This is a genomic window from Paenibacillus vandeheii (genome assembly GCF_030433635.1).
GTDB classification, from domain to species: Bacteria; Bacillota; Bacilli; order Paenibacillales; family Paenibacillaceae; genus Paenibacillus; species Paenibacillus vandeheii.
Genome location: NZ_JAROCD010000002.1, coordinates 234,136 through 589,395 on the forward strand (window position 1 = coordinate 234,136; position 355,260 = coordinate 589,395).

Sequence of the window (355,260 nt, forward strand, 5' to 3'; positions counted from 1 at the left end):
TCGCTTTGAAGGTGCACAAGCAGCGAAGGGGGAGGAAGGAGCCGAAGGAGCGACTTTGGCATCCGATTTCAACCGCCAGGAGCGGTGGAAAGAAGAAATCGGAGGACAAGAGAGCAATAAGGCCCTACCACCCCCGGAGCGTCCGCGGTGCACCATCAAAGGTTCTTTGCTCTTTTTCCATCAGTGGTTAACAAAATAATTACTCCGAGCCATACACACATTTGAAAGGGGAGCATTCCCATGACTGATTCCATTACATTTACCAATCCCATTCTGGAGCAGCGTGCTGATCCGTGGGTGTACCGTCACACAGATGGATATTATTATTTCTCGGCTTCCGTTCCAGCCTTTGACCGGATTGAGATTCGGCGTGCATTAACCCTGGAAGAGTTGAAGAATGCCGAGCCGGTAACGGCATGGCACAAACATGATACAGGACCAATGAGTGCTAATATATGGGCACCTGAAATTCATTTTATCGATGGGAAATGGTACATATATTATGCAGCAGCCCATACGAGCGAGACGAATGAGGGTCTTTTCGACCACCGGATGTATGTATTGGAGAACGATTCTGCGAATCCACTGAAAGGTGAGTGGGTAGAGAAAGGACAGATTCGAACGCGCTGGGAGACGTTTGCATTGGATGCAACAACTTTTGAGCATAGAGGAATCCGCTATCTGGTCTGGGCGCAGAAAGATCCGGACATTGTCGGTAACTCCAACCTGTACATTTCTGAAATGGAAAATCCGTGGACGCTGCGTGGAGAACAAGTCATGATCGCTACACCCGAGTACGATTGGGAGATCATCGGCTTCAAGGTGAATGAAGGGGCAGCAGTACTGCACCGCAATGGGCGAATTTTCATTGGCTACTCGGCGAGTGCGACCGACTATAATTATTGTATGGGTTTGCTCACTGCGGATGAAGATGCCGACCTGCTTGATCCAGCGAGCTGGGTAAAATCGCCTAAACCTGTCTTCCAGACGTGTGAGACAAACGGCCAATATGGTCCGGGTCATAACAGCTTCACGGTATCACAGGATGGTAAAACGGATATTCTGATCTATCACGCACGAAACTACAAGGACATCGAGGGAGACCCTCTTTATGATCCAAACCGTCATGCCCGCGCGCAGGTGATTCAATGGAACGAGGATGGTACACCTGATTTTGGAGTCCCTGTTCCAGATGGGAAGGCTGCGGCTGAAGCAAAATAAGGAATGGAAGTTTTGGATAGGAAGAGCCCTTAGTTAGCTAATAACGCTGATTAAGGGCTCTTATTTATGCACACATTGTGTATGAAGCCATGAAGATGATTATCTTAGATTTACATCGAAGCAACCATCCCCCCAACTCTGCGTATGAGGAGTATACAATTTACTATACACATAACATTAGGAGGCCATATATGGATTCACGCGAGACATTGGACCGGGAGCTGGAACAGATTTTAAAATGGGAAAAAGGGCAGAAGGACTTGTTTATTTGGGACAAAATTGGTCGTTTGCCATTTGCCATGCTGGATAAAGTGATGCCTAAAGCGTTGAAACAGAAGATCGGAGACTCCCTGAACGAAGTTGGCCAGTATGTGCAGAATGGCGGGAGATTTCTCGTTCAGAAAAAGAAAGTGGCCAAGCTGCTTCAAGAGGAATCCGCCAGATCGGGTTATGCCATGAAGGACGAACATGATCACATGGAACAAGGTGTAGAAGCAGAAGATACGGCGAAGATCCACAGCGTGGAAGGCTTGCCCCTTGACGTGCTGGATCGCACTGCTGATCGCATTACGGATAGTCGAACCAAGTTTGCTGCCGCACAAGGCGCTGCAACAGGTATTGGCGGCATTGTAACCATTGCAGCAGATATACCGATCGTGATGGGACTCTCCCTGAAGGTGCTGCAGGAGATGGCGCTATGCTATGGATATGATCCCGACGAGCCTCAAGAGCGTATATTTATCGTCAAATGTCTGCAATTCTCCTCTGCCGATATTGTGGGTAAGAAAGCGGTTATTGATGAACTTTCCGATTACGATAATCCGGACAAGCAGGTAGAGGTTATCTCCCAGATGCAGGGCTGGCGGGAGGTTTTTAATTCCTATAGCGAATCATTTGGTTGGAAAAAGCTGTTCCAGCTCATACCGATTGCCGGCATGGTATTTGGTTCGGTGAGTAACAAAAATACGATTCGTGATGTTGCCGAAGCGGGGAAAATGTTATATAAAAAGCGGCTGATTCTTCAACGCCTTTCGCAGTGATGTCCATGACGCTAACGAATCCATGGCACCCTATTATGGCGTATAGAAGGATGCGCCAATTCTAAGGAATCTCACCATCGCTATTTGCATGATAATCATACTAAATGATGCGAAACCACACAAAACATGAGGAATAAAGTATCTGTGATTCGTTAGATTGGCGGATTGCCAGAAATGATGCCATTAAGGTGCGCTGGATTCGTTACACATATGCCATCTTACTGTATTCAATAATTTCTTGCAGGCTCAGTTGCTGCCGCTCTTGTTGGCTGACCATCCTTGTCGTGAAGTAGGGCACCGCGTGCTGGGAGCTGCAAGCGGTTGACGCTAACGCTGACAAAACAAAAACGGGATAAAGCCTAATGGTACAAGGCTTTATCCCGTTTACACAACAGGTAACATTTGAGGTTAGTTAACCACCTGACGTTACGTTTCACGAGGCTGTTTTAACAACTCTATTTCGCTTCGTTGGGCATTGCAGCTTATTTTGTTGGAACTGATCTTTTTAACTGATCTCATTAAATCTGATCCATTTAAAAAACAATTATTCTTCGCTACCGTTCTCTTCCGCCCAGCGGTTCAGCAGCTTATCCGATGGAAGCAGGAAGGTGAAGATACCGATGAGTGGCAGGAAGCTGCACATTTGCATGACTGGAGATACACCGAACACATCGATCCAGTTCCCCAGCACGAGTGCACCCAGACCGCCCATACCAAATGCCAGGCCAGTAATCAGACCAGAGACGGTGCCGATTTTGCCTGGAATCAGCATTTGTGCATACACAACGGTCACTGAGAAGCTGGACAACATAATGAAACCAATAATGCTCAGCAATACGGCTGTCCAGAACAGATTGGCGTAAGGCAGCAGCAGGGCCAGTGGAGCGGCTCCGGCCATCGACAGGAAGATCATGTTGCGTTTGCCGAAGCGATCCGCCAGTGGACCACCAAAGAACGTACCCAGCGCCCCGGCAGCCAGGAACAGGAAGATATAGATCTGTGCGTCTTCTGTGGACAAGTTGAAGGTATCCTTCAGGTTAAACGCATAGAAGCTGCCGATCGAAGCGACATACCACGAACGGACAAAGACGAGCAGGATCAAGATGGTTATCGCAGCAGCGATCTTTTTACGCAATGCCGGATTGGGTGTACGACGGGCTGCCGCCTGTCTGCGCAAATACCCTCCCGATTGCAGCATACGTCCATACCAGCGAGCGATATAGATTTGGACCGCGATCCCCGCAGCAGCAATCCCTGTGAATCCGATGGCACCGAACAACCCAAACGGGATGAAAATCCAGCGGGTGAGCAACGGAGCCAGAGACTGCCCGGCGTTACCACCGACCTGGAAGATGGACTGAGCCAGACCTCGACGAGGCCCTGAGGCCATATGAGATACCCTTGAACCCTCTGGATGAAACGCCGCCGAGCCCAGACCAACAAAGATAACGGAGATCAGAACGGCCATATAACTATCGGCGAAGGCAAGCAGCAGCATGCCCGTAAACGTAAAGCCCATGCCGATGGGCAGGATGGAAGGCGTCGGTTTTTTATCGGCAAACCAGCCTACAACCGGCTGCATGATGGACGCAGTAAAGTTAATAGCGAACGAAATCCATCCGATCTGCGTATATGTAAGATGCATGGAGTCTTTCAGAATTGGAAAAATAGCTGGAATGACTGACTGAATTGAGTCGTTGAACAAATGAACCAGACTGATGGCAATTAAGATCCGATAAACGGTACCTTGGGCATCCAATCCGGGTGGAGCTTTCGAATGCGCAGCGGCGTCTTTGGGTAATGAATTTTGCATGGACATGTACAGTTCTCCTTTGGTCGCGGTCACGAGGGATCAGCGCCTGATGATGTGATGTGCCTAAGCATATTGTTACATAATAGGACAGATTTGCAGGGGCGACAAGGGGAACAGAAGAAATTAACGTACTCTATATAATGTGAAATCTTGATATACTCTACTGGTTCCACTATTAAAGTTCTACTAAATCAGAAATTATAAAGGACTGATCACTATGAAATCGCTATCACCATATGTTCTTGCCAAACGCAATTTGGCGATGACCATTCTATTTATGGCAGTCATGACTTTTCTGACTATATATGTTGCTTCTACGTCTCTATATTTTGCTATCGGATTTTTTGTGGTTGTTCAATCTATTGGTGCACTTATGCTGAGACATTACATCAAAAAAGTCAAAGAACTGAAGCGAGATCATAACGCTTGAACGCGAGTTCAATTCATACGATTGATTGGAAACGCTCCGTTTCCATACTAAAAACAAAAGCCGAATTTCTTCAGATAGAAGAGTTCGGCTTTTGTGCGCTCTATGATTTTATTTCATATATGAGGGTAGATGTAACTGCCAATTTAACGATTATCAATCGTCTCCGGATACATATCATGATTCATCATGCGGTGCTCGGCCATCTGCTCGTACTTCGTACCTGGCTTGCCATAGTTCGTGTACGGGTCGATAGAGATGCCGCCGCGCGGCGTAAATTTGCCCCACACTTCAATGTAGCGCGGGTCCATCAGCTTAATCAAGTCGTTCATGATGATGTTCACACAATCCTCGTGGAAATCTCCATGGTTGCGGAAGCTGAACAGATACAGCTTAAGTGACTTGCTCTCTACCATTTTTACATCAGGGATGTAGCTGATATAAATGGTTGCAAAGTCCGGTTGCCCCGTAATCGGGCACAGGCTGGTGAACTCCGGGCAGTTGAATTTGACAAAATAATCGCGGTACGGGTGCTTGTTATCGAAATTTTCCAAAATGCCTGGATCATATTCAAACGTATATTTTACGCCCTGGTTGCCCAGCAGCGTCAAATCTTGCATTTCATCAGGTTGTCTCATCGGTTCGTATACGCTCCTTATTTCCGGCGACGCACGAAGCTTACCGGTATATATGATAGGCCCTTCATAGCCTTTGTATGTTCTCAAAATTACATCATGCTGCCCATTCCACCCATAAAGTCTATCAGACGCCGCGTTTGTTGCCCCACACCAAAGTATGCAGCTGTGGCAGCACACGAACGTCGTTCAGATCATCCGATGCACTAACTTGATCAATCAGCCACTCGTAACGGGCAAGCAATGAAGACGCCAGATCTGGCGTATCGGCAGAAGTCACATCCGGGTTCCCGGTCTGCAAAAATAAATCTGTGCCTGGATACCGTGCATGCACACGGCGGGCATAATCCAGGTCTGTCTCATCGAAGATCACGATCTTCAGACTATGGCTTCGTTCCACCGGGCCAGCAGCCAGTTGGTGGATCAGATCATCCAGCACAGCCCAGTCGGTGTTCATGCCTGAGCTGGGTGGCTTGGGCGAGACGGTGACTTCGTCAATGTCCGCCAGCCAGGGCTGCCAGCGGGAGCCCTGCGTCTCCACCGCCGTGCGGATGCCGTTCTCCCGCAGTAAGGTAACCAATCCGCCCAGCGAAGCGAGCAGGGCAGGGTTGCCGCCGGAAATCGTCACATGGGAGAAGCGTGAGCCGCCAACGCGGCGCAGCTCGTTCCACACCTCCTCCGGTGTAATCATCCGGATCAGATCCTTGCCGCTGCCGTCCCAAGTAAAAGCCGAGTCGCACCAGGAGCAGCGATAATCGCAGCCCGCGGTGCGGACGAACATCGTTTTCTGCCCAATGACCATGCCTTCACCTTGAACCGTCGGGCCAAAGATCTCCATCACAGGAATACGAGCCTCTTTGTTTCCTTGTTGTCCGTGAGGAAGCTTGTTGTCAGCCAATTCCACCGCAGAAGCAGCATTGGTTCCATCGGTACGGGTCGACGTTGTGAGATTGCTTAGTTCTACACTACTCATCGATCATCCACTCCCGTCTTGCCTCGGCGTAGCTGGTTGGCGTCTCGTATAAGCGGACAAACTCCGTTCGACCACCCTCGGTCAGTGCAGCATAAGGTTCGGTCTGCAAGGCATGTTCCATCTGTTCATACAACCAAACGACCATATTTTCAGCCGTTGTGTTCATGAGGGGAAGGGTTTCGTTCAAATACTGATGATCCAGATACCCTTCAATTTGTGTTTTCCATATCTCTTTGATATGTCCAAAATCAACTGTAAGCCCGGTCTCACCTGGATAACCGCTAATGCCAAAAACAACTTTATAGGTATGCCCGTGCAAGTTCTTGCACTTGCCTTCATAACAATGCAGGTGATGTGCCGCGTCAAACGTAAACTCCTTGCTCACAAGCACGCGTTTGCGATGATAGCGAAGCTGTGCAGGAAGGATATCTTCTCCGATCCGCTGCAATCGCTCCACAATACGGAAGGTTCCCGGTTCTCTCATCATACGTCCGCTCCTACAATTCCAACAGAAGCAGAATCGGTGCGTTGCTCCAGATAGCGATCCAGTCCGGCTTTGCGCAGTTTGCAGGCAGGACATTCACCACAGCCATCGCCGATAATCCCGTTATAACAGGTTAGTGTACGTTCACGTACATAATCGAAGGCACCGAGATCATCCGCCATTTTCCACGTCTGGGCTTTGTCTAGCCACATCAGTGGGGTGTGAATGACAAATGGGTAGTCCATGGACAGGTTCAGCGTAACATTCATCGATTTCACAAATGAATCCCGACAATCCGGGTAACCGCTAAAATCCGTTTCACATACACCTGTGACGAGGTGACGAGCCCCTTTTTGCTTCGCCATAATGGCCGCAAAACTAAGGAACAGCAGATTCCGCCCATCGACAAACGTACTCGGCAGTTCGCCTTCTTCATGCGTAATCTCCACATCTGTACGGGTGAGTGCATTGGGAGCGAGTTGGTTTAACAAGCTCATGTCCAATACCGTTTGCTGCACACCCAGATCGCGAGCGATCTCTGCGGCGCATTCAATCTCCAGCTTGTGGCGCTGTCCGTAATCGAAGGTAACCACCTCAACCTCGGCAAATTGCTGTTTGGCCCAGAACAAACAAGTTGTACTGTCCTGACCGCCGCTGAATACAACGACTGCTTTTTCTTCGTTCAACATAAAAAAACCTCTCCATCTTCTTAAGATCAATCCATGCGCATAGGCACAGAGTGTCGGAAGAACAGAGAAGTTCATGAACTGGCATCCATCAAAAAACACACCTTCTCTTAGACTGCTTCAAAAAAAGCAGGCACGATCTAGTGTCCTTAGTTTTTTACGTACGTTGTTACCTAAAATGTACGCAAGACCACATTAACCTTAATGAAGGTCGAGTCTTATAGAGGGAGTTCGCGAACCTCTCCCATGCCACAGGCATGGATTTTCTTCTTCAATTGTCCGGTACAGTATAACACAATTTTATTATGGTGAGCATATCTGCACTTATTTAATTAATACATTTCCAAAAGGAATGACTTCCTTCAATATTCGCTTAAATAAGCCTTCATCGTTCATATCCTGTTCCAGTCGATGATTTTCACGGCCAGCCTGAAAGAGTACCGAGCCATGGCCCGTCATCTTCCAATGATAATTCATATGCTGGCTGGCAAGGTGGTTCCCATACACGGTAAGTTCAAGCTGTGCATTCTCGGGATAAGCGATAATACTGCCCGAATCTACGTAGAGGGGTGCAGTAGGGTGCAGTTCCTGCTGGCAGACCTGACCTTGTGTCAGCAATCCGATTTTGCCTTCGCCGGAAAATTTCATTTTCACTGCGTCCCGGGTGATCAGCATGTTTTTGATTTTCTGAATCTTGGTATGCATCGTTACGCCATCGGAATAGAAAAAAAGGTGGCGGAAGTCGTAGAGAAGATCGCTATTCTCGCTCAATTCAACTTCCTTCATGGTGAATCCGGGAGGCAGGGCGGCCACAAATTGACAAGGACCGGTAATTTCGGATTTGATCAGCTTTTTTTTGCGATATATCCCCGTAATATTCATGAATTTATCATTGCGACTGCTGCTTGGGCCGCGAAAAGCGACAATTTGTTGGGGGTGTAGAATATGAAGGCGGTCGTCCTGGATCAGTGAGAACGTAACTACTTGTCCGGCTCCGCCAGCTTCGGTATTGTTCAGGTGTATGTGCATGCGGTTGCTCCTGTCCTTTTATACTCGGCCTGAACGGCGACGCATTCCCCAGCGCATCACGCGAATCAGAATAAAGTATCCCAATATGAGAGAAACGGCTGTGATAATCATCGTCTGAATGCGTTTGGCAGTCGCTGTTTTGGCATCCTGATCATTTTGCAATTTGCTTACCATATCGGTCAGTTTCTCGTTTTGCGCCAGCAGCAACTCGTTCTGGGCCTTGAATGCTTCTACATTAGCCTGAGCTTGTCCCAATTGGGCAGAGGTCTGATTCAATTGCTCCAGCGTCTGTTTGTAGCTTTCCTGCAAAGCGTTTACTTCTCCAGGAAGCTCGGAGACCCGTTCCCATCCACTATAGATATCGGAAAATATATTGGCATTCGCTGCACTGACTGTAGAAGTCAAAGAAACAGTAAACAATACACATGTGGTGAATAACACCCGAATGAAATAACCCTGAATGGGTTTTGGCATGAATGGCACCTTCTTTCGGTTACATAATCGTTTGCCGATTTCGTCGTCATTTGTTGAAATACGGCTCTTACATTATACGTCAAAACCGGGACAATGGGTTCAAGAGGATGTAGTTTTAATTACCCTGTATGAGAATAAATCAATACATGCGCATATTGTTTAATTTTAAGAACGACGGGGTAATAGAAGGACAGGGCAGCACTCCGGACGGTCTTGACATCATACCTTTACTTCAGTTCCGGGTGCATGCTATTCATATTAACGAAATTAGTAATTTAATGAGCGAAAACAATATATCCGATTTTTATAAAGATCGTGAATACGAAGGAGTAGAAATATATGTACACAACTGAACAAGCTGCAACGACCAAAACGATTATGATCACTGTAAATGGTGAGCCCATCGGGCGTGAATTGATTATCGACAGTATTACTTATGCTCCCATCACAGAACCTGAATCTGTACAAAAATTACACAAAATGGGAATGAATCCATCTGCAATTTAAGTTAGGACTTGTCATATAAAAGTGGTCTAAAAGCTTGGCATACTGCCAAGCTTTTTCGTCGTTTATTGTCGTAATTACACGGATTTAGGGAGGAAAAACTAATATTATGGAAAAATTTCCTGCGAACATATGTTCCGTGACAATATAGTGTCCATTTACCCTGATAAGTTAGAAGATAATACATATAAATCGGGGGAGAGACTACCAGTGAACTCAGTCTTTGAAGTATCTTATTCGTGGAATAGAGAGGCCATACCGACAGGGGGAGCCGACCCCGTATATATGATGGTAGAGTGGCGTAACGGAGCCCCTGCCAAAAGACTCAGGAAAATAGCACCCAAAATTGTGTCGAGAGACTTGGAACTTTTGCTCAAACCGGAATTTGGAATTCAGCTCAAGGGTATCTATGGCTGTCGTTCCAAAGAAACAGATATCGGTTGGGTTCTAAGACTCGGAGATGTATACAAGGGCGAGAGTAAACAAATATTGCTCGAATTCGCCATGGGACCTCGTGTATCTGGGAAAAGTGCCGTTTGTTCAGCTTATTGGAGTACACGAAAGTTGAAACAAAGCCAAAGAGTGCTGCTGCGCAGAGAACAGTTGTATATTCAGTACACAAGTCATCTGGGCATGCTGCGCCAGCCGGAAGATCCTAAGGTAGAAAAGACGATCAAATTGAACGAAACCGTTCCTCTGATTAAACAAGCTTTGCGCGCTTATGAAAGAGGTCGTACACAAGAGGGCAGTGATCTGCTGCGTCGTCACGCAGATGCTTTGTTAATTGAAGCAGCTCGTAAACAGGATCTGGATTATTATGCGGAAGCCGAAATTGTTGAAAAACTTCGGTACCACTACGGAATTACTTTTAATTCCGTGCCTCAAAATCGCGGAAAAACGATGTTAGGTGAATAGGGATAAAGAACTAGTGATGATGGTAGGGCCAGGAATGTTTCTACATAATTTTTTGAAGGTGAAGTCAAGGAATAAGTCGAATGTACTAAACAACATAATAATAAAAAATGGATGGAGTTGTATCGAATTTATTGAAACAACATCGTGGAGGGTCCGGCAAAATGACAGACCGACTGATCCGATTAATGCGCATTATAACTCTTGTGCAGGCCAAGCCGGGCATTCTGGCCCGTGAGCTTGCCGAGCGGTGCGAGACAACGGAAAGGACGATATACCGCGACATGGAGGCCCTCAGTGCAATGCATATCCCCATCGCCAATATGGGACACGGGAGAGGATACATGTTTATCAGCCATTTTGCCATGTATCCGCTGAATTGGTCTGATGATGAAGCTCAAGCCTTTATGCACCTGGCAGAAGTCATGGAGAATATTCGTCCGTTGCTGAAGCCTGCTTTTGAGAGCGCGTATGAGAAAGTGGTTGCTTCGAGTCAGAAAAACAAAACAGAGCGAGTGGAATGGTCTGAGCAAATTAGCGGGATGTTCAAAGTGGGTACTTCTGCATGGCAGAATGAAAGTACCGAACTTCTGAATCATTCACTGGTGATGTTGCTTCAGGCTGGAATTTCCCAGAACACTATTGAAGGAGAATATCTGTCTCAAGGTAAAAAGGGGATTGTGCGAATGGATCCCTACTGTCTTATTCCGCGTGAATACCGATTTGATCTGTTGGCGTATTGTCACCTGTCAGAGAAACTGACATTATTTCAAGTGAATCGTTTACACAGGGTTCGGATTTTGCCACGCACGTTCCGCAAAGATGATTACCTTTTACAATCTCACTTCCGTACGCCACGGGAACTTGGCAGCAGTACGGAGTGGACTGCATTCAAAATCAGATTTTCGCCGCACGCTGTAGAGCGTGTCATGCAGGAGCAGTTTTTTGCACGCCCCATCTTGACGATTGAACCGGAAGGCACATTGTTGTTTGAGGCCATATTGAGTGATGAGCAAGGGTTTCTAACCTGGCTGTCTCAATATGGACCCGATGCCGAAATTCTGGAACCTGAGAAATACCGCCTCATAATGAAAGAACGTCTGGAGCGCTGGAGGGAGATCTACAACTGAACTTCTATGTAGCTCATGGCTGGTTCGTCTTAGTTCAACATACGTTATATGCAGTTACTCTTTAGTCTTGAACAGGTGTGCCAGGTTACCAAAAGGGGAATCGTTGTCATCGTCTTCTGTACTGCTCGAATAGACCACTTTGGACGTGATGCCTTCATCATCTGCTGCGCAATTGGTTTCCAGGTTGAACTGGTCAAATTGATGCATGAACACTTTGGCTGTATTAATAGCATCATCCAAAGCGCGATGCTGGGTGCCATCGAATTCAATACCGCACAGCTCAAGAGCCTGAGCGAGTCCAAGCTGACGAAATTTCCCTTCTTTGCGCACTGTGCGCGACCATTGCTGCTGAAGATCATTATGATTGGTGATCCAGGCGACATCGAGCTGATGCGTGCGACAATGAGAGATCAGTTTGGTGCGGTCATCCGGTCCCCAGGAGCACATGTAATAGGATTCACTTCCCATCCAGGCAATAAATGGATTCAGCGCTTCCGGAAAAAGGGGAGATGCGTCGATATCTTTCTGCGAAATACCCGTAAATTGAATTGTATCGGCGGACAGCACCGATTTATTGGATGGACGAACATACGTATGGAACGTGTCTGAAACGTACAGGCCGTTCTCACTTTCAGTTACTTTAACGGCACCGATATCTATAATTTCAGAAGAGTAACGTGTATTGCGGCTTACTGTGAATTCAAGATCGTAAATAATATATGGCATAGGACAAACTCCTTTATCAATTAATACATGGTTTCTATTTCTCTATATTACAGGTAACGCACGGCCATGTCAGCCATCGCTCAGGAATTCATTTTAACGTAAAGCTGGCAAGCGTATGGTTGACAATTTCTTGTAAATACACTATGGTGGTCAAAATGATAACAGCGATCAACGAGGACATAATGACGTTAGCCAGCTTCTGCAGAGAGGAAACCGCCTAGTGCAAGGTTTCTGTTGCTGTTTCGTTATTCCTACCTCGCGAGCTGCGGAGGAGAAGGCCCAATCGGTCTGTACCCTCCGCCGGATGGGCCCGTTATGCCCTGAAGGACTGTAAGTTCACGTTTGGCACAGGTTGCAAACGGAGAACCGGTTATGGCAAATGCCCTGTTGGTTTAATGACAGGTCAGCCGGCAAAATGCAGTTAAATAAGGGTGGTACCACGACACATTCGTCCCTTGACGGATGTGTCTTTTTGCTGTTTATAACCTGATTCACAATAACGAATAGAAGGTAAGGGGTGTGACAAGATGCGTCAAAGTGAAATGCTTGTTCCAACATTACGTGAAGCACCAGCAGAGGCAGATGCAGCAGGACATCGCTGGTTACTGCGCTCTGGCATGATTCGCCAACTTGCAGCAGGGATATACAGTTATCTGCCCTTGGGACGTCGTATCTTGCTGAATGTCGAGCGTATCGTTCGGGAAGAAATGGACCGTGCAGGATGTCAGGAAGTATTGCTGCCAATCATGCAGCCTGCTGAGCTATGGGAGGAATCCGGAAGATATACACAGTATGGTCCTGAGCTGATGCGTCTGAAGGATCGCCATGCACGAGAATTCGCCCTGGGTCCAACCCATGAAGAAGTCGTAACTGCACTGGCTCGTGACGAGGTTAATTCCTATCGGAAGCTGCCGTTTACACTTTATCAGATTGGAACCAAATTCAGAGATGAACGTCGACCAAGATTTGGATTACTGCGGGGACGGGAGTTCATCATGAAGGATGCGTACTCTTTTGCATCCGATTGGGAAGAGCTGGATCGCACCTATCAGGCCATGAATACCGCATACTCGCGCATTTTGGAGCGTTGTGGACTGGAATATATTCGCGTGGAAGCCGATGCAGGCACCATTGGTGGTCAGGGGGAGACCCATGAGTTTATGGCACTTGCCGATGTGGGAGAAGATACGATCGTAACCTGCAAACATTGTGGATATGCCGCAAATCTGGAGAAGGCAGGATATCAGACTTCTGAATCTTCTGCTAATCATGCAGGACCAGCTGATACTTCTACTGACCCCAAAACAGTCGATAAAGCCGATGGGAATACTAAAGGGGACACACTGGTTCGTATCGAAACTCCAGGGGTACGTACGATCAATGAGCTAAGCGCCTTTGTGGGTGAGGACGCTCGGCATATGATCAAAACGCTTCTTTATCAAGCGGATGGTCAACTAATCGCTGCGCTTGTTCGTGGGGATCATGAAGTGAATGATATCGCTCTGAAGCAGGTATTAGGTGCAGAGGAGCTGATCTTGGCTGATGAAACTGCACTTGCAGTTCATCCGAAATTAACTGTAGGCTTCCTGGGTCCGATTGGACTGGATCTGCCGATTGTAGTGGATGCGGATGTCGCTGTTATGGAACATGCAATTACAGGAGCGAATGAAGTCGATGTACACTATTCGAATGTACGTCCAGGTATAGACTTTACTTTGGACAAAGTAGATCGAATTCGTTTCGCTGCTGAAGGTGACGGCTGCCCAACCTGTGGAGAACCGCTTGTATTCACAAAAGGAATCGAAGTGGGGCATATCTTTAAACTGGGAACCAAGTACAGTGACGCCATGGGAGCATCCTTCCTGGATCGCAATGGACGGCAGTGTGCGCCAGTAATGGGTTGTTACGGTATCGGTGTGTCTCGTCTGATGGCGGCTATTGCTGAACAATATGCCGGAGAAGATGGTATCCGTTGGCCAGCAGCTGTCGCACCTTATCATGTACATTTGATTCCAATGAGTTGGAAGGATGAGCAGCAGCGCGAGCTTACGCTGCAGCTGGAACAACAACTTACAGATGCCGGATACAGTGTATTGGTCGATGATCGTGATGAACGCCCAGGAGTGAAGTTCAAGGACTCGGAATTGATCGGATTGCCTGTCCAAATTGTAATTGGTCGGGGTGCGGCAGAAGGACAAGTGGAATTTGGATCACATGTTCTTGCAGTCCAAGGTGAATCCAAACGAATCAGTATGACGGCACAAGAGGCTGTAAGTCAGGTGAAAGTTCAGCTTATAGTCCGGAATTAAAAAAAGCCATCCTTATGGCACTGTGCACGTGTCTCTATATAATAGAACGATCTATAATAGGTCCGGATATTATGCGATAAGAGCTGCTTGTGGTTATGTAACGGAGTAAAGCGCTAAAAAGAGGGCTATAGTCACATAAGGATGCAACAATATTTGCGTATTGTCATACCAAGTAACTAGAATTTGAAAAATTGTATTCTGTATACAGTAGGTTTGTTCAGAAGAGCTACAGATATGGTGTGTTAGCAAAGTATGCATGTGCAAATATGCAAATCATGGACGATAAATATGTCGATTCAAATGTGAAATATCCGCATGAGAGTGGCAATTATGGGGATTTCTTCTATAGTCCATGATTAGGGACAAGGATAGAAGTGATTTCTCAAACTGAATCAAGAGATTTATTTTTGCAGCAAAGCTATATACAAGTAAACATGGAGTGTACAACTCAGCAGATTAACCATGGAGTGAAGTAATTGTAAATTAGAAAAGGGTGTCCATCAGCCGGTTATGGCTTGAGGGACACCCTTTCTTTGGAATGGATTGATGGCTACAACTATTTCTGATTCTGTCGCATCCTGGAGATCATCGGTTCGAGCTGTTTTTCTCTGATAATCTTAAGAGGCTGCAGGCAGTTTCAATTGTTGACCTGGATAGATCCAGTGTGGATTTTTGATTTTATTCAGCTTCTGCAGAGCTTGCCAAGTTGTACCGTATTGTTTGGAGATGGAGTACAGGGAATCTCCGGATTTAACAACATGCACTTTGGCTGGAGCTGGTTTGCTTGGTGTCGGTTTCGACGGTGTTTCTGGTTTTGGTGTCTCTGGTTTCGGTGTAGTTGGTGCTGGTGTTTCGGTTACTGGAGCTTCCGGTTCAACCGCAGGAGCTTTTGCTTCCTTGATTCGGCCGTCTGTTTTGATATCAACAGCGCCCAGTTTTTGCATGTATCCGATCAATGCTTCATCCATAGCACCGTACATGCCTGACGTTGCGTATTTTGCGAACATGGTGTACTCGTCACCACCAACAGCAGTGAAATCATTTGTAGCCAGCGTATACGTTGCTTTCGGGTCAAGGGCTTTATCGCCGATCATGACGGAATGTACACGGCTGCCTTTTGCAGCGGAAGAATCAATGCTGAATGTCATGCCGGATACTTGCGGGAATCCACCGCTTGGTTCCGGATAAGATCCTACACCGTTTTCAAGGGCTGTAAGTACATCAGAGCCTTTTACTTCAAGCGTTACAACCTGATTACCAAAAGGAAGTACTGTGATAACATCACCTTTGGTTACGATACCTTTTTCAATGGAAGAACGAATACCGCCACCGTTTGTGAGTGCGATATCAGCTTTGCTGACGTCACGGATGGCATCTGCCAGCAGGTCACCCAGGTTAGTTTCACCTGCACGTACTTGTTCACGTTTGCCGTCCAGCAGAATCGCTGTATTGGCTACTTCTTCTTTCAGAATAGGCTCTTGTTCTTTCTGAATGGAATTCACCAATGCGGCTACTTTCTCATTCGGTTTGATGTCTTTTGCTTCGGTTTCATCAATCAATGTTGCTTGTTTTTTGGTTACTTTACCGCCGTCAACCCACAGGTCGATAACACCTACAAAGTTAGTATACTCACCGGCGCTGGCGATCAGTGTTCCGTTATCGGATACAAGTCCATCCTGCAGAACCGTATGGCTATGACCATCGATGAATACATCAATGCCAGGCACTTCTTTCACAACTTTGAGGCTAGTATCGGTGCTGGACGCGTCTTGTCCAAGGTGTCCCAATACCACAACAACATCGACTTTGCTGCGAATTTCGTTTACGAGCACTTTAGCTTCCGCAGATGGGTCTGTAATGTCCAGACCTTCCATATTTTTCGGGTTCGTTTTGTACATCGTTTCCGGTGTGGAGAGGGCGATAATACCAATCTTCACGCCATCTACTTCTTTAATAAGATAAGGTTCAAACAGACGAGTACCGTCTTTTTTCTTCACATTGGCACTGATCATTGGAAAATTCATCATATCCGCCAGTTCAAGCAAACGCTTGGAACCGTAGTTGAATTCATGGTTGCCTGGAACGATGGCCTGATAGCCCATTTCGTTCATGACTTTGACAATGCTCTCACCGTTAACGAGCGTAGCAAAGGTTGTACCATGCACTGCATCTCCGGCATCCAGCAGAAGGGTGTTTGGGTTTTCGCTACGGTATTTGTCCGCAATTCCAGCAACCTTGGCGAAACCCATCGCAGGTGAGGACTCAACTGCGCGTGCGTGCATGTCATTCGTATGTAGAATAGTAATGTGCTTACCTGTGCCCGAAGTCGTATCTGTTGCAGCAGAGGCGAAGCCTACACTGCCAAATAACAGACAGAGCGTTAGCACAAGTGAAACGTAAGTCTTCCAGATTTTCATATGAATCAGTAACCCCCCAAAAAATAATAATCTCGTGAGCGTTTGCACAACTCATGTTGTATTTTACCAGACTATTATTAGGAAATCTCGAGATTTGTGTAAAAATAGGTAACCTGAAAGTGACATCAGATTTTAATAGTGGAAGATTAAGAGATGAATTGACTTATAAGGAACGTATGTTCTTATAAAGACTAAAAAAAATGCTGCACTTCACGTGGCAGTCCTGTACGTAAACAAAATTTCTCCAGTGATTCATCCGGCTCAGGCCTTAATCCGGAAGTGAGAAGCTGTATGGCAAAACGATTGGCCTGTCTTTCCAGCTTGCCTGGTGCAAAATAGGAGTGTTCCTCCAGAAAGAACCGGTTTATGCCTTTGTGCAATCGGTCATGTCCAAGCTCATGGGCACACACGAAACGCTGCCATTCCGGCGGTAAATCATTGTGAATGACGATAAATCTGCGACGGAGCTTGCGGAAATACAGTCCTTTGGTAGACTTACCCAGATTGGTGAACCGGATCTGTATTCCAATGGCTCTGGCAATGCTGAATGGGCAGTTGGTCCGGTGTTTTCGAATCAGCTTTGTTACAATGTCATCCATATCATCTCACCTGCTGCTTTAGTTTATTCAGCTTGAAATGCTTCATGGGCGCTCGTCTGGATCATTCGTTTTTTTGCGTTTGTTCATCTGCTTGGCTTCCCAGAACAGACCTGTCAGGACATCCTTGATTCGTTTCTTGTCCTCATCATCCAACGGGATGCCATCAAACATGAGATCATCCTCGTCCTCCAGCATCTTTTTGAAGTCCCGACGGTCCTTGTACGTTGCCCATTCCGGAGCTTCCTGAAGCTCGATTGCTGTATTTGAGACTTCCAGATATCCGGCCTGTTTCATCATATCCGCGTAAGGAACCGAGAGTGCGTCCGAGATTTTGCGGATGGTGGCGGGCTTGGGAACACCGCGAACCCCATTCTCAATGCGTGAAATTTGCGAGTTGCTGATTCCTGCTGCTTCGGCGAGCTGATTGATGCTGTATCCCTGTTGCTCGCGCAGTTGTTTCAGATAAGGACCAAAAGCGTGCTCCACAATTTATTCCACTCCTTTGATTCGTATTAGTGTATTGAAAATTATTAAGTAACAGTCGGACGGGGGAGGTAGATGTTGCACTCTATGCCCGTTCCGGATTCGGATCGTTCTTTCGATCGCTGTTATCCCAGATTTCTTTGTTTCCCTTTCCTAAAAGGGAGAAATCCGGTGATAAAGGCGAACGCTTCGCTTCTTTAGAATCGATTCCGCCTCCTTCACTACGTTCGCTCGTGATATGTACCTAAACACGTCAGGACAATTCAGCTTCTTAATAAAAATCAAATGACTTATACGAGGATCTTTAATTATCTGTACTATATCGTATATATACCATTAGGTAAAGGGATATGAAACAATTATGCCAAAAGGTAAAGGAAATGAGAGCGCGGGTTTTATTTTGTAGTTAAAACGACCCAAAATGAAGGTTTACGTCGATCCCCAGAAAGTGGTATCCTCAAATAGAAATACGAACAAAATACGAACAAGATGTAAAGATGAGACAAGTTGGATGATGAGAAAAATGAATTATTCCTGCTTCATCTCTGGCTTAATTCATTCCAAAAGGCAACAGGGGAAAATTGAAAAATGCCGTTACTATTTCAGAGAACTGGATAACCCTAATAAAGATGAGATGAATGCGAGTTTAACTTTTATAGGATGAACTTTAAGTTACGCAAAACGAAGAGGACAGAAAAAATCTGGGGATAACAGCGATCGTAAGATTTTTCTGTCATCGGAGTGGAACATGCGAGGCTACTAGACTTTCATTCTATAACGAATGTTAAAGGAGGAGAATGAATATGGAATTGATGCTGCCCGAATTGGACCGACGCAAAACACAGACTGCTGTTGAAGCCGCGCTGGAAAAATACCGGATTTATAAAACGATTGCTTTTGAAGAACGAGAGGTCATGGTGACAGCAAGTTACACGGAGCGTTTCCATGGTGCAACGAATGTGACCGGGGATTCCACCGCCAGAACGGCAATCTATAATGTGGATGTGCAGCGCGCACGTCAGGCTTACTGCGACACGATTGATTTTGTGGTATCTCGACTGAGCGAGAAGGAACGTGTACTTGTCAGCGAACGTTATTTGAAGGATGACGATGTATTTGACTACAAAGTGTACAACCATGTGTTTGATCCGCCTGTCAGCAAGGACACGTATACGAAGATTCGAACGCGTGCCTTCTATAAAATGGCGCTGGCTCTGTCGGACCGTGGTCTGATTAATATGGAGCCTTTATCTGCATCTCGTAAAGAGCGACAGAAGCTGGGCTAGATGTGAAGCCAGAAGTTCATCCTTTTATATCGTTCGCTGATTGTATACAATAATTGAAAAACAACACTAAGGATCAGTCAAAGGAGAGGAATCCGCATGACGGAACAAGCCGGAATGCAGGAGATGTACACACTGAAGACGATCGCGGAAACGCTCAACACATCCAACGACCTGAATTTGATGCTGGATACGGTGCTCGGCAAACTGTTGGAACTGACAGGATTGACTGCGGGCTGGGTGTTCCTGATCGATACTCAGGGAGAATACGTCTGTATTTCTGATCACGGTCTTCCTCCTGCTCTGATGCATCATGACAAGGAACCGATGCGCTGCGGGTCTTGCTGGTGCGTGAATCGCTTCCGCGACGGGAGATTGGATAATGCCGTTAATATTATTAATTGCAAACGTCTGGAGGATGCGGTTGAACATCAATGGGGAGATACCCATGACATCACCCATCATGCGACGGTCCCACTCCGCTCGGGGGAGAAGATGCTGGGACTGCTGAATGTGGCTGCTCCGGGCAAAGAGCATTTTAGTGATAGTGAGCTGGCACTTTTGCAGGCTGTAGCTTATCAGATCGGCAGTGCGATGGAGCGGATGCGATTATACAGCGCGGAGCAAAGGCGAGCGGATCTGTATGCCCGGCTGGGAGAGTACAGCAGATCGCTGGGCCTGGCGGTGAACGAGTGTAGCAATACAGACGACATGGCGAAGAAGGTTGTACAGCTGCTCGGGCAGCATTACGACTGGCCTTTTGTTGCACTGTTATCGCAGAAGAACGGAAGTTTTATGGTACAGGCCGCCCATATTCTTGGCAAGTTCGAGATGCTGACACGTTCTCAACTTTCTCCACAGGGGGAGAGTCGCATGCATCGGGTGATTGATTCTCACCGTGCGACGGTATTGGCGGCAATGGAGATTCAAGAAGTTTCAGCACTTTGCAATATTCGGCTCCCCATGTCCGTTTTGGCCTCGGGCCTGGCTGCTCCCATCCCTTTAAGTTCTCCTGGCGAAACGGCAATACTGGTGGTTGGCTTGGGTTCCTCCAATGGATTTCTTCAGGCAGATCGTGAGGTTCTCGATGCACTTGCTGAACATATAACAGCCTCGTGGGAAAGTCTGAGACTCGTTTACAAACGCCGGGAATTAACCCGACTGGAGGAACGAAACCGACTGGCTCGGGATTTGCATGATTCGGTGAATCAAATTTTGTTCTCCCTGTCCCTGACAGCCAAAGGTGCGGAGAGCATGTTATCCGGATCACTACAGCTGCATCCGGCCGCGGAAGCGATGAAGGATATACGTTCCTTGTCACAGGAAGCCTTGAAGGAAATGCGTGCCTTGATTATGCAGCTTCGCCCGGCAGGTTTGGAGTCTGGTCTGCTCAGTGCTTTGCAGGAGTATGGCACAGGACAGGGGTTACAAGTCGTTGTACACCGGACGGGTATGCGATCCTTGCCTCAAAGTATTGAGGAAGGCTTATGGCGTATTGGACAGGAAGCGCTCAATAATGTACGTAAACATGCGGGAATTACTTCCGCTGAGATATCCCTCCACCTAAGCGATCAGGAAGCGGTATTCATCGTTACAGATCGGGGGAAAGGAGGAGCCAAAAAGCGTGATGCCTTGCCCGCCAGTTCACTTGGTCTGTCCATCATGAGGGAACGGGCGCAATCGCTGGGCGGAAGACTTGAACTTGTAAGTTCATCGCGTAAGGGAACATCGGTAACGGTAGTCATTCCACTCCCGTCCGAAACTGTATAAAGTCAGGGGGAAGAAGACATGCCGATTACGATTTTACTCGCTGACGATCATGCAATGGTGAGACGCGGGTTGCACGTTTTTTTGTCCACACAGCCAGATATGGAAGTCGTCGGAGAAGCGTCGAACGGACAGGAAGCACTGGAACAAGCAGAACAGCTGCATCCGGATGTGGTGTTAATGGATCTGCATATGCCAGTCCTTGACGGGATCGAGACGGCGAGAAGGCTTCGTTCGATCTTGCCTGGAATCCGTATCATCGTACTTACATCCTTCTCGGATCAGGATCATGTCGTACCAGCCGTACGCGCTGGGGTGAAGGGATATCTGCTGAAAGATATTGAGCCGGAGGACCTTGCCGTTGCCATCCGCAATGTACACGCGGGACAGGTAGAACTTCATCCGGCGGCAGCGGGACAATTAATGCATGTGATGGCTTCGTCTGAGCTTCCGATAAATGAAGCACATGGACGTGCAAATCCCCATACGCCCACTCGGCCTACAGAACAAGAGCGGGGTGGGATAGGGAGAGAAACTTCTCACGGACCGGACATGCTCACCCGGCGGGAACGAGAGGTGCTGGGACTGATCGCACAAGGATTGAGTAATAAAGAGATTGCCATAAAGCTGATCATTACCGAGAAAACGGTAAAAACACATGTTAGTCATCTTCTGGACAAATTGGGCCTGGCAGACCGCACACAAGCTGCGCTTCATGCCGTAAGAAATGGCTGGGTCGTCTGATCCATCTTCCGATAATCTCAGACTAAGGTCGTAGAAACTCAACCCAAAGGTTGAGTTTTTTTGTACTGCAAGTTAAGTCTATCTGCTGACGATTCGGAGACGGAAGCACGGTAAGATGAGAGTAACGAAATTTATAACGCAGCGTAGGAACGACTATTAAAACGTAGGAGAGTGACATAGATGAATATCTTGATTTTGGCAGGCAGTAATCGGAAAAATGCAACCAGTACACGTTTAGGGGAATATGCCGTGGAGGTAATCAGTGGTCAGGGACATGAAGCCAGCCTGTTTGATTTGTATCAAAGACCGCTTCCATTCTATGCACCGGATGAAAAACAGAACGATGATCAGAACCTCGCCGACTTGAACACGCGTATGCTCGCGGCAGATGCCATTATTCTGTCTACCCCAGAGTATCATGGCAGCATCAGCGGTGTGCTCAAGAATGCATTGGATCACCTGAGCCAGGCTCATTTCAGTGGTAAACCGGTATTGTCCATCAGCTCAGCAGGAGGCGCGGTGGGGGTAAGTTCGCTTTTGCAGCTACAGGCGATCATTCGCAATTTGCACGGGATTAACGCGCAGGAGTGGATTTCCATTGGTGGTGCGCAGCGGAGAAGGTTTGAAGCAGCGTTTGACGGATACGAGGAGTTTGAAGGCAGTCAGGACATTGAAGACCGGATCAAACGCGTGCTTGGTTCATTTTTGCACCTTGCCGAGACGTTAACTTCAGTACGGAAATCCTCCGGGAGTTAAGAGAGGGAAGTAGAGTAGCGGGATGCTAACCACAGATAAAGAGAGAAAAGAGGTTTTCATCATGATTAAAGGCATATTTGAGACGCATCTGAACGTAACGGATTTGGAGAGATCGCATCATTTCTATGAACAGATTGTTGGATTACGTCATGCCTATGGGCAGAAGGAACGTGGAAACTCCTTTTACTGGATTGGCGGTGAAGGCAACGCGATGCTCGGACTGTGGCATAAGGACCCCTCCGAAGTGAAGCGGCAGCATTTTGCTTTTCAGGTATCGTTGGAGGACATGAAACAAGCTGTCACTTACCTGGAGGATAAAGGGATCAAGACGCGTAACTTTCTGGACGATGATATTGGCGAGTTGTATGTCTTTGCGTGGATGCCTGCGGTGTCCGTGTATTTTACCGATCCGGATGGTCATTCTCTGGAATTCATATCGATGCTCCCGGATGAAGCAAAGCCGGAACTCGGCATGGTGCCATGGAGTGAGTGGGAGAAGATGCACGGTCGGGTGAAGGAGGACACGGCATGATTTTTGAAGAAGTCAAATTATATACAGCACGACTGGAAGACATCAAATCATTTTATGTGGATACTCTGGGATTGGAGTTGCTGGAGGAGTCCGAGCATTCTTTTACGATTCGAGTCGGTTTGACGAAGATGATATTCGCTGAGAGTGGAATGGAGCAGGAACCTTTTTATCATGTTGCCTGGATGATTCCAACAAATCGTTTTCAGGAGGCCAAAGCCTGGGCAGAGGCACGTGTTCGTCTGAGCGTATATGAAGGTAAGGATGAGACTTATTCAACCAGTTGGAATTCGAATTCGCTCTATTTCGAAGATCCTGTCGGTAACATTCTGGAGCTGATTGCTCATCATACCGTTCATAACGAGAGTGACCGCCCCTTTTCGGAGAAGGATCTGCTGCAGGTGTGTGAGGTGGGATTAGTTACGGAAGATGTGCTTTCCACGGTGGATGAACTTGAGCAGATGGGGTTGAAGCGATGGGGTGAGGCTAGTGATACCTTTGCCCCTGTAGGGGATGTGAACGGACTGTTTATTGTGGTGAAGAAGGAACGTGTCTGGTTCTTTTCGGAGCAACAGGCACAGATGTATGCATTTGAAGTGTCCATTCGTGATGTTGGGAGACTTCGAATCGGCTAAAATGCGCGGAACAGCAGGCAAAACGGTCATATGTGCACCATTTGCATCATCTTATAGAAGTAAACGCTTTAAAAGAAGTGTTTTGCTAAAATAACCTTCGCTGGTTGTTTGTGTATCAGGATTCGCATCGATGAAGGGTGGTGGCATGTTGGATCGACGTTTGTTGGAAGAAGGGCTGGATATTATGGTGTCCAGTCGGGAGCGTACAGGAGATTTGTGGCACGCCCATTATGGGGCGGGAGCTATTGCGGCTTATTTTTGGGTGCGTGAAAATCGTCTCACTGCCCTTGCGGCGGGCAGTGTTACAGCTGAGGCGAAAGCGATGCTTCGCCAGCATGGATTGAACGAGGGCTTAACCTCCCAGAAGGGAGATGTATTGCCAAGGGAAGAGGCCGAAGCGCTTATTACGGCGGCATTGGATCGAACGATCGGAGAGCTGCACTGGGTTGGCCATCAGGCCATCTACGGTGCCCTCAGCCTGAAAGCCATTCGGGAACTGGATGGTTGGGGCACGGAGCACGACTTGAATCAGCTGGTTGCACTTATTGATTCTTTTGAACGAACCATTCCAGGTAGATCCTGGATGAACACGACTGTGAAAGAAATTCGCGGCTTAAAAGTAGATGAGGCAGACGGATTTCCTGAAGTTGAAAGTCCTGAACAATTGTCCCGTCTAATTCTGGATGAGCTTGGAGCGTTCCGCACGATCTATCACGCGGAAGCGCATCATGATCTGATCGGCCATATGCTGACCTATGGGCACGCGCTTAACATATTATATGAACTGGATTATCCGACCTTGTTCCACAAGGGCATTCCACCATTCCTGAAGATGATCAAGGCTTTGCGACTGAGCCGGGATGTGGACGTAGAGCAGGAAATGCCAACGCTGCAATCTCCAGTCGATCGACTGCCATTGATACGTGCAGAACGTTCTGTTGCATTGCCCCATGAACTGGAATACTGGCTCACCGACAGACGTTCCCGCGATTGGCATGGGGGTCATGTATTCAAATTTCCATTCAGCTTCTACCATCATGCCAGAAACGGAAATTCAGTTCCGGAAAGCTGGGAAAACTTCCGCTATATTATTGCGTGAGAAACATACATTCAAGAGAGCATTGCCTGAGGAGGCAGTGCTCCTTTATTTTTTTAAAGGAGCCAAATTTCAAGGATAAACAGGATTAGAATAACTTTGGATGCTAACATGTAAGGTGATTTTCGGATGGGTTGACGAGCTGTCCATATTCCCCAAGAACTCATAAGTGCAATACTCCCCCAGAACATCCATAAGGGAATGCCCTCGGGTGTAAAGGGAAAGGACAGCATGGGCAGTCCCGTGTTTCCAGCTCCAAGAAGAACAGTGGTCATATAGACGAGTACAAGGAAAAGTAACTCAAGTAGTAGGGTTTGCAACCAGAAGTAATAGATGTGGAGCACTCGAAGCAGAATGACTGTGACCAGGATAAACAGGATACCAACGGATGAGAATGTGGCAGTGGTCCATCCAATGAGTGTTGAAGTTACAACATCTGTTTCCTGATAAAAGGTGTACATTGTCAATGCATACATAACAGGGCCAGCCATATAACTGGTGACAGCGATCCACAGATAGAACCAGAGCTTTTTTTTCATGATCGTTCCCATCCTTTATTGTAAATAAAGTTTATAAGGCAACTTTTATCATATAAACAGCATCAGGAATGGATTGGTTGCATTATCCGGAAGAAGCCTCTGCAAGAAACCGACGTTTAACAGCCATGATGGCTACAACAAATAGACGTAATTCATACGGATAACCGTCAGCGCGACCGATTTAAACATGTAAGATTGTACTATCGGATCAGTAGCAAGTGACACATCCCGATAAGCACATACGCTAATGTACAGACCGGCCTGGGGGGCCGTTTTTTTATGCGGTGAGTGCACACTTGCTCTGATCGGGTACTAAATAAAGATTGAATATCATGATAAGTTGAATTTAACTTTTACACCAAAACGGAGAGTGCAGAACCAATCTGAAGAAGCGTAGTGTTCGCCTTTAGCACCGGATTTTACACCAGAACTAGGGAATCAAAAAAATCTGGGGATAAGAGCGATCGGAAGATGGTACTGCAATCGCAGTGACAAGGTGTAACATCTCTAGTTTAACTTATCTAACAGGAGGTTTTAGGATATGAAAACAGTATTGTATGTTCCACTGGATGATCGTCCAGCGAATCTGGATGACGTTGTTGTACAAGGAAAAGCAGCCGGTATCCATATCATTACACCGCACCTGGGTGACATTCAAAATCGTCTGGATTCCGAGAAAACGGTCGAAGGTACAACCTTGCTTGGAACGTCTACGCCTACGTATGGTAAACCGTCCAACATTCATGATTTTATTCTGAAGCATGCTGCCAAAGTCGATGGATTCATTATCTCTTCGGATATGCTGGCATATGGTGGTCTGATTGGCAGTCGTCAGCTTCGTGAGGATGGAGGAGGCACATATCCTGATTACGATCAGGACACAACCCGTTTGCTCGATGTGATTAAAGCCATTAAAAAGAAATACCCGCGCAAACCGGTGTATGTGATGGATACCATTATGCGACTCGCTACCACTTCATTTGCAGATGGTCTCGCATTGGATGCATACAACGAATCTCGTGCACTGATGCAGCAGCCGCGGCAGTCCTTTACGGCATTCGAGGACATTGTGAACGGGTACAACCTTTCTCCAGAGTCTACGGAATATGGGGAAACGACATATTTTAATAAAGGAAAGTACTACAACACCAGACAGCATAAATTCCAAACGAATCTGTACATTCTGGATCAGCTTGCTCGCAAAGGATATATTGACTTCCTCGCCGTAGGAGTCGACGATGCGAATACGCAAGGCGTTCAGATTAATGAGATCAATTATGTGGAAGCACGAATTAATGAATGGCTTGGTGGGACAGATGGACAAAATCCGGATCGGGCGATTATTCTCCCGGATGCTGACGGTCTAGGTCACGCTCTAGTGGCACGCATGGCGAATCAATTGCTTCGCGGTGGGGCGAAGACACGTTATGCGGTAAAATATTTCGGCCCTCATGGTTCAACGATTATCAATGCCTACGAATATATGGATCTGCACAAAAATGTGGTGCGCCATGTGGATATTGTAGGTGGTGTGGTTGTAGCGGATTCCGCTTATCCAGAGCCTGATGTGGCAACGGATACAACTTCCGATGTGGAAAATGGAAATGAATTGACGAATGCTACATCTGCCGATGAAGCGGCTTCGTTTGACATGGCGTCTGAGCTGGATCGCATGACGAATCGCCATCCAGGTAAACCAGGGGAAAAGCCGGGGGTGGACATTGAGATTATTGCCATTACGGCGTTGGATCAGGTGCAGGCGGCTGTGGCGCAATTGACGAGCAATGGTGAGAAGGGTTTTCCTTCGGTTTTGATTGATTTTGTAGGAAAAGGACCAGCCAACGTCGATGTTGCCGAAGCACTCCTGAACAGCTCGTATACGGGTCGGGTCTTGGGTTACAGCGCATGGAATACGCCGGGGAACAAAATCGGTATGGCTGTGGGCATGGGACAATCCCGTTATGCTCTGATTACAACAGAAACACATGCCCACGCGTTGCGAGATGCCATGAATGCCCAGGGGTCGTTGTTGTTCAAGCGTTTCCTGAAAGATTACTACTATAAAGCTGTAGCGATTGCAGACATCCGCACGTATTCCAGAGCGCATGCGCTGTACACCAATGTGGCAACCCTAGCGGATCAGAATATGTCACTGTTTAACTCTGAAGAGGATTACGCTCATCTGCAAACGTTGCTGCGGGATCTGATGCAGACCCATACCGCGACGCTGGCGGGAAAACCTGCTTTTGCCCAAGAGAATGTGGCGATCAAACAAATCTGTAATGGCGAAGCAGTCTATGCGGAGTATTGCAGCGCGCTGTTGGAATATACGAATCCCGATTTCATCTGGGGACGTGCGTTTGAGATTACGTTGAATCCCAAGGTTTCGCTGAAATAAGGTGTTGACGGTATGAGACGCACTGAGTCGTCTTTTTTCCACCCCAGATGCACCCTTAATCGCACCGAAGTCGTACGAATCACCATCCACGCTAGGAAGGAAAGGGTGTAAGATTGTATTATCGGATCAATAGCAAAGGACACACACCGAAAGCACATACGCTAATGTAAAGACCGGCCACAAGGGGCCGGTCTTTTTGATGCGGTGAATGATGTCCAGCTATCGCATCCGATGGATAACCGCGAGTACATAGACGTACTGGCGATAAGTTCCTTTTTCCAATAATAGATCGGTTAAAGGGGGAGTGCATCACTGCTGCATGGTCGCTGCACTATGTGGAGCAGAACGCAAACTTGCAGCTGAAGGGGGCGAAATGAATGTGTCTATAAGTAGTGAATCAAGCAACCAGGCAAGCGCAGCTAAAATGAGCACTGCCATCAGGCGAACGTTGAAGCAGAAGCTTGCGGCTCTTGTTCCGGCATGGAACGGTCGCGTACAGGATATTCCTGCATCGGGAGAGGTGTTAACCGGACCCTGTGCCGTGATTGCTTTTGCGGAAGAAGTACCGAAGTCTGCTTGGGCGGGGTATCGGCGGATCATCAAAATCTCTCCATATGCACGTCCCGAAGATGGAGGCGCTGAACAAGTGGAGGCATGGTCCTCATTGCTGATGGAAGGATTGCATCAGGTCAGGCTGGAGGATGAAGAGGGCGGGGCATTTACCTGTATTTATTTGGGTTCTTCGGATTGTGACCGTGTGGACGCCAGTTCTGGACTGGTTACGCGCAGCCTGAGGTTTGGGGTGTACATTCCAGAAACAGTGGAACGCGCTCAAACTGAAACAACAGATTCATGGATGGCTGCACTTCAAGGCTGGACACGAAACCAGCTCGGACAGGAATGGTCCGTATATGGGGATGTTTGGCCTGGGGATTATTCGACCCAGTCCATATTGTGGCGATTGACGGGATGCAGTACAACAGCGGCGGGAACTTCAGCATTGGAGATTCGCAAGCAATGGGTTGGACATGTACTGGCTGCGAATGTGGGTGATGTGCGTCAAACGGTAACACATCTGGTTGAACAACTGGCTGTGCAGAACCGTATTGCTTTGACGGATACAGGCGATACGCGATATCTGACAGTGGATGAAGTTTCTGCTGACTTGCAGACAGATGCCTACTTGAACGGACAGATTCGTCTGACGCTGCAGCAACGAATTCGCCGTCCAGGAACGGATGCACCATTGATCCGCGAGATTCACCATAGCAAGGGAATCAAGTAAACGTTAGTCGAGAGGAACTCTGAGTACAGGTTCCAGATTATAGCTTTGAAATGATAGCTTTAGCATCAATTCGTAGGTTCATAGGATCAAAAATTCATAATTCAAAATCATAGCTTCATGCTTCAAGATCGTAGCTCGGAAATCATAGCGTGAGATTATCGTTTTGCAAAATCATAGTCAAACAATGAGGTGAGAAGGCCATGGCAAGCTCAGTGAAAAAAAGCAAACAGGCAGCCCCGCAATATACGCGGGCCGAGCTGATGAATCATGCTGAAGCCCTCTTTGCCGTTAAGGCAGAGGTGCTGTACGGTGCGCTGTACGAAGCAGCGCAAGAGACGTTTTCCATCGAAGAAGCGAAGGAACGCATCAACCAATTTATGAAAGCGAAGGTGAAGGGATAATGGCAGGCGGAACTTGGGAGCAAACGAACCGTCCGGTACTTCCGGGCTTATATATGAATTTTCAGGCGGCGTCTTCTTCGGCCATTCAGGCGGGTAATCGCGGAACGGTGGTTGTGCCGATTAAGGCAAACTGGGGTCCGGTGGGTACTTTTGTAGAAGTCGGCAGTGAAGCTGCAATTGAACGTATTTTCTCGGCACATGCTCTGGATAACGGGACAGCTTATACTTCCTTGAAGCTCGCCCTGCTGGGTGGACCGAAAAAGCTGCTCGCTTATCGGGTGGCCGGAGCAACAGCAAAAGCAGCCACGCTTACGCTGAAAGACAACAGTGATGCAGCCGTTCTGCAGCTGGACGCGAAGTATCCGGGTGACCGGGGTAACGGATTCTACGTCACGATTCAGCCGGGTGTAATCGATAATACGAAGCATGAAGTTCGCCTGTTTGAAGGCAACCGCATGCTGTACGCGCTCCTGACTGCGGATATTTCGGCAGCGTCGCTGGCGAAAGAGATCAATGCGGATGAAAGCAACATTTGGATTAACGCTCAGGCGATTGGCGATGGTACAGGTGTTGTTGCAACCGTTGCAGGTGCGGCGTTCAAAGGTGGCGCAAGTGGCAACGATGGTCTGACCAATGCAGAGTATATCGCTGTGCAGGGCGCGTTGGAAGGCGAGCAATTTGACGTGTTGGCACTGGATCATGCGGCGGATGCACCTTTGCTGGCGAGCTTTGCGGCTTGGGTCAAACGTGTACGCAGTGAGGGTAAACCTGTGATGGCTGTATTCGGCGGCACCACGGCGGATGATACTTCCGCAACAGCTGCACAGAAGGCTTCTGCACGTTCACTTACGTTGAATCACGAAGGGGTAATCAATGTTGGTACGGGTGTGCGTCTGGGAGATGCGTTCTACAGTTCGGCGGAAACGTCTGCTTATGTCGCGGGTCTGATCGCCGGACAACGTTTGAATGAATCCACAACATACGCACCATCTCCGTTCGATGACGTGACGCGTCGCTGGACACGTGCAGAACAGGAGCAGGCGGTACAGAATGGTGTATTTATTTTCTTCCATGATGGCCGTCAGGTGAAGGCGCTTCGCGGTGTGAATACACTCGTGACCCCTGCCGCAGGACAGAATAATGCCTGGAAAAAAATCCGTTCCATTCGTGTCATGGATGCGATTAATACGGATTTGCAGCGTTCCGCGGAAGATACGTATATCGGCAAAGTGAACAACACGGAAGAGGGGCGTCAGGCGCTGATCGGTGCAATGAAGGCTTATCTGGCGCTGCTCGCACAGAGCAATGTCATTGAGGCTGAGGGATACGATGTCATTCTCGACCCGGCGTATTATGGTGCTGCACCAATTCTCAAGCCGGAGGCGGATGAAGTATTCCTGCAATGGAATGTGAAGCTGACCGATGTGATGGAACAGTTGTTTGGAACGTTTTACGTGCAATAAGTAGTGTAGAAGAAAATGGTGTTTTAAAAGAAACTACTGTTCGTTGAACGGATGGTATATACGATATTTTCTAATCTCAAGGAGGAATTGTCATGTTGGATGCGTCAAGAGTAATTCTCGGTACCCATGGTCAGCTGCATATCGATGGTGTGTGGCAGACGAATATTAATAAGCTGGAGGCCAGCGTTGAAATCGAGAAGCGTGAACTGAATCTGGTCGGCAACGATTGGAAAGTACACAAGAATGGTGCAAAAAAAGGAACAGGTACCATGACAGGATACAAAGTCACTTCGGACATGATCCAGCGCGGCTTTACCAAGTTCCAGATTATCTCGAAGGTGGACGATCCCGAGTCTTATGGACATGAGAGTGTCTTGCTGAAAGGGTGCATGGTGGATAAAATCCAGCTCGCCAACTGGACAGCGGGTGAGGAAGTACCGGAGGAAACAGGTTTTACATTTGAAGGATTTGAATTGTTGAATCCGATTGTTGCGAGCTAAGGATGGAATGACTTCGAACTTCAGAAAGACCTTGTAACAAAGCTTGTCTGATCGTATGGGCATTGAGATTTAACAGAAGTGGGATACATATGCAGGCCGAGGAATTCTCGGTCTCTTTGTTGTCCCTGAATATTGAGATGTATTAACCCCATTGTGAAATGAGAAGGAGATCGCACCCCATGAGTATGAATGAGAATATGTCTGAAGAACAAATTTTGGATCAGTTGTTTGAAGCAGCAGAACGTTTGCCGGAAGAGAATGTACGCATTCAACGTTTAGATCTGTTGCTGACTCTGCGTGGATTGACATCCTCGAAAGTGGATCAGATCCGCGAACGCTGTACGATTCGCAAAACGGTCAAAGGCCGCACCGAGGAAAAGGTGGATACAGAAACGTTTAATGCGCTGCTGATCTCCGAAGCGACGGTGAAAATGAATGTTCGCGGCCTGGAACTGTCCGGTTGGGGAGACAACCGTATTACCGGACGCATGAAGCTGTCCGGTGGGGAACAAGCAGTTCGCCGCATGCTGCTCGCGGGTGAACTGGATGCCGTTGGCGACAAAGTGCTGGAGCTGTCCGGCTTCGGTGTGGAGATTGAAGACCTAAAAAACTGATTCACTCCGGCGGGATGACCACGTTCCTGTATCACATGTGGGTCCGTCATCATCTACGGCCCGGAGAGTTCTGGTCTTTGCCACGCGGGGAACGCTCGCTGTTAATTGCTTTCTCGGAAGAGGAGATGGCGGCGATCACCTCGCAAATGAATCGATAACTAAATCGGACAGGGGGTGAAAGAAATGGCAGAAATGATTGCGGGTTTATCCAAATCCAATGCGGAAATGCGAACAACTATCCGTTATCTGGATCAGATCCAGCGTTCTACGGAACGGCTGGGCAGAGTTCGCTATCAGAGTCTGATCAAGGTGAACAATGAATTGAGAACGACCGGACGAAGGCTGGAAAGTATATATAGTATGGCTGTGCGAATTAGCAGGCTGCGAATTACGCCCAAGATTGGATTGGATGATCGGTTAAGCCCGGCTTTGGATCGTGCTTTGGCTAAACTGAACAGTTTTAGGAACCAGATGGTTACGGCTTCGGGTACGGTGTCGGTAGAGGTTCGGCAGAAGGTTGAAGTGGCAATGGGCAAGATGAATCCGGCGAGTGGGCCTTCGTTGGCATTGAACATTGGGAGCAACAATAATACGGTCAACAACACAGCGAAAGAAGAAGAGATTAGTTGGATTCGCGAAATGGCACAGAAAACTAATGATTTTCTTGATCCGCTAAATAATGCGACAGACTTGATTGGCAAATTAAAAAATTTATTTGGAACATCCAAGGGGAGTTCCGGCTCTGTCTCCCAATGCTGCTGCTGTTCGGGTGGAAGTTTGTTGGGAAGACTCTCAAGAGGTGGAGCGAAAGGTAGCAAAGCAAAAAATTCAGGTGGCGGCAGCACTAAAAGTGTTGCAACTTCAGAAAGTAGTAAAAAAGGTTCTTACAAGAGCGGTTCCAGATCCTATCAAGAACGTGCAACTGGAACTGTAGCATCACCAGCTTCCAATCCCGCAAAAAAAATCATCACCAACGTCTCTCCAGCAGAAGCAAAAAAGCTCAGAGTTGATTTTGATCAAAAAATGAATCCGAACCGGCTTGGCCTTAGCGCCAATCAACCCTCTAGTTCATCAATGTCCAAGCTATTCTCAGGCAATGGCATGTTCGGCAAACTGAGCGGCGGACTTGCTAAGGGAGCTGGGAAATTGCTCGGACCAATCAGCATGCTCGCTGATGTGGCGAACGTTGCAACCGTACCTCCCGAAGAACGCGGTCGAGCTGTCGGTTCCATGATTGGTGGAACAGCAGGTACGGCGATTGGTAGCGCCATCGGCAGTGTCCTTTTGCCGGGAATTGGAACTTGGGTTGGGGGAGCAGTCGGCGGTTGGGCTGGCAGTGCAGCAGGCGGATGGATCGGGGACAAATCCAAGGATATTGGGAAATTTATGTCCAACGCTACCGAGGGTGTGGGTAACGCATTGTCGGGTGCAGCGGATTACGTCTCTGAGAAAACGAAGAACATCACCGATGGCATATCCAGTTTCTTTGGTTTTGGTTCGAAGAAGGAGGACAAGACCGTATCGGCGGCATCGGTGGCTTCACCGTTGCAAGTGGCAACAGGGCCGCAGATGCCACCTGTCTATATTCCACCGGCACTGACAATGACGGGTCCAGCAGCATATATGAAAAATAAGGTCGGTCAGTCTACATCTGCTGGTTTTATGGGAACAAGTGTGATGCAGACACAAGCCATGGCTCTCGGTAACGGATCTCAAACGAATGCCAATGGCAAATCATCTACGATGACGGTACAAATATCCGAAGACCAGATGAGCAGTCTGTCCGGTTACCTGAAGGATTTTAAAACCGAGACGACCAATCAGATCACCGTCAACGTACCACAAGGTGCTGTCCAGGTTACTGTCCGGGAGAATGTTATCGACTACGATGCGATTTCACATCAGGTTGGAATGAGATTTGCAGGCGAAGTGCGCCGTGCGATGGAAAATCGCAAAACGATTATGGCCTAAGCAGAAAGGAGGCCTGTCATGACTGTATTTAAAGATAACGTGGAAGGTGTCAAAATGGAATTTACCCTGATCGATGGGAAAACGAAGTTTCAATTTCCGGTGAAACCGGAAGAACTGACGATCTCCCGATCCAAGGGATACGAAACGATTAATATGCTGGAGTATGGCGAGTTTGATTTTGCTCAGGGGGAGAAGGTGAAGGAGATCACCTTCTCTTCTTTTTTTCCCAAAGAATATGATGCGTCCTACTGCATGTACGAGCCTTTGCCTGATCCGCGTGTAGCGATGAATATGCTGAATACGTTTCTGGTATCGAAAAAGCCGCTGCGCTTCATCATTACCAACACGGGGGTGAACGTGCCCGTGTATCTGATCTCTCACAATACGACCTTCCGGGGCGGTGAGAGCGGGGATATTTACTTTGACATTACGCTGCGCACGTGGCGGGATTCCAAAGTGGAGAAGGTTGGCGGTTCAACATCTGCGAGCAAGTCGGGCTCTCGTACCGATCTGAAAACGAGCAGCAAGACCTACACCGTGAAATCCGGCGATTCCCTGTCCAAAATAGCCAAGCTTGAGCTGGGCAGCAGTTCCAAATGGAACGAGATTTACAAGCTCAATGTGAAGACCATCGGTAGTGATCCGAACCGAATCAAGGCAGGGCAAAAGCTGGTGATGCCATGACCTACAAGGTCATTGTGGACGACAAATATGACATCACCAAGCTGGTGGAGACGATTACGTTGAAGGACTCGCTGGACCAGATTGCCTATCAGGCGAACATCCGGCTGGCGGTGTCTGCGTCTTCGGGTCTGCCTGCGATCTCACCGGGGATGTCGGTGCGGATCAGCGGGATTCCTTTTGGTGAAAAATCAATGGTCTACTTGCTGCATCCTGCGGTCATCTGGGAAGTGGAAAGCTCGAATAGCGGCACCAAGCGGTTGTCTCTCACGGTGTACGACCGAATGATTTATCTGGAAAAATCGGAGGATGAGTTCCTGCTGCCCAAAGACCAGACTGCCACGCAGCGGCTCAAAACGTACGCCAAGGAATGGAAGATTCCATACGCCGCGCTGCCAGATACCAAAACGAAGCTGAGCAAAGCGGTGTATCGGTCGCAGACGATTTTTTCGATGATGTTTGCCGATCTGAAGGAAACGGTGAAGTCCGGTGGGGACATGTATCATCCGCGGATGACGCCGGGTGGGTTGCAGCTGTTCAAAGTGGGCAGTAATGCAAAGGTGCACGAACTGGATCGGCTGATCGATCTGACTCAGATGCGAACACTCGAAGGCGCCGTTACGAAAGTTAAAGTGATGGCAGCCTCGGAGTCTACGAGTGGTAAAGAGGTTCCTTCCAAAGTGCTCGCGATTGAGCAGGATGGCGTAGCCGAACTTGGCACGCTGCAAAAGCTGATCGAGGACGATCAGGTCAAAACAGCGACCGCCGCCAAGAAGCTGGCGAAAAGCCGTCTGACGGGTATTCAGGAGACCTTTACGATATCTGCACCGGATGTGAATACGATTCGTGCCGGAGACGCGGTGATGCTCAAAGGGCTGAAACTGATCGTCATGTCGGTCAGCCGTGATCTGTCCGCTGGACCTGGAACGATGACATTGGAGCTGGGCACGGTCGAGATGGTGAAGAGGAGGTTTTACCTTGAATAAAGATGATCCGTATGGGCATTTTGCCGAGGTCATGCGGGGTGCAATGAGCACGCATACCCGTCAGGCCGTGAGCGGCATGGGCGCGGTGCTGGGTACGATGACTTCATCCGGCGTGAAGCTGGATGATTTCAAGCACGAAGTGCAGGACTTTCTCGTGGCCGAGCTGCCGGGCACGCTTGGACTGCCGGAGCGCGAGGCTGCTGGCGCGATTTCCGGTATACCTGACGTAGCAAACGGCGGAACGACGGGCACGGGACGGTTTCTTTTGCAAAAAGGGGAAGTGGAAGAAGCGGTGTGGTCTCTTGGAAAAGGGCTGAAAGCGGGAGATCGGGTGCTGGCGATGCGGGTGAATGGTGGTAACGACATTGTAGTGCTCTGTAAGGTGGTGAGTGCGAATGCCTAGTTTGTTCCCGGAAACGGGTGTGGTATGGGGAGATGAGGAGGATCTGTCGGGTGCGGCTTCGGAAGAGGTGCGATTTGGACGGGGCTGGCGATTCGATTACGATGCGGGGGATTTTGTGCTGACCCCAAGTGGCAAAGTCGCTGCGGCAGGTGCGCATGAAGCCTGGGTGCAATGGTGCATCAAGGCAGTGAAGACGCCGCGGTACAGGCATGTGATTTACTCTCGAAACTACGGTTCGGAGCTGGACGAGTTGGTCGGTCAGGGGGACAGCCGGGGCGTGATGGAAAGTGAGATTACCCGGATGGTTACGGAGACGCTGCTGGCTGATCCACGCACGGATTCGGTAGACCAGTTTACGTTTGATTGGAATCGGGAGCAGTGCATGTTCTCGTGCCGGGTGGCGAGTGTGCAGGAAGAGATGTTTATTTTGGAAAGTGAGGTGATCTGACGGGATGGCTGAGATTCCGCGTTATTTGGAAGACCAGACGGAGGAACAGATTATGCAGCGGTTGCTGGATCGTCTGCCCGCGGATCTGGACAAGTCGGAAGGGTCTTTTCTGTGGGATGCGGAGGCTCCGGTTGCGTTTATGCTGTCTGAGGCGGCGTTGTGGGCGCAGGAATTACTGCGACGCGGGTTTGCGAGTACTGCGGCGAGCAGCGATCCGAATTTCCGTTCGGAAGAGCTGGATCTGCGGGCGGGAGAGCATGGTATTACGCGGCGGGCTGCTGTAGTGGCACAAGGTACGGTGAAGTTTGCTGGTACGCCGGGGAAAGTGGTGCCTGCGGGCACGGTTGTGGCTACTTTGGCAGATGAAATTTCCGGTGAGGCTTCGCTCGAATATGAAACGGTTGGTCGTGTGGAGTTGGGAGTAGATGGTCTGGGTAGTGTTGGTGTGCGGGCGCTCGTTGCTGGAAAAGAAAGTAATGTACCTGCGGGCACCGTGACCGTGCTGTCCACACCAGTGAGTGGCGTTACCTCTGTAACCAACGTGGAGGTGATCAAAGGCGGTGCGGATATCGAGACAGATACCGCGCTGCTGGAGCGCTTTTATGCCAAAGTCCGCAATCAGGGGACAAACGGAAACAAGTCGCAATATGTGCAATGGGCCAGCGAAGTGCCAGGTGTTGGCGCAACCCGTGTAATTCCTTTATGGCAGGGGCCGGGCACGGTGGGATTGTATCTGCTGGATACGGACAAACGTGCCGCGGGTAGCGATCTGGTGGCGGCTGTGCAGAAATACGTGGACCCGACGCAGGATGGACAAGGTGAAGGTGTTGCCCCGGCTGGTCCTGTGGTGACGGTTATGCCAGCAGAAGAAGTACCGATGAACATTCAGGTGAAGCTGACACTGGCGAGTGATGCGACATTGTCCGATGTGCGGGCATTGATCGAACGCGGGGTGACTGCGTATCTGAAACAGTTGGCTTTTGCCGATCCACTTGTGCGCTACACCCGTATTGCCGCAATCCTGCTCGACATTCCGCCGATTATCGACTATTCGGAGCTGACCGTGAACGGTGTGAGCGACCAAAATATCGAGATGAGCGCGAGTCAGGTGGCGGTGCTGGGGACGGTGGATGTGCATGAGTAGTCTGGTGCAGATGGTGGATACAAAGCGCATATTTGGAGGCAGCGGTAGTGTGGGACATCGGGAATGTTCTGACTATGCGGCATCCGGTTCAGCTGGAAATGAAGCAAGTAGCGGGCAAGAAGAGTGCTTGGGTGTTGCGGTACGCCACTCGGGAATGAAGCATTTGAGCGAAGGTGTTTACGTTGATGTGAAAGGAAGGGAGGGGACAGAGCATGAGTGCTCCTTCTGTTGTAAATGTTGGACTGACGAGTGAAAAAGGGCGGGAATTGTTCTCGTATTTGCCGAGTTATTATGAGACTTCACGCGTCATGCAGGCCGATATGCAGTCCAAAGGAACCGAAATGGATCTGCTGTATCAGGCGCTGGATGAGACGTTGGATCAGTTTTTTGTCCGTACGGCGACGTGGGGCTTGGATTTCTGGGAGCAGGAGCTTGGTATTGAGACGGATCGTCTCAAACCTGTAGACCAGCGGCGTGCCGTGGTCGAGTCGAAGCTGCGGGGTGCCGGAAAGTTTTCGGGGAGACTGGTGGCGAATGTGGCTGAGGCGTACGCTGGAGGCAAGGTGGATGTAACCTTTCAGCCGGAAGCGTGGAGCTTTACGGTGAGCTTTGTGGATACGATGGGCATTCCGCCCAATATCGATGATCTCAAACGTGCAATTGATGAACTGAAACCGGCCCACATGGCCGTGGAATATGCATATCGCTATCTGGTCTGGGATGATCTGGACGACAAACAGATGACATGGGACGAACTTGATGCCGCGTCTTTGACGTGGAATGAACTGGAGGTGTGGGCGTAATGCCAAAAGAAACAGATCGACTGAAATTGCCTCTTCCCTTGGGGAACGAGAATGTGACCCGGGAGAGTATTAACGGGATTTTTGAAAAGATTGATGCAGGCGTGGCGACACGTGAATCCATCCTTATAACTGCGGAATCTGATCTTGATAGCTATATTACAGAAGGGGAATATTATTGCCCAACGAATGCCACAGTAGGAACTTTAGCTAATTCCCCAGTAGGAGTAGCTTTTCATTTGACAGTAGAAAAACATGCTGGTGTGGTCCAAACTCTAACCACCTTTGAACCGAGTAACCTACAAGTTTTTCAAAGGAACTACTATGTCGGATGGGGTCCATGGAAAAAAGTACCTACAAGGGATGATATTGAAGAGGTAAAAGTATATACCGATCAGAGAGTCGAGGAAATCATTATTAATGATGCATCCTTAACAGATAAGGGTATCGTCCAACTGTCCAATGCAGTTGATGGGACCCGTGAAGATGTAGCTGCTACGGAGAAGGCGGTTAGGGATGCGAGGGTGGCGGCATCTGTACAAGCAACTTTAAACGCTAAAACTTATACAGATACTCAAATTAATCAGGTTTCGAAATCACTTAATTTATTCTCTGCAGCTGTGCGTTCCTCCAATAATATCTTTGTCTGTAATTTTAATGTTGCACCTACTGTTGCCAATGGATTCTCATTTAAGGTTCAATTTAATACTACTAATTCAGTCGTGAATAGTCCGACATATCTTCAAATTAATGGGAATAATTATCACCTTAGAGCTGAACAATTTAAAACTTATATTCTGCCAAATAATTATATTGATGTTGGTGTGGTATATGAGGTCGTATTTATAAATGCAATTAATACATTCATATTAAAAGAATTATCAAAAGATGCAGATTTAAGAGGTGGTGAAGTCGTAGTTCGTGTAGGTAAAGGAACATCAACTTCTCAATTCTCTACTATTCAGGCAGCAGTAGACTTTTTAAAAAAGTTTAATGCAGGAGTAAGAACTATTAGAGTTGAGAACAGTTCTACTTCTAATAGTGAAACTTTCACTGAAAAAATTACAGTAAAAGAATTTCATGGTGCACCATTATATTTTGTATTTGACCCAAGAATTAGATTAGAAGGTTACTTCAGTATAGATGACTGTAGTGCTGAGATACTTATTAACGGAAATTATGAAGTTCCATTAGAAATAGTAAACACTAACTTGTATGGTATATATGCTCAAAATTGCAGTAAATTAAGATTTTTTTATGTGAATAAAACGACTGCCGGATTTGGTATACTGTGGGCTGTAAGAATACAAGGTCTATATGCTAGTAGTTGTAAAATTTCAAATCAGTCTATGTGTTTTGATCTATCTGATGGATGCGTCGCTGTTTTTGATAACATTACAGGTGCCAATAACACTTACGGAGGAAGGCTAACTTCATCCATACTTATGCTTAATAATTACTCAGTAGGAGGAGGTTCAATAACCAAATCAGGAGGAGCTCAATTATTCCAATAAGGAGGTACAAAGAATGAACGCATACTTTTTTGAGATTAATTCAAGGGAAGTCAGTTTGATTATAAAAAATATTCAACAAATAACTACAAATGAAGTTATAGGTGAATTTGAGACATTAGTATGGTTAAGTACCGAAGAAGAGAATATAGATTTCATAGTTACAGATAAGGAAATTATTATTGGAGACAAAATTCCATTAAACGAGAGTAATTTTGTAAATAAGTTTAAAAATGAATCACCTGAAGAACGTATAAAAAAACTAGAGGATATAATCTCGAATTTAATTAAATAGATTTCTTTTTTACTTAATTAAGTATCTGAGGGGGTGAAACCATGCAACAGGAAACCCTATGGAAATGGCTCCTTGCTCTAATAACCAGCTCAGTAACCTACTTCTTTGGAGGCTGGTCAGGCTTGCTCGGCGTACTGCTCGTATTCGTTATCCTCGACTACCTGACAGGAATCGCGGCGGCGGGGATGACTGGCAAGCTGGAGAGTAATGTCGGCATGTTTGGCATCGCGCGAAAGGTATTTATTTTTGCAATGGTATCGGTGGCACATCTAGTGGACGGTGTTCTGGGAGACGGACATTTGTTCAGGGATGCGGTCGCCTTTTTTTATATCGCGAATGAGTTGTTGTCCATTATTGAAAATGGGGGTAAATTGGGCGCACCGATTCCGCCTGCGATCCGGCAGGCTATTGAAGTGCTCAAGGGTAAGGGAGGAGACGGGGGCATTCCCGGTAACTATACTCCTGATTCCAAAGAACCTTTTTTACAGTCAGATCATAAGGACGCTGATCAACAGACCAGAGATGAAACGAAGTAAGGACTTAGCATTCATTCAAATAGTGCCCAGTAGCAAGAGATAGAGCAATATTCGAATCGAAAGTCCGATCCATTAGCTATAAGTAGTGAAGGAGACGGAATCGATTCTGAAGAAGCGGTAGCGGTCGCCTTTGTCTCCGAATTTCTAACCTTTAAGAAAAATGAATCAAGAAAATTTGGAGACAACAGTGATCGGAAGAACCATCCGTATCTGGAACGGTCACGTACCGACTCGGTATTTTTTCCTTAGTGAGTTGATGGAAACCCAACAGCACTAACGACATAACCCACAGCAATCCGAACTTACCTTTTACCAACAATCAGGACATGCACACAAGCAACCCCTGACCCCCAAGCATTAACTATATACAAACGGCATTTGCCGCATAAAGGGTGTGAGAAACATGCAAACCAGAAGCTCAGGCAACACGCAGGGCATTGACGTCTCCCGGTATCAGGGCAACATCGATTGGGCCAAAGTGAAGGCAAGCGGCATGACATTTGTGTTCATCAAGGCCACCGAAGGGCAGACATATACCGATCCGAATTTTCAGAAAAATGTAACTGGCGCACTGGCGGCGGGCATGCTGGTCGGAACATACCACTTCTTCCGCGCAACGACTACGGATGGTGCCAAGGTTGAAGCTACGCATTATGCCACGACACTGCAAAAAGTAGGAGGCGCCAAGACGCTGCAATTACCTCCTGTCATGGACTACGAGAATAACCCGGGTAACCTGAGCAAAGCTCAGATCAACACGGTAGCCAAAGCTTTTTTAACGGAACTGCTACGTCTAACGGGTGTAAAACCGATCATATACACAGGCAATTCATTTGCCGGGAATTTTGACACATCACTCAGCTCATACGATCTATGGGTTGCGCGTTACAGCAACACACGTGTACCGGAAGACCAGTCGGCCTGGAAACGTTGGACGTTCTGGCAGTATACGGACTCGGGCAAGGTGAACGGGATCAGCGGTAACGTGGATATGAATGAATTCCAAGGATCGGCAGCGGAATTGAAAGCAAAATATGCAACAACAACACCAAAGCCACCAGAGCCATCCGAACCGACCAATCCCACGAATCCAACCGAACCACCGAAAGGGGGCGAACCGATGACAGCCGAAGAGAAAGCAGCGTTTGATGCGCTCAAATCCCAGGTCGATAAACTGCAGGCGCGCCAGCAGATGGAAGTTCCAGTCTGGGCCAAAGCGGCCGTGGACGCAGCGCTGGCGTATGACACCAAAAATCCGCTGTTTAGCATCGAAAATGGTGCGAGTTATGATTTTTACCGTTTTATCACGGTCATGTACCGCAGAGGTTTATTCAAAAAATAAGCTGACATCACTAAAATTTAAGTTGGACCCGGTTATAAAATGAGAGAACACAACAAGGGACACACGACGCATTTTGTCGAAAGGTGTCCCTTTTTTGTGTTTTATGTAAATGATATTAACATATATAATAAAGTTGAAGACTTATGTCCGTAAATCCCTTGTCTAATTGATGAATGTGATGTAAAGTAAGTTACACGAAATCGATTTTCACCACTGTTTATTTACACAATCCTCTTCATCATGACAAGACTTTAACATGAAAAGTTATGGTAGTGTCTCCCTGTTGTAAAATCTAACATCTCTAGATTAATCTCACAACGTTATGACACAATCTAATCCAACCTGCTTAAGAAACCACTACTCAAATCCTGTTTAACTTACTCTGTGTTCCAGCTTCTCCACCATTAGATTTTTGCCAATGACCATTAAGCCATGAAGATCTAACTCCAAATCAAATCCTAAGCCAAAACTTTATACGACATAACACTATTGTTCTCTCTAAATCAGCCTTATTCGACCGCTACCAAGCTAATACCATTCTGCTGTTGCTTATTGACCTAAGTTCAATTATTGCGCAACAACCGATACAGTTTCCATCACCGATAACGTGTTCCATCAATACTAACCAAATGTGTACGGTTACATTCCGTTTTACATTTCACATACATGGCCCATCTCATTTAATATTACATCTCAGGTATCGCAGGCATCTAAAGCCTTTCAAATGATACAAAGCACCAAACCGATCGATTGTAATCATTGGAGTTTTTTCACGCCAGTATCACACACATTATGAGACAGGGAAGGGTGTTGTACGTATGCGAATGAGAAAAAAGTGGTTATCCGGGGTCATGGTCATGGCCATGAGCACAGTGTTGATTCTATCGGGCTGCTCCAGCGCCAGTAACGAGGGTACGGGCAATTCCCCTGCTCCGGCGGAAGGTAGTGAGCCTCCGGCAGAAGTGGCTGCACAGGATACGATGATTATGGGACGCGGCGGAGATTCCGTGGCACTGGACCCGGCAATCGTTACAGATGGGGAGTCGCTGAAGATTGGACATCAGGTATTCGACTCATTGCTGGATTACAAAGAAGGTGGAACTGAGATTGTTCCTGGACTGGCTGAGAGCTGGGAGATTTCCGCGGATGGACTCAAGTATGACTTTAAGCTGAAGTCCGGCGTAAAATTCCATGATGGTACCGACTTCAATGCAGAGGCTGTGGTGTTCAACTTCAACCGATGGAGTGATCCGGCCAGTGAATATAAATTCGAGGGAGATTCCTTTGATTATTACGATTCCATGTTTGGTCCAGAAGATGCACGAGTGATCAAGGAAGTAAAGGCGATTGACGAGACAACGGTCGAGTTCACCCTGAACCAACCACAAGCGCCTTTCCTGCAAAACATTGCGATGACGCCATTTGGCATTGCAAGCCCAACCGCGATTCAGGAGAAAAAGGAGAATTTCAAGAGCGAGCCGGTAGGCACAGGCCCATTCGTATTCAAAGAATGGAAGCGCAACGACTCTATCACCTTGGAGAAGAATCCGACTTATTGGAAAGAGGGACTGCCGAAGCTGAACAAAGTGATCGTGCGTTCCATTCCGGATAACACGGCTCGCTTCAATGCGCTGCAAAACGGTGAGATTGATATCATGGAAGACCTGAACCCGGATGATCTGTCCATTCTTGAGGGGAATAGCGAGCTGCAAAAGATCGAACGTCCACCATTTAACGTGGCGTATATTGGCTTTAACTTCAAGAAAAAACCGTTTGATAACGTAAAAGTAAGACAAGCCCTCAACCATGCGGTAAACAAGCAGGGCATTATTGATGCTTTCTTTGCGGGACAAGCGCAGCCAGCGGTGAACCCGATGCCGCCAACGCTTTGGGGGTATAACGACAGTATTGAGGATTATGCTTATGATCTGGAAAAAGCAAAAGCATTACTTGCCGAAGCTGGCTACCCTGACGGATTGCCTGACCCGGTAACGTTCTATGCCATGCCGGTATCCCGGCCGTATATGCCTGACGGCAAGAAGGTTGCCGAAGCGATCCAGGCTGATTTTGAGAAAATCGGAGTGACCGTCAACATCGAATCGCCGGAGTGGGCAACGTATCTGGATGATGCCAAAGCCGGGGAAAAAGACGACATTTATATGCTCGGCTGGACCGGAGATAACGGTGACCCTGATAACTTCCTGTACACGCTGCTCGATAAGGATGCAATCCCGGGCAACAACCGCAGCTTCTATGTAAACGAGGAATTGCATACGTTGCTGACGAGTGCACAGAAAGAAACGGATCAGGACAAGCGTGCAGATCTGTACAAGCAGGCTCAAGTGATTATTAAAGAAGATGCGCCATGGATTCCACTTGTGCATACCACACCTATTTTGGCTGGTAAAGCAAACCTGAAGGGCTTCGTACCTTCTCCACTGGGCAGCGAATCCTATGCCAATGCCTTCTTTGAATAACTCATATAGAGCTGAACTTAGTATTATAATGATCCATTAATTCAAAGCGCTGGTGCACACGCAATGCTTGGCAGAACCCACATCAGGATGTAACGATCTAAAGCATGCATGTCTGCCAGCGCTTTTTATACGTTAAAGGCAGGTGAATGAGGAGTGAACAGTTACATTGTCAAACGTGTACTCGTGTTACTGCCCGTGCTGCTGGGCATGACCCTGATCGTCTTTTCCATTATCCACGCCATTCCGGGTGATCCGGCCGAGACCATACTTGGGCAAAAGGCAACTGAACAATCCAAGCAAGCTTTGCGTGACCAGCTCGGACTGGACAAGCCATGGTTTCAACAGTATTTCGCTTATCTAGGCGATCTGTTTAAGGGAGATCTGGGCACATCCATCCGCACCAAGGTTCCCATTGCCCAGGAAATTGTGCCCTATCTGACAGCGACCCTCGAATTAACGATGGCGAGTATGCTGTTTGCGATTATTATTGGCGTGAATGCCGGGATCGTCAGTGCGTGGAAACATAACTCGTGGTTTGATTACTGCTGCATGGTCATTGCATTGGTTGGTGTGTCGATGCCGATCTTCTGGCTTGGGTTGATGGAACAGTGGCTGTTTGCAAACAAACTACACTGGCTGCCGTCCATCGGCAGGATGAATGCGCGTGATCCGATTGAAGCCATTACGGGTTTGTATGTGTTGGATACGATGATTGCCGGACGCTGGGATCAGCTGTGGACGGTCACGAAACATTTGCTGCTGCCAAGTATCGCGCTGGGAACCATTCCGATGGCCGTTATTGCCCGGATGACCCGTTCAAGCATGCTTGAAGTAATGAGTTCGGATTATATCCGTACCGCGAAGGCGAAGGGACTCGGCCCGTTTTTCGTCGTATATGGACATGCGTTGAAAAATGCGTTTATTCCCGTGCTCACCGTCATTGGCATACAGACCGGATCTTTACTGGGGGGAGCCGTGCTAACGGAAACCATCTTTGCCTGGCCCGGTGTCGGGCGCTATATATATGAAGCAATTAGTTCGCGGGACTATCCGGTAATCCAGAGCGGTATTCTGATCGTAGCATGCTTCTTCGTGGTGATTAACCTGATTGTGGACTTATTGTACGCCGTATTTGATCCTCGAATTAGTTATAAATAGGAAATTCATATTTGGGTTGATGTATGGAACTTCATATAAGATAACTTTAAAAAAATACACGACACAAAGAGTCAGAACCAATCTGTAGAAGCGAAGCTAAAAACTTTCTGGAAGAAAGCAGCTTCGAAAGCATATGCTTCGCATTTATCACCGGATAGTCACCTTTAAATAGGTGGATCAATAAAATCTGGGGTAACAGCGATCGAAAGATGGTACTGGAATCGTAATGTTTGAGTGTAAGTGTAGTAGAACTCGTTGATCTTGTATTTCATTCATATCTTAGAAGGGAGACGCCGCATGGCCAAATTATCAACCAATACCGGAGCATCCATGAACGCCGCATCGGCACCCGCATCTGGTCCATGGCGGGAAGCCTGGAGAACATTTCGGAGAAATCGGCTTGCGCTGGCAGGCTTGATCATTATCGTTTTTTTCATCCTGTTGGCCTTTGTGGCCCCGTATATTGCCCCGTATGACTACAAAGAGCAGGTACTCACAGATCGGCTGCAAGCCCCTTCGGCAGAGCATTGGTTCGGTACCGATGATCTCGGGCGTGACGTATTTTCCAGAGTGCTGCACGGAGCGCGCATTTCATTGTGGGTCGGCTTCTTTTCGGTCATTGGCTCGATTATTGCGGGTGCATTCCTCGGCCTGATTGCCGGGTATTATGGGAAATGGGCAGACATGCTCATCTCACGTTTGTTCGATATCTTGCTCGCTTTTCCAGCTATTCTGCTGGCAATCGCCATTGTCGCGATTCTGGGTCCATCCTTGCAAAACGCACTGCTCGCGATAGCGATCGTGAACATCCCGACCTACGGACGACTAGTACGTTCAAGGGTACTTAGCTTGAGACAGGAGGAATTTATTACATCGGCACGTACGCTGGGGGCTGGCAATATGCGAATTCTGTTCCGGCACATCTTGCCCAATAGCCTCACCCCGCTCATCGTACAAGGCACGTTGGGGATTGGGACAGCGATTATTGAAGCGGCTGCTCTCGGATTCCTCGGCATGGGTGCGCAACCCCCTGATCCGGAATGGGGCAAAATGCTGTCAGATTCCCGCCAGTTTCTGCAAAAAGCGCCGTGGACGCTTATTTTCCCTGGGCTTTCCATCATGTTCACCGTGCTAGGTTTCAATTTGCTGGGGGACGGCCTGCGCGATACCCTAGATCCAAAGATGGCCAAAAAGTAGCAGTTTGCATCTCTGGTTGCTCTTCTAATTTCAACTCTAGTTGCATCTCTAATTAAGTCTCTGACTCTGTCCCAAATCTAACGAACCTAGGAAGCTTTATTCTACGATTTACTGCCAATTCCTTAGTCTAACGAATTTCAGACACCCTATTTTGCGAAAACCTGCGGAAAGCCTCGGTAGATCCGCTAAAGGTGAAAAATAGCGTGTCTACTTTTCTTTAGATTATGAAATTATCCTATAAAGACCAATTAACGTCTGTGAGATTCGTTAGCGTGTGGCTTGCCAATACTGCACATACTTATTACCATCTGTCCTCCAAGCCGGTTCGAACTTTGGTTCGAGACGGCTTTTGTATTGCATGATATATTGAGCTAAAATGATTAGAGATGTGCAAAATTTGAAGTGTTATTCGATCATTTTGTTAAAATAACCGCCATCGTATTGACACCCAATTTTCCCATATGTTATATAAAAGGAAGGGTTTAGCACTCTGACGAATGGAGTGCTAACAAATGATGTTTTTACTACACGACTACATATGGAATGATTGTGTTTTTGAATATGGATAATGTTAAACCTGAATAGGACATGCATGAGCGTGGAGGGGCTAGAAAAGACTTGGCGCGCAAGCGAGATTGATCAACAGATTTTTACTTGAAAAAAATCGTAATGTTTAAAATCAGTTGATGAATGGTGCGGCAGCAGTGGAGGGGACGAAATCGATTCTGTAGAAGCGAAGCGCTCGCCTTTATCCCCTAATTTTAACCTTTGTAAAAGGGGATCAAGAAAATTAGGGGATAACAGCGATCGGAAGAACGATTCGTAACCGGAACGGATAGATCGCAGAAAATCATGCACTTATTTTAAATGAGCAATAGAATGAATCAAAAAAATCTGGGGATTAAAGCGATTGAAAGCTTTTCTAGCAATGTTACGGTCTGCATGAACAATTTAAAGGTTTGCTTTCTATATTCAATCTAATCATTCTATATCCAAATTTGAAAGGAGACACCCATTCATGGCTAAAAAAGAATTCCAGGCTGAATCCAAACGCTTGCTGGATATGATGATCAACTCCATTTACACCCAAAGAGAAATCTTTTTGAGAGAACTGATCTCCAACTCCAGTGACGCCATTGACAAAATATATTACAAAGCACTGACGGACGACACACTCGTCTTCAACAAAGAGGACTACTACATTAAGCTCACCATCGACAAAGAAAATCGTACGCTCACACTGACCGATACAGGAATTGGGATGACCCAGGAAGAGCTGGAGAACAATCTGGGAGTTATCGCGAAGAGTGGCTCGCTGGCGTTCAAGAAAGAGAATGAAGCCAAAGACGGTCACAACATCATCGGACAATTCGGGGTTGGTTTCTACTCCGCGTTCATGGTGGCGGACAAGCTGACTGTAACCAGTAAAACGCTGGGCAGCGACGAAGCGTGGAAATGGGAATCCGAAGGTGCGGACGGGTACACGATCTCTCCAGCCGAGAAGGATTCCGTGGGTACGGAAATCGTCCTGACCATCAAACAAAATACCGAAGAAGATTCGTATGACGAATTTTTGGAAGAGTACCGCCTGAGATCCATCATCAAGAAATACTCTGACTTCATTCGCTACCCAATCAAGATGGATGTGACGGGCCAGCGTCCGAAGGAAGGTACGGAGAATGAGTTCGAGGAATACAAAGAAGAGCATACCGTGAATAGCATGGTGCCGATCTGGCGCAAAAATAAAAGCGAATTGACCGAAGAAGATTACACTAACTTCTATATGGAAAAACGCTACGGTTTTGACAAACCGCTCAAACACTTGCACATCAGCGCAGATGGCGCAGTGGTATACAATGCAATCTTGTTTATCCCGGAGAACACACCGTTTGATTATTATACAAAAGAGTATGAAAAAGGCTTGGAACTTTACTCTAACGGTGTATTGATCATGGACAAATGCGGTGATCTGTTGCCAGATTACTTCGGATTTGTAAAAGGTATGGTGGATTCGGAAGATCTGTCCCTGAACATCTCCCGTGAAATGCTGCAACACGACCGTCAGCTCAGCCTGATCGCGAAGAACATCAAGAACAAGATCAAGAGCCAACTGCAAAGCCTGCTTAAGGACGAGCGTGAGAATTACGAGAAGTTCTATCAAGCGTTTGGCCGTCAGCTGAAGTATGGCGTGTACAGTGACTATGGCGTGAACAAGGATACGCTACAGGATCTGCTCTTGTTCTCTTCTTCCAAAGAGAAAAAATTGGTTAGTCTGGACGAGTACGTTTCCAGAATGCCGGAAGATCAGAAGTACATCTACTACGCTTCGGGTGAGTCCATTGAACGGATTGAGAAGCTGCCACAGATCGAGGGTGTACTCGACAAAGGCTATGAAGTGCTGTACTTCACCGACGACATCGACGAATTTGCAATTAAGATGATCACGAACTACAAGGAGAAAGAATTCAAATCCATCTCCAGCGGTGACCTGGGCATCGAGGACAGTGCAGATAAAGAAGAAACAGACGCACAGGACAACGACAACAAAGAGTTGTTCGAAGCGATGCAAGCGCAGCTCGGTGGCAAAGTAAAAGCTGTTAAAGCTTCCAAACGCCTGAGAAGCCACCCGGTATGTTTGTCCACCGAAGGCGAGCTGACAATTGAGATGGAGAAAATCCTGAAAGCTATGCCGAACAGCGAAAATGTACAGGCGGATAAAGTGCTGGAGATTAACATCAATCACGATGTTTTCAAATCCCTGAAAGACGCATTCGCACAGGATAAAGAAAAACTGAGTCTTTACACCAGCTTGCTGTATCATCAAGCATTGCTGATCGAAGGACTGCCAATTCAAGATCCGGTAGAATTCACCAACGATATCTGCAAGGTTATGGTCTAAACCACTATCTTCTCCCCGACAGGGCACTTCCGCCCTGTCGTTTTTTTATTTTCACCTTTCCTATTGCGGGGAGGGGATGGGGAAGACAGACTATTAATGAAGTGATGAATAAACAATTTAATGGTATTCTTTAGCCTCTTAAAGTCTTGATTGAAGTCCCCCTTTATAGGGGATGTAATGTCATTTTAGATTGGGTGTGAATCAAACAGCGAAAGTAGTGAAGGGGACGGAATCGATTCTGAAGAAGCGAAGCGTTCGCCTTTATTCCCGAATTTCACCCTTTCTAAAGGGAATCAAAGAAATTTGGGAATAACAGCGATCAAAAGAACGATCCGTAACCGGAACGGCCACCAAACTGTATAAGGCACTTTTTTCGTCATAAGTTACTTTCAATATTAATCATTACCTTTTAGGTGCACGGATGATAGTCTGGCGGGGTATAATAAGAGAAGACGACTGTGCATCACAAGTTGATGTGAGAAGAGATGACAATCGCAGACAGGTTTTGCTTTTCGAAACTGAAGAATATGTGTATAATCACTCAAAATAGAGACAGTCGGCTAGGAGTGATCAACATGCAATGGAACGATCTGAGAGAACATAGACAATATCCTGAACTAACGAAACTGGATGGGGTTCGTGCAGCCTATGAGCGCGACTACTCCAGACTGATACATTCACCGACCTTCCGTCGGCTGCAAGGCAAATCACAGGTGTTTGGTGCAGGAACGGGTGATTATTATCGCACACGACTAACCCACTCCCTGGAGGTGGCGCAGATTGCACGGGAAGCGGCAAGAAGCTTGCTGCGACGCTACCCGGAGGTGGAGTTGAATCAGGCAGACAGCCCCGGACTGATTATTGATTCGGAAGTGGTGGAGTGTGCTGCGATTGCGCATGACTTCGGTCACCCGCCTTTTGGGCATAAAGGAGAAGAAGTACTGGATGGCATCCTCGATGATCTCATTAACACTGAGGTCAAGAGAATCATGAAGAAAAATCGTGGGGCCAAATCACCCCAACCGGAACCGGAGATTCGTGCAGAGCTGAAGCGGAAATATGAGCATTTTGAAGGCAACGCACATAACTTCCGTCTCATTATGTACTTGGAGAAACGGGAGGATATCGATGGACTGAACCTGTCCGATGCAGTGCTGCTCGGCATCAATAAGTATCCGTATCCTGGTACGGAGAGCAAGAAGGGCATGTATCATCATGAATGGCAGTATATCCGCGAGATTCGCAATCGTTGGGATATTCCTGATGGCAAAAAGACGCTGGAAGCACAGCTGATGGACCTCTGCGACGATATTGCGTATTCCGCACATGATCTGGAGGATGGCATCAAGGCAGGCAAAATCGAAGTACATGAGCATTTCCTGCAAGATCCGCATATCAATCGACTGATTGTGGATAAGATTACAACGCTGGAGGATCTGTTCTGGAACGGATGGACAAGGGAAGCGATTGGCAAAAAAGTCGAAGAAGTCCTCGCTTCGTTCCTGCGCATCTGGAATGAAAAGATGCCGTTCTGTGAGCATGACTACTCACGCACCCGCCGGGAGGTCAAAGCTTACTGGGTCAGTCTTTTTGTCGCAAGTCTGGGAGTTATCGATAACGGAGACTGGAAGAAGGTGACGTTTGTCCGTGAAGGCGCCGAGGATCTCGATATGCTGCGTACGGTGAGCGTGCTTAAGAGCTTTGCCTGGGTGACCATGATTCGTGACCTGCGTGTGCAGAGGTTACAAAAACGCAGTGAATGGATGATTAAACGTCTGTGGGATGCTTTCCTTGATCCGGAAACGTCCAAATCCATTATTCCGTCCGATTGGCTGCAGCGTTATGAGAAGGATCAAGCGAAGGCGAATCCGATCTGGACGTGGGAGCATATGGTGATTGATTATATTGCCGGGATGACGGATGCTTTTGCCGAGAAAATATACAATGAACTTTACGGTCTCAAGGTCGGTTCCATCTACGATCTGGACTAAGATAAGCGAGACGAAGGGAGATGAGACGCTTGGGTGCGAACATCAGTGAAAAATACAATCTTGGCGTACTTGACCTTGTTCCAAGGCTGAACGGCGTCACAGCAGAACAGGCGCTCCAACAATCCGTTACACTTGCGCAGCGTGCTGAAGAGTGGGGCTATTCGAGATATTGGACGTCTGAACATCATGACATGGATGAACTCGCATCGGCATCGCCGGAAGTGCTGCTTGCCCATATCGGCGCGCGAACGAACACGATCCAGCTCGGCTCGGGTGCCGTGTTATTACCGCACTATAGCCCGCTTAAGGTAGCAGAGTCATTCCGACTACTTGCGGCGCTCTATCCGGGGCGCATCGAACTAGGCTTGGGACGTGCTCCTGGGGGCGGCCCCCATGCGACGATGGCCTTGAGTGGCAATTACTTGCAACATGTGTCCAAGCTGCCTGAATCGCTCGCGGCACTGACCGAACTGCTGGAAGACCGGTACACCTATGAAGAACATCCGGTGACAGCCCGACCGATTCCCGAGCTTCCGTTATCCTTATGGATGCTGGGTACCAACGTAAAGAGTGCCGAGTTTGCCGCTCGTTTCGGTATGGGGTATGTATTCGGACAATTCATGAGTGACGCGGATGGTACAGAGGCCGTGCGGCGTTACCGGGAAGGGTTTATCCCCAGTGCCAACAGAAAAGAGCCTGAGGTAATGGTTGCTGTCAGTGTGCTGTGTGCGCAGACGCAGGAAGAGGCGTTGTCCTGGAGTCACGAGATAGCGGAGAGACGCAAAGCCGGAGGGAAAGAGCATTCGACGCAGTCTGACATCGCCAACACGAGTACCCGCACCAACGACGACAGGGCCGATGCTGATGGAAAAGAAGTACAACGCCATTACGCCGGCACACCTGCACAGGTTTGGAATCAGTTGCAGCAGGTATGCCACAGACTGGACACGGATCGACTGCTTGTGGTGACCACTGGACCGGATTACGAGCGAAGGTTGGCCTCTTACAAGTTACTGGCGAACGCATAAGGGTGGCTGGTTAGCTGTTATATACAAAGAATGGCGGGTTCCATACCCGCCTTCGGCATGGATTCAAATCATAAGAGCTGCAGATCGGAATATGTGCCGTATGCTGCAGCTCTTTTTTGCTTCATTTTGGTCATAAATTTACATCGTTCGACTCCATTCAACAGGTCATCTGAAATAATCACAAGATTTTACAAAATAAAGCATGACTAAAACAAAAGAATGTTATAATACTTTACGTCTCTTTACCCATAGATATAATATAGAAAAGAGTATTTTGCAAGATGCCAAAAGAAGGGTAAAACAACGACAAAAGCACCTAAAATACGGAAGTGGCCGAAGATGGGCACAAGGGGGAAATCATATGTTCAGCAGATTCAGGATCAAGAGTATCGGTCTGCGTATCAGCATCGCGTTCTATCTATTAATCCTCTGTTTAATTCTTCTTAGTGTCACGATTGTTACACAAATGAATTCGATGGAAAAAAACACGAATTTGATCACCAATAACTGGATGCCTTCCATCCAGCAGATTAACCGTTTGAATTATACAACAGAACATATTTTGTCATTGAGCTATCGCCATTATGATGCACAGGCAGGGGCCAAAGCGGACCTCGCTGAAGAGCGCACCAAATACATTCGTGAAACAGCTCAGGCCATTAAAATATATGATCAGCAGGAAAAGGCAGCTGAAGAGAATGAACATTGGGAAGCTTTAAAGACAAAATGGGAAGATTACCTCAAGATTAACACGCAATCCATCAAACTGAGTGACGAAGGTCAGGAACAACTGGCTAAGGAAGTATCGGAAAAAGGGGCAGCTTCCTTCGATGCCATGCAAGTCCATCTGGACTTTTTGGTGGAATACAATCAGGCGCAGTCCGATCTTTCAGCGGCTCAGACGATCAGATCCGTCCAGGATGGCCGAATCATTATCATCATTGGTGTTCTGGTGATGATTATCATTACAGCAATTGCGATCCCGATTATCCGTTTACAAGTCGTGAAACCACTGCTTCGGGTGATTAGTGCCGTGAAACTGATTGCGGAGGGTCAGTTGAATGTCCAGGACATACATACCAAACATGAAGACGAGGTTGGTGTACTTGCCAAAGCAGTGAACGACATGAAAGGTAATCTGACCTCCATGGTATTGAATGTCAGACGGATTGCTGAAGCCGTCAACCGCCAAAGCAGCGAATTGGCCATTTCTTCTGAAGAGGTTAAGATTGGCAGTCGCCAAATTGCCATAACGATGGAAGAATCGGCAAAAGCAGCAGAGAGTCAGGCGGAAACGGCTGTTGAATCTGCCCGTACCGTCGAGGGATTGAACACACATATTCAGCAACATTCGGAGCAGGGAAACCAGCTTCGCCTGATGTCTGACCTCATTCTGAAACAAGGACTGACCGGTCGCGAGTCCATGGAGCAATCCGTGAACCAGATGCAGCAGATTGCTGGCGCAGTTTCGTCTTCCATGAACAAGATGGAGCAGCTGGATCGCAAAAACGAAGACATAACGCAGCTGGTTCAAGTCATTCATGAGATTGCACGCCAAACCAATCTGCTTGCATTGAATGCTTCCATCGAAGCTGCTCGTGCAGGAGAGAGTGGTCGCGGATTTGCAGTCGTTGCAGCAGAAGTGCGTAAATTGTCCGAAGCCGTTCGGACTTCTGTAGAAGAGATTACCGTCATCACGGAGGATATTCAGAAGGATTCCCAGGGTGTGGTTGAGGAATTGAGAACAGGTGTACGGGAGACAGAGCGCGGGCAGCAGCAAGTACGTAATTCCGGCAATCTGTTCCGTTCCATTAGTGAGTCGGTAGAGGGCATGGTTCAGGTCATTGGTACAATGACGGATGGTCTGGAGGGCATGCAGGAGGCGAGCGAACGCATGAATGATTTCAGTCAACAAATTTCGGCAGTATCAGAGGAATCCGCGGCCAGTGTAGAGGAAGTGTCAGCGTCGGCTGAGGAACAGGTGAGTTCAATGGAAACGATCAGCGGCAATATTCAAACCTTGAAAGAATTGTCCGAAGACCTGCTTGTTTCCATTGAAAAATTAAAAATATAAACCTCTTCTTATAATAGAAGAAACATGAAGGACGGCTACTATGTTGAGCTCTGCAAACGGCAAAGATTCAGTTGTCAGAAGTTACGTATATACCTTTGCTTGCCATGAGAATGAACGTGCTTTATGTGAACTGGAGTTGGAAACGATGCTCGTTCCTGGCACAGATATTCATTCCGGCAATCATGCTTATGTCCGCTCTACTCTATGCATTCCACCAGGTAGAAGTCCGTTCGTCCGGGGCAGACTGGATGTGATGGCCGAAACGGATACGGTGGAAGATTTGAAGCCTGCGGCTTCACAAATCGATCTGTCTTCCGGTGAAACGTTCAAGGTGGTCTGCCTGAAAGAGGGCGATCACATGCCGGATTATGCACATTCCCGTTTGCTGGAAAAAGAGCTGGGTATGTGCATTCGAGGCAAAGCCATGATGAAACAGCCTGATGTGACTTTCGGACTAATCCATGCAAATGGGAAATGGCTCCTCGGTCAATGGACAGAAGCCGATCGCTCGTGGCAAACCCATCATCAGAAGCCGCAAAATTATTCCACAGGCCTTGGTGTAACGCTAGCCAGAGCATTGGTCAATATTGCGATTCCGCAAGTGCAGGGGCATCAGTTACTCGATCCGTGCTGCGGAATGGGAACGGTTGTCATTGAAGCATTGTCGATGGGGATTGAGGCAAAAGGGAATGATTTGAACCCTTTGGCGGTACAAGGTGCGCGCATTAATCTTCCTCATTATGGTTATGATCCAGCCAGAATTACCCTCGGAGATATGAATGATCTGGAAGGAACATACGATGCAGCCATCCTGGACATGCCATATAATCTCTGCTCTGTTCTTCCCGATGAGGAACAACTTGCCATGTTAACTAGTCTGCGTAAGCTGACAGGACGGGCAGTTATCGTTTCCACCGAATGGGTGGAGGGGCACATTCTGGATGCCGGATGGAACATCGATCAGTATCGAACGGTGAGCAAAGGCACGTTTATACGTCACATTTGGCTATGTACTTAGCACGATTGTACTGAAAATAACAGAAAAAACCTCCACACGGGAAAAAATCCATTTTCCGGTGTGGAGGTTTTTGATTTTCATAGGAAAAATATCTCACATGGATTTGTACTATTTCACATAGGAACATCAAGCGTTTTTAGTATTTATGACTATAATTTACCAGATTGACAGGAAGGGGGTTTCCATCAATATACGCTTCCAGATTTTGCACAAAAATATCAAGAGCCCGTTCGGTGTACTGTTCTGTACTTCCAGCAATGTGTGGTGTAATCAGGACGTTTTCCTTGCTCCACAGTGGATGGTTGGCAGGCAGTGGTTCCTCCTCGAATACGTCAAGTGCAGCAAAGGCAACCTGTCCACTGTCCAGTGCACCCAGCAGGGCTTCCGTATTCACGCTTGGACCACGTCCCACATTGACGAAGCAGGAACCGGATTTGAAATGTTCAAATGCAGCCTGATTATAAATATGATGAGTTTCATCCGTAAGTGGCAGAATATTAATGACGTAATCGCCTTGACTTAGTGCTTCATGCAGACCAGACATATTGTACATTTGGTCTACATTCGGAACGTCTTTTCCAGAGCGCCGAACCCCAATTACATTCATGCCCAATGCTTTTAGAATACGCGCGGTTTCTGATCCGATCTCTCCGACACCTACGATAACGGCTGTTTTTCCATGCAATTCCGGAAGCGCTTTGCCTGGTGATTTCCACTCCGCCTGCTGCTGGTGCAGCATCGCTTGTCTGAGCCAGCGGCTGTGGGACAACATCATGCCCAGAATAATTTCGGTAATGGGAATGGCGTGTACGCCATTCGCACTGGTTAATGAAATCCCTTTTTGTTCCAGATCAGAGAATGGAAGGTTGTCCACACCTGCGGACCAGACCTGAACCCATTTGAGAGGGCCGTTTTCTTTGAGTGCATGCTCGGTTACCAGAGGAGACCAGCCTACGATAATTTCGGCTTCTTTTAACTCCGATGTATTAATCTCTTTGGCTTTGCCAATCGTAAGTGTATACCCTGGCGCTGCATCCAGAATCCGTTGCTGTTGTTTCGTGGACAGGGATGGAAAACATACAATTTTACCCATAGTTAGTGGCCTCCTGATTTCAAATATGTTGTGGTTTTAGTTTAGCAGAAAAGAAGGTGATGTGCGTAAAAGGCAGGAATACAGCCTCATGTTCAAATCCCAAAAATTGTGTCACTCTATAATTAACCAACTTGAAACTATAGAGACGACTATGAAATAATAAATCGAACTTTAGAAGAGGTGTTTACCATGAGTAACTATTCATATACGGATCTTCCATCCCGACGGGAACGATTATTTACTGCACTTCGGGTGCCTGCACCCATTCAGAACTCACTTCGAATGACTGCCGAACAGGTGCAAGGAAAACTTGATTTTCGCAAGTGGACCGATTATAGAGATTATCATATTACATTGCAATTTCTGGGAGATACCCTTGTTAGTGACATTGGACATCTTCGGAAAACGCTTCGCTCGGCGACGGACGGATTTCAGCCTTTTGAGCTGCAATTATCCGGATGGGGAACGTTTGGGTTAAAAGAGGCACCAAAGGTGCTGTGGAAAGGTGTCGAGGGAGATATGGATCAACTTCATCTTCTGCAAAAACGGATTGTGGACGCAACTTCCTCCCTTGGATTCGAGGCCGAATTAAGACCGTATTCTCCTCATATTACGATTGCGCGTAAATTTCTGGGGCAGGACCCAGGAAATGAAGATAAAGGCATATTTGGAGTGCTTCCTGAAGACTTTATGGGTGTTAATTCTTGGATGGTACAAGATTTTGTGCTTTATGTGACACAGCCAGGTCAGGCGCCGATGTATGAGGTCGTGGATACGTTTTCTTTTTCCTGAAACTCATCGATATGACATAAAATCACATTGACATTACGTTATTCCCTATGTAATATTAGCCATCGTTATTCAAATTCTTTTTTTGTGGTTACTTAGATTAGGGAATTGTTTCGACAGGAGGAATCTTCGAATGGATATTATAAGCAAGAATCGTTGGGTGGCACCGATGTTATCTGTGCTGCTTGTATGTATAGTGGGGGCTAATGTCGTTCAGGCGACTGGAAAGTGGAATGAGGCAAGTGATAGCAAACAGATGACTGAACTTGCGGGTTCGGCAGAAAATAGCGAAAATTCTTTTAGCGAAGACAGGCGAATGATGGCAGACGGGACAAGTCTGTCTGCTGATGCGTCTATTCAGGCCGATTACTGGACCTATTCGCTCCCAGCCAAGAACTGGCTGACGGCTGCTCAGGAAGAGCAGGAACAGAAAAAAGCCAAGGCTAAACATGCGGCCCGAGCGGCAGCTGCGGCCAAAGCGAAAAAAGAGGCAGCTCTGAAATTGGCCAAAGTAGAGCGTGCCAAAGCGGTAGCTGCAATTACGACTCCCCCCCAAAAACTTTACTTTACACGGACCAAACTTCTGAACCAGGAAGACTCGAAACTTGCAACCTGGTCATACAGTGTGTCCGATAAAGAGCTGCTTCTGCTGCAAAAAATCGTCATGGCAGAGGCGGAAGGTGAACCGTACGAAGGCAAAGTGGCAGTTGCCAATGTTGTCTTAAACCGGCTGCGGTCAGCCAATTTTCCCGATACTATTTACAAAGTAATCTATCAAAAATCCCAATTCAGTCCTGTAGCGAACGGGCGCTTGAAACGTGTTACTCCCAATGAGGACAGTATCAAGGCTGTTAATGCAGCGTTGAATGGGAAAAAGGAAGTCGCCGATGATACGTATTATTTCTTGTCATTGACGCTTGCGGATGATCTGACAGTGGCTCGTTCTCAGAAAAAAGTAAAAACGATTGGGCATCATACTTTTTACAAGTAATTGACCTTTAAATTCTGCAAACAGGCAGGGTAGTTAACTATGTATTCACTACATAGACCTTGAAAAGCCCTGGAATACAGTTTTATTTCGTTCGTTTTTAATTTATTTGTTGATGAGGGCTTGTTATTTAAATTACCCTTTTTTCCAGCAAATCATACGGAGATATGAAGAAAATAAAAGAAGGTTCCCTTCCGGATCAATGGAGGGGAACCTTCTTTATGCATGTCCTCAAGAGATGAAACGCCCTCGTAGAACGATTAGAAGGGGTCATAGAGCTGCTAGAATGGGATTCGGGTACCTGACAGCGAAGTGGCCCCAATTCCGGCTGTGAAGCGCTCCTTGGGTGCGGATGTGACTTCCGCTGTAGCCGGGAACAATAAATCATGAACAGCCTGGGCACAACATGTTGGATCATAGGTGGTCCTGCTGCCTGGTTTGTGGACTGATTTCAGCTGACTTTCAGCTTCACGTGGTGCATAGACCTGTTCGCTCAAGTGCTTGAAGCGATTAGTAATAACGTCAGCAGAGTGAATAACCTGACCGTATCCGGCTTGTACAAAATATTCACAGTTTTCTTCTTCCTGCCCCGGTAATGGAGGCACGAATAACATCGGCAAGCCTTTAGCCAATGCTTCCGTACAAGTCATGCCGCCTGGCTTTGTAATGAGCACATCGGATACATCCATCAGTTTGCTGACCTCGCGGGTATAACCTAGAATGCGTATATTCGGATGCTGGAAGCAGGGCATTTCCTTCAACTTGGCAATCATTTTCTCATTGCTTCCCAGACAGAACAGCAGCTGTACCCGATCTGCCCAGGAGGCGAGAGTCTTCATATGCTCTTCATCAAAGGAAAGTCCCCATCCGCCACCCATCAGCAGAGCAGTGGGCATGTTCTGAAGCCCCAATTCCTGTCGGAGGCTCACTTTGTCTCCTGCTTCCCAGAAATCAGGATGTACAGGAATGCCGGTGATTTGGATGCGAGAGGGCTCAACACCCCTGATTTCAAGCAAAGCCTTTACCTGCGGTGTGGATACCAGATATTTGTTGACCTCGGGATTGATCCACGTTGCATGTACGTCATAGTCTGTGACGAGCGTATACAATGGAATATTGAGTCCCTGACGTTTCAGCCGGGAGATGACCGCATTTGGAAAAGGATGGGTACAGATCACGGCATCGGGTTTTAATTGGGATACGACTTGGGCCGTCTGTGTATAGAAAATCCGGTGCAAGGCCAGTTTGGTAAATCCGTTTAGTGATTTGTTGTATTGCGTCCGATACAGCAGACTGACCAGCTTGGGCTGAACCGTTAGCGTCTTACGGTAAGCGGACAGAATAAGCGGAGCCATGGTTGGATTTAAAAATTTGCCAAGCTCAATGACCCGACTATGCACATGTGGACTGACTTTCTTAATGCCGCTTGCGAGCGCATGGGCGGCCTGGGTGTGACCGGTGCCGAAACCTTCGGATAACAAGAGCACTCTTGGTTTTCGCATGAGTTCACCTTTATTCATCAATTTAAATTTAACATCTCATAGTCATACCGCACGTTGCATTACTACATGAATATACAGCGAAGCGGAAAATCATGTTCATTCGTTACATATTTACACTAATAGTTGATGTTCTGATACATCGAAACTTCGTCTTTATCCGATTGTTGGAGTCATCTTACACTATAGACGACGACACGAGCAGTTTCCACTGCATTTCGGTTAAAAAAAATTAACACAAATTTTTAATGTTAGGGTTGCAATCTGATGATGAGAGTGGTAATCTAGTTTTTGACCGAATGACCGAATTGTATTTTTGGTCATTTAAAGAGAACGATCAAGAAAATGAGGAGGGGATATGATGGCTCCGATTGACAGGAGACAGCAGGTCATTCATGCAGCCTCGCAGTCTTTTGCCATGTTTGGATACAAGGCAACCACGATGGATCAGGTAGCGAAGATTGCGAACGTTGGCAAGGGAACGATCTATACGTTCTTTACGAATAAGGAACAATTGTTTGATCAGATTTTGGTGGAAGTAATCCAGGAAATGAAAAACATTGCTCACCGTGAAGTTCATCAGGAAAGTGCTTTTTTTGATAATCTGTTTCGTGTGCTTGATTCATTGCTGGAGTTTCGCCGTGATCACGATTTGCTGGTTAAATTGTCCCAGGAGCTTAAGGATTTTGGAACTCTTCAGGCCAAGGAAGGTTTGGAGAAAGTGGAGAAGGTCATCTCCGATTTTCTGGCACGGGAGCTAGAGAAGGCAAGGAGCAACGGAGAGATTCGTGATTGTGATCCACAGGTAGTAGCTTTTATGATGATTCGTTTGTACATTGCCCTCACCTCAGATTGGAACAAGCAGCACGAGCCGCTGAGCAAAGAGGAAATCAAGAATTACTTTCGCCTTTTCTTAATGGAAGGAATTGCTGTCGCAACGTAACCCGAATTTATTCTACTATAATAGGGTTAATTATAAGCATGCAGGCAGTGAGGCTTGTCGAGAGACAGGTTTGTTTTTTTGCTCTAAAGTGACCGTTTGAGGAAAGTAGTCACTTCGTGTTTCGGTAATTTTCTGTAACAGGTCAAATGAATTTCATATTTTGGTTATTCTGCTCATGGAGCAGAGAGAACAAGGGGAGAAAATAACATGAAATCTTTATCCGTGTTTTTCAAGGATGTGGGATCGGCCGTGAGAAACCCGAAGGTGTTGATCCCCGTTATTGCTATTTTGTTTATTCCAATTCTATATAGCGGTATCTACTTGGCTGCTTACTGGGACCCCTATGGTCATGTCGATGAAATGCCGGTTGCAGTGGTCAACCTTGATAAAGGTGCAGAGCTGGAGGGCAAATCGCTGCATGTTGGTAGCGACCTCGTCGATGAATTGAAGAAGAATGCAGATTTTAAATGGGACTTTGTCAGTGCCAGCCAGGCCAAAGAAGGCATGGAAAACGACAAGTATTATATGCAAATTACGATCCCGGAAAACTTTTCATCCCAGGCAACCACTTTGCTTGACGACAAGCCCGAACCGTCTGATCTGATCTACGAACCAAATGGCAATTACAGCTTCGTGGGTGCGCAGATTGGCAAGACGGCTATCAAGGATCTGAAAGCTAAGGTTTCTGCCAAAGTAACGGAATCCTATGCGGAGACACTGCTCGACAAGTTTTCCGAAGTATCGGACGGATTGGCTGAAGCGGGCGACGGTGCAGGAGATTTGAATACCGGCGCAGGCAAGCTCGATGATGGGGCTGTGAAGCTCAAGGATAATTTGGAAAAGCTGGCTTCGGGAACATTGGAGCTTCAGGATGGCTTGTCTCCACTAAGTGATGGTGTCAATGCACTGCACACGGGTGCGACCAAACTTGAAAGTGGAACATCAAATCTGGTATCCGGTTTGCAGCAGCTTCAAGCGGCGGCAACAAGCCAGCTTCAGAGCGGTGCAGACCAGTTGAAGGACGGCAGTGCCAAGCTCGAAACTGGTCTGAAGTCTTCCGTGGACGGAGCAGGCAAGCTGCAAGCGGGTCTGCAATCGTCTGAGCAAGGCAGTGCGAAGCTGTCCGATGGTCTGCAAAGCGCAGTGCAAGGCAGCGGCACATTGGCAGCTGGCCTGCAATCGGCAGTAGACGGCAGCAGCAAGGTTGCAGACGGTGCACAGGGCGTTGCAGACGGTTTGAAGCAGCTTGCTGCATCCAACCCTGAATTGGCAGCCAGTGAGGATGTACAGAAGCTGCTGGCTGCCAGTGCGGCAGTAGCCGAAGGCAGTAAGCAGCTGCATGAGAGCGAACAGAAGCTTGCGCAGGGTGCAGATCAGCTGCATCAGGGCAATCAGCAACTGGCAGCAGGTGCAGCAGAGCTCCATGGAGGCCAGGAGCAGCTTCTGACGGGCGCGAACCAGCTGGTGGATGGTCAGCAGCAATTGCTTGCGGGCGCCGGACAGCTTAGCCAAGGTGGAGCGAAGCTCTCCGATGGTCTGAAGCAGTTCAGCGGCAAGCTGGGCGATGCTGCAAGTGGTGGTACATTGCTGGCCGATGGAGCCAAGCAACTGGGCTCGGGAACCACAGCCCTGCAAACGGGTGTAGGTAAACTGAGCGGTGGCGTGAGTTCACTCACGGACGGCTCCAAACAACTCGGTGACGGTGCAGGCAAGCTGGCAGACGGTTTAACTGAACTGAAAGACGGTTCTAGCGAACTGGCTACCAAGCTGAACGATGCGGCTCAGAAAACGTCAGAAGTCAAAAAGACAGACGATGTGGTGAACATGTTCGCTGAACCTGTCAATACGTCCGAGAACACGACAGAGAACGTCAGCAATTACGGTACAGGGTTGACGCCGTTCTTCCTGTCCATCGGTTTGTTTGTTGGATCACTGATTTCAACGATTGTTTTGAAAATGCGGGAAACTTCCGTACCGGGCGCAACGGGATGGAACCGTTTTGTCAGCCGTACACTCGTATTCGGCTTTGTGAGCATGATCCAATCCGTAATCGTGGCAAGCTTCATGCTATACGGTCTTGGATTGGAAACACACAGCGTACCGCTGTTCTATCTGTTCACGATCTTTACGGGGCTGACCTTTATGTTTATTGTTCAGGCTCTCGTGACCTGGCTTGACCTGCCAGGACGTTATGTTGTCATTCTGTTGTTGGTCTTCCAACTTGCAGCAAGTGCGGGAACCTTCCCGGTAGAGCTGATTCCGTCGTGGCTTCAGGCATTTAGCCCTTGGTTGCCAATGACGCACAGCATCATGGGCTTCAAGGCAGTTGTATCAAGTGGCAATTTCGATGTAATGTGGCATCAGGTCGGCATTCTGGCAATCTATGCAGGTGTATCTGTGCTGCTGACCTTGGCTTTCTTCCTTTGGAGCGGCAGACGTCGCAAAAAAGAAGTCGAAGTGGCTGAATCCGGTCAAGTTGTGACGGCATAAGCCGAATTGGGCCCGAACAGGACAAAATATTGAAAATAAACTTTGAACTCAAGTATCAAAATTATGCAATATAGTAGTCAAATAGTGCAAATAGTCTGCGACCCGAAAATGGGTTGCAGACTCTTTTTGTATACCAATGCATAGGGATGAAGATAATCGCTGGAGCATGGCATGAGATATTGGCCCAACAATGGATAAACACAGGCCACATATGGAATGATTTTCTTTTGTCAGTAATTAAAATCAGTTGTACTCTGACATAAAATGTGTATAATTATTCGAAAAAGAGATGAATTTTAGCATCAGTACACTAAAGCTGTACTGCAAAACATTTCTTATCAGAGGTATTAAAAAGTTTAAATTGCGCTGATGTTAGGTCGGTGTTAAAATAATAGAACTATATCAAAAAACGTCGCTCCATATCAGCGGCCGTGCCAGCGGTTGCGTGTTGTTATACCAAGCTGTTTGCCGGATAATCCGGATCAGCTCCTCTCATGGATGGCCTGTCGCAATAGCAGCACTTATAAGATTGACAGCCATATCGCTGTCACCCTCGTCCATTTAGCAGGCTTTTATTCAAAACTGAAACTGCCCGCTCCTCCCGTTTCATTGTTGCTTGTTGCCTATGTTCTTGATCTTTCCGAAATACTTCATTATAGAAAGGTTGCGTTCCATGAGACACATCGGATTACCTCCTAAACAGGGTCTGTACGACCCACAGTTCGAAAAAGACGCATGCGGAATGGGTTTTGTTGCCAACATCAAAGGAGTACCTTCACACGACATCGTTAGTCAGGCACTGACCATGCTCAGTAACATGGAACACCGCGGAGGACAGGGCAGTGAGCCGAATTCCGGTGACGGAGCCGGTATATTGATCCAGATTCCACATCGCTATTTTGAACAGGAAGCGGACCGTCTTGGTTTTGCATTACCTGAACAGGGCTTCTATGGCGTAGGGATGTTATTCCTTTCACAGGACCCGGCTATCCGCAGTGCGCACGAAGAGAGCCTTAAGAAGATCATCGAAGAAGAAGGCCAAACATTCCTGGGTTTCCGGGATGTGCCTACGTTTGATGAGATGCTTGGACGTTCTGCGCTTGCAGCAAAGCCATATGTACGTCAGGTATTCATTGGAAGATCGGCAGAAGTTACGGATGAACTGGGATTTGAACGGAAGTTGTATGTCATTCGCAGACGTGCTGAGCTGGCTATTCGTTATTCAGCGGATGAAGCGGAAGGCGGTTCATTTTACCTGCCAAGCTTGTCTTGTCGTAAAATCGTGTACAAAGGCATGCTGACAACCGAACAGGTGGGACAGTTCTACCTGGATCTTCAGGAAGATCTCGTGGAATCCGCGATTGCGCTGGTTCACTCCCGTTTCAGTACAAATACATTCCCAAGCTGGGAACGTGCCCACCCGTATCGCTTCATGATCCACAACGGTGAGATCAATACGATGCGTGGTAACGTGAACTGGATGCATGCCCGGCAATCGCTGTTCGAGAGTGAATTGTTCGGTAACGATATCTCCAAAGTGAAACCGGTTATCAATCCGGACGGTTCCGATACAGCCATGTTTGATAATACATTGGAGTTCCTGTATCTGAGCGGCCGTTCATTGCCACATGTGGCAATGATGATGGTTCCTGAGCCTTGGAGCACAGATGAGGGAATGGACCCTGCCAAAAAGGCATTCTATGAATATCACAGCACGATGATGGAGCCTTGGGATGGGCCGGCAGCAATGGCCTTTACCGACGGCTTGCAGATTGGTGCAACACTTGACCGGAATGGTCTGCGTCCTGCACGTTACTATGTAACGAAAGACGACCGCATTATTTTGTCCTCCGAGGTTGGGGTACTTGATATCGCTCCTGAAGAAATTCTCTACAAAGACCGCCTGCGTCCAGGACGTATGCTGCTTGTCGATACACAACAAGGACGTATCATTGCGGATGAGGAAGTGAAAGCTCTCATTGCAGCCGAGAATCCGTATCAGGATTGGCTCGATGAGCATCTGATGGACCTGAATGAGCTGCCGGATGCACCGGAACTGCCTGATCCAAAACATGCTAACGTGACCCAGCTTCAGCTGGCCTATGGATATACATTTGAAGAATTGCGCAAAGTGTTGGAGCCTATGGCTTCAACAGGAATGGAAGCAACAGGCTCCATGGGTTATGATGCACCGCTGGCGGTTCTGTCGGATCGTCCACAGCGCCTGTATAACTATTTTAAGCAGATGTTTGCACAAGTTACCAATCCACCGATCGATGCGATTCGTGAAGAGATTGTAACGTCTACGGCAACAACGATCGGACCCGAGCGTAACCTGTTGAATCCTGAACCAGAGAGCTGTCGTCAGATTCGGTTGGATACACCTGTACTTTCCAATGAGGATTTTGCGAAGATTCGCCACGTTCGTCGTCCGGGCTTCCGTTCGATGACGATCCCGATCTTCTTTACAGCCAAAGAAGGCGCAGAAGGACTTCGCAAAGCGATGGAACTGCTCTTCGAAGCTGCGGATCGTGTCATTGACAAAGGGCATAATATTTTGATTCTGTCTGACCGTGGTGTGGACGCCGAGAATGCGGCTATTCCAGCATTGCTGGCTGTAGCAGGTTTGCATCACCATCTGATTCGTAAAGGAACCAGAACCAAAGTCAGCATTTTGCTGGAATCGGCAGAGCCGCGTGATATTCATCACTATGCCTTGCTGCTTGGTTACGGTGTAAGTGCGGTGAACCCGTATCTGGCGTTTGAAACGCTGGATGACATGATTCAGCAAGGGCTGCTGCGGGGCATCTCACATGAGAAAGCCGTGAAGAACTATATTAAAGCCGCCACCAAGGGCGTTATTAAAATATTGTCCAAAATGGGAATCTCGACGATTCAATCCTATCGCGGGGCTCAAATTTTCGAAGCGGTGGGTCTGAAATCGGACTTCGTTGATCGTTACTTTACATGGACGCCTTCCCGAATTGGCGGGATTGGTCTGGAAGAAGTGGCAGCCGAAGCGCTGACTCATCACAACCGTGCCTTTACGGACAAAGATGGCAATGACAAAGTACTGGATTCCGGCGGGGAATACCAATGGCGTAACGACGGAGAAGAGCATCTGTTCAATCCGCAAACGATCCATACGCTGCAACATGCAGTACGTACTGGCGATTACAAATTGTATAAAAAGTATTCCAAACTCGTGCAAGGTGAAAATGATCAGTTGCTGACTATTCGCTCCATGCTGAAACTGAAACCGGTCGGTCCTGCGATTCCTTTGGAAGAAGTAGAATCCGTGGAAGACATTATGCGCCGTTTCAAAACCGGAGCAATGTCCTTTGGTTCGATCAGTAAAGAGGCACATGAAGATCTCGCTATCGCCATGAACCGTGTTGGTGGTAAATCCAATACAGGTGAAGGCGGGGAAGATCCGGCGCGTTTCATAAAAGATAGCAACGGTGATTCTCGTCGCAGTGCGATCAAACAGGTGGCATCCGGACGTTTTGGTGTAACATCCAACTATCTGGTCAATGCCGACGAGATTCAGATCAAGATGGCACAGGGAGCAAAACCGGGTGAAGGTGGACAGCTGCCTGGACGTAAGGTATACCCTTGGGTTGCTGAAGTTCGTGGATCAACACCGGGTGTAGGTCTAATCTCTCCGCCACCGCATCATGATATCTACTCGATTGAGGATCTGGCTGAGTTGATCTATGACTTGAAAAATGCCAATCCACGTGCAGAGATCAACGTTAAATTGGTATCCGAAGTCGGCGTCGGAACGATTGCGGCTGGCGTAGCCAAAGGTCGTGCCGATATTATCCTCGTCAGCGGTTATGACGGTGGTACAGGTGCATCCCCGCAAGGCTCGATTCGTCACGCGGGAATGCCTTGGGAGCTGGGTCTTGCAGAGACACATCAAACGTTGATGCTGAACAATCTGCGTGACCGTGTCGTTCTGGAAACAGACGGCAAAATGTTGAATGGTCGTGACTTGGCTATCGCTGCTTTGCTGGGAGCTGAGGAGTATGGATTCTCTACAGCACCACTCGTTGCACTCGGCTGTATTATGATGCGTGTCTGCCAGATGGATACATGTCCGGTAGGTGTAGCGACACAAAACCCTGAATTGCGTAAAAATTACACGGGAGATCCTGCACATGTCGTTAACTTCATGCGTTTTGTTGCTGAAGATGTTCGCGAAATCATGGCTGATCTTGGTTTCCGTACCATTCAGGAAATGGTGGGCCGTACGGATTGCCTCGAAACGGTAGAGGCGGTAGACCACTGGAAGAAAAAAGGTTTAGATCTGTCCGTATTACTGCATGTGCCTGAAATGCCAGAAGGCTCTGCACGGTACCGTACACAGCATCAGAATCACCAATTGGAAGAGACATTGGATATGCAGCAGCTGCTGCAATTGGCACAACCTGCGATCGAATCCGGTCAACCGGTTGAAGCAGTGCTTCCAATTACTAACGTAAACCGTGCAGTGGGAACCATTTTGGGTAGCGAAATTACACGCAAATATGGAATTGCAGGATTGCCAGAAGATACGGTTCAATTCAAATTTGTCGGCTCTGCTGGACAAAGCTTTGGGGCCTTTGTACCTAAAGGTATGACATTGACCGTTGAAGGGGATTCCAACGACTATGTAGGCAAAGGGTTGTCCGGAGGTAAGCTGATCGTCATGCCTTCACCAAAAGCGACATTTGATGCCGAAGATAACATCATCATTGGTAACACGGCTCTATACGGGGCAACCAGTGGTGAAGCCTATATTCGTGGTATCGCCGGGGAACGGTTTGCTGTACGGAACTCAGGTGCTAAAGTGGTTGTTGAAGGTGTAGGCGACCATGGTTGTGAGTACATGACGGGTGGACGTGTCGTCGTTCTGGGTGATACAGGTCGTAACTTTGCAGCCGGAATGTCCGGAGGTATTGCTTATGTTTATGATCCGGAAGGCACATTCCTGAAACGTTGTAATCTGGAAATGGTACTTTTGGAGCGTATTGAAGATGTTTCTGAGAGTGCAGATCTGCGGGGCATGATTCAACGCCATGTTGCGAATACAGGAAGTACAGCAGGTCAGCGCATTCTGGATAACTGGCAGCAATCTGTAGATCAATTTGTTCGGGTTATACCGAAGGACTTCAAACGAATGACAGAGCAAATTGAGCGTATCCAAGCAACAGGTTTGACCGGGGAAGCTGCTCTGCTGGCTGCCTTTGAAGCCAACATGCGCGAACTCGCACGTGCAGGAGGTTAATATCTTGTTCAAGTGCATGAACCGGTTGTATTAAGAATAATAGGAGCTTTATGGCGTCCAATGCGGCGCCGTAGAGCTCCTATTTGGTTTTCGACAAAATTAGAACCCGCACAAAAAACGCTATCGCCATGAGACGACAACATTGAGGAACTTTCTCAAGTATAATAAGGCTAGTTTTGGAGTGCAGCGAAAGTATAAAGATAAGAGAGGTTAGCGGAATGAATATGAAGCATCCAAACAGGGGCGATCGTAAGCCGAAAGGTAAACCAGTCGAAGCAACCCAGATGGACATCATGAAAGTGTTACTGCAATGCGGAATCGACCCGGAGCGTTGGAACCATTTCGTATCCTCCGACAACAACAAGCGCGCTTGACCACACATCGACAAGCATAGAATAGATGGAGGGAAATCAAGACTTAAAAAAAGCCCAGAAACCGGAGCGTGTATTCTCGGTACTGGGTCTTCTTTGCGAGTTTAATCCATACTGCGTTCCATGCGGACAAAAGCAATAAAACGACGTGCCTCTTCTTCTGTTAAGGGTTTACCATCAACCATCAGGCCGAAGCGTTCCAGCACTTCCTTATCTGATAATTCAAGGGCATCGACAAATTCCCTTACGTCCTCATCCATCACGACATCACTTTGTTTCGTCCGTCCAATGAGATAATCAATGGATACGCCAAAGATGTCAGCAAGTCTCGTTAACACTTCGAAATCCGGTTTGCGTCGGTTCTTCTCGTAGTGGGAGAGAGCAGCTCTTGTAATATGAATGGAGCTCGCAAGTTCTTCTTGAGTAAGTCCCCGCTGTTCCCTTAATTCAGCAATGCGATTTCCGTAGCTCATATGCTATTTCCCCCTGAACGCCATCAAATATATATTGAAACAATCCTGAGCCAAGTGTTTGATCAGGGCAGCTTTCCTGCATAATCGTAATGCCTTATTAGTCCTAGTTGTATATAGGTCTGTCTAAGGACATCTCATATTGTCGTAAATCAAAAGAACCATGTCCAAATACTGCTTGACATGATACAAAATGTATCGTAAATTGAACGTATGGAGTTACAAAATGTATCATTTGGGATATTTTAAGTATGACCACGTTGCCTAGCCAATATACCTGTGAGAAAGAGTATAGGCAGCAACCCTTGCAAGCTAAACCATTCTAAAGGAATGAAGCCATGAATTCAATGATTCAAGAATGGGCGGATCTGAAATTAAATGTCCATATGTACATTCAGGAGTTTCATGGCAAATCGGTAGACCGCAAAAGACGCCCCGTTCTGTTGCTGGGAATGGACACACAAGCGATCACCTTCCTGAGCGACTTGGACTTGCCAATATCATCAGAGATGTTAATTGGTTTGGATGTAGAAGATAGCCATGTATGTGTACGACTCCTCGCAAGGCTGCAATGGAAACAGCCCTTCGGTGAGCTCACATTGTATCATTCAAACTTGCATATTCAGCAAGAGCAGACACTATATATAACGGGACAGTTAAATACAATGATTCGAGAAGTTCAGTTTCCGACCATTTCCCGGTTCCAGTATGAGAAGGCATCGGAACAACCTAACTTGCAGGAAACCTATCATTACATTGATTTTACCATATGAGTTGAACACATTCTAAACATATTCTGAACAAGCATGTACTTAACGCCATTTTACTATATTTCATAGCGTTATGCATTAGTTCTTTAACACCAAAAGCATTTGCGCAATGAATAAAGGGGCGAGGGGGATCATACATTGAGGAAGTTTGGATATGGTTGAAATGCACTGCCACATTTTATCCGGTCTGGATGATGGTCCTGTTCATATGGAACAGTCCATTGCGATGGCTGAGAAAGCGGCAGCCTCAGGAATTACCTCGATCATTGCTACTCCGCATCACCTGAACGGGCAGTACAACAATCAACCCAACGTGGTCAATCAGGCAGTGGACCTGCTACATGCAGAACTTCGCAAACGCAACATTCGCTTGGAGATCCGTCCCGGACAGGAGATCAGGGTACATGACAACCTGATTGCAGACTTATACGCAGGAAAGTGCTGCACACTCGCCGGGAGCCGTTACATGTTGCTGGAGTTACCCTTTGGTCATATCCCCTCGCAGTTCCCCGGGATACTCCAAGAACTTAAGTTGGCGGGTATCATTCCTATTATTGCTCATCCCGAACGAAATCGTCCAATCCAGAACAATCCCGATTTATTGGTTGAATATCTTGGGCAAGGTGCTCTATGTCAAATTACGGCTCAGTCTGTCATGGGACTTTTCGGGCGAAAAGTTCAGAAATGGTGTTTCCATTTTTGCAAAGAAAACGGATTTCATTTCATTTCATCAGATGCCCATAATATGGAAGGAAGAACATTTTCGATGAAAGCTGCATATCACCTGCTCGAACGCCGATTTGGAAGCCAACTGGTTCAAAATTTGCAAAAAAATGCTTGGTCGGTATGGAACAATTACATTATAGAGCCGGAAGAACCCGTAATTATGAAGCGTAGATTGTTGTTCTGGTAATCAGCTAAACATATATAGAAGAGACAATCTTCATCATAAATTGCTGACTTAAATGGGAGGAATACAGTATGGAACTAAAAGAGTATATGCAAATTTTACGAAAACGAATTTGGATCATTACTGCCTTTGTTGCAGTCGCATGTATTGGGGCAGGTGTTAAAAATTATTTTTTGACTGTACCGATTTATGAGGCGAATGCCAAATTAATAGTGAACCAGGCTTATAACGCAGAAGGTATTCCAAACTTGGATATTGGTTCAATCCAAACCAACATTAAAGTGATTAATTCTTATATGGAAATCATTAAATCTTCGGCAATCCTCGATAAAGTAGCTGCTACATACCCCGATCTTGGCATGAACGGGAATGAATTGGGACAGAGCTTACGGGTGACCACCGCGAATGAATCCCAGGTTATGAGTTTGACCGCTACCGGTTTATCTTCTGAAAAAGCGGCAAAAACGGTTAATGCCGTTGCCAAAGTGTTTAAATCCCAAATCCCCGTAATTATGAAAGTGGACAATGTAACTATTCTGAGTGAAGCCAAACCTACAGATTCCTCTGGACCCATCAATGTAAATCCCGTTATGAACATCCTGATCAGTTTCTTTGTTGGACTTCTATTATCTATAGGATTTATATTCCTGTTGGAATATCTGGATGATACCTTGAAGACGGAGGATGAATTGGAAAAAGAACTGGGTATACCTACACTAGCTGTCATCTCCAGAATCAGGAAAGAAGAAGCACGTTTCTCCAAACAGTCAACAACATCTCAAAAACAGGTAGGTGATGGCCAGTATGCCACGGTTAACCAATGATAAAGGGAGCCTAGTAACAATGGCTAATCCCAAGTCTACGTCATCTGAGGCTTATCGGAAGTTAAGAACAAACATTCAATTTTCATCCATTGATAGTCAGATTCAAACGATTATGATTGCTTCGGCATTATCTGGTGAAGGGAAAACGACCACGATCGGCAATCTGGCAGTTACCTATGCCCAGGAAGGGAAGAAGGTTCTGCTTATGGATACAGATCTGCGAAAACCTGCGGTGCATCGCATGTTTAATGTTCCTAACCATGTGGGGCTTACAAGTGTATTATCCAGCCAATATAAAGTTACGGAAGTACTTCGGGAAACCGGAGTGGAAGGCCTGCATGTCCTGTCTTCCGGCCCTATACCTCCTAATCCTTCAGAGATGATTGGATCTCGTAAAATGACGGCTTTGCTCCTGGAGTTAAAGGAAGAATACGATGTGATTTTATTTGATACACCTCCTGTTCTGGCAGTTACGGACGCTTTAATTATTAGTTCATTGTGTGATGGTGTCATTCTTGTCGTGAGCGCGGGCAAAGTGAAGAAGGATCTGGTCAAAAAGGCAAAAGCTCATCTTGAACATGTGAACGCACGTATCCTCGGAGCTGTCTTGAACAACGTGCAGCTGCCCAAAAGTCGGAGTACTTATTATGGGGGAAATGCATAACGAATTTGCGAAATAAATCAAAGATAGTATCGTCAAGGTGATGTCTACTATACCTTTATCAAGGTAGGCACTCGGTCACACTGTGGGTAGTGTACCTTAGACGTATATCGTCAAGGGTGTGATGTGAGGTTGGGTTTAATGCCCTTTTATGAAATTAAAAGTAAGAATTGCATCAATTTATTTCATGATTTCATGGATTTAAATGATCCAACTCATGCTTTTAAACATAAAAAAATAATAATGGATAGGGTGGTATTTTATGACTAAAGTGAGGAAAGCAATCATTCCCGCAGCCGGCTTGGGAACCCGATTTTTACCCGCTACAAAGGCAATGCCTAAAGAAATGCTCCCTATTGTGGATAAACCGACCATTCAATACATCGTTGAAGAAGCTGTAGCTTCCGGTATTGAGGATATCATTATTGTAACGGGCAAGGGAAAACGTGCGATTGAAGATCATTTCGATAGTGCGTTTGAGCTGGAGCAAAATTTGCTCGAAAAAGGAAAGCTCAGCTTACTGGAAGAAGTCCGGAAGTCCTCCAACGTGGATATTCATTACATAAGGCAGAAGGAAGCACTGGGGCTTGGGCATGCCGTGTGGTGTGCTCGAAATTTTATTGGCAATGAACCGTTTGCTGTATTACTGGGTGACGATATTGTGGTTTCTGATGTGCCGTGCACAAAGCAGTTAATTCAGCAATATGAGAAGGTCCAGCAATCTGTACTCGGTGTGAAAACGGTAAGTCCAAGTGAAACATATCGCTACGGAATTATTGATCCATTGCACACAGAGGGCCGTTTGTCTTCTGTAAACAGCATGGTTGAAAAACCGCCATTGGGTACAGCACCTTCCAACTTGGCCATTATGGGTCGTTACATTCTGACACCTAAAGTGTTTGAGTATCTGGAAGAACAAAATGTGGGTGCAGGCGGTGAGATCCAACTCACGGATGCGTTGCAAATGCTGAATCGGGATGAAGGAATTAGTGCTTATGATTTTGAAGGCTCACGGTTTGACGTGGGTGAGAAGCTGGGCTATATCCTGACCACACTTGATTTTGCTCTTAAAAATAAAGAATTGCGTGCGCCAGTCCTCATGGCTATTGAAGAAATTTTGATGAAGGAACAATTGAACCAAATGCTTGTCGCAGGAGGGGATAGTCTGTGAAACTTTCAAGACCGGAATACTTTGGGAGTGGAGAAGCCCTGGCCAAGGATGGCACTTCGGCAGTATTGGAGCAGCCTTACTCGCAGCGTGTTGGCGGTTATGCTGACGTAATAAAGCCTTTTATCGATTTTATTATTGCGGCTGTGCTGTTGTTGATTACATCACCGGTCATGCTTGTTGCAGCGATTATGATTAAGCTTGATTCCAAAGGACCTGTGATATTCAGACAAGAACGTTACGGGAAAAACGGAGTTAAATTTAGTATCTATAAATTCAGAACGATGCGTACGGACGCTCCAAAGTACAGCACCTCCCCCACGACAAGTGATGATCCGAGAATTACACGGCTGGGGAGATTACTTCGGAAGACTAGCCTGGATGAGCTGCCACAATTGCTTAATATTATTAAAGGTGATATGAGCTTTATAGGTCCCAGACCTGAAATGAAGCGAATCGTAGAAGAAAGCTACACGGACCTGGAGCGCAGACGTTTTCTGGTGAAACCCGGGATTACTGGATTATGGCAGGTAAGTAATGCTCGCAAGGAGCCTATTCATCATAATCTGCAATATGATTTCCACTATATCTCTAACGTCTCTCTGAAGATGGATATAATGATTATTTTTAAAACCGTTGGCGTTATGATCAAAAGTAATACATTTTAAACTACTCATTAGATAATATGGAGTGTGATCGCATTGAAACATATTGTAGTGACGGGCGCGGCCGGTTTCCTGGGCTCACATCTAGTCAAATCATTAATTGATCAAGGACATCAGGTTACCGGAATAGATAATCTTTCAACGGGAGTTTCTAAAAATCTGCAAGAGGTGGCTAACAGCCCCCTCTTTTTTTTCCGCGAAGCTGATGTTACGCTGCCCGAATCACTGGATTTTCTGGTAGATCAGCCAGTGGATGAAGTCTATCATCTGGCTTCACCTGCTTCACCCAAATTCTATCAGGCCGATTCGATGGGTACGATCTGGGTGAACACTCGAGGAACCTATCATTTGCTGGAGCTGGCCCGTACCAAAGGAGCGAAATTCCTGTATTCGAGTACGAGTGAAGCATATGGAGATCCCGAAGTTCATCCCCAGCCCGAGAGTTATCGAGGTAATGTGAACACTTGGGGACCAAGAGCCTGTTATGATGAGGCCAAGCGTTTGGGCGAAGTTTTTTGTTATGAATACTACACGAAACACAGTGTTCCCGTGAAGGTGGCACGTATTTTTAATACGTATTCCTCAGGACTTCGGAACGATGATGGCCGTGTTATTTCTAACTTTGTAACACAGGCACTTACAGGGCAGGATATTACGGTGTATGGGGATGGTTCGCAAACCCGTTCATTCTGTTATGTGGATGATAATATCAAAGGACTGCAAAAACTCATGGAAGCGGTTAGTGCCAATGGCGAAATTGTTAATATCGGAAATCCTACGGAGTACAGCGTGCTTGAAGTGGCACACTTGGTCAAACGCCTTACGCAATCAGAGAGCAGAATCGTATATTTACCTCTACCTCAGGATGATCCAAAGGTCAGAAGGCCGGTCATTGACAAGGCGAAGAAACTATTGAATTGGGAACCGGAAATCGGATTGGAAGAGGGACTGGGGCTTATGATCCAACATTATCGTTCAATGCTCCTGAGAACGAACGTGATGCCATGACGAAAATATTGATTGCCCACAGCCTTTATTCACCAAACATCATAGGAGGGGCAGAAATATCCACGCAGATTTTGGCACAGACCTTGAATCGTCATTATGAAGTCCAGGTCATGACCGTTGGAGAACATAACGATAGGATAGTACATTCGGACATTGTAAATGGGATCAATGTTATCCGCTTGCCGTACAATAATCGGTATTGGCTTGGGGATGGAGGGAAACAGGTGTCCGTTCCGAGTAAGATTCTGTGGAGAATTCAGGATGTTTTTAACGTAAAACAATATCATCACGTAAAGGAGTATCTCGTTAAGGAAAGCCCCGCCCTGATTCATACGCATAATCTACCTGGTCTCAGCTTGGCTGTGTGGAGAGCTGCTCATGAATTGAATATTCCGATTGTACACACCCTTCACGATTTCTCTCTTATTGATCCGATTAAGGTATCTGCTTATTCAAAAGTGTATAGAATTATCTCGAGGAAATTCAGCCGGATGGCATCAGCAGTCATCGGTGTTTCCAATCATATTCTTGGCAGTCACACCTCGCTTGGACTTTTTGAGAATGCAAGTAAACATGTAGTTCATAATATTGTTGATACTGATGCATATGCAAATGAACTGTATGAAAAGAAGAAGGTTAATACAGATGGTCCATTCCAAATTGGATATTTTGGACAGCTCACCGAAGTGAAGGGTGTGCATTATTTAATTGAAGCAATCAAGGCATTAGATGCTGATGTTGTTAGCAAACTATGTATTTTCGGCGATGGCCCTATGTTGAACTCCTTGAAGCAATCTGCGGCGGCGGATAATCGTATTGAATTTAAGGGAAAAATACCCAAATCTGAGGTCATGAAGCAAATGGCTGCAATGGACCTCACCATCGTTCCGTCAACATGGGATGAACCTTTTGGATTAGTGGTAATTGAATCTTATCAGGTAGGTACACCGGTATATGCTTCACGCGTTGGAGGAATGTCCGAAATTCTTCTGGATACCGATGAATTCTCATTTTCTCCATATAGCTCAGAGGCCATTTCGCAATCGATTCTAAAATATTACCATATGGGTGAACAGAAGAAAGTAGAGTTGAAGGAGCGTTGTAATCAATATAGTCAAACCTTCAACGAGGCTTATCTGCGCAAGAAACACGCGGATATATACGATAAGCTGATCGGGTATGGAGGTTAACATGCAAACTATTTCTATGAATGCAGGGAAACCTATATACGTCACAGCTAATGCTGAACCAGAGGGTTCACTGTTTAAGAATATGGTTCACATTTTGATGATTTATCTGGCTTGCTATGGTCTCGTATCCATTTATGTTGATAACATTATTATCCGTTCACTGAAAGATATGGGCATGCTCCTGATGGCCGTATTTGCTTTAAGCAAAGTATATCGAAGTCAACACAAGTTCGTTGTTCTTTTTCTGTTCCTGTTTGGCTCAATTATAGTTATTGGTTCCATGAGTCTGTTACTTGGTGGAAGTATCGTCACTTGGGTCTATGGGGTGAAGGTTACTTTTTTACCGATGATGATGATGTTTGCCGGAATGTATATTGTAAAGCTTAAGGCAACATATGCGTTTGCCCGAACGAATCTAGTCATCCTGTTCTTATTGATTGCTGGTTGGTTGATACAATATTCATTAGGGATAGATAAGCTGATCTCGCTAGGCTTCGTCTACGGTATAAATATCAAACACTATCTGGAAGGTGTACCCCGCCTGAATTCCATCACGATTTCACCTGACAGCTATGCTTATGCTCTTTTGATTACTGGATTGATAGCTGAAAGAACTCGATTGGCTGAGAAGCATCGGTTATTTCGCATATTCATCCAACTATTGACCATCAGCTTTTTATTATTATCTACGATTCGATCTGCTCTAGTTTTCTGGATTGTTTATCAAATTGTGATATTTATTCTCCGTGTGCGAAAATATAACCCCAATAACATGCTACTACTGGCCGGCGTTTTTATGCTAATTCCAGCTGTTGCTGTGTTTGGGGTTCGATTGCTGGATTCCTACAATCTGCTCTCTATCAACTCAATGCTCGTGCGATTCCAGAGTTGGGGTTCTTATCTGACGTCACCATTCTCGATGGCAGGAGTCATCGGGAATGGTCTTGGTTCTGTAGGTGCCGCCAGTCGCCGAACACATATGCTTGGTTTGCAGTCTAGAGATTATCCAGTAGATAACCAGTATTTCTCATTTTATGAGCAGACTGGATGGATCGGTGTTCTTTATCTACTCGTGTTGTTTTTGTGGATCGCGGTGTGCCTTTTTAAAAGAATGAAACGGCTGCCAGCCACTGACACTATGGCTCTTCCACAAATGGCTATTGCGCTTGGTATAGGAGTTGCAGCAGCAAGTTTCACGACTAACGTGCTTGAACTGTTCCCTAGTAATGTTTCAATATGGATTGTAATTGGCATGGCTCTCTTTCAGCAACACCAAGAAAATGAAATACCATTGCAAAGTAGGTGAACGGATAAATGAGAATTTTGCATATAGGGGAATACGTTGTTGGTGGTGTGGCGACCTATTTGAACGAGCTCGTTGCATACCAACGTCGTCATTTCGATGTATATCTATTAATGAGTGATTACAATTCGGCATCTGATTTTGATTTGGAGCCGGATCACATTCTGCGTTATGAGTATACACGCCACCCCAAATACTTTTTCGCGGCCATGAGACAAATTCAACAAGCCATTAAACGTATTCAACCAGATATTATTCATATTCATAGCTCATTTGCGGGTATGCTCGCAAGGGGCTTATTTTTTATTTTTCCACAAAAAGCGAGCGTTTTTTATTGCTCCCATGGCTGGTCCTTTCTAATGGATACCAAGCCTCTGCATAAAAAGGCCTATTTCATGATAGAGAAAGTATTGGAATTTAAAACGGATTTCATCATTAATATTTCAAAATACGAATTGGAGCAGTCCGTCCGGCTAGGGATGTCTCCTTCCAAATCCAGATTCGTATATAGTGGCTTACGGGAGAAAAAAACGATTAATCAGCCAGCAAACTCTATACAAGCCGTCTGGAACAATTCAGATGAGAAAGAAGTTATTCAGTTACTGTTCGTTGGCCGGTATGACCGACAGAAAGGGCTGGATATCCTTCTTGATGTAATGGGTAAACATCCGGAAATTCAGAAGCTGATCCGTCTGTACGTTATCGGTGATAGTGTACTGGAAAATAATGAATGGCATTTTCCGGATAATGTCGTTCGTCTGGGGTGGGTTGATAACGCGGATATTGACCGTTACTATCAGCAATGTGATGCCGTGATTTTGCCATCCAGATGGGAAGGATTGCCTCTGGTTGCACTAGAGGCAATGAAGAACCGCAAAGCGGTAATCGCAAGCAATCGGTCCTCTTTACCGGAGCTGGTTTCGCATGAAGTGAACGGTTATATCTTTGACCTTGATCATCCAGAAGAGTTGCTGGAAATCCTGTTGCAGTTGCAGAAAAAAACGCTTGTCACCATGGGGGAAATCGGGTGCGGCATATACAAGGAAAGATTTAGCGCCGATCGCATGAATGAAGAGTTCGTAAGCCTCTACTACGAGGCGAGAAACATGGATGTTACATTTAAGGATGCTCATGTGGCCTCACATTCAAAAATCATAAATAGAAATGGAGACTAGCATGATTAAAACAATATACATTAATGCACGCTTTCTTACTCAGACCGTTACCGGAGTGCAGCGGTATGCCATTGAACTTGTGAAGGAAATTGACAAATTAATTGATATCGGTGAAGTGGATGGAACGAGATACGAATTCTGTTTACTGTCTCCTTCCAATGTCATTACTAAGCTTAATTTAAAACATATCCGCCAAAAAGTGATTGGTAAATTCAAGGGTCATTTGTGGGAGCAGCTCGATCTTCCGCTGTATTCACGAGGAGGATTGCTGATTAATCTATGTAATACAGGTCCTGCTTTTAAACGAAATCAGGTTGTTACGATTCACGATGCGTCCGTATTTAGTTATCCGAAAGCATTCTCTTTTGCATTTCGTTCATGGTACCAGTTTTTGACGGTTAGACTAGGAAAAATATCCAAAGAAATTATTACTGTATCCCACTTCTCCAAGGGAGAACTGATTCAACATTGCAAGATTGCAGCGCAAAAGGTATCCGTTACTCACTTGGGTATCGATCATATCCATCACAGGCAGGCAGCTGAAGGAACGCTTGAGAAGTATGGAATTGATTCGCCTTACGTCCTGGCCGTGAGTACGATGAATCCCTATAAAAATTTTAAGCTTATTTTAGAGATATTGCCTGAGGTGAAGGCCCAAAATTTGAGCGTTGTTATTGTCGGCTCCAAAAATAGCAAGGTATTCAGCAATCAGGAGTTGACTGAATCGGATGGGGTAAATTGGGTAGGGTACGTGTCGGATGAAGAATTAAAATCGTTATACGAACATGCGGCTGGCTTCATTTTCCCATCGTTGTACGAAGGATTTGGATTGCCACCGTTGGAGGCAATGGCCTTGGGCTGCCCAGTAATCGTTTCCTCCCGTGGTTCCATCCCAGAAGTGTGCGGTGATGCAGGGTTGTATTTCGATCCACTACATCCACAGGAAGCTGCTGCACGTCTGGTCGAGATTACGTCCGATCGGGAACTTGGCCGGCAGTTATCTACCAAAGGTAGGGAGCATTCGGCCTTCTTTTCGTGGAACAAATGTGCCAAAGATACAGTTAGCATCATTATGAATACAGTATAAAGAAACGTCAATTTGAATTTGCCCCTGGAAAATATTCAGAATCTCTGCTTAGGCTCATGCCATATTTTCGCAGATGCCTGTGGATGGTCAAGACTGGGGCAATCCTATATGGGTGCACCGTAGTCAATTTAGTCAAGCCGTTGGCATGATCGGAAAAATGCATATTTGGGGTGAGAAGATGAGGGCTTCAATAGCCATTTGTACACATAACCGAGGTAACGATACTATGCAAGCAATTGATAGTCTGTTGAAAGGTGATGCCGAATACGGATCATATGAAATTCTTATTATCGATAACTGTTCTACGGATAATACCAAAGTACTGTTTGATTCTTTAGATTTCCCTCCACATGTTCGCTATATTTTAGAGCCACAGTTGGGATTATCGTATGCAAGGAACAGGGCCATTGAAGAAGCTCAAGGAGAGTTTGTATTGTTTCTGGATGATGACGCTTTGGCTTCTTCCTCATGGATCGGAGAAATCGTAAAAATATATGATATGAACCCCGCAATTGGCTGCGTTGGCGGAAAAATTGTGCCTATTTGGGAGGGGGGCAAGCCAGAATGGATTCCGGATGATCTTGTAAGTTTGTATACTCTATTGGATTTTTCGGACAGTGTTGTCGAGATGAATGCCCCACATATTCCTTTTGGAGCCAACGTATCTTTCAGGAAGAGCGTATTCAAGCACATTGCCCCTTTTAGAACAGATTTGGGACGTATAGGAAACAACCTGTTATCAGGGGAAGAGAGTGACCTTATTGAACGCATTCGAGAGCATTATAAGGTATATTACAATCCATATGCAGTAGTAGAACATAAAATCGCAAAAAGCAGGCTAAACAAACGTTGGTTGCTGCGCCGAGTCTATTGGCAAGGGATTAGTGACGCAACCCAGCACCATAAAAGTACATGGGGCATTCTTAAACATCTGTTTATAATCTCTTTGGCATCTGTATACATCCTTGTTTCAATGAATAACGTTAAAAAGGTAACCCGAGGTATGGCGAAAATATCTTATCGAAACGGAAGTATCGTAGGATCTTTTCGAAAAAGTAAAGGGATGAACGCCTAATGAGCCTAGCTATAACACCTGCCTCGAGGCGGCAGTATAGCATATTTCAAACGATTCTTATGACGAGTTTTGCCAATATTCTCATTATGGCTGCAACGACGCTTACTTCTATTCTGACAGCTCGGATGTTTGGGGTGACAGGAAGAGGTGAACTTTCTGCTGTGTTGTTTTGGCCCTCATTTTTGTCCGGACTTGCTGCCTTTGGGTTGCCGACGTCGTTGATCTTTAATGTGAAGAGAAATCAGCATCAGCTTTCGACTTATATAGGAATGAGTTTTGCCTTGCAGATACCTATCAGCTTAGTGGTAGGATTAATCAGCTGGTGGGGCATCTCGTTCTGGCTTGATGGATATTCTGATTCAATCGTTAATATGGCCCGTTGGTATACGGTCCTTATGGTTCCATTATTGCTCCTCATGGGTGTTCTTGCTGCAGCTGCCCAAGGCACTGAACGATTCAAAATTTACAACCTTTCACGTCTACTTGTACCTCTTTTGAACTTAGTAGGCCTACTTGTGATGTGGGCTACCAGTACACTTACGGTGGAACGCGCCATTATGACAAGCTTGGTAGCTACCCTTCTCGTTTTGAGTCTGTATATGTATATAATGCGGAAGCAAATTTTCGATTCGTTCAGTCGATTAGTACATCAATTTAAGGCATGTGTGCATCTATTCAGTTATGGCATTCGAGTGTATGGTGTGGAGCTATTAGGAACGCTCTACACACAGTTTGATAAGATTATTATTATTACTCTGCTAACACCGCGTGATTTCGGTCTGTATTCAGTTGTTTTTGCTTTATCGAGAATGTTTGATGTCGTGCAAAACGCGATTACGAACGTCATTTTTCCGAAGGTCGCGGGTAAAGAGAAGGATCAAGTACTTTTACTGGTAGGCAGGGCTTTTCGAATTAGTATGGTTCTAATGACGATTATCATTATCCCGAGCATGTTTATTGGGCATTTTTTTATTGGCCTTTTATTTGGAGAAGAATTTTTGCAAGCCAGCAACGTTTTTTATTTGCTTTCTTTTGAATGTATTGTTGGCGGTGGTTCGTGGATTCTTGCTTCAGCGTTTAATGCACTCGGAAGGCCGGGCGTGATCTTACTGAGACAGGCTTGCGCCCTTGTTGTGACGGTTACTTTGTTTTTCGTACTTACCCCTATGTTTGGTTTGACTGGAATTGGAATTGCTTTGTTAACCGGATCGGTGGTCCGTATTCTGATGTCCCTGTTCTCAATCTCCATTCTGTTTAAACTTCCAGTGCGCAGTATGCTTTACGATAAGGAAGATATCTCATTCCTGAAGCAAAAGATCAGAGAGAAAAATCCATTCAAAGGAGCTCGGAAAGATGCCAAACGTGCAACAGACTCATCCAATGGATGAGCTGAAACAGCGATTGAAGCAAATTTTGGAGGTCATTCCTCCATATTCAAAAATTTTATATATCGATTATCCCGTCCACAGTAATTGTGGAGATCTTTTAATTATGAAAGGAACCGAGGCTTTTTTCAAGGAGCATCAGATCAAGGTCACTAAAAGATTCAGTGTTTATGATTTTAACGAAAAGTTGGATATCCCTAAGGATCACATTCTTGTTTTACATGGTGGAGGAAATTTTGGGGATTTATATGAAATGCATCAAAATCTACGAGAAAGAATCGTCGAAAATTACCCTCATCATCGTATAGTTCTTTTACCTCAAACTGTTTTTTATAATAATCAAGATGCTCTGCAGAAGACGGTCTCCATATTTAATAAACATGAAGACCTGCATCTGTATCTTAGAGATGAAAAATCCTTCCAACTAGTGACGAAGCATTTCCCTAACTGCAAGGTGAGGCTTATGCCTGATATGGCGCATCAGCTCTGGCCGATTAAAGTCAAATATGTGCCGAGAAAAGAACGATTGAACTTTTTGCGAATGGACATTGAAGCTAATTCAGAACAATTCTCTGTCACTTCAAAAATGCAGGGGGATTCTCTTGACTGGGCAACTTTGTATAACAGATATGAAAGAAAACTGGTGCAATATGCAGGTGGGGGACTTCGCAGGTGGAAAGGGAGTACCTTGTTGCAGATTGGATGGAAAGTATACAGTGATTATTTGGTGAATAAGTCCATCCGCCGGTTTGCAAATTACGAGGTTATTTACACCTCCAGATTACACGGTCACATCCTGTCCTGTTTGATGGCGAAGTCGAATGTGCTGATTGATAACTCTTACGGAAAAAATTCAGGGTACTACCAGCTCTGGACACATGAAGTCAATACGGCTAACATGGCTGGATCCTCCAAAAGTAGCGCGTCCGTGGAGCAGGGATATAGGGAAACACAAACTGCAACGCTATAAAGCCAAATAAACTAGGAGTGGAGTGATAACCATGAGAATCGTACTTCTCTCCGGTGGATCAGGCAAGAGGCTCTGGCCCTTATCCAACGATACGAGATCGAAGCAATTCCTGAAAGTACTGGAGGGTCCCGAAGGGCAGACGGAATCTATGGTGCAGCGGGTATGGAGGCAACTACAGCACACGGGGCTAAGCGAGCAGGCCACGATTGCAACGAGTAAGCCGCAGGTGGAGATTTTACGGAGTCAACTGGGCGATGAGGTAGATCTTGTCGTTGAACCGGAGCGCAGAGATACATTTCCTGCAATCGCCTTGGCAGCTGTTTATCTGTACTCGGTACAGGGTGTCAGTCTGAACGAAACAGTAGCTGTACTCCCCGTTGATCCATATGTGGAGGAATCCTTTTTCTATAAAGTTACGGAACTTGAAGGAGTGCTGAATGAGTCTGGTGCTGATTTGGCATTAATCGGGGTTAAACCCACTTATCCTTCGGAGAAATACGGTTATATTATTCCGGAGCAACATGAAACTGAAGAACACATACAATACGCCAAAGTATCCCGTTTTCAAGAGAAACCCCGTGAAGCTGAAGCGGCAGAGATGATCGAACAATCTGCCCTTTGGAATTGCGGGGTTTTTGCATTCAAGCTGAATTATCTGATTAATCTGCTGATCTCGCTTGAACTGCCAATCCAGTATGAAGAGATGCTCAAACAATATGGAAGATTACAGAAAATCAGCTTTGATTACCAGGTGGTTGAGAAGGCTAAACATATTGTGGTTACACCTTATGAGGGATATTGGAAAGATCTTGGTACATGGAATACGCTGACGGATGAGATGAGCACCCATATTGTGGGCAGAGGTGTAATGACGAACAGTTCGGTGAACACACATCTGATCAATGAATTGAACATCCCGGTGTGTGTACTGGGCGTATCGAATCTGATCGTTGCTATAAGTCCGGATGGTATTCTGGTCAGTGAGAAAGAGGCAAGTCCACAGATTAAAGAGGTTCTTAAGGATGATACTCAACGCCCTATGTATGAGGAACGCCGCTGGGGTTGTTACAAGGTGCTTGATTATACGCGTAATGACAAAGGAGAAGAGGTATTAACCAAGCGTATTATTGTTGGGGCAGATAAGAATTTTTCTTATCAATACCATCTCAAGCGAAATGAAGTATGGACAGTCGTTTCGGGACAAGGCGAAATGATTCTGGATGGTGAGCTGAGACTGCTGAATCAAGGGGATATCGTTTCCATTCTGGCAGGTAGTAAACACAGTGTGAAGGCCGTAACCGAACTTGAGATCATTGAAGTTCAGATGGGCAGTGAGCTGGTGGAAGAGGATATTGTACGAATAGAGATGGAATGGACAGATATTATCCAAAATTGCGTGAATTGGGGGAAAACAAGATGAATATTGCGGTGATTGGAACAGGGTACGTAGGTCTTGTATCGGGAGTATGCTTTTCGGAGATTGGCAATCAGGTCATCTGTGTGGACAACAATGAGGCCAAAGTAGAGATGCTCAACGAGGGCAACGTTCCCATCTATGAGCCTGGCCTCAAAGAGTTGATGGCGTCCAACATGCAAGCAGGCAAACTATCATTCACCTCCAATATTGCTGAAGCCATTAGCCAGTCGGATATTATCTTTATCGCTGTAGGTACTCCTTCTCTTCCGAGCGGCGAAGCCAACCTGAGCTATGTAGAGCAAGTAGCTATAGAGATTGGAAGCCATATTGAGAGCTACAAAATTATTGTGACCAAAAGCACCGTTCCTGTAGGCACCAATGATCGTGTCCGTGAACTGATTAGCAGTATTTCATCTCAGCCTTTCGATGTGGCTTCTGTTCCCGAGTTCCTGCGGGAAGGATCAGCGGTCAAAGATACGTTGAATCCTGACCGGATTGTCATTGGAACAAACAGTGATCGTGCGATTAAAACACTAAAGAAGCTGCATCGGCCATTGACGGAGAACTTGATCATTACGGATATTCGATCAGCCGAAATGATTAAATATGCTTCCAATGCATTTCTCGCAACCAAAATCTCATTCATCAATGAGATCTCGAATATATGTGAAAAAGTAGGGGCCGACGTTACACGAGTAGCCGAAGGCATGGGCTACGATAAGCGTATTGGAGCTTCTTTTTTGAAGGCAGGCATTGGTTATGGAGGTTCATGCTTTCCAAAAGATACACAGGCACTAATTCAGATCGCAGGCATGGTCGATTATGATTTCAGACTGTTAAAATCCGTTGTACAAGTAAACCAGGATCAACGCTTCCAGGTCATTCACAAACTGGAAGAAGCGCTGGGATCTTTAAAAGGAAAAACAATTGCAGTCTGGGGATTAGCGTTTAAACCGGAGACTGATGACGTGCGGGATGCTCCTGCGATCGATATCATTCAACATTTAAGTGATGCTGGAGCAGTAATCAAAGCCTATGATCCCATCGCAACCGCGAATTTCCGTAAAGAGGTAGATATCGCCTCCATCACGTGGGAAGAAAATCCACTTCAGGCGGCTGAAGGCGCAGACGCCTTGTGTGTGTTGACCGAATGGAAGGAATTTGCTCATATTGATTTGAATGAACTGGCCGAAATCATGAAGGATCCCATTGTGATTGATGGTCGTAATTTGTACAGTGCTGAACAGGTTCAGGCGTCTAATCTTCAATATTATTCTGTTGGTCGTCCAGGTTTGACGAAGCTGGAAGGGAAAGCGGCAGCCATCATTTAACTTCTATTCATCATCTTGAATGTGAGTGAGGAAGAACCCATGAAAAAGTGGATGAAAGTTTCGATCTGGATTGTTTCCTTTTTTGTAGTTGTTGTGTTTGGTTATGCCATATATCTCTATCAATCCGTTAAATCAACCGCTGACCAAATTTATGAGCCTCGAAATCCTGTAAAGCCCGTCTCGGTCACAGATAGCAGAGGGGGGCTACCGGTGGACATCAACAGCAAAGAGCCTTTTAATGCGCTTATTCTGGGCGTGGATGAGCGTGCAAATGATCGAGGGCGCTCAGATACCATTATCGTACTAAGTGTGAACCCGGGGAAAAAACAAGTGCTCATGTTTAATATTCCAAGGGACACACGGACAGATATTGTGGGACACAATACTGTAGATAAGATCAATCATGCTTATGCCTTCGGAGGCGTGGACATGTCGGTAAATACCGTCGAGCAATTTCTGGGAGTCCCCATTCATTATTATATGAAAGTGGATATGGAGGGCTTCGCCAAAATCATTGATCTGGTCGGCGGTGTGGATGTAAATAATCCTTTTGCATTTGATTATGAGGGCCAGCGTTATGATCAAGGGAATATTCATCTGGATGGTGTTGCAGCGCTTGGTTTTTCTAGAATGCGCTATGATGACCCGAAAGGCGATTTGGGTCGTAATGATCGACAGCGTGAGGTTCTGAAGCAGATGCTTAAGAATACGATGCAATTCTCGAGTGTACTTAATATCCAAAATATGCTTGATGAACTAGGTACTCATGTCAGAACGGATGTTACTTTTGATGAGATGAAGGAACTCCTCCTCGATTATCGCAATGATCTGGAGAATGTAGATACGGTGGAGATCCAGGGTAAAGGCGAGAAAATCAATGGAATTTATTATTACATCGTGGATCAGCAGGAAAGGGATCGCATTCACGGGATACTTGAAGAACATTTGGCGAAATAAACAGAAACAATGAAAGGCTTATGAAAGTGGTGAGGACCTTGCTTATGGAGGAGGAGTACGGAAAACGAAGGCATAAGCATAGACGTAAACAACGACCTTATGTTTATATCTTGTCACTGCTGCTGATCGCTGCCTGGGTGCTGGTGATCTGGCACTTTTCGACACAATCGTATCAGCAGCAGACCATCCAGCCTTGGCTGCATAAATGGTCTGAAAAGGTGAAGATCGGATTTGCATTACCCGATGTGCAATTCACATATGGTGAGCTTGATTATTCCTTAAGACAACGACCCTATGATTTTGTTGAGTTCATATTTCGCAAGAGTGCACATTTATTTGTATACGCTGTGCTGGCGGTGCTTATCTATGGTGGGCTGAGATATAGGAAAATGCGAATGTGGGCATGTATCGCTGCTGCCCTGACTGTAGTAGCGATGATCGCCTCCATGGATGAATATATTCAGCAGTTCAGCCCTAACCGGACGAGTTCAATCCGTGATGTCGGCGTGGATCTGCTTGGTGGATGCGGCGGAATTGCCTTATATATGGGGTTTAATTCACTTCTCAGAAGATTCAGATCTTCAAGGCGATCTTCAGTCCAAAGAAAGTGATTTCCCAGGAAATGCTGCTCGTTAGTTCCAGCTTCTACTTGCTTGCTATCCATCATAAGTATGGAAGTAGGACAAGGGGGACGGGACATGCTGCGAAGAAGGAACCGGAACGCGTTACTTAAAAAGATCGGATTCATAGCACTTGTGCTACTGCTGTTGTGGCTCATCGGCAGAACGATCCCATACCTGTTTCGGGCGGATGCACCAGACGAAGCTGCTGCCATTGCCGAAGAGTTTTACAAATATGAGCAGACGGGTGATTTCGGCAGTTCATGGGAATTGTTTCATCCGCTGATGAAAGAGCGTTTTCCCAAAAGTGCTTATTTACAGTCCAGAGCGCATATTTTCATGCAGCACTTCGGGGTGGAAACCTTTGATCTGGAGATGGAGAAGCCGGAACGGGAGTTTGACGTTACGATAATGGATGGCGTTAAACCATTTGCGGAGGCGTATCGAATTGGTGTTACCCAGAAGTTTACGGGAACCTTTGGTCAATTTAAAATCATCCAGAATTGTTATATCGTAAAGGATGGGGATGATTGGACGCTGCTTTGGTATTATCCGAAGAACGGAGATTCCGAGACCGAGCATGATAAAACCGAATGATAATATTAACACATAGTATGTACCAAATTGTATCATTTGTACTTGAAAAGGCTCTATGAATGCGAGACTTTAGTCGCATTTATAGAGCTTTTTTTGTATTTCATTTCTTTTTAAACCCTTAAGGGGTTGACATTAGTCCCAGTGTCAAGTAAATTACGAGTTAGATACAAAATGTATCAAAATTCAGCGTCTAACGACAAATAACAGGGACTTCAAGGCTCCTTGTGAGGGGAAGGAATATCATTGATCGAAATGGACCGCTTTTACTGTGTCAGTTGTGGGATGATTGTGTCGGTCGCTAGGGGCTCTGTCGAACTAAAGGAAGAGGACTGTGGAGGCAATCACGTATTTCGCACCGGATTTTATCGGAGTGAGATGCCGCTTGGATGCTGTGAAGCGTGTGTAGTTCATACGAAACGTCAGGGGAAATCCCAGTTTGCGGGACAATATACTAAAGATTATGATACACTGTGTTCATATGAGAAACGGGCATGATGTGAATGTCCGTCGATGAAGGAGGAAATGGAATGCAGCAGGAGCCGGTCGTCCGTCTTCAGGGCGTCAGTAAAATCATCTCCTCCCGATCATTGGTCAGTGACCTGACCCTGGATATTTCTCCGGGGCAGGTTTTTGGTTTTTTAGGACCCAATGGGGCGGGGAAAACAACAACGATTCGAATGATGGTGGGACTGATGTCCATTAGTCAGGGAGATATCATCATTTCGGGACACAGTGTAAAGAATGAATTTGAGCAAGCCATAGCTCAGGTGGGGGCCATTGTCGAGAATCCGGAAATGTACAAGTTTCTGACCGGATATCAGAATCTCGTTCATTTTGCCAGAATGTCGCCTGGCATTACGAAAGAACGTATTGCCGAGACGATTGAACGTGTAGGCCTTACAGCCCGCATTCATGACAAGGTAAAGACTTATTCTCTGGGTATGCGACAGCGTCTGGGTGTTGCCCAAGCCATATTACATAAACCAAAGCTATTGGTATTGGATGAGCCCACCAACGGGCTTGATCCACAGGGAATACGGGAACTTAGGGATTATTTGCGTCAGCTCTGTCAGGAGGAAGGCATCACCGTCTTTGTATCCAGCCACTTGCTGTCGGAGATGGAATTGATGTGTGATACCGTTGCAATTATCCAGAACGGCAAGCTGATTGATGTGAGAAATTTAAGAGCTGAGGCGGGGGCAGATGTCCTTACTGAAGTTTCTTTTGAGGTGAATGATGCACCGCGTGCAGCTGAACTGATTAGTGAAGCTACAGTTCAGGGCAATGCTATTGTGATCCGGTTATCCCGTGAGCAGATTCCGGACTTCAATGCGAGGCTGGTCAGTGAAGGCTTCCAGGTATACGGTATCCGTAACGTTACCCATACGCTGGAAGATCAATTTTTGCAAGTAACTGGGGGTGGCAGCATTGGGTAATTTCGGTAATCTCATACTGAATGAAAACATGAAAATTTTCCGTCGTCCGCGTACCTGGATTATGTTATCCATTCTGGCATTAATTACACTGTTGCTACCAGTTCTGCTCAATGAAGGCATGGGGTCCAGTGAGGTTCCATACTGGCAAGCGGCGATTACAACCGTTCAGGTCGTCTTTTTCCTGAATACCATCTTCTGTGTTGTCATTGCAGCTGAAGCGGTGGCCGGAGAATTCACCTGGGGAACCATCAAGCTACTGCTGATCCGTCCGTGGTCACGCAGCAAAATACTGGCATCCAAATATTTGACCGTGATTGGATTCAGTATCCTGAGTACGTTACTTGTTGTTATTCTGGCAACTGTAATGTCGTATCTGCTGTTCTCCCATTCCGCAGTTCAGGATGGAAGTGGTGCTTCTGCGTCACACGCATTTGCATTATGGGGATATCTGTACGTTGACTTGTTTATTACACTCGCTATAGCCTTTATGGTCTCCTCCGTGTTTCGTTCGGGAGCTCTGGCAATCGGGCTGTCTCTGTTTATCATGTTTACACAGAATTTGTTCTCGCTGATCTTCAACCCCGAACGGTACGATTGGGCCAAGTATGTTCTGTTTAATAACATGGATCTTAGTCGATACATGGGTTCAGCAACAGACTTGGGATTACTGGGTGGAGGCAATGCAGGCATGACACTTGGTTTTTCTGTTGCCGTGCTAGCTGTATATTATGTTATTTTCATGGTGATCTCATGGGTTGTATTCAACAAAAGAGATGTGGCAGGCTAACCGCCTGCTTCTTTTTTTTTTTGCCCAATTTCTCTTTCGAAGTGGAAAAGAGAGTATATTCAGCATCCGCTGTGGCATGACTAGCATTTGAGGGTACATATATTACAAGAGAATACCGCTTGGATTGGAACATGCTGCCCAAGCTGTAGTAAGTTGCATTGATTACATACATATTATCGCCGCAGTCGTATTTGGCAGAGCAGCGTATGGAGGGATCACGTTTCTTGATAAACAACAAGTTTTACCGTGTATGCACAGCAATAATTTTGCTGCTGCTCATCGTGTATTTGGGGGATAAAGTTAATTTTATTTTCACCCCCCTGACCTCGCTGATTCACATCATCATCATCCCGCTGCTGATTGCTGGTTTTTTCTATTATCTGCTGCGTCCGCTCGTCGACTATATGGAACGGCACAAACTGAAGCGTGCGCTGTCAGTCCTTATCATTTACGTGGTGATTGCGCTGATTATAGCAGGATTCAGTGTGGTTGTATGGCCTTCACTGCGGGAACAAATATTGAATTTTGTGGAGAATGCTCCATCTTTGGTCACTTCGCTCAGCGATCAGTTGGCTGAATTCGAAAGGAGCGGTTTCCTTTCAAAATATTTACCTAAGGATTCCGATCTCTTCTCGCGCTTTTCTGATTTTCTGAGTCAAGGGATTGCCCAGGTAACGGATTATGTATCCGGGCTATTCTCGGTCGTATCCAATCTGGTTATCATTCTGGCGACGTTTCCGATCATGCTGTATTACATGCTCAAGGAAGGCAGCAAATTCGGAACCAATCTCACACTGTTGCTCCCGAGACGTTACCGTAAGGATGGAGAAGAGACGGTCCATGAAATCGATGAAGCTTTAAGCAGCTATATTGTAGGGCGTGTCATTGTTAATGTAGCTCTGGGCATTCTGATGTACATTGGTTTTCTCATCTTGGGTTTGCCTTATGCGTTACTACTAACCGCCGTATCCGTTATTCTGAACTTTATCCCCTATGTGGGGGCTTTGCTCGCTGCTATTCCGGTTGTCATTGTGGGGTTCATTGAATCACCTTCGATGGCGATCTGGTCACTGGTCATCATTGTGATTGCACAGCAAATTCAGGATAACCTGATCTCACCTTACGTCTATGGCAAGCAGCTCGATATTCATCCGCTGACTACCGTTATCTTATTGCTCGTGGGTGCGGACTTGGGAAACATCCTGGGTATGATTATTGTTATTCCGTTATATATGATCCTAAAAATTATAGTTCGCAAAATCCATTATCGGATTGTCGAAGATAAGACTGAACTTTGAATGGAATTTGAATAATACAACGCTGTCATGTGCCTCCACTAAGCTCTTGAATCACATAGATAAGCTCATCAGGATAAGCCGCATATCAATGGTGAAGGGTCAGGTAAGCTTGCCCTCGCGATGGATATGCGGCTTTATGCATAATAGGCTGCTCAAAATGTGGGTGAGCCAAAATAACTAATATACTCGTGATATAAACCCAGCATCAATCCCCCTTGTACTTACACTTCATTATTTCATACGTATTGCTCACTCATGTTCTATCTGTTATACTTGATATATAACAGACGATAAAAAGAAGGTGAACTCTTGATTATTCAACTTGATATGCAATCCGAACTTCCCATCTATTCACAACTTGTTCATCAAATTATCGAAGGGATTGCTAGTGGTGAGTTACAGCTAGGTGAGGCGCTACCTTCGGTTCGGAATTTGGCAGCAGATATTGGTGTTAACCTTCATACGGTCAACAAGGCTTATACACTACTCAAGCAAGATGGATACATTCTAATTCATAGACAAAAGGGAGTCGTAGTAAACCCTGATGGAATGCCTGATTTAACGGAAGATTTTTTGAAAAAGCAGCAAAGAGAATTAAGACCGATTATTGCCGAAGCGATATGTCGCGGAATGACCAAAGAGGAACTATCTGCGGTATTAGACCAAATGTATGATGATGTTAAGATGGGTCACAACAAAGAATAAAAGAATCAAGGGAGTGTGTGATGTATGCAACTATTTAGTATATTACCTATAATTTTAATCTTTGCTCCATTAGCCTTACTTCTATCCTTTGCACCATATGTGACAAGGGAAACCATTAGCTTTGGGGTTACGGTAAGTGAATATAATTACTACACACCAATCTTACGTAAGCTACGGAGTACGTTTGCTACAGTAAGTCTGATTGGGAACGGGATTGTTATACTTGTCTGTCTGTATTTACTCCGATCTACTAATGAAGAATCTACCGCAATGATCATCGGTGTTTGCACAGTGATATTCATTGTGTACTGGGCAGCACTAAACATGTTATTTCATTTCAAGATGAAAAAGCTAAAGGGAACACTTACAAATGTAGAAGCACCTCAACGGGTTAAAATTGATACCACCTTCCGCCAAAACAAGCTAACCTATTCCAACTATTGGTTTCTCATTCACATTGCTATTATTGTAGCTATTGCGATCATTTCGATCGTGAATTATGAGGCACTACCTAACATCATTCCAATAAAATATGATCTTCAGGGCAATGTCACTTCCAGTGTGCCTAAAACCTACCTTTCGGTACTGGCTATTAATCTTGTACAGCTAGGAATCATTGCACTTATGATGTTGGTGAACTGGAGTATTAAAACCAGCAAACAACAGCTTACCACTTCTGATCCAGCCCAATTTGCTGCTAAAAATATTCAATTCCGCCGTAAATGGTCCCTATTTACGATAATAACGGGTTTACTTCTTACCATTTTATTTGCCTTCATTCAGATAAATATGTTCGTCCCTAATTTGGTTTTGTTAACAGCTATTAGCTTCATCTTCCCTGTGGTGATCGTCTTAGGCGCTGTAATGCTGTCTCTCACAGGCAGACAAGGCGGTGGGGAAATTCGTAGTCATCAAAAGGATCGCGAACGATCTAAGGAGCAGCCTGTGAATGATGATGATTATTGGAAGCTTGGTTTTATTTACTTTAATGCCAATGATCCTTCTTTTACCGTAGAAAAACGTTATGGAATAGGCTGGACGATTAACTTCGCTCGTCCACTATCTTGGGTCCTGTTTTTAGTTCTCATTGCTATAGTTGTTATAAGTATAGTCCTGAGCCAATAAATGCTCATGTATCTATATATATAATAAAAAATATTAGGAGGAGTTATTACGATGAACAATTGGAAAAAGCTATTCCTTTCTCTTAGTTTCGTATGTCTTATCCTGCCAGTAACATCCATCTCAGCAGTTACTGAAGAGCCCGCTGGTAGTGAAAATCTGGTTCCTATTCGTGAGATTGCAGAAAAGAATGCGGCAGAGGTATCATGGCAACAAAAAACAGGACAAATCACAATACGAAAAAATGAACTTACTATTGTAGTTAAGGTAGGAGAGAAACAGGCGATTGTGAATGGGCAAGTCGTACCCTTAGACAATCCTATTCAGTTAACGAAAGGAGTTACCTTTATGGATGGGGGATTTCTTACCGAGGCACTGAAGGTAGCACCTGAAGATATATTCATTTCACGTATAAGTGAGGGCGATGGCAAGGAGGCTGCTAAGTATGTTCATACCTCTGTGAGTGGAGTGTTGTCACCCACGATGTTGAGTCAGCTATGGGCAGCATTAGAAGGTCAAAATGGCAAAATTACAAGTAAAGCCATAGCTAAACACGTAGAAAATAACACAGTGCATCGCAATGTCACTTATACTTTTAAGACAGAGCTTACGAGTTTAAATATTACGGTCAGAATGAATCACAACGGACTTGTGGATGACTTATATATTGCCGCCGCTACTCCTAATGGTTATCAAAAACCAAGTTACGACGACCCATCTACCTATACAGAACAAGACATTACGGTTGGTCAGGGTGATTTAGCTTTACCAGGGACACTAACCTTGCCCAAGGGAGAGGGGCCTTTCCCAGTTGTAATTCTGGTACACGGATCCGGGCCTAACAATCAAGATGCTGCCATTGGTGGTGCAAAGCCATTTCGCGATCTTGCGGTAGGTTTAGCTTCACAAGGAGTTGCTGTATTAAGATACGATAAGGTCACGTATGAGCATACCTATAAGGTTGCTTCGCAGCCTAAATTCACATTAAAACAAGAAAGCGTAGATCAGGTAACCGATGCAGTAGAATTACTTAAAAAGAATACACATATTGATTCTACAGCGATTTTTGTAGCTGGACATAGTCAGGGCGGGTTTGCATTACCGTTAATCATTGCTGAGGATAAACAACATGATATTTCAGGAAGTATTCTACTTGCTGCACCAAGTAGTAGCTTTGTGGATGTGCTTACCGAGCAGCAGGACGAATTGATAGATCGGATGAAGCAGCTTGGCTTGGACACTGAGATTATTAAAGAACAAGCGGATTTTTATAAAAAAGTTGCTGCAATAGTTAAAGATCCTAAATATTCTGTAGATCATCTTCCTGAGGCGTTTCCACTTCAACCTGCTTATTGGTGGTTTGAGCAGAGAGATTACGTGCCTGCGGAACTGGCTAAAACACAAAATACCCCTATGCTTATTATACAAGGCGAAAATGATGTGCAAGTGTCTATGAATCAATTCCAACACTGGAAATTGGCTCTTCAAGATCATTCCAATGTAACGTACAATAGCTATCCAAAGGTAAATCATATTTTATCTAGCTATGATGGACTCTCGATTGGTCAAGAGTACGCTGAGCCATCTAATGTTTCCAAAGCCATCATTGATGATATTGCGAAGTGGGTATTAAAATCAAACTAAAAAACGGGACGGTAAGTTCCATTATTGGTTGAGTGATAACCCTGGGGAAGTGACACGTTGAGCGGGAAATAATAAGAAGAGCACTTACCGATGTAGGCAAGTGCTCTTCTTATTATTTATGAAGTTGCTTTATTTAGCCCAATTAGGCCTCTTTCTCATCTTCATCGGCGTAGTCGGACATGGTCAGTGGTTCCTTCGGAACAACAGCGACTTTGTAGAAACGATTCTTGTCTTTTTCCAGCAAAACAAAAATCAGATTCTCGAACTCATATTCTTCCTGTTCATTCATCTCTGGACGATGGCTATAAAGCCATCCGCCAATGGTGTCCCATTCGTCAGCATCGAGGTTTGAGGTGAACATGTCGTTTACCTTGGACAAGGATACCTTGCCATCCATAATCACATAGTTCTCATTGATGACTTGAATATCTTCCACTTCATCTGCGTCGAACTCATCTCGGATTTCCCCGACGATCTGTTCAAGCACATCTTCAATTGTTACGATCCCGGATGTACCTCCATATTCATCGACCAGCACGGCAATATGCACGCCATCTTTCTGCATCTTTTTCAGCAGGTCCTTAACGGGAGTCGTTTCGTGAACAGCCGATACAGGCTGAATCAGGGAAGATAGATCGACGGGTTCTTCGTTTCCATATAATTCCAAGAAAAATTGTTTGGTATTAATAATACCGATAATATCGTCTTTGCTCTCATTCACCACTGGAAAACGGGTGTATTGCTCTTGACGGATAATATCCAGATTTTCCTCGTTCGATCTATTGACATAAAGGCAGACCATATCAGTCCGGGGTACCATGATTTCTTTGGCGAGCATTTCATCAAAAGCAAAAATCCGGCTTACATAACCGAACTCGGCTTGGTTTATTTTACCACTTTCAAAGCTTTCATTAATAATGATCTGCAACTCTTCTTCGGAGTGTGCATCTTCATGTTCAGAAGCAGGTTTGATTCCGAACAGTTTCACCAGTTGGTTCGCTGAGCCGTTTAACAGCCAGATAAAAGGATACATAATTCGGTTAAACCAGATGATAGGTGTAGACGTCAGCAGTGCAACAGTCTCGGCTTTCCGGATTGCAATCGTTTTTGGAGCGAGCTCACCAACCACAACATGCAGATACGTGATGGAAGCAAACGCGATAACAAACGATAAGAATGAAGAAACCGCCTCAGGAATTTGCAAACTTTCGAACACAGGATGGAGAATCTTCTCTACCGTCGGTTCACCCAGCCAGCCCAATCCCAGAGATGTGATCGTGATTCCAAGCTGACAGGCGGACAAATAGCCATCCAGATTGGCAACGGCCTGTTTCACAGCCAGCGCACGCTTGTTTCCTTCTGCAATCATTTGGTCGATCCGGCTCGGACGAACTCGTACCAGAGCGAACTCCACTGCAACAAAAAAAGCCGAAAGTCCTATCAAAAACGCAACCAATACTAAATTTAACGCATACCTCTCACTTTCCATTCACTGCTCTTCTCCTTTAAGTAATAAGTTTTTAACGAATATTATATCTAATTTTACGTAAGAAGACCACCTTCCGGTCAAGAAAAGAGGAAGAGTCTGGAAGGCAAAGTGTGCGAAATGGCGATGGAGTGCTGATCCGCTGACTGGGAAGAAGCATATGTAGAAGGAAACACAGTCAGAATATACAACACCGAAGCATGGAATGAAATGGTTTAGTGCTTTTGCTGATCAGCTTTGTATGTAAAATTTTATCTAAGCAAACGTTACGAACAGGGCATACATTGGGTATCTAATGATTAGCTAAAGGCTTTATCGTCAAAGCTTATACAGCGAGAGAGAACGGCAGGGTTACACCTTGCCATGAGGAGGAAGCCGAATGTTTTGGCTGGTCATTATATTGCTCGTATTTACTTTTCAGGCAGCCACTATTCTGTTGCTGGAATTCCGCAATCCGGCGAAAGCTGTGGCATGGCTTTTTATTTTATTCTGTGTACCTTTGATCGGCTTTGTTGTGTATTATTTTGTGGCCCAAGACTATAACAAACGCAAGAAGGTGCGTAAAGGCGGTTCGCGTATCTTTCGTGAAATACGGGAAACGATCTGGGAGCAGGCTCATATTATTGATCATGCCGATCAGATGTCTGGCGGCCGATACACCCATCAGCACCGTTTGTTCAACATGCTGTCACACCTGTCTGAGAGCCCAATTACAGGCTGCAATCGGAGTCAAGTACTTACGAATGGTGAAGAGACATTTGAAGCCATGTTGAGGGCAATGGGGCAGGCAGAGCACCATCTGCATGTTGAATTTTATATTTTTCGGGATGATGTCATCAGTACCAAGTTTCAGGAAGTGATGATTCGCAAGGCGAAAGAAGGCGTCAAAGTGCGGTTGATCTGCGATGGACTCGGCAGTCACAAGATGAGCTGGAGCTTTATTCGCAAGTTTCAGGATGCAGGCGTGGAATTTCATTATTTTCTGCCGCCGCTTATTGCAACGATTGACCGAAGGGTGAACTACCGGAATCACCGTAAAATTGTGGTGGTGGATGGAAGGATTGGATTTGTGGGTGGAATTAACATAGGAGACGATTATCTCGGACAATATCCGGAGGTTGGATTCTGGCGTGATACCCATGTACAGATCGAGGGAGATGCCGTATATTTCCTGCAAAATACGTTCCTGAACGACTGGAAACTCGCTTCCGGCGAGCAGATTACAGAGCCTCAACTGACAGAACTGTTCCCACCACATATTTGCAGCGGAGAAGAACGGATTCAGATTCTGTCCAGTGGACCGGATCAGGACTGGGATGCCATTCAGGAAATGTGCTTTGGTGCGATTTCCGTGGCTTGCGAGCGCATATACATCACAACACCCTATTTCATTCCCGATCCCGCATTGTATGAAGCAATCAAAACGGCCGCTGTCAGTGGCGTGGATGTGAAAATCATCATTCCGTATCAATCGGATTCCCGACTTGTGCATTGGGCCTCAATGTCCTATGTAGAAGAATTGTTGCGTGCCGGAGTGAAGTTCTATCAATATCGTAAAGGTTTTGTGCATGCCAAGGTCCTGATTGTGGATGAATTGCTTGCAACGGTAGGCACAGCCAATATGGATATGCGCAGCTTTTTCTGCAATTTCGAGTTGACCGCCGTGTTGTTTGATACTTCATCCATGGATCGGCTGACTGAGGACTTTGAACGTGATCTGGATCAATGCAGCCAGATTGAAGTGAAGGTGTTTCAGCGGCGTTCACGGTGGCAAAAAGGGGCAGAAATCCTTTCTCGCATGCTTTCTCCGCTGCTTTAGCCGTTATAGGGCGAATTTCTCAAGATAAGTTCACTTTTTGTGAATTTATCTTCTTTTTGCTAACTATTTTGCTCAAATTTGATCTTTTATGATATAATGTTTATATAAATTATGTCTTGGCGAAGGAGGGGAGTCTGCGGGATAACAGGCTCCCTTTTGCTCTCTTTTGGAAGTGTTAACCGGAATTAAGACATACTTGAATACATTTCATATAGCCTTTAGGTGCTTTGATAACGGGGTGCATATCGCATTAGGACGGTGTTGTTCTTCTGTATGCAGGGTTCCTCTCGGGTACTTAAATGATTTATGAAATGGATTCACATATTGATCATAACGGGGGGATACGATGTCCAATGTATCGGTTAAAGAACTAACATCCAAGCCGGACCGCAATGTTAAAAGCTCGGTGTTTTCACTGAAGCTTCTGCAGCGCATTGTGATGATTCTGGTCGGTGCTGCACTGATGGCTGTGTCACTCGAAGTATTTCTCGTGCCGAATGGCGTTATTGATGGCGGAATAACAGGGATCTCGATTATGGTGTCAGAGCTTACGAATCTGCCACTCGGAATGTTCCTAACCTTGCTTAACTTGCCTTTCCTCATTCTGGGATATAAACAAATTGGTAAAACGTTTGCGTTATCTACACTGCTCGGAATCGTCGTGATGTCCATTGGAACGTCATTGCTACACCATGTTCCTGCACTGACACCAGGTGAACCACTGCTTGGAGCTGTATTTGGCGGATTGATCTTGGGTGTCGGTGTTGGTCTCGTCATTCGTTCCGGCGGTTCACTGGATGGTACGGAGATTGTCGCCATTCTGCTGAGTGAGAAATCACCATTGTCTGTAGGTCAGATCGTACTGTTCATTAACGTATTTATTTTTGCTGGTGCAGGTTTTGTATTTGGCTGGCCAAACGCCCTGTATTCCATGATTGCCTATTATATTGCAATGAAGATGATTGATATTGTGAATGAAGGATTGGATCAATCCAAATCGGTATGGATTATTAGCGAGAAGTATCGTGATATTGGTTCAGCGTTGACCGATCGTCTTGGTCGTGGCGTCACTTATCTTGATGGAGAAGGCGGCTTCAGCGGAGATGAGAAGAAAATTATCTTTGTGGTTATTACCCGTTTGGAAGAAGCGAAGCTGAAATCCATTGTTGAAGATTGGGACCCGCATGCCTTTGTGGCGATTGGTAACATTCACGATGTGAAGGGCGGACGTTTCAAGAAAAAAGGTATACATTAGCGAATCTCATCGCACATAAACAGAAAAATAGCCGGTACCCTTGGTTTGAACTGCTCCCCGTCAAGTAGACAGTAGAAAAACAAAACTTTCTACGGCTACTATGAGGGGAGTTTTTCAGTTTGAGGGTGACCGGCTATTTTTGTTTTAAATGCTGGATAATCAGTTCAACAGGCTGGGGCTCGAGAGCTGCAATCAGGTCCCCGGTCTGCGTCAGGCGTTCCACGATGTTCATTAAGTGGTAATCCTTGACCGAAACGTTGCTCCGAACCTCATCCCATGTGAGTGGAGTGGACACCGTACCGCCTGGTTTGGCGCGGGGAGTGTAGGGAGCTGCGAGCGTTTTGCCACCATAATGCTGGAGGTAATCGAAATAAATGCGGTCCCCTCGGTCTTTTTTAAGACGCTCCAGTGTAAATAGATCCGGATGTTTTTGAGTGACATATTTGCCTACAAAATAACCGATGTCCCTTAACTCATCGAAGGTTACACCTTGGTGAATCGGAACAATAATCTGTACACCTGTGGCCCCAGAAGTCTTTGGTACCGATCGTAAACCCAGCGAAGTCAGCGTTTCGCCCACAATTAGGGCGGCCTGCATGATGCGAGGTTCTTCTTCCTGGGAAGGATCAAGATCAATCATCCACTCACAAGGAAGATGGCTGCCTACGGCATGCAGGGAAGGGTGAAACTCCAGAGCAGCCAAATTCCCAAGCCATAGCAGGTCTGGAAGGTCGTTCATCACCACATATCGTATCCCCTCATGCACTTCGGTTCGTACAAACTCCGGAACGGGCTCTGGAGCATTTTTCTGATAGAAAAACTCACCGCCTGCACCATGGGGATAACGTATTGTAGTAAGCAACCGATTTCGCGTGTAAGTCAGCAGATAGGGAGCCAGAGCCGCCAACTTTTGCAAATAGATGGCCTTGGTTACACCTGCTTCGGGCCATAACAGCTTGTCTGGATTGGTCACTGTAAGTTCCATTCCATTAATGGTTATGGTTCCCTTGATCGAACGGGGCATGAAGAACACCTCCTGTAGTGAACAAGTATGATTTTAAAGGGGAAGAGAAAGCCCTCTTACTATCTCAAGCGGATGGAAAAATGGTTTATCGTTCAAGTAAAAGGTGACTGATCTGACCGGCCTGGCACTCCTCCCGGGTCACGGAAGCAAAAGCCTGGATACTGGGATGGCGTAGTGTTCGATGGTGGGTGAGTTCCATGAATTGCACTTTGACACCGATTTGTGGTTCGATCCATGTCGTCTCCGCGCTTCTCTGGGGTAGGTTGTGAAATGGTCTATCCTTCCGAATAAGAGGTTGTACTTCTTCGGTTAGTTTACGCCAGGAGTCCGAGTTCAGTTTACCCGTGCCGACATGACCAATATAGACAAAGTTAGGCCCATCATATACACCGACGGCGATTGCATTGACGATACCACTGCGGTACGTGACCCCGCCAATCATCGCATATAGATCATGGAAAATCTTGACCTTCTGCCAGCGTTGATCCTTGCCGTTGATTCCATAGGTGCTGGAAAGGTCTTTACATACAATTCCCTCCATATGGTGCTGTCTCATAACCGTGAGCAGGGCGTCGGGATCTGACATGTTGGTCACCTCCTGAACATGGGGAGCAGGATTCAGAACTTGATGCAGAAGACGTTGACGTTCTGAAAGAGGTTGATCTGTGACCCATACCCCATCGCAAAAAAGAATATCAAACACCATATAAGTGACCGGAATCTGGTGTACAGCTTGGGCAATGCCATCCGGTCTGCTCATGCGATCTCGCCGCAGCACGTGATAAAAGGACGGTTTTCCCGTATCCGGATCAAGGGCAATAATCTCTCCATCCAAAATATAAGAAGGAACGGAGCACAGATTCCGTGGCTGGACCAACTCAGGATATTGTGCAGTTCGGTTGTGCAATCTGCGATTAATCAACTGAATTCCCTGTCCGTCCTCGTAAGCAAGCATACGAACCCCATCCCATTTGATTTGGGCAATCCAGTTTGGCCCGGTAGGGATTACATCTCGGGATACAGGTTCAAAAGGAACCAGGGGATTGAACATGTGCTTAAAACTCCTTTCCTCTTTCAAATCTGCCTCAGCTTGATCTCCCAAGGTTGAGTGGTACAGGTTTAACCCTTACGCAGCCGTGTCTTTAGTTTATGTACCATAATGAGCAGCAAAGGAATTCCGATGCCACAGGTCAGGTCCCAATCAATCCAATATGGAATAACAACCTTTAGATAGAAATTCTCGTTGGGAGCTAGAACGATGGAAATGGCTAGAATGAGCAGTGCACCCGGCAAAATGAGCGGACGATAGCTGGACAATTTGAAGAGGTGAGTGATTCCCAGTACAAAGCTATAAAAGAACAGAATGCTCTTGAAAAAGACAGCAATAATCCAGACGGAGGCCATAAAGGCCTCGATTCGCTGCAAAAAGTTGCCTATATTGATTTTCAGCGACAGATTAAATGCTGCAAACCAATGGTGTTGGGTCATAAAGGGCCCCATGACCAGCAGACAGATGGTTAGCGTTAGGGTAAGCATCAATCCGCCTATCATGGCTGAAAGAAGGATATCTTTTTCCCAATGTGCTTCTTTTTTGGCATAAGGAAAGAGCATAAGAAAGATGCACAATTCACAATAAGGATAGGTAAGCACAGCGACAAAGCCTTTAAAGGGATTTAGAAACCCTTCCGCAAGAATGGGCTTGATGTTGTCCAGATGTGAATGTGGGAACAGACATACAGTCAGAATGAGCAGGAAAACCACAATCAGGGGAAGAAGTACCTCGGCACTCCTGCCGATAGGTTCCAAACCAGAAAGGAGTCCCCAAGCAAGGGTAGAAACAAAGAGCAAATTCACAATCAGAAGTGGGGATTCAGGCAGGATCTGTGTCGTCATGAAGTCCCCAATTTCTCTTATGAACGTGGACGTACACATCAGAAAGTAGAATAAATAAAAACAGCTGAATAAGGCCCCAATCCAGGGTCCCAAAGTATGTAGTACATGTTGAATCAAATTCATCTGAGGCTGCAGTTTGTATACAACGAGCATAATGGACAACACTCCCATACCTCCAGCAACACCCACTAATGCGGATAACCATGCATCCTGATGCGCATATGAGGTGATCATAGAGGGGAAGACGATAATCTGTTCACCAATTGTGCACAAGAACATCAGGGAGCCCAGTTGTCTTACGGTTATACGCCCCTTCTCAATCATGTGGGATCTCCTTCGCATGTCGATCTAGATATTTGGTTAGGATGCACCAATTACACCAATTTTATTAGGCAATGGATAAAGACATATATCAATATAAAAAAAGAAAGCAAAAAAGCCCGGACAACTTATTTCCCCATATGGAGCGAGAAAATTTGTGTCCAGGCTAATCAGTATACTCAACTTACCGCATAACATTCTCGTCACGAATTTCCCGTGTTAGCTTGTTGTAGTCAAGCGAATGCGAATATTCTGTGGGTCTACAGTAAACCAGTCCGTACCTTGCTGTTCAATAGACGCGTTCGATTGACGCAGTTGTTCTACAGCTTGTTCCAATGGTTCTTTTCCGTCATAAATGATGGTGAAGTAGTCAATTCCCGTCGCATTGTCCGGATTCACTGGCGCACCTGCACCAGCCCAAATGTTCAGGCCGATGTGATGGTGATAACCACCTGCGGACACAAACAGGGCGGACATGTTGGCGAAATTGCCAACGATATCAAAACCAAGCACTCCCGTATAGAAACGACGTGACTCTTCCAGACTGCGTACATGGAAATGAACATGACCAATGACCGTTCCGGCTGGCAGGCCTTGCCACGGCTCGTTTGCGGCCAGAGCGAACAGGCTGTCTACATCAACAGGATCACTTGACATAATGTAGTTATTATCTGCATCCCGTTTCCAGGTATCGCGGGCACGGTCTGCATAGATTTCGATCCCGTTGTGATCCGGATCGGAAATATAGAATGCTTCACTGACCAGATGATCACCCTGACCAATTTCGATGCCGGATTCAGCCAGATTACGGAGGGCAAGGCCCAGCGATTTACGGTCAGGCAGCAGAATAGCGAAATGATACAGGCCTGAAGTGGAGCGAACAGGCATCGTCACTGCATCGGTTAACTGCTCAAGGCGTAGGAGGGACTGCTTTCCATCGGCTGTCAACGTAGCGACTTTTTCACTGCGTTCAAGCAGTTTGAGCCCGACCACCTCGGTGTAAAATTGAATGGATCGCTCCAAATTGCTGATTCGCAGACTTACTTCACCCAGATGGGTTGTAGCAGGAATCTGATAAGTAGTAGTCATAATGATTTCCTCCTGAAAACAAGTTTAGTTGGTTTGTTAAGGTGCTGTCCTCGGCAATGTATTCGGGCTATTGTAAGGTCTGGCTCATGTAGATATGAGGCTCATCTGTACAATTTTAAATAAGTTACTTTTCATAAGTTAATATAAAATATAAACCAACTTTCGTCAATTGTATTTTCGATTTATAAATACAAAACAAAAATCCGGCTTCAGGGCCGGATCTCCAATGTTGATGTGGACAAACCAATCAATATGCTTCTTGCCGCTTACGCCTTGGGCTTGGGAGCAGCTTTCTTTCTTTTGGCAGGAGCAGGAGTATCCGTTTCTCCTCCAGCCGTCGCTTGTGCCGAGGTTTTCTTGGGAGTCCGTTTTTTGGGTTTGGCTGTGGTGGTTCCAGGGTCGGAAGGTATGGGCTTCACAGCTTCTATACTTGCTTGCAGCGCTGCCATCAAATCCATGACATTGGCTTCCGGTTTGGCTGGAGCGATCTTAATTTCTTCACCTGCCACTTTGTGATTGATCAGTTCCAGAAGTTTGGCGCGGTAGTCGTCTGTATATTTACCAGGTTCAAAAGGAGTAGATAACTGATCAATCAGCAGTTTTGCCATGGTCAATTCCTTCTCATTCACGTTCAGAACCTCGGGGCGGTTGGGAACCTGAGAAACGGGACGGATCTCATCCGGATAGAAAATGGTTTCCATGGAGAGGCAATCTTCCAGCACACGAATCGCAGCCAAACTGCTTTTGGAACGAATGGATATTTTGGCGATGCCAATTTTGCCTGTATCTCGCATAGCAGTCATTAACAGTTGATACGCGTTTCCACCCGCCTGATCTGGGGAGAGGTAATACGTTTTTTGAAAATAAATCGGATCAATCTCCGTTAAATCCACGAAGTCCAGAATGGTAATGGTTTTACTGCTGGACTCATTTAACGCCTCAAGCTCGTCCTTCTCGAACAAGACGAATTTGCCTTTCTCATATTCATATCCTTTGGTGATTTCTTCCCATTGAACCTCAACGTCGCAGGAAGGACATTTGCGTACATATGCGAGTGGACTACCGCAGACTTTGTGAATATAACGCATGGAGATGTCTTTGTCTTCGGTAGCCGAAAACATTTTGACAGGAACATGAACCAGACCAAAGCTAATTGCACCTTTCCAGACCGTATGCATAAACGGCTCCTTTCCGAGAACATTTTATGATTAGTATGGGCATTTCACGGGCGGGATAACCGTATTTGCCCGGAACGGTATGCTTCAGAAAGAGTGGGGGATGATAACAGAAACATCCTTAAGATCTGCATATGTAAACGCTGGTTAGAAAGAGGATGATATTAGTTATCAACTATCACGTCAGGAGGTACCCTATGAAGAACAAACGAGATGAAGATGAAGCTCACGCCCATACGTTCTCTCCGTATCCTCGTGCTGAGTCGGAAGGATCTGAGGATTTTCATACGCCTGCAACAGCGGTTAACTGGGAGGCTGTCACTTCAGAAGAGCTGCCGCTGGACCGGGAGTCGTTCATGCTGGATATTGACCGGATGGTGAATGAGGGCCTGGGCGGGGGACAAGTCACGGAAGATAACGGTTATATAGGTGATAGTACAACGGACAGTATGGTTCGGGAATCACATGAAGATCCGGAAGGGGAGTATGAATAATCATGATGGATGTGCAACGCGCCAAAGCTATTTTTGAATCAAAGGATACAATTGCTGTTACGTTGGAGGGAGACCCGGTCTGGATCGAAAATGTGGATGAAGCCAACGGCATGGCAACGGTACAAGTTGGCAGCAGACCGGGGAATACCCAGACCGTCCGTGTAGATCGTTTGGAAGAATAGAAGCAAAAGGACGTGCTGCAGGATGTCCAAGAAAGGCCGGTGCCGTCAGGGGCCGGTTTATTTGTCGTTCGTGTGAATGTTTGGCTTGGCTTCTGTCCTGCTTCTGATCCTTCGATGTTGCGGGGGAAGAATGGGACCGATATAATAAGGTTCAAAGTGAACTCAGGCGGCAGGACCGCCAAAGGTGGGGCGTATATTGAATCAGACGCACGAGCAGTGGGTGTTTCACTCCCATGGCATTGCAGATACAGAAGTACTCGCGTCCGCACTCGCTGAACAGGCAACCGCCGGCATGGTGATTGCACTGGACGGTGATCTGGGCGCGGGCAAAACAGCATTTTCACAGAAGTTTGCCTGGCATTTGGGTGTACGTGATGTGGTCAACAGCCCCACGTTTACACTGATTAAGGAATATGAAGGGCGTCTGCCCTTGTATCACATGGATGTGTATCGCATATCGCTGGAAGAAGCGGACGAGCTTGGCCTGGATGAGTATTTCTATGGAGCCGGAGTCAGTCTGGTGGAATGGTCCAGCATTATTCCCGAATTGCTGCCGCAAGAGCACTTGCATGTACAGATCGAGACGACAGGTCCGGAGGATCGAACGATTACGCTGGATGGGTATGGTGAGACGTATGCTGCCATGTGCCAACAGTTCAGACAGAATGGAGTCAAATGATGATGGAAGATTTACAAAAAAAGCCGCGCCAGCGGTTTTTGGCGTTGGATACGTCGACTGCGGTGATGGCAGCCTCAGTTATGGAAGGTCACGCCCTTCTGGAAGAACGTAATGAACGGGCAGAACGCAACCATTCGGTGCACGTGGTGCCTGTGATGGAGCAGCTGCTGGAAGCCAGCGGCACGCAGCCGGGACAGCTGGACGGCATTGCCGTCGGCATTGGCCCAGGCTCGTACACGGGCATCCGCATTGCGGTGACCGCGGCGAAGACGCTGGCCTGGGCATGGGACATCCCCGTTGCCGGGGTGTCCAGCCTTCAGGCTCTGGCCTGGGGCGGCTGGCACAGCGGCCTCGCCGCCAAGGCCGAAGCTGCGGCAGAGGATGCCGCAGCAGGGGGTGGCGGAACGCCATCCGCGGACCAGGGCGGCACGGGTGCCGCCCCTGTCCACTGGATCGTTCCGCTTGTGGATGCACGGCGCGGTCAAGCCTATACCGCGCTGTTTGCCTCCGCCGGGAGCGCTGCGCCCCGGCGGCTGGAGCCCGATGCCATCCGTCTGGTGGACGGATGGCTGGAAGCCCTCGCCGCCCGCATGGCGGAGGCGGCGCCGGAAGAGCGGCCCGCTGCCGTCTGGATTGTCGGCGAGACGGGCCCGCATGCGGCGGCAGCGGCTGAGCTTCGCTGCCCCGCAGGAACGGCGCTCCAGCTCGTACCCTATGAGCTGGAGGGCCGCTGGGTTGGGCGCTTAGGCGCCGAGGCGCTGCTTGCAGGTCAGCGAGATGACGTGCATGCATTGGTGCCCAACTATACCCAGCTGGCTGAAGCGGAAGCCAACCTGCTGCGCAAAGGCTAAAAGAGGTTGTTCAAAAAGTCCGCTTTTGATTACGAAGGATGCCTAGTGGCATCATCAGCATCGAATATGGAATTCTGCCGAAATGTCCGTTGCTCACGTAGTTTTCCCTACGCTCCGCTACTCCATTTCTAGCTGCATCCCATCTTCTCGGTACTGAAAACCGGTCTTTTTGAACACGTACTAAAGGGGGAGGGGAAGCAGATGGACAACGTGGAGAAAGAAGAGCAGGAAGCAGCGCTTCAGTTCAGGTTCATGACTCTGGATGATATTCCAGATGTAATGATTATTGAACATGAAGCCTTCACCCTGCCTTGGACGGAAGAAGCGTTTCAGAATGAATTGACACACAATCATTTTGCGAAATATATGGTTATGGAATTGGAAGGTACAGCGATTGGCTATGCCGGCATGTGGACGATCATGGATGAAGCCCACATTACCAATATTGCTGTCCGTGAAGCTTATCGTGGGCGTAAGCTCGGCGAGCAGCTGCTGGACGAATTGATGAGAACAGCGTCTTATCTCGGGATGGAGCGCATGACGTTGGAAGTCAGAGTTTCGAATCGGATTGCCCAGAGCTTGTATCAGAAAAAAGGGTTTGAATCGGCGGGTCTTCGCAAAGGGTATTACTCCGACAATGGGGAGGATGCGATGATTATGTGGGCGAATTTGCCGCCCGCAGACCGAAGCGGCGAAGAGGAAGGAAGCGTAACGGATTCATGAAGGATTTCAATGAAAAGCTAAGTTCTGCACCATCTTATATATTGGCCGTGGAGACAAGCTGTGATGAAACATCCGTAGCAGTTGTCAAGGATGGACGGGAAGTGCTGTCCAATCTGATCTCCAGCCAGATCGAGACACATAAGGCATTTGGCGGGGTTGTGCCTGAAGTAGCTTCACGTAAACACGTTGAAGTCATTACATTGATGTTGGAACAGGCTATTGAGCAATCCGGCATCCGTCCGCAAGATCTGAGTGCGATCGCTGTGACGCAAGGGCCTGGATTGGTTGGTGCATTGCTGGTCGGCATCGTGGCAGCGAAAACGATGGCCATGGCACTTGGCAAGCCGCTCATTGGCACACATCATATTGCGGGACATATCTATGCCAACAGACTTACTCATGAGCTGCAATATCCAGCGATGGCACTGGTAGTTTCGGGTGGTCATACCGAGCTTGTGCATATGGAATCCGAAGGCAAGTTCAAACTGATCGGACGTACGCGTGACGATGCGGTAGGCGAGGCTTATGACAAAGTGGCACGTGCACTGGGTTGTCCCTATCCGGGAGGACCGCATGTGGACCGGATGGCTGCTGATGCAGAGCAGGCGGTACCTTTGCCGCGCGTCTGGCTTGAAGCGGATTCGTATGATTTCAGCCTTAGCGGCCTGAAGTCTGCTGTCCTGAATGTGTTGAATCAAGCCAAAATGCGGGGAGAAACGCTTGAACCATCTGCTGTGGCAAGGGGCTTTCAGGAAGCTGTTGTTGAAGTGCTGGTAGAGAAAGCGGTAAGGGCTGTTCGTGAGTATGGATCACGTCAATTGCTGTTATGCGGTGGTGTTGCCGCAAACCGGGGATTGCGTTCAGCTTTGCAGGAGCGTTGTGCGAAGGAAGGGCTCGAATTGCTGATCCCACCGATGGAGTATTGCACCGACAATGCAGCGATGATTGGAGCTGCGGCGTATTTAAAATGGCAGCGGGGAGAAATCTCGGAATTCGATGCCAAAGCAGATCCTGGACTTTCGCTTGAGGCATGGTCTGTTCAATCGGTATAGATTGATTCATGTATATGAAGACTTGACAGCCTCATGTGAAGACTGTATATTAATTACAAATTAAAACAGGAATTAGATATGTTCAACTAAACATTTACACGATAGCGGAGAGGACAGAAATAACCTGGAGAAGCGAAGCGTTCGCCTTTATCACCGGATTTTCCCTTTTAGAGGAGGGAATCAAAGAAATCTGGGGATAACAGCGATTGGAAGGTTGTTCTGTCATCGGAGTGCCAGTGTAAATATTCATTAGTTGACTTATATGGATTCCTGAATGAAAACGCAATGAACAGGAACAGTAGGGTAATTCCCGGTCATAGAGAGCTGCGGGGTGGTGCAACGCAGTCGAAGGAAACCTGAAACTCACCTGGAAGCGGAACGATGGAACACGGTAACTCCCCGGGAGAAGCCGAAGGCCGATGATGGCCCAAAGTACATGGTTACGGGTTGCCTCCGTGAAAGGGCCGTTGTTGATGGAATACGGATGACATATCGGTAGAAAATCAACAATAACTGAGGGGGCTTTTGTCACTTTGGGCAATGATAACGGTATGGACGCATACAGGATCAGCTCGAAGGAATGAAAGTCAACAAGAGTGGTACCGCGAAGGTGAACAGCCTGTCGTCTCTTGCAATATTGCAGGAGATGGCAGGCTTTTTTGATTTTCAAAATGGTGATGGATTCAGGATCACATATCATAAATGTAATGAACGGGAGCAGTAAAACGATAAAGCGCACAGAGAGCTGCGGGGTGGTGCGACGCAGTGGCTGGAATCGTTCGAATCTCGCCCGGGAACGGAGTTGTGGAAGCATGGAGACCGATGTCTCACCCCATTGTCCTTGCGGACGAAAGGGCATGTGTACACAGCAACGGCTAACCCCCGTTACAGGGTGTTTCTCCGGCTGTCAGTTGTACGTGTTACATGTACGCAGAGACAACTGATATGCCCGGAGACGACGAGGTGGATGGTGCCTGGCGCAAGCCTGGACCATCAAGCAAGAGTGGTACCGCGGAGGGATAATAACCCGCCGTCTCTTAGATGAGATGGCGGGTTATTTGTGTTTGCTGCCGGCAGCAGGGTGGGCGATGGGAATCTATAATCACGGTTAAAAGAAATACGCATGGTGTGCAAGTCGACGTGCACACTGGCATGGATTGCGAAATGAATAAACATAGAAAACGGGAATTGAACGCCTCGTTCCGATCCCCAATAACGAATAATCATTCAAAATTTGATGGAGGTTGATGGATATGACAACGAGCAATAACAAACGCATGATAGAGATTTTTGATACAACACTGCGTGATGGAGAACAAGCACCGGGAGCGAGTCTGCAGCCTGAGCAAAAAATTGAACTGGCACATCAGTTGGCTTCTCTGGGTATTGACGTCATCGAGCCTGGATTCCCGATCTCAAGTCCAGGTGAGTTCGCGGCGGTTCAGGCGATTTCCAGACAACTGCAAAATGTGGAGATTTGCGGATTTGCGCGTGCGGTCAAAGGGGATATAGATGCAGCCGTTCGAGCAACGGCTGACGCAGCACGCCGCCGAATTCACCTGTTTATCTCCTCTTCGGACATTCATATTGAGCATCAACTGCGCCGTCCGCGCAGTGAAGTGGTGGCTACCGCGCGGGAGATGGTCTCCTATGCACGTCAGTTCACGGATATTGTGGAATTCACCGCCATGGATGCGGCTCGTACGAAGATGGATGATCTGATCGAGATGGTTGAAGTGGCCATTGAAGCGGGAGCAAGTATTATCAATTTGCCAGATACCGTCGGGTACGCACTGCCGCATGAATATGGAGAGATGTTCCGTCAAGTACGTGAGGGTGCAAGGGGCGGAGACAAGGTTCGCTACAGCGCACACTGTCATAATGACTTGGGGCTTGCGGTTGCTAACAGTCTGGCTGCCATTGCCAACGGTGCTTCCCAGATTGAAGTAACCATTAACGGTGTGGGAGAACGGACGGGCAACTGTGCACTGGAGGAGCTGATTATGGCTCTGGAGACACGGGGAGACGTGATTGGCGCAACGACCAATATCAGACTGAACCAGATGTATGAGACATCCCGTCAGATTAGCCGTGCCATGCATTTCCCGATTGCCTACAACAAACCGGTGGTGGGACGCAATGCTTTCCAACATGAGTCTGGTATACATCAGGATGGTCTGCTCAAGAACCGGAGTACTTATGAGATTATGGACCCGGAAGCGCTGGGGATCCCACGCAGCATGATTATTCTGGGCAAACATTCGGGTCGTCACGCTTTGAAAGATCGGGTTCGTAAATATGGTTTTGAACCGGATGAACAGCAAATGGAACAACTGTATGAGGTATTTAAAGAAACGGCCGATCAACAGAAAGTGGTAAGTGATGACCAGTTGTTGCAGATGGTTAGTCAGACCATGAATATTCCCGCTCAGGATTATGAGCTGATTGAATTACAGGTAACAGCAGGCAGCATGACCGATCGAATGGCAGCCGTTCGTATTCGTACGAGCGCAGGGGAACATTCCTATTCTGCGGTTGGTGGTGGTCCGGTAGATGCAACCATTCGTGCGATTGGCCAAAGTATTTCGGACGATATTACGTTTGTGGATATGGAGATGCACGCCTTAAGCGGAGGAGAGGCTGCGAGTGCAGAAGCTGCAGTTACCGTGGAACGGGCAGGACGTGAATTCAGAGGGACAGCCACTCACAACGATATTGTCATGGCTGCTGGTCTGGCGTATGTCGCAGCTTGTAATGCTGCCGGATTGAAGGCAGAGTCTTTCGATAGTGATGAACCTGTGCACGCATAATAGTACTTCAGCAAATCACATAAATTTGTGATCACAAGCAGACCAAAGGCAGGCCTTGAATACAGAGGTCTGCTTTTGTCCTTTTATAGGAGATAAAAAGGGAATGGATGATTACGTTTGTCAAGATGTGAGTATAGTTATCCACATATCCAGTGCAAATTGTGGGTAACTGCACCAAAGTCAAACCAGTAATGTTTTCGAAAATAAAAAGCATTAGGGGATAGAATGTCTCCTATATATCCACAAAGTTGTGGATAATGTGTATAACTCGGTGGATAAATATGGTTTTTGTGCAAAATAGACTATTCTACCGCCGTATAATTAAATAGAGAGGGTTGCTTGCTAGCTTGCCCTTTTGTGGATAAATATGAGGCTGCCGAGCGGAAAAATATTTTTCGGATTTCGAGTGGATTTGACAAATATGAAAACACCCTTGTCAAATCTCTCCCATTATAATCAACAAAAAAAGCTGACCCCATCTAGGAATCAGCTTTTACTGTTGTTGTTTGTTCGGCATAGGAGGGCAGTATGGATTAGACCGAAAAGGTCATCTCATCTCCTCTGCTATTCCAGAGCTAATTCTTCCCACTCTTCGTACGCTTTGGCTAGTTGAAGCTTGTGATTCTCCGCTGACTCTTGGAGTTCTTGCAGCTTCATATAATCCTGATATATTTCAGGCAGAGCCATCTGTGCCTCAAGCTCCGTAATCTCCGTTTCCAGCTTCGCAATCTGCTGTTCCAGAGCCTCCTGCTTGCGCTGTCGATTGCGTTCTTCCCGCTTGGCCTGCTTGTCCGCTTCGAATGAGGCAGCTCCGGATTTTTCGGTTGCAGATAGGCCTGGGTCAGACTTGGCCGAGTTTTTGGAAGAGGCCAGGCGTGCTTCAGCAGCTTCGCGCGCGATGTCCTCAAGCTCTTGTTTCTTCTCTACATAATCATCATAGTTGCCGAGGTAATGCTCTGTCCCGCCGGGGTGCAGTTCAACAATACGCTCAGCCATTTTGTTAAGGAAATACCGGTCATGGGAGATGAACAGCAATGTGCCTTCATAGTCCATCAGCGCCGCTTCAAGCACTTCTTTGGCGAACAGGTCGAGATGGTTGGTAGGCTCATCCAGAATGAGCATGTTGGCTTCCTTGAGCATGAGCTTGGAGAGGGAGACACGAGCTTTTTCTCCACCGCTGAGCGATGAGATTTTTTTGAGTACATCGTCCCCACTGAACAGAAAGTTGCCCAGCACCGTACGAATCCGTGCTTCCTCCATGCCTGGATAGGCACTCCACAGCTCTTCCAATACAGTATTAGAAGGGTTAAGTCCCGTCTGCTCCTGATCATAATAGCCGATCTGCACCTTGGTTCCCCATTGGATCTCACCGCTTACAGGGCGTAAACTTCCAGTGAGGCATTTCAGCATGGTGGATTTTCCGATTCCGTTCGGCCCTATCAAAGCAACCGTTTCCCCACGTCTTAGATCAAAAGAGACATTACGGAACAACGGCGAAGCCTCATCGTAGGCAACCGAAAGCTGATCGACACGGAGCACTTCCTTGCCGGACATGACAGCCGTCTCAAAAGAGAAGTGGGCTTTTTTCAGATCTCCCATTGGTTTGTCGAGCCGATCCATCTTATCGAGTGCTTTGCGGCGGCTCTGCGCCCGTTTGGTCGTTGAAGCACGGACGATATTCTTCTGAACGAACTCCTCCATTTTGGAGATTTCATCCTGTTGTTTCTCATATTGCTTCATCTGGCTTTCATACTCGGCAGCTTTAAGTTCCATGTACCGACTGTAATTGCCCGTATATTTTTTGGAGCGGTGCCGTTCAATCTCCACGATGGTTGTGACAAGCCGGTCAAGAAAATACCGGTCATGGGATACAACGAGCAGGGCACCGGAATAACCTCTCAGGTAATCTTCAAGCCACGTCAAGGTGGCGATGTCGAGATAGTTGGTAGGCTCGTCCAGCATGAGCAGGTCAGGAGCCTGAAGCAAAATGCGAGCAAGCGCAAGGCGTGTCTTTTGCCCACCGCTCAGAGTGGCAATTGGGGTATTTGGCGAAAATTCACCGAATCCCATTCCGTGCAGAATACTGCGAATACGGGTTTCCATCTCATAACCGCCATGATCCTTGAACCAGTCAGAGCGTTTGGCATAACGCTCAAGCAGATCGGCATATTTTTTTTCATCTTCCATCTGAGCCGGGTCGGCAATATCCTGTTCCATTTGACGCAGCTCCGCTTCTGCCTGGGTCAGATGGGCGAACACATTCATCATTTCTTCCCATATGGAGCGATCAGATTGCAGTCCGCTGTTCTGCGCGAGATAACCAAGCGTCGTTTCCTTGGATTTGAAAATCTGTCCGCCATCGTAGGACATTTCCCCAGCCACAATTTTGAGCAAAGTGGATTTCCCTGCACCATTAACACCAACGAGGCCGATGCGCTCGCGTTCTAATATTTGTAAGTTCACGCCGTCCAGGATTGGATCGACACCAAAACGTTTGATAATTCCGGATACTTGCAGCAGCATAAAATTAAGTTCCTCCATGGTCCAGTTCTTGATTTGACAACTACATCCCAGTTTACATGAAATACAGAGCAAATGCACCGATTAGGAGTGCCTGGGGCGTGTAGTCTTTTTGGTCAATCAATGATAAACTGAAAGAAGGCATGTTAATACATGAGGATTTTGCAGAAAATGAATCATTTTAACGATTTCAACACGATGACAACTGTGCATAACATATAAATGGTTTTAATTGAGAGCTAGTTTACCTTCTCATCAACAGGAGGTTATTCAAAGACATGCAGGATCATACGGAATTGAAAAGCCGCCTTCGTTCCAAACTGAGACAGAGCCGGGATCTGATGGATGAAACCATGCGTCAGCAGGTGATGAATGAGATTAATGTGGTGACGAAGCGGGAGCTGGAGCGCCTTAGACAGGACAAATGGAAGCTGGGGAGCAAGCAACTTGTGATATTCAGCTATTTGTCTTATGGAAGCGAAGCATCCACAGCCTTTTTATTTGAAGAGGGCTGGAGGCATGGAGATGTGATGCTCGCACCGAAAGTGCAAGCGAATCCGGCTCGAATGGAATTGCGGCGTGTCGTGGGTGCACAGGATATTCAACCGGGAATATGGGGGATACCTGAACCCAGGGATTCCTGTGAAGTGCTGCAACCTGATCGCTGGCCTGAAATTGACCTTGTCATAGTACCAGGGCTGGGATATGACCTACATGGAGGGCGCATTGGATACGGCGGCGGTTATTATGATCGTTTTGCTGAGACACTTGCATCAAAGTGTACGATGACTGACAAAAGACCACGTATGGCTGCATTTGTATTGCCTGGCCAGCTGCAGGACGAAATTCCGATGGACCCGCTTGATCTGCGGCTTGATCTGTTGATAACAACCGAAGGTATATTACATATCGAATAAAGGGTTGTGATGTGATTGAATTCAGAAGCGAATAACGACCAGGCTTCTAGCAGGAAACTGACTCATTTTAATGAACAGGGACGAGCTCGAATGGTTGATATTTCGGGTAAGGAAAGTACCGTGCGTACAGCTGTGGCGATATCCAAAGTGACGATGAATCCGGCTACGCTTGAAGCGATTCGGGAGGGCCGCATCGGCAAAGGTGACGTTCTGGCTGTGGCTCAGATTGCGGGTATTCAGGGCGCGAAGAAAACATCAGACTGGATTCCGATGTGCCATCCATTGGCATTGACGGGTGTGGATATCCGTTTTCATGACAACGGTGTCGATGAACTGCAGATTGAAGTTACGGTCAAAACCGAAGGGAAGACAGGTGTCGAGATGGAGGCGCTCACGGCGGCGTCGGCTGCGGCACTGACGATCTATGACATGTGTAAAGCCATGCAAAAAGATATGATGATTGGTCCAACCATGCTGAATTCCAAGAGTGGTGGCAAAAACGGCGATTTCAGCCGATAAAGGACATTTATTTTCATAAAGGAGAAGGGTGATCTTTATGGTGTGGAGAACAGCAATCCTGACAGCCAGCGACAAAGGGGCCCGCGGGGAACGTGAGGATACGAGTGCCCAAGTGATCCGGGAGCTTGTGGAAGAAGAACTGGGTGGGGAAATCGTGGAGTACCGCATCGTTCCGGATGAACCCGATGAGATTATCGCGGCTTTGATTGAGATGACAGATTATTTTCACGCTGATTTGGTATTGACCACAGGGGGTACGGAGCTTGCGATTCGTGATATTACTCCCGAAGCGACCCGACGGGTTATTGAACGGGAAGTTCCAGGCATGGCTGAAGCCATGAGATACAGTGTCATGGGCAAGAATCGTTCTGCGATGCTGTTCCGTGGCGTATGCGGCATTCGCGGACGTACATTGATTGTCAACCTGCCAGGTACACCGAAGGGTGTGCATGAGCATTTGGCGGCCATTATGGACCAACTTCCGGAAGCCCTGTTAATGGTTACAGGTCAGTTCAAGCAATAAGTGAGAAATGGCCTTAGCAGCAGGTGTGAAATCAAGCAGGAAAAAAGATTGGGTATCGAGGTCTTTTTGTGAAAAATGTGGGTTATGTAAGTGGTTACATCTATGGTATGATTGACATAATTCTGATAGTAGACAAGACATCTTTTGAGAATGCATAAAGAGTGCGCGATCCAAAAGCTTGAAGCTAGGAGGGATAACAATGGGATTTGGGGGCATTGGAACCACAGGAGTCATTTTGCTGGTCATCGTTGCTTTGCTTTTGTTCGGTCCGAACAAGCTGCCGGAACTGGGACGCGCCGTTGGGCGTACTTTCCGTGAATTCAAGGAAGGGGCCCGCGACATCATCTCGGATGACAATTCATCCAAGCGCAAAGAGCAGGAAAAAGCGAACCCGGTAGTGTCAGAAGCTGTACAGGTAGACAAGCCGGAGGATAAACGCCTGCCGGAATAATTGTGACGGCAATGAATGAGAACTCCCTTCCCGCTGGAAGGGTTTTGTATTTTAAAGCTGGCAACCATGGAGGGCAGGAATGACGCAGCAGAATGAAGAAATGACGCTTACGGAACATTTAAGTGAGCTGCGCAAGCGGCTAATCTATGTGTTAAGCCTTTTTGTGTTGGGTCTGGTAGCAGGCTTTTTTGTAGCAGACCCGGTGTATCGCTACCTGACAAAGGCAGAGACGGCGCAAGGTTTTGTGCTCCATGCCTTCTCGTTCTGGGACGGGATCGGGATCTACATGAAGATTGCCGGTCTGTTCTCATTAATTATTACGCTGCCGTTTACCGTGTATCAGATTTGGAAGTTTGTTAGTCCAGGGCTGCGACCGATGGAGCGGAAAGCTACATTGCGTTATGTTCCTTATGTGCTTTTGTTGTTTCTGTTCGGTCTGGCGTTCTCCTATTATGTTGTGTTCCCGATGGCATTGGCCTTTACAACATCAATTACGGAGAAGATGGGGCTTGTGGAGACGTATGGAATGAAGCAGTACTTTAGCTTTTTGTTTGGCATTGTACTTCCGGTTTCCCTGTTGTTTGAGCTTCCATTAATCATTATGTTCCTGACAGGACTGCGAATATTGAATCCAATTCGACTTCGCAAAATGCGCAGGATGGCTTATTTTGTCCTGATCTTCATTGCGGTTGTGGTTACACCGCCTGACTTTATATCCGATTTTCTCGTAATGATTCCCTTGCTTCTGTTATATGAGATCAGTGTGTTTCTGTCTGGCTTTGTGTATCGCAAACAGCTTGCAGCTGATGCAGAGGCTGAATCCCGTTACATCCGTGCCGAGGATAAGCAGAGTGCAGTATAACAAGAGAGGAATTTCATCCGCTTGTTGAAACTGTAATGATCCTGTATAATGCCCGTCCCGGGATAAGCCGATCGGTTCTTACCCGGGATATGAAGGGCTGTAGAGAGATAGCTTTTACAGCTTATAGTCTGAATGACGGGACAAGTAGGCATATTATGTTCAACAATGGATACAATGGAAAAGGGCTGCCTGAAACGTTGCAGGAGGACCAATGGATTCTGTGGAATAAGTTATATGGTATTTATGACAATTGCTCAGGTAAATCGGGCGTTTTTTGGCTGGGGTGGTGTAAATACAACGTAAAATCTCGCAGGAATTCATGAAAAGGACTTGAAATCATGCTTCAAGTTGAAGTATCATAAAGTTGGTTGTTAGCACTGAACACTGTCGAGTGCTAATACATATGGCTACAACCTACAAAGCAACGTTATATAATTTCAAAAGGAGGCTATTTTTCATGATCAGACCTTTAGGTGAACGCGTATTGGTAGAACCACTGGAGCAAGAGCAAACCACTTCTTTCGGGATCGTACTGCCGGACTCCGCTAAAGAAAAACCGCAAGAGGGTAAAATTATTGCTGTTGGCGCCGGAGTATTGAAAGACGGAGTACGTGTAGCTCTGGAAGTGAAAGAAGGAGATCGCGTTATTTTCTCCAAATATGCCGGTACAGAAATCAAGTTCGAAGGTAAAGAATATTTGATTATGAAAGAAAGCGATATTCACGCGATTCTCGACTAATTCAAATTTAATCGGTTAACCGAACCATATAGCAACACCATTTTACACAATATTCTAGGGAGGTTTTCTTAACATGGCTAAAGACATTAAATTCAGTGAAGACGCTCGTCGTTCCATGCTTCGTGGTGTGGACGCATTGGCTAATGCAGTAAAAGTAACACTCGGTCCTAAAGGCCGTAACGTGGTTCTGGAGAAAAAATTCGGAAGCCCGCTGATCACGAATGACGGTGTAACGATTGCTAAAGAAATCGAACTGGAAGATGCATTCGAGAACATGGGTGCACAACTGGTTAAAGAAGTAGCAACCAAAACCAATGATGTTGCCGGTGACGGTACAACAACTGCAACTGTATTGGCTCAAGCGCTGATCACAGAAGGTTTGAAAAACGTAACTGCAGGCGCAAGCCCAATCGGTATCCGTAAAGGGATCGACAAAGCGGTTAAAGCGGCTGTAGCTGAACTGCAATCCATCTCCAAACCAATTGAAACCAAACAATCCATTGCACAAGTTGCAGCAATCTCTGCAGCTGATGATGAAGTAGGCGAACTGATCGCTGAAGCTATGGAAAAAGTGGGTAAAGACGGCGTTATCACGGTTGAAGAATCCAAAGGATTCGCTACAGAGCTGGAAGTGGTTGAAGGTATGCAATTCGACCGCGGTTACATCTCTCCATACATGATCACAGATACGGACAAAATGGAAGCTGTTTTGGACAACCCGTACATCCTGATCACAGACAAAAAAATCTCCAGCACTCAGGACATTCTGCCATTGCTTGAAAAAATCGTTCAACAAGGCAAACCGCTTGTATTGATCGCTGAAGATATCGAAGGCGAAGCACTGGCGATGCTGGTTGTGAATAAATTGCGTGGTACATTCAACGCTGTAGCTGTTAAAGCTCCTGGCTTTGGTGACCGTCGTAAAGCAATGCTGCAAGATATCGCTGCCCTCACTGGTGGCCAATTGATCACGGAAGAACTGGGTCTGGACCTGAAATCTGCTGTTGTGGAACAACTGGGTACAGCTCGCCAAATCCGTGTAACCAAAGAAAACACAATCATCGTTGACGGTGCTGGTAACAAATCCGATATCGATGCACGTGTAAGCCAAATCCGTACACAACTGGAAGAAACAACTTCCGAGTTCGACAAAGAGAAACTGCAAGAGCGTCTGGCTAAATTGTCCGGCGGCGTAGCAGTAATCAAAGTCGGTGCGGCTACTGAAACAGAATTGAAAGAACGCAAACTGCGCATCGAAGATGCCCTGAACGCAACTCGCGCTGCGGTTGAAGAAGGTATCGTATCCGGTGGTGGTACAGCGCTCATGAACGTATACAACGCGGTTGCAGGTGTAGCTCTGTCTGGTGACGAGCAAACAGGTGTAAACATCGTCCTGCGTGCTTTGGAAGCACCAATCCGCACAATCGCAGCTAACGCTGGCGAAGAAGGTTCCGTAATTGTGGAACGTCTGAAAAAAGAACAAACTGGCGTAGGTTTCAACGCTGCGACTGGCGAGTGGGTTAACATGATCGAAGCAGGTATCGTTGACCCTGCGAAAGTAACACGTTATGCATTGCAAAACGCTGCTTCTGTAGCAGCAATGTTCCTGACTACTGAAGCGGTTATCGCTGACAAACCAGAACCTGCAGGCGCTGCTGGAATGCCTGACATGGGCGGTATGGGTGGAATGGGCGGCATGATGTAATAAAGGTGTAAAAACCTTTGTAATGCCGATAGATGGAAGGCTCCCGGAAGGGAGCCTTTTTTATATATTTAGAGTAGGATGCTTTGAATTATGTTTTAACACTGAATCGATACTTGTTAGCTTACTTCTTCCTATGTACAATGATACATATATGAAATTATATGGAATTTGATTGAGGAGGAAATGAATTGAGAAAGAGTACAAAGTGGACGTTGTGGATTCTTGGCTTGATGCTAGGTGCAATTTTTATCAATTTTTACATGAACCTATATAGTTTCGCTTATGCTTTGATTACTGTACTTTTATTTGTATTCATGGGCTGGGGATTCTTAGCAAAGTTAAAGAACGACGTTCGTCAGCATGAAGACCATCATAGAAGAGAGCACCAGTCTGCGATCGATGACATTGATCGATACACGAGGTAGTAATCAAGGAATATACCATACATAGCTGTGTTGTTAACAGGCAGGCTACCATTTTTTATTAAGCAGTTTCATATTACGCGTTAAGTCGTTCCTCAATGGAACGACTTGTTTGCACATACGGAACTCATTTAACTGCTTTTATTCCAAAAGTAGAAATATCGTCTTGGATGCTGAAGCGATATTCAAATTCATTTCGAACAGTCGTTCCATTAAATTCACTCTGACTTACATCGCGATCTAATAAGCCGATATCCTGAATCACGTCTTGGGCATCATTATATGTGTACTCGTTATTGGTTGTCAGAATAAGTGTAGCGATCGCAGTTAACAGGTTACCACCGGTTGGTTTACTGACATCACCAGTCTCGTATAACATGACTTCCTGAACTTTTTGCTCTGAATTTAACACACCAACCATACGTAAATTGTCATTGAAGATATACTCAAAGGTTTTTGTACCATGTTCTGAGGCCTCTTTCACGTTCAAGACGGTTATACTCAGACCATTTAACCGATATTTACCTACGACTGAATTGAATTTGTTTTTGAATTCATCGGTAGTCATGTGGAATTCAGAGAGATCGTTCTGGTTTGGGTGATCATGGCTCTCATCAGCTGTAGCGGCTCCCGATTCGTGCTCCTCCGTTGGATATATTCCTGGTTGTGTAGGGTTGGAAGATAACGTCAACATTCCATACATTCCTATAGAGGCAATTGCAAAACACATCGCCGTTAGCATAACGTGCTTTAACGTTATCCGATTATGTTTTCTTATAAAGATGAGCATCCAAACAAGAAATACGAAGAAAGCAATAAAGCCTAGTGTGAATAGTATTGTGAACAATGGTTGCAAAATCTCACCTCGTAATACATCCTTATTATGTATTCTCATTATAATGTTGCTATGGGAAACTTTAAACCTATACTCTTCACTTCAAAAAAAGCACTGCTGACATACGGCCAGCTAATCAGGTACCCATACACCGGACACTTAGAAAAAGAAGTGTTTAGTGTATGGGTACCTTTGTAGTTGCCTTCGGTTCGTTATTACCTCAATCTCTGTTTAATCAGGCATGATCCAGACGATTTCGGCGATACGTACTAAGAATTTTTTGTTTCTTTCCTCCAGTACAACATGATCATGCTTAACAGCGACGACGCATCCATCAAGTCTACCGCGAGTTGTTTCCAGGATAACCACTTTTCCCACCAGGGCCATCAGACTCTCGACTACGCAATGATCTACTGGGTGAACCACAATATTATGAGGCATGTGGTGCATTTGCTGCATATAAGGCGAGTTAGCCATATGATGCATCATTGGATAATTATTCAAAGTAAAACCTCCCAAATCATTTATAGGGCATTCTATGCAATGGCCCACCCAAACGACTGGGCGTTTGACCAGAAATCTGTTCATTTGGTAAATCTTTATGAGGCAGAACACATGTCAATAGGTCATCTTGTAAGATTATTTCTTCCATTTATTTTAAAAATGATGCGATACGTTCTCACAATCAGTCTGCCGGAGCTGTTGAATTTTTGATGTTCTTTTCATCTCCATTTCAGATTCCATTAAGGTAGCAGGGGTAAGATAAGTCTTGTAAACCCCTTCTCGTGTTAAATAGATGTGTGACTAGCCCCGTCGGATCCTCCGGCGGGGTACTTTTTTTCTCATTTCAGCGGTTGATGGTATGATAGATGCATACATAAATGCTAATAACGGAGGGATGGTTCGTGGACTCCAGTCTGCATCCGATGTTCAGACCCATTCAGATGAATGGGACAGGTAGGCACACGTATTACATGGAGCAAATACCTTCTGCATCCCTGTTGGCTCATGTAGCTTGTTATTGGGAATCGGGTTCGATTCTACAGTCTTCCAAGAAACCTGATATCGATGGAGATATAGTTCAGCCTGAGATGTCTGTGCCTGCCCGGGTATTGCCGGATGGCTGCACGGACATGCTGATTACATACGACTCGGTCGGTTCGTTGCATTCTTATGGTTACTGTGGCAACTATACGCATCCGTTTGCTGTACCAGGGCCGTCTAATGCGCCTGCTTCTGCCGATTACACATTTGGGGTGCGCTTTTTCCCAGGTGGAGCATATGTTTTTCACGGTTTGCCGTTGGAGGAATTTACGGATAGACGAATTCCACTTCATGAATGTTGGCCAGTCGAGCTGAGTGAGCTTCAGGAGCGGATGGCCGGAACGAAAAGCTTTAAAGAACGAGTACAGGTGATGAATACCTATCTGAGTCCGCTATCCTTGCAACCCAATACATATGAGCATGATTTGATGAAAAACGTGCTTCACCGCATTTTTAAGGATGGGGGCCGCATGAGCGTCAGTGAGCTGGCGATGCGAGAGGTTGTCAGTGAACGCCAGCTGCATCGGAAGTTTGCAGAATGGGTTGGAGTCAGTCCAAAGCGATTCAGCGAGGTCGTTCGTTTTCACCGCGTACTGGGAAGTATTCATCAGGGGCATACGGCAGATGGGGTAGCGCTGGCCCTGAATCATGGTTTCTATGACCAAGCCCATCTGATTCGTCAATTTCGTAAGTTCTATGGAGAAACCCCGCTCACTGCTGCCAAAGAACATCAACGAATGTTGTCCGATTTGTACAATAACCCGGTTGTCCCTTCCGTTATACTGAATGGTAAGAATGAATAGTAAAGGAGATATCATATATGAATGGAACATTGCAAATCAGAGATCATCTGCTAAGTGAATTGGAGACGGGCGTGCGTACGGGGGCTAGCCTGATCCGCTTGATTCGTCCGGAGGATTGGGCTTACCGCCCGCAGGACAATATGCGTTCACTGGTGGAACTGGTCCATCATTTTATTCAGATTACGGCATCGGACCTTGCGATTATGCAGGAGAAAGGCGAAGCAGAGGTAGGCGTGGTGGAGAATAGTCTGTCAGAGATCGAAGATATTGAAAAACTGGAGTCAACTCTCTGGGCCAATTTGGAGGGCTACAAAGCGTATATCCTTTCATTAAGCGAAGAAGATCTGCTGAACCGCTCAACTAAAGCATTCTATATGGAGCATGGTCATTTGCAAGTCCAATGGCAAATAGAAACGCTAACGCATGTATTCCATCACCGTTCACAGCTATATAATTATCTCAAACAGCAGGGACATGAGTTGAACTTTTTCATGCTTTATGCGTAAGAATCTTAGAAAATGAGTTTGTGTGTCAGTGGCTCCGCCGGTTGATCTGGTGGGGCTTTTTGATTAGTTAGTCTAGCATCTCTATCAAAATGTACGTTATCACACGGTCACTTCACCGTTACATTCATAGATTTCATACATAGAATACGGTATCCAAGCCAAAAGGAGGTGATTTCCATGGCCATCCTTTTACCGCAACAATTTTATGCCTTAGGGGCTAGTGTGGGTAAATCGTATTATGAAAACCTGGCTGGAGGCACGAATGCCAGCATCACAGTGAACAATTTTGGTCCTTTTCCGGTAGACCTGGTTGTAACTCGTGTTAACGCTCTAGTAATCACGTATATGATCCCTGCTGGCAACAGCCTTACGTTGTCTGTTGACTTGCTGCTCGTAGCTGCACTGCTGACTACTCCCGCAGGTGCTTCAACAGGCACGATTCAAATCGCAACATCTGATTTCTAATGAAATCAGGGTGCTTTGAGAACCTCTGTCGGACATGTTGTCCGCAGAGGTTTTTTTCTTTTTTTATGGCTGCATTATATCGATTCAACCAAGAAGCAGTCTCAGAAATTTGTATGTGCAACTCCAGTGATATAATAGGTTTAGATCATATTTTTGTTTACACAGGCTGCAATTCGATTATTTATATTAGGAATGGTACGCAGACTGATGTTGTGAAACAGGAGGTTATTGGATTATGGATAGAACAAATGAAACGGATAGAATGGAAAAAACAACGTTTCTTGAAACGGAGCGGCTTGTATTCTCGACTTGGAATGAAGAAGACCGTGCCCTGGCATTTGCTCTATGGGGAGATCATGAGGTAACGAAGTGGATCAGCAGCAAGGGATTTTTGAGTGAGGATGAAGTAGAAGCGCGGTTGACACAAGAAATAAAAAGGCAGGAGGAAGCGGAGGTACAATACTGGCCTCTCTTTGAGAAGGAATCGGGAGTGTTTGTCGGTTGCTGTGGCTTGCGCCCGTATTCTCCGGAAGAAAACATATATGAACTGGGATTTCATCTTACCAGAGACTACTGGGGCAAGGGCTATGCGATGGAGGCTGCACGGGCGGTGATTGATTATGCATTCGAAGAACTGAAGGTTAAAGCCCTGTTTGCCGGGCATCATCCGGACAATGAGGCATCCCGTCACATGCTGTCCAAGCTGGGCTTTGAATATGTACGCGACGAGCGCTATGAACCGACAGGGTTGATGCACCCTTCCTATTTGCTGAAAAGGGAGTAGAATCCTTTACACATTCAGGCCAGCTTAAAATCTTTAAATGTATAGCCTGAATGGATGGATAGAAGCGGTGACCATAATTATTTGGTAAATGGGTTTTCATCGTTTTTTTATTTCATTTTCAGCTTCTATTAAGGTAGCAGAGGTAAGATTATTCTTGTAAACCCCTTCTCGTGTTAGATAGATGTGTGACTGACCTCGCCGGACGCCGGTGAGGTATTTTTTTTGTGTATTTTATAAAAAATACATAAAACAAACACAAACAAAAATAAATGAGTTTATATATCTGTGTATAATTGACTAATAAAGATAAACAAAGGTATAATGAATGTGAAAAAAGGAACTTACTATGTACGTGACCGCCATTCTATTTTTAACCTAAGGAGAGAATGAGGATGAACGTGACCCTTACCAATGAAACTACGCAGGCTGCTGGATTCCATATCCCATTTGTCCGTGAGATGGCGGAGATTACTCAACATATGTGGAAAAATGGATGGGATGAGCGCAATGGCGGCAATGTCAGCTATTTGCTGGAGGAAGAGGACGTCGCCAAATATATGGATATCAACCATGTGATCCGCAAGATCAAACCTGCCTTTTCGATGCAGGAGCTGGCAGGCAAGTATGTTATCGTGACCGCTTCGGGCAAATATTTCAAAAATGTGCTAGCTGATCCGGAGAGCAATCTGGGATTGCTGCGTGTCTCGAAGGATGGACAGGAGCTTGAGGTGCTGTGGGGTCTTAAGTCGGGAGCGAACCCGACGAGTGAATTGCCTACGCATTTTATGAGTCATATCGAGCGTTTGAAAGTGGACCCGAACCATCGGGTTGTCATGCATAACCATGCGACTCACGTGCTGGCAATGACCTTTATCCATGATCTGGATGAGATGAAGTTCACAAAGACGCTGTGGCAGATGTGTACGGAGTGTGTAGTCGTTTTCCCGGATGGCGTTGGCATTATTCCGTGGATGGTGCCTGGATCGAATGAAATCGGACGGGAAACGGCTGAAAAAATGAAGGAATACCACGCGGTCATTTGGCCGCAGCATGGGATTTTTGGAACAGGTACAACGATCGATGAAGCCTTTGGTCTCATAGAGACCATTGAGAAAGCGGCCCAGGTGTATATGCTGGTTGCAGGTCATGAGATCAGACAGCGAATTACGGATATGCAGCTAGCTACATTAGCTCAGGCTTTCGGTGTTACTCCACGTCCTGGTATATTGGGTACAGAGGTTTAACGAATCGAGATCGTATAAAAGAAAGAGTTACAACACAGCCTAATATGAATGGTCTTTGGTTTATTAAACCGAAGGCCATTTCCTTTTTTTCGGCGCACAAACGCCGTTTTGGTTCAAAAAAGTTCAAAAATCTAATAAAGCGCGGCTTTGTTATCGATTATTGAATCGTAGAATGCATTATCACGAGCTGGCGAAATTCGGGTGAGATGACGTATTGTCATTGGCTCAGCGATTTTGCATAATAACAATGCTTCACAGATGATGGATGGAAGGAAGTTATGATCATGCTTGGCAAAATGAAGAGAATCTTAATAGGCAAGCCTATGAAATCGGCTGAATTGGATGCAGAAAAATTGGGGAAATGGAAGGCGCTCGCCATCCTGTCCTCCGATGCCCTATCGTCCGTTGCCTACGGTACGGAACAGATCTTACTGGTGCTCGTTGCGGCCGGATTCGCCGCCTTGTGGTACTCTGTTCCAATCTCCATCGCCGTGTTGGGATTACTCGTCATTTTAATTTTCTCCTATCGCCAGACGATTTTTGCTTATCCAACAGGCGGCGGCGCGTATATCGTAGCCAAGGATAATCTCGGTACGGCTCCGAGCCTGATTGCCGGAGGATCTTTGCTGGTCGATTATATTCTGACGGTTGCGGTTAGTTCGTCTGCAGGGACCGATGCGATTACATCTGCCTTTCCGATGCTTCATGATTACAGCATAGTCATTGCATTGATCATGATTTCGTTTCTGACGATTATGAATTTGCGGGGCGTGACGGAATCTGCTTCCGTGCTGGCGATCCCTATATATCTGTTTATCTTTTCCATTGCGATTCTGATTATTTCCGGGGGCATCAAATTTCTCGCTGGTGGCATGGAAGCTGCGGCCCCTGAATTCGGAACGAGTATGTCTCATGTGAGTCTGTTTCTGTTGCTGAAGGCATTCAGCTCGGGTTGTTCCGCCTTGACCGGGGTTGAGGCGGTGAGTAACGCGATTCCAAACTTTAAGCAGCCTGCCGAGAAAAATGCAGCGGGAACCTTGATGCTGATGGGATGTATACTGGGAGCCATGTTTATCGGTATCACGTTACTTGCTTATGGTTACGGGGTAAAGCCTGATCCCAAAGCCACGGTTATTTCCCAGATTGCCGAAGCTACGTTTGGCAGGGGTACAATGTATTTTATTATTCAGGGTGTGACGGCACTGATCCTGTTTCTGGCAGCCAATACGGCGTATTCTGCTTTTCCGCTGCTGTCCTTCATGATGGCAAAGGATAAATATATGCCGCATATGTTTATGGTTAGAGGAGACCGCCTTGGCTTCTCGAACGGTATTATTTTTCTCAGTGTGATGTCTGCCTTGCTGGTTGTCGGATTCAAAGGAAACACGGAAAGCCTGATTCCGCTCTACGCAGTGGGCGTGTTCATTCCATTCACCCTGTCGCAGCTGGGCATGATGATTCGCTGGATCAAAGTCAAACCGTCCGGCTGGGGCGTGAAGCTGCTCGTCAATACGATTGGTATGCTGACCACCCTGTCGATTACATTGATTTTTATATTCACCAAGTTCACGCAAACATGGGTTATCTTTATTTTCCTGCCGCTCGTCGTCTATGTATTCATGCGCATTCACCGTCATTATTGCAACATCGCAGATGAATTGCGGATTGATATCAAGCTGGAGAAACCGGTAAGAAAGGGCAATACCATCGTTATTCCGGTGGCTGGCATTACACGGGTCGTGATGAACACGATCAGTTACGCGCAGACGATGTCTGACCAGGTGGTTGCCTTGTATATCGGGTTTGATGATGAAGCGATTCGTAAAATGGAGCAGAAATGGGAGGAGTGGAATCCTGGCGTTCGTCTGGTTGTCATTAAATCGAGATACCGCAGCATTATGGGGCCGCTCAAGAAATTCATTGATACCGTGGAATGGAAAACCGCCGAGACGGACCATATCACCATTCTGATTCCACAGTTCATCACCAAGCATTGGTGGCAAAATGTACTGCACAACCAGACCAGCTTCATGATTCGTGCCTACCTGATCAACTATAAAGATGTGATTGTGACGACTGTGCCGTATCATCTCAATCGTTAAAAGACTTCGTCTACAATGGGCAATGGCATGAAAAAAGTATGTGATTTGCTTACTATCCATCCATTTTATTATAAATTTCCAATTGAACATTTGCGTTAACATTAAATATCCAGTTTTCTGTAAAATTTATTGAGTTTATATCAAATTTTTGTTCATCTTCTCTTTACAGACAAAACCGCAGGAACATTCCCGAACCAAGGGAGTTCTTGCGGTTTTTTGCTGTTCATTGACCCTGGTTTGAAGTCAATTTAATGTCCCTTGTTTGGTAAAGCCACTTGTCCACGATTAACGCTGCGTTGATTCAGAACGGATGCTGCTGTAACAGTTGGCTTTTACACTAGATAACGTGGGTGATGAGTTCACACACCGAATGCGTAGATCAAGGGGGAAGAAAATCCGATGAGTGAGCTTGACAACCGGATCGGCTTGCCTGCTGCCAGACGGCGCGTATCCAATACGAGTCAGCGCCGGACAGCTTCGCTGCGTGTGCAGCGGATACGGGAGAACATACTGGCCTATGGTTTCCTGGCACCATCGCTGCTTTTATTCGCAGTGTTCCTGTTTTATCCGATGTTTAAATCGGTGTACCTGAGTATGCATTCCACGGACCCTACCGGACAGATTGCAGCTTATGTAGGGCTAGACAATTTCAAGGCGGTATTCCAGTCCGGATTGTTCCTGCAGGGGATGAAAGTAACGTTGTTGTTTGTCCTGTTTACCGTGCCAACGGGCATGCTCGCTGCTCTGATTCTGGCGGCACTGACCCACAACCGATTCAAGGGGATGCGCGTGTTTCAGTTTGTATTCTCTCTGCCTGTGGTGTTATCTGTTGGTTCTTCGGCGGTCATCTGGAAATTTCTGTTCCATCCGACCTTGGGCATGCTGAATTATTTATTAGGAAAAGTCGGAATTGACCCGATTCCCTGGCTGACCAGCCCGGATTGGGCGTTAATATCGATTTCCATCATGACGATTTGGATGAATCTCGGATTCAATTATATTATTTTGTCCAGTGGATTACAGGGCATCCCGGAAGAAATTTATGAGAGCGCAAAGATTGATGGCGCAGGTCCTTTGCTTACTTTTCGCAAAATCTCGATGCCACTGCTGTCGCCAACCCTGTTTTTCGTCACCGTAGTATCGATCATTGGTGCGTTCCAATCATTTGGTCAGATCAACATTCTAACCCGAGGTGGCCCAATGGATAGTACCAATGTATTCGTCTATTCCATCTATCAGGAAGCCTTCGTTAATTTCCGATTCGGGACGGGCAGTGCGCAGGCACTTATCCTGTTCGCGGTCATTATGCTGCTGACCCTGATTCAGTTCAAATGGGTGGAAAGGAAAGTGCATTACCAATGAGAACACCATGGACGAAAACATTGCTGTATGTGTTGCTTACAATTTGTGCGGCACTTGTGCTGTATCCGGTGCTGTACACCTTTTTCATGGCCGTGATGACGCCGGAGGATGCCAGTGCGTATCCGCCGCACATCATACCGCGGTCCATAGACCTGTCTAATTTCGCTGAAGTATTCGATATCGTCCCGATTGGTTCATTTATCGGTAATACGTTCCTCGTTGCAGGACTGACGATGTTAGGTCAGCTTGTTACGGCGAGCATGGCGGCCTATGCATTCGCGAAAATGGAGTTTAAGGGCAAGAACGTCATCTTCAGCATGTTTGTGGCCACGATGATGATTCCTTGGGAAGTCACTATGATCCCGAACTACCTGACGGTGCGCAGTTGGGGCTGGCTTGATACGTATCAAGGGCTGACCATACCGTTCCTGGCAACGGCGTTTGGTACATTCCTGCTGAGACAATTCTTCATGCAGCTTCCGAAAGAGTTGTTTGAAGCGGCGAAGATCGATGGCTGCGGACACATCCGCTACTTCGTATCCCATGTTCTGCCACTGTCCCGTCCGGCACTTGGAACACTGGCGATCTATTCATTCCTGAGTATGTACAACTCCTATCTGTGGCCATTGCTCGTCACGAATACCCCAGAGATGAGGACGGTACAGATCGGGATCTCGATGCTGGAGTTCCAGGAATCCACCGCATGGAATCTGGTGTTTGCTGGTACGGCTATGGTGATTCTGCCATCGCTACTGCTTCTAGTTTTCGGTTTGAAACAGCTTGTCCGCGGTATGGCAGCAGGCGCGCTGAAGGGATAGTAGGAGTAAGGTTTGTTTTAAGAATTTAAAAGGTTGGCGGTTTGGATACCAGGAGCGAATAAACAAGGCTCACTCTTGAAATAAGATGTTGAGAAGATATACCACGGTAGTAGTGGAGGGGACGAAATCGATTCTGAAGAAGCGAAGCGTTCGCCTTTATCTCCGGATTTTCCCCTTTGAAGGGGAATGAAAAAAAATCCGGAGATAACAGCGATCGAAAGAACGATTCGTAACCGTAACGGCCACTCCGTGTCATCTCCAAGATTTTATTTTGAAGTGAGTCCCAAAAAAGGAGAGCGATTATGATCGGGTTTCGTTTGAAAAAAAGAGGTACATTTGCACTGATGCTGGCTGCACTGATGTTGGTACTGGCCGCTTGCGGCGGAAAAACCGAAACGACAAGTACAACGGGCGGAGCACAGGCAGATGCCGCAGCTGCTGAACCAGTACAACTGACATGGTGGCATTCCATGTCGGGCGCAGGGGAGAAAGCCATTAACCAACTCGCTTCCGATTTCAACGCAAGTCACCCGGACATTCAGGTAAAGCCAATCTATCAGGGGAAATACGATGAGAGCCTGAACAAACTCAAAGCTTCCATGGGCTCGGACAGCGGCCCGGACATTATCCAGGTATATGAGATTGGCAGCAAGTTCATGATCGACTCGGGCATGATTACGCCAGTACAGCAATTTATTGATAAAGACAAGTTTGACCTGTCCCAACTGGAGCCGAATATCATCCGTTATTACACCATTGACGGCAAATTGAACGCAATGCCTTTTAACACATCGAACCCGATTTTGTACTATAACAAGGACATGTTCAAAGCAGCCGGTTTGGACCCGGAGAACCCGCCTAAGACATATGAAGAATTTGAGCAAGCAGCCAAAGCACTGGCAAAAGACGGTAAACCCGGCGCATCCATGGCGATCTATGGCTGGTTTATGGAACAATTCTTCGCGAACCAGAATGCAGATTATGTAAACAATGGTAACGGTAGAACCGGCGCAGCGACTGAATCCTTGCTGAACTCCGAAGCTGGCGTGAAGACTTTAACATGGTGGAAAAAGATGATGGACGAGAAGACCGTCTCCAATCTGGGACGTAGCACAGACGATACGACCGCTGCATTTACTGCGCAACAAATCGGTATGACGCTGGATTCTACCGCTGGATTGCGCAAAATTGTAGAGGGTGCTGGTGGCAAATTTGAGCTGGGAACAGGCTTCCTGCCTCGTCCTGCTGATGCCAAAGAAGGTGGCGTCGTGGTTGGTGGCGCAAGCTTGTATATCATGAACAACAAATCCGATGCTCAACAGCAAGCCGCTTGGGAATTCATCAAGTATCTGGCAACACCTGCGGTACAAGCCAACTGGAGCGTTGCGACAGGATACTTCCCTATTACGACAGCAGCCTACGATGAGCAAGTATTAAAGGATAATATGGCGAAGTACCCGCAATTCCAGACAGCAGTCGACCAATTGCACGCTTCCGCGGATTCGACAGCAACATCCGGGGCCGTTATGGGTGTATTCCCCGAAGCCCGTCAAATTGTCGAAGGAGCGATCGAGACGGTTCTGAATGGACAAGGAACTCCGCAAGACGCATTGGATGCAGCAGCGAAGCAAATTACAGACAAGATTGCACAGTATAACAGCACAGTGAAGAAGTAAGGATTATTTTTTAAGCTTTTGAAGAATGGGTACAGCGATTGGGCTGTATCCATTCTTTTTTTGTATATTAATAAAATTGATCGTATTCAACTATCTTATTAAAATACAGCCGATCAGAAATACGAATTTCAAATGGAATTAATAAAATTTCATCAAAAAACAGCTTTGCGCGCTTATATCTGAAAAGTATGGCAATGGAAAATAAATCGTATTCCATTAGATTGCCGATTCCACAAATAAAAGTTCTATTCATGGAGGAATTGAACGTTTGGGTAATTAATTTGGAAAAAGAGGAAAGGTAAAATGAATAAAGAATTAACATTCCTTTGATTCGGTTTGAGTTTGTTTTTAATACTTTAATTTTAAAATAAAAACATGCGGGGGACAAACTCGCATGTTTTTTTCTGTGTGGAATTATACAATGAAAGATTGGCCGAAACAAAAATAGGGATGGAGTGGATGGAATTTAATGTCGAAATAATAATTGTATTTTTATTAAATGTTATATTAACTTACATTTATTGAGTTTAATGCAACGAATTTATCATATTTAGAGATTTGATTAGTTTGTTTTCACCTATTTATTGGTTTTTAGATATGATTTTGAATATTTTATTTTTTATTTGTGATGTTTATGTTTTGTTTTATATCATTTAACAAGAATATTGTTTACATCTGATTACAGTTCAGTTATCTTATATTTGAACTAATGTCCAAGCTTCATGAACAAATGATTACGAATTTAAAACATGGAGGTAGGTAAAAGATGCATGTTCTGCAAATGAAGAGGTGGCTCAGGTTGTTCCTGGCTATGGTCCTGCTCATCACAGGTGCTATTCCGGCTGGATTGTTCAGCAGTAAGGCAGCCGCCGCGGATGAGCCGTTAACGGTTGCTCAGGCAATTGCTCGCAGCAATGATGGATTACCGGCGATGGTAGAAGGGTACGTGATCGGATATTTTAACAATAATTCCAAAAACCAACTTCAATCCTCACCCCCTTTCAGTGGAGGAAGTAACTTTGGATTGGCGGACAATCCAGGTGAAACAGACTTAAATAAGATCATGTCTGTTCAAATCCCTAGTGCTACTTCAATACGAAATACGTATGGATTGGATAGTAACCCCGATCTTCTTGGCAAGAAAGTTAGGGTAACGAATGGAACACTAGCTTCCTATCTCGCTCTTCCCGGTCTCAAATATGACTCCACTTCAACAACCTTCCAACTAATCGATGAGACTCCTGTAACCAAAGTGGAAAATGTAACAGCCAATCCTACTTCAGGCGCAGTTCCAACAGGGACCAAGGTGGCCTTGGAAACAACTACTGTCGGTGCAACTGTATACTACAAGCAGAATACGGACGCTGATTATCTTCCCTACACCGTGCCCATCACGGTAAATGAGGCAACGCATATTGAAACCTACGCGGCTAAAGAGGGGATCGACAATAGTGATGTTACAAGTTTCGATTACACCCTCGTCGACACAACTCCTATTCCAATCTCTGAGGCAAGAAAAGCAACTGAAAACAGCACCGTTACCGTTCAAGGTATTGTAACCTACAGTGAGTTATCCGGAAGTGTATGGAATCTATATATTCAGGATAACGATGCCGGGATCGTTGTGCGCGGCAATGCTTCTGGTGTGGAAGCAGGAGACAAGATTGAAGCCTACGGCCCAATTACGATCTACAACGGCCTCGTCCAGGTTGAAACAAGCAAATCTGGATTTCAGGGTGGCTATATTCGGACTGTCGAAAAGTCACAGGACATACCTTCACCTGTACCGCTTAATTCATCCCATTTTGCTCCAGGTACGGGAGGAAACAAGGGGACTGGAGGGCAGTATGAAGGGATGCTTGTCGAAGTAAACAATATTCAAGTGACAAAAAGCAACACGCCCACTTACACTGCGACAGATGAACAAGGCGGGGAAATGCTGATTTATGCCAAGAACAGCCCGTCTGCTCTCTCCGTTGGCAAATCATATCATAAAGTGACAGGGGTCTTGACTTACCATTCCACTTACGGTCTGGAATTGATTCCTCGAACGGCATCGGATATTCTGGAGGATCTGCTCTCCGTGACAGCGAGCACACCTTCGGGTGGCATTGTAAAAGGTACGGAAGTTACGTTGTCTTCTCCGTATGAGGGTGCCCAAATTTTTTATACACTGGATGGTTCTGAACCAACCGTGAATTCGACGGAATACACACAGCCTATTACGATCAATGAGGATCAAATCATTAAAGCTGTTGCCACAGCTGATAGCAGAGTAAGCGCCATTTTTTCTTTTGAGTATACTGCGGTGGATCGAGTGGATGGTGTACGTATTCACGAAATTCAGGGGGCAGGCCATTATTCCATTTATGACGGACTGAGAGTACAGAATGTAGAAGGGATTGTTACATCTCTAGTTAGCGCAGATTCATTCTATATGCAATCCATTCCTGGTCAGGAAGATGGAGATCCGGCAACTTCTGAGGGGATTTTAATCTATAAGAAAGATCATGGAATGAAAGTTCAGCATCAAGTAAAGGTTTCGGGTCAAGTCAAAGAGTATGCAGCAAGTGCAACAGACCTGCCAACCACTGAAATTGTTGCTTCTGAGATTACTTTGGAACAACCTAATGTTGAATTGCCACAACCCGTAATCATTGGAACAGGTGGTCGCGTAATTCCGAATGTCATTGATTCGGATGGATTGAGCGAATTCAACCCGGACGTGGATGCCATTGATTTCTATGAAAGTCTGGAAGGCATGCGTATTCAGTTAGATAATGCTACGATTCTTGGACCTTATTCCTACAATCCTGGATTAGCAGTGACGGTAGACAACGAACCTAATAATCCATTGAAGACTCCGGCAGGAGGGTTAATCTTACGTGGAGACGGAGCAGGAGAGTTTGAAAGTTCACTTAATCCTCAACGCTTGTTCATTAATAAAAAACCTTCTCAAGCTGTGACTACGGGTGATAAATTTACAGGTCCGATTAATGGTGTGCTTTCTTATTCGAGTAGTAATTATAAGGTCACGTTGGAAGGCGACTTGCCTCCGATTACGTCCAGTGGTTTACAACAGGCAACAACCTCAATTGAACCGCAACAAGACAAGCTGACCATTGCGACGTTCAATGTAGAGAACTTCAGTAAAAAGGATGCAACACGTGGAAATAAAATCGGCAAGATTATCGTTAACAATCTAAAAAGCCCTGATATTATAGGGATCATGGAAGTTCAGGATAACGATGGCGATACAAATAGCGGAAACACAGATGCGAGTGAAAGCTTCAAAACGCTTCTGGATGCAATTAAAAGTAATAATGGACCAAGCTATCAGTATACCGATATTGCGCCGCTAAATAATATGGATGGTGGAGCAACCGGAGGCAATATTCGTGTAGGTTTCCTGTACAATCCGGAGCGGGTATCTTTAAAAGCAGGTACCAAAGGCGATGCAACAACAGCATTGGCCCTTGATGCAAGTGGAGATCTGTCTCTGAATCCAGGACGCATTCAACCAGATAATGTCGCTTTCAAAACTTCAAGAAAACCGCTCGCGGCAGAGTTTGAATTTAATGGTAAACGTGTAGTTGTTATCGCTAACCATTTCAACTCCAAAGGTGGGGATTTAGCCCCAGTTGGGAATGTCCAGCCTGCAACCCGCAAAAGTGAAGTGCAACGTGCGCAGCAAGCGACAATCGTCAATGAATTTGTAACTGAATTAATCGAAAAAGATTCTGAGGTAAATGTCGCTGTTCTTGGAGACTTCAATGACTTCCAGTTCTCCAGAACATTGAACATTGTTGAAGGCAATGAGCTGGACAATCTGGTAAACAAACTGCCAGAGAACAAACGTTATTCTTACATCTATGACGGAAACTCTCAGACACTGGATCACATTCTAGTGAGTAAAAATTTGTCCCAAACTGCTGCTATCGAAGCTGTTCATGTGAATGCTGATTTTGAAGACTCGCATGGACGCGTCAGTGACCATGATCCGCTGCTTGCACAGCTAAGCATTGGAAGCACCGCAGAAGAGGGCGACTTTAACCTGCGAGTATTGCACACCAATGATACGCATGCGCATTTGGATAACATTCCACGCCGTGTAACAGCGATTAAGGAAACACGCAATGATAGCACTCTGGTGCTGGATGCAGGCGACGTCTTCTCGGGTACATTGTATTTTAATCTCTTTAACGGTCTGGCGGATCTGGAGTTTATGAACATGATCGGATACGATGCCATGACCTTCGGAAACCATGAGTTTGATAAAGGTCCTCGTGTGCTCAAGGATTTCGTTGAACAAGCGAACTTCCCGTTTGTGAGTGCCAATATTGACTATACGAAGGATGCGAATTTGGGTGGCCTGTACAACAGTAACATCGGAAATCCAGGCGAGAATTCCCAAATCTATCCGGCTATTATTACAGAAGTAAACGGCGAGAAGGTCGGAATCTTTGGTTTGACGACACCGGATACCGTATCCCTGTCCTCGCCGGGGGATGATCTGACGTTTAAGGATTACAAGACAAGTGCTCAAGCGACAGTGAAGATGCTGCAAGATGAAGGTATCAACAAAATCATCGCTCTGACGCATCTGGGTTACTCGGAAGACCTGAAGCTGGCAGAAGCAGTGGAAGGCATCGACATCGTAGTTGGTGGTCATTCACACACCATTCTGAGCGCACCGGTGGTTGTGGGTTCGCACACGGATCCGACGCTTGTGGTACAGACAGGTGAATATGATGTTTCATTGGGTCAACTGGATGTAACATTTGATGAAGCAGGCGTATTGAAAACATGGAACGGCAAGTTGCTGAACCTGGATGCGAAGGATGCCTCTGGTCAATATGTATACGCAGATGATCCGGCTGCGAAAGCGAGACTGGCTGAATATGCACCAAAGCTGGCCGAGTTCAAGAAAACAATCATCGGTAAAACGAATGTATTTCTTGATGGAGAACGGGGTACTGTCCGTAAACAGGAAACCAACCTCGGTAATCTGGTAACAGACGGCATGCTGGAGAAAGTGATATCCATAGTGAAGGAGAACGACGTTAAAGGATACGTGGCTATCCAAAATGGCGGTGGAATTCGCGGTTCGTTCAAGCAGGGAGACATCCCCCTGTCAGATTTGCTGAATGCAATGCCAAATGGAAATAACCTCTCTGCATTAAAAATGACAGGCAAGGAAATTACGGCTGCGTTGGAAAATGGCGTGAGCGGTGTAGAAACAGGTGAAGGACGCTTTCCGCAAGTGTCAGGCATGCGGTACTACTATGATTCCACGAAGCAGGCCGAAAAAGTTGATTCCCTGACCAATACGGTGACTCAAGTCGGTCAACGTATGGTCAAAGTACAAATCAAGAATGCCGATGGGACGTACACGGATATTGATCCAAACGGATACTACATCGTAGCGACGAACTCGTTTATGGCGAATGGCGGAGACTTCTACCGTGTTATGAGAGCGGCGAAGAATGACAACCGTTACTATGAGCTGAATCTGGTCGACTATGAAGTCTTCCATGAACATCTGGACCGTGTAGGTACAGTAAATCAGACAACGGAAGGACGCATTACGGATCTGAAGGGTTCCCCTCTTCCGGGTGATGGAAATGGAAGTACCCCTGGTAACGGTGGTGGAAATAATGGAAGTAATCCAGGCAGTGGTAATAGTGGTGGAGGTACAACGACACCGACTACACCTGTAACACCAACGGATCCTACAACTCCGACCACACCTACAACACCATCCGTTCCAGGTAATGGGAACGGTGGCGGTACTACACCAACCAATCCGGGTGTGATTTTGAAAGATATCGGCAATCACTGGGCGGCAGCTGCCATTGAGCAGGCCATTTCCCGGGGAATTGTGAATGGGTATCAGGACGGTAGCTTCCGTCCGAATGCTCCGGCAACACGCGCCGAGTTCATTGTGATGCTGGCAAGAGCATTTGAACTTCCAGCCAGCACTAAGGCGTTGACGTTCAAGGATGCTTCCAAAATTCCGGCATGGGCGCAATCCTTTATCGCTCAGGCTGTGGACCAAGGAATCATCAGTGGATATACGGATGAGACGTTCCGTGCATCCGGCAAAGTATCGCGTGTGGAAATGACCGTTATGCTTGTAAGAGCATTGAGTCTTCCCGTTGATTCGAAATCCACATTAACCTTTGCAGATGCGAATAAAGTACCTGCATGGGCCGTACCTTACATCGCGGCTGCATATGATGCAGGACTGGTGAAGGGCACAGGCAAGAACTTGTTTAATCCGCTCGCTGAAGCAACTCGTGCTGAAGTTGTGACATTGCTGATGTCAGCAAGTGAGCTACAGTCCAAGCAATAAGATCGAATCATGTGCCACCGGAGCAGAGTAAAAACTCAGTTTTATACTGAACGGCTAACTCCGATATTTAAACGAAAACGGCTTGCAGACTCTCATCTGCAAGTCGTTTTTTTTACTAATTAATGACTGTTCATTTTCACTAGAGGAAGGTATAGTAGACAGGATTATGATGAAGGAGTGTTGACATGCAAGATCAACCGGTTTTAATCGCACTACTGGCTATCGCCGCAGGGATTTTCAGTTTGTTGGGTGGGATCAACAATTGGGATTGGTTTATGAGGAGTTTTCGAGCAGGTCTCTTTGTAAAAACGATTGGACGTCAGGGTGCAAGAGTGGTGTACGGTATTCTGGGAATTGTGCTGATAACCATTGGCGTATTATTGTTGCTGATTGGGTAAGCGTAGAAAAAGAAAAGAATTTGCAAAGCCTGAGTACATAATTCAGTTTCACACAATTTAAGATGCAAGGTAAAAGGAAACGAAAAGTATGTTCAGCCTATCCTTGAGATTTTCGAAGTTAGTTAGGATCTGTCCTCAAATTCATTTAGGTAAGCTATATGATGATCTAGGTGAGCATAAAAAGTTTTGAAGCCCAAGTCGGCTTATGCTGAGGGATGGGTAGACGATTTTCTAAGGAACTCAGAACGTCTTATTTCGCCTTTAGCTCCTCTTTTTACAAAGTAAGGAACATCAGACACGTTATTTCCTGGAATTTTTGACAAAAACTCTGCAAACGACTGTTTTATTCTGACATAGCGTGTCTCAGGTTCGTTAGATTTCTGATATCACTTCAAAATTCTTTAATAAGACGTCTCCGATTCGTTAGCGCTCGTCTGCTCTGAACACGTTCAGGTACACTTCACTTTTCAGTAGGATTGAAGAAAAGCCCTAGAAAAAGTTACACTAAAAAAGCCCACCGAAAAAATTTCGGTGGGTTTTTACCAAATTCAGGTTTATCCATCTCAATCTGGTTTAATTATCTTTTAAATCTTCAATGGAGTTGATGTCCATATAGGTTGGGACAACTAGACCTGTTTTGGCACCGTCCATATTTGGACCGAGATCATCGATCTGATCCTTATACTTGTTGAAATAATCGGCAGAGGTGAGTGGCAACCATGCGGCTGGAGTTGCATCCACATCACCGTTGGCAATGCCGGTCCACATTGGACCAATCTCTACCTGTAGTGAGGTTACTTTGTAACCCAGTTTTTCTTTCAGAATGTACTCCAGCAAGTTGGTACTTGCAATCTCGGAGTCCCAGGCTACGTAACTCAGTTTAATGGAATCTCCATTCACCGGGGTCAGCCCTTTGGTCCATTCAGCCACTTTGTCGCTATGCTTCTCGGCAAAAGCTGCTGCAGCTTTTTGGGGGTCATCGCCGTCCTGAATGGCAACCATGATTTCACCCATGTCCTCAGGTGTCCAAGAGAAGCGATCCAGGAATTCATATGCGACAGGTTTGTCTTCCTTTAACCCTTTGCGGGCAATGGTATGAATTTGTTCAGCTTCACCGTAGACACCTTCCGGATCGTCCAGGTATTTGAGATCATATGCGTTGAACATCCAATGCGGTGTCCAACCGGTAACAATAATCGGTTCTTTATTTTTAACGGCTTTATCCAGCGTAGCTGTCATTGCCGCTCCTGAACCTTCAACCAGCTTCCAGTCAGACAAACCGTATTTCTCAATAGCACTTGCAGTGGACTTCATAATTCCGGCACCTGGATCGATGCCGATAATTTGGTGATCCACTTCATTACCCACATTGGCATTCGCCGATGGAGTAGAGGAAGCAGCTCCTGTTTCCAAGTCTGCAATCGAATTAACATCTGTCATGTACGCAGGAACAACGAGCCCTGTGCGTACACCGGTCATGTTGGCCCCCAGGTCATCCACCTGGTCTTTGTAACGTTCCCAGTAGTCAGCGTGAGTCAATGGCAGCCAGGCTGCTGGTGAGGCATCTACGTCGCCTGTGGCGACACCCGTCCACATTGGTCCAGCTTCAACTTGCAGGGCGTTAACTTTATAGCCAAGTTTGCTTTCCATGACATATTTCAACAGGTTGGTACTTGCGATCTCGGAATCCCAGGCTACATAGCCAAGTTTAAATGCATCACCGCTAACTGGTGTCAGACCTTTGGTCCATTCATCAATCTGGTCTGCATGTTTCTCAGCGTAGTCTTTAGCGGCTTCTTCGGGTGATGTACCATTTTGGATGGCACTCATCATTTCGCCCATTTGATCTGATGTCCATTGGAATCGGGACAGGAATTCATAAGCAACGGGGTGATCCTCTTTCAAGTCTTTACGGGCAATGGTGTGAATTTCTTCTGCATCACCAAAAGATTTTTGCGGATCTTCCAGATATTTCAGATCATATTTGTTGAACATCCAGTGTGGAGTCCAGCCTGTAATAATGATCGGTTGTTCTGCTTTAATCGCTTTGTCCAGTGTGGCAGTCATCGCTGCACCAGATCCTTCAATCAGGGTCCAGTCTGTCAGATGATAATCTTCGATGGCTTTGGCAGTGGACTTCATAATTCCTGCACCCGGGTCAATACCAATGATCTGATAATTGACTTCTTCACCTACAGCACTAGCTGGTGTGTTGTTACCTCCGGCCGAAGAACTATTTCCACCAATGAAGTATTGGGAGAACCCTGCTACGAGAACAACTAGTACTGCTGCGGCAGTAATCCAGGCTGTTTGTTTCGTTGAGAAACGGGAGCTCTTTTTGCGGCCTGGCATAAACAGATTTTGAGTGAAGCGGTCAAGCACGATTGCCAGTACCACGACAGCCAAACCTGCTTCAAAACCTTTACCAATCTGCAGCTGTGTTACAGCACGATAGACTTCCGCACCAATACCCTGTGCACCGATCATGGAAGCTATAACAACCATGGACAGCGACAGCATGATGGTTTGGTTAATCCCTGACATTACGGTAGGCAATGCAAGTGGAAGCTGTACTTTAAACAACTTTTGCATAGACGTGGAACCAAAAGCATCCGCTGCTTCAACCAGTTCGCCAGATACCTGCTTAATTCCGAGGTGAGTCAGGCGAATTGTAGGTGGAATCGCGAATATAACGGACGCGATAACACCTGGAACCACACCAAGACTGAAGAAGGTTACCGCTGGCAGCAAGTAGACAAATGCAGGCATGGTCTGCATAAAGTCAAGCAATGGAGTGATAATGCGGGCTGCAGTTTTGCTGTATGCGAGCCAGATACCAACAGGCACACCGAGCAGGATGGATATCAATCCTGATGTAATAACGAGGCCAAGTGTGTCCATTGATTGGGACCAGTATCCGAGGTTATCTACGAGCAAGAAACCGATAACCGTAAAAAGGGTCAGTGGTAATCGGCCAACAAGATATGCGAGTACACCGAGTATTACGATAAACAGGAGCGGATGGGGGAGCATGAACAGCCCGGAGAAAAATCCGACAACCTCCTGAATGACAACGGAAATGACTTTAAATAATCCGGAGAGCGAGGAGCTCATCCAGTCAACAATCGATTCAATCCACGATGCTAGTGGTATTTTGGGAATCATTCGCAAGTTCCTCCTTTACTGCAACTTCACCGCTTAGTGCGCCAAGCAGGGCACCGCGGACGATAACACCTTGCAGACGGCCAGTTTCGCCAACAACAGCGAGCGGCACATGGGCTGAACTTACAATTTCGAACAATTCATGAATCAGGGTATCCGGCGACACAGTTGGTCCATCCGTGATCAGAATGTCGTTCAACACTTTGTTTTCGCGCATCGCACGGGTTGCATCTTCAGCTGTAATGACACCAAGCAGTTTGATCGAACGGTCAATGACAAACAGGTTGGAAATACCACGTTCGCGCATTAATTCGAGGGCAACACGAGGACCACGGTCTAGCGTAATCGTTTCAGGACGTCTCATAACATGAGCTGCGGTAAGGACCTTGGACAAGTCCACGTCTTCGACGAAGCGGGCCACATATGAGTTGGCCGGTTGAATCATGATTTCTTCCGGAGTACCGATTTGCACGACTGCGCCGTCCTTCATGAGGGCAATACGATCGCCGATGCGCAGCGCTTCGTCCAAGTCATGGGTAATGAAAATGATGGTCTTTTTCATTTTATCCTGAAGCTCAATCAGTTCATCCTGCATATCACGGCGAATCAGTGGATCTAGTGCACTGAATGCTTCGTCCATTAACAGGACTTCCGGGTCATTAGCCAGCGCACGGGCCAAACCTACACGCTGCTGCATACCGCCACTTAACTCATCCGGCATTTTATCTTCCCAGCCCTTGAGGCCAACCAGTTCAAGCGACGTTTTTGCTTTTTCCCGACGTTCATTTTTATCTACCTTTTGAACTTCGAGTCCATACTCCACATTATCAAGAACGGTACGGTGCGGGAATAACGCAAACTTCTGGAATACCATGCTGATCGTTTTCCGACGCACTTCGCGCAATTGTTCTTTGTTCATTTTGCGTAAATCTTTACCATGGACAAGAATCTCTCCGGATGTCGGTTCAATCAGACGATTAAACATCCGAACAAGCGTTGACTTACCACTCCCGGACAGCCCCATGATGACGAAAATTTCACCTTCCTGAATCTCCATGTTGACCCGGTTGACACCAACCGTTATCTGTTTTTCTTTGGCCAACTTTTCTTTGCCCCAACCTTGCTCCAGTAATTGCAGACCTTGCTCGGTTTGGGGGCCAAACAGTTTACTTACATTCTTTACTTCAAGTATGGTCATGTTTTCACCCCTTCTGATGTGTTGTGCACTTCGAACGGCTTTCAGCATCCACAAGCCCATACACTTGTGCGCCCAGCCACGAAATCCGGTAATTGTTGCTTCGCTTCCCGTCTTTCTGGGTAACGTTTTGTATTCTAACAATACTTAACCTGTATAGCAACCGAATAAACAGTACATAATGTTCGTACAGTAAAAACTGTACAAAGTTTTCCGTCCATATGCTCTGTCATTCTCCTTATTCTGGCTAATAAGACACCTTTACTTTTGATATCGCTTTTTCTACAATAGAAAATGTGCTGAATCTAAGCAGTTTTTTTTGGTTAAAAGATAGTCGTAGGCGTTTGCAACTTGGTAAAGCTCCCATGATATACATTGGGTAACCTAAAGCCTGTTGGCATATAGGATGTCCTGCCGGATACGTTCCCATGTAAGCAGGATCTTAAACAGTTGCAATTATTTTGCCGAGACTGGGAATGTTCAGAATGGAGGTTGCAAGCATGAGCTTGGACCATTTACAAGAGGAACAGCAGGCCACCGTTCTTAGAATCCGTAAACGCGTCATTGAAGCCATTGGGCGTAATATGGATCTCTACGGCGTTACGCTGTCCACGGGACACTTATATGGATTGCTTTTTTTTGCAGATAAACCTATGACCCTTGACGATATGGGCCGGGAAATGGAAATGAGCAAAACGAGCATGAGTACCGGCGTACGTACACTGCTGGATCTAAAAATGGTAAATAAAGTATGGAGCAAAGGCTCCCGGAAAGACCTATATGAAGTGGAGTATGACTGGCATCAGACGTTTACGGATTATTTTGTGATTAAATGGAGAAAAGCCGTGGAGAGTAACCTTCAGGTACTGCGCAAATCCATTGAAGAAATGAATCGTTTGATTTCTGATCTGGATGAACAAGCAGATGCTGAACTTCTTCATATTCTTAAGGAAGACAAGCATAAGGTGCTTCAAGCAGAGGCCTACTACAAATGGCTGGACCGCTTGATTGATACTATGGAAGATGAGGAAATATACAAATTGGTTCCAAAAGAAGAAATCAAGGAACATGAATAACAGCAAAGCAAAGGGCCCTTTCCAAATCGGAGAGGGCTCTTTTGTCTTGGTTAGTTATGCACTTGTACATTTCTAATGAAGAAATACGCACGCATTGATCTTAGTTTATGCGTTACAATTGTCCAATTAATCCCACACGTGAAAGGGTAACAAGTTGCTGAACGATCTGTTCCAGTTCGTCCATGATCTGATGACGTCCGATTGGAGTCCAGGATCGTGCGGACCAATCGGATATATCGTGCACGCAGCCTCTCAACACGGCCGGAGAGCGATTCCAGGCGGTAGTTTGTTTCATGCGCCGAAGCAGTTTCTCACTCACAGGAGAATTGGAGACGCGATGTATGAACAGATGATCCGTGTCCAGCATGGGGATGCTCTCAGCCGCATACTCGTCTGACATTAAATCTGTTGATATGATCTGTGCAGGCTTTAGCCCCAGTTTACCGTAAATAAGGTGATGTAATGGATGCTCGGCATTTTCCTGGAGCCGAATAGACTGATTCGTAACCTGCATAAGCATAATACGTTCTTGCCCGAAGTGGTGCTTCAAACGAAGTCCGATGTCCAGGCTGCGAAGCTCCAGCTGCTTGAAATTCTGCAAGGCCTGCTGCTCCCGTCCGACCAATTCAGCCAAGCGTAAGTGATTTTCTTTCCAGTCATGGGCCTGATCCAGGATGACCGTAGGTGCAATACTTTTGAGCTTATCGTAAAAGGGTTTATGATAGAAGTCACCGATAATCAGGTCCGGCTTGGCCTGACGTAATTTCTCCAATGGTGCGACTAGCCGCTGCTTCTGCTCGATTTCATCAAGCTCCCGATCAGGGAATCCATCCATTATTGCTACGGGATGCAATCCGAGTGAAGAAAGGTTCTCATGAAGTCCCATCAAGGACGCCGTAGCGACGCGAATTTGGTCTTTTTTCATATATAGGCTGGGTGCGATCCCCAAGCTTTGTTTGAATTTGCGGCTAAAATAATATTCATTGCCATAGCCAACAGATACGGCGACGTCTTTAAGTACGCACGATTCCTGTTTGAGCTGTTTTTTGGCTTCGTCAATCCGTAAGCGATTTAGATAATCGGTAGGAGACATGCCTTTGGCTTTTTTGAAACTGCGAGAATATGAGCTTGGCGTCAATCCGGCAATTTTGGCTAGTTGATCCATGCTGATGCCTTCACTCATGCACCGTCGCATATACATAATGCTGCGTTCAAGTGCTGGGTCGACCTTCTCATCATTTTCCTCAAGCCGATTCTCCGAGAGATACTGCAAAAGCTCGTGGAGCTGGCTATGTATACTGATAAAGTGATCGGGCTGAATGCCGCGATAGGCTTCAACCAATTGTTCAAATCGTGCTCTGGCTTGTTGGGCATGGCGAACCCTCAGTCTGCCTGTCTCCCAATCCAGCGGGAAACCAGAGGAGGAGGTCATTTTCCATTGGCCGTGCACTTGCTGCAAACAGACCGTATCCATACTAAGGAGTATGAACTCCGTAACAGCCGAGCGTGCAGCTGCCTCAATCGTTGTTCCTGGCTTCAGAACGTACAGTTGATTGGCTTCGGCGGTATAGACCGTATCGTTCAGGACCAGGACACCGTCTCCTTGTAAAATAAGACAGAGCATGGGCCGGGACACCGTCTTGCCTTGCACACGGAAATGCTCCCCGCGCCGTACACGGCACATGGAAGAGAGGAGCGGTAGAGATGAGGTTTCAGAAATGAAGGGAAGCTGTTCAGTCATACGGACCATCCTTTTGTCTTATTTTCTTAATGATAACAATTATCATTCTCATATGGAAGATGTTTTTGAAAAATAGTTTTGCACATGACAAAAAGAGGATAACCAGAGCCGTGATGGCTTAGGGTTACCCTCTTTCTTTGTTTTGGACAAGAATATTGAGATGGCTATGAGCCATCATTAACATGCGTGGGTTAGTTTGGCACGACCAATAGGATATCATCCAGGAAAACGTCGCTTAGCACCTTTTTGCCTGTGCCATTGGCTTGAACATGATATAGACGGTAGAGATCATTTGCGTTGATATAGAACATGCCCGGAACATCGTCATGAAGCTGGAACGTTGCCCATTCCTCTCCGGCAAGCTTGGTTACTTTGAGAGCTGTGCTCACGGAATAAAGACCGTTGGTACCGGATAGATATGCAAGCGTTGATGTTCCGTTGGTCAACTGTGTTGTTACGAAAGTGACGTTGTTCAAATTCAGATAGGCAGATTTGGATACCTTGTTTCCGGCGATGGTTTTGGCATACGCCTTTTTGTCTGCATCCACAATGACAACCTTATCCGTACCCAGTGAACCAACTTCCCGGATGCTCTTGCTATGAATCTGAAGTGTTTTGCCGGAAGTAGTTAATGCAAAGGCTTTACCTGTTGAATAATCATAATCCTTGCTGCTGTCCAGCTTGATGCCTTTGTTATACACATAAAGATTGTTACCCCAGCCGCCGGCATAAACAGCGTTCACATCCAGCTTTGCTTTTGGATTAACGGGTGTTCCCTTGCCTGTATTGTAGTTTACCTTGTACATGAGAATGGCGTTGGTAGAGTAAAACTGCTCGTACGGGTCAGTGTTCACCATCAGTTGCAGTTCGTTTTTGGCAATATTCATAAAATAACGACTTTCTACTGCACCAGCAGCAATCCGCTCTACGGCACCGCTGCCGTTGGAAGCTTTGGATACAATCCAGGGTTTTCCATTAACAAGCCCGTTATAATATACACGGCCTTTCGTTACGGCGAGCAGGGGGAAATCAGTATTCGCTTTGTCCGCAATTTTGGCGGTAGCCGAAGCTTCGCTATTGCCATTCCCACGATAGATTGAGCCTTTGGAATCCATATAATAAATGAACCCACTATCCGTATAGTAGCTCAACACATCTGTCGCATACGTTTCAGCCGAATCGCTGGAACCGTCATTGGGAACACGAAGCAGCGTTGTGGAGGAATCGGAACGGGTGTAATAGAGATAAGATCCCGCCGCAGCAAGGCCATCTCCTTCGAAATCAAGCAATACTTCCGTGGTTCCACTACCGTCACCAGATACTTTGTACAATACACCGTCGGAATCATAATATACCGTAGTTTGGCTGAGGGAAGCTGCATGAGCACCGGCTCCGCCTCCAAGCATTGCCGCAGCGACCAGTGTAAACAGCAGCAGGGTGCAAACCGTGCGTTGCATGCGTGTAAACCAATTGTTCATAAATCAATCGTCACCCTTCTTCATTATGTATGTAATAAATACCTTAACACCTTAAGTTATATCGGTAAACTATGGAAAATATGTTATACATCTTAGCCTTCATAATTAACGTTTAAGATGCGGGCAAAAAATTAAAACACCGCGCGCAAGAAGATGCACGCGGTGCAAACTTAAATCTGACTTTCAGCGAGCTGCTGACGGCTGTTCCACAAGGTGACCAGACGAAGCAGAGCGAAACTGATGAGTAGAAGCACGGCTCCAACTAAAATCAACATGAGTGGACTGATAAGAAGCATGCCGCTCGCCTGTCCAGCAATCAGGGCGAGCAATGGAATTACCACCAATCCTCCTAGTTGATAGGCCTCCTGAAATCCACGCACCTTCGCCGAGATTAGGACATTCAACAGAATGACCACGAGACTGCACGCTGGAACAACCCATAGGACCAGAATGATCCAGTTCAGATTGGGGAACATCAACGCTCCGAACATCGGGTACATCAGGATATTGGCAATGATTCCGTAGATGATGAATGTAGCCCAGGATAATATCAGAGAAGGAATAAGAGCTGCTAACACCTTGCCTTTAAACAAAGTATCCATACTCATCGGAGTGAAGAGAAGGCCTTCCAGTGTCTTGCGTTCCTTCTCGCCTGCAAAGCTGTTAGCCGTGAGAATGCTGGATGCCATCACCGGAATGATGAGAAACAGCGGTGCGAACATGTACAACGCCAGGTAATAGACAATGCGATGGTTATCGGTAGGCATCGAAGCGAGCTGTGGAATCCGCCCGGCATCGGTTAGGCTATCCAGCGTATCAAGCAGGAAGCTCATATTGCCGAGGGAAGCAAGCTCCATTCTTGAGGCTGCCCAAATGAGTATCCCAGGCATGATGATCCCGATAACCAGCGGAACGATCAACATGGGCAGCCAGAGCTGTACGCTGGCTGTAATGGCTCGAATGTCTTTGCGAACAAGTGCACGTATGGCTTTTCGGTTATTCATATTGGTGTGCCTCCCTAATGGCAAAATAAATGCTCTCCAGATCATTGCCCATAATTCGGGCCTGATAGACTTGTCCATGCTCGGTCAGTTGTCGAAGTAGCAATGGAATATCCTCACGGGCTTGAAGCTGAAATACTGCCTTGTTTGCGGAGATCATCTCCGGTGTATATTCAGTTGCCGTTTGCCAGCCATTCAGCATGATCGCTTCAACTTCAAGCCGGGGTGAGGTTAGGTAACGGTTGATGATCTCCTGCTCCGTACCTTCCTCAACCTTGCGCCCCTTTTCCATAAAAATATACCGATCGCACACGGCAGATAGCTGGGATAGGACATGAGACGAAACGAGAATCGTCATTTGTTCCTCTTGATTTAACCGGCGAATGATACGAAGTACCATCTGAATCCCGTCCGGATCAAGCCCATTGGTCGGCTCATCCAGAAAGAGAATGGAAGGGCGATGCAGCAGCACTCGCGCCAGACCTACGCGTTTCTTCATACCTGTGCTGTAGGTGCCCACTTTTCGATACTGATAATCCTGCATTTCGAACAGATCCACGAGCTCGTCTATCCGGGCTTTGGCATGTTGTACACCGAAAGCTTCAGCGAAAAAGATCAGGTTGTCCCGTCCGCTCATATTTTCATACAATCCGCTCTGCTCGGTTAGTGTTCCGCATATAGCCAGTACGTTCTCCGTCTCACGAAAGGGGTCCAGGCCGTTAATGCTTACTTGCCCACCCGAAGCGCCGAGAACGCCATTCATAATTCGAATCAGGGTGGTTTTGCCTGAACCGTTGGGTCCAATTAACCCGGTAACGCTGCCTTGTTCAACCGTGAAGCTGACATCGTTCAGTGCCTGATGTACTTTAAATTGCTTGGAAATGTTACGAACTTCAATCATGTTCCTTCACCGTCCGATCTGAGTTTGGAGATTATACGTTCAGATGAGTCATATCGTTCAAATGATGGGCCGAAAAATAAAATTTCTCCGTCTTTAGTCCCAAACCCAGGCAGCAACTTCACCCTAAAGTCCGGCGAAATCGGGTCTCAGGTTTGTTTTCACCCTGGTCTTTACCATGTATTCTGATAAAAAGGGATGCACTATCCCGTTTCATTGCCATCCATAACGTGGTAATTAGATTTAAGGCCTCTTACATATTATGAACGCCTATTATTCATCTAACGCCGGTCTTGGTTAGCCAAGGCCGGTTTGACGTCGTCACTTGGTGATTCCGTCGTCACTTGGTGATTCCATTGATGGATCGCCCCATTTATTGCGATTACATAATTGATTTCGTTTAACACATCATATGCACACATATCTTTTGGGCATGTGATGTGTTTGGACCCAAAGGAAGGTGAGCAAAATGACAGCATCCAATGAGTATCGCTTTCAGGTGAACCTGAGCGGCATGATTCAGATTTTATCAAACCATCTATACAGCAGCCCCAAAGTTTTTTTGCGTGAACTAATGCAGAACGCAACTGATGCCATTACAGCTCGAACAGAGGCAGAACCGGGATATCGGGGTGAAGTACGTGTGGAACTGACCGGAACAGGTGATCAACGTACGATGATGGTGGAGGACAACGGTATTGGTTTGACGGAAGCGGATATCCATGAGTTTCTGGCGATGATTGGTCAATCTTCAAAGCGTGGTCAGCAGGCGTTGCTAGATGGAGAGACTTCGTTTATCGGGCGATTCGGGATCGGATTATTGTCTTGTTTCATGGTAAGCCATGAAATCGTCATGCTGACCCAATCCGCGAAGGGTGGACCTTCGATGGAGTGGCGGGGTAAGCCGGATGGTACCTATACGATTCGGCAATTGGAGACACAGCTGTCTCCGGGAACGAAAGTGTATCTTCGCTGTACGCCGGATGCAGCCCATTATTTCGAAACGGAATATGTGCAGGAAGCCTTGTTCTATTATGGAGCGCTGCTGCCTTATCCAGTCATCCTGCATAGTGACGGTGTTCAACATATTGTAAATAGCGAGTCACCGATCTGGTTGATGGAGCCTGAGCTTGCACGTGGACGCAGAGCGGAAGTGTTGGCATTTGGTGAACGATTACTTGGAGAGAAGTTTCAGGATTTCATTCCACTGACGACGGTTTCAGGGCGTACAGGGGGCATTGCTTTTGTGCTGCCGCATGCTGTCAATCTGAATGCCAAGCGTTCCCATCGGGTGTATCTGAAGAGAATGCTGATATCGGAGAAGGCGGAAAATATTTTGCCGGACTGGGCGTTTTTCGTGAAATGCCTGATCTGGACAGACGAGCTTCAACCAACGGCTTCGCGGGAACACTTTTATGAAAATGAAAAGCTGGAAGACGTACGCTTTGAACTCGGTGATGCCCTTCGTAAGGGATTGACCGACATGGCTGAGAGCCAGACGGAACGGCTGCAGAAGCTGATTCGCCTGCATGCACTGTCGATGAAGGCACTGGCTGTGCAGGATCAAGAGTTCTATGCCATGATTCACCGCTGGCTGCCGTTTGAGAGCACCCGTGGTCATCGGGAACTGGGCGAGCTGATGAGTGAGGGAGAGACGTTGTACTTCACTACCACGGTGGATGAGTATCGTCAGATTCATCATGTCGCCTCAGCCCAATCGATGCTGGTCATTAATGGAGGATACATCTACGATAGCGATTTGATGGCCATGCTGCCATTGGCGGTGCAGGATGCACAGACCGAACAATTACAGCCGGATGAAGTATCCATGAGTTTCACCGACGTGCCGCCGGCTGAACGGAATCAGTATTATGATGCCTTGCGCCTCGCTGATTCTGCTTTGCAACGTTTCCGCTGCCGTGCAGAGGTCAAAGGTTTCAAGCCAGCCGATTTGCCGGTGCTGTTCACGCTCTCGCAGGAATCTTCTACGCTGCGTGCATTGGAAAAAGCTAGTGAGGAGAGTACAGAATTGTTCTCTTCAGTCCTTGGTTCATTGTCATCTGGCATTAGTTCCGCAGGTTATTCGACCCTGTACCTGAACATTAACAATCCAATTATTCAGCGGGTGCTGACTTCACCGGATGCCCAAATGACCCCGATTGCCATTGAAATGTTGTATGTCAACGCGTTGATGATGGGGCATTATGCCATGAATCGGCAGGAGCTTGAGGTGCTCAATCAGGGCATCGTTCGTTTTATTGATTGGGGTTTGCGTGCGAATACAGATCGTAAGGGGGATGTCTGATGCAGACCGAAATGGATTTTGAGGATTTGATGGATGAGGCCTATGGCCTGCCTAATGGAACAGCAAAGCTGGGCATTCTGGAGGAAGCGGCAAGAGTCGCCGATGTGAATGGCATGGAGGAAGAGGCGTACGAAGCACGTTCAGAGATCGTGGAGACAGCGACATTTTGCGGTTATCCGATGAAGGCACTGATTGCTTTTTCCTGGCAGCTGGGCAAGTTTGATCAACAGCCTGAACAATATGACGAAGAAACGTTAATGTGGTCGTACAAATGGATTTTGGGCGAGTTATCCAGCTTCCCGGAAGTGTCTCGCGATAAAATGATGGAGCTGTTGGAGGACTTCGGACGTCGCTTTAAATCGTTTGGATACAGCGAGCGTTCGTACTGGTATTATCGGTTCCGCATTTCCATGGATCTGGGGGAGCTGGAGGAGGCTGGAAACAGCTATACGAAGTTCAGAAGTATGGATCGTGATTTTATGAGTGACTGCGAGGCCTGTGAGCAGGACGAGATTATGCGTTACTGGATACTTGTTGGAGATGATGAGAAGGTGATGGAAGCGGCGAAGCCCATCTTGAAAGGGCGGATGAGCTGTGCCGAAATTCCGCACCTGACCTTATCGGAGATTTTGATGCCACTATACCGACTGGGGAAGGTGGATGAAGCTAACAAACATCAGGCCAAAGGTTATCGCATGATCAAAGGACATAATGATTTTGTGCAAAGCTTTGCCGAGCAGATGGATTACCTTGCACACACCAACCCGGCCAAGGGTATTGATGTGCTGGAAGAAAGTCTTGTGCTCGCAATGGATCATGAGGATCCGTTTGCCAAAATGATGTTCTATGCCAGAGCTGCACAGCTGCTGCGCCGCTGGGCTGATGAATCTCCGCAATACCGATTGCGGCTTCCGGCTTCATTCCCCTATGAAGGAGATCCGGCAGATTTGCATAAACTGGCCGATTACTTCGCGGTGTATGCCAAAGCAACCGCAGACAAATATGACCAGCGGAATGGCAATCAACATGTTTCGTCGATGTTGAGCGAGGTATAGTTAGAATATTTCACTAAAGCAGTAACGAACCCATCCACCTTATTAGGCAGTATTATGCGATGGCCACCGCCCCAAACCCAAACAGGCTTGTTCAGAAGGAGGGTTTCCTCCTTCGAACAAGCCTGTTTATCTTTTTTTATAGCGTGAATATGAGGTGGCTATTCAGGTTATTCAGAAGTCACGGTTGCAGGCGCGGGTGTATCTTCGGCCGGATCCTCATCTACGGAAGTTTCGGGCTTCGGCTGCTTTGCCAACAGGTCAGCTACAATCTTGTCAGTTGGCTGTGTAAACAATTGGTACATAATCGAGGCTTCTTCCTGACGGATCAGTGGTTTGCGAGAGAGGAAGTCAACCGATCCATCCTCCAGCACCTTCACTTCAGGACCGTGGATACCAAGCTTAACCATCATTTGAATCGCAGGCACAGCCCAGGCATCTGTTTGCCCGGCCAGCTTCACATCCTCGAACAGTTCGTTCGGATATTGAAGCTGGAGAGTTCTCCAGATCATCACCATGGCTTCCTGACGGGTAATGACCTGATCCGGCTTGAACTGTTTCTCATCCGCACCCGTGATCATGCCAGATTCATAACCAAGCTGGATGTAACCTGCAGCAGGATGGGTAGCCCAGTCGGTATCCGCAGGTGGTGTCGTTTTGCTGGCTTTCAGTCCGCTCATTTTAAGGACGTCCTCAATGAATTCAGCCCGTGTAACGGCATTTTTGGGTTGAAAAGCTTCACTTGCATCATTGGTATAGTATCCAAGCGATTGTAATCCATAGATGGCTTCAGCATAAGTGCTGTTCTCACGAACATCCCGGAAGCCTTGAGGCTTTTGCCCTTTTTTCTCATATCCGAACGGGTTGAGATAAGGTTCTTTCATATAGATGGTTCCATCAGCATTTTCCTTGAACGCCGTGAACTGACCTGTTAACTCATCCTTGAAGAGATTATCTTCAACCTGAATCAGGGTACGTGGGCCAAGGAAGACGTCGGAAATGCTTAATTGTCCGGGTTCCTTCCCGCCCTCTTTCAGGGAGCTGACAATCGTGCTAAGCCGCAGATCTGCATAAAGTCCAGCGAAGCGTTGCAGTTCTGCCGTGGATTGAGGTGTATATTCCTTGAACTTGACCGGCTCCGCATATTGCGGGAAGAACGTCTGGATAAAGGCCGGGTAGAAGAAGTTACGAAGTGCTCCTGTCTGGTTGTAGGTAAGGAAGACACCGGTGTTTTGCTCAGGAATTAGGAAGAGATAAGAGCTGAATCCAACGATGTCGCCTGCTTTGGTAATAATTTTGGAACTGCTGCCTGTACCCGGAAGCTGAAAAGCAGCTTCGAACCCATAAGTGGTGTCCGGTAACAGCGGATGAATGGACGAGCGGTATTGTTCCATGCTTTTTACCGTAGATTCTTTCCAAATACGTTCGTTATCCTTCACACCATCATTCAGGAAAGCAATCATGAAATTCCCGATATCCTCTGACGTTGAGAGCATGCCGCCTTGAGGCATAGGTGATGGGGAAAGGGTATACAGGCCAAGTGGATTATGAGCCGCATCATAGGCTGTTGCAAGTTGATTTTTGAACTTGCCATTCAGCATAAAACTACTGTTATCCATACCCAGAGGTTTAAAGATATGCTGCTGCATATACGTTTCGAACGGCTCTCCGCTAACATTTTCCACAATCATGCCTAGCAGCAGGAAGGAGAAGTTGTCGTACATGTAGGCGCTACCAGGTTCTCGAACGACAGGTGGCATATGTAACTTGGCATAATCCTCCATCGATACAATTTTGTCGAAGTCATTATGGATGTCTTCCTGCTGTGGGTCGCGAATCTCGAATCCGGTGGTGTGTGTTAGCAGATTCTCCACTGTTACAGGTTTGTCAAAAGGGTTATCGAATTCCAGTCCTTTCACATAGGTCTGAAAGTCAGCTTTTAAATCGACTTTGCCTTGCTCTACGAGCTGCATGACAGCGGCTGATGTAAATGTTTTGGAGACCGAGGCGATACGAAAGGTGGTGCTTTTTGGATCAACCGGTGTTTTGCTCTCCAAATCGGAATATCCATAGCCTTTCTCTGCTACGACTTTTCCATCTTTGACAACGACTACGGAAGCACCAACATATTGGGCCTTCGCTTCAGGAGAATCGAAAAATCCATCGAGAAAGGCTGTTGCCGATTCACTTGTCAGCGCTGTCACTTTCCCTGTTTCATGGACCGCAGTGGGTGCCGTCTCCGCCTGTACGGCGGGTGCCCATAGACTGAGGGACAGGACCAACGCCATGAACGCCCCGGTTATGGAGGTGAGCCTGAAGCGTGTGCTTCGATTGGATAAATGCATGCAAACACTCCTTCTAAAGAAAATTTTGTAAAGAGAACTCTCCTGTTTATTACTGATTACGGACACGATCGGTTTCAAGATCGTAGATTAAGATGTGTACATTTTCAATAAAATTCAGAACAACATTGAGCCAAATACAGTCTGAAGAGGCGGGTATTCAGGATTTCAGGATGCATCTGCACATAGTCGTGGTTCACCTTGACCCGCTGATGGAGGAGTACAGCGGACATAATAAGCAGCCAGGCCCAATTGATAAACAGGAAAGAACATGCACACCACGTTTCGCTTCGGGATTATCGTGTAGTTTCATTCGGGATGCCAGATCTGCGACTGTGAGTGAAGAGAAGTCCGAATACAGAAGAAGAGAATGCGAGTTATCCGGCATATATCCCATTGTGGTAAAGTGTGTAACTTCACAATGGGATAGGCCGGTAGGGGATGTTTTTAGACGGATGATGTCTTTATAAATTCAATTGGATTCGTACCAGGTTCCAGCAGCAGGGGAATGGAGAGAGAGCTTATCGTGTCCTCTTCATCCATCTTAAATGTAAATGTGACCTTCAGGCCAAACAGGACAAGTTCCACGGAAAACGTATCTTTTCCAGCGTATTTCATAGGCATGTCAATGGCATTCAAGGTGGCTTGTAGCCCATCAATCGACTGTTGAATAACGATCTCGCCGTAACCTGGATGTGTATAGCTGCCCGCATAAGCATGGATAGGACGATCATGGGGGTGAACCTGGGTTTCGTCTGGTTTTTCCTCAACAAAGGTTTCTGAATTAGTTGGTGTTTCTACGATATCTGTGGCTGCTTCAGATTCATTCGATTCTCCAGCCACTAATTTGGCTAATCTCCCGCTCCAATCCACAGGTTCCACTTCAAGCAAACGATCAATAATGTTAAAAGAAATCGTGTAGGGAAGAACGCTCCCATTGGTATTGCAAAGGACTACAACACCGAGCTGTTCCTCCGGCAAAAAGGCGACCTGTGAAGCGAATCCATCGATTGCTCCGCCGTGATGAATCATGGCGTGTCCGCGATAAGAATCAATCATCCAGCCCAGACCGTACGTGCTAACAGGCAGCTCTTTGCTGTGGAATGGTGAAGTACAAGCCATTTGCGGGCTGTGCATAACAGCCAACTGTTCTTTGGAGATCAGTTGATTCCCATCCTGTTGCCCTTGATTCAATTGGAATTGCACCCAAGCGATCATATCGACCAGATTGCTGTTAATGGAGCCAGCGGGGCCTACGGCATCTATTTTTCGAAAAGGTATTCGTGTACTCTCTCCGTTTTGATCCATATAAGGGAAGGCGAAGTCAGGTTGATTCTGCATCTCATCGACAGAGAGGACAATTGAATTCATACCGAGGGGATTAAACAGAGACTCCTGAACAACATTCTCCCATGAAGTTCCTTTGAGTTGCCCCACCAGATAACCAGCCGCCATATACATCAGATTCTGGTATTGCCACTTGTTCCGAAAGTCTTCATTTGGCTCCAGATACTGAAGCGCGTTTACGAGTTCTTCTCTGCTCCGTGATGAGTTGTACCACATCATATCGTGCCTTGGAAGTCCGGAGCGATGACAGAGCATATCGCGGATGGTCAGACGTTCTGTGGTTACGGGATCGAACATTTTGAAGTCTTTCAAATACGTTCGAACAGGCGTGTCCCACTTCAGAATGTCCTGATCGACGAGCAGGGCAGCTGTTGATGCTGTAAAGGCTTTGGTACTGGAACCGATCGCAAATAGTGTATTGGGTGTAACTTCGAGCTTGGACTCCAGGTCGCGATAACCGTATCCTTTTTGCAAAATAACTTCATCCTTGTGGATGACCGCTACTGCCACACCTACGCCTTTCCAGCGTTGAAGCTGCTCTTCCACAAAATCATCCAATCCATTCAGCAATGAGTGATGATAGGTTGTATTCATTATTTTCCTCCAATTTGAAATAGAGTTGTACCTCAATTAAGCTACATCATAGCGGTATGTAATTGCATTGGTTGAGTTGTTATCTGTATTTACTATGAAGAATCTGGCTGAATTTAACATCCTACCCGAGACTGATTTTGTTACCAAATAGAGTATTGTGGCATTTGAAAAAAGGGAATGCTTGTCAAACTAGTCCGCATATATCGAACAAGTCCCTCATAACATGTACTAATCAAGTAGGGGTTCTGCTGTACGCACAATCCTGAAGTGAAAACATGTGCTAAAGGGGATGATGTCATGCGCCGAATATCATGGATGCTTGCCATGGTATTGGTCTTATCGACCTTACTTGCCGCCTGCGGGAAGAAGGATGCGGCAGCCGTGGTCAAAGATCTGAACGAAGTCGTAGGAGAAATGGAAAGTTATCAGGGGGCAGGCGTCATGACGCTGCATACTGGAGATACGCCGCAGCAGTACAAGGTCGAGGTATGGCATCAGAAGCCTTCGTATTATCGTATCGCGTTAACGAATGCCAAAAAGGATGTAACGCAAATTGTACTGCGTAATGATGAAGGCGTATTTGTTCTGACGCCGAGCCAGAACAAAAGCTTCCGTTTCCAGAGTAACTGGCCAGATAATCAAGGCCAGGTCTACCTCTACGAGACGCTGATCCGCAGTATAACAGGTGATTCGACCCGCCAGTTTGCCGATGAGAAGGAAAGCTATGTTTTCGATGTAGCTGCCAACTACAATACACATGCATTGGTCAGACAGAAAATATGGTTAAACAAAAGCGATTACGCACCGAAGCAGGTAGAAGTATCTGATTCGAATGCCAATGTGGTGGTGGATGTGAAGTTCGATAGCTTCAAATTTGGCGCCGAATTTGAGAAAGACGCGTTTGACATGCAGCGTAATATGACGGCTGCTTCAGAAAATGGTGGCAAAGCCGGTACGGACTCAGGCGCGGCTCCTGCTGGGGATGGTAAAGAGACCACCAATCCTCAAGCTGCAACAGAGGAAGGTTCTGCATCGAATCCAAGCGGAACCGTTAGTGATGGACAGACCGGTGTGAGCGATAACGCCGAGCAGCAGGGTTCGGAAGACCCAGCCAGCGGGCAAGGCACGGAAGAACCGACATCGGCTGAGCCGGACGGCACAGGCAGCTTCGGGGTTATTCAGCCGACCTACGCCCCAGAAGGAGTCAAGCTGAAAGACGACCAGATCGTAGAAGAAACAGGAGACTATTCGGTGATGCTTCGTTACGAAGGAACGTATAACTATACGATTTTCGAAGCGCGTCCACAGGACAGAGCTGTATCGCTTGCACCGTCCAGTGTTGTTGATCTTGGATTTACGCTTGGTATGCTGAGCGGAGATGCCTTGCAGACACTTACATGGATGACGGACGGAGTGGAGTACCGAATTACCAGTGCAGACTTGCCTGTTAATGAGATGGTACAGATCGCGACATCGATGCAGGAAGAGTCAGGGAAATGATTTGGAAAGTATAGTCGTCCTAACATAAGGAATGCTAAGAAGCATCGGAGATGATTTCTCCGGTGCTTTGCTGCATACACAGGTCATTGTCCCTGTTTTATATCCGTAATTTGCAGGATTTAATTTCAGTTGAAGGTATTAGTATCAACAGGCTATGATCCTGCGTAAGATAAGCAAGGAATAGGTCCGGTGCACTCAATAATGCAAAACACGCTTCTACGCGGGAGGAACCGGGTAAATAAAACGATATAAGCAGATCAGTTAAGTTATGGAGAGATGAATATCTCATTCATGGTCTCGCTTATAGGTCTTATTCTGCGTTTGCTCCCGACTCCAGGATAGTACTCCTGTATGTGTTTTGGTCTGCAGATCTTTCGTTCATTTGACAGTCACATGCTTGAGCATTACGATGGAGTCTGACGTGAGCCGGATTAAGATGATTAGAGAAGGTGACTTAACGTGCAAGAACAATATCGGCCGACCCAAGCGGAGATCAATTTGGATCATTTGCGCAACAACGTAGAAGCTTTCCGTGAAGCATTGCCGCAAGGCAAGAAACTGCTCGCCTGTGTGAAGGCTAACGCCTATGGACATGGGGCAGTGGAGACGGCCAGGGAACTGGAACGAGTTGGTGTGGATTACTTAAGTGTAGCTTTTCTTGACGAAGCGCTTGAATTGCGACAACACGGAATTACCCTTCCGATTCTTGTATTGGGCTACACGCCGCCAGAAGGCATCGCTGAAGCATGGAAACATGATGTAACCATTACGCTGTTCAGTAAGGAAGTGCTCGACGCCATTCAACATTTGGAGACGGGAATTTCCTCTCGTAAGCTAAAGGTGCATATCAAAATTGACAGCGGCATGGGCAGGCTTGGCCTGCTGCCGGGCGACGAGGCACTTGCTTTCATTCAGGAAGCAGCCAAGCTGAAGCAGGTCATGCTGGAAGGTATGTTTACTCATTTTGCCAAGGCGGATGAAAAAGACAAGACCTATACACTGGAGCAGTATCGACGGTTCCAAGGCGTGGTTGATGCGTTGCGGGATCAGGGATGTGTCATCCCGATTATACATACGGCGAACAGCGCCGCTACCATTGATACACCGGAATTGTCGGATGATATGGTTCGTGTAGGAATCAGCCTGTACGGATTATACCCGTCGGCAGAGGTGAATCATCAGGTAGTGAAGCTTTCCCCGGTATTGACACTGAAGACGAAGGCGGTTCTGGTCAAAACGCTGCCGCCCCACTGGGGTGTCAGCTACGGAACCCGTTATGTAACACAAGGGAACGAACGAATAGCGACCCTGCCTATCGGCTATGCAGACGGATTTTCAAGAATGCTGTCAGGTAAAGCACAAGTGCTTGTACGCGGCCGTCGTGTTCCCGTCGTCGGTACGATCTGCATGGATCAGTGTATGGTGTCGCTACAATCTTTTGCTGCAGAAGCAGAAGAAATTCAAGTCGGCGAAGAGGTTGTTCTCATCGGTCATCAATCAGGTGCAGTTATAACTGCAGAAGAGGTGGCATCTCAGCTCGGTACGATTCCCTACGAAGTGATCTGCATGATGGCGCATCGAATCCCTCGGGTCTATACCCGTAATGGAGCAGTAATCGCCAGAATCAACCCTCTTTTGACATCCTGACAGCTCGACTGGACGCTATTTCCAATAAACTTTTTTTCAGAACAGAAGGAAAACTGTCGGAGCATCTCGAATTATGAATGATGACTGGGATGAAAAATCCTGAAAAGAGATGTTTGGTCTGTACGAATAATGTTCTCCGTGTTTATAATGGAGTACAGCATACTTGATATACTCGGGGCATATATATTCCTTTGTATAAAAGTTCTGGAAAAACGTAATACTGGTTCACAATGGCGAAAGGTTTGTGGGGGTGGAAGAAAGGTGGCCAACTTGCAGAACACCAAGCGGATCATGATCAGTTTGCCTGATTATCTTTTGCAGGAAGTGGATGGCATCGTAGCGCTGGAGAATTCCAACCGCAGCGAATTGATTAGGCAGGCCATGAAGCTGTATTTGACGGAGCGTAAGAAACGTTACATCCGTGAATCGATGCAGCGAGGGTACATGGAGATGGCGAAGATTAACCTCACCATGGCATCCGAGGCCTTTCACGCGGAGGAAGATGCGGACAGCACTCTGGACCGCTTAGTTAGCGGGGTGTAGACATTGATCGTAAAACGCGGTGACGTTTTTTTTGCGGATCTTTCTCCCGTTGTCGGTTCCGAGCAAGGTGGAGTCAGGCCGGTTCTGGTTATCCAGAATGACATCGGCAACCGGTTTAGTCCTACTTGTATTGTGGCGGCGATCACCGCCCAGATCCAAAAGGCAAAGCTGCCGACGCATGTGGAAATTGATGCGGCGGCACACGGCTTTGACCGGGACTCGGTTATTTTGCTCGAACAAATACGGACGATTGATAAGCAGAGGCTGACCGACAAGATTACCCATCTGGACGAGGAGACCATGAAACTGGTCAACGAAGCCTTACAGATCAGCCTGGGTTTAATCGATTTTTAAGGCATCAGGTAGTTGTTTCCTTGTTCTGCCGTGCCGCCCGTAGACAATGGATGTTCCTTACAGGAACACACAATTTCAGACAGCAATCAAAAGAGCGTACAACAGCCTAACGGCCGGGTACGCTTCTTTTGATTAAAGCTTCATGAAAGCGTAGAACATTTAGAGTCTTTTCGTTATAATGATACCTGAGAAACCGTTTACGTTAATTAACATATATAGAGGTGGAGGAGACATATGAGCATTTATATTGACCAGGAAAAGCTTCAATTTCATCTACAGACTCAAAAGGCAAGCTACGTATTCCAGGTGCTGCCTTCGGGATATTTGGTACATTTGTATTATGGCAAAAGACTGCGTGATACCGATCTGAGCTGGCTTCATGTGCGTACGGAGCGGGCCTCATTCAGCCCGAATCCGGTACCGGATGATCGGACGATCTCCTTCGACACGTTGGCGCAAGAGTTGCCAGTATACGGTACGAGTGATTTCCGTAATCCGGCAATCCAATTGCAGCTTGAGAACGGTTCAACCGTTTCGGAATTTACGTATACAGGCCATCGACTGATCAAAGGAAAGGCAGCACTTACCGGGCTGCCGGCAACTTATGTTGAATCTGACGATGAAGCGGAGACACTCATCGTTGAACTGGAAGACCGTGTTGCAGGGATCAAGATTGAACTTAGCTACACGGCCTTTACGGCATTTAATGCGATTACGCGTTCCATGCGTATCGTTAATGAGAGCGCTGCCTCGGTGAATATTGCACGTGCGCACAGTTCTTCCGTTGATTTCCCGCATGCCGATTACGAATTACTGCAGCTGTCAGGAGCATGGACGCGTGAACGGGACATCGTTCGCAGACCGCTTGCTTCCGGCCTGCAAGGCATCGAGAGCCGTCGCGGCTCAAGCAGTCACCAGCAGAATCCGTTCATTGCTCTGATGACACCGGGTACAGACGAAGATCAGGGTGAAGTCTATGGGTTCAGCCTTGTATATAGCGGCAGCTTCACTGCACAGGCGGAAGTGGATCAGTTCCACACCACTCGTGTATCGCTGGGAATCAATCCGTTTGAGTTCGGCTGGAAGCTGGATTCGCAGGAGTCGTTCCAGACGCCTGAGACGGTCATGGTTTATTCGGATGCAGGTCTGGATGGCATGTCTCAGTCGTATCATCAACTGTATCGCGAGCGCCTTGCACGTGGCAAGTTCCGTAATGCAGAGCGTCCGGTTCTGGTCAACAACTGGGAAGCGACCTATTTCGGCTTCAACGCTGATAAGATTGAGCAGATCGCACAGGCAGGGAAGAAGCTTGGTATTGAACTGTTCGTACTGGATGATGGATGGTTCGGACATCGGGACAGTGATAATTCCTCACTCGGTGACTGGATTGTGGACAAGAACAAACTGCCACAAGGCCTGGATGATTTGGCCAACCGGGTAACCAGTCTGGACATGCAGTTCGGACTATGGTTCGAGCCTGAGATGATTTCGCCGGACAGTGAATTGTACCGTGCTCATCCGGACTGGTGTCTGCATGTGCCGGATCGCCGCCGTACGGAAGGGCGCCAACAGTTGGTACTCGATTTCTCCCGTCAGGATGTGCGAGATGAGATTGTACGCATGCTAGGCGATGTGCTTGGATCTGCGCCGATCACTTATGTGAAATGGGACATGAACCGGAATATGACGGAGGTAGGTTCTGCATTGCTGCCAGCAGACAGACAGCGTGAGACTGCGCATCGGTATATGCTTGGATTGTATGAAGTCATGGAACGGATTACTTCAGCGTTTCCGGATATCCTGTTCGAGAGCTGTTCAGGTGGTGGCGGCCGTTTTGATCCAGGTATGCTGTATTACATGCCGCAAACGTGGACCAGCGATAATACGGACGCGATATCCCGTCTTCGTATTCAGTATGGTACAAGCCTGGTATATCCGGTAAGCTCAATGGGGTCACATATCTCAGCTGTTCCCAATCACCAGGTTAATCGAATTACTTCTCTAGAGATTCGTGGACATGTCGCCATGTCCGGTAACTTTGGATATGAATTGGATTTGACTCGATTCACAGAGGAAGAGAATGCCATTGTGAAGGCTCAGGTAGAGCTGTACAAGGAAATTCGGGGAACCATTCAATACGGAACGTTCCGGCGCTTGCTAAGTCCGTTTGAAGGAAATGAAACGGCATGGATGTTTATTTCACCAGATGGCAGCGAAGCCGTTGTATTCTACTTCCGTGTGCTGTCTGAACCCAATGCACCGCTCCAACGTCTGAAGTTGAAGGGCCTGGACCCTAACGCGGATTATCGCCTCAAAGGCGGCTCCGAGACGTTTACAGGGGATGCGCTGATGTATGGCGGGATCTCCGTAGGTCGTGCATCGGGAGACTATCTGAGTGAAATGTTCCGATTCGAACGGGTCTAAATAAGTTGAACTACAGATTATTTACACGGATACTACGATGACAGAACAACCTTCCAATCGCTGTTATCCCCAGATTTTTTTCGATTCCCTTTTCTTAAGGGGAAAATCCGGGGATAAAGGCGAACGCTTCGCCTTTTCAGGTTTTTTTCTGTCCTCTCCGTCATCGTGTAAATGAATAGTTTCACTTATTTAGAGTTCAATTGCATATAAAGTCCTAATGAGGAAGACCGAACAGCGTCGCGTTGACGTTTTTCGGTCTTTTTTTGACGTAATGGGGAAGGCTGGAGGAAGACGTAATTCTGTCAGAACTTGTATGCCAGTGGAATGATGGAAATCTGGACGTGATTTTGTGATAATATAGGGTAGAGTGGTTGAAGCAAATGGTTCAATCAAAATGTAATTACAGCAGCAAAGCTGCCCTGAACAAGCTTCAACTGAACGATTCAGGAAGGAAAGAGGGATTTATTTGTCTGAACAGGAAACGGTTCTGGAACCCAATGAAGAAACAATAAAGGCAGAACGCCATGAACGAATCATCAAACAGGTAGCCAAGGAACTGTCACTGTCCTTGAAGCAGGTCCGCACGACGTCGGAGCTTCTGGACGAAGGCAATACGATTCCATTTATCGCCCGCTACCGTAAGGAAATGACTGGAGAGCTGGATGAGAACGAGCTGCGGCTCATTGAAGACCGCATCGTATACTTGCGTAATCTAGAAGACCGCAAAGTGGAAGTCATCCGTATTATAGAGGAACAAGGCAAGCTGACCGGAGAACTGAAACAGTCCATCACCCAGGCAGTTAAGCTCCAGGAAGTGGAGGACTTGTACCGTCCGTTTCGCCAGAAGCGGAAAACCCGTGCCAGTGTAGCGAAGGAAAAAGGTCTCGAGCCACTCGCTGTATGGATCTGGGGTCAACCGAAGCAAGGGAATGTCCTGGAGGAAGCGGCGCGTTATATCAATGCTGAACTTGGGGTAGACGATGCAGAGGTTGCACTTCAGGGAGCCAAGGACATCTTGGCTGAAAATATCGCAGATGATGCTGCTATTCGTGCCTGGATTCGTCGATATACACTCGATCATGGCATGCTGACTTCGGAAGCGAAGGATGCGGAGCAGGAGTCTGTATATGAGAACTACTATGATTATCGTGAGTTAGCCAAAAAAATGCCTCCTCACCGCATTCTCGCCATTAACCGCGGTGAACGTGAGAACATTTTGAAAGTGGGTCTGGACGTACAGCCTGAACCGGCTCATCGTCATATGGAAGGGCAGATCATCAAGGGTACATCTGCGGTTCAGGACATTTTGCGTGCTGTGATTGAAGATGCTTACAAACGATTGATTGCCCCTTCGATTGAGCGCGAGGTTCGTGCAGAACTGACGGAAAAAGGTGAAAACCAAGCGATATCTGTATTCTCGGCTAATCTTCGGAATTTGCTGCTTCAGCCACCAATTCATGGCAAACGTGTGCTTGGTGTCGATCCTGCCTATCGTACCGGCTGTAAGCTGGCCGTGGTCGACGATACGGGCAAGCTGCTTGAAGTGGCTGTTACGTACCCAACGCCACCACACAACAAGAAGCGTGAAGCTGCCGAGGTCTTCCATCGGATGATCAAGCAGTATGATATCGGATTGATTGTTATCGGTAATGGTACAGGGTCCCGTGAGACGGAACAGTTTGTTGCCGAGATCATTCAGGAGAACGGTGACGAAAGTCTCGTGTATCTAATCGTCAATGAAGCTGGAGCGAGTGTGTATTCTGCATCCAAGCTGGCCCAGGAAGAATTCCCGGATCTCGACGTTGCCGAACGTAGTGCTGCTTCGATTGCCCGCCGGGTGCAAGACCCGCTGGCTGAGCTGGTCAAAATCGATCCAAAAGCCATTGGTGTAGGTCAATACCAGCATGACGTATCCCAAAAAATATTGGAAGAAAGCTTGAAGGCTGTTGTGGAATCCGCAGTTAACCACGTGGGTGTGGATGTGAACACGGCTTCACCTTCACTGCTGTCATATGTGGCTGGTGTAAATGCCACTATTGCCAAAAATATCGTGAAATACCGCGAAGAGAACGGCCGGTTCACGAATCGTCGCCAGCTGCAGAAGGTGCCGCGTTTGGGTGCCAAAACCTATGAGCAATGCGTAGGCTTTATGCGGATTGGCGAAGGGGAGAACCCGCTGGATCGTACACCGATTCACCCTGAATCGTATAAAGTGGTTGACCAGCTCTTTAAAGAGCTTCAGGTTGAGCTGGACAAGCTGGGCAGCAAGGAACTGTCTGTTCTTCTGTCTGAGCAACAACCGGAACAGCTGGCTGTGAAGCTGGATGTGGGTGTACCTACACTGCGTGACATTCTGGACAGCTTGCAGCGTCCGGGTCGTGACCCGCGTGAGGAAATGCCGCTACCGATCTTCCGCACCGATGTGCTCAAAATTGAGGATTTGGTGGAAGGCATGGAGCTGCAAGGCACGGTTCGCAACGTAATTGACTTTGGTGCATTTGTTGACATCGGCATCAAGAGTGACGGGCTTGTCCATATCTCACAGCTGAGCAACGGTTACGTCAAACATCCGATGGATGTGGTATCTGTCGGGGATAATGTAACGGTTTGGGTGATGAATGTGGATACCAAAAAAGGCCGTGTCGGCCTCACGATGAAGAAGCCTGCTTCTTCTCAGCAGTCTTCCTAATCCAGCACAATGCTCGGAGAACAGCCTTCCCTGTAAGGGGAAGGCTGTTTGTTGTCAGCTATAATAGTACTGTTGCCCGTACTGTATTCTTCGAAGGGATTTTATGAAAGAAGTGAGAGCTTGAAGTGGACGAAAGAGAGTGGTGTCAGATGCTTAAAGTTCGCTGTCCGCGCTGCGCGGGGTGCCACTTGTCGGTTTGTTTCGGTAAAAGAACCAACATTCGTTCAGCAGCTTGATCTGTCTGCTGTCCTTTTTGTGAAATGCACGCATCAGTTGATTGCAAAGCCATTGAGGCAAGGGTATCTCCTCCTCTTGCATAATTCATCTGTACGTTAGCATATGTGGCAATAGCCTGGACTGTGCGGATTAACCAGTGAGGAACACGGAAAATTCAATTTCTATACGGATATGGATTAAAGGGCGAAAAAAAGCACAACTCCCGCTTTTAGGAGATGCGCTTTTGGTTCCATCCTGCATGAAAAATAAGTCCATAAGTGGATTAGAGTGATTCCATCTCTTCTTCATACCATTGCTCTAATTGAGCCTGGAGCGCCCGAATTTCAGTGAGCAGGGAAATCAAAGGATATTCACTCTCTCTTAGTGCTGCGAAACTTTGTTCAAGGGCATTGATGTAGTCAAGGCCTCCGATGATGGAGAGCTGCTCGTCCAGAAGGTCAAGATTGTCACATTCAGCGATTGCCCAAGGCAGAACAGGTACATCTGCTGCGGTAAGTTTGTCAATTTCTTTGTGCAGGCGCAGGTTGAGCGCACTGAGTTGATAAGCGTAATCGGCGGGCATTTCCACAAACTGCAATTGCTGTTCCTGCTGCAGGATGACGTAGCGCATTGTAGGCATAACGAGTAATAATCTCCCCTCATACATTCTACTTGACAGTGTAGCCTACGAAACGGTTAAAATTCAAGTATTATGGCGGAAAAACAAACGGCCCAAGGGGAATGAAAGGAGGGAAAACCGTTGGAAAATGAGGAATTGCAGCAATGGATTGAGCAGGTGTCGCTGGATCATTTCGGGGTTCCGTTCACTCACGAGGCGATGTTTAACCGTCGTCTGACCACGACTGGTGGGCGTTATATGCTCAAAAGTCACCGAATAGAGATTAATCCTCATCAGCTCGAAGCCTATGGGCGGGAAGAGGTTGAGAAAATCATCAAGCATGAACTGTGTCACTACCATCTGCACATCCGTGGACGCGGCTACCAACACCGGGACCCGGAATTCAAAGCCTTGTTGCAGAAGGTGGGCGGTTCGAGGTTCTGTCAGTCCCTTCCGGATGGAAAGGGCAGAAAGCCGCTACCGTATCGCTATAAGCTGGTGTGCAAGAGCTGTGGCACGGAATATTTGCGTAAACGCAAAGTGGATCCGAAGAGGTACCGCTGTGGTCGTTGTGCGGGGAAGTTAGGGATTCAGAGTATCTAAAGCTTATTAAGAAAGTCATCGGAGGCATGTTGACTTGGAATATTAATCATGATAAATTTAGGATATTCAAGATCAATATTCCCTGATAGCTCAGTTGGTAGAGCACTCGACTGTTAATCGAGTTGTCACAGGTTCGAGCCCTGTTCGGGGAGCCATTCTTGGAGAGATACCCAAGTGGCTATAAGGGGACCCTCTGCTAAGGGGTTAGACTGCGTAAGCGGTGCGAGGGTTCGAATCCCTCTCTCTCCGTTCTGAACAAAACATAATCCCCCTTCTCACGAACCATTAACGGTTCGTGAGAAGGGGGATTTTTGATGTATCGTCATTTTACTAATGTACACGAATACCTAATTGCCGCCCTACAATGAAATGCCCAATACCTCGTACAAACCCTTCTTGCCGACTTCCGTGACTTCAACCGAACGGCTGCCTGCCTTCTGACGGGTCCAATTCAGTTCAGACAAGCGGCGCCCGAGTTCGTCTCCCAATACACCGGAGATATGATGACGGCGTTCACTCCAGTCCAGACATTTGCGAGCCATAGCGCGGCGCGATCCGGCTTTACCTTCTAGTATAATGCCAAAAGAATTGAACCATTGAATCCCTTTCTCTGTAATGTGGTAATCCTTGGCCTGCTCATCCTCAGGTTCTTCGAGATAACCTTCCCGCAATAAAGCTTCGCACAACGATATCCCCAATTTTCCGGCCAGATGCCCATAACAGGTTCGAGCAAAGCTCAGATGTTGAAGCTGATCAGATTGTTTGAGGGACCTCACTTGAACTGGTGCAGCGATACTACCCATTGTTTCAATTAGAAAAGCAACCTCTTTGCCTGCAAGTCGATAATATCGATGTCTTCCTTGCTGTTCAACGACGAGCAGCCCGCCTTCGACCAGCTTCGCGAGATGACTGCTTGCCGTTTGGGGGGTAACACCCGCCATGTAAGCAAGTTCGCCTGCAGGAAGTGCACGACCATCCAACAAAGCTTCCAAAAAAATAGCACGACTGGGATCAGCAACTAACGACGCAACAGCAGATATATTCGGATATGCATTCATACTTCGATGATACCTGAACTATTGGTGTATTACAATTCAATCGTGCATGAATGACGATCCAAGAGATCATTGGATGGATTGAAGAATGGAGGAAGAAGCAATGTATACAAATGACAGAACGAAAGAAGGTCCTGAACCAGAGAGTCACCGAGGCTCAAACCGAGAGTTGACTCAGCATGAGGTGATAACTCCAAGTATTTTGTACTATGGCACACCTGTATTGTTACTGAGCACGTTAAACGAAGAGGGGATAACAAATCTATCACCACTTTCTTCATCCTGGGCACTCGGCGACTGCTTGGTACTTGTAATTGGTATTCAAGGCAAAGCCTTTGAGAACCTGAACCGACGCCCTGAATGTGTAATTAATCTGCCCGATGCATCCATATGGGAGCAGGTTGAGATACTGGGACGTTATACGGGGAAATATCCCGTTCCTGAAGAGAAAAGAAGGATGGGGTTTGAATTTTGCGATGATAAATTTGCTGCTACTGGACTGACACCTCAAAATTCAGTTCTGGTTGAGCCGAATAAAATAGCGGAGTGTCCGCTCCAGATTGAAGCCGCGGTACAACACATACGTATTCCCGAACACACGCCATTCATGGCGATTGTAGAAGTAAAAGCGTTGAAGGTACATGCTCATCACCGCTTGATATCAGATTTCAACAAGATTAACCCAGAGAATTGGAATCCTTTAATTTATAATTTCCGACATTATTATGGACTTGGAGAGCGGCATGGGGAGAGCTTTCGGGCAGAGAAGTGATGTATTAGGATACTAAATTAGCATACGCAATCCATAAGTGATACAAAATATACGAAGGAGTGGGGCCAGTTGGGGCTCCGCTTCTTTCTGCCTACATTGAGAATTATTTAGGAGTTCCTCCGGCGAATGTATAAGTGCGGCTATTTTATTAGTCAAGGATTGGGTAAATAGTAAAGAAAGATACATGTAAGCATATACATAAGAGAGGTGATGAGCATGGAAACGGAATACTTGATGCGTGTACTCATAGCTGGCATATGCGGCGTGTTGATCGGATATGAGCGCAAGAACCGAATGAAGGAAGCGGGAATACGTACTCACTTTGTTGTTGCTGTGGGTGCAGCATTAATGATGATTGTATCCAAGTATGGCTTTCAGGATCAGGCAGGCTGGGTGAATCTCTCGCTTGACCCATCCAGGATTGCAGCACAGGTGGTCAGTGGGGTCGGCTTCATTGGAGCCGGTATGATCTTCACACAGCGTCATACGGTCCGAGGATTGACGACAGCGGCGGGAATTTGGGCGACTGCAGGAATGGGACTGGCTGTTGGTTCGGGATTGTATTGGACAGGTGCGGGGGTAACGCTGCTTATTGTTCTGGCCCAGATGCTGCTGCATCGGCCGACACGCTGGTTGGTATCCGCGAGAACAGAGACGTTGACCATTCGACTGCTAAAGGAAGGGGACACCCTCAAAACCGTTTTGGCTTTGCTGGGACAGGAAAAAATCTCGGTAATCGGATTCAAAACAGAACAGCAAACAAGCACAGACTCCGGAGAGGAGACAGTGCTTGAATTCACTCTGCAACTGCCCGGATCATATCGGGCCGAGCAGCTAATTATTTTATTGCAGGATGTGCCTCACGTTCGATCCGTTGATATGAGGTGAGCCCAGGCCATCGTTAGATCGCTAGGTTCTCATACCGAACATTACGAAAAGCGATTACTGACCGCCTTCAATGACAGTCTCCGGCTGGGAAACAGGCTTGCCTTCAAGAACACAATGAATGGCATGTGCGACACCATGCTCCACATTAGTCAACGACACAGCATTGGCAAGCGCCTTAATCTCCGGTTCAGCATTGCCCATGGCAATACCGAGTCCTGCCATTTTTAGCATGGATACGTCGTTGAAATTATCACCAATGGCAGCTGTATCTTCCATGGAGATGTTCAAATGCGCAGCCAGTTTGGTTAAGGCATTACCTTTGGATACATCAGGATGCTGCATTTCGAAGTTGTGTTCAGAGGATACCACCATGGCTACATCGGAGCGAGAAGCAAAGTATTCGCGTCCCTGCTGCAATTGAGCGGGGTCCAATGAAAAGGCCATAATATTGTAAATGAAAGCTTCGGAAGGGATTTCTTGATGGGAATTAACGCGGTGGTAATCTTTCTTGTCATAGTGCTTCTTAACAGCTCGAATGAGGCGTTCAATATCCTCCCCAGGACTCGAACCTAGAATGCGATCCATTTCAGCGAGCATCGCCTCATGACTGCCTATAGGGGCGTAGATTCCCTGTTGCGTGGAGGCCTCGTAGTAGCAATGATGATCTTCCAGCCACTGCATGACGGATGCAGCCGTTTCACGCTCAAGTGGAAGATGGAACAGGCGCTCACCATTGGCATCATGGATGGTAGCTCCGTTGGAGCCGATGACTGGTGTGTTAATTCCGCCTTCGCTGCTTATCGTTAATACGTCGGAATAAACCCGTCCTGTAGCGATCGTAACCTTCAATCCTTCTTGTTGTGCCTTATGGATTGCAGCTGCGTTTTCCGGGCTGATCTGACTGTCTCTGTTCAATAGGGTTCCATCTAAATCGGTAGCAAATAATTTCATATGTTACAGCTCCTTTTCAATTGTAGGTTCAGGGATGAGAATCTCCACTTGCTGTTCGGTCAAAAAGTTTCGCCAATCTTGGGAAGGCCATTGATCTGTAATTAACATATCAACGAGTGACCAGTCCGCAAAACGGTAACCATAACGCTTATCAAACTTGGAATGGTCAGCGAGTACAATAACCTGTTTTGCAGCTTGCATCATTTTGTGTTTGATCTTTCCTTCTTCTTCGGAAGCGCTGAAGCCGTCCATCGTAATTCCGCCAATGCCGATAAAGGCTTTGTCTACATAATAGTGGGAAAGAGTTTCGATTACGGAAGTGCCATAGACATAACGCTGCTCTTTATCGACTTTACCGCCAAGCAAACGTATCTCGACAGCCGTATGATTGGAGAGAAGTTCAGCTGAGTAAATGGAATTGGTAATGACGGTACAGGATTTGCCGTTCAGATTTTCGGCACAAGTCTGCACTGTAGTGGAAGAATCCAGAATAATGTGTTCGCCTTGGCGGACGATCGCAGCGGCTAACTTGCCAATAGCTCTTTTTTCATCGGAAATGTGGAGCAGACGATCTTTATAAGATCGGTGCTCAACTGGTGGAACGGGGAGAATTGCACCGCCGCGCGTTCGGATGATGGCGTCCTGTTCTTCGAGCTTGATCAGATCCCTTCGAGCCGTGTCCCGGGAAACGTCAAACAGGGATACAATATCCTCAGCTGAAATGCGATTGTGTTTGCGTAGGTGTTCAATAATCAGCTGCATTCGTTCTTCCTGAAACAAACGTGCCGCCTCCTTATACGTAGCTGACCGTGTTTATAACTGATAGGTTAATTATAAGTACTAATAATGATATTTGCAATATTATAAGTGAATGTAAGTGTATTTAAGTTTTTTGATATTAATTTTACAAATTACGATGATTACGGTGATAAATATGTGAAAGAGATTTTGGAGTGAGTAGGCTCTTAAGCTCATGAAGAAGGGGTAAAAAGGAGAGGATAAAAAAATCAAAAAAAGTGTTGCACATTTTATTTAGCCTGTGATATACTCATTCTTGTCGCCAAGAAAGACAACTTGTTAATAAGGCCCGTTGGTCAAGGGGTTAAGACACCTCCCTTTCACGGAGGTAACAGGGGTTCGAATCCCCTACGGGTCATTATCTTCACCACCTCAGGGATGTACAATCCTGATGAGGAATCCTCATAAAGTCATAGCTCCTGAACAAAAGAGTTACTCATGGCACATCCGGTGAAGTTACAGCAAGAGCCATTAGCTCAGTTGGTAGAGCACCTGACTTTTAATCAGGGTGTCGAAGGTTCGAGCCCTTCATGGCTCACCATTTTTACAATTAAATATGCGGTCGTGGTGGAATGGCAGACACGCTATCTTGAGGGGGTAGTGGGTGTATACCCGTGGAGGTTCGAGTCCTCTCGACCGCATCACAGCAACAGATGTTATAAGATAGACTCTCATGATTATTCATGGGAGTCTATCTTTGTGTTATAAGAATTACCAGAACGTATTCCTGGGATTAAAAGGCTGAGGATTCAGGAAGGTTGTGGTATAATTTAGGTACATGTATTGATTATTACGGTTGGAAGGCGGTTCTGTATGCAGTCGATCTATGAGCGAATTGAACACCTGATTGCCGAACGAGGAATGACCAAGAAGGCTTTCTGCCAACAGCTGAAGATCAGCACGGGCAATCTGGGTGACTGGAAACGCGGTAAATCTATTCCGAGTACGAATAAACTAATCGAGATTGCTTCGTTTTTTGATGTGAGCCTGGACTGGCTCATGATTGGCCGTCCATCCAAGGAGGCGATGGTGCGGGAAAAACGGGAGGATTATTTTTTTGACGTGTTGCGGCAATTGAATTGCCAAGAAAGCGAATTATCGACTGTGGAACAGTCTTTTATCAGTGAATATATTGAATTTACCCGTTATCGCAAATCCAAGGAAAGCAAAAATTCAGGCGACTTTCGTTACAATGGAGAAGATAAGCCGGTAGCGGATGAATCGGTGCACCGGAAAGATTAAGCACTTCTCTTCATTACAATTTTTATGTAATATAATGCCATAATTGGGTTTGATCATTTGTTCGGCAATGAATTGGAGAGACGTAAAATTTTTAAGTGATTCGGATAGGAGGAAGTTCTGTATGCAGTCGATCTATGAGCGAATTGAACATCTAATTGCCGAGCGAGGGATGACCAAGAAAGAGTTCTGTAAACAACTGAAGATTAGCACAGGTAATCTGGGTGACTGGAAACGAGGCAAATCTGTCCCGAGTACGAATAAACTCATTGAAATTGCTGCGTTTTTTAATGTGAGCCTGGACTGGCTCATGATTGGCCGTCCATCCAAGGAGGCGATGGTGCGGGAAAAACGGGAGGATTATTTTTTTGGCGTGTTACGGCAATTAGATTGCCAGGAAAGCGAATTATCGACTGTGGAACAGTCTTTTATCAGTGAATATATTGAATTTACCCGTTACCGCAAATCCAAGGAAGGCAAAGATTCAGATGACTTTCGCTACAAGAGAGTAGATACGCCCGAAGACGATGGCACGATATAGCTCCAATTGCGATGTGATCGGCTAGCTTGGATAAGCTCAAAAACCTCTGAACAGATCCGAATCCATTCGGTAAGCTGTCCAGAGGTTTTTGGTTTTTTAGAACAGTGCACATTATGAGTTTTCGAATGGCTCGTCGGACCGAATTAAAACCGTTATTTGCGGAAAGCCAGCATTTCTTTGCCCAAAAGATCGGGTCGAAGAGTGTTCCAAATTTGTAGGCACTGCTCCTGAAGTTCCCAGGCTGCCATTCCGAGCAAACGAACACCAATCCCGCCTGTAGCGAGCAAGCTGGCCCCGGCAAGCATGCGACCATCAGGGGGAAGAATGGACCTTACGGACTCCAGCTGTGCTGCACCCAAACCAGGGGCAATCATCCATAAAGCCGCAGTGTGGGTGTAGTCTAACAACGCTGCGGATGATTTCGGATCATCGGATTCTGGTTCGAGCCCAAAGCGATCCCAGACGGCCAATTGCTTCCCTTGCCAGATTTCTGTCAGACTACGATATCGCTTGAACTGAAAGGCTTCCCCTCGATGAATTCGCCCAGCGGACCAGATATCCGCATACGCAAGTACTGCTTGTTCACCCAGCTCGAAGGTCGTGGTGAGTGAGGATGAGCTGCCTTTAAACGGAATAACACATTCAGGAAAGTACTCCAGCACCGCTCCTTGTTCCAGTCGGAAGTGATGGTTCACAGATGACGGAACAGTAGGTGTGGGATGAAGCCTCGTGGCTGATGTGCTGCTTAGCATTACGTGAGTGTTCTGGCACAACTGCCACTCGGATCGATAATGATCACCGTTCAGCACGCCTGGAGAGACGTCTGAAGTGTATATACATAATTCATCTCCGCCACCCGGAGGTCGAAAGGATCGACTGAACCGGAGAGGGGCGCTATAATACCGATCAGTCATGACGGTGCGCCCGCCTTGGAGGGCAAATGAGGCCCTGAGCTCGCTGCGGCGTATCACGGCCTCTCCAGCTCTGCGGTTCAGTCCAAATTCAACTCCATCATGTAAAGGGGGAGGTGAATTAATGGCTGTGGGTCGTGCCGTGTTCATGGGTGTGTGTATGCAGATGCGCAGCGGAAGCATCGTCATCCATATATTGATGTTCAAGCCAGTGTACGATCTCGGATACCCCTTCGCCGCTCATTAGGTTTGACATCACATAAGGCCGTCCTTCACGTACCCGCTCGGTATCATTTTTCATGACTTGCAGACTTGCGCCAACGTAAGGAGCGAGGTCGGTCTTGTTAATCAGCAGCAGGTCTGAACGTGTAATACCCGGACCGCCTTTGCGAGGCAGTTTTTCACCCTGAGCCACATCAATAATGTAAATGAAAACGTCCGCCAGTTCCGGGCTGAATGCGGCAGAGAGATTGTCGCCGCCACTTTCGATAAAGATGAGCTGCAGGTCCGGGAAACGTTCAATCAATTCATCAACGGCTTCAAAATTCATTGAGGCATCCTCTCGAATAGCGGTATGCGGGCATCCCCCAGTTTCTACACCGATAATGCGTTCGGGTGCGAGTGCGTTCTGACGCAGCAAAATCTCGGCATCCTCTTTCGTGTAAATATCATTGGTAATAACGGCCAGGCTGTAGCGTGTGCGCAATGCCTTGGACAGCTTCTCCACCAGGGCTGTTTTTCCTGAACCTACCGGCCCGCCGATTCCGATTCGCATCGGGCGACTCCGATCAAATACCTTACGTTCCCATCCTGCATGATGCGTATGATTAGCTCCTCCACACATAACAAATTCCTCCTTGGTTTTGAATTAAATTAATATAGTCAGGACATGAACAGACGGGCTGGCAGACTCTCATGCCTCATGGCATAGATTTCCTGGGCAATACCGAAGCTGTGCATATCTTCCGGGTCGTTATCCCGGATTTGAGACCATTCTGAATCAATATCGTTCAAAAGTTTCTGAATAAGCATCTGTGCCTCGGTTTGCCCGATGGGTAGAAGGCGCAGGGCGCTATTGACATAAGCGTTAACAGAGGTGTACAGATGACCGGTGACGGCTTCGTCCAGTCCGATTTCCAGTTGATAGTTGATGTAGCCATGAATCGTTGTGATGCCGCAAAAGGCACCGTGATCCTTTATGGCTTCATCAATTAGTGTGAAATCCATCCATGGGTAAAGTGACCTCGCGAGCTTGAGTAATCGCTTTCCCATCTTGTGTCCGCTTTCCCGCAGCTCCCTGGGGGTCCGCTGGGCGTGTACACGTTTGTCATAAAGGGCTAAAAGGGCGGCATCCTGTTGCTCAATGGCCTGATAGACGCCTTTGATGGCGAGACCATCGAGTCGTACAAGGCTGGAATGAAGCTGACCACGAATGAAGTGTTCGAGCTGAGCGGTGTTCCGTATCCTGCCGTCATGCGTATATGCCTCCAGACCGAACGAATGGGAGAACCCGCCAATGGGCAGGGCCGAATCCAACAGTTGAACATAACGGAGCAACTTCGTGCCGCTGTGCATCATCATGCGTGTCCCCTCTTATGTGTTTAAATTACAATCCAAATCTAATATAAATTTTTAAAAAATATAAGATGAACAAGCGGTTTACCCGAGAACGTAGAGGGCAGAAAAAACCTGGAGAAGCGTAGCGCTCGCCTAAAAGATTTCTGAAAGAAAGCTACGTCGAAAGCATACGCTATCACAAGATTTCTCCCTTTCAAAAGGGGGTCAAAGAAATCTGGGGATAACAGCGATCGGAAGGTTGTTCTGCCAGCGGAGTGATCAAGTGTAAATGGAACAGTTCAACTTATATTTTGCTTTTTTATATTAGATGTCAAAACATGAAATAGCGTTGAGCCATCGGCAATTCATCCGCAGGTTCACAGGTGAGAAGTTCACCATCGGCCCGAACCTCATAGGTTTCGGGATCGACTTCGATGACGGGTGTGACGTCGTTATGAATCATGTCCTTTTTGCTCACGGAGCGGCAGCCTTTGACAGGTTCTACGCGTTTGTTCAAGCTCAATGCCTCCTTGATTCCTGCATCTGCTGCGGCTTGGGAGACAAAAGTGATCGACCCTTTGGCAATTGCGCCGCCGTAGGCACCGAACATTGGTCTACCGAATACGGGCTGCGGCGTAGGGATCGAAGCGTTGGGGTCACCCATCTGGGCAAAGGTGATCATGCCGCCCTTGATGACCATCTCGGGTTTAACACCAAAATAGGCCGGGTTCCAGACGATCAGGTCTGCGAGCTTGCCTACCTCTACGGAACCGACGAGATGACCTATACCGTGAGCAATTGCCGGATTGATCGTATATTTGGCAACATACCTTTTGATCCGATCGTTATCGGAAGGGGAGCCAGAGGTCAGTTCAAGCTTGCCTCGCTGCTTTTTCATCTTGTCGGCTGTTTGCCAGGTGCGAATTATGACTTCGCCAACCCGGCCCATCGCCTGCGAATCGGAACTGATGATGCTGAATACACCAAGATCATGCAAAATGTCTTCGGCCGCGATTGTTTCGGGACGAATCCGTGAATCAGCAAAGGCAACATCCTCAGGGATGGACGGGTCCAGATGGTGACAAACCATCAACATATCGAGATGTTCTTCTACGGTATTGCGAGTGTAAGGACGTGTTGGATTGGTTGAAGAGGGGATGACGTAAGACTCTCCGGCAGCGCGAATAATATCTGGCGCGTGTCCGCCACCAGCACCTTCCGTATGGTAGGTATGGATCGTGCGTCCGTTAATGGCCGCCAGTGTATTTTCGAGAAATCCTGTCTCGTTCAGCGTATCGGTATGAATGGCTACCTGAACATCATGCTCTCCCGCTGCGGTCAGACAGGCATCTATAGCACTTGGCGTTGTGCCCCAATCCTCATGCAGCTTCAGTCCAATGACACCGGCTTCAATCTGTTCAATTAATGGAGCGGTGCTGGAACTGTTGCCTTTACCGAGATAACCGATATTCATGGGAAATGCTTCTGCTGACTCCAGCATGCGGTGGATATGCCAGGCTCCGGGTGTACAAGTGGTCGCTTTGGTGCCGGTTGCAGGTCCTGTGCCGCCGCCGATCATGGTTGTTACTCCTGAAGATAATGCCGTTTGAATCTGTTGAGGACAGATAAAATGAATATGGGTATCAATGCCTCCAGCGGTCACAATCATGCCTTCCCCGGCAATGATTTCAGTTGAAGCGCCAATGACCAGTGCAGGATCGACTCCGTCCATCGTATCCGGATTGCCGGATTTGCCGATTGCACAGATGAGGCCATCGCGGATGCCGATGTCTGCTTTTACAATCCCCCAATGATCGATGATGACGGCGTTGGTGATGACTGTATCAGGCGTACCATCACTGCGAAGGGCAGATGTGGACTGACCCATTCCATCACGAATCACCTTGCCTCCGCCGAATTTGCTTTCATCCCCATAGACCGCATAATCATGCTCGATCTCTGCCCATAGTTCCGTATCTGCCAATCTGACGGCATCCCCGGTCGTCGGCCCGAACATGGACGCGTATTGTTCCCGGCTCATTCGTTTCATAAAGGGTCCCCTCCGTTCTGCACAGGGGGCGCGAAGGCCTTCAGAAATGTTTCCAGTTTCTGTGGATCAGGTGGCTGATCTGCCGATCCTTCGGTTAATCCGTTAAATCCATAAATCTGACGTCTGCCGCCAAATGTGGTGAGTTCGACCGGTTTTTCTTCACCGGGTTCAAAACGGACAGCAGTGCCTGCTGGAATATGCAGGCGGTGGCCGAAAGCAGAAGGGCGATCGAAGTCCAACGCAGCATTGACTTCATAGAAGTGAACGTGAGAACCGACCTGAACGGGACGGTCGCCACGGTTCAGTACAATCAGACGCACGGTTGAGCGATCGGGATGACAGACGATCTCATCATCCTGTTTTAAGCGATATTCACCAGGGATCATGGAGTTCTCCTGCCTTTCTCAGCGTATAGGTTCATGGACCGTGACCAGTTTTGTTCCGTCAGGAAAAGTGGCTTCCACCTGTACCTCAGGGATCATATCGGGCACACCATCCATGCAATCTTCACGTGTCAGGATCGTGCCGCCGTATCTCATCAACTCCGCAACACTCATGCCATCGCGTGCGCGTTCCATGAGTTCGGAGGTCAATAATGCGATTGCTTCGGGAACATTCAGTTTAAGTCCGCGTCCTCTGCGTTCGCGAGCGAGGTTAGCGGCCACGGTAATCAGGAGTTTTTCTTTTTCCTGTTCAGTCCAGTGCAAGGCAATCCGACCTTTCCTTTAGATAGTCTATATCGTCATGGATCATGTTATATGTTAAATATACTCACACAGGGTGGACCCTTTGTCAATATGGTTCTAATTATATTAGCAGTATGCATGAAACGAGTATGCAAGAAATAAAATTGTGTAAGCATTATTGACACGGAGAGTGTGACCCTCCATAATTTGGATCAACGAACATTTCGGGCATATATGACCTTAATGTTCGTCAATAGACTAAAAAAAGGGAGTGTAGGCTATTGAAGAAGAGGTCGGTCAAGTTATGGAGTGTTTTGCTCGGTGCAGTCATTGCATTGACGGGATGTGTGGAAGGTGGCGCGCCGCCTGAGGCATCGGGTTCCGGTGGAACGGGAGAACCTGCTTCGTCCGGAGATACGATTAAAGTAGGTGTTCTTCACTCCCTGAGTGGAACGATGGCGATCAGTGAAGTGTCGGTTAAGGATGCGGAGATGCTTGCCATTGAAGAGATCAATGCAGCGGGCGGAGTTCTGGGTAAACAGATCGAGCCTGTGGTTGAGGACGGCGCTTCCGATTGGCCTACATTTGCGGAGAAAGCAGGGAAGCTGCTGCAGCAGGATAAAGTAGCCGCTGTATTTGGCGGATGGACCTCTGCGAGTAGGAAAGCCATGCTTCCGGTGTTTGAACAGAACAAGGGTCTGTTGTTTTACCCGGTGCAATATGAAGGATTGGAATCATCACCCAACATTTTTTATACAGGTGCCACAACGAATCAACAGATCGTACCGTCTGTAACCTGGTTGCTGGAGAACAGGGGCAAGAAGTTCTACCTGCTGGGTTCAGATTATGTGTTCCCGAAAACGGCCAATCAGGTGATCAAAGCCCAGCTGGCAGCTGAAGGTGGCAAAGTGGTAGGTGAAGAATATACACCGCTGGGGCATACGGATTACAGTACGATTATCAGCAAAATCAAGGCTGCCAAGCCGGATATTGTGTACAACACGCTGAACGGGGACAGCAATGTCGCCTTTTTCAAACAATTGAAGGATGCCGGGATCTCTTCGGAGCAGTTGACCACTCTGTCAGTGAGTGTGGCGGAGGAAGAAATCCGGGGGATTGGTGCGGATGTGTTGAAAGGGCATCTGGCTTCATGGAACTATTATCAGACAACAGATACTCCTGAAAATAAAACATTTGTAGAGAAATATAAAGAAAAATATGGAGGTGATCGGGTGACGGCCGATCCGATTGAAGCGGGATATGTGGCGGTGTATCTGTGGAAAGCAGCTGTGGAGAAAGCCGGATCAACCGATGTTGAAAAGGTGAAGGAGGCCGCCAAAGGTTTGGAATTTGATGCGCCGGAAGGAAAAGTGACGGTGGATGGAGAGAACCAGCATATCTACAAAACGGTGCGGATAGGCGAAGTGCAGGAAGATGGACAGTTCAAGGAGTTGTGGAACTCGGGCGCTCCAGTCAAACCTGATCCGTATCTGAAAACGTACGAATGGGGTGCTTCCCTTAGTAACAAATAGCAAAGGCATCTCACGTCAAAACTGCTGAATAACCGACGAGGGTGAGACAACACACCCTCATACAACATTACGGTAAAGCGTTGATGTGGAATGGAAATGGTGTCTTGTACTCATTTTGAATTCAGATGTTCACAGCATGAGGAGGGAAAGGCGATGGATATGTTTGTCCTGCAACTGTTCAATGGGTTAAGCATCAGTTCCATCCTGCTGCTGATTGCTTTAGGGCTCGCAGTTACGTTTGGGCTGATGAATGTCATTAACATGGCTCATGGTGAATTGATCATGATCGGCGCTTACGCTACGTATGTGACGCAGAACCTGTTCATTTCGTATGCTCCGCCAGCGTGGTTTGATGTCTACTTTATTGTAGCTTTGCCTATCGCCTTTGGTGTGGCGGCTCTTATAGGCTGGTTGCTGGAAGTGGTGCTGATCAGGCATCTATATGGGAGGCCGCTCGACAGTCTGCTTGCGACATGGGGCGTAGGTATGATGCTGCAACAATTGGCCCGAACGATATTTGGGGCACCGAATGTAGGGGTATCCAGTCCGGCTTGGCTCAACGGAGGTCTGACCATCGCGGACGGCATTGTGTTCCCGTATAAACGTCTTTTCATTATCGCGCTGGTTGCGATTGTGTTGTTGTGTATGTACTTGTACATTTATCGGACTTCTTCCGGGAGACGGATGAGGGCGGTGATGCAGAATCGAAGTATGGCGGGCTGTCTTGGGATTTCCACCAGACGAGTGGATGGCATGACCTTTGCCATTGGTTCGGGCATTGCCGGGATCGCTGGATGTGCCTTGACGCTCATTGGCCCGATTGGCCCCTCACTGGGTACGTATTATATCGTGGATGCATTCATGGTGGTTGTGCTGGGTGGTGTCGGGAAACTGGTGGGGACCGTGTGTGGTGCGCTCGGAATTGGTATGTTCAATACGTTATTCGAAACGTATACCTCCGCCTCCATCGGCAAGGTGTTGGTATTTGTCTGTATAGTAGCTTTTCTCCAATGGAAGCCGCGCGGGCTCGTTGCCATACGGACCCGGAGTCTGGATTAATGCGAAAAAGGGGGTTATGTAATGTCTGCACTTCTCAAGACGGGTAGTCTGAAAATGAAGATCATCTGGGCCGTTGTCCTGATCATGATGTGTCTGGCTCCGCTTATTTCCACGGAATTCCGGCTTAGCTTGTTGGCGAAATTCCTGGCCCTGGCCATTCTGGCAATCGGTCTGGATCTGATCTGGGGATATGGAGGGGTGCTTAGTCTGGGGCATGGTGTATTCTTCGGACTTGGCGGGTACGCCATGGCGATGTATCTGAAGCTGCAGGCCAGTGGTACAACACTTCCGGACTTTATGGGATGGAGTGGTCTTAGCGGTCTGCCGTGGTTCTGGGAACCGTTCAGGTCATTTCCGGTGGCGCTATTGCTGGGCATTGCACTTCCGGCATTACTAGCCTTTGCTCTGGGGTGGTTCACGTTCCGTAACCGGATCACCGGTGTGTATTTTACAATCCTGACCCAAGCTTTAGTCCTCATTACAGTGACGTTATTCGTTGGCAAACAGGAATGGACGGGAGGGACCAACGGTATAACGGGATATAACGCCATCTTTGGTTTTACCCTTCATTCGGCAGGGACAACGATTGCTCTCTACTATATAACGCTTGCCGTCCTGGTGCTCGCTTATCTGCTTTGTCGCCGGGTGGTGAACAGCAGGTTCGGTCAGGTGCTTGAAGCTGCGCGGGATGGGGAGAATCGGGTTCGCTTTCTTGGATATGACCCGGCAGGTTTCAAAACGCTAGCCTTCGCCCTTTCCGGAGCGCTTGCGGGAATTGCCGGTATGTTATTTGTGCTCCAGGTAGGGATCATCTCGCCTTCCATGATGGGAATCGTGCCTTCCATTGAGATGGTGTTATGGGTTGCTTTGGGCGGTCGGGGGACGCTGATTGGTGCGGTAATCGGAGCTGTGGTGCTCAACGCTGCCAAAACGGGTATCAGTGAAGCTTATCCGGAAGGTTGGTTGTTTGTCATCGGAGGACTCTTTGTTACAGTGGTCCTGTTCATGCCCAATGGGCTGGTTGGTGTATACCGTCATGTAGTGCGCTTGCTGAAACGGAGAGGAGAGGTTGTGCATGTTCCAGTCGGTCAGGAAAAACCAAAAGTCTACTGACGTTCCGGTAGTGCTGGTCGCCGAGGAAATTACGGTGGCATTTGGCGGTTTTGTTGCGGTCAAAGGCATGAATCTGAAGCTGTACGAACATGATCTGCATTTTCTGATCGGCCCCAATGGTGCGGGGAAAACGACAATGCTGGATGTCATTTGCGGTAAAACCAAGCCCTTGTCCGGTACGGTGAAGATGGAGGATGGCGCGGATCTGACACGTCTGAAGGAACACCAGATTGTTCGGAAAGGGGTAGGGCGCAAGTTCCAGGCTCCATCCATCTTTGGGGGTCTGACCGTGCAGGAGAACCTGACGTTGGCTGCGGAAACTCGTCGTTCTCCTTTACAAGCTCTAGGTATTCAGCGGTATTCGAAAATAAGTCCTGCGATGGAGCGGATTACGCACCAAATTGGTTTGCAGGACCGTGTGGATGCACGTGCAGGGGCCTTATCCCATGGGGAGAAGCAGTGGCTCGAGATTGGCATGCTGCTGCTGCAGGAACCCCGTGTATTGCTACTGGATGAACCAGCAGCGGGAATGACGGATGAAGAGACACATAAGACGGGACGCCTATTGCAGGAGATTGCACGAGATCGGTCTGTTGTGGTGGTGGAGCATGATATGGAGTTTGTACGCGAGTATGCAGCCAAAGTGACGGTGATGCATGAAGGCAAGCTGCTAAAGGAAGGTACGATGGCGGAAGTGCAGGAAGATCCGAGAGTGGCTGAGGTGTATCTGGGCAAAAGGAGGGATGACCATGCTGTCGCTGCAACGAATTGAATCTGGTTATGGGGAAAGCAATGTGCTGCGCGGCGTAAATCTGGATGTCCGGCCGGGTCAGGTGGTATGCCTGATGGGGCGAAATGGTGTAGGGAAATCCACCTTGATGAAAACATTGATGGGTCTTCTTAAAACGCGGAAGGGAAGTATTCAGTGGAAAGGTCAGGAACTATCCACCCACGACCCGGCCAGGCGGGCCAGGGCGGGAATTGGATATGTGCCGCAGGGACGGGAAATCTTTCCGCAGCTTACGGTAAAAGAAAATCTGTTGCTAGGTCTGGAGACAAGCAGCTCAGGAGTGAAGACGTTCCCGGAGGATGTGCTGGCCATGTTTCCGGTGCTTGCCACAATGTATGGACGGCAGGGTGGTGATCTGAGTGGCGGGCAGCAGCAGCAGTTGGCCTTTGCCCGCGCGCTGGCTTCAAGGCCTGGTCTGTTGCTTCTGGATGAGCCAACAGAAGGCATCCAGCCTTCCATCGTAGAGGATATCCGGCAGGTTATTTTGCAAATTAAAGCAAAGGGTGAGATCTCCATCTTGCTGGTAGAGCAAAGCATTGATTTTGTACGCGGTGCTGCAGATTATATCTATGTAATGGACAAAGGGGCAATTGCACTGCAAGGAACACCGCGGGAACTGGATATGTCGCAGTTTGAGCACCATCTGTCTGTGTAGCTAAGGTTCGTGGTGTAGGGAAAGTTCAGGCGTGCTTGTCCAGAATGTTGGAGTACTTCGGATATAGTCTTCGGATGCAATCTGGGCAGATATCATGGGTGAATTCGGCATGAGTATGCTTCTCCAGATAACTTTCAACTGAATTCCAGCTGTCCTGTTCATCCTTAATCTGTTTGCAGACAGCACAAATGGGAAGCAGACCACGCAACGTGCGCACTTCGGACAGAGCTTTCTTCAATTGGCGTTCTGTCTGTTTCTGTTCGGTAACATCCGTGTGCGCAATCAGTGCGAGATCAGACAGCAGGGATGGGTCGGCCTGAATCAATGGGGTGAGTTCGAGACGGAACCACCGTTGTTCGTTGTGGATAGTTTGAACGGAGATGTCATATGTATGACTGTCTTTAAAAGGTGCAGTGATACTTTTCAACTCCTGAACGATCTTCGCATTCTTTGCTTGTTCCTCGCGTAATGTCCACCCCTCTATTAAACGAAGGTAATAAGATGTTTCGGGTATGGTGCTGGAGTGGCCGGATACGCCCGGTTTGGGAAGCAGTTGCCCGAGTCCTTGTTGCCAAGCTGTGTTGCAGCTGCGGATGATCCAGTTGTGGTCAACGATGATGAGCTGGTGTTGCATGGACTGGAACGATAATCTCTCCAGATCGGATATTAAGTACCTCATGAAATGAGCTCCTCCTTGGCAGAAAATCTTATCTTAAATCATCTGGAATATCCAAAATGTCGGCGACCTGGTTCCTGAACCGGGTTGCTTTGCGTGTGCCGTGGATGAGATTGGACAGACGGTATGGCGGGATGTTGTACTGTTCGCAAAATGTCTTTTGGTCGACCTGGAGTTCGGTTAGTCTTCGTTTGATGGCCCATCCGAAAGGAGTCACAGGTTTCTTTTTGTTCAAAAGGGTTCACCCCTCAGTGGAATGTAGTATTCAGCCGGTTATACTTGATGTAGAATATATAGATATGCGAGCTGTATAATTTTATTATATACGTATTTGCGTCATCTAACAATTAAAAAAGACGGAAATAAGTGTATTTTAATGTGTTAAATGGCGTAATTACGTTAAATAGACAAAATAAATGACATAAAAAACACGCCAGCAATGAGGTTGCGGCGTGTTTTTCATGTTTTACTGTATGAGGAGGTGAGTTGTATGGAGGCGAAGGGGATAAAGATCAGGCCCTGTAGGCGTGAAGTCCTGCTCCAAGCATATGGAAGCTGGGGAACAACGTTTTCATGGACATTGAGGTTGGTTGTACCAGTCCATCCGCAGCGGAGGCGCTGACGGTATGCCATTCATGCTCCAGGTCTGCGGCCAGGCGAACCAACAGCTCCTGGGTTGTATCGGGAGTGAGGGGAATCACTTTGGAGGCTTCGGTTATGCAGGCACTCATGGCTGAATACAGATAACCAAGGACTGCCTCCTCGACAGGGATTTCGAGGTGGTGGTTAATCCAGGCGTGAACAGTGGAAAGGCAGCCAACGGATTCATACTTAGCCAGAGTTTGTTCAAGCTCGCTAAAATCAATCCAGGGGTGGAGTGCACGAGCCAGCTTAATCAGTCGTTTGCCCATTGTAGAGGCATGTTCTCTGAGACTTACTGGGGTGCGCTGGACATGAACGAGTTTGTCGATAAGGGCTGTACGCCACGCGTCATTATGATCTGTGGCGGTGTATATGCCTTTAATCGCCATACCTTCCAGACGCACGATACTGGGGTGCAATTGACAGCGCATGAATGATTCTAGATCTTCAGCACTGCGAATGGTTCCTTCAACGATATGCGTTTCCATACCGAAGGAATGGGTGAACCCTCCGACCTGGATAGAGGAATCAAGCAGTTTGACGTAATCGAGCAGCTTATTCCCACGGTTCACAATCTTTCGCCTCCTACGTTCGTTAAATGTCATGTAAAATAACATTTATACTCCGTTTTAGTTCGTTTTCTGTTCGTAAATCCGAATTATATGATATATATATTCACATAAATATCCGCTTTTTGTCAATAGTTTCTTGCTTTTAAATTTAAAAATCTTGTTTGTGTTAATTTATATAACATTTAAAGTTATATTGTAAAAGGTGAATGGAGTAATTGTTCCTTATAAAGGAAGAAGAGTGATCAGCCTGCTCGGATATAAAAACGGGATCAATTTTAATCATATGTGCTTTATAGGAGAAAATGACGAGATTATACGATTTTTGGAAGGGAAAGCGCAGTTGAAATGATAATATTAAAAATGCTTTACATTTAAACCTGAAGCGGGTATAATCAATTCTGTTGCCGATTATTTACGACATGCGGTCGTGGTGGAATGGCAGACACGCTATCTTGAGGGGGTAGTGGGTGTATACCCGTGGAGGTTCGAGTCCTCTCGACCGCATCATAAGAACGATTAAAAAGAAGCTTCCCGTACGGGGAGCTTCTTTTTTATGTTTTTTTACAGTAAAGATGAGTCCAGACAAAAAAGGGTCACCCGGTTTCCCTCAATACATGTTCACTCTGCCTGCCGGTTCGGATGACCTCTACTTCTTATTTGAGCAATTCTTTGATGTCTGCTTCAATTTTATCAGGTGTTGTTTTGGGAGCATACCGTTTCAGAACACGTCCGTTCTGATCCACAAGGAATTTGGTGAAGTTCCATTTGATGGCTTTGGAGCCGAGTACGCCGGGTGCTTCTTTGGTAAGATGCTGAAATAGAGGATGAGCGCTTGAACCATTCACATCGATCTTCTCAAACATCGGGAAGCTGATACCATAGTTCATCTGGCAGAACTCGGCAATATCATCAGAAGAGCCTTTTTCCTGTGCAAACTGGTTGCTTGGAAAACCAAGAACTTCAAATGGGGAGTCTTTAAACTTGTCCTGGAGTTCTTGCAGACCTTTGAATTGAGGTGTAAGGCCGCATTGGCTTGCTGTATTCACGATAAGCAATACTTTGTCACGATAGTTGGACATCTCAACTTCCTGACCGCGAAGGGTGTTTACTTTGTAGTCGTAGACTGACATGAAAATCGCCTCCATTTCATATTCTTCTATCTTCTATTATATTGATTGCAATTAAATATTGCAAAATTAATATTGTTTTTTTAACCCCATTTGGACCTCTCGTGTATGAACTGTGAATGTTTTGCTACCTGAATTTCGCTAAAGAGAGAATTAGAGAGCTTTAAAGAGATGGGTAGAGAATGGATGTGTTGTAAGCGTTATTATTGATGGGAAATGGCAAAAATCCGTCGATTCGGTGATCTGCGCAGACTTTACACCGATATGGCACGGGTGTATGATTCATATCGTAATTCCAATTTAAATTAAATTTTACATGAAAAACGAAACAAACGATAATATCGCTCTGATTAATGATGATAAAGGAACGATGTTTTAATCGCTGAGTTTCCATTCATTCATGGGTGGGAAACGGGGGAACCAACAGGATGAACTGTCCAGGACAGTGGGCATCCATGGGGTGAATTTTCCGGTGACAGCCGGAAATAGGGCGACTCTCGCGTCCGAATCCGTCAGCTAACCTCGTAAGCGTTAGAAGGGAGAGGCAACAAGCCGTACGCTGGTTCATAGTGTCTTTTTGCTATGGATTATTAAGAAGCGTCCGGGAGGCCTTGGTCCCCCACGCTTCTTTTTTGTTGTCTTTTCACGCCAAGGGAGGAACAAATGATGGATAAAGAGATGATCTTAGTGACTGCTCCAAATGAAGCAGGACGTAAATTTATCAAATTGCTGATGTACAAAAAAATGCCGTTTGCCGTTCTGACCAACAGTGCAGGGGAAGAGCGCAGGCTCCGGAGAATCGGTGTGGAGCATGTCATTCGCATGAACACGGCTGCAGCTCAGAAATGGTTTTTGCCGCAAGGCAGTGTTGGCAATGTTTTTATTTTTGAAAATAGCTTAAACCTGACCTGCCGATATTTGCAGATCTGCCGCTCCTGGACATCCAAGTCCCTGTGTGTCATTACAGAACAGAGCCATCCCAAAGGGATTTATCGGGGAATGGGTGCAGACCGTATTGTATATTCCTTGAATGGGGAAGTTGGGTTTTTGCTTAATGGTTAGTATCTAGTGTCTAGTGCTATTCCTGTGATTGATCCGATGTAAGCTGCCTGTTATAATTGAAATCATAAATAAACGGAATCTTGAGGAGACTCATGCGTGATGGTGAGTCTTCTTTTTTATGGTTTGGGTAATGGGGAAATGAATTTCCTGTGGCTAACGAGGAGGAATAGGCGTGCCGGATGTACGTGGAATACAATGGTTGTTCTTTGATGTGGGGGATACGCTCGTGGACGAATGGGAGCCGGTGGATGATATTATCGGTCAGTTCGTTCGTGAAGCTTGCGCACTGGGTTACCAGGTGGAAATGCAGACGGTACGAGAACTATTTGCCGCTTCCTACCGAAATTACGAGCAATGGCCGATGAAATTGGCTATTCGTACCCTTATTAGCGATGAAGGGCACCGGGAACAGATACAGGAGAAGCTAAAGTTCCGCAAAGAGCTTGAGCGCCCCTTCGCGTCAGCCGACGCTGTTCTCCAGACGTTGTCGCAGCACTATAAGATTGGCATCATTGCCAATCAGAGCCCGGGAACGGAAAATCGTCTGGAAAGCTACGGCTTACGCAAGTATGTGGATGTGCTGGCCTGTTCCGCTGAAGAAGGAGTGTCCAAGCCTGATCCTGAATTGTATGCTGTAGCTCTGAAACAGGCGGGATGTAAACCGGAGGAAGCGGTCATGATCGGCGATCGGATTGATAATGATATTATTCCGGCTAAGAAGCTGGGTATGCACACGATCCGAATTTTGCAGGGGTATGGCAGGTTCCAGCCGGAGCTAGCAGATGCAGAGCGTCCGGACTGGACGGTTGAATCACTGGATGAGCTACTTCCCTTGCTGATGGTAACTCAAAATTGATAAATAAACTAAAAGCGGTATTTAAGAGCTAATCTAATCGGTATGGATCAGGTTGGATTAGGTTCTGCTAAAACATATAAAAGGCTGATCGTCTCAAGGGAACGGTACTTGAGTTGATCAGCCTTTTTGAGTTAGACAAAATACGGATTCGTTTCAATTAGCTTAGAACAGCATAATGGTCTGGATGATCAGATACACATTCAGGACAACAATAACTCCGGCAATGATCCAGGAGGTGATTTTGAGCCAAAGCTTGTTAGCAAAATCCCCCATGCTTTTTTTGTCACTCGTAAACATGATCAGCGGAATGACGGCAAAGGGTAGCTGCAGGGACAGCACAACCTGGCTCAGAATCAACAGTTCCTCTGTTCCGTGCTCTCCGGCAATGGCTGTTACGATGACCGCCGGGATGATCGCGATCAGACGTGTTACCAGTCGACGAAGCCACGCCGGAATACGAATGTTCAGGAAGCCTTCCATTACAATCTGTCCGGACAGCGTGCCTGTGAGTGTTGAGTTCTGGCCTGAAGCCAGTAGGGCTACACCGAACAGGATGCTGGCTATGGTGGTTCCCAGCAAAGGTGTCAGCAGATGGTAAGCATCCGTAATTTCCGCGACCTGGGTCATACCTGCACTATGGAACACGGCAGCTGAAACAATTAGGATGGCTGCATTGATGAACAGGGCCAGCGTTAAAGCGATGGTTGAATCCATAGTGGAATACAGAATCGCTTCTTTTTTACCCTGAGGTGTCTTTTCAATCTGACGGGTCTGTACGATGGAAGAATGCAGATACAGGTTATGGGGCATCACGGTTGCGCCAATAATGCCGATGGCGATGTAGAGCATGGCTGGATTTTGCAAAATCTCGACACTTGGTACAAAGCCGTGCATGACGCCACCCATATCCGGTTTGGCGAGAAACAGGTCGATCCCGAAACAGAGGGCGATGGTAGCCATCAGCACAATGACGAGGGATTCCAGTGCACGGAAGCCTTTATTTTGCAGCAAAAGAATGACAAGTACATCGACTGCGGTAATAATGACGCCATATAACATGGGAATGTTGAATAGCAGCTTGAGTGCGATGGCTGAACCAATAACCTCCGCAAGGTCGGTGGCTGCAATCGCAAGCTCACACAATATCCATAACACCATCACGACAGGCATGCTGAATCGTTCGCGGCAGGCTTGCGCCAAATCCCGTCCTGTGACAATCCCGAGCTTGCCAGCGAGAGACTGTAACACAACAGCCATCAGGTTCGAAATTAAAATAACGGATAATAAGGTATAGCCAAATTGTGAACCACCTGCAATATCAGTTGCCCAGTTCCCGGGATCCATATATCCAACGGCAACCAGGTAACCCGGTCCAACAAAAGCAAGGAATTTTTTCCACCAAGCAGCGTTCTGAGGCACCTTCATGGAGCTGTGGGCTTCCCCGAGAGATGGGGCCATACCCGCAGCCAATGGTTCATTGGAAGGAGTGTTGAACGGATTCTTTTTACTCATAATATAATCACCCGACTTTGAAGTATTGATATTCTATATGAAGAGGAACGGTGTCGTTCCATTGATTAAATTTGAACATTGAAATCAAAATGAAATCAAAATCAAAAACGTAATTAAACTACTTTCGATATGTCTAAACGTTTATGTTGATACTTACATTGTACTCCTTCAATTATTTTTGTCTAGTGCAACTTTTGTGTAGAAGGACAAGATTTACCGGAGAGTGAGTTGTGCCTTAGTATATTACCCAACCCTCAATAAATAACCAATGTGCATCTCACGTGCATGAAAATGATAAAGATGTAAAAGCTGAATAAGGAACAACATGCGTTTCAAAATAAGTCAGAAGTTTAAATTGAATAATAGGCAGTAAAAAAATTTGAAGGCGAAGGAGAGATTCTTAATGGAAGCTTTATATACAGCAACAGCGACAGTCAAAGGTGGACGTACAGGTTCGGTTGCTTCTTCGGATGGTGTGCTCAAGCATGATCTGAAAATGCCAAAAGAGCTTGGAGGCCCTGGTGGTGAAGGAACCAACCCTGAACAGCTCTTTGCAGCTGGATACGGTGCATGTTATGAGAGTGCCCTCGCTAATGTGGCGCGCAAAGCAGGCGTGAAGTTGGAGAATGTGGTGGTAACCAGCAATGTCTCCATTGGCAAAGACCCTGCGGATGACGGTTTTCAGTTGTCGGTACGCTTGGATGTGAGCATGCCTGGTGTGGATCACAGTCAAGCCGAAGATCTGGCGCGCAAGGCACATGATTTCTGTCCTTACTCCAAAGCAACTCGCGGCAATATTGATGTGGTACTTAATGTAGTTTAAGACCTGACTCCTAGGAGTAAAGGGAACATATAGAGCAGGGTATCTTTGGATACCTGACGTTCGATTACAAGACCCTGCTGGCCATCGGCAGGGTTTTGTATTGTATACCCGTTGAAATGCAGGAAAATGCATGGCGGACAGCGTACTATTTTACATAATCTACTCTTGCTTGATGTCATACATTCGAATGAGGGGGGAACAATATTGAGTATTGAAGAGATGATAGAACGACGATTTGTATGTACCAAATGCAGGGGGACGGACTGCAATATTAAGGAAGTATCCATGTCAGGAGCTGGACTTAGCAAAATGTTCGACATTCAGCACAATCATTATCTCTTCGTCGCCTGTTCTTCCTGTGGATATGTTGAAGTATTCGATCCGGATGTGTTAAAAGGGAAAAAACAGGGTCAGGTGGGTACCATTCTTGATATTCTATTTGGCGGGTAAATGTGCTTGAGTTGACATCGAACTAAAATTTCTTTAATATGACTTAGTACTAAGAAGTGTCATTGCATGAACCAAATTTGAATTAACAGGTGATATCCATGTCTTATAGACCGCGTATTGCAAATTTAGAACTAGCTAGTGGCAACAAGGAAGACGGATTGTATGAATTTAAAATGAAATTGGTAGACGGTACACAATGCCGTGTATTCTACTCCCATTCCCCGGAATGGAAGCTGACCAATATCAGCCGTCTACAGAAAACACCTTGTCCGGTATGTCGCAAAGATTTCATTTGCAAATGCATGGACCAGTGGGCTGGTGACCTTCATCAACAGATGATCGACGACCAATGGATGGAAAAGGCAATTGCCGAGTAATTGCCAAAACAGATACGAGCGTGGGCACAAGCCTGCGCTCTTTTTCTATTTTCCACGGCCCATTCATAATATCTGAAAAAAACGTCCGACAGGGCTAAAAACGGGTAAGTTACCCTAAGAGAAGAGCACAACTATGAGGAGGCCACGATTATGACTGCAAATCAAACGGATCAGCATCAGGGACACCCGATTGTGCTTGTGGACGGAGTGTGTCATTTCTGCCAAGGCTTAACGAAGTGGATTATCAAGCGTGACCCGGAGGGGAAATATCATTTTGCATCACTTCAATCGGATGTAGCGAAAACATTGCTGGAGAAGGGCAATTTGTCCACAGACAGCATGGATACTTTTGTACTCATTGAGGATGGGAAATATTATACGCGTTCCACCGCAGCGCTGCGGCTGGCCAAAGGATTGAAATTCCCTTATCCATTATTGTATGGGCTAATTATTATACCGAAATTTATTCGCAATGCCGTATATAATACGGTAGCTCGCAACCGATATCGCTGGTTCGGTAAAGATGAAGCGTGCATGCTGCCTACACCTGAAATGAAGGAGCGTTTCCTTTGAATAACTGAAGTGTAACATATTGTATCAGGGCGATTGATTAATAACGGAAATAATTGGGTAATGAGTACGGATCAATTCTATTATGGGGGGCAAATAACTTGAAGAAGTGGACTACATTAATTATTGGGGCATTATTAGCAGTAAGCATGACCGCTTGCGGAAGCGATGCAGATAACAGTACAGCAACGCCGCCAGCTGGCAACGAAACGTCTAACGAGGGCAATACAACTGCGGAGCAGGAGACAAAGATCCCAACATTGGACGAGTTAATTGAGGAAACGAATGCAGCGACGAAAGACATGAAAAGCTTCACTACCGAAGCCAATATTGATCAAAATTTGAAGCTGGTGTCTGGCGAACAATCCCAGGATCAACAGGTGAAAACATTGCTGAAGATGGATATCATCAAGGACCCAATGATGATCTATCAGGAGATGAAGATGGAAATGTCCGGACAGGAAGCGCAGAATGTGAAGCAGTATATCACTTCGGATCATATTTATTCCCAGGTGGGAGAGCAATGGGTCAAAATTCCTGACGATCAAACGAAACCATTGATTGAACAAATGCAGTCAAGCATGAATCCGGAAGGTGAGCTGGAGCAATTCAAAAAGATTGCAGAGGACACCAAGATTACGGAAGAAGGCGACAACTACGTCATTAACGCTGACGTATCCGGTGATAACGTGAAGGAGCTGGCCAAAGCAGTCATGGAGCAAAACGGATCGGATGCACAGACTCAAGCCATGCTTGATCAAATGAATATTACCAGCATGAAAATGAAATATATGATTAACAAAGAAACCTACCTGCCTGCAAGTACGGATGTCAACATGGTGATGGAGATGGAGCAGGAGGGACAGCAAATTTCGATGGACATGAAAATGACCAGCACGTTCTCGAACCATAACGGCGTGGAAGAGATTAAGATCCCGCAAGAAGCATTGGATAGTGCTAAATAAGAAGCGTGGAGATAAGCGGGAGGATTCTCTCTGACAAGAGGTTAGCCTGGTTAAAACCGCCATGAGGTGGATCTACTGGAGAAGGCATCTTTGATATGAATTTGCGTGAACCGACAGGTTCGGCGGATTTTATCAGGGGTGTTTTTCTTTTTTGTATGCGTTGTGGTCAGATTATTAACAAAAGGGTGAGCAGTAGCGGCTTCCACATGGGAAGCGATAAGCTTATAGGCTACAGATTGCGTATTATAGGCGTAATTTTGCTTGTGGCATATGATTGATCGAGCGACGAAGCTTCATCTCGAACTCCCATATCTCTTTTAAGCCTTCTATGCAGCGTATCAAGCTGCCAAATTCGTTGTTTCAAAGGTGAGGACTGGGAATGAGAGGGTTCCCTTAGAGAGCAAGTGTGCAAGCGTCATAGCATCAAGAAAGAATCCAAGAGGAGCATCACTTCCGTTAACTGAATTCTTGCGTGTCCCTAAATATGCCATATGCTGTGTCCTGACAGACAGAAGCACTCTCCCCCTGGTCACACATGGTTTTGGTTGAGCGCGATGTTAAGACTGATTATCTTGTTTCTATCGTCATTTCCAGTGCTGCATGTTGAGAAAAATTTGTTCGAGCTTCTACTTGATCGCGGAAGTTAAATCAACATCGGTCGTAGCACATAGAGCTTGTTAGCGAAAGCCTCTATGTCAATGCTTACGTGCCGTTCGGTTCGCTGCACGACAATCACCGGAATCAGGAGAAGTGGTCACGCTTTCATTATAGCTGTCGCAGCTAATTTGTTCGAACGCAGGTCCTTAGCTGTTCTATTGTTTACTTTTCCTGAACTTTTTTCCTTGGCGAAAGCACTTGGATTTTCTACAATAGTCATGTAAGCGATTGAATTTAGAGTTGGTAGGAAGCTGAAGGAAGTCTATCTCAGGGAAGAAGGTCGAAGAAATGATTGAATATGCACATATACACCACGTGAGTCTGGCTGTACGTAATTTGGAGGTTGCGAAGAAATTCTATTCCGGTTTACTCCGCATGCAGGAGATTGAACGTCCGCCTTTCAACTCGACAGGCACATGGTATACCATTGGTGATCAACAGCTTCATCTGTTACAGCACCCGCAGGGACATACGCTTCGTGAGGCTGGCATCGATACAACGGATGGACATTTTGCGATCTGGGTGAAGAATTACAAGGAGACTTTGGCATGGCTGGAACAGCAGGGAATTGAATATGAGGCAAGACCAGATAGTGTTGCCGGGTTTGCACAGATTTTTGTGCTTGATCCTGACCGCAATATTATTGAGTTTGATGCACCCTATCATTCTTGATCGGATTTTCGAATAAAATGGAAGAGAGTATTTGAGTTGGTAGATCCTAATTTTTCAAATAACCACCTTTAAGAATCCAAAAAATGTACTAATTTCTTATATTCATATAACTTGACTGAAGTACCTTCAATAACCTGCATGTTTATGTGGTTTTTGGTGGTGCTTTTTTCACGAAGAAAATGAGAATAAGTTAATGAATTATTACATAATAATCATAGAAAAGAGGGGATGAGTTACATCCCCTCTGGCTAAGTATAAGTTTTATCGTACAGTGACTGTATAGAGCACAGTATCACCATTTGGCAAATAACCAACTACTGTACAAACACCAGGAGAAAGACCAATAATTAATCCTTGTTGATTTAAATAAATGCCTCCATAATCTCCGCTAATCCAAAAATTAGATCCAGCTACAGTGATGCTCTCACCAACTCTTAAGCTAATAGGAACAGAAATTTGATCTGCAAGAGTGATTACATTGGAAGTTTCTGCAAGAGTAGTACTAGGGCTTGGTGTAGAAGCGCTAGCCGCAAAAGATGTAGATCCAACAGTGAAGCAAGCAACGACAGTTAATAGACCAGTAATAAGTTTCTTTTTCATCGTTATCATCCTCTCATATTTGGAATACTACTCTAGTATATAGAATATTTATCCAAAAGTAAATTAAATTTGGTAAATAAAGTTTTTTATTGGATGAATATTATGTGAACCAAGTATTAATTTTGAGATACTCAATTTTGTGATACTGATAATAATAGTTTATTTTTTTCTCAGCAAATTGATAAAAATATTAGATACGGTGGTGTAACGTTACGAAAGGGATAAGCGATAGAATGTGCAGTGACAAACATGGCGTAAGACATGGAAGTGATACAACAAAGAAGATATTGTTACCTGGATGACAGCTATAAGGAGTAAGAGCATTATCGTTTGAATAAATCCCTTGCTCCTCCAGAAATTGTATGCTATATTATCCATACATTCATAGCACGTGACGGAAGCACCGTCCATATACTGCATATTTTTGCGGTTATTGGACGGTGCTTTTTTGTGCTTTTTTTGCAGGGAGGGAAGAAGAATTGATTGTTCTAAAGGCAGTGCTGGCTTCCAAAGACAGAGAGTATATCAGCGCATGGCTTGATTTTGTACAAGGCAGTCCGTCTGGCTCCAGTATACGTTTCACCGCTTTTTCACAATGGGAACCATTCAAAGACCATATGGACGAACAGGAAGGACGGGAACTGCCAGATCTGGTTATTGCGGAACCTGATTTTCTGAACAGCTGGCTGAGTAACGGGGGGGAAACCGCGGGTATTCCATGGCTGATGCTGAGTGAAGGACTGGATGAGGTGGATGAGGATAAACGGCTGATGAAATATCAACCATTGCCTGCCCTGATGGACGCTGTTCTCCATGCTTGTCGGCAGCCACGTCGGAAGAAGACTCATCGTCCGGGACAGGGGGCGCTCTCTATTGGAGTTGTATCAGCTTCCGGCGGGAGTGGCAAGACTGCGGTGGCGATGCATATGGCAAAGCAACTGGGGGTTGCGGGATATGCTGTTCTGTATCTCAATCTGGAGACGCTGGATAGCTCAATGCCGTTTCTGGAGAAGGGTCTGTCTAGAAGTGGACAGCTTATACCTGATGCAGAAACGGGGCTGTCACGTCTGCTTTATGATTTGAAGGTGGGCAGGAAGGAATCAGGCAAACAGGGACAGGTGCAATCTTCCTCCAAAGGAGTCGACGGATACGTGCTTCGTCACGAAGCGCTGAAGTCGGATGTATTCTGGCCGTTATCAAATCGGAAGGAACTGCTGCAAATGTCCCGTGAGGATACGAAAAGCCTGATCCGATATTTGGCGGACTGTGGGCAATATGATGTGCTCATTCTGGATGGGGACTCAGGCTGGGACGGGCGCAGTGAGGGGATTTTCGATGCTGCCGATGCATTTGTGTGGCTGGTTGAGGATGACATCTCTTCTATGCACCGCTGGGGTCAATGGATGCAGCATACGAAACGCACCAAGCCGGATCTGTATGAAAGTGTACTTGACCGTGCCCGGTTCATTGTTAACAAGTATCGGGACAGCGTCATTAATGCCCTGCCAAGTCCTGATCTGCATCTGGATGCTGTGCTGCCGTATATCCCTTCCTGGAAGCAGCTGAGTCAGGAGGAAGTGATGCTTAGTTCACCGATCTTTCAACGCGAAGTGAAGAGACTATGCGCCATGATCGTGCAGGATGGAGACGAAGAACTGAAGCAGACGGGGCGGATACAGAAGGCTGATGGGTGGCCATTATGACGGATTCATCCAAGATGATACTGGACCGTGAAGAGCAGTTTCAAATCATGCGTCGCGAGGTCAGAGCAGGTCTGGATTTAACATCCTCTGCTGGAGATGATGAACTGTGGCAGGGGATTGAGCGTAAAGTGCTCTCTGACCCGACGCTGGATGATCTGACCTCCGGGGAGCGTCATACGCTGGTGCAACGCTTATTTGATTCCTTTCGAGGGCTGGATATTCTGCAGCCATTGGTGGATCATCCCGAAATTACAGAGATTATGATCAACAGTCACCGGGAGATTTTCGTTGAGCAGGAAGGTGAAGTTAGACAGATCACGCTGGAGTTCGAGTCCAGGGAACGACTGGAAGACATTATTCAGATGATTGTATCCGGGGTGAACCGGATTGTGAATGAGTCTTCTCCAATTGTGGATGCACGATTGAAAGACGGGTCGCGGGTCAATATCGTGCTGCCTCCGATTGCGTTGAAAGGTCCGACCATGACGATTCGGAAATTCCCGAGTGAACCAATGAAGATGTCCGATCTGATTGATAAAGGTGCCTTGCATGAGGAAGCGGCAGAATTGCTGCAGCAGTTGGTGCGCAGCAAATACAATATTTTTATCGGCGGTGGAACCGGATCGGGGAAAACCACTTTCCTAAATGCATTATCTCAATTTATCCCGGCGGATGAACGGATCATTACGATTGAGGACTCTGCTGAATTACAGATTGTCACAGTACCCAATCTGGTATCGCTGGAGACGCGGAATGCCAATACCGAGGGCAAGGGGCAAATATCCATTCGGGACCTGATCAAGTCATCCTTGCGGATGCGCCCGAATCGAATTGTTATTGGTGAGGTGCGGGGAGTAGAAGCGCTGGATATGTTGCAGGCCATGAACACTGGACATGATGGCTCGTTGTCCACGGGACACGCAAATACGATCTCGGATATGATCAGCAGATTGGAGACCATGGTGCTCAGTGGAGCGGATCTTCCCATTGCAGTTGTCCGGCAGCAGATCAGCTCGGCCATTGATATCTTTGTACATTTATCCCGCTTACGGGACCGTTCGCGTCGGGTGACCGAGATTAGTGAAGTGATTGGCATGCAGGACGGAGAAGTACTGCTGAATCCACTGTTTCGTTTTCAGGAGATCGAAGAAAAAGAAGGCAAAATTATTGGGGGACTTGTTCAAGTTGGAACGCTGAGACAAGTGGACAAAATTCAGATGGCAGGGCTAGGAGAATGGCTGAGCGAGTACATAGAAAGTAATAATGATAAGTTAATTAAATCGGGTAACAACGTAAATTAGTTATATATTTTTGGAAGGTGATGAATTTGGGCGAGGCCAGACAGGCGTTAACGGACTACACCGTCTATACGCTATCCCGGAGACAGCGGTTGGTCTGCATGCTGATTAGTGGTTTGTTGTTCTTTGGCATCGGTATCCTGTTCTATCATCATTGGTTGGCCGGATTGATATTGGCTGCGGGGTGTATATGGGTACCGAAACATTGGACCAAAGTGCTGCTGGAACGCAGAAGAATGACACTCAGTTTACATTTTAAGCAGGCATTATATGCGTTGTCCTCCGCGCTGGCAGCTGGAAAATCGGTAGAGAACGGATTTAAGGAATCAGTGGAGGATCTGCGTATGCTGAATCCTGAGGCGGATACAGATCTCATTTGTGAATTCACTATTCTAAGGACGCGGATGGAGTATGGTCAGCCCATTGAAGAGGCACTGCAAGATTTCTCGGATCGCGCCAAAATTGAGGATATCACCAACTTTGCCGATGTGTTCATCACTTGTAAGCGAACCGGTGGAGACCTGGTCGAAGTGGTGAGGCGAACCTCTGCGGTGATTGGTGAGAAGCTGGATATTCAGCAGGATATCATGGTAGCGGTGGCACAGAAAAAGTTTGAATCCAAAGTGATGTTTGCCGCTCCGTTTATTTTTCTGATTTTTCTGAACTTTACGGCCAAGGATTTTATGGAGCCGTTATATAGCGGGATGGGATATATGATCTCTAGCGGGGCGTTGGCGTTACTTGCCTGCTGTTATTTGTGGATTACACGCATTATGGATATCAAAGTATAAGGAGCTGACACGATGCTGCTTCCCGTTATTTTCGGAGGGGTGCTCGGAGCAGGGTGGCTGGTGCTTGATCGAACGCGAGGGCAGACCTACCGACATCTGCGCAAACTGGACATGGAAGGATTACGTCTGAAGAAGCTGCATGGCCCCTTTTTGTTTTTACTGGACAAGTTCGAGGTGGGCCGCAGATTGCCTGTAATCATGTTCCGCATGCAGCACGCCATTCAGAAAATGTATGGCATACAGCATAGTGGCGAGAAAACAATGCTCTACTGTGCTGAAATGCTGACTTATTCGTGGCTGATGTTGCTCGTAAGCTGCCTTTTGTCGCTCGTTGGGGATATGGGGCTTGGCGGCATGGTAGGTGGACTGGCATTGGGTGTTGCACTGCCCTTTGCACTATATAAAGACCTTAACACCAAAGTGCAGCGAAGAGATCAGGACATACTCATGGAGCTGCCGGAGTTATTGAACCGAATTGTCTTACTGGTTGGAGCAGGGGAAACGGTACAGCGTGCCATTGTTCACTGTGTAGCCAGTCAGGGAGAACGGGATCATCCCCTCTACAACGAGCTACGAAAGACAGTTGGGGATTGGAATAATGGTTATTCGTTTCAACAATCGTTTGAACAGTTCAGTCGTCGCTGTGGTGTGCAGGAAGTGACGATATTTACAACAACCGTGCTGCTGAATTTCCGGCGAGGGGGAGGTGACTTTGTACTGGCGCTGCGGGATCTGTCCCATGTGTTATGGGAGAAACGCAAGGCCGTTAGTCGGGCTAAGGGAGAACAGGCTTCTTCCAAACTGGTGTTTCCGATGGTGCTGATCTTTTTTTCGATTGTGGTGATGATTGGAGCACCGGCTTTTATGATGATGAATATGTAGGAGGAATTGGGATGCTGGACTTAATGAAAAGCAAGGTAACTGGATTTTGGAAGGAAGAGGATGGGCTTGGCACGCTGGAGCTAATTCTGATCATCGGCGTTATTATCATTATTGCATTGATATTCAAGAATCAAATTTCAGCATTAATTACGAGCCTGCTTAGTAAAGTGGACACGAAAAGTAATGAATTTTTCCCGAGTAAGTAGATTGAAAAAGGAAGAAGGGAGCTTCACCATTGAAGCCTCCCTGGTCTTCCCTATCGTGTTGTTTATTCTCGTGTTGCTTTTATTTTTCTCCATGTACATGTATCAGAAGACATTTCTGAACCAGCATGCGTATGCAGCTTCTGAACGTGCAGCCTACAGCTGGGACAACAGCCACAAGCAGGCGATGACGGGTGAAGTTGTGGCTGGGGAACATGACAACTTGTACTGGAGATTGACCGATGATCGATTGCTCGGAGCACTGTTTGGTTGGGCGGGAGCGGACAATGAGGTTATTGTTGCTGTACCGGCGGGAGAAGGCGGAAGCCTTTCGGAAAAGAAACTTTCCCAAGCGGCACAAGGCATGCCTTCTGGCATGAATGGAACGATTGAATACCAGAACTCGCTGATCCAGCGAAAAGTAACGACCAAGCTGGAGCAGGTGATTTCCTTACCCCTGCCTTCTTTTTTATTTGATTCAGGTAACAGTGTATTAACGCAAGGATCATCTGCGGTTGTAGAACCGACAGAATTCATCCGAACGGTGGATCTCGTCCGTTATTATGCAGCTAAATTTAAAGGCAAGGGCGGAGCCGCAGCCAGTACTGCCGCTGAAGCGGGACAGGTTGTACAGCATTTTGGCAAAACCAAAAAATGAGGAAAGGAGGAGGAAACGCTGTTCAGAAAAAAAGACGGTGAATCAGGAGCTGTAACCGTGTTCTTGATCTTGATTTTGGCTGGAATCTTTATGTTTGTTTCCATTTTCATTGATTATGCACGTATTGCAGCGTTCAAAGTACAGGCAGAACGAATGACGCATGCGGCGATGAGATCCGTGATGTCAGCCTATGACACGTCCCTGCGAGAGTATGGTCTGTTTGGATACGGTGACAGCAGTGGTGAGGCCATTATGGCCAAGGTGCTGAATGATAGTGTGAAGCCCTCGGCTGTAAAAGATGGATTTCCTATTCTGGATATCCAATGGGATACGACTTCACTGAGCATGGAGCGTGAGCTGGGCAGGTATGATATTTTTAATCGCCAGATTCAGGAGGATATGAAATATCGAGCGCCAGTTGATTTTACCCTGGAAGTAGTCAATCGTTTTAAGCCGATGTCGGAAGAGATGAAAGAAGCTGCTCATACCGTGGATTTGCTCAAAAAATTGCAGAAACTGTATGACAAACGTGAGGAGTTGCTGGACGAAGCAATAGCCAATCAGACGGAGTCGGCCGAAAAGCTGAAGGCTCTTCCGGCTTTGATCATGAACCCGCCTTCTTCTGCGATATACGATGAGATACTGAGAGACACACCTGAGACAGCCGCTGAGGTAGCAGCACGATATGCGGATTATCTGAACAAGAAACAAATGGATGAAGGACTGCCCTTCAACCAGCAATCGTACATGCTGGAGCTGGCTCGTTATCGTACAGGCACGGGGAATGTGGCGACAGGCATAAGCGTGATCATACAGCCAGCATTGCAGGCTCACCAGGCGAAATTGGAGGAAGCACAAGTCAAGATTGAAGAAGCTCGCAAAATCAATGAGGAAATGAAGCGGGTAATCGCTGAAGGGGAGAACCGTTCACAGAATGCCAGTTACGAAAAAGTAGGAAACTCAACGCTGCCTGGGTCGAGCCCTCCGTCTACCGGATCGGGTAGTGAAGCCAAAAGTACACGCTCCCTTGCCTCGGAACTTGTAAGAGCTGACACGTTGTTCGATCAGTTAAACGCACGTATACGCTCGCAAAATTCAGATTTTACCAATGTCAGAAATGACAGCATGGAGCTTAATACACAGCTTCGCACTGTTACGGTGATGAGTGGTGTTTCCATTAAACCAGCGGTTAGACAGGCTAGTCAGGTAACGGAACGATACATGGACACTTACGTGAGAAGTGGACCCTCCAATGTCATTCTTCAAAGTAAACAGCAGTTGGAGAGCGGTCGCGGATCTGATGCCCAGCGTAAAGCAAATGACAAGGAATCCAAAGGGAAGTTGAAGGATGTTAAACGGATTTTGTCGCAGATTGAAAAGGGAAGCTCCGGATCAACGGAAGCTTTCAAACAGCTGGAAGAGTACTACAACGCCAACATCGCTTTTAACAAAGCGAGCCGGGAGGAAGCTAAAAAGGCAGAGATTGCTGGCGATCCGTATGAATCTGGTGGTGACGCCATGAATGGAATGGACAGTTTATTCAGCGGCATGTCCGGTCTGCTGGATAGCCTTGGCGATGAATTGTTCCAGAATGAGTATGCACTGGCGTATTTTAATTCAATGGATTTTGGACAATTGTTCAACTGGACTGAAGGTAGCGGAGATTCTGGTGAAGTATTCAAACTGGAGAATCAGGAACTGGAATACATCGTCTATGGTTTTCATAATCCTTCGGGCAACATTGCTGCTGCATATGCGGAGATCTTTGGTATGCGTCTTGCCATTCGAACTGCAGAAGGATTAATTGAGAACAGCAAGCTTGGGAATCCACTTCTTGTACTATCTGCTGCCATTTTATATGGAATTACAAACGCTATAGCAGATATGGTGAAATTGGCTAAAGACGGTAGTGTGGAATTGTCTAAATATATCAAAGTCAAGCTTACCTACAGGGATCATCTCCGATTGTTCCTTTTAATGCATAGCAACAATGAACGCAAAATGTCCAGAATGTTGGCTTTGATCAGGTTAAATACGGGCGTGAACCCGGACGAGAAGCAGACCTATGCCTCGGGAAACATGCGCAGCAGTATCAAGCTGTGGTTTTTGCCGGGCGTCACCAGAAGTATAGGTGCTGTCATGGGTAGTGCTGACCAAGTAGAAGATGGGCGATTTTTCATTGATCGGAAGGCCGATTATTCCTATTAAATAATCCGGGTCGTTTCGGTGGAGGGATTATGGATAAGCAGCATCAGCAGGAAAAAGTTTTGGCATCTTTGCACAATCGACTAACACGAATAAACAGACTGGAAAGATTGAAATTCCTGAATAAGCAGACACGTTTTCTCCAAAAGTTGCGTTCTCCCAAAAGGGAACAAGGCAGCATTGTTTTGGAAGCCTCACTGGTTTTGCCTGTATTTCTGTTCTTTGTCATGTTCCTGATATATATCGTACAGATGACTTTAGTATCGACAGCGTTGCAGAGCACGGCAGGAGAAGCGGTAAAGCAGTTATCTACTAAAATATATCCGGTCTCTCTTGTATTTACGCCCTCTGATTCCGCTGGTAGTGGAGACTCGGAGGGTGGATGGAAAATACCTGAGCTGTCACTGACGGAATGGGCCGAAGAGTATGCCTCTTCACTACCAGAGCCGCTAAGCGATTGGGTACGTGCAGCCGCTGCCAGAGGAGAACAACCATTACAGGAGATCAAGACATCCGTTCTTGAGACTGTGCTTGATCCGACTGTTAAACCGCTACTTCAGCCATTTCTTAATACTTCTGTGCTGGATATTGAACGTGTCCATGTTAACGGTATTTCCATACCTGATCTCAAAAATAAAACGAATCCGTACTTCCGGCTTGAACTGAGCTATGAATTGCCTGTTAAAGTCCCCTTCCTAGGAAAATCTTTACGCATTCAAGCGGCAGCAGCAGAACGAGTATGGATCGGAGATACTGGAGAAGGCTCGAGCAGCAGTGGAGGAGACGCGGATTCCGCAGGAGCTGCAACCATTTTATCCAAGCCGGATCCAGCATACATAGGCAACAATGCGACGATTAAGGTCAAAGTGGAGCCTGGAGCTACAGCGAACTTAACGATATTTTACAAGTCGGGTGAAAGTTCGGCCAAGCATATCGGGTGGGCGACTGCCGATGAAAATGGTGTGATTGAGTGGAACTGGTTTGTAGGAACACGTACAACGGAGGGTACATGGACATTTGTTGTGGAGACGGCGGATGGTGCCAAGACGGTGACTGAGTTTAATGTGGCTTCCAGAAAATAATAAAGGAGATGATGGAGGTGCAGTGGTTTTACCTGGCCTGTGGTCTTTATGTGATTGCAGCTTTTGTTACAGATGTTCGTTCGATGAAAATTCCCAATCGTTTGACTTTACCAGTAACTGCCGCGGGAGTACTGGCCCATATTATCTGGGGAGGATGGGAGGGATTTCTGTTCTCCGCAGCTGGGTTCGCGGTTGGGTTCGGTGTGCTGTTCCTAATGTATATGATCGGTGCAGTGGGTGCCGGAGATGTTAAATTGTTTGGAGGCATTGGCGCCTGGACTGGGCTGGCCTTCGGCGTTCACGTTATTATTTACTCCGTTTTGTACGCAGGGGCAATTGGATTAGTCATTCTCTTGTTCCGCAGGGATTCAGCAAAGCGGGTACGGGCCATGGCAGGAAATCTTGCCGGTTTCTTCATGCTCGGTTCGCTCAAGCTGGTCAATCAGGAAAAGACATTAAAGTTTCCTTTTATGCTGGCCGTATTGCCTGGATTTATTAGCGCCTATATTTACATGTCTTAATAAGAGTTTTATAAGATGTGGGAATTGTGAATTAAAGCTTATTAACGGAAAGAGAGGATTGGCATGTATGGATTAACGAGAGATTTCATTCGAAATGGCGGATCGTTTATGGTTTTGGAGAAAGCGGAAGGGCTGCGTATGGACGAACTGAGCCGTGTGCAGATGGGTATGCTGTCTTCCAATCAAATTCCAAGGCTTCTTCCCGTTCATATCCGCGAGGTGGATCGAAAGGTAACGTTACAGTATGACATTTCAGGGTATAAGATGTTACCTCATATGTTAAAGGCAGGAAAAATTAAACTGCGCGTGTTATATGGTCTATTGTTTCAATTGGCGGACACGTTTACGGAATGTAGACAATATATGTTGGATTCACGTAAATTACAGATTCAGGAAGAGTACATATTTATTAATGGTTCACTGGAAATAGGAGAACTTGGATTGGTATACATCCCGATTGTCGATGCGGTTGAGGTTGATCCGACCCCTCAGCAATTCCGCGAACTGGTTATCAGGCTAATGGCCCATGTTCAGGAACTCCAAGGCGAAGGGATTCAGCGTGTCCTCCAGCTATGTGACAGTGAACAATGGGATATCAGACAGCTGCGTGAACTTTTGCTTGAATTATATGCAGATGAGCAGAGCGGTTCTGGTTCAGGCCAGGCATCGTTTATGTCTTCGCGTGGGTCATCCGGGTCAACTGACAGTGAGTTAGGAATGCCAATCTCTGCAATTCAAGAGCGGGGAAATGAGCCGTTTTCAAAGAGAAGTGGGCAAGATCATCAGTATCGTCAATCGGATGGATATAGTGAAGTTGAACAGCAATTGAAATCATTCCAGCAACCAAGAGTAACTACTATAGAGGATGACAAACCGCTTAACAAACCCTTTTCAGGATTTTCCGGCAGACGTTCACCGATAGAGTCCTCATTGCAATCAAAAGGTGTTACGAATCCGTCACAGCGCCAAACATTTGATTCATTACAGGACGATGACATGGAAAAGGACGAGAAGCAGGGATCTTCCAAAACGACCTATATCCTTCTGGGCTGTATGATTGCCATGGCGCTGGTATGGAGATTCATCTATATGGAACAACCGGGTCAGACACAAATGATTCTATCCGCAGCATTAAGTGCTGGGTTGCTTGGTATCGCGGGTTGGGCGTGGGTGACTAAAGGGAAATTCGGAAATTCGAAATCCAATCTGCTGCGCAAAAAGATTCCGATTGAAGAATATACAGATGGCGAATTACAGGAGGGCTCATCGAATAAGCGATCTGCTTTATTTGGCTTGGGCAGAGGCAAAGATAAACAAAAAGAAAGTGAAGAAGAGATGTTTCAGGAGAGCTGGCGTTGGAATGCATCTGAAATGTCACCAGAAGGTAATGCGTATGCACAAGGTTACACGAGTCAACAGAGGTCTGGTGATATGCAGAGTCAGAGTGCTCAATCAGAGCGGGAGCATTCTTTTGAATCCAGGTCATCTGTAGAAGGTAATTCTCGCTTTCAAAATCTACATATACCATCCGAAGCTTCTGATGAACCTTTCGTTCAGCATGCTATCGAAGCCACTGCTGCAACATCGGAGCTCTTCCTTCATCATGCGGCTGATGCAACTGTAAACTTGCAGAGTGTTGCCGGAGGAATTACAGGAGCAGGTCCAGTGATACCTTCCTTTTATCTTGAACGCAGATCAGCAACAGGGGATAAAATTGAACGGATGGATGTCCGCGGAGCATCGTTTGTTATTGGCCGATCGGCGGATATGGTCCAGTGGGTGGATTCAGCAACCGGCGTGTCCCGTGCTCATGTGGAATTGAGCCGGAACAAATCGGGCTATGTCATTAAGGATTTGGGTTCTGTGAATGGAACAATTCTCAAGGGCAATGTCCTTGCTCCGTACAAGGAATATCCACTTGAAGATGGAGATACCTTTACGTTGGCTGAGTCTGTTTACACGTATCGATCAGTCGGATAGACCCCGGTGTTTCAGATCTTCCAGTGCTTCGGTCAATGTAGGGAAGGTAAACTGGAATCCATGATCCAAAGCTTTCTGCGGAATAACACGCTGTCCCTGAAGCAGCACGACAGAGAGTTCTCCAACCAGTGTTTTGATCAGAATTCCGGGTACGGGGAACCAGTGCGGACGATGATACACTTTGCCTACCGTGCGTCCGAACTCATCGTTGGTTACCGGGGTGGGCGAAGAGGCGTTCACCGGACCGGAGATTTCTTTATTTTGGATTGTGAAATCAATCAAACGCACAATATCCATAATATGAATCCAACTGGTCCACTGTTTGCCACTTCCCACCCTGCCCCCAACACCAAGCATATAAGGCAGTTTCATTAATGGAAAGGCACCTTTTTTATGACCTAGCACGAGGCTAACGCGAATCTTCACAAGTCTCACATGTTTGATGGCATCGACAGCTACTTCCCATTGTTCCGATACGCGGGATGGAAAATTCATCGATTGTTGCGGACTGCTCTCATCAAACGTTTCTGTGGGAGAGGTGCCATAGATTGCCATGGCAGATGCCTGTACGACCACTTCCGGTTTATGTTCCAATGAATCTATCAATTTAGCTACGCGTGCTACAGTAGTCACTCTGGATTCCACAATCTCCAATTTTGCCTTGGTTGTCCAGCGTTGATTCAACGTTTCCCCGGCAAGATTCACCAATGCATCCATTCCTTCCAGCAAATGAGGCTGTTCCTCCACCTGTTCCCATGAGATATAGGTAAGATTTTGGCTGGGATTATGTAAATTCGGCAGTTTGCGTGTAATAACTTTCACATGATGGCCTGCCTGAAGCCAGTAATCAACGAGCGCTCCTCCGACAAAACCGGTACCTCCGCAAATCGCAATCTTCATCTTGGCGACCTCCTTGTTAGATTGACTGTACTGACATGTATTCTCGAATCGGCAAACAGCCCCGGATGGTAAGCACTGCCTTGCTGGGAATGACTTACCTGACGGAGCATGTTTGCACATATGTAAGCAAAATACATGTTCTGCTGAAATCCATGATCTATTTATTCATCAAATGTTTATAAGGCGAGTAGTCAATTTGGTTCTTCTCCAGAAATTTTACCAAAAACTTATTATCCCGTTTTGGTGTGGCTATAATGTATCCTTTAATGCAATGATCCCTGGATACTTCAGGCGCATTATTTTCGTACGCAATTTTGCCGATTTCTGCTGCGATGGAATGTTTGGCGATATCTCGAAATGGTCCAGGTACGGGCTCTACAAGCTGGTCGAGAAAAGCCTTTGCTTCATCAGTCCATAAATGACGACTGGTCTCCACCCAGTGATTCTGCCAATCGAGTTTTGATTTCCCGTCAGCCTTCGGAAGCACTTTCAAAAACTTGCGCATCATAAAAAATCCGCCAACACACATACTTCCGAGCAAAAGAACGGTCCAGAATGCGATCGTGTTCATAAACCAATTGCTGGGGGAACTACTGGTCAACGTCAAAGCGTAGGAGCCGAAAATCATTGCGGAGTCACCTCGGTTTATTGATTTTCACGGAAAGACGGATTCCGCCCACCCATGTTCCAAATTACAGCTGTAAAAAATAGCCTATATCCCGAATTATAGCGCATTTCTAGATTTATTTCGATAATCGCGTTAGAATAAGGGATAATTCAGAAAAAGGGGGATTAATAATGCTGAAAATCGGCTCCCATGTGTCCTTTTCGGACAAGGGATTATTGAGTGCAACGAAGGAAGCGTCCTCGTACGGTTCCAGTTCGTTTATGATATATACGGGTGCACCGCAAAATACCCGCCGCAAGCCTATTGAGTCCATGTTTATTGAGGAAGGCAAGCTTGCGATGCAAGAGGGCGGAATGGAAGATATCGTTGTCCATGCGCCATACATTATTAACCTCGGATCATACAAAGAAAACACGTATGAACTGGCCGTAAGTTTCCTTCAGGAAGAGATTCGTCGTACACATGCGATTGGTGTCAAAAATATCGTGCTGCATCCCGGCGCATTTACGGACAAGGATGCTCACTACGGCATCGGACGTATTGCTGAAGGATTGAATGAAGTGTTAGACGGTGTAAAAGAGACGGATGTCAATATCGCGCTGGAAACGATGGCTGGCAAAGGGACTGAGATGGGCCGCAGCTTCGAAGAGATCGCTCAGATCATGGAGAAGGTTACGCACAATGAACGTCTTACCGTATGTATGGATACATGTCACATCCACGATGCCGGTTATGATATTGTAAACGACCTGGACGGTGTTCTTGAACAATTTGATCGTACGGTAGGGCTTGACCGCATTGCCGTAATGCATATTAATGATAGTAAGAACCCTGTGGGTGCGCACAAGGACCGTCATACACCGATTGGCTCCGGCTGGATTGGTTTTGAGGCAATTAACCGCATCGTGCATCATGAAGCTCTGAAGGGCCGTCCGTTTATTTTGGAAACGCCTTGGATTGGTAAAGATGCCAAAACACAACGTCCAATGTATGAAGCGGAGATTGCGCTGCTTCGTGGGGATGTTGCAGGTCGATTCGGTCCCGAGTTCCTGACAGAAGTGGAACAACTGCATCATTTCTTCAAAGGAAAAGAGATTGAGTCCCGTTCGTACGTTCTGGATATTTGGACGCTGCTCAAAAATGATGCCAAAGCCAAAAAAGCCGACCCACGCGAGCCGTTGGAACGTCTGTATGACCTCGTGGCAGAAGCCGCATTGTTCCCGCATCTGAATGAAGAACAATTGAATCATCGCTTGATTGCCTGGCTTGCAGGGAAAGAACTGCTGGTCCTGGCATAGTTGAAGGAGGAAGAATAACCCGATGGAGATTCACGCTAAACAAGTACGTCCTGATGTTAAAAACCGCGCCGATCGGGCGCGGATGCTCATTTCCTGTCCGGATGGACCCGGAATTGTTGCTGCAGTTTCCCATTTCCTGCACCAGCATGGTGCAAACATTGTTCAGTCGGACCAGTACACGATGGACCCGGCTGGCGGCATGTTTTTTATGCGGATCGAGTTCGATCTTCCACAATTGTCGGCGAACCTGCCCAAGCTGCAAGCTGATTTTGAAGAAGTGGCAAGCCGTTTCAAAATGGATTGGAGTCTTTCTGCGGTTAGCCGCAAGAAGAAACTGGCCATTTTTGTATCCAAGGAGGATCACTGTCTGGTTGAGCTGTTGTGGCAATGGCAGGCTGGCGATCTGGATGCAGACATCGCACTCGTCGTGAGCAATCATCTGGATATGAAGGACTATGTAGAATCATTTGGCATTCCTTATCATCATATTCCGGTATCAGCGGATACGAAGAAGGAAGCGGAACAGCGCCAACTTGACGTCATTGGTAATGATATCGATGTAATCATTCTTGCGCGTTACATGCAGATCATTTCCCCAATGTTCATCGAGCATTACCGTAACCGCATCATTAATATTCATCACTCGTTTTTGCCTGCCTTTGTCGGCGGTAAACCGTATGCCCAAGCGTACAACCGCGGTGTCAAAATTATTGGTGCGACGGCTCACTATGTTACGGAAGAGCTGGATGGCGGACCGATTATTGAGCAGGACGTACAGCGTGTAAGCCACGGGGATGATGTAACCGAGTTGAAGCGCATTGGACGTACCATTGAGCGTGTTGTTCTTGCCCGTGCCGTCAAATGGCATGTTGAAGACCGTGTACTGGTTCATGAAAATAAAACCGTTGTATTTTAAGCTAATGCTTTAATACTGCGCAAGGTTGATTCGGAAAGATATATACTTTTATTCCTAAAAAAGAAAAGGCGATTCCCTATTCGTGTCTGAACGGGGGATTGCCTTTTTGGTTGTGTCGCCATATATAACCGCACAAACCAACGACCACGCCAAATAACAGATGCCCTGCCAGCCAGTAAAGGATCGCTTTTACATCATACAGATCAGGCACACGACTCGACAGCTGGGAGAGCGGAATATACAGCAGGGAAGAGAGTGCGCCAATCAAGACGCCTTTGGATATTGGATGGCCCGAACGCTGAATCCACCATATGTACAAGATGCCGAGGATTATGGAAACGATAAGATGCAGCACAAATTCGATGTATTCGGGTAATGTTGGCGGGAGCCAGGGAACAAAATCGATGTTCAGCAGCAGGGTATAGACTTTTACACCGGTGTAAGTCTGCATGGCCTTTAAAAAGAATCCAAGTACAAAACCTGATGTAATCCCTGTTAAAACCCCGGCTTTCCAGGGTAATATGTGCTTTGACGACTTTGTTGACTTAGCAGAATGATTCAGCATAAGCGAATCCTCCTTTTGATATGAAGTATAGCCTGATGTGCACAAAAGTCCGATTTTCCAATCATGATCAAGGATCATTATATGCAAAATCAACTTCAATATCTAAAAAGAGTATGGTTTTCCGCTTAAAGGTTATACTTCATCCGATGGATTTGCGATGCTGGCTGAGCTAGAAGATATACTGAAATGCTCAGTATGACACTCTTTTTGCGCAACTGGAAACAAATCCCTCGTCACAAACAGCCGAATTTTCCCGATCTTCTAAAAGAAGGTTATGGAAAACATTCACGCCAAGTGATACAATACAAAAGTGAATAAGTCAAAATGAAACACTCAAGCGGATTCACTTATTGTGAAATTCGGTTTGCTTGTATGATGAGAGGGATTCGCTTGCGCAACCCGACTTATCTAAAGACATGAGGAGGACAAACCATGACTGACAAGAACGAAGCGATTCAAAAGGAAGAAAACAACACCATCGACAATCTGTCAATCACTACCGTACGTACACTGGCGATTGATGCAATCGAGAAGGCAAATTCCGGACACCCGGGAATGCCTATGGGCTCCGCTCCAATGGGGTACCAACTTTTTGCAAAAACGATGACACATAACCCGGACCACCCAACTTGGGTTAACCGGGACCGTTTTGTCCTGTCCGCAGGACATGGCTCCATGTTGCTGTACAGCTTGCTTCACCTGAGCGGGTATGACCTGCCTATGGATCAACTGAAACAGTTCCGTCAATGGGGAAGCAAAACGCCGGGTCACCCGGAATTCGGACATACTGCAGGTGTTGATGCAACAACTGGACCACTGGGTCAAGGTATTGCAATGGCTGTAGGTATGGCTATGGCTGAAGCTCAACTGGGCGCAACATACAACAAAGACAAATTCAACGTAATCGACCACTACACGTATGCAATCTGTGGTGACGGTGACTTGATGGAAGGCGTATCCCATGAATCAGCTTCCCTGGCTGGACGTTTGCACCTGGGCAAATTGATCATGTTGTTCGACTCCAATGACATCACATTGGATGGTAAATTGAACCTGTCTTCTTCTGAAAGCATTGCGAAGCGTTTTGAAGCTTATGGCTGGCAAGTGCTGCGCGTTGAAGATGGTAACGATCTGCCTGCAATCGAAAAAGCGATCCAAGAAGGTCAAGCAGATACACTGCGTCCTACACTGATCGAAGTTAAAACTGTTATTGGTTATGGTAGCCCGAACAAACAAGGTAAAGGCGGCCACGGCGGTACTCACGGATCTCCACTGGGTTCAGACGAAGCCAAATTGACTAAAGAATTTTACAAATGGGTTTACGAGGAAGATTTCCACGTACCAACTGAAGTTCGCGACCACTTTGCACAAGTGAAAGATCGTGGTATCTCTGCAAACAAAGCATGGGACGAGAAATTGGCCGAGTACAAAAAAGCATTCCCTGAGCTGGCAGCTCAATTCGAAACAGCAATCAATGGCGACCTTCCAGAAGGTTGGGATCGCGATCTGCCTAAATATGCAGCAACAGACAAAGCGGTATCCACACGTGTAGCATCCGGTAATGCGCTGAACGGTTTGGCTCATAACGTGCCACAACTGACAGGCGGATCTGCTGACCTGGAAAGCTCCACAATGACTCACTTGAACAATCTGGAGAACTTCTCACCAGAAGATTATTCCGGTCGCAACATTTACTTCGGTATCCGTGAATTCGGTATGGCTGGAGCAATGAACGGTATGGCACTGCACAGTGGTGTGAAAGTATTCGGAGGTACATTCTTCGTATTTACAGACTATCTGCGTCCAGCTGTTCGTCTGGCTGCCCTGATGGGTCTGCCTGTGACGTATGTTCTGACTCACGATAGTATCGCTGTTGGTGAAGACGGTCCTACTCACGAACCAATCGAGCAACTGGCATCCCTGCGTATCATTCCTAACCTGACGGTTATTCGTCCGGCTGACGGTAATGAAACTTCTGCAGCATGGGCTTATGCGCTTGAGAACAAGAGCAATCCGGTTGCACTCGTACTCACTCGTCAAAACCTGCCGATTCTGGAAGGTACCGTTGAAGGTTCACGTGAGAACGTGAAACGTGGTGCGTATGTTGTCTCTGATGCAAAAGAAGGCAAAGCTGTCGCCCAAATCATCGCAACAGGTTCCGAAGTGCAACTGGCTGTCAAAGCCCAAGCAGCACTTGCTGAACAAGGTATCCAAGTTCGCGTAATCAGCATGCCGAGCTGGGATCTGTTCGAGAAACAGGACAAAGCATACAAAGAATCCGTCCTGCTTCCGGATGTTAAAGCTCGTCTGGCGATTGAAATGGCTCATCCAATGGGCTGGGAAAAATATGTCGGCGACCAAGGCGACATTCTCGGAATCAGCACATTTGGTGCATCCGCGCCTGGCGACCGTGTTATCCAAGAGTATGGTTTCACTGTGGAGAACGTGGTTAGTCGCGTGAAAGCATTGCTGTAATAGCTTGAAAATTGCTGCCAGGAGGGACAGTTTAATTTTTGTCCTGCCGAGCAGCAAGTGATTTCCGGCAGAGAATGAGCGGGTAACCGCCCTGATCTGTTTTGCCTTTTGTTTTCATTAACTTCAGGGGGAGCGGGTACGCATGTCACAGTTTGATCAAGTCAGTGTAGTCAAAGAGGCCAACATTTATTATGAGGGCCAAGTAACGAGCAGAACAGTTATTTTGGGGGATGGCAGCAAGGTGACTCTGGGCATTATGCTTCCAGGCAATTATGAGTTCGGCACAGATTCCCGTGAGATTATGGAGATTCTGTCCGGCGATCTGAGAGTATTGCTTCCCGGAGAAGCAGATTGGCAAGAGATTCAAGGTCAAGCTACGTTCCACGTGCCTGCCGAATCCAAATTTAAACTGGAGATACGCAGCGTTACCGACTACTGCTGTTCGTACCCGGCGGAATAATACAAGAAGGGTAACCAGAACCGCTACTCGCGGATTCGGTTAACCCTTTTTGCTTCTTCAACTCTTACGACAAAGTTCGGGCTGCAAGCTTGTCAGTCCTGTGGATTTGAAGTATCCTTAGGCTAAGTTGTTTCGAATGGAAAACGGAAAAAAATACGCTACCGATATCAGGAGGTTTTATAGATCATGGCAAAAAAAGTGAAGTTTGACTACAGCACAGCTCTGCAATTCGTCAATCAGCATGAAGTGGACTATTTCGCTGAACCGATTCGTTTGGCTCACGAGCAGCTCCACAACGGAACAGGTACAGGATCCGATTATCTGGGCTGGATCGACCTGCCTACCGCTTATGACAAAGAAGAGTTCTCCCGTATTCAAAAAGCGGCTGCCAAAATCCAAAGCGATTCCGAAGTACTGATCGTTATCGGTATTGGTGGATCATACCTGGGTGCTCGTGCAGCGATTGAAATGCTGACACACTCTTTCTACAACAACCTGCCTAAAGAAAAACGCAAAACGCCTGAAATCTATTTCGCAGGAAACAACATTAGCTCCACATATGTAACTCATTTGCTGGATTTGATTGAAGGCAAAGACTTCTCGGTTAACGTCATCTCCAAATCCGGTACTACAACGGAGCCAGCAATCGCATTCCGTATCTTCCGTGCAGCACTGGAGAAAAAATACGGGAAAGAAGAAGCTCGCAAACGTATCTATGCAACAACAGATAAAGAGCGCGGCGCACTGAAAAAACTGGCGAATGAAGAAGGCTATGAATCCTTCATTATCCCAGATGATGTAGGTGGACGTTACTCCGTTCTGACGGCTGTAGGTTTGCTTCCAATCGCAGCAGCTGGCATTAGCATTGAGGAAATGATGCAGGGTGCGGCGGATGCTTCCAAAGAATACAGCAACCCGAACGTAGCTGAGAACGAAGCATATCAATATGCAGCTGTTCGTAACGCGTTGTATCGCAAAGGTAAAGGAACAGAAATCCTCGTGAACTACGAGCCATCCCTGCACTTTGTATCCGAATGGTGGAAACAGCTGTTTGGAGAGAGTGAAGGTAAGGACTATAAAGGGATCTATCCTGCATCCGTTGATTTCTCGACTGACTTGCACTCCATGGGTCAATTCATTCAAGAGGGTAGCCGGAACATCTTCGAAACCGTCATTCAGGTTGCTGAAGTATCGGAGCATATCTCGATCGAAGCGGATCCGGATGATCTGGATGGTCTGAATTTCCTTGAAGGTAAAACGATGGACTTTGTTAACAAAAAAGCATTCCAAGGAACACTGCTTGCACACACAGATGGTCAAGTACCAAATTTGATTGTGAACATTCCAGATATGTCTCCATATTCTTTCGGATATCTGGTATACTTCTTTGAAAAAGCATGCGGCATTAGTGGTTACCTGCTCGGAGTCAATCCATTTGACCAACCAGGCGTGGAAGCTTACAAGAAAAATATGTTCGCTTTGCTGGGCAAACCAGGCTTTGAAGAAGAGAAAGCAGCGCTGGAAGCGAGACTTTCCGAATAATTCATCGGTCTGCTCATATAGCTAAATAAGGTAATGTAATTACATTCGGGGAGTCTTTGTCGTAGCAATGGTTTCCCGAATGTTAAACCAAGGCAGTTCGTCCGCGTCCGCGCGGGGAACTGCTTTCTTGTAAAATGGATCAAATTGGAAAGTTGGATAGGGATGATTGAACGTTATCGCACGGTTCGAGGACCGGGCAATCTGGAAATTGTAATCAAGAAGTCGCGATTTATCGGTCATATTATGCCGGTCACGACGGAAGAAGAAGCCAATGCGTTTATTGATGAAATCAAGAAAAAACATTGGAATGCCACTCATAACTGCTCGGCTTACATGATTGGTGAGCGGGATGAGATCCAGAAGCAATCCGATGATGGGGAACCAAGCGGAACCGCGGGGAAACCCATTCTTGAAGTGATCAAAAATCAGCAACTGAAAAATGTGGCTATCGTAGTTACACGTTACTTTGGGGGAATCATGCTTGGAGCAGGTGGGCTAATTCGCGCTTATACAGATGGAGCAGTTGCAGCCATTGAAGCGGGGGAAGCGGTTACCAAAGTGCTTCATCGTGAAGTTTTTGTTGAACTGGATTACACATGGCTGGGCAAAGTGGAAAATGAATTAAGGAGCCGGGAAGTCCGTACAGGTGAAACTGGATTCACCGATAAGGTTACGTTGACTTGTCTTCCGCCGGATAGTGAAGCCGAGGCATTTGTAGCCTGGATCACAGATTTGACGCAAGGGCAATCCCGGATCACGGAGGGACAGCGGCTTTATTTTATTGAAGGGGAATAAAATATATGGCTAGAAGAGCAGTCGAACAGGAGTTGTCGAGGGAGCGGATACTGGAGGCGGCGAGGCATCTTTTTATTACCAAAGGATACCGCGCCATTTCGATGCGAAGCATCGGCCAGCATCTGGGCTATAGTCATGGGTCGCTGTATTATCATTTTAAGGAAAAGGCGGAGCTGTTTTATGCCATTGTGGTTGAAGATTTCAATCATCTGGGGCATCTGTTGCTGCAAGCCATGGTCAGGCCAGTCGTGGGCGGCGTGAGCAAGGTGGAACATATCATGATGGAGTTTATTCGTTTTGGTCTGGAGAACCCGTATCAGTACGAGATCATGTTCATGATTCGGGATGAGGAATTGTTATCGTATTGTCGTACGGAGCAAGGAAGATGCTTCGAATTGTTTGCCTCTATTATTCGGCAATACATGAATGAAGAGGGATGCACAGAAGAGGATATTCAATGTGTACCACGTACACTGTTTTTGTCTATGCACGGATTCATATCATACTATATTCAGGATCGTTTGACCTTTTCAGAGATTGAATCGGCTGCGTTATCTCATGTCAAAGTACTCTGTCGAAATCTCCAACACCAGCCTGGCGTCCAATAAGGCGCTTTTGTCGCACTCCTATACTTCAGGGCGGTGAATTGTCATAACATTAATTCTTTATAACGTTGTCTCGCGAAAGTTTTTAAGCGAAGAAGACCAAGACAGGCGGATTACATCCCGGAAATAGGGTGGACCGCCTGTTTGTTTTATGATTTTGATGAAGAATAGTTGGACATGGGTGTAAATGAACTATCCTTCCATGATTTTAAGGAAATATTCCCGTTGACGGGGACCGTCAAATTCACAAAAATATATGCCCTGCCATCTGCCAAGCAGTAATCTGCCCTCATGTATAATCACTGTTTGTGATGGTCCGGTTGTGATCGATTTCAAGTGAGAAGCCGTATTTCCTTCAGCATGCCGATATTCAGGATGCTCCCAAGGGTACACTTCGTTCAGGCGAAGCAGTACGTCATGTTTGACATCCGGGTCTGCATTTTCATTAATCGCAATGCCTGCTGTCGTATGTGGACAGTAAATCAATACCGTTCCATTCTGCACACCACTCTCACGGACAACCTGCTCCACTTCCCGCGTAATATCCTTCATCTCATCCCGTCTGGATGTCGATAGATTCTTCGTATATAACATATTACTCCACTCCTTTGCTCCAAATTGGTCCTCTAGATTGTACCTTAACCATTACATACCAAACAAACCACTTCAATAAAAGGGATTAAAGAAATCTGGTGATAACTGCGATGGGAAGGTACTTCTGGCCGTGTAGCATGCACCGTAATTAGATATGAATCCATCTCATATGTGCCCCGATTTTATTCAATAAAAGCATTGACGATTAGCACTGCAAACTGGTAAAGTATCAGATAAGCAAAAAAACCAAGTAGACTAATGGGAATAATATTAAAGTAATAAAATCCAACTAAGGAAAATGGTTGTACCAAAGCAGGAAGACTGCCGACCGGACATAGAACCGGAGGCTGGGAGGGAATGCAGCAATGAATACCGTTCTTCGTCATAAGGGATGGACTTGGGGATTCCGTAGTACCGTATTGTTATATTTTATCGTACTCATTGTACTTCCAATCATCGGTGTGTACGTCAATTCCTTCTCTGAAGGATGGAGCAACTTTATCCAAAGCATCACGGACCCCATTGCATGGAAAGCCGTGCTCTTAACGATCCGGCTGGCCGTTATAGCAACGGTGATTAATGTCATTCTGGGAACCATGATCGCCTGGGTGCTGACACGTTATCGCTTTTTCGGGAGGTCGTTCCTTAACAGTCTGGTAGATCTTCCTTTTGCACTGCCAACAGCCGTTGGTGGACTGATGATTATGCTGCTCCTGGGTCCGGTTAGTGCCATCGGCAAATTGGCGGAATCCATGGGGTTTGAAATTGTGTTTCACCAGCCTGCGATTGTGATCGCGATGACCTTTGTGACGTTTCCTTTTGTCATCCGTGCGGTGCAGCCTTTGCTCGAAGAGATCGATCCTTCGGAGGAAGAGGCATCCTACACGATGGGAGCATCGAAGGCGCGCACGTTCAGGCAGGTCATTCTACCGTCCATGGCTCCGGGCATGATTAGTGGGGGAATGCTTGCATTCTCCAGAGCACTGGCCGAATTTGGCGCTGTTGTGCTGGTGGCAGGCAATATCCCGGGAAGAACTTTGACGGCTTCCGTATTCATATATGGCGAGATCGAAAGTGACAATCCAACTGGTGCCGCTGCGGTATCCGTACTGCTCTTAACACTCTCCTTTCTGATCCTCTGGCTCATTAATCTGGTGCAGATACGGGGGAGAAGACGATGAGGAGACTATTAATCGGATTAACGTTTGCGGTGTTCATTGTACTGCTGATCATCCCGCTTGGACGTATTTTTATTGGTGCATTTGAAGACGGGGCAAGAGGATTCCTGGAAGGGCTGTTGCGCCCTGAGGCGCTGCATGCCTTGATGATGACAGGACTTGTTGTACTTGTCGTCACGCTGTTAAATACATTGTTTGGCGTTATGATGGCCATCTATCTGGTTCGCGCCGGGTGGTTGAGTGACCGGGTGAAAGGGCTGCTGAACAGCATCGTGGATCTGCCCTATGCTGTTTCTCCGGTCATTGGCGGATTAATGATTGTATTGCTGCTGGGCCCTAACAGCATTATGGGCGCTTTTTTTGAAGGGATTGGATTCAACGTAGTGTATGCCTTTCCGGGCATGGTCATTGCAACGTTGTTTGTTACTTTTCCACTGATGGTCCGAGAGGTGATGCCTGTCTTGCAGGAGCTTGGATCTCAGCAGGAAGAGGCTGCGTCAACGCTTGGTGCATACGGCTGGAGAACGTTCTGGAGTGTGACTTGGCCATCCATTCGCTGGGCAGTCGTATACGGTCTTGTATTGACGGTTGCCCGCTCGCTTGGGGAATTCGGTGCAGTGCTGGTTGTGTCGGGTAACATTATGAACAAAACGCAGACGGCAACAACGCTGGTATATCAGGATGTTGAGAATTTTAACGTTGCTGCCGCAAATGGTGTGGCATTGGTACTGGTTACCTTTTCCGTCGGGCTGCTGCTTATGATGGAATGGGCCAAGAAGCGAAAGGAAGTGCATTGAGATGCATGTGGAAGTCCGTGATCTGAACAAACATTTCGGTGATTTTCATGCGGTAAAAGATGTCTCGTTCGATATTGCCAAAGGCCATCTGATCGGTTTGCTTGGCCCCAGCGGGGGTGGGAAAACGTCCATTCTGCGTATGCTGGCGGGGCTGGAGAACCCGGGTTCCGGGGAGATTCGTTTTCACGGAAAGGTTGTAAACCATCTGCCTCCGCAGGAGCGGGGAATCGGATTTGTATTTCAGAACTATGCTTTGTTCAAACATATGACGGTATTTGAGAATATCGCCTTTGGACTCAAGGTCAAAAAGACACCCAAAGCCCAGATCCGTGATCGGGTTATGGAACTTGTTGAACTGACCGGGTTGAAAGGTTTTGAACAACGTTATCCGCATCAATTGTCTGGTGGACAGCGTCAGCGTGTTGCTTTTGCCAGAGCGTTGGCTCCGGAGCCGCAGCTGCTGTTGCTGGATGAACCATTCGCCGCCATTGATGCCAAGATCCGTCAGGAACTGCGTTCATGGCTGAGGGAGCTGATTGAGCGAGTAGGCATCACTTCGATTTTTGTAACCCATGACCAGGATGAAGCCATTGAAGTTGCCGACGAAATTATGATTATCAGCCAAGGGCGGTTGGAGCAGAAGGGCACGCCATGGGATATTTACAAAAACCCGGAGACACCTTTCGTTGCCACATTTATCGGGGAATCCACCGTTGTGGAGGACGCTTCACAGCTTAAGGGCTTCGAACATGCGGTGGAGGGGGAGCGCACGCGTGCACTGATTCGGCCTGAGTATATCGAGATTGGTTTGAAAAACGAGTTTAGCATGCTGTCCGCTACTGAAAAGGGTACCGTCAAACACCTTCATTTCCGGGGCAGTGAATGGATGGTCGAAGTGGAAGTTGAGGGCCATAAACTGATCACGTATCGTTCCCTGGAGAAAACAACTTTGCAAGTCGGCCAACAGATTCGAGTACTCGTGCATCGTGCGTATCTGTTCAATGACACTCATAGCTGGGTTGTTGAGAACCGATTGAAGGAAGATCCAATGCCCGTCATCATCTAATTAGAACATCCATTGTTCAAAGAATGATCCAGAAATTTTGGAGAGAGGTGCTGCCCATGCAGACGAGGAAGAAGAAAATCACACCTTTATATGTTGTCCTCATGCTTCTGCTCGTCTGCATGACCGTTGGATGCAGCAAGCAGGAGGATGCGATCGAACAGAACGGAACCTCGGCAGGTGATCAATCCAATACGCTGGTTATCGGTGCTTACAGTGTAGCCAAAGACGCTGTGGGAGAGTTGCTGCCCAAATTCAAGGAGGAATGGAAAGCCAAGACGGGGCAGACCGTTAACTTCCAGGAATCCTATGAAGCTTCTGGTACACAAGCGAGAGCCATTGTTGGTGGGTTCGAAGCTGATGTAGCGCTTTTGGCAATGGAAAGTGATATCGACAAGCTGGTCAAAGCCGATCTGGTCAGCTCCAATTGGAAGCAGGCACCGAATGATGGCATGATCACCCGTTCGATTGTCGTTCTCGGTACAAGAGCAGGCAACCCGCTTGGGATTCGTGATTTTGAAGATTTGACCAAGCCGGGGGTCAAGGTGCTCTATCCTAATCCGAAGACGTCAGGCGGTGCCCAATGGGATATTAATGCCATCTACGGTGCAGGTTTGAAGCTATCAGAGGAGCAAGGCAAGAAAGATCCTGCCGTGGCTAAAGCCTTTTTGGAAAAAGTACATGAGAATGTCGAGTCATTGGATAAGAGCGGTCGTTCTTCGATGGCGGCATTTGAATATGGCGTGGGGGATGTTATCGTCACGTATGAGAATGAATTGCTTGCCCGGATTGCGAAGGGTGTACATTATGACATTGTGGTTCCCAAAAACACGATCCTGATTGAAAATCCAGCGGTTGTCGTAGACAACTATGCGGATAAACATGGCAATCGTGAATTGGCTGAGGCCTTTATAGCGTATCTGCGTACGCCGGAAGCACAGCGCATTTTTGCCAAGCATGGTTTCCGCTCGGTAGACCCTGAAGTGTTTGCAGAGACGAAGTCTTCGTTCCCTACACCTGAAGGTCTGTTCGATATTAATTACCTCGGTGGATGGGACAAGGTACGCAACACACTGTATTCCAAGAGAGGTGTATGGTACCAGGTGTTGGCAGGGTTATAGTATTTGCGATCCAAACCTTCATTTCACTTGAAACGTGAGTTGGAGGTTTTTCTACTTTTAGGGAGGATACCAATCCTTCTGCTCTGCACTGGACGAAGAACCGGAGTGGGTGGAAGTTTCGCCAGAGCACTTTGTATCCATGTATCGGGACAGGATATAATGGATTAGGAATAACCATGGAATAACGTTACATAGTGATAGGAAGGTGTGAGTTGGATGAGTGCTGAGTTTAAATTGTCCCAAAATACAGCTATTCGGCTGGAACAGGCTCGTAGCAAAGGTATGTCGGATGCAGCTTTGCTGGAAGCCATACAGGCCAAAGATGTCACCGCTTTGGATGAAGTGTCTGAGGAGCACTACAGATATGATGATTTTTTCTCCTATGCGGACGAGCATGGCGAGAATCTGGAAGGTGCGGTTAAAGACGGCTACCGGATTACCTTTAACACTCGTGGCGGTCTGGGGATCTACTTGCAAAAGTCCTTCGGATTACAGCCAGAGAAGGACTTTACTGTTGGTGAAGGCATCATAACCGGATTGAAATTGCAGCCGGAGCAGGCAGATAAGCTGTCAAAACGCCTTGCGTCGAATTGGGTCATTACCGAGTCAAAGGAAGTGCCTGAGGGTCAGGAATTGACGTTGAAGCTGCGGGCTTTGATCTAGCTGATAGCATAACAAAGGATATGAAGTTGGACTGTTCAATGTCAGACAACAGACTGTCCCGTTTGCAGTGAATAGCTGTGACGGAATAGTCTTTTTTTTTTGCAAAAACAGAGGTGGGGGATTACAATCTACATATCAATTATTCGGATGGAACATGAATTTGGAATGTATTGCTTTCGCGATAGAGAGAGGAGACTTTCATAATGAATCAGCTAACATTTCTGGGAACCGGGGATGCGATGGGTGTTCCGCGGGTGTATTGTGAGTGTGACGTCTGCACAGAAGCACGGCTTACGGGAATCAACCGCCGCAAACGCTCTGCTGTTTTGATCCATGGAGATGGTGAGCACGAATCTTTCATGATTGACTGCGGACCGGACTGGAGGTCATAGATGGAAGACCTCGGGATGCGGATGGTGAAGACGCTGCTGATCACACATGCGCATTTTGATCATATCGGAGGCTTGCCGGAATGGGCAGATGCCTGCCGCTGGTTGGGTGTAAAAGGGCAGTTGTATGCACCACGGGAGGTGATCGCAACCATTCAAAGTCAATTTCTATGGCTCGGTCGCCATATGGATTTTCTGGAAACGGATGATGATATCGAGCTTGGTGGATGGAAGGTGCAATCCTGGAAAGTTTGCCATGGTCATAATGGTTATTCGTATGCGTATCGACTGGAACGTGAAGGATATACCTGGGCGTATTGCTCGGATGCCATTGATTTGAAGGCTGCGGAGAAGCAGCCATTGTACGGATTGGATCTGCTGATCCTCGGAACGAGCTTTGTTCATGAGCTTGCGGAATTCTCCACACGTTCGGTGTACGACATGGTTGAGGCGCAGGAGCTGTTGCAGGAGTTGAAGCCGGGTCAGACTTATTTTACACATATGTCTCACGACGTGGATGTACGCCAGAATTATAATCTGGATCAGGGGATTACGCTGGCACTTACCGGTCTGCAGGTGAAGCTGGGAGAATAGGATAGGCATCCTAAAAATAAATTCAGAAGAGCGTATCCTTTGCCGGAGTTTCTTCGTTTACATAGTGTAAAGCAATTACAGCAAGGGAATTGAAGCAAGATCAATCAGGAACCAACAAAGGGGGGCCCCAAACATGGCCTTTGTGAAGTCCGTGGATTGCAGAATCAACAGACCACATGATGATAAACCGATTGAACCATATAGCCATTCCGGTGTTCAAACCGGATATACGTTAGAGCAATCGATTGAAGCTGCGCTTCCGAGCCTACTGGGATCGTTGTACGCCTACTGCATGTCATTAACTGGTTCAGTCTGGGAGACGGAGGATCTGGTTCAAGATACATGTGTTAAAGCACTATCCTCTTCAGCTACCCGAAGAACGGGAATGCCAGAGGACATGAACTGGGAAGCTTATCTCATCCGTGTTGCACGCAACACCTGGATTGACGCCATACGGAAGCGTGAGAACTTGGCGAGCAAACTGGAAAGCATGAAGCCATTTATGCAAGAATTTGAGGAAGAAGAGCGATTCGAGGAAGTGGAGTCCGCTGTTCAGATCCTTGTGCATGAACTGCCACCGTGGCAGCGAGCGATATATATGTTACGTGATTTGATGGGATACACGACGGTAGAGACTGCTGAACTGTTGGACACAACGGAAGGAGCGGTCAAAGCCGCCTTGAATCGTGCCCGATCTGCACTGGCTAAAGTGAGACACAGCCTGAACGAAGCGGATTCTGATCAGACAAATCAAGCGGATGAGAATCAACAAAACCGGGAGGAACTGCGCAGTTATTTACTGGCATTCCGCAGCGGTGATACAGCCCGTTTAATTGATTTATGCCTGAATCAGACCGATGATCCGATGGCTGTAGCGGGAACGATTTTGCAGCAGACTCTGCCGTCTCAATCGATGCAACCCGTGATGTACAGTTATTCAAGCTCCGGTACGAATTCCATGTCGTATGGGGGAGGATATACGGTCAGCATGGTTGCATAAACCGGGGAGGCAAAATGCATGAACGTGGTACCTTATGTTGTTGAACAGACAGCCCGCGGAGAGCGGAGCTATGATATTTATTCCCGATTGCTGAAAGATCGAATCATTATGGTATCCGGGGAAATTGAGGATCAGATGGCCAATGCGATCGTGGCCCAATTATTATTTCTGACCGCAGAGGACCCGGAGAAGGATATCCAGATGTATATCAACAGCCCGGGTGGTTCCGTGACCGCCGGTTTCTCCATCTATGACACGATGCAATTCGTGAAGCCTGACATTTCCACGATCTGCACAGGCATGGCGGCGAGCTTTGGTACGATTCTGCTGGTTGGTGGAACAAAAGGGAAACGACTGGCGCTGCCGAACAGTGAAATCATGATTCACCAGCCGCTTGGCGGTACGCGAGGGCAGGCATCGGATATGCTGATTCACGCGAACCGGATTATCCAGCACCGCCAGCGCCTCAACAAGCTGCTTGCCGATCATACGGGACAGCCAATGGAGCGGATTGAAAAGGATACCGATCGAGATTACTTCCTGACTGCGGCAGAAGCTGTTGAGTATGGACTGGTGGATAAGGTCATATCCAGTTCGTAGGCTGCTTGCAGATAACAGAAACGCAGATTAGTTTAACATAATAGGACTGAGTAAACGCCACAGCCCGAAAGGTTATTTAGTGCCTTTCGGGTTTGTTATGTTTAATTTTTTTACTGGTATAGTGAGAATATCTTTTATCTTTTGGACGATCAGCTAGTGCTGACCTCAGCAACGTGCCATCAGGTATTTTCAGCCAGCGCAATGAGTCTGCTCATGCCTTCCCGGATCTGCTGCTCGTGAGCATAAGAGAAGGAAAGCCGCAATTTTCGACTGGCGTCCGCATCGGAAGGATCGAACACCGTTCCCGGCACAAAAGCAACGGAATGCTCCATGCATCGGTGAAGCAATCGTCCTGTATCCACGCCTTCCGGAAGCTCTGCCCAGATGTTAAGTCCACCTTCGGGGCGTGTCCACGTCCAATTGGTTTGTTGAAGGCACTGTTCCATGACTTCCATCCGTAGCTGAATGGCGGTACGCAGCTTGGACAGGTGCTGGTGCATGCGTGGCGACTGGAAATAACGTAGGAACAGCTTCTGATTCAGCAGAGGTGATCCGTTATCCGTCAGTGCCTTTACAGCCTGTAATCCAGGCATGAACCGGGGACGGCACATAATGGCGGCAATTCGCAGACCCGGCACAACATATTTGCTATAGCTGCGAATATAGAGCGTATGCCCCGTTGTATCGTATGTGAAGATCGGCGCCGGAGGCTTTTCTTTGAAATAGATATCGTAAGTGCTGTCGTCTTCCACCAGGAAACATCCGTACTGTTCCGCCAGTTCAGGCAATTGTTTGCGTTGCTCGGTTGGAATATTGATGCCCGTAGGATTCTGGAAGGTCGGCGTCATATAAAATACTCTTGGTTTTTCTTGCTTCATAAGGCGTTCAATCTGTTCCAGATCGTAGCCGTCAGTATGAATATCGGTAAAAATCAACTTTGCACCCTGTTTGCGAAAAATTTCCATCGCAGGCCCATACGTAGGCCTCTCCATAAGTACACGGTCACCGGGTCTGACGAGACTTCGAGAGATGACATCAATGGCCTGCTGTGCACCGGAAGTAATCAGCACTTCATCGGCCGAGAGATAGAAGCGTTCCCTCGTCGTCAGATGGCTTGCCAAGGCAATACGCAGCTCCAGATCTCCCTGAATTGTGGAGTATGTGCCAAGCAGACGGGGATATAGATCCAGCAAATCCCGCATCAGCTCGCCCCAATATCGGTTTGGCAGCAGGGCGGGATCAATCAATGATTTGGAAAATTGGAATTCCGCCTCAAGGGATTGTACGCGGGCAAGTGAATCCCAATGCAGCCAAGCGGATACTGCCGGGTCATCGGCCTGGTCTGTCACGGGAGAAGGGTCAGCAGGACTAACATAATAACCGGACTTATCCTTGACGTATACATTCCCGCGATCTTTTAACTCCTGATAGGCCTTGAAAACAGTGAGGCGATGCACGCCGAGCAGCTCAGACAGGCTCCGCACGGACGGCAGCTTCTCATTTTCTTTCCACTCTCCCGCTTCGATCCGTACAACAAGATAATGTACCACTTGCTCATATAGTTTCAGGCTGTTATCTGTCATCAACATGGCTTTGCCCACCCCGCTCACACTCCTTTTGAACTCCATTGTAACAGCAAATGAGAGCTAACTGTTCTGTTTTATTCATTCTGTTCTGTATACGGTGCTATATGATGGAGAACAGATGAAGGAGGGGCTAGCATGGTTGGATTATCATTTACCGTAATGTGTCTTATTTTTGGAACAACGTTTCTGGCGATTAAGATTGGCGTGGAGGCAGGCATGCCGCCTTTTCTGTCGGCCGGACTACGCTTTATTATTGCAGGTGCTCTAATGTTTGCATGGATGTGGATGAAAGGGAAAGTGAACCTGTCTTTACTGTGGCGGAAAGAGATGCTTCTGACAGGGGCCGGACTGACGTTCGGAACCTTTGCGACTTTATATTGGGCTGAACAATATGTGAGCTCTGGTGTTGGCGCAATTCTGTCAGCAACAGGTCCGCTGATGATTATGGTGATGCAGACAGCATTGTTGCGTCAAAAGACATCTGCACGCATGATAGCGGGCTGTCTGATCGGTTTTGCCGGGGTTATTCTCGTTGTATTGCCGGGTGTATCCATCGGTGCAAATTCCCTGTGGTTATGGGGCTGTATTGCCGTATTGGTGGGTGAAGTCTGTTATTCGGCGGGTGCACTGTACTCCAAAAAGGTCATTAACCAGTTTAAGGAGGCCAGTCCTGTAGCGATTAATGCGGTGCAAATGATGTACGGAGGACTGCTGTTATCCGGGCTCTCCGCAGTGACAGAATCATGGAGTACAACTGGACTGGATTGGGTGCCAGCGGTATCATCTCTGATCTATCTGACGGTAGTCGGTTCGATGGTTGGTCACAGCTTGTTCTACTGGATCATGTCTCGTACCAACCCGCTGTTTCCAGCAACCTGGTTATACATCTCCCCACCCATTGCGGTTGGTCTTGGGGCGGTTCTCTACAATGAACATGTTAGCTGGATTACGTGGATCGGTGTTGCGCTGATCGTTTCAGGTTTGCTGGCGATGAATGAGAAAGTGATGGGCTGGTTGCAGAAAGGAAAACGCAAAACTCTATTGGGTCAGACTTCCAAATCCATGGTAAAATAGGAAATATATATTTTACGCAGGAATGAGGCGAGACATCACATTGAACAGACAGGGACTCGGTGTTGTGTTATTGTTTGCGGGAATTGTGCTCTATGGCATTATTCATATTGGGACTATTATGCATTTACCTGACGTAACGAGCTGGTCAACTCAGTGGGGGCGTTATTTGCAAGGGGCTTTTGAAACGGGAGGCATCATTGGACTTTTCTTGTCCATTCTTTTATTCATCATAGGCGTAACGCTCCTGCTTCCTAGGCTATTAGCCGATTTATCCAATGGCAAGGTGATGGATGACATCCGTGAGCGGAATCGCGAATTCGACGAGAAGTACGGTAATCAGAATAATTAAATGAAACGAAGTAACGAATGAAGATTATCTGGGGCGGAGTGTTGGGTTTACTTCCACTTTATAATGTTGTAATCGAAGCAACGACTGAATAGAAAAACAGCCCGGAATCCACAATCTACTGTGGTCTCCGGGCTGTTCTGTCTCTGAAGCATTTACTCTGCGTTCAGCACAAATTTCTCAATAACCTGCTTCACGCCGTCTTCGTTGTTGCTCGCGGTGATGTAGTCTGCCAGCTCTTTCAGAGCAGGGATCGCATTGCCCATCGCCACACCCAGTCCCGCAACTTCCAACATTTCATGGTCATTCCAGGAATCGCCGATGGCGATGCATTCGCTCAGTTCGCGGCCAAAATGATCTGCCAGGAACGTAAGGGCATGGCCCTTGGTTCCCTCATGATGCATGATTTCAAGGAAGTATGGCTTGGATTTGGTGATGTGCACTTCAGGTCCGAGCAGTTTGCGCAAGTCAATTGCAACTTCGTCGAGGTAGTCTGGCTCATCAATGATGAGCAGTTTCGGTGTTTTTTGCTCGATCACTTTGATGAAATCCGGTTCGATATGGTACTGCGTACCGTTCAGCTTGGCGTAATCACGCAGCTTGTCGTTTTCTTCACGGGCATATAATTTATCGTCAATGTACGTTTGCAGGTGCAGATTATGCTCCAGGCAGTAGTCGTACAATTTGCGGGAAGCGTCCTGTGGAACGTAGCGCTCATAGAGTACTTTTTCGTCCAGCAAGTTTTTCACCAAAGCACCTTGATACGTAATGATTGGCACGTTCAGTCCTGTCTGACGAGCGAGTGCTTGTGCAGAAGCATAGGCACGTCCAGTTGCCAAAGTTACAACCACACCATGAGCAACCGCTTGTTCCAGGGCGGTCTGTGTTGCGGGCGTTACTTCCTTGTTATCGTTGATCAGAGTATCATCAATGTCAATTGCGATTAATTTGTAGGTCATCTGTGTTTCTCTCCTTTTTATCTGTATCTATAAAAACGAACGAATGGATAAGCATTACACGAGACCACTCCGACTGCAGACTCATCTTTCGATCGCTGTTATCCCCGGATTTCATTGAATCCATTTCCTTTATAGAGGAAATCCGGGGATAAAGGCGAACGCTTCGCTTCTCCAGATTGATTCTGCCTTCTTCGTTAACGTGTAATTCTGGAATTCGTTCTAAAACTATACTCACATCTAAATTTTACTCCTCCAGGAAAATGAGGCCAATAAAGTCCTCCAGCTCCAGGTTGCCGAAGTAATGTTTTACATCCAGGCCCTCAAGTGCAGTACGTACCTCGGATTCCTCGTAACGCTTGCCACGCAGCATGTCTTCGATATCCGCCACATCGCCTACGCCGAAGAAATCACCAAAGATTTTGACATCTTCAATGCGTCCATCTTTGATATTCATGCGCAGATCAATAATGCCGACAGGGAATTTGCGTGTATGCTTCACATTGCTCTCCGGGGAAAGCCCGTAGTTCCAATCCCAGTTGCTATAACGCTCGGCGGAGATTTCCTTGATCTTGTCCCAATCTTTCTCCGTGAGTTCATATTGAGGAACGTCCTGTGGCTCCATGCGGAAAATGTGACGCAGCAGCTCGTCCCGGAATTGTTCAATGGTCAGATTGCTGTCAATCAGATCACGAATGTTGGCAACCCGGCTGCGCACGGACTTGGTGCTCTTGGACTTGAACTTCTCGGGATTCACGTTGAGTGAAGCCTGGACGTGGTCGAGGTTCAGGTTAAACATCAATGTGCCGTGACTGAACATGCGACCGCGCGTAGAGAATTGGGCGTTGCCCGAAATTTTCTTCTCTCCGACTTGCAGATCGTTCCGTCCCGTCAGTTCGGCATTAACACCAAGCTCTTGCAGGGCTTCCACCACAGGCTGGGTGAATTTGCGGAAGTTGTGGAAGGATTGTCCGTCATCCTTGGTAATAAAGCTGAAATTGAGGTTGCCCAGATCGTGATAAACGGCTCCGCCTCCCGAAAGACGACGTACGACTTGAACACCGTTATCCTGAACATACTCGATGTTGATCTCTTCAATGGTGTTCTGGTGTTTTCCGATAATAATGGACGGGCGGTTGATGTAAAACAGCAAGTAACTGTCATCCATCGGCAAATGCTTCAGAATGTATTCCTCAATGGCGAGGTTTACAGAAGGATCTGTAATGCCCTGGTTATCAACAAACAGCATGGTCATTCCTCCATTAATGTATGTGAGGGATAGAATATCCCTTATGTAGTGATGCTTTACGGAATCGAAATTCCTTCTCTATTGTAAACGAATTGTCGATAGGACACAAAGGAATTACAGCTCGAACGGGCTTGAACAGGCAAAACAGGATTGACCCCTGACTGTCACGACATCCATAATAAAAAGGACATGCAGAAAGGATGACGGACAGAATGACCGGTTTAATTGAAGTTTTCGGACATGGCGGTGATGTGGAGACAGCCGCTGCACGTTTTGGAGGGAATGCTGCGGATTTCCTCGATTTTAGCGCGAACATTAATCCACTGGGTCCACCTCGGGAAGTGCTGCAGGCTCTGGAGCATGGATGGCAGACGGTACTTCGTTACCCCGATCCGGGTCATAGGGCGTTCAAAATGCTGCTCAGTGACCGACTGGGTTTAACCCCGGATTACATATCCGTGGGCAACGGGGCGGCGGAAAGCATGGCTCTAATCCTGCTTGGACTTGCGCCACGTAGAGTAGGCACAGTAGAGCCAGGTTTTTCGGAGTACAGTGCATTATCCAGACAATTTGGAGCGGAAGTCCATTATGTTCAAGGACGGGAAGAACTGGACTGGAGAGCAGAATCAGAGGATATCGAAAAGCTGATGGAACGGGTGGACTTGCTTTTCCTTGGACAGCCGAACAATCCCAATGGAGTACAGTATCCGGTTGAGGTTCTACAGCGACTTGCGCGTAAAGCGGAGATAATAGGTATAACATTGGTAATAGATGAGGCATTTATGGACTTTATTCCTGAGTCACAGCGGCAATCGCTTGCGCCCAGATTGAAAGAGTACCCCCAAGTGATCATTATTCGCTCGATGACCAAGTTTTACGCGATTCCAGGCTTGCGATTGGGCTATGCGCTGGGTCGTCCCGAGCTGATTCATGACATGACTGAGAAGCAAGTGACCTGGAGTGTGAATGGGCTGGCGCTGATTGCAGGAGAAGCCTGTCTACGCAGTGGAGAGAATTTTGAACAGGAGACCGTGGCACTGGTGTCCTGCGAGCGGGAGAGATTAACGACAGGGCTGGAGGCTTTGGGATGTAAGGTGACGCGAGGGGAAGCGAACTTTATATTGGCAGCTCTGCCAGAGCCGTGGACAGCAACATCCATGCAGGCTGCTCTCGGTGAACGCGGTGTACTGATCCGGAGCTGTGCCATGTATCCGGGACTTGGGGAGCGGCATGTACGCTTTGCAGTCAAGGACGCGGAGGCTAACGGGCGTTTGCTGGAGACCATGGGAAATGTAATGGAGCCTGACACGACAACCGGACTAGAGGCAGGGGGACAGAACGATGGCACTGCCATTCTATAACGCTTATAAGCAATGCACCGATGTACAAACAGACTATAACGAATATAGATCTTCTGTGTGGCCGGGACTAAACATCTCTGTACATGAAAGACATATTAAAGTCTCAAGCCCCTCTGTTGTAAAAGCACTTTCCAGTGCCGTGTATGGGGGCGGCATGATTGAACTGGACCGTATATTCAACATCTATGTGGACAGACATTATCGGTGTGACGATCCACCGCGTGATATTGCCGATCTATTGAGTGAATGGCAAGAGCAGCAGGATCAATGCGGCGGACTTCTGACTGCGGTTCAATTGGAGCACACGGCTATCCAGGAATACGAAAGCGATGAGTTCGGATTACTCTGCTGTACGACAGCAGGGGTATCCAACGCTGCACGGGCAGGTTCTGCAAGAACTGTGTTTGATGCTGAGGGAAATGAGGTGGGGCATGAGACCATGCCTCCGAAACTTGGGAAAAGCTCAGTTTCAAGCTACACCCCCGGTACGATCAATATCATGTTGTGGATGAACGGGCGAATGACCGCCGGAGCGATGGTGAATGCCATTCAGACTGCGGTAGAAGCAAAGGCCGCTGCGTTAGCTGATTTCGGTGTGGTGGATTCAGAGAATGGTCTGATGGCAACCGGAACAACAACGGATGCCATCGTACTCGCGGTAAGTCAGGCTGAAGAAAATAAACCGTTCATCAGTTACGCCGGAACGGCTACGGTAATGGGTGCAGCGATCGGCAGGCTGGTGTATGACACGATCACGGAAAGCCTGCAAGCCGCGCAGGAGTGGAAAGAGAGGAATAACAAGCAATGACATCTCTGCTGCATCAATGGGCTTCCTGGCCGATCTGGACGGGAATGGCCGGAGCCTGGATTATTATAGGGGCATACATACTGGATCGCTGCATCGGAGATCCGCGCTGGATTCCTCATCCGGTGATTGGTATGGGCAAGGCCATCTCTGCACTGGAGCGGGCGATAAGGTCACGGGTGGACTCAAACCAGGCCCTGAAAAGGGCTGGCGTGTTATTTCCCCTTTTGATTACAGGGGGCGCTTTTGCAGTCACCTGGGGATTGGTATATGTTCTGGGCCTCATTCATCCTGCCATTGCGGTTGTGGCTGAAGTGGTGTTGATCGCAACCACCATTGCTTCCAAAGGTTTGAAGGATGCAGGCATGGAAGTCTACCGCCATCTGAGTCAACAGGATTGGCCTGCGGCGAGACGTTCACTGGGCATGATTGTAGGGCGTGATACGGCCCATCTGGATGAACCGGAGATTGTGCGGGGAACGGTGGAGACAGTTGCCGAGAATATCGTGGATGCCATCGTTTCTCCACTGTTTTATGCCCTGATTGGCGGTGCACCGCTTGCCATGGCTTATCGGGCCGTGAATACGCTAGATTCCATGGTAGGTTATAAAAATGAAAAATATCTTCATCTCGGCTGGGCATCTGCCCGTCTGGATGATTGGGCCAACTGGATTCCCGCACGGCTTACCGCCTTGCTGTTGATCATTGGAGCCTGGTTCATGAAACTGGATGCGAGAGGGGCAGCGCGCATGGTATCCCGGGATGCACGGCTGCACCCAAGCCCCAACAGCGGATTTCCCGAGTCAGCAGTGGCCGGAGCGCTGGGCATAAGACTTGGCGGTCATAACGTGTACCACGGAGTGGCTTCATTTCGCGCTTATATGGGCGAGCCGTCACGTCAGATGGAAGCAGAAGATATTGTACGAACAACAAGACTTATGTTTTGGTCAGCAGGTTCTTTTGTTTTATTATGTTGGCTGGTCACCCTAGGGATATGGGCCGCTGGAGGTGCACTGCTATGGATATAGAAGCTGGACAGAGTGGAATACAAAGCCGAGAAATTGTATTGATACGTCATGGTACAACGGCGTGGAATTTGGAAAAAAGATATCTCGGGCATACCGACATCGGTCTGCTGCCAGAAGCAGAACAGGAGCTGGCTCTGCTGCGCGAAGAGATCAGCAATGTCACATGGGACGCCCTGTATTGCAGTGATCTGCTGCGTTGCCAGCAGACACTCACTCACATTGCACCGTCCCAAGCGGGACAGGCCAAGCTTGATGCCCGTCTAAGGGAGATCGACTTTGGTCAGTGGGAGGGATTGACCTATGATCATCTCAAGGACAATCCACAGTACCGGAACTGGATCTATGCCCCACAAGAGGTGACGCCCCCGAAGGGCGAGCCATGGAAGGCATTTGCTGCGCGGATTGATTCATTTCTGGAAGAGAGTCTGTTGTCCTTTTCACTAATATTGCATTCTGACAATACAAACGTGCCAAAGGTAGCCGTGATTACGCATGGCGGTGTTATTCGTTATATGGTATCACGTCTCATTCCGCATCAAGGATTCTGGGATACGCAGGTGATACCAGGACAAGCGATAAAGATTCGGCTGGATGGCGATGGGGACAGCTGGGTTGGAACCCGATTGACTTTTCCATAAATCAGGTTGTAAGGATGTACAATATAACCTATAATCACAACAGAAGTGTGACTTAGCAAGTGCATCATCGGATAGGGGCGCAATAACCCCTGCCAAGGATGCAGGATGCTCACTTGAATGGTTAAACTATATTAGCGACCAAGGGTCCCGCGTGCATGCAGCAATGTTTCATGGTTTCTTATCAGACTATGAACAGCAAACGGGTGAAATAGGGAAGCCGGTGTAAATCCGGCACGGTCCCGCCACTGTAAATCAGGATGAATTCCTGTAAGTCAGGTTACCTGCCCTGGACGTACAAGCCGGTGTTCCTTCGAGGAAAGGACAGCGTTTCGGGCAGTTCTCTGTGCATGTACAGCGTTAAGCTGGCATGTGCTGATCGCCACATGCGAGACGTCATCCCTGATCCTGACCTAAGGATTGGGGATTTTATTTTTTCATATAAGATGAACCGAATATTTACAAGAGAACGAAGAGTGCAGAACCAATCTGAAGAAACGAAGTGTTCGCCTTTATCACCGGATTTTCCCTTTTCAAAAAGGGGATCAAAAAAATCTGGGGATAACAGCGATCGGAAGATGGTACTGCAATCGTAGTGGCCTAGTAAAGTTTTACTGGATCAACTTATATAGGAACACAAATTCAAGGGAATCGAGACAGGAGCACTACTCAATTAGAGCTGATAGAGAAGGGGAGAACGAACACAATGAATTTCAAGACATGGAAAGGCACGGCGTCCCTGCTAAGTGCAGCGATGTTGGCACTGGCTTTGGCCGGATGTGGCACGGCAACGAAAGAGGGTACGGGAACCTCACAACCTGCACAGGAGCAATCCCAAGGGCAGGCACAAACAGATCTCAAAACACAATATCCAATCACGGTTACGGATGCTACGGGTGAATCGTTTACGTTTGACAAAGCCCCAGCCAAAATCGTATCTGTATCTCCGGCTGAAACGGAATCCCTGTTCGCACTGGGATTGGACGAGCAGATCGTAGGGGTATCCGACTATGACGATTATCCGGAAGCAGCTACGGCAAAACCAAAAATGGGCGGCATAACGAAGCCTAACGAAGAATCGATCATTGCTGCTGAAGCAGACATCGTATTTACAGGTATTTCGATGAGCGAAGAGTCTGTGAAGAAACTGCGTGATCTGGGCATTACCATTTTCAAAACAAATCCCAAATCAGTGGATGATGTGATGACCAACATTGAAACGTTTGGTAAAATCACCGATCATCAGGAAAAGGCACAGGAGATCATCACCCAGATGAAACAGGATGTGTCTGATGTCACTGAGGCTGTAAAAGCGGTTAAACCGGAAGAGAAGAAAAAAGTATATGTTGAGTTCTCCCCAGGTTGGACTGTGGGTAAAGGTGAATTCATGGATGAATTGATCACCTTGGCCGGAGGTAACAACATCGCTTCGGACAAAGAAGGCTGGTATGAGATTAACGAAGAGAATGTTATTGCTTCCAATCCGGATGTGATTCTGTATGCGAACGATGTCATTGATGAAAATTCCAAAACATTGGATCAAATCATCAAAGCCCGCAGCGGCTGGGATCAAATCACGGCTGTGAAAAATGATGCAGTTATCGGTCTGGATGCCAACCTGCTGAGCCGTCCGGGACCACGGGTAACCCAAGGTCTGAAAGAAGTAGCCAAAGCGATCTACCCTGACTTGTTCAAATGAGTAAAAAGCTGGCAGTGTACGGATCGGCCGGAATGGTGCTGCTTGTGTTAACCGTGCTCATCTGCACGGGCATCGGTTCGGTTGCCCTGCCTGTCCGGGACATTGCGGGCATCTTGCTTCATCGCATTCCCTGGCTGGGCGACTGGATTGTTCCTGACTGGAATACAGCAGCAGAACAAATTATATGGAAGGTCAGATTTCCACGTGTACTGCTGGCCGTACTTGTAGGTGCATCACTGGCGATTGCGGGAACGGGATTCCAGGGGGTTCTTCGGAACCCTCTGGCTGATCCGTTTACGCTGGGCGTATCGTCCGGTGCATCGGTGGGTGCGGCTTTTCTGATTTTCTTCGGATTACAGTATGCACTGATTGGAATCTGGACCCTGCCACTGGTCGCATTTCTGACGGGAGTAATCACACTGTGGTTTGTGCTGGCCCTCGCTCGTGAGGGACGCAAAATACCAACACACAGCCTGATTCTGGCTGGGGTGGTCATGCAAAGTTTCCTGGGAGCAGTCGTCTCCTTCCTGTCGACGATGTCGAAACAGACCATCAATGAAATTATATACTGGACGATGGGGAGTCTGTCACTGCGTGGGTGGTCGTATACGGCCATCCTTTTCCCGTATTTTGTGCTGGGACTAATCTTCCTCTGGAGCCGTGCGCGTTCGTTGAATGTGCTTGCCCTGGGGGAACGTCAGGCCGCGCATATCGGGGTTCGGGTTGACGGATTAAAGTTGTCGGTACTGGCTGTGGGTACGCTTCTTACGGCAGGCGCTGTCTCCGTATCGGGCGTGATTGGCTTCGTCGGACTGGTCATTCCGCATATTCTTCGGCTCATCGTGGGACCCGATTATCGATTGCTGGTGCCTTTGTCCGCGATTGGGGGAGCGATCTTCATGGTCTGGGCAGATACGATTGCACGCACATTGCTGGCACCGACCGAAATTCCACTGGGGGTAGTGACGGCCTTTGTTGGAGCACCATTCTTCGCTTATTTGCTGCATCGGAACAAAAAGCTGCGGAAAGGGATGATGCCATGAGTATGTTCGTGAGAACAGACCTTACCGAGAACCGGCCGATGATTAAGGTCACAGGAGCTGGTAAAATGTATGGTAACCATCAGGCTCTGCATGCGGTGGATTGGCAAGTCAAAGAGGGTGAGTGGTGGGGCGTTGTTGGCCCAAACGGCAGCGGCAAATCGACTCTCCTTCAGCTACTTGCCGGAACCGAACATCCGAGCGCAGGCAGCATACAGATTGATGGCCAGGATATCTCCTCATACAACCGTAAAGAATTGTCGCGCATGATTGCGGTCTTACAGCAGGATGGCCTGCCTGCCATTTCCTATCCTGTAAGGGATGTTGTCGAGATGGGACGTTACCCTTACCAGAACTGGCTCGGAAAAGAAACGTCGGATGGAGCGGCAGTAGTCGATCGGGTGCTGGAGGAGTTGGGTTTAAGTGACATGGCCGAACGGCCTTTGGATGCGCTTAGTGGAGGACAACGGCAGCGGGTTGCGCTTGCCAAAGTCATGGCTCAGGAACCACGGCTGTTGTTGCTGGATGAACCAACCACCTTTCTCGATATCAAATATCAATTGCAATTTATGGAGTTATTATCGGCATGGCGTCAAAAAAATCATATTACGATTGTGGCGGTACTGCATGATCTGAACCTGGCCGCGCAATTTTGCGACCACATTCTGGCACTGCGAGACGGAACATGCGTAGTCGGAAAGGGTACACCCCATTCATTGATGACGGAAGAGAACATTCGGGAGATATTCCGGGTGAGTCCAGCGATGGTGAGTCATCCCGACAATGGATTGCCACAGCTGTTGCTGAGGCGGGAGAAGAAGTGAACGAAGCGGGGGTGACCCCGTATTTTTAATAAAGGAAGTGCTGGCCGTATGAATAATGAACAGGTGTTGGAACAGTTAATGGGTCGGATCGTAGGTCCACAAGAGAAAGTGGCGGCGGAAGCCTCCGCACATGTGGATGCATTGACGAAGCCACCCGGCAGTTTGGGCAAGCTGGAACAGCTGGTTATTCGTCTGGCGGGAATCACGGGTAAGACTCGTCCTTGCTTTGATCGCAGAGCTGTCATCGTTATGGCTGCGGATCATGGGGTGGTTGAAGAAGGGATTAGTGCTTTTCCTGCTGAGGTGACTCCACAGATGGTCCTGAATTTCCTGGCGGGGGGAGCGGCTGTCAATGTCCTTGCTCGCCACGCTGGAGCTGATGTAATCTGTGTGGATATTGGCGTAAATGCCGATCTGGATCATCCGGATCTGGTTTCGCGCAAAGTCCGCAAAGGCACAGCCAACATGGCGAAGGGTGCTGCAATGACCCGGGACGAAGCGATTCAGGCCATCCTTGCAGGGGCCGAAGTGGTCTCGAACGAGGTGGCGAAGGGGACGCAGTTGTTTGTGACCGGAGAGATGGGCATCGGCAATACAACCGCTAGTGCGGCAGTGATGTGTGCTATAACGGGAACAGCTCCTGCTTCAGCAGTGGGTCGGGGAACAGGCGTGGATGATGCCGGTTTGCAGCGCAAAGCCGCAGTGGTCAGCCAGGCTCTCAGCGTGAACGCTCCGGATGCAGACGATGCACTCGATGTGCTGTGCAAAGTAGGCGGACTGGAGATTGCCGGACTGACGGGCGTGATTCTCGCTGCCGCTGCAAACGGATGCCCCGTTGTCGTGGATGGATTTATCTCCACCGCTGCGGCGTTGATTGCAAGGCAGCTTGCTCCGGTGAGTACAGAATACATGATTGCTTCCCACACATCGCATGAAAGTGGACATGCAGCGTTGCTGCGTGAGCTTGGCCTGAAACCGATGCTGGATCTGGACATGCGTCTGGGTGAAGGCACCGGAGGCGTGCTCAGTCTTCATCTGATTGATGCCTCATGCCGTATTCTCAGCGAGATGGCGACATTTGCGAGTGCTGGCGTGTCGGATGGCACGACGGAGACTCAACCTAATGACGCTTCATCCGCTTCTGCTGATTCATCCGTTTCAGGAGAGGAATCCCCATGAGTATACTCGTGACGGGCGGGGCGCGGAGTGGCAAAAGCTCGTTTGCAGAGCGTCTCTGTATGCAGCGATCCTCCGAGGCCTGGTATGTGGCTACGGCTCAGGCTTATGATGATGAGATGCGCGAGCGTATACGTCTGCATCAGAATCAGCGGGATGAAGCAGGATATCTGTGGCATACGGTGGAGGAACCGCTGGCACTGCCTGAATTCATTACACAAATGGGAGAGTCCCATACGGGTATGTCTGCACCGACCATTTTGGTGGATTGTCTGACACTGTGGTTGACCAATGTGCTGTTAGCGCATGAACATGAGCCTGAACAGATACTGTATGATCATATGGACGCACTGGTAGCGGCCACCCAGTCGTATCCGGGTCTGCTCGTGCTTGTTACCAACGAAGTGGGCGATGGCATTGTACCAGAGTATGCGCTGGGCAGAAGATATCGGGATTTGGCGGGCATTCTCAATCAGCGGATTGCCGCGATTTGCCGTGAAGTGTTTCTGGTGACTGTGGGCATTCCGATGGAGCTGAAAAGCAAGGAGTACCGTTTATGAGTAAAGGCGATTTGGAACAAAAACATGCGGCTGCGGCCGCTTTTCAATTTCTGTCCCGGTTCCCGGTGAAATTGCAGATTGATTTCGTCCCGCCATTATTGCGGGAGAGTGTAGTGTATTACCCGCTGGTTGGCGCGGTCATTGGATTGTGCGTCTGGTTAGGCGGAGCCCTGACAGGTGCGCTGCTTCCATCGTTTCCGGCGGCGGTATTAACTTTGACGCTATGGGTATGGCTAACCGGGGGTCTTCATCTGGATGGGTGGATGGATACGGCAGATGGACTGCTCAGTTATCGCACCCGTGAACGAATGCTGGAAATTATGAAAGACAGTCGTGTAGGGGCCATGGGCGTGATCGCCTGTGTGCTTCTGTTAATGATGAAAGCAGCTTTGATTGCTGATTTTATCGCGCGTGGGAATTGGGCCTATGGAGCTTTGCTCATCCTGCCGCTGATCTGGAGCCGCTGGTTCATGGTGTATGCCATGGCGGCCTGGCCGAATGCCCGGAAGGACGATGGGCTTGCTGTCCTGTTCAAGGGGCTGGGAGACCGGAAGGAAGTCCAGCGTGCGCGCAGCTCTGCAGTAGGACTTACCATTCTGGCAGGTGTGATCACGTTGGCAGCGGTATGGATCTTCCAACCGGATACAGCCATGTTCCAGGTGTTTGCGACAGAGAATGGGTTGGGGACATTACCATGGTGGCTATATCCCGTTGCAGCGATCCTTGCGGTGCCACTGGCCGGTTATGTGATTGGCAAATTCGTTGCCGGGCGTATCAGTGAACGGCTGGGCGGACTTACAGGGGACACGTATGGGGCTATGAATGAGTTGCTGGAAGCCGCACTGCTAACGGTACTTAGTCTGTTACAGGGATTCTTTTTGATATAACGCGGAGAGCTGAGGTGTGGGAACGTGGAAGATACGTCTGTACAAACGTCCGAACAAACGGCGGCAGTATTAATGCTGCAAGGGACGGCATCGGATGTGGGGAAAAGCGTAATTACGACGGCGCTATGCCGAATATTCAAGCAGGACGGATTCAGGCCAGCCCCGTTCAAATCACAGAACATGGCGCTAAATTCCTACGTCACGGAAGACGGCAAGGAAATCGGAAGAGCCCAGGGGGCGCAGGCTGAGGCGTGCGGCATTGAAGCGACGACGGACATGAATCCGATCCTGATCAAGCCGATTCGGGATATGCATTCCCAGATTGTCGTACACGGTGTACCGCTTGCGCAGATGAGTGCTTGGGATTATAGGCAGCATTTTCTACCTGAAGCCAAGGCGACGGTCATGGATGCGCTGAATCGACTACGCGCGACGTACGATATCGTGCTGATGGAAGGCGCGGGCAGTCCTGCGGAGATTAATCTGAAGGATCGGGACATCGTTAACATGAATTTGGCGGGCTGGGCGGATGCTCCGGTTATTCTGATCTCGGATATTGATCGTGGCGGGGTCTTTGCTTCCATTGTAGGTACACTGGAGCTGCTTGAGCCGCATGAGGCTCAGCGTGTAAAAGGATTCATCATCAACAAGTTTCGTGGAGACCTGTCCTTGCTGCAGCCTGGATTGGACTGGCTTGAGGAACGGACAGGCATTCCTGTATTGGGCGTGTTGCCTTACATAAGTGATATTCAGATTGAAGCGGAAGATTCCGTGGTGCTGGACTCCATGCGACACGGCAAATCCGGTGAGCAGGAGCTGGACCTTGCGGTAATTCGTTATCCGCGAATTTCCAACTTTACAGACTTTGACGCCCTTTCCAGGGAACCGGATGTGAATGTGCGATACGTGACTTCTCCCGATGATTTGGGGCAACCCGATGCCATTCTGCTTCCGGGTACAAAGGATACGATTGGAGATCTGGCATTTCTGCGTGCCTCAGGACTGGAGCAAGCGATCGCTAGCCAGACGGAGCGTGAACATGTTCAACTTATCGGGATATGTGGTGGATATCAAATGCTCGGTCAGCATCTCAAAGATCCGTTTGCTGTGGAAGCGAATCAGATTCAGGAAGCCAATGGATTGGGATGGCTGCCGCTATCGACAACGTTCCTTCAAAACAAACAAACGGCGAGAGCCTCAGGGCATCTACACGGTCATCATGCAATTCGTTTGCCCAAGGAACGCGATGACGAAAGCTCATTACCCATCAATGGATACGAGATTCATATGGGCGTTACCGAGTGCCTTGAGCCTGAACGTGTAACGGCCTTGTTTGAAATTGCCCATGCAGGAGGTCCATCCTTTAATGAAGGCTGGGGCACGATAGACGGCAAAGTGTGGGGAACGTACCTGCATGGTTTATTTGAAAGTGATCAGTTCCGGCGTTCATGGCTCAACGGTCTTCGCGAAGGAAAAGGGCTTGCTCCGCTGTTGGAGACGTACAGCGCAAGTGAACGTAAGGAAATGGAGTTTGAACGTGTAGCCGAGTCGTTGCGATCTGCACTGGATATGCAGCGGGTATACGAGATTATGGGTGTTAAGGCGCCATAATAAAAAAACTGCATTCTATATGAATTTAAACTAGACATTTTCACGAGAACGTAGAGGACAGAAATAACCTGAAGAAGCGAAGCGTTCGCCTTTATCCCCAGATTGTACCCTTTGTAAAAGTGAATCAAAAAATCTGGGGGTAACAGTGATCGGAAGGTTGTTCTGTCATCGGAGTGGTGCGTGTAAATATACATTAGTTCAATTTATATCATGTGCAGTCCAAAAGAATACCCCCATGCGTCGCAACGTTCCCTGAAATCTGGAACGAGGCTGAGTACGGGGGTATTTGTGTACCTAATGTTAAGGTTTGATTCGAATATGGGAATAATGGGTTAAAGGTATTCCGGTTAGTTTATTTTGAAGTTTTTCATGGCGGACTGCAGTTCTACCGCTTGCTCATGCAAATGACGTACGGTGTTCGAATGGGAATCCATCTCATTCAGTTGAAGATCTGCTGTAACTGCAATCTGCTGCATGCTTTGACGAGACTTGGACGTAATCTGAGCCGTTTCTTCCACGGAAGCACTGACTTCTTCTGCTCCAGCAGATACTTGCTGGGTAGAGGCTGATACCGTCTGAATCGTCAGATTGACGTTCTGAATTAATTCGTTAAGCTGCTGGAACGCGGAGCCTGCTTGTTGAACCACGTGAGTACCTGATCCAATCTCTTGGGTTACACGGTTCATGGCATCAACCGAACGTTCGGCGTCTTCACGGATGGTACCCAGGTAATCAGAAATTTCCTCTGTAGCCGTCTTGGATTGTTCCGCCAGCTTACGTACTTCTCCAGCAACGACGGCGAATCCGCGTCCATGCTCCCCTGCACGTGCTGCTTCAATGGAAGCGTTGAGGGACAGCATGTTAATCTGTCTGGTGATCTCAAAAATGGATTCAACAATGGTACCTATGGCGATCGAGCGTTCATTCATCGTTTCGACATAGCGCAGTGACTCACTCGCGGTCTGGCCAACACGTTCCATTTGCTGAACGGCATCCTGTGCCAGTCGGTTACCGTTAACAGCTTCATTTGCAGCGTCTCCGATCTGCTCGGAAACTTCGGCAGAGGAAGAGGCAATATGCATAATACCTTGCGTGATTTCTTCCATGGCTCTTGCATTTTCGGCTGCGCTGGAAGCGATGCTTACGCTGCCTTTTTCGGCGCTTTCCGCAGAACGGCTGGAGTCTTGCACCATACCGGACATGGATTCTACCCGTTTGAGCAAATCATTGGAGCCTTCCACAACTTCATTGGAGGTCGTGAGTGCGCGGCTGATCATTTCTTTCAAATTATGGGTCATCATCTGGAAGCTTAGAGCAAGCTGTGCAATTTCATCCTTGCCTTTAATCTGAAGTTCGGCAGTCAGATCACCTTCTGATATCTGCTTGCTATGCTGAACAAGCTGAATGATCGGTTTGGTTACTCGCTTGATCATGCTTGTGGAGATAAGCCAGCCAAGCAGGAAAACCAGGGCGGTAATTCCGAGGCATAACCAGAAGATCTGGGCAATTTTGTCCTGAATGAACTGGGCATCCATACTAACGCCCATGATCATGTTACTTCCTGCGATCGGAATAAAGGCTCCTTTATGTACACCGAAGGAATCGACATAAACGTTGCTGATTTCCATTTCTTTTTTCTCAATGGCCGCATTCATTGCTGCTTCTGCTTTAATCTCATCTCCGGCTTTCATGCCTGAGGAGGTATTCGCGATCACAACGGTAGCTTTGCCATCCTGTATAGCCACGACGTAGGCCGCGTCCAGACTATGCTCTTTTGCTTTATCAGCCAAGTAGGATTCAACGGTCAGTGCTGCACCATCGGAACCTGCGCCGCCACTTTGAACCTGTAAAATTTTAGAAGCCGATGTGTTCTTGTATATATCCTGAATCGACGTGTTCAGGACCTTGTCGAACTGTGGAAGCACGTAGCTTTGCATAATATTCATAGAGACAGCATAGAAACTAATACTGAACAACAGGGAAGCAACCAGCAGTACGAGGAACAACGTGCCTCTGATTTTACCAGCAACGGTGCGATTTCGAAACATATAATCATCCTTTCACGTCATGTTCATTAACATTGTCGCTTTTCCGTTATCGTAAGACTAATTACCAACGAAAAAAGGCCTAATTTTCACGTTGAGAAAACTTGGGAATAAGCGGATATACCTATATTACAAAATTAACCTGAGGTTGAATACAACAATTTTCGCGATTCGGTGGTTTTTTTTCAGAAATAGATGAATTGATTACATACATATTACATAATATCAATTAATACCTACCAGAATAGTTTGTTATGTGATATATTGTTGAATATCGCTTTTGAGCGAGTAGAAAACCGGAATATCCGGTTACTCACACTGAGGAGGATTTATACAAATGAATACCTTTTTAATCATTTTGAACGTAGTGGTTATGCTCGCTCTTCTAGGTGTCCTGTTCTGGATGCAGAAGAAACATATTTCCTTTACGAAGCGTGTATTTGCGGGTCTGGGCATCGGGGTCGTCTACGGCGTCATTCTGCAACTGCTCTACACGTCTGATTCTGACATCATTACCAAGTCGGTCGATTGGTTTAATCTGGCCGGTTCAGGATATGTTCGTTTGTTACAAATGGTCGTGATTCCACTAATTATGGTTTCCATCATTTCGGCTATCATGAATCTGAAAGGCAAGCAGAATCTCGGTAAAATGAGCCTTTCGATTATCGCCATCCTGCTCATCACGACGGCGATTGCCGCAAGCGTGAGTATTGTGACGAGCTTGAGCTTCAACCTGACTTCCATTGAGATTGAGGGTGGAGACAGAGAGCTTGCACAGGGGCAGAAGATGGAGGAACGTCTCGTTGACGTGAAGGACCAGACGATTCCACAACAAGTACTGGAGTTCATCCCGTCGAATCCGTTCGCGGACATGACCGGAGAACGTCGTACATCTACACTGGCAGTTGTTATTTTCTCGGCCTTTATCGGAGTAGCAGTGCTCGGATTGGATCGTAAAAAACCACAGCAGGCGGAAACGTTCCGCGGCATGGTTAATGCGGTATATGCAGTGGTTATGAGGATTGTAACGCTGGTGCTCAGGCTGACGCCATACGGGATTCTGGCGCTGATTACCAAGGTAACCGCGACAACCAACCCGGATGAGATTCTGAAGCTGATCAAATTTGTCATTGCTTCCTACGTGGCGTTGATCGTGATGTTCATCATCCACCTGATTATTATTTCACTTTTTGGCTTCAATCCAATTACGTATGTGAAAAAGGTTCTGCCAACGCTGATATTTGCCTTCACATCCCGTTCAAGTGCGGCAGCGATTCCGCTTAATGTGGAAACACAAACGAAGAAGCTGGGCGTATCGGACGGGATTGCAAACCTGTCGGCAAGCTTCGGGGCTACTATTGGTCAAAACGGCTGCGCCGGGATCTATCCGGCCATGCTGGCGGTCATGATTGCTCCTACGGTCGGGATCGACCCGATGAGCTGGGATTTCATCATTACGCTGATCCTGGTAGTCGTAATCAGTTCATTCGGCGTAGCCGGTGTAGGCGGCGGGGCAACCTTCGCTTCCCTGATCGTGTTGTCCACGATGAACCTGCCGGTAGCTTTGGCAGGATTGCTGATCTCGGTTGAGCCGCTCATCGACATGGGTCGTACGGCGCTGAACGTGAACGATTCGATGACCGCAGGTCTCGTATCCAGTAAGATTTTGAAAGAAAACGATCAGGATACATTTAATGATCAAAGCCGTGATCTGGATTCCGCGATTCAAGTGTAATTGATCCGGACTCTCTTTTCACCTCTGGCATGCGGGTGAACACATGAATACCATAAGCCTGATCAGCCGTCCTTCGGGTTAACCCGGAGGGCGGTTTTTTTGCGGCAATCAAATTGTACTGTGTACGGTGTGTGAAGCAGTCTCCTTTTTCGATACACGGGAGGAATATAGTAGGATAGTAGCTACTCGATTAGGCTTGGAGTTATTTAGTGCTGTTCAACCTTGGGGAAATGTGATAGAGTAATCATGTTTTGGCCCGGAGCCAAACCGCGGTTCGTAACCATCCCGCGTAATCAAAACTAGGAAGGCAGTGTATGATTTGTGTTTAATTTAGGATGGGGAGCGCTTTTCGTTCTCGTAACGTATGGATTTTTCCTTTTGTGTTACCGCTTGTTCGGTAAAAAGGGTCTTTATGCCTGGATCGGTGTGGCAACAGTCATTGCCAACATTCAGGTGACCAAAACGATAGATATTATGGGTATCGTTCTGACACTGGGCAATACAATGTATGTCAGTATGTATCTGACCAGTGATCTGCTCAATGAGAAGTATGGACCAGGTGAGGCGCGTAAAGCCGTATGGTTCGGGTTCTTCACATTGATCATGACGACAGTGCTGATGCAGATGGTATTGTTCTTTGAGCCGGCGTCTACGGACTTTGCACAGGAGTCGATGGAAAAATTGTTTGGTATGCTGCCACGTCTTGCACTCGGAAGTCTGTCAGCCTATTTCATCAGTCAGTTTCTGGATGTACGACTGTACACTTGGCTGCGTAAGGTGGCGCCTGGGCGCAATCAGTTGTGGATACGTACCAACGGCAGCTCGATTATCAGTTCGTTTGTGGATACGCTGGTATTCTGCACGATCGCTTTTGCGTTCATCTATCCATGGGATGTCTGGCTTGAAATTTTCCTGACGACGTACGTGATCAAATTTGTATTGACCGCGGTAGGAACGCCGTTTCTATATGCTGCACGAAGCTTTAAATTCAAGGATGAAGCCTAGACTTGTCGTTAAGTTCGTCCGCAGAATGCTGAATCGAAACACAAAAGTCCCGCAAAGCCATGCATTCATGGTTTCGCGGGACTTTTGGTTATGGCCAATAAGGATTAGTCCGTCAGAATTTGCAGCTCTTTTGGATAGGTTGTCAGCACTTCGACGCCATTTTCGGTCACGAGTACATCATCCTCGATACGCACACCGCCTGCGCCAGTGACATAAATGCCCGGCTCAATCGTAAATACCGTACCTTCCTCCAGAATGTCCATGTTCTGACCATGCAGTGAAGGATACTCATGCACGTCAATACCCATTCCATGTCCGACTCTGTGCAGGAAGCGCTCGCCATATCCGGCTTCTTCCGTAACCTGACGCGCCGCACGGTCAATATCCGCACAGGTGACGCCGGGCTTCACAGCACGAATGGCAGCTTCATTTGCTGCGAGCACGGTATTATAGATGGTTTGGAGTTCAGGTGAAATGTCCCCAAAGGCAAATGTGCGTGTAATATCCGATGCATACCCGCCAGCGTAGACACCCATATCGAACATCAAGAGATCCCCGTGTTGGAGCTTGCGATCGCCCGGGGTGCCGTGCGGCAGACCTGTTTTGGGTCCAGTAAGAACCATGGTATCAAAGGAAGGACCGTCTGCACCCAGCTTCTTCATCTGATATTCCATCTCGGCAACCAGTTCAATTTCGGTTACGCCTGTACGAACGTGGGACAGTCCCTGGCGAAGCGTCTCTTCGATCAGATGAATGGCGTGGCGAATACGTGCCACTTCATCCGGTGTTTTTTTCACACGCAAGGTGCGAAGCAGAGGGCCGACATCTTCAAAGTTGCCTGCGCCTAGCGCGGCGGTCAACTGTTCGTAACGTGCGACCGTCACGTATTCTTTTTCGAGTCCCACGCGGCCCAGACGTCCCTGATAACGCTCAAACAAAGCGTAAGGATTGTCCGTGTCTGAATGCGTGGCAATGTTGGATACCGAAGAAGCGGCTGCGGCGGCTTCCTCGTCGAGTGCGGGCACGATCAACAGCGGATCTTCGCCGCGTGCGAGAACAAGCCCGAGGAAACGTTCATGCGGATTGCTCGCAAAACCGGTTAAATAGTAAATATGTTTTGGATCCGTGATCAGCATAGCGTCCAATCCTTGCGTAGACAAACCAGCTTCTAGCCGGGATAAAGGAGTTTGATTCATGAGTGTATACGTCCACCTTTCAGTTCGTTATATATAAATTGAACTTAAGAATATTTACACTTGCCACTCCGATGACAGAACAACCTTCCGATCGCTGTTATCCCCAGATTTTTTGGAATGTCTTTTTTCAAAGGGGAAAATCCGGGGATAAAGGCGAAGCGTAAGCTTCCGATGCAGCTTTCTTTCAGAAAGCTTTTAGCTCCGCTTCTTCAGGTTATTTCTGTCCTCTACGTTCTCGTGTAAATGTTTAGTTCAATTAATATATCTTTCTATTATAGAAGAATATCTCGGAAATCCAAACGGGAGACCATGATGCCTGGAAATTAGCTTCAACTCCCCGTTTGAGGAGCAGAAGGGAAGGGTAATACAGGGCGAAACCGCGTAGAATTGCTAATTTGCTTACTTAGATTTATTTACTCGTTTACTTACGTTGGAAATGGACGGTCCTTGAAACCAGGATTTACATGATATAACAACGACATTAGAAGGGAGATGTAATCATGAATAATCGACTAAACGTTCCGTTATATGCTTCGTTACTCAGTATCGCCTTATTAACCGCCTGTGCTTCCGGTGACCCGACGACAGGATCACAGCAGACGTCTCAGGGTCAAGGTACAGGTCAGGAGCAGACGACAGCGAGCGAAGGCAATGACGGTGCGAGTGGCGGTGAAGAAGAAACGGAGGAAAATGCCATTATTCCTTACGAGGCTTCCGTGCTGGTCGACGGACTCAATGTACCTTGGGAGTTGGTAAGCGTGCCTGATGGACGGATGTTTGTAACAGAGCGACCGGGTACCATTCGGGTCATCGAGAACGGAGAGCTGGCATCTGAACCTCTGATTGAATTTACTGCTCCATTTAATGAAGAAGGGGAAGGTGGCCTGCTTGGACTTGCTGCTGATCCGGACTTTGACAATAATGGCTATCTGTATGCATACCATTCCTATCTGGAAGGTGGTGGTGACATTGCCAATCGGGTGTTGCGCCTGAAGGTAAGTGATGGGAAGGCGACCATAGACAAGGAGCTGCTCAGTGACATTCCTGGTGGGGTGAATCACAATGGAGGACGGATCAAGATTGGTCCGGACAACCTGCTCTATATTACGACAGGTGAACGCTATGAGCCGGAGCTGGCCCAGAACGAAGATAGCTTGGGTGGCAAAATATTGCGGGTTGGTCTCGACGGATCGATCCCAGAAGATAACCCTCGGCCTAATTCACCTGTGTACAGCATGGGGCATCGGAACGCACAGGGCCTGGCTTGGAACCCGGACAATGGCTATCTGTATGCCACAGAGCATGGTCAGCGTAATTTTGATGAAATTAACCGGATTGAAGCAGGTGAGAATTATGGCTGGCCAGAGGTAGAGGGAGACGATGATAATAATGGCACATATCAGGCTCCGCTTGCCCATAGTGGAGACGAAACATGGGCTCCATCAGGTGTAGCCTTTATAGAGGAAGGTCCGTGGGCCGGATCACTGCTTGCTGCCAATCTGCGGGGTGAACAACTGCTTAAAATTACTCTGTCCGAAGATGGTACACAAGTAACGCAGGTGGAGCCGATTTTTAAAGACGAGTGGGGACGTATTCGCAATGTGACTTCTGGAGAAGACGGGAAGTTATACGTGCTCACGAACAACCGGGATGGCAGGGGATCTCCACGCGATGGAGATGACCGACTGATCGTTCTGACGCCGAAACCGTAACATTTACAATAGAAAAGGGGTTGTCCCGCCATGTTCATGACATATGGGACAGCCCCTTCGCTTATTATTGAAGTAAACATAGCCTTAGGTTGCAGGTTCCGATTAGTCCGCGCTTTCCGCAAGTTCAGCAATGCGCTGACTGGGTTCAGTGGTGTACTCTCCACCATGGTAACAAAGCACTTTCTCCAGCTTCAGGCCAAGCAGCCTTTTCAAACTGCGCAGCGCTTCAGGCATGTCCGGTGTTGCGGGTGGAGAAGGCCCCACCAATTCATCATCGACCACACGCAATTCATCGGCAGCGAGCAGGAATTGCTGCTCCCGGAAGTACAGGCAGATATGTCCTGGGGTGTGCCCCGGTGTATGAATGACCTGGATGCCCCCCTGTAAAGATAGCATGTCACCGTCCTCTAACACTTTGGATATTTTGAACTCAGTCCGTTGGGAGATCAATTGTTCCGCCAGCTCCGCTACAGGTTCAGGCAGCAACGCTTTGCGTTCTGGTGTGAACTTGATCATGGGCTCTTTGCCCGTGATATACGGAATTTCATCGCTATGCGCCCAGATTTCCACTTCTGGAACAGCATTCACCAGGGCACCAAGATTACCAATGTGGTCTATATCGGAATGTGTTACAATAATGCGCTTGATATCAGATAGCTGAACGCCTTCATGTTCCAGTGCGGACTGAAGTTCATCGAATTGGCCAATCATGCCTGTATCCACAAGTGTAATACCATCTTCATCGCGCAGCATGACAGGGTAGATCGGGTTTTTACCCGCAGGTGTGACAATGTGAAGATGTAGAGCCGTTATATCCGTGGATGGATTTTTCATACTGGTTCCCGGATTGAATCCGGTCCACCTCCTTTATAGAGTAGGATCATTGTGTATTTATCATTTATCATGAACGGGTCAATTCTCTGGCTGATTATATTTCAAGTGTTTTCTATATTGCTTCACCGTATCCAGGGTGGATTCGAACTCTTGTTTCGCATCGTGATTCTCTCTGACGATGGAAGCATAAGAAAAGTTGGAGTGAATAAGTTTATTTCGGAGTTGAAACACGTTGGTGATTTCTTCTTCAATGTTCTCCATTCCCGATTTCAGGGAAATATGTTGATTTTTTAATTCAGCCTGAAGGATCTCGATATTGGATAAAGAACGGTATGCAGGAGTTTTCATAAGCTGGATCGAATTAAAATTTTTTTTATGCGTTTGCTGGTATAGTTGATTCAGCAGGTTTTCAATAATCGTGCATAATTCAATCGTCCATGAACTATATTTGCGTTCTTGCCGTTTTCGGATAAGGTCACCAATCTCTTCATCGTCCCACAGTTTATCCTTTTCGTGCAGTGGTGAGTCTGGCTTTTGCTGGAGATTTTGAACCTCCTGTTCGATTAGTGTAATGTCATGTTTCGCTTCTTTTTTCAGTTTCTTGAAGTCTTCTTTGGTTAGCATACGTATCCTCCCTATAAGACCAATATGTGATCTTTCGATTATCTCATATTGACGTCAGGAGTGCTTTATAAACTAGAAGACAATGGTCCCAAAATACGAAGAACTTCGGTTCAGAAGGGAAATACCTGATGTCCACAAAGACAGCGATTGTAACGGGAGCCAATTCAGGCATGGGTCTGGCAACCACTATTGAACTTGCAAGGCAAGGGTATCACGTAATTATGGCTTGCCGCAGCGAGAAGCGCGGACAGCAGGCTCTAGAGGAGGCACTGCGTCAGTCCGGCTCTACTGCGATTGAACTGATGCTGTGTGACCTGGGGTCACTGGAAAGCATCCGTCATTTCGCCCAATCATTTCGGGAGCGTTATGATACACTTGACGTTCTCGTTAATAATGCGGGTGTCGTCATGTTGAAGCGCCAGGAGACCTCGAACGGTTTTGAGCAAGGCATCGGCATTAACCATCTTGGACATTTTTTGCTTACCTTACTCCTGATTGAGCCGTTGAAGGATGCGGAGCAGGGGCGGATTGTGAATGTTTCGTCTGGTGCGTACAAAGCTGGCAAAATTCATTTCGAAGATCCCCATCTGCATAAAGGCTATAATCCAATCAAAAGTTATGCGCAATCCAAGCTCGCTAACGTGTTATTCACCCGTGTTCTGGCCCGCAAATTGGCGGATACCCGCATCACGGTGAACTGTCTTCATCCCGGTGCGGTTGGTACTAGTATTGGCGTAGATCGTAATACCGGTTTTGGCACACGCATTATGGGTATCGTAGGCAAGTTACCGTTTTTCCTCTCTCCTGAAGAAGGGGCGCAGACGGCGATTTATCTTGCCACAAGTCCTGAAGTTGCCGGAATAACCGGACGTTATTTCTATCAACAAAAGGATCAGGAATTGAAAGCTCATGCTCTGGATGCCGCCGCAGCTGAGCGCTTCTGGACATGGAGCGAAGAGCAAGTCGGACTCAGACCTGAAGAAAAATTGTAAATGCTGATCATTCGAAGCAGAAGCGGCGACTTCCTTATGGAAACAGAATTAGAGGCAGCCGTTATCCATATTAACGGTCTGCCTCTAACGTTAAGTTTTAGCCAATTCCTATTTGAGCCGCTCAGGCTTTTAATTTCACAGCCTGCTGAATCATCTCAATAAATGCTTCAATTTGCTGAATGCCTTGATCGCCTTGACCGTATGCACGGACAGAGGCGGATGAGGCATTTTTCTCATTTTCCCCGAGTATGAGCGAGTAAGGTACTTTTTCCATCTGAGCTTCACGGATTTTGTAGCCGAGTTTCTCACTGCGTAGATCTGTTTCTACCCGAATGCCGGCAGCCCGCAGCTGGCTCTGAACTTGAAGCGCATAGTCGGCGTAATGATCCGACACAGGCAGCAGCTTCACTTGCACGGGCGCGAGCCAGAGTGGAAACGCACCGGCGTAATGTTCAGTCAGAATACCGATGAAGCGATCGATGGAACCATAGATGGCACGGTGGATCACGACAGGACGGTGTTTCAGGCTATCCTCGCCAATATAAGTGAGATCGAACTTCTCGGGCATTTGAAAATCAAGCTGGATAGTTCCGCACTGCCAGCTGCGCTTCAGAGCATCGAGAATGTGGAAGTCAATTTTCGGACCGTAAAAGGCACCGTCACCCTCGTTAATGCGGTATTTCACACCGCGCCGATCAAGTACATTTTGCAATGCTCTTTCTGCTTGATCCCACAGCTCCTCTGATCCCATGGAATCGTCCGGGCGAGTGGAAAGTTCAATCTTGTACTCGAATCCAAAGATATCGTACATGCGTCCGATCAATGAAATCGCCTGGTTGATCTCATCTTCAATCTGCTCTGGCATTACATAGAGATGCGCATCATCCTGACAGAAAGTCCGAACACGCATCATGCCGTTCAGAGCGCCTGAGAATTCATGGCGATGAACCTGACCGAACTCCATCATGCGAATCGGCAGCTCACGATAGGAATGAAGTGTATTTTTAAAAATCAGCATATGTCCCGGACAGTTCATCGGTTTCAGTGCAAAAGTGTCATCATCCACCTCAGAGAAATACATGTTGTCCTTGTAATGCTCCCAGTGACCCGATTGCTCCCACAGACGATTGTTCATCATAAGTGGAGTACGCACTTCATGATAACCTTCCTGTAGCTGCAACTCACGGGAGAATTGCTCCAGTTCTGTGCGGACAGTCATACCTTTGGGCAGATAGAAGGGCATGCCGGGTGCTTCTTCAGAGAACATGAATAGTTCAAGCTCTTTGCCCAGTTTGCGGTGATCCCGTTTCTTCGCTTCTTCCAGCATGTGCAGATGTTCATCCAATTGGGCCTTGCTTGGGAAAGCAGTGCCGTAGATACGTTGCAGCATTTTATTATCCGAGTTGCCCCGCCAGTACGCACCAGCCACATTCAGCAGCTTGAAAGCTTTGATTCGACCAGTGGACGGAAGATGAGGGCCGCGGCACAGATCGAAAAACTCTCCTTGGTCATAAATCGAAAGCTCGGCATCCTCTGGCAAATCCTGAATAAGTTCAAGCTTATACGGATCCTGAATCTCTCCAAAGATGCGGAGCGCTTCCTCACGATTAACCACTCGGCGGCTGATCTTTTCGTTTTCCTGAATGATTTTGTTCATTTCCCGCTCGATGCCAGCCAGATCACTGATAGATAAAGCATGCTCCAGATCGACATCGTAATAAAATCCATCTTCAATGACAGGCCCGATGCCCAGCTTCACTTGTTCCGCACCGTAAATGCGTTTGAGAGCCTGTGCGAGTACATGAGCTGTGCTGTGTCGATAACGATACAGACCTTCCTCACTGTCCAGTGTAACGATGACGAGTTCGCAATCTTGCTCAAGCACCCAATCGAGATCGACATTCTTACCATCTACAATACCGCCGATGGCTTGTTTGCCCAGACTTGTGCTGATGGATGAGGCAACCTCTCCTACAGTGATACCGGCTTCGTAAAAACGTACAGCTCCGCCTTGCAGGCGAATTTCAATCGGATGTTGAGGTTGCTGTTGATCATTCGATGGATTGCTGAATTGGCTGTTTTTATTCGGATTACTCATGTGAACCACTCTCCAATATTCAAATTTGAAGCGCAAAAAACACCCGTCCCGGAAAAGGGACGAGTGCGCTCAGCTCGTGGTTCCACCCTAATTTGGTTATGAATGCTCCTGAACACGACCAGCCGCCGCAAGCAAGAACATCATAACCCTCATTGGAATCCGTTATCGGGGATCAGGCGGTGAACTCTACTGACAGGTTTGTCCGGAATTCATGAAAAAGTCCGCAAAACTGAGGTTCGAGGTCACGGCTGCAGAGGGGTAATTCCGGTCCGTTCGCTGAAGAAGGTTTCACCAATCCCTTCTCTCTCTGGGCAGCACGCAAACGAAATCTTGTCTCTGGTCATCGCCAAATATGCAGAATCGATATCGATTGAATTGATCTTAAAATCGTTGAAGTCTTTATCAATATATTGGAACAGGTGTTATTGAGTGTCGATTATATAGACTGAAAATGAAAAGGTCAAGCGGAATGTTTTTACCCCTGTTCTGATTGTCCATCCCATATTAACCGAATGACAGTACCCACACCAAGGGTTGATTGAACCTCGATACGGCCCTTCATCGCTTCGATTAACCCTTTCGTAACCGCCATACCAAGCCCTGATCCTACATCGGATGTACCAGTGTCAGTGCCGCGATAGTATCGTTCGAACAGCCTCCAGACCGTTTCCGAGTCCATTCCTTGCCCATCATCGGCAAAATGAACACTGAATTCGCCTGTCTGTTCACCTGGATGTACACTAACGGTCAGGGTCGACTCCGCTGGATTATGGAGAAGGGCGTTAGCGGTCAGATTATCCACAATGCGCTCAAAAGATGGAATATGCACATGGCCATAGACCGGAGCTTTGGCAGGCCGGAACAAAATTCTCCCTTTGCCATAGACCGGATTGCGTTCTGCACGCTGGACGAGATCATGCAGTAACGTATTCACGTCAGTTTCATCCACAGGTGGCTGGTATCCACCGCTGCGCAATCGGTACGTCATGGCAAGGTCATTCACAAGTCGGTCCATATACATGGATTTGTCCAGCATAATACCCGCGAATTCTCGCACTTCTTCCGGGGACCAGCTATACTTCTGTGCTTCAAGCATATGGGCGTATCCCTGGATGGAGGACAGAGGCGTCTTGAGGTCATGCGTTATTCCGGCGATCCATTCCTCACGCAGAGATTCGGTCTGTTTACGCAGTTCTTCATCTTGTTTCAGTGTGGTGGATAATGCCTGCATGGAGCGAAGCACTTCAGCATACACGTGGTATTTCCGTTTCCATTTGCCATTTCGTCGCTGGCTGCGAGGGGTGCCACCGATGCCTTTGGGTTCCTCATAATGTCCCTGCTCCAGCAGCTGGAGCCATTGGAGCATATGCAGCATGGGGGAACCGAAACGATTGGCGTACCAAAGGGCCAGCAGGATGAGCAAAATGACAACGGATAGGAGCAGCACGACGAGAGCTGGGGTCAAAATAAAGTTATAGGGATTTTCATCCCCTGAAGCAGTGGAATCGACCGGTATGTTGAGCATCCAGGTTGTGCCATTCTGTTCATCGTAAAAGGTTGCGGTCGACATGCCATATCGATTGGGATAACGAATACGCAGAACCAGTTCCTGAATGCTGTATTTACTGGGAACACCTATGGCTGGTTTGTTGTAAGAGGCCAGCTCCTGTCCGTAGGCGTCCAAAATTTGCAGAAAGGCACCTTTGGAACGAATGGCTTCCTCTTGTTTGGATTGAAGCAAGAGCTCTCCATTGGCGTAATGACTATCCTCACGGGCTTGATCGAGCAAGGATTTGGCCAGATTTCGTTCGCCGTACAACAAGGTGAAATACTCACCGTTTTTCTCCCGAATCAACATGGCGATCTGATAGGGGAACGCCTTTTCGGCCCCCCAGTATGCGATCAACTCTCCGGGCTTATATTGCGTTGGAACGTCGTCCGGTGTATTGAAATCATCAATGACATGACCTTTCTCATCCAGAACCTGCAGCCACCCCTGATTTTTCTCGACCTGCTTCAGCAGCTTGGGATCATAGCGGACCGTCCCATCGGGCATAATCTCTGCGGTATTGATCAACTGGTCAAGACCGCTGGTGGTGAAGTCATCCACCAGGCTTACTTCATTCATCTTGTGAATGACCCAATAGGTGGCTGCGGAACCCAACAGGATGATAATAACGACTGCACCAGCAAGCATACCGATAAACCGCGTCATTAACCTGCGACGAATGCTCATGGGCGTGACACAGGGTTAGGCTGAATGAGTTTGTATCCCAGACCCCGAACATTGACGAGAAACACAGGGTTAGAGGGATCGGCTTCAATCCGCTCACGAATCCGGTGAATATGAACCATAACGGTATTGTCGTCGCTGATGGCTTCCGAGCCCCAGACGCGCTCATACAATTCCGATTTGGTGAATATACGATTGGGATGTTTGCAGAAAAAGAGCAGCAGCTGATAGACAAGTGCCGGACAAGTTACGGCCTGTCCTTCAACCTGAAGTTCACCGGCTTGTTCAAATACTTGAAAGCGACCAAAATCATATATCCCATCCTGTACGGTAGAAAATGACGTATTTACGTCAGGAAAGGGTGAAGCAGCAGCAGTAGAGGTCGCCAGTTTGGTAGGCAAATACCGTTTCAGCAGCGATTTGATCCGAGCCACCACTTCAAGTGGATTAAATGGTTTAACGACATAATCATCGCCGCCAACGGCGAATCCAGTTAACTTGTCATAATCCGTTGTTTTGGCAGTGAGAAAAAGAATCGGTGCATCGGTCAATTGCCGCAGAAATGGACAGATTTCCAGTCCGCTTTTGCCAGGCAGCATGATATCCAGCACGATGCAATGATAGGTTTTATTTTGGCAGGCGGTAATCGCTTCTTCCCCAGTCGCGACGGTATCAATGTCTACAAATCGCTCTTTAAGCAGAACGGTTTTGAGCATATGTAAAATGGTTTGTTCATCATCAACTAGCAGTATGGAGACGTGATCCATGATGTGAAATGACCTCCCAGGACTTCCTATTGTTTATTGCTAATCATACCATCCAGAAGGGCAATGTAGTGTGAGAGCTATCTTAACGGAATCTTAATTATGATGCCATAGAGGACGCCACAGTTTAGCTACATGTAAGGATGGGTTAGACGAAGGATAAGATTCATTCTGTACACTTAACTGGAAAGTATAACGATCACCAGAAGGGATGTTGAGAATGAGGTGGAGAATGAACAGGCTGCATGAGAGAACTAAGGTACAGGAGCAACGCTCGAATTACGGGAGAAGTCAGCTGGAATCCACATATGGGGCACCTGAGAAATTACAGAGTAGAAAGGGTTGGAAGTTGATCGCCATAACCCTTGGTGCCTGCGTGATGTTGTCTGCTTGCGGTAACAGTAACTCCATTACGTCGGAACAGGCCAGACAGTCAAAGGAAGAAACGACGAATACAAATGAAGCGAGTGAGAGCAGTCGTCTGGAAGAGAATTCAGGTACAGAGGTGAGCGCCATCATTACACCTGACAATTTCATCGATACGTTAATGAACGGTTCCAAGGATGACATTTACAGTCAGATGAGTCCGGAATTGAAGCAAGCGATAACCCTTGAACAATTCAAAACATCTGCTGATCAATTTCTGGAGGGGGTAACCTCACTGAATCAAGTGGTCCATCTCAAAATGAACAAGTTGACTGAGCTTGCCTGGAAGGATCAAACCGGAACAAAAGGGATTCAAGCCTATTTTAGCGAAGCCAATCAGATTGAGGGGCTGTTGATCCAGCCGCTGGTAACCCATAAGGACACGGATGAAAAGTTCACCAAAACCGAATTTCAGTTCCCTATGAAGGGGGAATGGTATGTGTTCTGGGGAGGCAATGATGTGATGTCTAACTATCATTATGAGCATGAAACACAGCGCTACGCGCTTGATATCGTGCGAACCAAAGAAGGTTTCAGCTATAACGGGGATGCTCAGGTGAATGCAAGTTATTACGCTTTTGGTGAACCGCTCTATGCAGCTGCGGACGGAACCGTAGTTGACATCAAGAACGATATTCCAGACAATACGCCAGGCGTTATGAACCCGGAAGAACCGGCAGGTAACAATGTGGTCATTGACCATGGAAATGGAGAATATAGCATCACCGGACATATCAAGGAAGGCAGTGTAGCGGTCAAAAAAGGGGATAAAGTCAAGCAGGGAGACCTCATCGGAGAGCTGGGCAACTCGGGGAACTCCAGCGAGGCTCACCTGCACTTCCAGGTGTCGGACGGCCCGGATCTGTTCACTTCCCGTTCCATTAACATTCGTTGGGCGGATCAGAGCCAGCAGTTAACCCGGGGAAAGACCTTCCAGGGATTGCCTGAGTAATTGCGGGGCTGACCGGATGTTTGGGGGATGACGCCAGCTTCCTTCCTCCGTTATAATACCGTCATGAGATAGAATTGATCAGGATGATGGAGGAGTAGACATGGAACTGGATAGTGTGCAGATTGAGTATGCGCGTCGCGAAGACTTGCCAAGGATTGTGGAGATCTATAATTCCACGATTGAGAGCCGGATGGTGACGGCGGATTTGGAGCCAGTGACTGTAGAGCAGCGAGTTCCGTGGTTTGAGGAGCATTCTTCGGATCATCGTCCACTCTGGGTGATGAGGCATAACGGACAGGTTGTGGCCTGGGCCAGCCTGAGTTCATTTTACGGACGCCCTGCTTACAATGGGACGGTGGAAGTCAGTGTATATGTAGATCAGCAGTGTCGGGGAATTGGGGCAGGAGGACGCTTGCTGAACACGATTTTTGACGCTTGTCCTGCGCTTGGAATCAAGACGATTCTGGGCTTTGTCTTTGGACATAATGAACCGAGTCTGGGGTTATTGCGCAAGCATGGCTTTGAACAGTGGGGATATTACCCCGAGGTGGCTGTGCTGGATGGCATCAACCGGGATTTGGCGATCTTGGGCAAAAAAATATAAGCGTATTTCAAAGTAAATGAAAACCTCCAGATCCACAGCGCGTGGATTGGAGGTTATTTTTGCTTACATGGAATTTAGGTGTGGGACACGCCAAGCCCAAGCCTTTGCTTAATATCCTGAATCTGTGCCAGATGACGCTCTTCATGATAGCTTGCAAAATCGATCCACTGAGCCAGATCCATCTCACCGAAAACCGGGTGAGGAAAGGACTTGCTCCGCAGCAGTTCAGCCTCATGTTCCTGTGCAACGTGCATCAGCGCCTGATGAGAGGCTTCCAGATCGTGGCGAACATTCGCCAGAGCTTCCGGTTCCGCAGGAGGCTGGAGATGAGCCGGGGCGTTGACGGAGTGGCTGCGATCCAGTGTTAGCTCATATGGTTTTTTGTCCACAGAAACGGTCTGGGTCTGTTCCTTCTCTAGCGCCGCACGAGCTTGCTTCACAATTATACTTTCCATCAGATTCAGGTGACGGAGCACTTGCATCATGCTCCAGCGTTCAGGTGTGGGTCTAAGGTTCAATTGTTCTTCACTAAGTCCAGAGATCGCTTCCCAGATTTGACTACGAATGTCGTCATTACGAGTGAACATCGTGCAATCCTCTCCTTTATATGAGTTCTATGATGTCAGCTTGTGTATGTGTAGGCCCAGCATGTGGGTGCTTGATATATATCATAGAGGATATGAAGGGTGAATGCGAAGGAGGATTGAATTTACCTTGTTAGTTGAAGTTGTAAGGGTGAGAAAAAAGCTATTTCTTATAAATGAGCTATTTCAAATCATACCATCGTCAAAAAAGGATTGACGCTAAGTGCTGCTGGACTCTATAATCGATAACAAGTAACTTGATATGTAAGGAGTCCTGACATGGTATGTTAGTAATTGACGAGGTGTATCATCATACAGCATTGCAAATATCATCGTCCGATTTATTGTACCTTATCCAACAGCTCAAGGTCAAAAAAGAAAATGAGATTGAAACCCTCAAACATAAAATTGAACAATTCGAACAAAAAAAACGTGCGGAAGAAGTCGCTTATCAATCTTTGTCGCCAGTACGCAAATGGTTCGCAGGGCGACCCGCATCCCATCACCAGGCGGTGGAATATATGGTCCAGGTGAAGGAACGTTTTCGCAAAATGGAGCAGATTCGGCGGCGGATACGAGAACTGGACCGCATTGCCGAACGAATCAAGCATCCGGACAGCATTGAACGGGACGAAATCGAGCTTACGCCCGAAACGATCCGGGAGATTAGACAGCTTAGGGAAACGGAGGATGTATAAGCATGACTTTGGAGACGTTAAGCTCCGGGATTGATACGGTCTGGGTCGTACTGAGTGCAGCCATGATTTTGTTGATGGAGGGCGGGTTTGCTCTGCTGGAAGCTGGCTTTGTACGTTATAAAAATAGCGTGAATATTATTATGAAGGTTTTCGCCGACATTACAATCGGAACATTGCTTTTCTATGCGATCGGATTTGGCTTAATGTATGGTTCTGATGCTGGTGGTTTGGTAGGCATAACCGGATTTTTCCTCAATGGAGATTTGTCTCATCTAGACGTACCCGTATCACTGGAAACATTCTGGTTGTTCCAGGCCGCGTTTACCATTGCCGTCATTTCCATCGTATCCGGTGCTGTGGCTGAGCGGATTAATTTTCGAGCCTACCTGCTGTACATCATACTGATGACGGCTATTATTTATCCAATTGGTGGTCACTGGGCATGGGGCGGCGGTTGGCTCAGCAAGCTGGGCATGCAGGATTTTGCCGGTTCCGCAGTCATTCACGCGTTGGGCGGGTTCTCCGCACTGGCCGCAGCGATTATTATTGGGCCGCGTAAAGGAAAATACACGCCGCTTGGCGTGAGTGCCATTGCGCTTCCGAGCAATCTGCCGCTGGCATCTGTAGGCGCATTTCTGCTATGGTTCGGCTGGTTTGGCTTCAATGCAGGAAGTACGCTCAGTGCGACTGATGTAAGGATCGGTCACATTGCCATCGTTACGATGTTGTCTGCTGCTTCGGGCGGCGCAGTTACACTGCTCTACACCTTGTTCCGTTTCAATCGTTCGGATGCACCATCCGTCATTAATGGCTCGCTGGCCGGTTTAGTTGGTATTACGGCGGGTTGTGCCTTTGTCGGTGACGTGGCTGCGATATTCATTGGGGCGGTATCCGGATTGCTCATGATGGCTGCAACGAATTGGCTGGACCGCAGGCAGATTGATGATCCGGTGGGTGCGTTCCCTGTTCATGCTGTATCCGGGATGTGGGGAACGATTGCCGTGGGTTTATTTGCAACGGATGGGGGCTTGTTCATGGGAGGGGGCTGGAGGCTGCTGGGTGTTCAGGCCCTGGGCCTCACGGCTTTGGTCGTCTGGGGATTTGTCATGACCTGGATCGGTCTGAAGCTGATTGGCAAGATGGTTCCTGTCCGTTCCACGGAAGAAGAGGAAGATCTGGGCCTGGATATTAGTTATCATGGTGTAATGGCTGCCCACCAGTCGCATGAGTTTCTGGATAGCGAGGAGCATATTCGTGCATTCCAGGATGATCTACCGCATCGGAATCGTTAGGGATGGGATGGATCGTAAGGATAGAGGCTGACAGCGAATGTCAGTCTCTTTTTTCGCTAGAAGCAGGGAAAGAAGAGGCAGCGGAAGAATATACAGGTGTGTACCTGAATATGTCTCACCATAGATGTATTGTCAGAAGGGGAGGATCTGTATGATTAAACCTGAACAATGTGAACGTCTGACCAGAAAAGCCCGGAAAACACTTGAGGAATATGGATTGGGTAATGCTGCCGATCTGCTGTTATCTTCAAGTCGTTGGGGAATTCGCCTTGATGTATCGACAGCGGATGAGTATCGCAGAACAGGAAATTCACGTGTAGGTGGAGATCCGGATCTGCCGGAGAACATGAAATGGCCTTTGACACAGGATGGAGTACCCATGACTTTCCTGGCCCAGTTGAACCTTGTGGACTTGACGCCATATACGCCAAATGATGGTCGCGGGAATTTGCCCGAACGGGGCATGTTATATTTTTTCATTGGAGTGGATGAGCCTGCTTATCATATTGAGCATCGTGTAATTTACGAGCCGGACGCTCATAACCTGACAAGGCGAGAGCCTGCGGGCAAAACTGCGCTGAAGCAGGAGGATTTTGTAGCGCACTCGGTAACGGTGCTGCCTAACCTTGAGTTTCCTACATATGCGTACATTGATTCTCTGGATCTGAATGCACTCGCTGCCCCGCTATCTGGTGGAAAAGTAGCCGTCGAAGGGGAGGAAGGTCTATATGACCGATACCTTGAATTCGAGTCCAGCTGGAATCATCCGAGTACACAGAACTGGGGTGGCATGTTTGGATATCCTGACGGTCAACATCCGGATGCAGAGCATCAGGCGCTGTTACAGATCGTACTTGGTGAAGAGTATGATTATGATGAACAGGCGTGTGAGAAGAAGCTGACTGCTCATTATGGTGGAGATGAGGAACGGACACAACAAGAGCTTTCGGATACATTGCTTCTATTGAAAATTGATACGCATGACGCTATCGGATTTCAATGGTGGGATTGTGGAGAGTTGCAATTTTTCATTCGCAAGGAGGACTTGCTTGCAGGACGATTCGATCAAACGTATTGTTCGTTATATTCAAGTTAAGTTCATGTTTGTTATCATAGAAGCAACAAAAAGTCCCAAATGCCGTCTATAAGAGGGAGGAGGGGCTTTTTTGTTCGTCATTGTTTGTTTTCAAACATGGCTGGTTTATATATGAAGGGGGAATAAATGGGTTGATTAGCGATCATACGTTCTATATAATGGGATAAAAAGGGAGTGTTTCTGTTGATTCAATCCGCATTTAAACATATTGATGTGGCAGTCTCATCATTAATCAATTTATGTGACCAACTATCCGAACAGGATTTGGCTTTGACTCCGATTGAAGGCAAACGGCCGGTTGGAGAATTGCTTTCTCATCTATCCGTCATTTGTCGTGCAGATGTACATATTTCGGAGGGAGCCTCTGAAGAAGAAATGGCTTTATTTTACGAGGAAAATCAGCCGAATACACTCAGTGAGATCAAGGAAGCGCTGATTGCCAATCAGATGTACCTTTACCATAGATACAGACAGTTTAACACGGAGGAATTATTACAGGTGACTGACTCCTATTGGGGCGCTTCTTACAGTCGTCTGGAGTGGCTGCTTGAGATTATGGGACATGTATACCACCACAGGGGCCAACTGCACACGATGTTAACTTTCACTGGTATAGAGCCCAAAGTGGCATTGTTTGAATAGAAAAAATAGATACATTATACGAGTTTCTGCCTGAATAGAAACAAGATTAGATAGAATACATAGAGCATGTTATCCGAAACAAGCAACGGTTAAATCGGGATTAGATCGACGATACTATACTTTACTGATAGGGAGTACCAAATGGAGGGCAATAACACTACATAGGTTAAGAGAAATAGACTGAACATATTCAGAAACTTTATCAGCTTACGATAATCGAACCCATTATGAGAGGGTATTCAGTATACTGGAAATTTAACGTTGGTATCCCTTTTCTGAGCGCGATGATTTTCGCAGATTCATATTCTAGTGGTATACTCTGATCAAAGCAATGATTCATGGAATGGAAAGGAATAATGCCGTGGCACAGCCAGCAACCATTCTGCTTGTGGATGATGAGCAGGATATTATTAAACTGATGGAGATTTATTTTGGCAATGAAGGATATCGGGTTCTGACAGCCAGTGATGGGATCGAGGCGCTTGAGCAATTGAAGAAAGAGCCAATTGATCTGATCATTCTGGATGTCATGATGCCAAATATGGACGGAATTGAAGCCTGTATGAAAATTCGGGAAGAGCAGAAAATGCCGATCATTATGCTGTCCGCCAAAAGCATGGATATGGATAAAATCACAGGGCTGAGCATCGGTGCTGATGATTATGTGACCAAGCCGTTTAACCCGCTTGAACTAGTGGCACGGGCAAAATCACAGCTTCGCAGGTACCATACCTTCAATGAAGGCCGGGAGAACAAGGAGCATGAATGGGTGATTGACGATTTGGTCATCAATACCGATACCCATGAGGTCTGGGTCGATGAGCAGCCTGTTCGTCTGACTCCCCGTGAATTTGCCGTTCTGGAGCTGCTCGCGCGCCATCAAGGCTCTGTGCTTAGTATGGAGCAGATCTACAGACAGGTCTGGAAAGAGGAATTCATGGAATCCAACAACACCGTCATGGTGCATATCCGCAAGATTCGGGAGAAAATTGAACTCGACAGCAAACATCCCAAGTTCATACAGACGGTATGGGGTGTTGGGTATAAGATGATCAAACCACAATAAGCACGTGCGTTTACAAGGTGAATTGGATACAGAGCGTGAGCAGGGAGTTCCGAGATGAATTCAAAATTAATTAACACAGTCCGCTGGAAATTTATTTACGCATTTTTGCTGAGTGGCATTTTGACAGCGGCTATTTTGTATGGGGGCAGCAAAGTTGTACGATCCATTCTGGATGCTCAGACCTATCCTGATTATTCGCTCCCTGCAAGGGGTATCAGGTGGCTGGTGAACAATATTGGGGCGGTGCCATTAATGATTATAGTTGGCATACTTGGCTTCGTGCTGTTCTTTTTCCTGTTCACACGCAGGCTGATGCTCGTTTTGGATGAGATTACGGCGGGAATTCAGGAGGTTGCCAAAGGAGAACTGTCTCATCGGATCGAGGTAAAGACATCGGATGAATTTGGCGTTGTTGCTGCCAGTATTAATCAGATGGCTGAACAATTGCAGCTGTCATTGCATGAGGAGCGTAGTGCGGTCGCTGCCAAAAATGATTTGATTACAGGCATTTCTCATGATTTGAGGACACCACTTACCTCCATTCTCGGATTTTTGGAGTACATAGAGAAGGATCGCTATCAGGATGAAATTGAGATGCGCTATTACGTGAGCATTGCGTACGAGAAATCATTGACATTAAGGAAGCTGATCGACGATTTGTTCGAATATACCCGTGTCAGTGGTGGGAGCCTGCCCTTGTCCTTGACTTCTTTGAACCTGAACCCGTTTCTGATGCAGCTTGCGGAAGAGTTCGCTCCGATGCTGGAAGAGGCGGGCATGACATACAAGATCATCGGTGGACAGGAGCCTTTATGGATTCAGGCCGCTCCCGGGGAGCTTGTTCGTGCATATGAGAACCTGTTCAGTAACGCAATCCGTTACGGGGCACAGGGGAAAGTGATGGAGGTCGCGTTGTCTCTTGAAGGTGATGAAGCCGTGGTGCGTATCAGCAATTACGGTGAACCGATTCCGGCCCAGGATTTGCCCCATTTATTCGATCGATTCTACCGGGTGGACAAGTCCCGCTCTCGTGATACGGGCGGCACCGGACTGGGGTTGGCTATTGCCAAGTCAATGATAGAATTGCATCAAGGAAGTATAGCTGCCTACAGTGAACAGGGCCGAACCGATTTTGTTACGCGTTTCCCTGTAACTGCTGCTCCGATGAACAGAGACCAAGCGGAACAGTAACTTGAAAGAATTCTCGTCCGATGTATTAGATCTTGCTTGATTCAACATCCTAATTGCTTAATTAAGAAAATGATAAGAAGTTACCCACTTCCTCATTAAGAAATATTCGGTATCCTTAACCTCAATCGTACACATGAGCTGCTAAATTGAGGAGGATGCCGAATATGAGATTATTATTACGTACAGTCAGACTTAGATACATATATATCTGTGGAGCAAGCGCGTTACTTAGCGCCGCGCTCCTATTTGTCGTTTATCACATGTTACGTTTTGCCCACCGTCATCTCCTCTCTGAGACAACAGGGATAACTCGCGTTATGCATTGGGTGATAAACCATATCGGAACAACACCGTTGGTTATATTCATCGGGGGAGGTTTGTTTGCATTGTTTTTTTGGATTCGATCACAGAAGATTGCAGATGACCTCAAGGTGATTGCTCGTGGAACTCATGAGCTGGCTAATGGCCAAATTTCAGCACCGATTGAAGTGTTGAATGGCGGGGAACTGCGGCAGATTGCTGCCGATCTGAATGACGTTGCGATACGTATACAAGCGGAGCACATAAATAGTTCAGACCATGACTGGATAGATCGGGAGTCGAGAGGTGAAGAATGGTTCGGAAAGCGACATATTCAAGATGATTTGGTTGGTTCACAATCGGGCCGCTTAAGTGCCGATCTGCCGATTAAATTGACTCTCTATGGTGTTCGTTCATCGCTTGATACGGTCATGGAAGGACGCTGCCGGGATGAAGCGGAGATTCAGCACTGGGTCAGGCTGGCGTATGAACAGACGTTAAGGCTGGAGCTTGCCCTGGATTCCATGGAAATGAAGCCACAAGAACATTCAGGCTCTACTCCACATGTATTCAGGGAGCCTGAATGTTGAGATCCAGTATAAGGCGGGGAATCTATCACATATTTGATGCCTCTGTAGTGATCGTTACTTTGCTTGTGGTTGGCTATATCTATCTGGTTGCTTACGGCGAAGGTGTACTTCGCAATCATCCTGAGGCCATATCAACGGCCTCTTCCACCATCATTACGAATGCCAATGGAACAGAAATTTCGAGATTACAAGTACAAACCAAGGGATATACGGAATATGCCGATTTGAAGGACATGCCCGATCTGTTAAAGCAGGCGTTTCTGGCTACGGAAGATCGACGTTTTTATAATCATAATGGATTGGATTTTATCGGGATTGGCAGGGCGGTTGTGCAGGATGTTTTACATATGAACCTGAGTCAGGGAGGTAGCTCCATTACACAGCAGCTGGCCAGAAATTTGTACTTGAATGGAGACAAAACGCTGGTTCGCAAGGTGAATGAGATGTCGATTGCTATGGCGATGGAAAATAAATTTAGCAAGGATGAGTTATTGGAGATGTATTTGAACCATATTTATATGGGACGTCAGCAGTACGGGGTTAAAGCGGCGGCGTGGCGCTACTTCGGGATTAAGGATTTACATCAGCTGGAGATTTGGCAAATCGCTACGCTGGCTGGAATTCCCAAAGGGCCTTCCATATACAATCCGGTAGATCGGGAAGACCTATCACAAGAGAGGCGTTCTGTGGTTCTTGGCCTCATGCATGAGCAAGGAATTATTACAAAGAGACAGATGGAGGAAGCGCGAAGTGTGGACTATACAGCGCCAGATCCAACATCTGCATCGAGTTCAGGCTCGCCAGTGCCTGCTTACGTGTCTGCATTAGATGCGGTGATCGAGGAGGCTTCTCGCCTTACAGGCAAAAGTATGGCAGAGATTCAATCCGCAGGCTGGACCATTCATACAGGATTGGATGATCAAGCGCAGCTTTCGATGGAGCAAACGTTCCGCGAATCTTCCCGGTTCACCGATGATCGCAAGGATGAGCAAGTGCAGGCGAGCATGGTCATACTGGACCAGCATAATGGTGAAGTCAAAGCGATGATGGGCGGGCGTGACCCCATAAAAGGAGGCATTAACCGGGCAACCACGGATGCAAGGCAACCCGGTTCTGCATTCAAGCCCATCATTGCATACGGACCTGCATTGGAATCCGGGCAATTTAAGACGGAGAGTATACTACCTGATCAACGCATGAAATATGGGAGTTATCGACCAAGCAATCTAGGTGGGCGTTACAGAGGTACAGTTACGATGTCACAAGCCATTGAACATTCCATCAATGCTCCAGCCGTATGGCTGCTGCATGAGACAGGATTGGGACGCGCACATCAATTTGCAGATCGATTGGGCATTGAACTGGGTAAGGAGGATCTCAATCTGTCGATTGCCTTGGGTGGCTTGCATAAAGGGGTATCTCCACTGAAAATGGCTCAGGCCTATTCTGTCTTTGCTAATAACGGCAAGTTTAATACGTCACATCTGATTCGTGGAATTACGGATTCACGTGGCCAGGCGATTTATACTTTTAAGCCAGAGAACAAGCAGGTGATCTCCACCAACACGGCAACGGCTATGACCCGTATGCTCCAAGATGTGGTCAGTCAGGGAACAGGCAGTAGAGCACAGCTGAGTCGGCATAAAGTAGCGGGGAAGACAGGAACAACGCAGGCTGCATTACCTGATGTAAGCAAGGAAGCTAATCGGGATCTGTGGTTCGTGGGATATACCGGCAAGTGGACGGCTGCAGTCTGGATGGGATTTGATCGTACGGATGCAGAACATTATATGAGATCCGGAAGTGGTGTGGCGGCAGATTTATTTGCGTCTGTTATGAAGCGTGCTTTGCCATGAAAGAGATGGTTTGCTGTATAACGATGGACAAGGATTTTCCAGCAGACATGGGGAGATTTCTGCCTTATGGATCGTACAGTTATCGAACAAATGGATGCAACGATGAGACCACTGAAGGGAGATAATCTCGGATCCAACATGGGTTAAAAATATGGAAAACCCGTGAAGGACAGTTTAGCCTGTCTCCCACGGGCCATTATCGTTTTAGTGATAGTATATTTATCTACTGCTAGGGTTTTGCTCGCAACGATTCAGGTAAACGACGAATCATTTGGTTCAACACTTCGGACAATACAAGTCCGATCGCGATGGCACCGGATAACATGAGTGCCTTGGCAGCCATCTCCATAGCAGCACCGTAGTCATTTTGCACAAAATTACGCATCGCATTATACGCCAGCCCACCGGGAACGAGCGGAATGATGCCTGCCACGCTAAAGATAATAACGGGTGCGCGAAACATACGGGAGAACAGCTGGCTGATGACACCTACCGCGATGGTCGCTGCCAGTGTAGCAGGAACAGCATCTGCTGCATATTCGAGCACAATATAAATGATCCAGCCAATCATGCCGACAAATCCACCGTGAAGCAGCATGCGTCGTGGGGCGTTGAAGATGATGCCGAATGCAGCCGAGGCGACAAAGCTGGTCAGGGCTTGTTCAATAAAATGAAGCATAACCTGCAACTCCTCCGTCTTACGTAAAAAGTGAAAAAACAACAGCAATGCCGGTACCAATCGCAAAAGCCGTCAGAAACGCCTCGGCTCCCTTGGATAATCCGGACACGAGATGCCCAGCCATCAGGTCACGTACAGCATTGGTAATCAGTAACCCCGGTACCAGCGGCATGACTGAGCCAATAATGATTTTGTCCCGTTCATGACCCGCACCCATATAGACAAGCAAAAAGGCGAGCAGGCCAATGACAAATGAAGCTGTCAGCTCGGCAAAAAACTTCACGAGTACCAGTCGATGGAAGGCAATGACCGCTGCATAACCAATACCACCGCAGAGCACTGCAGGGAGAAAGTCGGCCCAGCCTCCACCAAACATTATGGTAAAGCACCCACTGGATAACGCCGCCGCCGTAAGCCGCACAACTGCAGAATAGGAGGAGGGCTGTCCCTCAATTTGTTGTAACAACGCATACGCTTCTTCAACGGACAATTCACCTTGTCCAATACGCCGGGAAACGGCATTCACTTCAGATACCTTGTGCAAATCCGTGGTTCGTTCGGAGATTCGAATCAGCTTGGCAGGCTCGGTTGCATCAACCGAGAAGAAGATGCCTGTGGGCACAACGTAACTGTGCGAATGGGGAAGGCCCAGCGCGGCAGCCATGCGTTTCATCGTATCTTCCACACGATAGGTTTCACCGCCGCTTTGCAGCATAATTTTGCCTGCCAATAGACAGATCGCGATCACTCTGGATTGTTCAGTATGATTTGTCCCAACCAGCTCCGTCTCAGACTGAGGCACGGGTGGAGGATCATGAGGGATATATTCCAACCGGATCAAGCTCCGTTCATATGAGATAAGGCTTGGTGCCGACACCATTGTATCATATTTCACACGTTAGCAAGGAAACATACCGCATGAACGACAGGAAGTCATCCAGGTTGCAGAGATTGATGCATACATTCAAGCCAAAATGAAGACCCAACCATCCCTAAACCAACCCAAAAAATCTTCGTTCCCGGACCCAAGGGCCTCAGGAGCAAAGATTTTTGGATGTGGCTCTATAGCGATAAAAAAACAATTACATCAACAGCGTAATGACTAACAGCTCATACAGTACGAGCGGCAGAATCGTCGGTCCAAACAAGGCACGTGGCTCAGGATATCCATGCATCGGCGTAACCTGGAGATATAGAATACCCCGATCTGCGCTGATAATGACACCTTCCCATACCTGACCATCGATATTCTGGACTTGCACCTTCTTGCCTACGTGCTGCCGGGCTGTATGATGAAGCATATTCCGCACACTATGCACGGATTGGAGCATCGGTTGATTGGCTTGGTATACGACAAGTGCGGATGGTGTGGATGTGGATTCAGACATGAAGCACAACCCTTCCTCAAAATAAGTTCTTACTTCAAGGTATGCATCTGCCTACAAAAGGTGTTTACACAAATGCCATCTCAAGGCTTCCGCGCCCATTTTCATAAGCCACTTTGCCCAGTGCGCCATTCACAAAGGTTAACTGTGGCGGGATGTGGCCCAGATCCACATCATACAGTACGGGAACATCCATATCCCCCAGCGCTGAGGTTAGGGCATCGGTGAAATTGAAATCTCCGGTATCCGAATACCCGGCAGGTCGGCCGAACATGAAGCCTTTAACGCCAGCAAACCAGCCAGCCTGTCTCATCTGCCATAGATGACGGTAGATATCACCCGCATTCATTTCACAGCTTTCCAGATACCAGATGGTTCCCTCTTCCGCACAATATTGATCGAGATACGCTTCAACTGGTGCATAAGGTGTGCCGATCAGACAAGTGATGGTATCCATACAGCCGCCGATCAACCTACCTGAGAACGTAATCTGTGCGTCTGCTCCTTGGGGCTGCCCCAGCTGTTTCCAGTGTGAAGGGGTATCCAGATTAAACCTGGATAACTCCGGTTTCCATTCCGATTGATAGTGGGTGGAGGGAAATTGAGTGATCTGCCCTCCGTGTCCAGTCTGCAATACATCAATCCAGCGGGCGGTCACCGGATCGAGTTCATTGGACCTAAGATCTACGTAGTTCGTACCATGTGCCGAAGCCGTTCCAGTGATCAGGGTGTATGCAAATAAAAAGGTGCTGATATCCGAATATCCCATGACCCATTTGGGCGGCAATGTTTTCAAAGCATCCCAATCCAGCAGGGGCAGGATATCCATAAGAAACTCTCCACCCCACGGAGGGATAATTGCCTGAATCTCAGGGTCACGGAAAAACGCATTGATCTCGGCTGCCCGATCTTCCTTGGATGAACTTACACATTTGGCGTTATGCCGTAGAAAGGGGCTCTCCTGAACACCAAAACCAAGGCGCTCCATGTTGTGCCTGCTCTCTTCAAGGTAATGATGCAAGGATTCACCCACACCGCTGGATGGCGCAGCCACCCCAATGGTATTCCGCGCTGCGAGTGGTTGTGGGTAACGGATTGAACGGGTATTCATTGTGGAAACATCCTTTCCTGTAACATATCGATTTAATATAGATGTTTGATGTCTCCATTATAGTGCATGACTACTTCATGTGGCTTGCGATTATGGCGGCTCATCTTTCTTTTAGGGAGTCACAGGAATTTCAATAGAAAACGGTGCACGAATTTGATCAGGGTAAGAGTATATTTCCATTGTCAGATTTCCTTTGGCTGCGGCTCCATTTTTAATGACAACTCTTGCTTCAAAGACGGAAGGGCTCCAACCTACTTCATTAATGTCGAAAGGGTTTCCTTTACTGTCCTCGATATTGGTAAATGATAGCCCTGAAGTAGCATTTTGAGCGTCTGCAATTGAAAACTCGATGACCAAATCTTTGCCCTGTATCGTGCTTTTCAGGAATTTCAAGCTCGATGGGCCACCTTGTATTTCACCTGAAGATGGATCGATGCTGATAACCAGTTCATCCTTATCCACCGCCGCAAGGCCAGACCCCTGCAACGTCAGTTTTTTCGGAATGGAGAAGTACATACTTTCGAAAAAGACGGAACTCCCAGAGCCCGAGATGGAAGAAGAATCCGTTCGCCATGCTCGGCCTTGCTCATCTACCAACTGTAAATCACGGATTCCGAAGATTTTTTTGGTGTTGTTCCGATCATATTCTATATCAAGTACAAGGCGAGTGGGATGCAGAACGGCCTGTTTTACATGAATACGCTGCCCGTCCACGGTCATGGTTTGGTTTACGGGGATGACTCTCTTCATACCTTTCGTTAAGCTGCGATCCACTGGGAAAGTGACCTTCCACTTTTTAGCCGCTTCCTTACCTCGTTCCTTAAATACAACGGTCAGCTCTTGTGGTGGTAAAGATTCTGTGAATGAGACATCGATTTTATCCTCATAAATTCCGCTTTCTGAAGCCGGCTTAGGAGAGGAATAGCTAAACGCAACAGGTAGCTTTTTTCCATCTCTATCAAGCAGATCGATATCATAGTTGCCTTTCTCGGGATCTTTCATGCCTTTAATTGTGTAAAAAATGACCATGCGTGACTCATCGGTAATAATGCCATCCACGGTCATAGAAGCTCCATTATGCTCATCGGTCACACCGACCTTCTGCAAGAGGGACTGATCGATGGCCATCATTAATCCTTTATCCTGGCGAATCATGCTGACGATACCTTCCATGCCCGGTAGCTGCTCTACAAAAGACGCAAAAGCCGGAGAGACGCGGATACATCCCGTAAACACGAGGATAATTGCAGCTGCCGAGATGGAACTCATATACCAGCGCAGCCGCGATCTGCGCTTGCGCGTGGCCTGACGGATTCCGGCCTGTACAGCCTGATTTGCACCGGCGTCGGGTACAGGTATAGTGTCGTATTCCGTTTTACGAGCATCCAGACGCTGTTCCAGACCTTCAAATGATTCCATTTCATCGCTCATGATAATTTATCTCCTTTCGTTTCAAGTTGATTTCGAAGCTGTCCGAGTGCTCGATGCAGTCGGGATTTTACGGTCCCTGTAGGAATTTCCAGAATGTCAGCGACCTCTGTCAAGGAGAAACCTTCGAAATAACTCAGAATAATAATCTGCTTGCAATCCCGATCCAGCGCAGAGACGGCTGCGGCAAGATCGGGGTCTTCGGGTCGGTCCCAGCTGCTGGGTTCATGAATTTCGGTAACGTGGCTGAACCGGCTCTTGCGTTTGCGTTCGTCTGCACAGTAGTTCAGCAGAATACGGATTAGCCAGGTGCCGAAATAGGAGGGTTCTTTTAGTTTCTTGAGCGTTCGATAAGCTCTATAGGTAGTCTCCTGTATCGCTTCCAGCGCATCGCCTTCGTTGTGCAGATAGGCATAAGCGATCCGATACAGTCGGCTCTGATGCATCTCCATTAAGGCTGCAAAAGCCTCGGCATCCCCTTTTTGTGCCATGATAGTCAGTTGAGCAGGGGTCACATGGCTCCTCCTTTCATGGATGTTGTTGCGTATTAGACTGTGGAAAGGGCCAAACGGTTCTTGGTTTTGGAAAATAAAGTTATGTATACATGTACTTAGACTACTATAAAAGAAGGAATTTGCGCAGAAAAGCGAAAATAACCGCCAAGCTCCCCTTTGACTCAGAAAAAGGAGTTCGACGGTTGTTATGCATTTTATTGAAGTTTCGTCATCCTAAATTACGGTTCCCACACTCAATTTTGGGAATAGAGCTGCTTAACGGCTTGTAGTCCAGGCACGGTAAAACTCGCTAGCGGAGAGGGAAGATCGTTCAGTGGGAACCAGCCGATCTCGCCAATGGCACCGCCTTCCTCCAGATTGCGAGCAATACCGTGGATGACCCGAGTGAAATAGAGAACAGATATCCAATGTTCTTCCTGTTCCGGACGAATGGTTTCGGCCGTGCAGAGTAACCCCTCGATGGCAATATCCAGATCGACTTCTTCCTTAATTTCCCGAATGACCGCCGTTTCCAGCGATTCATAAGGATCGACTTTGCCCCCAGGGATACTCCAGGTGTATTGTTCAGGCTGGCGATTCCGCCAAACCAAAAGGACTTCATTACGCTCGTTGAGGATAACCGCTCCAACACCGATGCGAGGTTGAACAGAAGCATCCGCTGTAACCTTGGCTTGTGAACCGGACAACGCAGATTCTTCAGCAGCTAGCAGTTGTGAGTCTGAGTGATCTTCCGTCTGTGCAGCTCCCCGGACTTGAGTGGACTGAAACGCCAACGGAAGCTTGGTCTGCGTTGACCATTCTTCCGCAAGGATACTCATGGAGATCAGATCATAATGGGTGCCATCCCGCAGAACGGCAGAGCGCTGACGACCTTCCTCCCGAAATCCGGCTTTGAGATATGCACGTCTCGCAGCTTCATTGTATTCAATGACTTCCAGCGAAATCCGGTTCAGATTCAATTCATGGAATCCATAACGAATAATCAGGGCAAGAGCATCACTGCCGTAGCCTTGACCACGATCTTTGTCATCACCAATACCAATGGCCAGTCGTGCAGAGCGGTTATTCCACTCCATTCGGTAGAGCGCCGTAAATCCAATGAAACGATTGTCCTCCAGAGTACGCAGTGCAAATTCAAAGCCGTTGTCTCTCCGAACTGCGGATGACCCCGTCTCATCCGGCGTTAGTGGAACAGCAATATCAGTATCCAGATTACGCAAGTAATCATAACTGTCAGTGAAGCGGCTGAGCCGCATGCAGTCTTCCGGGCAAGGAGCGGCCAGTCGGACTTTGGAGCCTTGAAAAGCATTTAAATGACGTGGAGCCATGTTGCACCTCTTTTATTTGATTATGAAATCAATCATTTTATCTCATTATACTACGAAAGGGAGAGGATACCGAAAAAGGACATAACTTAGATGAGTGGATTCTCCTGATTAGGAAAATAAAAGCGATGCCAATTACGGTTAATATAGATCATCTGGATATTTCCGAATATTAGACAAAACAAAAAGCAGCCGAAGGGCTGCTCTACCATTCATTATTTCATATCCTGCAACAGATTTTTCATTTTCTTGTAATGCCCGCTTACCCGATCAACCATGTAGTTATACATAAGCTGATTCTCCGAAAGATTCGCCATTTCCTTGTCAATGTCAACGTTATTGTTGTTATTATTCATGGTTGTTTCGTTGTTCTCGACAATCTGGTAATTAACGATGGAAGCATTGGGATTACTGACCGGAAAGTGTTTTTCATGAGTTCGCTTCATGGCGAGCTGATCTGTTTTGCCATTCTCAATGATACGTCTAAGCTCTTCCTCAAACTCCACCGATTTCTTTTTGTAATTGGGTGTGTCTGCATTGGCAATATTTTCAGTGGTAACCTGGTGCTGTACGTTCAGCGCTTGTAACAGAGATTCATTGCGTCTGGAAGTGTTCGTTTCAATCAACGGCTCAGTCTCCTTCTATGGAAATGCAATTGCTTTCATCATAAAAAATTGCGCTGCTGCCTGTCAAGTTAGGCAAAAGAAAAGGACAAGCGCACGCCGGAGGCTTCCGTTAAGAAATCCTTCCTTCATGACAGCTTATCCTTGTTCAGTTCTTATGAATCAGTCCTCACGAATCAGCTATTAAAAAGGACGATTGATGTTTTTGCCATAATAAATCTCGTCCATCTCCAGCTTCAGCCACTCCGTAATTTCCTGTTGCTCGGCTTTACTCAGTTTATCTTTGGTATAACCAAACAGATAGTTATCGAGGTCGAATTCCCTCAACTTGCACTTGGTGTGAAAAATGTTCTCCTGATACACGTTCACGTCAATCATGTCGAAGCTGCTCTTGATCTCATCCGGAATATAATTCTGAATCGAACCGATCTCGTGATCAATGAACAGCTTGCGTCCGCTCGTATCCCGTGTAAACCCCCGTACCCGGTAATCCATCGTCATAATATCCGTATCAAACGAGTGGATCAGATAGTTCAGCGCCTTTAGGGGCGAGATTTCACCGCAGGTAGAGACGTCAATGTCTGCCCGGAACGTACTGATGCCTTCACTCGGGTGGAATTCGGGATACGTATGAACGGTAATATGGCTTTTGTCGAGCTGCATGACGACATTATCGGGCAGGGGGCCGGGGGATTCATCGAAGGATTCTTCGGGAATCTCCACAATGGGGCCTTCCGAGACAAGCATTGTCACACTTGCACCCTGTGGAACATAGTCCTGTTGGGCGACATTGAGCACATGGGCACCGATAATGTCAGACACGCTGGTCAGGATTTTACTGAGCCGGGCCGCATTATATTGTTCATCAATATATTCAATGTAAGCTTCGCGTTCATCTTTGGTTTTCGTGTAACAGATATCGTACATATTGAAACTCAGCGACTTGGTCAGGTTGTTGAATCCATGCAGTTGAATGCGCTGTTCTGGCGTTAATGTCATGGTTGCAGTTCCCCTTTGTCCCATACGACATGGTAATCGCAGTTTTACTACTACTTATACCCAACCTGCCGCCAAAAAAAACATATGTACGAATTCATGAACAACTAAGCTGCTGCATAAAAGTGCAATGATCACTAATTCATTCGTACCTTATCCGAGGTTGACTCATCATTTGATCACTTAGAATGAAGAATCTTCGTAATCCCCAACATCGTTCATCCGTTCATCTTCGGCGACCGACTGGATATCCTCTGATGTGATACTAATGATGGTGTAATCTTCATTCTGCTGCTTTTTGACCGCTTTTTCCTTGATAAAACGAGGGCTGCCATCTCCGGCATCTTCGTCATAGACGAGCAGGAGACCGTCGCTTTTGCGCAGCAGCAAGTCATCCCGTGCAGTGAACTGCCACGGGCCGATATACGGCTGACGACTAATCGCTCCGTAATAGTCTACACCTTGCAGGATGGAGCGATAATACTCCTGTTTGTCTTCCTTCCATTGTTCCTCTGGATTCTGAAAAGCAGTAATGATTGACAGCTTCAGATCCGGGAACGTCTTCTTCAGCTCAAGCACCACTTCGCAGGCCCATAAGTCCACGCCGTATTGTCCTGGCGTCAGTACCCATTCCAGCCCGTCTTCGACCAGAGGTGTAAGACGGGAAGAGATGGCCTTCTTGATGAAAGGAATTCCCTCATGCTTCTGTCCAAAAATCTGTAGTTCATGTGCACGATAACCGGTAATCAGCAAGTTGTTCAGCATCGGTTCCTCCCTTCAGACGTGGTTAGGCCATCGGCCAAATCTGGCACCGGGGCTTGTCTTGAATAGGCTGAGATCTGAGCCACCAATGCTTGTTCTCTGAATCATTCCGTTATTTCGCAGGTGGGGCATCTGCACGGAATGGATACAGGAACTGCTTCGGAATATCGGTCTCAAATCGCATTAGCTCACCAGTCGTTGGATGGATGAACGAGAGTACCCGTGCATGCAGTCCGAGGCGTCCAAGTGTTTTGGTTTGTGCACCGTATTTTTTGTCGCCTGCAATGGGATGTCCGAGATCTTCCATATGCACACGGATCTGGTTTTTGCGTCCCGTTTCCAGACGGACTTCCAACAGGGAGAACTCGCGGTTCGACTGCAGACGTTTGTAGTGTGTAATTGCATGCTGTCCATCATTCGGGCGAGGACTGGAATACATTTTGAGTGTCTTGGTTTCTTTCAGCCATGAGGAAATGGTTCCTTCTTCCTTCGCAACGGCACCTTCTACAAGGGCAACATACAGACGTTCCTGTACGTTGTCTTTCCAGTTGTCCTGCAGCTTTTGCTGCACTTCTTCACTCTTGGCGAACATCATGACACCCGAAGTGTCGCGGTCCAGACGATGGACAATAAATATCCGGTTCAGCTCGTTTGTACGGCGAACATGCTCGGTTAGCTGGCGATAAGCGGTAAGATCATCACTTTTGTCAGCGGCAATGGATAGCAGTCCGGCTTCCTTACGAATGACAATGATATCATCGTCTTCATGCAAAATATTAATGGCTGTCAAGGAAGGAGCGGCAACGGCGCCTTCTCTGCTGATCGTTACGATCTGCCCTGGCGTCAGCTCCAGATTAAACTTGGTAACCACTTTCTGATCAACGGATACCTGTCCGCGACCCAGGATGGATTTGACCGCATTCCGGCCGGACTTCAAGTGTTTCAGCAAGAAGTTGAGCAGTTCATCCGGTTCGGTGACTTTGTACGGGCGTGGTGGTTCTTGCTTACGATAATAGGAATTGCCCGAGCGTTTGGCTGCTTTGGGTTTGGGTGCTCCGGCTTTCTTGGGAGCTGCGGAGGACTTGGCAGCTACTGGCTTTTTCGCCGCTCCTGCGTTGCTTGATGCGGATGGTCCTGATGATTTGGCGGAAGTAAAAGTGGATCGCCCGGACCGTGCTGTGGATGAACCTGTAGATGAACCTGTAGATGCTTTCCCCTTGGCCGATGTATTGCCTGTTGGGCGTTTGCGTTTATTCATAAATAGTAATCTCCTTCTGAACAGCCTGTACCGCTTGTGTGCATACGATCCGTTCATTTCGTTATGCAGTCCAATATACCATTAACCGGGGGCAAATAAAAATAGGTGGAGAGAATCTGTTACCCATCCAATCCAAAGAGAGTCGAGATTCATAGAATAACGTATCCCATAGCATTGGAGGTGTTACTCATGGGTGTGTTTCTTGATATGAGAAGTTCGATGAACTCGGGAACGGTTGGACAGCCCGGTTTGTCTCTGGGCCCATCACCAGAAGCGTTCGGCTCCATTGGTCTGCAGACCCTTGGTGTCCCAAACCCCATTATCACCTTGAATGGCACGGTTGGCGTTACCGGAGAAGTGGGGGATACGTTCGTTGTTGAGCTTGTACGGGGCAGTTTTTACGATCCGTTCTTTGTGATTTATCGCGCCGAAGGGACGGTAGGTCAGAACGGTGGCGCTGAATTTCATTCGTTCACTGCGCAGGATCTGTCCGCACCGCCTGCACTGGAAAGTGTATATACCTCGTTTATTTCCGGGGTGTCCACATCTGTGCGGACTGGACCTGAAGTGTTCTATGGTATTGCAGCTACCACTTGGTTCCTATGAACAGAAGGTTCAACAGGAAGAGTAATATCATATGGCATCTTATGATGAACAGAGCTTGCTAACCACAGCAGAAGAAGTCGTGAAAGGATTGGTATCTTCACGTTTTTGTGCTAACAAGACTCTCAAGTCTTACGGAGAAAAGAGAAAAGAAACCAGAACAAAATCCCGGCCGAGGAGTCCGGGATTTTTGTTGTAATATCCACTTTTACTAACTAGTTGGCGCGGCCTTTCAAAATAATGTTGTTGGCTTTGCCGAAGTCAATGGCGACTTTGCCTGCAAGTGCTGCTGTCCGCTCCGCAAGTACAACCGCATTCACGCCACAGGAGAAGAGAGCTACATCGAAGGTATCCTGATTCGTTTGAATCCATTGCAGTGTTTCCTGCATCTGATCCCAGCTGTCGAAGGGCAGCGCAGCTGTAATATCCAGATGATATGGCTCGTGAACGAGCATCGCCCGCAGCTGCTCAATCTCCCGGGTAACGAGCAGTATACGCTTGCCAGCAAGCATATTCCAGAAGCGTGGCACCTGCGCGAGTTCCCGATTGACACAGGCATGGCAAGTCAGTGCCGGAGAGATGCCAAAATGTGCGAACACGATGTCGGTCAGCTGTCTTTTGAGATGCTCCGGGGCTTTGATGGTACTGTCCCCGTGTGGAAGAACGCCTACGATATCTGCGCGCTGCAACGAAGCGGCAACCTCATCCCGGAGCTGCAGATTGGGTAGACGCAGTCCTTTTTGCCCCAAATTAGCCTTGATGGCCCATCGCTCCTTCAGAACCTGTTCCGTGCTCCAGACCGTTTCCTGAGACATGACGATATTCTCCCCATCGCCTACACGAACAAGAGAGAAGGGACGCTTCTCCCTCACCGCGGCTTCAAGTTGGTCCAGCACACCACCCATTTCAAGATAGACTGCATTCATTTTGGTATAAGGCCCCCTTTGAAAATTCAATTGCTCTATTCTATGTTGCAGCTTCGACAACGTATTGTGCATTCGACCCGGCAGGGCACATCTTCGGGTGTATATCAATCTACTTCCGGGAGAGGTAAGCGCTGAAGGGCTTATGTAAAAGCTGATTTATGGAAGAACCTGTGCAAGTGTCCGGACCGATTCTATTATTTTTTCATACGTTATAGAGTCAGCTTGTTTGAATAGAACTTCTGTATGGCATCTTCAGGCAGACAGAGGCCGTTTTTGGTGTGGAAAGGGCTGTAAAAGGCTATGAAAATAGTCTGACTGAAGTGAAAGAAATAACAGAATGAATGAGGAGGAAGGTTATGTCCAGAAAAGTGGTTATTGAGATTAATTTCAACAATTACGGAATGGACCCGCAGCGATTAACGAGAGATTGGCTGGAGCGGCGAGTGGGCATTTTTCGCAGATTCACCCTGCATTGCCTTAAAGCCCAGACGAATCAGGATTTCCTGGCCGTGTTGAAGCTGTCCAAGGAATCGGGGGAACTGATGCAAGAGATTCTGGCGGAACAGGAGCCGCTGCCTTCCAATATACGTTTTGGAACAAATATCGAAAGTGTGCGTGCCATTCTGGCGTTTGCCGAGGGAGCAGAAGATATCTATATTGCCCGACTGGATTCGGATGATCTGTATCACAAGACGTTTGTTCAGCAGCTCTATGATGTGCAGCCACAGCCTGGAACGATGGCACTCATTAACCAGAATGGATACCTGTGGGACAGCGTGAATCATGAGATGGCGCCAGCGTTTCATCGTTCCCCGCAATTCTATGTCTACCTATATAAAACGGCAGAGTACGCTGCGGGATACCGGGTGAAGCTGCCAGGCCGGGGAACACATGGCAATGTCATTGAGCTGCCGCATGAGCTGCTGGCTCCGCGTAATTACGTGAACATCGTACACTCCAGCAATACTTCCATTAAAAAAGTACCGCCGAAGGATCGGTTAAACCGGGAAGAGATGGCTGCGGTATTACGCGAATTCATGAGCTGAACAAGGAGGGATCCAACGATGATTCAAGGACAAACGATTCTGATCACTGGAGGAACCGGCTCCTGGGGACAAAAGCTGACCGAGGTACTGCTGGAGCAGAATCCGGCTGAGATTCGGATTATGTCGCGTAATGAATACGCCCAGGTTGCGATGCAGCGGGATTTTGGTCATGATGTGCGGTTGCGTTTTGTCATTGGAGACATTCGGGATGATCGGGCGGTGGAGGCGGCCTGTCGCGGGGTGCACGTTCTCTTCCATCTGGCTGCGCTGAAACACGTCCCGGTATGCGAGGACCAGCCGGATGAAGCGTTCAAGACCAACGTCATCGGCACGCAGAACATTATCCGCGCTGCGATTCGCATGCAGGTTGCCAAAGTCATTGACGTGTCCACCGACAAGGCGGTAGATCCGATTAACGTTTATGGCATGACCAAGGCCTTGGGTGAAAAAATGATGATTCGTGCCAATGGGCTGAGCGAGTCAACGCGTTTTGTGTGTATTCGCGGGGGCAATGTGCTTGGAACCAGCGGCAGTGTCGTTCCATTGTTCCGTCGTCAGATTGATGAAGGCAAGAGCCCGACCATTACGGACAAAGGCATGACCCGCTTTTTCCTGACACGGACGGAGGCCATTCATTTGTTGCTGAAGGCGGCTGAGGCAGCAGTGGGTGGTGAGACATTTGTAATGAAAATGAAAGCCTGCAAGATGACGGATCTGGCTTCGGTCATGCTGGAACAGGCAGGTCGTCCGGCTCACGATTATAAACTAACCGGAATTCGTCCGGGCGAAAAATTGCATGAGGTACTCATTTCTCCATACGAGGCACCTCGTACCTACAAATATGATGAGCAATATTATGTGATTTTGCCACAGGAACCGGACAAGAGCCTGACAGATCCATACAGCAGTCTACCTCGTGTGACCTTTTCCGAGTATCGTTCAGACAGCGCGATGATGAATCGTTCCGCAATTGCCCAATTTTTGCGTGCAGGCGGCTTTATCGATTAATAGAAGGGAGGCGGACCGCGTTTGGAGGCGGAAGGAATGGAAGAGAGCAGCAAGTTGGATGGGAATAAGGAAACACAGGAACGTACCACGCTTCAAAACATAAACAACCGCTCCCTGAAAGCCGCCGTCATCGGTCTGGGATATGTCGGCTTACCCATGGCGGTCGAGATGGCGCAGGCGGGGTATCGAGTGCAGGGGATTGACATCGAGGAAGCAAAAGTCGCTAAGCTGAATGCCGGAAATTCTTACATTATCGGCATTGAAGATAAGACTGTACAATCCCTTACTCAGGCTGGATTATTCATGGCGGGAACGGATTACGCCGCAGTAGCGCAGGCCGATGTGATTGTTATCTGTGTGCCTACGCCTTTGACCGCGGATCACCAGCCGGACATTTCATTTATCGCTGCAGCCGTGGATGGCATAACGCCTTATCTTCAGGAAGGCTGCCTTGTCATATTGGAGAGTACCACGTATCCCGGCACGACCGAAGAGCGTGTAATGCAGCCGATTGAGGCCGCGAAAGGGTGGAAAGTAGGGCAGCAGTTCCATGTCTGTTATTCTCCAGAGCGGGTAGATCCGGGAAGTGTGCATTACGGCGTAAAAAATACACCGAAGATCATTGGTGGCTCCACGCCAGCCTGTCTGTCCTATGGAAAAGCATTCTACGGTTCGTTCCTGAACGAAATCGTTCCCGTTAGTTCAACGACAGTGGCGGAGACGGCCAAACTGTTCGAAAATACATTTCGCAGTGTGAATATCGCACTCGTGAACGAACTGACACCTGCCTGTGAGCAAATGGGCGTGAACATCTGGGAGGTGCTGGACGCTGCGGCGACCAAGCCTTTTGGCTATATGCCATTCTATCCCGGGCCGGGTATTGGTGGGCACTGCATTCCAATTGACCCGATCTATCTGTCCTGGGCCGCTGGCCGTCAGGGATCGGAGCTGCAATTCATTACGCTTGCGGATGCGACCAATCGGCAAATGCCGGAGCGCGTTGTGAAGCGTGCTGCAGAGCTGCTCGAACAGAATGGCTCGTCGATGCAGGGAGCTCGCATTGTGCTGGCGGGTATGGCTTACAAAAAAGATATCGACGACCTGCGTGAATCTCCAGCGCTGGATGTCTTCAGGCTGCTGGAAGAAGCGGGGGCAAATGTGGTCTTCACCGATCCGATGGTATCTGTCTTCCGCAAGGATGATGGCACGACTGCTCATGCTCAACCAGCATCACCAGCATTATGGGCGGGGGCTGATCTGGTGATGATTACGACGGATCATACGGGCTTCAATTATCAGGAGATGGCGGACCACGCGAAGCTGGTCTTTGATACACGTAACGCAACCGCAGGCTGTGTGGGTGGAAATATTGTGGTGCTCGGTCAGGCGTTTCGGCCGGACGTGAATGTGGTGCAAGGTGTGAAGGAAGTACATGACATGCAGGTTCATGAGAACATGCGAGTGGATCAGACGGTGGATGGGGATGAGCAGGGACTAACAGGCCAGATCGAGGCAGACCGTGAACCTCACCTGAAACACTCACACGAAAATTTTGGAGGCAGCCATGGCAAATCATGATCGGGTAAACGAGCGTTATTATGGCGAGATCAATTCAGAGGAATCACACGAAGCTACACGTACACGTGTTCACTGGATGTGCCGGGAAGCGACAGGCAAGCGGATACTGGATGTTGGGTGCAGCCAGGGAGTTACCTCCATTTTGCTGGCGCGGGAAGGCTTTCGGGTGACCGGAATTGATCTGGAAGAAGAGAGTATACAATACGCGCGAGCGGAACTGGAGAAGGAGTCCAGACCCGTGCGGAACAATGTGGATTTTCGCTTACTGGATATTACGCAATGGAAAGCCAGAACCACCTTTGATACGGTACTGCTCGGCGAGGTGCTGGAGCATTTTGCTCATCCGGAGACGTTATTGCTGCAAATTCACCGACTGCTGCAGGAGGAGGGAACCCTGGTTGTTACCGTGCCGTATGGTTACCACCCCTTTTACGATCACAAGCAGACGTTCTACGCCGGGAATCTGGCGATGTGCCTGCTGCCGTATTTTGAAGTATTGAAGCTGGAAGTTCATCATAAATATCTATGTTGCGTGGCACGCAAGCGGCGGAAAACGCAGCTGTATATGTCGCCAACCCAGAAACAACTGACGGAATGGATGGAGCTGGATCATGTACATTTTGCCGAGGTGGAGAAGAATCATCTTCGCCTTATGAATCAGCGCAAGAAAGCTCTGGACAATGCGGTGGAGCAGGTTAAACGTCTGCGTCGTCAGGAGACTGGGGAAGGGTAGTAGATGGTAGCTGGATGAAGTTGAAGCTTGAGGGTGAAGGGTCAGGGTAAGGGTAAGGCCAGAAGGCAGGCAGGAAGATAGGAAGGAAGCCAAGTAGGCAAGTGACAAGTACGTAGAAAAGAGTAAGGCAGTCACAACTGTAGCAATACGCGCAAGACAGGAAGGGGCTTAAACCGTGATCACCATCAGTCTGTGTATGATTGTGAAGAACGAACAACGCACGCTTGCGCGCTGTCTCGACTCGGTCGCCGGAATCGCGGACGAAATTGTTATTGTAGATACCGGATCTTCCGACCGTACGATCGAGATCGCCGCGCAGTATACCGACCGTGTCTACACGTATGAGTGGAAAGACGATTTTGCCGCCGCGCGGAATTATTCATTCGACCAGGCTGCGCAGGAGTATATCCTGTGGCTGGACGCGGATGATGTGCTGCTTCCCGCTGATCGGGCGAAGCTGGAGATGCTGAAGCAGCAGCTGCCGTCGGGCGATGATACGGCGGCTGTGATGTTGAGCTATACGCTGGCCGAGGGGCCGGAGGGAAGTCCGCTTGTGACGGACCGACGGTTGCGCCTCGTCAAGCGGGAGGCGGGGTGCCGCTGGCATGGCCGGCTGCACGAGCAGTTGGACTTCCCGCAGGGCGGGGTCATCACGGCGGACATTGCCGTCACGCACCGCCGCGAAGCGGGCCATCATTCGGCGCGAAACGTGCGCATTCTGCGCAAATGGATCGCCGAAGAGGGCGCAGCCCAGGAACGCCTGCTGTTCTATTATGCAGGCGAATGCTTCGACCGCCAGCGTTATGCGGCGGCGGTTCGGGCGTACACGAAGCTGCTGCTGGAGCCGAGCGGTTATCGCGAGGATCGGCTCATTGCCTGCGCGCGGCTGGCGGAATGTTATGAGCGGCTTGGCGAGCCGGGGAGGAAGCTGGGCGCGCTGCTGCAATCATTTCAATTCGATCTGCCGCATGCCGACTTCTGCTGTGCCATCGCTGCCTGTTTCCAGGAGCAGCAGGAGCTGGTCTCCGCCATCTATTGGTATATGCAAGCGCTGGATGTCAGCAGCCGTGATCCGGGTCTGCGTCCTGTGCCTGCGGCATGTCGCACCTGGCTGCCCCACGCCCGGCTCTCTCTTTGTTACGCTCACATGGGAAACTGGGAGCAGGCGCTCCTGCATAATGGCAAAGCTAGGGAATATCTGCCGAATGACCCCGGCCTGCTCGCCAATCGGCAGAAGATTGAAGCGGTGTTAAGTAAGGTGAACAGGGGCCTGGAAGAGCGCGGAGATGTGCCACCTCGCGAGTAGGAGGAGACAGTGGGAGAGAAGAGAGAGGAAAGAGGATATAAAGAATAGAGATTGAGATAGAGATAATACTCGGAGTTTAAAAAGGGGCAGCTAGCATACCTTCAAACCTGGGTCTGAACGCTGGAGCGTACCTGACGTATCTGGAGCAGGCGAGTGAGCAGAAGGTGGAGTGCTAACGAACATGAGACGTCTTATTCAGGGGGTTGAAGCACCTGCAGCAGGCTGAGGAACCTAACACACGTTATTTCGGAAATTTAGGCATATTTGTAGCTTTTTTAATGTGATTTTAGGAAATAAAGTGTCTGGTGTTCCTTACAATTGAAAAAGACGGTTTCAGGTCCAAATAAGACGTCCTAGGTTCCTTAGAATATGGGCATGCGTGCTAACGCCTTTTGAACTCTCTTATCTCCTCCTGTGGTGGAGTACTATTTTTCATAAAATAAAAAGATCGTAGTTTGGCGTAGTCTGGCCAGTGAAAAGTGTTTACTACTTGGACATTGAGGTAAAGGAAGCAACATGAAGCCCTAAATCGTCAGTAGATGTGAAGTAATATAGAAACAAGGGAATCCCGGCTTACCACGAGAGTTGGCTAGCCGGGATTCCCTTGTGGGTGCTGTTCTACTTTTCGGGTGCCAAGCAGCGAACGTACTGATCCTTCATGCGCAGGCTTCGGCATGCCCAGCCCCAGCTGTCATAGATTTCATCATCGATGTTTAGTGTAATGCTATCATCGCTGTACTCGTTCCGGTTTTCAATCCGAAGCGTATTTTCATTTTCCCATTCCAGATGGTTATTTCCGTGGTGCTCGGCGCGATAGATGGTCTTTACTGAGAACACGTCCGAGGCGATGATCTTCTTCACATCCACCCAGATTGTGACTCCACCTGCCGCACCACCGTAAGGCACACCGTACATCTCGGCGACATACTCTCCATTTGGCGATGGCATCGTGTAGGCGAGTTCCCCTTGTTCTGAGCGATCAAACGTGGAGTAGTAAGGGCGAAGCATGAAATACAGGAACACGGTGGCAAACAGGGCCAGAATCAAAAAGGAAAATGCAGTGAGTATCGGATGTCGACGTATCCAAGGCTTGCGTTTCGAAACGTTTGAAGAATCACTAGCATGTGCATGTTGTTCCATACTAAAACGGGCCTCCTTTAAAGGCAGTGGGTTCGAACGAGATGTGGAAAATGGATATGTAGGTACGTAAATATCTTTTCTGTAAGTAATTCGTTAATCGATGGTAACACATTATGTGTATTAATTAATAACAAATAAGTTAAAATAACCCTATGATTAATAGAGGATAAAGTTAGAATGAGGACAAAGACTTTGTTAACAAACTCAGGTATTGAAGAAGCCGCATGATTGAGTAGTTTTACGTGGAATGTTTAACTTACATAAAGGTGGTTGATGCTGCAATTAAGCACGCCAAGCATGGTATAATAGTAAGAAACGGAGTTGATGGTCAGATGTCTGATTTACTCGATCCTCGAAACGATTTTGTTTTCAAGCGTATTTTTGGCAGTGAAGAAAATAAAGATGTGCTGCTGGTCTTCTTGAACCGAACGTTTGCAGAATCGGGGGAACAGCCGCTGACGGAGATTGTACTCCTTAATCCGTATACCGATAAAGATGCTCCGCTGGATAAACAGTCCATATTTGATATTTGGGCGAAAACAGCTGAAGGTAAATTGATCAACATTGAAATGCAGTTGTTTAATAAATACGATATTGAAAAACGGACCCTATACTATTGGAGCAAGCGTTATTCCAGTCAGTTGCAGGAAGGCCAAACGTACAAGGAACTGAAAAAGTGTGTGACGATTAATATTCTAAATTACTCATTTATCACAAATGAGCGCTATCATAATGTATTTCATCTGAGGGAAGACCATACTGGACTTGAATTGAGTGATGATCTCGAAGTTCATTTTATGGAGTTGTCTAAGCTGGATGATCAATCCGTTCCGATGGAAGGTGGTCTGATCAACTGGCTTTTGTTCCTGAAAGGTGCTGACAAATCCAATTGGGAGGTGCTGCAAATGAATGAACCAACATTGAAGAAAGCGATGGATACGCTGGAGTTTCTGAGTCAGGATCGTGAGGCGCGTCGCTTGTATGAAGAACGGCAGAAGTATTTGCATGATGAAGCTTCCATGATTGAATGGGCTACGGAAAAGGGAATAGCCAAGGGAATAGAAAAAGGATTAGTGGAAGGTGAAAAAAGAAAGGCGATCGAAATTGCAAAAAATATGCTCTCATTTGGTATCGAAGTATCAGTCATTGCCAAAACAAGTGGTCTAACAGAATCCGAAGTTGAGGCGCTGAAAGACTAGCAATTGCACGCTAAACCCATACAATCGTCTTGTCCCCAAAAGGGCAGGCGGTTGTTTTTTTATTTTACTAGAATGTTCAATCACACCTGATTCTACATGCAATCTTTCCGATCACTTAGGGGATACCGCTGTTACACATCTGCCAAAGAGCATTTTACATTAAAACGCGGTTGCTCATTCGGGTCTGGGCCGTTAAACTAAAGGGAGCGGCGTTTGCTTGACGGACAAGTCATGAGAACGCCATTTTGTTGTCAAGGATGCGGCTTATGCCGCTTTCGGATGTCAGAATCGGATTGGACCAAGCTGGTGGAAGAACACCGGTGATAAGTAAGGAGTCTTTACATGAGTGTGCAAACACCTACATTAGAAGAAGCGCAGGGTCTCCTGCAAAAATATTATGGCTATCCTGACTTCCGTGAGGGACAGAAAAAGATCGTAGCCAGCCTGCTCGAACGCGAAGATACGCTGGGCATTATGCCTACCGGAGGCGGCAAATCGATCTGTTATCAGATCCCCGCTCTGTTATATTCGGGACTTACACTTGTCGTCTCCCCATTGATCTCCTTAATGAAGGACCAGGTCGATGCGTTGACGACCGCTGGTATTGCGGCCGCTTATATTAATAGTACGCTCAGCGGCAAAGAAGTGAATGATCGCATCCGCGCGGCGCAGCGCGGTGAGCTGAAGCTGCTCTATGTCGCGCCTGAGCGACTGGAGCTGGACTGGTTTCGCGAGGAGATGGGCTATTTGCCAATCTCATGCGTTGCTGTGGATGAGGCCCACTGTGTGTCACAGTGGGGGCATGATTTTCGGACAAGCTATCTGGCGGTAGCGCCGTTTGTGGACAGTTTGCCGGAGCGGCCAGTGGTTGCGGCCTTTACGGCAACGGCGACGCCCGAGGTCATGGGCGATATTCTGCGGCTGCTGCGTTTGCAGGACCCGCAGACGTATGTGACCGGACTTGGGCGGGATAATCTGGCGTTCAGCGTGCTGCGCGGTGAGAGCAAAAAGGACTTTGTTCTGAATTACGCTCGCGAGCATGCGAGCGAGCCGGGGATTGTATACGCCGCGACCCGTAAGGACGTGGACGATCTGCATCAGCGTTTGTTGCAGGCGGGATTGCCAGCAGGACGTTACCATGCCGGGATGACGGACGATGAACGGGCCCAGAACCAGGAAGCTTTTTTGTACGATGATATCCGGGTAATGGTAGCTACGAATGCCTTCGGGATGGGGATTGATAAATCCAACGTACGTTACGTTATTCATAACAGCATGCCGAAGAACATGGAGGCATACGTGCAGGAAGCCGGGCGTGCGGGACGGGACGGAGAGCCGAGCCAGTGCATTTTGTTATTCGGAGCACAGGACATTATCACTCAGAAGTTCCTGATCGAACAGAATCCGATGGAGGGCGACCGTAAGCAGAACGATTACCGGAAGCTGCAGCAGATGGTCGATTATTGTTACACGACGCGCTGTCTGCGCAGTGCTCAGCTGGATTATTTCGGTGAGGTGCATGAGGACAAGCCGTGCGGCATCTGCAGTTCATGTACGGACGACCGCGAGCTGGTGGATATGACGATTGATGCGCAGAAAATATTCAGCTGCATTCACCGCATGCGTGAACGGTATGGAGTATCGCTGGTCGCTTCGGTGCTCAAAGGCTCCCGTGCCAAAAAAGTGCTCGATTACGGCTTCAACTCCCTGCCAACCTATGGCGTAATGGGCAATCGTACAGAACGTGAGATCGCGGAGATCATCAACGTCATGGTATCGGAAGGATATCTGATGCTGTCCGAGGGACAGTATCCAGTCGTTCGTTTGCAGCCACTTGCGGTGGAAGTGCTCAAAGGTCAGCGTGAAGTGATGCAGCGGGTGGTCCGCAAGACGGCGGCAACCGCTTCGGGTACGAACTACGGCGGACGTCGTGGACGCGATGCGATGCCATCTGCGGTTAACGAGACGGTCTTTGAGCAGCTGCGTCTGATCCGTCGTGATTTGGCGGCGAAAGAGCATGTGCCGTCGTACATTATTTTCAATGACGCGACCTTGCGCGAGATGAGTGTGGTATGTCCACAGACAGAACGTGACATGCTGGATATCAAAGGGGTCGGTGAGGTGAAGTACCGCAAGTACGGACTGCCGTTCCTGGAGTTTTTCCAGAAGCAAACGGGCGAAGACGTGGATACGGATGACGATGCGTTTTACGAGTATGAGTGAGTTGATGGATGTATGCTTTCGTTTGTGTAAAGTTCAAGTTCAAGTGTTCAAATAGATGAGATATATGTATTTAGATTTAGGAATGGTTCGTCCATGAATATGGGGAATCGTTCGGTATCAGTTTGTTGTATATAGTGGATAGTGAATACAACGCGATTGAGGCTTACCACAGATGGGAAACGAATGAGGCCTTTTACAAGGTACATTTGGATATATCGTCTCTGTAGGGTGGACAAAAGAAGGCGGATTGTCTTCCAAAGGGTGGACATTGGTATTAGATATGGCAAACAGTAGCGTATACAGCATGTAGTTTGATTGTGCGAATCTAATACTATATATTGTGTTTTGGGTTTGGCGGGATGTATATGTCTTTTTGAAAAGAGTGTCCACTCTTTGAAAGACAAAACCTTGATATGTCCATGAAAAGTGGAATGGCTATCATTAGAGAGGTTTGTATGAACAGCATCCGGGGCAGGATGGCTGTGCAGCTTTCCTTTTTACCAAAAAATATGGTCTGGAAGTCCAGGCAAAGGTTGTGAACCATGAAGGTTATTCTTTCTACATTAAATGCAAAGTACATCCATACCTCATTGGCCTTGCGGTGTCTGAAGGCGTACAGTGAGAAGGATTTTGATATTGAGCTGGCCGAGTATACGATCAAGGACCCGGTCATGAATATAGTGTCCGATCTGTATCAGCGTGGCGCTGACATGATCGGGTTCTCGTGTTACATCTGGAACATTGAAGAGACGATTAAGGTCATTGATATTTTGAAAAAGGTTATGCCTGATGTCAAAATTCTGCTGGGTGGGCCGGAAGTGTCGTACGACACGGAATATTGGATGAACCGGATTCCCAATGTCGATTTTATCGTCATGGGTGAAGGGGAAGAGACCCTGCATCAGCTTTTAACGGAGCTGGAGGGGGACAAGAAGTTTCATTTTGTGTATGGACTGGCGTATCGCAAAGGGGAAGAGGTCATTCTCATGCCAGGACGGCCTAAAGCGGATCTGAACGATTTGCCGTCACCGCACCGTTTTGAAGAGGATATCCCAGATCTCGGGAAACGCGTTGTTTATTTTGAAACTAGCCGGGGCTGTCCGTTCAGTTGTCAGTTCTGTCTGTCCAGTATTGAGGTCGGCGTGCGATATTACGATATTGAGCGGACGAAGTCGGACATTCTGTACCTGATCGAGAAGGGTGCGAAGCTGATTAAGTTCGTGGACCGGACGTTCAACATCAAGCGGGATTATGCGCTCGAAATGTTCAAATTCCTGATCGAGAATCATCAGGGGACAGTGTTCCAGTTTGAAATTACAGCGGACATCATGCGTCCCGAGGTACTGGACTATCTGGCAGAGAATGCGCCTCCGGGTACATTCCGGTTCGAGATCGGGGTGCAGTCTACCAATGATCCGACAAACGAACTGGTGAAACGCCGCCAGAACTTCTCGAAGTTGAGTCGTACCGTGAACAAAGTGAAAGCCAGCGGCAAAATCGACCAGCATCTGGATCTCATCGCCGGACTGCCGGAGGAAGATTATAATACGTTCCGCAAGACGTTTAACGATGTATTTGCACTGGGGCCGGAAGAGCTCCAGCTCGGATTCCTCAAAATGCTGCGCGGTACAGGTCTGCGTCTGGATGCGGAGAAGTACAACTACACGTATATGGATCACGCGCCGTATGAGATTCTGGGCAGTGATGTGCTGCCGTTCAGCGACATCGTGCGCCTGAAGCGGCTGGAGGATGTACTGGAGAAATACTGGAACGCACACCGGATGGACCATACGCTGAAGTATCTGATGGAGCAGGAGTTCGACTCGCCGTTTGACTTCTTCCAAGCGTTCGGGGATTACTGGGAAGGTCAGGGCTGGCAGAAGATCGGTCACCAACTGGAGGATCTGTTCACCCGTCTGCATAGCTTCCTGGAGTCGCGGAATACGCCGCATATGGATATTGTGCTCGGCCTGATGAAGCTGGATTATTTCCTCGGCCACAAATACAAACCACGCAAAATCTGGTGGGAAGATCCGCTCCAGAAAGACCAGTGGGCGGGTTATATGAAAACGCTGGCTGAGCGTCCGGAAGACGTTCGCCTGCCGCGCATTGCCGGTGCCACAGGCACCGCATGGCTGGAAAGCAGCGGGACAAGTGTGAGTGCCGCTGGGGCAAGTTCGGCTGCTGCCGGGGAAGACTCTGCCGCAGATGCGGCGGGTGTGATCGGCAGCGAAGCTGGGGGTGCAGCGTCGCTCGCTGCGGGCGACGCAATGGTTGGGTCCGCCGCGGATGGAGCGGCGGACGGGGTGGACGGCAACGCTTCGCGTGCGTTGCCGATGACCTCGGCCATGACCGCACAGACGGTCATGGGTGCCCGTGCTTTCGCCGACCTTGGACTCGGCGAAAAGGAACTGCAGAAGCACACCGTATTGGATGTGCTTCCGTTCCGGCTTGAGCGTGTGCTAGCTGGCGCCAGCCCGCTTGCCGCGAAAGGCCGTACGCTGCTGATCGTTGTGTACCAGCAGCATGAAGGGCAGCAGGCGCAGTATTACACGCTGCCGCTGGGAGAAGAAGCCGCTGCCATGTAGATGCAGCGGCATTGGGGAGCTGCATGGCCGATGGCTGCATGCAGTGGGGGAAGCACCATGGCTTTGCCCTTCTGGTGCTACAACAGTGAGCACCGCGGTTAACCTTTTTTCAAAACATATATGTTCCGAAAGCATCGGAAGGTCGTCTGATTCCCTAGTGGATGAAGAAGGGCCTTCCTTTTTGTTTTTCAGGTAAACAACTTCAAGCAAAGGAGAGCTTCAGATGACTAATAAGGCTACAACCAAGGAAACGATAACGCATATATTCAGTGCATTCGCCAGATTACGGGCAGACGTTGGGAGCCCCAACTGAAAGTGTGGATCATCCCTTACACTATTGATGCTGTACAGGAGTTCATAAGCCAGTTCGATCCAAATGATGTTCATATTACCCCGGAGTTATGGATTGAGAGCGAAGATCTACAGCGCTGGAAAGCGAGTAGAGGAAACAATAACTCATGGAGCAAAGAACCATTGCAGAAGGCACTAAATTTACGAGGATACAGCCGCAAAACAATTAAAGCGTATTGTAATCAGGTCGAACGTCTTCTGAAACATATTCCTTTTGAAAAAACGGATGTCACGACATCTAATGTACAGACGTATTGTCTAGACTTGCTTGAGCGAGGGATCTCCCATTCCAGTGTGAACCAGACAATTAGCGCGCTCCGCTTCTATTGTAATCATGTACTCCATCACCCTACGGAAATCCAGTTTATTCGTCCCAAGAAGCAGACCAAGCTTCCACAAGTATTGTCCGAAAAGGAAGTTGCTCAAGTACTTAAATCTGTAACCAACCCTAAACATAAAGCCATATTGTTTTTGACCTATTCTTCAGGGCTTCGTGTAGGCGAAGTTGTTCGTCTGCGTTGCGCGATCTGGATCTTGAAAGAAAAACACTTATCGTGAGACAGGGAAAGGGGCAAAAGGATCGGAGGACGCTCCTTTCAAATCTCGCTTGGGAGATCGTGCAGAAATACATAAAAGAGTATAGACCCAATCGTTGGCTCTTTCCGGGGCAATCTTCAGAGCGACATCTTACCGAGCGGAGTGTGCAGAAGGTTTTTGAAGAAGCCAGACAACGCGCAGGTATTGACAAAAAGGTTAGTATTCATGTCTTACGACACTCTTTCGCTACACATTTGCTGGAAAACGGAACAGACCTGCGCTATATCCAGGAGCTGCTTGGTCACACGAGTGCACGAACAACCCAGCGATATACGCATGTGAGTACGAAGAATATTCAGCGTATTCAGAGCCCATTGGATTGTTTGGATTTGGGAGATTGAGTGTTGCTATAAATCTACCTTTTTCACCAAATTCTTCTTCGCAAATACTACACCATAGGTTATCATATACGTAGTTCACATATCATGCAGGATGTGTGGTGTTTACGAAGTACATAAATTAGATGTTATGCGAAAGATCTGAAAACCAAATAAATACAAACTTATGAAAAACAAATTCATCATCAGAAAGGATTCTTATGAAACTGGTAATCATATTCGGGCCTCAAGCTGTCGGAAAGATGACGGTAGGACAAGAATTAGAAAGAAAAACAAAACTGAAATTATTTCATAATCATATGACAATAGAACTTGTTTCTAATTTTTTTAGTTATGAAAGCAAGTCGGGCAAACGATTAGTTGGGCTATTTCGTGAAGAAATATTTAAAGAAGTAGCTGCCAGTGATTTAGACGGACTAATATTTACATATGTTTGGGGCTTGGATATCCCAGAAAAGTGGGATTACATCAAAAAAGTCACCACTATATTTGAAGAAAAAGGCGGATCTGTTTATTTAGTTGAACTGGAAGCAGATGTCGAAGTGCGGTTAGAACGTAATAAAACAGAAAATCGATTATTACATAAACCGACTAAGAAAAATCTTGAACAATCCGAAAGAGATCTATTAAGAACAATGGAAAATCATAGATTAAATTCACTTCCAGGGGAATTTGAAGAAAAGAATTATATGAAAATTAATAACACAAATTTAACACCAGAAATAGTGGCACAAATGATAATAGAAAGATTTGAGATATGAGGTGAATTTGAGAGGGAATTCAAAGAGGTCAAATCCTTCGCATAACACCGTTTTCCCACTGAGGGGCTTACGCCCCTTGGTCTGCAAGAGGCATTTCGAGGAAGCGTATTCAGCAGACACACCTGCACCGACTAACCGCGTCGCGGCCAGCCCTTCGGGCTTTAAGTCGGTGAGGCGTCGGGAACACAAGAACGTTATGTGAAATTCCTGCAATTATTTGAAAGCTAGTCCATAGGAGGGAATATGAAAAGATTAATTTTAGTGCTGGTAGTAGGTGTAATTATTATTTCGAATGTCATATGGGGTTACTTATATTTCAATAAAGAGGTTGAAACAACTTCAAATGCTGGTGTTCAAGTATATACACTTAATGGCACAGGGGAAATATGGAACGTTATAGAATACAAAATAATAATTTCACCTAGCAAAATTTTACGAGGGTACGGGAAGCTAGTCTATAAGGGAGACCCAAATGATTTAGAGAATAGTACCTATTATAAGTATGAAGTTAATGAAACAAACACTAATAATAACGGTGAAACTGTTCTTGTAGGTGAAGCTAGATCAATAAATGGTCCAGTGTCAATATTAAATAATACTGATATAGGGTCTATTACAAGCTCGTATTCGTATGGCGAACTAAGTAAAGGTAGACAAACCTATGAAAGTACCACATTCACTATTACTTGGAATGATAATGAAGGGAATATCCATTCTGAAACAATTAATCTTGATATTGATAGTGATATTTCCCTTAATGATGATCTTTGATAGTTATTCGAGGATGGCAGGAACATCACATAACAAAACATTCCTACATCGTCGCATACGCTCCTCGGTCACGAAGATGATTTTCGGAGAAGTGGATTCAGGTGACACAATCAACCGGCTAAGTCTAACGACCCGTTCCCTTTGGTCACTTAAGCCGCTAGAACGTCAGGAATGCAGTAACGTTATCCGAAACATCCAAATTAACTAACGAGGTGAAATAATATTGAGTATTGTTCCTCAAATTGAAGATGAGATCGTATTAAAACTTCAGAAGATAATAAAATCGAAATTCGAGCCAATTTATGTTCCAGCAATCAAAGACTCTGATGCAGTTATTAATGAATGCTTTCCGAACGTGCAGAAGAAAGTTTCTGATTCTGGTGGAGATATAATTTTTGGTTGGCAACTATGGAAGGGCAAATTCATTGGAGAAGCGGAATTCCATGCTGTGTGGAAGTCAGATGAAGGGGAATTAATTGATATTACACCGAAAGAAACGCCTATTGAGCATATATTGTTCATTCAGGATGATCAAACTCAATATCGAAATATACAAATAGACAATATAAGAGTGAACCTTAATACTAACGTTGCAGTTGATGATTTTATTAATGTTCACAAATCGCTATTTAGAATTCGTAATCGAGGAAAACGATCAAAGGATTATGAAATAAAACTACCATCCTATGAATATGAGATTTACTCTACCTTACAGAAGATTTCTAACACCTTATTGGTTTTTTTGAATAATGGAGGAGAAATGGATTCAGATTGCTTTTGCAATAGTGGCACTTCGTACGTGCAATGTCATAGGAAAGAAATAAAAAAAGTAATTCTAGCATCTAAAACATTTTAGAAAAGATTAGATTGGTGAGCTTTTCAAAGAAGCGGATGCATCGGATAACAATATATTCACGCTGCGGACACTCGACAGGTGTCGAGTCGTGAATACAGGAACGTTAACTGAAACCCCTTAATGAAAAAAGAGGCATTAATATAAAGTAAATCTAGTATGTAAGTTTTGTGTATACGATTGAAATAAAAAAGGAGAAAATCGGAATGAAAAAAATGTTGTTTACTTTACTGTTTGCATTTTTAATTTTTGTTGTTTTTATAAGTTCTGGAGTTTTATTATCATTTCTGTTTTTTAATATGAATCACTTTGAAAACTTGTTTTTGTTGCTCTTAATATTTCTAATAAGCTTTTCGATGTATTTATATCTAGGGTTAGAATTTTATTCATTGAGAAAACATGTGCCAATAATATATGGAGCTTTAGAAATAGTAATTGCTATATTTACGATAATAATATTTATAGTTGGTCACAATAGTCAATATAACGTATCCGGATTTTTTATCATCTATACAACTCTTTATATTGTTGTAAGAGGAATGGACAATATAAATAAACACTATGAACAGAATAAACACGATCTTTTGAAAAAGATCTTAGATAAAGAACTCGTCTTTGCAAAACTATTTAATAAATTTATTAAAGTGCTTGATGTTCAAAAAAATATAAAAAGCCAGAAAAGAATAGAAGATAATAATTAGTGAGTGATACTAAATTAAAATATTTAAAGTTACAAAAGTTAAGTTTTAGATAAAAGATAATTCAAAGAGAGGGGCATCAGTTAACATAATATTCAAGCTGCGGCTCCTCTTGGAGCCTTGGTCTGCGGATGGATTTCGGGGAGGAATTTCAGCAGACAACCCCTAGCGGGGTTCATGAATACAGAAACGTTATAAGAAATTAGCGCAAGATATTAAGAGGGGTGATTACCATTAAGTTCATACTGATATTTGGCCCACAGGCTGTCGGGAAGATGACGGTTGGTCATGAATTAACGAAAATAACGGAATTGAAATTGTTTCACAATCATATGTCGATCGAGTTGTTTCATCCCTTTTTTGGTTTTGGTAGTGAAACTTGGAGGTTATCAAGTATCGTAAGAAGAGAGCTTTTTGAATCGTTCGCCAGCAGCAACCAGTATGGACTTATTTTTACTTACGTTTGGGGATTTGATCTTCAGGAGGACTGGGAATTCGTTAAGCAAACATGTAATATGTTTGAAACGAAAGGAGCAGAAATTTATTTTGTTGAATTAGAGTCAAATATAGAAGAAAGATTAAAACGAAATACAACAGCGTTTAGGCTTGATCAAAAACCAACAAAAAGAAATATTGAACATTCTGAAATGGACTTAATCAACACGATGGAAAAACATAGACTCAATTCAAAAGAGGGAGAAATTACTAGAGAGAACTATCTGAGAATCAATAATACAAATTTAAGTGCAGATGAAGTAGCAAGATTAATTAAAGCTGAATTTAATTTATAGTACGTGTGAGTAATTCAAAAAGGCGCCAACATCTTATAACAAAATATTCAAGCAGCGACTCCGATGGAGTCTTGGTCTGCGGGAAGGATTTCGGAGAGGAATTTCAGCAGACAACCCCGTTGGGGTTCATGAATACAGGAACGTTATATAAAATAATGCCCCAAAACAGTTAAAAGATCCACATTCGCAACGTCCTGTTGCTTGTTGAAATATATAAGTGGCGATGATTATGTAACAAAGGCAGGAAAATAGCAAGAATCAGTGGTGTGATATGGTATGGGTTAAGGTCGAGTGAGTAGATTTTCTATTTTATAGGGGGCGATAAAGAGATATGGGTAGTTCGAATCAATGGGATGCAGAATGGGAAGTATCAGAAGAATTAGCGCATAAATTAATAAGCAATCAGTTCCCACAGTTAGCTTCAAAAATCGTACAAAAACTAGGACATGGGTGGGACAATACGGTTTATCTTGTCGGGGCCGAATATGTATTCCGATTTCCAAGGCGAGAAGTTGCAATTAATTCTTTAAGGATGGAGAGAAAGATACTGCCTAAGCTTAAAGACTATTGTTCGATTGAATATTCGATACCGCTATTTTTTGGGGAAGGGGATTATGGTTATCCAGCACCCTTTTTGGGCTACCGCTATTTATCCGGCGAGTTTCCAATCGGATTAACTGACAAGCAACGTGCTCTTTCAGCAACAACTCTTGCTGTATTTCTGAAAAACTTACATGCATTCCCAATGCAGATAGCCCAAGAAAATGGAGTTCAACATGATCATAGAAATCTGACTGATATTACGATGCGTAAAGAAAAGATGCATAAATTCCTCTCCGACATTGCCCTTCATTTAAGCGAAGAAGAGTATCTTGCTTTATCGAATTATTTAGAACAGCTTAGAACTAAAAAAGTGAAGCAAAAGTATACATTCCTTCATGGTGACCTTCATTTTAAGAATATGCTGGTAGATGAGAATGGAAAAATCTCAGGGATTATCGACTGGGGAGATATAAACATAGGTCATCCTGCTTGTGACCTGAATGTTGTGTATAGCTTTTTACCTCCGGATGCGCGCTCAAACTTTTTCAAAGTATATGGAGAAGTTGATGAAGAAACGGAGATATTAGCACGATTGATTGCAATATACATCCCCATTTTGATCATGATGCAGGCAATTAATCTTAATGATATAAGGTTGATTGATGAAGCAAAGGCGAACATAAAACGTGCGCTCGCTGATTAAGATATTTCATTTCGCTAAAGGAGAACGATAATTGATTCGAATAAATAAATTTTTCTGAAAATATAACGAGGGTCAACGTCCTGTCTTTATTCTAAAAAGTGGGAAATTATATCATATAATACCGTATTCACGCATCGGGGCTGGCGCCTCTCGGTCCCGGAAGTGAGGATCGAGGAAGCAATTGCCGGGACACATCCGCACCCACTAACCGCATCGCGGCCGGAAGCAAGCTACCTTGAGTCGGTGGGACGTCGTGAATGCAACAACGTTAGGCGACATTGCTATTAATCCTCATAAAGACAGGAGTGAAACAGATGGAGATCTATGAACTAATATTTGTTCAGTTAATAAGTAAATTTGAAGAAATAAGAGATACCCTAAAGAAGGGAATAGACCAATTAGGTGATGATGAATTAAATTATCGACCTAATTATGAGAGTAATACAATTGCAAATTTGGTTGTTCATATTGAAGGGAATATATATCAAAGGATTGGAACAGGTATACACGGACACCAAGATATAAGGGCTAGGGATAATGAATTTAGTAGAGAATTGTATGTTTCAAAAGAGGAATTGATAAATAGGATAGATAAATCGTTCAAGCTTTTGATTGAAAGCATAAAAGATTTAGAAAATGAAGATCTATTAAGAACGATAGAAGTACGAGGGAAAGCAAAAACAATATATGAAATATTACAACAGTGTGCAAGTCATTATTCTGAACACCTTGGTCAAATTCTTTACTTAACGAAGTTATGTTTAGGATCATCGTATAATACGACCTCAATTTATAAAAAACATTTTAAATAGTTTAGTTGATGAAAGCAGGGTTGTAAAAAGCGTGTTCGAAGAGGCTAACAACATCGCCTAACAAAATATTCATGCATCGGGCCATCCGGCCCTCGGTCCGGCAAGTGTTTCGGGGAAGAGTTAGCAGTGGACAACCCTGCAATGGCTAAGTCCGTCGGACCCATTCGCTTCGCTCACTTAAAGCCAGTGAGGTTTTGTGAATACAAGAACGTTATCCGAAAGACTCGCAAATACTATTAATTTACGATAGAGGTGTATGTATGTTTTTTTTACAGATGTCAGGATTCCCTGGTTCAGGAAAGTCGACATTAGCAAGACAGATTAGCCAAACAACTGGGGCTGTCATTGTTGATCATGACATTTCTAAAACAGCAATCTTAAAATCGCTATCATCACAAGGATACACGATGGAAGGTAAAGTAATAGGACAACTGTCCTATGATGTAGATTGGTCGTTGGTGGATTATTATTTATCGAATGGACATAGCGTGATCATGGATAGTCCTTGTTTGTACAGCAATTTATTAGAAACTGGGCTTGAATTAGCGAGAAAACACAAAAAGAAATATAAGTATGTGGAATGTTATGTCGAAGACATTGAATTAATTCGAAATCGATTAAAAAATCGAGAAAGACTTTTGAGTCAAATCGAAGCACCATCATCAGAAGAAGGTTTTTATAGAGCTTTAATAAACAGTAAAAAACCAGAAGAAGAGAATTATATAGTGGTAGATTCATCGAAACCAATCGCAGAATACTTGTCAAAAGTCCTAGAATACATAAACGAATGAAAACAAAAGTAAAGACGATGAAAGCAGAATCAAGAAGGCAAGTCCATTGGATAACACAGTATCTACGTCGCCCTCGGAAATGTCTGGGCTGAAAACCGCTCACGAATCTTTCACAGAGGTACTGTCGCACTTGGTTTGACAATCTATCACATAAAAACGATAGGTGAAATTAATGCAAATAAGATGAAGGTGGATAAGATTTACAATTTAATCCGGTTCGAGGAAACAAAACAACTGGTGGCGTATGCAGGATCTGTAAGCATCAAAAACCCGACATAAATTGCGGGTTTTTGATACTTTATTGTTGGGAGATGAAAGGCGCTACCCAGTAAATTCCTGGACCCATGTGTTGTTATAATAAGCAATACCGATATGAGTATAACTATTATTCAGTATATTTGCTTTGTGGCCAGGGCTATTCATCCACTCCTTCATAACCTGGGTAGGGGTGGTTTGCCCTTTTGCGATGTTTTCTCCAGCGGTATTATATGTGATCCCGAATTCCTTCATCATATCGAAGGGGGATCCATGTGTTGGCGAATTATGATCAAAGTAACTGTGGTTGTACATGTCCTGTGCCTTGACCATAGCCACATTTGACAATTCTTCATTCCTACTCAAGGAACTTAATCCTGTTTTGGCCCTTTCTTGATTGACTAGATCCAGAACCTGCTGCTCAAAATCTGTCTTATCCGTAGTATTTTTTTTACCTTCCTGTACTTGTCCTGTTGGCTCCTTATTTTCAGGATTTCCTGCAGGTGCCTGGTTTACTTGATTTCCATCCGGTGTTCGAACCAGATCCAACAAATCCAATGGAATTCCATTTTGGGCTTCTTTTGTTGTAATAGATCTCTCTTGCCAAGATGTAGCTGTTGATGATGCCTGTGTGAGGACAGAGTTTGGTGCAGCAGCATGATCATGAATTGAAATTTGTTTTTGCTCAGGAGTAACTTGTTTTTGCATCATATTGTTATGGGACGAACAGCCTGCCACCAATAATAATATTGTTAAAACGAAAAACTTTGCCATTTGCCAACCTCCTAGATCCGTTAGTTAATGAAGTTCTCGGATTTATGTTTTCCTGTATGCCATTTACTTATTCCTAATATGGTTCTCTCCTTATCCAGTACTTTTTTATGATCGATACCATTTAGATAGCCTTGTCTTTTTTTATGTCTCGAGGAAAGCAAAGCGTGTTGCGAATGGTTATGGATAAAGAAGGCCATATCGGGTCATAAATGCATCACGGGATGAATGTTATCTATTTCAATGGGATTCCTGATGATTGGAGTATTTCGATGGGTAATTGGGAGAATCTATACAAACTAATTTCACTCATTCATTATTGCCGCGAGATACAGTGTACTTTTCGAAGTCCTGCTTAACTAAACGCCCCCGTTGGTGGTACAGACAATTTTATAGAATATAAACCATATGCTGCATCATATAAAACAAACTGAAAGCTAGTATTTGATAATTCGATGAAGTCAGAAACTGCGTTTAACACAGTACTCAGGCTGTAGGACTATCGTCCCTTGATTGACAGATGTATAATCATGGAAGAAATCTCAGTCAACAAACGCCCCAGCCTAAGATAAGAGCTATCTAAGGCCGGGGCGTTTCGTGAATACAAGAAAGTTATACGAAAGTGCTGAAGTTCTCGAAAGGACGAGATAAATGGCTGAATATACTTGCCCATGTTGTGGCTATAAGACACTTAGTGAACCGCCAGGGACGTTTGACATCTGTGAGATTTGTTTTTGGGAAGATGATGGAGTTCATTTTGACGACCCTGATTTTGCAGGTGGAGCCAACGTAGTTTCATTAAGACAGGGACAATCGAATTTTCTTGAATTTGGAGCATGCGAAGAGAGATGTATCCAATTCGTAAGAAAACCTAATAAAGATGATATATATGAAGGACCAAGGAAAATCTAAATTAATTTTAAGATCTTATAAGAAAAAATGAAGAAAGAAGAAGGTATAATGTAATGGAAATAATAACTTGAAATGTAAACCTGCGCAGTCAGAACCTTTATATAACAATGTATCTACGCTGCGGGCTTTGCCCTTGGTTCACCAGAAGCGTAAGACAGAGAAGTGGGTTCAACTCACAACCCTGCGAGGCTAAGTTCGTCGGACCCGGCGCGTGCGCTTTAAGCCTCTCGGGTTCGTGAATACAACAACTTTATACGCCAGAATCAAATGAAAAGAGAGCCGTTTGGCTCTCAAGTAGAAGTTATATTTAATTCATTATGTAATTGAAGAGCGTCCTTAAAACCTTGTAAGTAGATTTCACGTTCTAGGATTGTTTGAACAGAAAGGTCTGCATCATCATAAAGAAATAGAGTTTTATGCATATCCTGAGGTAGAAGTTCATGTAACTGTTTGAAGTAAAGATTCCGATCGGATGAGAATTGATTATAGATGGAGTTGTTCTTGAGAAGATCGCTATATAAAGCTTCAATTCGATTTCGAATCAATGAATCAAGTAAGACTTCTAAAGAATTGTGCATGAATGATCACCGTCCGTTATATTTTATTTTACGAACAAAAATTTAACTTATTGAACATTATTTTATCATAATGAAATTTATAGTCAAGACATATCAAAGATATTTTTGATTAAGGAAATATACTTTCATATAATTAAAGAAAAATTCAATTCGGTTATGAAGGGATACCAGATGATAAGTTATAAACCATTTCAAAAATTATTGATCGACAGGGAAATTAAGAAACAGGACTTATTGAAAATAACGGGGATTTCATCGGCTACGATGGCAAAACTTAATACGAATGAGTACGTATCATTAGAGGTAATTGATAAATTATGTACAGCACTGGGATGCCAGCCTGGCGATTTATTGGAGCATATAGCAGATCAATGATGGGATGAGAACATATGTTTGTTGATCAAAGATGTGATTACGTCGTATAACATAATATTCATGCAGCGGCTCCTCACGCAGCCTTGGTCTGCTGGATGGAATCCGAGGCAGAATTTCACCAGACAACCCCTAGCGGGGTTCGTGAACACAAGAACGTTAGCCGAAAGAAGTTCTTAGTTTAGGAGGAGTCTATATGATATTGGAAAAAGTTATAAATAGAATTGTAATACAAAGTGAATATAAGGATTTTGTTGATAAGTTTATAGATAATATACTTACCGAATTTAAAGGTAAGATTCATAGCATTTATATGTGTGGCTCGATTCCAAAAGGAACTGCTAAACCTTTTAAGTCAGATGCAGACTTTACTATTGTATGTGTAAATCCCAAAGATATTGATTACGAAAGATTGTCAAATATTAAAGACAGGCTTTTGGGAGAATATCCAGTATTAACTAAGATTGATACGACAATTTGCTCGATTGACGATGTATTAAGTAAACCAAATGAGTGGGGTTTTTGGGTTAAGATCATTTGTGTTTGCATATCTGGTCCTGACGTTGGTGAAGAAGTACCACCGATAACTATTTCTCCAGAGTTCATTTTAGACTTAAATACAGAGACCAAGGAGGAAGTAGATCGTATACATCGTTTACTTTCTAATGCTAGTAATAACACAATGAAAACTAGATATATTAAAGGTTATTCTAAGAGATTAATTCGTGCATTATACTCTTTGGTTTTAGAAGATACAGGGGTATGGCAAGATGACATTATTAAGATGAAGAATGCCATATTAAATTATTGTGAGATTGATTCCACTTTAGTTGATTATCTGTATGCTTGTTACTTGGATAGTAATGTACTTGTTGAAGAATTTCTGGGAATTGCTGGTGAAGTATATAGCTATTTTGAGAACGCCTTGAATGCAATGGCTGCTTCCAGAAATTCCTCCGACTAACACCATATTGACGCTCCGGGTCACTCTGAGTAGCGAGTGACCACATCCAGCCCCCTAAGCCCGTCGGGACGTCACTGCATTAGGTGTTTGGCAAGCCTCGCAACTATAAGCAGCGACTCTATGGGGCCAGGACGTTGTCAATACAAAACGTTATCTGACATAAACCTATTACATTTTAGGAGCAAATAATGAATAACACTTTCTCGAAATGGGTGCAATATTATCGAAGAAATAATCAAAACCTCAAATATATTCATTGGGATGACAACTATAAATTAACAACTAATGAAAGAGAAATAATCATTAAGTCAATTCAACAGTTTCAATTAGGAGAAAACTCTGAAGGTAAACATCTAATTAAACGTGCGCAAGAATATGTACACCAGACACAAGATCAGGATTACTATGAAGCACTTATAGAATTCATTAAAGAAGAACAGAGGCACGCAAGAGATCTAGGCAGATTTATGAAGGTACAGGGAATCCCACTCCTTCGTAGACATTGGGTGGACAATGTATTTAGAAGATTACGTCGATATGCGAGTCTAGAACAATCAGTCATTGTTCTATTAACTGCTGAGATCATTGCTAAGTTGTACTATAAAGCCTTGCAAAAATCTACAAAGTCAGAAGTATTAATAGATTTATGTAATCAGATTTTAAGTGATGAGGAGAAACATGTTCAGTTTCAATCCGAAACACTTCATAAATTTGCTCAAAATAGAAGCGTTCTCTTTAACAGAATAGTTTATATCTTTCGTAGAATCCTTTTTGAAGGAACGCTAATTATAGTGTGGTATCAACATAAGCCTGTATTTAAAGCTGGGGGATATAAACTCAAAAGTTATTACTACGAATGCCGTCATGAGTTTAACTTAACAAAGAAGATTATAGCTAATTCGCAGTAGAGGTTTACGTCAGATAACATTATATCCAAGCTTCTGGTCCTGACGCTCCCTCGGTCAGCCCGAAGGGAATTGGAATCAGGCGGACACATCCGCACCGACTAACCGCATCGCCGCCGCCTCTAACGTGGCTTAAGTCGGTGGGACATCGTGGATACAGTAACGTTATATGTAATAGCTGCAAAGAAATAATAAAGAAATTTAAATTACTTTGGAGGTAAGTGAAATGGAGAGCAAAAAAATTGATAGTAAAGAATTCCCGATATTGGAATTTGATGAATCGCGAGTTGCAATAATTGAGGCTAGTAATTTTATCAAGCCAAAGAAGAATTTGAATACTGTGTCATAACATTTTTTAGAGATGTAATTGAAAAAATGAAAACGGAGGGGAAGTTGAAAGAAGTTGCATGTCTACATTGCGAGACTTTAGATTTGCCAATATATGAAACATATGTTCAAGGAAAAAAAGTACATATTACTTTGGGGTATTTAGGAGCTGCAGGTTCAGCAGGATTCTTAGAAGAGCTGATAGCCTATGGTTTTCAGAAATTTATAGTTTGTGGTGGTGCAGGTGTATTAAAAAAAGACATTGCTGTTGGACATGTAATAGTACCCGTTTCTTCAGTGAGAGATGAAGGGGTATCATACCATTACATTAAGCCATCAAGAGAAATTGAATGTAATCTTGAGGTATTAAAAATTATTGAGGACGATTTTAATATACATAATATCAGGTATCTAAAGGCAAAAACTTGGACGACAGATTCATTTTATAGAGAGACTAAAGAAAAGGTTGAGTTGCGGAAAGCAGAAGGGTGTGTAACTGTAGAAATGGAAGCAGCAGCATTTATGGCTGTTTCACAATTTAGAAATGTAAAATTAGGTATTATCTTGTATGGCGGTGATGATTTAAGTGGTGTCGAATGGGATAGTCGAAGTTGGAATAGCAGATCAGAAATAAGAATGAACCTTGTTCAAATATCAATGCGGATATGCAGTTCTTTATAACTGGAATAGATATAATCCATTTATTAATGCATTTATAAAAAGGGAAATACTAAATAGACAACCAAGAGTTAAATGTAAATATGACAACATAAATATTCCGAGCTCATTTAAGCCGTTCGGACGTCTGGAATCCGCCACGTTATGAAGGTCGACTGATCGAGCTTTGGGAAAAATAACGCGTTGTAATTCAGTTGTGTTATCGACTCATTGTTCGAGAAAATGAGTGAGAAGCTTGCACAGATCACAGGAGTGATTGTGCAGGCTTTTTTTTATTTAAATATGGGTCATCCACAAAAAAAAAGTTGAAAGCGTTTTATAACTGTGATACTATTTTATCAAGATAATAATTTATTATTCGTACAATAAAAATACATTGTTGAAAGAAGAGAAAGGAAACCAAAGTGATGGAGATTGAGAATCGTCAGTATCTAGAGAGATTTTTTCCAATCGCTTCATTTATTGCGGCAATTATAGGACCTAAATGTGAAGTCGTCGTACATGATATCAGTGATCCGGAGCACTCTATTGTTTTTATTGAGAACGGATATATTAGCGGCCGTGAAGTAGGCGATGCATCCACTGACCTTGTCTTGAAAATCCTCAAATCGGAAGCTTATCATGAGGAACAGTATATAGCCAACTACAAAGCATCAGGCAAATTCGGTCAGAGTTTCCGATCGTCTACCTACTATATAAAGAATGATCAGAATAAGCTGGTTGGCCTGCTCTGCCTGAATATTGACGTTTCTCATATGGAAGTAGCGGCTGAATGGGTTCAACATATTTTACAAGGAGGACCTAACCCGTATGTCATGCCTGCTGCTGCTGCTGAAAAGTCGAAGGAAGAAAAGCAAACAACGGAGTATCTGCAAGGAAATGCAGATGATCTGCTGCAACATATGATATCTTCGGTCATTGGCAAATTAAAAATTCCGCCGGAACGTTTGTCATCGCAGGAGAAGATTGAAGTTGTCCGCGAATTAAACGAGCTTGGAGTTTTCTTACTGAAAGGCGGCGTTTCACAGGTAGCAGCTTCTTTATCAATATCTGAACCTACGGTATATCGCTATTTACAAAAGCTGAAATAAACAGAAATCCAGATGGAAAACAAGAAGGTGAGATACATGAGCTATAACTTTGATCAAGTGATTAGCAGAGTAGGTACCAATAGCGCGAAGTGGGACGGGGTTGTAAACAGCTTGGGGGACGATATGATCGTTCTCTCTGTTGCGGATATGGATATACAAGCGCCTCCTCAAGTCGTGAATAAGGTGAGCGAGATGGCGCGGCACGGAATCTACGGATATACCGATGCGTTCCCTCCTTATTATAAGGTCGTCCAGAAGTGGCTTAATAAAGCTTACAGATGGGATGTACCTCAAGAATGGATTGTGTTCTGCCCGCGTATTGTACAGGCCGTATCGATTATAATCGAGAGATTCACAGAACCTGGTGACCGAATTTTGATGCATACTCCGGCATATCAACCTATCGCTAATGCTGTTGAAATCAACGATAGAAAACTCGTAGAGAGTCGGCTGGTACTTAGTAATGGACGATATGAAATCGACTTTGATGATATGGAGCGCCAAATGAGTGCAGGGGTCAAGATTGTTCTGTTAATCTCTCCACATAATCCGACAGGGCGTGTATGGACAAAGGTGGAATTGGAACGTATAGCCGAGCTCTGCATTCGTTATGATGCATTGCTCGTATCGGATGACATTCATGCCGATTTTATTCACGAAGGACATGAGCATACGATTATCGCGAAATTATCAGAGCAGATTGCGGAGCGTTCCATTATTTGCACTTCGCCAGGTAAAACCTTTAACTTAGCAAGTCTTGAAATCGCTAACATTGTGATCCCAAATATGCAGTTAAGAGAGCGTTTCCAACTTGGGTTACGCCAAGCTGGCATTCATAATCCTACTTTTTTTGCCATCCCTGCTTTGGAGGTTGCATATACGGAGTGTGATGATTGGCTTACGGAGCTTCGGACTTATATTAAAGACAATATATCATTCACGGAAGATTTTTTTGCTGAGCATATGCCTGAACTTAAAATCGTGAGAGCAGAAGGAACCTATCTTCTGTGGGTAGATTGTACTGCCCTTAGCAGAAACGAAAGCGATTTAATTGAATGGATTCAACATAAAAGCCGGGTTAGCGTAAGCTTTGGTTCGTCCTTTGGCGTGGATGGTGAAGGATTTATTCGCCTGAATCTCGGTGCTCCCAGGGCGCTATTGCAAGAGGCTTTTGAGCGAATGGCCAGCAATTACCCTTTAAGTAACAGATAACTTCTTACATCATCGATAGGGGGAACCTTACAATGGCTACGCCAAATAAGGAAAAGACGGTAAAGCAACCAACTCTGTTTTTAGCTTTATTACCGATTGTTACTATGGTTTTACTGTTATGTTTAGGATATGTTCTATTCGAATTGCCGCCTGAGCCGTTAATCATTATATCCACAGTGGTTGCCGGAATCATCGCCATCAAGCTGGGATACAACTATGATGACATTATGGGTTCCATCGCGCAAAAAATCGCAAAGACCATGCCGGCTATCTTGATCCTGATTACTGTCGGATTTATGATTGGCGCCTGGATGATCGGCGGTACGATACCAATGATGATCTATTACGGACTTGATATTATTAATCCGCAATTTTTGCTGATTACGGCATTCATTGTCACTTCCATTGTCTCCTTATGTACAGGTACTTCTTGGGGATCGGCAGGTACAATTGGGATAGCATTTATGGGGGTAGGAGCTGGACTTGATGCGAATCTGGCTGCTGTTGCAGGTGCAGTCGTAGCAGGGGCCTATTTTGGAGACAAGCTGTCCCCGTTATCAGATACAACAAATTTGGCAGCGCTGTCAACTGGAGTTAACCTGTATGAACATATTGGTCATGTGCTCTATACGACAGTACCATCCTTTATCGTAGCAGGAACGGTCTACTTGATCACTGGTTTTAATAGCGGTGGCTCGGATGTGGCAATTCCTGAGAAGGTTATTACGATTATGGATACTTTAAGTACAGTGTTCAACTGGAATTTACTATTACTGCTTCCGGTACTGATCGTATTGTACGGGTCGATTCGCAAAAAGCCTACCATACCGGTGATGCTGATTTCCTCTTTTGTAGCGTTGGCGAACGGTATGATCTTTCAAGGGTTTACACTACATGATGTAATTACTTCCGTCATTAACGGCTTCGATGTAGCTATGGTTCACATTCAAGGCTTTGATGCAGCTGCTGTGATTCCGGATATTCCTCGCCTTCTGAATCGCGGTGGTATGAACTCTATGATGGGTACATTGTTGATTTGTTTCTGTGCCATTACATTTGCTGGTGTAATATCGCTGACGAAGTCTCTGGAATTGATTGTAGATAAGATCCTCAAGTATGTGCACTCGACGGGCTCGCTGATCCTGGCAACAATTGCTACTGGTTTGACAATGATCGGTGTAACAAGCAATGGTCAGGTATCGATCTTGATGCCTGGTGAAATGTTACGTGAGGCTTATATCCGCCGCGGTTTGCATCCGAAGAACCTGGGCCGGACAATTGAGGACTCTGCTTCCATTGTCGAACCAATCCTGCCATGGACTGCAGCAGGGGCTTATATGGCTGGTACGCTTGGCGTCGCAACCCTTTCATATTTGCCTTGGGCAATCTTATGTTGGACAGGTATTATCTTCGCGACGATCTGGGGCTTCACAGGCTTTGGAATCACCAAGCTGACTCCAGAACAGCAGCAGGAAATGCTCAAGGAATATGATGATGCAAAAGCAGCTAAATCATTATAAGAGGGGGGATCACACCCCTCGCTTGTAAAAACAGAAAAAACAAAGCGCTTTAATGCGTGGATAAAGGGAGAGGATTTCTATGACAAAACAAGAGAGAAAAACAATCGCAACTTCAAACGCTCCAAGTGCTATCGGTCCTTACTCACAGGCTGTACAATTTGGGAATATGATTATTACTTCCGGGCAGCTTGGAATGAATGCTGCAGGAGAGTTTCCGGATTCTGTATCGGAACAGACGAAGCAATCGCTAACTAATGTGAAGGCAATTTTGGAAGCGGCAGATTATGCCATGGAGCATGTAGTGAAAACGACGGTATTTCTAAAAGACATGAACGATTTCCAAACTGTTAATGAAGTCTATGCCACCTTCTTTGCGGAGCCTTATCCGGCACGTAGCGCCGTTGAGGTTGCGAAGCTGCCGAAGGGCGGACTTGTGGAGATTGAAGTTATCGCGGTAAAATAACTAGTATTCGATGAGCCTCCGGGAAACCGGGGGCTTTTTTATCGGACAGATTGTCAAACCAAGTGCGACAATTTCTCTGAGAGGTCCTCAGCCCAAACATTTTCGTGGTCTATGATCAACTTGAGCAAGATTGGTGCCTTTCGGGAAAAACTACTGCCTGATGCCCTGCGCGAAGTGGCCCGCTTAGACGGCGCTAGTGAGTTTCGCATATATGAACAGATCATGTTTCCACTAAAAGCTTGATCAAACTTTCACATTTCAAAAATAGTAAAAGCTTATGACGAAGTGGCAAAAATCGCGTGTTGATATTATAACAGAACTCGTGTCGCGGCTTGTTTAATTGACGCCAAAATATTACAATATTATGATATGATCATTGCTAAACATAAATTTTGGCTCCAAATGAAGAGAGCAAGGGGAGGTGCTGTAATGCCAAAATTAAAAGATATCGCAGAACGTGTAGGCGTTTCCATATCAACGGTTTCGCGCGCGATCAGCAATGATACCAATCGACCGGTCAATGAAGGGACAAAGCGAAAAATTAGGGAAGCTGCTCTTGAGTTGGGATACAATTTGGATGAATCCTCCAAATCCATTGGCAAAGAGATTACCTCAGCCAAACGGATAGCTTGTATCGTGCCACAGGTTTTGATGGACGATCATCCGTATTTTTCACAGGTACTGACAGGCTTTCACGTTAAAATGACGGAAATGGGGCTGCCTCCAGCAATTGTCCGCACTTGCGAAGAACTTAGTGACACCGAACGGATAAAGATGGTGCTCCAGGAAACGGGTACTCAAGGGATAGTGGCAATCAGCTGGTACGATGAAAAATTGTTTGAGATGCTTGAGCAAGAGAATATCACTGTACTGGGTGTGAGTCTCAATGACGAAAGGCTAACTGTACCAGTCGTTGACTGTGACCGAATATTTTCTGCCCGCACAGCAGTCCGTCATTTGATCGAGCAAGGCCATACCCGGATTGGGTTTATCGGTGGCCCCGCATATTCGGAACAAATAGAGAGCGAAGAAAGGTATGTCGGTTATAAATTTGCTATGCTGGAAGCAAACCTGAATTTGAATGAACATTGGATTATCAACACCAACTGGAATGTGAACCTCAGCTACAGCAGACTGACGGAGCTCCTGACCGAGACGCCCAAGTCTGAATGGCCGACGGCAATCTTTTGTGCAAGTGATATGCTCGCTATTCCTGCGATGCGGGCAGTTGTTGAACAAAATGGCCGTATTCCTCAAGATATAGCATTCGTGGGCATGGATAATATTTCTATGGCGCAATATACAACACCACCTCTGACGTCCGTGCAAGTTCCAAAATATGAAATCGGCAAAGTTGCAGCACAATTAATTAACGATTATCTGGAAGGACGTTATTCATCTCTCCATAAAGTTTTGTTGCCCAGCACCCTTATTGTGCGGGAATCCTCTGTTTATGATCGTACAAATCGTACAAATGACTAGTTAGTTGTGTGATATTATATTACATATGAATCCAAATGAAATTAATATAAAACCTACGAGGAATATATTCGCGTAGGTTTTCTTGTTTTTTAGCCAAAAGCGATCCAAATAAATCCAAAAAAATGTTTGACAACCGTCGATGGGCTATATTATGATGTATGAAATTAAGTGTTTGGCGTTATTGTCTATGTAGTTGGATTTAGCCAGAAGCTAAGATTATCTCATAAAATAAATTATTGATTGCGCTTACAATCCCCTGTAAATCAGTGTTTATATAAAATGCACAAGAATCCTCTAAAACTCATATAATCTATTACTCAAACTGATATCTACCAATTCACATAAGATAAACTCCAAAATATAACCAAATGTATATCCAAAGTTATATCCAAATATATATCCAAAAAATCCCCTTGCATTAGATAACGGAGTCATATACTAAAGCTATTCACTCACTTTGTGTAACAACTTCTAACATATAAGTACTTTAAACTAAATCTTAGAATTAAGGAAGAAAGGTGGGAACTGCTTCGAACAGCATAAGGATGCTGGTGGTTTAACACAAAGACATTTTACCAGGCAGGATTGTGGTGACAATTTCCAGGGGGGGATGTTCATGGCCAATACAACTGTACAACCTGCAATGAATGCAGTACATGAAAAGAAGAGAAGAAGACGTCAAAAGTGGAACCCCATTTTACGGAATTGGCAGCTCTATTTGTTAATTTCACCTGTTGTTGCTTATTACATTGTCTTTCAGTACTTGCCGATGTATGGCATTCAAATCGCATTTAAGGATTTCATTGCAACGAAGGGAATCTGGGGAAGCCCCTGGGTCGGTTTTGAACATTTTGAACGTTTTTTTCACAGTTATTTCTTCTGGAGATTAATTAAAAATACGCTTGGACTTGGGTTGTACAGCTTGGCAGTAGGTTTTCCAGTCCCTATCATTTTGGCGCTTCTGATGAATGAGGTAAGGGCGGAAAAATTCAAAAAATTTGTTCAGACCATAACCTATGCGCCGCACTTCCTATCAACCGTCGTGGTCGTAGGCATGATGATGATGTTTTTATCACCGCGATACGGAATCATTAATCATTTCATTGGTATGTTTGGCGGTACTCCCATTAATTTCTTGTCTGAGCCTTCTTGGTTCAAGACACTGTTTGTGATGTCGGATGTATGGCAGACCATGGGCTGGAGCTCGATTATTTATTTGGCGGCATTAGCTGGTGTGGACTCTCAGCTTCATGAAGCAGCGCGTGTGGATGGGGCAACCCGGTTGCAGCGAATATGGCATATTAATATACCGAGTATTATGCCGACAATTATCATTTTGTTCATTTTAAATATCGGAAGCATCATGGGTATTGGTTTCGAGAAGGTCCTGCTGATGCAAAACTCACTGAATTTAGAAACCTCGGACATTATCTCTACCTACGTCTACCGGAGCGGGATACAAGATGCTGAATACAGCTTCTCGGCGGCGATTGGTCTGTTTAACTCCATCATCAATTTCATCTTATTAGTCACTGTTAACCAGATCTCAAAACGTATGAGTGAAACGAGCCTATGGTAAGGGAGTTGCTGATGCATGCTTGTTGAATCTAGAGGAGATCGTATTTTTAATGTAATTAACCATTTTTTGTTAATTATAATTACGCTCATTGTTATCTACCCACTTGTTTTTGTATTAAGTGCTTCGTTCAGCGATCCGCAGGCCGTCCTGCGTGGTGAGATGTTCCTATGGCCCAAGGGGATCAATCTCCATTCTTACGAGAAGATTTTTCAGAACAAAGATATCCTCAGAGGTTATTCCAATACACTGATCTATACGTTAGTGGGGACGCTGATTAATCTCGTCATGACGATTATGGCTGCATATCCGCTATCTCGAAAGGATTTTATAGGCCGCAATGCAATCATGGCCCTGTTTGTTTTCACGATGTTCTTCAGTGGCGGATTAATTCCAACTTATATGCTAATCAAAAACCTTGGCATGTTAAACACATTGTGGGTCATGATCATTCCGAATGCCGTTTCGATCTGGAACATCATCATTATGCGGACATTCTTCCAGCAATCGATTCCACATGAGTTGCATGAGGCGGCGACAATTGATGGCTGCTCCAATATTCAAACTTTAACCCGGATTATCCTGCCATTATCCATGCCGATTATAGCGGTGACGATTCTGTTCTATGCTGTTGGGCACTGGAACGCTTTCTTTAACGCAATGTTGTATCTGTCCGACAAGAACAAATTTCCACTTCAACTCATTTTGCGGGAGATTCTGATTCAAGGCCAGACGAACGATATGGTCAAAATGTCAACCGAGTCTGCGATTAAGCAGCAAAGGGAAGTGGAGGGCATCAAATATGCTGTACTTGTCGTTGCCAACATACCGGTGCTTATGCTTTATCCTTTCCTGCAAAGATATTTTGTTAAAGGCGTAATGATTGGTGCCATTAAAGGATAATTCCTTGTATGGATATATCGATGGGACAAAGGGAGGAATAAGAATGACGCTCAAAAAGTGGGGGAGTATCGCTTTAGTTTGTATGATGTCCGTTTCGATGCTGGCCGGGTGCAGTTCTAAGGATGCTGATCAAGGAAGTACCAAGGATAAAGGAGCTGCCAATGACAAAGTCAATGCGAGCGGATTTCCGATTGTAAATGACACTATTAAAGTGAGCGGATTTGCCGGAAAGTTTTTTGCCAATGCGGACTGGAACGATCTCAGACTCTGGAAAGAGTATGAAAAGATGTCCAATGTTCATATCCAGTGGGATACGGTGCAGAAGGATAATTTGAAGGAAAAACGCAATCTCCTGCTGGCAGGCGGCGCTTACCCGGAGATGTTCTACGCTTCGGCGTTTTCCAGATCGGATCTGCTGAAATACGGCAAGCAGGGCGCATTCATTCCTCTAAATGATCTGATCGACCAATACGCGCCTAACTTTAAGGCTCTAATGGAGAAGTATCCGGTTATTGGCAAAGGGATTACGATGCCGGATGGTAACATATATGGGCTGCCAACCTTGTATGATCCGGAATTCAAGTCGGTTCTGTACGGAACACCTTGGGTGAAGAAAGAGTGGCTTGATAAATTAGGTTTGCAGGAACCGCAGACATTAGATGACTTCTATAATATGTTGAAAGCATTTAAAGAAAAGGACCCGAACGGCAATGGGCAGAAGGACGAGTTTGCCTGGGGTGGTGTGGGAACGGCTGGTGTGGTGAACTACCTGAGAGGTTCATTTGGGGTGAATAATCATGGAACCTCCAACATTAATATTGATACAGATCCTCAGACGGATAAAGTACGCTTTATTCCAACCGATCCTCATTACAAGGAGCTGTTACAGTTCGTGAATAAGCTCTACAAGGACGGATTGCTTGAGCAGGACATTGTATCTGTTAAAAGTACCGAAGTGGATGCTAAAGGTATGGAAGGCCTAATCGGAGTCGTTGATAATGTCGATCCGGTTGCGATATACAATCAGCAAGGTTATGTAGGCATGCCAGTACTGAAGGGTCCTCATGGCGATCAGACATACAACGCCTATGGTTCTCCACTCGGTAATATCGGGATGTTTGTACTGACAGATAAAGCCCAAAATCCAGAGGCCATGATCCGCTGGATGGATTATTTCTACAGCGATGAGGGCATCAAAACGTTCTTCATGGGCTGGAAAGATGAGACGTATAAAGAAGACGCAGACGGTAACGTAGACTATGTCGACAATATCAAAAACAACCCGGATGGCCTTAATCTGGACCAGGCGGTAGGTCAATACCTGATTTGGCCGGGTGGATACTACCCTGGTTTTGTGAAGCAGAAATACTTCAAGGGTGCTGAAGGTCTGCCAACTTCGGTTGAAAATGCGAAAAAAGCAGAGTCTCACATCTTACCACAAGATCAAATTTGGCCTCCGTTTAATTTCACACAGGAAGAACAGCGGGATCTGACCACTTTCCAGACGGATATTGAAACGTATGTAGATGAAATGCGTGACAAATTCATTACTGGTAATGAATCCTTTGACAATTGGGATCAGTATGTGGCAGCTCTCCAAAAGATGGGCGTAGAACGATATGTAGCCATCTATCAATCAGCAGCAGACCGTTATACCCAAGCGGATTAGAAGGTCATCCGTAGATTTCAGATCATAAAGGAGTGTACAAATATGAGTCAACTGAAAGCAGTCCTGATTGGAGCAGGTGCGAGGGGAGCGGGTGGCTATGCACCCTATGCCCTTGATTATCCGCATGAGCTTACCTTCATTGCAGTTGCCGAAGCCGATCCAGTGAGGAGAGCAAAATTTGCTGAGAAGCACGGGATTCCGCCGGAACACTGTTATGAGTCTTGGGAACCCCTGTTGGCTGAACCTAAGCTGGCAGATATTGCGGTTATTTGTACACAGGACAGAATGCATTATGGCCCAACCATGCAGGCTTTAGATAAGAAGTATCATGTTATGCTGGAGAAGCCGATGTCACCAGATCCGAAGGAATGTCTTGAGATGGAACAAGCGGCCAGAGATAATGACCGGCTGCTGACGATCTGCCATGTGCTGCGGTACACACCGTTCTGGAATACAATCAAGAAGGTGATACAAGAAGGACGTATCGGAGAAATTGTCTCCATTCAGTTGAATGAGAATGTGGGTTACTGGCATATTGCTCACAGCTTCGTGCGAGGAAATTGGAACAATTCCAACACATCCAGCCCGATGATCCTGTCCAAGTCATGCCATGATATGGACGTATTGTCCTGGCTCGTGGATCAGCCTTGCCTCAAGGTCAGTTCGTTCGGATCTCTTAAACATTTTCATGAAGTCAATGCACCGGAAGGTTCCGCTGACCGATGCTTGGATTGTGCCGTAGAACCAACCTGCGCGTATTCTGCACCAAGATTTTATTTGAGTGACCAGTTCAGGGGTTGGGCAGGACATTTTACACAGGAGCTGACAAAACCGAATATCATACAGGGCTTGCGTGATACCGATTACGGCCGGTGTGTATACCGGAGTGACAATAATGTAGTAGATCATCAGGTCGTGAATATGGAATTTGAAGGTGGAGCTACGGCCATGTTCAGTATGTGCGGCTTTACATTTGAGCAGGAACGTAGAATTCAGATCATGGGGACTAAAGGAGAACTTCGCGGTGAGGAAGATCAAATCACCGTGTACGACTTTTTGACACATCAAAAAACAGAAATCACAATCCCTTCTCAAACCAGTGGCCATGGTGGGGGAGACAGCGGCATTGTGAGGAATTTTCTGGATGAGGTGCGTCACTATAACGGCCAGGAGAGCCTGACATCGGCTGCGGCTTCCGTCCGGAGCCATCTGATCGCATTCGCAGCTGAAAAGTCGCGGCTGAACGGGGGCGAGTCTATCGATCTGAATGAATATGCCCGTCAGCTTATGGTGAAGGAAGAGCTATCTAAATAATCAGCAGTGTATCGAAAAGCTGCCCCTCAAGGTATGAATATATTTTGAGGGACGGTTTTTTTGTTCGTTGGGGGGCTTGGCGGTGTAATGAAAAAAGTCATCGTTCTAAAGGTCGGAAAGACGTCAACTAAATAAACCATCATGAGAAGGATACCGATCAACTATTTTCGGCAGTCTTCCTGACTAACGGGCAGGATAGCATAATAATTTCGCGAATACTCCACGTATGGAGTATTTTACGAAGTGCGTGAATAAGAGTTATCGGAAATACTCGTAAAGAAAGTAAAAGAGGTGAGAAATATTAAAAACATTAGAGAATTACTACCTAGAGATAAACATGATTTGGAAAGAGTAGAACAACTAAAAACGGAATCATTAGAGAATTTAAGATTGATACTCCCGGAACTCTTGGAGTGGCTACAAGATGGAAACTGGCCAATCTCAGATCCAATTGAGGATATACTGATAAATTTTCAGTATGAGTTAATTCCCTATATCAGAGAGATACTAGATACAAACGATGTTGGATGGAAATACTTTTTATTGGATGGATTAGTAAGGAAGTTACCAGACAACATATTAAGAGAATTGGAACAAGATTTAAGAAGAATTATAAATAGACCAACAAAAGATGAAAAAACAGAAGAAGTTGATGAGATAGCACGAGAAATATTGGAACGGCTATGAAAGGTGATTCAAGAAGACGAGTACATCTGATAACAAAGTTTTCACGCATCGTCGCTTTCGCTCCTCGGTCCGCTAGAAGATAATTCGAGGAAGAGGATCAGGCGGACACACCTGCAAGGCTCAGTAGCGGAGCTACTCGGCAATCAGGTCGCTTCGCTCGCCCCATTAGGCAACTTAAGCCTTTCGGCGTCGTGAATACAACAACGTTATATGAAATTAATGCAGAGGGTAACCAACTTTAAGAACAAAGATAGGGGTGCACGATGTCTATAACTATTCGAACTGAAAATAGAAGTGATTATCTTCAAGTCCACAATGTTAATTTCATTGCTTTTGGAAATCGAGAAGATGAAGCAAGATTAGTTGAACGAATAAGAGCAACACGTAATTTTGTTCCGCAACTTTCGATTGTTGCTGAAGAACATGGAAAAGTAGTAGGGCATTTATTAATGAGCAAAGCCGAAATAATTGAAGGTGAGAAACGACATGAGGTAATTGTTTTAGCACCTATTGCCGTCAGACCTGATTATCAAAGAAAAGGTATAGGTAAACAATTAATTCATGAAGGAATAACGAGATGTAAAGAACTTGGTTATTATATTGTATTACTAATAGGACATCCATCATACTATCCCAAATTTGGATTCAAATCAGCTCGACAATATGGTTTGGAATTAAATCAGTTTGAAGTTTCAGATGAAGTATTCATGGTATGTGAATTGAAAGAAGATGAATTATTGAATATTAAAGGCGAATTGAAATATCCAAGTGTATTTTTTGAATAATTCAAGAGATCATTAACACCATATTACCGCTGCGGGCCATTCGGCCCCAAAGACAGTGATTTAACCGCAACGTCCTGTTGCTAGATGTTCCACATAATTCTGAAAGGGGATTCTAAAATGTATCTTTCTGAATTAGAAGAGGGTATTTTATCAAAAGACCAAATACATAAAATTTTGTTTGGAGATATTAGTAATGATCGAGAACATTGTGATTGCGTGTTTGTTCCTTCAGGTAACACAAGTAATGAGATCCATTCCGCTGACATAGTAGACTTGGGAAACTCCATGCCACAGAAGTTCGTCGGTAATCTGAGTAACTTTGCGAATTACTTCTTGTGTAATATACTTAGTATACTAATATTATGATGTCAGGGTGGTTTTGTGGAATTGCATTTATACGAGCAGATATATATCTATATTGTACAAGAGATTAAAGAAGGTCGATTAAAAGAAGGAGACCGAGTCTCTTCTGAAAAAGAGTTGGCTGAAAAATTTGGCGTCAGTCGTATTACATCTAAAAAGGCTTTGGAGAAATTGGCAGATTCTGGGGTTATCAAACGAATGCAAGGAAAAGGTTCATTTGTGGCCGATGGTATAATTGGAGGACAAGAACCGAAGCAATATTCAGAGGTAAGAACGACCTTGGTTCCTGAGGATGACAAGCGGTTAATCGGGTTTATTATACCGAATTTTTCTGACGAGTTTGGCCTACAACTTCTTAGATCGATGGAAAAGCGGAGTGTTGAGCATAATTATCAACTCATTATCAAGCGAACTTGCGGGGATCGGGATGAGGAAAAACGCGCGATCGACTTATTTATTGGTTTAGGCATCAAAGGATTAATCGTGACCCCCATTCATGGTCAACACTATAATTCGGAGCTGCTTCGACTTGTATTAGATCGGTTTCCAATTGTTTTGGTCGATAGATATCTAAAAGGAATTCCGGTTTGTTCGGTATACACAGACAATAAGAAAGCAGCCATGGATCTTACGCGTCATCTAATTAGCAAAGGTCATAAAAAAATTGCCTTTTTATCTCCGCCGGAAGAGAACACTTCAACATTGGAGGAAAGGCTACTCGGATATACGTTGGCCTTCACCCAAGAAGGAATGAACTTGAACAAAGATTATGTATTGACGAACTTGAAGGGCACCCTTCCCATGAACATAAACGGAACAGCGATTGAAAGTGATAAAGAAGCAGTAAAGCATTTTTTGAAACAACACCCTGATGTAAAGGCGTTTGTCGCGTCCGAATTTCTAATAGCTACCATGCTGGCTCAGGTCATCCACTCGATGGGGAAATCTCTGGAGGAATTCGAGATTGTTTGTTTCGACTCCCTGAACGATCACTTGGGTCAACCCATCTTCACTCATATTAAGCAGGATGAGAAGCAGATGGGTGAATTGGCAGTGGATATGCTAATCTCTCAGTTGCATGGAACAGCAGTTCCCGAGCTGAACATTATTGAACATCGTATGGTCGTGAAAAATTAACAGGTAGGGTTAATACAAGTGCAGCACAACAAAAGCAAGGATATTGTTCAAAGTGTCGAGAAGTCCCCAGGGGCTTATCGGCACTTTTTTTTGATATCAGAAATATAAACTTCGAAGCAGGGACCTTCCTGAATCGCAAGAAGCGTCTATTTATATCTAATTATAGCCATACAGGCATGAACATTTATGTCGTAATATTGCAATTGACATGCTTCATAATGTCATATTAATATACTTAGTATAACTAGTGGGTTTCTATAACCAATTCACTTCGTTCATCATTTTCTGTTTTTAATAGTTCATATCATCAAACTTGTTAGCGCTTACATAAATTATGGATTTATCAGAAAATGAAGTGGATTGTATAGGAATTCAAGTTAAACTAATTCATTTAACTTAAGGGGGACTTTGAATGAGGAGATCCAAAAAATTCGCGTTTCCAATTCTTGCTTACTTTCTGGCTATGTTACTTCTTCTAACCGCTTGCTCAACGAAGGAAGGCTCAGGCGATCAGGCCGGAGAGGGGAAAACAACGGTTACGATGTGGCATGGTCTTACCTCCATTGATTTAGATAATTTGAATAAAGTTGTAAAGGCATTTGAGGAGAAAAACCCTACCATCAAAATGAAATTAGTTTATACAGAATCCAGCGAGGGATCCGATCAGAAGCTGCTAACTGCAGTCGCAGGTGGCAATCCTCCTGACGTTGCACTTTTCGACCGGTTTAAGGTCGGTACTTGGGCTGCGCAAGGTTCTCTGACTGACTTATCCTCGATGGCAGCAGAATCCGGAATTCGTAAGGAAATGTATTATCCATTTGCTTGGGAGGAGTCCAGTTATCAAGGAAAGCTTTATGCAATGCCGATGGATACGGACTCTCGCCTGCTATTTTACAATAAGGATCATTTCACAGAAGTAGGGCTGGATCCTAACAAACCACCACAAACGATCGCCGAGCTTGAAGCCGCCGCCGAGAAGTTAACCATCAAGGAAGGTAAACGTTTCAAACGCATCGGGTTCATTCCATGGTATTCGCAAGGCTGGCTGTATACTTGGGGATGGGCATTTGGAGGAGAATTCCAGGACGCTGCCACCGGCAAAATTACTGCAAATGATCCTAAAGTCGTTGAAGCGCTACAATGGATGACTGACTTCGGCAAAAAATACAATGTCGAGGATATTGCCGGATTCACAAGCGCAGCTGGCACGGAGGAAATGGATCCTTTCATTTCCGGTCAAGTCAGCATGAAGATAAGTGGAAACTTTACGGTGAAGGGTATCGAAAAATTTAAGCCGGATCTAAATTACGGCGTTGCACCGATACCGACTCCAACAGGAGCGGATTTTACGACATGGTCAGGAGGCGGCTCCGCTATTATTCCTAAAGGCGCCAAGAACGTCGCTGCTGCCTGGAAATTCCTCGAATTCTTAGGGGAAGAAGAAGGGCAAACGTTATTAAACGCTGACTCTCAAATTTCCGTTATCGATTCGGTTAACGACAAATATGGTTACAAGGACGATCCGATTATGAAAGAATTTATTAATATTTTACCTAATTCACATAACCGCCCGGTTATTCCTGAAGGACAACTGCTGTGGAATGAGTTAGCTTCCGCAACGGAAAAGGCTACCCGTGGTAACGGTACTCCGAAAGAGAACCTGGATAGAGTAACAGAGACTGTTAATAAGGCTTTAGAAAAATACGACAAATAGGGTGCTCGGTAGGCAGGGAGCGAACTCTCTCCTTGCCTACTAAAGAATGACAATTGGAAGGAGAATGCACATGGCGAAACTAGCCGATTCAGTTCAAGTAAACGCAATTCCATCGGCAAGTAAACGAGCACTCCACAGAACTAACGTGATTGGGTGGCTGTTTGCTTCACCTTGGGCTATAGGGCTGCTATGCTTTTATGCAATTCCGATGCTAATGTCCATCTACTTCAGCTTCACTACTTACAGCATTCTGCAGCCTGGTGAATTTGTCGGAATGAATAATTATAGAGAGCTTTTCCATGATCCTCTGTTTTGGAAATCCATATACAACACGATTTATTTTACCGTATTTTTTGTTCCATTAAGTATATTTTTCGGTGTGGCACTCGCGATGATGTTGAATATGAAGGTCAAGGGTATGGCTGTATTCAGAACGATCTTTTTCTTACCTACTCTCGTGCCACAAGTGGCTTTGGCTGTTCTGTGGATGTGGTTGTTACATCCAAACTTCGGATTGGTGAACGGGATGTTAGCGAATATCGGTATCGATGGGCCTTCTTGGCTTGGTGGTGAGTCGTGGTCCAAACCCTCTCTCATTCTGATGTCGCTTTGGGGTATTGGACAAGCTGTCGTTATCTACCTTGCTGGATTAGGAGACATCCCGGATGAGTACTATGAAGCGGCGCAAATCGATGGAGCTAACTGGTTTCAGAAAACGAGAAAGGTAACCCTTCCTTTGCTCACTCCCGTTATTTTCTACAACCTTGTCATGGGAATGATCGGTGCATTCCAACAGTTTACTCTTCCCTATACGTTGACCAAAGGGCAAGGAACTCCTGCAAATTCCATGACTTTTTACGTCATGTATTTATATGAGAACGGATTCAGGTATTTCAAAATGGGTTATGCCTCCGCAATGGCCTGGATCTTATTTATTATCGTTATGGCATTAACCGGAATTATTTTTATTACGTCTAAACGCTGGGTTCATTATCAAGGGAAATAAGGAGGAGGAAGTAAGGGATGAATCCTATCGCTATCAAAAGAATCAATCGTGTGTTAGCCTATTTATGTCTAATTGTTGCTTCTGCATTTTTCATGATTCCGTTCATTTGGCTGCTTTCGACTTCTCTTAAACCACTCACACAAATCTTTACATTCCCACCAGAGTGGATCCCGCATCCCATTCTGTGGAGTAATTATTCCCGTGCCGTTGAGTATATCCCTTTCTGGACATATCTGAAAAACACAGCGATTATAACCATCGTTAGTACGCTTGGTGTGATCATATCCTGTCCCTTGGTTGCATATAGTTTTGCCAAGTTAGAGTACCGTGGGAGAGGTATACTTTTCTTTGTTACCCTCGCTGTTATGATGATTCCCGGACAGGTGACGATGATTCCTCTATTCCTGTTGTTTACTAAATTAGGTTGGGTAGGAACATCTCTTCCACTGATTGTACCCCAATTTTTTGGAGTGCCCATTTACATTTTTCTATTGCGGCAGTTTTTCATGGGACTGCCTGATGCCCTGCGCGAAGCGGCTCGCTTAGATGGCGCTAGTGAGTTCCGCATATATTTACAGATCATGTTTCCACTAGCCAAATCCGCCGTTTTAGCCGTGGCATTGTTTCAATTTATGGGGAGCTGGACTGATTTTATGGGCCCCTTGCTCTATTTAACCAATGAACCATCTTACACGGTTTCGCTCGGATTGCAGCAATTTCAGAGTCAAAAGGGATCCGAATGGGGTCTATTAATGGCCGTATCCACCTTGATGACATTACCTATTATTGTTTTGTTCTTTTTTCTTCAAAAGACGTTTATTAGCGGCATTACATTTAGCGGTATAAAAGGTTGAACATCATTTGTATGAATGAAGCTCCAGCGATGCGGAACCCCAGGGATGTCAGGACGGACCAAGGCAGAGATGGGATGCTGAATTTGATTAAACGTAAGCCGAATTCGCAGGATTTCCAAATCGGCGACCGCAATTTTTATGTAGATAACGATTGATAGGTCCGTTGGAAAAAAGTTAATAAGCAAATAGGCAGCGATGTGTAAAGCAGAAGCTGCCTTTTTGCGTACCAATGCATTCTGCATAACAATGAGGCTCGCGGGCAGATGGAACGTTAGTTTATAGCCTCTGTACCGACTCATAAGAAGCAACCTGTCGGAGATGGAGGATTAGCCCTCTCTTCGTCTAATAATATATATGGGAACATTAAGCGAATTCGTATATTTGCTCCTACGCAGGAAATGGGTGAATTTGTAGAAAAGACGTTATCTGAAATCCCCAAGAGTGAAAAAACATAAGGAGGTTAATTAACATGAAACAATTTCCAGTCATCTTTTCTTTCATATTTATTATTTTGGGAATTTGTATTATTACTATCTCAAAGATAATTGAAGAAGTGATTCCAAAGCTGGGATTTGCAGCATATCAGTCCGCAGCAGCCGGGTCTTATACTCCAGATAATTATCATGTGAACTTTGAGCTCAATTATTGGATCGGAGCTATATGTATTCTGAGTGGCATTGTTTATTTGATTAGTAAAACAAATTTTATTCAAAACTACATAAATGAAGTGAAGTTAAGAAACAAAAAATTTGACGAAAGAAATAAAAACAATCACGAATAAAAAAAAAATTAAAAATCGAAAAGGTATATGTTAGCGATTCAAGAATGAGCCATCAGATAACAATATATTCACGCTTCAGACCTAGCGGCCCTCGGCCCGGCAGATGGATTCGAAGAGGCAGGAGCTTGCCGGACTCATCTGACTACGTCGGATGTCGTGAATACAGGCACGTTATGTGGAACTCTTGAAATCCTGAAAAAACAATAAAGGGAGTGAGAAAGATTGATTAATAGCCAGGAAGTCATCAAACGTTTTTTAGAAGATGAGATTTCATCACAAGAACTTTATGAAGCTATATTTGATTTCATTGACTCCGTTCACATTCGTAACGGGGAGTTCGAGGGGAACTATTTCATCATTAAGAAGATGGATTTAACCAACTTTATTATCTATCCAGAGAATATCTATCCAGATGAAAACCATAGAGAAATTCCATATAGTATTTCAATTTATAAAGAGAACTTGCTTAAAGAAATAAATGAGCGGGCAAGAGACAATAAATACATATTAAAACGCAATAGATTGTAAGGAGGAGATGGGGCGTTTGGTTTTATCAATCGTCGCTATTTGATAGGGATATTCTAAACTAACAGTTAAGATGTGATGAAAACCTTAATTCAAATGGTACTTCTTCTCCAATATACGTTTGTTCCAACAGAGATCAATAATATGAACAATACAGAGATTCGTACATATTTCTTTTTGAATAAAGACATTATCTTATCCTCGCTCCGTTAGATTTGGTTTTCATTGTTCAGAGAGGAACCATTGGGGCTAGAACGGATAAGGATCAAGATTACGGAAGAATAGAGAGAGTGGTAATTTGGTTGAACAGAGAGAGGGAATGGTACAAATGGATCAACAGGAGTATGGGCGCTATTTGTTAGCATTGAGCGGAGAAGAAATAGAACCAGATGATGATATGGAGGTCGAAGCAGATCATCTCTACGGCTTTTTTCAAGGGTTCATGCCATCCGGAACAGGAGTGGAACGTGTGTTTGAGCCAATTCCGGACGACCAACGTTTTTTGGATAGAATACGTCCGATCTATGAGATGTTGAATCCTGAGGATTTTGCCGGCGATTATGTGCCAGGTTATTTCAACGGTGGAAATGAGGATGCTTCCGAAGGAACGTTGCGTGGTCTGGGGGAGGAGCTGATTAAAAGATTGAAGAGCTTGTTCTCCATAGTGCCCGAGAAAGATGTAGAGGCGGACTCAGCGAAGGAAGCAATCCGGGCTTTGGCATGTGTAAAGGAGGTCGTCGTATTGCCGCCGGGTGAAATTGGCAAGTTAGAGCAAAGACTAATTCAAGGAACGGATGAAGAAGATAGCGAGGTCGTTTACGAAGCGCTCGGAGAGCTCATCCGTTCACGTAGTGATTACAGCGAAAATATCGAGCTATTGAACGAAGCATACTATTCCATCGCTTGCGATTATTGGGTAGCCTATTATTTACAATGGCCCCGCTATCAAGATTTACAGGAGGCGCAAGACTGCCTGTATCCTTACTTTGAGCTATACCGTTATGGCTATAAACTACATTGGACTCAAAATAAGCTATTCATTGGCAGGCGTTAATAACCGCTACGATTGTTTTGACCAACTTGTAAAAAGGATACGAAGCAATAGGGAGGATGTTCGTTGTCAGTTAGAACACCATGGTATGAGCACAATTAAGTGTACAGGTCAGCTCGAATTCAGCAAAACAACAATGTGATCTGAAAGGTACTGCCAATTTTATAGATAAGGGTGATTAATGTGGAACGAGGACTCATTATATTTTTGAACGGAACGTCAAGTTCGGGGAAGACAAGCATCGCGATGGAAATGAAAAATCAGGGAGAGATACCATTTCATCATTTATCTGTAGATCAATTTCTCCATAATTATGATCATTTCATCGATACTACATATCCAGATATGAAACCAACAAGAGAAGTGGAACCCCATGTGATGACAGATATCCTGTTCGATCCGATTAGCTCGTTGTACTATGCAACCATTAAACTGTTTTCGGAGTTGGGTTTGAATGTCATCGTGGATACGGTCATCAGCAATGACAAGTGGTTTAACGGTTTTTATGATTTGCTTTTGGATTATCCGATATTGTTTGTAGGTGTACACTGTTCGAAAGAAGAACTCACTAGAAGAGAGCAAAGCAGGGGAGATCGAGCGATTGGACTCGCCCATTCCCAGTTCGACTACATATACTCCTATGATGAATATGATCTGGAAGTGAACACGGAAGAGCTTAGCTCAGCTGCATGTGCGGAAAAGATATTAAGTTATATAAATTCCGAGCAAGAATACTCGGCTTTTAAGAAATTAAGTAGAAGAGAGATTAGTGTTTCATAGAACATGGATGCCTCAGATCACACCCTACGCATAGAGACTATTGCCTATTTGATTCTGAGCCAGGTTAGAAATGAACTCATAGATATGACTTCTGTTACGTGGAAGAATCCCCACCTCGTCCTGCCTGTTGTCGATTCGCTTTAAATATTAAATAATCCTGTACGAATATATATAAATTTACAATTCAAAAGGCTTAATGGCCGTGGTGTAGAAGCTGCTAAATGAATCGACTCACCCCTAGATACACTTAGTCCAATCTATTGTTCCAAATTTATATGGCAAGCTTTTTACTATGGAGAGGGTTTTGAGATTTCTGATAAAGGTAAAATCGGTGATACTAATTTTTTGTAACTCCTTCAGCGTTTACTAAGTCTAACCATTTTGTTATACAACCTCTTTTAAAGCTGTACGCAACTAATTATGAATAAAAGCTACACAGAAACTCTGACTTTTCAAAAGTTAAAGAGTTTCTTTTCTTTAGAGATTAAAGTTGGTTTAATAGAATTAATGCCAATATTACCGTTAGGAGGTTTATATGAAAAAAACGGGAAGCATAAAAATGATTCTGAGTGGTGCTATAATTCTAGTCTTATTATTAATAGTCGGTTTTTATGTATTCTTACAGTTCAAATACAATTCTCTTGAAGCAAGCCTAAAAGAACACCTTATAAATGTCGAGGGATATAAAGAAGAAGAAATTGTTAGTATAGAAGCTAAGTTAAGCTCTATGCCTAAATATCCTGTATACGTTGTATTTTCAGATAAATATATCTTTACGGATGGAGATGGTGAGGTTCCGAAGTGGCATCAATTAGATCCTAAAACTCCTCAACGTTTAAAAAAAAGCGAAGAGTAATTATTCAGTTTGATTAAGCAACGGAAGGTTGTCTGATTCCTTATGGAATAGAGAAGAACCTTCCTTTTTTTATTTCAAATTCTCGGTGAAACGATAACTAGTTGAAATAGAGGGTAGTTTCCCGAATGCATGAAAGTGCTATTCTCAAAGAAGACTCTGGTCAATTCAATTAAAATGTCTCCTGTCACTATCAGCATAATTATTTTTTGTTCGCTAATTTATTATTCAAAACGTATCCGTATGAACTATTATATTCGTAGTTTCAGATACATCTTGAAATGATGGTAAGGAGGGCAACTCTATGAATCCAGAAGATCATATCCAACACATGTTGCAGGCGATCATTGAACAAACACAAACCATCATAAACGACACTCATAAACAATCCTTCGGTTCTTTGGAATATTTCCTGGGACATATTTTAGAGTATCGCGATGAAAAGTATTACCTGACAGACGAGTGGCATATCCCTACACCGCGCTGGTTAGGGGAGTATGGCAATACGCCGGAGGAAGAAGAGCTCCTTTCAGATATTTACCGACTGCAAGCGTATATTGCTGAAACATTAAAGGGCGGATAACAGGCTCATGATGTCGCATTATTCCGGCTCAAATGTCGCAAAAGTACATGGTAACGCGATGAGGAGATCGTTTATACTCTCTTTATGTTTCAATAATGAAAATCATTATCATTAAATACATAAGGGGGGATTCATCATGAAACAAGGAATTGGCTTCTTCGTACGAGTCGGACCAAGGCCCGGTGATATGCCATATGCGAGGTGAATATCAAGTGACTGAATCACCACAGCGTATCGCCGTGCTGGATGTTCAATATGCCGATCATTTGCTCGCGCTTGGATTGTCTCCAGCAGGAAGTGTAGGATCGGGAGGTGCGGTGGTCAATTTCCCTCAATATATCAGAGCAGGACTTCAGGGTACCGAATTACTCGGGACGTATGAGTACCCTAATCTGCTTGCGGTGGAACAATTATTACCGGATCTGATTATCTGCACTGAGGTGCATGATCAGCATCATGAACGGTTAAGTCGAATCGCTCCAGTGATTATATTCAAGCGTAATGAGAGCTGGCAGACCATCCTGAGTCTGTTCGGTGAACTGACTGGCAAGCGGGCAGAGGCCAAGCGAATACTTGCGGATTATCATCGACGTACTGCTTTGCTGTCCGAAGAACTGGCTCCGGTACTGGCAGGTAAGAGTGTGGCACTGATCCGTCCGCTGGATTCTCTCGTTGGGGTTCACTCTGCTGCTCATCGTACAGGTGCTGTGCTGTACCGTGATCTGGGTCTGCCTGTTCCATTATTTGTGGCGGACACTTCCGACACGGCCTATCATATCTCGGTTGATAGACTACCGGCAGTACAGGCCAGTCACTATTTTTTGCTTAGTAACGAAATGATGCAGGAGGGCATATCCGCGACAGAACAACGTGTCTGGGGGATGTTAGATACAGATGAGCGACAGCAAATACACTCGGTAGATGCCGCGACATGGATCGGTTGTTATGGGCCGACAGGTATCAATGGGATTGTGGATCAGATCGAGCAGGCGTTGTTGGGATGAGGGGGAGTTCTGCTGTAACTCCCTCTATTTTTGTATATTCAGAATTCATCGGATTAGTGGATAACTTCTTTAAACAGAGGTTTATCATATCTTAAGTACACAATCATTCTATTATGTAGATCGCATTTGTTTCTTTATTTTATTGTTGCGGGGAACGTTGACAGGAGTAATTGACGAAAGATACAATCCATATATTCCCTATAGTTTCAAAAGCGTTTATATCGATTGATGGTTTTGAAAATATACTTCAACTCTCTATTTGGAATTTGGTTTCTTGGATATTCCTTCAGGGAGCGATAGTGTCTTAATACTTAGAGGATCGTATTGCACGAAAACAAATACCTTCTTTTTCTTATCGCCTTCAATGTAGCCGTGGAGGCCTAACGACTTGCTTAGATCGGGAGGAGAAAATCTATACTCCGTAAAACGAACGGTTTCACCGTACTTTTCGAGAATATAATTTGCAGCGAACTTCTCGGCGGAGGATACAATCATCTTTTCCTCTTCGGAGGCACATGCTCCAAGCAAGAGAGATGAGATGATTAAGATTACAATCAGGAAGAAAGGTCTTTTCAAAAGGGACACCTCAACTTTCATAGACTGGTATTAATATACTATAAAGATTGAATTATCACTAGTTTACATAATCATATTGAAATGTTCAATTCAGGAGGTACTTATGCGGAACGATTACATTAGCGATGAGTTGTATAAGGAAATATCTGACCTTGCCTACCAGAAGAACGTTACTGCTGGAACATCACTTACGGAGGAGGGAGATTATGCACAATGGAAGGTCATTGAACCTGAAGGTGCCAAGCTCCACAATAAAGTGTCGGGTTTCGATTCCGTCATCCTCCACAACAATCAGACGAATCAGATTGTCATCGGTTACCGCGGAACAGAGCCAGATGGGAGCTGGCTTGGGAGAGCGGCCGATTACGAAACAGATGTGTTCGATGTTTTAGGTGGACGTACCAGAGAACTGGAGGATGCCGTAACTGACCCTAATCATCATAACATTTTCAAGAAAAGTTTTATTCAATCCATTAAGGACGATATCGATTGGGAGAACAACCAATTTCATCAGGCGGAAGTGCTTTATGAACAAGTCAAATCAAAATATCCTGACGCAAGTATCTCTCTTACGGGACATTCGCTTGGAGGTGGTTTAGCGCAATATGTGGCAGCGCGACAGGATTTGTCGGCCATGACATACAGTGCTCCGAGTGTAACCAATCTGCTGGACGATGCAAGCTTGGCGAAAGTGAACGAAGGTTACTATGATAAAAAAGTGGTGAACATCGTTCAGCCAAACGATTCAGTAGGTGCAGGAGGACTTTTTGAATATGACAGACATGTTGGCAGCACGTACTACAAAGGCCAGGATTTTGACTCGGCCAATGCGATGTACCAAAACTGGAGGCTGCAATTCCAGCTCATGGTGCCGATTCGTCCGATGGGGCCCAGCGGCCCGTTAGTCACATACAATTTCCCAATTGATATCGATCTGGACAAGTTTCAGGTCGGTAATATTGTTCGATTGATGGACTCGTTTTCCAAAAAAGAAGGCAAGGGATATCACTCGATGAACCAGTATCAGTTTGATGAACAGGGTAACTTGGTCGGTCCACTTATCGATCGCGCAACAGGAAAACAAATTGACATCTCACCACGCTGGAATGCTTATCAGGAATCACGGATGGCTTTGTCAAACCTCGTTGGCGGGTTGGTGGCCCCCTTGATTGCGGCTGCATCCAATGGAAAGTCAGGTCAAGGTGGTGGCACAATCCGACTAACGCCGGAGGAATTGGCACAGGCAGCCAAGGAAATGCGCTTTAGTCTGAGCGGGTTTTCCAATGATGCACAAGCTTCCATCCGAATGTTCGAGGCTTATACTTCCACAAGTGAAAGCCATTCCTTCACGTCAATTGCTTACGAAGCTACGGCGACACTGGAACGAATTAACCGTTGGTATCAGGAATCCATCAGCGAGATTGCCGAGTACATTGAACGCAAGCACGAAGATTTCGTTCAAGCAGACCAGTTCTTAACGGGAGGTATTTGACATGGGAAGAATATCGGTATCTTTATCCGATCTGAGAAGAGCCGTTCAGCAATGTGAGCAGTTGCAGGAGCGCTTAGTGCAGCAGGAGCAGAAGATGCGTTCAATACATAGTAGACTGGAGCAAGATTGGGCAGGAAATGCTGCCACAACGCTAGGATTAAAAATGCAATCTTTCCTGAACGGGACATCCAGCCGAATGGATGAATTGGAGGCGCATAAAGAAGCATTGCGCCGATACATTCACAGGATGGAGGAAGCTGACCGGGAGGACTTCAGAGACCGGAGGGAGCACAGCATGCTGAGCTGAGATATCCGAACAGTGGTATGCAGATTCTGCTGCAACAAAGATCGGCGCAGGGTTGTAATGAAGAAAGCCTGAATGTCAATCCACGAATTTATGACACTCAGATGATGTTGCGGATCGATCACAATGCTAGTGTGGGCGTTTGCTCCTTCGCATAGCGTCGGTACCTTGCCTTAGATATAGCGGTGGTAATTGTTGAAGCTATTGATGTGTTAAGTCGTAATGAGAAGGAACAGATCCTTTCTTAAAATTTTAAAAAAAAGAAACCGTTTCGTAGTAAATGGAAGTGAGAGCAACCATATACCAAAGGAGACGGTTTCTTTGTACATTTTACATACTCAAGTGAGGATACATTGGACTAGGTCGGGTGTTATGAATAATACAGGAATGATATATGAAGTAAGGGGTATATGTTAAAATGATAGAAAGTTGAACTAATTCAAATAACAGAAGGTATAACACATGAAATGGCAAGAGGTTAGAGAATTGTTCCCTGACCAATTTGTTCTGGGTTCTATCATTCATTATCATGAGGAAGATAACAAAAAAATTGTAGATGAAGTTGCACCAATTCGTACTGTATCAGAAAAAGATGCGAATAAAGAATTTTTTCGAGTAGAGCCTGGTAACTTTGTATATCATACTTCGAATCAAGACTTTGTGATTCATCTCCGTAAAGATCCATTAATGAGAGTGAGACGTAATACGAATGAAAATTAACTATGATGGACAAGGCTTCAATCATGTTGTTATAGGAAAACTGGAGATGGGTGGTAGACAGTCCTATGAACGAAAAAGCTAAAGGCAAATTAAAAAAGCAATTTCTATTCATCGTTCTATTTATTTTTATAATCGTAATTCAAGTAACTACCAATAACTTAGCATATCATCCTCCTGCATGGACAACTGCATTATCAACTTTTTGCTTTATTATATTTTGTATACTTGGCTTTGTAACATACCTTGATCTCAAGAAACAAGAGCAGGTCAATACAATTGGACAAATAGTTGTTGTGAAAAATAACATCGTAATAGTCAAAGGACTGGGACGATGTAATACCAAAATTAAAATAAATGATAGTCACATCGTGAATTTAATGCAGCCAAATGAACTTATTGAAATAACGAGATTAAAATATTCAAAAATGATAACGAAAATAGTATATAAAGACCAAGAGATCTATCCTTGAATTAGTAATTGAAGAAGTGTGATCCTTTACATAAAAATAGAGGATATATCTTCATACACCTCCAATGTAGAGGGAGAGAATGTAAATGAAAAACATAAATTCTCATAATTGCAACCTGAATATAAGGTATGATCTGCCTGATGAGGTATGGGATAAAGTTTCTAAAGTGTATGAGAGTATGCCAGGGTGGATCGGTTATAAAAGTGGAATTCCATATTGGTTTGGGTCTGAAGAGGATGATGTTTTTATTGAAGCATCCGTTGAGCCTAGTGGATTAGCATTTTATGCACAGATGAATAATGATGATTGGACTTCTTGGATAGAAACGTTCAAATTGGAAGCGTCAAAAATAGGTTTTGATGTTGGTGAACCTGAAGATGGATATATGTGATGAATGAAGGATATTTATAAGAAAGAATAATGTGAGTAAAGTCGTTCGTTCCAATGGATCATTTTATTGGTATGTTGATCCGGATGCTAACAACGCAGGAAAAATCACATTACATATCGTTTCTGAGGAGGAGAATTCGAAGGCTGGACAAAAGAATATATATGATACAGAAGAGCAGCATTAACACCAAAATGGACCGATGAGATCATCACGCCCAAATTAATAGGAAAAATGCTCCGACCTCTCTCCTGAATGGAGTGTAATTGCATTTGAGAATAACCTTGATTCATGCGGACTCTTTTGAAAACGCATACGTGAGAACAAGAGTATGTAATTAACATTTAAAATAAAAGGAGAGAAGCTAATGCAGATGAATCGTGGATATCACACTGTAAACAAAGTAATCGCTTGTGTTTTGTCATTCATATTTATCATTATGGCAATAGCAGTACCTGCCCTCGCTGATGAGAAACAGGTTGAGACTACACCATCCAGGATTCCTATATCCAAGTTAGAGGAAACGATTGATACTTATGTTGCCTCGTATGAGAAGTATACCGCTGCCGTTTCGGTTGTGGCTATTAAAGATGGCGAAACCATTGTGAATAAGGCATATGGTTACGCAGATATTGAGAATCAGCGAAAGGCGGATACCTCTACTGTTTTTGAATGGGCTTCCATCTCGAAACTGTTGGTCTATACGAGTGTGATGCAGCTTGTCGAACAAGGAAAGCTTGATTTGGAGAAGGATATCAAAGAATATCTGCCAGAGGGATTTTTCAAAAAGCTGAAATACGATGATCCAATTACCCTCTTGAACCTGATGCATCACAATGCGGGTTGGGAAGATCAAACAGTGACCGAAGTGTATTATTACGCCGAGAATGAAAATGTTGATTTAGGAGATACGCTGCGTAAAAATGAGCCGAAACAAATCTATAAACCGAATAGCATAGTGGGTTATTCGAACTACGGCGTTGGTTTAGCTGGTTACATCGTGGAAGAGATAAGTGGACAACCTTTTTATGAGTATGTCAATCAACATATATTTAAACCGCTTAATATGAACGACACTACGATTCATCCAACGGGGCAAGATCGTCCAGACATCGTGCAAAGAAGGAATGAGGTTGAAGGGTATACGAAAGATTTGAAACGGATCCCTGAGAACAGAGTATTCGTAACGTTCTATCCTACAGGGGCAGCGATGGGGACAGCAGAAGATTTAGGGAAATTCCTTACAGCGCTGATGCCTGTCGATGATAGCAATGTATTATTTGCTAAGAGGGATACGTTAGACGAAATGTTGTCAACAAGTCTATATTATGACGAGACTTCGATTCCTCGATTTGCGCACGGGTTCGCTGAAATGGAATACTGGGTACCTACACTGATGCATGAAGGGAATTTAAAAGGGTTTTCAAGTAAACTTGTCTTTGATCCAGAATCCAAATTTGGGATGGTGATCATGACAAACATTGCGTTCGAGGAGATTTATTATTATGGACTTATTAGCAAAATCTTCGGTAATAGTACATACGTTAATTCAGTCATTTCTGAAGGAGGATATTTTCAATCCGCACGACGGCCAGCCGCTAGATTTACTGATTTATTCAGGCAGCTTGATATAACCAAATTTTCAAAAGCTGAGTTAAGTAGTCTTTATAATGTTGTCGAGCATAATGGCGTTGTTGAGAAAATTTCCTACACTCCTTACATGGATTACTTACCTGTATCGAATTTGAAGGTGAACTTGATTGTAATATCTTTTATTCCTGTTGCGCTAGCCATCATTTTTAGCTTAGGTGCTTTGATCGTCAATTTGATCCGGATGCTCATTAACAAACTATATAAACGAGGAAATCCCCCAACCCATTTTGATAAATATGATCTTGCCATTAATTTCGCGGGTTCGGTACTTCCTCTTAACCTTTTAATCATACATACGAGACTTCCAAGTTATCCCGCTTATTCTTCGTTACGCATTAATTTAGGGTTTAACTTACTTTATGTAGTTCTGGCAGCGGCGTATCTTGGCTTGCTTAATTACAAACTCCGGAAGAACAGTTACAGCAAAAAGCAGAAGGTGATGTACATCATGTCTGGCATCTCGGCTTTCATCTTGGCTGCTTTTGTTTTGGGGTGGCATTTGTATGTTTAGAAGGTCAGAAGCTAAATGGATAACTTAAGCATATTGAGAGATGCCATGGTTAGACTTCGTAATCCCGATCTTAGGGTGCGAGATGTCAAAGGTTAGATCAGAGATAAGGAGGCCACAGAATGGAAACTAAAATGTTGTTTGGCGTGGGGTTAGTCTTCGATACACCGGAATTTGGAACCATCGTTATGGGGGCCAATGAAGAGTTGGATGAACTACTTCCGTCAACAATCAAAGAGATTATCGGCGACCAGATTATCATCAAAAAAATAGATGGTGAAGAGCAAGTATATAAAGTTGTTTCTTCTCAAATTAATCATTCTATAGCCGGCAAGAAGAATATCGGTATATGTTTGGGGAAAGGGATTTCCCCAGACGAAATATCTGCGGGTTCAATCGTCTACTGTAATTCATCAGGACGAATTGTTCAGTAGTGCAGGCTTGGGTAAAGATGCTATATGAAAGCATCGGAAGGTCATTTGATTCCCTATGGGATGAAGAAGGGCCTTCCTTTTTTTTCTTTTTCAAAGTCACGTAGAAGGTTCCAACAACCTCCAATAAAGCCTCCTCCTTTGATAAATGATGAAAACAAAGACGACATGAGGTTATTCCTAGAGTATTAAAGAATAATTCATCAGGATTTATAACACTACTTAGTGATAAGAATTCCGAACAACTGACTAACCCGCTTACGGGGAATTCAGTAAAAAGGTAAATAAAAAAGTCCTTTAGAGGGGCTTAGAGGGGCCGCTTGAAATAAAGCGCCGTCGGCAGACTTTCAATTCGCCTTTACCAAGCGCTAGATAATAAAACTCTTATGGGGCTGATGGAAGCTAGACGCCGTGGGGGTTGCAAATATTAATTTATATTGTACTTCTCCATTACTGAGGCACGAAATAATTCGTATTCTGATAACTCTTGAGAAGTGAAGGATTGAGACAACTTACTTTGATTAGTCTCTTCTAGGCTGAACTTCCCTAAGTTATCATTGATTAATCCATAATCACCAAAAGTGTTTTTCATTAAGAAAATCACACTTTTATCATCTTTCTGTAGTTCAACATAATGATCAGCTGTATATTTAACATCACCATCAAGACTGACTGGTTCAATGATTGTTAACTCTTTTTGATCTGAAGGGAAATCTTCTGGCTTTTTCAATATTTTTTCAATTTTCATATTGGTATTCGTGTGGAATGATTGCATTGTTCCGTCATCGAAAGCAGTTACCACATGTTCTCTATCTATAAATTCATCTGTAGCATATCCAATAACAACCAATTCAGCAAATTCATCTAGTTTATTAATTTCATTGAATGTTATGGAGTTGGCAGAAAGATTGACAACTTTATTAATTTGAGGATCTGGTTCCGAATCTCCATTTAAATATGCAATTGTACCAACAGAGATAACCAATAATAACAATACAGGGATTACTACATATTTCTTTTTTGTTAAAGACATGATCTCACCCTCTCAGTTATAAATTAATTTCCCCATTTAAGTCTAATTTCTTGGATATCATATGTTGTGGGACCGATTGCTTGAATTCCTGATTTCATTACAGAGTTAGAACCAGAGTCTGGGGTATGATCTAATCCTAATGCATGACCGAATTCATGAGTTGCATTGGAAATAATCTGAGGGGTTGTCATGTCAAATCTACTCATGTTGTTATGATACATTCTTATATTACTAAATGCCCAAGTATCACTGTTGTTAGCTTGAACATAGCCTCCTGAAATGCCTAACTTAAAAGGCTCTTGCAAGCCGATCCAAGTAGGATGGGCAGTCGTGCCAATATAATATTTATCGGGTGTTCCGGTCGAGGAGAGAACTCTAGTCAAGTTAACTTTTGTTGATGTATCATTCCATTTGAACCGAGCTTCATCTATTGCTGAAACATAGCCATATGACGATACAGAATCTGAATACCACACATTATATGTGGCACTTGTTCTACCACCTGAATATCTAACAGCGTCAGCATCGGATTGAAGCATACCTAGACTTAAAGGAAGAATGGCAAGACTTAGAATAATAATTTTTTTAAACGTTTTAGATGTTCTCATCAATAATGGCACCTTCCTATAGTAGATCTGTCCCAAAATTGTATGTATAGATTTTATATCCTCCTTTTATATAATTATTCCAATTTAGGGATCTGATATATTATAACTATATATGGAAGCGGATTCAATGTTAGGAATTAAAAATACAATAAGTGTGATTACTCCCTACACTATTGCGATTATCCAAGAGTTTACGAGCCTGTTTGATTCAGATGACGTTCAGATTTACCCCGGAGTTATGGGTTGAGAATACAGCAATGGAAAGCTAGTTGAGGAAACAACAACAAGTCTTGGGGCAAAGAACAGTTGCAGAAGGCGCTAAAGTTACGAGGATACAGCCGCAAAACGATTAGAGCGTATTGTTGTAATCAGGTCGAACGTTTTTCTGAGCAGTTTTCCAATTAAAAGTACGGAGATGACTACATCCAATGTTCAGACGTATTGAAAACACTCATCGTGAGACAGGGGAAGGGGCAAAAGAATCGGAGGACGCTTCTATCAAATCTCGTCTGGGATATCGTGCAGAAATGCATAGCTGAATATAGAGCCAATCGTTGGCTGATACGAAAAATATTCAGTGTATTCAAAGCCCACTGGATAGTATGAACATGGGAGATTAAGCATCCCAATAATTCTCCCTTTTTCACCAAATTTTTCTTCGCAAATATCACCTCATAGGTTATCATATACGTAGTTCAGATACTACCATGAATATGTGGTATTTACGAAGTACATAAATTAGATGTTATCTGTAATTGATGAAGGAGGATTTTTAAAGTGAATAATTTTAAATATTATAGATTTACAAATAATGATGAGAAATCAGATGACTCCACAGACCTTTCTAAACAATTGTATAAAGTAACAGGGCATCACGCGAATGATTATATAAATCCAGTAATAAATCCTGGAGGAGATTTATATACAATTTTATCAGATGAATCGGAGTTTAAAGGGAATTACGGAGTTTGCTTAGTTATGATGCCTTTTTTAGCTACTGATTTTTTGAACAGAATTGAAAAACAGCTTGAGGATTTAACGTTACAATTTGGAATTAAAAAAATTCACTTTACAGATATTTATGGTTCTAAACAACTTAAAAATAGAAGGGACGAATTTATTTCTAGTTATGCTGAAGTTGTGAATCAGATACCTAAGGTCGCATTATTTATTGGAAAGAATAAGGAAGAATTATTCACTGAAGTAAATGAGAAAGTGATGAGTAATGAAGAAATATACTTCACTTTATTTTGGAACAATTTTGAGAGAATAATAACTATTCCAAACACTCAGAACAATATTTATCATATATCTGTCGAACAAGAGTATTCTTTAGACGGGAAGATAGAAAATATTGCTGATGTTACTTTTAGAAAATTATATTCTGGAATTGAACAAATGTATCCGAAGTTTCCGAGCCAATATATTTCCATATGTAAGCATCCTCATTTTCATTCAAAAACTGCCTTGCTTTATAGCTCACTAGCTGATCTTGCTGCGTATGTTCCTAATAAAATTCAACAGAAAATCGACTCTGGCATTCCTAAGCAGAAAATAATAAAAAATTTTAAAAGTGAGTTGAACCTTATAAAAGTAGTTTTTCAAAATTATTCAGGAATAGGCAGTGAAGAGCTGGTACAGATTATTAATGAATCATAAAGCAGAAAGTGTTTCAGGAAGATATCAACTACAGATAACATAATATTCACGCTGCTGACATTCGTCCTTGGTCCGGCATTCGCCGGACACCCGACATACGTCGGGTCGTGAATACAGGAACGTTATAAGAAATTGCGCAAAAGATATATCGAATTAAAAGGAGATACCATGGCAGATGCACAGTGGCTAGGAAATGCAATTACGGCTTTAGCAACAATTTCTGCTTCAGCACTGACTTTTTATGGTGCGTATATGATTAGTAAAAACAATCAAAAAAATGATAATAGTAAATTTCAAAAACAAATTGAATGGGAAAGGGAAAAGCTAGAAAAGGAAGTTAACAGAAAAGAGTATATAGATAAGCTGAAAATTTATAATAAAGTTCTTAAAGTAGATGGAGAAGTTATGATTGTTACTTCATATCCAGAGGAATTTGATTTTAATAATTATCATGAGAAAGTAAGACCCCTATTATTCGAAGAATATCATTTGTTAGATCAAGATATCAAAGTTATAGTTAGAGAAATTGATGGGATTATTACTCTCAGTAATTTTTATGAAGAGGTTCAGAAAGAACATAATGAAAAACTAATGAAATTGTACTTTAAACTCATTGAAAAAATCGATAATCATTATAAAAGATAAGAAAATCATTTTAATCAAGTATGAAGAGTAATTCGGGGAAGGCGCAACATCTTATAACATTATATTCACGTTGCGGATCGGCTATCGCCGCTACTTGGTCCGTTAGAGGCTATTGGCAGAGAGGCTAATTCAACGGACACATCGATCTCCCTAATATAAGAGCTATCTAAGGGGGAACGATGTCGTGAATACAGGAACGTTATAAGAAATCGGCGTAAAGAGTAAACCCATAATTAATGCAAATACATAGGGAGTAAATCTATGAATTACAAATATAGTCTATTCGACGAGGATGGCAGTTTAATTATCGGACATTGCGATAATATTGCTGGATTATTAGAAACGAACATTAGTGAAACTGCGGATGAGGATTACTACGATCTCAGTTTTATTAATTTTCATTTCAGCGCTGACTTTAAACAGATTTGCTCAAACCGAAAGTATCCCATAAGTAATTTATACATACTTATTTTAGATCATTGTGGTAATAAGATAGGTAATTATTATTTTGTATTGAATACTCAGAAAGTATTTACCTCTTCAGATTTAAAAGATGGGCGAGATGTTAATATTGCTGGTTATCTTCCAATTGCTCTTTCTATGGAAATTCTAAGACTCTGGGATCTTGGTAGAGAGTTAAAACAAAAAAATATTTGGTCTCAATTTACTAACCACCAGCGCGAGATCTGGATGGAAATAATTAGAAATCGCAATAATTATTGTAAAATCTCCAGTAATATTCAGGACATAACTAATCAAACGTATTATGTTGATGGTCGACATATCACAGATAAGATTTCTTTTTATTTTGCGCTGGGTGAATCCATCAATGGCCCTGGAGGTTATTTCGGCGGATGTCTGGACAGCTTGTCAGATTGCTTGTGCGGAGGCTTTGGTGTGAAACCACCTTTTACGATTGAAATCAATGGATTTGCTGATAAATGCGAAATAATTGAAAATATTTTAGAAGTGCTTAACGAACATAATGTTACAATCAAACTTTAAAACTAAAAATGATTTTTTGAAAGTTAATCGAAGAAGACACCGACATCTTATAACATAATATTCACGCTGCGGCTCCGATGGAGCCTTGGTCTGCTTGAAGGAATGCGGAGAAGCATTTCAGCAGACAACCCCTGTGGGGTTCATGAATACAGAAACGTTATAAGAAATTGGGGCAAAGGATATAAAAACAACTCAAAGGAGTAATGTACATGGCGAAGACCTCTTTGGAAATGGTGGAAGAATTCAAAACCTTTATTGATTTTGTACAAGAGTTAAAGACTATAGATGAGGAACATTGGAACAGTCCCATTTCAGAAGGGAAAAGGTCATTGAAAGATGTTGTAAGTCATATCATGCTTTGGGACAAATATTTTTATGAGGAAGGCATAGAGAAGATTAAGCTTGGTCAATCCGTGACTGTAAGGCATTTGAACTTTGATGAATTCAACGCTAATGCAAGGGAATATGCAAAGACCCAAACAAGAGATTCTATCATTAACCAATTCATTGAACACAGAAACAAGATCATTGATGATATCACCGGATTACCAGAGGAAGATTATATAAAGGAATATAAAGACGGAGACAGAAAGAAGTTTTCGATTAGGGGATATTTAAGAGGATTTATTCCCCACGATAAACACCATAAAAAACAAATTGAAAAGTACGTAAAGTCAATACAGTAAAGTGTAAGCGAATTCAGGGATGGCCCCAACATCTTATAACACTGTGTTCCAGCTTCGCGTCTGTCGCCGCTCGGTCTGCCTGAAGGATATCAAGGAAGCAGATTCAGGCAGACACATCAATTCCCCTTAGATAAGAGCTATCTATGGGGAATTGATGTCAGGAACACAACAACGTTAAGTGAAATTCCAGTGAGAGCTATAGGCTTGTGAAATGGTATAATATAACCAACAAAACATAGGAGGGACAATGATGAAATGGCAAGAAGTTCAACAGATTTTTCCGAATCAATTCGTAAAATTCGAAGTTCTTCATTCTGAAGAAACAGACAATCAAGAGATTATTGATGATGTGGCCGTGATTGGCCCGATCAGTGATGAAGAAGCGACTCGCGAATTATTGAACAGTAGAGACAAGACTCTGGTTTACCATACTTCCAAAGATCAAATCGTTGTGAAGGTACGGAAAAATATAGGATTAAGGAGAAATCTTTAAATGAATATTGAATATAGAGATGGGCTGTTATTCACGGAAATAACAGTCCATTTTAATAAGCAGAAGAAAGTGATATCGAACATCGTGATCGATACAGGAGCCAGTCATAGCTTGATTTCACAAGATGAAGTGGATGAGATTGGGATACTAGTGAGTATGGACGATGAAATCATAACCAGCTACGGAATCGGAGGTAAAGAGCATGCCTTCAGTAAGCGAATCGACGGTATACAGGTAGGGGATTTCATTTTAAAGGATGTATACATAGATTTTACATCATTTAAATATCACAACATTAACGGACTTTTGGGACTCGATGTACTGACGGAAGGAGAATTTGATATTGATCTAAAGAAATTTAAATTACTTCGTTCATAAAAGATAAAAGACGTAAGAGATTGAGTGGTGATTCGAGGAAGACTGGAACATCACTTAACATCATATTCAAGCAGCGGCTCTTGTGGAGCCTTGGTCTGCGGATGGATTACGGGGAGGAATTTCAGCAGACAACCCCTAGCGGGGTTCGTGAATACAACAACGTTATACGACAGAACTTAAATCATATTTTCAAAAACTCAAAAGAAGGTGAGTTAAATGAGGCAAGGCGCTATGTTTGATTCAGAAAGAAAATATAGATACTTATTGACTAGAGAATGGGATCTTACGCTACCTAAGTTATTATACATAATGTTAAATCCCAGTACAGCGAATGAAAGCTCAGAGGATCAGACTTCAAGACAATGTCTATACTTTGCAAACAAATTTCAATATGGATCACTTGAAGTAGTCAATCTCTATAGTTTGATATCAACCGATCCAAAAAGGCTAAAAGAATCATTAATAGACCCTGTAGGGCTTGAAACCGACAAGTACATTATAGAAGCAGCATTAAGAGCCGATAGAGTGGTCATAGCATGGGGCGAAAAACATTTCTTTAACAAAAGAGACAAAAAAGTAATGGAATTATTGAGGAATGAAGGAATTGATCTATTTTGCTTAAAGAAGGCTAAGTCTGGCCACCCTAGACATCCATCAAGACTTGGACACGACATAGATGAACTGATTTATTTCAGATGATTATTCAGGTAGTAAATTCCGTCGTATAACATAATATTCACGTATTGGGCATACGCCCTCTGTCAGGCATGACGAATCTCGGGAAGCAGAGTCAGCCTGACACCTTGGCATTCGCCAAGGTCGTGAATACAGTAACGATATCCGAAAGAACCGAGAGAAAGATTTCATGTTATGGAGGTATAATATGTCAAGTTATCAAAAAGGTAAAGAATTTGAGGAGTTTATTCATTATGTATATTCAAACTTAATTAAATTAAATGATAGTAAAGCTAGAATTTCTAAACGAACAACTTTAGTAGGAAGATCCAATTCAACAAGTGAATTTGATATTTACTATGAATTTCAGCATTTAAATATTCTGCACAAAGTTGCTATTGAGTGCAAAAATCACGTTAATCCAGTATCAGTAAAAGAAGTTAGAGATTTCGTGTATAAGGTAAATGATGTAGGTAATGTAGTAGGTGTAATGATTTCTAAAGCTGGATATCAAGAAGGAGCAAAAAATGTTGCACACCATGATCATATCAAGCTTATGACAATCAATGACTTACCCTCCTTCTCTCAAATTGTTGGTATGAAGATCAGTAAATTATTTCTACCTGATCAAGATGTAATAGGTGCTCCTTTTTGGATCATTATGGAGAAATTTGGGGATTTCGAAGTGAATGGTAATTATATGACTTTCCCTAATAATAGTGAATATAATTACAAATTTCTTATACCATTATTTTTTTCGAAAGTAGTTGCTGAAAAATTCAATGAGGTTTCTTTTGAAGGTAGTGGTGTAGTAAGAGGCGTGAATCAGATGCAATTATATGCACTTTACAACTTTTCAAAACTCCATAATTTTGGATTTATAGAATTGTTATTGGAGCCGGAGGGAAATAGGCAAGCACTTAGCTTTATGCTACATCCTGAAGAATTAAAAAGGAAATATTATTTGGGAGAAGATTAATAGCTTTGACTGATATGAGTTTTAGTATTTCGGGGAAGTCAGTTCCATCGGATAACATGATATTCACGCTGCGGGCATACGTCCTCGGTCCGGCATACGCCGGACACTCAGCATACGCTGAGTCGTGAATACAGGAACGTTATATGAAATCTTACTAAGTGCTAAAAGAAATTAAATAGATTGGGGAGATAAAGATGAGTGTGACACAATGGGTTATTGAAATGTATACAAAAGAAGAACAAGATTTAAACTTAGAATCGGCAAAAAATTTTTCTTTTGTTTGGTCTTTGTTCGAACACATGTCAAAAGGAGCTATTTTTCAAGGAGATAATTTACCAGCCTCTGAATTTTTAGCTTGGATAAATTCTTTGCAGATCCAGTATGAGAATGGGAATTTGACTATTATTAATACTGAAGCTAGAAAAGATATCTCAGGAGACTTAGTGAGTAATATTTATAAATCTTTCAATCATTTTTATCAAAAGTACGAAAATGATAGCGAAGGGTTTATTGAACTACTATATGCTCAAAGTATAACACCAGTTATAAAGGAAAAAGAACGTTTTATAGCTTTTATGCAAGTCTGTGATAAGAGTAAAATGCAAGATAAAATTTACTTTTTATTTTTTATAGCAAAAAGGATGAGAAACAAATTTTTTCATGGAATTAAAAGTATTGGAGAGGTTTCAAGAGATCATAAAGAATTTGAAAGAATCAGTGAATATCTTATTTCTATTATTTCTCTTTTTGAAGATTATCATTAAAGTCAAATAATTTTATAAGACTTCATATAACAAAATATTCACGCTGCGGACATTCGCCCGTGGCCCGGCATCTGCCGGACACCCAGCATACGCTGGGTCGTGAATAAAAGAACGTTAGGTGAAATACTATAATAATTTGGAGGTCAAAATTTAAAATGCTGAAACTAAAAGAAGAATCTCTCAATTGGTCCTTGAAGCATATTAATAAATACGGGGATTCTTACGTTTTTCCAAAGCTTTTTGAATTTGAAGCAATTAATGAGAATTGGGATGATGTGAAAAATCATCTATTAACAACTGATGTATACTCTAATGGAGTTAGACCATATAGAACTACTATCACACCAAAGAGTAATGTCGGGTTTAGAATATGTACTCAATTAGATCCCTTAGATTCAATAGTATATAACGCATTGATTTATGAAATATACGAAGAAATAGAAAACAAAAGAATACCAACAGTACATGATGTTGTGTATTCATTCAGGCTAAATCCTGAAAGTGATGGTACCCTGTTTGATCCTAAATACAATTGGAAGGAATTCGAAGATAAAACAAGAGATTTGTTAGAATCTGAAGAGTATTCGTATGTTGTGATGACAGACATTACGGACTTTTACCCAAGTATATATTTACATAATATTGAGACCCATCTGCGCGAATGTGTAAGGTTAAGTGGAAAGAATGCTCATGCTGAGACTTTGATTAATATAATTAAAGCTATGCACATCAGTCAGACTCATAAAGGACTTCCAATTGGTCCTCAGTTTAGTCGCCCAATAGCGGAGCTTATACTAAATGAGATCGATATGATACTTATTGAAAATGATATTATGTTTATTAGATATGTCGATGATTATCGGCTTTTTTGTAAATCTGAAAATGATGCCTATAAATCTTTAGCATTCTTAGCACAAAAGTTATATGATATTTTGAATTTAAAATTAAATGAACAAAAAACTAAAATTTTGACTACTGAAAGCTTTATTTCTAAGCACCTTTATTTATATAAGGATAGAGAAAAAGATAGGGTAATTGAAGAGTTCTATGAGTTATTAGATAAACTGGGGTTTAGTAGAGATTTCTATGGGGAAATTGATCTTTCCTTATTGGGAGATGAAGAAATAAAAAAACTCCATGAGTTAAACATATTTGAATTACTAGAAGAAGAACTTGATAAAGATGAGTTTGATATAGGCTTTGCTAAATTTCTAATCGGAAATTTAGCGCGTTTTGATAATACTGAAGTAGCAGAATTGATATTGACAGAAGAAAATATGAGAAAGTTGTTTCCTATTATTAAAACTATTATTAATCATCTTGAACTAGTTAGATCTTATAGTGAAGAACAAAAGCATGAAATAGGAAATAAAGTGTTAAGCTTACTTCAAAGTAGCTTTATGAGTGAGTTAGAATTCAATAGATCTTGGTTATTGCATCTATTTTCTAATAATGATGAATGGAACAATAAACATTTTTTTTCAGAATTAATAAAGAAATATCATGATAACTTCACAGTGAGAGAGCTGATCCTGGATTTAGGAAGATCAAAAAATCATAGATATTTTAGAGAAAACAAATTTAGTATTATTTCTGATCCTTGGGTCAGGAGAGCTTTTCTAGTAGCAATAAGTTGCCTACCAAAGGATGAACGAAATCCCTATTATAAATCAAGAGGTTTAACTCAAAGAGATCTATTAGAGCAAGTAATAGAGAAATGGGCGCAGAAAAACTCCTTCTAGAATGTCTAGAAAGCATAGTACTTCACCTAACATAATATACAAGCTGCGGCTCCTCACGGAGGCTTGGTGTGCCGGATGGATTCCAAGGAAGTAGATTCAGCAGACACATCCGACTACGTTGGACGTCATGAATACATGAACGTTAACTGAAATTCCTGCAAAGTATTATTAAAAAGGAGAAAAATCAATGAATTCCTTAAGACACGCTATTATTAATTTTTACAAAGATACAGAATATGCTGAATTTAGGGCCGGTGTACCACGTCCAAGAGAATGGCATCTTCCTAAGTTTATGCATGAAAATTTTAATAAAGATGTAGATTTCTTTGAGAAATATAAGAATGGCACAAAAATCATAATTCCTCTTGATGAAGAAGATATGAAACTTTTGAGAGTTACATTGCTACATGAATCGTTATTTTCTTTCTATAAAGTATTCTACAACTATTTAGCAGCAAAGAATCTATATTTATCAGGTGCTCTTCATTGGATAGAGATTACAAATTATTATGCAAAGCTATATCTTGCAAGAGCAATTAATACTCTTTGCGGCATTCAAAGTTATCGAATTACCAGTGATAAATTTATTTTTATAGAAGATGTGTTTAAAATAACAAATCCAAAGCGATATCAAACTTTATCAAATAAATATAACCCCAATAAAATTGATTATGATGCTGACATTGTTTCTTATTCTATGCACTTGAAATTAGATATAAAAAACAAAGGGGGTCATCTAATATTTGATAATGAGAGAATTAATTCGCATGATGATACATGGAGAATTTACTGTGACTTGGACCATGACGAACTTGAACTTACTAAGATAACTTATGAAGAACTTTTTGACAACAAATATGATCATTTATCAAAGGCAAGGAATGAAGAGAATTATACTTTTGATGGCTATATGCAGATAGACTTTAACATGTTTAATGATAACTTCCATCAATATTTCAATAGGGACGATACTAAAAGAGAAGCTCAATTAGTTTATGACGATGTAGTGGGAGTAACACTTGGAGTTTTTACTGAACTATTTCATTTATATGAGAATCTAAAAATTCCAGCTCTACCTATTGAACTTGCAAAGTTTGAGCATATGTGTAAGTACATGATTCAAGATCAGACATTAAGAGATAAGTTGGTAGATTTGTGCCGTAATAAATTCCCTTTACACAACAAATATATAGAGGAAATGAATGCATATATGTTAGGGACTTATGGTGATTAGCATAGTCTATGAAGGCAGGAACTTCAGTTAACATAATATTCACACTGCGCGGCTAACACCGCTTGGTCTGCCCGAGGCATTTCGAAGAAGCGAAATCAGGCAGACACCCCTTACTGCCTAACCGACTCGCGGCCGCTCCCTTTGGTCGCTTAAGGCAGTAAGGGTTCGTGAATACAGGAACGTTATCTAAAAAACTAATAGGAGAAACCAATGGCAGACAAACTTCTAAAACTTTATAAGAAGGACCTAAGTTTGTTACACATCATGTTTAAAAAAATGAAGTGGCAAGGCTTTTACAGATCTATTATTTTTCTACTATCAAGCATCATCTTAATCATAGTAATAAAATATAGTTTCAAATCTGATTGGAGTAATGCTTCTTTTATCTCTTTAATCATTTGTTTTGTTGTCTCTTTGAGAGACTTGACCTTAGAACGAGATCGAATAACTAAATCTGATAATAATGGAAAAAACTATTACCAAGTTAGAATTGAAGGATTAAGAAAATTTTTGAGAAATGAGAGCATTGACACAGATCCTAAAAAGCTAGATTTGCTGATAAAGCTAGTAGAAAAACAAGCTGAAGAACAGAAAGTCCCATTCTTTGTAGGGAGAGGAATTCTTTTGACTGTCCTTTTACCCATTGTTTCAGCTACCTATACAAATATCTTAAATAAATATACTGATGATTTAACTACTGTTTTAACAATATTTCTAATAATTTTGGCAGTTATTTTATTTGCATTTATCTATGCTACTTTTTTTAGATTTATTTACGATGAGTTTATTAACGGAGATTATCAAAGATATAAGACTATAGCTAATGACTTGCGAGAATTGCATTTTAAATTAGTATAGTCCTTCAGATAACATAATATTCACGCTGCGGACATACGTCCTTGATCCGGCATTCGCCGGACAACCAGCTTGCGCTGGGGCGTGAATACAGGAACGTTAGCCGAAATAATGTTAAGAAAATATTATTGTCTTAAGGGGCGGGTTGATAGATGATCAATAGTTTATTATTAAAATTAGAAGATATAGAAACCATATGGAATACACAAGATCAGTTTCGAGTAATTGCTATGGAAGAGCAATTAAAAAAAGTGAGTGATGAAATCAAAAGTGAGCTATTAATTGCGTTAGGAGTGAATTTAGAAACATTTACAATACAAGATCCTAAGGTCATACTTAAAACATTAACTAATTATCTATATAAAATTGAAAATCTGTTTTTAATAAATTATATCGAATTAATCGAAAAAGAAACGGACTTACATATTAGACTGATCAATTTGAGAATTATTATAGCAGCTACTATCAAGGAATCAATAAATCAAAGTTATGTGATATTAAGTGAAAGAGAATTTAATAATCTTATTTACAAATTAGATATTGCTGAGATGAGGGATATGCTTAGACTTGGTTATAAGACACGCCCCCCGTTTAGAGCAAAGATCTTTGGGAATGATAAATTGAATTACTTTGCTGCAGAAGAAATAGAATCACTTATCTCTGGTATTAAGAAAAACATAGTAAAGAATGAATCAGTTGAATTTATAAGTAAAGTTCAAGTTGAGAGTATTTATAATTATTCAAAATGGTGGTGGGCACAATATACAAAGTATATAGATGAAAACTATTATTCATTGAGAAATAAATTTAAGTATTATGAGGGTATAAGATTTAAGTACGTAGTAAGTAAGTCAAATATTCAAGCGCCTACTGTTGAGGTTTCATCAAAGGTATGCCTTATTGAAATGATGGAAAAAGATACAAACGGATTAAATATAGATATTGATGAGGAAATAAAAGAGATGTACGAGATTGACTCTCGAGTAGAGTCGTGTAGTATAACACTCGGCTTTAAAGTTGAAGTTGGAGATATGCAAGACATAAGTCATATTGCAGAGACGATAAATAATGAGTTAATAGAAATTCTGAGTTATCTAGATTCTAATAAATTCATTGATGAATTCATTAATATTTTGTTGGCGTTGTATGGATATGATAAATATAAATTTGATAATTACTACTTTAAAAGAAACCTATCAGATATAAAAGTTGAAAAAGTGAAATTAGTAAGATTAAATGGTGATTATAGTTCGAATATAGATGAACTTAGAGTCTTGGCCAAAAACAGAATAGAAAAAGAAACTATCGTCATTTCTTCTACAGTTGTTCCAAGCTCAACTAAAAACAAGCTAAGACATATAAAGAATCTAATTATTGTTGATATTGATACTATTATTAGAAGTTTTAAATATAAACTAAATGAATCAGCGTTTTCGAGAATTCTTGTAAGTCAGATATTGTTACCAAAATTGAATGAAATAATTTTAACTGGGGCTGGGAGAAATAATGTTTCCTTAGCTAATAGTTTAATTAGCGACTTAGAAAATTGCCCTAAAGGAAGTGGATGGAGAGAATATGAAGGTATATGTTATAGAGCCATCAGGTATTTATTTGAGGACAACTTTAGTTACTTTAAAGCAGAGTATCAGTTATCAAATAGTATTCAAACAGATATCAGAGATTTAATTGTTGCAAATACAGGAAAACATGATTTTTGGAAAACAGTTAAACAAATATATAATTCCAATAATATTGTGTTTGAATTTAAAAATTATAGTCAGGCAATAGATAATGATGCGTTAAGGCAAATTTCAGATTACCTAGAAAAAGAGGTTTACGGTCAATTCGGAGTTATATTTACCAGGAATAATGTTAGTTCCAGCACAAAAAGAAAGCAACGAGATTATCTGCATAATCGAAATAAGAAACTAATATTAGTCATTACTGATAATATTTTGATTGATATGATCAAAATAAAGAAGAATAACGGAATCCCAGAAGATGTCCTGTTTGATTTGAAATTTGAATTAGAAACATCAATATAGTGTAATAGAAGACTTTTGACACCTCAAATCTAGTAGCCAAGCATATGGCTATTTTGATTCTTACCTTCGTGTTGGAGAGTTTGATTCGTTTACGTTGTAGTGATTTGGAGATTGAGAGACAGACGCTCATCGTAAGACCAGGGAAAAGGTCAGAGGACTGAGGAGCCATTTCTTTATTTTACTATAATGATCAGATATTCAAAGAATATTTTTAGGTATTGTCGCAGAGATTTTAGTTATTTTTACTAGAGTTTTATTCGTAGTAGTATTTAAACAAATCTTAACTATCTTCGTGGTAGTGAATTATTTGCGTTACGAGAAAATGATTTAGGTACAGGAATACATGGTCTGTTTCTTGTAGAATATAATTGCTTTAATATCGGTATAACCAATATAAAAATTGGAAAACATCTTTATTAAAGCATTGAATACAGGCACATTTGAATGATTGAGAAGAAACAAGAATACATATTGTTAGGTTTGTTAATTCTTGTCGTTGTAGATGTTATTATTTTCATGAATTAGGTCAACTTTAGTACGGCTTAATTTATGCACTAGACCATTGAGAATAATGATAGAAAGACATTTGGAATATGAGAAACAATTAAAAAGTAGAACACTAGATGTGGAAGTAGATGTTTATGCAACAACACACCCATTCGGGAAATGGTTGTCCAGTGGTATAGTCCTTCAATAGTGCCGAGTACTGATGACTTAATTAAGTTTGGTGTTGTCTACTATTTATTCGAGGAAGAAGCCGTTGATTTCAATATTACTCACCAAAGATTCGAGTCGTAATACTTCTGCCATGTTAAGATACTTTATTTCGTTAGATAATAACACTAAGCGAATAAGCATATGACCAATCCTTTTACAAAAGTGTTCTTATAACAGGGGGAAATAAAATGTGGAAGAAAGCGATGAGAGTAAGTTCTAGTATCAGTTACAGGAAGAGATTTAAATGTCCTGTTTGTGATAGTTTTTCACTATATATAATTCATGATAGTGCCTGTGAATGTGAAAATGGCTGTGATGAGACCTTAATAAATATTGGATCCATTTTTGAAAAGGATGAATTTAATGGATACTTCACTTCAGATTATATCGATAAACATTTTTGGATTGATGATGCAGAAATAAATAAGATGTTTACAGCTATTGTTGATGACAATCGGTATAATTTATTGAATGAGAAGGAAAAACAAACTTTAAAGACTATACTATATAGCAGGACAATTAAGATTGAAGAAAGTTTAGATGATCTAGTAGTTCGACACTTAAATGATAATGGGTTAACAACAGTTCCTCAAGAAATGACAGCGTTTGGATATTTAATCAACCTCTTAGAAGATACGCATTTTTTTATGAATCTTTGCTGTAAAGACCTAGCATTGTTTAACTGTGGAATTTTATTTGCCGATAAACAATTTTATTCTGGAAGATTTTTTTATAATAACGCTATTGAGCACTTATTCCAAGCAAACGAAAGAATATACGTTATCTTAGGTATAGTATACAATTTTAATTTCAATGATGAATTATCTCTCAATAAAAACTATAAAATTGAAGACTATTTAAAAGGAATTGATGATTATAAGGAATCTGATATTAAGAATATACTAGACGGTCTTAAAGGTAATCATATGTATCGCACACTAAATACAATAAGGAAACTAAATACACATGATTTATCATATTATTCAAAAAAAATAGAAGAAGAAATGAACAAAGATGCTATCGCGGCAAGTAAGTTTTGGAACAGAGACGGGGATGAAGTGGATGCAGATTTTTATTTGCCTCAAATTAAAAACCTCATTTTTTGTTTAAACAAACATTATGATTTATTTGAACTCATAATAAGTAAAGTTAGTAGCTTAACAAACATCGAGGAACAAACTTCTCATCCAATGATCACGAAATTTATGAAGTTGCAAGTTACACACTTTGATAAACAATATTCCGGTAGAGAAATACAACAATTAGAATTCGATAAGATCAAAATATTTGATAAGCTTCCTCAGTATAATAATATATTAATTGGGGATGTATTTTTCAGGCTAAATGAAGTAGTACGGTGTGTATTTGACTTTTGTAATATGGAAAATGAAATTTTCTATAAAGAGTGGATTCAACGAGAGAATTTACACTTGTATGACCTAATGGACCAACAATATTTACTTTATAGTGCTGTTTCAAGGATATACTCTTGTTATGATAAATTGTCCCGCTATGTATCAGAGCGTTATCCTCAGTATAAAGATATAAAGTACTTTCATGACTTTAAGAAAAAAACAGATAAATCTGCATTGTCAAATATTATTGTGGATATTCTGAATGATGACTATTATCAAGGGTTATATGATCTTAGAAATGACATCTATCATAATCTGCGAGCAGGTACATTACAGGGTGAAGAAGGATTGGTCAACTTTAATTATACTTTATTTATTATTGTTGTGGAAAATACTAAAAAAATTATGAAACTTATAGATGATTTATATAAATTTAGAAATCAAAAGATTGGTAGAAATGAGCCGTGCTTATGTGGAAGTGGATTAAAAAGTAAAAAATGCTGCGGTTAGAGACAGTATGATATGAAAGCTAAAAGCTCCAATTGACATAATATCGAGAGCAAATCATTGAGTGAAAAATTTAAGAATAAGCATCCCACTCAATAGCACTTATGAAATAATTATTCAAGTTATGATGGGGCTGTCTCAAAAGCCCTTAAAAAGCGTATCAGCAAAAAAGAAATAACACTCCTACGTTCGAAAAAGGACAAAGC

At 45.7% G+C, this 355,260-nt stretch carries 328 protein-coding genes, 6 tRNA genes, 2 pseudogenes, 2 riboswitches and 1 other annotated feature; of the genes and pseudogenes, 252 read left to right on the forward strand and 84 right to left on the reverse strand.

Features of this window, described 5'->3' with window-relative positions; translation table 11 throughout:
• The first annotated feature begins 240 nt into the window (after window positions 1–240).
• Entirely contained in the window at window positions 241–1,221 is a 981-nt protein-coding gene (locus tag P5G61_RS03840; RefSeq protein WP_301244646.1) for a glycoside hydrolase family 43 protein, read from the forward strand.
• A 191-nt stretch (window positions 1,222–1,412) separates the two neighbouring features.
• On the forward strand, window positions 1,413–2,261 hold the full coding sequence (locus P5G61_RS03845) for an EcsC family protein (protein WP_301244648.1): 849 nt from the start codon (window positions 1,413–1,415) through the stop codon (window positions 2,259–2,261).
• Between the two features lie 544 nt (window positions 2,262–2,805).
• Here the strand turns inward: P5G61_RS03845 and P5G61_RS03850 are convergent.
• Window positions 2,806–4,074: an MFS transporter gene (locus P5G61_RS03850; protein ID WP_301245228.1), complete on the reverse strand. Its 1,269-nt coding sequence runs from the start codon at window positions 4,072–4,074 to the stop codon at window positions 2,806–2,808.
• A gap of 217 nt (window positions 4,075–4,291) precedes the next feature.
• Here P5G61_RS03850 and P5G61_RS03855 point away from each other — a divergent pair, with 217 nt between their 5' ends.
• Complete coding sequence (locus P5G61_RS03855; RefSeq protein ID WP_079351004.1) at window positions 4,292–4,504, forward strand: hypothetical protein; 213 nt, start codon at window positions 4,292–4,294, stop codon at window positions 4,502–4,504.
• A 143-nt stretch (window positions 4,505–4,647) separates the two neighbouring features.
• Here P5G61_RS03855 and queF read toward each other — a convergent pair whose 3' ends face one another.
• From queF to P5G61_RS03885, 6 genes are all read right to left on the reverse strand, one after another.
• Window positions 4,648–5,139, reverse strand: coding sequence for a preQ(1) synthase (gene queF / locus P5G61_RS03860; protein ID WP_062323912.1), 492 nt, complete (start codon window positions 5,137–5,139; stop codon window positions 4,648–4,650).
• Window positions 5,140–5,263: 124 nt separating this feature from the next.
• Window positions 5,264–5,974, reverse strand: coding sequence for a 7-carboxy-7-deazaguanine synthase QueE (queE, locus tag P5G61_RS03865; protein ID WP_301245232.1), 711 nt, complete (start codon window positions 5,972–5,974; stop codon window positions 5,264–5,266).
• 127 nt (window positions 5,975–6,101) lie between these two features.
• Window positions 6,102–6,593, reverse strand: coding sequence for a 6-carboxytetrahydropterin synthase QueD (gene queD / locus P5G61_RS03870; RefSeq protein WP_285078042.1), 492 nt, complete (start codon window positions 6,591–6,593; stop codon window positions 6,102–6,104).
• Entirely contained in the window at window positions 6,593–7,279 is a 687-nt protein-coding gene (gene queC, locus P5G61_RS03875; RefSeq protein ID WP_079351062.1) for a 7-cyano-7-deazaguanine synthase QueC, read from the reverse strand. The genes queD and queC overlap by 1 nt, the downstream gene beginning before the upstream one ends.
• A 324-nt stretch (window positions 7,280–7,603) precedes the next feature.
• Window positions 7,604–8,308 (reverse strand): AIM24 family protein, encoded by a 705-nt coding sequence (locus P5G61_RS03880; protein WP_301244652.1) that lies wholly within the window; start codon window positions 8,306–8,308, stop codon window positions 7,604–7,606.
• A gap of 18 nt (window positions 8,309–8,326) precedes the next feature.
• On the reverse strand, window positions 8,327–8,782 hold the full coding sequence (locus P5G61_RS03885) for a hypothetical protein (protein WP_024632428.1): 456 nt from the start codon (window positions 8,780–8,782) through the stop codon (window positions 8,327–8,329).
• A gap of 339 nt (window positions 8,783–9,121) precedes the next feature.
• Between P5G61_RS03885 and P5G61_RS03890 the strand changes: the two genes are divergently transcribed.
• The 3 genes from P5G61_RS03890 to P5G61_RS03900 all read left to right on the forward strand — a co-directional run bounded on the left by P5G61_RS03890 (window position 9,122) and on the right by P5G61_RS03900 (window position 11,328).
• A complete protein-coding gene (locus tag P5G61_RS03890) occupies window positions 9,122–9,289 on the forward strand; it encodes a hypothetical protein (protein ID WP_173405244.1) in 168 nt (55 codons plus the stop codon).
• A gap of 207 nt (window positions 9,290–9,496) precedes the next feature.
• A complete protein-coding gene (locus P5G61_RS03895) occupies window positions 9,497–10,201 on the forward strand; it encodes a hypothetical protein (protein ID WP_301244657.1) in 705 nt (234 codons plus the stop codon).
• A gap of 131 nt (window positions 10,202–10,332) precedes the next feature.
• On the forward strand, window positions 10,333–11,328 hold the full coding sequence (locus P5G61_RS03900) for a helix-turn-helix transcriptional regulator (RefSeq protein WP_301244659.1): 996 nt from the start codon (window positions 10,333–10,335) through the stop codon (window positions 11,326–11,328).
• Between the two features lie 54 nt (window positions 11,329–11,382).
• Here P5G61_RS03900 and P5G61_RS03905 read toward each other — a convergent pair whose 3' ends face one another.
• Window positions 11,383–12,054, reverse strand: a complete 672-nt coding sequence (locus P5G61_RS03905) for a 3'-5' exonuclease (protein WP_301244661.1) — start codon at window positions 12,052–12,054, stop codon at window positions 11,383–11,385.
• A gap of 527 nt (window positions 12,055–12,581) precedes the next feature.
• On the opposite strand from P5G61_RS03905, the gene P5G61_RS03910 reads away from it, so the two are divergent.
• The gene (locus P5G61_RS03910) at window positions 12,582–14,363 is read left to right on the forward strand and encodes a proline--tRNA ligase (protein WP_301244662.1); all 1,782 of its coding nucleotides are present in this window, start codon (window positions 12,582–12,584) and stop codon (window positions 14,361–14,363) included.
• A 617-nt stretch (window positions 14,364–14,980) separates the two neighbouring features.
• Here P5G61_RS03910 and P5G61_RS03915 read toward each other — a convergent pair.
• The 3 genes from P5G61_RS03915 to P5G61_RS03925 form a co-directional block, all read right to left on the reverse strand.
• On the reverse strand, window positions 14,981–16,780 hold the full coding sequence (locus tag P5G61_RS03915) for a 5'-nucleotidase C-terminal domain-containing protein (protein WP_301244681.1): 1,800 nt from the start codon (window positions 16,778–16,780) through the stop codon (window positions 14,981–14,983).
• Between the two features lie 191 nt (window positions 16,781–16,971).
• The gene (locus P5G61_RS03920) at window positions 16,972–17,379 is read right to left on the reverse strand and encodes an ImmA/IrrE family metallo-endopeptidase (RefSeq protein ID WP_285077937.1); all 408 of its coding nucleotides are present in this window, start codon (window positions 17,377–17,379) and stop codon (window positions 16,972–16,974) included.
• Between the two features lie 42 nt (window positions 17,380–17,421).
• Window positions 17,422–17,868 (reverse strand): helix-turn-helix domain-containing protein, encoded by a 447-nt coding sequence (locus P5G61_RS03925; RefSeq protein WP_024632420.1) that lies wholly within the window; start codon window positions 17,866–17,868, stop codon window positions 17,422–17,424.
• Between the two features lie 797 nt (window positions 17,869–18,665).
• Between P5G61_RS03925 and P5G61_RS03930 the strand changes: the two genes are divergently transcribed.
• The 7 genes from P5G61_RS03930 to P5G61_RS03960 all read left to right on the forward strand — a co-directional run bounded on the left by P5G61_RS03930 (window position 18,666) and on the right by P5G61_RS03960 (window position 24,675).
• Window positions 18,666–19,148, forward strand: a complete 483-nt coding sequence (locus P5G61_RS03930) for an ArpU family phage packaging/lysis transcriptional regulator (RefSeq protein WP_301244683.1) — start codon at window positions 18,666–18,668, stop codon at window positions 19,146–19,148.
• Window positions 19,149–19,244: 96 nt separating this feature from the next.
• A complete protein-coding gene (locus P5G61_RS03935; RefSeq protein ID WP_301244686.1) occupies window positions 19,245–20,915 on the forward strand; it encodes a GAF domain-containing sensor histidine kinase in 1,671 nt (556 codons plus the stop codon).
• An 18-nt stretch (window positions 20,916–20,933) separates the two neighbouring features.
• On the forward strand, window positions 20,934–21,656 hold the full coding sequence (locus tag P5G61_RS03940; protein WP_301244688.1) for a response regulator: 723 nt from the start codon (window positions 20,934–20,936) through the stop codon (window positions 21,654–21,656).
• Between the two features lie 180 nt (window positions 21,657–21,836).
• The gene (locus P5G61_RS03945) at window positions 21,837–22,412 is read left to right on the forward strand and encodes an NADPH-dependent FMN reductase (protein ID WP_301244690.1); all 576 of its coding nucleotides are present in this window, start codon (window positions 21,837–21,839) and stop codon (window positions 22,410–22,412) included.
• 61 nt (window positions 22,413–22,473) lie between these two features.
• Window positions 22,474–22,944 (forward strand): VOC family protein, encoded by a 471-nt coding sequence (locus P5G61_RS03950; protein ID WP_301244692.1) that lies wholly within the window; start codon window positions 22,474–22,476, stop codon window positions 22,942–22,944.
• Window positions 22,941–23,576: a VOC family protein gene (locus tag P5G61_RS03955; RefSeq protein ID WP_301244694.1), complete on the forward strand. Its 636-nt coding sequence runs from the start codon at window positions 22,941–22,943 to the stop codon at window positions 23,574–23,576. The genes P5G61_RS03950 and P5G61_RS03955 overlap by 4 nt, the downstream gene beginning before the upstream one ends.
• 145 nt (window positions 23,577–23,721) lie before the next feature.
• Complete coding sequence (locus P5G61_RS03960; protein ID WP_301244696.1) at window positions 23,722–24,675, forward strand: hypothetical protein; 954 nt, start codon at window positions 23,722–23,724, stop codon at window positions 24,673–24,675.
• Between the two features lie 53 nt (window positions 24,676–24,728).
• Here P5G61_RS03960 and P5G61_RS03965 read toward each other — a convergent pair whose 3' ends face one another.
• A complete protein-coding gene (locus P5G61_RS03965) occupies window positions 24,729–25,211 on the reverse strand; it encodes a hypothetical protein (protein WP_301244698.1) in 483 nt (160 codons plus the stop codon).
• Between the two features lie 541 nt (window positions 25,212–25,752).
• On the opposite strand from P5G61_RS03965, the gene P5G61_RS03970 reads away from it, so the two are divergent.
• The 26 genes from P5G61_RS03970 to P5G61_RS04095 all read left to right on the forward strand — a co-directional run bounded on the left by P5G61_RS03970 (window position 25,753) and on the right by P5G61_RS04095 (window position 55,831).
• Window positions 25,753–27,609, forward strand: coding sequence for a DUF4127 family protein (locus tag P5G61_RS03970; RefSeq protein ID WP_301244700.1), 1,857 nt, complete (start codon window positions 25,753–25,755; stop codon window positions 27,607–27,609).
• Between the two features lie 379 nt (window positions 27,610–27,988).
• The gene (locus P5G61_RS03975) at window positions 27,989–28,894 is read left to right on the forward strand and encodes a hypothetical protein (RefSeq protein WP_301244702.1); all 906 of its coding nucleotides are present in this window, start codon (window positions 27,989–27,991) and stop codon (window positions 28,892–28,894) included.
• A 200-nt stretch (window positions 28,895–29,094) separates the two neighbouring features.
• Window positions 29,095–29,295, forward strand: coding sequence for a YqzN/YkzM domain-containing protein (locus tag P5G61_RS03980; protein WP_301244704.1), 201 nt, complete (start codon window positions 29,095–29,097; stop codon window positions 29,293–29,295).
• Complete coding sequence (locus P5G61_RS03985) at window positions 29,295–30,758, forward strand: phage tail sheath family protein (RefSeq protein WP_301244706.1); 1,464 nt, start codon at window positions 29,295–29,297, stop codon at window positions 30,756–30,758. Before P5G61_RS03980 ends, P5G61_RS03985 begins: the two co-directional genes overlap by 1 nt.
• A 92-nt stretch (window positions 30,759–30,850) precedes the next feature.
• A complete protein-coding gene (locus P5G61_RS03990; protein WP_301244708.1) occupies window positions 30,851–31,258 on the forward strand; it encodes a phage tail tube protein in 408 nt (135 codons plus the stop codon).
• A gap of 179 nt (window positions 31,259–31,437) precedes the next feature.
• Window positions 31,438–31,872, forward strand: coding sequence for a phage tail assembly chaperone (locus P5G61_RS03995; protein ID WP_053783415.1), 435 nt, complete (start codon window positions 31,438–31,440; stop codon window positions 31,870–31,872).
• 183 nt (window positions 31,873–32,055) lie between these two features.
• Window positions 32,056–33,843: a hypothetical protein gene (locus P5G61_RS04000; protein WP_301244713.1), complete on the forward strand. Its 1,788-nt coding sequence runs from the start codon at window positions 32,056–32,058 to the stop codon at window positions 33,841–33,843.
• Between the two features lie 54 nt (window positions 33,844–33,897).
• Window positions 33,898–34,527, forward strand: coding sequence for a LysM peptidoglycan-binding domain-containing protein (locus tag P5G61_RS04005; protein WP_301245237.1), 630 nt, complete (start codon window positions 33,898–33,900; stop codon window positions 34,525–34,527).
• Window positions 34,524–35,510, forward strand: coding sequence for an XkdQ/YqbQ family protein (locus P5G61_RS04010; protein WP_301244715.1), 987 nt, complete (start codon window positions 34,524–34,526; stop codon window positions 35,508–35,510). Before P5G61_RS04005 ends, P5G61_RS04010 begins: the two co-directional genes overlap by 4 nt.
• Window positions 35,503–35,913: a hypothetical protein gene (locus tag P5G61_RS04015; RefSeq protein ID WP_435874031.1), complete on the forward strand. Its 411-nt coding sequence runs from the start codon at window positions 35,503–35,505 to the stop codon at window positions 35,911–35,913. Before P5G61_RS04010 ends, P5G61_RS04015 begins: the two co-directional genes overlap by 8 nt.
• Window positions 35,906–36,361, forward strand: coding sequence for a DUF2634 domain-containing protein (locus P5G61_RS04020; protein ID WP_301244719.1), 456 nt, complete (start codon window positions 35,906–35,908; stop codon window positions 36,359–36,361). Before P5G61_RS04015 ends, P5G61_RS04020 begins: the two co-directional genes overlap by 8 nt.
• Window positions 36,362–36,365: 4 nt before the next feature.
• Entirely contained in the window at window positions 36,366–37,505 is a 1,140-nt protein-coding gene (locus P5G61_RS04025; RefSeq protein WP_301244721.1) for a baseplate J/gp47 family protein, read from the forward strand.
• The gene (locus P5G61_RS04030; RefSeq protein ID WP_301244723.1) at window positions 37,498–37,758 is read left to right on the forward strand and encodes a hypothetical protein; all 261 of its coding nucleotides are present in this window, start codon (window positions 37,498–37,500) and stop codon (window positions 37,756–37,758) included. The genes P5G61_RS04025 and P5G61_RS04030 overlap by 8 nt, the downstream gene beginning before the upstream one ends.
• A complete protein-coding gene (locus P5G61_RS04035) occupies window positions 37,718–38,308 on the forward strand; it encodes a YmfQ family protein (protein WP_301244725.1) in 591 nt (196 codons plus the stop codon). Before P5G61_RS04030 ends, P5G61_RS04035 begins: the two co-directional genes overlap by 41 nt.
• A complete protein-coding gene (locus P5G61_RS04040) occupies window positions 38,308–39,819 on the forward strand; it encodes a tail fiber protein (RefSeq protein ID WP_301244727.1) in 1,512 nt (503 codons plus the stop codon). The genes P5G61_RS04035 and P5G61_RS04040 overlap by 1 nt, the downstream gene beginning before the upstream one ends.
• A 13-nt stretch (window positions 39,820–39,832) precedes the next feature.
• Window positions 39,833–40,111: a hypothetical protein gene (locus tag P5G61_RS04045; RefSeq protein WP_301244729.1), complete on the forward strand. Its 279-nt coding sequence runs from the start codon at window positions 39,833–39,835 to the stop codon at window positions 40,109–40,111.
• A 41-nt stretch (window positions 40,112–40,152) separates the two neighbouring features.
• Entirely contained in the window at window positions 40,153–40,647 is a 495-nt protein-coding gene (locus P5G61_RS04050; RefSeq protein ID WP_301244731.1) for a phage holin family protein, read from the forward strand.
• A gap of 403 nt (window positions 40,648–41,050) precedes the next feature.
• On the forward strand, window positions 41,051–41,989 hold the full coding sequence (locus P5G61_RS04055; protein ID WP_301244733.1) for a glycoside hydrolase family 25 protein: 939 nt from the start codon (window positions 41,051–41,053) through the stop codon (window positions 41,987–41,989).
• A gap of 824 nt (window positions 41,990–42,813) precedes the next feature.
• Window positions 42,814–44,466 carry an ABC transporter substrate-binding protein gene (locus P5G61_RS04060; protein ID WP_301244735.1) on the forward strand — a complete coding sequence of 551 codons (1,653 nt, stop codon included), beginning with the start codon at window positions 42,814–42,816 and terminating at the stop codon, window positions 44,464–44,466.
• Window positions 44,467–44,619: 153 nt separating this feature from the next.
• The gene (locus P5G61_RS04065; protein WP_301244737.1) at window positions 44,620–45,624 is read left to right on the forward strand and encodes an ABC transporter permease; all 1,005 of its coding nucleotides are present in this window, start codon (window positions 44,620–44,622) and stop codon (window positions 45,622–45,624) included.
• Between the two features lie 297 nt (window positions 45,625–45,921).
• Window positions 45,922–46,821, forward strand: coding sequence for a nickel transporter permease (gene nikC / locus P5G61_RS04070; protein WP_301244739.1), 900 nt, complete (start codon window positions 45,922–45,924; stop codon window positions 46,819–46,821).
• Window positions 46,822–47,839: 1,018 nt separating this feature from the next.
• Window positions 47,840–49,720, forward strand: a complete 1,881-nt coding sequence (gene htpG / locus P5G61_RS04075; protein WP_301244741.1) for a molecular chaperone HtpG — start codon at window positions 47,840–47,842, stop codon at window positions 49,718–49,720.
• A gap of 575 nt (window positions 49,721–50,295) precedes the next feature.
• Complete coding sequence (locus P5G61_RS04080; RefSeq protein WP_301244743.1) at window positions 50,296–51,711, forward strand: deoxyguanosinetriphosphate triphosphohydrolase family protein; 1,416 nt, start codon at window positions 50,296–50,298, stop codon at window positions 51,709–51,711.
• Between the two features lie 20 nt (window positions 51,712–51,731).
• Window positions 51,732–52,739: an MsnO8 family LLM class oxidoreductase gene (locus P5G61_RS04085; RefSeq protein ID WP_435874034.1), complete on the forward strand. Its 1,008-nt coding sequence runs from the start codon at window positions 51,732–51,734 to the stop codon at window positions 52,737–52,739.
• A 361-nt stretch (window positions 52,740–53,100) separates the two neighbouring features.
• Entirely contained in the window at window positions 53,101–54,813 is a 1,713-nt protein-coding gene (locus P5G61_RS04090) for a methyl-accepting chemotaxis protein (protein ID WP_301244747.1), read from the forward strand.
• Window positions 54,814–54,853: 40 nt separating this feature from the next.
• Window positions 54,854–55,831, forward strand: a complete 978-nt coding sequence (locus tag P5G61_RS04095) for a TRM11 family SAM-dependent methyltransferase (protein ID WP_301244749.1) — start codon at window positions 54,854–54,856, stop codon at window positions 55,829–55,831.
• A gap of 136 nt (window positions 55,832–55,967) precedes the next feature.
• Here P5G61_RS04095 and P5G61_RS04100 read toward each other — a convergent pair whose 3' ends face one another.
• The gene (locus tag P5G61_RS04100) at window positions 55,968–56,924 is read right to left on the reverse strand and encodes a D-2-hydroxyacid dehydrogenase (RefSeq protein ID WP_301244751.1); all 957 of its coding nucleotides are present in this window, start codon (window positions 56,922–56,924) and stop codon (window positions 55,968–55,970) included.
• A 189-nt stretch (window positions 56,925–57,113) separates the two neighbouring features.
• Here P5G61_RS04100 and thpR point away from each other — a divergent pair, with 189 nt between their 5' ends.
• Together thpR and P5G61_RS04110 are read left to right on the forward strand one after the other, a co-directional pair.
• A complete protein-coding gene (gene thpR / locus P5G61_RS04105; protein ID WP_301244753.1) occupies window positions 57,114–57,716 on the forward strand; it encodes an RNA 2',3'-cyclic phosphodiesterase in 603 nt (200 codons plus the stop codon).
• Between the two features lie 130 nt (window positions 57,717–57,846).
• Window positions 57,847–58,704 carry a cell wall hydrolase gene (locus P5G61_RS04110; RefSeq protein ID WP_301244755.1) on the forward strand — a complete coding sequence of 286 codons (858 nt, stop codon included), beginning with the start codon at window positions 57,847–57,849 and terminating at the stop codon, window positions 58,702–58,704.
• A 278-nt stretch (window positions 58,705–58,982) separates the two neighbouring features.
• Here P5G61_RS04110 and P5G61_RS04115 read toward each other — a convergent pair whose 3' ends face one another.
• Window positions 58,983–60,203 carry an MGDG synthase family glycosyltransferase gene (locus tag P5G61_RS04115; RefSeq protein ID WP_301244757.1) on the reverse strand — a complete coding sequence of 407 codons (1,221 nt, stop codon included), beginning with the start codon at window positions 60,201–60,203 and terminating at the stop codon, window positions 58,983–58,985.
• Window positions 60,204–60,561: 358 nt separating this feature from the next.
• Here P5G61_RS04115 and P5G61_RS04120 point away from each other — a divergent pair, with 358 nt between their 5' ends.
• The 4 genes from P5G61_RS04120 to P5G61_RS04135 all read left to right on the forward strand — a co-directional run bounded on the left by P5G61_RS04120 (window position 60,562) and on the right by P5G61_RS04135 (window position 69,279).
• Window positions 60,562–61,143: a TetR/AcrR family transcriptional regulator gene (locus P5G61_RS04120; RefSeq protein WP_301244759.1), complete on the forward strand. Its 582-nt coding sequence runs from the start codon at window positions 60,562–60,564 to the stop codon at window positions 61,141–61,143.
• A 207-nt stretch (window positions 61,144–61,350) separates the two neighbouring features.
• The gene (locus P5G61_RS04125; RefSeq protein ID WP_301244761.1) at window positions 61,351–63,633 is read left to right on the forward strand and encodes a YhgE/Pip family protein; all 2,283 of its coding nucleotides are present in this window, start codon (window positions 61,351–61,353) and stop codon (window positions 63,631–63,633) included.
• A 673-nt stretch (window positions 63,634–64,306) separates the two neighbouring features.
• Entirely contained in the window at window positions 64,307–68,905 is a 4,599-nt protein-coding gene (gltB, locus tag P5G61_RS04130) for a glutamate synthase large subunit (protein ID WP_301244763.1), read from the forward strand.
• A gap of 218 nt (window positions 68,906–69,123) precedes the next feature.
• Window positions 69,124–69,279 (forward strand): hypothetical protein, encoded by a 156-nt coding sequence (locus tag P5G61_RS04135; protein WP_161634243.1) that lies wholly within the window; start codon window positions 69,124–69,126, stop codon window positions 69,277–69,279.
• 101 nt (window positions 69,280–69,380) lie between these two features.
• Here P5G61_RS04135 and P5G61_RS04140 read toward each other — a convergent pair whose 3' ends face one another.
• Window positions 69,381–69,749, reverse strand: coding sequence for a helix-turn-helix domain-containing protein (locus P5G61_RS04140; RefSeq protein ID WP_301244767.1), 369 nt, complete (start codon window positions 69,747–69,749; stop codon window positions 69,381–69,383).
• Between the two features lie 335 nt (window positions 69,750–70,084).
• Here P5G61_RS04140 and P5G61_RS04145 point away from each other — a divergent pair, with 335 nt between their 5' ends.
• From P5G61_RS04145 to P5G61_RS04265, 25 genes are all read left to right on the forward strand, one after another.
• On the forward strand, window positions 70,085–70,519 hold the full coding sequence (locus P5G61_RS04145) for a hypothetical protein (protein WP_301244769.1): 435 nt from the start codon (window positions 70,085–70,087) through the stop codon (window positions 70,517–70,519).
• Window positions 70,520–70,679: 160 nt separating this feature from the next.
• Window positions 70,680–71,429, forward strand: coding sequence for a tyrosine-protein phosphatase (locus tag P5G61_RS04150; RefSeq protein WP_301244771.1), 750 nt, complete (start codon window positions 70,680–70,682; stop codon window positions 71,427–71,429).
• 68 nt (window positions 71,430–71,497) lie between these two features.
• Entirely contained in the window at window positions 71,498–72,250 is a 753-nt protein-coding gene (locus P5G61_RS04155; RefSeq protein ID WP_301244773.1) for a YveK family protein, read from the forward strand.
• A complete protein-coding gene (locus tag P5G61_RS04160) occupies window positions 72,231–72,914 on the forward strand; it encodes a CpsD/CapB family tyrosine-protein kinase (RefSeq protein WP_301244775.1) in 684 nt (227 codons plus the stop codon). Before P5G61_RS04155 ends, P5G61_RS04160 begins: the two co-directional genes overlap by 20 nt.
• Before the next feature lie 259 nt (window positions 72,915–73,173).
• Complete coding sequence (galU, locus tag P5G61_RS04165; protein WP_301244777.1) at window positions 73,174–74,082, forward strand: UTP--glucose-1-phosphate uridylyltransferase GalU; 909 nt, start codon at window positions 73,174–73,176, stop codon at window positions 74,080–74,082.
• Window positions 74,079–74,747, forward strand: coding sequence for a sugar transferase (locus tag P5G61_RS04170; RefSeq protein WP_301244779.1), 669 nt, complete (start codon window positions 74,079–74,081; stop codon window positions 74,745–74,747). The genes galU and P5G61_RS04170 overlap by 4 nt, the downstream gene beginning before the upstream one ends.
• A gap of 33 nt (window positions 74,748–74,780) precedes the next feature.
• The gene (locus P5G61_RS04175) at window positions 74,781–75,752 is read left to right on the forward strand and encodes an NAD-dependent epimerase/dehydratase family protein (protein WP_301244781.1); all 972 of its coding nucleotides are present in this window, start codon (window positions 74,781–74,783) and stop codon (window positions 75,750–75,752) included.
• Window positions 75,662–76,942 carry a glycosyltransferase family 4 protein gene (locus tag P5G61_RS04180; protein ID WP_301244783.1) on the forward strand — a complete coding sequence of 427 codons (1,281 nt, stop codon included), beginning with the start codon at window positions 75,662–75,664 and terminating at the stop codon, window positions 76,940–76,942. The genes P5G61_RS04175 and P5G61_RS04180 overlap by 91 nt, the downstream gene beginning before the upstream one ends.
• A 1-nt stretch (window position 76,943) precedes the next feature.
• The gene (locus P5G61_RS04185) at window positions 76,944–78,248 is read left to right on the forward strand and encodes an O-antigen ligase family protein (RefSeq protein WP_301244785.1); all 1,305 of its coding nucleotides are present in this window, start codon (window positions 76,944–76,946) and stop codon (window positions 78,246–78,248) included.
• A gap of 8 nt (window positions 78,249–78,256) precedes the next feature.
• Entirely contained in the window at window positions 78,257–79,420 is a 1,164-nt protein-coding gene (locus P5G61_RS04190; protein WP_301244787.1) for a glycosyltransferase, read from the forward strand.
• 1 nt (window position 79,421) lies between these two features.
• A complete protein-coding gene (locus P5G61_RS04195; protein ID WP_301244789.1) occupies window positions 79,422–80,507 on the forward strand; it encodes a glycosyltransferase family 4 protein in 1,086 nt (361 codons plus the stop codon).
• A 79-nt stretch (window positions 80,508–80,586) separates the two neighbouring features.
• Window positions 80,587–81,582 (forward strand): glycosyltransferase, encoded by a 996-nt coding sequence (locus P5G61_RS04200; protein WP_301244791.1) that lies wholly within the window; start codon window positions 80,587–80,589, stop codon window positions 81,580–81,582.
• Between the two features lie 59 nt (window positions 81,583–81,641).
• Window positions 81,642–82,970: a lipopolysaccharide biosynthesis protein gene (locus P5G61_RS04205; RefSeq protein WP_301244793.1), complete on the forward strand. Its 1,329-nt coding sequence runs from the start codon at window positions 81,642–81,644 to the stop codon at window positions 82,968–82,970.
• A complete protein-coding gene (locus P5G61_RS04210) occupies window positions 82,936–83,937 on the forward strand; it encodes a polysaccharide pyruvyl transferase family protein (RefSeq protein WP_301244795.1) in 1,002 nt (333 codons plus the stop codon). Before P5G61_RS04205 ends, P5G61_RS04210 begins: the two co-directional genes overlap by 35 nt.
• A 31-nt stretch (window positions 83,938–83,968) precedes the next feature.
• A complete protein-coding gene (locus tag P5G61_RS04215; protein ID WP_301244797.1) occupies window positions 83,969–85,357 on the forward strand; it encodes a sugar phosphate nucleotidyltransferase in 1,389 nt (462 codons plus the stop codon).
• Window positions 85,354–86,685, forward strand: coding sequence for a UDP-glucose dehydrogenase family protein (locus P5G61_RS04220; protein WP_301244799.1), 1,332 nt, complete (start codon window positions 85,354–85,356; stop codon window positions 86,683–86,685). Before P5G61_RS04215 ends, P5G61_RS04220 begins: the two co-directional genes overlap by 4 nt.
• A gap of 39 nt (window positions 86,686–86,724) precedes the next feature.
• Complete coding sequence (locus tag P5G61_RS04225; RefSeq protein ID WP_301244801.1) at window positions 86,725–87,642, forward strand: LCP family glycopolymer transferase; 918 nt, start codon at window positions 86,725–86,727, stop codon at window positions 87,640–87,642.
• Between the two features lie 44 nt (window positions 87,643–87,686).
• Window positions 87,687–88,253: a VanZ family protein gene (locus tag P5G61_RS04230; protein ID WP_301244803.1), complete on the forward strand. Its 567-nt coding sequence runs from the start codon at window positions 87,687–87,689 to the stop codon at window positions 88,251–88,253.
• A gap of 87 nt (window positions 88,254–88,340) precedes the next feature.
• On the forward strand, window positions 88,341–88,859 hold the full coding sequence (locus P5G61_RS04235; RefSeq protein WP_301244805.1) for a hypothetical protein: 519 nt from the start codon (window positions 88,341–88,343) through the stop codon (window positions 88,857–88,859).
• 527 nt (window positions 88,860–89,386) lie between these two features.
• Window positions 89,387–90,295 carry an ABC transporter ATP-binding protein gene (locus P5G61_RS04240; RefSeq protein ID WP_301244807.1) on the forward strand — a complete coding sequence of 303 codons (909 nt, stop codon included), beginning with the start codon at window positions 89,387–89,389 and terminating at the stop codon, window positions 90,293–90,295.
• Window positions 90,288–91,082 (forward strand): ABC transporter permease, encoded by a 795-nt coding sequence (locus P5G61_RS04245; RefSeq protein WP_301245239.1) that lies wholly within the window; start codon window positions 90,288–90,290, stop codon window positions 91,080–91,082. Before P5G61_RS04240 ends, P5G61_RS04245 begins: the two co-directional genes overlap by 8 nt.
• Before the next feature lie 224 nt (window positions 91,083–91,306).
• Window positions 91,307–92,380 (forward strand): AI-2E family transporter, encoded by a 1,074-nt coding sequence (locus P5G61_RS04250; protein WP_301244809.1) that lies wholly within the window; start codon window positions 91,307–91,309, stop codon window positions 92,378–92,380.
• A gap of 309 nt (window positions 92,381–92,689) precedes the next feature.
• Entirely contained in the window at window positions 92,690–93,085 is a 396-nt protein-coding gene (locus P5G61_RS04255; protein WP_301244811.1) for a GntR family transcriptional regulator, read from the forward strand.
• Between the two features lie 342 nt (window positions 93,086–93,427).
• On the forward strand, window positions 93,428–94,210 hold the full coding sequence (locus P5G61_RS04260; protein WP_301244813.1) for a DUF1648 domain-containing protein: 783 nt from the start codon (window positions 93,428–93,430) through the stop codon (window positions 94,208–94,210).
• A gap of 51 nt (window positions 94,211–94,261) precedes the next feature.
• Window positions 94,262–95,851, forward strand: a complete 1,590-nt coding sequence (locus P5G61_RS04265; RefSeq protein WP_301244815.1) for an alpha/beta hydrolase family protein — start codon at window positions 94,262–94,264, stop codon at window positions 95,849–95,851.
• A gap of 142 nt (window positions 95,852–95,993) precedes the next feature.
• On the opposite strand, the gene P5G61_RS04270 is transcribed toward P5G61_RS04265, so the two are convergent.
• Window positions 95,994–97,340, reverse strand: a complete 1,347-nt coding sequence (locus tag P5G61_RS04270) for a hemolysin family protein (RefSeq protein ID WP_301244817.1) — start codon at window positions 97,338–97,340, stop codon at window positions 95,994–95,996.
• Between the two features lie 376 nt (window positions 97,341–97,716).
• Here P5G61_RS04270 and cls point away from each other — a divergent pair, with 376 nt between their 5' ends.
• Window positions 97,717–99,156 (forward strand): cardiolipin synthase, encoded by a 1,440-nt coding sequence (gene cls, locus P5G61_RS04275; protein WP_301244819.1) that lies wholly within the window; start codon window positions 97,717–97,719, stop codon window positions 99,154–99,156.
• 346 nt (window positions 99,157–99,502) lie between these two features.
• The gene (locus tag P5G61_RS04280; protein WP_079350919.1) at window positions 99,503–100,411 is read left to right on the forward strand and encodes a YitT family protein; all 909 of its coding nucleotides are present in this window, start codon (window positions 99,503–99,505) and stop codon (window positions 100,409–100,411) included.
• A gap of 133 nt (window positions 100,412–100,544) precedes the next feature.
• On the opposite strand, the gene ligD is transcribed toward P5G61_RS04280, so the two are convergent.
• From ligD to ku, 5 genes are all read right to left on the reverse strand, one after another.
• Window positions 100,545–101,435 carry a non-homologous end-joining DNA ligase gene (gene ligD / locus P5G61_RS04285; protein WP_301244822.1) on the reverse strand — a complete coding sequence of 297 codons (891 nt, stop codon included), beginning with the start codon at window positions 101,433–101,435 and terminating at the stop codon, window positions 100,545–100,547.
• 85 nt (window positions 101,436–101,520) lie between these two features.
• Window positions 101,521–102,486 (reverse strand): ATP-dependent DNA ligase, encoded by a 966-nt coding sequence (locus P5G61_RS04290; RefSeq protein WP_301244824.1) that lies wholly within the window; start codon window positions 102,484–102,486, stop codon window positions 101,521–101,523.
• A 68-nt stretch (window positions 102,487–102,554) separates the two neighbouring features.
• On the reverse strand, window positions 102,555–103,652 hold the full coding sequence (locus P5G61_RS04295) for a GerAB/ArcD/ProY family transporter (RefSeq protein WP_301244826.1): 1,098 nt from the start codon (window positions 103,650–103,652) through the stop codon (window positions 102,555–102,557).
• A 216-nt stretch (window positions 103,653–103,868) separates the two neighbouring features.
• Entirely contained in the window at window positions 103,869–104,738 is an 870-nt protein-coding gene (locus P5G61_RS04300; protein ID WP_301244828.1) for a VOC family protein, read from the reverse strand.
• A gap of 266 nt (window positions 104,739–105,004) precedes the next feature.
• Window positions 105,005–105,916, reverse strand: coding sequence for a non-homologous end joining protein Ku (ku, locus tag P5G61_RS04305; RefSeq protein WP_301244830.1), 912 nt, complete (start codon window positions 105,914–105,916; stop codon window positions 105,005–105,007).
• Window positions 105,917–106,110: 194 nt separating this feature from the next.
• Between ku and P5G61_RS04310 the strand changes: the two genes are divergently transcribed.
• The 8 genes from P5G61_RS04310 to P5G61_RS04340 all read left to right on the forward strand — a co-directional run bounded on the left by P5G61_RS04310 (window position 106,111) and on the right by P5G61_RS04340 (window position 112,704).
• On the forward strand, window positions 106,111–106,407 hold the full coding sequence (locus P5G61_RS04310) for a hypothetical protein (RefSeq protein WP_079350913.1): 297 nt from the start codon (window positions 106,111–106,113) through the stop codon (window positions 106,405–106,407).
• Between the two features lie 5 nt (window positions 106,408–106,412).
• A complete protein-coding gene (locus tag P5G61_RS04315) occupies window positions 106,413–106,589 on the forward strand; it encodes an H-type small acid-soluble spore protein (protein ID WP_024632867.1) in 177 nt (58 codons plus the stop codon).
• A gap of 196 nt (window positions 106,590–106,785) precedes the next feature.
• Entirely contained in the window at window positions 106,786–107,268 is a 483-nt protein-coding gene (gene tsaE, locus P5G61_RS04320) for a tRNA (adenosine(37)-N6)-threonylcarbamoyltransferase complex ATPase subunit type 1 TsaE (protein WP_301244832.1), read from the forward strand.
• 2 nt (window positions 107,269–107,270) lie between these two features.
• Entirely contained in the window at window positions 107,271–108,119 is an 849-nt protein-coding gene (tsaB, locus tag P5G61_RS04325) for a tRNA (adenosine(37)-N6)-threonylcarbamoyltransferase complex dimerization subunit type 1 TsaB (RefSeq protein ID WP_301245242.1), read from the forward strand.
• Window positions 108,120–108,320: 201 nt separating this feature from the next.
• Window positions 108,321–108,842, forward strand: coding sequence for a ribosomal protein S18-alanine N-acetyltransferase (rimI, locus tag P5G61_RS04330; protein ID WP_301244834.1), 522 nt, complete (start codon window positions 108,321–108,323; stop codon window positions 108,840–108,842).
• Window positions 108,839–109,894 (forward strand): tRNA (adenosine(37)-N6)-threonylcarbamoyltransferase complex transferase subunit TsaD, encoded by a 1,056-nt coding sequence (gene tsaD, locus P5G61_RS04335; protein WP_301244836.1) that lies wholly within the window; start codon window positions 108,839–108,841, stop codon window positions 109,892–109,894. Before rimI ends, tsaD begins: the two co-directional genes overlap by 4 nt.
• A gap of 580 nt (window positions 109,895–110,474) precedes the next feature.
• Window positions 110,475–110,618 carry a hypothetical protein gene (locus tag P5G61_RS32040; RefSeq protein ID WP_435874036.1) on the forward strand — a complete coding sequence of 48 codons (144 nt, stop codon included), beginning with the start codon at window positions 110,475–110,477 and terminating at the stop codon, window positions 110,616–110,618.
• Window positions 110,593–110,935, forward strand: a binding site (T-box leader). Its footprint overlaps the gene before it by 26 nt.
• A gap of 212 nt (window positions 110,936–111,147) precedes the next feature.
• Window positions 111,148–112,704 carry a 2-isopropylmalate synthase gene (locus P5G61_RS04340; RefSeq protein WP_301244838.1) on the forward strand — a complete coding sequence of 519 codons (1,557 nt, stop codon included), beginning with the start codon at window positions 111,148–111,150 and terminating at the stop codon, window positions 112,702–112,704.
• A 564-nt stretch (window positions 112,705–113,268) separates the two neighbouring features.
• Here P5G61_RS04340 and P5G61_RS04345 read toward each other — a convergent pair.
• Complete coding sequence (locus tag P5G61_RS04345; protein ID WP_301245244.1) at window positions 113,269–115,227, reverse strand: ABC-F family ATP-binding cassette domain-containing protein; 1,959 nt, start codon at window positions 115,225–115,227, stop codon at window positions 113,269–113,271.
• Between the two features lie 275 nt (window positions 115,228–115,502).
• On the opposite strand from P5G61_RS04345, the gene P5G61_RS04350 reads away from it, so the two are divergent.
• The 8 genes from P5G61_RS04350 (at window position 115,503) to P5G61_RS04385 (ending at window position 121,365) form a co-directional block, all read left to right on the forward strand.
• Window positions 115,503–116,141, forward strand: a complete 639-nt coding sequence (locus tag P5G61_RS04350; RefSeq protein WP_301244840.1) for a 5-formyltetrahydrofolate cyclo-ligase — start codon at window positions 115,503–115,505, stop codon at window positions 116,139–116,141.
• 57 nt (window positions 116,142–116,198) lie between these two features.
• On the forward strand, window positions 116,199–116,660 hold the full coding sequence (gene moaC / locus P5G61_RS04355) for a cyclic pyranopterin monophosphate synthase MoaC (protein WP_301245246.1): 462 nt from the start codon (window positions 116,199–116,201) through the stop codon (window positions 116,658–116,660).
• A 37-nt stretch (window positions 116,661–116,697) separates the two neighbouring features.
• Window positions 116,698–117,183, forward strand: a complete 486-nt coding sequence (locus P5G61_RS04360; RefSeq protein WP_024630749.1) for a MogA/MoaB family molybdenum cofactor biosynthesis protein — start codon at window positions 116,698–116,700, stop codon at window positions 117,181–117,183.
• Window positions 117,184–117,382: 199 nt separating this feature from the next.
• Window positions 117,383–117,634 (forward strand): twin-arginine translocase TatA/TatE family subunit, encoded by a 252-nt coding sequence (gene tatA, locus P5G61_RS04365; protein WP_024630748.1) that lies wholly within the window; start codon window positions 117,383–117,385, stop codon window positions 117,632–117,634.
• A gap of 79 nt (window positions 117,635–117,713) precedes the next feature.
• Complete coding sequence (gene tatC / locus P5G61_RS04370; protein ID WP_079350907.1) at window positions 117,714–118,496, forward strand: twin-arginine translocase subunit TatC; 783 nt, start codon at window positions 117,714–117,716, stop codon at window positions 118,494–118,496.
• Between the two features lie 457 nt (window positions 118,497–118,953).
• Window positions 118,954–119,235: a co-chaperone GroES gene (groES, locus tag P5G61_RS04375; RefSeq protein ID WP_024630746.1), complete on the forward strand. Its 282-nt coding sequence runs from the start codon at window positions 118,954–118,956 to the stop codon at window positions 119,233–119,235.
• Between the two features lie 73 nt (window positions 119,236–119,308).
• Window positions 119,309–120,940: a chaperonin GroEL gene (groL, locus tag P5G61_RS04380; protein ID WP_301244847.1), complete on the forward strand. Its 1,632-nt coding sequence runs from the start codon at window positions 119,309–119,311 to the stop codon at window positions 120,938–120,940.
• Window positions 120,941–121,128: 188 nt separating this feature from the next.
• Window positions 121,129–121,365 (forward strand): hypothetical protein, encoded by a 237-nt coding sequence (locus P5G61_RS04385; RefSeq protein ID WP_301244849.1) that lies wholly within the window; start codon window positions 121,129–121,131, stop codon window positions 121,363–121,365.
• A gap of 124 nt (window positions 121,366–121,489) precedes the next feature.
• On the opposite strand, the gene P5G61_RS04390 is transcribed toward P5G61_RS04385, so the two are convergent.
• Window positions 121,490–122,056 carry a hypothetical protein gene (locus tag P5G61_RS04390; protein ID WP_301244851.1) on the reverse strand — a complete coding sequence of 189 codons (567 nt, stop codon included), beginning with the start codon at window positions 122,054–122,056 and terminating at the stop codon, window positions 121,490–121,492.
• A gap of 372 nt (window positions 122,057–122,428) precedes the next feature.
• A complete protein-coding gene (locus tag P5G61_RS04395) occupies window positions 122,429–122,701 on the reverse strand; it encodes a DUF2642 domain-containing protein (protein ID WP_024630742.1) in 273 nt (90 codons plus the stop codon).
• Between the two features lie 377 nt (window positions 122,702–123,078).
• On the opposite strand from P5G61_RS04395, the gene P5G61_RS04400 reads away from it, so the two are divergent.
• From P5G61_RS04400 to P5G61_RS04450, 11 genes are all read left to right on the forward strand, one after another.
• Window positions 123,079–124,044: an AraC family transcriptional regulator gene (locus tag P5G61_RS04400; RefSeq protein ID WP_363325726.1), complete on the forward strand. Its 966-nt coding sequence runs from the start codon at window positions 123,079–123,081 to the stop codon at window positions 124,042–124,044.
• A 17-nt stretch (window positions 124,045–124,061) separates the two neighbouring features.
• Window positions 124,062–124,550, forward strand: a complete 489-nt coding sequence (locus P5G61_RS04405) for a DinB family protein (RefSeq protein WP_301244862.1) — start codon at window positions 124,062–124,064, stop codon at window positions 124,548–124,550.
• 177 nt (window positions 124,551–124,727) lie between these two features.
• On the forward strand, window positions 124,728–125,015 hold the full coding sequence (locus P5G61_RS04410; RefSeq protein ID WP_301244864.1) for a hypothetical protein: 288 nt from the start codon (window positions 124,728–124,730) through the stop codon (window positions 125,013–125,015).
• Window positions 125,016–125,250: 235 nt separating this feature from the next.
• Window positions 125,251–125,799 (forward strand): GNAT family N-acetyltransferase, encoded by a 549-nt coding sequence (locus P5G61_RS04415; RefSeq protein WP_301244866.1) that lies wholly within the window; start codon window positions 125,251–125,253, stop codon window positions 125,797–125,799.
• A gap of 392 nt (window positions 125,800–126,191) precedes the next feature.
• Window positions 126,192–127,043 carry a rhamnulose-1-phosphate aldolase gene (gene rhaD / locus P5G61_RS04420; RefSeq protein ID WP_301244868.1) on the forward strand — a complete coding sequence of 284 codons (852 nt, stop codon included), beginning with the start codon at window positions 126,192–126,194 and terminating at the stop codon, window positions 127,041–127,043.
• 284 nt (window positions 127,044–127,327) lie between these two features.
• Window positions 127,328–129,145: an APC family permease gene (locus tag P5G61_RS04425; RefSeq protein WP_301244870.1), complete on the forward strand. Its 1,818-nt coding sequence runs from the start codon at window positions 127,328–127,330 to the stop codon at window positions 129,143–129,145.
• 399 nt (window positions 129,146–129,544) lie between these two features.
• Window positions 129,545–130,507: a carbohydrate ABC transporter permease gene (locus tag P5G61_RS04430; RefSeq protein ID WP_301244872.1), complete on the forward strand. Its 963-nt coding sequence runs from the start codon at window positions 129,545–129,547 to the stop codon at window positions 130,505–130,507.
• Window positions 130,504–131,325, forward strand: coding sequence for a carbohydrate ABC transporter permease (locus P5G61_RS04435; protein WP_024630734.1), 822 nt, complete (start codon window positions 130,504–130,506; stop codon window positions 131,323–131,325). Before P5G61_RS04430 ends, P5G61_RS04435 begins: the two co-directional genes overlap by 4 nt.
• A gap of 302 nt (window positions 131,326–131,627) precedes the next feature.
• Window positions 131,628–133,001: an ABC transporter substrate-binding protein gene (locus P5G61_RS04440; protein ID WP_301244875.1), complete on the forward strand. Its 1,374-nt coding sequence runs from the start codon at window positions 131,628–131,630 to the stop codon at window positions 132,999–133,001.
• A 766-nt stretch (window positions 133,002–133,767) separates the two neighbouring features.
• A complete protein-coding gene (locus P5G61_RS04445) occupies window positions 133,768–139,356 on the forward strand; it encodes an S-layer homology domain-containing protein (RefSeq protein WP_301244877.1) in 5,589 nt (1,862 codons plus the stop codon).
• 185 nt (window positions 139,357–139,541) lie between these two features.
• A complete protein-coding gene (locus P5G61_RS04450) occupies window positions 139,542–139,754 on the forward strand; it encodes an immunity 17 family protein (protein ID WP_079350846.1) in 213 nt (70 codons plus the stop codon).
• A gap of 573 nt (window positions 139,755–140,327) precedes the next feature.
• On the opposite strand, the gene P5G61_RS04455 is transcribed toward P5G61_RS04450, so the two are convergent.
• On the reverse strand, window positions 140,328–142,919 hold the full coding sequence (locus tag P5G61_RS04455; RefSeq protein ID WP_301244880.1) for a glycine betaine ABC transporter substrate-binding protein: 2,592 nt from the start codon (window positions 142,917–142,919) through the stop codon (window positions 140,328–140,330).
• Complete coding sequence (locus tag P5G61_RS04460) at window positions 142,885–144,114, reverse strand: quaternary amine ABC transporter ATP-binding protein (protein WP_024630729.1); 1,230 nt, start codon at window positions 144,112–144,114, stop codon at window positions 142,885–142,887. Before P5G61_RS04460 ends, P5G61_RS04455 begins: the two co-directional genes overlap by 35 nt.
• 497 nt (window positions 144,115–144,611) lie before the next feature.
• Here P5G61_RS04460 and P5G61_RS04465 point away from each other — a divergent pair, with 497 nt between their 5' ends.
• Complete coding sequence (locus tag P5G61_RS04465; RefSeq protein ID WP_301244882.1) at window positions 144,612–145,187, forward strand: GbsR/MarR family transcriptional regulator; 576 nt, start codon at window positions 144,612–144,614, stop codon at window positions 145,185–145,187.
• 112 nt (window positions 145,188–145,299) lie between these two features.
• Here the strand turns inward: P5G61_RS04465 and P5G61_RS04470 are convergent, their stop codons facing one another.
• The 4 genes from P5G61_RS04470 to P5G61_RS04485 all read right to left on the reverse strand — a co-directional run bounded on the left by P5G61_RS04470 (window position 145,300) and on the right by P5G61_RS04485 (window position 150,308).
• Window positions 145,300–146,928: a helix-turn-helix domain-containing protein gene (locus P5G61_RS04470; protein ID WP_301244884.1), complete on the reverse strand. Its 1,629-nt coding sequence runs from the start codon at window positions 146,926–146,928 to the stop codon at window positions 145,300–145,302.
• Window positions 146,929–147,119: 191 nt separating this feature from the next.
• Window positions 147,120–148,385 (reverse strand): DUF5050 domain-containing protein, encoded by a 1,266-nt coding sequence (locus P5G61_RS04475; RefSeq protein WP_301244886.1) that lies wholly within the window; start codon window positions 148,383–148,385, stop codon window positions 147,120–147,122.
• A 191-nt stretch (window positions 148,386–148,576) separates the two neighbouring features.
• The gene (locus P5G61_RS04480; RefSeq protein ID WP_301244888.1) at window positions 148,577–149,410 is read right to left on the reverse strand and encodes an ABC transporter permease subunit; all 834 of its coding nucleotides are present in this window, start codon (window positions 149,408–149,410) and stop codon (window positions 148,577–148,579) included.
• Window positions 149,403–150,308, reverse strand: coding sequence for an ABC transporter ATP-binding protein (locus P5G61_RS04485; RefSeq protein ID WP_301244890.1), 906 nt, complete (start codon window positions 150,306–150,308; stop codon window positions 149,403–149,405). Before P5G61_RS04485 ends, P5G61_RS04480 begins: the two co-directional genes overlap by 8 nt.
• 466 nt (window positions 150,309–150,774) lie before the next feature.
• Between P5G61_RS04485 and P5G61_RS04490 the strand changes: the two genes are divergently transcribed.
• Together P5G61_RS04490 and P5G61_RS04495 are read left to right on the forward strand one after the other, a co-directional pair.
• Entirely contained in the window at window positions 150,775–152,610 is a 1,836-nt protein-coding gene (locus P5G61_RS04490; RefSeq protein ID WP_301244892.1) for an HSP90 family protein, read from the forward strand.
• Window positions 152,610–153,665: a hypothetical protein gene (locus P5G61_RS04495; RefSeq protein ID WP_301244894.1), complete on the forward strand. Its 1,056-nt coding sequence runs from the start codon at window positions 152,610–152,612 to the stop codon at window positions 153,663–153,665. The genes P5G61_RS04490 and P5G61_RS04495 overlap by 1 nt, the downstream gene beginning before the upstream one ends.
• A 167-nt stretch (window positions 153,666–153,832) precedes the next feature.
• On the opposite strand, the gene P5G61_RS04500 is transcribed toward P5G61_RS04495, so the two are convergent.
• Window positions 153,833–156,007 (reverse strand): serine hydrolase domain-containing protein, encoded by a 2,175-nt coding sequence (locus P5G61_RS04500; RefSeq protein WP_301244896.1) that lies wholly within the window; start codon window positions 156,005–156,007, stop codon window positions 153,833–153,835.
• A gap of 444 nt (window positions 156,008–156,451) precedes the next feature.
• Window positions 156,452–157,945 carry a serine hydrolase gene (locus P5G61_RS04505; protein WP_301244897.1) on the reverse strand — a complete coding sequence of 498 codons (1,494 nt, stop codon included), beginning with the start codon at window positions 157,943–157,945 and terminating at the stop codon, window positions 156,452–156,454.
• A gap of 297 nt (window positions 157,946–158,242) precedes the next feature.
• On the opposite strand from P5G61_RS04505, the gene P5G61_RS04510 reads away from it, so the two are divergent.
• From P5G61_RS04510 to P5G61_RS04535, 6 genes are all read left to right on the forward strand, one after another.
• Window positions 158,243–159,445 (forward strand): outer membrane lipoprotein-sorting protein, encoded by a 1,203-nt coding sequence (locus P5G61_RS04510; protein WP_301244898.1) that lies wholly within the window; start codon window positions 158,243–158,245, stop codon window positions 159,443–159,445.
• Between the two features lie 459 nt (window positions 159,446–159,904).
• On the forward strand, window positions 159,905–161,092 hold the full coding sequence (alr, locus tag P5G61_RS04515) for an alanine racemase (RefSeq protein ID WP_301244900.1): 1,188 nt from the start codon (window positions 159,905–159,907) through the stop codon (window positions 161,090–161,092).
• A gap of 261 nt (window positions 161,093–161,353) precedes the next feature.
• The gene (locus P5G61_RS04520) at window positions 161,354–161,635 is read left to right on the forward strand and encodes a CopG family ribbon-helix-helix protein (RefSeq protein ID WP_024630715.1); all 282 of its coding nucleotides are present in this window, start codon (window positions 161,354–161,356) and stop codon (window positions 161,633–161,635) included.
• 3 nt (window positions 161,636–161,638) lie between these two features.
• A complete protein-coding gene (locus P5G61_RS04525) occupies window positions 161,639–161,989 on the forward strand; it encodes a type II toxin-antitoxin system PemK/MazF family toxin (RefSeq protein ID WP_024630714.1) in 351 nt (116 codons plus the stop codon).
• Between the two features lie 234 nt (window positions 161,990–162,223).
• Entirely contained in the window at window positions 162,224–164,413 is a 2,190-nt protein-coding gene (locus tag P5G61_RS04530) for an alpha-galactosidase (protein WP_301244916.1), read from the forward strand.
• A gap of 466 nt (window positions 164,414–164,879) precedes the next feature.
• On the forward strand, window positions 164,880–167,102 hold the full coding sequence (locus P5G61_RS04535) for a Tex family protein (RefSeq protein ID WP_301244918.1): 2,223 nt from the start codon (window positions 164,880–164,882) through the stop codon (window positions 167,100–167,102).
• 153 nt (window positions 167,103–167,255) lie between these two features.
• Here P5G61_RS04535 and cmpA read toward each other — a convergent pair whose 3' ends face one another.
• Window positions 167,256–167,399 carry a cortex morphogenetic protein CmpA gene (gene cmpA / locus P5G61_RS04540; RefSeq protein WP_090808144.1) on the reverse strand — a complete coding sequence of 48 codons (144 nt, stop codon included), beginning with the start codon at window positions 167,397–167,399 and terminating at the stop codon, window positions 167,256–167,258.
• Between the two features lie 202 nt (window positions 167,400–167,601).
• Window positions 167,602–167,958: a hypothetical protein gene (locus P5G61_RS04545; RefSeq protein WP_024630711.1), complete on the reverse strand. Its 357-nt coding sequence runs from the start codon at window positions 167,956–167,958 to the stop codon at window positions 167,602–167,604.
• 120 nt (window positions 167,959–168,078) lie between these two features.
• Here P5G61_RS04545 and P5G61_RS04550 point away from each other — a divergent pair, with 120 nt between their 5' ends.
• From P5G61_RS04550 to P5G61_RS04560, 3 genes are all read left to right on the forward strand, one after another.
• Complete coding sequence (locus tag P5G61_RS04550) at window positions 168,079–168,540, forward strand: SprT family protein (RefSeq protein ID WP_301244922.1); 462 nt, start codon at window positions 168,079–168,081, stop codon at window positions 168,538–168,540.
• 79 nt (window positions 168,541–168,619) lie between these two features.
• A tRNA-Asn gene (locus tag P5G61_RS04555) sits at window positions 168,620–168,695 on the forward strand.
• Between the two features lie 5 nt (window positions 168,696–168,700).
• Window positions 168,701–168,789: transfer RNA gene (locus P5G61_RS04560), tRNA-Ser, on the forward strand.
• Window positions 168,790–168,899: 110 nt separating this feature from the next.
• Here the strand turns inward: P5G61_RS04560 and P5G61_RS04565 are convergent.
• Window positions 168,900–169,598 carry an ArsR/SmtB family transcription factor gene (locus P5G61_RS04565; protein WP_301244924.1) on the reverse strand — a complete coding sequence of 233 codons (699 nt, stop codon included), beginning with the start codon at window positions 169,596–169,598 and terminating at the stop codon, window positions 168,900–168,902.
• Between the two features lie 100 nt (window positions 169,599–169,698).
• Here P5G61_RS04565 and P5G61_RS04570 point away from each other — a divergent pair, with 100 nt between their 5' ends.
• Together P5G61_RS04570 and P5G61_RS04575 are read left to right on the forward strand one after the other, a co-directional pair.
• A complete protein-coding gene (locus tag P5G61_RS04570) occupies window positions 169,699–170,367 on the forward strand; it encodes a flavin reductase family protein (RefSeq protein ID WP_301244926.1) in 669 nt (222 codons plus the stop codon).
• Between the two features lie 216 nt (window positions 170,368–170,583).
• Window positions 170,584–171,255 carry an MgtC/SapB family protein gene (locus tag P5G61_RS04575; RefSeq protein WP_079350829.1) on the forward strand — a complete coding sequence of 224 codons (672 nt, stop codon included), beginning with the start codon at window positions 170,584–170,586 and terminating at the stop codon, window positions 171,253–171,255.
• Between the two features lie 54 nt (window positions 171,256–171,309).
• Here P5G61_RS04575 and P5G61_RS04580 read toward each other — a convergent pair whose 3' ends face one another.
• Entirely contained in the window at window positions 171,310–172,206 is an 897-nt protein-coding gene (locus tag P5G61_RS04580) for a Cof-type HAD-IIB family hydrolase (RefSeq protein WP_301244928.1), read from the reverse strand.
• Between the two features lie 3 nt (window positions 172,207–172,209).
• The gene (locus P5G61_RS04585) at window positions 172,210–172,986 is read right to left on the reverse strand and encodes a DeoR/GlpR family DNA-binding transcription regulator (RefSeq protein WP_301244930.1); all 777 of its coding nucleotides are present in this window, start codon (window positions 172,984–172,986) and stop codon (window positions 172,210–172,212) included.
• Window positions 172,987–173,290: 304 nt separating this feature from the next.
• Here P5G61_RS04585 and P5G61_RS04590 point away from each other — a divergent pair.
• From P5G61_RS04590 to P5G61_RS04610, 5 genes are all read left to right on the forward strand, one after another.
• Window positions 173,291–173,362: transfer RNA gene (locus P5G61_RS04590), tRNA-Glu, on the forward strand.
• Between the two features lie 107 nt (window positions 173,363–173,469).
• Window positions 173,470–173,545, forward strand: a tRNA-Lys gene (locus P5G61_RS04595).
• Between the two features lie 17 nt (window positions 173,546–173,562).
• Window positions 173,563–173,645: transfer RNA gene (locus tag P5G61_RS04600), tRNA-Leu, on the forward strand.
• A gap of 172 nt (window positions 173,646–173,817) precedes the next feature.
• Window positions 173,818–174,246: a helix-turn-helix domain-containing protein gene (locus P5G61_RS04605; protein ID WP_079350827.1), complete on the forward strand. Its 429-nt coding sequence runs from the start codon at window positions 173,818–173,820 to the stop codon at window positions 174,244–174,246.
• A gap of 121 nt (window positions 174,247–174,367) precedes the next feature.
• Window positions 174,368–174,784, forward strand: a complete 417-nt coding sequence (locus tag P5G61_RS04610) for a helix-turn-helix domain-containing protein (protein ID WP_079350826.1) — start codon at window positions 174,368–174,370, stop codon at window positions 174,782–174,784.
• Window positions 174,785–174,936: 152 nt separating this feature from the next.
• On the opposite strand, the gene P5G61_RS04615 is transcribed toward P5G61_RS04610, so the two are convergent.
• The 6 genes from P5G61_RS04615 to P5G61_RS04640 all read right to left on the reverse strand — a co-directional run bounded on the left by P5G61_RS04615 (window position 174,937) and on the right by P5G61_RS04640 (window position 180,009).
• Window positions 174,937–175,845 carry an urease accessory protein UreD gene (locus tag P5G61_RS04615; protein ID WP_301244933.1) on the reverse strand — a complete coding sequence of 303 codons (909 nt, stop codon included), beginning with the start codon at window positions 175,843–175,845 and terminating at the stop codon, window positions 174,937–174,939.
• Window positions 175,817–176,539, reverse strand: coding sequence for an urease accessory protein UreG (gene ureG, locus P5G61_RS04620; RefSeq protein WP_301244935.1), 723 nt, complete (start codon window positions 176,537–176,539; stop codon window positions 175,817–175,819). The genes P5G61_RS04615 and ureG overlap by 29 nt, the downstream gene beginning before the upstream one ends.
• Before the next feature lie 38 nt (window positions 176,540–176,577).
• The gene (locus P5G61_RS04625; RefSeq protein ID WP_301244937.1) at window positions 176,578–177,276 is read right to left on the reverse strand and encodes an urease accessory protein UreF; all 699 of its coding nucleotides are present in this window, start codon (window positions 177,274–177,276) and stop codon (window positions 176,578–176,580) included.
• 307 nt (window positions 177,277–177,583) lie between these two features.
• Window positions 177,584–179,302, reverse strand: coding sequence for an urease subunit alpha (ureC, locus tag P5G61_RS04630; protein WP_301244939.1), 1,719 nt, complete (start codon window positions 179,300–179,302; stop codon window positions 177,584–177,586).
• The gene (locus P5G61_RS04635; protein ID WP_301244941.1) at window positions 179,299–179,688 is read right to left on the reverse strand and encodes an urease subunit beta; all 390 of its coding nucleotides are present in this window, start codon (window positions 179,686–179,688) and stop codon (window positions 179,299–179,301) included. The genes ureC and P5G61_RS04635 overlap by 4 nt, the downstream gene beginning before the upstream one ends.
• 18 nt (window positions 179,689–179,706) lie before the next feature.
• On the reverse strand, window positions 179,707–180,009 hold the full coding sequence (locus P5G61_RS04640) for an urease subunit gamma (RefSeq protein ID WP_024629311.1): 303 nt from the start codon (window positions 180,007–180,009) through the stop codon (window positions 179,707–179,709).
• Between the two features lie 260 nt (window positions 180,010–180,269).
• On the opposite strand from P5G61_RS04640, the gene urtA reads away from it, so the two are divergent.
• From urtA to urtE, 5 genes are all read left to right on the forward strand, one after another.
• Complete coding sequence (urtA, locus tag P5G61_RS04645; RefSeq protein ID WP_301244945.1) at window positions 180,270–181,520, forward strand: urea ABC transporter substrate-binding protein; 1,251 nt, start codon at window positions 180,270–180,272, stop codon at window positions 181,518–181,520.
• Window positions 181,521–181,673: 153 nt separating this feature from the next.
• On the forward strand, window positions 181,674–182,579 hold the full coding sequence (urtB, locus tag P5G61_RS04650) for an urea ABC transporter permease subunit UrtB (RefSeq protein ID WP_301244947.1): 906 nt from the start codon (window positions 181,674–181,676) through the stop codon (window positions 182,577–182,579).
• A gap of 21 nt (window positions 182,580–182,600) precedes the next feature.
• Complete coding sequence (gene urtC / locus P5G61_RS04655) at window positions 182,601–183,692, forward strand: urea ABC transporter permease subunit UrtC (protein ID WP_435874037.1); 1,092 nt, start codon at window positions 182,601–182,603, stop codon at window positions 183,690–183,692.
• The gene (gene urtD, locus P5G61_RS04660; protein ID WP_301244949.1) at window positions 183,655–184,464 is read left to right on the forward strand and encodes an urea ABC transporter ATP-binding protein UrtD; all 810 of its coding nucleotides are present in this window, start codon (window positions 183,655–183,657) and stop codon (window positions 184,462–184,464) included. The genes urtC and urtD overlap by 38 nt, the downstream gene beginning before the upstream one ends.
• Window positions 184,442–185,137 (forward strand): urea ABC transporter ATP-binding subunit UrtE, encoded by a 696-nt coding sequence (gene urtE / locus P5G61_RS04665; protein WP_301244951.1) that lies wholly within the window; start codon window positions 184,442–184,444, stop codon window positions 185,135–185,137. Before urtD ends, urtE begins: the two co-directional genes overlap by 23 nt.
• A gap of 25 nt (window positions 185,138–185,162) precedes the next feature.
• On the opposite strand, the gene P5G61_RS04670 is transcribed toward urtE, so the two are convergent.
• The 3 genes from P5G61_RS04670 to P5G61_RS04680 form a co-directional block, all read right to left on the reverse strand.
• Window positions 185,163–185,816: a nitrogen regulation protein NR(II) gene (locus P5G61_RS04670; protein ID WP_301244953.1), complete on the reverse strand. Its 654-nt coding sequence runs from the start codon at window positions 185,814–185,816 to the stop codon at window positions 185,163–185,165.
• Window positions 185,817–185,844: 28 nt separating this feature from the next.
• On the reverse strand, window positions 185,845–186,048 hold the full coding sequence (locus P5G61_RS04675; RefSeq protein ID WP_079350817.1) for a Rha family transcriptional regulator: 204 nt from the start codon (window positions 186,046–186,048) through the stop codon (window positions 185,845–185,847).
• 277 nt (window positions 186,049–186,325) lie between these two features.
• Window positions 186,326–187,027 (reverse strand): urease accessory protein UreF, encoded by a 702-nt coding sequence (locus P5G61_RS04680; RefSeq protein ID WP_301244955.1) that lies wholly within the window; start codon window positions 187,025–187,027, stop codon window positions 186,326–186,328.
• A gap of 421 nt (window positions 187,028–187,448) precedes the next feature.
• Between P5G61_RS04680 and P5G61_RS04685 the strand changes: the two genes are divergently transcribed.
• A tRNA-Leu gene (locus P5G61_RS04685) sits at window positions 187,449–187,531 on the forward strand.
• Between the two features lie 149 nt (window positions 187,532–187,680).
• Here P5G61_RS04685 and P5G61_RS04690 read toward each other — a convergent pair.
• Window positions 187,681–188,157, reverse strand: a complete 477-nt coding sequence (locus P5G61_RS04690) for a glutathione peroxidase (RefSeq protein WP_301244957.1) — start codon at window positions 188,155–188,157, stop codon at window positions 187,681–187,683.
• Between the two features lie 367 nt (window positions 188,158–188,524).
• A riboswitch (cyclic di-AMP (ydaO/yuaA leader) is annotated at window positions 188,525–188,701 on the forward strand.
• A 119-nt stretch (window positions 188,702–188,820) separates the two neighbouring features.
• On the opposite strand from P5G61_RS04690, the gene P5G61_RS04695 reads away from it, so the two are divergent.
• Window positions 188,821–189,216 (forward strand): HAD family hydrolase, encoded by a 396-nt coding sequence (locus P5G61_RS04695; protein ID WP_024629322.1) that lies wholly within the window; start codon window positions 188,821–188,823, stop codon window positions 189,214–189,216.
• A 172-nt stretch (window positions 189,217–189,388) separates the two neighbouring features.
• Complete coding sequence (locus P5G61_RS04700) at window positions 189,389–190,072, forward strand: HAD family hydrolase (RefSeq protein ID WP_301244962.1); 684 nt, start codon at window positions 189,389–189,391, stop codon at window positions 190,070–190,072.
• Between the two features lie 162 nt (window positions 190,073–190,234).
• Here the strand turns inward: P5G61_RS04700 and P5G61_RS04705 are convergent, their stop codons facing one another.
• The gene (locus tag P5G61_RS04705; RefSeq protein ID WP_301245252.1) at window positions 190,235–191,530 is read right to left on the reverse strand and encodes an Nramp family divalent metal transporter; all 1,296 of its coding nucleotides are present in this window, start codon (window positions 191,528–191,530) and stop codon (window positions 190,235–190,237) included.
• Window positions 191,531–191,987: 457 nt separating this feature from the next.
• Here P5G61_RS04705 and P5G61_RS04710 point away from each other — a divergent pair, with 457 nt between their 5' ends.
• From P5G61_RS04710 to P5G61_RS04735, 6 genes are all read left to right on the forward strand, one after another.
• On the forward strand, window positions 191,988–192,407 hold the full coding sequence (locus P5G61_RS04710) for an organic hydroperoxide resistance protein (protein ID WP_024629325.1): 420 nt from the start codon (window positions 191,988–191,990) through the stop codon (window positions 192,405–192,407).
• A 204-nt stretch (window positions 192,408–192,611) separates the two neighbouring features.
• Window positions 192,612–192,857 carry a zinc ribbon domain-containing protein gene (locus P5G61_RS04715; protein ID WP_024629326.1) on the forward strand — a complete coding sequence of 82 codons (246 nt, stop codon included), beginning with the start codon at window positions 192,612–192,614 and terminating at the stop codon, window positions 192,855–192,857.
• Between the two features lie 98 nt (window positions 192,858–192,955).
• Complete coding sequence (locus tag P5G61_RS04720; RefSeq protein ID WP_024629327.1) at window positions 192,956–193,234, forward strand: hypothetical protein; 279 nt, start codon at window positions 192,956–192,958, stop codon at window positions 193,232–193,234.
• 150 nt (window positions 193,235–193,384) lie between these two features.
• Window positions 193,385–193,807 (forward strand): thiol-disulfide oxidoreductase DCC family protein, encoded by a 423-nt coding sequence (locus P5G61_RS04725; RefSeq protein WP_094938721.1) that lies wholly within the window; start codon window positions 193,385–193,387, stop codon window positions 193,805–193,807.
• A gap of 98 nt (window positions 193,808–193,905) precedes the next feature.
• Window positions 193,906–194,769 (forward strand): DUF6612 family protein, encoded by an 864-nt coding sequence (locus tag P5G61_RS04730; protein ID WP_301244968.1) that lies wholly within the window; start codon window positions 193,906–193,908, stop codon window positions 194,767–194,769.
• Between the two features lie 945 nt (window positions 194,770–195,714).
• Window positions 195,715–196,098 carry a VOC family protein gene (locus P5G61_RS04735; protein ID WP_301244969.1) on the forward strand — a complete coding sequence of 128 codons (384 nt, stop codon included), beginning with the start codon at window positions 195,715–195,717 and terminating at the stop codon, window positions 196,096–196,098.
• Window positions 196,099–196,359: 261 nt separating this feature from the next.
• Here the strand turns inward: P5G61_RS04735 and P5G61_RS04740 are convergent, their stop codons facing one another.
• Window positions 196,360–196,698, reverse strand: a complete 339-nt coding sequence (locus tag P5G61_RS04740; RefSeq protein ID WP_301244971.1) for a BLB8/JUQZ-1 family protein — start codon at window positions 196,696–196,698, stop codon at window positions 196,360–196,362.
• 479 nt (window positions 196,699–197,177) lie between these two features.
• Between P5G61_RS04740 and P5G61_RS04745 the strand changes: the two genes are divergently transcribed.
• From P5G61_RS04745 to P5G61_RS04790, 10 genes are all read left to right on the forward strand, one after another.
• The gene (locus P5G61_RS04745; RefSeq protein WP_301244973.1) at window positions 197,178–198,401 is read left to right on the forward strand and encodes a nucleotide-binding protein; all 1,224 of its coding nucleotides are present in this window, start codon (window positions 197,178–197,180) and stop codon (window positions 198,399–198,401) included.
• On the forward strand, window positions 198,398–199,702 hold the full coding sequence (locus tag P5G61_RS04750) for a TadA family conjugal transfer-associated ATPase (RefSeq protein WP_301245254.1): 1,305 nt from the start codon (window positions 198,398–198,400) through the stop codon (window positions 199,700–199,702). Before P5G61_RS04745 ends, P5G61_RS04750 begins: the two co-directional genes overlap by 4 nt.
• 20 nt (window positions 199,703–199,722) lie before the next feature.
• Window positions 199,723–200,490: a type II secretion system F family protein gene (locus tag P5G61_RS04755; protein ID WP_301245256.1), complete on the forward strand. Its 768-nt coding sequence runs from the start codon at window positions 199,723–199,725 to the stop codon at window positions 200,488–200,490.
• A gap of 12 nt (window positions 200,491–200,502) precedes the next feature.
• Window positions 200,503–201,372 carry a type II secretion system F family protein gene (locus tag P5G61_RS04760; RefSeq protein WP_301244975.1) on the forward strand — a complete coding sequence of 290 codons (870 nt, stop codon included), beginning with the start codon at window positions 200,503–200,505 and terminating at the stop codon, window positions 201,370–201,372.
• Window positions 201,373–201,383: 11 nt separating this feature from the next.
• Window positions 201,384–201,578 carry a Flp1 family type IVb pilin gene (locus P5G61_RS04765; protein ID WP_079350807.1) on the forward strand — a complete coding sequence of 65 codons (195 nt, stop codon included), beginning with the start codon at window positions 201,384–201,386 and terminating at the stop codon, window positions 201,576–201,578.
• Window positions 201,556–202,233: a TadE/TadG family type IV pilus assembly protein gene (locus P5G61_RS04770; RefSeq protein WP_435874038.1), complete on the forward strand. Its 678-nt coding sequence runs from the start codon at window positions 201,556–201,558 to the stop codon at window positions 202,231–202,233. The genes P5G61_RS04765 and P5G61_RS04770 overlap by 23 nt, the downstream gene beginning before the upstream one ends.
• 57 nt (window positions 202,234–202,290) lie before the next feature.
• Window positions 202,291–204,441: a hypothetical protein gene (locus tag P5G61_RS04775; RefSeq protein ID WP_301244980.1), complete on the forward strand. Its 2,151-nt coding sequence runs from the start codon at window positions 202,291–202,293 to the stop codon at window positions 204,439–204,441.
• A gap of 29 nt (window positions 204,442–204,470) precedes the next feature.
• Window positions 204,471–205,520 carry a pilus assembly protein gene (locus P5G61_RS04780; RefSeq protein WP_301244982.1) on the forward strand — a complete coding sequence of 350 codons (1,050 nt, stop codon included), beginning with the start codon at window positions 204,471–204,473 and terminating at the stop codon, window positions 205,518–205,520.
• Window positions 205,521–205,531: 11 nt separating this feature from the next.
• Window positions 205,532–206,041 carry an A24 family peptidase gene (locus P5G61_RS04785; protein WP_301244983.1) on the forward strand — a complete coding sequence of 170 codons (510 nt, stop codon included), beginning with the start codon at window positions 205,532–205,534 and terminating at the stop codon, window positions 206,039–206,041.
• Window positions 206,042–206,104: 63 nt separating this feature from the next.
• Window positions 206,105–208,021, forward strand: coding sequence for a DUF6382 domain-containing protein (locus tag P5G61_RS04790; RefSeq protein WP_301244984.1), 1,917 nt, complete (start codon window positions 206,105–206,107; stop codon window positions 208,019–208,021).
• Here P5G61_RS04790 and P5G61_RS04795 read toward each other — a convergent pair.
• Together P5G61_RS04795 and P5G61_RS04800 are read right to left on the reverse strand one after the other, a co-directional pair.
• A complete protein-coding gene (locus tag P5G61_RS04795; RefSeq protein ID WP_301244985.1) occupies window positions 208,010–208,921 on the reverse strand; it encodes a TIGR01777 family oxidoreductase in 912 nt (303 codons plus the stop codon). The two genes, P5G61_RS04790 and P5G61_RS04795, sit on opposite strands and share 12 nt — an antisense overlap.
• A gap of 157 nt (window positions 208,922–209,078) precedes the next feature.
• Window positions 209,079–209,549, reverse strand: coding sequence for a DUF2621 domain-containing protein (locus P5G61_RS04800; protein ID WP_109998132.1), 471 nt, complete (start codon window positions 209,547–209,549; stop codon window positions 209,079–209,081).
• 170 nt (window positions 209,550–209,719) lie between these two features.
• Here P5G61_RS04800 and P5G61_RS04805 point away from each other — a divergent pair, with 170 nt between their 5' ends.
• Together P5G61_RS04805 and purU are read left to right on the forward strand one after the other, a co-directional pair.
• On the forward strand, window positions 209,720–210,847 hold the full coding sequence (locus P5G61_RS04805; RefSeq protein ID WP_301244994.1) for a deoxyribonuclease IV: 1,128 nt from the start codon (window positions 209,720–209,722) through the stop codon (window positions 210,845–210,847).
• A gap of 22 nt (window positions 210,848–210,869) precedes the next feature.
• Window positions 210,870–211,763 carry a formyltetrahydrofolate deformylase gene (gene purU, locus P5G61_RS04810; RefSeq protein WP_301244995.1) on the forward strand — a complete coding sequence of 298 codons (894 nt, stop codon included), beginning with the start codon at window positions 210,870–210,872 and terminating at the stop codon, window positions 211,761–211,763.
• A gap of 76 nt (window positions 211,764–211,839) precedes the next feature.
• Here purU and P5G61_RS04815 read toward each other — a convergent pair whose 3' ends face one another.
• Window positions 211,840–212,328 carry a hypothetical protein gene (locus P5G61_RS04815; RefSeq protein ID WP_301244997.1) on the reverse strand — a complete coding sequence of 163 codons (489 nt, stop codon included), beginning with the start codon at window positions 212,326–212,328 and terminating at the stop codon, window positions 211,840–211,842.
• A gap of 432 nt (window positions 212,329–212,760) precedes the next feature.
• Between P5G61_RS04815 and tkt the strand changes: the two genes are divergently transcribed.
• The 5 genes from tkt (at window position 212,761) to P5G61_RS04840 (ending at window position 218,208) form a co-directional block, all read left to right on the forward strand.
• A complete protein-coding gene (gene tkt / locus P5G61_RS04820) occupies window positions 212,761–214,803 on the forward strand; it encodes a transketolase (RefSeq protein WP_024629346.1) in 2,043 nt (680 codons plus the stop codon).
• 142 nt (window positions 214,804–214,945) lie between these two features.
• Complete coding sequence (gene ppnP, locus P5G61_RS04825; protein WP_024629347.1) at window positions 214,946–215,263, forward strand: pyrimidine/purine nucleoside phosphorylase; 318 nt, start codon at window positions 214,946–214,948, stop codon at window positions 215,261–215,263.
• 186 nt (window positions 215,264–215,449) lie between these two features.
• The gene (locus P5G61_RS04830) at window positions 215,450–216,805 is read left to right on the forward strand and encodes a glucose-6-phosphate isomerase (RefSeq protein WP_301245000.1); all 1,356 of its coding nucleotides are present in this window, start codon (window positions 215,450–215,452) and stop codon (window positions 216,803–216,805) included.
• Window positions 216,806–216,967: 162 nt separating this feature from the next.
• A complete protein-coding gene (locus P5G61_RS04835; protein ID WP_024629349.1) occupies window positions 216,968–217,600 on the forward strand; it encodes a YigZ family protein in 633 nt (210 codons plus the stop codon).
• A gap of 5 nt (window positions 217,601–217,605) precedes the next feature.
• On the forward strand, window positions 217,606–218,208 hold the full coding sequence (locus P5G61_RS04840) for a TetR/AcrR family transcriptional regulator (RefSeq protein WP_024629350.1): 603 nt from the start codon (window positions 217,606–217,608) through the stop codon (window positions 218,206–218,208).
• Window positions 218,209–218,397: 189 nt separating this feature from the next.
• On the opposite strand, the gene P5G61_RS04845 is transcribed toward P5G61_RS04840, so the two are convergent.
• A complete protein-coding gene (locus P5G61_RS04845) occupies window positions 218,398–218,799 on the reverse strand; it encodes a secondary thiamine-phosphate synthase enzyme YjbQ (protein WP_301245003.1) in 402 nt (133 codons plus the stop codon).
• Between the two features lie 365 nt (window positions 218,800–219,164).
• Between P5G61_RS04845 and cysT the strand changes: the two genes are divergently transcribed.
• The 8 genes and pseudogenes from cysT (at window position 219,165) to clpP (ending at window position 226,204) form a co-directional block, all read left to right on the forward strand.
• A complete protein-coding gene (gene cysT, locus P5G61_RS04850; RefSeq protein WP_301245005.1) occupies window positions 219,165–219,980 on the forward strand; it encodes a sulfate ABC transporter permease subunit CysT in 816 nt (271 codons plus the stop codon).
• Window positions 219,977–220,774 carry a sulfate ABC transporter permease subunit gene (locus P5G61_RS04855; protein ID WP_301245006.1) on the forward strand — a complete coding sequence of 266 codons (798 nt, stop codon included), beginning with the start codon at window positions 219,977–219,979 and terminating at the stop codon, window positions 220,772–220,774. Before cysT ends, P5G61_RS04855 begins: the two co-directional genes overlap by 4 nt.
• A gap of 1 nt (window position 220,775) precedes the next feature.
• On the forward strand, window positions 220,776–221,840 hold the full coding sequence (locus tag P5G61_RS04860) for a sulfate/molybdate ABC transporter ATP-binding protein (RefSeq protein ID WP_063564396.1): 1,065 nt from the start codon (window positions 220,776–220,778) through the stop codon (window positions 221,838–221,840).
• A gap of 56 nt (window positions 221,841–221,896) precedes the next feature.
• Window positions 221,897–222,958, forward strand: a complete 1,062-nt coding sequence (locus P5G61_RS04865; RefSeq protein ID WP_301245009.1) for a sulfate ABC transporter substrate-binding protein — start codon at window positions 221,897–221,899, stop codon at window positions 222,956–222,958.
• A 216-nt stretch (window positions 222,959–223,174) separates the two neighbouring features.
• Window positions 223,175–223,621, forward strand: a complete 447-nt coding sequence (locus P5G61_RS04870) for a hypothetical protein (protein ID WP_301245011.1) — start codon at window positions 223,175–223,177, stop codon at window positions 223,619–223,621.
• Between the two features lie 203 nt (window positions 223,622–223,824).
• Window positions 223,825–224,604 (forward strand): annotated as a pseudogene (locus P5G61_RS04875) (MBL fold metallo-hydrolase).
• Window positions 224,605–224,737: 133 nt separating this feature from the next.
• A complete protein-coding gene (locus P5G61_RS04880; protein WP_301245013.1) occupies window positions 224,738–225,604 on the forward strand; it encodes an RNA polymerase sigma factor in 867 nt (288 codons plus the stop codon).
• An 18-nt stretch (window positions 225,605–225,622) separates the two neighbouring features.
• The gene (gene clpP, locus P5G61_RS04885; protein ID WP_024629359.1) at window positions 225,623–226,204 is read left to right on the forward strand and encodes an ATP-dependent Clp endopeptidase proteolytic subunit ClpP; all 582 of its coding nucleotides are present in this window, start codon (window positions 225,623–225,625) and stop codon (window positions 226,202–226,204) included.
• A gap of 179 nt (window positions 226,205–226,383) precedes the next feature.
• Here clpP and P5G61_RS04890 read toward each other — a convergent pair whose 3' ends face one another.
• Window positions 226,384–227,805 carry an aminotransferase-like domain-containing protein gene (locus P5G61_RS04890; RefSeq protein WP_301245016.1) on the reverse strand — a complete coding sequence of 474 codons (1,422 nt, stop codon included), beginning with the start codon at window positions 227,803–227,805 and terminating at the stop codon, window positions 226,384–226,386.
• Window positions 227,806–227,925: 120 nt separating this feature from the next.
• Between P5G61_RS04890 and P5G61_RS04895 the strand changes: the two genes are divergently transcribed.
• Both P5G61_RS04895 and P5G61_RS04900 read left to right on the forward strand, forming a co-directional pair.
• Window positions 227,926–228,864, forward strand: a complete 939-nt coding sequence (locus P5G61_RS04895; RefSeq protein ID WP_301245018.1) for a DMT family transporter — start codon at window positions 227,926–227,928, stop codon at window positions 228,862–228,864.
• 40 nt (window positions 228,865–228,904) lie between these two features.
• Window positions 228,905–229,213, forward strand: a complete 309-nt coding sequence (locus P5G61_RS04900; protein ID WP_301245020.1) for a hypothetical protein — start codon at window positions 228,905–228,907, stop codon at window positions 229,211–229,213.
• Between the two features lie 152 nt (window positions 229,214–229,365).
• Here P5G61_RS04900 and P5G61_RS04905 read toward each other — a convergent pair whose 3' ends face one another.
• Together P5G61_RS04905 and lplA are read right to left on the reverse strand one after the other, a co-directional pair.
• Window positions 229,366–230,169: a Cof-type HAD-IIB family hydrolase gene (locus tag P5G61_RS04905; RefSeq protein ID WP_301245022.1), complete on the reverse strand. Its 804-nt coding sequence runs from the start codon at window positions 230,167–230,169 to the stop codon at window positions 229,366–229,368.
• A 244-nt stretch (window positions 230,170–230,413) separates the two neighbouring features.
• Window positions 230,414–231,415: a lipoate--protein ligase gene (gene lplA, locus P5G61_RS04910; protein WP_024629363.1), complete on the reverse strand. Its 1,002-nt coding sequence runs from the start codon at window positions 231,413–231,415 to the stop codon at window positions 230,414–230,416.
• A gap of 212 nt (window positions 231,416–231,627) precedes the next feature.
• On the opposite strand from lplA, the gene cobD reads away from it, so the two are divergent.
• From cobD to P5G61_RS04965, 11 genes are all read left to right on the forward strand, one after another.
• Window positions 231,628–232,776 carry a threonine-phosphate decarboxylase CobD gene (gene cobD, locus P5G61_RS04915; protein WP_301245024.1) on the forward strand — a complete coding sequence of 383 codons (1,149 nt, stop codon included), beginning with the start codon at window positions 231,628–231,630 and terminating at the stop codon, window positions 232,774–232,776.
• Window positions 232,757–233,584 carry an adenosylcobinamide amidohydrolase gene (locus tag P5G61_RS04920; RefSeq protein WP_301245026.1) on the forward strand — a complete coding sequence of 276 codons (828 nt, stop codon included), beginning with the start codon at window positions 232,757–232,759 and terminating at the stop codon, window positions 233,582–233,584. Before cobD ends, P5G61_RS04920 begins: the two co-directional genes overlap by 20 nt.
• 44 nt (window positions 233,585–233,628) lie before the next feature.
• Window positions 233,629–234,609, forward strand: coding sequence for an adenosylcobinamide-phosphate synthase CbiB (gene cbiB / locus P5G61_RS04925; RefSeq protein ID WP_301245258.1), 981 nt, complete (start codon window positions 233,629–233,631; stop codon window positions 234,607–234,609).
• Complete coding sequence (locus P5G61_RS04930) at window positions 234,600–235,247, forward strand: histidine phosphatase family protein (protein WP_301245028.1); 648 nt, start codon at window positions 234,600–234,602, stop codon at window positions 235,245–235,247. Before cbiB ends, P5G61_RS04930 begins: the two co-directional genes overlap by 10 nt.
• A gap of 154 nt (window positions 235,248–235,401) precedes the next feature.
• Window positions 235,402–235,550, forward strand: a riboswitch (cobalamin riboswitch).
• A gap of 400 nt (window positions 235,551–235,950) precedes the next feature.
• Window positions 235,951–236,943, forward strand: coding sequence for an ABC transporter substrate-binding protein (locus tag P5G61_RS04935; protein WP_301245030.1), 993 nt, complete (start codon window positions 235,951–235,953; stop codon window positions 236,941–236,943).
• The gene (locus tag P5G61_RS04940) at window positions 236,940–237,986 is read left to right on the forward strand and encodes a FecCD family ABC transporter permease (RefSeq protein ID WP_301245032.1); all 1,047 of its coding nucleotides are present in this window, start codon (window positions 236,940–236,942) and stop codon (window positions 237,984–237,986) included. Before P5G61_RS04935 ends, P5G61_RS04940 begins: the two co-directional genes overlap by 4 nt.
• 38 nt (window positions 237,987–238,024) lie before the next feature.
• Entirely contained in the window at window positions 238,025–238,807 is a 783-nt protein-coding gene (locus P5G61_RS04945; protein WP_301245259.1) for an ABC transporter ATP-binding protein, read from the forward strand.
• 48 nt (window positions 238,808–238,855) lie between these two features.
• The gene (gene cobT / locus P5G61_RS04950) at window positions 238,856–239,986 is read left to right on the forward strand and encodes a nicotinate-nucleotide--dimethylbenzimidazole phosphoribosyltransferase (RefSeq protein WP_301245034.1); all 1,131 of its coding nucleotides are present in this window, start codon (window positions 238,856–238,858) and stop codon (window positions 239,984–239,986) included.
• The gene (gene cobU, locus P5G61_RS04955; RefSeq protein ID WP_301245036.1) at window positions 239,983–240,543 is read left to right on the forward strand and encodes a bifunctional adenosylcobinamide kinase/adenosylcobinamide-phosphate guanylyltransferase; all 561 of its coding nucleotides are present in this window, start codon (window positions 239,983–239,985) and stop codon (window positions 240,541–240,543) included. The genes cobT and cobU overlap by 4 nt, the downstream gene beginning before the upstream one ends.
• Window positions 240,540–241,430 (forward strand): adenosylcobinamide-GDP ribazoletransferase, encoded by an 891-nt coding sequence (gene cobS / locus P5G61_RS04960; protein ID WP_301245038.1) that lies wholly within the window; start codon window positions 240,540–240,542, stop codon window positions 241,428–241,430. The genes cobU and cobS overlap by 4 nt, the downstream gene beginning before the upstream one ends.
• Window positions 241,431–241,502: 72 nt before the next feature.
• Window positions 241,503–243,041 carry a cobyric acid synthase gene (locus P5G61_RS04965; protein WP_301245260.1) on the forward strand — a complete coding sequence of 513 codons (1,539 nt, stop codon included), beginning with the start codon at window positions 241,503–241,505 and terminating at the stop codon, window positions 243,039–243,041.
• A gap of 347 nt (window positions 243,042–243,388) precedes the next feature.
• Here P5G61_RS04965 and P5G61_RS04970 read toward each other — a convergent pair whose 3' ends face one another.
• Window positions 243,389–245,089, reverse strand: coding sequence for a methyl-accepting chemotaxis protein (locus P5G61_RS04970; protein ID WP_301245040.1), 1,701 nt, complete (start codon window positions 245,087–245,089; stop codon window positions 243,389–243,391).
• 334 nt (window positions 245,090–245,423) lie between these two features.
• On the opposite strand from P5G61_RS04970, the gene P5G61_RS04975 reads away from it, so the two are divergent.
• Both P5G61_RS04975 and P5G61_RS04980 read left to right on the forward strand, forming a co-directional pair.
• A complete protein-coding gene (locus P5G61_RS04975; RefSeq protein WP_301245042.1) occupies window positions 245,424–246,821 on the forward strand; it encodes an L-cystine transporter in 1,398 nt (465 codons plus the stop codon).
• Between the two features lie 321 nt (window positions 246,822–247,142).
• Window positions 247,143–247,826 (forward strand): queuosine precursor transporter, encoded by a 684-nt coding sequence (locus P5G61_RS04980; protein WP_301245044.1) that lies wholly within the window; start codon window positions 247,143–247,145, stop codon window positions 247,824–247,826.
• Window positions 247,827–247,930: 104 nt separating this feature from the next.
• Here P5G61_RS04980 and P5G61_RS04985 read toward each other — a convergent pair whose 3' ends face one another.
• Window positions 247,931–249,022: a M24 family metallopeptidase gene (locus P5G61_RS04985; RefSeq protein ID WP_301245046.1), complete on the reverse strand. Its 1,092-nt coding sequence runs from the start codon at window positions 249,020–249,022 to the stop codon at window positions 247,931–247,933.
• A gap of 500 nt (window positions 249,023–249,522) precedes the next feature.
• Here P5G61_RS04985 and P5G61_RS04990 point away from each other — a divergent pair, with 500 nt between their 5' ends.
• Window positions 249,523–250,734, forward strand: coding sequence for a PQQ-dependent sugar dehydrogenase (locus P5G61_RS04990; protein ID WP_301245048.1), 1,212 nt, complete (start codon window positions 249,523–249,525; stop codon window positions 250,732–250,734).
• A 102-nt stretch (window positions 250,735–250,836) separates the two neighbouring features.
• Here P5G61_RS04990 and P5G61_RS04995 read toward each other — a convergent pair whose 3' ends face one another.
• Window positions 250,837–251,568, reverse strand: a complete 732-nt coding sequence (locus P5G61_RS04995; RefSeq protein WP_301245050.1) for an MBL fold metallo-hydrolase — start codon at window positions 251,566–251,568, stop codon at window positions 250,837–250,839.
• A 78-nt stretch (window positions 251,569–251,646) separates the two neighbouring features.
• Entirely contained in the window at window positions 251,647–252,192 is a 546-nt protein-coding gene (locus tag P5G61_RS05000) for a hypothetical protein (protein ID WP_301245052.1), read from the reverse strand.
• Between the two features lie 128 nt (window positions 252,193–252,320).
• On the opposite strand from P5G61_RS05000, the gene P5G61_RS05005 reads away from it, so the two are divergent.
• Window positions 252,321–253,184: an SDR family oxidoreductase gene (locus P5G61_RS05005; protein WP_301245054.1), complete on the forward strand. Its 864-nt coding sequence runs from the start codon at window positions 252,321–252,323 to the stop codon at window positions 253,182–253,184.
• A gap of 121 nt (window positions 253,185–253,305) precedes the next feature.
• Here the strand turns inward: P5G61_RS05005 and thrS are convergent, their stop codons facing one another.
• The 3 genes from thrS to P5G61_RS05020 all read right to left on the reverse strand — a co-directional run bounded on the left by thrS (window position 253,306) and on the right by P5G61_RS05020 (window position 258,282).
• Complete coding sequence (gene thrS, locus P5G61_RS05010) at window positions 253,306–255,282, reverse strand: threonine--tRNA ligase (RefSeq protein WP_301245056.1); 1,977 nt, start codon at window positions 255,280–255,282, stop codon at window positions 253,306–253,308.
• A gap of 475 nt (window positions 255,283–255,757) precedes the next feature.
• On the reverse strand, window positions 255,758–257,518 hold the full coding sequence (locus P5G61_RS05015; protein ID WP_301245058.1) for a sensor histidine kinase: 1,761 nt from the start codon (window positions 257,516–257,518) through the stop codon (window positions 255,758–255,760).
• Window positions 257,515–258,282, reverse strand: a complete 768-nt coding sequence (locus P5G61_RS05020; RefSeq protein ID WP_301245060.1) for a response regulator transcription factor — start codon at window positions 258,280–258,282, stop codon at window positions 257,515–257,517. The genes P5G61_RS05015 and P5G61_RS05020 overlap by 4 nt, the downstream gene beginning before the upstream one ends.
• A 229-nt stretch (window positions 258,283–258,511) precedes the next feature.
• Here P5G61_RS05020 and P5G61_RS05025 point away from each other — a divergent pair, with 229 nt between their 5' ends.
• Both P5G61_RS05025 and P5G61_RS05030 read left to right on the forward strand, forming a co-directional pair.
• Window positions 258,512–259,657, forward strand: a complete 1,146-nt coding sequence (locus P5G61_RS05025) for a M23 family metallopeptidase (protein WP_301245061.1) — start codon at window positions 258,512–258,514, stop codon at window positions 259,655–259,657.
• Window positions 259,658–259,757: 100 nt separating this feature from the next.
• Window positions 259,758–260,261, forward strand: coding sequence for a GNAT family N-acetyltransferase (locus P5G61_RS05030; RefSeq protein WP_079350770.1), 504 nt, complete (start codon window positions 259,758–259,760; stop codon window positions 260,259–260,261).
• A 74-nt stretch (window positions 260,262–260,335) separates the two neighbouring features.
• Here the strand turns inward: P5G61_RS05030 and P5G61_RS05035 are convergent, their stop codons facing one another.
• Window positions 260,336–260,848 carry a DinB family protein gene (locus P5G61_RS05035; protein WP_301245062.1) on the reverse strand — a complete coding sequence of 171 codons (513 nt, stop codon included), beginning with the start codon at window positions 260,846–260,848 and terminating at the stop codon, window positions 260,336–260,338.
• Window positions 260,849–261,129: 281 nt separating this feature from the next.
• On the opposite strand from P5G61_RS05035, the gene P5G61_RS05040 reads away from it, so the two are divergent.
• The 8 genes from P5G61_RS05040 to P5G61_RS05075 all read left to right on the forward strand — a co-directional run bounded on the left by P5G61_RS05040 (window position 261,130) and on the right by P5G61_RS05075 (window position 269,576).
• Entirely contained in the window at window positions 261,130–261,543 is a 414-nt protein-coding gene (locus P5G61_RS05040) for a hypothetical protein (protein WP_079350768.1), read from the forward strand.
• Window positions 261,544–261,545: 2 nt separating this feature from the next.
• Window positions 261,546–262,835 carry an ammonium transporter gene (locus P5G61_RS05045; protein ID WP_024629390.1) on the forward strand — a complete coding sequence of 430 codons (1,290 nt, stop codon included), beginning with the start codon at window positions 261,546–261,548 and terminating at the stop codon, window positions 262,833–262,835.
• Window positions 262,836–262,986: 151 nt separating this feature from the next.
• On the forward strand, window positions 262,987–263,931 hold the full coding sequence (locus P5G61_RS05050; RefSeq protein ID WP_301245063.1) for a YwqG family protein: 945 nt from the start codon (window positions 262,987–262,989) through the stop codon (window positions 263,929–263,931).
• Window positions 263,932–264,105: 174 nt separating this feature from the next.
• Window positions 264,106–264,573 carry a DinB family protein gene (locus tag P5G61_RS05055; protein ID WP_301245064.1) on the forward strand — a complete coding sequence of 156 codons (468 nt, stop codon included), beginning with the start codon at window positions 264,106–264,108 and terminating at the stop codon, window positions 264,571–264,573.
• Window positions 264,574–264,916: 343 nt separating this feature from the next.
• Window positions 264,917–265,639: a response regulator transcription factor gene (locus P5G61_RS05060; RefSeq protein WP_029880794.1), complete on the forward strand. Its 723-nt coding sequence runs from the start codon at window positions 264,917–264,919 to the stop codon at window positions 265,637–265,639.
• 54 nt (window positions 265,640–265,693) lie between these two features.
• The gene (locus tag P5G61_RS05065) at window positions 265,694–266,830 is read left to right on the forward strand and encodes a sensor histidine kinase (RefSeq protein WP_301245065.1); all 1,137 of its coding nucleotides are present in this window, start codon (window positions 265,694–265,696) and stop codon (window positions 266,828–266,830) included.
• Window positions 266,831–266,994: 164 nt separating this feature from the next.
• The gene (locus P5G61_RS05070) at window positions 266,995–267,720 is read left to right on the forward strand and encodes a HAMP domain-containing protein (protein WP_301245066.1); all 726 of its coding nucleotides are present in this window, start codon (window positions 266,995–266,997) and stop codon (window positions 267,718–267,720) included.
• A complete protein-coding gene (locus P5G61_RS05075; RefSeq protein WP_435874044.1) occupies window positions 267,717–269,576 on the forward strand; it encodes a transglycosylase domain-containing protein in 1,860 nt (619 codons plus the stop codon). Before P5G61_RS05070 ends, P5G61_RS05075 begins: the two co-directional genes overlap by 4 nt.
• A 229-nt stretch (window positions 269,577–269,805) precedes the next feature.
• Here the strand turns inward: P5G61_RS05075 and P5G61_RS05080 are convergent, their stop codons facing one another.
• The 12 genes and pseudogenes from P5G61_RS05080 to P5G61_RS05135 all read right to left on the reverse strand — a co-directional run bounded on the left by P5G61_RS05080 (window position 269,806) and on the right by P5G61_RS05135 (window position 279,658).
• Window positions 269,806–270,255, reverse strand: coding sequence for a threonine/serine exporter family protein (locus P5G61_RS05080; RefSeq protein WP_285075085.1), 450 nt, complete (start codon window positions 270,253–270,255; stop codon window positions 269,806–269,808).
• 19 nt (window positions 270,256–270,274) lie between these two features.
• On the reverse strand, window positions 270,275–270,970 hold the full coding sequence (locus P5G61_RS05085) for a threonine/serine exporter family protein (protein WP_435874050.1): 696 nt from the start codon (window positions 270,968–270,970) through the stop codon (window positions 270,275–270,277).
• Between the two features lie 367 nt (window positions 270,971–271,337).
• The gene (locus P5G61_RS05090) at window positions 271,338–271,643 is read right to left on the reverse strand and encodes a hypothetical protein (RefSeq protein ID WP_301245068.1); all 306 of its coding nucleotides are present in this window, start codon (window positions 271,641–271,643) and stop codon (window positions 271,338–271,340) included.
• A gap of 64 nt (window positions 271,644–271,707) precedes the next feature.
• The gene (locus tag P5G61_RS05095) at window positions 271,708–272,751 is read right to left on the reverse strand and encodes a S66 family peptidase (protein ID WP_301245069.1); all 1,044 of its coding nucleotides are present in this window, start codon (window positions 272,749–272,751) and stop codon (window positions 271,708–271,710) included.
• Window positions 272,752–272,862: 111 nt separating this feature from the next.
• A complete protein-coding gene (locus P5G61_RS05100) occupies window positions 272,863–274,182 on the reverse strand; it encodes a DUF4179 domain-containing protein (RefSeq protein ID WP_301245070.1) in 1,320 nt (439 codons plus the stop codon).
• Entirely contained in the window at window positions 274,179–274,694 is a 516-nt protein-coding gene (locus tag P5G61_RS05105; protein ID WP_301245071.1) for an RNA polymerase sigma factor, read from the reverse strand. The genes P5G61_RS05100 and P5G61_RS05105 overlap by 4 nt, the downstream gene beginning before the upstream one ends.
• Window positions 274,695–274,927: 233 nt before the next feature.
• On the reverse strand, window positions 274,928–275,380 hold the full coding sequence (locus P5G61_RS05110) for an NUDIX domain-containing protein (protein WP_435874051.1): 453 nt from the start codon (window positions 275,378–275,380) through the stop codon (window positions 274,928–274,930).
• Window positions 275,381–275,530: 150 nt separating this feature from the next.
• Window positions 275,531–276,022, reverse strand: a pseudogene (locus P5G61_RS05115) (GNAT family N-acetyltransferase); the annotation flags it as partial.
• Between the two features lie 212 nt (window positions 276,023–276,234).
• Window positions 276,235–276,645 (reverse strand): flagellar basal body rod protein FlgB, encoded by a 411-nt coding sequence (gene flgB, locus P5G61_RS05120; RefSeq protein WP_301245072.1) that lies wholly within the window; start codon window positions 276,643–276,645, stop codon window positions 276,235–276,237.
• 180 nt (window positions 276,646–276,825) lie between these two features.
• Window positions 276,826–277,641, reverse strand: coding sequence for an adenosylmethionine decarboxylase (gene speD, locus P5G61_RS05125; RefSeq protein WP_301245073.1), 816 nt, complete (start codon window positions 277,639–277,641; stop codon window positions 276,826–276,828).
• A gap of 180 nt (window positions 277,642–277,821) precedes the next feature.
• The gene (locus P5G61_RS05130) at window positions 277,822–278,403 is read right to left on the reverse strand and encodes an SLOG family protein (RefSeq protein ID WP_029880796.1); all 582 of its coding nucleotides are present in this window, start codon (window positions 278,401–278,403) and stop codon (window positions 277,822–277,824) included.
• A 109-nt stretch (window positions 278,404–278,512) separates the two neighbouring features.
• On the reverse strand, window positions 278,513–279,658 hold the full coding sequence (locus P5G61_RS05135) for an RluA family pseudouridine synthase (protein WP_301245074.1): 1,146 nt from the start codon (window positions 279,656–279,658) through the stop codon (window positions 278,513–278,515).
• 189 nt (window positions 279,659–279,847) lie between these two features.
• Here P5G61_RS05135 and P5G61_RS05140 point away from each other — a divergent pair, with 189 nt between their 5' ends.
• Window positions 279,848–280,264, forward strand: coding sequence for a hypothetical protein (locus tag P5G61_RS05140; protein WP_301245075.1), 417 nt, complete (start codon window positions 279,848–279,850; stop codon window positions 280,262–280,264).
• 212 nt (window positions 280,265–280,476) lie between these two features.
• On the opposite strand, the gene P5G61_RS05145 is transcribed toward P5G61_RS05140, so the two are convergent.
• Window positions 280,477–281,187 (reverse strand): GT-D fold domain-containing glycosyltransferase, encoded by a 711-nt coding sequence (locus P5G61_RS05145; protein WP_301245076.1) that lies wholly within the window; start codon window positions 281,185–281,187, stop codon window positions 280,477–280,479.
• A gap of 356 nt (window positions 281,188–281,543) precedes the next feature.
• Between P5G61_RS05145 and P5G61_RS05150 the strand changes: the two genes are divergently transcribed.
• From P5G61_RS05150 to P5G61_RS05170, 5 genes are all read left to right on the forward strand, one after another.
• A complete protein-coding gene (locus tag P5G61_RS05150; RefSeq protein WP_301245077.1) occupies window positions 281,544–282,233 on the forward strand; it encodes a glycosyltransferase in 690 nt (229 codons plus the stop codon).
• A gap of 18 nt (window positions 282,234–282,251) precedes the next feature.
• Window positions 282,252–283,241 (forward strand): polysaccharide biosynthesis protein, encoded by a 990-nt coding sequence (locus P5G61_RS05155; protein ID WP_301245079.1) that lies wholly within the window; start codon window positions 282,252–282,254, stop codon window positions 283,239–283,241.
• Between the two features lie 21 nt (window positions 283,242–283,262).
• Entirely contained in the window at window positions 283,263–284,819 is a 1,557-nt protein-coding gene (locus P5G61_RS05160) for a nucleotide sugar dehydrogenase (protein WP_301245081.1), read from the forward strand.
• Window positions 284,806–285,552, forward strand: coding sequence for a class I SAM-dependent methyltransferase (locus tag P5G61_RS05165; RefSeq protein WP_301245082.1), 747 nt, complete (start codon window positions 284,806–284,808; stop codon window positions 285,550–285,552). Before P5G61_RS05160 ends, P5G61_RS05165 begins: the two co-directional genes overlap by 14 nt.
• 196 nt (window positions 285,553–285,748) lie before the next feature.
• Window positions 285,749–286,858, forward strand: coding sequence for a glycosyltransferase family 2 protein (locus tag P5G61_RS05170; RefSeq protein ID WP_301245083.1), 1,110 nt, complete (start codon window positions 285,749–285,751; stop codon window positions 286,856–286,858).
• 618 nt (window positions 286,859–287,476) lie between these two features.
• Here P5G61_RS05170 and P5G61_RS05175 read toward each other — a convergent pair.
• A complete protein-coding gene (locus P5G61_RS05175; RefSeq protein WP_301245084.1) occupies window positions 287,477–287,998 on the reverse strand; it encodes a DUF5412 family protein in 522 nt (173 codons plus the stop codon).
• A gap of 332 nt (window positions 287,999–288,330) precedes the next feature.
• Here P5G61_RS05175 and P5G61_RS05180 point away from each other — a divergent pair, with 332 nt between their 5' ends.
• The 13 genes from P5G61_RS05180 to P5G61_RS05240 all read left to right on the forward strand — a co-directional run bounded on the left by P5G61_RS05180 (window position 288,331) and on the right by P5G61_RS05240 (window position 302,017).
• Window positions 288,331–289,197 carry an Rpn family recombination-promoting nuclease/putative transposase gene (locus P5G61_RS05180; RefSeq protein ID WP_301245085.1) on the forward strand — a complete coding sequence of 289 codons (867 nt, stop codon included), beginning with the start codon at window positions 288,331–288,333 and terminating at the stop codon, window positions 289,195–289,197.
• A 342-nt stretch (window positions 289,198–289,539) separates the two neighbouring features.
• Window positions 289,540–291,420 carry a DNA helicase RecQ gene (recQ, locus tag P5G61_RS05185; protein WP_079350746.1) on the forward strand — a complete coding sequence of 627 codons (1,881 nt, stop codon included), beginning with the start codon at window positions 289,540–289,542 and terminating at the stop codon, window positions 291,418–291,420.
• 542 nt (window positions 291,421–291,962) lie between these two features.
• Entirely contained in the window at window positions 291,963–294,008 is a 2,046-nt protein-coding gene (locus P5G61_RS05190) for a B12-binding domain-containing radical SAM protein (protein WP_301245086.1), read from the forward strand.
• 315 nt (window positions 294,009–294,323) lie between these two features.
• Window positions 294,324–294,917, forward strand: a complete 594-nt coding sequence (locus P5G61_RS05195; RefSeq protein ID WP_301245087.1) for a tyrosine-type recombinase/integrase — start codon at window positions 294,324–294,326, stop codon at window positions 294,915–294,917.
• Window positions 294,914–295,297 carry a tyrosine-type recombinase/integrase gene (locus tag P5G61_RS05200; RefSeq protein WP_301245088.1) on the forward strand — a complete coding sequence of 128 codons (384 nt, stop codon included), beginning with the start codon at window positions 294,914–294,916 and terminating at the stop codon, window positions 295,295–295,297. Before P5G61_RS05195 ends, P5G61_RS05200 begins: the two co-directional genes overlap by 4 nt.
• Before the next feature lie 197 nt (window positions 295,298–295,494).
• Window positions 295,495–296,055, forward strand: coding sequence for a DEAD/DEAH box helicase family protein (locus tag P5G61_RS05205; protein ID WP_301245089.1), 561 nt, complete (start codon window positions 295,495–295,497; stop codon window positions 296,053–296,055).
• A gap of 243 nt (window positions 296,056–296,298) precedes the next feature.
• The gene (locus P5G61_RS05210; RefSeq protein WP_301245090.1) at window positions 296,299–296,826 is read left to right on the forward strand and encodes a hypothetical protein; all 528 of its coding nucleotides are present in this window, start codon (window positions 296,299–296,301) and stop codon (window positions 296,824–296,826) included.
• A 223-nt stretch (window positions 296,827–297,049) separates the two neighbouring features.
• Window positions 297,050–297,682 carry a hypothetical protein gene (locus P5G61_RS05215; RefSeq protein ID WP_301245091.1) on the forward strand — a complete coding sequence of 211 codons (633 nt, stop codon included), beginning with the start codon at window positions 297,050–297,052 and terminating at the stop codon, window positions 297,680–297,682.
• 203 nt (window positions 297,683–297,885) lie between these two features.
• On the forward strand, window positions 297,886–298,380 hold the full coding sequence (locus tag P5G61_RS05220) for a hypothetical protein (RefSeq protein ID WP_301245092.1): 495 nt from the start codon (window positions 297,886–297,888) through the stop codon (window positions 298,378–298,380).
• Window positions 298,381–298,610: 230 nt separating this feature from the next.
• Window positions 298,611–299,168: a DEAD/DEAH box helicase family protein gene (locus P5G61_RS05225; protein ID WP_301245266.1), complete on the forward strand. Its 558-nt coding sequence runs from the start codon at window positions 298,611–298,613 to the stop codon at window positions 299,166–299,168.
• A gap of 331 nt (window positions 299,169–299,499) precedes the next feature.
• Window positions 299,500–300,414, forward strand: coding sequence for a phosphotransferase (locus P5G61_RS05230; RefSeq protein WP_053781790.1), 915 nt, complete (start codon window positions 299,500–299,502; stop codon window positions 300,412–300,414).
• A 314-nt stretch (window positions 300,415–300,728) separates the two neighbouring features.
• Window positions 300,729–301,226, forward strand: a complete 498-nt coding sequence (locus tag P5G61_RS05235) for a DinB family protein (RefSeq protein ID WP_301245094.1) — start codon at window positions 300,729–300,731, stop codon at window positions 301,224–301,226.
• 260 nt (window positions 301,227–301,486) lie between these two features.
• The gene (locus tag P5G61_RS05240; RefSeq protein ID WP_053781792.1) at window positions 301,487–302,017 is read left to right on the forward strand and encodes a P-loop nucleotide/nucleoside kinase family protein; all 531 of its coding nucleotides are present in this window, start codon (window positions 301,487–301,489) and stop codon (window positions 302,015–302,017) included.
• 321 nt (window positions 302,018–302,338) lie between these two features.
• On the opposite strand, the gene P5G61_RS05245 is transcribed toward P5G61_RS05240, so the two are convergent.
• Entirely contained in the window at window positions 302,339–303,046 is a 708-nt protein-coding gene (locus tag P5G61_RS05245; protein ID WP_301245097.1) for a CAP domain-containing protein, read from the reverse strand.
• Window positions 303,047–303,694: 648 nt separating this feature from the next.
• Between P5G61_RS05245 and P5G61_RS05250 the strand changes: the two genes are divergently transcribed.
• A complete protein-coding gene (locus P5G61_RS05250; RefSeq protein ID WP_301245099.1) occupies window positions 303,695–303,955 on the forward strand; it encodes a CPCC family cysteine-rich protein in 261 nt (86 codons plus the stop codon).
• A gap of 290 nt (window positions 303,956–304,245) precedes the next feature.
• Here the strand turns inward: P5G61_RS05250 and P5G61_RS05255 are convergent, their stop codons facing one another.
• Window positions 304,246–304,533 carry a hypothetical protein gene (locus P5G61_RS05255; RefSeq protein ID WP_301245101.1) on the reverse strand — a complete coding sequence of 96 codons (288 nt, stop codon included), beginning with the start codon at window positions 304,531–304,533 and terminating at the stop codon, window positions 304,246–304,248.
• A gap of 171 nt (window positions 304,534–304,704) precedes the next feature.
• Here P5G61_RS05255 and P5G61_RS05260 point away from each other — a divergent pair, with 171 nt between their 5' ends.
• The 19 genes from P5G61_RS05260 to P5G61_RS05350 all read left to right on the forward strand — a co-directional run bounded on the left by P5G61_RS05260 (window position 304,705) and on the right by P5G61_RS05350 (window position 325,555).
• Complete coding sequence (locus tag P5G61_RS05260; protein WP_036670472.1) at window positions 304,705–304,908, forward strand: helix-turn-helix domain-containing protein; 204 nt, start codon at window positions 304,705–304,707, stop codon at window positions 304,906–304,908.
• 193 nt (window positions 304,909–305,101) lie between these two features.
• Window positions 305,102–305,869 carry a nucleotidyltransferase domain-containing protein gene (locus P5G61_RS05265; protein ID WP_301245106.1) on the forward strand — a complete coding sequence of 256 codons (768 nt, stop codon included), beginning with the start codon at window positions 305,102–305,104 and terminating at the stop codon, window positions 305,867–305,869.
• Window positions 305,870–306,057: 188 nt separating this feature from the next.
• Complete coding sequence (locus tag P5G61_RS05270; RefSeq protein ID WP_301245108.1) at window positions 306,058–306,777, forward strand: ferritin-like domain-containing protein; 720 nt, start codon at window positions 306,058–306,060, stop codon at window positions 306,775–306,777.
• A 390-nt stretch (window positions 306,778–307,167) separates the two neighbouring features.
• Window positions 307,168–307,782 (forward strand): nucleoside phosphorylase, encoded by a 615-nt coding sequence (locus tag P5G61_RS05275; protein WP_301245110.1) that lies wholly within the window; start codon window positions 307,168–307,170, stop codon window positions 307,780–307,782.
• 404 nt (window positions 307,783–308,186) lie between these two features.
• The gene (locus P5G61_RS05280; RefSeq protein ID WP_079346640.1) at window positions 308,187–308,870 is read left to right on the forward strand and encodes a helix-turn-helix transcriptional regulator; all 684 of its coding nucleotides are present in this window, start codon (window positions 308,187–308,189) and stop codon (window positions 308,868–308,870) included.
• 36 nt (window positions 308,871–308,906) lie between these two features.
• On the forward strand, window positions 308,907–310,082 hold the full coding sequence (locus tag P5G61_RS05285) for a MalY/PatB family protein (RefSeq protein WP_301245113.1): 1,176 nt from the start codon (window positions 308,907–308,909) through the stop codon (window positions 310,080–310,082).
• Window positions 310,083–310,114: 32 nt separating this feature from the next.
• On the forward strand, window positions 310,115–311,602 hold the full coding sequence (gene nhaC, locus P5G61_RS05290) for a Na+/H+ antiporter NhaC (protein ID WP_301245115.1): 1,488 nt from the start codon (window positions 310,115–310,117) through the stop codon (window positions 311,600–311,602).
• A gap of 79 nt (window positions 311,603–311,681) precedes the next feature.
• A complete protein-coding gene (locus P5G61_RS05295) occupies window positions 311,682–312,065 on the forward strand; it encodes a RidA family protein (protein WP_079346636.1) in 384 nt (127 codons plus the stop codon).
• A gap of 429 nt (window positions 312,066–312,494) precedes the next feature.
• The gene (locus P5G61_RS05300; RefSeq protein WP_301245118.1) at window positions 312,495–313,547 is read left to right on the forward strand and encodes a LacI family DNA-binding transcriptional regulator; all 1,053 of its coding nucleotides are present in this window, start codon (window positions 312,495–312,497) and stop codon (window positions 313,545–313,547) included.
• Window positions 313,548–314,163: 616 nt separating this feature from the next.
• Complete coding sequence (locus P5G61_RS05305) at window positions 314,164–315,126, forward strand: ABC transporter permease (protein ID WP_301245120.1); 963 nt, start codon at window positions 314,164–314,166, stop codon at window positions 315,124–315,126.
• Window positions 315,127–315,141: 15 nt separating this feature from the next.
• Window positions 315,142–316,026 (forward strand): carbohydrate ABC transporter permease, encoded by an 885-nt coding sequence (locus P5G61_RS05310; protein WP_301245122.1) that lies wholly within the window; start codon window positions 315,142–315,144, stop codon window positions 316,024–316,026.
• A 43-nt stretch (window positions 316,027–316,069) separates the two neighbouring features.
• Window positions 316,070–317,695 (forward strand): type 2 periplasmic-binding domain-containing protein, encoded by a 1,626-nt coding sequence (locus P5G61_RS05315; protein WP_301245124.1) that lies wholly within the window; start codon window positions 316,070–316,072, stop codon window positions 317,693–317,695.
• A gap of 42 nt (window positions 317,696–317,737) precedes the next feature.
• Window positions 317,738–319,009 (forward strand): Gfo/Idh/MocA family protein, encoded by a 1,272-nt coding sequence (locus P5G61_RS05320; protein WP_301245126.1) that lies wholly within the window; start codon window positions 317,738–317,740, stop codon window positions 319,007–319,009.
• A gap of 291 nt (window positions 319,010–319,300) precedes the next feature.
• The gene (locus P5G61_RS05325; RefSeq protein WP_301245128.1) at window positions 319,301–319,696 is read left to right on the forward strand and encodes a DUF5071 domain-containing protein; all 396 of its coding nucleotides are present in this window, start codon (window positions 319,301–319,303) and stop codon (window positions 319,694–319,696) included.
• A 263-nt stretch (window positions 319,697–319,959) separates the two neighbouring features.
• Window positions 319,960–320,481, forward strand: a complete 522-nt coding sequence (locus P5G61_RS05330; RefSeq protein ID WP_301245130.1) for a GNAT family N-acetyltransferase — start codon at window positions 319,960–319,962, stop codon at window positions 320,479–320,481.
• Window positions 320,482–320,862: 381 nt separating this feature from the next.
• Window positions 320,863–321,981 (forward strand): GntR family transcriptional regulator, encoded by a 1,119-nt coding sequence (locus P5G61_RS05335; protein ID WP_301245131.1) that lies wholly within the window; start codon window positions 320,863–320,865, stop codon window positions 321,979–321,981.
• A 412-nt stretch (window positions 321,982–322,393) separates the two neighbouring features.
• The gene (locus P5G61_RS05340; RefSeq protein WP_301245133.1) at window positions 322,394–323,695 is read left to right on the forward strand and encodes an ABC transporter substrate-binding protein; all 1,302 of its coding nucleotides are present in this window, start codon (window positions 322,394–322,396) and stop codon (window positions 323,693–323,695) included.
• A gap of 70 nt (window positions 323,696–323,765) precedes the next feature.
• Window positions 323,766–324,701: a carbohydrate ABC transporter permease gene (locus tag P5G61_RS05345; RefSeq protein WP_301245135.1), complete on the forward strand. Its 936-nt coding sequence runs from the start codon at window positions 323,766–323,768 to the stop codon at window positions 324,699–324,701.
• A gap of 17 nt (window positions 324,702–324,718) precedes the next feature.
• On the forward strand, window positions 324,719–325,555 hold the full coding sequence (locus P5G61_RS05350; protein WP_301245137.1) for a carbohydrate ABC transporter permease: 837 nt from the start codon (window positions 324,719–324,721) through the stop codon (window positions 325,553–325,555).
• On the opposite strand, the gene P5G61_RS05355 is transcribed toward P5G61_RS05350, so the two are convergent.
• Entirely contained in the window at window positions 325,507–325,854 is a 348-nt protein-coding gene (locus P5G61_RS05355; protein WP_301245139.1) for a hypothetical protein, read from the reverse strand. The two genes, P5G61_RS05350 and P5G61_RS05355, sit on opposite strands and share 49 nt — an antisense overlap.
• A 170-nt stretch (window positions 325,855–326,024) precedes the next feature.
• Here P5G61_RS05355 and P5G61_RS05360 point away from each other — a divergent pair, with 170 nt between their 5' ends.
• The 7 genes from P5G61_RS05360 (at window position 326,025) to P5G61_RS05390 (ending at window position 331,132) form a co-directional block, all read left to right on the forward strand.
• The gene (locus P5G61_RS05360; RefSeq protein ID WP_024633877.1) at window positions 326,025–326,336 is read left to right on the forward strand and encodes a hypothetical protein; all 312 of its coding nucleotides are present in this window, start codon (window positions 326,025–326,027) and stop codon (window positions 326,334–326,336) included.
• Between the two features lie 222 nt (window positions 326,337–326,558).
• Entirely contained in the window at window positions 326,559–326,864 is a 306-nt protein-coding gene (locus P5G61_RS05365; RefSeq protein WP_301245143.1) for a hypothetical protein, read from the forward strand.
• 325 nt (window positions 326,865–327,189) lie between these two features.
• Complete coding sequence (locus tag P5G61_RS05370; RefSeq protein WP_301245145.1) at window positions 327,190–327,915, forward strand: hypothetical protein; 726 nt, start codon at window positions 327,190–327,192, stop codon at window positions 327,913–327,915.
• A 180-nt stretch (window positions 327,916–328,095) separates the two neighbouring features.
• Window positions 328,096–328,692, forward strand: a complete 597-nt coding sequence (locus P5G61_RS05375; protein WP_301245268.1) for a chloramphenicol phosphotransferase CPT family protein — start codon at window positions 328,096–328,098, stop codon at window positions 328,690–328,692.
• Between the two features lie 535 nt (window positions 328,693–329,227).
• Window positions 329,228–329,548, forward strand: a complete 321-nt coding sequence (locus P5G61_RS05380; RefSeq protein WP_301245147.1) for a hypothetical protein — start codon at window positions 329,228–329,230, stop codon at window positions 329,546–329,548.
• Window positions 329,549–329,849: 301 nt separating this feature from the next.
• Window positions 329,850–330,128 (forward strand): hypothetical protein, encoded by a 279-nt coding sequence (locus P5G61_RS05385; protein WP_301245149.1) that lies wholly within the window; start codon window positions 329,850–329,852, stop codon window positions 330,126–330,128.
• Window positions 330,129–330,340: 212 nt separating this feature from the next.
• Window positions 330,341–331,132: an ABC transporter substrate-binding protein gene (locus tag P5G61_RS05390; protein ID WP_301245151.1), complete on the forward strand. Its 792-nt coding sequence runs from the start codon at window positions 330,341–330,343 to the stop codon at window positions 331,130–331,132.
• A 255-nt stretch (window positions 331,133–331,387) separates the two neighbouring features.
• Here the strand turns inward: P5G61_RS05390 and P5G61_RS05395 are convergent, their stop codons facing one another.
• Window positions 331,388–331,729 carry a hypothetical protein gene (locus P5G61_RS05395; RefSeq protein ID WP_301245153.1) on the reverse strand — a complete coding sequence of 114 codons (342 nt, stop codon included), beginning with the start codon at window positions 331,727–331,729 and terminating at the stop codon, window positions 331,388–331,390.
• Window positions 331,730–331,811: 82 nt separating this feature from the next.
• Here P5G61_RS05395 and P5G61_RS05400 point away from each other — a divergent pair, with 82 nt between their 5' ends.
• From P5G61_RS05400 to P5G61_RS05430, 7 genes are all read left to right on the forward strand, one after another.
• Entirely contained in the window at window positions 331,812–333,200 is a 1,389-nt protein-coding gene (locus P5G61_RS05400; protein WP_301245155.1) for a lipase family protein, read from the forward strand.
• A 1-nt stretch (window position 333,201) separates the two neighbouring features.
• Window positions 333,202–333,507, forward strand: coding sequence for a WXG100 family type VII secretion target (locus tag P5G61_RS05405; RefSeq protein WP_301245157.1), 306 nt, complete (start codon window positions 333,202–333,204; stop codon window positions 333,505–333,507).
• Between the two features lie 459 nt (window positions 333,508–333,966).
• Window positions 333,967–334,224, forward strand: coding sequence for a hypothetical protein (locus P5G61_RS05410; RefSeq protein WP_301245159.1), 258 nt, complete (start codon window positions 333,967–333,969; stop codon window positions 334,222–334,224).
• Window positions 334,225–334,289: 65 nt separating this feature from the next.
• A complete protein-coding gene (locus tag P5G61_RS05415) occupies window positions 334,290–334,694 on the forward strand; it encodes a hypothetical protein (RefSeq protein WP_301245161.1) in 405 nt (134 codons plus the stop codon).
• A gap of 85 nt (window positions 334,695–334,779) precedes the next feature.
• Window positions 334,780–335,085, forward strand: coding sequence for a hypothetical protein (locus P5G61_RS05420; RefSeq protein ID WP_301245163.1), 306 nt, complete (start codon window positions 334,780–334,782; stop codon window positions 335,083–335,085).
• A 364-nt stretch (window positions 335,086–335,449) separates the two neighbouring features.
• Window positions 335,450–337,246, forward strand: a complete 1,797-nt coding sequence (locus tag P5G61_RS05425) for a serine hydrolase domain-containing protein (RefSeq protein WP_301245165.1) — start codon at window positions 335,450–335,452, stop codon at window positions 337,244–337,246.
• 119 nt (window positions 337,247–337,365) lie between these two features.
• Window positions 337,366–337,677 carry a hypothetical protein gene (locus P5G61_RS05430; RefSeq protein WP_301245167.1) on the forward strand — a complete coding sequence of 104 codons (312 nt, stop codon included), beginning with the start codon at window positions 337,366–337,368 and terminating at the stop codon, window positions 337,675–337,677.
• A gap of 424 nt (window positions 337,678–338,101) precedes the next feature.
• On the opposite strand, the gene P5G61_RS05435 is transcribed toward P5G61_RS05430, so the two are convergent.
• Together P5G61_RS05435 and P5G61_RS05440 are read right to left on the reverse strand one after the other, a co-directional pair.
• Window positions 338,102–338,707, reverse strand: coding sequence for a hypothetical protein (locus tag P5G61_RS05435; protein ID WP_301245169.1), 606 nt, complete (start codon window positions 338,705–338,707; stop codon window positions 338,102–338,104).
• A gap of 23 nt (window positions 338,708–338,730) precedes the next feature.
• Window positions 338,731–339,315, reverse strand: a complete 585-nt coding sequence (locus P5G61_RS05440; protein ID WP_301245171.1) for a matrixin family metalloprotease — start codon at window positions 339,313–339,315, stop codon at window positions 338,731–338,733.
• Window positions 339,316–340,092: 777 nt separating this feature from the next.
• Here P5G61_RS05440 and P5G61_RS05445 point away from each other — a divergent pair.
• From P5G61_RS05445 to P5G61_RS05510, 14 genes are all read left to right on the forward strand, one after another.
• Entirely contained in the window at window positions 340,093–340,974 is an 882-nt protein-coding gene (locus tag P5G61_RS05445; protein WP_301245173.1) for a hypothetical protein, read from the forward strand.
• A gap of 168 nt (window positions 340,975–341,142) precedes the next feature.
• Window positions 341,143–341,619 (forward strand): hypothetical protein, encoded by a 477-nt coding sequence (locus P5G61_RS05450; protein ID WP_285075061.1) that lies wholly within the window; start codon window positions 341,143–341,145, stop codon window positions 341,617–341,619.
• A gap of 261 nt (window positions 341,620–341,880) precedes the next feature.
• On the forward strand, window positions 341,881–342,624 hold the full coding sequence (locus tag P5G61_RS05455) for a barstar family protein (RefSeq protein WP_285075060.1): 744 nt from the start codon (window positions 341,881–341,883) through the stop codon (window positions 342,622–342,624).
• Window positions 342,625–342,833: 209 nt separating this feature from the next.
• Window positions 342,834–343,310 (forward strand): DinB family protein, encoded by a 477-nt coding sequence (locus P5G61_RS05460; RefSeq protein WP_301245175.1) that lies wholly within the window; start codon window positions 342,834–342,836, stop codon window positions 343,308–343,310.
• A 250-nt stretch (window positions 343,311–343,560) separates the two neighbouring features.
• Window positions 343,561–343,803: a hypothetical protein gene (locus tag P5G61_RS05465; protein WP_062326752.1), complete on the forward strand. Its 243-nt coding sequence runs from the start codon at window positions 343,561–343,563 to the stop codon at window positions 343,801–343,803.
• Window positions 343,804–344,181, forward strand: a complete 378-nt coding sequence (locus P5G61_RS05470) for a retropepsin-like aspartic protease (protein ID WP_301245179.1) — start codon at window positions 343,804–343,806, stop codon at window positions 344,179–344,181.
• Window positions 344,182–344,412: 231 nt separating this feature from the next.
• A complete protein-coding gene (locus P5G61_RS05475) occupies window positions 344,413–344,880 on the forward strand; it encodes a DUF1643 domain-containing protein (RefSeq protein ID WP_301245181.1) in 468 nt (155 codons plus the stop codon).
• A 184-nt stretch (window positions 344,881–345,064) separates the two neighbouring features.
• Window positions 345,065–345,835 (forward strand): restriction endonuclease, encoded by a 771-nt coding sequence (locus P5G61_RS05480; RefSeq protein WP_301245183.1) that lies wholly within the window; start codon window positions 345,065–345,067, stop codon window positions 345,833–345,835.
• 194 nt (window positions 345,836–346,029) lie between these two features.
• Window positions 346,030–346,599, forward strand: coding sequence for a hypothetical protein (locus P5G61_RS05485; protein ID WP_105597805.1), 570 nt, complete (start codon window positions 346,030–346,032; stop codon window positions 346,597–346,599).
• A gap of 155 nt (window positions 346,600–346,754) precedes the next feature.
• Window positions 346,755–348,341: an RNA-directed DNA polymerase gene (locus P5G61_RS05490; protein ID WP_301245189.1), complete on the forward strand. Its 1,587-nt coding sequence runs from the start codon at window positions 346,755–346,757 to the stop codon at window positions 348,339–348,341.
• Between the two features lie 187 nt (window positions 348,342–348,528).
• Window positions 348,529–349,575, forward strand: a complete 1,047-nt coding sequence (locus tag P5G61_RS05495) for a hypothetical protein (protein ID WP_301245191.1) — start codon at window positions 348,529–348,531, stop codon at window positions 349,573–349,575.
• Between the two features lie 210 nt (window positions 349,576–349,785).
• Window positions 349,786–350,433, forward strand: coding sequence for a hypothetical protein (locus tag P5G61_RS05500; RefSeq protein ID WP_301245192.1), 648 nt, complete (start codon window positions 349,786–349,788; stop codon window positions 350,431–350,433).
• A 149-nt stretch (window positions 350,434–350,582) separates the two neighbouring features.
• Window positions 350,583–352,475 carry a hypothetical protein gene (locus P5G61_RS05505; protein ID WP_301245194.1) on the forward strand — a complete coding sequence of 631 codons (1,893 nt, stop codon included), beginning with the start codon at window positions 350,583–350,585 and terminating at the stop codon, window positions 352,473–352,475.
• Window positions 352,476–353,380: 905 nt separating this feature from the next.
• Entirely contained in the window at window positions 353,381–355,057 is a 1,677-nt protein-coding gene (locus P5G61_RS05510; protein ID WP_301245196.1) for a YecA family protein, read from the forward strand.
• The last annotated feature ends 203 nt before the right edge of the window (window positions 355,058–355,260 follow it).

Coding starts and splice junctions, on each gene's coding strand:
- P5G61_RS03840 (WP_301244646.1), top strand. CDS start 241: ATGACTGATTCCATTACATTTACCAATCCCATTCTGGAGCAGCGTGCT.
- P5G61_RS03845 (WP_301244648.1), top strand. CDS start 1,413: ATGGATTCACGCGAGACATTGGACCGGGAGCTGGAACAGATTTTAAAA.
- P5G61_RS03850 (WP_301245228.1), bottom strand. CDS start 4,074: ATGCAAAATTCATTACCCAAAGACGCCGCTGCGCATTCGAAAGCTCCA.
- P5G61_RS03855 (WP_079351004.1), top strand. CDS start 4,292: ATGAAATCGCTATCACCATATGTTCTTGCCAAACGCAATTTGGCGATG.
- queF (WP_062323912.1), bottom strand. CDS start 5,139: ATGAGACAACCTGATGAAATGCAAGATTTGACGCTGCTGGGCAACCAG.
- queE (WP_301245232.1), bottom strand. CDS start 5,974: ATGGAGATCTTTGGCCCGACGGTTCAAGGTGAAGGCATGGTCATTGGG.
- queD (WP_285078042.1), bottom strand. CDS start 6,593: ATGAGAGAACCGGGAACCTTCCGTATTGTGGAGCGATTGCAGCGGATC.
- P5G61_RS03880 (WP_301244652.1), bottom strand. CDS start 8,308: ATGCACATACACCTGAACAATACCGAAGCTGGCGGAGCCGGACAAGTA.
- P5G61_RS03885 (WP_024632428.1), bottom strand. CDS start 8,782: ATGCCAAAACCCATTCAGGGTTATTTCATTCGGGTGTTATTCACCACA.
- P5G61_RS03890 (WP_173405244.1), top strand. CDS start 9,122: ATGTACACAACTGAACAAGCTGCAACGACCAAAACGATTATGATCACT.
- P5G61_RS03905 (WP_301244661.1), bottom strand. CDS start 12,054: ATGCCATATATTATTTACGATCTTGAATTCACAGTAAGCCGCAATACA.
- P5G61_RS03910 (WP_301244662.1), top strand. CDS start 12,582: ATGCGTCAAAGTGAAATGCTTGTTCCAACATTACGTGAAGCACCAGCA.
- P5G61_RS03915 (WP_301244681.1), bottom strand. CDS start 16,780: ATGAAAATCTGGAAGACTTACGTTTCACTTGTGCTAACGCTCTGTCTG.
- P5G61_RS03920 (WP_285077937.1), bottom strand. CDS start 17,379: ATGGATGACATTGTAACAAAGCTGATTCGAAAACACCGGACCAACTGC.
- P5G61_RS03930 (WP_301244683.1), top strand. CDS start 18,666: ATGGAATTGATGCTGCCCGAATTGGACCGACGCAAAACACAGACTGCT.
- P5G61_RS03935 (WP_301244686.1), top strand. CDS start 19,245: ATGACGGAACAAGCCGGAATGCAGGAGATGTACACACTGAAGACGATC.
- P5G61_RS03940 (WP_301244688.1), top strand. CDS start 20,934: ATGCCGATTACGATTTTACTCGCTGACGATCATGCAATGGTGAGACGC.
- P5G61_RS03945 (WP_301244690.1), top strand. CDS start 21,837: ATGAATATCTTGATTTTGGCAGGCAGTAATCGGAAAAATGCAACCAGT.
- P5G61_RS03950 (WP_301244692.1), top strand. CDS start 22,474: ATGATTAAAGGCATATTTGAGACGCATCTGAACGTAACGGATTTGGAG.
- P5G61_RS03955 (WP_301244694.1), top strand. CDS start 22,941: ATGATTTTTGAAGAAGTCAAATTATATACAGCACGACTGGAAGACATC.
- P5G61_RS03960 (WP_301244696.1), top strand. CDS start 23,722: ATGTTGGATCGACGTTTGTTGGAAGAAGGGCTGGATATTATGGTGTCC.
- P5G61_RS03965 (WP_301244698.1), bottom strand. CDS start 25,211: ATGAAAAAAAAGCTCTGGTTCTATCTGTGGATCGCTGTCACCAGTTAT.
- P5G61_RS03970 (WP_301244700.1), top strand. CDS start 25,753: ATGAAAACAGTATTGTATGTTCCACTGGATGATCGTCCAGCGAATCTG.
- P5G61_RS03980 (WP_301244704.1), top strand. CDS start 29,095: ATGGCAAGCTCAGTGAAAAAAAGCAAACAGGCAGCCCCGCAATATACG.
- P5G61_RS03985 (WP_301244706.1), top strand. CDS start 29,295: ATGGCAGGCGGAACTTGGGAGCAAACGAACCGTCCGGTACTTCCGGGC.
- P5G61_RS03990 (WP_301244708.1), top strand. CDS start 30,851: ATGTTGGATGCGTCAAGAGTAATTCTCGGTACCCATGGTCAGCTGCAT.
- P5G61_RS03995 (WP_053783415.1), top strand. CDS start 31,438: ATGAGTATGAATGAGAATATGTCTGAAGAACAAATTTTGGATCAGTTG.
- P5G61_RS04000 (WP_301244713.1), top strand. CDS start 32,056: ATGGCAGAAATGATTGCGGGTTTATCCAAATCCAATGCGGAAATGCGA.
- P5G61_RS04005 (WP_301245237.1), top strand. CDS start 33,898: ATGGAATTTACCCTGATCGATGGGAAAACGAAGTTTCAATTTCCGGTG.
- P5G61_RS04010 (WP_301244715.1), top strand. CDS start 34,524: ATGACCTACAAGGTCATTGTGGACGACAAATATGACATCACCAAGCTG.
- P5G61_RS04020 (WP_301244719.1), top strand. CDS start 35,906: ATGCCTAGTTTGTTCCCGGAAACGGGTGTGGTATGGGGAGATGAGGAG.
- P5G61_RS04025 (WP_301244721.1), top strand. CDS start 36,366: ATGGCTGAGATTCCGCGTTATTTGGAAGACCAGACGGAGGAACAGATT.
- P5G61_RS04030 (WP_301244723.1), top strand. CDS start 37,498: ATGAGTAGTCTGGTGCAGATGGTGGATACAAAGCGCATATTTGGAGGC.
- P5G61_RS04035 (WP_301244725.1), top strand. CDS start 37,718: ATGAGTGCTCCTTCTGTTGTAAATGTTGGACTGACGAGTGAAAAAGGG.
- P5G61_RS04040 (WP_301244727.1), top strand. CDS start 38,308: ATGCCAAAAGAAACAGATCGACTGAAATTGCCTCTTCCCTTGGGGAAC.
- P5G61_RS04045 (WP_301244729.1), top strand. CDS start 39,833: ATGAACGCATACTTTTTTGAGATTAATTCAAGGGAAGTCAGTTTGATT.
- P5G61_RS04050 (WP_301244731.1), top strand. CDS start 40,153: ATGCAACAGGAAACCCTATGGAAATGGCTCCTTGCTCTAATAACCAGC.
- P5G61_RS04055 (WP_301244733.1), top strand. CDS start 41,051: ATGCAAACCAGAAGCTCAGGCAACACGCAGGGCATTGACGTCTCCCGG.
- P5G61_RS04060 (WP_301244735.1), top strand. CDS start 42,814: ATGAGAAAAAAGTGGTTATCCGGGGTCATGGTCATGGCCATGAGCACA.
- nikC (WP_301244739.1), top strand. CDS start 45,922: ATGGCCAAATTATCAACCAATACCGGAGCATCCATGAACGCCGCATCG.
- htpG (WP_301244741.1), top strand. CDS start 47,840: ATGGCTAAAAAAGAATTCCAGGCTGAATCCAAACGCTTGCTGGATATG.
- P5G61_RS04080 (WP_301244743.1), top strand. CDS start 50,296: ATGCAATGGAACGATCTGAGAGAACATAGACAATATCCTGAACTAACG.
- P5G61_RS04085 (WP_435874034.1), top strand. CDS start 51,732: ATGAGACGCTTGGGTGCGAACATCAGTGAAAAATACAATCTTGGCGTA.
- P5G61_RS04090 (WP_301244747.1), top strand. CDS start 53,101: ATGTTCAGCAGATTCAGGATCAAGAGTATCGGTCTGCGTATCAGCATC.
- P5G61_RS04095 (WP_301244749.1), top strand. CDS start 54,854: ATGTTGAGCTCTGCAAACGGCAAAGATTCAGTTGTCAGAAGTTACGTA.
- P5G61_RS04100 (WP_301244751.1), bottom strand. CDS start 56,924: ATGGGTAAAATTGTATGTTTTCCATCCCTGTCCACGAAACAACAGCAA.
- thpR (WP_301244753.1), top strand. CDS start 57,114: ATGAGTAACTATTCATATACGGATCTTCCATCCCGACGGGAACGATTA.
- P5G61_RS04110 (WP_301244755.1), top strand. CDS start 57,847: ATGGATATTATAAGCAAGAATCGTTGGGTGGCACCGATGTTATCTGTG.
- P5G61_RS04115 (WP_301244757.1), bottom strand. CDS start 60,203: ATGCGAAAACCAAGAGTGCTCTTGTTATCCGAAGGTTTCGGCACCGGT.
- P5G61_RS04120 (WP_301244759.1), top strand. CDS start 60,562: ATGGCTCCGATTGACAGGAGACAGCAGGTCATTCATGCAGCCTCGCAG.
- P5G61_RS04125 (WP_301244761.1), top strand. CDS start 61,351: ATGAAATCTTTATCCGTGTTTTTCAAGGATGTGGGATCGGCCGTGAGA.
- gltB (WP_301244763.1), top strand. CDS start 64,307: ATGAGACACATCGGATTACCTCCTAAACAGGGTCTGTACGACCCACAG.
- P5G61_RS04135 (WP_161634243.1), top strand. CDS start 69,124: ATGAATATGAAGCATCCAAACAGGGGCGATCGTAAGCCGAAAGGTAAA.
- P5G61_RS04140 (WP_301244767.1), bottom strand. CDS start 69,749: ATGAGCTACGGAAATCGCATTGCTGAATTAAGGGAACAGCGGGGACTT.
- P5G61_RS04145 (WP_301244769.1), top strand. CDS start 70,085: ATGAATTCAATGATTCAAGAATGGGCGGATCTGAAATTAAATGTCCAT.
- P5G61_RS04150 (WP_301244771.1), top strand. CDS start 70,680: ATGCACTGCCACATTTTATCCGGTCTGGATGATGGTCCTGTTCATATG.
- P5G61_RS04155 (WP_301244773.1), top strand. CDS start 71,498: ATGGAACTAAAAGAGTATATGCAAATTTTACGAAAACGAATTTGGATC.
- P5G61_RS04160 (WP_301244775.1), top strand. CDS start 72,231: ATGCCACGGTTAACCAATGATAAAGGGAGCCTAGTAACAATGGCTAAT.
- galU (WP_301244777.1), top strand. CDS start 73,174: ATGACTAAAGTGAGGAAAGCAATCATTCCCGCAGCCGGCTTGGGAACC.
- P5G61_RS04185 (WP_301244785.1), top strand. CDS start 76,944: ATGCAAACTATTTCTATGAATGCAGGGAAACCTATATACGTCACAGCT.
- P5G61_RS04190 (WP_301244787.1), top strand. CDS start 78,257: ATGAGAATTTTGCATATAGGGGAATACGTTGTTGGTGGTGTGGCGACC.
- P5G61_RS04195 (WP_301244789.1), top strand. CDS start 79,422: ATGATTAAAACAATATACATTAATGCACGCTTTCTTACTCAGACCGTT.
- P5G61_RS04205 (WP_301244793.1), top strand. CDS start 81,642: ATGACGAGTTTTGCCAATATTCTCATTATGGCTGCAACGACGCTTACT.
- P5G61_RS04210 (WP_301244795.1), top strand. CDS start 82,936: ATGCCAAACGTGCAACAGACTCATCCAATGGATGAGCTGAAACAGCGA.
- P5G61_RS04215 (WP_301244797.1), top strand. CDS start 83,969: ATGAGAATCGTACTTCTCTCCGGTGGATCAGGCAAGAGGCTCTGGCCC.
- P5G61_RS04220 (WP_301244799.1), top strand. CDS start 85,354: ATGAATATTGCGGTGATTGGAACAGGGTACGTAGGTCTTGTATCGGGA.
- P5G61_RS04225 (WP_301244801.1), top strand. CDS start 86,725: ATGAAAAAGTGGATGAAAGTTTCGATCTGGATTGTTTCCTTTTTTGTA.
- P5G61_RS04230 (WP_301244803.1), top strand. CDS start 87,687: ATGGAGGAGGAGTACGGAAAACGAAGGCATAAGCATAGACGTAAACAA.
- P5G61_RS04235 (WP_301244805.1), top strand. CDS start 88,341: ATGCTGCGAAGAAGGAACCGGAACGCGTTACTTAAAAAGATCGGATTC.
- P5G61_RS04240 (WP_301244807.1), top strand. CDS start 89,387: ATGCAGCAGGAGCCGGTCGTCCGTCTTCAGGGCGTCAGTAAAATCATC.
- P5G61_RS04260 (WP_301244813.1), top strand. CDS start 93,428: ATGAAAAAGCTAAAGGGAACACTTACAAATGTAGAAGCACCTCAACGG.
- P5G61_RS04265 (WP_301244815.1), top strand. CDS start 94,262: ATGAACAATTGGAAAAAGCTATTCCTTTCTCTTAGTTTCGTATGTCTT.
- P5G61_RS04270 (WP_301244817.1), bottom strand. CDS start 97,340: ATGGAAAGTGAGAGGTATGCGTTAAATTTAGTATTGGTTGCGTTTTTG.
- cls (WP_301244819.1), top strand. CDS start 97,717: ATGTTTTGGCTGGTCATTATATTGCTCGTATTTACTTTTCAGGCAGCC.
- P5G61_RS04280 (WP_079350919.1), top strand. CDS start 99,503: ATGTCCAATGTATCGGTTAAAGAACTAACATCCAAGCCGGACCGCAAT.
- ligD (WP_301244822.1), bottom strand. CDS start 101,435: ATGCCCCGTTCGATCAAGGGAACCATAACCATTAATGGAATGGAACTT.
- P5G61_RS04290 (WP_301244824.1), bottom strand. CDS start 102,486: ATGTTCAATCCCCTGGTTCCTTTTGAACCTGTATCCCGAGATGTAATC.
- P5G61_RS04295 (WP_301244826.1), bottom strand. CDS start 103,652: ATGATTGAGAAGGGGCGTATAACCGTAAGACAACTGGGCTCCCTGATG.
- P5G61_RS04300 (WP_301244828.1), bottom strand. CDS start 104,738: ATGACTACTACTTATCAGATTCCTGCTACAACCCATCTGGGTGAAGTA.
- ku (WP_301244830.1), bottom strand. CDS start 105,916: ATGCATACGGTCTGGAAAGGTGCAATTAGCTTTGGTCTGGTTCATGTT.
- P5G61_RS04310 (WP_079350913.1), top strand. CDS start 106,111: ATGAAGAACAAACGAGATGAAGATGAAGCTCACGCCCATACGTTCTCT.
- P5G61_RS04315 (WP_024632867.1), top strand. CDS start 106,413: ATGGATGTGCAACGCGCCAAAGCTATTTTTGAATCAAAGGATACAATT.
- tsaB (WP_301245242.1), top strand. CDS start 107,271: ATGGAAGATTTACAAAAAAAGCCGCGCCAGCGGTTTTTGGCGTTGGAT.
- rimI (WP_301244834.1), top strand. CDS start 108,321: ATGGACAACGTGGAGAAAGAAGAGCAGGAAGCAGCGCTTCAGTTCAGG.
- tsaD (WP_301244836.1), top strand. CDS start 108,839: ATGAAGGATTTCAATGAAAAGCTAAGTTCTGCACCATCTTATATATTG.
- P5G61_RS32040 (WP_435874036.1), top strand. CDS start 110,475: ATGAAAGTCAACAAGAGTGGTACCGCGAAGGTGAACAGCCTGTCGTCT.
- P5G61_RS04340 (WP_301244838.1), top strand. CDS start 111,148: ATGACAACGAGCAATAACAAACGCATGATAGAGATTTTTGATACAACA.
- P5G61_RS04345 (WP_301245244.1), bottom strand. CDS start 115,227: ATGCTGCTGCAAGTATCCGGAATTATCAAACGTTTTGGTGTCGATCCA.
- P5G61_RS04350 (WP_301244840.1), top strand. CDS start 115,503: ATGCAGGATCATACGGAATTGAAAAGCCGCCTTCGTTCCAAACTGAGA.
- P5G61_RS04360 (WP_024630749.1), top strand. CDS start 116,698: ATGGTGTGGAGAACAGCAATCCTGACAGCCAGCGACAAAGGGGCCCGC.
- tatA (WP_024630748.1), top strand. CDS start 117,383: ATGGGATTTGGGGGCATTGGAACCACAGGAGTCATTTTGCTGGTCATC.
- tatC (WP_079350907.1), top strand. CDS start 117,714: ATGACGCAGCAGAATGAAGAAATGACGCTTACGGAACATTTAAGTGAG.
- groES (WP_024630746.1), top strand. CDS start 118,954: ATGATCAGACCTTTAGGTGAACGCGTATTGGTAGAACCACTGGAGCAA.
- groL (WP_301244847.1), top strand. CDS start 119,309: ATGGCTAAAGACATTAAATTCAGTGAAGACGCTCGTCGTTCCATGCTT.
- P5G61_RS04390 (WP_301244851.1), bottom strand. CDS start 122,056: ATGTTGACGTTATCTTCCAACCCTACACAACCAGGAATATATCCAACG.
- P5G61_RS04400 (WP_363325726.1), top strand. CDS start 123,079: ATGCTAATAACGGAGGGATGGTTCGTGGACTCCAGTCTGCATCCGATG.
- P5G61_RS04405 (WP_301244862.1), top strand. CDS start 124,062: ATGAATGGAACATTGCAAATCAGAGATCATCTGCTAAGTGAATTGGAG.
- P5G61_RS04410 (WP_301244864.1), top strand. CDS start 124,728: ATGGCCATCCTTTTACCGCAACAATTTTATGCCTTAGGGGCTAGTGTG.
- P5G61_RS04415 (WP_301244866.1), top strand. CDS start 125,251: ATGGATAGAACAAATGAAACGGATAGAATGGAAAAAACAACGTTTCTT.
- rhaD (WP_301244868.1), top strand. CDS start 126,192: ATGAACGTGACCCTTACCAATGAAACTACGCAGGCTGCTGGATTCCAT.
- P5G61_RS04425 (WP_301244870.1), top strand. CDS start 127,328: ATGCTTGGCAAAATGAAGAGAATCTTAATAGGCAAGCCTATGAAATCG.
- P5G61_RS04430 (WP_301244872.1), top strand. CDS start 129,545: ATGAGTGAGCTTGACAACCGGATCGGCTTGCCTGCTGCCAGACGGCGC.
- P5G61_RS04435 (WP_024630734.1), top strand. CDS start 130,504: ATGAGAACACCATGGACGAAAACATTGCTGTATGTGTTGCTTACAATT.
- P5G61_RS04440 (WP_301244875.1), top strand. CDS start 131,628: ATGATCGGGTTTCGTTTGAAAAAAAGAGGTACATTTGCACTGATGCTG.
- P5G61_RS04445 (WP_301244877.1), top strand. CDS start 133,768: ATGCATGTTCTGCAAATGAAGAGGTGGCTCAGGTTGTTCCTGGCTATG.
- P5G61_RS04450 (WP_079350846.1), top strand. CDS start 139,542: ATGCAAGATCAACCGGTTTTAATCGCACTACTGGCTATCGCCGCAGGG.
- P5G61_RS04455 (WP_301244880.1), bottom strand. CDS start 142,919: ATGATTCCCAAAATACCACTAGCATCGTGGATTGAATCGATTGTTGAC.
- P5G61_RS04460 (WP_024630729.1), bottom strand. CDS start 144,114: ATGACCATACTTGAAGTAAAGAATGTAAGTAAACTGTTTGGCCCCCAA.
- P5G61_RS04465 (WP_301244882.1), top strand. CDS start 144,612: ATGAGCTTGGACCATTTACAAGAGGAACAGCAGGCCACCGTTCTTAGA.
- P5G61_RS04470 (WP_301244884.1), bottom strand. CDS start 146,928: ATGACTGAACAGCTTCCCTTCATTTCTGAAACCTCATCTCTACCGCTC.
- P5G61_RS04475 (WP_301244886.1), bottom strand. CDS start 148,385: ATGCAACGCACGGTTTGCACCCTGCTGCTGTTTACACTGGTCGCTGCG.
- P5G61_RS04480 (WP_301244888.1), bottom strand. CDS start 149,410: ATGAATAACCGAAAAGCCATACGTGCACTTGTTCGCAAAGACATTCGA.
- P5G61_RS04485 (WP_301244890.1), bottom strand. CDS start 150,308: ATGATTGAAGTTCGTAACATTTCCAAGCAATTTAAAGTACATCAGGCA.
- P5G61_RS04490 (WP_301244892.1), top strand. CDS start 150,775: ATGACAGCATCCAATGAGTATCGCTTTCAGGTGAACCTGAGCGGCATG.
- P5G61_RS04495 (WP_301244894.1), top strand. CDS start 152,610: ATGCAGACCGAAATGGATTTTGAGGATTTGATGGATGAGGCCTATGGC.
- P5G61_RS04500 (WP_301244896.1), bottom strand. CDS start 156,007: ATGCATTTATCCAATCGAAGCACACGCTTCAGGCTCACCTCCATAACC.
- P5G61_RS04505 (WP_301244897.1), bottom strand. CDS start 157,945: ATGAATACAACCTATCATCACTCATTGCTGAATGGATTGGATGATTTT.
- P5G61_RS04510 (WP_301244898.1), top strand. CDS start 158,243: ATGCGCCGAATATCATGGATGCTTGCCATGGTATTGGTCTTATCGACC.
- P5G61_RS04530 (WP_301244916.1), top strand. CDS start 162,224: ATGAGCATTTATATTGACCAGGAAAAGCTTCAATTTCATCTACAGACT.
- P5G61_RS04545 (WP_024630711.1), bottom strand. CDS start 167,958: ATGCCTACAATGCGCTACGTCATCCTGCAGCAGGAACAGCAATTGCAG.
- P5G61_RS04565 (WP_301244924.1), bottom strand. CDS start 169,598: ATGAATGCATATCCGAATATATCTGCTGTTGCGTCGTTAGTTGCTGAT.
- P5G61_RS04570 (WP_301244926.1), top strand. CDS start 169,699: ATGTATACAAATGACAGAACGAAAGAAGGTCCTGAACCAGAGAGTCAC.
- P5G61_RS04575 (WP_079350829.1), top strand. CDS start 170,584: ATGGAAACGGAATACTTGATGCGTGTACTCATAGCTGGCATATGCGGC.
- P5G61_RS04580 (WP_301244928.1), bottom strand. CDS start 172,206: ATGAAATTATTTGCTACCGATTTAGATGGAACCCTATTGAACAGAGAC.
- P5G61_RS04605 (WP_079350827.1), top strand. CDS start 173,818: ATGCAGTCGATCTATGAGCGAATTGAACACCTGATTGCCGAACGAGGA.
- P5G61_RS04610 (WP_079350826.1), top strand. CDS start 174,368: ATGCAGTCGATCTATGAGCGAATTGAACATCTAATTGCCGAGCGAGGG.
- P5G61_RS04615 (WP_301244933.1), bottom strand. CDS start 175,845: ATGAACACGGCACGACCCACAGCCATTAATTCACCTCCCCCTTTACAT.
- ureG (WP_301244935.1), bottom strand. CDS start 176,539: ATGTGTGGAGGAGCTAATCATACGCATCATGCAGGATGGGAACGTAAG.
- P5G61_RS04625 (WP_301244937.1), bottom strand. CDS start 177,276: ATGATGATGCACAGCGGCACGAAGTTGCTCCGTTATGTTCAACTGTTG.
- ureC (WP_301244939.1), bottom strand. CDS start 179,302: ATGAAACGAATGAGCCGGGAACAATACGCGTCCATGTTCGGGCCGACG.
- P5G61_RS04635 (WP_301244941.1), bottom strand. CDS start 179,688: ATGATCCCTGGTGAATATCGCTTAAAACAGGATGATGAGATCGTCTGT.
- urtB (WP_301244947.1), top strand. CDS start 181,674: ATGGATATGTTTGTCCTGCAACTGTTCAATGGGTTAAGCATCAGTTCC.
- urtC (WP_435874037.1), top strand. CDS start 182,601: ATGTCTGCACTTCTCAAGACGGGTAGTCTGAAAATGAAGATCATCTGG.
- urtD (WP_301244949.1), top strand. CDS start 183,655: ATGTTCCAGTCGGTCAGGAAAAACCAAAAGTCTACTGACGTTCCGGTA.
- urtE (WP_301244951.1), top strand. CDS start 184,442: ATGCTGTCGCTGCAACGAATTGAATCTGGTTATGGGGAAAGCAATGTG.
- P5G61_RS04670 (WP_301244953.1), bottom strand. CDS start 185,816: ATGAGGTACTTAATATCCGATCTGGAGAGATTATCGTTCCAGTCCATG.
- P5G61_RS04690 (WP_301244957.1), bottom strand. CDS start 188,157: ATGTCAGTCTACGACTACAAAGTAAACACCCTTCGCGGTCAGGAAGTT.
- P5G61_RS04695 (WP_024629322.1), top strand. CDS start 188,821: ATGGATAAAGAGATGATCTTAGTGACTGCTCCAAATGAAGCAGGACGT.
- P5G61_RS04705 (WP_301245252.1), bottom strand. CDS start 191,530: ATGGCCCCATCTCTCGGGGAAGCCCACAGCTCCATGAAGGTGCCTCAG.
- P5G61_RS04710 (WP_024629325.1), top strand. CDS start 191,988: ATGGAAGCTTTATATACAGCAACAGCGACAGTCAAAGGTGGACGTACA.
- P5G61_RS04720 (WP_024629327.1), top strand. CDS start 192,956: ATGTCTTATAGACCGCGTATTGCAAATTTAGAACTAGCTAGTGGCAAC.
- P5G61_RS04725 (WP_094938721.1), top strand. CDS start 193,385: ATGACTGCAAATCAAACGGATCAGCATCAGGGACACCCGATTGTGCTT.
- P5G61_RS04735 (WP_301244969.1), top strand. CDS start 195,715: ATGATTGAATATGCACATATACACCACGTGAGTCTGGCTGTACGTAAT.
- P5G61_RS04740 (WP_301244971.1), bottom strand. CDS start 196,698: ATGAAAAAGAAACTTATTACTGGTCTATTAACTGTCGTTGCTTGCTTC.
- P5G61_RS04750 (WP_301245254.1), top strand. CDS start 198,398: ATGACGGATTCATCCAAGATGATACTGGACCGTGAAGAGCAGTTTCAA.
- P5G61_RS04755 (WP_301245256.1), top strand. CDS start 199,723: ATGAATTTGGGCGAGGCCAGACAGGCGTTAACGGACTACACCGTCTAT.
- P5G61_RS04760 (WP_301244975.1), top strand. CDS start 200,503: ATGCTGCTTCCCGTTATTTTCGGAGGGGTGCTCGGAGCAGGGTGGCTG.
- P5G61_RS04765 (WP_079350807.1), top strand. CDS start 201,384: ATGCTGGACTTAATGAAAAGCAAGGTAACTGGATTTTGGAAGGAAGAG.
- P5G61_RS04770 (WP_435874038.1), top strand. CDS start 201,556: ATGAATTTTTCCCGAGTAAGTAGATTGAAAAAGGAAGAAGGGAGCTTC.
- P5G61_RS04780 (WP_301244982.1), top strand. CDS start 204,471: ATGGATAAGCAGCATCAGCAGGAAAAAGTTTTGGCATCTTTGCACAAT.
- P5G61_RS04785 (WP_301244983.1), top strand. CDS start 205,532: ATGGAGGTGCAGTGGTTTTACCTGGCCTGTGGTCTTTATGTGATTGCA.
- P5G61_RS04790 (WP_301244984.1), top strand. CDS start 206,105: ATGTATGGATTAACGAGAGATTTCATTCGAAATGGCGGATCGTTTATG.
- P5G61_RS04795 (WP_301244985.1), bottom strand. CDS start 208,921: ATGAAGATTGCGATTTGCGGAGGTACCGGTTTTGTCGGAGGAGCGCTC.
- P5G61_RS04800 (WP_109998132.1), bottom strand. CDS start 209,549: ATGATTTTCGGCTCCTACGCTTTGACGTTGACCAGTAGTTCCCCCAGC.
- P5G61_RS04805 (WP_301244994.1), top strand. CDS start 209,720: ATGCTGAAAATCGGCTCCCATGTGTCCTTTTCGGACAAGGGATTATTG.
- purU (WP_301244995.1), top strand. CDS start 210,870: ATGGAGATTCACGCTAAACAAGTACGTCCTGATGTTAAAAACCGCGCC.
- P5G61_RS04815 (WP_301244997.1), bottom strand. CDS start 212,328: ATGCTGAATCATTCTGCTAAGTCAACAAAGTCGTCAAAGCACATATTA.
- tkt (WP_024629346.1), top strand. CDS start 212,761: ATGACTGACAAGAACGAAGCGATTCAAAAGGAAGAAAACAACACCATC.
- ppnP (WP_024629347.1), top strand. CDS start 214,946: ATGTCACAGTTTGATCAAGTCAGTGTAGTCAAAGAGGCCAACATTTAT.
- P5G61_RS04830 (WP_301245000.1), top strand. CDS start 215,450: ATGGCAAAAAAAGTGAAGTTTGACTACAGCACAGCTCTGCAATTCGTC.
- P5G61_RS04835 (WP_024629349.1), top strand. CDS start 216,968: ATGATTGAACGTTATCGCACGGTTCGAGGACCGGGCAATCTGGAAATT.
- P5G61_RS04840 (WP_024629350.1), top strand. CDS start 217,606: ATGGCTAGAAGAGCAGTCGAACAGGAGTTGTCGAGGGAGCGGATACTG.
- P5G61_RS04845 (WP_301245003.1), bottom strand. CDS start 218,799: ATGTTATATACGAAGAATCTATCGACATCCAGACGGGATGAGATGAAG.
- cysT (WP_301245005.1), top strand. CDS start 219,165: ATGAATACCGTTCTTCGTCATAAGGGATGGACTTGGGGATTCCGTAGT.
- P5G61_RS04855 (WP_301245006.1), top strand. CDS start 219,977: ATGAGGAGACTATTAATCGGATTAACGTTTGCGGTGTTCATTGTACTG.
- P5G61_RS04860 (WP_063564396.1), top strand. CDS start 220,776: ATGCATGTGGAAGTCCGTGATCTGAACAAACATTTCGGTGATTTTCAT.
- P5G61_RS04865 (WP_301245009.1), top strand. CDS start 221,897: ATGCAGACGAGGAAGAAGAAAATCACACCTTTATATGTTGTCCTCATG.
- P5G61_RS04870 (WP_301245011.1), top strand. CDS start 223,175: ATGAGTGCTGAGTTTAAATTGTCCCAAAATACAGCTATTCGGCTGGAA.
- P5G61_RS04880 (WP_301245013.1), top strand. CDS start 224,738: ATGGCCTTTGTGAAGTCCGTGGATTGCAGAATCAACAGACCACATGAT.
- clpP (WP_024629359.1), top strand. CDS start 225,623: ATGAACGTGGTACCTTATGTTGTTGAACAGACAGCCCGCGGAGAGCGG.
- P5G61_RS04895 (WP_301245018.1), top strand. CDS start 227,926: ATGGTTGGATTATCATTTACCGTAATGTGTCTTATTTTTGGAACAACG.
- P5G61_RS04905 (WP_301245022.1), bottom strand. CDS start 230,169: ATGACCTACAAATTAATCGCAATTGACATTGATGATACTCTGATCAAC.
- lplA (WP_024629363.1), bottom strand. CDS start 231,415: ATGCTGTTTGTTGATAACCAGGGCATTACAGATCCTTCTGTAAACCTC.
- cobD (WP_301245024.1), top strand. CDS start 231,628: ATGACCGGTTTAATTGAAGTTTTCGGACATGGCGGTGATGTGGAGACA.
- P5G61_RS04920 (WP_301245026.1), top strand. CDS start 232,757: ATGGCACTGCCATTCTATAACGCTTATAAGCAATGCACCGATGTACAA.
- cbiB (WP_301245258.1), top strand. CDS start 233,629: ATGGCCGGAGCCTGGATTATTATAGGGGCATACATACTGGATCGCTGC.
- P5G61_RS04930 (WP_301245028.1), top strand. CDS start 234,600: ATGGATATAGAAGCTGGACAGAGTGGAATACAAAGCCGAGAAATTGTA.
- P5G61_RS04935 (WP_301245030.1), top strand. CDS start 235,951: ATGAATTTCAAGACATGGAAAGGCACGGCGTCCCTGCTAAGTGCAGCG.
- P5G61_RS04940 (WP_301245032.1), top strand. CDS start 236,940: ATGAGTAAAAAGCTGGCAGTGTACGGATCGGCCGGAATGGTGCTGCTT.
- P5G61_RS04945 (WP_301245259.1), top strand. CDS start 238,025: ATGATTAAGGTCACAGGAGCTGGTAAAATGTATGGTAACCATCAGGCT.
- cobT (WP_301245034.1), top strand. CDS start 238,856: ATGAATAATGAACAGGTGTTGGAACAGTTAATGGGTCGGATCGTAGGT.
- cobU (WP_301245036.1), top strand. CDS start 239,983: ATGAGTATACTCGTGACGGGCGGGGCGCGGAGTGGCAAAAGCTCGTTT.
- cobS (WP_301245038.1), top strand. CDS start 240,540: ATGAGTAAAGGCGATTTGGAACAAAAACATGCGGCTGCGGCCGCTTTT.
- P5G61_RS04965 (WP_301245260.1), top strand. CDS start 241,503: ATGCTGCAAGGGACGGCATCGGATGTGGGGAAAAGCGTAATTACGACG.
- P5G61_RS04970 (WP_301245040.1), bottom strand. CDS start 245,089: ATGTTTCGAAATCGCACCGTTGCTGGTAAAATCAGAGGCACGTTGTTC.
- P5G61_RS04975 (WP_301245042.1), top strand. CDS start 245,424: ATGAATACCTTTTTAATCATTTTGAACGTAGTGGTTATGCTCGCTCTT.
- P5G61_RS04985 (WP_301245046.1), bottom strand. CDS start 249,022: ATGAATCAAACTCCTTTATCCCGGCTAGAAGCTGGTTTGTCTACGCAA.
- P5G61_RS04990 (WP_301245048.1), top strand. CDS start 249,523: ATGAATAATCGACTAAACGTTCCGTTATATGCTTCGTTACTCAGTATC.
- P5G61_RS04995 (WP_301245050.1), bottom strand. CDS start 251,568: ATGAAAAATCCATCCACGGATATAACGGCTCTACATCTTCACATTGTC.
- P5G61_RS05000 (WP_301245052.1), bottom strand. CDS start 252,192: ATGCTAACCAAAGAAGACTTCAAGAAACTGAAAAAAGAAGCGAAACAT.
- P5G61_RS05005 (WP_301245054.1), top strand. CDS start 252,321: ATGTCCACAAAGACAGCGATTGTAACGGGAGCCAATTCAGGCATGGGT.
- thrS (WP_301245056.1), bottom strand. CDS start 255,282: ATGAGTAATCCGAATAAAAACAGCCAATTCAGCAATCCATCGAATGAT.
- P5G61_RS05015 (WP_301245058.1), bottom strand. CDS start 257,518: ATGAGCATTCGTCGCAGGTTAATGACGCGGTTTATCGGTATGCTTGCT.
- P5G61_RS05020 (WP_301245060.1), bottom strand. CDS start 258,282: ATGGATCACGTCTCCATACTGCTAGTTGATGATGAACAAACCATTTTA.
- P5G61_RS05025 (WP_301245061.1), top strand. CDS start 258,512: ATGAACAGGCTGCATGAGAGAACTAAGGTACAGGAGCAACGCTCGAAT.
- P5G61_RS05030 (WP_079350770.1), top strand. CDS start 259,758: ATGGAACTGGATAGTGTGCAGATTGAGTATGCGCGTCGCGAAGACTTG.
- P5G61_RS05035 (WP_301245062.1), bottom strand. CDS start 260,848: ATGTTCACTCGTAATGACGACATTCGTAGTCAAATCTGGGAAGCGATC.
- P5G61_RS05040 (WP_079350768.1), top strand. CDS start 261,130: ATGTTAGTAATTGACGAGGTGTATCATCATACAGCATTGCAAATATCA.
- P5G61_RS05045 (WP_024629390.1), top strand. CDS start 261,546: ATGACTTTGGAGACGTTAAGCTCCGGGATTGATACGGTCTGGGTCGTA.
- P5G61_RS05050 (WP_301245063.1), top strand. CDS start 262,987: ATGATTAAACCTGAACAATGTGAACGTCTGACCAGAAAAGCCCGGAAA.
- P5G61_RS05060 (WP_029880794.1), top strand. CDS start 264,917: ATGGAAAGGAATAATGCCGTGGCACAGCCAGCAACCATTCTGCTTGTG.
- P5G61_RS05065 (WP_301245065.1), top strand. CDS start 265,694: ATGAATTCAAAATTAATTAACACAGTCCGCTGGAAATTTATTTACGCA.
- P5G61_RS05070 (WP_301245066.1), top strand. CDS start 266,995: ATGAGATTATTATTACGTACAGTCAGACTTAGATACATATATATCTGT.
- P5G61_RS05080 (WP_285075085.1), bottom strand. CDS start 270,255: ATGCTTCATTTTATTGAACAAGCCCTGACCAGCTTTGTCGCCTCGGCT.
- P5G61_RS05085 (WP_435874050.1), bottom strand. CDS start 270,970: ATGCTGCAAAGCGGCGGTGAAACCTATCGTGTGGAAGATACGATGAAA.
- P5G61_RS05090 (WP_301245068.1), bottom strand. CDS start 271,643: ATGTCTGAATCCACATCCACACCATCCGCACTTGTCGTATACCAAGCC.
- P5G61_RS05095 (WP_301245069.1), bottom strand. CDS start 272,751: ATGAATACCCGTTCAATCCGTTACCCACAACCACTCGCAGCGCGGAAT.
- P5G61_RS05100 (WP_301245070.1), bottom strand. CDS start 274,182: ATGAGCGATGAAATGGAATCATTTGAAGGTCTGGAACAGCGTCTGGAT.
- speD (WP_301245073.1), bottom strand. CDS start 277,641: ATGACATTAACGCCAGAACAGCGCATTCAACTGCATGGATTCAACAAC.
- P5G61_RS05130 (WP_029880796.1), bottom strand. CDS start 278,403: ATGCTGAACAACTTGCTGATTACCGGTTATCGTGCACATGAACTACAG.
- P5G61_RS05135 (WP_301245074.1), bottom strand. CDS start 279,658: ATGAATAAACGCAAACGCCCAACAGGCAATACATCGGCCAAGGGGAAA.
- P5G61_RS05140 (WP_301245075.1), top strand. CDS start 279,848: ATGGGTGTGTTTCTTGATATGAGAAGTTCGATGAACTCGGGAACGGTT.
- P5G61_RS05145 (WP_301245076.1), bottom strand. CDS start 281,187: ATGAATGCAGTCTATCTTGAAATGGGTGGTGTGCTGGACCAACTTGAA.
- P5G61_RS05150 (WP_301245077.1), top strand. CDS start 281,544: ATGTCCAGAAAAGTGGTTATTGAGATTAATTTCAACAATTACGGAATG.
- P5G61_RS05155 (WP_301245079.1), top strand. CDS start 282,252: ATGATTCAAGGACAAACGATTCTGATCACTGGAGGAACCGGCTCCTGG.
- P5G61_RS05165 (WP_301245082.1), top strand. CDS start 284,806: ATGGCAAATCATGATCGGGTAAACGAGCGTTATTATGGCGAGATCAAT.
- P5G61_RS05170 (WP_301245083.1), top strand. CDS start 285,749: ATGATTGTGAAGAACGAACAACGCACGCTTGCGCGCTGTCTCGACTCG.
- P5G61_RS05175 (WP_301245084.1), bottom strand. CDS start 287,998: ATGGAACAACATGCACATGCTAGTGATTCTTCAAACGTTTCGAAACGC.
- P5G61_RS05180 (WP_301245085.1), top strand. CDS start 288,331: ATGTCTGATTTACTCGATCCTCGAAACGATTTTGTTTTCAAGCGTATT.
- recQ (WP_079350746.1), top strand. CDS start 289,540: ATGAGTGTGCAAACACCTACATTAGAAGAAGCGCAGGGTCTCCTGCAA.
- P5G61_RS05190 (WP_301245086.1), top strand. CDS start 291,963: ATGAAGGTTATTCTTTCTACATTAAATGCAAAGTACATCCATACCTCA.
- P5G61_RS05205 (WP_301245089.1), top strand. CDS start 295,495: ATGAAACTGGTAATCATATTCGGGCCTCAAGCTGTCGGAAAGATGACG.
- P5G61_RS05210 (WP_301245090.1), top strand. CDS start 296,299: ATGAAAAGATTAATTTTAGTGCTGGTAGTAGGTGTAATTATTATTTCG.
- P5G61_RS05220 (WP_301245092.1), top strand. CDS start 297,886: ATGAAAAAAATGTTGTTTACTTTACTGTTTGCATTTTTAATTTTTGTT.
- P5G61_RS05230 (WP_053781790.1), top strand. CDS start 299,500: ATGGGTAGTTCGAATCAATGGGATGCAGAATGGGAAGTATCAGAAGAA.
- P5G61_RS05235 (WP_301245094.1), top strand. CDS start 300,729: ATGGAGATCTATGAACTAATATTTGTTCAGTTAATAAGTAAATTTGAA.
- P5G61_RS05240 (WP_053781792.1), top strand. CDS start 301,487: ATGTTTTTTTTACAGATGTCAGGATTCCCTGGTTCAGGAAAGTCGACA.
- P5G61_RS05245 (WP_301245097.1), bottom strand. CDS start 303,046: ATGGCAAAGTTTTTCGTTTTAACAATATTATTATTGGTGGCAGGCTGT.
- P5G61_RS05250 (WP_301245099.1), top strand. CDS start 303,695: ATGGCTGAATATACTTGCCCATGTTGTGGCTATAAGACACTTAGTGAA.
- P5G61_RS05255 (WP_301245101.1), bottom strand. CDS start 304,533: ATGCACAATTCTTTAGAAGTCTTACTTGATTCATTGATTCGAAATCGA.
- P5G61_RS05260 (WP_036670472.1), top strand. CDS start 304,705: ATGATAAGTTATAAACCATTTCAAAAATTATTGATCGACAGGGAAATT.
- P5G61_RS05265 (WP_301245106.1), top strand. CDS start 305,102: ATGATATTGGAAAAAGTTATAAATAGAATTGTAATACAAAGTGAATAT.
- P5G61_RS05270 (WP_301245108.1), top strand. CDS start 306,058: ATGAATAACACTTTCTCGAAATGGGTGCAATATTATCGAAGAAATAAT.
- P5G61_RS05280 (WP_079346640.1), top strand. CDS start 308,187: ATGGAGATTGAGAATCGTCAGTATCTAGAGAGATTTTTTCCAATCGCT.
- P5G61_RS05285 (WP_301245113.1), top strand. CDS start 308,907: ATGAGCTATAACTTTGATCAAGTGATTAGCAGAGTAGGTACCAATAGC.
- nhaC (WP_301245115.1), top strand. CDS start 310,115: ATGGCTACGCCAAATAAGGAAAAGACGGTAAAGCAACCAACTCTGTTT.
- P5G61_RS05295 (WP_079346636.1), top strand. CDS start 311,682: ATGACAAAACAAGAGAGAAAAACAATCGCAACTTCAAACGCTCCAAGT.
- P5G61_RS05300 (WP_301245118.1), top strand. CDS start 312,495: ATGCCAAAATTAAAAGATATCGCAGAACGTGTAGGCGTTTCCATATCA.
- P5G61_RS05305 (WP_301245120.1), top strand. CDS start 314,164: ATGGCCAATACAACTGTACAACCTGCAATGAATGCAGTACATGAAAAG.
- P5G61_RS05310 (WP_301245122.1), top strand. CDS start 315,142: ATGCTTGTTGAATCTAGAGGAGATCGTATTTTTAATGTAATTAACCAT.
- P5G61_RS05315 (WP_301245124.1), top strand. CDS start 316,070: ATGACGCTCAAAAAGTGGGGGAGTATCGCTTTAGTTTGTATGATGTCC.
- P5G61_RS05320 (WP_301245126.1), top strand. CDS start 317,738: ATGAGTCAACTGAAAGCAGTCCTGATTGGAGCAGGTGCGAGGGGAGCG.
- P5G61_RS05330 (WP_301245130.1), top strand. CDS start 319,960: ATGTCTATAACTATTCGAACTGAAAATAGAAGTGATTATCTTCAAGTC.
- P5G61_RS05340 (WP_301245133.1), top strand. CDS start 322,394: ATGAGGAGATCCAAAAAATTCGCGTTTCCAATTCTTGCTTACTTTCTG.
- P5G61_RS05345 (WP_301245135.1), top strand. CDS start 323,766: ATGGCGAAACTAGCCGATTCAGTTCAAGTAAACGCAATTCCATCGGCA.
- P5G61_RS05350 (WP_301245137.1), top strand. CDS start 324,719: ATGAATCCTATCGCTATCAAAAGAATCAATCGTGTGTTAGCCTATTTA.
- P5G61_RS05355 (WP_301245139.1), bottom strand. CDS start 325,854: ATGAGTCGGTACAGAGGCTATAAACTAACGTTCCATCTGCCCGCGAGC.
- P5G61_RS05360 (WP_024633877.1), top strand. CDS start 326,025: ATGAAACAATTTCCAGTCATCTTTTCTTTCATATTTATTATTTTGGGA.
- P5G61_RS05370 (WP_301245145.1), top strand. CDS start 327,190: ATGGATCAACAGGAGTATGGGCGCTATTTGTTAGCATTGAGCGGAGAA.
- P5G61_RS05380 (WP_301245147.1), top strand. CDS start 329,228: ATGAAAAAAACGGGAAGCATAAAAATGATTCTGAGTGGTGCTATAATT.
- P5G61_RS05385 (WP_301245149.1), top strand. CDS start 329,850: ATGAATCCAGAAGATCATATCCAACACATGTTGCAGGCGATCATTGAA.
- P5G61_RS05395 (WP_301245153.1), bottom strand. CDS start 331,729: ATGAAAGTTGAGGTGTCCCTTTTGAAAAGACCTTTCTTCCTGATTGTA.
- P5G61_RS05400 (WP_301245155.1), top strand. CDS start 331,812: ATGCGGAACGATTACATTAGCGATGAGTTGTATAAGGAAATATCTGAC.
- P5G61_RS05405 (WP_301245157.1), top strand. CDS start 333,202: ATGGGAAGAATATCGGTATCTTTATCCGATCTGAGAAGAGCCGTTCAG.
- P5G61_RS05410 (WP_301245159.1), top strand. CDS start 333,967: ATGAAATGGCAAGAGGTTAGAGAATTGTTCCCTGACCAATTTGTTCTG.
- P5G61_RS05415 (WP_301245161.1), top strand. CDS start 334,290: ATGAACGAAAAAGCTAAAGGCAAATTAAAAAAGCAATTTCTATTCATC.
- P5G61_RS05420 (WP_301245163.1), top strand. CDS start 334,780: ATGAAAAACATAAATTCTCATAATTGCAACCTGAATATAAGGTATGAT.
- P5G61_RS05425 (WP_301245165.1), top strand. CDS start 335,450: ATGCAGATGAATCGTGGATATCACACTGTAAACAAAGTAATCGCTTGT.
- P5G61_RS05430 (WP_301245167.1), top strand. CDS start 337,366: ATGGAAACTAAAATGTTGTTTGGCGTGGGGTTAGTCTTCGATACACCG.
- P5G61_RS05435 (WP_301245169.1), bottom strand. CDS start 338,707: ATGTCTTTAACAAAAAAGAAATATGTAGTAATCCCTGTATTGTTATTA.
- P5G61_RS05440 (WP_301245171.1), bottom strand. CDS start 339,315: ATGAGAACATCTAAAACGTTTAAAAAAATTATTATTCTAAGTCTTGCC.
- P5G61_RS05450 (WP_285075061.1), top strand. CDS start 341,143: ATGGCAGATGCACAGTGGCTAGGAAATGCAATTACGGCTTTAGCAACA.
- P5G61_RS05455 (WP_285075060.1), top strand. CDS start 341,881: ATGAATTACAAATATAGTCTATTCGACGAGGATGGCAGTTTAATTATC.
- P5G61_RS05460 (WP_301245175.1), top strand. CDS start 342,834: ATGGCGAAGACCTCTTTGGAAATGGTGGAAGAATTCAAAACCTTTATT.
- P5G61_RS05465 (WP_062326752.1), top strand. CDS start 343,561: ATGAAATGGCAAGAAGTTCAACAGATTTTTCCGAATCAATTCGTAAAA.
- P5G61_RS05470 (WP_301245179.1), top strand. CDS start 343,804: ATGAATATTGAATATAGAGATGGGCTGTTATTCACGGAAATAACAGTC.
- P5G61_RS05475 (WP_301245181.1), top strand. CDS start 344,413: ATGTTTGATTCAGAAAGAAAATATAGATACTTATTGACTAGAGAATGG.
- P5G61_RS05480 (WP_301245183.1), top strand. CDS start 345,065: ATGTCAAGTTATCAAAAAGGTAAAGAATTTGAGGAGTTTATTCATTAT.
- P5G61_RS05485 (WP_105597805.1), top strand. CDS start 346,030: ATGAGTGTGACACAATGGGTTATTGAAATGTATACAAAAGAAGAACAA.
- P5G61_RS05490 (WP_301245189.1), top strand. CDS start 346,755: ATGCTGAAACTAAAAGAAGAATCTCTCAATTGGTCCTTGAAGCATATT.
- P5G61_RS05495 (WP_301245191.1), top strand. CDS start 348,529: ATGAATTCCTTAAGACACGCTATTATTAATTTTTACAAAGATACAGAA.
- P5G61_RS05500 (WP_301245192.1), top strand. CDS start 349,786: ATGGCAGACAAACTTCTAAAACTTTATAAGAAGGACCTAAGTTTGTTA.
- P5G61_RS05505 (WP_301245194.1), top strand. CDS start 350,583: ATGATCAATAGTTTATTATTAAAATTAGAAGATATAGAAACCATATGG.
- P5G61_RS05510 (WP_301245196.1), top strand. CDS start 353,381: ATGTGGAAGAAAGCGATGAGAGTAAGTTCTAGTATCAGTTACAGGAAG.